A 453,230-nucleotide genomic window follows, 5' to 3' on the forward strand; every position below is an offset into this window, starting at 1 on the left:
CGCCGGCCGCGCCCACGAGGAGCACGACGGTCGTGGCGATCCAGATCACGCGAGGGCGGCGCTTGATGAGGCCGGCCAGCCGCGCCCACAGCCCCGTCGTCCGCATGCCGTGCTCCGCCTCGACGACCTCGGGTTCGAACTTCGGGCGACGCGGCCAGAAGACCGCGCGACCGCACAGCAGCAGCAGCGCCGGCAGCAGGGTGAGGGCCGCGAGCATCGCGAACACGATGCCGATGGCGGCCACGGGGCCGAGCGTGCTGTTCGACTTCAGGTCGCTGAGCAGCAGGCACAGCAGGCCGGCGATCACCGTGCCGCCCGACGCCACGATCGGCTCGAAGGAGCCCCTCCACGCGGCGGAGACGGCGGCGCCCTTGTCCTGGACGACGCGGAGCTCCTCGCGGAATCGTGCGACGAAGAGCAGGGCGTAGTCGGTCGCCGCGCCGATCACGAGGATGAACAGGATGCCCTGGGTCTGACCGCTGAGCAGCAGGATCTCGAACTTCGCCAGCCACCACACCACCAGCAGCGCGACGCAGAGCGCGAACAGGCTGGTCGACAGCACCACGAGGGGCAACAGGAACGAGCGGTACACGAGCACGAGGATCACCAGCACGGCGAGGAGCGCGACGCCCAGCAGGAGCCCGTCGATGCCGGAGAAGCCGGCCACGAGGTCGGCGCTGAAGCCGGCAGGACCGGTGATGTAGACCGTGATGCCCTCGGGCACGGCGCCGCGAAGCTCCTCGCCGAGGGCGGCGGTGGCGTCCGCGAGCTCGGCATCGCTCTGGATCGGGATGAACGCCTGCACGGCGCGCCCGTCTTCGGAGGGGAGCGCGGGGGAGACCTCGTCGCCGATCCCCTCCACGGAGGGCGCGTCGGCGACGGCATCCGAGATCGCGTCGAGCTCGCTCGCGGTGAGCTCCTCCTCGGACGTGAACACGGCGATGGCGGGGATGAAGTCGCTGTCGTTGAACTCGCCGAGCAGCTTCTGCACCTGGGTGGCGTCGGCGGACTCGGGGAGGTAGGTCGTCTGATCGTTGGACGACACCTCGTCGACCTTGCCGAACAGCGGCCCGCCGAGCGACGCGCCGACGAGCCAGACGAGGATCAGCGCCACCGGGATGAACACGCGCACCCAGGAGTGTCGTCGTGAGCGCTCTCGGGTCGGCGGAGCAGGGTCGTGATCAGGGCGGGACATCGGGGGCCTTTCGGAGGGCTGCGGTTCGGGAATCAGGAGACCCACGCGAGGATGAGGATCATCGTCGCGAGGAAGCCGGAGAAGTAGTTCAGGGCGATGAAGCGCCGCCACGCGCGGTTCGTGGTCGCGGAGGTGTCATCCGTGACGTTCCACCAGGGCGCGGCGTTCACGACGTAGGGCAGCGCGAGGAGCGCGGCCAGCGGTCCCGGCCAGGACGTCAGGAGCATGGCGGCGCCCGCGACGACCCAGAGGCCCAGCGACAGCCGCACCGTCGCCCGCGCGCCGATGACCGTGGCGATCGAGGAGATCCCAGCCTCGCGATCCGGGCCGATGTCCTGCACCGCGCCGAACGCGTGCGCGGCCATCCCCCAGAGGAAGAACGCGGTGAGCGTCAGCACGGCGGCCGCGGTGACGTCGGCACCGGCGAGGGCGAGGCCGACGACGGCGGGACTGACGAAATGCGTGCTCGAGGTCAGCGAGTCGAGGAAGGGCCGCTCCTTGAAACGCAGGACAGGGGCGGAGTACGCGATCACGGCGAAGACGCTCACCGCCAGCCAGATCCAGGATGCCGGGTTCCCGACGATCACGAGATAGGCGAGGAAGGGGATGTTTGTCAGGGCGGCGGCCCAGAGAGTCGCGCGATGGATGCGGGGCGCGAGCAGGGCGCCCTCGATGCCGCCCTTGCGCGGGTTGGCGAGGTCGGAGGCGTAGTCGAAGACATCGTTGATCCCGTACATCGCGAGGTTGTAGGGGATCAGGAAGTACAGCGTGCCGATCACCAGCGTGAGGTCGATCTCGCGGGTGCTGAGCAGATAGGCCGCGGCGAACGGGAACGCGGTGTTGATCCAGCTGATCGGCCGCGACGAGAGGACGATCTGCGCGATGTCGCGCCCGATGCTGCGGGCGGCCGATGCCTCGGCGCTCATGCCTGCTGCTCCCCGTGGTCCGCGCTGCGGGCGTCCCGCTCGCGTCGCCGGGCGCGCAGCGCGGTCCACAGCGGCGGGAGGAGCAGCGCGCCGGCGAGGGGGTAGGCGAAGTCCTCGATCGGCGCCAGGCCGATGTGCAGACCCAGCAGATGTGCGGGCGAGTAGTGGAACAGACCGGTCGCGATCATCACGGTGTCGAACACGGCCGTCAGCGCGAAGAGGGCGAGGATCGTCAGCGCGACGGCGGCCGGGCGGGGGCCGCGACGACGGGATGCCACGGTCAGGACGATGCCGCAGACGGCGGCGACGGCGAGGAAGCACGCGGCGAGCTGGAGATAGGTCACGGTCGCCGCTCCTGCGCCTCGCGTCGTGCACCGAGATGCGCGAGGATCCGGACGGCTCCGGTGTAGAGGATCATCGTGCACAGGACGAGGAAGAGGAGGAACACGGGTTCCTCGATCGGCAGCTCCGGAGCCAGCACGATGCCCGTCGCGATCGTCGCCTCTCCGCGGAAGAAGATCCCGCCGGCGATGCCGGCCACGTCCCAGACCAGGAAGAACACGAATCCGACGACGGTGACGATCGTGGCGGACAGCGCATCGCGCCAGAAGAAGAGGCGGAATCGCCGGTCGAGCAGCAGCATGCAGCCGGAGAACAGGATCAGCGCGCCCAGGTAGAGCACGCCCATCAGCCGGACTCCCCGCGCACGGGCTCCCGCACGGGCTCGCGGAGCGGGCCGGCGGAGTGATCGCCGCGCACGCGCTTCAGCACGATCTCGGCGCTGATGAGGCACATCGGGACGCCCACGCCCGGTGCGGTCGTGCCGCCCGCGTAGTAGAGGCCGCGCACGCGGCGCGAGGCGTTCTGCGCGCGGAACATCGCACTCTGACTGAGGATGTGCGCGGGCCCCAGCATCCCCCCGCGCCAGGAGTTGTAGTCGTCGCGGAAGTCGGCGGGTCCGATCGTCTCGCGGACGACGATGCGCTCGCGGAGATCGGGCACGTCCGCCCATGTCGAGATGAGGTCGATGGCGGCGTCCGCCGTGCGTTCGACCTGCGGCGATCCGGCGCCGTCGGAGCCGCCGTGGCCGAGGTCGACGTCCGCGGGCACGGGGACCAGCACGAAGAGGTTCTCGTGGCCGGGCGGGGCGACATCGGCGTCGGTCGCGCTCGGGCGGCAGACGTACGTCGACGCGGGGGAGGGGACCGAGGGGCTGTCGCCGAAGATCGCGTCGAAGTTCGCGTTCCAGTCGTCGGTGAAGAAGAGGGAGTGGTGCGGGAGCTCGGGGAGGGACCCGCGGATGCCGAGCATCACGAGCACGCCGCCGGGTCCGCTGGTCCGGCGCTCCCACCAGGATTCCGGGTAGGACCGCAGAGCCGGGGGGAGCAGAGCCGTCTCGGTGTGGTGCAGGTCTGCCGCCGAGACCACGATGTCGGCGCTCTCGAGGTGCTCGGCGCCGGTCGCGTCGGACCAGGTCACACCGGAAGCCACGGGTCCGTCCGGTCCGTCCTGCGTGCGGATGCCGGTGACCTGCGCTCCCGTGATGACGCGGACCCCGGCGTCGCGGGCCAGCTCGCCGATGCGCTCGACCACCCGCCAGAAGCCTCCCTGCGGGTAGCTCACGCCCTGGTCGAGATCGAGTGCGCTCATCAGGTGGTACATGGCCGGTGCGCTGCGCGGATCCGTGCCGAGGAAGACCGCGGGGTATCCGAGGATCTGACGGATGACCGGGTGGCGGAAGCGGTGGGCGGCGAACGACTGCAGCCGGGTGCCGAGCAGCGAGAACAGCCGGGGGAGTGCACGCAGCACCTCGGGCGCGGTCAGGGTCCGGAGCCGCGTGAACGGGTTGTACAGGAAGTACTTCTCGGCCATGGTGCTCGCCTCGTGCGCGGAGTCGAGGTAGGCGTCGAGAGCGGCCGCGGACCCGGGTTCGAGGGACTCGAAGAGCCGGGAGACGGCCGCGCGCCCCGCCGGGACGGTGACGGGGCCCGCCGAGACGTCGGGAGACCGGAAGACGCGGTAACCCGGATCCAGGAGGGTGAGATCGAGCTGCGCCTCGGTGGTCGTGCCCATCATCGCGAAGAAATGGTCGAACACCTCCGGCATGAGATACCAGGACGGGCCGGAGTCGAACCGGAAGCCGTCGCGTTCGACGGTCCCGGCGCGTCCGCCGATCCTCTCGTTCTTCTCGAGCACGACGACATCGTGCCCGTCGCGCGCCAGCAGCCCGGCAGCGGCGAGGCCGGCCACTCCCGCGCCGATCACCACCACGCGGCTCATCGGTCGCGCTCCAGTGCGGTGACGATGAGGGCACGTGCTGCGAGACCTGCCTTGATCGGGTCGGGAACGCGGACCCGCCGGCGGTACAGCACCTCGACGGGCGTGCGGGCGACGCGCTGCGTGAGGGCGGCGAACAGGGCCAGCGCGCTGCGCACGGCCGCGCGGGCGTCTTTGGGGAGGAGGGGGATCGCGGCGCGGGCATCGTCGAGCTGTCGACGCACCGTGCCGACCCACGCATCGCGATCGGCGTCGGTGAGCCGGTTCGTGCCGCCCAGGTAGCCGCGATGGAGCCGATCGGTGTCATCGGCCAGGTCCCGGAGGAAGTTCACGTTCTGGAAGGCGGCTCCCAGCTGGCGCGCGCCGCGGACGAGGATCTCGTGCTCCTGGGGCGTCCGATCCTCCCCGCGCAGGAAGACCTGCAGACACATGAGCCCGACGACCTCCGCCGAGCCGTACACGTAGTTCGCATGCGCATCGGCGTCGTAGGAGGCGAAGCCGGCGTCCGCGGCGATGTCCGCTGTCATCGAGTCGAAGAAGGGCTGCGTCAGATCCTCGCCGATCGAGCATTCCCGCGCGGTGCGGGCGAAGGCGTGGAGGATGAGATCGCTGCTGTAGCCGCTGCGCATCGAGCGATGGGTCTCGGCGATGTACGAGGCGAGCGCCGCGGACTGGGCCGAGACGTCGAGGCCGGCCTCCGCCGCGACGCCGTCGACGATCTCGTCGGCGATCCGCACCATGGCGTAGATGTTGCGCACGTGCTGGCGGTGGCGCTTCCCGAGGAGGCGGGTGGCGAGCCCGAACGAGGTCGAGTACGCGCGGATCACGTCGGTCGTCGCGATCTCGGCCGTGCGGTTGAAGCGTCGGAGAGCGCCGTCTGCGCGTTCGTCGGTCATACCGTGCGGCCTTCGATGCGAGACGTGAGGCCGAGGATCGTCCGCCCGGCCGCCGGGGAGATGGTGCCCGCCGACTCGGCCTCGCCGAGCACGGTCGACACCGCGCCGAGCTGCTCCTGCACGAGGCTCCGGACGAATCGCTCCGCACCGCACTCGCGGAGGCGATCGCGGATATCGGCGGCGTCCGCATCGCTCAGGTCCATCGAGCCGAAGCGCAGCTCGATGCTCGGCCAGTGGCCGGTCATGCGCGCGTAGGCGATGATCGCGGTCTCCTTGCCCTCACGCAGATCCGAGAAGGCGTCTTTGCCGTGCGCCTCCGGGTCGCCGAACACCGAGAGCAGGTCGTCCTGCAGCTGGTAGGCGAGCCCGAGGTGCCGGCCGATCGCGGTGAGCTGCTCCTCGGCGGCCGGCGACGAGCCGGCGAGAACGGCGGCGGCACGCAGAGGGAGGACGAAGGAGTACGTCGCCGTCTTGTACGCGCTGGTCGAGAGGATGGTGCGCAGGTCCGGAGCGATGATGCCGTCGCTCAGGCCGATGTCGGTGTGCTCGCCGGCGACCGTCTCGAAGATCGTCTGCTCCAGCAGGGCGAGCAGGCGCACCCGCGCGTCACTCGAGACGTCGGTGCGTGCGAATCCCAGGACGGCGGAGGCGAGGAGCAGATCGCCCATGAGGATCGCGCTCGAGCGCGCCCAGTGCAGTGCCGGCTCCGCGGGCTCGGTCGATCGGCGCTCGACGAGCGAGCCGATCAGATTCGGGCGCCGGCGGCGGATCAGGTCGCCGTCGATCACGTCGTCGTGGAGCAGGAAGGCGAAGTGCAGCAGCTCGACATGCACCGCGACGTCGATGGCGCGCTCGACCTCGGCGGGCGAGAGGCCCGACGGCGTCAGGCTGCGCAGCAGATCGATCAGCAGCCGGGGTCGGATCAGCTTTCCGCCGAGGGCGTGCTCGGCGGCCGCCTGCCACAGCGCGACGAACTCTGTGCCGTAGTGCTCGGCGGCGGCGCTGCGCTCGGAGAAGCGACGCCTCAGCGCCTCTTCGATCCGGGTGCCGAGATCCTCCTCCGTCGCCGTGGTGGTCATGGCTCAGATCTCTCCGATGGCGCGGAGGAGGGGAAGCTGCTCGCCCATCCACGGGCTGAACGCGAACGGCGCATTGTCCGCCGCCTCGATGAGCGCGTCGGCGTCGACCCATGTCCACTCCGCGACCTCGTCCGGGTCGGCGAGGGGATCGCCGTCGACGACGGCGACATGCACGGGGCAGACCTCGTTCTCCACGATGCCGCTCGCGTCGACCGCCCGGTAGCGGTAGTCGGGGAGGACGACGCGGAGATCGTCGACCTGCAGACCGAGTTCGCTGAGGCCGTGCCGACGGACCGCGGCGGTCATCTCCTCGCCGGGACGCGGGTGACCGCAGAAGCTGTTCGTCCAGACCCCCGGCCAGGTCCGCTTGCTCAGAGCGCGTCGCGTGACGAGCACGCGTCCGCGGGCGTCGAAGACGTAGCAGGAGAACGCGAGGTGCAACGGTGTGTCCACGGTGTGGACTTCGCTCTTCGGCCGGGTGCCGATCGCCGTCCCGTCCTCCGCGAGGAGTGTCACGTGATCCACGACACCTCTTTCCTCCGATTTAGCTAACTAAGCGAGTAATCAACTTAGCATGAAACTCTTCGTGTGTAACATGATCGCATGGACTCGGAGGCCGGCACCACCCCGCACGCCGCCTCGGCGACCTCCGCAGGCACGCCCGACGGCCTGAGCCACGCCGCGATCTACGACGTCGAGGCCAGCGACCCGCGGAGCAGCCTGATCGACCGGAGCGGCGTCCCTCCCGAGGACCTGCGGCAGATCGCCGCGGTGATGGAGGCCCTGGCCGGGCTGCGCGACGCCGAGCAGCGCCTGTCGCAGGCGTCTCGGCGATACATGCGACTCAACGAGACCGACATGCGCGCGCTGCACTACCTCATCGTCTGCGCCAACCGGAACCTCGTGTCGACGCCCAGCGGGATCGCGCATCACCTCGGGATCTCGACCGCGGCGACCACGAAGCTGCTCGACAGACTCGAGAACGGCGGGCACATCCATCGGGCGCCGCACCCGACGGATCGTCGGGCACTCGCGATCACGATCACGCCGGAGACGCGCCATGCGGCGATGGAGACGGTCGGGCGTCAGCAAGCCAAGCGGTTCTACGCCGCCGCCCGGCTGAGCAGGGAGGAGCGAGACCTCGTGATCCGCTTCCTCGCCGACATGACCGATGAGATCACGCTCCGCGACGAGCCCTGGTTGACCAGGACGGCGGACTAGACCCTTCCGCCAGAGCATGCTCCGGCAGAAGGGCGGGCGTCAGTGCGCCGCGTTGTAGGCGTCGACGATCGGGGCCGGGATGCGGCCGCGCTCGGAGAGAGTGTAGCCGTTCTTGTTCGCCCAGGCGCGGATCGCCGCGACCTCGGGGTTGCGCGCCGGGCGCTTGCGCGGGGCCGAAGCCCGAGCGGCGCCGGAGGTGCCGGCGCGGCGTCCTGCCGAGATGTACGGCTCGAATGCCTGGCGCAATTCCTCGACATGTGCGGAATTGAGGTCGATCTCGTACGAGGTGCCGTTGAGCGAGAAATGCACGGTCTCGCCTTCGCCGACCTCCAGCACGCTGCCGTCGATATCGTCTACCAGCTGGTGCACAATTCTTCTCGCCATGGAATTGACACTACCTCCGGGATAAAGCGGAGGACAAGAGGATCGCGGAATACGGCGATCGTCAGTGACTCGTGTCGATCAGCTTCAGGCCGACAATGCACCCGACCAGCCCCATCAGCAGCAGAATGCGCAGCCAGGAGATCTCGGTGTCGCCGGTGATCATCGCCCAGATGACGGTGAGGGAAGCTCCGATCCCGACCCATACGGCATAAGCGGTACCCGTCGCGATGTCCTTCATCGCGAAGGCGAGTCCGACCATCGACAGGGCGAGTCCGACGAAGAAGATGATGCTCGGCCAGAGCTTCGTGAGCCCCTCGGACTTTCCGAGTGCTGTGGCCCAGACGGCCTCGAGGACTCCGGAGACGATGAGTACGATCCACGACATGATCGGTCCTTTCGGACCAGTCTTTTCGCTCACCGGGTACTGGTCGGCCTCGTCCGGGGCCGGAGTTCTCCGACCACGACCGATGCTAGCGGAGGCGGCTGGGCAGGGCCTGGGCAGTGCGGGCAGGCGTCACGGGAGCAGACCGGCGCGTCGCGCTCGGGTGACGGCGGAGTGGCGCGTGGACGCATCGAGCTTCGACATCGCCGTTCCGAGGTAGGCCTTGACGGTGCCCTCGCGAAGTCCCAGCTGCGCGGCGATCTCCGCGTTGGTCGAGCCGAGCGCGGCGCAGGCGAGCACATCGGTCTCCCGGGGGGAGAGATGCACGGTCGGCACGGGGCCGGTGACGACCGGTACGGCGTCGCCCGCCAGAGTGACGAGGCGCCGCTCGACCTGGGCGATCCGGGCGCGGAGCTCCGGATCGTCGACGTCGGCGGCGATGCTGCGGAGCTCGGCGAAGCTCTCCCTCAGCTCCTCGCGCTGCGGGGCGGGAACCGCCTCTGCTCCCGGAGCGGATGCCCGGAGCCGGCGCTGCACCTCGTCGCGGATGCGCAGCTCATCGGCGACCGACTGCGCGACCTGCATCGCCGGGGCGGTCGTGACGCCGCCCACCTGCTCCTCATCCCACGCGCCGGCATAGAGCACTCCGCGCGGTCGACCGTGCACCACGATCGGGAGAGCGAGAAGCGTGCGCAGCCCCTCTCCCAGCACGAACACGTCGTAGTCGTGGGTGATCTGCTGCGAGGACCCGTAGTCGCTCGTCATCCGAGGGCGGAGCTCCATCATGGCTCGGCCGCCGAGGCCGCGCTCCGGGCGGACCCGCAGACCGTCGAGAGAGCGGGTGCGGTTTCCGACGATGCTCGTGACGCTGACCACGCCCTCCTCGATGAGCCCGCCGAAGGCCACGGGAAAGCGCGTACGCCGGGCGAGCTCGCGCACCGCGTTGGCGACGAGTTCGCCTTCGGATTCGATGGCGACGGGTGAGCTCACGACTACCTACTTTCGGGGGTGACGGCACCGTTCCCCGTTTCGTAGCGTCGATCCTATCACCCGCAGGACCCCGTCGTGCGGGCACCGGACATGTGGCAAGGAGGCCCCATGAGCGACCAGATCCCCGCGGATTCGAACAGCGCGATCGATTACATCGCGATCGAGGAATCACCGAGATTCCGAACGCTGAAACGCACGCAGCGATCCTTCATCTTCCCTCTCGCCGCGTTCTTCCTTCTCTGGTATTTCGCCTACGTGCTGCTCGCCGCATTCGCGACCGAATTCATGGCGCAACGCGTCTGGGGGGATATCACCGTCGGATTGCTCCTCGGACTGGGGCAGTTCGTCACGACCTTCGCGATCACCATGGCCTATGTGTCCTTCGCGAATCGGAAGATCGATCCGCTGGCGACGGAGATCCGTGAAGAGCTCGAGAAGGCGCAGGGCCACGCATGAACATCGTCCCCTCGGCGACCGAGACGGTCGTCATCGAGAGCAACCCCGTCCTCAACATCTCGATCTTCCTCGCCTTCGTCGCGGTGACGCTCTTCATCGTCATCCGGGCCAGCCGCAACAACAAGACCGCGGCCGACTACTACGCGGCAGGGCGCTCGTTCACCGGTCCGCAGAACGGCTTCGCGATCGCGGGCGACTACCTGTCGGCGGCATCCTTCCTCGGCATCTGCGGCGCGATCGCGATCAACGGATACGACGGCTTCCTCTACTCCATCGGCTTCCTGGTGGCATGGCTCGTCGCGCTGCTGCTCGTGGCGGAACTGATGCGCAACACGGGGAAGTTCACGATGGCGGACGTACTCTCCTTCCGCCTCAAGCAGCGCCCGGTGCGGATGGCGGCGGCGATCACCACGCTCGCGGTGTGCTTCTTCTACCTGCTCGCGCAGATGGCGGGCGCGGGCGGGCTGGTCTCCCTGCTGCTCGGCATCGACGGCCGGCTGGGTCAGTCGATCGTGATCGCCGTGGTCGGCGTCCTGATGATCGTCTACGTGCTGATCGGCGGCATGAAGGGAACGACGTGGGTCCAGATCGTCAAGGCCTTCCTCCTGATCGGCGGGGCGCTCGCGATGACGATCTGGGTGCTGGCCATCCACGGCTTCAGCCTCAACACGCTTCTCGAAGCGGCCGTGGCGAACTCCGACAAGGGCGACGCGATCCTGGCGCCGGGGCTGCAGTACGGCGCGACCCCCTGGGACTTCCTGTCCCTCGGCATGGCGCTCGTGCTCGGCACGGCCGGTCTGCCGCATGTGCTGATGCGGTTCTACACGGTGCCGACGGCGAAGGAGGCCCGGCGTTCGGTCGTCTGGGCGATCTGGCTGATCGGCGGGTTCTACCTGCTGACCCTCGTGCTCGGCTACGGTGCAGGCGCGCTGGTCGGTGCCGACGTGATCGCGGCGGCCCCCGGCGGAGTCAACTCCGCGGCGCCGCTGCTCGCCCTGCAGCTCGGAGGGCCCGTGCTCCTCGGCTTCATCTCGGCGGTGGCGTTCGCGACCATCCTCGCGGTGGTCGCCGGCCTCACGATCACGGCGGCGGCGTCGTTCGCTCATGACATCTACGCGAACGTGATCCAGAAGGGGAAGAAGGATGCCGCGGGCGAGGCCGTGGAGACCGACCCGAACGCCGAGGTGCGCGTCGCACGTCGGACGGTGATCGTCATCGGCATCCTGGCGATCATCGGCGGAATCGGGGCACAGGGGCAGAACATCGCGTTCCTCGTCGCGCTGGCCTTCGCCGTCGCGGCATCCGCCAATCTCCCGACGATCCTCTACTCGCTCTTCTGGCGGCGCTTCTCGACCCGTGGCGCGGTGTGGAGCATGTACGGCGGGCTCGGGTCGGCGATCCTCCTGATCGTCCTGTCGCCGGTGTTCTCCGGGACGCCGACGTCGATGATCCCCGGGATCGACATCGCGATCTGGCCGCTGAACAACCCCGGCATCGTGTCCATCCCGCTCGGCTTCCTGCTGGGCTGGCTCGGCACCGTCACGAGCAGTCGGAAGGAGTCGCCGCAGCTCGCCGCCGAGATGGAGGTGCGTTCGCTCACCGGCTTCGGGGCCGAGAAGGCGACGGAGCACTGACCTCGGGAGCCTCGAGCACGTGGACCCGGCGGCCTACTCGCCGGGTCCACGTCGTCTCGGGGGAGGCGTCGGTCAGCGGGACTCGAGGTCCAGCAGGAACGTCTTGCGCTCCGGGTGCGCGCCGTAGTGACCTGGCGTCCCGTCGGAGCGCACGACGCGGTGCACGGGGACGATGATCGAGAACGGCGTCAGGCGGCAGGCGGTGCCGACCGCCCGCGCCGCTCCGGGGTGACCGGCGAGCACGGCGACCTCGCCGTAGCTGAGCGTCTCGCCCCACGCGATGCCGCAGATCGTCTGCAGGGCGAGCAGGGGGAATCTCTCGACCAGCCGCCAGTCGAGACGGAGGTGATCCTCGAAGCGGACCGGTTCCCCGTCGAAGTACGCCGCGAGCAGGTGGGCCAGCTCGTCGGCCGCGCCGGGGTCGGGCTCCGGCATCGCGTGCAGCTGCCGCGCCACGCCCTCGAGGAGCCAGGGCACCGAGGGGTCTTCGGATTCGGAGAGGTCGAAGCGCACGATGCCCTCGTCGGAGAACACCGCGAGAGCATCCCCGAACGGGGTGGGTGCGAAGTCGTAGCGGAAGGTCATGCATCCATACTGAACCGACGCGGCGACCTCGCGGACGCGGCAGTCCGCTCCGCGTGGACAACCGGGTTCGCGGTCCGTGTGTTGCAGGAGGAGTCGCGAGCGCCCGTCAGAGGCCAGAATTCCGGTGAAACCCGCCCGGGTTACCCCGGCTCGCGCTCTCGCGCGCCTAGGGTGTCAGTGTGTGGCGACGTGAGGGCAGGTCTGCGGATGACGCGGTGGCGGAGGCCGCTGTGACCCTCGGCGATCTGCACGAGTCGAGCACCGGTGTCGAGATCGCGCACGCCGCCGAGGCCGAGCGCACCCGTCTGCGGGCCGAGGCCGCCGATCTCGGCGGGCCCTCGCCTCTGGTCAGCTTCCGCGACGGACCCGAGTCGGGCATCGACATCTCGAAGGCGCACCCGGGCAGCCTTCCCCAGTTCATCACCGGCAAGTCGACGCTCCTGTCGAACCTGTTCCGCGACGAGGTCGGGCTCCGCACCGCGCGGCTCGCCGCCGAGCGGATCACGGCCAAGAACACCGAGCTGCGCACCGTGCGGGGGATCGAGGCCGTGCACCTCGCGGTCGGCGTCGCCCGCTGGCGCATCGGCGGTGCGGGCTTCGCCGCTCCCGTCCTGCTGCGGCCTCTGGCGATCCGGCGGCACCACTCCGACTTCGAGCTCAAGCTCCAGGGTGCGTTCGAGGTGAATCCCGAGCTCGTGCGCATCGCGCGCGAGCACTTCGGGATCTCGATCGACCCCGCATCCCTCGCGGCGCTCGCCTACGACGGCGGCATCTTCAAGCCGCAGCCCGTGATCGACAGCCTCCGCGCGACGACGCGATCGATCGACACGTTCTCGGTGGAGCCGCGGCTGGTCGTCTCGACGTTCGCCGATGTCTCCGCGGCGATGTCCCGCGACGGCGGGAGCCTCGATCACCTGGTGCTGAACGCACTCAACGGCCACGTCGGCGACCGGGAGCAGGTCTCCGCACCGCGGGCGGCACCGCACCACACCTCTCCGGACGACCGCGCACCGGCATCCGACAACCTCCTCCTCGATGCGGATGCCGAGCAGGAGGCCGTGCTCGCACGCATCGCCGCCGGGCACTCGCTCACGGTGGCGACGCTTCCGGGCACCGGCGGCACGCAGACGGTCATCAACGCGCTGGGCGAGCTCGTGCGCGCGGGCAAGCGCGTGCTGGTGGTCTCGGCACGGCGTTCGACGCTCGACGGCGTGCGTCATCGTCTCGCCGGCATCGGGCTCGACAGCCTCGCGATCTCTCCGGCGAGCGTGCGCCGCGACCTCGTCCGTGCCATCGGGCGCAACGAGAAGGCCGCAGCGCCCAAGGTGAGCGAGGTGGACGACGCGCTCGTGCGTCTGCGCACCGTGCTGCGCGACTACCGGCAGGCGCTCACGTCGCCGATCCCCGGGACCGATGCGTCGGTCCTCGACGCGACCCGTCACCTCACGCGCCTCGCATCGCTTCCCGTTCCGCCGTCGACGACGGCTCGTCTCGGACCCGACGCCCTGCGCCGTCTGGCCGCCGACCGGACCGAGGCATCCGAGTCGCTGGCCCAGGCCGCACGCCTGGGCGAATTCCGCTTCGGCCCCGACGACTCGCCCTGGTACGGCGTGACTTTCGCCAGCACCGAGGCCGCACGCGCCGCGCACGAGCTCGCCGGACGCCTGCACGCGAGCAGCGTTCCCGCGCTCCTCGAGCGCGGCTACGAGCTGATCGCCCAGACGCACATGCGCCCGTTCTCGACCGTCGACGAGCTCGGCGAGTATCTGCGCCTGCTGCAGGGCATCCGCGACTCGCTCGACCGGTTCAGCCCCACGGTGTTCGAGCGTCCGCTGGGCGAGCTCATCCAGGCCCATGGCTCGCGCCGTGACGCGCCGGGTCTGTCCGCCGCCAATCGCCGACGGCTGCGGCGCCTCGCGAAGGAGTACGTGCGCCCCGGCGTCCACGTCACCGAGATGCACGAGGCTCTGCTGCGCATCCAGACGCAGCGCACGCAGTGGCAGCGGTTCGTCGAGGCCGGCGTGGCACCTGAGGTGCCGCTGGGTCTGGGTGACGTCGCCGCCTCCTGGCAGCGGGTGGAGGCGGAGCTCGCGGAGCTGGATGCCGCGCTCGGCCGCCGCGAGCCGCTGGCGACCCTCCCGGTCGCGCGGCTGGTCCGCACGCTGGCCGGTCTCGCCGAGAAGTCCGACGTGTTCGACAACCTCGTGGAGCGTGCGCAGCTGCGCGACCGTCTCGCGCTGCTCGGCCTGGAGCCGCTGCTCGCGGAGCTCTCCGTGCGCCATGTCGCCGAGTCCCGGGTGGGCGACGAGCTCGAGTTCGCCTGGTGGCAGTCGCTCCTGGAGCGGGCGCTGCAGGACAACCGGGCGCTCCTCGGTGCGAACACCGCGGTCGTGGACCGGCTCGAACGCGACTTCCGCCTCGTCGACGAGGCCCATGCCGCGATGGCCGGCCCTCTGCTCGCCTGGCAGCTCGCGAACCAGTGGCGGATCGCGATCGTCGACGAGCCGCAGCAGTCGCAGCATCTCCGTCGGGCGCTGACGCAGCCGGCCACGACGACGGCCGAGGTCGTCAGCTCCGCGCCCGCGCTCATCGACGTGCTGGCCCCGGTCTGGATCTCCTCTCCGTACCTCGTCCCCGAGATCCCCGACTCCGTCGAGTTCGACACCGTGCTGCTGGTCGACGCCGCCGCGATCAACCTCGCGGAGGCCGCGCCGGCGATCCGTCGCGCGCGGCAGATCGTCGCGTTCGGCGACCCGGTCACACAGCGTCCGACTCCCTTCCACATCGCGGTGGACCCGGTGGAGTCCTGGGAGGCGGAGGTCCCGTTCGACGACGTCTCCGTCTTCGAGCGGCTGTCCGAGCTCCTCCCGGTGATGACGCTCACGCGCAGCTACCGTGCCGGAGGCGAGGACCTCGCCGAGCTCATCAACGACGCCTTCTACGGCGGAGAGATCGTGTCGCTGCCGTGGGCCGGCTCCTACCTCGGACGCGGCAGCCTGACGGTCGACTACGTCGAGGGCGGGACCGGTGCACCGGACCCGGTGTCGGGCGCGGTCGAGAGCCCGGACGCGGAGGTGGCCAGGGTCGTGACCCTCGTCGTCGAGCATGCGATCCATCGGCCGTCCGAGTCGCTGATGGTCGTCACGGCCAGCACGCGTCACGCCGAGCGCGTCCGCGCGGCCGTCACCTCGGCGTTCGCCGGCCGATCCGATGTCGCGGACTTCGTCGGCCGAGACACCGCGGAGCCCTTCGCGGTGCTGACGCTGGAGGAATCCGTCGCCGAGAGCCGTGACCGGGTGATCTTCTCTCTCGGCTTCGGTCTCACGAAGCACGGTCGGGTGCTGAGCGACTTCGGCGATCTCTCGACCCCCGACGGCGAGCGGCTGCTCACGGTCGGCATGACACGTGCCCGCCGCTCGATGGTGATCGTCTCGTCCATCCGCCCCTCGGCCTTCGACGACGGACGGCTGGAGCACGGCGCCGCCACGCTGATGTCGATCCTCGGCGGACTCGCCGCACGGAGCAGGGACGCCCGGCTGGAGGATCTCGCCGATCCGCTCACGCTCGCCCTGGCACGCGAGCTGCGACGCCTCGGAGCATCCGTCGACGTCGACTACCGCGGGCTCCTTCCGCTGGTCGCGCAGCACGACGGCAAGGCCGTCGTGATCGAATCGGATCCGGAGTCCCGCGGGGACTCGCTGCGGGAGACGCTGCGGCTGCGGCCGCATGTGCTGCGGAGACTGGGGTGGCACTACGTGCGCGTGCACGCGTTCGATCTCTACAGCGATCCGGTCACCGCCGCGACGCGCATCGCGGGTGTGCTCGGCATCTCCGAGTCGGCGCCGCGCGTCGAGAACGACACGCAGCCGATCGACATCATCGACCCTGAGAATGGCTGAGCAGCCCGAGCCCGATCCGGACGGTCAGCGCGTCGTGCGCGTCGCCGGAGCGCGCAGGGCGCGACTCACGCCGGTGCCCGGCAGCGACCCCGCACCGGAGTCCGGTCCCGAGACCGACGATGACGACGTGGCCGCGGCACCTCGCGGTCCGAAGGGTCCCAATGACGACCGCCTGATGCAGGACGTGCCGCCGCACTACTGAGTGCGCGCTCCACGCGAAACCGCCGCCGCCCCGGAGGGGACGGCGGCGGTTCTCACGGAGTGGCGGATTAGGCGCGCTGGCTCTTGAGCAGGTCGCGGATCTCGACGAGCAGCTCCGCCTCGGTGGCGGCGGCGGGCTCGTCCTCCGGCTCCTCGGCTCTCGTGCCCTTGCGGGCTTCGACATGCGCCTTGAAGGTGTTCATCGGCAGGACGAACACGAAGTACACGACCACGGCGACGGCGAGGAAGCTGATGATGGCCGAGATCAGATCCCCGAGCGGGAAGGTGACCATGTCGCCGTAGATGCTCGGGATCTGGGGCCCGAACTGGCCGGCGGCATCCGCCTTGAAGAAGAGCGAGACGAGCGGAGTGATGATGCTGGCCACGACGGAGTTGACGATCGCGGTGAACGCGGAGCCGATGACCACGGCCACGGCGAGATCGATCACGTTTCCGCGGAGGATGAAGTCCTTGAAGCCTTTGAGCATGGGATCTCCCAACGGGTCGGGGCCTCAGGAAGAGGCCGGAGTCGACGCAGCAGCCGGCGCGGCGCTCGTCTTCGACTCCGACTTCGATGATGCCGAACCCTCGCCCGATCCGCCTGATTTGGCGCGCGAGTCCGTGCGGTAGAACCCCGAGCCGTTGAACGTGACGCCGATCGAACCGTACTGCTTGCGCAGCGTGCCCCCGCACTCGGGGCATTCGGTGAGTGCGTTGTCGGAGAAGCTCTGGACGGCGTCGAACTGGTGTCCGCACGACGTGCAGGCATAGGCGTAGGTGGGCATGGGGGTCCTTGCAGGTCAGCGCCGCGTGGGCGACAGGTTCAGGGTCTGCGTCGGGGTCACGACGCCGTTCACCGGCTGGTCGTGCACCTCCCGCGGCAGGGAGTCGAGTATCTCGGAATCATAGATGACGGCGTAGACGGGCGGGCACTTCTCCATGGAGCCGATCGTCTTGTCGAAGTAGCCGCGACCCCAGCCCATCCGCATCCCCGAGCGGTCGACGGCCGCGGCAGGGACGATCATGAGGTCGACGTCGTTCACGGCGATCGGTCCCAGCACCTCGCCGGTCGGCTCGGGCAGACCGAACAGTCCTTCGGCGACGCGGTCGTCGTCGGTGGCGACGGCCCAGTCGAGCAGGCCGTCGGCCCGGGTGATCGGCAGCAGCACGCGGATGCCGCGGCGTACAGCCCTGGTCACGAACTCGCGGGTGCCCGGCTCGGTCGTGGTCGAGAGGAAGCACGAGATCGATCGTGCGCCGAGCTCGTCGACCAGCGCATCGAGGCGCGCGCCGATATCGGACGCCGCGGCATCGCGCTGCGACTCGGAGAGGAGCTGGCGGCGCTCACGCAGTTCGGCGCGCAGAGCGCGTTTCGCGTGTTCGACGTCGTTCGACATGGCTCTGAGTCTACGGCGGTGCCGACCGCTAGGCTGTGAGGATGGGTGAGCACAAGATCAAGGCCGTCATTCCCGCGGCAGGACTGGGGACGCGCTTCCTGCCTGCGACGAAGGCGATGCCGAAGGAGATGCTCCCTGTCGTCGACAAGCCGGCCATCCAGTACGTGGTGGAAGAGGCGGCGGACGCAGGGATCGATGACATCCTCGTCATCATCGGTCGCAACAAGAACGCGATCTCGAACCACTTCGACTCGGTCCCCGAGCTCGAGGTCAAGCTGCTGGAGAAGGGTGATGACGGTCGCCTCGCGAGCGTCATGAAGTCGAGCGACCTCGCCGACATCCACTTCGTGCGCCAGGGCGAGCCCAAGGGTCTCGGGCATGCCGTGCTGCGTGCCCGCACCCATGTCGGCGACAGCTCGTTCGCCGTGCTTCTCGGTGACGACCTCATCGACGAGCGCGACCCGCTGCTGACCGACATGATCGCCGAGCACGAGCGCAGCGGCGCCGCGGTCATCGCGCTGATGGAGGTCGACCCCGCCAGCATCCACATGTACGGTGCCGCCGCCGTCGAGTCGATCGAGGACTCGGAGAACGTCCGCGTGACCGGCCTCGTCGAGAAGCCCGCGCAGGAGGACGCCCCCTCGAACCTCGCCGTCATCGGCCGCTATGTGCTGCCGGCATCCGTCTTCGAGATCCTCGAGCGCACCGAGCCGGGCAAGGGCGGCGAGATCCAGCTGACCGACGCTCTGCAGGAGATGGCAGCAGACACCGATGGGCCCGGCGTCGTCGGAGTCATCTTCCGCGGCCGTCGTTACGACACCGGCGACCGCGTGGACTACATCAAGGCGATCGTGCAGCTCGCCTCCGACCGCGACGACCTCGGCCCGGAGTTGCGGCCCTGGCTCAAGGAGTTCGCGGAACGCCTCTAGGCGACTCTGCGGGCGTCGGGACGACTCATGGATCTGGCGACGGGAATGCGGCACGGACCGATCGAGCTTCGGCTCGTGCGAACGAAGGACGCCCGTCCGCTGCAGCACGAGCTGCTCGCGAACCGGTCGTGGTTGCAGCCGTGGGAGGCGACCGTCCCCTACGGCTCGGTGTCGTTCGACATGCGCCTCAGCATCCGTCGGCTGCTGCAGCAGTACAAGGACGGCTCGGGCTATCCCTTCGTCATGGAGTACGAGGGCGAGGTCGCCGGACAGCTGAACGTCTGGGGAGTGGCCCGCGGCTCGCTGTGCTCCGCGACAATCGGCTATTGGGTGAGCGAGCGGTTCGCCGGCCGGGGGATCACCCCGACGGCGGTGGCTCTCGCCACCGATGCCTGCTTCACCGAGTACGGCCTGCACCGGATGGAGATCTGCATCCGCCCGGAGAACGCGGCGAGCCTGCGCGTCGTTCAGAAGCTCGGGTTCCGCTACGAGGGGCTGCGGCGCCGCTACATCCACATCGACGGGGACTGGCGCGACCACTATGCGTTCTCGCTCACGCGCGAGGATGTGCCCCAGGGCGTGCTGGCCCGGTGGCTGAGCGGCCAGGTGCCGCCGGATGCCGCGACGGTGCCGCCGTCGGACCGCATCGCCCTCTGAGACCTCGGTTCGCACCGGTTCCGGATCGGACTCGCCGCGACACGCGCCGCCTGCGCGGCGCAGCGGCCCTCAGCGCTTACCGTTGACCCTATGGACGGGCCGGTGCTGAGTGGGGGAGTGATCGTCCTCGTCTCCGTGCTCCTGTGGATGCTCTATCTGCTGCCGTCGTGGCGCGGCCGCTACCAGTACAACGCCTCGGAGCGGAACGCCGTTCGTCTGAATCAGGCGCTGCGTGTCCTCGCCGAGACGAGCGAGACCCCCGGCGAGGTCCGCTTCGAGCTCAACGCGCGGACCGCGCTCGCGCAGCAGAAGCTCGCGAAGCGCGTGCAGTCCGAGCGGGAGTCCGCCGAACTCGAGGCCCTGCGGCAGGAACTCGCGGCGACGCGCGCCGACCCCGTGATCCGCCGCGCGCGGGCCCGTCGTCGTGTGCGGGTGGTGTCCACGAGTGCGCTTCTGCTCGGCCTGGCCGTCGCCGGTCTCGGCGTCTGGCAGATCCTGGCATCCGGTGCGCAGACGCTCGCATGGATCGGCGGAGCGCTGGTCGTGATCGCCGGCGTGATGCTGCAGCGGATGGCATCCGTGGCGCAGCGCGCGGTCCTTCGTCCGCAGGTCGTCTCGGAACCCGTCCGGGAGCGCACCGCTCCCGAGCTGCACGATCAGGGGCGCGCGACCTGGACTCCGCGTCCGCTTCCCGAGCCGCTGGTCACCGTCGCCGGGTCGCGCGCGCAGGCCGCGCGTGCGGAGATCGAGGCGCAGGAGGAGCGTCGCAAGGCGGCCAGGGTCGCCGCGCTCCGCGAGCGGGCGGAGCAGATGTCCCCGGTCGCTCCTGTGCAGCTGCCGGCCGCGTCGTCGCCCTACGCGAAGATGGGCTTCGTCGACGATGCCGAGATCGAGGCGCACGTTCGTGAGCTTCTCTCGCGACGCGCTGCCGGCTGAGCATCGCGCGACGCGATCCGCCCCCGCGGCGTGATAGCGTAGAAGCCGTTCACGGGCCTATGGCGCAGTTGGTAGCGCGCCTCGTTCGCATCGAGGAGGTCAGGGGTTCGAATCCCCTTAGGTCCACCGAACAGAAAGCCCCCGGCACGCGCCGGGGGCTTTCTTCTTTCTCCCGGGCTCAGCCCCAGAAGAGGTCCTCTGCGTCCTGGTCCTCGCTGATCAGCCAGATCTCCGCGATCCGATCGCCCTCGACACGGAACACGTCGACGCCGTGCTGGTCGAGATCGGCAGCGCCTGCGCGCCGGGCGGTGAAGCGCACGGTCGTGGCGACGAGCAGACCGCTCTCCGTCGCAGACTCGGTCTCGAGCGCGAAGGTGCCGCCGCTCAACTCCATGAATGCACCCAGATGGGCCACGATCGCGTCGGGTCCCACATGATCGCCGGACAGCCGGTTCGCGCCTGGCTGGTGCCACACGGCATCCTCGGTCAGCACAGCCGCCAACCCCGCCATGTCTCCAGCCGCCACCGCGGCTCCGTAACGTCCCACCACATCGATCGCCGACATGTTCTTCCTCCGCTTCTGCTCGGTACCCTGAGGTTCCACCGTGTCGAGGCGGACATGGTTACTTCAACGTCACCAGGGAGCGGGATCACATGACAACCGAGTGGACGGTGTTCTCCGCCCGATGCCCGTCGCGTCGTTCGCTGGCCCGCATCGCGAACAAGTGGACGGCGATGATCGTCGTCCTGCTCCATGAACGTCCCCGACGCTTCGGGGAGCTTCATCGGGATGTGCAGGGGATCACCAAGAAGGTCCTGGCCGACACTCTCCGCGCGCTGGAGCGCGACGGGATGGTCGAGCGCATCGCGCATGCCGACGGCTACGCGCTCTATCGGCTCACGGTTCTCGGCCTCACTCTGCATGAGCCGCTCAGAGCCCTCCAGGTCTGGGCGGAGTCTCACGTCGAGGACGTGATCGATGCGCAGGAGCGGTACGACGAGGCTCTCGACGACCAGACTCTGGCGCCGTGACGCAGACGCGCCGGGGAGCACCCCGGCACCGTGAATCAGCGCGACACGCCCGGCGGTCGGGCTGGATTTGCCCGATCCCCGGGATCCGCGTAACTTATTACTTGTTCGCCCCAAACGGTTGAGCGGAGGTCCTCGGACCGGCTCCCGTCAAGCATCGAACACCTCCCGAATCCCGAAACTCTCACGAGTCCTCAGGATGAAGGAACTGCCTCGTGCCCACGAGCATCTCGCCGGAAGGCGATTTGACACCGGGAACGAGATCAGTAAGATAGAGAAGTTGCCCTTCGGGCCTGGCTGTGATGGCTGGGTCGTGGGAGCATCCGATCCTTGAGAACTCAACAGCGTGCACTTGTCAAATGCCAAATTATCCTCGTTCAGTCGTTTTTCGGCTGGGTGAGAATTCCTTTGGATCAAAGACCAGCCCCTCGGGGTTGGCATTCGGATGAAGTCAGCAATGAATTTGTCTCTTTGGTCAGCATCAAACTCGCTGCGTCATCGTTTTCCCGATGGGGTATGCATTTCTTTTTTACGGAGAGTTTGATCCTGGCTCAGGATGAACGCTGGCGGCGTGCTTAACACATGCAAGTCGAACGGTGAACACGGAGCTTGCTCTGTGGGATCAGTGGCGAACGGGTGAGTAACACGTGAGCAACCTGCCCCTGACTCTGGGATAAGCGCTGGAAACGGCGTCTAATACTGGATATGTGACGTGACCGCATGGTCTGCGTCTGGAAAGAATTTCGGTTGGGGATGGGCTCGCGGCCTATCAGCTTGTTGGTGAGGTAATGGCTCACCAAGGCGTCGACGGGTAGCCGGCCTGAGAGGGTGACCGGCCACACTGGGACTGAGACACGGCCCAGACTCCTACGGGAGGCAGCAGTGGGGAATATTGCACAATGGGCGCAAGCCTGATGCAGCAACGCCGCGTGAGGGATGACGGCCTTCGGGTTGTAAACCTCTTTTAGCAGGGAAGAAGCGAAAGTGACGGTACCTGCAGAAAAAGCGCCGGCTAACTACGTGCCAGCAGCCGCGGTAATACGTAGGGCGCAAGCGTTATCCGGAATTATTGGGCGTAAAGAGCTCGTAGGCGGTTTGTCGCGTCTGCTGTGAAATCCCGAGGCTCAACCTCGGGCCTGCAGTGGGTACGGGCAGACTAGAGTGCGGTAGGGGAGATTGGAATTCCTGGTGTAGCGGTGGAATGCGCAGATATCAGGAGGAACACCGATGGCGAAGGCAGATCTCTGGGCCGTAACTGACGCTGAGGAGCGAAAGGGTGGGGAGCAAACAGGCTTAGATACCCTGGTAGTCCACCCCGTAAACGTTGGGAACTAGTTGTGGGGTCCATTCCACGGATTCCGTGACGCAGCTAACGCATTAAGTTCCCCGCCTGGGGAGTACGGCCGCAAGGCTAAAACTCAAAGGAATTGACGGGGACCCGCACAAGCGGCGGAGCATGCGGATTAATTCGATGCAACGCGAAGAACCTTACCAAGGCTTGACATATACGAGAACGGGCCAGAAATGGTCAACTCTTTGGACACTCGTAAACAGGTGGTGCATGGTTGTCGTCAGCTCGTGTCGTGAGATGTTGGGTTAAGTCCCGCAACGAGCGCAACCCTCGTTCTATGTTGCCAGCACGTAATGGTGGGAACTCATGGGATACTGCCGGGGTCAACTCGGAGGAAGGTGGGGATGACGTCAAATCATCATGCCCCTTATGTCTTGGGCTTCACGCATGCTACAATGGCCGGTACAAAGGGCTGCAATACCGCGAGGTGGAGCGAATCCCAAAAAGCCGGTCCCAGTTCGGATTGAGGTCTGCAACTCGACCTCATGAAGTCGGAGTCGCTAGTAATCGCAGATCAGCAACGCTGCGGTGAATACGTTCCCGGGTCTTGTACACACCGCCCGTCAAGTCATGAAAGTCGGTAACACCTGAAGCCGGTGGCCTAACCCTTGTGGAGGGAGCCGTCGAAGGTGGGATCGGTAATTAGGACTAAGTCGTAACAAGGTAGCCGTACCGGAAGGTGCGGCTGGATCACCTCCTTTCTAAGGAGCATCTGACACCTTCGGGTGTCCAGAACCCAGATCGGGAACGTTCGTTTCTCGCTGGGAGCTCATGGGTGGAACATTTGACATGACGTCGAGATCTGATCTCGGAGCTAGTACGCCGCTTGCGGTTGGAAGGTTCTGGGTGAGGGGGTCGGTGTCTGCACGCTGTTGGGTCCTGAGGGACCGGATGCGCACTGGCCTTCGGGTCGAGTGCACAGTCGGTTACTCTGGGCCTTTTGTCGTTTCCCCGGTTGGGGTTGCGTCAAGGGGCACCGCCCGTACTTTGAGAACTACACAGTGGACGCGAGCATCTTGCAACGGCCTTCGGGTTGTTGCACAAGATGATCTTAAAGATCATTAGTCAATTTCAGATTCCATCTTCGGATGGGGTCGAGTTTTTGATTCAAACTCATGTGATTTCAAGTCTTTAAGAGCAAACGGTGGATGCCTTGGCATCTGGAGCCGAAGAAGGACGTAGCAATCTGCGATAAGCCTCGGGGAACTGATAAGCAAGTTTTGATCCGAGGGTGTCCGAATGGGGAAACCCCGCTGGGCGGCGTGCCGACCTAGTGACTCCCGTCTGAATATATAGGGCGGGTAGAGGGAACGTGGGGAAGTGAAACATCTCAGTACCCACAGGAAGAGAAAGCAACCGCGATTCCGTTAGTAGTGGCGAGCGAAACCGGAACAGGCTAAACCTAGCGTGTGTGATAGCCGGCAGGCGTTGCACGTTGGGGGTTGTGGGACTTTTCAGTCATCTCTGCCGAGGTGGCGGCGTTACAAGAAGGTATAGACGAACGGTCTTGAAAGGCCGGTCATAGAGGGTGCCAACCCCGTAGTCGAAATGCCTTGCTTGGCGCGAAGAGTATCCCAAGTAGCACGGGGCCCGTGAAATCCCGTGTGAATCTGTCAGGACCACCTGATAAGCCTAAATACTCCCAGATGACCGATAGCGGACAAGTACCGTGAGGGAAAGGTGAAAAGTACCCCGGGAGGGGAGTGAAATAGTACCTGAAACCGTTTGCTTACAAACCGTTGGAGCCTCCTTAGTAGGGGTGACAGCGTGCCTTTTGAAGAATGAGCCTGCGAGTTAGCGATATGTGGCGAGGTTAACCCGTGTGGGGTAGCCGTAGCGAAAGCGAGTCTGAATAGGGCGATTCAGTCGCATGTCCTAGACCCGAAGCGAAGTGATCTATCCATGGCCAGGTTGAAGCGACGGTAAGACGTCGTGGAGGACCGAACCCACTTAGGTTGAAAACTGAGGGGATGAGCTGTGGATAGGGGTGAAAGGCCAATCAAACTTCGTGATAGCTGGTTCTCTCCGAAATGCATTTAGGTGCAGCGTTGCGTGTTTCTTGCCGGAGGTAGAGCTACTGGATGGCCGATGGGCCCTACAAGGTTACTGACGTCAGCCAAACTCCGAATGCCGGTAAGTGAGAGCGCAGCAGTGAGACTGTGGGGGATAAGCTTCATAGTCGAGAGGGAAACAACCCAGACCACCAACTAAGGTCCCAAAGCGCGTGCTAAGTGGGAAAGGATGTGGAGTTGCCTTGACAACCAGGAGGTTGGCTTAGAAGCAGCCACCCTTGAAAGAGTGCGTAATAGCTCACTGGTCAAGTGATTCCGCGCCGACAATGTAACGGGGCTCAAGCACGCCACCGAAGTTGTGGCATTGACATTATTGGTAGGCCTTCGTGGTCCAGCCGTGTTGATGGGTAGGAGAGCGTCGTGTGGCCAGCGAAGCGGCGGTGTAAACCAGCCGTGGAGGCTACACGAGTGAGAATGCAGGCATGAGTAGCGAATGACGTGTGAGAAACACGTCCTCCGAAAGACCAAGGGTTCCAGGGTCAAGCTAATCTTCCCTGGGTAAGTCGGGACCTAAGGCGAGGCCGACAGGCGTAGTCGATGGACAACGGGTTGATATTCCCGTACCGGCGAAGAACCGCCCAAGCTAATCCAGTAGTGCTAAGTGTCTGAATCCCAGTGACTGATCCCTTCGGGGTGACGCTCTGGGCCTAGCGCACGACCCCATTCTGGTGCGGTTAGCGTATTAACAGGTGTGACGCAGGAAGGTAGTCCAAGCCAGGCGATGGTTGTCCTGGTGCAAGTGCGTAGGCCGAACGGTAGGCAAATCCGCCGTTCACATAGGCTGAGACACGATGCGGATAAAAAGTGGATGATCCTATGCTGCCAAGAAAAGCATCGACGCGAGGTTCTAGCCGCCCGTACCCCAAACCGACTCAGGTGGTCAGGTAGAGAATACCAAGGAGATCGAGAGAATCGTGGTTAAGGAACTCGGCAAAATGCCCCCGTAACTTCGGGAGAAGGGGGGCCATCCACTTATACGGACTTGCTCCGAAAAGGGTGTGGTGGCCGCAGAGACTAGTGGGTAGCGACTGTTTACTAAAAACACAGGTCCGTGCCAAGTCGCAAGACGATGTATACGGACTGACGCCTGCCCGGTGCTGGAAGGTTAAGAGGACCGGTTAGCCGCAAGGCGAAGCTGAGAATTTAAGCCCCAGTAAACGGCGGTGGTAACTATAACCATCCTAAGGTAGCGAAATTCCTTGTCGGGTAAGTTCCGACCTGCACGAATGGCGTAACGACTTCCCAACTGTCTCAACCGCGAACTCGGCGAAATTGCATTACGAGTAAAGATGCTCGTTACGCGCAGCAGGACGGAAAGACCCCGTGACCTTTACTACAGCTTGGTATTGGTGTTCGGTGTGGCTTGTGTAGGATAGGTGGGAGACTTTGAAGCATGGACGCCAGTTCGTGTGGAGTCATTGTTGAAATACCACTCTGGTCACTCTGGATATCTAACTTCGAACCGTAATCCGGTTCAGGGACAGTGCCTGGTGGGTAGTTTAACTGGGGCGGTTGCCTCCCAAAAAGTAACGGAGGCGCCCAAAGGTTCCCTCAACCTGGTTGGCAATCAGGTGTCGAGTGTAAGTGCACAAGGGAGCTTGACTGTGAGACTGACAGGTCGAGCAGGGACGAAAGTCGGGACTAGTGATCCGGCAGTGGCTTGTGGAAGCGCTGTCGCTCAACGGATAAAAGGTACCTCGGGGATAACAGGCTGATCTTGCCCAAGAGTCCATATCGACGGCATGGTTTGGCACCTCGATGTCGGCTCGTCGCATCCTGGGGCTGGAGTAGGTCCCAAGGGTTGGGCTGTTCGCCCATTAAAGCGGTACGCGAGCTGGGTTTAGAACGTCGTGAGACAGTTCGGTCCCTATCCGCTGCGCGCGTAGGAAATTTGAGAGGATCTGACCCTAGTACGAGAGGACCGGGTTGGACGAACCTCTGGTGTGTCAGTTGTTCCGCCAGGAGCACCGCTGATTAGCTACGTTCGGGATGGATAACCGCTGAAAGCATCTAAGCGGGAAGCCGGCCTCAAGATGAGATTTCCATACCTTCGGGTGAGAGGCTCCCAGCCAGACTACTGGGTTGATAGGCCAGATGTGGAAGTGCAGCAATGCATGCAGCTGACTGGTACTAATAAGCCGATGACTTGATAACACACCGTTTGTTGGTGCTACGCGTCCACTGAGTGGTTCTCGATGTACGGTCGAGAACCGCATGACAATGACTTTGTTATGTGTTTGATTGAAACATCAATAGTGTTTCGGCGGCCATAGCGTGAGGGAAACGCCCGGTTACATTCCGAACCCGGAAGCTAAGCCTCACAGCGCCGATGGTACTGCAGGGGGGACCCTGTGGGAGAGTAGGACACCGCCGGACTTCTTTTAGACAAGAAAGCCACCCAATGCTGGGTGGCTTTCTTGCGTTAACGCGATCATTCGAACTGCTCCCATTCCGGGCAGCCGTCCGTGTGGAACGTGACGTACTCCGGGACGTCGGTCAGGAATGCGTACGCGCCCTGGTTCTCGACGACGATCCCGCCGCTCTCGTCCTGGATGCTCCACGTGCAGCCGTCCGGGACCGGTGCAGGTTCCCCGTGCAACTGGAATCCGCCGTACGGGATGTCGCCTCCGATCGTGTACACGCCCGTCCCCGCGACGGTGACGCCGGCACTGTCCTCGGCTGCGGCGTCGTCTTCGGCGGCCGGTGCCTGCTCCGCGGACGATGGCTCGTCCGCATCGTCGGGCGCTGCCGGTTCCGGCGTCCCGACTCCGCACGCCGACAGCGCGAGCGCGGTCAAGACGACGATGCCACCGGCGATGGATCTCCTTCGTGTCGTGTGCATGACGACTCCCTCCTCAGCCCGACTCCCGGGCTCTCCCGTTCTCATGGTGCTCGTCATGCGCTGCTGCGGGCCATGGGGGAATCGAGCTATTCACCCGGCCGGGGGATACCATGACGCCATGTCTCGCGCTGCCCGTCTCGACGCGCTTCTTCGGCAGCTCGTCGTCGTCGATGCAGTGCCTCCTGAGCTGTACCGCGACACGGCGGGCTCGTCGGACGTCGCCTTCGACAGCGCGCTCGCGGCACTCGCTGCAGTGTGGGCGGGGCAGTTCGGCATCGCCGCTCCGTTGGCGACGGCGGCTCGTCGTGCTGCAGACGACCCCGACACCGTGGTCTTCGCTGAGAGCGTGTGCGGACTCGTCCGGGCAGGGACGCCCATGTCGGCTCCGCCCGAAGAGTTCGCGTCCGCCGCGCGGGCCTCCGCGGGCATCGCGAGCGAGCTCCGCCTGCCCCTCTGCGCTCTTCTCGCCGAAGCGGCTCTCGCGGAGGCGCGCCTCGACATCGCGGAAGGGCTTCTCTCGGTCGTCCCTCCCCGCACGGCGCTGTTCGGGCGACGGGATCACCCGTTCCTGACCGTCATCCGCTGCTTCGTGGCGAGGGTGCGGCTGTTCAGCGGCGATGTGAGCGGCGCCGCCGACGAGGCGGCGCAGGCGTGCGCGGGTGCCGGGACGGAGGCGGAGCGGATCTTCGCGACCGCGACCGCGGCGGTCATCGACGGGAGTGCCGGACGGCGGCAGGAGGCGCGGGCGGCGGTGAGCGGCATCCTCGCACGGGACATCGCGCCGGTGAACGCGTTGATGAGCGGGGCGTTCCTGCTCGCGAGCTACGCGGCGATCGTCGGCGACGACGTGCGGACCTCCGCGGTCGCCGTGCTGCGGGCATCCGTGGATCCCTCCTTCGGACAGGTGCGGATCGTCGATCGCGCGATCTGCCTCGAGATCCTGACCAGGGCCGCCGTCGACGCGGGCGACCTCGACGCTGCTCGTTCCTGGCAGCTGCGCGCTGCTCCGCTCGCTGAGCACCCGAGCGCGAGCTCGACGGTCGAGCGGATCGCGAGCCGGGTGTCGCTCCTCGCCGGCGATGCCGAGCGTGCGCTCGAGGAGGCGATGCGATCGGTCGCTCTCGCTGAGAGCGCGCGGCGCGCATTGGAGGCAGCAGAGGGTGAGATCCTCGCGGCCCGCGCCAGGATCTCCCTGCGCGAACGAGGAGCGGCCGCACGGCGACTGGCGGATGTCGTGACCGATGCGGATGCACACGGCTTCGGCGCCGTGCGCCGGTCGGCGTCCCGCGAGCTCCGGTCGGTGGGCAGGCGCCTCCCTCCGGACACGCGCCGCGGGTGGGAGGGGCTGTCCGCCCGTGAACAGGGCATCGCGCTGCTCATCTCCGAGGGGCGCAGCAACGCGCAGATCGCGTCGTCCGAGTTCCTGTCCGAGCACACGGTGCGCATCCATGTCTCGCGGGTGCTCCACGCCTTCGGGGTCCCGACGCGGGTGGGTGTGGCGTCGGCGTTGGGAGCAGCCTCCGCGGCTGCCGGACCCGAGCCGCTGACGGTGCGCCAGCAGCAGATCGTCGCCCTCATCACGAGCGGTGCGACGAACCGCTCGATCGCGGAGCGGCTCGAGGTGAGCGAGTCGACGGTCGAGAAGCATGTGAGTGCGGTGATGCGACGGTGGGAGGTGACATCGCGTTCGGGTATCGCCCGCCGGGCGGCCGGGCAGCACCCCGTCTGAGCGCGGCGGGCCTGATCCCACTCATCGCCTCAACCGGGATTCCAGGACGGATGCCGTGGCCGTCACGGCATCCGCCAGCGCGCGCTCGTCCCGCTCCTCGCCGGCCCAGGTGACCGCGACGGCAGCCACCGGCCATCCGGCCTGATCGCGCACCGCGACGCCCACCGAGCGCAGGCCCGCCGCCACTTCGCTGTCCTCCGTCGCGTAGCCGCGCGAGCGGACCTCCCTGAGCAGCTCGCGCAGCTCTGCGGGACGACGAGGCCCGAGTCCGGTGCGGTCGGGGAAAGCGGAGGCGCTCGGGTAGAGCGCGCGCACCTGCTCGCGCGGGAGCACGGCGAGCATCGCCCGACCGCTGGCCGTGAGATGTGCGGGGAGACGTACGCCGACGTCGGTGATCAGCGCCGGCCGCCGCGGTGCGCGCTCCTCGACGATGTACAGCACGTCGCCTCCGCTCATCACGGCGAGGTGCGCGCTCTCACCCAGCCGATCAGACAGCGCGGCGACCAGGGGGCGTCCGAGGCGGGCGAGCGGCTGCTGTCGTGTGTAGCCTCCGGCCAGCTCGAAGGCGGAGGTGCCGAGGCCCCAACGATGCTCCTCCTGGAAGTGCAGCACGAAACCGTGGGTCGAGAGCGTGGTGAGCAGGTGATACACGGTCGATCGGGGGAGCGACAGCTCACGGGCGATCGCGGAGGCGGCGACCGGCGCCGGTCGGCCCGCCAGATAGCTCAGGATCCGCAGCGTGTTCTCCGCCGCCGGCACCTGAGGCGCGCCGTTCCCCGAGGTTTCCGAACTGTCTGGGATCACAGACACAGCATGTCATGATCCGCTGTCGCCGTCGACGCTGCGGGTGTGGAATCGGAATATGAGTGATCTCGCCCCTGTTCTCGTCGGTGCCCGGCCGCTGACGCCCGCCGAAGTGGTCGCCGTCGCCCGGCACGGCGCGCCCGTCACGCTCGATCCCGCGGCCCTCGAGCGCGTCGCCGAGACGCGCCGGGTCATCGACGGACTCGCCGCCGACCCCGACCCCCACTACGGCGTCTCCACCGGATTCGGTGCCCTGGCGACCACGTTCATCGCGCCCGACCGGCGACTGCAGCTGCAGGCCAGCCTGATCCGCTCGCACGCGGCGGGCACCGGCACCGAGGTCGAACGCGAGGTCACGCGCGGTCTTCAGCTGCTGCGCCTGCAGACACTGGCGTCGGGTCGCACGGGGGTGCGTCCCGTCGTCGTCGAGACCTACGCGGGTCTGCTCAACGCCGGGATCGCCCCGGTCGTGCGCGAGTACGGCTCCCTCGGATGCTCCGGCGACCTCGCCCCACTCGCGCACATCGCGCTCGCGGCGATGGGAGAGGGACAGGTCCGCACGGCGGACGGTCAGCTCGTCGATGCCGCTGCGGCGCTGGCCGCGGCCGGCCTCGAGCCGCTGACCCTCGTGGAGAAGGAGGGGCTCGCCCTCATCAACGGCACCGACGGCATGCTCGGGATGCTCCTGCTCGCACTGCACGACCTCGAGACACTGCTCCTGACCGCCGACATGGCGGCGGCGATGTCGGTCGAGTCGCAGCTCGGCACCGATGCGGTGTTCGCGGCCGATCTCATGGCCCTGCGCCCGCAGACGGGGCAGGCCGTGTCGGCGGCCCACCTGCGGTCGTTCCTCGGCGACTCGCCCATCGTGCACAGCCACAAGGGCCCGGAGGACGGACGGGTCCAGGACGCCTACTCGCTGCGCTGCTCGCCGCAGGTGCACGGTGCCGCCCGCGACACGATGGGCTACGCGTCGACCATCGCCGAGCGCGAGCTCGCCAGCGTGATCGACAACCCCGTCATCACCGTCGACGGCCGCATCGAGTCCAACGGCAACTTCCACGGAGCGCCGGTCGCCGCGGTTCTGGACTTCCTCGCCATCTCGGTCGCCGACGTCGCCTCGGTCTCCGAGCGCCGCACCGATCGAGCGCTCGACCCCGCCCGCAGCCATGGGCTGCCGCCCTTCCTCGCCGACGAGGTCGGTGTCGACTCCGGCCTCATGATCGCGCAGTACGCGGCCGCGGGGATCGTGTCCGAGCTCAAGCGCCTGGCGGTGCCGGCATCCGTCGACTCGATCCCGTCGTCGGCGATGCAGGAGGACCACGTCTCGATGGGGTGGGCCGCTGCCCGCAAGCTCCGTCGTGCGATCGACGGACTCGGGCGCGTGCTCGCGATCGAGATCCTCACCGGCGCTCGTGCGCTCGACCTGCGAGCCCCTCTGCAGGCCGGACCCGCCACCGGCGCCGTCCGCGACCTCGTCCGCACCGTGGCCGCAGGCCCCGGCCCAGATCGCTTCCTCTCTCCCGAGATGGAGGCCGTCACCGAACTCGTCCAGTCGGGCGCCGTCGCCCGTATCGCAAAGGAGCACTCCCATGGCTGACACTTCGACCGGTTCGGCGACCCAGTCGCGCGTCGTCCGCGCCGCCCGCGGCAACCAGCGCACCGCCAAGAGCTGGGGCGCCGAGGCCGCCAAGCGCATGCTCATGAACAACCTCGACCCCGAGGTCGCCGAGCACCCCGAGGACCTGGTCGTGTACGGCGGCACGGGCAAGGCCGCCCGCAGCTGGGAGGCGTACGACGCGATCGTGAGCACGCTCGACGAGCTGGAGCCGGATGAGACGCTGCTCGTGCAGTCGGGCAAGCCGGTCGGGGTGTTCCGCACCCACGAATGGGCGCCGCGCGTGCTGATCGCCAACTCGAACCTCGTGGGCGACTGGGCGAACTGGCCCGAGTTCCGTCGGCTCGAAGAGCTCGGACTGATCATGTACGGGCAGATGACCGCGGGGTCGTGGATCTACATCGGAACCCAGGGCATCCTGCAGGGGACCTATGAGACCTTCGCCGCCGTCGCCCGCTCGCTGGGTCGCGATTCTCTGCGCGGCACCCTCACCCTCACCGGTGGCGCCGGGGGCATGGGCGGTGCGCAGCCTCTGGCCGTCACCCTGAACGACGGCGTCGTCCTGATCGTCGATGTCGACGAGACGCGTCTCGCCCGTCGGGTGGAGCACGGCTACCTCGACGAGTACACGACCGATCTCGACGCCGCCGTGGCGAGGGTCACTGCGGCCAAGGAATCCGGAGAGCCTCTCTCGGTCGGTGTCGTCGGCAATGCGGCGGAGGTCTTCCCCGAGCTGCTGCGCCGCGGGGTGCCGATCGACATCGTGACCGACCAGACCAGCGCGCACGACCCGCTCGCCTACCTTCCGGTGGGCATCTCGGTCGCGGAGTGGAAGGCCGAGGCGGAGCGCGACGCCGAGGACTTCACCCGGCGCTCACGCGATTCGATGGCGCAGCACGTGGCGGCGATGGTCGCGTTCCAGGATGCCGGGGCCGCGGTGTTCGACTACGGCAACTCGATCAGGGCCGAGGCACAGCTGGGCGGGTTCGACCGCGCCTTCGAGTTCCCCGGATTCGTGCCGGCGTACATCCGTCCCCAGTTCGAAGAGGGGCGCGGCCCCTTCCGCTGGGCAGCGCTCTCCGGCGACCCGGAGGACATCTACAAGACCGACCGGGCGATCGCGGAGCTCTTCCCCGACGACAAGCCTCTGCACCGCTGGCTCGAGAAGGCGGGGGAGAAGGTCCACTTCGAAGGGCTGCCTGCACGCATCTGCTGGCTCGGGTACAAGGAGCGGCACCTCGCGGGCCTCAAGTTCAACGAGATGGTGGCATCCGGCGAGCTGTCGGCACCCATCGTGATCGGCCGCGATCACCTCGACTCGGGTTCGGTCGCCTCGCCGTATCGGGAGACCGAGGCGATGAAGGACGGTTCGGACGCGATCGCCGACTGGCCGCTGCTGAACGCACTGCTCAACACGGCATCCGGTGCCTCATGGGTGTCGCTGCACCACGGCGGCGGCGTCGGCATCGGCCGCTCGATCCACGCCGGTCAGGTCTCGGTCGCCGACGGCTCGGCGCTCGCCGCGGAGAAGCTCGAGCGCGTGCTGACCAACGACCCCGGTACCGGAGTCATGCGACACGTGGATGCCGGGTACGAGCACGCGCGCGACGTGGCCCGCGAGCGCGGGCTGAAAGTGCCGATGCTGTGAGCACCGTCCTGATCACGAACATCGGCGAGCTGACGACCAACGTCGGCGTCGACGGCGACCCCTGCGGAACCCTTCACGACGCGGCGGTGCTCGTCGAGGACGGACGCATCGCCTGGGTGGGGGCGGCGGCGGATGCCGACCGCACGATCGCAGGGGAGGTCGTCGACGGGGGCGGTCGCGCCGTGATCCCGGGCTTCGTCGACAGTCACAGCCATCTCGTCTTCGGCGGCGACCGGGCCGCGGAGTTCGAGGCGCGGATGGCCGGGCAGAAGTATGCCGCGGGCGGCATCCGCTCCACCGTCGCCGCCACCCGCGCGGCGAGCGACGACGAGCTGCGCGCGCGGCTGCGCGGATTCCTCGATGAGATGCTCGCACAGGGCACCACGACCGTCGAGATCAAGAGCGGGTACGGCCTGAGCGTCGCGGACGAGGAGCGGCTCGTGCGCCTGGCCGCCGAGGTGACGCCGGAGGTGACGTTCCTCGGTGCGCACGTAGTGCCGGCCGAGTATGCCGACCGGGCCGACGACTACGTCGACCTCGTGGTCGGACCGATGCTCGACGCCTGTGCTCCGCACGCCAGGTGGATCGACGTGTTCTGCGAGACCGGTGCCTTCACTGTGCCGCAGTCGCGGCGTGTGCTCGAGGCGGGGATCGCCCGAGGGCTCGCACCCCGCGTGCACGCGAGCCAGCTGGGCCCGGGGGAGGGCGTGCGTCTCGCGGTCGAGCTGGGCGCGGCATCCGTCGATCACGGCACGTACCTGACCGACGACGACGTCGCCGCGCTCGCCGCGTCCGACACCGTGCTGACGCTGCTGCCCGGCGTCGAGTTCTCGACCCGCCAGCCCTACCCGGATGCGCGCCGTCTCATCGACGCCGGCGTGACGGTGGCGCTGGCCTGCGACACGAATCCCGGATCGAGCTTCACCTCATCGATGCCGTTCTGCATCGCGATCGCCGTGCGCGACATGGGGATGACGCCGGCCGAGGCCGTCTGGGCGGCGACAGCGGGGGGAGCGCGCGCGCTGCGTCGAGACGACGTCGGCGCGATCACCCCCGGAGGGCGCGCCGACCTGGTCCTGCTCGACGCACCCACCCGCATCCATCTCGCCTACCGCCCCGGCGTCCCGCTGGTCCGCAGCGTCTGGAAGGACGGCATCCCGCTGGTGTGAGCGCCGCCGCGCGTCACGTCAGCGCCTGCGCGCACACCACGGCCGCAGCGGCCGACCAAGCCTGCGGACGGCAGGCGGCGGGGTACGGCACCGGCCGACCGCCGGGAATGCGCGCATCGCCGGCGTGCAGCTCGGGGACCCGGTAGTCGAATCCCTCGGCCGCGTCGAGAAGCTGCCGCGCGAGCACCCTGGCCTCGTCGGAGAGGCCGGAGCGCAGCATCCCGTGCACGGCGATCGCGGTGTCGTGGGTCCAGACGCTCCCGCCGTGATAGCTGAGCGGCCAGTAGCCGTCGGCACCCGTCGACATCGTGCGGATGCCGTATCCGCTCGACATGCTGTCGCCGGCGAGGAGCTCGACGCACACGCGCTCCTCGTCGGGGTCGAGGATGCCGGTGCCGAGCAGATGGCCGATGTTGCTGGTGAGCGTGTCGACGGCGGCGCCGTGCGCATCGAGGGCGATCGCCGGGTAGCGGCCCTCCTCCGTCGTGACCCAGAAGGCCTCCCGGAAGCGCGCGCGCAGGTCGGCGGCCCAGGTGCGCAGCTCCTCCGCGCCGGATTCGCCGAGTCGATCGAGCAGCGCAGCGCCGCGGACGGCGGCCTCGTAGGCGTATGCCTGCACCTCGCTCAGGGCGATCGGCCCTTCCGCCAGACGCCCGTCACGCCACTGGACTGAGTCGCCGGAGTCCTTCCAGCCCTGGTTCGCGAGACCGTGCCCCGATTCGTCGGCGTAGTCGATGAAGCCGCTTCCCGACGCATCGCCGTGCTCGACCATCCAGTCGACGGCGCCGCGCAGCGTGGGGAGGAGACCGCGCAGCTCGTCGTCGGGCATCCCGGCATCATGCGCATCAGCGAGCAGACACACCCACAGCGGCGTCGCATCGACCGTGCCGTAGTACAGCGGCGGGAGGTGCACTCCTTCGCCCGGAATGGCCAACCCGCTGCTGCGGAGTTCATGGGGGATCTTGCCGGGTGCCTCCGCCGTGGACACGTCATGCGTCGTGCCCTGGAGTCGGCCGAGCACCCGCAGGGTAGACGCGGCGATGGCGGGATCGGCGGCCAGCGCGAGACGCGCCGCCCAGATCGAATCCCGACCGAACAGCGTGAAGAACCAGGGCGCTCCCGCCGCGTAGAACGCGTCGTCCGGGTGCTCCGGTGTCGCCAGACGCAGGGCGCTGAGGTCGGCCGATGCCCGTGCGAGCCAGTGGGCGACCCGTGGATCAGCGACCTCCGGCAACTGCGCGGTCGCAGGATGCGCCGGTGCGGTGACCACCAGAGAGGTGTCAGCCAGCTCGAGCGTCCATTCGACGGTCTCCGCATCGCGCGCTGCGAGATCGAGCTCCCATCGCAGCGTCAGCCGCTCGCCGTCCGAGGTGACGGTCGCTCCGGGGGCGACCAGCGCGAAAGAGGCATCGTTGGCTCGGCAGGTGCGTCCGTCCCACGTCCAGGCGGCGTCGGTCGGCATGCCCGCCTTCACGAGTTGCATCGGCGCGAAGTCGGGCGTCAGCTGCACCGTGATGCCGATCGGCGTGGCCGCACGCAGGTGGCGGGAGACGCGGATCCGCTCCGAGAAGGAGCCGGCCGACACTCGGCGGTCGCGATCCAGCCGGACCTTGGGATCCGGCGTCTCGTCGTCCAGGCCGCGCAGCACATCCGTGAAGAGCACGCGCTGCGGGCTCGGCGACGAACAGCCGATCGACTCCAGGTCCGTCCCGTCGACGGCGATCTCCACGGCGCGGATCTGACGGACGTCGCCGTGGTAGATGCCGTGGATCGGGGCGGATCCCATCCCGCCGGCGTCGTCCGACCAGACCTGGGTCGGCGCCTCGAGCACGATCACGGCGGTGTCCAGCAGCGGTTGGAGGGGGGCGGTGGGGGTCATTCCTTGACGGCTCCTTCTGTCGAGTTCATGATGCGGCGCTGGAAGATGAAGAACATCACCGCGACGGGGATCGTCATGATGAGTGCGGCGGCCAGCTTGAGCGGATACTGCGTGCCCTGGCTCAGCTGCCCGCTGGCCAGGGAGGCGACGCCCTTCGTGAGCGTCGTCAGTGCCGGGTCGTTGGTCGACACGATGAAGTGGCTCAGCTCGTTCCACGATCCCTGGAAGGACAGGATCACGATCGTCACCAGTGCGGGCGTCGCCATCGGCAGGACCACCGACCAGAAGATGCGGAAGGTGCCAGCGCCGTCGATCCGCGCCTGCTCCTCCACCGATTCGGGGATCGATTCGAAGAAGTTCTTCATGATGAAGACGCCGGCGGCGTCGACGAGCAGCGGGAGGATCATCCCGGCGTACGAGTTGAACATCCCGAGCTGGTTGATCACGAGGAACTTCGGGATCAGCAGCACGACCGTCGGCACGGACATGACCGCGACGAGCGCCGCGAACACGACGCCGCGACCGCGGAAGCGGAGCCGGGCGAGGGCGTAGCCGGCGAGCGAGTTGAAGAACACCCGGCCGATCGTGACGAACACGGTCACGATCGCGCTGTTGACGAACCAGGACGGGAAGTCCGAGCGAGCGAAGAGCCGTTCGTAGGCCGCGAAGCTCCAGACCTCGGGGATCAGCGAGATGCCCGAGCTCGCCGCCTCCTCATCGGTCTTGAAGCTCGTGGCCACCTGCACCAGGAAGGGGTAGATGTAGATCACGGCGAGGACGATGAGCAGCGTGTAGAGCACGATCTGCCCCGTGAGCTGCTTCGGCGAGAGCCTCATGACGCCTTCCCCTTTCCGGCGATCTCGTAGGCGCGGATACGGCGACGGGAGACGGGCTTGTCGCGCAGCACCCAGCGCTGCAGGAGCGTGAAGGTCACGATGATGACGAACAGGATGAAGGCGATGGCCGCCCCCTGGCCCCATTCCTGGTTCTGGAACGCGGTCTGGTACGACAGGTACGCCGGGGTGAGAGTGGTCTTGCTCGGCGCGCCCCGCGTGCCGGTGTAGATCTGGTCGAAGACCTGCCAGCATCCGATCAGCCCGAGGGTGAGCACGGTGAAAAGAGTCGGTCGCAGCTGCGGAAGGGTGATGCGCCAGAACCGCTGCCATCCGTTCGCGCCGTCCATCATCGCGGCCTCGTCGACGTCGCCGCCGATGTTCTGCAGGCCCGCGAGGAAGATGAGCATGAAGGTTCCGGAGGTCGTGAACACCGCCATGAAGATGAAGGCGCTCATCGCGACGGAGGGGCCGGCGAACCAGTCCCACCAGGTGATCCCCAGGGCACCTGACTGCGTCAGCGCGTCGGGCCCGCTGTCGACGCCGAACACGCCGAGGAGCAGGTGGAGGACGCCGCGGGGGTCGTTGAACCAGTTCGGGCCGTTGATCCCGAACCAGGAGAGCACGTCGTTGACGGCGCCGCTCGCGGAGAAGAGGAACAGCCACAGCACGGTGATGGCGACGGAGCTCGTGACCGAGGGGAAGTAGTACGCGGTGCGGAAGAAGCCGCGGCCCCGCAGCATCGCCCGGTTGACGAGCACCGCCAGGAAGAGGGCCAGCGCGGTCTGCAGCGGCACGACGAGCAGCACGTACCACGCGTTGTTGCGCAGCGCCGTGCCGAAGTCCTTGGTCGCCAGGCCGCCGTCGGCGAGCACGGCCGAGTAGTTGCCGGCGCCGACGAACGACACCGACCCCGACAGGGGGCTGCCGCGACCTGCCCAGTCCGACATGCTGACCCACAGCGCCATGAGCACCGGGACCAGGAGGAAGACGCCGAGGATGGCGATCACCGGGGCGGTGAACAGCCACCCGGCGGCGGCCTCGCCGCGGCGGAGCCCGGAGGCACCTCCGCGACGAGGTTTCGACCGCTGGGCCATGACTACTCGACGATCGCTTCGAGGTTGGTCTGCACCGATCCGAGGATCGAGGCCGGATCGCCGCTCTTCAGCGTCTCGATCTGGGCGTTGAAGTCGGCGATGACATCGGCAGACCCGGCCTGGTTCGGCGGGAACTGGGCGTACTCGGCGCCCGCGAGGAACGGCGCGAGGGGCTCGTTCGCCGCAGTCCACTCATCCGCGGCGGACTGGATGGACGGCATGGGTCCGAAGGCCTCCGAGAACGCGAGCTGGCTGTCGGCGCTGGTCAGGTATTCGACCAGCTCGAGCGCGGCCTGCTGATTCGGGCTGTCAGCGGCCATGCCCCAGCAGTTCGTGAACTGCAGAGTGCCCTTGTCCGCGGGGCCCTCGGGAAGCTCGGCGACCGTGTACTCGACGCCGCTGAAGTCGTTCGTGAGAGCGCCGGTGATCCAGTTGCCCTCGATCACCATGGCCGCGGCCCCCTTGCCGAACGCCTCGCCGCCCCAGCCCGCGCCGACGTCCTTCGCGAACGCGAACGTGCCGTCGGCGAGATGCGTCTTCACGTACTCGAGGGCCTCGAGGTTGGCGGGGTCGTCTGCGATCGCGGCGCCGTCGCGGACGAGACCGCCGCCCGCCTGCGCCATGAACGTGCCGACGCGCTGATACTCGGCGCCGAAGGCGAGCCCAACGTGATCGGCGCTCGTCAGCGTCTTCGCCACCGCGGCGAGCTCGTCCCAGGTGGTGGGGATGTCGGCGTCGGTGAGCCCGGCCTCCGCCCACATCGTCGTGTTGATGATCAGCGCGAGCGAAGAGAAGTCCTTCGGGGCGCAGACGAACTCGTCGTCGATGGTGAAGTTCTCGACGAGGGACGGGTAGAAGTCGTCCTTGTTCGAGAGCTGATCGCCGTAGGGCTTCAGAGAGTCGTTCGCCGCGAACCCGGCGGCCTGATCGGCCGAGAGGTAGAAGAGGTCCGCGGGTGCGCCGGCGGCGAAGCCCTGCGAGAGCTCCTGGTCGAGGTTGGTGGCGACCTGCACCGTGACGTCGGTGCCGGACTCTTCGGACCACGCGTCCACCGCGGCCTGCACGGCCTCGGTCTCGGCGTCGCCGGAGGAGCCGATGAGCACCGTGAGCGCGTCGTCCGAGGAGGTGAGGCCCTCGGCATCGGGGGCGCCCCCGTCATCGCCGGCGAAGCCGGAGCCGCAGCCTGCGAGGATGAGCGTGCTGGCTAACAGCACGGCTCCTGTGCCGAAAGATGTCCGAGTGGTGTGCCGTGTCATTGTCTCTCTCCCTTGATGAGTCATTGTCGGGTAAAATTTGATCGATCAAACTCTGCGTGGATTAGGCTAGGCGCGAGGTGCGGGAGTGTCAAGCCCGCCGCAGACGAACGGGTGCGAGGAGGTGCCGTGGCGAAGGCTCCCACCGTCGAGGACGTCGCCGAGCGCGCAGGCGTCTCTCGGCAGACCGTGTCGAACGTGCTCAACACCCCCGACATCGTGCGCCCGGCGACGAAGGAGCGCGTGCTCGCGGCGATCCACGAGCTCGGCTACCGACGTCACGCGGCCGCGCGGCAGTTGCGCCTGCGCCGCAGCTCGACGATCGGCATCCGGCTGGACCCCTACCTCGGCGGCGTCTCGGGCGTCGTGCTCGACCGCTTCGTGCACGCGATCACCGAGCGCGCGAGCGAACGCGGGATGCGGATGCTCGTCTACGCGGCACGCACGCCGGAGGAGGAGATCGCCCGGCTGTCCGAGCTGTGGGAAGGATCGGAGATCGACGCCGCGATCATCACCGGCACGATCCGCGACGACGCGCGTGTGCGCAGCCTCGACGACGCGGGCCTGCCCTTCATCTCCTTCGGCCGACCCTGGGGAGAGGATGACATCGCCGACCCCCGGCACCTCTGGGTCGACGTCGACTGCGCCGCCGGCACCCGCGCCGCGACCGAGCACGCGCTCACCCACGGGAAGAACGTCGCCTTCCTCGGGTGGCCAGAGGGATCGGGAACCGGTGACGATCGTGAGAGAGGCTGGCGCGAGGCGATGGGTGCGTCCGGTGGTAACGGGGTGCGACTCACCGCGGAGGACAGCGTGCCTCTCGCCCGGGCGAGCGTCGATGCCGTCCTGGCCGACGGCGACGCGCCCGATGCGGTGGTCTGCGCCAGCGACACGCTCGCCGTGGGTGCGCTCCTCGCAGCCAACGCCGCCGGACGCTCGGTGCCGGTGATCGGCTTCGACAACACCCCGACAGCCGTGGCGCTGGGATTCTCGAGCGTGGAACAGCGCCCGGAGGATGTCGCCACGGCGGTCCTCGAACTCCTCATGGGGCCGACGGGGGAGATCGTCGCGCCGCGCCGTCTGGAAGCCGGGACGGCGCACGCCCTGATCACGCCGGAGCTGGTCATCCGCTGACGGAGCGCGCGGCCCTCGCTGCCGAAGTCACCCCGGCCCGCGGGTCACGCCGTCGTCGCCGCGAGCAGGTAGTCCAATCGAGACGCCGGATCTCCGCCCAGAGTGAGGAAGCGGGGACCCCCGACGGCCTCGCGCTCATCGGCGAGGTCGAGCAGTGCCGCATCCATCGCCTCGCGCAGCGCCATGTCCTCGTCGACGGGCACCCGGATGGGGTGCCGGTCGTCCAACGGCAGGAGCACGACCAGGTCGACATTCGCCAGAGAATCGTCGGCGATGGCCGTCGCATGGGCGACGAGCGCGCCGTCGCTGCGTCCCAGCTGCTCCAGCGCAGCCAGGTAGGCGACGAAGTCGAGGGGCCCGCGTTCGGAGATGACAGTCGATTCCCCCGCCGTCTCGCGCACGCGCGACGCCGTGAGGCGCAACTGCGCGGCGAAGCTCGCGGCGCTCGCCGGGTCGTCGAGGTCGAGATCCTCGAACGGGTCGCCGAGGACGAGGTACTCGGGTCGCCGTGCGACGAAGTCCGCGATGAGGGTGCTCTTGCCGCTGCCGTGCGTGCCCGAGACGATGATCCTCATGACCGTGCGGCGAGCCCGGCCAGCAGCTCCAGCACGCAGAGCGCTGCGAGGCGGACGGTGCGGGCGTCATCGGTGTCGGCGGTCGCGTCGACCTCGGCCAGGTCGGCGCTGATCACGCGCGGGTCGGAGGCCACGGCGCGGGTGAGTGCGCGCACCTCCCACGCCTGCAGGCCGCCGGGAACGCTGGCCGGGCAGCCGGGGGCGACCGCGCGGTCGCACACGTCGACGTCGATGTCGAGGTGCACGCGCGGGTCGGTGCCCGCACCGGCGATCTCGACCGCCTCGGCCACCACGTCGTCGATGCCGCGGCGTCGCAGCTCGTCGAGCGTGATGACGCGGATGCCCCAGTCCGCGGCGCGCCGTGCGTAGGCGGCGGAGTTGGCGAAGTCGGCGATGCCGATCTGCACGATGCGCATCGGGTCGATGCACATCGTGTCGAGGGTCGACGTCACCGGCACGTCTTCGACCAGGCGCCGCACGGGAGTGCCGTTGGAGACGCCGTCGCGCAGATCGAAGTGCGCGTCGAACGTGATGAGCCCGGTCGCCCGGGCACCCAGGGCGACCGGGTAGGTGAGCGAATTGTCGCCGCCGAGGGCGATCACGAGCCCGGTCGTCGCCGAGAGCTCGCGCACCCGCGCGATCACCTGGGCCTCTCCGCCGTCGCCGTCGGGCTCTTCGATGTCACCGGCATCCGCGACCCGCAGCAGATCGTTCAGATCGCGGATCGGCGGGCCCATCAGCGTCGTCCCGTAGCGGGGGAGGGCATCGCGGATCGCCGCCGGCGTCGCGCGCGCTCCTGTCGGAGACAGGGAGGTGCGCCATGTCGGCACTCCGAGGAGCACCGCGTCGGCCGTGCCGTCAAAGGTCGGCCAGGCGCCGGCGCGCGGCCAGAGAGGATCGTGCGACAGAGGCATGTCAGACTCCGGGGATCAGGGCGTGGGCGATCGTGAAGATCGCGAGACCGGCGAGGGCGCCGACGAACGTGCCGTTCAAGCGGATGTACTGCAGGTCGCGGCCCACCATGAGCTCGATCTTCTCGGTGGTCTCGGCGGGATCCCAGCGCTCGACCGTGTCGGTGATGATCGAGGCGATGTCATGCCGGTAGCGGTCGACGAGGAAGACGGCGGCATCCGACACCCAGGTGTCGACGCGGTGCTGCAGCGCGGCATCCGTCGTCAGGCGCTCGCCCACCTCCTGGAGGGCGCGCACGGCGCGCCGACGCAGCCCGCTCTCCGGATCCGCGAGGGCGGTGAGCAGGCCGTTCTTCGCGGTGTTCCATGCCTCGGCCGCGAGGGCGCCCACCCGCGGGCTGTCGAACAGCGACGCCTTCGCGTTCTCGAGCTTCGCCCGGGTCTCGGGATCGTTCTGCAGGTTGTCGGCCAGTCGGGAGAGATACGCGTCGATCGCGATCCGCGCCGGATGCCGCGGGTCGGCCTGCACGGCATGCACGAACTTGATGGCCTCGTTGTAGACGGTGTCGTCGACGAATCGGTGCGCGAGCTTGGGCACCCAACCGGGCAGGCGGCGGGAGACGAGGCCGGAGAACGACTCGGCGTTCGCTTCGAGCCATCGTCCGATATTCTCCACCGCGAGGTCGACGGCGCCGTGGTGCGCATCGGCGGCGACGATCTTCTCCAGCCAGACGCCCGCGGGCGGTCCCCACTCCGGTTCGACGAGGTGCTCGCGGGCGAGGTCGGTGATGAGGTCGCGGACGTCGTCGTCGCTGAGCGCGTTGAGCACGGCCGTGGCGATCGTGGCGCCTTCAGCGCCGACGCGCTCGGCGTGCGGTCCTTCCTTCAGCCACTCGCCCGCACGCAGTGCGATCGCGGTGCTCGACAGCTTCGTGCGCACGACGCCGGCTTCGAGGAAGTTGGTCTCCACGAACTCGCCGAGCGTGCGCCCGATCTCGTCCTTGCGGCTCGGGATGATCGCGGTGTGCGGGATCGGGAGCCCGAGCGGCCGCCGGAACAGGGCGGTCACGGCGAACCAGTCCGCCAGGGCGCCGACCATTCCGCCCTCGGCGGCGGCGCGCACGTACGCGAGCCAGCCCCATCGCTCCTGGAAGGCGAAGGCGAAGACGAACGCGACCGCCATGAACACCAGCGCGCCGAGGGCCACGGCCTTCATGCGACGGAGGGCGCGCAACCGATCCTGGTCGGCGGGCGAGAGCTGCGCCATCGGTGTTCGCGGCATGACGCCATCCTTTCACGCGGAGAGTACCCTCGAGACGTGATCGAAGACATCAAGAAGCGCGCTCTGCACCGCACCAGCATCCTCGAGGGTCAGATGCGCGGCGTCGCGCGGATGATCGAGAACGAGGAGTACTGCATGGACATCATCACGCAGTCCCGTGCGATCCAGCGCTCACTCGAGTCGCTGAACCGTCTGCTGCTCGAGAATCACCTGCGCACGCACGTGACGCACATGTTCGACGAGGGGGGAGAGGAGCGCGACAAGGCGGTCGCCGAGCTTCTCAAGGCGTTCGACTTCGACCGCAAGTAGGGTCGGGCCCGACGCGCTCCTCTGCGGTCACCGCTTCCCGTCGAAGATCTCGCCCTCCATCGCGTCGTAGCCCTCGGCCTGCGGGTCTCCGTGCGAACCGCCCGAGAGCGCGTACTCCTCTTCCGGGGAGAGCACGAGGCGGTGCCGGAAGAACAGGCCGAATCCGAGCAGGATGATCGCGTAGACGATCGCGATCGCGATGATGGCCGGACCGAACGTCGGGTTCAGCAGGAAGCCCACGAAGATGAGCGCGGCGATCACGAGCGCGATCACGGCGCCCGGGATGCCCCAGGGGCTCACATACGGGCGGTCGACGTTCGGGAACTTCTTGCGCAGGATGATGAACGACACGAGCTGGAGCCCATAGGCCACGACCGCACCCCAGACGGCGATGTTCAGCACGATCGCGCCGGCGACCGTCCCTGCACCCTCCGAGTCGACCGCCGTGAGCACATCGAGCACGATCAGAGCGACGAAGCCGATCGCGGCCCCCACGGTGAGGGCCACCCACGGGGTCTGACGCTTCCCGGTGAGGGAGAGGAACCGCGGGTAGTAGCCGGCGCGGGACAGCGAGTACATGTTGCGACCGTAGGCGAACATGATGCCCTGCAGCGACGCGAGCAGACCGATCAGGGCGAACAGCGCCAGCACCGCGGCGAGCTGGTCGCCGACGATCGCGCGGAAGCCGTCGAGGAGCGGCTCGCCGGCGGTGCCGGTGGCCTCGGCACCGATCACTCCGGTGTTGAGGAACAGCACCAGGAGGCCGGTCACGATGAGGGTGCCCCGGGCCCAGAATCCGGCCTTCGGGATGTCGCGGGTCGGGTTGTGCGACTCCTCGGCGGCCAGCGGCAGCTCCTCGATCCCCAGGAAGAACCACATCGCGAAGGGCAGGGCGAACAGGATCGGCAGCACGCCGTGCGGGAGGAAGGTCGACTGTCCCTCGTCGGGGACGATGTCCCACAGCGCGTCCCAGCTGAAGGCGCCGGAGAAGATCGCCATCACGGAGAACACGAGGATGATGCCGATCGAGATCACCGAGACGACGATCGCGAAGCGGAAGGAGATCGCGGCGCCCGCGGAGTTCAGCGCGATGAAGACGACGTAGAGGATGAGGTACCAGACCCACCCCGGCAGCTCGAGACCGAGCAGCTCGCTCGTGATGCCGTTCGCATACGATGCCGAGAAGTAGACGATCACCGCCGTGGTGGCGACGTACTCGATCGTCTCGGCGGCGCCGGTGACCAGGCCTCCCCAGGGGCCCATGGCCGATCGGGCGAACGAGTAGGCCCCGCCCGTGTGGGGCATGGCCGCCGCCATCTCGCCGATCGCGAAGATCATGCCGTAGTACATGGCGACGAGGATCGCGAAGGCGATCAGCATGCCACCGAAGCCCGCGAAGTCGATGCCGAAGTTCCAACCGGAGAAGTCGCCGGAGATGACGGCGGCGACGGCGAGACCCCAGAGTCCCCAGACGCCGGCCGATCTCTTCAGGGTCCGTTTCTCGAAGTAGTCACTCCCGGCACGTGTATAGGTCGCCCCAGCGACCTTGCGGGATTCATTGCTCTGCTCAGACATCCGCTCTCCGTTCGCATGCACACAGGCGCCGGGTGCACCTTGCGGATGATTGTGGCAGTCAATGGTGGTTTCGTCTACCTTTAGACGTCGAGGTGATCTACTCTGAGGGCGAAGCCGGTCGGTCGATCGCCTTCACCACGACGACGGGAGCGAGAAGATGTCGGGAAACCTGAGCATCGAGCAGCTGGATGCCGGCATCGCCGCCGGCGAGATCGACACGGTGATCGTGGCCTTCGCCGACGCGCAGGGACGACTGGTCGGCAAGCGGGTCTCTGCGCGGCTGTTCCAGGAGGACATCCTGCATCACGGCGCCGAGGCCTGCGACTACCTGCTGTCGGTCGATGTCGACATGAACACGGTCGACGGCTACGCGATGTCGGGCTGGAACCGCGGATACGGCGACATGGTGCTGCGCCCCGATGTCGTCACGCTCCGTCGGATGCCGTGGCTCGAGGGCACGGTCCTGATCATGGCCGATCTGGTCTGGCAGAACGGCGAGCCGGTGGGGCCGTCGCCGCGCGCGATCCTCGATCGGCAGCGCGATCGCCTGGCCGAACGGGGATGGACCGCCTTCTCGGGAACCGAGCTCGAGTTCATCGTGTTCGAGAACACCTACCGCGACGCCTGGGCGCGCAAGTACGAGGGACTGACGCCGGCGACCGACTACAACGTCGACTACAACCTGCAGGCCTCGACCCGGATGGAGCCGCTGCTGCGCGACATCCGCAACGGCATGGACGGCGCGGGCATGTACTGCGAGGGCGTCAAGGGCGAGTGCAACCTCGGCCAGCAGGAGATCGCATTCCGCTACGCCGAAGTGCGCGAGACCGCCGACCAGCACGTGATCTACAAGAACGGTGCGAAGGAGATCGCCGCGCAGCACGGGCAGGCGCTCACCTTCATGGCGAAGTTCAACGAGCGCGAGGGCAACAGCTGCCACATCCACCTCTCGCTGCGTGCGGATGACGGCACTCCGGTGATGGCCGGCGACGGAGCGCACGGGTTCAGCCCGGTCATGGAGCACTGGATCGCCGGCATCCTGGCGACGCTCCGCGAGTTCACGCTGCTCTACGCGCCGAACATCAACTCCTACAAGCGCTTCGCCAAGGGCAGCTTCGCGCCGACCGGCGTCGCCTGGGGCATCGACAACCGCACCTGCGCGCTGCGCGTGATCGGCAGCGGTTCCGGGCTCCGGGTCGAGAACCGGGTGCCCGGCGGCGACGTGAACCCGTACATGGGCATCTCGGCGATCATCGCCGGCGGCCTGTACGGCATCGAGAACGAGCTGCCGCTGCCGGAGCGCTTCGAGGGCAACGCCTACGAGGCCGGCGTCGACCACCTCCCGACGACTCTCCGCGAGGCGGCGCAGCTGTTCAGCGAGTCGACCATCGCGAGGGCGGCGTTCGGCGACGACGTCGTGGACCACTACCTGAACCAGGCGCGCATCGAGCTCGAGGCCTACGACGCCGCCGTCACCGACTGGGAGCGCATCCGTGGTTTCGAGCGGCTCTGATCCGGCACCGCTGATTGGTGTCACGACCTATCTGGAGCGGGCGCAGCAGGGGGTGTGGGATGTGCGGGCCGCGTTCCTCCCCGAGCAGTACCTGACCGGGGTGACCGAATCGGGCGGCATCGCGCTGCTGCTGCCCCCGCAGGATCCGGAGACGGCGGATGCGGCCATCGCCGGAATGGACGGACTCATCCTCTCTGGCGGGGCCGACGTCGCCCCCGAGCTCTACGACGAGGAGCGGCATCCGCTCACCGATCCCGCCCGCACCGACCGCGACGCCTGGGAGATCGCCCTGTTCCGCGCGGCGGAGCGGCGGCGCATCCCGGTGCTCGCGATCTGCCGGGGTCTGCAGCTCGTGAACGTCGCCCGCGGCGGCACCCTCCAGCAGCATCTGCCCGAGACTCTGGGAACCGAGCGCTACCGTCTCGGCGGCGGCGTCTTCGCCGAGAACGACATCGAGGTGTCGGACGACACGGCGCTCGCCGGGGTCCTCGGCGCGGGCGGGCTGCGGGTGCACAGCTATCACCACCAGGGCATCGATCGGCTCGGAGACGGACTGACCGCAGCCGCGCGCTCCGACGACGGACTCGTGCAGGCGTTCATCGACACCTCGGCCGGCCATGTCGTCGGCATCCAATGGCATCCGGAGGAGAACGCCGAGGATCGGCGTCTCTTCGCCGATCTCGTCTCACAGGCTCGCGCGTTCGCCGCGCGACGGAAGGAAGAATCGCGATGAGTGCGTTCACCGTCATCAATCCATCGACCGGCGCGGCGATCCGCGACGTCGCCCGCGCCGACATCGGAGAGACGGATGCCGCGATCGCCCGCGCCGTCGTCGCGCAGCGCCGGTGGGCGGCGCTGGCACCGGTCGCCCGCGCGGACGCGCTCCGGGCGTTCGCCCGCGCGGTCGAGGGTGCCGTCGAAGAGCTCGCCCAGCTCGAGGTGCTCAACTCCGGGCATCCGATCGGCTCCGCCCGCTGGGAGGCGGGGCACGTCGCCCAGGTGCTCAACTACTACTCCGCCGACCCGGAGCGCCTGTCCGGTCGGCAGATCCCGGTGGCCGGCGGGCTCGACGTGACCTTCCACGACCCCTACGGCGTGGTCGGCGTCATCGTGCCGTGGAACTTCCCCATGACGATCGCGTCGTGGGCGTTCGCGCCGGCGCTCGCCGCCGGCAACGCGGTGGTGCTGAAGCCTGCCGAGCTGACCCCGCTCACCGCGATCCGCCTCGGCGAGCTCGCGCTCGAGGCAGGGCTCCCCGATGGACTGTTCGAGGTCGTGACCGGCTCGGGCTCGGTGGTGGGCCAGCGACTGGTCGAGCATCCCGACGTGCGCAAGGTGGTCTTCACCGGCTCGACCGAGGTCGGCATCGAGGTGGCGGCGGGCTGTGCGCGTGCGCTCAAGCCGGTGACGCTCGAGCTCGGCGGCAAGAGCGCGAACATCGTCTTCGCCGACGCCGATCTCGAGCGGGCGGCGGCCGCGGTGCCCGGCTCGGTGTTCGACAACGCCGGCCAGGACTGCTGCGCACGCAGCAGGCTGCTCGTGCAGCGCTCGGTCTACGACCGCTTCCTCGAACTGCTCGAGCCGGCCGTCGCGGCCTGGCGCGTGGGAGACCCCGGCAGCTCCGACACCGACATGGGCCCGCTCATCTCGGCCGGGCACCGCGACACCGTCTCCTCCTTCCTCGACGGCGCCGACATCGCGTTCCGCGGTACCGCGCCCGAGGGGGACGGGTTCTGGTTCGCCCCGGCCGTCGTGCTCGCCGACCCCTCCGACCGCATCGCCCAACAGGAGGTCTTCGGCCCCGTCGTCGCGGTGATGCCGTTCGAGGACGAGGCCGACGCGATCCGCCTGGCGAACGACACGGTGTACGGGCTCGCAGGCTCCGTATGGACCGAGAGCCTCGGACGCGGTGTGCGCGTGGCGCGAGGCGTGCGCAGCGGTGTGCTGTCGGTGAACTCGCACTCCTCGGTGCGCTACGCGACGCCGTTCGGCGGCATGAAGGCCTCCGGCCTCGGGCGTGAGCTCGGTCCGGACGCCGCCGAGCACTTCACCGAGACCAAGAACGTCTTCTTCGCGACCGATGAACGCTGATCGCGTCGCACCCCACACCCCACAGAGCGGAGAACCCACATGAGCATCGATCTGACCCAGCGCCTGAAGGACCGCGTCGCCATCATCACCGGTGGTGCGAGCGGCATCGGGTTCGCCACCGCCGAGCGCTTCGCGGCAGAGGGAGCCTTCGTCGTCATCGCCGACGTCGACCCGGCGACGGGCGAGGAGGCTGCGGCGAAGGTGGGCGGGGTGTTCCGCCCTGTCGACGTCGCCGACGAGGCCAAGGTGAACGCGCTGTTCGACGGAGTGGCTGCGGAGTTCGGCCGCATCGACATCGCCTTCAACAACGCCGGCATCTCACCGGCCGACGACGACTCGATCGAGACGACGGAGCTGCCGGCGTGGGACCGGGTGCAGGATGTGAATCTCAAGAGCGTGTACCTGTGCAGCCGTGCGGCGCTGCGGCACATGGTGCCGGCGGGACGCGGCTCGATCATCAACACGGCGTCGTTCGTCGCGCTGCTGGGCTCGGCGACCTCGCAGATCAGCTACACCGCGTCGAAGGGCGGCGTGCTCGCGATGTCGCGCGAGCTGGGCGTGCAGTTCGCCCGGCAGGGGGTGCGCGTGAACGCGCTGTGCCCCGGACCGGTGAACACGCCGCTGCTGCAGGAGCTGTTCGCCAAGGACCCGGAGCGCGCGCAGCGACGGCTCGTGCACGTGCCGATGGGGCGCTTCGCGGAACCGTCGGAACTGGCGGCGGCCGTGGCCTTCCTCGCCTCGGACGACTCGTCGTTCATCACCGCGAGCGCGTTCGTCGTGGACGGCGGGATCACGAACGCCTACGTCACCCCGCTGTGAACGACCACGACGGCGACCTCGTCGAGGTGCGGAGAGCGGTCTATCGGCCGCTGCGGCGCGGCAACGCCCTGGAGGACGCGGTCGCCCGTCTCGTCCAGACGATCCGTCTCGGCGTGGTCGCCCCGGGGGAGTCCCTGCCCCCGGAGCGGGAGCTCGCGGCATCCTTCGGCGTGAGTCGCGACACCGTGCGCGAGGCCATCCGCGAACTGGCCGACACCGGCTATCTCCTTCCCCGTCGAGGACGGTACGGAGGGACCTTCGTCGCGGATCCGCTGCCGCACCCGTCGGTCCCCGGCGCCGTGACACCGGAGAAGATCGACGATGTCCTCGGCCTGCGGCGCGTTCTCGAGACCGGTGCCGCCCGCGCGGCCGCGAGCCGGTCCCTCGACGCCGCGACCCGTGCGGATCTGTGGGCGCGGCATGAGGCGGCGCTGCCGGCGGGACCGGACGAGTATCGACGCCTCGACACCCTGCTGCATCTCGCGATCGCGGAGGCCGCGGGCATCCCCTCACTCGTCGCGCTCGTGGCCGAGAACCGCGCCGACGTCAACGCCTGGCTCGACACGTTCCCGCTGATGCCGCGGAACATCCAGCACTCGGGTGAGCAGCACGAGAGCATCGTCTCCGCGATCCTCGCCGGACGAGCGGATGCCGCGGAGGCGGCGATGCGCGATCATCTCGCCGGCTCCGAGGCGTTGCTGCGCGGCTTCCTGACGTGACGGTCACCCGGCCGCTCGGATCGCCGGATCAGCGGTCGTCGTATCCCCAGCGGATGCCGAGCGCGCCAGGACCGAAGTCCCGACGCGTCTGATGCACCGAGGTCTGCGGCCGGAGCGGGCGGTAGACCGTGCCGTCCGTCGACTCGGTCCGCTCGAGCTCGTCGAGCCAGTCCGGGACGGCGTCCTCATGGAATCGCGTCCACAGGACGAGGTCGCGGATGGGGCGCACGACGAAGGCGCCGGTCTCCGGCTGCGAGGTGTACTCCTCATGCCCTTCCATCGTGACCTCGATCATCGTCGTCGCGCCGAGCGTGAGCGGCTGGTCGAGCTTCAGGACGTAGGCGTACACGTGCTCGCTGACGTGCAGGTGATCGCGGACCATCCGCGCCCCTCGCACTGTCATCTCCGGGCGGTCGATGACGTCCTCCGCCGACAGCAGGGTGTACGTCACGTGGTCGACGGTCGCGGGGATGACGGACTGGATCAGGGTCTGGGCGGCACGGCGGCGCAGGTAGCCGTCGGCGGACACATCCGCGATCACATGCGTCGAGAGCTCACGGGTGATGTCGAGCGGCGGCGCATCGAGGAGCTCGAGCGTCTCGGACAGCGCCCGGGTGATCTGCTCCTCCGTGAACGGGTTGCGGGGTTCGTGCAGCGCTCCCAGGCGCACGCGCTCCGGCACCAGGCCGCCGAGAGCCCCCGATGGCAGGCCGAGAAGCCGCTCGATGTCCTCGACGGCGGCGAGCGAGGCTGCTCCCTCGGGTGCGCGCTCCCCGGAGCGCCAGTAGCTGAGTGTCGTGAGCGAGACGGGGTTGGCGCGGGCGACGAGTCGGCGCTGGAGCGACGAGAGCGAGATGCCGCTCGCGGTGAGCGCTGCTCCGAACGCCCTGCTGAACGAGTCGCGTCCGTCGGGAACCTCAGCTGCCATCCCGCCCTCCTCTCCCCGACGATAGTCCCGTCAGCGGTCGAACCCCCATCGGATGCCGAGGATGCCGGGCCCGAAATCCCGGCGTGACTGGTGGATGGAGTCGCGCGGAGACAGCGTCCGCGACACCAGGCCGTCGGTCGCGGGCGTGCGCTCGAACTCCGTCGTCCAGTCGGGGACGGCATCCGGATGGAAGCATGTCCAGACGACGAGGTCACGGATCGGACGCATCACGAAGGCGGCCGTCTCGTCCTCGGCCGGGAGCTCTCCCGCGGGCGGCGGCGGGACAGCCATCCCGATCTCGAGCATCGTCGTCGCGCCCATCACCAGCGGTCGATCCAGGCGGAGCACGCAGGCGTAGACATGCTCGCTCTCGTGCAGGTGCTCGCGCACCAGGGTCGCTCCCCGGAGCGTGCACTCGGGCCGGCGGACGACCCTCTCGACGGACATCAGGGCGTAGGTCATCTCGTGGACGAACGGTGCGACGGCCTGCACGAGGACCTGCGCCGTGCGATCGCGGAGCAGTCCGTTCTCGTCGACGGTCGACACCACGTGCGCGGACAGCGACCTCGTCGCCTCGATCGGCGGTGCAGCGAGCAGCTTCAGGGTCTCGGCCGCCGCATCGCGGACCTGGGACTCGGTGAACGGGTTCTGCGCGGGCGCGAGCGACCCGAGTCGTGCGCGCGTGCTCACGAGGTCGAGCAGAGCGCCCGGCTCCAGCCCGAGCAGGCGCTCGACGTCCTCCAGCGCGGTCAGCGACCGCAGGCCCTCGGGGTGCCGTTCTCCCGACCGCCAGTAGCTGAGGGTCGCGACCGAGATGGGGTTCGCCCGGTCCTTGAGCCGTCTGTGCAGCCAGGACAGCGAGACCCCTCGCGCCGTGATCGCTCCCGAGAAGGCCTGCGCGAAGGCCGTCCGATTCTCTTCCCCCGTGTCGAGCATGATGTCTCCCGGGCGCCACCGTAGCGCCGGAGAGAGGGGCGGTATCCGCGCGACCCGATATGCTGCATCACCGCGCTCCGGCGGTCAGAGCACCGCCTGCGCGCGCGTCAGGACGTCGCGGAGGATCTGCTCGATCTCCCGGAACTCCGCCGGGCCCGTGGTGAGCGGGGGAGCGAGCTGGATGACGGGATCGCCCCGGTCGTCGGCGCGGCAGTAGAGCCCGGCCGCGAACAGGGCGGGGGAGAGGAATCCTCGCAGCAGCCGCTCGGACTCCGCATCGTCGAAGGTCTCCTTGGTGCTCTTGTCCTTCACGAGCTCGATTCCGAAGAAGTACCCGTCGCCGCGCACGTCGCCCACGAGTGGCAGATCGCGCAGCTTCTCGAGCTCGGCGCGGAACAGCGGAGAGTTCTCCCGCACGCGGGCGTTGAGTCCCTCCTCGTCGAAGATCGCGAGGTTCTCCAGCGCCACCGCCGCCGACACGGGATGGCCGCCGAACGTGTAGCCGTGGGGGAACGACACGTCTCCGTGCGAGAAGGGCTCGTAGATGCGGTCGCTGACGATCGTGGCGCCGATCGGGGAGTAGCCGCTGGTCATCCCCTTCGCGCAGGTGATCATGTCGGGCACGTAGCCGAGGCCCGTGCAGGCGAACGTGTGGCCGAGCCGTCCGAAGGCGCAGATGACCTCGTCCGAGACGAGCAGCACATCGTGGCGGTCGCAGATCTCGCGCACGCGGGCGAAGTATCCGGGAGGAGGTGGGAAGCACCCGCCGGAGTTCTGCACCGGCTCGAGGAACACCGCGGCCACCGTGTCGGCACCCTCGAAGAGGATCATCTCCTCGATGCGGTCGGCCGCCCAGCGTCCGAACGCCTCGAGGTCGTCGGCGGGCGCGCCCATCTCGGCCGCGCGGTAGAAGTTGGTGTTCGGCACGCGGAAGCCCCCGGGCGCGACCGGCTCGAACATGGCCTTCATCGCCGGGATCCCGGTGATCGCGAGCGCGCCGTGCGGCGTCCCGTGGTAGGCGACCGATCGCGAGATCACCTTGTGCTTGGTGGGCCTGCCCTGCAGCTTCCAGTAGTGCTTGGCCAGCTTCAGCGCGGTCTCCACGGCCTCGCCGCCGCCGGTCGAGAAGAAGACCCTGTTCAGATCTCCCGGAGCCTCGTCCGCGAGCCGGTCGGCCAGTTCGATCGCGGCGGGGTGGGCGTAGGACCACAGCGGGAAGAACGACAGCTCGGCGGCCTGGGCGGCGGCCGCCTCGGCCAGGCGGCGCCTGCCGTGTCCGGCGTTCACCACGAACAGTCCGGAAAGGCCGTCGAAGTACTCCTTGCCCGAGGAATCCCAGATCCGGTGCCCGTCGCCCTTGACGATGATCGGCACGCCCGACTCGGCCATCGTGGACTGCCGGGTGAAGTGCATCCACAGATGATCCTTCGCCATCTTCTGCAGCGTGGATTCCGACGGGGTCGTGCGGGTCGTGCTCATCTGGTCCCCCAGTTGTAGAGCTGCTTCTGCAGCTTGGCGTAGATGAAGGTCTCGGTCGACACCACGCCCTCGATCGGACGGATGACGTCGTTGATGAGGGCCAGCAGCTGATCGTCGTCCTCGCAGACGACCTCGGCGAGCACGTCGAACGCTCCGACGGTGATCACCACGTAGTCGATCGCCTCGACCCGGGCGATCGCCTCCGCGACGATCCGCGTGTCGCCGGAGACGCGGATGCCGATCATGGCCTGACGGTGGAAGCCGAGCTGCATCGGATCGGTCACCGCGACGATCTGCATCACGCCCGATTCGGTCAGCCGCTGCACCCGCTGACGCACGGCGGCCTCGCTCAGGCCGACCACGCGGCCGATGTCGGAGTAGGAGCGGCGTCCGTCCTCTTGGAGCAGCTCGATGATCGTCTTGGACACCGCGTCGAGCGATGAGTGCTTCTTCACCGAACTCATGGTGCGATCTTCGCACTCGGCGGCGCGCTCGGCAACCGATTCCGCGGCCGCAGGTGAAGCTGGGGCGCGATATCGGCAGGATGTCGCCTCAGTCCTCCAGAGGACCGAGCCACGCGCTCGCCGCGGTGGCGTGGGCGGATTCCGGGTCGGAGGGGTGGAAGGCGCCGGCCAGGACATCGCGGTAGAGGCGGGACAGCTCGTTGGTGGAGAAGTACGAGCCGCCACCGCCGACGAGCATGGCCTGGTCGACGACCCGCTTGGCCATCGTGATGGCCCGGTGCTTCACACCGGAGAGGAGGGAGAACCAGCGGGCGCCGTTGTCGACGCGGTCGTCGACATCTCGGGCGAGGGCGGCGATCTGCGGCGGCAGGGCGTCGTAGTCGAGAGCCATGTCCGCGATCCGCCAGCGGATGTCGGGGTCCTGGCTGTACGCGGCGCCGGTCTTCTTGGAGCGGCGCTTCCCGGCGGCGAGCACGGCGAGCTCGAGCGCCCGTCGTGCGATGCCCGTGTACACCGAGGCGAGGAGGATCTCGAACACCGAGAAGATGCCGAAGACGATCGGGTCGGGGGTGGGGCCGGGGTCGATCCGGCGCACCACGTGCGCGGCATCCGCCGTCGCCCCGTTCAGGCGTGTGGTCCTGCTCTGCGTCGCGCGCATGCCGAGCGTGTCCCAGTCGTCGCTCGTCGCGACGGCATCCGTCCGCTCCACGAAGGCGAAGACGAGCTGGGGGGCATCGGGGCTGGTCGTGTCCAGGCCGTGCAGGCCCAGCCGCGTCCAGACCGGGGCGAGCGAGGTGAAGACCTTCGTTCCCGTGAAGGCGTAGCCGCCGCTGCCGTCGGGCACGGCGGCGGTGTCGCTGCCGAAGAGGACGAGGTCGTTGCCGCCCTCGCTGATGCCGAAGGCGAAGACCTCGCCGGCCACGGCGCCGTCCTGCACGAACTCGAGCCCCGGCACACCGCGGTCGGAGAACACCTTGGCGACACCGGTCCAGACGAGGTGCATGTTGATCGCGAGCGCCGTCGCGGGAGCTGCCCCGGCGAGCCGCTGCTGCAGGACCGCGGCCTGGGCGAGCGAGAGCCCGGCACCGCCGCGCTCGGCGGGGACCAGGATCGAGAGGTACCCGGCCGCGCGCAGCTCGTCGAGATCCTGCTGCGGGAAGGTGTTGTCGCGATCATGGATCGGCGCGCGTTCGCGGATCCGCTCGAGCAGGTCGTCGGGGAGGTACGCGGTCGGGTCGAAGTCGCTCATGACAGGGCCTCCAGGAGCTGGCGGATCGATTCCTCGGGCTTGTCGCGGTGCAGGGAGTGGCCGGCGCCCTCGACGACCGACATCGTGAACCGGGGATTGGCGGCGAGCACCTCGGCGGCCAGGTCGCCGGTGAAGATGCTGTAGACAGCAGGATCGGCGGCGATCACGTGCGTGGGGACGGTCACCCGCTCCGCCTGCTCCCGCACATCCCACGGCTGGTTCTGTGCGCTGGTCTGCTCCACGGCCCATGCGCTCGCGCGCAGCACGGCGTCGACCTTCAGCTCGTGATCCTGCGGATGCCAGTGCGGATGCTCCTGCTGCACGACCTCGATCCGGGTGTCGGCGAAGGCGCGCTCCTGGCTCCGGCGCACGATCGACGCGTCGCGTCCGTCGACATGGATCGCCGGGTCGATGAGGACGAGGCGCCGGGTCCACTCCGGATCGGATGCCGCGGCCACCGTGCTGGCGGCCCCACCCAGCGAGTGGCCGATGACCGCATCCCACGAGCCGCCGTCATCGGGCAGCGTCGCGGCGAGGTCGGCGCCGTACGCCGCGACCGAGTAGTCGAGTGACCGGGGCGCGTCGCCGTGACCGCGCAGGTCGACGGCCGTCGTGTGCCATCCGGCCGCGGCCAGCGCATCGCCGAGACGCCACATCAGGGCACCGGAGGAACCGAGACCGTGCACGAGAAGGGCACGGCGAGAGGCCGAAGGAGAGCCCCAGGCGATGCGGGGGAGACGGAGCGGTGCAGACATGGTCCCAGCCTAGAACCGCGGGGTGCGGGCGGCGCCGGGCGCGCAGCGAGGAGTTGTGCGCCAGGCAAGGGCGGATGTCGGCGATCCATCCTGGTCAGGCGCACATGACCTCGCCGGGCGCGCAGCGCCGATCAGTCGACGGGAGGCATGTCCGCGTGGGTCACCAGCACGCGCGCGGCCGCGGCGTGCCCCGCCGAGAGACGCTCGTGCAGCGGCCGCTCCTCGAGCGTGGCCGCGAGGAATCCGGAGGCGAACGCGTCGCCGGCGCCGACCGGTTCGACCACGTCGACGCGCGGTGCGGGCACGAAGACCGGCTCGTCGTCTCCCGCGAAGGCGGTCGCTCCGACATCCCCGTCCTTCACGACGAGCAGCGCGCAGTTCGGAAGGAAGGCGCGGATCTCATCGGGCGTGACCGTTCCCCAGATCCGCTCGGCCTCATCGCGTCCGACGAAGGTGATGTCGGCGGCATCCGCGAGGCGGGCGAGGGTCGCGGCGGCATGCTCGCGGGACCAGAGAGGGCGTCGGTCGTTCACGTCGAACGACACGGCCGCACCCGCGGTGCGGGCGTCGACGAAGAGCTGATCGACCATGCGCAGGCACGTGTCGGACAGTGCCGGGGTGATGCCGGTCGTGTGCACGATGCGGACGCCTGCGAGGTGGGCGGTCGAGAGGAAGCCCGGCTCCATCGCGGAGGCTGCGGAGCCTCGCCGGTAGTAGTAGACCGACGAGCCGTCGGCGCCGGGGTCCTTGAACATCACGCCGGTCGGCGCATCCGTGTCGCGCTCCACCCAGAGCTCGACGCCCCGCCTGCTCAGCTCCGACGCGATGCGGTCGCCGAGCGGATCGTCGCCGAGCCGGGACGCCCATGCCGCTCGATGACCGGAGAACGCGAGGCCGGCCGTCACGTTCGACTCCGCGCCCGCGAGTCCGATGGTCGCCGTCTCCGCGGTGGTCAGCGCGGCGCCGACCGGCGTGATCAGGGCCATCGTCTCGCCGACGCAGACGATCTCGGGGGCGGGGGACGACGGGGTGAGGGGGATGCTCATGAAGGGGTGACCGCCAGGGGTTCGGTGTCGGGATGAGGGCTCGCGTCGCGGTGACGCAGGTCGGGGAAGGAGCGCACGAAGACGACGGCGACGAGGAGGCCGACAGCGGCGAACAGGGTCGCGGCGAAGTACGCGCCGCGCCAGTCGCCGAGGTCGACGAGGAATCCGGCGACGGCGGAGCCCGCGGCGGCTCCGATGAGCTGGCCGGTGCCCGCCCAGCCGAACGCCTCGGCGGTCTCGGAGAACTTGACGCTGGCCGAGGTGATCGCGAACAGGACGGCGAGAGCCGGGGCGATGCCGATGCCGGCGAGCACGAGGGTGCCGCCGAGCCAGAACACGTTGAGCATGACCATCGTCAGCGCGAGACCGACCGTGACGATCAGCAGCCGCCGGGCCATGGCCCAGGGGCCGATCGGGATGTGTCCGAACGCGAGCCCTCCGACGAGGCTGCCGACGGAGAACACTGCGAGGACGAGTCCGGCCGTCAGGCTGCCGTGCTCGAACGTCGCGACGACGCCGACCTCGACAGCGGCGCAGGCGCCGATCAGGAGGAAGCCGATCACGGTGGCGAGCAGGACGGGCGGCTTGAGCACGACCTTGCCCAGCGCGTTGCGGCTGCGGGGGATCCGGACGCGTCCTACCTCGGGGGAGAGGATGAACCACGCGCCCCCGCCGACGAGGATGATCGCGACGAGCAGCAGTCCTTCCACGGTTCCGACCTGCGTGGAGACGAGCGTGATGACGACCGGTGCGAGGATCCAGATGATCTCCTGCAGAGAGGCGTCGAGGGAGAACAGCGGCGTCAGCTGCGAGGAGTTGACGAGCTTGGGATAGATCGTGCGCACGGCGGCCTGGATCGGCGGTGTCGACAGGCCTGCGATCATGCCCAGGATCATGTAGCCGGGCACGTTCAGGGGCAGCAGCGCCAGTCCGAGCACGGCGACGACGCAGACGCTGAGGGTCAGCGTGATCACGCGGCGCATCCCCCACACGCCCATCCATCGGCTCGTGATGGGGCCGGCGACGGCCTGTCCCACGCTGGTCGCGGCGAGGACGAGTCCGGCCGCGCCGTAGGAGCCGGTCTGCTGCTCGACGTGCAGCAGGATCGCGAGCGACGACATCCCGTTGGGGAAGCGCGCGGTCAGCTGTGCGGCGATCATGCGCGCCACTCCCGGCGTGCGAAGAAGATCCCGGTATCCCGCCACCAGACAACGGTACCGGGCGCCGACGATCGGCGTCGAAGCGACGGCCCGTGCGACACGCCGACGACACGCCGAAAGGCGAATTCCACAGGCGATCCGATGTCGGAGGCCCCGCGTAGCGTGCCACCTGTGGATGGATCTCTCACAGGTGGCTCCCAGCCGCGGATTCTCGGGCTTCGCGGCCCTCTCCGACGAGGGGCCGCCTGTGGAAGAAACGGTGGAGAACCTGTGTTGTAACAGGGGAGAGCGGTGGAAAACTACACGGATGTAACTACTACCCCTTGTGGTCGCCCCCAATGTCGGCACCCATATGTAGTATTGAACTCCCGGCGGGGGGTCTGCCGGAAAAAGTCGCCTGATGAGAAGCAGGCCAGAGATTTGAGGGGTCAGAAAGATGTCGATCACGGTCTACACCAAGCCTTCCTGCGTTCAGTGCAACGCGACGTACCGGGCGCTGGACGCCAAGGGCATCGAGTACGAGATCCACGACCTCTCCGAGGACCCGACGGCCCTCGAGCAGGTCAAGGCGCTCGGCTACATGCAGGCGCCCGTCGTCGTCACCGACGAGGACCACTGGTCGGGCTTCCGTCCCGACAAGATCGCCGAGCTCGCGACCCGTCTGGCCTGACCGACTGCCCCTGAGGAGGGAACTATGAGCGCCGCCGTCGCAACCGCTGCGCCGCTCCTGGTCTACTTCTCCAGCGTGTCCGGAAACACGGCACGCTTCATCGAGAAGCTCGGGCTCCCCGCTCGGCGCATCCCGCTCCACCGGCAGGAGGGCGACCTCGTCATCGACGAGCCCTTCGTGCTGGTCACCCCCACCTACGGCGGGGGCGAGGGGCGCGGCGTCGAACGCGGGGCCGTGCCCAAGCAGGTGATCCGGTTCCTCAACGACGAGGCCAACCGGCGTCACATCCGCGGAGTCATCTCCGCGGGCAATACCAACTTCGGCGACTCCTTCTGTCTCGCCGGCGACATCATCAGCCGCAAGTGTCACGTGCCCCACTTGTACCGGCTCGAAATATTCGGCACACAGGACGATGTTGATCGCGTGAGCGACGGATTGGAACGACGGTGGGAATTGCAGTCGAAGAGCACGCAGAGCGTGACGCAGTGACCGAGACGGTGGCATTCAAGGCCAACCCGTCCTACGAGGGGCTCGACTATCACGCGCTGAACGCGATGCTGAACCTCTACGACGCGAACGGCAAGATCCAGTTCGACGCCGACAAGCGCGCCGCGCGGGAGTACTTCCTGCAGCACGTGAACCAGAACACCGTGTTCTTCCACTCGCTCAAGGAGCGTCTGGACTACCTCGTGGAGAAGGAGTACTACGAGGGCGCGGTCATCGAGAAGTACTCGTTCGACTTCATCCAGAAGCTCAACGACCTGGCCTACTCGAAGAAGTTCCGCTTCGAGACGTTCCTGGGCGCGTTCAAGTACTACACCAGCTACACGCTCAAGACGTTCGACGGCAAGCGCTACCTCGAGCGCTTCGAGGACCGCGTCGTGATGACGGCCCTCGGCCTGGCCGACGGTGACGAGAAGCTCGCGGTGAACCTCGTCGAGGAGATCATCTCCGGGCGCTTCCAGCCGGCGACGCCGACCTTCCTCAACGCCGGCAAGGCGCAGCGCGGCGAGCTCGTCAGCTGCTTCCTGCTGCGCATCGAAGACAACATGGAGTCGATCGCCCGCGGCATCAACTCCGCCCTGCAGCTCTCGAAGCGCGGCGGCGGCGTGGCCCTGCTCCTGTCGAACATCCGCGAGTCGGGTGCGCCGATCAAGCAGATCGAGAACCAGTCGTCGGGCATCATCCCCGTGATGAAGCTCCTCGAGGACAGCTTCAGCTACGCGAACCAGCTGGGTGCGCGTCAGGGTGCCGGCGCGGTGTACCTCAACGCCCACCACCCCGACATCATGCGCTTCCTCGACACCAAGCGCGAGAACGCCGACGAGAAGATCCGCATCAAGACGCTGTCGCTCGGTGTCGTCGTTCCCGACATCACGTTCGAGCTGGCGAAGAACGACGAGGACATGTACCTGTTCTCGCCGTACGACGTCGAGAAGGTCTACGGGGTTCCGTTCGGCGACATCTCCGTCACCGAGAAGTACCGCGAGATGGTCGACGACCCGCGCATCAAGAAGACGAAGATCAATGCGCGCGAGTTCTTCCAGACCGTCGCCGAGATCCAGTTCGAGTCGGGCTACCCGTACGTCATGTTCGAAGACACGGTGAACAAGGCCAACCCGATCAAGGGCCGCATCAACATGTCGAACCTCTGCAGCGAGATCCTGCAGGTGAACACGCCGACGACGTACAACGACGACCTGTCGTACGACAACATCGGCAAGGACATCTCCTGCAACCTCGGCTCGATGAACATCGCCCTGTCGATGGATGCCGACGACCTCGGCCAGACGGTCGAGACGGCCATCCGCGCCCTCACCGCGGTCAGCGACCAGAGCCACATCGGCTCGGTGCGCTCGATCGAGGACGGCAACGACCGCTCGCACGCCATCGGGCTCGGTCAGATGAACCTGCACGGCTACCTCGCTCGCGAACACGTGTACTACGGCTCCGAAGAGGGCATCGACTTCACGAACATCTACTTCTACACGGTGCTGTTCCACGCGCTGCGCGCCTCCAACAACCTCGCGATCGAGCGCGGCACGACCTTCGACGGCTTCGAGGACTCGACCTACGCGTCGGGTGCGTTCTTCGACAAGTACATCGAGCGCGCCTGGGTGCCGAGCACCTCGAAGGTCAAGGAGCTCTTCGCGGGCAAGCACATCCCCACGCAGGAGGACTGGGCGGCGCTGAAGGCCTCCATCCAGGAGCACGGCATCTACAACCAGAACCTGCAGGCGGTGCCGCCGACCGGCTCGATCTCGTACATCAACAACTCGACGTCGTCGATCCACCCGATCGCGTCGAAGATCGAGATCCGCAAGGAAGGCAAGCTCGGTCGCGTGTACTACCCGGCGGCGTTCATGACGAACGACAACCTGGAGTACTACCAGGACGCGTACGAGATCGGCTACGAGAAGGTCATCGACACCTACGCCGCGGCGACGCAGCACGTCGACCAGGGCCTGTCGCTGACGCTGTTCTTCAAGGACACCGCGACCACGCGCGACATCAACAAGGCGCAGATCTACGCATGGCGCAAGGGCATCAAGACGATCTACTACATCCGTCTGCGTCAGATGGCACTCGAGGGCACCGACATGGCCGAGTGCGTCTCGTGCATGCTCTGAGGCGTTTCGTCTCGCTTCGCTCGCTCAACGACCGATCCTAGGAAAATCATGACTCCCTCCTCACCGCTCAAGCTGGTCGACCACGTGCAGGCGATCAACTGGAACCGCATCCAGGACGATAAGGACGTCGAGGTGTGGAACCGCCTCGTCAACAACTTCTGGCTGCCCGAGAAGATCCCGCTGTCCAACGACATCCAGTCGTGGAACACGCTGACCGCCGACGAGCAGCTGCTCACGATGCGCGTCTTCACGGGGCTCACCCTGCTCGACACCGTGCAGGCCACGGTCGGTGCGGTCTCGCTGATCCCCGATGCGATCACCCCGCACGAGGAGGCCGTCTACACGAACATCGCGTTCATGGAGTCGGTGCACGCGAAGAGCTACTCCTCGATCTTCTCGACGCTCGCGTCGACGAAGGAGATCGATGAGGCCTTCCGCTGGTCGGTGGAGAACCCGAACCTGCAGAAGAAGGCGCAGATCGTCACCGAGTACTACCGCGGTGACGATCCCCTCAAGCGCAAGATCGCCTCGACCCTGCTGGAGAGCTTCCTGTTCTACTCGGGCTTCTACCTGCCGATGCACTGGTCGAGCCGAGCGAAGCTCACCAACACCGCCGACCTCATCCGCCTCATCATCCGCGACGAGGCCGTGCACGGGTACTACATCGGCTACAAGTTCCAGAAGGGTCTCGAGACGGTCGACCAGGCCAAGCGGGACGAGCTGAAGGACTACACCTTCTCGCTGCTGTACGAGCTGTACGACAACGAGGTGCAGTACACGCAGGACCTCTACGACGGAGTCGGTCTCACCGAGGACGTCAAGAAGTTCCTGCACTACAACGCCAACAAGGCGCTGATGAACCTCGGCTATGAGGCGATGTTCCCGTCGAGCGTGACGAACGTGAACCCGGCGATCCTGTCGGCGCTCTCGCCCAACGCCGACGAGAACCACGACTTCTTCAGCGGCTCGGGCTCCTCGTACGTCATCGGCAAGGCCGAGGCCACGGAAGACGACGACTGGGACTTCTGAGAGTTTCTCTCTGAGGTTCTGGCTAGGCGACTGGTCGGTGGCCCGGATCCACGAACAGTCGCGGGTTCGGGCCTCTCGTCAAGGGTGGCCGCACCCGGTCTGGTCTTCGTCGAGCAACGGTACCGACCGCTGTCTGTCCGCTCAGAGGTCTAGGGCAGCAACTCACGGCCGACGAGTTGGAGTGCGGCCTGCAGCCGAATCGCCGCATCCGAGACGTCGTTGCCTCGGACGAGCACCGTGTCGACCCGGCCGAGCGAGGGAAGGTTCCACGATGATGGCGTCGGCTCAAGGTCGACCGGCATCATGCCGGATGCCATCACGCCGATTCCGAGCCCGGAACGGATTGCCGCGAGCTGGCCGTTGACACCTCGGACGACGTTCGTGATGTGCCAGGGGATGCCCCGCTCGTCGAGCGCTGCGGTCGAGTGGTTGCGGAGGAAGCTGGAGCGTGGGTATGCCACGAGCGGAAGGGGGCGCAGCTCCAGCCGTGCGGCGGGGTGAACGACCCAGGAGATCTCTTCAGAACGCAGCACGTCGAGACAGTCGTCCTGCGGCATCCGCTTGATGAGTGCCAGATCGAACTGGCCTCCGCGCAGCCGCCGGTAGAGGGGGCCGCTCTGCCCGACCGTGATCTCGACCTTGACCAGCGGGTTGCGCAGCCGAAACCCGCGCAGGGCATCGCCGAGGCGCGGACTCGCGGCGATGTCGTCGGTCACGGCCAGTCGCGCGCGCCCGGCAGCGACATTGGGTCGGAAGTGATCGTTCACCGCTGTATGCGCGGCGAGGACGTCGCGCGCGAGATTTGCGAGTTCTTCCCCCGCGGGGGTCAGGGTCACAACCGATTTCGGCCCCCGGCTCCGTGCAAAGAGTGACTCGCCGATCTCCTGCTCCAGTGAAGCGATCTGGTTGCTCACGGTCGACGGGCTGACGTCAGCCCGCTCCGCCGCTCGCGCAAAGCTTCGCGTCTCGGTCAGATGCAGAAAAGTTACAAGATTTGTGAGGGGGAGATTCATTGCTTCTCCGTTCCTTGCCAAAGGTGGATGAGGGTAACGCAATCTTTCGATCCTTCAAACTATTAGCGTCTTGGTGGCTTTCGCACAAGGGAAGGCGTACCTATTCGATCCGAATAGTGAACACAGCAGGGCGCGTCGCCCAACTCTCAGGTTCCGGTCTTCCGCGCCTTTTCACCCGAGGTTTGGCGGGATTCGGCGATTGACGAAGCCCCGCGTCGGGTGCCACAGTAGCGCCAACATCCAAAAACCGTGCGGCGCACGCTAATTGATGAATGCGCCGCGACTGAGAGGAGAGCGCTCGATGCCGAGCACTCAGGAAATGCTGCTGACGAACCAGGTGTGGCCGGTCATGCTGACGCCGATGAACGCAGACCGGACCATCGACTGGCGTGGCGTGGACGAGATCACCGACTGGTATATCGAGCACGGCATCACCGGGCTGTTCACGAACTCGCGATCCAGCGAGGTCGAGTTCCTGTCTGCGGAAGAGCGCGTGCGACTCGCGGAACGGGTCGTCTCCCGTGCAGACGGGAGGGCGGCCGTCGTCGCGACCGGTACCTACGGCGGCTCCGCGGAGGAGGAGATCGACTCCATCAAGCGGATCGCCGATGTCGGTGCGGACGCCGTCATCATCCTCACCAACCACCTCGGCAATCAGGCTGCGTCCGAGGCGACGTGGACGGGGAAGCTCGAGCGCATCGTCGACGGGACCGGCGACATCAAGCTCGGATTCTACGAGTGCCCCACGCCGTGGAAGCGCCTCATCCCGGCGAACGTCTTCCGCTGGGCTGCGGAAACCGGACGATTCGTGTTCCACAAGGACCTGACTTTCGACCCGCAGGACATGCAGGACAAGATCGATGCCGCACGGGGAACGGATCTGCGCATCTACAACGGCGAGATCACCTCTACCTACCAGTCGATCATCGCCGGCGCCCACGGTCACTCGGGCTACGCCTCGAGCCTGGACCCCGATCTCATGGTCTGGTTGTGCGCCAACGCCCACCGCGACGATGAGCAGGTCAGGACTGTCCAGCGCATCATGAGCATCTTCGAACGCATGATCAACCTCGCCTATCCGAGTTCGGCGAAGCAGCTGCTCGCGGCGACCGGTCAGCTTGACATCACGGCGACCAGCCGCATGCCGGGCGCGTACCCCCTCGGCGTGCACGACTTCGACTCCCTGACCGACATGGTCGAGCTGATCGAGTCGCTGAAACTCGACCTCACCTGACCCGTGCGGTCCGGCGGTCACCCGCTGCCGGACCGCGCACCGATTCACACGACAAAGGAGTCCTGATAATGAGAAACCCTCGCGCCCGTCGGGTGGTTCAATCCCTGGCTGCTCTCGCAGCCTCCTTGGCACTCGTCGTCGGCTGCGCCGGCGGCACGAACACCAGCGACGGCTCGTCGTCGACCTCCGGATCGACGGACAAGCTCACGCTCGCGGTCACGATCGACAGCGGTTCCTGGGAGCCGGCGCTGCTGCAGAACGGACACCAGGCGCAATACTGGAACGCCGTCTACGACACCCTTCTGCACATGGAGTCGGATGCGTCGATTACGCCTGGTATGGCGGAGACGTGGGAGTACAACGACGACAACACCGTGCTCACCCTCACCTTGCGCCCCGGTATCACGTTCACCGACGGGGCGAAGTTCGATGCCGAGGCCGTCAAGGCCAACATCCTCAACCTGAAGAACGGCACCGGTCAGAACGCGGTCATGGTGAAGTCCGTTGCCGATGTCGTCCCCATCGACGAACTGACCGTAGAACTGCGCCTGAGCGCCCCCGATCCTGCGCTGCTCACCTACCTGACCCTCGCAGGAGGAGCCATGGGGAGCCCAGACGCGCTGGGCTCAGAAGCAATCACCACGGCCCCGGTGGGATCGGGACCCTACGTCCTGGACACCGCCGCTTCCGAGCCCGGCGTGCGGTTCGAGTTCACCCGGAACGAGGATTACTGGGACCAGGACTCGTACCCCTACGACAACCTCGAGCTCGTGGTCATGAACGAGCTCACGGCGCGAGTCAACGCACTGCGCTCCGGCCAGGTGCAGGGCATCGCCGCCGACGGCTCCGTCGTCGAGGAGGCGAAGGGTGCGAACCTCGACGTGTACGAGTGGCCGCTCAATCGACGCGGGCTGTACCTCGCTGACCGCGACGGCACTGTCGTCCCCGCGCTGAAAGACGTCCGTGTTCGTCAGGCGATCAACTACGCCATCGACGCGGACGGGATCCTCGACGGGATCCAGCTCGGATACGGTGAGCGGTCGAATCAGGTCTTCAACCCCACCTCGGTCAACTACCTGCCCGAGCTCAACGACCTCTATCCCTACGACCCCGAGAAGGCGAAGGAGCTGTTGGCCGAAGCAGGCTACGCCGACGGGTTCGAAGTGGTCATGCCGGAGAGCGCCGGGGAGAAGTCGAACCCCATCGTCGAGCAGCAGCTCGCCGAAGTGGGCATCACCGTCAAGTGGGTGAAGGTCGATCCGACGAACTACGTCGCAGAGGTGCAGTCGGGAAAGTACGGCATGTTCTGGATGTCGAACTCCACTGCGGAAGCCTGGTGGGACATGAGCAAGCAGATCCCCGCCGACGCCCCGTGGAACCCGTTCTCGACCTCGACGCCCGAGCTCGACGCCCTCATCACCGAGGCGCGCGGCGCATCCGGCGAGGCCTACGCCGACGCGATGAAGGACATCAACCGCTATGTCGTCGAGAACGCCTGGTTCGATATCTGGTACCTCGAGAACGTGATCTACCTCGCGTCCCCAGAGGTCGCCGTCTCGGTTCACCCGATGAACGTCGTCCCCTTCATCAAGGACTTCCGTCCGGCCGACTGAGACGAACCGGCGGACCCCGCAGGGCGGGGTCCGCCGGTTCACGCCCTCGAAAGGACCTCATGGTCTCATTTCTCGTGCGTCGCCTCGTCGCCGCCATCATCCTGCTGATCGCGATCACCGCGCTGTCGTTCAGCCTCATCTGGTCCTCGAGCGGGAACGTCGCCCGGAACATCCTGGGAGAGCTCGCCACGCAAGACCAGATCGACGCCCTCAACCACAGGCTCGGACTTGATCGCCCACTCGTCGTCCAGTACGGCGACTGGTTCCGGCACGCGATCCAGGGTGATTTCGGCGTCTCCTACTTCACTGCAACGCCGGTCGTCGACTCGCTGGCGACTCGACTCCCGGTCACCCTGTCCCTGGTCACCGTTTCGATTCTGATCGCCACCGTGATCGCGGTCGCCCTCGGCATCACCGCAGCCGTCCGACGCGGCGGAACCGACCGTGGGATCCAGGTCTTCTCCGTCGTCGCGGAGTCGTTGCCGAACTTCTGGGTCGGTCTGATGCTCGTCTCGACACTCGCCATCGGGCTGGGGTTGTTTCCCGCCACCGGCTATGTGCCCATCGACGAGTCGCTGGGCGGGTGGCTGTCGACCATCACGCTTCCGGTGACGGCGCTTGTCATCGGCAGTATCGCCTCCGGCGCGCAGCAGATCCGGAGCGCGGTGATCGACGTGCTCCGCAAGGACTACGTCCGGACGCTCCGTGCACGTGGCCTGTCGGAGGGATCGATCCTGTTCCGCAACGTGCTGCGCAACGCCGCTCCGCCGGCGGTCACCGTCATCTCCCTGCAGTTCATCGGCATGCTCTCGGGCGCCGTGCTCATCGAGCGGGTCTTCGCCCTCCCCGGTATGGGGAGCCTCGCCGTGAACGCGGCGATCCTCGGGGACATCCCCGTGATCATGGGCGTCCTCGTCGTGACGGCCGTCATCGTCGTCGTCATCAACCTGGTCGTGGACCTCGCGATCACCTGGATCAACCCGAAGGCGAGAGTGCAATGAGCGATCTCCTGATCGGCAGCGAACAGGCTCCGGCGCGCGTTCGGCGCAGCGGCGTACTGCGGCGTTTCCTGCGCAACCCCCTGGCGATGTCGGCCGCCGTCGTGCTGACCCTGGTCATCCTGATCAGCGTGCTGGCCCCGCTCATCGCGCCCGGGAGTCCGACGTTCGCCCGACTCGACATGGTGAATGCGCCGCCCGGAGGCGAGTACCTGCTCGGTGGCGACGGAGCGGGGCGCGACGTGCTGAGCCGCCTCATCTGGGCGGGCCGGCTGACTCTGCTCGGCGCGACAATCACCGTGTTCGTCGCCGTCGCGATCGGTGTGGTGACCGGTCTCGTCGCCGGATACTTCGGCGGCTGGTTCGACAACCTCTCGGGGTGGGCGGCCAACCTCATCATCGTCCTCCCCGGCACAATCGTCCTCGTTGCGATGTTCTCCGTGCTCGGCCCGAACATCCTGTTGTCGATGGTCGTACTCGGCATCATGTTCGCGCCGAACTTCTTCCGTCTGGTGCGCAACCAGGTGATCTCCGTCAAGAACGAGCTGTATGTCGACGCGGCGCGGGTGTCGGGTCTCGGCGACGCCAGGATCATCACCAGACACATCCTGTTCGTTGTCCGCGCTCCGATCATCATCCTTGCCGCGACCATCGCGGGGGCAGCCATCGTCGTGCAGGCAGGACTCGAGTTCATTGGCCTCGGCGACCCTGGAACTCCGACATGGGGCGGAATGCTGCAGGACGCGTTCTCCAACCTCTACAACGGTCGCCACCTGCTCTTACCGCCCGGCCTCGCCATCGGCATCACCGTCGCGTCCTTCATCCTGATCGCGAACGGGGTGCGTGATGCGCTCGACGGCGACGAGGCGAAGGTGCGTCGGCGAAAGCCAGCGCGCACGGTGACGACCGCCGACGTGCCGCAGAGCGCGTCGGAGAACGGGCGACTGCTGCAGATCGACGGCCTCGTGGTGGGCTACACGAAAGCGCACGGCGAGCAGAACAACGTCGTCCATGGCATCGACCTGACCGTCGACCGCGGCGAGATCGTCGGCCTGGTCGGCGAGTCCGGGTCGGGGAAGACCCAGATCGCCCTCAGCACGCTCTCTCTGCTCCCCGCCGGTGGCGAGGTCCATGCCGGAGCGGTGCGGTTGCACGGCGTCGACCTTTCGACGTTGTCATCTGGGCAGATGCGACGCATTCTGGGCGCGACCATCGGCTACATCCCGCAGGAGCCGATGAGCAACCTCGATCCATCGTTCAAGATCGGCACCCAGTTGGTCCTGCCGATGATGCGCGTGTTGAAGATCTCCCGTTCGGACGCGAACAAGAAGGCATTGGCGTTGCTTGAGCGCGTCGGGATCGTCGATCCGCCCCGCGTCATGGCGTCGTATCCGCATCAGATCTCCGGCGGCATGGCTCAGCGTGTGCTGATCGCCGGAGCCGTCTCCTGCGACCCCGCACTGCTCATCGCCGACGAGCCGACCACGGCGCTGGACGTGACCGTCCAGGCCGAGATCCTCGACCTGATCCGCGACCTGCAGCGTGAACGCCATATGGGCGTCCTGCTCGTCACGCACAACTTCGGCGTCGTGGCCGACCTGTGCGACCGGGTCGCAGTGATGAAGTCGGGGCGCATCGTCGAGGACCGTCCGGTCGCCGACATCTTCCAAGATCCGAAGGATGACTACACCCGAATGTTGCTCGCATCGACGGTCGAGGGGGCGCCGCTTCGCAGCCCTCTGGCATCGTGACCGCCCCGGGCCTGACGCTCGACGTCAGGGACCTTGTCGTCGAATACCCAGGGCGCGGATGGCGAGCGAAGCCGTTCCGTGCTCTGCACGAGGTGTCGATCCAGATCCGCCCGGGCGAGACTCTCGGCCTGGTGGGCGAGTCGGGGTCGGGGAAGACGACGCTGGGCCGAGCGGTTCTGGGACTCGCCCCCATCACCGCGGGGTCCGTGACGCTAGAGGGCGAGCCGGTTACGGAGCTGGACCGGCGGTCACGGCGGGCACTCGCCGCGCGACGCCAGGTTGTGTTCCAGGATCCGTACACGTCGCTGAATCCGGTGATGGCGGTTGGTGACATCCTCTCCGAGCCTCTCAGGGCCCAGGGTGCATCCGAGCGTGAGGCACGAGGGCGCATCGGCGCTCTGCTCGAACAGGTCGGCCTCCCAGCGGATGCCGCTGACCGACTTCCGCGGGAGTTCTCTGGAGGTCAGCGTCAGCGCGTGGCAATCGCGCGGGCCCTCGCCATCTCCCCGCGTCTCATCGTGTGCGATGAACCAGTATCCGCGCTGGATCTGTCGACGCAGGCGCGCGTGCTCGACCTGTTCATCGAGATCCAGGAGCGCACCGGTATCGCCTACCTCTTCATCTCCCACGATCTCGCGGTCGTGCGCGCCATCAGCCATCGGGTGGCGGTCATGCATGCCGGTCGTATCGTGGAGCAGGGTGATGCGGACGGCGTGACTCGTGACCCGCGGGTTGCCTACACACGACGTCTGTTGTTGTCGGCGCCCGTCCCGGACCCCCGCGAGCAAGCGAAACGGCGGGCCGCGCGCCGGGCTCTCGCCGAAGTGAGCGAGCAGGAGGGACGGTTCTGACTGCCGGGACCGGGTCGGGCTCAAGTCGTGCGGATCAGTGTCCACAGATCGTCGAGCACCGCGCTCATCTCCACTTCCGGGTCGATCAGCCACTGCACCTGCAGGCCGTCGGCGGTCGCGATGAGCAGAGTCGCGATGCGCGCCGCGTCCAGGGCGGAGGTGATCTCGCCGGCCCGTTGACGCGCCAATATCGTGTCGCCGAGTCGTTGCCGGAGACGCTCGTTGCGGTCGAGGAAGAACTCATGCGCCGGATGGGATGCCTCAATCGCGCACGTCGACATCACAGCGAAAAGCTGTGCGAGGCCGGGAACGGCGACATTACGGCGGACGACGTCGAAGAAGAGATCGAGGTCGTCGCTGTCGGTGCCTTTCTGATGGTTCTCCTGCTCACGGCGGTCCAGGATCGCGACGAGCAGCTCCTCCTTCGACCCGAAGTAGTGGAGCAGGCCGGCCTGGCTCAGATTCGCCGCTTCGGCCAGCTCGCGAATCGAGGTCTTCTGGTAGCCGTTCTCGGCGAAGACGGCGAGCCCCGCACGGAGGACCTCCTCCCGTTTCGCGATGCCCTTCGCATACGATCTACGCGCCGTCACCCGGCCAATGATAGGCCAGGCCGCAGACTTTCGTGGCCCTTGCACGTCACCCCAGCTGTCGCGTGAGTGCGTTCCGACCGCCGACCTCTCAAGGAGAACTCATGAACACTTTCATCCTGCCCGGAACCGAACTCGTAGTCCCTGACGTCATCCTGGGGCTGATGCGCATCCAAGACCATATGGACGAGGAAGTCCGGACGCTGGTGCGCACCGCTCGTGACGCGGGCATCGCGTTCTTCGACCACGCCGCCATCTACGGCAGCGTCCCGCACGGTTGCGAGCGACGGTTCGCCGAGGCCCTGCAGCTCACCGCCAGGGACCGCGAACAGGTCATCATCCAGTCGAAGGCGGGCATTGTGAAGGACGGTCCTTACTTCGATTTCTCCGCCGAGCACATCATCGAATCGGTGCACCGCTCTCTCACCGCGCTCGGGACCGATTACCTTGACATTCTCCTTCTGCACCGGCCCGATGCTCTGGTCGAACCAGAAGAGGTGGCTCGCGCCTTCGACGAACTCGCCGCCGCCGGCGCGGTCCGTGCCTTCGGGGTCTCGAACCACACTCGCGGACAGATCGAGCTCCTGCGTCGCTACGTCGGCCGACCGCTCGTCATCAATCAGCTGCAACTGTCGATCACCCACGCGCCGATGATCGCCCAGGGGGTCGCGGCCAACATGCGGGGGACCGACCAGGCGGTGATGCGGGATGGGGGCGTCCTCGACTACTGCCGTCTGCATGACATCACCATCCAAGCGTGGTCGCCGTTCCAGGTAGGTTTCTTCGATGGCCCGTTCCTTGGATCCGACCGATACCCGGAGCTGAACGCCGTCATCGACCGCTTGGCCGCCAAGTACGATGTGCCCGGTGAGGCCATTGCCGTTGCCTGGATCACCCGGCATCCGGCGCAGATGCAGGTCGTGCTCGGCACGACCACACCGTCTCGCGTAACCGCAGCCGCCCAGGGCTCGGGAGTCCCTCTCACCCGGGCGGAGTGGTACGAGCTGTTCCGCGCCGCCGGCCACGTGTTGCCGTGAAGCGGCGGCCGGACCGTGAGCTTCAGGGGAAAGCTGTTGGCGTAGCCGACGATCGTCCGCAGCCGTCATCCAAGTTCTCGCGGGAAGCTCTTCTGTCCTGATCCGCATTCGGCCGACCTGATCGGGGCAGACGAGGCCCGCGCCGTCCGCGCCGTCGAGCTGGTGCGCGGAGACCTTCGCAGCGCGGTCCTGCCAGCCGGTCGGCGCAGCCGCAGAGGTCGGTCCGACGCGATCGATGTATGACCCGCGAGTCGGGTGGAGGCCGCTCATCGACCCAGCGGAATGAAGTTGAAACACAGTCACGTTGCACATCTCGGTCGAGTTTTGGCTATCCCTCGATTGTGATCAGCTTCCGCAACGATGGCGAAGGGCACGGCAACCGCTGAAACGTGATCGACCTTCTACTACCGCGCCACGTTCTGGAGCGGCGTCGATGAGGCGAGAACGCAAGTCGGCGAAGCCTGGGCCGATCCACCAGAACACGGAAGTATGCTTCGTCAACATCAACCTCGCGGGTTTCGACGCGCACAAGCACGATGGGATGCCGTCGTGGATTAGGCCTTCGGCACGCAGCCTCGGGCTCGAGTCGTCGAGGTCGAGCCCTGCGAGTCGGCGATCGAAGAGCTGAAGGCCGCTGTTGCTAGGGCCAAGGCACCCACATCGTGGGGGTCCACCCATCTCGACAGCGACCCGCTGACCTGCGCCACCAACGGAAAGGCCGCTAGGACGTGCCGATGCTGTCGGTTTTCCGAATCTCGAAACCCCCGATCCGGACGGGGCACCCTTCGTCAGATGGGGCTGGTCAACGCACTTCGTGCGCTGACCAGCTCCGTCTAGGTCACACGACCAGGATCTCGACGGGCGCGTTGCCGCGAAGCGCGTTCGAGTAGGGGCAAGAGTAGTGAGCAGCGTCGACGACTCGTTGCGCATCCTCTGATGCAAGTCCGGGAAGGTGCACCTCCAGTCTCACTGCCAGACCGAAGGCGCCATCCTGAGTCGGCCCGACCGATACCGAGGCATCAATCGAGGTGTCGGCCGGCACCCTGATTCCGAGACCAGTGCTCACATGATTCATCGCCGAGATGAAGCATGCCGAGTAGCCGGCGGCGAGAAGTTGTTCGGGATTGGTGCCCGACCCCCCTCTTCCCCCGAGCCCAGGGGGAGATGAGAGCGAAACATCCAGTGCGCCGTCGTCACTTCGGGCGGTCCCGCCGTCCCGTCCGCCTGTCGTGTGTACCTCGGCTGTGTAACGAATTGGGTGTGGCATCGTGGCCATGAAGGTGCTCCTCGTGGATAAGTGTACGATCCGTACCGTACTATTCTATGTCGCGACAGCGGTGCGAGGCCTGCGGCAATCGACGGTGTTCGAACGAATAGCGACCTTCCTGTGCCGCCCCGTGTCGCGTCGCGACGCCTGCTCTCCAGCGGCGCGTCACGCATCGGTTCGGCGGCTGCGCGTCGCAACCGACGACTTCTGGACCACAGTCAGCAACTCTCCTCTGGAAAGAAGTCGATGGGGTCGCGCACGGAGCGGCCGAGATCGTCGAGTCTCCAGGCGGCTCGGTGCCGTCTCGGCATAGTTGACCATCAGTTCGACCGGTGGTCTAATTTGATCGTCATGAAGATCTTGATTGTCGGTGCCGGAGTCGCTGGTCCAACCGTGGCGCATTGGTTACTGTCGGGGAATCACGAAGTGACGATCGTCGAGCGAGCGTCCGCACCGCGCGAAGGCGGCTACCTCATTGATTTCTGGGGCGCCGGCTTCGAGGTGGCGGAACGCATGGGGATCGTTCCGCGACTCTCGGAAGTGGGATATGCAGTGCGGGAGCTGCGTGAGGTGGACGACCGGGGTCAGACGATCGCTCGGATGGATCCCCGCCGCGCCGCGAAGAGTGCGAGCGGCCGGTTCCTCAGCGTCGCGAGGTCTGACCTGGCGGCGATCATCCTGTCGGGCCTCGAAGGCCGCGTCGAGACACTGTTCGGTGACACGGTCACCACGATCGAGGACCGGGGCGACCGCGTAGTGGTGCAATTCGCGATCAGCCCCGCGCGGGATTTCGATCTGGTCATCGGCGCTGATGGTCTCCACTCGAGCGTACGCCGACAGGTGTTCGGATCCGAGAGCGACTTCGAACGCTACCTCGGCATCATGGTGGCGGTCTTCGTTCTCGATGGATACGAGCCGCGCGACGAGTTGGTCGGTGTGACGCGGACGACGGTGGGCAGGCAAGTGCTCCGCTTCGCGCAGCGAGACGGGTCGACGGTGGTCGCGCTCACTTTCCGCCACGAAGCAGCTTCTCCTCTCGGCGACTTGACCGCTCAGCAGGACCTGCTCCGCGACTACTTCGCCGACATGCGTTGGGAGGTGCCTGAGATTCTCGATCGAATGCCTGACGCACGGTCGTTCTACTTCGACCGCGTGAGTCAGATCCGGATGCCCGACTGGAGCCGAGGCAGGGTCGTGCTGCTGGGGGACGCGGCGGCATGCGCGTCGCTGCTCGCGGGGCAAGGCTCCGCGCTGGCGATGATCGAAGGGTATGTCCTCGCGCAAGCCCTGAACGATCCCGACAACGACCATACGGCTGCGCTCATCGAGTACGAGCACGCACTGTCGTCCTTCGTGCGGTCGAAGCAGGATGCGGCTGCACGGATGGGCGCCGCGTTCGCCCCCCGCAATCGCTTCGAACTGGCCTTGCGGAACGGGGTGATCCGGAGCATGCGCGTGCCCTGGCTTGCGGACATCGCAATCGGCCGAAGCCTGCACGATAGGGTCGATCTACCTGAGGCGAGTGGGAGGCCGAGCTGATGCCGCATGCACGGTTCCGAGCGCTCGATGCCGAGCAGCAGGCCGTGTTCCTCGATGCTGCGTTCGCCGAGTTCTCTGCGCACGGGCTTGTTGGCTCCTCGCTCAACCGCATCATCCGTGATGCGGGCCTCTCGAAGGGCTCGCTGTACTACTACTTCGACGACAAGCAGGACCTCTATGGCGAGGTGCTCCGCGTCCACCTCGACCGTCTCTTGGACGGCCATCGCCTCGAGATCTCCGCTGAGCAGGACGCAGAGGTGTTCTGGAACGCCGTCGAGCGTCATGCCACCGTGATGATGACGAGACTCGAGTCCTCGCCTGAACTGCTCTCATTGTTCGGCGACGCCCTCGGTTCGGCTGCCGCAAGACGAGACGCCGAGCACGTCGCTTCCCCCTGGTGGGGCCGGGTGATCGAAACCGGCCAAGCGGCGGGTGCTGTCCGCGCGGACCTGCCGACCGATCTGCTCGTGTCCATGGCTATGGGAATGACTCTGGCCATGGATACGTGGCTGCTCACTCACACATCGGCCGACACCGACCTTGCCATCACGTTGCCAAGACTGATGCGGATGCTGAGAGGCGCGCTCGCACCGGATCCAGCGGAGGGCCAACCAGCACAGCGGCTCCAATGACGAACGGTACCGCGACATCTTGTCCAGTTCCTGCTGGTCAGGGTGCTCCTTGGGCGGCCACTGCCACGTGCTCCCAATCGGCCCACTCGGCCAAGCGCTTCGGATATGTGTCGCGGACCCAGGCGAGTGCGTCGGTGCCGAAGAGCACGCGAAGCGGTGGGTTGGGAGCATCGACGATGGAAAGCAGCGCCTGACCGGCCGCACCGGGATCGCCCACGTTCATCGCTGCAGACCTCGCGGCGCGCGCGACGCGGAGGGAGTCGTACGCGGGCATCTGAGGAGCGATGACCTTGGAGCTGGTGCCCCATTCGGTCGCGAATGCGCCTGGCTCTATCAAAGTGACGGAGACGCCGAACGGTGCGACCTCGTGGTGAAGTGCCTCGCTGAACGCCTCGAGCGCCCACTTGGAGGCGTTGTAGATGCCTGTGTAGGGGACCACGAGAACGCCCCCGACGCTCGAAACCTGAATGATGTGCCCGGACCCCTGTTCGCGGAGAATCGGCAACACGGCCTGTGTCACCCAGAGCGCGCCGAACACGTTCGTCTCGAACTGGTCGCGTACAAGTTCTTCGGTCACTTCCTCCACCGCGCCGAACAGCCCGTAGCCGGCATTGTTGACAACCACATCCAGCCGGCCGAAGTGTTCCCGCGCGCGCGCGACGACTGAGCCTACCGAGTCCCGATCGGAGACATCGAGGGAGAGTGGAAGGACAGCATCCCCGAATCGAGCGACGAGATCGGCGAGGGCTTCGGCGTCGCGCGCGGTCGCCGCGACGTGGTCGCCGCGCTCGAGTGCTGCCGTTGCGAACTCTCTGCCGAGCCCGCGGCTACTGCCAGTGATGAACCAGACCTGGGACATGAAGATTCCTTTCGAGCGGACCACGCATCCGCGTGTTGTACAGTACGTATCGTACACCTCAGCGTAGGTGTCTTCGAACGGAGCAAAGCATGAAAACGAGAATCCTGGGAACGGCTGCGAACGGCACGGATCTTCCCGTCTCGGCTGTGGGGATCGGACTCATGGGGATGTCGCAGTGGTACGGCGCTCCCTCCAGCGAGCAGGACGCAATCAGAGTGATCCTTGGAGGAATCGATCAGGGCTTGACGTTCCTCGACACGGCCGATGTCTATGGACCTTTCACGAACGAGATCATGCTCGGAAAGGCCATCGCCGGACGTCGTGATGACGTCGTGGTGGCGACGAAGTTCGCGAACACTCAGACCGAGACGGGGTTGGTCACCGATGGGTCTCCCGCGAACGTCCACGCCCGCGCCGACGCGTCGCTTCAGCGGCTGGGTATCGACGTGATCGACCTCTACTACCTGCACCGTGTCGACCCGAACGTGCCTATCGAGGACACGGTCGGCGCGATGTCGGAGCTGGTCCAGGAGGGCAAGGTCCGCTACATCGGGCTCTCGGAAGCCGCGCCCGCGACGATCCGCCGCGCACATAAGATCCACCCCCTCACCGCGGTGCAGACGGAGTACTCCCTGTTCAGCCGCGATGTGGAAGACGAGATCCTTCCGACTCTCGATGAACTCGGGGTGTCCCTTGTCCCATACTCTCCCCTCGGGCGGGGGATGCTGACGGCGACCATCTCGTCGGCAGAGGAACTGGACGCAGATGACTGGCGCCGGGCCAACCCTCGCTTCCTCCCCGGAGCGTTTGAGGCCAACATGCGTCTTGTGGACGTGCTCCGTGAGCTTGCTCGTGCCCATGACGTGACCGCAGGCCAGGTGGCGTTGGCATGGCTTCTCGCGCAGCGCGACGACCTCGTTCCTATCCCAGGCACTCGGCGGAGCAAGTATCTCGCTGAGAACCTCGGTGCGGCCGACGTTGAGCTGACGGCAGCCGACCTGTCGGCCATTGCCGGCGTTTTCGTCCCGAGCGCCGTCATCGGCGACCGTTACCCCGACATGACGGGGCTCAACGGCTAGGCACGACGCCGCGCCGCAGCGGGGAGCGCGGGGACACCGGTCGATCAGGTCAGAGCCAGCTCGGTCGGCATCCCCGCAGCGGGGCTGCAGTGAGAGACTAACTAGACACGCGCCCCACAGTGACTTCGCGTCAGGCTCTGTCGACGATGACGCCAAACAGAGGATGAACCGCTGAACGACAACACGACCGAACCAGAGACGACCGACGCAGGATCCCAATCGCGAATCCAACAGCGCTCGTCCGCGCCGCGTAGCCTGCGCTCACGCGAATCCGTGCTCGCCGCCACGATTGCGCTCCTCGATGAAGGAGGGCTCCCGGCAGCGACGGTCGACAACATCTCAGCTCGTTCCGGCGTGAGCAAAGTCACCATCTATCGACACTGGCCGAACAGGACCGCTGTATCAGCGGAAGCATTCGGCCTGAAGATGGCCCACGCGACACCGATCCCACGCACAGCAGACCCGCTCGAGGACATCCGCACTCATGTCAGGAGGGTCAGTGCGTTCTACTCCACAGACAACGGCAACGTCTTTCGGCAGCTACTGGCCGCATGCGCGACCGATCCATCGGCAGCGCCTTACTTTCAAGAGTTCTTTCTCGAGATTCGCCGACGACTCATCGCCGAACTCTGGGAGCGAGCGGTGTCCTTCGGAGTCGCAGATCCGTCCGTCGATGCCGACACCGCAGATGACGTGCTGTTCGGACCGCTGATCTATCGCCTCATGAGCGGACACAAGCCCCTCACCGAGGCCGAGGCGGACCTGATCTCGAGCGCAGCTCTCAACGGTCTTCGCCGGGCTGATCGAAACGGTGCCGAAGAGCTCGACGCGCCGTCCCGGTAGCGCTCACCGCCGAGCGAGCACCACCACCGGTTCCGTATCGCCGGCCGATGCATCGGGCGTCCGTCTCTGCCGACGATGGAGTTCCTCGTCCCCTACAGACGGCGCTTCGATGTGTCACGCAACCCGCGCCCGCTTTCCGCGCTCGCCCTCGTCGCCGTCGAACTGACCGGCTCGATGGTCGCGCTCGCCGGGTGCGCGACGTCCGCCGCAGAGAGTTCTGCGACCGACTCATCGGGATCGTTCGATGCCGAGACGGTGAAGAAGCTTGACCGAATTCTCGACGACGCCGTCTCGGATCCTGACATGCCGGGCGTGACGCCGGCTGTCTGGAGCCCGGATGGCGATCACGTCGCCTCTGCCGGATGCGCCGACGTCGAGGCGAAGACGAAGATGACTCACAGGCCCCTGGGGGCCGCTCCCCAGAGCGGCTCACCAGGGTCCCATCTCGTGCCACCCACCTCTCCGACGCGGAGTGCCGGGTGCCGGCGCATCCTGTCGCGAGGGTGCACCGGCACCGTGGGGGAACCGCGAACGGGGGAGCGTTGCGCGATTCACCTGTAAAGAGTGCGGAATCCCCGCAGAGTGACGCGCATCGGGCAGGAAAGGGTCGTTCCCGGCCCACGGCGACGGGCGTTCTAGGATGGCTCCGATGAGCGAGCCGACCACCGACGCCGCGGTGCGCGCGACCGTGGGGCGCAAGCTCATCCGCAACCCGATGCTCTGGGGAGCGCTGCTGCTGCTCGGTGCGATCGCCGCGACGATCGCCGGCGATGACCTGAGCATCTTCCCGATGCTGTTGATGCTCGTCGGCGGATGGTGCTTCGGCTTCGCATTCGTGAACGCGACCCTGCGCATGACGCCGTCCCGCAACGGTGCGTACCTGCACATCGGCGTCGCCGTCGTCCTCGGCGCGATCATGACGTTCGTGGTCGAGTTCGGGAGCGAGCTGCTCGCGTCCCTCCCGGAGTCGGTGCGCGCCGTCGCGGTCGTGCTGCAGATCGCCGCGATCCCGGCGACGGGCTGGATCTGGCTCGGACTGCTCAGCCGCGTCACCGACGCGTTGACGCGACGCGACCGGAGGAAACATCCTCTGCCCACGACCGTCGAGTGGGAGCGCGAGGAGAGCGGCGACGGGTCGAGCGTGCGCATCAACGGCATCCCGCTCCGGATGAAGGTCCTCACGGGCGCGATCGTCGGAATCGTGATCGTCTTCGGACTCTTCGGCACGCTGCTGCTGATCGCCTTCGACGACATCGTCATGCGCCTGGGGCCGCGGCTCCTGATCATCGTGGTGGGGGTCGTGATCGCCCTGCCGGTGTACCTGGCGTTGACCGCGGTGCTGCGGCGGCGAACGGTCGCCTGCGTCATCGCCTTCGGCAACGACGAGCTCCGCGTGCGAGTGGGGGATGAGGATCACGTCGTCGCGTTCCGTGACCTCGAGTTCCTGCTGTGGCGGACCCGAAGCGACTACGCGCGGATCGAGGTGCGCGGGGCCGGCGTCGATCTGTCGGTGGTCGCCGGACTCGCGAAGCCTCCGGCCGGTCGCACGGCCGAACTCCCCGTCCTACCGCGACGCGTCTTCCGTCGCCTGGAGCTCGCGGGGATGAGCGTGGAGCGCGCGCGCCGCGGCGAGGTGATCACGTTCACGCGTCCGTGAAGCCTTGTGCGACGACCTGGGCCTCAGGTGCTCGGATACTCCCGCTCTCGCAGCACCCGTGCGAGATGCGCCGCATTCCGAGCCGCTGTCGTCGTCGCGGCGGCCACCTTCTCAGGCACGTCGTCCAGATCCTTGTAGTCGACGGTCTGCATGGCCTCGCCGTTCCAGTAGACGGACGACTGCGACGGGATCGTGTACCCGACGTCGTTCAGCGACTGGAAGAGGATCGCGGCGATGTGGTGTGCGCCGTCTTCGTTGCCGACGATCCCGGCGATGGCGACCTTGTCGAGCAGCGTGAGCCGACCGCGGGCATCGGTCTCCGAGAGCTCCGCGTCGAGCCTCTCGAGCACGCGCTGAGCGACGCTCGAGTGCTGCCCCATCCAGGTCGGCGTGACGAAGACCAGGATGTCGGCGTCGAGGATCTGGCGGCGCAAGCCGGGCCACGCATCGCTCCCGCCCATGTCCTTCTCGACGCCGGGGCTGATCACGTGGTCGACAGCACGGATGACCTCGCCGGTGACACCGTGCCCCGCCAGGGCCGCGAGGATCTGCGACGCGAGCAGGTCCGAGCTCGAATCGCCGGGGGAGGGCTTCAGCGTGCAGGAGATGGCGACAGCCGTCAGCGGAGCGTTCATGGGGAGAGAGAACCACGGCCCTCCGCCCCGACCCAAGGGGGTTTCGTCCGCCCGTCCGGTACGCTAGAAGGCGGCCGCTACGACAGGAGATCCCGTGATCCTCAGCTTCATCTTCTTCATGATCCTCTTCCTCGGAGGCATCTGGCTGATGGGTCTCGCGCAGTCGCTTCCCGTGGAGTACGCGGCCTACGTCTTCGTCGCCGGTCTCCTGATCGTGAGCCTGTCGCTCGCGTTCATGATGCGCCAGCGCGGCTCCGCGACCCGCCGCAAGGACAACTGGTCGGGCAGCCCGACCGAGTGATCGTCGGCGCGCTCAGCGCCGTCGCGCGAGTCGCGCCTCGAGGTTGGCCTTCACCGCCGGCCATTCCGGCTCGATGATCGAGAACTCGACGCTGTCGCGCAGCGCGCCGTTGCGGTAGCGACTCATGGCTCGCATCACGCCGTCCTGCTTCGCGCCGAGCCGCTCGATGGCCGCGCGCGACTGGAAGTTCACCCACTGCGTCGTCAGGCCGACCCGGAAGACCCCGAGCGTCTCGAAGGCGTGCCGCAGCAGCAGGAGCTTGGACTCCGCGTTCGTGCCCGTGCCGTGCGCCGACGGACGGTTCCAGGTGTATCCGATGTGCAGACGCGGCACATCGGCGACGATGTCGTAGAACGAGGTCAGACCGAGGACGCGCCCGGAGGCGTCGAACGCGGTGAACGGCAGCATCTCGCCCGTGTCGATCAGGCCGATGCGGCGGTCGACCTCGGCGGCGACGCCGTCGGGAGCCGGCACCGACGTGTACCAGGCGGTCTTCCACAGGTCGCCCTCCTCGACGGCCTCCACGAGGCCAGCGACGTGAGAGCGATCGAGCGGACGGAGCTCGACGAGCTCACCGGTCAGGGTGACGGGGGCGGGGGCGACGAGGAAAGCCATGAGGATATTCAATCAGCGCACGCAGGCTGAGCAGCGCCTCCCGCCGCGGTGAACCCGAGCGTCGCATCCGTTCCCTTTCGCCGGAGAAGGCGCTGATACGCGACGACGATCTCTACCGTCACCCCGAGCTCGAACGCGAGGCTCGCCAGGTGCGGTCCGCGCAGGTGCTCGGCCTCCGCGTATGCGCGGAGCGTGATGAGGCGGGCGGCCGCCCATTCGTCGGCCTGCCGCTCCTGCCTCTCGCGAATCGTCGCGGACCTGGTCGGCTCGTGCCCGAGCAGCGCGTGGGCGAGCTCGTGCGCGAGCACGCTGACTGCCGTGCGAGCGGTCATGCCGGGGGCGAGCCGGATGGTACCGGATGCCGGCTCGAAACCGCCGCAGGTGGCTCCGGACCGCTCGACGATGCGCAGGCCATGCTCCTCTGCGAGGCGGAGGAGCTGATGCATGAGGTTCCCTATTCGTAGAGATCGTCGGTGTCGGCGCCGTGGCGGAGGCCGGAATCGAATGCGACTTCCCTCTGATCATGGCGCGGGCCTGGGACATCGGGTCGGCGGCGCAGAACGCTGATGCGCGCGGCGGGGGCGTCGTCAGCGCGCAGACGATCCTCGGCACGGTCGAGCAGCACGTGGGGCTCGAGGCCGACCACCGCGCACACCTGGTAGACGACGGGGATGGGGATCGATCGTTTGCCGGTGACGTAGTTGTCCAGGGCGCTCCGCGCGATGCCGATGTCACGCGCCATGGCGGCGATGCTGCTTCGCGCCGCCGCGATCTCGGCGCGGAGCTGGCTGCCCACCGCTGCGTTGAAGTCGTCTGCAGGTGTCTTCACCCGGCACACGATAGCACCGGCGTGTAGCCAGAATATCGTCATATTGGTACAGGCGACCGTTGAATGGAGGCGTATGACTTTGTAGTGTCGACATATGGGATCGGAAGCAGGTCATTTGGTGGCACAGGCCGTTCGGCAACACCTGCATCGACGCGAGTTGTCGTTGGAGTGGCTCGCTGCGGAGATGGGAATCGAGCCCGCACTTCTGCACGCGAAGCTCTCCCAACAGACGGATCCCACGGGAGCAGACCCCGCGGTCCTCGATCTCACGGTCGTCGACCTGGCGAACATCGCGACCGCCCTCAGGGTCCCCGTCTCGTCGCTGGCTCCGAGCTCGCCCGGTTCGACGCCCGATGCGGGCGATCGGCGGGCATCGGGGGTCTTCGACGGGTAGCGTGTCCGACATGAAGACAGTGCCGTTCGGATCCGCCACCGCCCCCGCCGTCGTCGCCGGAATGATGCGCATCGACGACAAGGACGACGCGCACATCCGCGATCTCTACGCCGCCGCACGCGATTCCGGAATCGACTTCTTCGATCACGCCGACATCTACGGCGGCAGCATGCATCACTGCGAGTCGCGGTTCGCCGACGCTCTGCGGCTCACCGCCTCCGAGCGCGACGAGATCGTGCTGCAGACCAAGTGCGGCATCGTGCCGAAGCAGGGGATGTTCGACTTCTCCTACGAGCACATCGTCGCTCAGGTCGAGTGGTCGCTCGCCGCCCTGCGCACCGACCGGATCGACGTGCTCCTGCTCCACCGCCCTGACGCGCTCGTGGAGCCCGACGAGGTCGCCCGGGCGTTCGATGAGCTCGAGGCCGACGGCAAGGTGCGGGCGTTCGGGGTGTCGAACCACACGCCGAGGCAGATCGACCTGCTGCGCACGGCCGTGCGTCAGCCGCTGATCGCGAACCAGCTGCAGTTGTCGATCACCCACGCGCCGATCATCGCGCAGCCCATCGCGATGAACATGGCGGGCGAGGAGCAGAGCGTCGTCCGCGACGGCGGGGGCATCGTCGAGTACTGCCGCATCAACGGCATCACGATCCAGGCCTGGTCGCCGTTCCAGGGCGGCTTCTTCACCGGGGTCTTCCTCGGCAACCCGGAGTACGTCGAGCTCAACACGGTGATCGATCGACTCGCCGCGTCCTACGGCGTCACCCCGATCGCCATCGCGACCGCGTGGATCACCCGGCACCCCGCGCACATGCAGGTCGTGCTCGGCACGACCACGCCGCAGCGCGTGCGCGATGCCGCGGCCGGCGCCGACGTCGAGCTCACGCGCGCCGAGTGGTACGAACTGTTCCGCGCCGCGGGCCACCTGCTCCCGTAGGCCGCGCGGCCGAATCCGGCGTCGTCTACCCTGAACTCATGCCGTTCCTGTTCTCGATCCTCGTCATCGCGCTGATGATCGGCGCGCTGATCGACATCATCACGCGCGACGACTCGCAGGTGAAGCATCTGCCGAAGATGGTGTGGATCATCATCGTGATCCTGCTGCCGTTGATCGGCAGCGCGCTCTGGTTCGGGATCGGGCGGGAGTACGGCGAGTCCGGCATCTCGCTCCCGCGGATGCGGCGGTCCGAGCGGCCGGCGGGACCCGTGGACGTCCGCCCGGCACCGCCGACGGACCTTCGCACGACCGAGCAGCAGATCGCCGACCTCGATCGGGAGATCGAGGAATGGCGCCTGCGCGAGGAGCTCGAGCGGCGCCGCCGAGACGGCGAGGAACCTGCCGCCGGGGCGGCGTCCTAGAAGCTACGCCGCGGGCGCGACCTTGCGATCGAGGGATTCCCTGACGGCGTCTTCGAGCATCGGATAACGGAACTCGAACCCTGCGGTGGTGAGCTTCTCCGGGAGCACCCAGCGGCTCTTGAGAACGAGCTCGGTCTCGGTGCGGATGCCGATGGCCCCGAGTTCCAGCATCCACCGCGGCATCGGCACTCCGATAGGGGCGCCGAGCACGCGGCGCACCGTCGCCATGAACTCGACGTTGTCGACCGGGTGGGGCGCAGCGGCGTTGATCGGACCCTCGAGTGTCGGAGTCTCCTCGAGGAAGTCGATGATGCGCGCCACGTCTTCGATGTGCACCCAGCTGAAGCGTTGACGCCCTCGGCGCGCACCGAGGAGGTGCGCGGTGCCCGCCGCGCGGCGAGCACGGCTCATCGGCCAGCGGCCGTCGTGCTGGGCCCCGCCGAGTCCCAGCCGGGCGAGGTTCCGGATCGGGCCGAGCACGCCGCCGTGGCCGAGGACGATCGCGCTGCGCAGCGCGATCCGGCGCGTGCGGGGGAGGTCGGCGGCGAACAGCGCGTGCTCCCAGGCCTTCGCGACCTCGACCGAGAATCCGCTGCCGATCTCGCCGTCCGACTCGGTCATCGGCCGATCCTCCGCATGCCGATAGATCGTGGCAGTGGAGGAGTTCACCCAGAGCGCGGGAGGGGCGGAGGCCTTCTCGATGGCGCGGCTCAGCGACGAGGTCGTCTCCAGGCGCGAGCGGAAGATCTCGGCGCGGTTCTCGGGGGTGTAGCGGCAGTTGACGCTCTTGCCCGCCAGGCCGATCACGAGAGAGGCGCCGTCGACCGCCTGATCGATGGCCTCCTGCTCTCCCCAGCGGATGTCGGCTCCGGAGCGGGAGATCGTGACGACCTCGCGATCGTCAGACCGCAGACGCGGGATCAGGTACCGTCCCATGAATCCGGTCGAGCCTCCGACGACGACCCTGCCTGCGCTCATCCGGCGTTCTCCCTCTCTGCGACAGTCTCGATGCGGTACTGGAAGTGTCCGCGGTACTCGTACACGCGGCCGATGACCGGGGCGTCGATGCTCACGCTCACGAACTGGCGGTCGACGGCGTCGTCGAACCGCTCGGTGAGTCGGACGACGGGGGAGAGGAATCGGGGGAGTCGTACGCGCAGGCGTCCGAGGCGGAACCCGACCGCGCGGCTCGTGAGCTCGAGGGCTCCGTCGTGGGCGCGCACGTCGAAGCAGGCGGCGATGAGGCCGGGCTCGCCGAGCTCGTCGACCACGCGGCCATGGCGGGTGAGGGCGACGGCGTCGTGCATGACCCACGGCCCGCGCGCCAGGTGGAACGTGCGCTCGCCGATGGCGCGCGATGCGATCGTGCGGTTCTCGATGCGGAAGGGGATGTCGCGTTCCCAGCAGGCGGCGACCACGCCGCGACGCTCGAGGAGGCGGAGGATCGGCCAGAGCCAGCGTCGTGGCGTCCCGACCCGTTCGAAGACGCCCTCGCCGATGCCGACGGCGCCGTCGGGGATCGCCCGGAAGTACGTGCGAAGCCGCGGATGCAGGTCGTCGAGGCGCTCGCCGAGTGCTCTCGCGTAGGGGGACTGCGGCACGGGCGTCACGCTTCGAGCCTAGCCCGCGTGCCTGCCGCCGCCGGACTTCAGCCCGCCGGTCGCAGCAGCCGGTCGAGGAGGGCCAGAGCCTCGTGCTGCGGCGCGGCATCGTCGAGCAGCCACTGGGTCTGCAGACCGTCGGATGCTGCCACGACGAGGGCGGCGACGGCATCCGGATCCGCGTCCTGGCGAAGGCGTCCACGTTCCTGCTGCTCTCTGACGGCGTCGGCGAGGCGCGTTCGGAGGTCGGCGAACCGTGCCGTCGCGAAGTCGCGCGCCACGGGATGACCGTCTTCCAGGGCCGAGGCGACCAGTGTCGAGTAGAGCTGGACGAGCCCGGGAACCTCGCGGTTGGTGCGCGCGGACGCGATCATCCGCTCGACCGGCGTCGCGTCGTCCGGCACGATCTCGTGCCGGTGGGCGGGGGCGTTGCTCTCTTGGTACACGGCGACGAGGAGCTCTTCCAACGAGCCGAAGTAGTGCGTCAGTGCGGCGTGCGTGACCCCGACCTCGCGGGCGATGGCGCGCAGGCTGGTGCGGTCGGCGCCGCGCTCGGCGAACACCTCGATGGCGCGGTCGAGGATCTCCTGGCGCCGCGCGATCCCCTTCGCATAGGCGCCGCGCTGGCGAGGGCGCTCATCGTCGTCGGGCATGATCGGAGTCTAGCGAATGAAAACTTCCGCGTGGAGGTATTTGGTGATAGCGTGCTGACGTCGGGTCGCGCACCCGCCGTCACCGATGACCGAAGGAGCAAGACCGATGACGATTCAGACCTCCCTCCAGCTGTTCACGATCAAGGAGCAGCTGGACGCCGACCTCGAGGGCTCGCTCGCCGCGGTCGCCGCGCGCGGCTTCGCCGCCGTCGAGCCGTACGACTTCGTGCGCCGCGCCGCGCCGCTGGCCGACGCGCTCACGGCAGCGGGGCTCACCGCGCCGTCCGGCCACGCCTTCCTCGCCTCGCAGTCGTTCGTCAATCCGGACGGCAGCGGGACCACCGTTCCGGTGCCGTCGCCCGCCGAGGTCTTCGCCGCGGCGAAGGTGCTCGGCATGACGACGGTCATCGACCCGTACACCGAGCCGGCCCGCTGGACCTCGATCGAGCAGATCGAGGAGACCGCGCACCTGCTCAACGAGGCTGCCGCCGTCGGAGCCGCGGTCGGCGTGCGCGTGGGCTACCACAACCACGCGCACGAGCTGGAGGCCGTGTTCGACGGCGTCACCGGCCTCGAGGTGCTGGCGGGACTGCTCGACGAGCGCGTCGTGCTCGAGGTCGACCTCTACTGGGTCGCCCGCGGCGGCGTCGATCCCGTCGCCCTCCTCGAGCGTCTGGGCAGCCGCGTGATCGCGGTGCACGCCAAGGACGGCACGCTCGACCCTGCCCTCGCGAATGCCTACCCGCCGGCCGACCAGGTGCCCGCGGGCGAAGGCGCCGTGCCGCTCGTCGAGGCGATCGCCGCGGCATCCGCCCTCGAACTCGCGATCGTCGAGTTCGATCACTACGACGGCGACCTCTTCGACGCGATCGAGCGCAGCCGCGTCTACCTCGACGAGAAGGTCGCGGGCTGATGGCGGGCGGCACCGGTCCCGTCGGCGTCGGCCTCATCGGCGCGGGGAACATCAGCGACCAGTATCTGACCCAGCTCACCACCTTCCCCGACGTGCGCGTCCTCGCGGTCGCGGACGTGATCGAGGAGCGTGCGAAAGCACAGGCGGAGAAGTACGGGGTGCCGCGCGCCGGCGGCGTCGACGTCGTGCTCGACGACCCGGAGATCGACATCGTCGTGAACCTCACGATCCCCGCGGTGCACGTGGAGGTGTCCGAGGCGATCATCGCCGCCGGCAAGCACGTCTGGACCGAGAAGCCCATCGGCGTGAGCCGCGAGGAATCCCGTCGACTGCTCGAGAAGGCGGAGGCCGCGGGCCTCCGGGTGGGCGTCGCGCCGGACACCGTGCTCGGGCCCGGAGTGCAGACGGCGAAGCGCGCGATCGCTCGCGGCGACATCGGGCGCCCGCTGTTCGGTCAGACGACCTTCCAGTGGCAGGGCCCGGAGATCTTCCACCCGAACCCGGCGTTCCTCTATGCGAAGGGGGCGGGACCGCTGCTCGACATGGGGCCGTACTACGTCTCCACGCTCGTGCACGTGTTCGGTCCCGTCGCCTCGGTGGCGGCGCTCGGGCTGCAGGGGACGGCGACCAGGCGCGTGCAGGTCGGCGAGCTGGCGGGCCAGGAGTTCCCCGTCGAGATCCCGTCGACGCTGAGCGTGCTCATGGAGTTCGAACAGGGCGGTCAGGGGCAGAGCATCTACAGCACGGACTCGCCCGCGATCCGTCAGGGGATCGTCGAGATCACCGGCACCGAGGGCACGCTCGTGATCCCCGACCCGAACACGTTCGGCGGAGCGATCTCGATCACCCGCCCGCTCCGGCTCGGGCAGCAGCCGGTCGAGCAGGAGGTCGTCGACGTCGTGCAGGAGGGCGCGCTCGCCGGTCGCGGCGTCGGGCTGCTCGACATGGCGCGCTCGATCGCCGCCGGTCGTCCGCATGTCGCGACGGGGGAGTTCGGCTACCACGTGCTCGATACGCTGCTGTCGATCGAGGAGGCCGCGGAGAGCCGCCGCTTCGTCGCCGTCGAGAGCTCGCTCGACCAGGTCGGCGCGCTCGACGCGGACTTCGACCCCTTCGCCGCCACGCTCTGAGCGCAGGCACGGGGTGGCGGAGGCGCGCTCAGCGCGTCTTCGCCACCACGTAGGCGTCGACGTTCGCGGGTGAGAGCACCTCGCGGGCGACCATGATCGCGGCGCCGAGCACGGCGGCGCGATCGCCGGCCTGGGACTGCACGATCGCCAGATGCTGCGTCGCCAGCGGGATCGAGCGCCGGTAGACGATCTCGCGCACGCCCGCGAGCAGATGCTCACCGGCCCGGGCGATGCTGCCGCCGAGCACGATGATCGACGGGTTGAGCAGATTGACGACCGTGGCGAGGACCTCGCCGACGTCGCGTCCGGCCTGACGGGTGGCCTCGATCGCGGCGGCGTTGCCCGTGCGCACGAGGTCGACGACGTCGGACGCGCTCTGCACGTCGTGCCCGTCGTCGCGGAGCGCGACGGCCAGGGCCGACCCGCTGGCGAGGGCCTCCAGATCGCGTTCGTCGCCCGGCTCACGCGTGGATCCGGCACCGGTCGGCACCTGGACATGCCCCATGTCTCCGGCAGAACCCTGCGCGCCGCGCTGCAGCTGCCCGCCCGCGATGATGCCCGCCCCGATCCCCGTCGACACCTTGACGAAGATGAGGTCGTCGACCTGCGGCCAGCTCGTGGCCTGCTCGCCGAGGGCGAGGATGTTGACGTCGTTGTCGACGAGCACCGGCACGTCGAAGGTCTGCTGCACGTATCCCGGAACGTCGAAGCGGTCCCACCCCGGCATGATCGGCGGATTGGTCGGCCGGCCCGTGGAGTGCTCCACCGGTCCGGGCACGCCGATGCCGACGCCGAGCAGGGGGAGACCTGCGGCCGACGGCAGCTCCAGCAGGGCGGTGCCGTCGGTGATGATCGTGTCGAGGAGCGTCTCGGGCCCGTCGCCGATATCGATCGTGCGCGTGCGTGCGTCGAGGATCACGCCCGCGAGGTCGGCCACCGCCACTGTCGCGTGCGTCGCGCCGAGGTCCACGGCGAGCACGAGCCCGGCTCGCGGGTTGAACGCGACACGGGCAGGCGGTCGCCCGCCGGTCGACGCCGCCTCGCCCGCCGGGCGCAGCAGATCGGCGGCGAGGAGGGCGTCCACGCGCAGCGCCACCGTCGAGCGGGCGAGGCCGGTGAGAGCGGCGAGCTCGGCCTTGGTGCGCGCGTGCCCGTCGCGGAGGATCTGGAAGATCTCGCCGGTGCCCGGATTCGTCGCGGGGACGGGGCGCAGAACGTCAACCATTGCGTCAGTAAACCACAGGCTTTCGCCACTCGGGCGATTGACTTCAAATTACGAAACGATGACTTTTGACGAAGGACTAGCAAAAGTAGCGAGGCGTGTGTCAGAATCGCCGACATGACAACGGATGTCACAGACACCGGTCTCGGAACGATCCGAGCCGGCATCCTCGGCGGAGGATTCATGGCCCGCGTGCACCGCACGGCGGCCCGAGACGCCGGAGGCGAGCTCCGCGCCATCGCCACCCGCTCCGCCGCCGGCAGCCGCCATGCCGCCGACGCCCTGGGCGCCGAGCGTGCAGAGGCCGACGCCATCGCGCTGCTGGACGCGGCCGACATCGACGTGGTCCACATCTGCACCCCGAACGCGACGCATGCCGAGCTGGCCCTGCGCGCTCTGCAGGCAGGCAAGCACGTGGTCTGCGAGAAGCCCCTCGCGACGACCGCGCACGACGCGAAGACGCTCGCAGACGCCGCGGAGGCCTCCGGGCGCGTGGCCGCCGTGCCCTTCATCTACCGATACCACCCGATGGTGCGCGAGGCGCGGGCCCGCGTCGCCCGCGGCGACATCGGCGAGCTCCTCACCCTGGACTGCTCCTACCTGCAGGACTGGATGCTGTTCCCCACCGACGACGACTGGCGGGTGCGCTCCTCCTCGGGCGGTGCGTCCCGTGCGTTCGCCGACATCGGCTCGCACCTGTGCGATCTCATCGAGTTCGTGATCGGCGACCGCATCCGCGCGCTGAGCGCCCGCACGCGCCGGGTGTTCCCCGAACGCGCCGGGCACGAGGTCGACACCGAGGACATCGTGGCGGTTCTCGTCGAGACCGTGTCGGGGGCACTCGGAACCCTTCTCATCTCGCAGATGGCCGCCGGGCGGAAGAACGCGCTCACCCTCGAGCTGCACGGGTCCCGGCAGAGCATCCGCTTCGAGCAGGAGCGTCCGGAGGAGCTCTGGATCGGCACGCGCGAGGAATCCCGGCTGCTGCTGCGCGATCCGGCGGGCTCCGCTCCCGACTCCGCTCGGCTGCAGCGGGTTCCCGCCGGGCACGCGATGGGCTACCAGGACGCGTTCAACGGGTTCGTCGCCGACGTATACGCCGCGATGGCCGGTGCGCAGCCGGACGGGATGCCGACCTTCGCCGACGGACACCGCTCGGCCGTTCTCACCGAGGCGGTCCTGCAGTCGGCGGCCGACGACGGGCGATGGGTGGAGGTGACGGCATGAACGCGACCACGACGCAGCCGGTGCTCGCAGTGAGCGGCATCCGCAAGTCGTTCTTCGGCGTCGAGGTTCTCAAGGGCATCGACTTCGATGTGCGACCGGGAGAGGTGCACGGACTCGTCGGCGAGAACGGCGCGGGCAAGTCGACTCTGATGAAGATCATCGCCGGCGTGCAGCCCGCCGATGAGGGCGTCGTGGCCTACCGCGGCGAGGAGGTGCGCCACGCGCACCCCCGGCAGGCGATGGATGCCGGCATCGTCACGGTGTTCCAGGAGTTCACGCTGCTGCCCGAGCGGACGGTCGCCCAGAACGTGTATCTCGGACGCGAGCCGCGTCGCGCCGGGTTCGTCGACCGGAAGGCGATGATCAGCAGCACGGCAGGGCTCCTCGCCGACCTCGGCGTCTCCTTCATCGATCCGCAGGCGCGCGTGGGCTCGCTGACCGTGGCGGAGCAGCAGATCGTCGAGATCGTGAAGGCGCTGTCGTTCGATGCGCAGGTGATCTCGATGGACGAGCCGACCGCCGCGCTCAGCGACCGCGAGGTCGAGCTCCTGTACGCGATCATCCGCCGTCTCACCTCCCGCGGCGTCGCCGTGATCTACGTCTCGCACCGGTTGAAGGAGATCTTCGACCTCTGCGACCGCATCACGATCCTCAAGGACGGCTCCCTCGTCTCCACCGACGAGACGGCCGCTCTCACGACGGACGAGCTCGTGCGGCGCATGGTCGGACGCTCGATCCAGTCCTACTTCCCGGATGCCGTCGAGGGCACGACCGTGGGCGAGCCGCGCCTCGAGCTCGAGGAGTGCGGCAACGCCTACGTCGACGGAGTGTCGCTGACGCTCCGTGCAGGCGAGATCGTCGGCATCGCCGGCCTGCAGGGCTCGGGGCGCACCGAACTGGTCGAGGGGATCTTCGGCATCCAGGCCTTCACCCGCGGCTCGATGAGGATCGACGGCTCGCCGGTGCGCATCAGCAGCGCCCGGTCCGCCGTCCGCGCCGGGCTCGCCCTCGTGTCGGAGGACCGCAAGGCGCAGGGTCTCGCGCTCGGCCAGTCTGTGCTGGACAACGCCCTGCTGGTCGTGCGGAGCGTGTTCCCCGGTCGCACGTCGGCGTCGCGTCGCGAGGTGCCCGGAGTGCTCAGCTCGCTCGAGATCAGCTCGCGGGGACTCGACCAGGAGGCGCGCTTCCTCTCCGGAGGCAATCAGCAGAAGGTCGTCCTGGCGAAGTGGCTGCTCACACGGCCCCAGATCGTGCTGTTCGACGAGCCGACCAGGGGCATCGACGTCGGCGCGAAGTACGCCGTGTACCAGCTCATGCGAGAGCTGGCGGCGCAGGGCACAGCGGTGCTCATGGTCTCGAGCGAGCTGCCGGAGGTGATCGGCATGAGCGACCGCATCCTCGTCATGCACGACGGCGAGCTCGTGGCGGAGCTGCCCGCAGGGTCGGCGGAGCACGAGATCCTCGGCGCCGCGACCGGTGCGGGGGATCCCCGGACCTCGACGGACGGAGGTGCGCGATGAAGCGCATCCGGATCGACTCCACAGTCATCGTCCTCGGCATCCTGATCCTCGCCCTCATCGTCGGGGCGATCCTCATCGGGACCGTCGGACGCAACTTCCTCAGCCCCGGCAACATCCGGGACATCCTCACCGGCATGAGCGTGCTCGGCCTCGTCGCGATCGGGCAGACGCTCGTGGTGCTCGGCGCCTCGCTCGACCTGTCGGTCACCTACGTGATCAGTCTCGCCAGCCTGCTGGGGGCGACGATCATGAACGGCAGCCCGGGCAACATCCCGGCGGCCGTGGCGATCACGCTGCTCGTCTGCGCCGGGATCGGCCTCGTCAACGGACTCATCGTCACGGTGCTCAAGGTGAACGGCTTCATCGCGACGCTCGGCGTGGGGCTCATCCTGCAGGGCATCCTCAACACGAACTTCGAGGGATCGGCGGGAGCCGTGCCGTGGGAGTTCCAGCTGATCGGCGCGACCGGCGTCGGACCGGTGCCCGTGTCGACCATCATCATGATCGCGCTGGCCGTGCTCGTCTGGTTCCTTCTGGACCGCACCCGCACCGGTGCGCACCTCTATGCCGTGGGCGGCGACCCCGAGATCGCTCGCCTGTCGGGTGTCCGCACGCGGCCGCCGCTCATCGCCGCGCACGTGCTGTGCTCGGTGTTCGCCGGCCTCGCCGGCCTCCTGCTCGCCAGCCGCCTCGGCGTCGGCAGCCCGACGGTCGGGCAGCAGGGCGGCTACGCGCTGCTCTCGATCGCCGCGGTGGTCCTCGGCGGCACGCTCCTCCTCGGCGGACGCGGATCGATCTGGGGCACGGTCGGCGGCGTCGCCATCCTGGCGGTCGTCGACAACGTGATGAGCGTGATGCAGGTCAACCCGTTCCTCAAGGACGTCGTGCGCGGCGTCGTCATCGTGGCGGCCGTCGCCGTCTACAGCCGCCGCGCCATCGTGCGCCGCCGGCCGCGATTCGGCACCGGCGGCACCCGCACCGGCGGCGACGACGCGGCCAAGGCGGCCGAAGACGAGATGGCGGCGGCCGCATCGCAGCTCGCCGATACGACTCCCGCAGCGGAAGGAGGACGCGCATGAACGTCCTGCGCTCGCTCATCAGCCCCCGAGGCGCCGTGTTCCTGCTCCTCGTGCTGCTGCTGGTCGCCGTCATGATCCTCAACCCGAGCTTCGCGGAGCCGGGCCAGCTGATGCGATTCATCCAGCGGGTGGCTCCCATCGCGATCGTCGCGATCGGGCAGTACTTCGTGATCATCGCCGGAGAGTTCGACCTCTCGCAGGGGTCGCTCATCACCGCGCAGGTGATCGTCGCCGGCAACCTGGTGGGCCAGGACGATTCGCGCACGGTCCCGGTGCTCCTGCTCATGGTGGTCTTCGGCATCGCCGTCGGGCTCGTGAACGGCCTGATCACGACGCTGCTCAAGGTGCCGTCGTTCATCGTGACGCTGGGCATGATGCTCGCGCTCCTCGGCGGGGTCATGTGGTGGACCGGGGGAGCGGCGACCGGGAACCCGGCCGACAGCTTCCGCGAGATCGGCCGCGGCGGGATCCGCGACGTGCCGTTCCTGGAGTTCATCCCGTGGGCTGTGCTGATCCTCATCGCCTGGCTCGCGCTGGGCATCTGGATCACGAAGATGCCCCTCGGCAAGTCCCTCATCGCGGTGGGCGACAACGCCGGCGCGGTCGACTACGCCGGCGGGCGCCGCGCCTGGGTCACCACACGGGCGTTCGTCATCTCCTCGCTGTCCGCGTCGCTCTCGGCCGTGCTGCTCGTCGGCTACGCCGGTGTGCATCCCTCGGTCGGCCGCGGCTACGAGTTCATCGCCATCACGGCCGTCGTGCTCGGCGGCGTCGTGCTGGGCGGCGGTCGCGGCTGGATCGTCGCCGCCGCGGCCGGGGCGTTCGCGCTCGAAGCGCTCTTCATGCTCCTCAACATCGCGGGGGTCCCTTCGACGCTCCGCGACGCCGTGCAGGGCGTCATCATCATCGCCGCCGTCGCCTACTCCGCCGTCGCCTTCCGCGCCCGGCGCCGGCGCGGCCCACAGGCTTCCCCCGACCTCACGACCGCAGAATCCGTATCAACCAGCACCATCCACACAGAGAAGATCAGAGGAGATTAGCAATGCGACGATCAATGAGGATCGCCACCGCAGGGGTGGCTCTCTTCGGACTCATCGCGCTCGCCGGGTGCACGACCGACCCGTCCGTCGCGCCGGCCGAGTCCGACAGTCCCGAGGAGTCGGCGGAGACGACCGAATGGTTCGATCAGGAGCTGTTCGACAAGCAGAACGAGGAGCGAGGTGTCGAGCCGCAGGGCCCGGCCGAGGAGCCGTACCTTCAGCACATCAACGCGGAGATGGTCGACACGGCCGAGTTCGCGAGCGAAGGCGCCAAGAAGGCCTGTTTCGCGAACGCCTCGATCTCCAACCCGTGGCGTCAGACGGGCTGGATCACCATGAACGAGCAGCTGAAGGCGCTGCAGGCCGACGGCGCGATCAGCGCGATGGAGACGCGCGACGCGCAGGACTCCGATGACACGCAGATCGCCGACATCGACTACTTCATCGCCGAGGGCAACTGCGATGTGTTCCTCATCTCGCCGAACAGCACGGCGGCGATGACCCCGGCCGTCGAGCGGGCGTGCGAGACGGGCAAGCCCGTGATCGTGTTCGACCGCGGTGTGAACACCGACTGCTACGTGTCGTTCATCCACCCGATCGGCGGCTTCGCCTGGGGCATCGACACGGCAGAGTTCCTGATCGACAACCTCGAGAAGGGTGACAAGGTCGTGGCGCTTCGCATCCTGCCGGGCGTCGACGTGCTGGAGCACCGCTGGGCGGCTGCCGAGAAGCTCTTCGACGAGGCGGGCATCGAGGCCGTGGACTACTTCACGGGTGCTGATCCCGCCGAGATCAAGAGCATCATCTCGGACGAACTGGCCAAGGGCGACGTGCAGGGCATCTGGATGGATGCCGGTGACGGCGCCGTCGCCGCCATCGAGGCGTTCGAGGACGCCGGAGCGGACTACCCGGTCATGACCGGCGAGGACGAGATGAGCTTCCTCCGCAAGTGGAAGGACACCGGTCTCACCGGTCTCGCGCCGGTGTACTCCAACTTCCAGTGGCGCACGCCGCTCCTCGCGGCGCAGAAGATCTTCGCCGGCGAAGAGGTGCCGAAGGAGTGGGTGCTCCCGCAGAAGCCGATCACGGAGGGCGAGCTCGACCAGTACCTCGAGGCGAATGAGGGCATGCCCGACGGTCACTACGCCAAGTTCGGCGGGGAGAACCTCCCGGGGTACCCCACCGTGTGGCAGGAACGGCAGATCCCGTAACCTGACGGGACGAGTGCGGGCGTTTCGTCTCGCTTCGCTCGCTCAACGACCGAAGCCCGGTCGTTGAGCGACGAGACGAAACGCCCGCCGGCATGATTCGAAGGAGAAGGATGCCCCGCACGATCGCCGTCAACACGTGGGTGTGGACGTCGCCGCTCACGGACGCGACCCTCGAGCCGCTCGCCCGGAAGGCCGCCGGACTCGGCTACGACGCCCTGGAGCTGCCCCTCGAGAACGTGGGGGACTGGGATCCGGTGCGCGTGCGCGAGACCCTCGACCGATTCGGTCTCGGCGCGATCGTGGTCGGGGCGATGGGACCGGGGCGGTCGCTGATCGCCCGCGTCGGTGATGTGGCCGCCACGCAGGACTATCTGCGGGCCTGCATCGCCGCCGCGCGCGAGCTCGGCGCGGATGCCGTCGCCGGCCCGTTCTACGCCCCGACCGGTGTCACCTGGCGCATGGACGTCGACGAGCGCACCGCGGTCGTCCGCGAGCTGCGGGAGAACCTGGCTCCTCTCGCAGCGGAGGCCGCGGCTCTCGGGATCACCCTGGCCGTCGAGCCGCTCAACCGCTACGAGACGAGCGTGATCAACACGGTCGAGCAGGGGCTCGACGCACTGGCCCCGCTGCTCGGCGCCGGAGTCGGACTCGCTCTGGACACGTACCATCTCAACATCGAGGAGAAGAAGCCCGCAGAGGCGATCCGTGCCGCGGGAGCGGCGATCGCGCACGTGCAGGTGTGCGGCAGCGATCGCGGCGCCGTCGGCGACGACCACACCGACTGGCCCGAGATCCTGCGGGCGCTGGACGACGCGGGCTACCGGGGTCCGCTGGGACTGGAGAGCTTCACCGGCGAGAACGCCACGATCGCCGTCGCCGCGTCGGTGTGGCGCCCGCTCGCGGCGAGCCAGGACGAACTGGCCGCCCGCAGCATCGCGGCACTCCGAGCATTGGAGCATTCATGAGCACCCACCCCGTCACCCTGTTCACCGGTCAGTGGGCGGATCTGCCGTTCGAGGAGGTCGCCCGTCTCGCGTCCGAGTGGGGCTACGACGGGCTCGAGGTCGCCGCATCGGGCGATCATCTCGACCTGCGGCGCGCGGACGAGGACGACGCGTACGCGGCTTCCCGTCTCGAGGTCCTCGATCGGCACGGGCTGAAGATCTTCGCGATCTCGAACCATCTCACCGGTCAGGCGGTGTGCGACGCCCCGATCGACTTCCGGCACAAGGCGATCCTCCGCGACCACGTCTGGGGGGACGGTGACGCGGAGGGGGTCCGGCAGCGTGCGGCGGAGGACATGAAGCGCGCGGCGCGTGTGGCCCGCAAGCTCGACATCGACACGGTCGTCGGGTTCACCGGTTCGTCGATCTGGCCGTACGTGGCGATGTTCCCGCCGGTCCCGGCATCCGTCATCGAGGGCGGCTTCGAGGACTTCGCGGCCCGCTGGAACCCGATCCTCGACGTCTTCGACGGCGAGGGCGTGCGTTTCGCGCACGAGGTGCATCCGGGGGAGATCGCGTACGACTACTGGAGCTCGGTGCGAGCGCTCGAGGCGATCGATCACCGGAAGGCGTTCGGCTTCAACTGGGATCCCTCGCACATGATGTGGCAGAACATCGACCCGGTCGGGTTCATCGTCGACTTCGCCGACCGCATCTACCACGTGGACTGCAAGGACACCCGGATGCGCCCGCACAACGGCCGTGCCGGCGTGCTCGGCTCGCATCTGCCGTGGGGCGATCCCCGCCGCGGGTGGGATTTCGTCTCCACCGGCCACGGCGACGTGCCCTGGGAGGACTCGTTCCGCGCCCTCGACGCGATCGGCTACACCGGACCGATCTCGATCGAGTGGGAGGACGCGGGGATGGACCGCCTCCACGGCGCCCCCGAGGCACTCGCCTACGTGCGGTCGCTGCTGTGGCCGAAGCCCGAGGCCTCGTTCGACGCCGCCTTCAGCAACCAGTGACCGCCTCTTCGTCCCGCAGGAGCCCCATGTCGATCCAGCACACCGTCGTCTTCCGCCTCGTGCACCCTGCGGGTTCCGCCGAGGAACGCGAGTTCCTCGCCACGGGTCACGCCGTCCTGACCTCGATCCCGGGGGTCTCGGACTTCACGATCCGCCGCCAGGTCAGCCCGAAGAGCGACCTCGCCCATCAGTTCTCGATGGTCTTCGCGGATCAGGGCGCCTATGACGCGTACAACGCCCACCCTGCGCACACCGCCTTCGTGGCGGAGCGCTGGGTGCCGGAGGTCGAGGCCTTCCAGGAGTACGACTTCGCCGAGTGAGCGGCGCCGGCTCTACTGCTCGCGCAGCTTGACCAGGCGCTCGTGGCCCGTCTCCTCGAGCTCCGCGATGTCGTCGCGGGACTTGAGGAAGTCGGAGAACGATCGGTAGCCGAGAGCCTTCTCGCTGAACGACGGATCCATGCGGCGCATGTGCGTCTTGACCGCCGAGCTGTGCAGCCATTCGTCGGCGTCGGTCTTGTCGTGCCCGAGGCGCAGCGCACGCTCCAGCAGCTGCGTCGCCTCGCCCTGCTCGTCGACCTTGGGCTCCTCGACCTTGGCCACCGCCGTCTTGGACTTGGCCCTGCGCGGCGCCTTCGCCTTGGGCGCGTCTGCCGGGGCTTCTGCGACGGGCTCGACGGTCTCGGCGACCGGCGCGGCGACGGCCGGCGCGGGCTTCGTCGGACGAACGACGCCGGGGAGCGAGTCGTAGGCCTCGAACTCGTCGCAGGCCGCGGCCAGCGACTTGGCGGTGGAGCCGGCGACGCCGACCCCGATCACGTAGCGTCCGAGCCGCTTGCAGCGCTGTGCGAGCGGCACGTAGTCGCTGTCGCCCGCCACGATCACGACGTGCGTGAGGTCGGGGAGGCGGAACATGTCCTCGACGGCATCGACCGCGAGACGGATGTCGGCGCCGTTCTTGGCGTATGCCGCCGCCGGGAAGAGCTGCACGAGGTCGACCGCGCGGGCGACGAGCTGGGAGCGGTACTCGGCGTTGACGGGCGACGACCAGTCGGCGTACGCCCTCGTGAGCACGAGGGTGCCGAAGGAGGCGGCGTAGTCGATGATCGCGCCGACCTCGATCATCGCCCGGCTGAGCCGCTCGGCGACATCGGGATCGTTCGGGTTCTCGGTGATCCGCTGGCGGTCCTTGCCATAGGCGTTGCGGCCGTGGACGCGGTCGTACCAGGAGATGACGATGTTGTCGAAGTCCAGGTAGACGGCGACGCGGGCATTCGTGGGCTCAGCCATGGTCGGCCTCCTCGCGCGGGTAGCGCACTCCGATCTGGGAGCGGATCTCGTCGAGGGTCCCCATGATCGCCACGGTCTCGGAGATCGGGAGCAGATCGCCCGCGATGTTCCCCTCGGCCACGAGCCGTTCGGCCGCGAGCGCCTCGAACTGCATGCCGCGCCCTTCGATGTCGGAGGCGTACTCCTCCTGGACGGTGCCGTCCGGCAGCACGACGCGGAAGGACGTGGGGGAGTACCAGACGTGGTCGATGTCGATGCGCGCGGCCGTGCCGACGATGCTCGCCGTGTTCGGGCCGGCGGCGCGGGAGGACGAGAGGGTGGTCGAGATCGCCCCGCCCTCGTGCGTCATGACCGTCGCGACCTCGGCATCCGCCCCGGTTTCGATCAGACGCCCGACGGCGCGGATGCTGGTGGGCGCCCCGAGGATGTCGTGGACGAACGAGATCGGGTAGATGCCCAGGTCGAGCAGGGCGCCGCCGCCGAGCTCGAGCGCGTTGAGCCGGTGCGCGGGATCGGAGGGCAGCAGCTGGGTGTGGTCGGCGGTCACGGCCCGGATCTCGCCGAGCGTGCCCTCGGCGATGATCTCGCGGATGCGGATCATGTGCGGCAGATACCGCGTCCACATGGCCTCCGTGACGAGCAGCCCCTTCTCGGCGGCCAGCCGCTGCAGGTCCTCGGCCTCGGCGCGATTCAGCGTGAACGCCTTCTCGGCGATGACGTGCTTGCCGTGCTCGAGCAGCAGGCGGGCGTTCTCATGGTGCATCGGATGCGGAGTCGAGACGTAGACGATGTCGACATCCGGGTCCGACGCGAGAGCCTCGTACGAGGGATGCGCGTGCGGGATGTCGAAGCGTGCGGCGAAGGCGTCGGCGGACTCCTGCGAGCGCGAGCCGACGGCCACCAGGTCGAGTCCTGCGGTGCGCAGATCGGATGCGAACGAGGCGGCGATGCCGCCGGTTGCGAGGATTCCCCAACGAAGACCAGTCATCGTCTCAGCGTAGACGGTGCTGTCGGTGTGACGGACTGTGACATCGCGTGACGCCCGGCATCGACGGCATGGCAGCGGCGCGCACGCCGAATCTACGGTGGCGATCATGACCGGACCTCTCATCATCGGCGCCATGGTGCGCACACTCGGCGCGTACCCGTCGGGGTGGCGGCAGCCGGGAGCGCACCGCGACCCGGCGGGCGACGCCGACATCCTCCGCCGCATCGCGAGGGAGGGAGAGGATGCCGGCCTCGACTACCTCTTCTTCGGGGACTGGCTGGCGACCGGACCCGACCTGGAGTTCCGCGATCCGTACCTGCTCGCCCGCATCGATCCGGTCAGCGCGGTGCTCTTCCTCGCCGGCATCACCTCGCGGATCGGGCTCATCGCCACGGTCAACACGACCTACGCCGACCCGTACACGACCGCCCGGTCGCTCGCATCGCTCGACGTGCTCTCCGGGGGCCGTGCCGGGGTCAATCTCGTGACCGGCGCCGAGCCGCGCGCCGCGGGCAACCACGGCCGCGACGCGCACGCCGACAACGAGACGCGCTACGACCGCGCCGAGGAGTTCGTCACGGCGCTGCGGCGGCTGTGGGACTCGTGGAGCGACGACGCCTGGATCGCGGATGCCGCGCGCGGCGTGCTCATCGACCCCGAGGGCCTTCGGGCCGCCGATCTGGAGGGCGAGCGGGTGCGGGTCACCGGTCCGTTGAACGTCGCCCGCCCGCCGCAGGGACAGATCCCCATCGTGCACGCCGGCACCTCGCCGCGATCGCGCGCTCTCGCGGCCACGGAGGCCGACCTCGCGCTCATCGCCGCGCCGAGCCTGGCCGACGCGATCGCCACCCGGGAGGGATTGCGAGCCATCGCCGCGGAGGCGGGACGCTCACCGGAGACGCTGAAGGTGATCGCACCCGTGCTCCCGGTCGTCGCCGACACGGATGCCGCGGCGCACCGCATCGTGGAGCGCCTGCTGGCGCTCGTGCCGCTGGCAGAGGGGCATCAGGCCGCTCGCACGGCTTTCCCGACGAACCGGACCGTCGATGCGCTCGCCGATGCGCTCGGCGTCGCCGCGGACGATCCGCTCCGCGCCGCCGACTTCGACCAGCCGGTGAGCGTCGACGACGCCGCTCGGCTGGGGGAGCGCGGCGCCGCTCTCGTCGAGAGGGTGTCGCGCATCGCCGGCGTCGGCGTCTCGACCGGAGACCCGCTCACGTGGCGGCACCTCGTCGCCGCGCACGCCGTGCCCGCCGCCTTCGTGGTGGGCGACGCGCACGCGATCGCCGATCACTTCGAGACCTGGCGCGACGAGGGCGCGGCCGACGGCTTCAACGTGCTGTCGGCATTCCAGCCGGCGCAGTTCGAGGCGTTCACGCGCCTCGCCGCCCCCGAACTGCGCCGTCGCGGACTGCTCTCCGACGACGACGACCGCGCCGGCGCGACGCTTCGCGATCGCCTGCGTGTGACCTCCCGTGTCGACGCGTGACCGGACGTTTCGTCTCGCGACGGTCGGTGTCCGGCGCTTCGCCGCGCGGCATCCGTCTTCCCTAGCGTGATCCTCACCTCGCACCCCTGAATCACCCGCCGCACTCGTGCACCCGAAGCCCAGGAGGCATCTCCCATGAACCGCCGTCTCATCCGCGCAGCCGCCGTGGCGCTCCCGCTCGTCCTCGCGACGAGCCTCGCCGCCTGCGCCTCCTCGCCGGCCCCGGCCAACGCGCCCGCCGCGGGGAGCGACCCCGTCACCGGCGGCACGCTCACCTACCTCGAGCACCAGACGTACACGAACCTGTACCCGCCGCAGGCCGGCTTCTACCCGAACGGCGGCGTCGTCAACAACATCGCCGCCCGGCTCACCTGGCAGAACCCGGAGTCGCTCGAGATCGAGCCGTGGATCGCCACCGACTGGACCGTGAACGACGACGCGACCGAGTACACGTTCAACCTGAAGTCCGACGTCACCTTCTCGGACGGCACCCCGCTCGACGCCGCGGCCGTCGCGAAGAACTTCGACACTTACGGGCTCGGCGTCGCCGACCGCGGGCTCACGATCTCTGAGGCGATCAACAACTACGCCAGCAGCGAGGTCGTCGACGAGGACACCGTCACGTTCCGCTTCTCGGCGCCCGCGCCCGGGTTCCTGCAGGCCACCTCGACGATCAACTCGGGGCTCCTCTCGCCTGCGACGCTCGACGGCACGATCGAGGACTTCGGCGCCGGCAACGCCGAGGACATCATCGGCTCCGGCCCCTTCACGGTGACCGACGAGAAGCTCGGCACCGAGTACACGCTCACGGCACGCGACGACTACGCCTGGGCGCCGGAGAGCGCGGAGAACCAGGGGCGCCCCTACGTGGACGCCGTGCACGTGCTCGTCACACCGGAGGACTCCGTGCGCATCGGCTCGCTGCTCGCCGGTCAGGCCGACTACGTCCGCTACGTGCAGGCCTTCGACGAGGACCGCGTCGAGAGCGCGGGCTTCACTCTCTACGCGCCGCAGACCCGCGGCGTGAACAACGCGATCAGCCTGCGTCCCAGCAACCCGCTGCTCACCGACATCCGCGTCCGCCAGGCGCTGGTGGCCGCGGTCGACGCGCAGGAGGTCGTCGACACCCTCTTCACCGAGAACTACCCGGTCGCGAAGTCGGTCCTGTCGTCCGAGGCCCTCGGCTTCAAGGACGAGTCCGAGCACTACGCCTTCGACCCCGACAAGGCCGAAGAGCTGCTCGACGAGGCGGGATGGAAGCCGGGAGCCGATGGGATCCGCGAGAAGGACGGCGAGCGCCTCGCCTTCACGGTGTACGAGGCCAAGCCGCAGCCGCTCTCGAAGCAGACGCTCGAGCTCGTCGCCCAGCAGCTGGCGAAGGTCGGCGTCGAGCTGACGGTCAAGCCCGGCGATGCCGGAAGCGCGGCCGAGGACAACCGCGACCCGCTCAAGACCGGCTTCTACCACTCGATGGTCGGCCGTGCCGACCTCGACGTGATCAAGAGCCAGTACTTCACGAAGAACCGCGACACGCTCATCTCGAACGACGCCGAGCTCGACGCTCTGCTGCTCGCCGTGGCATCCGAGCCCGATCCTGAGAAGCGCGTCGCCGCCTCTCAGGCCGTGCAGGACTACATCGCCGAGCAGGCGTACGTGATCCCGCTGTTCGAGGAGCCGCAGGTGTACGGCGCGGCGACCTACGTGCAGGGCGTGGCCTTCGAGTCGGTGGGTCGTCCGACCTTCTCCGGCGTGTGGCTCGCCGAGCACTGATGAGCACGGACTGATGAGCACGGTGCACCGATGAGTTTCGTCCTCCGACGAGCCGGGCAGGCCGCGATCGTTCTGATCGCGGCCTTCACGGCCACCTTCTTCCTGCTGCAGCTGCTTCCGGGCGATGCGATCCTGATCAAGTTCTCGGACCCGAGCCTCGGGCTCTCACCCGATCAGCTCGACAGCATCCGTGCGACCTACGGCGCGGACCTGCCGTGGTGGCAGCAGTATCTGCACGCGGGCCGGGGCTTCCTGGCCGGGGACTTCGGGTACTCGACGCAGTTCGGCACTCCCGTGCTCACGATGCTCGGCGAGGCGCTGCCGTCCACGCTGCTCCTCGCCTTCCTCGGCCTGGTCGTGGCGCTCGTGATCGCGGTGCTCGTCGCCGGGCTCTCATCGCTCGCGCGCTTCGCCTGGCTGCGTGACGGTCTGCGGCAGATCCCCGGGCTGTTCGTCGCGGTGCCGGTCTTCTGGCTCGGCATCCTGCTCATCCAGGTGTTCTCCTTCGGCCTCGGGTGGGTGCCGATCGTCGGCGCCGATCCGGCCTCGGGGCTCGTCCTCCCGGTCCTCACGCTCGCGGTGCCGATCTCGGCACCGCTCGCGCAGGTGCTCGTGCGCAGCATCGATCAGGTGCAGGCCCAGCCGTTCATCACGGTGGTGCGGGCCAAGGGCGCGCCCCCGATCTGGGTCCTCACCCGCTCGGTCGCCCGGAACGCGGCCGTGCCGACGCTCACGATCGCGGGCGTCCTGTTCGGCGAGCTCGTCGGCGGCGCGGTGGTGACGGAGACCGTGTTCGGTCGCACCGGGGTCGGCCGGCTCACCGAGCAGGCCGTGGCGAACCAGGACATCCCGGTGCTGCAGGGCGTGGTCCTGCTGTCGGCGCTGGGCTTCGTGCTCATCAGCTTCGCGGTCGACCTCGTGACGCCGCTCATCGACCCGCGCCAGCGGAGCGTCGCGAGGGCGACGGCACCGCGCGCCCTGCAGGAGATCCCGGCATGACCGTCCCCGTTCTCACGACTCTTCCCGTCCCGGTCGCCCCCGAACCCGAGGCGGATGCCGTCGCCCCGGCATCCGTCCGCCCCGCGAGGCCGCTGCGGGCGCTGCCGTGGGGTCTGTACCTGGCGATCTCGGTCGTCGTGCTGGCCGTGCTCTGGGCCGTGATCCCCGGGGTCTTCGCGGCGGGCGACCCGCTCACCGGAGCCCCCGCCGACAAGCTGCTGCCTCCGAGCGCCACCCACTGGTTCGGCACGGACACGCTCGGTCGCGATCTGTTCGGCCGCGTCGTCCACGGCGCGGTGCACTCGCTCTCCGGCGCGCTCATCGCCGTGACGGTCGGCCTCGGCCTCGGCACCCTGATCGGCGCGGTCGCCGGCGCCGTCGGCGGCATCCTCGACGACGTGCTGATGCGGGTCGTCGACGTGCTGCTCGCGATCCCCGGCCTGCTGCTGTCGCTCTCGGTGATCATCCTGCTCGGCTTCGGAACGGTGAACGCCGCGCTCGCGGTCGGTCTGGGCAGCGTCGCGGCCTTCGCGCGCCTCATGCGCGCCGAGGTCGCCAGGGTGCGGCGCACCGAGTACGTCGAGGCGGCGTACGGCAGCGGTGCCACCTTCTTCTCGGTGCTCCGCCGGCATGTGCTCCCGAACTCGCTCACGCCCATCGTGGCGCTCGCCGCCCTGCAGTTCGGCACGGCGATCCTCGCGATCTCGACGCTCGGGTTCCTCGGCTACGGCGCGCCGCCGCCCACTCCCGAATGGGGACTCCTGATCGCCGAGGGGCGCAACTACATCGGGACGGCGTGGTGGCTCACAGCCCTCCCGGGTCTCGTCGTGGTCGCCGTGGTGCTCAGCGCCAACCGCATCAGCCACCGACTCGGAAGGAGCACCCGATGAGCGTCCTCGCAGCGACCGATCTGCGGATCTCGTACGCCGGACGCGAGGTCGTGCACGGCGTCTCGTTCGAGATCCAGGAGGGCGAGACGCTCGCGCTCGTCGGCGAATCCGGATCCGGCAAGTCCACCACCGCGCACGCTCTCCTGGGGCTCCTGCCGCAAGGCGGGCGTGTGGACGGCGGCAGCGTGCGGCTCGGCGATCTCGACATCTCCGGCTGGTCGGACCGTGCTCTGCGCGGCATCCGGGGGCCGGAGATCGGTCTCGTGCCGCAGGATCCGACGACCTCGCTCAACCCGGTGCGTCCCATCGGCGCGCAGGTCGAGGAGATCCTGCGCCTGCACGGGCATCGGGACGGCAGGGCCCGCCGCGCCAGGGTCATCGAGCTGCTCGACCGCGTCGGCATCGACGATCCCGACCTCCGCGCCCGTCAGTATCCGCATGAGCTCTCCGGCGGAATGCGGCAGCGCGTGCTGATCGCCACCGCGATCGCGCTGGGACCCCGGCTGCTGATCGCCGACGAGCCGACGAGCGCCCTCGACGCCACGGTGCAGCGCAAGGTCCTCGACCTGCTCGACGAGCTGCGCCGCGAGGAGGGCACCAGCATCCTGCTCGTGACGCACGACCTCGGCGTCGCCGCCGACCGCGCAGGACGGCTGGTCGTGCTGAAGGACGGCCGGATCGTCGAACAGGGCGCGAGCGAGGACGTGCTCGCCGCTCCGTCCGACGCCTACACGAAGCAGCTCCTCGCCGATGCTCCCGCGTTCACGACGGGCTTCCGCCGTCCGGACGCACCGCCGTTCCTCCGCGATGCGGCCGCGGTCGCGGCGGAGAACCCCTACGCGATCGTGGCCGAGGGGCTCGTGAAGGAGTTCCGGGTCGGCGGACGCGAGCGGTTCCGTGCCGTGGACGACGTGTCGTTCCGTGTGCGCAGGGGAACGACGCATGCGCTCGTGGGGGAGTCCGGCTCGGGGAAGACCACGACCGCCCGGCTCGTCACGCGCTTCCAGCAGCCGGATGCCGGCACGATCGAGATCGCGGGCGACGATGTGACGCGGGCGTCGCGCGAGCAGCTGCGGGCGCTGCGCCGCCGCATCCAGCTCGTGTACCAGAACCCCTTCGCGTCGCTCGATCCGCGCCAGCAGATCGCGGACATCGTCGCCGAGCCGCTGCGGAACTTCCGCCAGGGTTCGCGAGCCGACCAGCGTGCGCGTGCGCTCGCGCTGATCGACCGGGTCTCGCTGCCCGCCGACGTCGCGCGGCGCACGCCGCAGGAGCTGTCCGGCGGGCAGCGCCAGCGCGTGGCGATCGCTCGCGCCCTCGCGATCGACCCGGAGATCGTCGTCCTCGACGAGGCGGTGTCGGCGCTCGACGTGACCGTGCAGGCGCGCATCCTCGAGCTGCTCACCTCGCTGCAGGCCGAGCTCGGCCTCACCTACCTGTTCATCTCGCACGACCTCGCCGTCGTGCGCCGGATCAGCCACACGGTCTCGGTCATGCGCCGCGGCCGGATCGTGGAGGAAGGCCCGACCGAAGAGCTGTTCCACGACCCGCAGCACGACTACACCCGGGAGCTGCTGGCTGCGGTGCCCGGTCGAACGGAGATCCCCGCATGACCGCCCCCACCGTCGCGTTCTTCACCCGTCTGCTCGACGACGCCTCGCCCGCGGAGCGCTACGCCCTCGCGGCCGCGCAGATCCAGCAGGCCGAGAGCGTCGGCATCGGTCGGGCATGGGTCGCGCAGCACCACTTCCGCGCGGCGGAGGGCGGTCTTCCCTCGCCCCTGGTGTTCCTCGCGAGCATCGCGGCCCGCACCTCGCGCATCCGGCTGGGGACGGGAGTGATCACCCTGCCGCTGGAGGATCCGGTGCGCGTGGCCGAAGACGCCGTGGTCGCCGACCTGCTGTCTGACGGACGGATCGACCTGGGGCTCGGCAGCGGCGGCACGCCATCGTCGTTCGTGCCCTTCGGGGAGGACGTGCGCGACAAGGCGCCGACCTACGATCGCAAGCTCGCGGTGCTGCTCGACGCGCTGAACGGCCGCGACATCGGCGCCGGCAACACGCTCTACCCGGATGCCGCTGACCTCTCCGACCGTGTCTGGCAGGCGACCTTCTCGGCTCCGGGCGGCCACCGCGCCGGCATCCACGGGCACGGACTGCTGCTCTCTCGCACGCAGCCCCGCCGCGACGACGCCCTGCATGCGCCGCTGTCGGCGCTGCAGGATCCGATCATCGACGCGTACCTCGAGGCTCTTTCCGAGGGGTCGACGCCGCGCATCACCGCCTCTCGCACCGTGTTCGTCGCCGATGACCGGGCCGAGGCGCTGCGCTTCGCCGAGGTGGGGCTGCGGCGGGCGGCCGAGGGGTTCCGCCGACAGGGTCAGACGATCCCCGGCGACAGCATCGACGAGCTGATCGTCGCGCTCGACACGCACCTCGGCACGCCGGAGGAGGTGGCGGAGTCGCTCGCCGCCGACACCACCCTCGCCCGCGCGACGGAGATCGCGTTCCAGGTCCACTCGGTCGACGCCCCGCACGACCACGTGCTGCGTTCGATCGAGCTCTTCGCCGAGCAGGTCGCGCCCGCGCTCGGCTACGCACTCACCGACACCATCAAGGAGAAGGCATGACGCACGACATCGTCGATCAGATCGCGGGGGTGACGCCGGCGCTCGATGCACTGCGTCGTCGTCGCCCCGTCACCAGGGAGCAGCTGCAGGCGAGCTTCGACGCGCTGTTCCACCCCGTCTCGGACGAGCACGTCTCGCAGGCGGAGCGCGAGCTCGTCGCCGCGTTCGCCACGCGGCTCGCCGGAAGCTCCGACGCGACCGGGACGTTCTACGCCGACCGCGCGCTCGCCGCCGACCCGCATCGCGCGGCCGTCGTGCTGGCCGAGGCGTCGGACGCCGCGGTCGAGGGACCGTTCGGCGCGTACACCGAACGCGGCCTGCAGAGCGAGAGCACAGAGGGCGAGCGCTACACGCCGTCGGATGCCGCGGCCGAGGCGCTCGGCAGCCGGGTCGCCGCGGCTCTGGCGCACACGCATCTGCTGGTGTTCCGTCCGCGGGAGGCGTCGTCGGCCGACATCGGTCGACTGCTCGCCGCCGGGTGGTCGGCCGACGGCATCGTCACGCTGTCGCAGCTGGTCTCCTTCCTGGCTTTCCAGCAGCGGGTCATCACGGGGCTCCGGGTGCTCGCCGCCGCCGGTCTCCGGTCGACAGCGCAGACCGATTCCGAGGAGGAGGCAGCATGACCGTCGACGAGAGCGTGCTCACGCACGACGCCCCGCACCCGCACGCCTTCACCCGTGGCGAGGTCGGCTGGCTGCCGCACCTCTCGCCGCTGGCCGAGGACGAGCTCACCGAGCGGCACTACGACGGGCTCGTCGATGCGGCCCGGGCCAAGAACGACTACTTCCGTCTGCTCGCCCGTGACCCCGAGATCCTGAAGGCGCGGACGCTCGTCGACAAGGACATCTTCTACAACGTCGCCGAGGGTCTTCCTCGGGCCGAGCGCGAGCTCGCGGCGACGGCGGCCTCGCGTCGCAACGGGTGCGTGTTCTGCGCCTCGGTGCACGCGCGCTTCGCGGCCCACCACGGCAAGCGCGTCGACGATGTCGACCGCCTGCTCGACGAGGGCGTGGAGGCGGACCTCGGCGAGCGGTGGAACGCCGTCGTCGCGGCATCCGTCGCCCTCACCGACACACCCGGCGCCTTCGGGGAGGCTGAGATCGCGCGGCTCCGTGCGGCCGGCCTCGACGACCTGGAGATCGCCGACGTCATCCACGGTGCGGCCTTCTTCAACTGGGCGAACCGGCTGATGCTGTCGATCGGACGGCCGGTAGCCCCGGCGTGACGCGCGAGCCTCGGCCTAGGGGACGAGGATGATCTTGCCCGGGGCGGCGCCGGATTCCATGAGCTCATGGGCCTGCGCCGCTTCGGCGAGCGGAAGCTCTGGGCCGAGCTCGATCGTGAAGTCGCCGGCCGCGAGCAGCTCGACGGTCTTCGGGAGCGCCTCGGCACGCCAGGCGAGCTCCTCGTCGGTCAGGGGCACGGGGGAGCCCCCGGAGAACGCGCGGATGCCGAACGACGCGGCATCCGGCCCCCGCACGATCGTCGCGATCCGGTCCCGGTCCGCGACGAGGGCGAGAGAGGTCTCGATCGCCTCGTCGGTGCCCGCGCAGTCCAGGACGACCGTGACCGGAGCAGGTGCGGCCTCTCGCACGCGCTCCAGGAGGCCCGCGTCGTAGGAGATCGGGATGGCTCCGAGCTCGCGCAGCTGATCGTGGCGCGCAGGGCTCGCGGTGGCGATCACCGTCGCGCCCCAGGCCACGGCGAACTGCACGGCGGCCTGCCCCACGGCGCCGGAGCCGGCGTGGACGAGCAGCACGTCGCCATCGGTCACGCCGAGTGATCGCAGCGCCTGGTAGGCGGTGCCCGCAGGGATGCCGATCGCCGCTCCCTCGGCCGCGGTCACGGCATCCGGAAGGGCGACGAGCTTCCCGGTCGGGATCGCCAGCGCCGAGGCGTAGGTGCCGAGCGCATCACGGATCGCGACTCGGTCGCCGACCGCGAAGTCGTCGACCCCTTCGCCGAGGACCTCGACGACGCCTGCGCCATCGAAGCCGACCGGCCGCGGCTCGGTGATGTCCGGCGACGGGCGCTTGCGGCTGCGCAGCTTCGCGTCGATCGGGTTCACTCCGGCGGCCTCGATCCGCACGACCACCTCGCCGCGCGCTGCGACGGGGTCGGGGACCTCGATCTGGTGAAGGACTGCGGGGGATCCGAACTCGGTGTAGACGATCGCGCGTGCCATGGATTCAGGGTACTCGCCGCGTTTCGTCTCGCTGGCGCTCGCTCAACGACCGTTGCCGGCGAGTGCCTTCATGATGCGCTGCGGCGAGACCGCCTGCGCGGTGCCGAGGCGCTGCGCGAACACGCTGATCCGGTACTCCTCCAGGAGCCAGCGCACCTCGATCAGAGCGGGCGCGGCATCCGCGGCGAGGGGGGTCGTGCCGCCCGCGTCCTCGAAGGCCTTCGCCATCCGCTCGAACTCCGTCATGCGAGCGCGGTCCTTGCCCGGCTCGTTCGTCAGGGTCTTCAGGCGGTCGAGCATGCCCTCGAGATAGCGCGGGAAGTGCGCGAGCCGCTCGACGCCGGCCGCCGAGACGAATCCCGGGTGCAGCAGGCCCGACAACTGCGTGCGGATGTCGTTCAGCGGCCCGAGGAGCGCGAGGGAGTTCTGCGCCTTGATCCCGCGCTCGACCTCCCTGGCCTTCGTCAGGACGCGGGCGACCAGCGAGACGCAGGCGAACAGGTCGTCGACGAGAGAGGCGGAGACGGCGTCGCGCACGCGGGTGAACTCCGACTCGCTGCGCACGATCCCGGTGCCGTCGGTCGCCGCATCGATCACCCGTCGCGCGACCGACGCCCGGCAGTCCTCGATCAGGGCGGCCGCGGTCTGGTACGGCGACGCCGCCAGCGCGAGCTTCTCCTGGCTGGTGAGGTGCTCCTGCACGTAGGACGAGGGAGAGGGGACGCCGAGCAGGACCAGTCGCAGCACCCCGGCGCGGGTCGCCGCCGCCGCGGCATCCGCCGTCGACTCGACGCGCACCGACACGGTCTTGCCCTGGTCGACGATCGCCGGATAGCCGCGCACCACGCCGCCCGCCACGCGCGTGTCGAGCACCTCGGGGAGATCTCCGACGGTCCAGGCCGTGAGGCCGGTCTGCTCGATCTTCGGGGCTGGATCGCTCGATACCCTCAGCGGTCCGGAAGTGCGCGGAGGGGCGGCGATCGATCGGGCGACACTGCTGCGGGCCCGATCGGAGAGCTGCGTCTGCAGGGCGCGCAGGTCGCGGTCCGATCCGGCGACCCGGCCCCGTTCGTCGACGGCACGGAAGTTCATCCGCAGGTGTGCGGGGACGCGTTGGTCCTCGAAGTCCTTCGCCGTGACGAGCTGGTTGGCCAGCGGCTGGATCAGTCGCGCGAGCGCCTCCTTGAGCGTGCGCGGCGGCAGGCCGCCGTGGTTCTCCGGGCCCTGGTCCGCGAGCTCGGCCCCGAACTTCTCTGCCCAGTCCGCGGCGGGGACGACGTGACGGCGGATCGCCTTGGGCAGGGCGCGCAGGAGGCCGGTGACCAGCTCGGCGCGGAGGCCCGGCACCTGCCAGTCGAAGCCGCGGTCCTCGATCTGCGCGAGCAGGGGAAGGGGCACGACCACGCTCACGCCGTCGTCGGCGGCTCCGGGCTCGAACCGGTACGCGAGACCGAGCACCTGATCGCCCTGGTTCCAGCGCGTCGGGAACTCGCTCTGATCGGCTCGGGCCTCGTCGTCGAGCAGATCGGCCTCGCGCATGACCAGAAGCTTCGGTGTAGCCTGCAGCGCCTCGCGCCACCAGGCCTCGAAGGAGCGCACGTCGAACACCTCAGGCGGGATCCGCTCGTCGTAGAAGCGGAAGACGGCCTCATCGCCGGCGAGGATGTCGCGGCGCCGCTCCCGCTCCTCGAGCTTCTCCAGACGCTTGCGGAGTTCGGCGTTGCTGCGCCAGAACGCACTGACCCGCTTGTCGATGCGCGTCGGATCCCATTCGCCCTCGACGAGCGCGTGTCGCACGAAGAGCTCGCGCGACGCCGCCCGGTCGATGCGCGCGAACTGCACGCGACGTCGGGGGATGATCTCGACGCCGAACAGCGTGACCTTCTCGAAGGCGACGGCGGCACCGGCATCCTTCGACCAGTGCGGCTCGGTGACCTGCCGCTTGGCGAGGTCGCCGGCGAGGGGCTCGGCCCACGCCGGATCGATCGCGGCCACCGTGCGCGCGAACGTGCGCGATGTCTCGACGATCTCCGCCGCCATCACCGCCTGCGGGCTCTTCTTGCGCAGCCCGGAGCCGGGGAAGATCGAGAAGCGGATGCCGCGGGCGCCGCGGTACTCGGCGATGCGCCGCCCCTTCGGCTCCTTGGCGGGGGAGTGGGACTTGCCCGCCGGTGCGGTGCGCTCGTCGAGGATGCCGATCTGCGAGAGCAGTCCCGACAGCAGTGCGCGGTGGATCGCGTCCGGATCGGAAGCGCCCTGCGAGGTCCCTGAGCCCTTCCTCGCGTCCTTGACCAGGGTGCTCAACTGGCGGTGCACGTCGAACCACTCGCGCACGCGCACGTAGTTGAGGTGCTCGGAGCGGCAGAGGCGGCGGAAAGCGCTCGATCCGAGCTCGCGCTGCTGCTCCCGCAGGTGGTTCCAGAGGTTGAGGAGCGTGAGGAAGTCGCTCGTCGGGTCGACGAAGCGCGCGTGCAGGCGGTCGGCCTCCTCGCGTCGCTCCTCCGGGCGCTCCCTGACGTCCTGGATCGTCAGACCCGACACGATCGGCAGGACGTCGTGCACGACCTGGGTCCCTGAGCCTGTCGAAGGGCGCCCCGCCTCGATCAGCATCCGTGCGAATCGCGGGTCGATCGGCATGCGGGAGATCTCGCGGCCGACGCGCGTGAGGTGAGGGGAATCGTCGCGCCGCGACGGCTCCACCGCGCCGAGCTCGGTGAGCAGGTCGAAGGCGGCCTTCACGCCCCGCGAGTCCGGCGGGGTGAGGAACGGGAAGGCGGTGATGTCGCCGAAGCCGAGCGACAGCATCTGCAGGATGACCGAGGCCAGCGAGGTGCGCAGGATCTCGGGTTCGGTGAACTCCGGACGCTTCTCGAAGTCCTCCTCCGCGTACAGGCGGATGGCGATGCCGTCGCTCGTCCGTCCGGCGCGACCCGAGCGCTGATTCGCCGAGGCCTGCGAGATCGCCTCGATCGGGAGCTGCTGCACCTTGGAGCGGTTGCTGTAGCGCGAGATGCGGGCCGTGCCGGTGTCGATCACGTACCGGATGCCGGGAACCGTGAGGCTCGTCTCGGCGACGTTCGTGGCGAGGATCACCCGGCGGCGCACGCCCGCCACGCGGCTGCGCTCGAAGACCCGGTGCTGTTCGGCCGCCGACAGGCGTCCGTAGAGGGGGAGGACCTCGGTCGGGGAGCGATCCTTCGCGTAGGCGCCGCGCACGGCGTCCGCGGCGTCCCGGATCTCGGCCTCGCCCGGCAGGAAGACGAGCACGTCGCCGGGCTCCTCGCGGTCGAGTTCGCGGAGGGCCGCGACGATCGCCGACACCTCGTCCTCTTCCTCGGTCTCGTCGGTCTGCGCGCGGTAGCGGATCTCGACGGGATACGTGCGGCCGGAGACCTCGATGATCGGCGCGGGCGTCGGCTGGGTCCCTGAGCTCGTCGAAGGGGCGAAGTGCTTCGCGAAGCTCTCCGGATCGATCGTCGCGGAGGTGATGATCACCTTGAGATCGGGACGCTCGGGCAGGATGCGCACCAGGTATCCGATCAGGAAGTCGACGTTGAGCGAGCGCTCGTGCGCCTCGTCGATGATGATCGTGTCGTAGCGGGTGAGCAGCCGATCGCGATGGATCTCGTTGAGGAGGATGCCGTCGGTCATCAGCGCGACGCGGGTCTCGTCGGACACCTTGTCGGTGAAGCGCACCTTGTAGCCGACGAGCGTGCCCAGCTCGACCTGGAGCTCCTCCGCCACGCGCTCGGCGATCGTGCGGGCGGCCAGACGTCGCGGCTGAGTGTGCGCGATACGGGTGCGGCCGAGCTCGAGCGCGATCTTCGGCAGCTGCGTCGTCTTGCCCGATCCGGTCGCGCCGGCGACGATGACGACCTGGTTGTCGCGGATGGCGTCGGCGATCTCCTCCCTGGCCGCGCTGACGGGCAGCTCCGGGGGATAGGAGATGAGGGGGAGGGACGCAGACATAGCCCTCCATCGTATGACGGATCATGGATGCCATTGCCTTGCAAAGCACTTTGAGATACAAAGTAAGTATGACGACACGGAGATGGGCGATCGGACTGCCGGTGCTGCGGGTCGCTCTCGTCGCGGCGGCATCCGTCTCGGTCTGGCTCGTCGCCCGGATCGATGAGGTCGACCTCACCTTCCCGCCGCCGCCGATGCTCGCGGTCGTCGCGATGCTCCCCGTCAACGTGGTCTGCCTCCTGCTCGTCGCGCGGCTGCTGCGACGCGAGGGGCGTACCGTCCGGGAGCTCCTCGGCTATGAGCCGCGGCGCCTCGGACGCGACCTCCTCTGGGGGCTGCTGTGGCTCGTGGTGATGTATCTGCCGTTCGTCGCCACGATCATGCTCGTTGTCTGGCTGCAGTACGGCAGCGAGATCTTCGTCCGGATGGAGACGATCTTCTTCGACCCGGCAAGCATCCCGGCTCTCGATCCCGTCACCTGGAGCGTCATCGCGGTCGTCGGGGTGCTCAGCTTCGCGCCGCTGAACGCCCCGGTCGAGGAACTCGTGTATCGCGGCTACGCCCAGGGCGAGCTCGACAGGCGCTGGCCGACGACCCTCGCGATCCTCGTGCCCGCGGCGCTCTTCGCCACGCAGCACATCTGGTACGCGCCCACACCCGCAGCAGTGCTCGCGTTCGTCTGCGCCTTCTTCGTGTGGGGCGCGGGATCCGGGCTCATCTATCGGCGTCAGCGCCGGCTGATGCCCCTGGTCCTCGCGCACGGGCTGGTCAACCTGTTCTTCACCCTTCCCGTGCTCGTCTTCGTCATGATGGGCCTGCCCGTGAACGGAGCCGTCTGATGGTCGAGTCGTCGAACCCTGAGGAAGAGGCGCTCGCGCCGGCGGAGATGCTCGCGCTGATGCAGGCCCAACAGCGCAGCATGGAGGGTCGGATCGCGGCCTTCGTGCCCGTGCTGCTCACCGCGTGGGGCGTCGCGTGGCTCGTCGGTCTCGGATCGCTGTGGTCGATCGACGGGATGCGTCCTGGTCTCACCGTGCCGCCGGTCGTGGCCCTCACGATCGCCGTGGCGCTGATCGTCGGCGCGATCGTCCTCTCGGCGGTGCTGGGCGCTCGTTCGGGACGCGGCATGCGCCGTGACGCGGCGACGGCGTTCCCGGCGATCGTCTACGGCTGCACCTGGAGCGTCGGCACCGTCGCGATCGTCGTCCTCGGGCTCGGCCTGCTCGCGAACGGCATGGACGCCGCGCTCGCGCGCATCTTCTTCCCCACGGCGCTCGTGCTTTTCGCCGGGCTCATGTTCGTCGTGGGGGCCGCCGTCTGGCGAGCGGTGCCGATGCTGATCCTCGGCGGGTGGATCGTCGTGGTCGCCGCGGCGGCGCCGTTCTTCGGGTACCCCGCCGTCCTCCTGGTGCTGGCCGTCGGCGGCGGATTCGGCTTCCTCGTTCTGGCGGTGCTGTCGTTCCGCCACCTCGCCCGACTGCGCCGTCCCCTGGCAGGAGCACGCCGTGGTTGAGCTCGACCCGGTGATCCATGCCGCCGCGCGGCTGCGGATCACCGCGGCGCTCGCGACGCTGGAACCCGCCGACAGCATCGCGTTCCCCCGCCTGCAGGAGCTGCTCGACATGACGGCGGGCAACCTCTCCACGCATCTGCGCAAGCTGGAGGATGCCGACTACGTCACGGTCGAGAAGACGCATCGGGGACGGACGCCGGTCACCTACCTCGCGCTCACTCCGCAGGGGAGGCGGGCATTCGAGGCCTACACCGAGGCGCTGCGCGCCGTGCTGGGCGGGTGACCTCCGCACCCCATCCACAGTGCAGGGCCCTACGATCGTCGGGTGACGACGACAGAGCTGCCGCCCGCCCCGGAGCGCGCGCGAACCCCGATCGCCCTGCGCCCGCTGCGCTGGCTCCGCGGATTCGGGCGCCCGCCCCGCATCCTCGGACTCGACGTCGCACGAGGGCTCGCGATCCTCGGCATGGCCGGGGCGCACATCGGCGAGACCGAGGCGTTCGACTGGACGGACCCGACCACCTGGACGGACCTCGTGCACGGGCGCTCCTCGATCCTCTTCGCCGTCCTCGCGGGAGTCTCGATCGCGCTGATGACGGGCCGCTCGACGGTGCCGGAACGAGAGCGCCTCCCCGACATCCGTCTGCGGCTGGTCGGACGCGGTGCGGTGATCTTCGCGATCGGCCTCGCCCTCGAGATGCTGAACACCCCCATCGCGGTGATCCTGACGCTCTACGGACTGATCTACGTCGCGGTCATCCCGTTCCTGCGCTGGCGGCCCTGGCAGCTGCTGCTCGGCGCCGGGGTGCTCGCGCTCGCGGGGCCGCCCCTGCTGGCGTTCCTGGCCGCCGTCACGCTGCATCCGTACGGCGCCGGCATCGGCTTCGTGCTCTACGGGTCGTATCCCCTCACGGTCTGGATGGCCCTGGTGCTGGGCGGCATGGCGCTCGGTCGCCTGCACCCCGAGCGCATCCGCACCGCCGTGATCGCGCTCGGCGTCGGCATGGGGCTCGCCGTCGCGGGCTACGGTCTGGGAGCCGTCGGTCAGGCACTCGGCGCCTCGGTCGCCCTCGAGCGCGGCTCGGGCGTCATGAAGAGCGGCTGGGAGGGCTACGCGCAGGCGCTCGCGCAGGACGATCCGCTCCGGGCCGTCATCGGCGCGCTGCTCGCGGTCGACCCGCACAGCGGCGGGACGGCCGAGGTGATCGGCTCCGGTGGCTTCGCGCTCGCCGTCATCGCTCTGTGTCTCCTGCTCAGCCGGCCGCTGCGCTGGCCCCTGCTGCCGCTCGGAGCGCTCGGCTCCATGCCGCTGTCGGCATACAGCCTGCACGTGGTCTCGATCATGATGGTCGCGGGTCCCGGCGGCTTCTCCACGAGCAACTCGTTCTGGGGTCTGACGGCGATCGGCCTTCTGCTCGTGACGACGCTCTGGTCGATGTTCCTGGGACGCGGCCCCCTCGAGCGACTCCTGGGGCGCGGAGCGGCGGCGATGGCCGCGATTCCGACCTCGCCTGTCATCACAGGTCATAGGCTGGAATCATGACCATTCCTGCACTCGAACTGAACGACGGCAACTCCATCCCGCAGCTCGGCTACGGCGTCTTCAAGGTGCCGCCGGCAGAGACAGAGCGCGCGGTGAGCGAGGCGCTGGAGATCGGCTACCGCCACATCGACACCGCGGCGATCTACGGCAACGAAGAAGGCGTCGGCGCGGCGATCGCGTCATCCGGCATCGCCCGTGACGAGCTGTTCGTCACGACGAAGCTGTGGAACGACCGCCACCACGACGAGGAGCCGCGCGCGGCGATCGCCGAGAGCCTGGACAAGCTCCGGCTCGAGAGCGTCGACCTGTACCTCGTGCACTGGCCGACCCCCGCGAAGGACGACTACGTGCACGCGTTCGCGAAGCTCGTCGAGCTGCGCGAGGCGGGCCTCACCCGCAGCATCGGCGTCTCGAACTTCCTGGTGCCGCACCTCGAGCGCGTGGTGAACGAGACCGGCGTCGTGCCGGCCGTCAACCAGATCGAGCTGCACCCGGCCTACCAGCAGCGCGACGTCGTCGCGTGGTCCGACGAGCACGGCATCCGCACCGAGGCGTGGGGTCCGCTCGGCCAGGGCAAGTACGACCTGTTCGGCACGCCCGCCGTGGCCGACGCCGCCGCGGCGCATGGCGTCACGCCCGCGCAGGCGGTGCTCCGCTGGCACCTGCAGAAGGGCATCATCGTGTTCCCGAAGTCGGTGCGCGCCGAGCGCCTGCGGGAGAACCTCGACGTCTTCGGCTTCACGCTGACCGACGCGGAGATCGCAGCCATCGACGCACTCGACCCCCTCGACGGCTCGGGTCGCGTCGGTTCGCATCCCGACGAGGTGAACTGACCCGCACGGCTCACATGACGCCCCGTGTCGCTCTCCGCGACACGGGGCGTCGTCGTGGGTACCGTCGAGGTCATGACAGCTCCGTTCCGCGTCGTCGCCGTGTCGGGTTCCCTGCACGAGCCGAGCAAGACGACCGCCCTCGTCCGCGCGATCACGGCCGCCATCGCAGAGCGCGCCCCCATCGAGTCGCAGCTCATCGAGCTGACGCAGATCGGGCCGGGCCTCGCCGGGGCTCTCCGCCGCGACCAGCTCCCTGCCGAGGTCGAGGAGCAGCTGCGCGCGATCGAGACCGCCGACCTGCTGATCGTCGGGAGCCCCGTCTACCGGGCGTCGTTCACCGGGCTCTTCAAGCACCTCTTCGACTTCGTGGGGCAGTACGACCTGGTCGGCAAGCCGGTGCTGCTGGCGGCCACCGGCGGCGGTGAGCGGCACGCCCTGATCATCGAGCACCAGCTGCGACCGCTGTTCGGCTTCTTCCAGGCCCTCACGCTCCCGCTCGGCGTCTACGCGAGCGACACCGACTTCGACGGCTACGAGATCACGTCCGAGATCCTGCAGTCGCGCATCTCGCTCGCGGCCGAGCGCGCGCTGCCCCTCGTGGGCTACGCGGCCTCCCGACCCGTGGAGCTTCTCGTCTCCTGATCTCGCGGCCGGGGCGGCGTAGCGTGAGTCCATGACCAACCGGCTCGCCGACACCCTCAGTCCGTACCTGCGCGCGCACGCCGACAATCCCGTCGACTGGTACCCCTGGGGCGCGGATGCCTTCGCCGAGGCCCGGCGCCGCGATGTGCCGTTGCTGATCTCGATCGGCTACTCGACCTGCCATTGGTGCCACGTGATGGCCAGGGAGTCCTTCTCCGATCCCGCGATCGCCGCCCGCATGAACGACGGCTTCGTGTCGGTGAAGATCGACCGCGAGGAGCACCCGGAGGTCGACAGCGCCTACATGGCCGCGGCATCCGCCTTCACCCAGAACCTGGGATGGCCGCTCACCGTGTTCGCCACCCCGGGTGGGCGGGCGTTCTACGCCGGCACCTACTGGCCGCCGGATGCCCGCCCGCCGATGCCGGCGTTCCGCGACGTGCTCGCGGCCGTTCGGGAGGCGTGGACCCTGCGGCGTGCGCAGGCTGAGGAGTCTGCGGATGCGGTGACCGAGGCGCTGGCGCGCGCCGCCGAATCCTCGCCCGCCGATCTGCCCGACGGCGCCGCGATCGCCCGCGCGGCCGAATCCGTCGCCGCCCGCGAGGATCGCCGGCACGGCGGGTTCGGCGGGGAGCCGAAGTTCCCGGTCGCCACGACGCTCCGGTTCCTGCAGGATCCGCTCGTGCGTCGGCAGGCGCCCGAGGCCGCCGCCGCCGTGGGAAGGGCCCTCGCCGCGATGGCCGGCTCCCCGCTGCGCGACGCCGACGGCGGCTTCTTCCGCTATGCCACCCGGCGCGACTGGTCGGTGCCGCATTACGAGCGGATGCTGACCGACAACGCGCAGCTGCTCGATGTCGCGCTCGCCGCGGGCGATGACGAGGCGGTCCGGGGCATCGCGGCCTTCCTGCTCGGAGTGCTCCGCCGCAAGGGCGGCGGCTTCGGCGCGGCGCAGGACTCGGAGTCCTGGATCGACGGCGTGCGCAGCGAGGGCGGGTACTACCTGCGTCCGGTTCCCGAGCGCGCGGAGCTGTCGCCTCCCGCCGTCGACGGCAAGGTCATCACGGGCTGGAACGGTCTCGCGATCGGAGCACTCGCCCGCGCCGGCGCGCGTCTCGGCGAGCCGTCGTGGATCGGCGCGTCCGAGGCCGCCGCCGCTCACGTCCTCCGGGTCAACCGCGGCGCCGGAGACGCTCTCGTGCGCGCCTCGCTCGACGGGGGAGCCTCGGGGGCGGTCGCGACGGCTGCCGATCTCGGGCTCCTCGCCGAGGGGCTGTTCGCCCTCGCCTCAGCGACCGGGGAGGCGTCCTGGGCGGTCACGGCGCGCGGCATCCTCGACGACGCGCTGGAGGGCGTGGGGCGAGATCCGCTGCTGACGGACAACGGCATCGCGACGGCGCCGGATCACACGGACGGCGATCTCCCCTCCGACGCTGCGGCGGTCGCGGCCGCGGCACTGACCGCCTGGCGACTGGGCGCGGGGGATCGGTACCGCGACGCGGCCGCTCGGACCGTGCGGGACCTCGCGGTCCGGGCGCTCGAGCAGCCGTTCGCGCACGGCAGCCTCCTGCGGGTGGCGGCGGGGCTCGCCGCGCCCCCTCGTCAGATCGTGGTCGTGACGAACGAGCCCGGCGGCGCGCTGGCCCGGTCCGCGCAGCGGGCCGATGCCGACGTGATCGCCGTGGTCGCCCGCGCCCAGGCGGCGGCGTTCGCGGATGCCGGGTTCGAGCTCTTCGAGGGCAAGGCGGCGACGGTGGAGCGCGCCTACGACTGCCGCGCGTTCGTGTGCCGGTTGCCGGTGTCGGATCCGGCCGCGATCTCGTCGGGTCGCTGAGCGTCAGCGGGCGTTGCGCGGGTGCTGTCTCGCGGTGCGCTCGTTGCCCCTGCGGTAGTTCCCGGTCAGGCGAGCCATCAGCAGCTGGGCGTCACCGTGCTCGACGTCCACGAGGAACTCCTCGGCGCGGGCGCCGCGCAGGACCGCAGCCGTCGTCCCGTTGTGGCGGATGACGACCTCGTCGCCGCGCACGGCGAACTCGAAACCGGAAGGGCTGCCCATGCCGCGAGCGTAGCGGGTGCTCTGCAGCGGTTGCGCAATCTGCATAGGCGCTCGCGGGAGTTCGGGGAATGATTGCGCGTCATGCCCAGCATCCGGTGCACCGATTGCTCAGCCGATCGGATCCGGTCTAGGGTTGCGCGACGGCGGGCAGGACCACTCGGTCCGCCGCCGGAACGCCGCATCCCCGATCAGCAAGGACGCTCTGACGATGCCCCTCCCCACCCGTGCCGCCCTCGATGTCGTGCCCGCGTACCGTCAGGGGCGCTCGGCTCCGGCCGGGGCGTCGAAGCTCTCGTCGAACGAGTCGCCGCACTCGCCGCTGCCATCGGTCGTCGATGCCGTGCGCGAGCGCCTCGATGCGATCAATCGCTACCCCGACATGAGCGCCGCCGTCCTGCGCGACGACCTGGCCGCCCGGTACGAGGTGGATCCGGCCCTGGTCACCGTCGGAGCCGGCTCCGTCGAGATCGCCGCGCAGCTCATCCACGCCGTCGCCGGCGAAGGAGACGAGGTCATGTTCGCATGGCGGTCGTTCGAGGCGTACCCCTCGCTGGTGCGGATCGCGGGCGCCACTCCGATCGCCGTGCCGCTGAACGCCGAGCACGCGCACGACCTCGACGCGATGCTCGCGGCGATCACCCCGCGCACCCGTCTCATCTTCGTCTGCAACCCCAACAACCCGACCGGCACCGTCGTCGGCGTCGACGCCCTGGAGCGCTTCGTCGCAGCCGTGCCGCACGACGTGCTCGTCGTCATCGACGAGGCGTACGTCCACTTCGACAGGACGGCGAGCTACGGCGCCGGCATCCGGCTGTTCCGCCGCCACCCGCACGTGGCGGTGCTGCACACGTTCTCGAAGGCGTACGGCCTCGCGGGGCTCCGCATCGGCTACGCCATCGCCCCGGCCGAGATCGCCGAGAGCCAGCGCAAGGTCGCCGTGCCGTTCGGGGTCACCGACCTCGCCCAGACCGCCGCACGCGCCTCGCTGGCGGCCGAGGACGAGCTCGCGGGACGCATCGACGAGGTCGTCGCGCAGCGCGATCGGATGCTCGCGATCCTCACCGAGGCCGGCTGGCCGGCCGTCGCCTCGCAGGCCAACTTCGTGTGGGTGCCCGCGGGGGAGCGCACCGCGCAGCTCGAGGCGCAGCTCCACGACGGCGGGGTGATCGCCCGGGCGTTCCCCGGGGAGGGCATCCGCATCTCGTCCGGCAGCGCCGAGGACATCGACCGCGTGGAGGCCGCGCTCTCCGCGGTCGACGCGGGATCAGACCTGACCGATCGCAAGGAGGCGACCGTATGACCGTTGACCGTGAGACCCGTGACCCCCTGACCGAGCCGCCGGTCACGACGACGACCACCAAGGGCCTGCATCCGGGGCTCACGCGACGCCAGATCTCGATGATGGGACTCGGCGGAGCGATCGGCGCCGGCCTGTTCGTCGGATCGGGTCAGGCGATCGGTCTCGCGGGGCCCGCGGTGCTGATCTCGTACCTCGTCGCCGGCGGCATCGTCGTGCTCGTGATGGCCATGCTCGCCGAGATGGTGGCCGCGCGTCCGAGTTCGGGAGCCTTCAGCTCCTACGCGCAGAAGGCGATGGGCCGCAGCGCCGCGAGCGCGGTGGGCTGGCTGTACTGGATCCAGCTGGTGGTCGTGATCGCGGCCGAGGCGACCGGTGCCGCGGGGATCGTCGCGAACTGGATCCCCGGCATCCCGGCCTGGGTCTGGGTCCTCGTGTTCGTCGTGGCGCTCACCGCCGTCAATCTGTTCGGCGTCCGCAACTACGGACGCTTCGAGTTCTGGTTCGCGGCGATCAAGGTCGTGGCCATCATCGCCTTCCTCGTCGTCGGGGCGTGCGCGATCGTCGGCCTCATCCCGGGTGTCCCCGCGACCGGCATCGCGAACCTCGTGGACAACGGCGGCTTCGCCCCGAACGGGCTGACCGGGATCGCCGCCGCGCTGCTCATCGTCGTCTTCGCCTTCGGCGGCACCGAGGTCGTCGCGATCGCCGCGGCCGAGTCGGACGATCCTTCGCGCAACATCCGGCGGATCGTGCGGGAGGTGCTCGTGCGCATCCTCGTCTTCTACGTCGGCTCGATCTTCGTGATCGTCGCGGTCCTGCCCTGGAACGACCCGGCGGTGACCGAGGGGCCCTTCTCGGCCGTTCTCGCGACGCTGAACGTGCCGGGCGTCGGCCTCGTGATGGACCTCATCGTCGTGATCGCGCTCCTCTCCGCCATGAACGCGAACATCTACGGGGCGTCCCGCATGGCGTATTCGCTGGGAGAGCGCGGGCTCGCACCGCTGGCCGCGACCCGCACCAGCCTCAAGGGCGTTCCCTTCGTGGCGGTCCTGGCATCCGTCGCGTTCGGCTTCGTGACGGTCGGGCTCAACTGGGCGTTCCCCGACGTCGTCCTCCCCGCTCTGCTCAACGTGGTCGGCTCGACCCTCCTCGTCATCTGGACGGCGACGGCCGTCGCGCAGATCATCCTGCGGCGGCGTGCCGACGCCGCGGGGGAGACGATGCCGATGCGCATGTGGGGCTTCCCGTGGCTCTCCGTGCTCTGCCTGCTGCTGCTGGCCGCTGTCATCGTGCTCGCGATGTTCGACCCGGGGGCTCGCGTGCAGCTGCTGCTCACCCTCGGGCTCACCGGCGTGCTCCTGCTGGTGGCTCGCGCGACCCGGAGCGTCGCGCGCCCCGGCGTCAGGAAGGACTAGCCGATGCGCATCGATCGCCTCGATGCCGCGCTCATCCGGATGCTCACCGAGTCGCCGCAGCTGCCGATCCTCGAGTGCGCACGGCGACTCGGGATCGCCCGGGGCACGGCGACCAGTCGCCTCGCGCGGCTGCACGAGGGCGGCGTGATCGAGGCGATCGTGCCCCGCATCGACCCGAGCGGCTTCGGCTACGGGGTGGTGGCCTTCTGCCTCGTCGAGATCGATCAGAAGGTCGGGCACGACGACGTCGCGGCGGCACTGGCCGACGCGGTGCCGGAGATCGTCGACATGCACACGGTCACCGGGGCGAGCGACATGCAGCTGCGTCTGGTCGCGCGGGATGCGACGCAGCTGCAGGAGGTGCTCGACCGGGTCGCCCTGGTGCCCGGCGTCGCGCGCACCGCGTCGTCGATCGCGATGCGCACGCACCTGTCCGGGCGCGTGCTGCCGTTGGTGGAGCACGTCGCGACGGATGACCCGGCATAGCCGAGCCGCCGGGGTCAGACCCAGCCGGGCAGCCAGTTGTGCAGCAGCCAGAAGTCGTACGGCACGCTCATGCCGGTCCAGACCGGGTAGAAGAACGCCGAGACCAGCACGATGAATGCGAGGCAGATCAGGACCGTCCGCTCGCCGGACTGGCGCCGGTGCAGCGGATCCTGCCGTCGTCCGGCGATGGTCCGCAGCGTGAGCGCCAGCGCGATCACGAGGAACGGCATCATCACGACCGTGTAGAACTGGAAGATCGTGCGCTCGGGGAACATCAGCCACGGCAGGTAGGTCGCCGCGAGGCCGACGAGAGGCAGCCCGACCTCGGCGCCGACCGGTCGGCGCGTGATCCAGCCGCGCACCAGTCGATAGACGAGGTAGACGGACGCCGCGACCCCGCCGTACCAGATGAGCGGGTTGGGGATCGACGAGATCACGGCGATGCAGTGGTCCACCCCGCACGGCCCCGGATCCGACCCGACCCACACCGCCGTCGGCCGCAGCAGGAAGGGCCACTCCCAGGCGGGGCTCGCGTACGGGTGCCCCTTGGTCAGCCCGACGTGGAAGCCGAGGATCGTCTGGTGGTAGTTCCAGAGCGCGAGCAGGGGATTCGCGTCGCTCTCCCTGTCGTAGCCGCCGGCCGTCACGAGCCATCCGGTCCAGCTGACGAGGTACACCGCGAAGGCGGGGAGCACCACCAGGACGAACGACACGGGGCCCTGGCGGAAGGCGGCGGACGTCGGCCAGAGCACCACGCCGGCACGTCGGCGCGCCAGCGCATCCGTCACGACGACGTACAGACCGAAGGCCGCCAGTGCGTAGAGTCCCGACCATTTCACCGCGGATGCCGCGCCCAGCGCGGCTCCGGCGGCGACGAGCCAGGGGCGGCGCCACAGCACCGGTCCCCAGAACGGGGCCGGCGCGTCGGAGTCCCGTCGTTCGAGCAGCGGGATCGTCCGCTGTCGATCGATGAGCACGAACAGCGCCCCGAGCAGGAGGAAGAACGTGAGGATGCCGTCGAGGAGCGCGATGCGGCTGAGGACGATGCTCAGCCCGTCGATCGCGAGCAGGGTCCCCGCGACCGTGGCGACCACCACGGAGCCCGAGAGCCGACGGGCGATGAGGTAGACGAGGAGGACCGAGGCGGTGCCGAGCAGTGCGGTCGCGAGTCGCCAGCCCGCGCTGTTGTCCGGTCCGCCCAGCGCCATCCCGAGGGCGATCAGCCACTTGCCCAGCGGCGGATGCACGACGAACGCGCCCTTGTCGGAGAGCGGCAGCTCCTGCAGCGTGATGAAGGCCTCGTTCGCGTTCTCGCCCCAGACGCCCTCGTAGCCGAGGGTCCACAGGGACCAGGCGTCCTTGACGTAGTAGGTCTCGTCGAATGCGAGCTGATGCGGGTGGCCGAGGTTCACCAGGCGCAGCACGGCCGCCACCGCAGTGACGAGCAGCGGGGCGAGCCAGCGGACGGCCCGTCCCCAGTCCGGGCTCTGCAGCACGCGATCGCGCAGCTGTCCGTAACGCGTCAGCCGGTCCTCGGGAGCAGGCAGCAGAGGCACGGGCGCGGTCACCGGTCCAGCCTAGACAACGCGCCTATGCTGAGCGGGTGATCATCCTCGCTGCCACGCCGATCGGAAACCTCGGCGACGTGTCCCGTCGGCTGGTGGAGGTGCTCGAGAACGCGGAGACGATCGTGGCCGAGGACACGCGCACCACGCAGAAGCTGCTGAAGGCGCTGCAGATCGACAACCGGCCGCGGCTGATCGCGCTGCACGACCACAACGAGAAGCAGAAGGCGGCGGAGATCGCCGCGCTCGCCGCGGAGTCCGATGTCGTCGTGATGAGCGACGCCGGCATGCCGACGGTCAGCGATCCCGGCTACGGGCTGGTGGCCGAGGCCGTCGCGCAGGGGGTCACGGTGACCGCGATCCCCGGGCCGAGCGCCGTGCTGATGGCCCTCGCGATCTCTGGTCTTCCCACCGACCGCTTCACCTTCGAGGGATTCCTCCCGCGCAAGCCGGGGGAGCGGCGCTCCGTGCTGCGCGCGCTCGCGGCAGAGGCGCGCACCATGGTGTTCTTCGAGTCGCCGGCCCGCCTCGCGAGTGCGCTCGCCGACATGGGCGGAGCATTCGGCGATGAGCGGCGCATCGCCGTGTGCCGCGAGCTCACGAAGTTCTACGAGGAGGTGCGCCGGGGCACGGCATCCGAGCTCGTCGCGTGGGCGCAGGAGGGTGTGAAGGGCGAGATCGTCGTGGTCGTCGAGGGCGCGTCGCGCCGAGACGCCTCGCCGGAGGACGCCCTCGCCCAGGTGCAGAAGCTCGTGGCCGACGGCATCCGTCTCAAGGACGCCGCCTCCGAGGTCGCCGCGCTCACCGGACTCTCGTCCCGCGATCTGTACCAGGCCGCTCTGGCGGCCCGCACGCGATGAGTTCGCCCGCGGATGCGGCGATCGCAGCCGCCTATGACGTGCGAGCCGAGGAGTATCTGAGGCTGGGTGGCGCCGTCGATCAGATGGATCCGCGCGATCGTGACGCGATCGCGCGGTGGCGGGACGCGACTCCGGGCCGTCTGCTCGACGCCGGTTGCGGGCCGGGGCACTGGACCGCCTTCCTGGGCGACGGCGGCAGCGACCGTCGCGAGGTCTCGGGCCTCGACATCTCCGCCGAGTTCATCGCGTCCGCTCGCTCGCGCTTTCCCGACCTCTGCTTCGATCGGGCGTCGTTCCGTGCGCTCCCGTTCTCCGACGGCTCCGTCGGCGGCATCCTCGCCTGGTACTCGCTGATCCACCTCCCGCCCGCCGACGTGCCGGACGTGCTCGGAGAGTTCGCCCGCGTGCTCGCGCCGGGCGGCAGTCTGCTCCTCGGTTTCTTCGCCGGAGAGCCGCGCCGGCCCTTCGCGCATGCCGTCGCCACGGCGTACTTCTGGTCGGCGGATGCTCTCGACGCCCTGCTGGCGGATGCCGGGTTCGAGGTGGCCTTCGCCGAGCAGCGTGAGCGCGAACCCGGAGAGATGAGCGTGCGCCCCCACGGAGCCCTGATCGCCCGCCGGGTACCCTGGGCAGGATGACGGCGACGGAGGGGCGATCGTGACCAAGGCGGCGACGGTGTACGACGTCGCGGACCGTGCGGGCGTCTCGATCGCCACGGTCTCGCGGGTGCTGCGCTCACCGGATGCGGTGCGACCGGTCACACGCGAGCGGGTGCTCGATGCCGTGTCCGCGCTGGGATACGTGCCCAGCGGCAGCGCGCGCGGCCTCGCCGAGCGGCGCACGGGGGTGCTCGGCCTCTACTTCCCGGGGTTCGACGCCGCCGAAGAAGCGCCCGCGCTCGACGTGCTCTCGAACATCGAGGGGGCGACGCCGCCGTTCACGATCGTCCAGGACGAGACGGATGCCGAGGGCGAGCATCCCTCGATGCTCTTCCTCGACGAGGTGCTCCGCGGCGCCGAGCTGGAGGCGTGGAAACAGGGGTTCGTGCTGATGATCGGCGTCGGACGCGACGACCCCGACCGGTCGACCGTGCGGGACATGGCCGGCCGCGTCGACGGCCTCGTGGTGCTGGCGCGCAGTGTCCCGGATGACGTGCTCGCGCGGCTGGCCCGTCGCATCCCGGTCGTGGTGCTCTCGGGACCGTCCCGCGGCGACAGCTACGATCACGTGACCGTGAGCAACGCCGAGGCGATGGCGGAACTGACCCGCCAGGTGCTCGCGCAGACCGGCGACACGCCGCCGGTGTTCCTGGCCGGACCCGAGGATTCCCCGGACGGCGCCGAGCGCTGGGAGGGGTTCTCCCGCGCCATCGCCGAGGCCGGGCTCCGCATCGACGATGTGGTCGTGCTGCGCGGCGACTTCACGCGCGCCTCGGGCCGTCGTGCGGCGGAGCGGCTGATCGCGCACGGCCTGCCGACCGCGTTGATGGCGGCCAACGATCAGATGGCGCTCGGCGCGCTGGACGCCTTCGGCTCGGCCGGCATCGAGGTGCCGGAAGACCTGATCGTGACGGGTTTCGACGGCATCGAGGCGGCAGCGCTGTCGCGTCCGCGCCTGACGACGGTCCGCCAGCCGATGATCGAGCTCGGGCGAGCGGCGGTGCAGGTGCTCGCCCGACGACTGGTGCGCCCCGATGCGGACCCGGTCGCGGTGCGCCTGCCCCTCGAGATCGTCGTGCGGGAGAGCTCGCTGCGCGCGTCCTGACCACGCATCGCAGGGTCGGACACACGGTCCGCGATCGATGTCAAGGGGTTGCCGTCGCAAAATGTATGCGCTTACAATCGACCCATGGTGACAAAGTTGTCGAAGACGGACAGAGTGTCGGGCACGCACATGTTCCGACGCTGGCGGAGAGCGGCTGTCGTCGCGCTCGCCGGCGCAGCGGTCGTGCTGAGCGGATGCAGCATCCAGATCACGTCGCAGCCCGATCCCTCGATCGGTGCGGACACGATGCTGATCAACGCCGACAAGGGCAATCCGTTCTTCACCCAGAACTTCAATCCCTACCTCACCAACACGCGCACCGCCTCGCGGTGGATCTACGAGCCGCTGATCCTGATGAACAACCTCGACGGCTCGCTGAACCCCTGGCTCGCGACCGAGTGGGAGCAACCAGATGCCCGCACCGTCGTGATGACGCTCCGCGATGACGTGACCTGGAGCGACGGCGAGAAGTTCACCGCCGACGACGTCGCCTTCACCTTCCAGATGCTCAAGGACAATCCCTCGCTCGACATCAAGGGGGCCTGGCAGCACCTCGAGACCGTCGAGACCGACGGCGACACCGTCACCCTCCACCTGCAGGGCGACGACGCCCCGGCGCTGACGATCCTCGGCCAGACCATGATCGTCCCGGAGCACCTCTGGGAGGACGTCAAGGATCCCGGCACGTACCGCAACGAGGACCCGGTGGGCACCGGGCCGTTCGTGCTCGGCAACTACAACGACCAGCAGTACTCGGTGGACAAGAACCCCGACTACTGGCAGGCCGACAAGATCGACATCGAGCACATCATCCTGCCCGCGACGAACTCGCAGCTCGACACCGTCAGCCGCGGCTACGACTGGTCGTACTCGTTCATCTCCGATGTCGAGGGCACGTGGGGCGCGGCGAGTCCGGACAACACCTGGTGGTTCCCGCCGGGCGGCGTGATCGCGCTCCTGCCGAACCTCGAGGTCGCCCCGTTCGACGACGTGAACGTGCGTCGCGGCATCGCCCTCTCCCTCGATCGTGAGGAGATCGCCGAGACGGCATCCGAGGGCTACATGGAACCCGCGGGGCAGACCGGACTCATCCTGCCGAACCAGGAGGAGTACCTCGATCCCGAGATCCCCGACCAGGGGATGCTCACGCAGGACGCGGATGCCGCGCTCGCAGCCTTCGCCGAGGCGGGGTACACGCTCGAGGGCGATCGCCTGGTCGGCGAGGACGGCGAGCAGCTCGAGTTCGCGATCACCACCGCGAACGGCTACTCCGACTGGACCAGGGCCGCGCAGACCGTGCAGCGCCAGCTCGCCGAGGTCGGCGTGAAGGTCAGCCTCAAGCTCCCGCAGCCGGCCGGCTACCAGAGCGCGATCAGCAACGGCGACTTCGAGATGGCGATCGGCGGCATGGGCGGCGGAGACGTCTACCAGGCCTACAACAACCTGCTCTCCAGCGAGTTCTATGTGCCGTCCGGCGAGGCCACCGCGAACAACTTCGAGCGATTCCGCTCGGAGGAGGCCGACGCGCTGCTCGCGGAGTACCGCGGCACCGTCGACACCGCCCGACAGGCGGAGATCGTGCACGAGCTGCAGGGCATCGTCTACGACCAGATGCCGGTCATCGGCCTCTACTACGGCGGCATCTGGGGGCTGTTCAGCGACGCCAAGTTCACCGGCTGGCCCACCGCGGAGGACCCGTACATGATCCCGCAGAACTACGACAACGCGCCGCTGATGATCTTCACGCGGCTCGAGCGAGTCAAGGAGGAGGGCCAGTGAAGTACGTCTTCCAGAAGCTCGGCCTGTTCGTGCTCACCCTGTGGGCCGCGATCACCCTGAACTTCTTCCTCCCGCGTCTCATGCCCGGGTCGCCCGCGGACGCGGCGATCGCGAAGCTGTCGCAGAACGGCCCGGTCTCCGACGCCACGCGCGCGGCGATCGAGGCGCAGCTCGGCGTGCCGACCGGCTCGATGTGGGATCAGTACGTGGCCTATCTCGGCCAGGTGGCGCGTCTCGACTTCGGCGTCTCGTACACCTTCTATCCGCAGTCCGTGTCGAGCATGGTGTCGACCGCCCTGCCGTACACGATCGGGCTGGTCGGGATCGTCACGATCCTGGCCTTCGTGATCGGCACACTGATCGGTGTCGCCGCGGCTTGGCGCCGGGGCACCTGGCTCGACAGCCTGCCGACGCTCACCGGATCGTTCCTCAGCACGTTCCCCTACTTCTGGACGGCGCTGCTGCTGCTGTTCTTCTTCGGCTACGTGCTGCACTGGTTCCCGACGACGGGCGCATACTCCGCGACGACGACTCCCGGCTTCACCCCCGAGTTCATCGGCGATCTGCTGCTGCACGCGATCCTGCCGGCTCTCACGATCCTGCTCACATCGCTCGGCGGCTGGATCATCGGCATGCGCAACGCCATGATCAACACGCTCGGCGAGGACTACATCACCTTCGCCGAGGCGAACGGTCTGCGCGGTCGCACGATCGCTCTGCGCTATGCGGCCCGCAACGCGATCCTCCCCAACCTCACCGGCTTCGGGCTCACGCTCGGCGGGGTGGTCGGCGGGTCGATCCTCGTGGAGCAGGTCTTCGGGTACCCCGGCATCGGATACCTGCTCTTCAACGCCGTGATCGGGCAGGACTACCCGCTCATGCAGGCGCTCTTCCTGATGATCACCGTGAGCGTGCTCATCGCCAACTTCCTCGTAGACATCCTCTACGGGGTACTCGACCCGAGGACCCGCCGATGACCTCCACGATGAACGTCAAGATCCCGGCCGACCGCATCGCCGCTCCGAGCCCCTGGCGGGCCTTCGGACGGATGGTCGGCACCCTCTGGTCCAACGGCAAGGCGCGCCTGGGGCTCTGCATCCTCGCCGTCTTCGTGCTGGTGGCGATCTTCGCCCCGGTGCTGGCGCCCTACGGGCCGAAGGACAATGACTTCGACCGCAACGCCGACGCCTCGGCGGCGCACTGGCTCGGCACGACCGCGGCGGGGGAGGACGTGCTCAGCCAGCTCATCTACGGCTCGCAGGTCAGCATCCTCGTCGGTTTCGCCGCCGGCGTCCTCTCGACGATCGTCGCCATCCTCATCGGACTGACCTGGGGGTACATGCGCGGCTTCGGCGGCGACGTGGTCGGCTTCATCGTCAACCTCTTCCTCGTCATCCCCGGCCTGCCGCTGATGATCGTGATCGCCGCGTATCTGCAGAACGGCGGCATCCTGATGATCATCGCCGTGATCGTGGTCACCGGATGGGCGTGGGGTGCGCGTGTGCTCCGCAGCCAGACGCAGTCCCTCCGCGGGAACGACTTCGTCACCTCGGCGCAGTTCTCCGGCGACAGCAGGGCGCGCATCATCTTCCGGGAGATCCTGCCGAACATGACGTCGATCATCGCCGGCACGCTCTTCGGAGCGGCGACGGCCGCGATCCTCGCCGAGGCGGGCCTCGAGTTCCTCGGACTCGGCGACTCCAGCATCGTCAGCTGGGGCACCATGCTCTACTGGGCGCAGAACTCCAACTCGCTGCTCACCGGTCAGTGGCTGCTGCTGTTCGCCCCCGGTCTCTGCATCGCCCTGCTGGCGCTGAGCCTCACACTCATCAACTTCGGCGTGGACGGCATATCCAACCCGCGCCTGCGAGAGGGGAAGGGACGATGACCGTCTCCGCACAGACGCCCGCCGAGCCGGACGAGATCCTGCTCGACGTGCAGAACCTGTCGGTCGAGTACGCCTCGCCCGGCACCACGCCGGTCGCGGCCGTGCACGACGTGTCCTTCTCGCTGCGGCGCGGCGAGTTCGTCGGCCTGGTCGGCGAGTCGGGGTCGGGCAAGTCGACGCTCGGCTTCGCGCTGACCCGCCTGCAGAAGCCGCCCGCCCGCATCAGCGGCGGACGCATCCTGTTCGGAGGCCGCGACATCCGCGAGCTCGACACCGAGGAGCTGCGGCAGCAGCGTCAGGGCGGCTTCGCCATGGTGCTGCAGTCCGGCATGAACGCGCTCAACCCGGTGCGCTCCGTCGGCGCGCACTTCCAGGACATCTTCGCCGCCCACGGACACGTGCCGCGCGAGGACCGCGATGCGCGTGCCAGGGAGCTGATCGGCAAGGTCGGTCTCGATGCCGAGGTGCTCAAGCGCTACCCGGGCGAGCTCTCCGGCGGCATGCGGCAGCGCGCGTCGATCGCGCTCGCGCTGTCGCTCGAACCCCAGCTCATGGTGTTCGACGAGCCGACGACCGCGCTCGACGTGCTCGTGCAGCACGCCGTGATGGACACGATCAAGGAGCTGCAGCACGCCGAGCACTTCACCGCGATCCTGATCAGCCACGATCTCGGCATCGTGCTCGAGGCCACCGATCGCGTGATGGTCATGCACGAGGGGAGGATCGTCGAGGATGCGCCGAGCCGGAAGATCCTCGAGGACCCGAGCGACGAGTACACCCGGATGCTGCTGAGCCACTACGCCGATCCGCGTGCGAAGACCGTCTCCATCCCGGGCTTCGTCGACCTCGGGACCCGGCGTCGTGAAGGCCGCTCCCGCACCGATGTCACCGAGACCGTGCCGACCGTGTCGGAGCGCGACTCCCGGCGCGCCGATGCGGCGATCGTCGTGGAGGGCGTGTCGAAGCGCTACCCGGCGCCGCGCCGCGGTCAGGAGGCCGTCACCGCCGTGGACGACGTCTCGTTCCGGCTCGAACCCGGCGAGGCGTTGGCCCTCGTCGGAGCATCCGGATCGGGCAAGTCGACCATCGCGAAGCTGATCACGGGCGTCGAGAAGCCGACCTCCGGCTCGGTGCGCTTCGGCGACACGGATGTCGCCTCGCTCACGCGGCGAGGGCTCCGCGACCTCCGCAAGGACGTGCAGATGGTGTTCCAGGACCCGTATGCGGCACTGAACCCGCTGCACACGGTCGAGTACGCCCTGACGCGGCCGGTCATGAACTACACGAAGCTCCGGGGACAGGAGGCCAGGGCGCGCGTCCTGGAGCTGCTGGAGACCGTGGGCCTCACGCCGGTGGAGCAGTTCGCGGCGAAGCTGCCGCACCAGCTCTCCGGAGGGCAGCGTCAGCGTGTCGTGATCGCCCGGGCGCTCGCGAGCGACCCCCAGGTGCTGATCGCCGACGAGCCCGTGTCGATGCTCGACGTCTCCCTCCGTGCCGGCGTGCTGGCGCTCCTCGAGGATCTGCGTGAGCGGTGGGGCATCAGCATGCTCTACATCACGCACGATCTGCTCAGCGCCCGCCTCGTGACCGAGAACATCCTGGTGCTGAACAGCGGTCGTGTCGTCGAACGCGGCGAGACGAGCGAGGTGCTGCAGCATCCGGAGGATCCGTACACGGTCCAGCTGCTGGACGCCGTGCCCAATCCTGCCCGCGCGGCGCGCTGATCCCCGCGCGATCGCGAACGTACGACCGAAAGGAGCACTCGTGCTCACATTCCCTGACGGCTTTCTCTGGGGAGCTGCGACCGCAGCCCATCAGGTGGAGGGGAACAACACGACCAGCAACTGGTGGGCCATGGAGCATGCGCCCGGGTCTCCCATGGTGGAGCCCTCGGGCGATGCGGCCGACCACTTCCACCGGTATCCGGAGGACATGCGTCTGCTGGCGGATGCCGGCCTGAACTCCTACCGCTTCTCGGTGGAGTGGGCGCGGATCGAGCCGGAACGCGGCTTCGTGTCGCGGGCGATGCTCGACCACTACCGCCGCATGATCGACACCGCTCGCGAGAACGGGCTCGACCCCACGGTCACCCTGATGCACTTCACGGTGCCGCAGTGGTTCCAGAAGGACGGGTTCTGGCGGGCGGATGACGCGGTCGACCTGTTCTCGCGCTACGTCGAGACCGTGCTGCCGATCCTCGACGGTGTGAGATACGTCTGCACGATCAACGAGCCGAACATCGCCGCTATGCTCGCCGGGGGAGAGGATGCCGCGAACCTCGTGGCGTTCGGGCTCCCGAACCCCGACCTCGCGGTCGCCGACACCCTGCTCGATGCGCACCACCGGGCATCCGAGATCCTGCATTCCGTCTCGGGCGTGCAGGCGGGATGGACCATCGCGACGCAGGCCTTCCACTCCACGGGTGAGCCGGGTGCCGACGAGATGGTCGCCACCTACGGAGACCCGCGCGACCACTGGTACCTCGACCAGTCGGCCGGCGACGACTTCGTCGGGGTGCAGGCCTACACCCGCACCTTCATCGGTCCGGAGGGTCCGCGACCGGTCGCCGACGACGTCGAGACCACGCTCACCGGCTGGGAGTTCTTCCCCGAGGCGCTCGAGCTGGGTGTGCGCAGCGCGTGGGAGCGCAGCGGCGGAGTTCCCGTGCTCGTCACGGAGAACGGCATCGCCACGGCCGACGACTCCCGGCGCATCGCCTACACCCAGGGGGCGTTGGAGGGCCTGCACCGCGCGATCTCCGACGGCATCGACGTGCGGGCGTACCAGCACTGGAGCGCCCTCGACAACTACGAGTGGGCGAGCGGGTTCGCGCCGACGTTCGGGCTGATCGGCTTCGATCACGAGACGTTCGCGCGCTCGCCGAAGCCGTCGCTGGCCTGGCTCGGAGAGGTCGCGCGCCGGAACGGCCTCTGACGCTCGCGCCCGGGGTTACGCTCGGGTCATGACGCATGCGATGCGCGAGACGCGTGCCGGCGACCGCCTCCGGTCGGCGGCGGCCGGGCTGAGCGCCGCGGTCATCGGCATCGGCGTCGCGGAACTGGTCGCGGCGATCGTCGAACCCGCCGCCAGCCCGTTCGCCGTGATCGGAGGCGGGTTGATCGACCTCGCCCCGGCCTGGGCGAAGGACACGGCCATCGCGCTGTTCGGCACCGGAGACAAGATCGCGCTCATCACGGGCATCGCCCTGGTGCTCGCCGTCGTCGCCGCCGGTGCCGGGATGCTGGAGCTGCGGCGATCGGGCCTCGGCGCGGTGGTCCTGGGTGGACTCGGCGCGCTCGCGCTCGTGGTCGCGATGACCCGTCCCGGCGCCGGACCGTTCGCCTGGGCTCCCGGACTGGTCGCCGGCGTCGTGGCGGTGATCGCGCTGCGCACCCTCATCCGCCGGCTGCGGCCGGTCGCGGGGCTCGGGCCGGACGGCGAGGACCGCCGGCGGTTCCTCGTCTGGACTGCGGGGGTCGCCGCCGTGGGCATCGTGACGCTCATCGCCGGCAACGTCGCGCGCGGCGCCACCCGATCGATCGAAGCGGTCCGCGAGGCGCTTCGGCTGCCCTCGGCGGCGCGGCCGCTGCGCTCCGTTCCCGCGGGTGCCGAGCTCGACATCCCCGGCCTCGCGCCTCTCGTGACTCCGAACGCGGAGTTCTACCGCATCGACACCGCCCTGATCGTGCCGCGGATCGACCCTGCCGACTGGTCGTTGCGGATCCACGGCATGGTCGACCGTGAGGTGGTGATCTCCTGGGGTGAGCTGCTGAGCCTGCCGATGCAGGAGGCGGACGTCACGCTCGCGTGCGTCTCGAACGAGGTCGGCGGATCGCTGATCGGCAATGCGCGCTGGCTCGGCCATCCGGTCCGTGAACTGCTCGCCCGCGCGGGAGTCTCGTCGGATGCCGACATGGTGCTCTCCACGTCGTCGGACGGGTTCACCGCGTCGACGCCGCTGGAGGCGCTCACGGATGACCGCGACGCCCTGCTCGCGATCGGGATGAACGGCGAGCCGCTGCCGATCGAGCACGGCTTCCCCGTCCGCATGGTCGTCCCCGGCCTCTACGGCTACGTGTCGGCGACGAAGTGGGTCACGCAGCTCGAGGTCACGCGCTTCGATCGGGCCACCGCGTACTGGACCACGCGCGGCTGGTCGGAGCGCGGGCCCATCAAGCTGCAGTCGCGCATCGACGTGCCCCGCGGAGGCAGCGTCGAGTCGGGCGAGACGGTCATCGCGGGCATGGCCTGGCAGCAGCACGTCGGCGTCGCGGGCGTCGAGGTCCGCATCGATGACGGCGAGTGGCAGCGTGCCGAACTCGCCGAAGCGATCTCGGCCGACACCTGGGTGCAGTGGCGTCTGCCGTGGACCGCTGAGAGCGGTCGGCACGCGATCGAGTGCCGTGCGATCAGCGACGACGGGGAGACCCAGACCGACCAGCCGGCGGCTCCGGCGCCCGACGGCGCACAGGGTTGGCACCGGGTCGACGTGACGGTGGCCTGAGCGCGTAACTCGACCCCTGATCCCACCTAGAATTGACCCCATGCCCGCAGGCGAATCGTTCTACATCACCACGCCCATCTACTACCCCTCCGACGTGCCGCACATCGGTCACGGGTACACGACGGTGGCCGTCGACACCCTCGCGCGGTGGCACCGCCAGGCGGGCGATGACACCTGGATGCTGACGGGCACCGACGAGCACGGCCAGAAGATGCTGCGGGCCGCTGCCGCCAACAACGTCACGCCGCAGGAGTGGGTCGACAAGCTCGTCAGCGAGAGCTGGTTCCCGCTGCTGACGACTCTCGACGTCGCCAACGACGACTTCATCCGCACCACGCAGGAGCGCCACGAGACGAACGTGCAGACGTTCTTCCAGCGCCTGTACGACCGCGGCTACATCTACGCCGGCGAGTACGAGGCGCTGTACTGCGTGGGCTGCGAGGAGTTCAAGCCCGAGTCCGAGATCGTCGACGGCACCGGACCCTTCGAAGGTCTCAAGGTCTGCGCGATCCACTCGAAGCCGCTCGAGCTGCTGCAGGAGAAGAACTACTTCTTCAAGCTGAGCGAGTTCCAGGACAGGCTCCTCGAGCTGTACCGCACCCAGCCCGACTTCGTGCGCCCCGATTCGGCGCGCAACGAGGTCGTCTCGTTCGTCAGCCAGGGACTGAAGGACCTGTCGATCTCGCGCTCGACCTTCGACTGGGGCATCCCGCTGCCGTGGGACGAGTCGCATGTCATCTACGTGTGGGTCGACGCGCTCCTGAACTACGCGACCGCGGTCGGCTACGGCTCGGACGAGGAGACGTTCGAGCGTCGCTGGCCCGCGTACCACGTGGTCGGCAAGGACATCCTGCGCTTCCACGCCGTGATCTGGCCGGCGCTGCTGATGGCCGCAGGCCTCGAGGTGCCGAAGGGTGTCTTCGCGCACGGCTGGCTGCTCGTCGGCGGCGAGAAGATGTCGAAGTCGAAGCTCACCGGCATCGCGCCGACCGAGATCACGGATGTCTTCGGCTCCGACGCGTACCGCTACTACTTCCTGTCGGCGATCGCCTTCGGGCAGGACGGGTCGTTCTCGTGGGAGGACCTGTCGGCGCGCTACCAGTCCGAGCTCGCGAACGGCTTCGGCAACCTCGCCTCGCGCACCACGGCGATGATCGAGAAGTACTTCGAGGGCATCGTGCCGCCGCCGGCCGAGTACACCGAGCAGGACCTCGCGATCCAGAAGATCGTCGCGGATGCCGCGTCGAAGGCGGATGCCGCCGTCACGCAGTTCCGCATCGACGAGGCGATCTCGTCGATCTGGACCATCGTCGACGCCCTGAACGGGTACATCACCGAGAACGAGCCGTGGGCTCTGGCGCGCGATGAGGACCAGCGCGCGCGTCTCGGCACGGTGCTCTACACCTGCGCCGAGGGGCTGCGTGCGCTCGCCGTGCTGCTGTCGCCGGTGATGCCGCAGTCCACCGAGAAGCTCTGGCATGCGCTCGGCGCCGGCGCGACGCTCGGACGCCTGCAGGATCAGCCGATCCGCGAGGCCGGCACCTGGGGCGCCCTGCGCCCCGGTACGAGCGTCAACGGGCTCGCACCGCTGTTCCCGCGGGTGGAGTCCACGGCCTGACGCATGGCTGACACGTACGTCCGCGAGCGCTCGGGAGACGGCCGCAAGGATCTGAAGTATCCGGCCGCTCCCGAGCCGCTCGCCGTGCCCGTGTACGACAACCACGCGCACCTCGAGATCCTCGACGGCGACCCTTCGACAGGCTCAGGGACCCACGGGCTGTCGCTCACCGAGCAGCTCGACCGCGCCCAGGCCGTCGGCATCGCGGGCGTCGTGCAGGCTTCGGGCGACATCGAGTCGTCGCGGTGGGCCGTCGAGGCGGCGGCATCCGACCCCCGCGTCCTGGCGGCCGTCGCCATCCACCCGAACGATGCGCCGACCTACGCGGAGCAGGGGAGGCTGGATGAGGCGATCGCGGTGATCGACGAGCTCGCCGCGCACCCGCGTACGCGCGCGATCGGCGAGACGGGTCTCGACTTCTTCCGCACGGAGCCGGAGCGCCGCGCGCCGCAGCACGCGTCGTTCGAGGCGCACATCGCGCTGGCGAAGAAGCACGGCATCGCGATGCAGATCCACGACCGCGATGCGCACGACGCGGTGCTCGAGACGCTGGGCCGCGTCGGCGCCCCCGAGCGGACGGTCTTCCACTGCTTCTCCGGCGATGACGCGATGGCGCGGATCTGCGCGGATGCCGGGTACCACCTGTCGTTCGCCGGCAACGTCACGTTCAAGAACGCCCAGAACCTGCGCGACGCGCTGAAGGTGACCCCGCTCGACCGGATCCTCGTCGAGACGGACGCACCGTTCCTCACGCCGGTGCCGCTGCGCGGTCGCCCGAACGCCCCGTACCTTGTGCCGATCACCGTGCGCTTCATGGCCGCAGAGCTCGGGATCGACGTCGACGAGCTCTCTCGACAGCTCGCCGAGAACACGCTCCGCGTCTACGGCTCGTTCGACTGAGTCGCCGAGACGATCTGCGAGATCGGCTTCCAGACGAACAGCAGGGTGAGCGCCGCGCCCGCGAACGCGAACCACCACGGTGCCGTGAGGCCCCAGATCTGAGCGATCGCGCCGCCGAGGGCCTGCCCGATCACCATGCCGCCGAAGACGCCGACCATGTTCACGGAAGCCACTCGGCCCTGGAGCTCCGCCGGGACGAGCCGCTGGCGCACGGTGGTCGAGATCGTGCCCCAGACGAAGGCGTAGGCGCCGAAGAAGAACATGATGACCAGGGCGACCCATCCGGTGGTCGTGAGCGCGAAGGAGAGATGCATGAGCACCTCGAGCGAGAGCACCACGCGCATCAGCGTCGCGAACGACACGTGCCGCTCCAGCCACCCGAAGCATGCGGTGGCGAGCAGTCCGCCGACCGCGGACGCCGTCGTGAGCGCGCCGAACCCGACGGCACCCATGTGCAGGTGCTCGGTCGCGTAGAGCACCAGTACGCCCCAGGGGGCCGCCCACGTGACGTTGAACACGAGGATGATCAGCACCAGCATGCGAACGGGAGGGTTGCGCCACAGCCAGCGCAGGCCCTCGGCGATGTCGGTGTGCACGGGAGGGTGCGTTCGATCCTGGGTCCCTGAGCCTGTCGACTGGGTCCCTGAGCCTGTCGAAGGGTCGCGCGGCGGCACCGGCGTCCTGGCCATGCGCGAGATCAGCACGACCGCGAAGCTCACGCACAGCACTTCGACGAGGAAGGGCCAGGCCGTCCCCGCGGCGAAGAGGAACGCGCCGAGCGGCGGCCCGGCGAACTGGTTCGCGACCAGGTACCCGGCCTGCAGCCGTGCGTTCCCCAGCCCGAGATCGCCCGGCTCCACGAGCATCGGCAGCAGGGTGCTGCCCGCCGTGTCGACGAAGACCTCGGCCGTGCCGTAGAGGAACGCGACCGCGAGGACGATCCAGATGTTCGCGGTGCCGGTGACGAGGAACACGCAGAGGCCGGCGAGCACGACGGCGCGGGCGCCGTTGGCGAACATCACCAGGCGACGGCGATCGAACCGGTCGGCGACGGCGCCCGCGTGCAGACCGAAGAGCAGCCAGGGCAGGAACTGCAGAATGGCACCGGCGGCCACCAGGATCGGCGACGAGGTCATCGACGCGATCAGCAGGGGCGCGGCCGCGAGCGCGACGCCGTCTCCGACGTTGCTCGTCCAGGAGGAGGCGAGCAGCCAGCGGAAATCACGGCCCATGCGGCGGGGCGCGATGAGTTCGCCGAGGGAGGGCATCCCGAAAGACTACTGAGGGTGGGGGACAATGGACGGATGACCATCACGCTGCTCGGCGCCACCGAGATCCGCCGCCTCGCCGCCGAGCTCGACGTGACCCCGACGAAGAAGCTCGGACAGAACTTCGTCGTCGATGCCAACACGGTGCGCAAGATCGTGCAGGCCGCTCGCGTCCAGCCGGGGGAGCGGGTGGTCGAGGTCGGGCCGGGACTCGGCTCCCTCACCCTCGCGATCCTCGAGACCGGGGCATCCGTGACCGCGGTCGAGATCGATCACCGCCTGGCGGCCCGACTGGCCCAGACGGCCGCCGAGCACGGCGTCGAGCCGGACCGGCTCACGGTGGTCGACGCCGACGCCCTCCGCATCACCGAGCTGCCCGGTGAACCCACCGTGCTCGTCGCCAACCTGCCGTACAACGTCTCTGTGCCGGTGCTCCTGCACTTCCTCGAGCACTTCGACTACCTGAAGCGCGGCGTCGTCATGGTGCAGGCCGAGGTCGCCGAGCGGCTGGCGGCCAAGCCCGGCTCGAAGATCTACGGCTCGCCGAGCGTCAAGGCCGCCTGGTACGGCGACTGGAAGCTCTCCGGGACCGTGTCGCGCCAGGTGTTCTGGCCCGTGCCGAACGTCGACAGCCTGCTCGTGGGATTCGACCGATCCGAGGGCGAGCGCGGCACCGAGGACGAGCGTCGTCGCACCTTCCAGATCGTGGATGCCGCCTTCAACCAGCGCCGCAAGATGCTCCGGCAGGCGCTCTCCGGCGTGCTCGGCAGCTCCGCCGCGGCATCCGAGGTCCTGATCGCCGCCGGCGTCGCGCCGACGGCACGCGGGGAGGACCTCACGGTCGACGACTATCAGCGCATCGCGCAGCACGCGGCGTCGATGAACGAGGCGGCCGTCAGGGACTAATCTGGCACGGTGACCGACTCCCCGCGCTTCCGCCCCGACGTTCCCGAGCTGCACCGTCCGTACACCGCCGACGAGAGCCGCTATCAGCAGTTCGACTACCGTCAGGTCGGCACATCGGGTCTCTACCTCCCGCCGATCTCGCTCGGCCTGTGGTGGAACTTCGGCGACAACATCCCGCTCGACAACCAGCGCGCGCTGCTGCGCCACGCCTTCGACCGCGGCATCACGCACTTCGATCTGGCGAACAACTACGGCCCGCCCTACGGTTCGGCCGAGAAGAACTTCGGCCGCATCTTCGCGGAGGACTTCCGTCCGTACCGCGACGAGCTGATCATCTCGTCGAAGGCCGGCTGGGACATGTGGCCGGGACCGTACGGCGACTTCGCCAGCCGCAAGTACATCCTCGCGAGCGCCGAGCAGTCCCTGACCCGGATGGGCCTGGACCATGTCGACATCTTCTACTCGCACCGGGCCGACCCGGTCACGCCGATCGCCGAGACGATCGGCGCGCTCGACACCCTCGTGCGCCAGGGCAAGGCGCTCTACGTCGGCATCTCGTCCTACAGCGCAGAGCGCACCGCCGAGGCCGTCGCGATCGCGCAGGAGCTCGGTACGCCCCTGGTCATCCACCAGCCCGCGTACTCGATCCTGAACCGCTGGGTCGAGGACGGTCTCACCGAGACCCTGGAGCAGTCCGGGCTCGGCGCCATCGCGTTCACGCCGCTGGCCCAGGGTCTGCTCACCGACAAGTACCTCGGCGACGGCACGGCGGATCGTGCGCAGAAGCGCGGATCCCTTCCGGACGGCCCCCTCGGCGACGAGGCTGTGCAGACGCTGAGGGCGCTGAACGAGATCGCGAAGGGCCGCGGCCAGTCGCTCGCGCAGCTGGCCCTGCAGTGGACCCTGCGCAACCCCGTCGTCGCCTCGGCGCTGATCGGCGCCTCCCGCCCCGAACAGCTCGACGAGAACATCGCCGCGGTCAACGGCCCGGCGCTCACCGCGGAGGAGCTCGCGCGCATCGACGAGCTCGCTGGTTCCATCGACGTGGATCTCTGGGCGACCTCGACGGAGCTGTGACCGGATCATGAGCGTCGCCGCGTCCGCCGGATCCGTGCACGTGCGCGCGCCGGGGAAGATCAACGTCTACCTCGGTGTCGGCGGGCGTCATGACGACGGCTACCACGCCCTCGCGACGGTGTTCCAGGCGGTGTCCCTCTATGAGGACGTGATCGCGCGGCACGCGGACGACTTCTCCCTCACGGTCACCGGCGTCGAGGACGTGGATTCGGTGCCGCTCGACGACAGGAATCTCGCGATGCGAGCGGCCAAGCTGCTCGCGACCGCCACGGAGTACACCGGCGGTGTGGCGCTGGAGATCCGCAAGAGCGTCCCGGTCGCCGGCGGCATGGGCGGCGGCTCGGCGGATGCCGCGGCTGCGCTGGTCGCGTGCGACGCGCTCTGGGGCACCGGACTCTCGCCGGCGCGGATGCACGACCTCGCCGCCCGTCTCGGCGCCGACGTGCCGTTCGCGCTCCACGGCGGCACCGCTGTCGGCACCGGACGCGGCGACCAGCTCAACCCCGCGCTCGCACGCGGCCGCTTCGACTGGGTCCTGGTCACGAGCGAGCAGGGGCTGTCGACGCCGGTCGTCTACGAGCGGCTCGACATCCTGCGCGGCGAGGAGGGAGCCCTGGCGGACGATCCTCCGCTGTCGCTCGACGTCCCGATCCCGGTGCTGCAGGCGCTGCGCTCGGGCGACGCGGTACAGCTCGCCGAAGGCCTGTTCAACGACCTCCAGGCCGCGGCCGTCTACGAGCGTCCCGACCTCGAGGACGTGATCCGCCAGGGAGTCGAGGCCGGTGCCCTGCAGGGGCTCGTCTCCGGATCGGGCCCCACCGTCGCGCTGCTCTGTCCCGACCCCGAGACCGCGCAGGACGTGCAGACGACGCTGCGTGGTGCGGGCCTCGATCCCCTGCACGTGCACGGGCCCGTGGCGGGTGCGCGGATTCTGTGATCGGTAGTCTCGGCGCCTGAATAGTCTCGGATCACGACCTCGGAGAAGGAGTGGATCATGGGACTGTTCAGAGTCACCCGCAAGTGGCAGCAGGAGCGCCAGGAGGAAGGTCTCCAGATGGCCGACGACATCGCCGCCGGCCGGGGCTTCCTCGGCAAGATGACCAAGGCCTTCCTGGGGAGCGAGTTCACCGAGGCGATGCAGCAGGCGACGTCGTCGATCCACCAGGCCGAGCACGTGGCGGCGCTGCGGGCGGCCGGCGTGCCCACGCAGCCGGCGACGGTGCTCGTGATGCAGGACACCGGCCAGACGATCAACGACAACCCGCGGGTCGTGCTCACGCTGCAGCTCGGCGCACAGGCCGTGGCCGTCCACGCGCTCATCTCGCGTCTGGAGATCCCCCGGGTGGGGGAGTCGGTTCTCGTGATGACAGATCCCCAGACCGGGGAGCTGCTCTACGCCGGGCTCGCTCCTCGGGCCTGACGCGGCTCAGCGGGCGCCGGGGGCGAGCAGTCGGAGCTGCACCATCGCCGAGAACCGCGCGTCGGGATCGGCGAGGTCGAGCCCGCTGATCTCCGCGAGCCGGCGCAGCCGATAGCGGAAGGTGTTCGGGTGGGTGTACACCCGGGCGGCGGCGACGGTGACATCGCCGAAGGCGTCCAGCCACGCGGCCAGCGTCTCGACGAGGTGCGTGCCCCGTTCCCGATCGTTCTCGATCAGCAGCGCCACCGGGCCGGTGGGCTGATCGCCCCGAGCGCGGACGAGATCGCCGAGCTCCACCAGCAGGGCTTCCATCTGCACGGCGGAGAACAGGGCGACGGCATCCCTCCCCGAGGACTTCTGCAGCACGCGCAGGGCGCGGTCGGCGTTGACGCGCGACAGCGGGATGCTCGATGTGTCCTCCGCGAGCGTGCCGATGCCGACGCGGATGTCGGAGGCGGCGCCGAGTCTGCCGAGGAAGTCGGTGGCGACCGAGGCGGCGCGCAGATCCGTGTCGGCCTGGTCGGGGCGCACGCCGACGACCGCGTAGACGACGTTGCCGATGACGGCGACGGCGGAGCGCAGGTAGACGGCACCCAGATGCACGGCGAACGCGTCGGCGATGCGGTGCCGCTCCGCCGTGGTCCTGGCATCCGGCGCCAGAACGTCGCTCTGCTCGTCTGCCGCGGAGAGCGCCATCACGACGCAGCGATGATCGTTCAGACGCAGCCGCGCCGCGGCGTCGACGGCGCCGGGGCCCCCTTCCAGGATCGTCGAGAGCAGATCGGCGCGGAGTCGTCGTTCCACGTCGGCACCGGCACGGAGGCGCAGCAGGTGCAGCGCCACGAGACCCGCGGAGTCCTTCAGGGCGCGGACGCGGTCGCTGGTGAGCGGAGCCTGCACGGCAGCCCAGATGGAGCCGAGGATCTCATCGCCGGCGCGCACGGCCAGGGCGACCCGGGGGAACGAGGGTGCCCCGTCCGTCGTGCCGACGGGGTCGACGTCGATCGGGTCCTCACTGCGGTACAGCTCCTGGAAGACGCCGCGCTCCTCGAGCTGACGCGTGAACCGCTCCGGAACCTGGCGCCCCAGCACCGTCTCGATGCGCGCAGGGTCGGCCTCGTCCTGCCGACCCGAGAAGGCGACGACCCGGGAGTTCCGGTCCTCGATCGTCACCGGCGCGTTCAGCAGCGTCGCGATCGCGTTGGCGAGCGCGAACAGGTCGCCCGCCGGCATCCCGCCGAGCATCTGCGCCCCCTGATCGCCGACGTCTCCCTCCGCGATCAGGGATCGCAGCATGGCCGTGAGCTGCGCCCAGGACGCCCCTCGGGTGAGCGCGAGGACGGGGATGCCGGTCTCCTCCGAGGCGCGGAGCACACCCTCGTCGGCGCGCACGGGAGCGCGGAGGACCAGTGCCGTCGCCTGCTGCGCCGCGAGCGAGTGCAGGAGCGCGGCGATATCCGCCGGGTCGCTGAGGCCGACACCGAGGACCAGCGCGCGCCGCATGGGCATCGCGTCGTCGAGCACGTCATGGATGACCACGGTCTCGATCTCGGTGTCCTGATCGGCGTTGCCGCTCACCACTTCGAGCAGCGTGGTTCCGAGATCTTCGATCACACGGCCGAGGCTGGCACGGGGCCGTGTCGTCAGTGACATGAGCACGAGGCCCAGGTTAGGCGTCGACGGGGGGAGACGAGGCTGTGGGGCACGACGAAATCGTATCCGGATTTCGTCGTGCCCCACAGATTCTGCGTCCGGATCGGCCTCAGAACGTGATCCACTCGGTCCGGGTCGTGACGGCCTCGAGCGCATCGGCGTGCGGCGTCACACCGATGCCGGGACCGGTCGGCACCGTCAGGGTGCCGTTCTCGACGACGAACGGGTCGGTGATGTCGCTCGTGTAGTAGCGGTTCGAGCCCGAGGTGTCGCCCGGCAGCGTGAATCCGGGGAGCGCGGCGAGGGCGACGTTGGCGGCCCGGCCGATCCCGGTCTCGAGCATCCCGCCGGCCCAGACGGGGATCTCGTTGGCGCGGCAGACGTCGTGGATGCGTCGAGCCTCGAGGTATCCGCCGACGCGTCCCGGCTTGATGTTCACGATCGAGCAGGCGCCGATCGCGATGGCGTCGGCGGCCGCGCGGGCCGAGACGATCGACTCGTCGAGGCAGATCGGCGTCTGCACGAGCGCGGCGAGCTGCGCGTGGCCGAGGAGATCCTCCTCGTCGAGCGGCTGTTCGATCAGGAGCAGGTCGAACGGGTCGAGCTTGGCCAGGTGCCGGGCGTCGCCGCGCCGGTACGCCGTGTTCGCGTCGACCTGGAGCAGGATGTCGTCGCCGAACCTCTCGCGCACCGCACGGACGGGCTCGATGTCCCAGCCGGGCTCGATCTTGAGCTTGATGCGCACGTACCCCTCGTCGAGGTACCCGCCTACCGCGTCGAGCAGTTCGGGGATCGAGTCCATGATGCCGACGGAGACGCCGCAGTCGACCGTGTCGCGGACGGCGCCGAGCTCACGCGAGAGTGGGACGCCGCTGGCGCGCAGCTCCGCGTCGAGGATGGCGAGCTCGAGGCCCGCCTTCGACATCCGGTGTCCCTTGAACTTCGCCAGGGCGGGGGCGATCTTCGAGGCGTCCAGGTCGGGGACCTGGGCCAGGGCCGGGAGCAGGAAGCGCTTGATGACGTCGAGGCTCGCCTCGACGTACTCGGAGGAGTACAGCGGGTCGCTCATCGCCACGCACTCGCCCCAGCCCTCCGCCTCGTCGGTGACGGCCCGCACCAGGATCGCCTCGCGGACGGTCTCGACCCCGAACGAGGTGCGGAACGGGGCCACCAGGGGCATCTCGATGACGCGGAGCTCGATTCCGGTGAGCTTCATGGGTTTTCTCCTCTGTCGATGGTGTACGTGCCCGTGCGGTCGAAGGACACGACCTCGGCGCCCTGCTCGAGCAGGGAACCGAGGGTGTCGCGCACGGCGAGCCGCCACCGCGTCGCCCGTTCGGGATCGGTCGTGCGGAGCGTCTCGATGTCGCGTGGCAGCGACACCCGCACGAGCCGCGCCGCGGTCTCGTGCCGCGCGGGCCCGAGATCGGCGTCGACCGTGAGCAGATCGGCGCCCGCGGGCGCCTCGACGGCGGATGCCGCGCCACGGCAGGCGTCGGCCACGCGCGGATCGTGCACGTACCAGGTCACGAGCATCCGGTCGGTGTCGTCCCCGCCGTTGAGCGCGTCCGTCATCTGCCCGTAGAAGTTGCTGTGGTAAGCCACCGGGGTCGCCGCGAGCTTGACCAGGTTGAAGTAGGCGTTGCGGCTGATGAGGGGGTCGAACGTCCAGGAGATCTCGTCGAGCTCCTGATCGATCGCCCAGGAGCGCTGATGGACCTTCAGGGCGAAGCCGACGCTGCGGCCCCGCATCCGCTCGGAGACGCCGGCGATGTGGCTGTGCAGGGCTCGTCGTCCCGGTGCCGCGAAGAAGCCGAAGCAGGCTCCGACGAGATCATCGCCTTCATAGGCCCCGCCGACGTAGCTGCCGGCTTTGGAGATCGCCCGGAGGGTCTCGACGTTCACGGGCGACTGGCTGCCGTCGGAGGCCCAGATGCTCTGGAACAGCCGGGCGACGTCGGCGAACTCGGCGACGGTGGACAGGAGACGGATCTCCACTCCCGCGTCGGACGCGGCCGCCCTCGCGGCGTCCGCCGCGTCCTGGGCGGCGCTCTGCGGCACGGTGTGCATGGTGCTCATTCCTGTTCTCCCGCCAGGACGTCGGCGATGAGCGCCGTCAGGAGGGTCGTGCGTTCCGGGATCATCGAGACGAGCACGTGCTCGTCGTCGGCGTGCGCCCCGCCGCCCACGGCCCCGAGTCCGTCGAGTGTGGGGATGCCGAGACCGGCGGTGAAGTTGCCGTCGGACGCGCCTCCGACCTCGACGCCGTCGAACGGCGTCAGGCCGGCATCCGCCGCGAGCCGGGTCGCCCGCGCGAACAGGGCGGCGGAGGTACCGGGCTCCATCGGGCGGCGGTTCGCACCGCCCTCGATCCGCACGACGGCGCCGTCGACGCTCGGTCCGATCGCACGGATCGCCTGATCGACCCTGTCCTGCTCCGCGGTCGTGCGCACCCGCACGTCGACGGCGAACGCCGCGTCGGACGGGACGGTGTTGGTCGTGTGCCCCGCATGCAGCAGCGTGGGGGTCACCGTCGTTCCGCGTTCCGCATCGCCGAGTCCGGCGACCGCCAGGATGAGGTGCGCCGCCTCGACCGCGGCGTTCACGCCGCGCTCCGGCTCGAGTCCGGCGTGTGCGGCACGGCCGGTCACCACGACGCGGTAGAGCGAGACGCCCTTGCGTGCGACCTTGAGCGCTCCGCCGTCGGCCGAGGCCTCCAGCACGAACACCGCGTCGCAGTCTCGCGCCTCCTCCTCGATCAGCGTCCGAGAGCTGGGCGAACCCAGCTCCTCGTCGCCGGTGATGAGGATGCTGATCCCGTCGCGGTCCGCGAGCGCCGCGGCGGCGTGCAGCGCCATCACGACCCCGGTCTTCATGTCGAAGCATCCGGGTCCGCGGAGGACCCCGTCCTGCACCTCGAACGGATGCGTCTGCAGCGATCCGAGCGGCCACACCGTGTCGTGATGACCGAGCAGCAGCACCCTCGGTGCGCCGAAGCGCCACCGCAGATGGGTACGCCCGTCGAGCACGATCCGCTCCGGGGCGACGCCGAGGATCCGCTCGCCCAGCTCTGCCGTCACGTCCGCGCTGCGGGCCACGGCGTCGAGATCGGTCGACGGCGACTCGCAGGTCACGAGCGTCTCGATGTCCGCGACGAGCGTGTCGACGAGGAGCGCCTCCTGCGTGATCATCACGACACCTTCGGCGCTGCACGCACGCCGTAGTGCACGTACTTCTCGCCCGTCGCGAGCGTGTAGAAGACCAGGGCCTGCCACGCCTGCGTGCCCTCGGGGCGGATCACGAACTCGTTCTCGCGCACCGGGATCAGGTCATGCTCTTCGATGGGGTCGGGCAGGAGCGACGCGAGCGGTCCCGTGACGACCGTGCGCAGTCGCAGACCGCTGTCTTCGTCGAAGATCTCCATGCGCACGCCGGCGCGGTCGTAGACGCCGACGATGTCGGAGAAGTCGGCCTCGAACGGCTCGGCCGGCGGCGTCAGGTCGTCGGGCAGGTGCACATCGGCGAGCTCGGAGAAGATCTCGTCGAAGAGCTCGTCGTACAGGTCGCGCGTGTTCCCGCCGTTCGAGAGCAGCGTGACGGCGAGCCCTTCCTCGGGGAGGATGCGCAGGAACGACGACTGCCCGATCGTGTTGCCGTCGTGGCCGATGAGCTTCTTGCCGTCCCAGTCGAACAGGATCCATCCGACGCCCCAGGCGTCGCCGATCGAATACGGGTTGGGAACGTCGACCTGGCGCTCCTGCATCCGGGCGACGCTGTCCTCCGAGAGCACCCGGGTGCCGTCGGCCGACAGGCCACCGGTGAGGTGCAGGCGGGCGAACTCCAGGACGTCGGCCGTCGTGGAGTTGATCAGCCCTGCGGGACCCATCGAGCGCGGCAGCATCCATGCCGGGGCGAGCTCAGGCCGCCCGTCGACGCCGATCGTGGTGTGCCCGCTGGCCGCGCGGAACATGATCGCCTCCTCCGGGAGGGTCGACGAATGCGTGAGCCCGAGCGGCGTAAACACGAGGTCGCGCATCGCCTGGTCCCAGGTCGTGCCCGTGAGCTTCTCGATGACCCGCCCCGCCAGCACGAAACCGGAGTTGCAGTAAGACATCGTCGCTCCGAGCGGATGGTTCTGCGCGACGCCGTCGAGGATCTCGACGTACTTCTCGAGGGTGTCGTCGCCGCGTCCGGTGTCGGTGAAGACGTCGCCGTCGATGCCGCTCGTGTGGCTGAGCAGGTGGCGCATCGTGACCGTGCGGGTGACCTCGGGGTCGGACGCCCGGAACTCGGGAAGGTACTGCACCACCGGAGCATCGAGGTCGAGCAGTCCGTCGTCGACGAGCTTCATGGCCGCCGTCGCCGTCCAGACCTTGCCCATCGACCCGATCTGGAAGACGGAGTCGTCGGTCGTCTCGATGCCCGTGCGGACGTTGAGGATGCCGTGGTGCGCGAACACCGGCTCCTCGCCGAGGCGCAGGATGCCGAGCGTGGCGCCGGGGACGTGGTGCGCCTCGGCCAGTACGCTGAGCCGCTGCTGCCAGCGGGTCGCGTCCAGCCGCGGACGGATGCGCGTTCCGGCAGGCGGGGCGTACTGCTCCACCCAGTCGACGATCCGCTGCGAGAAGTCGGCGCGGTGCGACGGCGGACCCGACAGCGGGAACAGGTGCGCACCACCGGGGTACAGCACGAGACGCGCCGGAACGTCGCGTTCGCGCAGCGCGGCGAACCACTGCTCGGCCTGACCGACGGGGCAGCGATCGTCGGCGGCGCCGTGCAGGATCAGCGTCGGCGTGGTGACGCGATCGACCTGGGTGAAGGGCGACTGGGCCGCCAGCTTCTCCTGGTCGCGCCACGGAAGGCCGCCGTTCTCCTTGGCCGAGAGGTAGTGACCGACGTCCGACGTGCCGCCGACGCTGGAGAGGTCGCTGACCACGCCACCGGCGACGGCGGCGGCGAAACGGTCGTCGCGCGACGTCAGGTAGCAGGTCATGAAGCCGCCGTAGCTGTAGCCCGTGACGCCCAGACGCGCCGGGTCGGCGATGCCCTCGGCCACGAGCTGGTCGATCGGCTCCAGGAAGTCGTTCGCGTCGTTGACGCCCCACCCTCCCGAGACGGCGCGGAAGAAGGCGTCGCCGTAGCCGTCGCTGCCTCGAGGGTTGATCGTGAGGATCGCCCATCCGCGGTTCGCGAGCAGCTGGTGGTACGGGTGGGTGAGGTCGGCGGCGCCGTTCCAGGCGTTGTGCGGTCCGCCGTGGATGTCGAGCAGCAGGGGCAGGGGTCCCTGGGCATCGGGGTCGCGGCGCAGCCAGCCGGTGACGACGGTGCCGTCGGCGATCGTGAAGCGACGCTCCTCAGCCGGGGCGAGCGGGACGTCGACGGACCCGTACTCGGTGAGTGTGCGCAGGGTTCCGTCCGCGAGGTCGACCAGGCCCACCTCGCCGAAGGAGTCCGGGGTGGCCACGACGACCGCGGCCCGCGAGCCCGACACCGAGAGGCCGGAGACGTTGGTGGTCCCGGCGACGAGAGCCCGCGCCTCCGTCCCGTCGGCGGCGACCGAGTACAGGTGCGAATAGCCGTTGTCGCGCAGGCAGAACACCAGGCGCCCCGCATCGTCCTGCTGGGGCATGCCGCCGGGGTAGCCGGGACCGCCCGGCATCACGTTGCGGTCGAGCGCGGCGGCGAGGTCGACCGGCGCACCGCCGTCGACCGGGAAGAGCAGCAGACCGGCGATGCCGATCGCGGTGTCGGTGCGTCCCGCCGCCACGACGTGCGCGCCGTCGGCGGTCCAGCCCGTGACCGAGGCCTGGGTGTCGGCGGATCCGAGTCGCACGGGTGCGACGTTGGCATCCGTCGACGACGTGACGAAGACCTGGATCCGCATCGTCAGGTCCGCGTCGTCGTCGGGCGCCGAGGAGAACGCGAGACGGGTGCCGTCGGGCGACCAGAAGGGATCGGTCGTGTGCGCGGTGCCGCGCGTGAGCACGGTGACGGCGCCGTCGTCCACGGCGACGACGTGGATCTGCTGGACGAGCGTGCCCAGGTTGCCGGCGCCGTCCGCCTTGTAGCCGAGACGGTCGGCGACCGCCGGCGCCGACCGACGCGCGAGGATCTTCGCCGTGTCGTCGCCGGGCAGCGCCGCGCTGTCGACGGGGGCGGCGAACGCGATGCGGGTGCCGTCGGGGCTCCACTGCGGGGATCCGGCGCCGAGCGGCAGCGACGTGAGTGCGCGCGGCTCACCGCCGTTCGCAGGGAGCAGCCAGAGCTGGGCGCCGCCGTCTCCGGCGCGGAGGAACGCGAGCCGGGTGCCGTCGGGGCTCCACACGGGAGACGAGTCCGCCGTGCCGTGCGTGAGCCGGACCGGCGCGCCACCCGCCGTCGGCACCTGCCAGAGGGAGCGCTGGTCCTTGTCGCCGTCGCGGTCGGTCGTCCGCAGCGCGTACACGATGCGGGAGCCGTCGGGGGAGAGGGCCGGCTGCTCCGGCGAGGTGATCGCGAGGAAGTCGTCGATGGTCACGCGGCGGTTCATGGATGCTCCAATCGGATGGTCAGTTCACTGTGTCTGCTGCGAGGGGCAGCAGTGTTGTGTCGTCGGCCGAAAGGATCGCCGCCCTTTGGGAGTTCGGCACAGTGGAGTTCGGCACAGTGGTGTTCGGCACAGTGGTGTTCGGTGGCGTCCCGACCGGGAGGTCCGCTCCCGTGCCGGCGAAGTGGCAGGCGGCGCCCGCGCTCCCCGACGGCTGCAGGGGCTCGGAGATGACGCAGAGCTGTCGATCCGGTCGCGCGGCGGGCCCGATCGGGCACCGCGGGTGGAAGCGGCATCCGCTGGGTGGCGCGTGCGGGTCGGGCGGCTCCACGGCGACGGGCGCGAGCGGATCGATGTCCAGCAGGCTGCCGTGGCGCGTGGGCGCAGAGGCGAGCAGCTCCTTCGTATAGGGATGCTGGGGATCGGCGAGCACCTGATCGGTCGGACCGACCTCGACGATCTTGCCGAGATACATCACCGCGATGTGGTCGCTGAGGTACCGCACCACCGCCAGGTTGTGCGAGATGAAGAGCATGGTCAGGTCGAGCTCGGCGCGCAGCGAGCGGACCAGGTTCAGGACGGAGCCCTGCACCGACACGTCGAGCGCCGAGGTGATCTCGTCGGCGATGATGACCTCGGGGCGCGCGGCGAGGGCGCGGGCCAGGGCGATGCGCTGACGCTGACCGCCGGACAGGGCCCCGGGCAGCGATGCCGCGCGCTCGGGATCGAGGCTCACGAGCTCGAGCAGCCGGGCGACCTCCGCACGTCGCGCCGCGGGCCTGCGGATGTCGCGGGGAAGTGCCTCGGCGATCGACTCGCCGATCGTCATCCTCGGGTCGAGCGAGGAGAACGGGTCCTGGAACACCATCTGGATGGGACGGTTCCGGCGGAAGCGGCGCACATCGACGCCGTCGAGGGTGATGGTGCCCTCGCTGATCGGAGAGAGGCCGATGGCGGCCCTGGCGAGCGTGGACTTGCCGGACCCGGACTCGCCGACCAGACCGACGACCGAGCCGGAGGGAACGACGAGGCTGACGCCGTCCACGGCCGTGAGTCCGGAACGGTGGGTTCCGAACCGCACGCTCACGGTGTCGAAGCGCAGTTCGCTCATCGGACGGCTCCTTCGTGCTGGGCGATCGGCAGGGCCGACGTGACCGCGGGGATCGCGGCGTCTGCGGCGGGGGCATCGCCGTCCACCGGATGCCAGCACGCGACGCGGTGGCCCCCGGCGTCGACGACGAGTTCGGGGTCGCGCTCGCGGCAGAGGTCGGTCGCGAGCGGGCAGCGATCGGCGAAGGCGCAGCCGACGGGGAACGCTCCCGGTGCGGGCGGGCGCCCGGGGATCATCTTGAGCGGCACCGAGCGGTCGGTGTCGAGCTCGGGCACCACGTCGAGCAGCGCGCGGGTGTACGGGTGCCTGGCCTCGGTGTGCAGCTGCGCGGCGGGCAGGTCCTCCACGATGCGTCCCGCGTACATCACGAGCACGCGGTCGCAGGTCTGCGCGATCACGGCGATGTCATGACTGATCAGCAGGATCGCCGCATCGGTGTCGCGTCGCACCCCCGCCAGCAGCTGCAGGACCTGGCGCTGGACCGTCACGTCGAGCGCCGTCGTCGGCTCGTCGGCGATGATCAGCTTCGGGTGGTTCATCAGTCCCATCGCGATCATGGCGCGTTGGCGCATGCCGCCGGAGAACTCGTGCGGGTACTGACGTGCGCGCCGAGCCGCCGCGGGAACGCGAACGGCCTGGAGGCGATCGACGGCGCGGGCCATCGCCTGGCTGCGGGTGACCTCCTGGTGCTCGGAGGCGGCTTCCGCGAGCTGCGACCCGATCCGCCTGGTCGGGTTGAACGAGGTCATCGGGTCCTGGAACACCATGGCCAGAGAGGTGCCGAGCAGGCTGCGCACCGAGCGCTCCGGCGCGTCGAGCAGCGGCGTGCCGCAGAACTCGAGCTGCGCCGCCGTGACCTGACCGGGGCGCTCGATGAGCTGGGCTGCGGCGAGAGCGGTCAGGCTCTTGCCCGAGCCGGACTCTCCGACCACGCCGATCGCCTCGCCGCGCGAGACGGTGAAGCTCACTCCGCGCACGGGGGTGAGCCAGCCGTCGGGTCCGGGGAAGGACACGCGCAGGTCGTCGACGAGGAGCACCACGTCGTCGTCGCCGACCTGCGCGTGAACGGGGTCGCCCGTGCGGGCGGGGCGGAGAAGCCGGCTGCGGCGGCGGGACGAGCGCCCGCCGATCACCGACGCGGCGGTCTCGCCGAGGAGATTGAACGCGAGGCCGGCGACGATGACCGCGACGGCGGGTCCGATCGCCGCTGCCGGGTTCAGGTAGATGCGGTTCAGTCCCTCGCCGAGGAGGCGGCCCCAGTCGTACGCGGGTACCTGCACGCCCAGGCCGAGGAACGACAGGCCGGCGAAGGCGAGCAGGGCGGATCCGGCGCTGACGGTCGCATTGACGACGAGGGGCTCGCCGATGTTGGGCAGGACGTGCCGGATGAGCACGCGGACGCGGGAGACCCCGGCGACGCGTGCAGCCGAGATGAAGTCGCGCCCGGCGATCGAGGCGGAGAGGGTCTGGGTCAGGCGGGCGAACTGGGGCGCCATGGCGAAGCCGATCGCCAGGATCGCGCCGGTCGTGCCGACGCCGAAGATCACGGCGAGGAACAGGGCGAGCAGCAGGCCGGGGAACGCCACGGCGATGTTCACGGTCCCGGCGATGAAGCGTCCTGCCCAGCGCGGGAGCACCGACGGCGCCGTCCCGAGGAGGGTCCCGGCGGTGACGCCGATGAGGACGGCCAGCACCGCCAGCACGATCGACAGCTGCGTGGCGACCATGACCCTGGCCAGCACGTCGCGACCGAGGGAGTCGGTGCCGAGCAGGTGCGCGGCGCTGGGGCCCTGCATGATGGCGGTCGGATCGACCTGCTCGGCCTGCGGACCCCAGATGAGCGGGGCGAAGACGGCGGTCAGGGCGACGAGGATCACCAGCCCGAGCGCGGTGGCCCCGAGCGGGGAGCGGACGACGTCGAGCCATTTCGACTGCGCGGACATCAGGCCTCCCGGATCGTGGAGCGAGGATCGAGGAGTGCGAGCACCACGTCGATGATGAGGTTCACCAGGAGCACGCCGATGCCGTAGACGAGGACGATGCCCTGCACGACCGAGTAGTCCTTGGTGAGGATGGATTGCACGATCATCGTGCCGAGTCCCGGCCAGGCGAAGACGTTCTCGACGAGCACGGTGCCGGCGACCATGCCGGTCAGCAGCAGCCCGGTGAGGGTCAGAGTCGCCGTCATGGCGTTGGGCAGCGCGTGACGCGAGTAGATGCGGCGTGGGGCGAGGCGCTTGGCGTGGGCGGTGCGGATGAAGTCCTGGCCGAGCACCGCGAGCACCTCCACGCGGATGATCCGGGAGAACACCGCGATCGGGCCGATGGCCAGGGCCAGCACGGGGAGGACGAGCGAGAGCGGTGCGGTGTTCCCCGCCACCGGGAACCAGCCGAGCGAGACGGCGAAGATGTACACGAGACCGACCGCGAGCAGGAACTCGGGGATCGCGGCCAGCACCACGCTCGTCGTCGCGAAGCCGAGCTCGAGTCCGCGCCGTCGTCCGCCGCGCGTGGCGACGGCCATCGTGACCCCGAGCGGCACCGCCACGAGGAGGACGAGCAGCACCGCCAGCAGAGCCAGCTGCAGGGTGGCAGGGAGCCGGGTCGCGATGATCTCGCTGACCGGCTGGCTCGTCAGCATCGACGTGCCCATGTCTCCGGTGAAGAGTCCGGTGATGTAGCGCACATACTGCACGGGGAGCGGCTGGTCGAGGCCGAGCGCCGCACGACGGGCCTCGACCAGCTCGGCGGGGGCGTTCATCCCGAGGGCGGCGCGGACCGGATCGCCCGGCACCAGGTGGATCATGAGGAAGGCAGCCGTGACCAGCACCCACACCGCGAGGACGAACTGCCCCCCGCGACGGACCAGGAAGGACAACCAGGGGTTGTCCGACCGTGCGGATCTGATCAATATCGCCTGCGTGGCGGTGGTGCTGGCCATCGGCTGCCTTCCGGTCTCACTCGTACATGCGGATCGACGCGGGGTCGATGCCGTCGTTCTCGATGAAGGTCGCCTTCTGCGCGTACGTCGAACGATCCTGGTTCGCGAACGGGATGACGCTCGTGGTGGCGTAGAGCGCCTGCTCCGCCTTGCCCCAGTCGTCGCATCCCTCGTCGCCGGCCTTGTTCGACGCGGCCGTGACCGCGGCCGTGTAGTCGGCGTTCTCGATCGACGCGAAGTTCGTGCCGTTCGGCGGCGTCGGGCCCGAGTAGAACGGCACGAGCATGCTGGGCAGGGACACCGTGATGGGTGCCGCGGAGACATCCCAGTCGCCGGTGACGAAGAGCGTCTCGCTGAGCGTGGGGGAGTCGGCCGACTTCACGGTGAGATCCACGCCCAGCTCCTTCCAGGTCGCCTGGATGAGCTCGGCACCGGCGTTGCCGGCGTCGCCCTGCAGCGAGGAGTAGATCATCCCCAGCTCGAGCCGCTTCCCGTCCTTCTCGCGGATGCCGTCCGAGCCGGCGATCCAACCGGCGTCATCGAGCGCCTTCGCCGCCGCCTTCGCGTCGACCTCGGGGAGGAACCCGTCGACGACGTCGGCACGGCACGGGTTCGGCGAGATGGTGACGAGCCCGGTGGGCACCGTCCCGACTCCGCCGGTGAGCACCTGCCGCAGCTGGGGGAGATCCAGCGCCTGCATCAGGGCCTCGCGCACCTCCTGATCGGCGGTGGGGCGTCCCTCCGCCTGGTTGAAGATCATCTGGCCCACGGCGACGGGGAGCGCGGTCTTGAACAGCCCGGCGTCCTCCAGCCGCTTCGCGTCCGGTCCGATCACCAGGGCGGCGTTGACCTCGCCGGAGAGCAGCAGGTTGGTGGCCGTCGTCTCGTTGGGGACGACGCGGAACACCACCTTCTCGGGGAGCCCTGCCTGTTCCGGGTCCCAGTCGCCGGGGCCCCAGGTGAAGTCCTCGCGGCGGGTGAGGGTGTACTGGCTGTTGGGGATGATCTCGGTCATCGTGAACATGCCGGTCGCGCCCTCGCCCTTGGCGAGCGCGTCCGGGTCGTCGAGCACGGTGCCGCAGACGATCGCGATGCTGCCGATGTTCTGGAGCAGGAACGAGTCGGGGCGGCCGCTCGTGACGGTGACGGTCCCGGCGTCGTCGTCGCCCACGGCCGACGTGCCCGGCTGCACCTGAAGGCCGACGAGCGGGGAGCCGTTCGCCGGGTCTCCGATGTGGCTGATGTTCGCCGCCACGTCGGTCGCGGTCAGTGGCGTCCCGTCCTCGCAGGTGACGCCGTCGCGCAGGGTGAACGTCGCCGTCGTGGTGTCCGCCTCCCACTCCGAGGCGAGGCCGGACACCACGCTCCCGTCGTCCTGCACCTCGACGAGGCGCGAGTACAGGAAGCGGTCGATCGACCTGGCCACGGACATGACCGTGATCAGCGGATCGAGGCTGCCCGGATCGGTGGAGATGACGGTGGTGAAGGTCTTCCCCTCCGCGAGGGCGCCCGTGTCACCGCCCCCGCCCGGCGAGGCGCCGGACGCGGCGCACGAGGTGAGAGCGAGCGCGGCAGCGCCCATGAGAGCGACCAGCGAGGTACGAGAACGCATCTGTTGCCTCCAGCAGGGGTGGGTGGTGCTTCGGGTGGGATCGGGTCTTTCAGAGGGTGAGCGAGCGGATGTGCTCGACGGCGACGCACGCGGCTCGGCCGATCGACGCGTCGACGGCAGGCAGGCGCTCGGCGAGCGAGTCGGCGCGGGTGAACACCGCGACCGCGTACTGCCGTCCGTCGGGATAGGTGACGACGCCGGCTTCGTTGCGCCACGCGGGGACCGTTCCGGTCTTCGCCGCGATCTTCACCTCGGAGGGGAAACCGGAGGAGAGCCGATGCGGCCAGATCTGCTGCGCCATGATCTCGCGGGCGGCGGCGGATGCCGCGGCGGGCGCTGCCGTGTCCGTCCACAGGGCGTTCAGCAGCGTCGTCACCTCGCGCGGCGTGGATGCCGACGTGCGTGCGGGCTCCAGGACGCCCAGGCTCCAGATCTGCTCGGGGGTCGCGCCGGCCAGCAGCTCGTCGAGATCGCTCCCCGGCGAGCCGCCGAGGTCGGCGATCACCGAGTCGAACAGCTCCTCGCAGCATCCGACGAGATGCGTGCCCTCGAGCCCGAGGTCGGTGATCACCTGCCGGACGGCCTCGGCGCCGACCCGGTGGTAGATGACGTCGGTCGCCGCGTTGTCGCTCATCGACATCATGTTGAGTGCCAGGTCGCGCCAGCTCGCCTCGACGTCGTCGGAGAACCCGGCGGTGCCGACGCCGCCGATCCGGTAGCGCGACGTCACGGTGGTGCGCCCGACGGGATCGAGCGCTCCCGACTCCACGGCCCGCACGTAGGCGGTGAGCACGAGGATCTTGAACACCGAGGCGAGCACGACCGGCTCATCGGCGCGCACGCTCACCTCCGGCCCGTCCACGACGCCGATCTCGGCGGCGTGGAGGAAGCCGACGGCGCCGGCCTGCGTGAAGATCTCGGCGATGTCCGTGGTCTCGACGGTCGGCGCGCTCATGCGTCGACCCGACGGTCGGCGCGACCCGTGTGCAGGTACAGCGCGCGGCCGGACCCGTCGTCTCCGACGAAGGCGTGCGGCATGTGCATTCCCCGTTCGGGGACGGCGGGAACGAGGCTGTCGCCGTTCCACCCCACCAGCTCGACGGGCTCAGGCGCCGGGCCGAGCTCGGCGAAGATGCCCTTCATCGTCCGCTCGAGCCAGATCCGGCCTTCCTCGTCCTGTCGCACGACGGAGTCGGAGACCGAGGACGAGTACGTGCCGAGGATGCGCTCCAGGTCGACATCGACTGGCGAATCCGGCGGCACGGGGAGGGCGGGCATCGTGACGCCGGCGATCTCACCGAGGATCTTGGTCATCAGGGTCGCGTAGAGCGAGACGGGCGATCCGCCGTTGGTGAGGATCACGACGGCGACGCCGGTGCCCGGGACGATGCGGAGGAACGCGCTCTGGCCGATCGTGCCGCCGTCGTGCCCGACGACCGGGCCGCCCTCCCAGTCGAAGATCTCCCAGCCCAAGCCCCAGGCGTTGCCCATCAGGCCGAGGTCGGGGAGCTCCACCTGGCGCTCCTGCATGGCCCGGACGCTCTCCGCCGACAGCACCTGCGTGCCGTCGGGGCCCGTGCCGCCGTCGATGTGCATGCGGGCGAAGCCGAGGAGGTCACGTGCCGTCATCGCGAGCATCGATCCCGCCGGGGCGTTGGAGCGCACCAGACTCCAGACCGGGGCCGGCTCCGGCACATCGCTGCCTTCGACCGGGATGTGGCCGAGAGCCGCACGGAACATGATCGCCTGCGAGGCGTCGGTCGCGACGTGGGTGAGCTTCAGCGGTCCGGCCAGGTGCTCGTGGAGCGCACGGTCGAACGGCTTGTCCCTGAGCACCTCGATGATCCGGCCGAGCACCACGAACGCGGCGTTGTTGTAGGAGAAGCGCTCGCCGGGGGCGAAGAGCTGCGGTGCATCGGCGATCGCCGCGAGGTACTTCTCGACGCAGTCGTCGCCGACGCCGGTGTCGATGAAGAGGTCGCCCTCGAAGCCGCTCACGTGGCTGAGCAGCTGACGCGTCGTGATCGCGCTCGCGGCGGCGTCGTCGGCGATCGTGAACGCCGGGACGGTGTCGCGCACTGGTGCGTCGAGGTCGAGGAGTCCTTCGTCGACGAGCTGCATGATCAGGGTCGTGGTCCAGGTCTTGGTGATCGAGCCGATCTGGAAGACCGAGTCGACGTCGGCCTCGACGCCGGTGTTCTTGTTCAGGATTCCCGCGGCGGCGGTGAAGACCTCCCCGCCGGCGAGGATGCCGACGGATGCGGCGGGGACGTTGTCTGCGGCGATGAGCTCCGCGAGGTTCTCCTGCACCCAGGTGCCGATCTCGGACAGCGTGGACATGTGCGCTCCTCTGCAAGGAAGGGATCAGCGGCCGGGAGACCGTCGACGATGGGCCCGAGACTATGCGTCCCTCGGATTCGGGCGTTTGTTCGGGGGGACGAGACTTCGTGGTGTGTTCGTACGCAGCGACCAAAGCCGCGGAGCGTCCCTATTCGTACATCCGGATCGACGCCGGATCGATGCCGTCGTTCTCGACGAAGGTCGCCTTGTAGCCGTAGGTCCCGGTGAGCTGATCGGCGTAGGGCACGACGGTGGTCGAGGAGAGCAGCGCCTTCTCGGCGGTGTTCCAGTCGTTGCAGCCTGCCGCACCCGTCTTGTCGGATGCCGCCGTCACCGCGGCCGTGTACCCGGCGTCCTCGATCGACGCGAAGTTCGTCCCGTTCGGCGGTGTCGGCCCGGAGTAGAACGGGATGAGCATGTTCGGCAGCGAGACCGAGATCGGCACGGCGGAGACGTCCCAGTCGCCGGTGGCGAAGAGGGTCTCGCTGATCGCGGGGACATCGCCGCCCTTCATGCTGAGGTCGACGCCGAGCTCCTTCCAGGTCGCCTGGATCAGCTCGGCCGCGGCGCTGCCCGCGTCGCCCTGCAACGAGGAGAACAGCAGGTGCAGCGCGAGCCGCTCGCCGTCCTTCTCCCGGATGCCGTCGGAGCCGACGACCCACCCGGCATCGTCGAGCGCATCGGCCGCAGCATCCGGGTCGGCCTTCGGCAGGAACCCGTCGACCAGATCGGCGCGGCACGGGTTCGGCGAGATGGTGACGAGACTCTTCGACGCGGTCCCCTCCCCGCCGGTGAGGATCTGGCGGAGCTGATCGAGATCGAGAGCCTGAACGAGGGCCTCGCGCACCGCCTGATCGGCCGTGGGGCGTCCCTCTGCCTGGTTGAAGATCACCTGCCCGGCGGCGACGGGAAGGTCGGTGCGGAACATCCCGGCATCGTCGAGGCGCCTCTTGTCCGGGCCCAGGACCACGGCGGCATTGGCTTCCCCGGAGAGGATCAGGTTGGTCGCGGTGGTCTCGTTCGGCACGATGCGGAACACGACCTTCTCCGGGAGTCCTGCCTGCTCCGGGTCCCAGTCGCCGGGTCCCCAGGTGAAGTCCTCGCGTCGGGTGAGCGTGTACTGGCTGTTCGGGATGATCTCGGTCATGGTGAACATCCCGGTCGCGCCCTCGCCCTTCGCGAGGGCGTCCGGATCGTCGAGCACGTCGCCGCACACGATGGCGATGCTGCCGACGTTCTCGAGCAGGAAGGCATCCGGACGCCCGCTTGAGACCGTGACGGTGCGTGCGTCGTCATCGCCGACGGCGACCGTCCCCGCCTGCACCTGCTGTCCGACCATGGGCGAGCCGTTCGCCTCATCGCCGATGTACGAGATGTTGGCGGCGACGTCGGTCGCGGTGAGCGGTGTCCCGTCCTCGCACGTGAGTCCCTCGCGCAGAGTGAAGGTCGCCGATGTGGTGTCGGACTCCCACTTCTCGGCGAGACCGGCGACGATGCTGCCGTCGGTCTGCATCTCGATCAGCCGCGAGTAGAGGAACCGATCGATGTTCCGCGCGTACGACATCACGGTGATCAGCGGATCGAGGCTCCCCGGATCGGTGGGGATGATGCTGACGAACGTCCTGCCCTCGGCGAGCGCGCCCGTGCCGCCCTGATTCGACGCCGGCGGTCCCGCGCAGGAGGTGAGGACGAGAGCGGTGACGCCGACGACGGCGACCATGACGGCGCGGGAACGCATCCGGGCGATCATGCGTCGGCCCTCCGTCCGACCCGGCCGGTATGCAGATAGAGCGCTCGCCCGGTGCCGTCGTCGCCGACGAAGGCGTGGGGCACGTGCATGCCGAGTTCGGGGACCCGGGCGATCAGGCTGTCGCCGCGCCAGCCGACGAGCTCGGTCGGCTCGGGCGCCGGGTCGAACTCCGCGAAGACGCCCTTCATGGTCCGTTCGAGCCAGATCCGACCGTCGTCGTCGAGGCGGACGGTCGAATCGGAGACCGAGGAGGAGTAGGTGCCGAGGATGCGGTCGAGGTCGACGTCGACCGGAGCCTCGGAAGGCACCGGGAGCGGCGGCACCTCGACGCCTGCGACCGCGCCGAGGATCTTCGTCATGAGGGTCTGGTAGAGCGCGGCGGAGGCGCCGCCGTTGGTGAGGATCGCGACCGCGACCCCGCTGCCCGGGACGATCCGCAGGAACGCCGTCTGGCCGATCGTGCCCCCGTCGTGCCCGATCACCGGCCCGCCCGCCCAGTCGAAGATCTCCCAGCCGAGGCCCCAGGCGTCACCCATCAGGCCCAGCTCGGGAACATCCACCTGGCGCTCCTGCATCGCGCGGACGCTCGCAGCGGAGAGGATGCGGCTGCCGTCGGGCGCGAGCCCTTCATCGAGGTGCAGACGCGCGAAGCCCAGCAGGTCGCGCGGTGTCATCGCGAGCATCGCGCCGGCGGGCGCATTGGAGCGCACCAGGCTCCAGACGGGGGAGGGCACGGGCTCGCCGCCGTCTTCGGCGTCGACGTGACCGAGCGCCGCGCGGAACCGGATCGCCTGCGAGGCGTCGGTGGCGACATGCGTGAGGCCGAGCGGGTCGGCCAGGCGCTCGCGGAGGACGTGGTCGAACGGCTTGCCGCGCAGCACCTCGATGATGCGGCCGAGCACCACGAACGCGTCGTTGTTGTACGAGAAGCGCTCGCCGGGGGCGAACAGCTGCGGGGCATCGACGATCACGGCGAGATACTTCTCGACGCAGTCGTCGCCGACACCGGTGTCGAGGAAGCTGTCGCCCTCGAAGCCGGCGACATGAGACAGCAGCTGCCGGGTGGTGATGGTGCTCGCCGCCGCCTCGTCGGCGATGGCGAACGCGGGGAGGGTCTGGCGGACGGGGGCGTCGAGGTCGAGCAGCCCCTCGTCGACGAGCTGCATGATGAGGGTCGTCGTCCAGGTCTTGGTGATCGAGCCGATCTGGAAGAGGGAGTCGACGTCGGCCTCGACGCCGGTGTTCCTGTTCAGGATGCCGGCCGCCGCGGTGACGATCTCACCGTCGGCGAGGATTCCCACGGAAGCGGCGGGGACCTGATCGGCGGTGATCAGGTCGGGGAGATTGTCGTGCAGCCAGGTGCCGATCTCGGACAGCGTGGACATGTGCGCTCCTGTTCAACGAGCGCCGTCGGTCGGGTGAGGACGGCGATGGGCCGAGACTATTCGCGACTCACGGCTCCACCCGTTGTGCGGAGGGACCACAGTTCCTCGTCCCGGCGTTGGCTCCGCACAATGCGGATCGGCATCAGCGCCGACGCACCGCGCGCAAGCCCAGGTGCAGCAGTTCGGGTCCGCCTTCCGAGGGATCCAGCGTGCGGCCGACGGCCTGACCGTCGTCGGTGATCAGCGCGCCGTCGGCGCGCACCCGAAGCCGCATCGGGGGACGGGGAGGGATACCGAGCGCAATGATCTGAGGCGAGAACACCATCGCGAAATCGAGCGCGTCGCCGACCCTGGTCACGTCGTAGTGCCACTGGCCGGCGTCGTAGGTGCCGGTCAGCTCGTCGAGCGCGTCGGGCGACCCCGGTCGTCAGCACATGCTCCTGATCGCCGTCGACGATTCCGATCACCGCGCCGGGGACGCCGAGTTCGCGAGCGCTCTCGTCGAGCAGGGCCTGCAGTCCGTCCCCCATCAGGCTTCTCCTCGCACGGCCCGCCCGGGATATGCCGCGGTCAGCATATGACCGTCTTCGATCACGGCGTTCCCGTGCACCAGGAGGTGCCTGACCCCCTGGGATGGGCGCGTCGGGTCGAGATAGGTGGCCCGATCCGTGACGGTGACGGGATCGATCACGACGACGTCGGCGTCGGCGCCGATCCCCAGATGTCCCTTGCGGCGCATCGCGGGTGCCGTCTCGTCGAGCACGCGGGCGGGGAGATAAGCGCAGCGGCGGAAGGCCTCGAGCCAGGTCCAGGCGCCGGACTCCCGCACCATGAGCCGGAGCGACTTGGTGAACGTGCCGGCGGTGCGCGGATGCGTCTGGCCGCCGGGAGGCAGGGGCCACTCCCGCTGCTCGCGCGCGGCGGGAACCCCATCCCGAGCGGCCCAGAACACCGGCATCGCGTCGCTGGCCACGATCGAATCGGGGAAGGCGAGCGAACGGTGCAGGTGCGCGCGATCGACGGGGTCCTCTTCATCGAGGAAGGTGACGATGCAGGCGGCTGCGGGGTCGGTCGCGCGGATCTCGCGGAGCCGCCGCTCGTCGGCGATGCGCTCGCCGGTCTCGACGAGCACCAGGGCCGACGGCGTGATCCCGAGGCCAGGAAGCTTCTCGGGCGCGAGGAAGAAGGCGCCGATCGCGGTGCTCCCCGCGCCGTACGGATACGCCTCGACGGTGACGCGCGAGCCCGCGGATCTGGTCGACTCGAACTGCGCCAGCACGCGATCGATGTGCCGCAGCGACGTGCTGTTCACATGGCAGTGGTGCATGGCCGCGCCCGTCTCGCCGGCGGCGCGCAGAAGCTCCTCGGTGCCGTCGATCGGGGTGTCGGGGTCCGCCTCGATCAGCTCGCGGACATGGGTGAAGGTCGGGGCGCCGGCGGACGCCGCGAGCCGGGCGACATCCAGATACTCGTCGGGGTCGGTCCGCGGGGCGTACCCCATGAGGACGCCGATGCCGAGCGCACCGCGCGTCAGCTCGTCCTCGAGCAGGCCCAGCCATCGGCGGCGCTCGGTCGGGCTCGATGTGCGCTGCCACTCCTGGTCGCCGAGGAGCTCCATCGAGGCGTGGATGTCCGGCTCGGGGAGCCGGTCGAGGTGCGCGTACGCACGGGCCTGCGCCCAGGATGCCGAGAAGCCGTAGTTGAGCGGTCGCCCCTCCGCCTCGGCGCGAGCGATCGCGTCGTCGACGGGCATGAGACCCGCCTCCAGGTCGAGCGCGGTGGTGACCCCGTCCATCGCCTGCAGGCGCTGGCCCGCGATCGAGTGCACGTGGCTGTGCAGGTCGACGAAGCCCGGGCCGACGATCAGGCCTCCGACGTCGATCACGACGGCATCCGTCGGAGCGACGAGGTCGAGACCGATCGCCACTACGCGCCCGTCCGAGATCAGCACGTCCGCGATGCGATCCGTGTCGGTGCCAGGGTCGATGACGCGCCCGCCGCGCAACAGAGTGTCCACACGATCACCGTTCCATGCCGGCGCCGATCCATCCGGTGCGTCCGCACGAAACCCGCCCGCGATTCCGGTGCGATCCGACAACGCACGGAATGCTCCGGCGTCTGCGGACGCCCCCACCGGACCCGCGAAGATGCACTCGACCGGTCGGGGAGACATAATGAAGGGACGATGTGACCGTGCACATGCAAGGAGGCCTGCGATGTCCACCGCCTCCGAGCGTGCCCGGATGCCGAGCATCCGCGACGTCGCGCGTCTGGCGGGTGTCTCGCATCAGACCGTGTCCCGGGTGCTGAACGATCACCCGAGCATCCGCCCGGAGACGAAGGCCAAGGTCCTCGACGCGATCTCCGTGCTCGACTACCGCCCGAACCTCGCGGCGCGCGCCCTCGTGACCAGCAAGTCGAACATGCTGGGGATCCTCTCCGCGACGATCGGCGAGTTCGGCCCGACATCGTCGATCGCGAGCATCGAGGATGCCGCGCGGGAGGAGGGATACTCCGTCTCGACGCTGAACCTCGCCGACACGACGCCCGAGGCGATCGGCACGGCGGTGCGGCAGCTGGCGCGGGAGCAGGTCGACGGCATCGTCGTGCTCGCCCCGCAGGTGCGCGTCTTCCACGTCCTGCGCGGGATGTCGCTGGACATCCCCTTCGTCAACCTGCAGACGGCATCCGGCTCCGACGGCGTGAGTCTCTCCGCGGATCAGGTCGCCGGTGCGCGCGCGGCGACGGAGCACCTGATCGCCCTCGGCCACAGCGACATCCTGCACCTGGCGGGCCCGCAGGACTGGATCGAGGCGGAGTCCCGCATGCGCGGATACCTCGACGGGCTGCGGGAGGCGGATCTGCCCACGTTCCCGCCGATCCGCGGTGACTGGACGGCGGACTTCGGGTACTTCGCGGGGCAGGAGCTGTCGCGCCGCCGCGACTTCACGGCGGTGTTCGCCGCCAACGACCTGATGGCGATCGGTCTGATGCACGGATTCCGCGACGCCGGGGTCCGCGTGCCGCACGACGTGAGCGTGATCGGCTTCGACGACATCCCCGTCGCAGCGCACGTCGCGCCCACGCTGAGCACGGTGCATCAGGACTTCCCGGAGCTCGGGCGGAGGGCCGTCCGCATCCTCCTGGCGCAGATACGCAACGAGCAGGTGCCGGAGTTCGGCCCGCTCAAGACGCTCCTGCGTGCCCGCGAGTCGGCCGCATCACGGTAGCGACACGAATTCTGCACGCGGACTTGACAGCGGTCCCTCGTGCGGGGACGATGTAATCCAATGTGAACGGTCACATCGAAGGTGACCGCACGTCTGCAAGGAAAGATCCGTGAGCACCACAGCAACGTTGCCGACAGTGTCAGGCCCCATCCTCGAGATGCGCAGCATCACGAAGGAGTTCCCGGGGGTCAAGGCACTCGCCGACGTATCCATCACCGTGCGCGCCGCCGAGATCCATGCGATCTGCGGCGAGAACGGCGCCGGGAAGTCCACTCTCATGAAAGTGCTGTCGGGGGTCTACCCCTACGGGACGTACGAGGGCGAGATCCTGCTCTACGGCGAGGAGCAGCGCTTCAAGGACATCGTCGCCAGCGAGCAGGCCGGCATCGCGATCATCCACCAGGAGCTCGCGCTCATCCCCGAGCTCTCCGTCACCGAGAACATCTTCCTCGGCAACGAGATCCGCCGCTTCGGCCGCATCGACTGGCAGGCGCAGAAGCAGCGGGCCGCCGAGCTGCTCGCCCGCGTCGGGCTGAACGAAGACCCCGACGTGCAGATCAAGACGCTCGGCGTCGGCAAGCAGCAGCTCATCGAGATCGCGAAGGCGCTCAACAAGGACGTCAAGCTCCTCATCCTCGACGAGCCGACCGCCGCGCTGAACGAGAACGACTCGCAGCACCTGCTCGACCTGATCCTCGGTCTGAAGGCCAAGGGCATCGCGTCGATCATGATCAGCCACAAGCTCAACGAGATCGAGCAGATCGCCGATGAGATCACGATCATCCGCGATGGGCGCACGGTCGAGACGCTCGACATCTCGCGCGGGGAGATCAACGAGGACCGCATCATCCGCGGCATGGTCGGCCGGTCGCTGGAGAGCCGCTACCCCGACCGCACGCCCGACATCGGAGAGGTGTTCTTCGAGGTGAAGGACTGGTGGGTGCAGCATCCGACCGTCTCCGAGCGCATGGTCGTCAAGGGCTCGAACCTCAACGTCCGCCGCGGCGAGGTCGTCGGCATCGCCGGTCTCATGGGCGCCGGGCGCACCGAGTTCGCGATGAGCATCTTCGGCCGCTCGTACGGCACGTTCCTCTCGGGGACCATGGTCAAGGACGGCCAGGAGGTGATCCTGCCCGACGTCGCCTCCGCGATCAAGCACGGTCTCGCCTACGTGAGCGAGGATCGCAAGTCGCTGGGGCTGAATCTCCTCGACACCATCAAGCGGTCCGTCGTCGCCGCCAAGCTCTCGAAGATCTCCCGCAACGGAGTCGTCGACGCGCGCCAGGAGTTCTCGGTCGCCGACGACTACCGCAAGGCGCTGCGGATCAAGACGCCTTCGGTCGAGGAGGGCGTCGGAAAGCTCTCGGGCGGCAATCAGCAGAAGGTCGTCCTGGCCAAGTGGATGTTCACGGATCCTGACCTGCTGATCCTCGACGAGCCCACCCGCGGCATCGACGTCGGAGCGAAGTACGAGATCTACGCGATCATCAACCAGCTCGCGGCGCAGGGCAAGGGCGTCATCGTCATCTCCAGCGAGCTGCCGGAGCTGCTGGGCATCTCCGACCGCATCTACACCGTCTTCGAAGGTCGGGTCACCGACTGCATCCCGGCCGATCAGGCGACACCCGAGGCCCTCATGCGCAGCATGACGTCCGCGACCCAGAAAGCATCCGCATGACCACCGAATCCACCCCCGCGAAGACCGGGTTCCACTTCAAGGACATCACCAAGATGTTCGGCGGCGGCGGAACGTCGACGCTGCGTCAGTTCGGCATCCTCGGCAGCCTGATCGTCATCATCGTGCTGTTCGAGATCCTGACCCTGCTGCGCAACGGTCCGAACGGTGCGACTCTCACCTCGGGCAACCTGATCAACGTCATCAACCAGTACTCGTTCATCCTGATCCTCGCGATCGGCATGGTGATGGTGATCATCATGGGGCATATCGACCTCTCGGTCGGCTCCGTGGCCGCGTTCACCGGCATCATCGTGGCGAAGTCGATGGCGGAGTGGAACCTCCCCTGGCCGCTCGCGATCCTCCTCGGCCTCGCCGTGGGAGCCGCAGTCGGCGCCTGGCAGGGATTCTGGGTCGCCTACGTCGGCGTACCGGCGTTCATCGTGACGCTGGCCGGCATGCTGTTCTTCCGCGGCGCGCAGCAGTGGATCGGCGATGCGCAGACCATCCCGGTCCCGAAGGGCTTCCAGATCATCGGAACGGGCTACCTGCCCGAGATCGGGCTTCCGCTGCCGTTCAACATCCCGACCATGCTGCTCGCGCTCGTCGCCGTCGCCTGGCTCGTGTTCTGGGAGATCCGCACCCGCCGCGTGCAGCGCAAGATGGGATCCGACCGCGCCCCCGTCTGGGTGAGCGTGACCAAGGTCGTGCTGCTCTCGGTCGTCGTCCTCGCCGCCGCCTGGATGTTCGCCACCGGCCGCCCGGGCACGAGCTTCCCGGTTCCGGGTCTCATCCTGCTCGCTCTCGTGATCGTGTACACCTTCATCACGAGCAACACCGTGTTCGGCCGCCACATCTACGCGGTCGGCGGCAACCGGCAGGCCGCCCGCCTGTCGGGTGTGAAGGACCGCTGGGTCGACTTCTTCGTGATGATGAACATGTCGATGCTGGCCGCCCTCGCCGGCATGATCTTCGTCGCCCGCTCGCAGGCGTCCGGTCCGAACGACGGAACCGGCTGGGAGCTCGACGCGATCGCCTCGGTCTTCATCGGCGGCGCGGCCGTCGCCGGCGGCATCGGCACCGTGATCGGCTCGATCATCGGTGGTCTCGTCATGGCGTTCCTCAACAACGGCCTCGCGCTGCTCGGCCAGGGTGCCGACGTCGTCTCGATGATCAAGGGCCTCGTGCTCCTCATCGCGGTCGGCATCGACGTCTGGAACAAGCAGCAGGGCCGCCCCTCGCTCATCGGCTTCATGACCCGGCGCTTCGGCCGCAAGGAAGACCCGGCGCTGCAGACCTTCGAGCCCAACAAGACCTACCAAGCCCTACCCGTCGACAAGACGAGCGGACAGTAGGGGTCGAATCGCGTTCGCACGCGTGAGACGACCTTCACACACCAGAGAAAGAGATCACATGAAGAAGATTCTTCTGTCGGCGACAGCGCTTGTCGTCGCGGGCGCCTTCGCCCTCACCGGCTGCTCCTCGGAGCGCGGCGGGGACACCGGTGGATCGGGGGAGGAGACCGCCAAGGGCTTCGACGCCGGTGCCACGATCGGTGTCGCCCTCCCGGACAAGACCTCGGAGAACTGGGTCCTCGCCGGTCAGCTGTTCACGGACGGTCTCGAGAAGGCCGGCTTCAAGGCAGACGTGCAGTACGCACCGGCCAGCAACACGGTCGCCGAGCAGCAGAACCAGATCCAGGCGATGGTCCAGAACGGCGCCAAGGTCATCATCATCGGCGCGAAGGACGGCAAGCAGCTGGCCACGCAGGTGCAGGCGGCGAAGGATGCCGGCGCCACGGTCATCGCCTACGACCGTCTGATCGAGAACACCGAGGCCGTCGACTACTACGTCGCCTTCGACAACTTCAAGGTCGGTCAGCTCCAGGGCCAGGCTCTGCTCGACGGTCTCGCCGAGCGTGCCGGTCACGAGGCTCCGTACAACATCGAGCTGTTCTCCGGCTCGCCGGACGACGCGAACTCCGCGGTCTTCTTCGACGGCGCCATGGAGGTCCTGCAGCCGAAGATCGATGACGGCACGCTGAAGGTCGTCTCCGGCCAGACCGAGATCGCCCAGACGGCGACCGAGGGATGGCTCGCCGAGAACGCCCAGAACCGCATGGACACGCTCCTGACCGGTTCGTACAGCGGTGACACCGTCCTCGACGGCGTCCTCTCGCCGAACGACACGCTGGCTCGCGCCATCATCACCTCGGTGCAGCAGGCCGGCAAGCCGGTCCCGGTGGTCACGGGTCAGGACTCCGAGGTCGAGTCGGTCAAGTCGATCATGGAGGGCATCCAGTACTCCACGATCAACAAGGACACCACGCTCCTCGTCGAGCAGTCGATCAAGATGGTCGGCCAGCTGCAGAAGGGCGAAGAGGTCGACGTCAACGACACCGAGTCGTACGACAACGGCGCCAAGGTCGTCCCGGCGTACCTGCTCGAGCCGCTGATCGTCACGAAGGAGAACGCGGCCGAGGCGTACGCCAACGTCCCGAGCCTCCTCGAGATCGTGAAGTCGTACCAGTAAGACACCCGCCCTCTTCGAGGGCATCGCACGAGCCGTCCGGATCTCCTCCCTCGGGAGCGGTCCGGGCGGCTCGTCGCCGTTCGGGCGGACGGAGATCAGATCGCCGCGCCGTCGATCTCTCGCAGCCGGAGCTGCAGTGCGAGGACCAGACGGAGATCGGCATCGTCGATGTCGATGACCTCGGCGATGCGCCGGAGTCGGTGGCGCAGGGTGTTCGGGTGCAGCATCAGGAGCTCTGCGGCGCGCGCGACGTCGTGGTTCGCGCCGATCCAGCGGCTGAGGCTCTTGACGTAGTCGGTGCCGTTGGCCGCATCGTGCGCCAGGAGCGTCCGGAGCGGCTCGCCCGAGACGAGTTCGCTCTGACCGAGGCTCGAGTGGATCTCCATCAGGAGCAGTCCGGGTCCGAGGCGTTCGTGCAGTCCGATCTCGCCGTGTCCCGGCATGTGCGCGACCACGCGCCAGGCCTGAGCAGCCTGTGCGGCGGCGGACGGGATGCCGGTGAGCCCGGGGAGCGTCGCGCTCACGCCGGCGCGCCATCCGCTGCCGATGCTCTCGTTCGCCCTCGCGATCACGGTGGCGATGATCGACTGCAGCACGGCCGTGTCGGCGGATGTGCCGGCGACGGCCATCGCGCGGCCGTCGAAGGCGCCGGCTGCCGCGGGGATGCGATACGCGGACAGTCCGGTGCGGAGCAGGTCGCCGACGTACGACGCTGCCGTGTGCATCGAGACACCGCGGCGAGTGGGACGGTGCTCCGCGATCCGGTCGACGACGATCACGGTCGTGGGTGACGACGGCTCGAGCCCGAAGTGCCCGGCGATGCTCGCGGTCGCCCCTGATCCGCGGATCAGCCAGCCGAGTCGCTCGCTGCGCTGACGCCGATCGGCATCCGCGACGAGGTTGAATCGCGCGAGCTGGGCGGCGGCGCGCTGCGCGGCCTCGGCGAGGACCTCCCCGGCGTCGGCCGAGAGCGGCGTCGATCCCTCGAGCACCCAGATGGTGCCGAGCGCCTCGCCGCGGTCGCGCACGGCGATCGCGAGGCGGGGGAGATCCTCCTCCGTCGGCAGGCTGCGCACCGCGGTCATCGAGCGCAGCACGGCGGCGTACTCCTCGGCGTTGGACGGATGGTCGGGGACCCGGCGTCCGAGGATCCCGTCGCGGCGCAGTCCGTCGACCTCCTGGCCGGGGATCGTCGAATAGGCGAGCACGCGCATGGCGAGATCTTCGATCGTGACGGCCCCACCCGTACGCAGCGCGATGTCGTTCGCGAGTCGGAAGAGGTCGGTCGAGTGACGGCTGTCGGAATCCGAGACCGGTCCGGACATCGTCTTGATCGCATCGACGAGCGTGTACAGCCGTCCCCAGGTGACATCGGGGGACGATTCGAGCACGGCCACCCCGGTGCGCCTCGCCGCCTCACCCCACGCCGAGGCGTCGATCGCGCCGGTGCGCACCACCAGCGCCGCCGCGCCCGTCTCGGCCGCCCAGTCCATCAGCTCCGCGGACGGTCGCCCGGGAGCGAGCACGATCGCATCGCCGGCGTGCGGGTCGGTCGAGTCCGGATCGAGGATCAGCGGATGCCCCGCGCTCCGGTCGCGTCCCTTCGGCAGCGCCAGGGCACGGAGCACGGTGGAGCCGAGGGTGTCGAGAAGGGTGCCCAGCGTCGTGGACGACTCGGCGGCGTGCTCAACGGTCATGATCTCAGGATGCCGTGTCGAGCCCGCGCGGGACGCCGACGAGCGCCGTTCCCTCCGGTTGCCGTACGAATCGCAACCCGTCCACGCCGAAGATCCCGAGCCGCAGATCGTCTCCGTCGCGGCGCACCGACGCCGGACCGACCAGGAACGTTCCATCCGGCCCCGCCTCGACTTCGCCGGCGATGTCGAGGCCGAGGCGGAACCTGCCGTCCGGCTCGATGAGCACGAGCGTGCCGAGCTCCGGGCTGAGATAGGTCCCCGCTGGTGGGGGCGTTGACGCGTCGGGGGCGGCGCAGCGTTCGAACGTCAGATCCCGCCCCGGCCGCATGTGGACCCGAAGCACGAGGCGGTCGCCGTCGATCAGCAGCTGCAGTCCCTCATCCCGGTCCTCGCCGTACCAGCATCCGTCTTCGGCGAGTGTGAAGCGCCCGCTCTGGAACCCCGAGAGGGTGAGCGTCCCGTCGAGACGAGCCTCGGTCCGCATCGATTCGTCCGCGCCCGGCATGATCCACCATCCCGCCGCCGCGCGGGCCGACTCGGTGTCGTGGGCCGGCGCCGGGACAGGTGCTTCCGGGACACTGACCGCGAGCCGCGCGACCGCGTTCGCGATGACGGTGGCCCGCACGGCGGAGTGGTTCGCCAGCACGACGACGCCGAGGTCGTGGTCGGGCAGGTAGCAGAGATGCGAGCGGTAGCCGGCCACGGCGCCGGCGTGGCCGATCGTGCTCTCGCCGCCGAGGTCCGCATGGTAGATGCCGTACGCGTAGGGCCCGGCGCTCCCATCCGGAAAGACGGGGGCGCTGTCGACCAGCGTGTCGCGGATGTCTTCGCCGAGGACGTCTCCGTCGCGCAGGAAGCGGAACCACGGGCCGAGCTCGCTCAGGCTGGTCACGAGACCGCCGTCCCCGACGGCGCATTCCTCGCTGTCGGCACGGAGCACACGGTCATCGATCGATTCGTAGCCGTAGGCGAACCCGGGGAGGACGGCACGGCTGTCCTCGCGAAAGAGCGTGCGGTGCATGCCGAGAGGCCGGAAGATCCGCTCGGCGGCGAACTCGCCGAGGGTGCGCCCGGTGACGCGGTGCACCAGTGATGCCGCGAGAACGTACCCCGTGTTGGAGTAGCGGAACGCCGCGCCAGGGGGGAAGTCGAGCGTCGAGAGGCCGGAGACGAACTCCAATGTCTGATCCTGGGTGATCCGGGTCAGGCTCCGACCGGCGACGGCGGCGAGGGCCAGCCATTCGCGCAGCCCACCGGTGTGCTGCAGGCATTGCGCGATCGTCACGGGGGTCTCGAGGCGCAGCTCGGGCAGGTGCGTGCGGATGTCGTCGTCGAGGCTGACGAGACCGTCTCGGGCCAGGAGCAGGACCGCGGTGGCCGCGAACTGCTTGCTCATCGAGGCGATGTCGAAGCGGGTGTGCTCGTCGATCGGCACGCCGAACTCGACCGAGGCCAGTCCTGCCGTGAACTGGCTCACCAGCACTCCGCCGCGGTAGACGCCCACCGCCAGTCCCGGGCCGGTGGGCGCTGCGTAGCGGGAGACGAGGCGGGCGACGGCGTCGGTGTCCATGACGGAAGTCTGCCGATCCGCCGCGGGGGACGGCTTGTCCTGGCGGGCAAAATGCGTGCCCGGGGTTTGGACTCCGCGACACCGGGTCGCGCGCTCAGAACGGCGCGGGTGCCTCGGGGCCGCTGTCGAACGCCGTGCTCTCGGTGAAGGTGACGGTGTTCTGCGCGGGGGGCTCATCCGTATAGACGCGGCCGGTCGGACTCGTCCACTCGAGAACTCCACCCGCCTTCTGGATCACGTGCCACGGCGAATGGTGCTTCAGCATGTGATGCCGTCGACAGAACGCCGCGAGGTTCTCGTGGGAGGTGGCTCCACCCGCGGCCGCTGCGACGTTGTGATCGACGTCGCATTTTCGCGCGGCCAGACCGCAGGTCGGAAAACGACAGCGCTGGTCTCGGGCTCGAAGATGCCGCCGGAGCTGCTCGCTGGGACGATACCGGTCGACCGAGAGCATCGCGCCGCTGGTCGGATGGGTGAAGACGCGATCCCACCCCGCTGCGGTCGCGGCGAAGAAGCGGGCGGTCCAGGAATCGAGCGGCATCGTGCCGTCCAACTCGGCCGGTGGGGAACACGGGCCCGCCGAGGCGGTCGTTTCGCGGTTCATCAGGGACGATGCGGGCACGGTTACCTCGACCCGCGCGTGGATCGCGCCGAGCAGCCCGTCTTCGGTGTCGTGTGCGGTCGGCGCGCCGGTGAGGACGAGGTCGGCGAGCAGATCGGCACGCAGCTGATCGATCGTGCGTTCGTCGCGGACGCCGTCTGCCTTCTTCGCCGCTCTCGCGTTCTCTTCTTTGAGGGCGTGCGCCATCTGTGAGAGGCGGTCGAACATGCCGTGAACGAGGGTCGCGGGGCCGTGCATGCCCAGCTCGGCCATGCCGTCTTCGCCGTCCTTCACCCAGACGCGCCGCTTCTCGCGGGCGGTGCGATGCCGCTCGGTCACCGTGCGCTTCTGATACTTCTCCGCGAGCCGCCGAGCGATGCGGCGCAAGCGGTTCGGCGACTCGACAGCCGCGACCGCGAGGGCCTCCGCGGCGTAGGCCGCGCGATCCGCCTCGTCGTCGAGATGCGCACCCGCGTCGACGATCACGCGCGAGTGCGCCGCGTTGATCCGCCCCTCACCCTGCGCCTGCCAGACCGACGGGAAGCGGTCCACCAACCAGGAGGCATCGGACATGCGGCGCTCGACCGTGCGGTCGCTCACGCGCTGCACGGCGCCGATCTCGGCGGCGACGGACCGGATCGTCATGTCACCGCCATCGGGGTGGTCCGCCTGCTGCGCGATGTCGACGGCGAGGCGGCCGGCCAGCGCCAGCAACCCGTCGCGTGCGGCCTGCATGCTGCTCAGCGTCGCCTCAGCGGCAGCCAACGACGCGACCAGATCGGCGAGTGTCGCCATCTGAGAGTCCGTCGCATCGACCATCGCTTCCATGACTTCAGTACATCATCGACCGCCGACATTCGAAGATATGTTCGCCGTCGGCCACCTAGTCCCAGATGGGGTCGTCGGGGTCGGGGGAGTCCGTGCCGTCGGCGTCGGTCATGATGCGCGCCTCAGCGATCCATGACGTCAGCCGATCGTCGTGGAGCATGTGCGGTCGCGGCGTGCCGAGAAGATCGGGGTTCGTCACGATGTCCAGTGGCTCATCGCTCGCGAAGACGACGACGTTGCTGAGCGGTCCTTCATCGTCGTCCGGTTCTGCGTCGAGAACGACGGCGACGTGCTCGAACACCGTGCTCAGGGTGGCCGCCTGTCGCCGTGAGTACTCGAAAGGATGCCCATCGAGCAGGTTGACCGCCACGACACCGTCGGTCGCGGAGCGTGCGGCGACCCGGCGGTAGAACTCCTGGCTGGCCACATGGTGTCGGATGACGGCGGCATCCCAGAGATCGACGACGGTGAAGCGCGCATCCACCCAATCGGTGTCGACGGCGGTGGCGCCCGTCGGTGCGGCGCCGAGCGCGGGGGACGGGGATCGCCCCTCGCCGGGGAGCTCCGCGTCTGCGATCGCTCGCGCATCGCCGAAGATGACTCGCAGGTCGGCACCGGCGGGAAGAGGCAGCGCGGCGATCACCGCTGCATAGAGAGCCGGCTCGAACTCGACCACGAGTTGAGGCGACCCGGCACGGGTGGCCTCGACGTAGCGTGCCAGCGTGAGCGCTCCGGCCCCCAGATGCACGGTGAACAACGGCTCGCCCGGCTCGGCCGCGGCATCGATCGCTCGGGCGATGTGCTGGATGTAGGCGTATTCGAGTGCGGTGGGCTCGGTCATCGAGACGACGGACTGCGGAATCCCATCGACGCTGAGCTCGTAGCGACCGGGGCGCCTCTTCGACTGCATCAGCTTCGCCTTGCGATTGTCGAGCGAGAGCGAGAACACCCGGTGTTTCCTTGGCACCCGTCGATCTTAGGCCGGGCGAGACCGGGGACGTTGCGCCCAGCGCACGCGAGTACCCTTGAGAGGACATGGCACATCTTCTCGGGGCCGAAGGCCTCCACCTCGAATATCCGACCAGGGTCGTCTTCGACTCCGTGACCCTCGGCATCGAGGAGGGCGACCGCATCGGCATCGTCGGGCGCAACGGCGACGGCAAGTCGAGCCTCCTCGGCATGCTGGCCGGCACGAAGCAGCCGAGCGCAGGACGCGTCACCGTGCGCGGCGGCATCCGCATCGGCGTCCTCGACCAGGCCGACACGCTCGCCGATGACGTCACGATCAGCCAGGCCGTCGTCGGCGACATGCCGGAGTACGAGTGGGCCGGCGACTCCCGTGTCCGCGACGTCATCGAGGGGCTCCTGAAGGACCTGCCGTGGGATGCCGAGATCGGCTCGCTCAGCGGCGGTCAGCGGCGCCGTGTGTCGCTCGCGAAGCTGCTCGCGGGGGACTGGGACGTCATCGCCCTCGACGAGCCCACCAACCACCTCGATGTCGAGGCGATCACCTGGCTCGCCGGACACCTGAAGAAGCGGTGGACCGCGAACTCCGGCGCACTCATGGTCGTCACCCACGATCGGTGGTTCCTCGACGAGATCTGCACCGAGACGTGGGAGGTGCACGACCGCATCGTCGAGCCGTTCGAGGGTGGATACGCCGCCTACATCCTGCAGCGCGTCGAGCGCGACCGGATGAACGCCACGATCGAGGCGAAGCGCCAGAACCTCGCGCGCAAGGAGCTCGCGTGGCTCCGCCGCGGTGCGCCCGCGCGCACCGCCAAGCCCAAGTTCCGCATCGACGCGGCCAACGAGCTCATCGCCGACGTGCCCGAGATCCGCGACAAGGTCTCCCTGCAGTCGCTCGCCGTCTCCCGGCTCGGCAAAGATGTCGTCGACCTGCTCGACGTCGGGGTGACCTACCCGAAGACGGACGGCGGCACGCGTGTGGTGCTGCGCGATGTCGAGTGGCGCATCGCGCCGGGAGAGCGCACCGGCATCCTCGGCGTCAACGGCGCCGGCAAGTCCACGCTCCTGGGCCTCATCGCGGGCACCGTCGAGCCGACCGTCGGACGCGTCAAGCGCGGCTCGACCGTGATCGTCAAGACGCTCACGCAGCGCCTCGACGAGCTGGAGGACGTGCGCCGCGAGCCGGTCCGCGTCGTGATCTCCCGCCTGCGCACCTCGTACACGCTCGGCTCGGGCTCGAAGGCGCAGGATCTCACGCCCGGTCAGCTGCTCGAGCGGCTCGGGTTCGACTCCGCCCAGCTGTCGACGCCGGTGAAGGATCTCTCCGGCGGGCAGCAGCGCCGGCTGCAGCTCCTCCTGGTGCTCCTCGATCAGCCCAACGTGCTGATCCTCGACGAGCCCACCAACGACCTCGACACCGACATGCTCGCCGCGATCGAGGACCTCCTCGACTCGTGGTCGGGCACTCTCCTCGTCGTGAGCCACGACCGGTACTTCCTGGAGCGCGTCACCGACCAGCAGTACGCGATCCTCGACGGCCACCTCCGTCACCTGCCGGGGGGAGTGGACGAGTACCTGCGGCTGCGACAGCTGCAGGATGCCGCACCGAGCAAGTCGCAGACGGCGACGAACACGGCGAAGAAGGCATCCGCCTTGGACGGCGCAGCCCTCCGCACGGCTCAGAAGGAGATCTCCGCGCTGGAGCGCCGCATCGAGAAGCTCACGCAGCAGATCAACAAGGCGAAGAACGCGCTGGCCGAGCACGACCAGTCCGACTACGCCGGCATCGCCGACAAGATGAAGGCGATCGGCGAGACGCAGGCCGAGATCGAGGAGCTGGAGCTGCGCTGGTTCGAGCTGTCGGAGGAGCTGGCCTGACCGGAGCTGCCGGGAAGCGGTTCATCGCCGCGCGATCACGGCGACGATCGGCCGGTGATCGCTCCCGGCTGCATCCGTGATCACGGATGCCGTGCGCACCTCCCACGCTTCACCGACCAGCACGTGATCGATGGGCGAGGCGAGCCACCCCGGCGCGGACGCCGGCCACGTGCCGACCGCGGAGGCGCCTGTCTCGAGCGCGGCATCCCGGCAGCCGTCGAGCACGCTGCCGAGGTGGTCGACCGTCGCGTTCAGGTCGCCGGCGATGATGACATCCGGGTCGGTGCAGCGATCGGAGACCCAGTCGAGCCCCGCGTCCCAGTCGTCGAACATGCCGGGCAGCGGCGGCAGCGGATGTGCGGCGACGATGCGGGGACCGGTGCCGTCGACGGGCTCCCACACGGCGCTCGGAAGGTTCGGGGTGGAACCCGCGCCCTCGTCGATCCGATAGTCGCCCAGATCGGCCGAGAGCAGGAGAGAGGTGGGGATGTCCGCATCGCCCTCGGGGCCGCGGGTCGTGTCAGCGGTCATGGGCTTGCCGTCGACGGCCACGAGCCGGGCGATCTCCGCCACCGCCGCCTCGTCGGTCTCGGGCAGGCTCACGATGTCGGCATCCGTCTCGATGACGAGCCGGGCGATCGACTGCGGCGTCGCCGCCCCGCCGAGTGTGTTCCACGCGACGACCGTCAGCTCGCCCGAGCCCGAGCCCGAGCTTGCGGTCGCAGCGCCGCCCCTCGCGAGCAGCGCACCGGCGTTGGCCGCCGACGATGCGAGGAGCAGCACCGCCAGCGCCGCGGCGATCGACCAGCGTCGTCGCGCGCGTGCGACGACGGCGAAGACGATCCCCGTGATGAGCAGAGCGATCGCGAGACCCGCGCGGAGGGCGATCAGCTGCGCGATTCCCGGGAGCCGCTCGGCCGCAAGGGCCTGAGGCCACGAGAGCAGCAAGGCGATCGGGGCGCCGAGCAGCGCCGTCAGCACGAAACCGGGTCGCACGCCTCGTCTGCCGGCCGTTCGGTCGGGGAGATCCTGGTCCTGCGCGCTCGCCGTCGTCATCCGTTGCTCCTCGTTCCCGCGGGTGTCCGGCTCAGTCTCGTCGACGAAGGTCGAGAGAACCTGACCGTCGGCGCGTGATGAGGAATATCCTTCTCCCACAGGTGTTGGGAGGTAGTGATGGAAGGCCTCGAAGTAACCGTCCTACTCGGACTCACGATTCTTGTCGGAACCCTGATCGCACCGCGTGTGCGCCTCGCACTGCCCCTCGTCCTCGTCATCTTCGGGCTGCTGCTCGGCTTCGTGCCGCAGCTGCGCGAGGTGCAGCTGCCGCCGGAGACGGTGCTGCTGCTGTTCCTGCCCGTGATCCTGTTCTGGGAGAGTCTGACGACCTCGCTGCGCTCGATCCGCCGCGACTTCCGGTACATCCTGCCGATGAGCACGGTTCTCGTCGTGGCATCCGCTTTTGCCGTCGCCGGCATCGCCGTGCTGTTCGGCATGCCGTGGGAGATCGCGCTGATCCTCGGTGCGGCCGTCGCGCCGCCGGACGCCACGGCCGTCGCCGCCCTCGGACGGCTGCTGCCGCGACGTTCGTTCATGAAGCTGAAGGCGGAGAGCCTCACCAACGACGGCACGGCTCTCGTGCTCTACGCCATCGCGGTGTCGGTCGCGCTCGGCGGGCAGATCACCCCGCTCTCGGTCACCTGGGACGTGCTGGTCTCGTACATCGGCGGCGTCGCGGCCGGAGCCGCCGTCGCAGCTCTCGGCTATCTGCTGCTGAGCCGTACGACGTCGACCATCGTGATCAACGTCACCCTGCTGCTGATCCCGTTCTCGGCGTTCCTCGTCGCGGAGATCGTGCATGCTTCCGGGGTGCTCGCGGTCGTCGTGGCGGGTCTCATCGTCGCCTACATCTCGCCACGCGTGACGACGGCGTCGTCGCGACGGCAGGCGGATGCCGCGTGGCCGTTCGGCGTCTTCCTCCTCAACGGCGCGCTCTTCGTGCTCATCGGTCTCGAGGTCCAGTACGTCGTCCACGAGATCTCGGCTGCGGCGATCGGACGGCTCGTGCTCATCACGCTCTCCGTGTGGGTCACGCTGCTGGTCGTGCGATACCTGTTCCAGCTGATGAACGTCCCGTTCCAACGTCGCCCGGCGACCCCGCTTCCCCGGGGGATGCGGTCGCGGGCGCGTGCGGTCTCCACGGTCGCGGGGATGCGGGGAGCGGTCTCGCTCGCCATCGCCCTCTCCGTGCCCGCCGGGATCAGCGAAGGCGGCGCGGTCGCGGGGCGCGACGAGATCGTCTTCGTCACCGCGGGCGTCATCCTGCTGAGCCTCCTCGTGCAGGCGCCGCTTCTGCCGATGATCGTGCGCTGGGCGAAGTTTCCCGTCGACCATGCCGAGGACGAGGAGTACGAGCTCGCGGAGCGCGCGATCTCCGGTGCGGCACTCGCCGCTCTCGACGACCTCGCGGCCGAGCATGGAGTGGGTCAGGAGGTCCGCGACCGGGTGCGAGCCGAGGGCTACCAGATGCTGGAGTTCGAGAACGCGCGCTCCCTGGCTCGCGAGCAGGCTCTCGTGGACGCCGAGGCGGAGGCGCTCGACGACCTCCTCGACGAGCCCGATCCGCTGGGCATCGGCGGGACGGATGCCGACGATGCGACGCCGCTCGGCGTCGCGGGGACGGATGCCACCGACGGCACGGTGCTGCAGATGATCGCCACCTCGGCCGACGTCGACCTCGCCCAGCGCTCGCCGCTCATCCGCCATGAGGAGCACACGCGGCTCAAGCTCGCCCTCCTCGACCGCAAGCGTGAGGTGCTGCTGGGGCTCCGCGGTGCCGGCACCGTCGACGACATCGTCGTGCGACGGATCTCGGCGCGGCTCGACCTGGAACAGGTGCGCCTGCAGGGCATCGAAGAGTTCGACTGAGCGGCATCCGCTCGCGCTGTGACGTCGTGTGACGGTCGATTCCTCGTGCGCGCACGAGCCTGCCTAACGTATTCGAGTCCCCCCACGAGAGGAACCCCTTCCCATGTCACGTCGCACCACCTCCGTCATCGCCGCGCTCGCCGCGGTCCCGCTCTTCGTCGCGCTCGCCGGCTGCGCCACCGCGTCGTCCGACGCCGGCTCCGACGGCGGTGGATCCACCGAGAACGAGGTCGTCAAGGTCGGCATCGTCGGCAAGGGCGATGCGCAGTGGGAGCCCTTCGTCGAGGCCGCCGCCGAGGAGGGCATCACCGTCGAGCTCGTCGACTTCGGCAGCTACGAGCAGCCGAACCCCGCTCTCACCGAGGGCGAGGTCGACCTCAACCAGTTCCAGCACATCGTGTACCTCGCCGAGTACAACGAGGCGTCGGGCTCGGATCTCACCCCGATCGGCTCGACCGCGATCTACCCCCTGGGTCTGTACTCCACGAAGTACGACGACGTGAAGGACATCCAGAAGGGCGAGACCGTCGCCGTTCCGGACGACGCCTCCAACCAGGCGCGCTCGCTCAATGTCCTCCAGCAGGCGGGTCTCGTCGAGCTCAAGAGCGGCGGCACGCCGTACTCCGACCTCGCCGACGTCGACACCGAGAAGTCCAAGGTGCAGGTCAAGGCCCTCGAAGCCGCACTCACCCCGACCTCGCTCCCGGACGTCGCCGCAGCGATCATCAACAACGACTTCGTGAAGGATGCCGGTCTGACGTTCGAGGACGCGCTGGCCACCGACGACATCGAGGACCCGAACGCGTTGCCGTACGTGAACATCTTCGCCGCGCGCGCCGAAGACGCTGACAACGAGACGTACCTCAAGCTCGTAGAGATCTTCCAGACCGACGAGGCCGTGCAGAAGGGCCTCGCGGAGTCGTCGGGCGGCACGGCCCTGTCGCTGCAGACGCCGGTCAAGGACCTCGTGGACTCGCTGAAGAAGGTCCAGAAGGAAGCTGCAGAGAACAAGTGAGCGCGCGCGGGAGCGATCCCGCCTGATGCGAGAATCGGGTGACGCCGTGTGCGTCACCCGATTCTCATTTCCCGAGAACCAGACCGGAGAAGCACATGCCGATCGTGAGCCTGACCAATGTCTCGAAGGCCTACCCTTCGCGGAACCCCGGAGACGGCGAGATCGTCGCGGTCGACGACGTCACCCTCGAGATCGAGAAGGGCGACGTCTTCGGCATCATCGGATACTCCGGAGCCGGCAAGTCGACGCTCGTGCGCCTGATCAACGCGCTGGAGCCGGCGACCGCCGGCAGCATCCTCGTCGACGGCGTCGACATCACCGCGCTCAAGGAGAGCGAGCTCCGGCGCATCCGCGGCGGCATCGGCATGATCTTCCAGCAGTTCAACCTCTTCTCCTCGCGCAGCGTCAAGGCGAACATCGCCTATCCGCTCTCGCTCGCCGGGTGGAAGAAGGCCGACATCGAGGCCCGAGTCACCGAGCTGCTCTCGTTCGTCGGCCTGTCCGACAAGGCCAAGGCCTATCCGGAGCAGCTCTCCGGTGGCCAGAAGCAGCGCGTCGGCATCGCCCGCGCTCTCGCGACGGGTCCTGCGATCCTCCTCGCCGATGAGGCGACCAGCGCGCTCGACCCGCAGACGACCCACGAGGTGCTCGACCTGCTCCAGCGCGTGAACAAGGAGCAGGGCGTGACGATCGTCGTCATCACGCACGAGATGGACGTCATCCAGACCATCGCCACGAAGGTCGCCGTGATGGAGCGCGGCCGGGTCATCGAGCAGGGTGACGTGTTCGACGTGTTCTCGGCCCCGCAGAACCCGGCATCGCAGCGCTTCGTCGGCACCGTCGTCAAGGGCGTGCCGTCGCCGTCGGAACTCGCGGTGCTTCGCGAGCGTCATCAGGGCCGCATCGTCACCTTCTCATTCCGCGACGGGGACTCGTCGCAGGCGCAGGTGTTCCTCGACCTCGCGAACGCGGGCCTGGACTTCGAGCTCGTGTTCGGCGGCATCAACGACATCCGCGGTCGCGCCTTCGGTCATCTCACGCTCGCGATCCGCGGAGAGAGCGCGGCGATCGACGGCGCGCTGGCGTCGATCGGCGACCGTGTCGAAGTCACCGAGATCGCCGGAGAGGAGGCACGCTGATGGATCGTCTGATCGAACTCGGGCCGGAGTTCTGGCAAGCGGCCCTCGAGACCCTGTACATGACGTCGTTCGCGCTCGTGCTGGGTGGCGTGCTCGGCCTCGTGATCGGCATCATCCTCTACGTGACCAGACCGGGCGGGCTCGTGCAGAACGCGTTCGTCTCGACGATCGCGAACCTCGCCGTCAACTTCTTCCGTCCGATCCCGTTCGTGATCTTCATGGCCGTGGCGCAGCCGTTCGCTCGCGCGGTCGTCGGCGTCGGCATCGGCACCACGGCCGGCGCCTTCATCATCGGTCTCGCCGCGGCCTTCGCGATCGGCCGCATCGTCGAGCAGCACCTGGTCTCGGTCTCGCCCGGTGTCATCGAAGCCGCACGATCGATGGGCGCCGGCCCCTGGCGCATCCTCTTCACGGTCGCGATCCCCGAGTCGCTCGGGCCGCTCATCCTCGGCTACACGTTCATCGTCGTGGCGCTCATCGACATGACCGCGATGGCCGGCCTCATCGGCGGCGGCGGTCTCGGCGCCTTCGCGCAGATCTACGGCTTCCGGCAGTTCGAGCCGGTCGTGATGTGGGCCGCGATCGTGCTGATCGTCGTGTTCGTGCACTTCGTGCAGCTGCTCGGCACGAAGCTCGCGCGCCGGATCATGCGCCGCTAGGCCTCCTTCTCGATCGGGTCACGAGTCGTACCGGCGGATGGCGAGGTCGGTCCCACGGGAGGATGCGCGATGCGTGCTCTCCGAGAAGGATCGAGTCCATGAGGATCAGCGCGGCAGCAGAGATGACCGAGGTATCGACCCGGGTGCTCGCCGGGAACGGCAGCGGCGTCTACGACGCCATGATGGACGGCACCGGACGACTCCTCGACCTGATCGAGCGCGATCACAGCGACCAGGCCCACGTGCTGTGGAGCGCCTACGTGCTGTGGTCCGAGATCTGCGATCGTTGGGAGACCTCGGACGGACCGGATGCCGTGGCCACCGTCGCAGCCGCGGCGCGGGAGACATCGATCGCGTGGCTCGCGATCGACTCGACCACGGAGCGTGAGGTGGATGCCTTCTTCCGCGAGCGATTCCCTGCGGGCGGTGCGTGACCGGCTTCGCTTTCAGGCGGACGTGGGGCTTTCCTGCAGCGTTCGCCGGGTGGTGAAGACGCGGTCCTCGCCGCTCAGCGGATCGACGAACCGCAGCTCGCGCGCAAGCAGCTGCAGCGGTCGCGCGTAGTCGTCGGGTCCGTCCTCCAGCAGCTCGGGATAGAACCGGTCGTTCAGAATGCCGAGGCCGACGGCCGCGAGATGCACGCGCAGCTGATGCATCTTGCCGCTGTGCGGGCGCAGCAGCGTGTGCACGACCCGGTCGTCGGCGTCGATCACCTCGATGAGAGTCTCGGCATTCGGTTCGCGCGCGTCGTCGACCTCGACGCGCACCTGGGCGCGGAGCTTCTCGATGTGGTTGCGATAGACCAACGGGAAGCGGGTCGCGTCCCACCCAGCCGGACGCGCCGACACCGCCTCGTAGACCTTCTGCACCTGCCGCTTCTCGAACAGCAGCTGGTAGGCGCCGCGCGTGGCCGGGCGCACCGCGAACATCAGCAGTCCTGCCGTCGCACGGTCCAGGCGGTGGATCGGCGCGAGGTCGGGATTCCCGAGGCGGTTGCGCAGCCGCACCAGGGCGGAGTTCTGGAGGAACTTCCCGCCCGGAGTCGTCGGCAGGAAGTGCGGCTTGTCGACCACGACGAGGTGATCGTCCTGGTGCAGGATCTCCTCGGTGAACGGGATCGTCTGCTCCGCCGGGGGCTCGCGGTAGTACCAGACGAACTCCTCGGAGCCGAGAGGGGCGTCGCGCGCCACCGCCGACCCGTCGCTCGCCACGATGTCGCCCTTGTCGAAGCGCTGCAGCAGCACGTCGGGATCGAGGTGGAAGAAGCGCTCCACCATATAGGCCGACACGGTCGGCCAGGGTCCGCGCAGCGGCACATGGAGCCGTGTCGCGCCCACGCCGTCGCGCATGGGGAGAGGAGAGGGCATGCCCATCAGTCGGAGGCCCTCCCGCGTCGGAGCGCCTTCATGAGTCGAAGCTGAGGCTCAGCTTGCGCAGCAGACCGGCCAGGCGTTCGCGGTCGCTCCGCGAGAGCGCCTGCAGGAGATCGGCCTCGACGTCGACGAGACGCGTGATCGCGGCATCCACTCTCGTGCGGCCGTCTTCGGTGAGAGTGACGAGCACGCTCCGGCCATCACCGGGATCGGCCTCCCGGCGCACCAGTCGACGGGCGACGAGTCGGTCGATGCGGTTCGTCATGGTGCCGCTCGACACCAGCGTCTGCTGCAGGAGCTGCTTGGGGGAGAGCTGGAACGGAGCGCCCGCGCGACGCAGCGCCGAGAGCACGTCCCACTCCCACGGCTCGAGGTCGCTGCGGCGGAACACGTCACGGCGGGCGCGGTCGAGGTGCCGAGAAAGGCGGTCCATCCGCGACAGCACCTCGAGAGGGGAGAAGTCGAGGTCGGGGCGCTGCGTGTTCCACGCACCGACGATCCGATCGACCTCATCCTCTTCGCTCATCCGCTCATTATCCCGTGCGAACCTCCGGTGCGGATGCCGCCGGCAGGGCGAGCGTCATGAACGTGCTGAGCGGATCGGGGCGGTAGCGGCCGAACGGCGGGCACTCGACGAAGCCGGCACGGGCGTAGAGCGCGCGGGCGGGGACGAAGAACTCCATGCTGCCGGTCTCCAGCGAGATCCGGCGGATGCCGCGTGCCGCCGCATCCGCGAGCAGGAAGACGAGCATCGCGCGGCCCAGGCCCTGACCGCGCCGGGTGGGGTCCGTGCGCATCGACTTGAGCTCCTCGTGCCCGTCCTCGAGCGCGGCGAGCGCTCCGGTGGCGATCGGCCGGCCGTCGTCGAAGGAGGCGAACAGGCGCACGCCGGGGACCAGGAGGCGGTCGAAGGGCAGCGCATGCCGGCTCTCGGCCGGAGCCGTGTCCTCCATGTCGGCGTGGTGCGATTCGAGGAAGGCGGCGAGAGCCGGGGTCGCGGTCTCGACCCGCGCGATGACGATGCTCATCCCGTCAGCATCCCAAAGGCGTGTTTCGCTTGGATGACGGGGTGCACGTCAGCGGAGGATGAGCCGGGACATGGCAGACTTGACAGGCGGCGTCCTCGCGGGCGGCGCGGTCCGCCGTGGTGTAATGGCAGCACGACAGCCTTTGGAGCTGTGAGGTCTAGGTTCGAGTCCTGGCGGCGGAGCATGACAGGTAACCTCGCGATCATCATCCTCGCCGCAGGCCAGGGCACGCGCATGAAGTCACGCCTCCCCAAGGTGCTGCATCCCATCGGCGGCCGCCCGCTGGTCGGACACGTGCTGACCACGGCGGCGCGGCTCGAGGCGCAGCACATCGAGGTCGTCGTGCGTCATGAGCGCGACCAGGTGGTCGCGGCCCTCACCGCCGACTACCCCGACGCCGTCTTCATCGACCAGGACGACGTCCCCGGCACCGGCCGCGCCGTGCAGGTCGCGATCGACGCCCTGCCCGGCGACTTCGACGGCGACGTGCTCGTGCTCTCCGGCGACGTGCCTCTGCTCGAGGTCGAGACCCTGCGCGGACTCATCGACGGGCACCGTGCCGCCGCCGCGGCAGCCACGCTGCTCAGCGCGCGTCTCGACGACCCCACCGGCTACGGTCGTGTGATCCGCGACGACGCGGGCACCGTGCAGCGCATCGTCGAGCAGAAGGACGCGACGGCCGACGAGGCAGCCGTGACCGAGATCAACGCCGGCGTCTACGTCTTCCGGGCACCCGAGCTGCGCACCTACCTCGCGCAGGTCGGCCAGGACAACGCCCAGGGCGAGATGTACCTCACCACCGTGATCGAGCTGCTCCGCGCCGCCGATCAGCGCGTCGCGGCCGAGATCGCCGCCGATACGGCCTCGACCTTCGGCATCAACGACCGCATCCAGCTCGCCGAAGCGGGCCGCGTGCTCAACGACCGGATCGTGCGCCGCTGGCAGCGCGAAGGCGTCACCGTGATCGACCCGGCGACCACCTGGATCGACGACGACGCGAACCTCTCGTCCGATGTCACGATCCTCCCGAACACCCACATCCTGCGCGCCACCGCCATCGCCCCCGGCGCGATCATCGGTCCGGACACCACGCTCGTCGACTGCGAGGTGGGGGAGAACGCGATCGTCCGCCGCACCGATGCCACGCTCGCCGTGATCGGAGCCGAAGCCACGGTCGGGCCGTTCTCGTTCCTGCGTCCCGGCACGGTGCTCGGCGCCAAGGGAAAGATCGGCGCGTACGTCGAGACCAAGAACGCCGAGATCGGCGAGGGCAGCAAGGTGCCGCACCTCTCCTATGTGGGCGACGCGACGATCGGGCGCGGGGTCAACCTCGGCGCGAGCACGATCACCGCCAACTACGACGACGTGAACAAGCACCGCACCGAGATCGGCGACGAGGTGCACACCGGGTCTCACACCGTGCTCGTCGCGCCCGTTAGGCTGGGAGCAGGTGCGAAGACCGCCGCAGGCGCCGTCGTCCGCAAGGATGTCCCCGCCGGCGCGCTGGCCATGAGCGTCGCCCCTCAGCGCAACATCGAGGGATGGGTCGAGAAGAACAGAGCAGGCACGGGTGCGGCGGATGCTGCATCCCGCGAGAATTCGGCGGAATAGGCGGACATGGCGCGCAAGAAGAAGATCGTCGATCTGGATCGCGACAACGGCGTGGCCCCCGGCCTCGTCGCGAAGACCAAGAAGCGCCTGGTCATCGCCGGCGGGCGTTCGCATCCGGCGCTGACCGCGGCCGTCGCGGAGGCGCTCGGCACCGAGATCGCGCCGACGGAGCACCGCACGTTCGCGTCCGGCGAGATCTACGCCCGCTTCGAGGTGTCGATCCGCGGCTGCGACCTCTTCCTCTTCCAGACGTTCGGCGAGCCGGTCAACGAGTGGCTCATGGAGACGCTCATCATGATCGACGCCGCCAAGCGCGCGTCGGCCAAGCGCATCACGGTCGTCGCGCCCTACTATCCGTATTCGCGCCAGGACAAGAAGGGCCGCGGTCGCGAGCCGATCAGCGCCCGACTCGTCGCCGACCTGCTCAAGACCGCCGGCGCCGACCGCGTGATGAGCGTCGACCTGCACGCCGCGCAGATCCAGGGCTTCTTCGACGGTCCCGTCGACCACCTGTTCGCGAAGCCGGTGCTGCTCGATCACTTCGAGCGCACGCTCAGCCCCGAGGACCGCGAGATCCTCACGGTGGTGTCGCCGGACATGGGCCGCGTGCGCGTGGCCGACACCTGGTCGGACAGCCTCGGCGCCCCGCTGGCCATCATCCACAAGCGCCGCGACCCGAAGGTGGCGAACCAGGTCTCCGTGCACGAGATCGTCGGAACCGTCGACGGACGCACCTGCCTGCTGGTCGACGACATGATCGACACCGGCGGCACGATCGTCAAGGCGGCGCAGGCCCTGAAGGCGGCCGGTGCGCACCGCGTCATCGTCGCGGCCACGCACGCGATCTTCAGCGACCCGGCGCACGAGCGTCTGCAGGATGCCTCGATCGACGAGGTCGTCGTCACCGACACGATCCCGCTCACCGAGTCGCGCCGCTGGGACCGGCTGACGATCCTGCCGATCGCCCCGCTGCTCGCCCGCGCGGTGCACGAGGTCTTCGAGGACGGCTCGGTCACGAGCATGTTCGGCGGCGACGCATAACACATCGGATCGGCACAGCCCGCGCATAGCCGGAGTGCCTACGGTCGATTCAGCGGCATACAGTCGCCAGACACCGAGCCGGGAGGACCAGCATGATCCGCACGACCGTACCGACCTCTGTCCACAAGGGAGCCGCCCTCATCGGCGTCGCAGGACTCCTCGTCCTCGCCGGCTGCTCCAGCACCCCTGAAGCCACCGAACCGTCGAACAGCGCTGACACCGGCACCGACAGCGGGTCGACCGCAGCGCCCAGCGGCGGCGACACCGCAGGCGCCTACACCGACGGCACCTACACCGCCGAGGGCTCGTACCAGACGCCCGAGACGGTCGAGAAGATCTCCGTGACGCTGACGCTCACCGACGGCGTCGTGTCCGACGTCGAGGTGACGGGTGATCCGCAGGCCCCGGAGACCGAGCAGTACCAGGGCCAGTTCATCGACGGCATCGCCGAGGTCGTCGAGGGCAAGTCCATCGACGAGCTGGACGTCAGCCGCGTCGCCGGTTCCTCGCTCACCAGCGGCGGCTTCAACGACGCCGTCGAGTCGATCAAGGAGCAGGCGGCCGCCTAGGCGCCGGCGGCCTCGTCATGGCGACCTGGCGCTTCGACGCGATCGGCACCCGCTGGGAGATCGAGACGGCGGCCGACCTCGACGAGAGCGATCGCGCGGCCGTCACCGACGAGATCGCGCGCTTCGATCGCGAGTGGTCGCGGTTCCGCACCGACTCCGACGTCGCCCGACTCGGTCGGGAGGGCGGCACGCTCGTGTCGGCCGACGCCGGGGTGATGCTCGACGCGTACCGCGACCTCTCCGCCGCGACCGATGGCGCGGTGAACCCCCTCGTGGCGGACAGCCTCGCCGCCCTCGGGTACGACGCGGAGTACTCGCTCGTCGCGGGGGAGCCGGTACGCGCCCCCGCGACCTGGGACGAGCGCGTGTCGTGGACGGATGCCGCCGCGACGGCATCCGCTCCGTCGCTGATCGACGTGGGCGCGCTCGGCAAGGGGCGACTGGTGGACCTGATCATGGCCGTCCTCGCGGACGCGCCGGGCGACCTCGTGGTCGACGCCGGAGGTGACATGCGCGTGCGGGGCGGCGCCGTCCGCGTCGGGCTCGAGCATCCCTACGACCCGACCAAGGCCATCGGCGTCGTCGAGGTGCGGGACCAGGCGCTGTGCGCATCCGCCGTCAACCGACGAGCCTGGGGCGACGGCCTGCATCACGTGCTCGACGCGCGCACCGGCATCCCCGTCCGCACCTGGGCCGCGACCTGGGCCCTCGCACCCGACGCGATGAGAGCGGATGCTGTCGCGACCGCGCTCTTCTTCGACGGCGGCCCCGCACTCGCCGAACGCTGGGGCGTCGAATGGGTGCGGATGACGACCGACGGCCGGGTCCAGCGGTCGCCGGGATGCCCGGCGGAGATCTTCGTCGCCGGGGGCGGGCACGGAGTGCGCCCCGCACATCAGAACTAGGGAAGAGTGGAACACGTGATCACGTCTCTCGCCGCCGCACGTCAACGAGTCCTCGCCGTCCTCGGCTCGCTGTCGATGTATCGCCTCGTGCTCTTCGCCCTCGTGGCCCTCGCCGCCGTCGCCTTCGTGCTGTCGCTGCTCGGCGTGATCGTGTCGCCGACGCCGTGGGAGCTCCTCGCCTCGTTCCTCGTGCTCGCGGTCGTGATCTCCGTCGTGGATGCCGCGGCGCAGCGCATCCTCCGCCTGCCGTGGCGCATCGAGTCGTCGCTGGTCACCGCGCTGATCCTCCTCTTCGTCCTGCGTCCGGGCCTGGAGCCGGCGTCGCTGATCGGGCTGGCGCTCGCCGGCGCGCTGGCCAGCCTGTCGAAGTACCTGATCGCGTGGCGCGGGCGACACATCCTCAACCCCGCCGCCTTCGGTGCGGCCGTCGTCTCGATCCTGGGCGCCTTCGGCGCGTTCGAGTGGCTCGGCACCTCGTCGTCGTGGTGGATCGGGACGCCGTCGATGGCCCTCCCGGTCGCGGTGCTCGGCCTCGCGGTTCTCTGGCGCACCGAGAAGGTGCGGGTCGTGCTGGTCTTCCTCCTGGTCGCGGTGAGCGTGTCGATCGTGCGGCAGGCCGTGCAGGCGCAGCAGTTCGACATCGCCTTCGACTTCGTGACGGCGCTGCAGTTCGCGGTGCTCCAGTCTCCGTTCCTGTTCCTCGGCGCGTTCATGGTCTCGGAGCCGCTGACACTCCCGCCGCGTCGCCGTCAGCAGTTCGCCGTAGCCGCGGTGGTCGGTGTCCTCGCCGGATGGCCGATCTCCGTCGCCGGGCTCTTCACGCTCGGCCAGGAGCGTGCGCTGCTGATCGGGAACCTGGTGGCCTTCGCCTTCGCGTTGCGCGGTTCCGTCCGACTGGTGCTGGAGCGGCGGGAGTTCGTCACGCCGACCGCGCAGGAGCTGACGTTCCGCGCCAAGGGCAAGGTGAAGTTCCTGCCCGGTCAGTATCTCGAGCTCGATGTGCCGCATCACCGGCCCGATGCCCGTGGAACGCGGCGGGAGTTCAGCATCGTCTCGGCTCCGGCTGATCTGCCGACGCTGCGCATCGCCTACAAGAACGGCGATCAGAAGCATCCGTCCAGCTACAAGCGCGCGCTCGCCGAGGCTGCACCGGGCGCGACGCTGGCCGTCACCGGCACCTGGGGGGACTTCATCCTGCCCCGCGGCGACGCGCCGGTGCTCATGGTGGCCGCCGGCATCGGCGTCACGCCCTTCGTGTCACAGCTGCGTCAGCTGCAGGCATCGGGGCAGCATCGCGACGTGGTGCTGGTGTACGTGGCATCCGAGGCGAGCGAACTCGCGTTCCGCGACGAGCTGGCTGCGACGGGGGTGCGCACCGTGGTCTTCACGCGCGACGAGCCCGCCGACCTGCCCGCGCACTGGACGTGGGCGCAGGGTGCCAGACTCGACGCCGACACTCTGGAGCGGGCGGTCCAGGACATCGGGGCCCGTCACGCGTTCATCTCGGGACCTCCTCGGCTCATCGCCGATCTCGCGCCCGCGCTGCAAAAGGCCCACAGCCTCACGACCGACGCCTTCGCCGGGTACTGAGCCCGGCACCCAGGATCCGTCCGTACCGCTGTGCGGCGGTACAGATGTCGGGAGATCTCCCGACGGGTGTGCTGTGCGGATGCCCGGTGATGAGTCAGTCGGACTCGGGGGTCGCCGCCGGCGTGATCGGCAGGCGCACGGTGAAGGTCGTGTCGCCGGGCGTGCTGGCCGCGGTGATCGAGCCGCCGTGGCCGTCGACGATCGCCTTCACGATCGCGAGGCCGAGCCCTGTGCCGCCGGTCTGCCGCGCCCGGGACGTGTCGCCGCGGGCGAAGCGGGCGAACAGCTCCTCGCGGAGCGCGGGGTCGATGCCGGGGCCGTCGTCGTGCACGCTCAGCACGGCATCTCCGCCCTCGCGCCCGACCCGGAGGGTGATCGTGGTGCCCGCTGGCGTGTGCGTCCGCGCGTTCGCGAGCAGGTTCGCCACGACCTGGTGCATCCGGCCGGCGTCGCCGACGATCGTGACGGGCTCGTCGGGCACGTCGATGACCCAATGATGGTCGGCCGCGGTCGGTCGCGCGTCCGAAAGCCCCTCGAGGGCCAGCTGGGTCAGGTCGACCGTGCCGTACACGAGCTCGCGCCCCTCGTCGAGCCGTGCGAGCAACAGCAGGTCCTCGACGAGCCGCGTCATCCGCAGCGACTGCGCCTGGATGCGCTCGAGCGACGAGGTCGTGCTCTCGATCGCATCCGGTCCGTCCGCTCCCGCCGGCGCCTGACGAAGGGCGCGCAGCGACAGCTCGGAGTAGCCGCGGATCGACGCGAGAGGGGTGCGCAGCTCATGGCTGGCGTCGGCGACGAACCGCCGCATCTGCTCCTCGTTCTTCTGGCGAGCCGCGAGCGAGGTGTTGACGTGATCGAGGAGCTTGTTGAGGGCGGCGCCGACGAGACCCGTCTCGGTGCGCGGATCGGCCTCGGATGCCGGCACGCGCTCGGTGATGATGACCTCGCCGCGGTCCAACTGTTGGTTCGCCACCCTGGTGGCCGTCGACGCCACCGCACGGAGCGGTCGCAGGCTGACGCGGATGGTGATCGCCGTCGTCAGAGCGAGCAGGATGAGGCCGCCGATGGTCGCGAGCGCGATCACGGTGAGCAGCTGCGTGAGCTGGTTCTGGATGTCGTCGCGGGGGAGCCCGGTGACGACGACGACCCCCGTGTTCGCGGTCGTGACGGCGACCCGGTAGGACCCCAGATCGGTGAGGGAGACGGTCGAGAAGGGCCCTCCGCCCAGGCCCGCGTTGATCTCTCCGAGCTGCGCCGTCGTGAGCTCCTTCAGCGTGCCGTTGATCTCGTTCCCCGAGGAGTTCACGGTCACGCCGCTCGCGCCGGTCACCGGGCTCCAGACGGCGAACAGCAGTCCGGGGACGGGAACGGTCTTCCCCGCCAGCACGTTGCCGGCGGTGGCCTGGCTGGGAGGCTCGATCTCGACCCAGCGCGTGATCTGATGCGCATAGCTGGTCAGCTCGTCGTCGAGCTGATCCTCCAGCGTCCTGCCCAGGGTCGCACTGGTGATGATGGCGACGATGACGAGGATCAGCGACACGAACCCGATCACGGCGGTCATCAGCCGTGTCTGGAGGCTCATCGGACGCGGCGTCATCGTCGCACCGCTCACTGCGGGGCCTTGATCATGTAGCCCACGCCGCGGACGGTGTGCAGCAGGGGCGTGCGCCCCGCGTCGATCTTCTTGCGCAGATACGAGATGTACAGCTCGACGACGGATGACTTGCCCCCGAAGTCGTAGCTCCACACGCGGTCGAGGATCTGCGCCTTCGACAGCACGCGTCGCTCGTTGCGCATCAGGTAGCGGAGCAGCTCGAACTCGGTCGCCGTGAGGTCGATCTCGACCCCGTCGCGCGCCACCTCGTGGCTGTCCTCGTTGAGGGTGAGGTCGGCGACGCGCAGGATCGACTGCCCGTCGTCCGCCGTCGCGTGACCGGTGCGGCGGATGATCGCGCGCAGGCGCGCGATGACCTCCTCCAGGCTGAACGGCTTGGTGACGTAGTCGTCGCCGCCGGCGGTGAGACCGGCGACCCTGTCGCCCACGGCGTCCTTGGCGGTGAGGAAGAGCACCGGTACCAGACTGCCGGCCTCGCGGAGTCGGCGGAGCACGGCCATGCCGTCGAGGTCGGGCATCATGATGTCGAGCACGAGGGCATCGGGCTCGAATTCCCGTGCGACCTGGAGGGCCTCCATGCCCGAGGAGGCGGTGCGCACCTCCCACCCCTCCATGCGCAGTGCCATCGCGAGCAGATCGGTGAGCATCTGCTCGTCGTCGACGGCGAGGATGCGGAGGGGTGAGCCGTCCGGACGGCGGAGGTCGGGCAGGTCGCTGGTCATGATCCCATTCTGCGGAATCTCCTATGTGATTTCTATGGAACTCGTTATGCGTTCCCTGGGAGCGGTGTCGGAGTGCCTGAGTATCGTGTCGGCATGGCTGACAGCACCGATGCTTCCGCACCCCGCGTCCTTCGTCCGTCGTCTGCCGAGGAGGTCGCCGAGATCGTCCTCCTGGCGACGCGAGAGGGCGTCCCGCTCACCGTCGTCGCCGGTGGCCACGGTCCGTGGTCGCATGGTCCGGCCGACGGCATCCGCCTCGAGCTCGGCGCGCTGTCGGGCATCGACGTCGACGGCACGACGGTCCGCATCGGCGGAGGAGCGGTGTGGGGCGACGTCGCGACGACGCTGGGAGCGCACGGTCTCGCCCTCAGCTCCGGCGACACGGCCAGCGTCGGCGTCGGGGGACTGACGCTCGGCGGGGGCATCGGATGGATGGTGCGGGCCTGGGGGCTGGCCGTCGACCAGCTCATCGGTGCACAGGTGGTCACCGCGGCCGGTGAGATCGTGGAGACCTCGACCGACGTCCATCCCGAGCTGTTCTGGGCGCTGCGCGGGGGCGGGGGCAACTTCGGGGTGGTCACCAGGTTCGATTTCGCCGCGCATCCGCTCCCGGGCATCGTCTTCGCCGAGAACGTCGTCGACGGCGACCCAGCCGTCGTGCTGCGTGCCGCGCGCGACCTGCTCCGCGATGCGCCGCGCGAGTTGACCGTCACCTACATGGACGTGCCGCCGATGGATCCGAGCGCCCCGGCCGGAGCGCGACTCAGCGCGGTGTGGGCGGCGCCGGAGCCGGATCGGCTGCGTGCCGTCCTGGAGCCGATCTCCGCGATCGACGGAGTGCGGACCGAGATCACGTCGCCCGCCTATCGAGAGATCCTGCTCGAGATGCCCCAACCCGAGGGGGAGGAGCAGGCGGAGCCACCCGGGTTCATCGGCGGGAACGGCCTCTACGCCGACCTCGATGACGAGCTCATCGAGCGCCTCGTGGCGTTCCGCCGCGCGTATCCGGCATCCGTCGTCTTCCTGCGCTCGCTCGGCGGCGCCTTCGGTGATGTGCGGCAGCAGGACACGGCGTTCCCCGCGCGCTCGGCGACCTGGTTCGTCATGGCGGGAGCGTTCGACATCCCCGGCATGGTCGACGACGCGGTCCGCGACGCGGTCGTCGCGGATTGGGCGGCGATCGAGACGGGGCGCCTCGCCGAATACGGCAACTTCGCCGACACCGAGCGTCCGCACGCGGTGCCCGGCATGCTCGACGCCGAGGCGCTCGCGCGGCTGCGCCAGGTCAAGGCCGCCTGGGACCCACGGAACATCTTCCGCCGCAACCACAACATCCTCGTCTGAGGACCGGTGTGCGGCCGAACCCGCTCACGCCAGGCGGTCGTCCGGGAGCGCGAGGAAGTCCATGCCGACCTGCAGCGCGAGAGCGTCCGCGCGCGCCCCGTTCGGGCCGTCGAGGTGGCCGTTCGCCCGCACGCTCAGGCGTCTCGGTCCGGTCAGTGCGTGGTACACCGCGAACTGACCGCGCGGATCGACAGCAGGGTCGAGCGCTGCTGCGCTGACAAGCGCCGGGAGCCGGAGCCGTCGCGCCGCGATGGCCGCGTCGTAGTAGTCGAGGACAGGCCGGGCCTCGGGGTGGTGCCGCAGGTGCTGACGGACGGACTCGCCGCTGCCCGTGCATCGCCGCGTGAGACGGACGGCGTGGTCGCCGAAGCTCGGCACGTCGAGCACCGCCCGGCGGAAGCGCCGATCCCAGGGGAGAGCCATCGCGCCGATTCCTCCGCCGAAGCTGCCGCCGCTGAAGTCGAGGGCTGCTCCCGCCGCGGGGGCGATGTCGAGCAGGACCGTCGCCGCACGCCAGATGTCGGCCGCCGCGAACCGATGCGAGTACGTGTCGCGATGCGCGATGCCGGCCAGCACGTGCGCGTCCGGGTCTGCCGGGAAGCGGCTCGGGGTCCGGGCGTGCGTCCCGGGAGCGCAGGGGAAGATCGCGGCGGTGTCCGCGGGGACGCGGTCGATGTCCGGCGCCGTGCGCCCCCCGTATCCGTGTCCGCCGACGAGGCCGCGCCGGATCGCCTTCTCGTCGTGCGGCACCATCACGTACGCGGTCGCCTGCTCGTCCGCCGAGGAGCGGAAGCGGATCTCCACGACCCGATGCGTCGCAGTGGGCTCGCCCTCCGTGCTGACATCCCAGGCGACCGCACCCGCTCCGAACTCCTCGAAGGTGGACTCCCAGAACCGGTCGAAGTCCGCCGGCTCGGCCGGGGAAGTGCGGGGCGTCAGGAGCGCGCTCAGGGCGTACTCCGTGAGCTCCTCATGAGGGTCCTGATTCACCGCGGCAGTCCTTTCCGGTGGATGTGCGCTGTCGAGGCTACCGGCGCGGCGCGCGGATGGCGGCCGCCGCGGCAGAGAGCGGCATCATTGACATGATCGCATAGTGATTGCAGTATGTGCATCATGAATTCAATTTCTGATGCAGGAGCCGACGACGATTCCCTGCTGTGGAGCCGACGGACCGTGCTGCGGATGCTCGTGATCGCCGGTGTGCTCCCTCCGGTGATCGGCGCGCATCCCGGGATCGCATCGGCGGCGGCCACGGAGATCACGACGGTCGGCGGCGCCTATCCGGACGCACTGCGTCGGCTGGACAAGCCGAACCTCGCCTTCGCCCAGGTCGCGCAGCTGGAGGGCGAGAATCACCGGATGACGTTCTTCCAGGCCACCTGGGACGGCGGAGCGACCATCGTCCGAGACCTCGAGGTGAGACACGACGGAGGCTGGCTGCCGCTCACCGATCCCGAGCACCGCTTCGACGAGCAGTGGGTCGTCTTCGAGGGGACGCTGCCATCCGGGAGCGCACCGGAGCTCTACGGTCCCCTGGCTCCGAGCTGGCTGGGGTTCACCTCCTTCCAGGTGCTCGGCCCGCAGGCGATCGAGCTGTCCACCAGCACCGACGACGTCGACCTGGTCGTGCGCTGGCGCCTCGAAGGGGCCAATCCGGAGGCTCATCACGTGCTGACGGCCAAGACCGCCGGCGACTACATCGTCGGCTATCAGAGCCAGGACGCCAAGTCCCTCGACGAGATGGCCGAGGTGCTGTGCGGCTCCTACCAGCACGCGCTCTCGGTGCTGGACGGATCGGCACCGCTCGGTGCATGGGAGCTCTTCGCACCGATGGCTCTGACGCAGTACGCCGTCGGCGACCTCGCGGTCACTTCGGGCGTGTACCTGCCCGCCGAGGTGGCCGAGTTCGCACACGAGCGTCAGCTGATGTCGGATCGGCAGCCGTACGGGATGAGCCTGCGCAGCGACAGCCTCGACATCGTGCCCTGCATGTACTCGCCGCAGCCCGGGCTCCGCACGGTCATGGCGGTCGGAGAGCAGCGCGGCTTCGCGTTCGGCGTCGCTGCCCGCGTCGACACGCTCTACGGCACCTACGCGCACCTGTGCCGGAGCGAGTACGGTCTCGCCGCCTATCGGCAGAACGTCTACGACCGTTCGCTCACGGATGCCGTGCATGCGATGGCGGCGCTGATCGCAGTGGAGCCGGACGGCGACGACTCGGTCGACTACATCCCGTCGTTCTCGGGCTGGTGGAACCGGGCCAAGGGCTTCGTCGACGTGGAGAACGAGGATGCCGTGCGCGCGGCCGCCAGCGGCGTCGTGCTCGCCGCCCACTATCTGACCGGAACGGGCGACAGCACGCTCTACGACAGACGTGCGCGTCCCCTCATCGAGTATCAGCTCTCCCGGAAGGGCATCGGGCACTCGCCCGTCATCGGCAGTCCGGTGTACAACGACACGACGCAGTACCGGATCGGCAGGATACCGACGGATGCCGTGAACCTCACGTCCCTGTATCAGCTCACGCACGGCCGCAACGCGGGGATCCAGCGTCTCGCGCTGCAGGCCACCAAGGCCGGCGTCGTCGGTCAGAGCCGTGCCCCCTTCTCGAACGCGCTGGCGACGTATCGGGCGACGGGCGATCCGGCCTATCTGGCCGAGGCGACGCTGATCGCCCGGCGCTACGTGCAGGAGCAGATCCTCACGCCGTATCGCGGCAACGGCCAGCCGCCCGGCGGGTTCGCCTACAGCTTCTCGAAGTACTGGGTCGACCTTCTCGAGATGTTCGAGGCGACGGGGGAGACGGAGTTCCTCGCAGGCGCCTATCGCGAGGTGCAGCGATTCATCACGCAGACGGCGGTCCGCCCTGTGCCCGATCAGACGGTCACCGTTCCCGAGGGGCACATCATCACCCAGCAGTACGACTGGGAGTCGCGCAGCTCGCTGCCGTCCTATCCCACCACCGACGTCCCGACCGAGACGGTGCCGGCCTGGTACGTCTCGCCCTCGGGTCTCACGTTCGAGGCGCTGTCCTCGTTCAAGCTCGGGGTCAGCACGCTGACGGACCCCGGCGGGGGCTACGTGTTCAACCCCTGCTGGGCGGGCGCGCTCCTGCGGCTGGCGCATCACACCGGCGACGCGCTGCTGGCCGACGTGGCGCACAACATGGTCATCGGCCGATTCACCACGTATCCCGGCTACTACGGTCGCCAGTTCCAGGTGGCCCACATGAAGCCGGACTTCGCCACGAGCGGTCCAGTGGGGATCACCGGGTACTACTTCCATCACGCGCCCGCCCAGCTCGGCCTCGCGATGGACTATCTGATCAGCGAGAGCTTCTACCGGAGCGGGGGCAGCATCGATTTCCCGCACGTGTTCGAGGCGGACTTCGCCTACTTCAAGTTCTTCGCCTACGGCCACGCTCCCGGCACGTTTTTCGGCGAGGACGGTGTCTGGCCGTACTTCCCTGCGGGGCTGATCGCGCTCGACAACCCGCTGGTCAACTGGATCGCCGGCGTCGGCAACGACTCGCTCTACATCAGTCTCACCAACTCGGCGGGTACCGACCAGCAGGTCGTCGTCGATCTCGCCACTGAACTGACCGGCGCGCACCGCGCGGCGGCGCTTCCCGTCGAGGTCATCGCCGCCGACGGAAGCCGTTCGAACCGGGCGGCGCGAAGAGGGCAGATCGCCGTGACCGTGCCTGCTCGCGGACTCGTCGCCCTCGTGGTGCGGACCCTCGCCGTGCAGCGGCCCGCTCTGCCATCCGATGACATCGTCGACCACGGAGCCGACAGCTTCCATGAGGTGGACGCGGATCCCGCCACCGAGTACGGCATCGCGCGAGGTCTGCTGCTGGTGCGTCCCGGCGGTCAGGGATACGACGCCTACGTGCAGATCGATACCGAGCAGCCGGCGACCCTGTCCTACCGGATCGGCGACGGGGCAGCACAGCAGGCTCCGGCGAAGGAGTTCCCCTACGAGTGGACCATCGGCGTCGACGACATCGAGCAGACGTTCCGCTACACGATCTCGTTCGGCGGCGCGACGACGGAGGAGGTCACGCTCCGCCTCCCGGCGAGGATCACCGGCGCCAACCCCGGAGTGGCGGGAGACGTGGTCGCCCAGGCGAGCGGAACCGCCGGCGACCGGGTGCCGCTCACGATCGAGGTGCGGAACGCGACCGACGATCCGGTCACCGGCGATGTGGCCGTGACGCTGCCGAGCGGCTGGCAGCTCGAGGGCGCCGTGCCCGCGATCACCGTGCCGGCAGAGGGCGTCGCGCGCGTGGAGGCGGCGGCCGTCATCGCCGCCTCCGCCGCCCTCGGCGAGGTGAAGGTCACGGCGAAGCTGTCGATCGCCGGCGAGGACCCCGTGACGCTCCGCCCCGCCACGATCGAGGTCATCGACCGACGCCGGCTGGTGTCGCTGACGACCGACACCGACATCATCAGCGGACCCGGCGCGGTGGTCCAGCTGACCGCGCTCGTCATCAACACCGGAGTGACGCCGATGCAGGGCACGCTCTCGCTGTACGGGACCTCCGGATGGAGCATCGGGCAACGGGACGCGGTCGTCACCGTGCCGCCGCGTTCCGATCTGACGCACACCTGGACCGTCACCGCCGGTTCGGGCATCGCGCCGGGGTCGTCGACCCGGTTCGAGGCGCGGCTCGATCAGAACCTGCGCCGCGGCGTGCTGGTCCGGGTCGCCGACGAAGGCGTGATCGCGCACACCCAGTCGCCCTGGCCCGGATACCTGGAGGCGGGCACGTGGTACCCGAGCGGCCTCTCCGGGTGGAACGGCACCAGGACGCGATACAGCGACTCCGACTCGGTGGGCAGCACGGTCACCTGGAACGTGTCCCTTCCGCAGGCCGGGCTCTATCGGGTGTCGGTCTGGTATCCCACGAATCCGACGACCACGACGTCGGCCGCCTACGTGGTCGAGCATCAGGGCGGGAGCTCGGAGGTCATCGTCGATCAGACGCAGGGCGCCGCGGCCTGGCGCTCGCTGGGCACGTTCCGATACGACGCGGGCGCGACGGGAGTGGTGCGGCTCGAAGTCCGCAACACCAGCATCCACCGGGTCAGTGCCGCGCAGTTCGTCCGCGTCGGGGACTGACGCGGAACGGGTGGGTGGGGCCGGAGTGAAGACTCCGGCCCCACCCACCCGTTCTGTCGTCGTGGGCGGTGCGGCGCGCTCAGTGCCGCACGTACTCCTGGATGGCCGCTTCGTCGACGGTCACGCCGAGGCCAGGGCCGGTCGGGACGAGGAATCCGCCGTCCGGGCGCACCTCGAGCGGGCTGGTGAGCAGACGGTTGGCGACCGGCAGGGTGAACGGCTGGTACTCGAACGCGAGCAGCGAGGCCGCGCTCGCCGCGACGTGCACGCCTGCGGCCATCGCGATGCCGAAGGCCGCGGAGTGGTGCGGCGCCACCGGCACGTGGAAGGCATCGGCGACGGCGGTGATCGCGAGTCCCTCCGTGATGCCCGTACGACCGATGTCGGGCTGGGCGACGCCGAGGGCGCGGCGGGCGAGCCAGTCCGTGAACTCGAAGCGGCTGCGCATGGCCTCGCCGACGGCGATCGGTGTGGCGAGAGCGACGGCGAGGTCTCGGTGCCCCTCGACGTCCTCGGGTGCGAGAGGCGCCTCGAAGAACCAGGCCCTCCGGTCATCCAGCTCCCGACCGAGCGCGCGCGCCTCGCCGAGACGGTAGGTCCAGTGCGCGTCGAGCGCGACGTCGAGATCGGGATGCACGGCGCGGATCGCGTCGAAGGTCGCGAGATCGGTGCGGATGTCGACGCCGAGGTGCAGCTTGATCCGTCGGACGCCGCCTTCGACCAGCTCGGCGGCCTTCTCGGCGCGCTCGACGTCATCGACGCCGCGGATGCCGGACACGTAGGCGGGCAGGACCTCGTGGAAGCGTCCTCCCGCGAGCTCGGACACCGAGAGCCCGGTCGCGTGACCCCAGAGGTCCCAGAGCGCGATGTCGACGGCGGCCATCGCGTCGGCCTGGTGGCCGGTGAGGTGTCCGCGCTCGCGCATCGACTCCGACATGCGGTGCCAGAGGGTGCGGACGGAGCGCGGGTCCTCTCCGAGGATGAGCGGCGTGAGCAGATTGTCGACGATGGCGGCGGCGACGACCGGGGCGACGGGGGCGAGGGCCTCGCCCCAGCCGACGAGACCGTCATCGGTCTCGATCTTGACCAGCAGCGTCTCGTATCCGGGGGAGTAGAGGCTCCGCCACGGCGGACGGATGACGTAGCCGCGATGCTCCACGCCCGTGTCGCCGGCGTAGGAGTTGTTCGCATCCTCCTTGGAGAGGTAGAGCGGGAAGGTCTGGACGCGCGTGATTCTCACAGGGGTCTCCAAAGACATCGATGGGCGAGAAGCCGGCGGCGTGTGCCGCGGCAGAAGGATCGGGGTGCCGCGGTCCGCCGCGGCGGGGGCTCAGAGCGTCGCGAACGCGGTGGCGGTGCGGGAGGGGCTGTAGCCGAGGGCGACGGAGATCTCGTCCGCGGCCTCGATGAGCTGCAGGGCCAGCTCCTGGTGCGGGGCGTGGAGATCCAGCACCGAGAGCGGGCCGCTGGCGGAGAGGCCGGCGACGATCTCCCCTGCGCGGTTGTGGATGGGGGCGGCGATGCACGCGCGGCCGAAGGCGAGCTCCTCGATCTCGGTCGCGTAGCCGCGGCTGCGGGTCTCGTCGAGCGCGACCTGCATGGCGTCGCGGTCGACGATCGTGTGCGGGGTGAATCGCTGGGGGGTCTGAGCGAAGTACTCGTCCACCTTGTCGGAAGTCATCCCGGACAGCAGGGCCTTGCCGAGGCCCGTGGCGTGCAGTGGACCGGTGCGGCCCGCCATGGCGAACGACTTGGGGGCGAGGGCGCCCTCGAAGTTGCAGAGGTAGGTGAACGTGAAGCCGCTGAGCTCGGCGACGTTCACGCCGATCTCGATCTTGCGGGCCAGGTTCTGCGCGATCTGCCGCGAGGCGCGGAAGATCGGCGAGCCGTTCAGGGCGATCGTGCCGAGCGAGACGGCTGCGGGGCCGAGTCGGTAGAGTCCCGTGCGACCGTCCTGGACCACGAACTTCATCCGGTCGAGCGCGGACATCATGCGCGAGACGGTGGACTGACCGAGCCCGGTGAGCGTGCACAGCTCCGAGACCCTCAGCTCCCCCGACTCCTCGGTGAAGCAGGCGAGCAAGGACATCGCCCGTTCGACGGTCTGGGTGCCGCCCACCGATTCCGATGCCATCGTGACTCCTCCTCCATACGGTCGCCGCTCCGCGACGCTGCGGCTCGTCACCGCTGCCAGTCATCCTAATGAGAGAAATGGCGGCGAGCAACACAAATGTGGGTGTCTTATGCATTTTGTGGATTTCGCATCCGCAATGTGGTTGACTTGCGGCACGTCGACGTCGACGACTGTGACGACGACGCGCAGGGCCCCATCCGGGGTCGTCCCTACTGGAAAGCGACTGCAATGCAACAAGCCATCCTCGAGCGGCCCGCGAAGAGCGAGCAGGCCGAGCCACGTTCCGGGCGGCGCTCCACGCTGGGCGCGAAGGACCGCACCTTCGGTTTCATGATCGCACTTCCCGCGGTCCTCCTGTTCCTCGTGATCGCGATCTTCCCGCTCGTGTCGAGCATCGGCACCAGCCTCTACGATCAGTCGCTGCTGCGCCCGGAGCGCACCTTCGTGGGGCTCGGCAACTACGCCGCGATCTGGGACGAGTTCTTCGCCCGCCTCGGCACGACGCTGATCTTCGCCTCGCTGTCCACCGTCTTCCCGCTCGTGCTCGGCGTCGCCCTCGCCCTGCTGCTGAACGCACGACTGCGCGGACGGAACATCCTGCGCGGCGCCCTGATGCTGCCGTGGCTGCTCCCCGGCGTCGTCGTCTCCTTCCTCTGGGCGTGGATCTTCAACGACAGCTACGGCGTCGTCAACCACGTGCTCGCGATCTTCGGGATGCCGGAGGTCAGCATGCTCGGCAACCCGGTCGGTGCGATGGCCGCGGTGGTCATCGCCAAGACCTGGCACTCGTTCCCCTGGATCATGGTCGTCGCACTCGCGGTGCTCCAGACGCTGCCGAGCGAGCAGATCGAGGCCGCCACCATCGACGGCGCGACACGAGCGCAGCGCTTCCGCTACATCTCCCTGCCGCACATCGCCGGCCCGGTCACGCTCGTCGCCGTGCTGGAGTTCATCTACAACTTCGGCAACTTCGACACGATCTTCGTCATGACCGGCGGCGGCCCGGGTAACTCGACCACGACCCTCGCGGTCAGCCTCTACCACCTGGCCTTCGGCAGCTACGAGCTCGGGAAGGCCTCAGCGATGGGCGCCCTCTGGCTCGTGCTCCTCGCCATCATCTCGAGCGGATACCTGCTCCTCAACCGACGACTGGAGAAGTGATGCGCCGTTCCCGCGACATCGGCGAGTCGATCATCCGCCCCCACCTTTCCATCCCCGGGCGCGTCCTGCTCCTGCTGCTCGCCCTGTTCGGGCTGCTGCCGATCTACTGGCTCACGGCGACCGCGTTCACGAAGAAGGAGGATGTCTTCGCGGTGGATCGGCCGTTCTTCCCGGTCGATCCCACGCTCGAGAACTTCATCGGCTTCTTCCAGAACGACGCGCTGCTGAAGAACCTCCTGAACAGCGTCATCGTCTCGACCGGAACCGCGGTGCTCGCGGTCCTGGTCGGCGGGCTCATGGCGTACTCGCTGTCGAAGTTCCGCTACCGCGGACGCAACGCGATCATGTTCATGTTCCTGATCGGGCAGCTGATCCCCGGCGCCCTCCTGCTCATCTCGCTGTACCTGATGCTGAGCTCGGCCGGACTGCTGTACACGTACACCGCCCTGATCATCTCGTTCACGACGTTCACGCTGCCGCTCGCGGTGTTCCTGCTGAAGGGCATCATCGACGGTCTCCCCGACGACATCCTCGAGGCGGCGAAGGTCGACGGACTCTCCCGCACGGGCACCATGTTCCGCATCGTGTTCCCGCTCGTCGTGCCGGGACTCATCACGGCGGCGATGTTCGCGTTCATGCGGGGCTGGAGCGATCTGCTGTTCGCGCTCACGCTCGCCGGACCCGACAAGCAGACGCTCCCCGCGGGCCTCACCCAGGCGTTCATCCGCGAGGGCACCGCCGACTGGCCGGCCCTCATGGCCGCGTCGCTCGTGACGTCCCTGCCGCTCGTCCTCATCTTCATCCTCCTGCAGCGCTACTTCGTCTCCGGTCTCGCGGCCGGTGCGGTCAAGGGGTAGCCATGCACCGCCGAACAGCTCGACCCCCACACCTCGAAGAAGGAGCAGTCACCATGAACATCTCGAACTCGCAGCTGAGCCGTCGCGCCTTCCTCGGCGGCGGCACGGCACTTGCCGCCTTCGGCGCGCTCGCCCTCGCGGGCTGCGCGACGCCCGCGGCCCCCGGCACCGGCGCCGGGAGCACCGCGAATGCGGCGACCAAGGCCAAGACCATCAACTTCTACGGCAACTCGCTCGGCGAGGAGGCGCTGAAGCCCGCGTGGCAGGGCATCCTCGACGGCTTCGCCAAGGACTCCGGCGCGACCGTCGCACCCGTGATCTACCCCTACGACCAGGCCGCCACCCAGCTCGCCCTGACCGGCCGCTCCGGCAAGCTCCTGGGCGTCGGGCAGTCCGGCGGGTGGCAGGTGCTCACGCCCATGGACGTGCTCGCCGACCTGACGGACCTCGCGAAGGGCCTCGGCATCCCGCAGGGCGTCCTCGACTCGTACACGATGGACGGGAAGCTCCTCGTGCTTCCGCTGACAGCCGCAGGCATCGGCATCATCACGAACGGCGAGATCGCGAAGAGCGTCGGGATCAAATCGGGCATGACGGTCGAGCAGTTCGCGACCGCGCTCGAGAAGATCAAGGCGCAGGACGCCTCGCTCATCCCGTACGCCGCGGTGACCAAGAACCCCGATCTGAAGGATGCCGTGCACTGGATGTGGGGCTTCGGCAGCGAGGTCGTCACCGACGACTTCACCTGCACGATCGGCGACGCCGAGAGCGTCAAGGCCATGACCTGGTACAAGTCGCTCCAGGACGAGGGCCTCACGCAGACGAACGTCGCCCGGAGCGACGCGCGCATCCTGTTCGCGAGCGGCCGGGCCGCGCTGTACGACGATGCTCCGCTCGCCTCGACCTTCGTCAAGACGAACGGCGCGCCGCAGAACATCATCGACAACATCGGTGCCATCGCCCGCCCGACCTCGGGCAAGAACAAGTCCTACAACCGCGCCTGGGGCTCCGGCCTCTTCGCGAGCGCGGGCGAGGGCGAGCTCACCAGCCGCGACTTCATCACGTACGCGGCGACCAACGTGAAGGCGGCGACGGCCCTGTACGAGCGCTCGGCGGTGGCTCCGGCGGCGAAGTCGGTCGCGGACCAGATCCCCGCGCTCGCGGCGGACAAGTTCCAGACCGCCTTCCGCACGGAGGTCTCCGAGCACGCGCGCGGTGCCGCCTGGGACCGGGTCGCCGTGACGGCGCAGATCGATGCCGCGATCGGCGGCGGAGTCGCGACCATCCTCGCCGGACAGGTCGACGTGCAGGCGGGCCTCAACGCCCTGAAGAAGGAAGTGCAGGGTCTGCTCGACGCCAACTCCTGAGCGTCGCCCCTCTGCACGCGATCGCCGTACCCGGTCCTCGGGTGCGGCGATCGCGTGCGTCCGGTCGCTGTGGCGGCGAGAGAGAGCCCAGAGGCACCGGGTGAGACGCCACTGGCCCCGAGGCGTCGTGGACGACGGCTCAGGGCCAGGTGTGGTCGCTGTCGGGTGTGTGTCAGAGCCAGCGTTCGCGCAACGCGGGCTTGAGCCAGGCGGCCGGCGACGAGATCGACAGGCCGCCGTCGACCGCGATCGACGTGCCGGTCACGAACGAGGCGGCATCGGAGGCGAGGAACGCCACGACGGCGGCGACCTCCTCCGGACGCCCGATCCGGCCGAGGGGGTAGCCCTCGCTCTCGCCGGTGTCGGTCGCGGAGATGCTCCCCGGCTGCACGGCGTTGACGCGGATGCCGAGCGGGCCGTAGTCGAGCGCCAGCTGCCGCACGAGCCCGTCGACCCCGGCCTTGGCGGCGGCGTACGCGGGGAGCGCGGGAGCGGCGAGCGAGGAGTTCACCGAGGTCACCGCGACGATCGATGAGCCCGGTGCGAGACGGGGGAGCGCGGCGCGGGCCACGAAGAACGCCGAGTCCAGCGTCGCGCCGATGGCGCCGCGCCAGTCCTCGTCGCTCGTCGCGTCCGCCCGGCCGATCGGCATGCGAGCGGCGGCGAGCACGACGACGTCGATGCGGCCCAGGGCCGCCTCGGCATCCGCGACGGCGAGATCCGCGGCATCCGGTCGGCTGCAGTCGGCGACGAGGTACTGCTCGAAGACGGGGTCCGTCGAGTGCTCGAGTCCGACGCCGACGACCGCATCCCCGCTCTCCGTGAAGGCGCGGGCGATCGCGAGCCCGATGTCGGAGCCGCCGCCGATCAGCAGCACGCCACGGTGGCTCACACGCGCACCGTGGTCGGCACCGGCGGGAGGTCCAGTTCCTCGATCACGAGCTTGACCGCCGCGCGGCTGCCGGCGTCGAGGCGCGAGGCGGGGTAGCGCACCGTGGCGTGCTCGATCACGCCGCGCGCGACGAGCACCTCCTTGTGCACCGCCCACGCGATGCCGCCCTGCAGACCGATGAGCACGAGAGGGAGCATACGACGGAAGTCCGCCCGCGCCTCCTCGACGCGCCCCTCGACGAACTGCGCGAGCACGGGAGCGAGGAGGTCGGGGAACTCACATGCGGGCATCGTGCCGACCGCGCCGCGGGCATACTCCTCGAGGCAGAACTGCGCGTTCTGCCCGCCCAGCACCGCGAAGCGGCTGTCGCCGATAGCATCGACGACAGCGCCGACCTTGGGGGCCGTCGGGGGCGCCTCGACCTTCACGGAGTCGACGCCGTCGAGACGGGCCAGCTCCGCGATCAGCGCGGGTGTCATGGCGACTCCGGTGACGCCGGGGGCGTCCTGCACCATGACCGACAGCGAGGTGGCGGCGGCGACGTCGCCGTAGAAGTCGACGAGGGTTCCGGCGGGAGGCTTGACCATGAACGGCGGCAGCACCATCAGCGCGTCGGCGCCGCCCTCTTCGGCCAGGAGCGCCTGCTCGATCGAGGTGGCCGTGGAGGTGCCGTTGACGCCGGCGATCACGGGGACGCGTCCGTCGACGAGCTGCACGACGTCGTCGAGGATGGCTCGGCGCTCCTCCGTCGTGAGGGCGAACCCTTCGCTCGCCATCCCGAAGACGGCGACGCCGTCGACTCCGGAGGCGAGCTGGAACTCGACCAGGCGGCGCAGGCCGGCGCGGTCGAGGGCGCCCGTCTCGTCGAACGGCGTCGCCAGGATGGGCATCAGGCCCTGGAGTGTCGGAGCCATCGGCTTCTTCCCCGCTTCTTCATCGTGTGCGCAATTCTCGCAAGTGTTATGCATATTGTGAGATAGTCTGCCACATAACGGTTATGACCTACCACTGAAAGATGACACGGATGTCACGTTCCCCGCTCTCCCGCACCGTCGAGATCCTCTCCGACGCGAGATACGTCCAGGCCGAGTCGCCGCGCTGGGACGGCCGCGACGGCGGCCTCGCCTGGATCGACATGGCAACCGGCGCGTTCCACCGCGGCCGCCTCGAGCAGGGGAGAGTCGTCCCGGAATCCGCCGTGCGCGTGGGGGACCAGATCGGTGCGCCCGTCCCGCTCGCCGCGCCGGGGACCGGCTGGGCGGTCGCGGTCGACCGGGGCGTCGTCCACGTGAGCGATGCCGGCGTCGTCTCGCCGCTCGTGACGGATGTCGCGGCTCCCGGCCACTACATGAACGACGGCGGTGCAGATCCCTCCGGCCGGTTCTGGGTCGGCAGCCAGTCCATGCCGCGTGCACCGCACTGCGCGCTCTGGAGCCTCGAGTCCGACGGGACCATGACAGAGCGCCTCGCCGGGGTGACGGTCTCGAACGGGCTCGCGTTCGATCGGACAGGATCGACCCTCTACTACATCGACACGCTCCCGCACCGGAGTATCGAGGCGTTCGACGTCGCACCCGACGGGCGTCTCTCGCGTCGCCGCACCGTCTGCGAGGTCGACGGCGGCAACCCCGACGGCATGACGATCGACGACGAGGGCATGCTGTGGGTGGCGGTGTGGGATGCCGGCGAGGTGCGACGCTTCTCGCCGACCGGGCTGCTGCTCGAGACGGTCGCTCTTCCCGCGCGTCGACCGACGGCTGTCGCGCTCGTCGATCGCCTGCTGGTGATCACGACGGCGAGCATCGGGCTGTCGCAGCCCACCGACGCGGATGGTGCGCTGCTCGGCGTCGAAGTCGAGGTCGGCGGTTCGCCGGCGTCGCCGTGGAGCGGGGAGCCGGTGCGATGAGTGTGGTCGACAACCAGCAGCTGCGGGAGCGGATCGATGCGGAGCGCATCGTCGCGATCCTCCGGGGGACCGATGTCGATGCCACGGTCGACGCGGCGCTGACGCTGATCGACGCCGGCATCCTCACCCTGGAGATCGCCCTCACCCTGGAGGGTGCGGAAGAGGCGATCGTCCAGGTCGTGCAGACTGCCCGGCCGGAGGCGCTCATCGGCGCGGGCACGGTCCTCACCGAGGCGGACGCGGATCGTGCGCTGTCAGCGGGGGCGCAGTTCCTCGTCACGCCCACGCTCGCCGCGTCGGTGGAGTATGCGGTCCGCCAGGGCGTCGGCGTCCTGCCCGGCGTCTACACGCCGACAGAGATCCAGCGCGGCCTGGACCTGGGCGCGGCGGCCGTGAAGCTCTTCCCGGCCTCGGCTCTCGGGCCGGGGTTCATCCGCGCGGTCCACGACCCGTTCCCGGAAGCCCGGATCATCCCCGTCGGCGGAGTGGGCGTCGACACCATCGGCGCGTACTTCGCCGCAGGAGCCTTCGCGGTCGGCGTCGGGGGACCGCTGGTCGGCGACGCGGCGACTCCCGGGGGAGATCGGATCGCGCTCGCCGCGAGAGCGCGGGAGTTCGTCGCGGCCGTCCGCAGATGAGAGAAGGGCCGGGCACCCGCAGGTGCCCGGCCCTTCCCGATCGGATGCCGATCAGTGCGTGTCTTCCGCCTCGATCTCGGTGCGGTCGCCCGACCACTGCGTGTGGAAGGTGCCCGGCTTGTCGATGCGCTTGTAGGTGTGCGCGCCGAAGAAGTCGCGCTGGCCCTGCACGAGGGCAGCGGGGAGGCGGTCGGCGCGGATGCCGTCGTAGTACGACAGCGACGACGAGAACGCCGGGGCCGGGATGCCGGCCTGCGCGGCCGCGACGACCACGCGACGCCACGGCGCCTGAGCACGCGTGATCGCTTCGGTGAAGTACGGAGCGGTCAGCAGCACGGGCAGGCCGGGTTCTGCGGCGTAGGCGTCGGCGATGCGGTTCAGGAACTGGGCGCGGATGATGCAGCCGCCGCGCCAGATCTTCGAGATCGCGCCGAGGTCGATGTTCCAGCCGTACTCGGCGGCGCCGGCACGGATCTCGTCGAAGCCCTGCGAGTACGCGACGATCTTCGACGCGTACAGCGCCAGGCGGACGTCCTCGATGAACGCGGCCTCGTCGGTCACCGTGAAGCTGGGTCCCTGAGCCTGTCGAAGGGCGTCGGGGCCGGGCAGGGCCGTGGCGACCTCGCGCTGCTCCGGGTGCGAGGAGAGCGAACGGGCGAAGGTGGCCTCCGCGATGCCCGAGACGGGCACACCGAGGGACAGGGCGGTCTGCACGGTCCACGCGCCGGTGCCCTTGGCGCCGGCCTGGTCGAGGATGACGTCGACGAGCGGCTTGCCGGTCTCGGCGTCGACCTGGCGGAGCACCTCGGCGGTGATCTCGATCAGGTACGACTCCAGCTCGCCCCGGTTCCACTCGGCGAAGATGTCGGCGATCTCGGCGGGGGTCTTGCCCGTGCCGCGGCGGATGAGGTCGTAGGCCTCGGCGATGAGCTGCATGTCGGCGTACTCGATGCCGTTGTGCACCATCTTGACGAAGTGTCCCGCGCCGTCGTGGCCGACGTGCGTGACGCACGGCTCGCCCTCGGCGACCGCGGCGATGGACTTCAGGATCGGGCCGAGCGTGACCCACGACTCGTCCGAGCCGCCGGGCATGATCGAGGGACCCGTGAGGGCGCCCTCCTCGCCACCGGAGATCCCGGCGCCGACGAAGTTGATGCCGGTCTCGCGGACCGCCTTCTCGCGGCGGATCGTATCGGGGAAGTAGGCGTTGCCACCGTCGACGATGATGTCGCCCGGTTCGAAGACCTCGACCAGCGAGTCGATCACGGCATCCGTCGGGCCGCCGGCCTTGACCATGATGATCGCGGTCCGCGGCTTCTGCAGCGAATCGGCGAACTCCTGATAGGTCTGCGCGGGGACGAACCCGGCTTCCGGGTGCTCGTCGAGGAGCGTGCGGGTCTTCTCATAGCTGCGGTTGAAGATCGCCACGGTGTTGCCCTCGCGGCTGGCGAGGTTGCGGGCGAGATTCGAACCCATGACGGCGAGTCCGACGACTCCGATGTTCGCTGATGCTTCGGGCACAGAAGGCTCCTCGATCGTGAAGAAGGGGTCCTTTTAGCGTATCGCTGTGTCACGGGTCGTTGCGCCCTGTGACATCCGCCCGCGCACGGCCCCTACGCTGGTCGGATCGAGACGTTCCGAGGAGGATCAGCGTGGGAGAGACCGAGACCAGACTGCGAGCGGTCGTGGCGGTGCCGCTGCCGGAGGAGCTGTGCGTGCTCATCGAGGAGCTCGAGCCGCGCCTGGAGGTCATCCGCGATCATTCGCTGACGCATCCCGCGCGGTGGGCCGCCGACTGGTCCGGCGACCCGGAGCACACGCGCACACCGGCCGAGCAGCAGGCCTTCGACGCGATGGTCGACTCGGCCGACGTCCTCTTCGGTGCTCCCGACGTCGACGCCGACGCGCTCGCGCGCACGATCGCGGCGAACCCGAGACTGCGCTGGGTCATGACGACGGCGGCGGGCGGCGGGAGCACCGTGAAGGCCGCGGGTCTCTCTCGCGCCGACCTCGACCGGGTCGTCTTCAGCACGAGTGCCGGCGTGCACGGCGGAACGCTCGCCGAGTTCTCCGTCTTCGCGGTGCTGGCCGGCGCGAAGGGGCTTCCCCGTCTGCTGGCCGACCAGCGCAGCCGGACCTGGCCCGACCGATGGCAGATGCGGCAGCTCGACGAGATGACGGTGCTGATCGTGGGGATCGGCGGCATCGGGGCGGAGTGCGCGCGACGCTTCCACGCCCTCGGTGCTCGGGTCTGGGGGACGACGCGCTCGGGCGAGCCCGTCGACGGCGTGGACAGGCTCGTCCCGCTCGACCGGCTCACGGACGCGGTCGGCGAGGTCGACGCGATCGTCGTGACGCTCCCCGGTACGGCGCAGACACATCACCTCATCGGGGAGGAGGTCCTCGCCGCCGTGAAGCCCGGCATGATCCTCACGAACGTGGGTCGGGGCACGGTCGTCGACGAGGTCGCCCTGCTCGAGGCGCTCGACGACGGCAGGGTGGCGTTCGCCGGTCTCGACGTGTTCGAGAACGAACCCCTCGACGCCGCATCCCCGCTGTGGGATCACCCTGGCGTGCTCGTGAGTCCGCACACGGCGGCGATCAACTCGAACGAGGAGGAGCGCATCGCGCGTCGGTTCGCCGAGAACGCCACGCGACTTCTCGACGGCCTGCCGCTGCGCGCCGTGGTCGACACGGTCGAGTTCTACTGAGAGGGCGCCGAGGCGCCCGAGGGCTCAGTCCTTGCGGTAGCCGGAACGGCCGAGAGAGAACAGGGCGGCGAAGCTGCCGACGACGGCGCACACGCTCATCGCACCGATCAGCCACAGGAGTACGTGCGAGAGGAAGGCGCCGTCGAGCATGGGGTTCTCCGTGATCTGCAGATAAGGACCGGTGTCATCAGCCTATCGGGTGATCCGGTACCATTGATCTCGTACCTCGGCGAGGGATGCTTCTGCGCGTGCGCTGGCATCCGTTATCGACGCGGCGAAGCAAGCCCGGTGGCTTTCCTCACGCGTCTGCGTTCGAGCTCACAATTCCAAGACCACCGCGCGGCGCCTTCGCTGCGTGTCCTGAAGGAGAACCGCATGTCTGAAGACACCAAGGTCCACGCCGAGCTCCGCGAGAGCTTCGGCAAGGGCTTCGCCCGTCGCCTCCGCGCCGCCGGCAAGATCCCCGCCGTCATCTACGGCCACGGCACCGAGCCGGTGCACGTCGCACTGCCGGGCCACCAGGTCTCGCTCATCATCCGCCGCGCCAACGCGCTGCTGGAGCTCGACATCGAGGGCAAGGAGCAGCTCGCCCTGGTCAAGGACGTCCAGAAGGACCCCGTGCACCAGATCATCGAGCACATCGACCTGCTCGTGGTGAAGAAGGGCGAGAAGGTCACGATCGACGTCCCCGTCATCGTCACCGGCGAGTCCGCTCCCGGCACGATCGTCAACCAGGACGCCAACACCCTGTCGATCGAGGCCGAGGCCACGCACATCCCGCAGAACCTCGAGGTCTCCGTCGAGGGGCTCGAGGAGGGCGCGCACATCACCGCCGCCGACGTGAAGCTCCCCAAGGGCTCGACCCTGCTCGCCGACCCCGAGGTCCTCGTCGTCGCGATCTCCGTGCCGGCTGAGCAGGACCTGGGCGAGGACGACGCCGCCGCCGAGAGCACCGAGGGTGCTGCCGAGGGCGAAGCAGCAGCCGAGGAGGCCGCTGCGGAGTGATCTCCGACAGTTTCAGGACAGAGGGGACGCGATCGGATCGCGTCCCCTCTGTCGTATCCTGACCGGGCCTCCGCACAGGACCCGGCGCGAAAGGACGAGGACATGTCATCCACCTGGCTGGTGGTGGGGCTCGGCAATCCGGGCCCGCGCTACGAGGCGACCCGGCACAACATCGGTCAGATGGTCGTCGACGAGCTCGCGGCACGTCGCAGCGAAGCCTTCCGCGAGCACAAGGGCGGCGCACGCGTCGTCGAGACGTGGCTCAAGCCGGGCGCCGACAAGCTGGTCCTCGCCAAGCCGAACACGTTCATGAACGTGTCGGGGACCCCCGTCGCGGCACTGGCGCGCTTCTATTCGGTGCCGGTCGAGCAGGTCGTCGTCGTGCACGACGAGCTGGACATCCCCTTCGACACGGTGAAGCTCAAGACCGGTGGGGGGCACGGCGGGCACAACGGAGTGCGCGATGTCGCGCGCGCTCTCGGGACCGCCGACTTCCCGCGCGTGCGGGTGGGCATCGGCCGGCCGGCGGGACGCCAGGATCCGGCCGACTGGGTGCTCGCGCCCTTCGGCAAGGAGGAACGGCCGAACCTGCCGATCCTCATCTCGGACGCGGCGGACGCGGTCGAACTGCTCGTGGCTGAAGGCCTTCTGGCCGCCCAGCAGAAGCATCACGCCCCGCGCTGAGCCGCTGCACGGGGGCGAGGCGAGCGTCAGCTCGCGAAGTCGATGAACCCGGCCGCGCTGCCCGCGGAGAACGCGAAGAGCAGCACGACGAAGAAGATCATCGGGGCGATCACTGCGACGACCAGCGCGCCGATGCCCGCGCCGCGTCCCTGCTTCTTGCGGATGGCGATGATGCCGATCACGATCGCCGCGATGCCGAGGATCGTGCCGGTCCAGAACGACAGCTCTGCCCACAGCACCTGGTCGCGGGCGGGGGAGAGCGCGCTCAGGACGTCGTCGGTCGTGGTGGAGATGCCTTCGGGCAGACGGCGCCCGATCTCGAATCCGGCGACGCCGACGACGATCGGCGTGACGACGGCGGCGACGACCGCGAAGATCAGCGCGAGGATGCCGAGGAAGCCGGATGCGCGCGGGGCCGCGTCGGGGACTGTGTAGGCCCCGGTCGGGACGGCGTAGCCGCCGACGGGCACCTGGTAGGCCCCCGGAGGCGCCGCCTGGGGAGCGGGTGCCACGGGGTAGGCCGGAGCGGTCTGGTAGGCGGGCGGTGCCGGAGGAGTGACCGGGGCCTGATACGCCGGCGGTGCCGGAGGAGCTGCCGCCGGTGCCGGCGGCGCCGCGGGGAACGCCGGGGGAGGCGGGGGGACCGCACCGAACGGCGCAGGCGGAACGGGAGGAACGGCGCCGGACGGAGGTGGCAGCTGCGGATCGGTCACGACCCCCATCCTAGAGGCGTGCTCAGACGCGGCGGAGCAGACCCACCCGGTCGTAGACGTCGGACAGGGTCGCGTCGGCGACGGCATCCGCTCGTCCGGCGTTGTCCGCCAGGATGCGGTCGAGCTCGGCGGGGTCGTCGAGGAGCTCGAGGGCGCGGGCGCGCACCGGCTCGAACTCGTTCACCACGACCTCGGCGAGGCCCTTCTTGAAGTCGCCGTACCCGCGGCCGGCGTAGTCGTCTTCGATCGCGGCGACCTGTCGGCCCGTGAGGGCCGCGTAGATCGTCAGCAGGTTCGAGACGCCCGGCTTGTTCTCGCGGTCGAAGCGCACGGATCCTTCGTTGTCGGTCACGGCGCGCATGATCTTCTTCGCGGACTTCGCCGGGTCGTCGAGCATCCACAGCACGCCCGCGTCGCTCTCCGCCGACTTCGACATCTTCGACGTCGGGTTCTGCAGATCGTAGATCCGCGCCGTCTCCTTCTGGATCACCGGCATCGGCACCGTGAACGTGGCCCCGAAGCGGGAGTTGAATCGCTCGGCGAGGTCGCGCGTCAGCTCGACGTGCTGCTTCTGGTCGTCGCCCACCGGCACCACATCGGTCTGATACAGCAGGATGTCGGCCGCCATGAGGACCGGGTACGTGAACAGGCCGACGCTGGTCGCGTCCTGTCCGTATCGGGCCGACTTGTCCTTGAACTGGGTCATCCGGCCGGCCTCGCCGAAACCGGTGATGGTGCTGAGGATCCACGCCAGCTCGGCGTGCGCGCGCACGTGCGACTGCACGTACAGCGTCGACAGCGACGGCTCGATGCCCGCCGCGATGTACTGGGCTGCGGTGCGTCGGGTCTTCTCGCGCAGCTCCTTCGGGTCCTGTGCGACGGTGAGCGCGTGCAGGTCGACGACCGAGAAGTAGGCGTCATAGGACGTCTGCAGGTCCCGCCATTGGAGGAGTGCGCCGATGTAGTTGCCGATCTGGAGGGAGTCGGCGGAGGGCTGCATTCCGGAGTACAGGCGAGGTTTCGTCACGACATCAATCCTATGGGGATGCCGGTGGCCGATCTGCGCGTCGGGGCGTTCTACGCTGTGGGCATGATGTTCGCCGCTCTTCGGACCTCCCGCACCCCGCGACGGCGAGACCGCGCCGTCTACGTCGAGATCCTCATCGACGCGCCGATCGAGACGATCTGGGACCTCACCCAGACGCCCGAGCAGCATGCGCGGTGGGACGGACGGTTCTCCGCCATCATCCCGACGCGGGAGCGGGCGAACGGTGCGCAGGAGTTTTGCTACGAGCTCGATCTCGGGATCCACACGATCCGCGGCACCGGCGTCTCGCTCGGCGACCGACGAGGGAAGGCGGGTGAGCGCACGTCGGCCCTCGCCTTCGACACGTCCGACCGGCTGTCCCCGCTCGGAGCCGGTCGCGGGTACTGGCGATACGTGCCGACGCCCGAGGGCGTCCGATTCCTCACCGGCTACGACTACGCGCCGGGATGGGGGCTCATCGGCCGCGTGCTCGATCCGCTCGTCACCCGCCGCTTCGTCTGGTGGCTCACGGCGTGGAGCTTCGATCGCCTTCGTCTGTGGGCCGAGGACGGCGTCCCACCGGAGGAGACCGGCTGGTGGCGCTCGCTCCGACCAGGACGGCGCCCGCGCGCCCGCGCCCGCCGGTGCCGGAAGCGCCCTGTCCGGACCGGCGGCAGGACCATCATGCAGAACGCGCCGGCGACATTGACGGAGATCGCCGTATGAGCGCGCAGGGCGTGTTCGAACGCGCTCTCGGCGACGACTTCGCGCGCCTGCATCCGCAGATGAGGAAGCGCTTCGGCGTCGGGGTCGGTGCCGGCTACGGCTGCATCGGCCGCGGGGTGATGACCGAGGTCCGGCGCGGGCCCTGGTGGACGCTTCCCTTTCTCATGATCGGGACGATGCGCAACATCATGTTCCCCGAGCGGGGTCGCGACATCCCCTTCCAGATCGACAATCACGCCTACATCGACAGTCTCGGCAGGGAGACCGTCACCTTCGTGCGGACGATGACGATCCGGCCGGGCAGGCGACGCCGGTTCGACGCGACGATGATCTACAGCGAGAAGCGGGGGAGGATCGTCGACTATCTCGGCACGCATCAGCACCTCGCCGTCGACCTCGACCTCGCCGTCACCGACGAGGGGGGCCTCCGGCTGTCGTCGGGTCCCCAGCGCTTCTATGAGGGCCCCCTCGCCTTCCGCTTCCCGATGCTCTTCAGCGGACGAGCGCACCTGGTCGAGCGCTTCGACGACGAGCGGGGGTGTTTCGTGATCGACCTCGAGGTGCGCAACGACCTGCTGGGGTTCCTCTTCGGCTATCGCGGCACCTTCGTCTGCGAGTTCCCGGAGGGCGCGGAGGTGCCCGAGACGGTGAAGCCCACCCGCGAGGAGGTGCGCGAGTGACCGCCAGGGGCGAGGTCTTCCTCGCGGCGCTGGGACCGGATGCCGAGCGCCTGCACCCGGAGATCCTCGCGCAGATGCGGGCCCCGGCGGGGGTCGACCGCGCAGAGGGCGTGTTCACGGTCGCGGGCAGCCGCTTCGGGCGGCTCGGCATCCTCGCTCTGCCGGTGGTGGGACCGCGGATGCTGGTCACCCGCTTCGGGCGGGATGTGCCCTTCTCGCTCCGGACGCGTGCCGGTCGCACGTCGTCCGGGCGCGCGACACTCGACACGACCAGGGAGTTCCGCTTCCCCGGCACGACGCAGTTCATCTCCGACAGGCTCACCGTGAGCGTGGTGCCCGGCCTCGTGCGCAATCTGCTGGGCGCGCGGGGGCGCGTCGAGCTCATCGAGGAGTGCAGTGTGACGGCGCAGGGCGCGCTGCGGATGCGGACGCGCCGGATCGCCCTGCGCCTGTGGGGCCGTCGCTTCGCTCTGCGCGGCATCCTCGGCATCTCGGTCGATCTCGAGGACGGCTGGGACGAGGCGCAGAAGCGGCGCACGATCGAGATGCGCGCTACGAACCCGCTGGTGGGGACCATCCTCGAGTACCGCGGCTGGTACCGGCACCGCGACGAAGATCAGCCGACCCCGCAATAGGAGAAGACGGTGGTGGTCGGGTGCGCCGACTGCGAGACTTCCTGCATGTCCTCCACGCAGAGCCCTGCCGTCGGAGGCGGTGTGCGGATCGTCGGCATCGTCCTGACCGTCCTCGTCGGCGTGCCCTTCCTCTTCTTCGCCTGGATCGCACTGAGCAGCCGATTCGCGTCGGGCAGCGCGGATCCGCACGGATACGCACTCATCTTCGGCACGTTCCTGGCACTCGTCGCGGGAATCGCGCTCGCGCTCGTCGTCCCGCTGATGTTCCGCTCCGGACAGCGCGGTTCCGCCTACCTCGGGAGCCTGATCGTCTACGTGCTCGTCGCGGCCGCGCTGATCATCTCTCTGATCACGGCCTGACGCGCGGCGGTCGGAGTCGACCGGATCGCGGTCAGAAGGTGTAGTCGACGACCACCGGCGCGTGGTCGCTCCAGCGCTGGTCGTAGGCGGCGGCCCGAGCGACGTGGTACGTCTGCACGCGCTCCGCCAGTGCCGGCGTCGCGAGGTGGTAGTCGATGCGCCACCCGGAGTCGTTGTCGAACGCCTGGCCCCGCATCGACCACCACGTGTACGGGCCGTCGACCTCGCCGTGGAAGCGACGTCCGACGTCGACCCAGCCGAGGCCGGTGCCCACCGAGCCGTCGACGCCCGTCACCTGTGCGCCGGCCTCACCCAGGAAGCGGTCGAAGTAGGCCCGCTCGCGGGGGAGGAAGCCCGCCTTCTTGCGGTTGCCGCGCCAGTTCTTGATGTCGAGCTCGCGGTGCCCCACGTTGAGGTCGCCGGTCACCAGCGCCAGCGCGTCGTCGGCACCCAGCTCGGCGAGACGGGTGGCGAAGGCGTCGAGGAACTTCCACTTCTCCTCCTGCTTCGGGGTGTCGGCCTCGCCCGAGTGCACGTACGCGCTCACGACGGTGATCGGACGATCACCGATGCGGAAGTCGGCTTCGATCCAGCGCCCCTTCGAGTCGAAGTCGTCGGGACCGAGCGTGGTGCGCGAGGCGAGGGCCGGCGTGCGGCTGGCGATCGCGACGCCCGCGCGACCCTTGGCGGTGGCCTCGTCGTGCACGAAGGACCAGCCCGGCAGTGCGGCCTCGAGATGCTCGTCCTGTCCGCGGACCTCCTGCAGCGTGAGGATGTCGATGTCGGCGGCGTCGAGCCACGAGCTCATGCCGTTTCGAGCGGCCGCTCGGATTCCGTTGACGTTGACCGAGGCGATACGCAGATGGGGCATGGACACAAGCCTAACGAGCGCCGCCGACATCCCGAGACGGCCGGTGCAGGTCCGTCAGGAGGCGCTGAGCGAGCGGCGTCGGCTCCGGCGAGGGAGGCGCAGACGCCTCGAGCGCCGCGAGCTCCGCCTCGGCATCCCGCACCGCTCGTCCCGCCTGCCAGGCGCGGTACCAGGGCGCGCCGTCACGAGCGACCTCCGCCTCGCGCAGGCGGATGCGCGCGGCCGACACCAGCGTCCGATGCTCCGCGGCGCGTCGTTCCGCCTCGGTCTGCGACAGCAGCGGGAGATCGCGGTCCAGCGCGGTGACCGCGATCCAGGAGGACGCCACCAGCATCACCACGCCGTTCACGCGGAACCACAGCAGGAGGCCGATGAAGATCGCGAAGGTGGCGAGCAGCGGATTCGACGGCGTGTAGCTCAGCAGGAACCCCGCACCGTACTGGAGGATCGTCATCGCGCCGCCGCCGAGGAGAGCGCCCGGCCAGATGACGCGCCAGTCCAGCGACGTCCCGGTGAGGAACCGCACCATGGCGGCCAGGGCCGAGGAGAGCAACGCGAACGAGACGAGCACGGTGCCGAGGCGGATGCTGATGTTGATGCCGTCGGAACCGGAGTCCCAGTCGAGCAGGCTGAGCGCCCAGCTCAGGGCCGCAGCGCTCGCGGAGCTGAGGATCGAGCCGACGATGAGGGCGACTCCGAACAGGAGCGCCGCCAGCAGGTCGCGCGCCTTGAGGAGCACGTAGCTGCGCAGGTCCGGCGGCAGGCCGAAGATGTCCCTGGTCGCGCGCCGCGAGAACGTCACCCATCCGATGGCCGTCCAGATCACGGTGCCGAGGGCGATCAGACCCGTGACGCTGAGCACTCCGGTCGTGCTCGCGGCGATCTCCTTCACCTGCTCGGGGGTGAACACTCCGCCCTGCTCCTCGATCAGGTGGGGTATGTAGCTGTTGATGATCTCGATCATGCCGTCGACGGCCTCGGTGCTTCCCCCGAGCCAGAGACCCGCGATGGCGAAGGCGAGATAGATCGCCGCGAAGATCGCGAACAGGGCCTGATAGCTCACGCCCGCCGCGAGGAGGAAGCCGTTGTGCTGGAGGAAGTGACGCCACACCCGCACGGGGAACAGGCCGAGCGTCCGCTGCGTCAGCGCTGTCGCGCGCTCGACGGCGGCATCGAGGCGACCGGGCTCGGCTGCGGCGCGATCGGGATCAGACACGCTCTCACCCTATCCACACAGCGAGAACGGGCGGGCTCCCGAAGGAGTCCGCCCGTTCTCGTCCGACGATGCGCCGCGTCAGGGGCGTCCGCGGAGGACGGCCTGCTTGACCTCGGCGATGGCCTTGGTCACCTCGATGCCGCGGGGGCATGCCTCGGAGCAGTTGAAGGTCGTGCGGCAGCGCCAGACGCCTTCCTTGTCGTTGAGGATGTCGAGACGCACCGCGGCGTTGTCGTCGCGCGAGTCGAAGATGAAGCGGTGCGCGTTCACGATCGCGGCCGGACCGAAGTACTGTCCGTCGGTCCAGAACACCGGGCACGACGAGGTGCACGCGGCGCACAGGATGCACTTGGTGGTGTCGTCGAAGATCTCGCGGTCGGCGATGGTCTGGACGCGCTCCTTGCCCTTCTCCGGCACGGAGCTCGCGACGAGGAACGGCTGCACCTCGCGGTACGACGCGAAGAACGGCTCCATGTCGACGACGAGGTCCTTCTCCAGCGGCAGTCCCTTGATCGCCTCGACGTAGATCGGCTTCGAGATGTCGAGGTCCTTGATCAGGGTCTTGCAGGCGAGGCGGTTGCGTCCGTTGATGCGCATGGCGTCGGAACCGCAGATGCCGTGGGCGCAGGAGCGGCGGAACGTGAGCGACCCGTCGACCTCCCACTTGATCTTGTGCAGGGCGTCGAGCACGCGGTCGGTGGAGTAGAGCTCCACGTCGTAGTCGACCCAGTGCGGCTCGGCGTCGACCTCGGGGTCGAACCGGCGGATGTTGAACGTGACGATGAAGGACTGGATGCCGGTCTCTTCGGTCGTGCTCGCGGGGGATTCTGCGATGGCGGTGGACATGCTCAGTACTTCCTCTCCATCGGCGGGTAGTTGAACTCGCCCTGCTCGTTCTTCGTGAACACGACGGGCTTCCAGTCCAGCTTGATGTGGTCGCTCGGCGTCGAGGAGTGCGGGTCTCCCGTCAGATACGCCATCGTGTGCTTCATGTACTTCTCGTCGTCGCGCTTCGGGAAGTCGTCGCGCATGTGGCCGCCGCGGCTCTCCTGGCGGTTCTGGGCGGCGTAGACGACGACCTCGGCGATGTCGAGGAGGAAGCCCAGCTCGACGGCCTCGAGCAGGTCGGTGTTGAACCGCTGGCCCTTGTCGTCGACGTGCACGTTCATGTAGCGGTCGCGCAGCTCCTTGATGACGCCCAGCACATGCTCGAGGGACTCGTGCGTGCGGAAGACCTGCGCACCCTTGTCCATCTCGTCCTGCAGGGCCTTGCGGAGCACGGCGATGCGCTCGGTGCCCTGGTTGTTGCGCAGGCCCTCGAGCATGCCGGAGACGAAGGCCGCCGGGTTCTCGGGGAGCGGCACGAACTCGGCCGTCTTGACGTACTCGACGGCCTTGCGGCCGGCGCGCTTGCCGAACACGTTGATGTCGAGCAGCGAGTTGGTGCCCAGTCGGTTGGCGCCGTGCACCGAGACGCAGGCGCACTCGCCGGCGGCGTACAGGCCCGGCACGACGGTGTCGTTGTCGGCCAGCACCTCGGCGTCGTTGTTGGTGGGGATGCCGCCCATCGCGTAGTGCGCGGTCGGCATCACCGGCACCGGCTCGACGACCGGGTCGACACCCAGGTACGTGCGGGCGAACTCCGTGATGTCCGGGAGCTTGGTCTCGAGCACCTCGGCACCCAGGTGGGTGCAGTCGAGGAGCACATAGTCCTTGTGGGGACCGGCGCCGCGGCCTTCCGCGACCTCCTGGACCATGCAGCGGGCGACGATGTCACGCGGGGCGAGGTCCTTGATCGTGGGGGCGTACCGCTCCATGAAGCGCTCACCCGAGGCGTTGCGCAGGATCGCGCCCTCGCCTCGCGCGCCCTCGGTGAGGAGGATGCCGAGTCCGGCGAGTCCGGTCGGATGGAACTGGAAGAACTCGAGGTCCTCGAGGGGGAGGCCCTTGCGCCAGACGATGCCGACGCCGTCACCGGTCAGGGTGTGCGCGTTCGAGGTCGTCTTGAAGATCTTGCCGAAGCCGCCGGTCGCGAAGATCACGGCCTTCGCCTGGAAGACGTGCAGCTCGCCGGTGGCGAGGTCGTAGGCGACGACGCCGGAGACCTGCGTCTTGCCGTCGGCATCCTTCACCGTCAGCAGGTCGAGCACGTAGTACTCGTTGAAGAAGTTGATGCCGAGCTTGACGCAGTTCTGGAAGAGCGTCTGCAGGATCATGTGGCCCGTGCGGTCGGCGGCGTAGCAGGCGCGGCGGACCGGGGTCTTGCCGTGCTCGGCGGTGTGGCCGCCGAATCGGCGCTGGTCGATCTTGCCCTCGGGGGTGCGGTTGAACGGCAGACCCATGTTCTCGAGGTCGATGACCGCGTCGATGGCCTCCTTCGCGAGGATCTCGGCCGCGTCCTGGTCGACGAGGTAGTCGCCGCCCTTGACGGTGTCGAAGGTGTGCCACTCCCAGGAGTCCTCCTCGACGTTCGCGAGCGCCGCCGCCATACCGCCCTGCGCCGCACCGGTGTGCGAACGGGTGGGGTAGAGCTTGGAGATCACCGCGGTCTTCGCGCCGGGTCCGGCCTCGATCGCCGCACGCATGCCGGCGCCGCCGGCGCCCACGATCACGATGTCGAACTGGTGGTAGTGCACCCCGTCGCGCACGACGGAATCCTGGGTCTCGGTAGTCACTTCTTCTTCAGCCTTCTTCTCAGTTCCCGACCAGCGCGGCGCATTCGGTCCAGAGGGTGCTGTCCTCTGTGACGCCCAGGCACGGGTCGAACGTGAACACGACGAGCGTGCCGAGGATGATCAGGAGGCCGGCGGCGAGGCCGAGCGCCCAGATCAGCGCCTTGCGGGCAGTGTTGTTCGTGACGTAGTCGTTGACGATCGTGCGCATGCCGTTCGCACCGTGGATCAGCGCCAGCCACAGCATCAGCACGTCCCACCACTGCCAGAACGGCGTGGCGAACTTGCCGGCGATGAAGGCGAAGTCGAGGGCGTGGATGCCCTCGCCGACCATGAGGTTGATGAAGAGGTGGCCGAAGATCAGCACGACGAGCACGATGCCCGAGAGCCGCATGAAGAGCCAGCCCCACTTCTCGAGGTTGAATCCGCGCTGACGGCGGACGGGGGCGGCGACGGTCTGCGTGGCCATCAGTGACCCCCTCCGAACCCGGCGAACGCGAGCATCAGGTGGCGCGGCACGAAGCCGGCCATGATGACGACCCACACCGCGAGCACACCCCAGAACAGCTGACGCTGGTACTTGGCGCCCTTCGACCAGAAGTCGACCGCGATGATGCGCAGGCCGTTCATGGCGTGGAACACGATGCCGGCGACCAGCACGACCTCGCCGAGCGCCATGATCGGGTTCTTGTATGTGCCGATGACGGCGTTGTACGCCTCCGGCGACACCCTGATCAGCGCCGTGTCGAGCACGTGCACCAACAGGAAGAAGAAGATGGCGACTCCGGTGATGCGATGAAGCACCCACGACCACATGCCTTCGCGACCCCGGTAGAGGGTGCCGCGGGGGGTCTTGGACGTGGTTTCCGAAATCGACGGTGTCAAGCGAGCGCTTGTGGACACGGTCGTCCTCCCTGGATCGATGTGACTCGGTCGCGTGCTGCGCAAGTGTCAGGCACGCCCGATCGGTGTCCATCCTATTCCCGTCTGCAGCGGGGGAGCGACGAAGGGGAGCCTAAGTATCTCGACGTCGAGAGAGCCGACCGTGGGAGATCAGCCGATCTGACTCATCCCGTTCCAGCCGCTGCCGATCGTCCTGGTCGCGAGGAATCCTCCGCGGCCGTTGCCGCCGTAGAGGAGGAGCGCGCCGGCCGACGTCCGGGCGACGATGTCCTGCGTGCCGCTGCCGTCGAAGTCGCCCGCGCCGAACACGGCGGTGAGAGACGCCCACCCCACGCCGATCTGCGACGGCGAGCCCCAGCTGCCGCGTCCTGTCGTCGGGTAGATCCAGAGGGTTCCGTCGAGCCTGCGGGCGATGATGTCGCCGCGCGCATCGCCGTTGAAGTCGCCGGCGTGGAACATCGTGTCCATCGTCTGCCAGCCGTTGCCGATCCTCGTGCCGCCGGCGAGCCAGCCGCTTCGTCCGTTGCCCGGATAGAGGAAGAGGTCGCCGCCGGGCGTTCTGCCGATGACGTCGGGGATCTGATCGCCGGAGAAGTCGATGCCGCCGATGAGCTGCGAGAACATCGTCCAGCCGTTGCCGATCTGCACGGGGGCGAGGAAGCCGCCCCTTCCGTTCCCGGCGTGGAGCATGAGTCTGCCGTCGGCCTCGGTGCGCGCGGTGTCCGGGATGCCGTCGCCGGAGAAGTCCCCGAGCGTCGTGAACGGGCGGTCTCCCCACCCCGCGGCGGCGGTGACCGGGCCCTGGAACCCGCCGGCCCCGTTGCCGGGGTAGATGAGGAGGTCTCCGGTCGCCGTGCGGGCGAGGATGTCGGCGGCCCGGTCGCCGGTGAGGTCGCCCGCCCCGCCGGAGAGACGCTTCACCGGGGTGCCGATGCCGAAGATCTGCACCCAGTAGGTCCGGTAGCAGGTGCCGGTCGCGTAGCCGACGCCGAGGCCCGTGTACCGCGAGTCGAGGATGTTGGCGCGGTGGCCGCTGGAGTTCATCCAGCCGCTGACCACGGCGGCGGCGTCCGGCTGACCTGCCGCGATGTTCTCGCCCGTCGAGACCCACCCGAAGGCGGCGACCCGCGAGCTCCGCCAGGTCGAGCTGCTGTGCTCGAAGGTGCACGTCGACGCCAGATGCTGTGCCCACTCCGCAGCGGCCGCGTCGAGCGCGGCATCCGACACGAGCGCGGGGAGTCCGGCCTGGGTGCGCTGGGCGTTCGTCAGCGTGAACACCTCGCCGGCGGGTCCGCCGGCCGCGGACGCGGCGGCGGGGGCGAGGACAGCGGCCCCGATCATCACGGCGATCGCCGCGGCGATCGCGCGGCCGGTGCGGACGAGCTTTCGACGGGGGGACGGGCGCATGGCGTCACCATAGTGGCTGCGCTGCACGCCGCGCAGAATATCGGAGCGGGGCAGGCTGCCGGGTTCCACACGACGGGCCCCGATACGCTGACACGATGACCTCGCCCATCCAGGACTTCTACGCGGTGATCCCCGCCGGCGGCATCGGCAGCAGGCTGTGGCCGCTCTCGCGCGCCGACGCCCCCAAGTTCCTCCACGACCTCACCGGGTCCGGGCACTCTCTGCTGCGCGACACCTGGGATCGGCTGGTCCCTCTCACAGGCCCTGACCGCATCGCGGTCGTCACCGGCCGCGCGCATCGTGCCGCGGTCGAGGCGGAGCTGCCCGGCATCGCAGATCTCAACGTCTTCCTGGAGTCGGAGCCGCGCGAATCCGCCGCCGCGATCGGGCTGGCCGCGGCGATCCTGCACCGCCGCGACCCCGATGTGATCATCGGCTCGTTCAGCGCCGACCACGTGATCCGCGGCACCCGCGTGTTCGAGTTCGCCGTCCGCGACGCCGTCGAGGTCGCCCGCGAGGGGTACATCTGCACGATCGGCATCGCGCCCACCGAGCCGGCGATCGGATTCGGCTATATCAAGAAGGGGCCGGAGCTCGTCGTCGAGCGCGCCCGCGAGGCGGCTCTCGTCGAGAGCTTCGTCGAGAAGCCGGACCTGGAGACCGCGAAGGCCTATCTCGCCGATCGCGGCTATCTCTGGAACGCCGGCATGTTCATCGCCAAGGCCAGCGTGCTGCTGGAGGAGCTCGCAGCCAACGAGCCCGAGCTGCACGCCGGACTGCTCGAGCTCGCCGAGGCCTGGGACGACCGCGACCGGCGCGGACCCGCCGTCGACCGGATCTGGCCGCGCCTGAAGAAGATCGCGATCGACTACGCGGTCGCGGAGCCTGCCGCCCGCCGCGGGCGCCTGGCGGTCGTGCCGGGACACTTCGACTGGGACGACGTCGGCGACTTCGCCTCCCTCACCAAGCTCATCACGAATGGCCGGAAGAACGATCTGGCCGTCCTCGGACCGAATGCCCGGGTGCTCTCGGACGCCGCGAGCGGCATCCTCGTCAGCCAGACGTCCCGGGTGATCAGCCTGGTCGGCGTCCAGGACATCGTCGTCGTCGACACCCCCGATGCCCTGCTGGTCACGACCGTCCAGCACGCGCAGCGTGTGAAGGGCGTCGTGGAGTCACTCAAGCTGAACGGGCAGGGCGACGTGCTCTGATGAGCGCCGCCGGATGCTCATCGGCTGGGTTGGTTTCAGCTTTGTAACCTTTCGCCAGCACGTGCGGCGCGAGTGTGCACAAAAGGTGAAACAGTAGGTAACTTTGATCGATCCGCGATGGCCGCGGTTTCGTTGAGGGAGGCATCAGTTGACCATCTCCACCACCAAGAAGCTGCTCGGCGCGACAGTCGCCGCGGGCGTCATCTTCGCACTCGCCGGTTGCGGCCAGGCCCCGACCGACGAGGCCGGCTCGGAGGGCCCTGCGGACTCCGACTTCCTCCCCTGCCTCGTCTCCGACGCGGGCGGGTGGAACGACAAGTCGTTCAACCAGTCGGCGAAGGAAGGCATGGACGCCGCTGCGGAGGAGCTCGACGTCAAGCCGCTCGAGTTCGAGTCCGCGAACGACAACGACTACGCGCCGAACCTCGAGACCGCGGTCTCGGAAGGCTGCTCGCTCATCGTCGCCGTCGGCTTCAAGCTGGCCGCCGCGACGGTCGAGTCGGCGCTCGCGAACCCCGAGATCGACTACGCGATCATCGATGACTACGCCGACACCGACTTCGACGGCACCACCGATGCTCCGAACATCAAGCCGCTCGTCTTCGACACGGCTCAGGCCGCCTACCTCGGCGGCTACGCCGCGGCCGGTTGGTCCGCACAGAGCGGCGTGAACAAGGTCGGCACCTTCGGCGGAATGCAGATCCCGTCCGTCGCCGTGTTCATGGACGGCTTCTCGCTCGGCGTCGACAAGTACAACGAGGACAAGTCGGCCGCCGTCCAGGTGTTCGGCTGGGACGTCGCCACGCAGGAAGGCTCCTTCACGGGCGGCTTCGACGCGAACGACACCGCCAAGCAGACCGCTCAGGGCGTGCTCGACCAGGGCGTCGACGTCATTCTTCCCGTCGGTGGCCCGGTCTACCAGAGCGCTGCGGCGGCGATCGCCGACAGCGGCAAGGACACGCTCATGATCGGTGTCGACAGCGACCTCGCGGTTGCCGACCCGAGCGTCGCGGGCGTCACGATGTTCTCGATCATGAAGGCGATCAACGTCGCCGTGAAGGACGCGACCACCGCAGCAGCCGCGGGCGATTTCGACCCGGCTCCGTACGTCGGAACGCTCGAGAACGAGGGCGTCAAGCTCTCCGGCTTCGGCGACTTCGAGGCCGAGCTCCCGGACGGGCTCCTCGACGAGATCGCGGCGCTCCAGGAGCAGATCATCGCCGGTGACATCACGGTGGAGTCGAAGAACTCCCCGTAAGTCGCGGCCGGTCCAAGTGCGGGGCGAGTGGTGTGCAGGATGCCACTCGCCCCGCACTGTGATCGGACGAAGATCCTTCTGGACGACTCTTCTGGATAAGGTGCAGATATGAAGCTCGAACTTCGCGGCATCACCAAGCGATTCGGTACTCTCGTCGCCAACGACCACATCGATCTGGTGGTCGAACCGGGGCAGATCCACGCGCTGCTCGGTGAGAACGGCGCAGGCAAGTCCACGCTGATGAACGTCCTCTACGGCCTCTATCAGGCCGACGAGGGCGAGATCCTCCTCGACGATGTCGTGCAGCGCTTCCGCGGCCCCGGTGACGCGATGGCGGCGGGGATCGGCATGGTGCATCAGCACTTCATGCTCGTCCCGGTCTTCACGGTCGCCGAGAACGTGATGCTCGGCCACGAGCAGACCAAGGCCCTCGGCACGCTCGACATCGCGAAGGCGCGAGAGCACGTGCGATCCGTGGCAGCGCGGTTCGGCTTCGACATCGACCCCGACGCGCTCGTCGGCGACCTCCCGGTGGGCGTCCAGCAGCGCGTCGAGATCATCAAGGCGCTCTCCCGCGATGCCAAGGTGCTCGTCTTCGACGAGCCGACGGCCGTGCTGACCCCGCAGGAGACGGACGAGCTCATGGGCATCATGCGCCAGCTCCGCGACGAGGGCACGGCGATCGTCTTCATCACCCACAAGCTGCGCGAGGTGCGCGAAGTCGCCGACAAGATCACGATCGTCCGTCTCGGACGCGTCGTCGGCGAGGCATCGCCTTCGGCGACGAACGCCGAGCTCGCTTCGCTCATGGTCGGACGCGCCGTCGAGCTCACGGTGCACAAGGACGCGCCCCGTGTCGGCGACGGCGGGCTGGAGATCTCGGGTCTGCGGGTGCTCACACCCGCCGGCGCGATCGTCGTCGACGGCATCGACTTCGCGGTGCGCCCCGGTGAGGTCCTCGCGATCGCGGGTGTGCAGGGGAACGGCCAGACGGAGCTGGTGGAGGCCATCGTCGGCCTCGCCGCGCGTGTGGAGGGGAGCATCACGCTCGACGGGACCGAACTCGTCGGCAAGAGCGTGCGCGCGATCCTCGATGCCGGCGTGGGCTTCGTCCCCGAGGACCGGACCGAGGACGGATTGGTCGCCGGTTTCTCCGTCGCGGAGAACCTCATCCTCGACCGCACCGACGACCGCACCTTCAGCCGCGGGGGAACCATCCTGCGGGGTGTGCTCGACGCCTTCGCCAAGGAGCGCATCCGCGAGTACGACATCCGCACGCAGGGGCCGGACACTCCGGCGGGCACGCTCTCCGGCGGCAACCAGCAGAAGGTCGTCATCGCACGCGAGATGAGCCGTGAGCTGCGGCTGCTGGTCGCAGCCCAGCCGACCCGCGGCGTCGACGTCGGCTCGATCGAGTTCATCCACAAACGGATCATCGAGACGCGCGACTCGGGCGTCCCGGTGATCGTCGTCTCCACCGAGCTCGACGAGGTCGCCGCCCTCGCCGACCGGATCGCGGTCATGTACCGCGGAGCGATCGTCGGCATCGTGCCGGGCGACACGCCCAGAGAGACACTCGGACTCATGATGGCCGGAGCGGCCGAAGGAGAGGTGGCGGCGTGAGCGGATCGACGCCCGGCGCGGGAGACGTGACCAAGGGCATCCCCCCGGAGCAGCTCGGCACGCCGACCGGCACGGTGCCCCGCGACTCCGCCGACGTGCCGCCGCCGCCCCGCGGCAACATCATCCTCAAGGAGATGCTGCGCGGCAGCGCCGTCACGACGATCCTCGCGATCGTCCTGGCGCTCATCGTCGGCGGCATCCTGATCGCCTCCACCAACGAAGACGTGCAGGAGGCGTCCGGCTACTTCTTCGCGAAGCCCGGCGACACGTTCGCCGCAGCCTGGAACGCGGTCTACAACGGGTACGAGGCGCTGTTCCGCGGTGCCATCTTCAACGCCCGCGGCGCCGATTTCGCGGCGCAGATCCGTCCGCTCACCAACACCCTCGGTTTCGCCGCGCCCCTGATCGCTGCCGGCCTCGGCGTCGCACTCGCGTTCCGGGTGGGACTGTTCAACATCGGTGCGCGCGGCCAGATGCTCATCGGTGTCGCGGTCGCCGCCCTGCTGACCTTCTCGCTCGACCTGCCGCTCTGGCTGCACATCCCCGTGACGCTGATCGCCGGTATCGCGGGCGGCGCGCTCTGGGGTGCCATCGCCGGCCTCATCAAGGCGCGCACCGGTGCCCACGAGGTGATCCTCACGATCATGCTCAACTACATCGCGTACTACCTGCTGCTCTGGATGATCCGTACACCGGGCCTGCTGCAGAAGCCGGGGACGAACCAGGCGCTGGGTTCGGCCACGCCGGAGAGCGCGCAGTTCCCGACGCTGCTCGGGCCGCAGTTCCCCCTGCTCGATCTCGGATTCGTGATCGTGGTCGTTGCCACGCTGTTCGTCTGGTGGCTCATCGAGCGGTCGTCGCTCGGCATGCGGATGCGCGCCGTCGGCGAGAACCCGCACGCGGCGCGCGCCGCGGGCATCAGCGTGCAGCGGGTCTACGTCTACGCGATGCTGTTCGCCGGAGGCCTCGCGGGTCTCGCGGGCATGAACCAGATCCAGGGAGCCGTCACGACCGGCGTCACCGAGACGATCGACGCCGGCATCGGATTCGATGCGATCACCGTCGCGCTCCTCGGACGCAGCCGCGCCTGGGGCACCTTCGCCGCCGGCATCCTGTTCGGCGCTCTCAAGGCAGGGTCGTTCTCGATGCAGGCCCAGGACATCCCGGTAGACATCGTCCTGGTCGTGCAGTCCCTGGTCGTGCTCTTCATCGCCGCACCGCCGCTGCTGCGCGCGGTGTTCTTCCTGCCCAAGACCGACATCGAGAAGGCGGCCAGGCTCCGAGCCAAGGCCGCGAAGAAGGCGGTGGCGGCATGATGTCCCTCGTGCAGACCGAGGCAGCCGACGGCACGGTGCAGCTCGCGACCGTGAAGCAGCGGCACCTCAAGGCGCCGATCGTGCTGGCTGTCGCCGCTGCGCTCCTCGCGCTCCTCTTCGTGTTCGTGCCGCGCGACGGCACCAGCACCTTCCGCCTCTCCGACCAGTCGTCGGCACTCGCGCTGCCCGACGTCGCCCTGCCGACGGCCTCGACCTTCTGGGTCGTGTTCGGCATCCTCGTCGTCCTGACGGTCGGAGCGTTCCTGCGTGCCTGGACGTATCGCAAGCCGTCGCTGTGGCTGGTCGTGGCCTTCAGCACGCTCGCCGTCTTCGCGTTCCTCGTCTGGGCATCCGCCGGGGGACTCGTCCCCGTCACGAGCCTGCTGTTCGGTGCCGTGTCCCTTTCGGTGCCGCTGGTGTTCGGCGCCCTGGGCGGTGTCATCGGCGAACGCGCCGGCGTCGTGAACGTCGCGATCGAAGGGCAGCTGCTGCTCGGCGCCTTCTCCGCCGCGCTGCTCTCCAGCATCACCGGCAACCCGTTCGTCGGACTGGTCGGAGCGATGATCGGCGGCGTCCTCGTGGCCAGCGTGCTCGCCGCGTTCGCGATCAAGTACCTCGTCGAGCAGGTCATCGTCGGTGTCGTGCTCAATGTGCTCGTCACCGGTCTCACCGGCTTCCTCTACGGCGCACTGCTCGCACCGAACGAGGCGACGCTGAACACCCCGGTGCGCTTCCCGCGCATCGAGATCCCCGTGCTGAGCGACATCCCGATCATCGGCCCGGTGCTCTTCAATCAGACGTTCATCGGCTACCTGATGTTCCTCACCGTCGCCGTGGTGGCCTGGGGCCTGTACCGGACCCGGTGGGGTCTGCGTCTCCGCGCCGTGGGCGAGCACCCGCAGGCCGCCGACACCGTGGGCATCAAGGTCAACCCGACCCGGTTCTGGAACGTGCTCCTGGCCGGCGCGATCGCCGGCATGGGTGGCGCGTACTTCACGCTCGTCTCGGTGCCGCAGTTCGGCAAGGACATGACGGCGGGCCTCGGCTTCATCGCCCTCGCCGCCGTGATCTTCGGCCGGTGGGACCCGATCCGTGCGACGCTCGCCGCGCTGCTCTTCGGCTTCGCGACGAACCTGCAGAACCTGCTCTCGATCCTGAAGACGCCGATCCCCGGCGAGTTCATGCTGATGCTGCCGTATCTGGTGACGCTGCTGGCGGTCGCCGGATTCGCCGGACAGATCAAGGCGCCCGCGGCAGACGGCAAGCCGTACATCAAGTCCTAGCCGAGTCCGGAAGAAGGAAGCTCCACAATGACTGACATCGACTGGGACGAGCTCCGTCAGGTCGCGACCGATGCCATGACGAAGGCCTACGCGCCGTACTCGCGGTATCGCGTCGGTGCCGCGGCGCTCGTCGGCGACGGACGGATCGTCGCCGGCTGCAACGTCGAGAACGCCTCCTACGGCGTGACGCTGTGCGCCGAGTGCGCGCTCGTCGGCGACCTGCACATGTCCGGCGGCGGTCAGCTGGTCGCATTCGTCTGCGTGAACAACGACGGGCAGACGATCATGCCCTGCGGTCGCTGCCGCCAGCTGCTCTTCGAGCACGCCATGCCCGGGATGCTGCTGGAGACCGTCTCCGGCATCCGCACGATCGACGAGGTGCTGCCGGATGCGTTCGGCCCCCGAGACCTGGAGGACGCCCGATGAGCATCGAGCCTTTCGACGCGGTGGATGTCATCCGCGCCAAGCGAGACGGCGGCGCCGTGCCGGAGAAGGCGCTGCGGTGGATGGTCGACGCCTACACCCGCGGCTACGTCTCGGATGCGCAGATGGCGTCGTTCGCGATGGCGATCTTCCAGCGCGGCATGGAGCGCGACGAGATCCGCGTCCTGACGGACGCGATGATCGCGTCGGGGGAGCGGATGAGCTTCGCCGCGCTCGGCAAGAAGACCGTCGACAAGCACTCCACGGGTGGCGTCGGAGACAAGATCACCCTTCCTCTGGCTCCGCTGGTCGCCTCGTTCGGCGTGGCCGTGCCGCAGCTCAGCGGACGCGGCCTCGGCCACACGGGCGGCACGCTCGACAAGCTCGAATCCATCCCCGGCTGGCGCGCGGCGCTCAGCAACGAGGAGATGTTCGCGCAGATGCAGGGCGACGTCGGGGCCGTCATCTGCGCGGCGGGCTCAGGACTCGCTCCCGCCGACAAGAAGTTCTACGCACTGCGCGACGTGACCGGCACGGTCGAGGCGATCCCGCTGATCGCATCGAGCATCATGTCGAAGAAGATCGCGGAGGGGACGGATGCGCTCGTCCTCGACGTCAAGTTCGGCTCCGGCGCCTTCATGCAGGACATCGACCGCGCCCGTGAGCTCGCCCGCACGATGGTCGCGCTCGGCACCGACTCCGGTGTCGCGACGACCGCGCTGCTCACCGACATGAACGTCCCGCTGGGCTTCGCGATCGGCAACGCCAACGAGGTCCGCGAATCCGTGGAGATCCTCGCCGGCGGCGGCCCTTCCGACGTGCGGGAGCTGACGATCGCGCTCGCGCAGGAGATGCTCGCCCTCGCGGGGAAGCCGGATGCCGACGTGGAGGCCGCCCTCGACGACGGCCGCGCGATGGACAGCTGGAAGGCGATGATCCGCGCCCAGGGCGGCGATCCGGATGCCGAGCTGCCGACCGCTCGCGAGACGCATGTCGTGACGGCTCCGACCGACGGCGTCGTCACCCGCATGGACGCGCTGCCGTTCGGCATCGCGGCCTGGCGACTGGGCGCGGGCCGCGCCAGGGCCGAGGATCCCGTGGTCTTCGAGGCCGGCATCGATCTGCACGCCAAGCCGGGCGATCGTGTCGACGCCGGACAGCCGCTGTTCACGCTGTCCGCAGCCGATGCGGCGCGGTTCCCGCGTGCGCTCGAGGCGCTCGAGGGCTCGTGGGCGCTCGGGGACAAGGCTCCGGCCGCCGGTCCCATCGTGCGCGAGCGCATCACGGCCTGACGGGACCGCTAACCTGAACTGAGCATTTCCGCCACCGAGAGGATCACCATGTCGATCGATGCGAACGGCGACGTCACCATCCAGGGGATCTCCCTCCGCAGCCTGCCCAAGGTCTCGCTGCACGACCACCTCGACGGCGCCCTGCGTCCGGCCACGATCATCGAGCTGACGGACGAGATCGGTCTCGACGTGCCGGAGTCCGATCCCGCCGCTCTCGGCCGCTGGTTCGCGAAGCAGAGCGACTCCGGCTCGCTCGTCGAGTACCTGAAGACCTTCGACCTGACGACCGCCGTGATGCAGACCCAGGAGGGACTCACGCGTGTCGCGCGAGAGTTCGTCCAGGACCTGGCAGCGGACGGCGTGATCTACGGCGAGGTGCGCTGGGCTCCGGAGCAGCATCTCACGCGCGGACTCACGCTCGAGCAGACCGTCGAGGCCGTTCAGCAGGGCATCGAGGAGGGCGAGGACGCGGCAGACCGCGACGGGCGCAGCATCCGCGTCGGCCAGCTGATCACGGCGATGCGCCATACGGATCGGGCGCTCGAGATCGCCGAGCTCGCGGTCGATTTCCGCGGTCGTGGTGCCGTGGGCTTCGACATCGCCGGGCCCGAGGACGGCTTCCCGCCCTCGAACCACCGCAAGGCGTTCGACTACCTCGCCGAGAACTTCTTCCCCGTGACCGTGCACGCCGGCGAAGCCGCAGGTCCCGCGTCGATCCGCTCGGCGCTGCTCGACGGCCGTGCGCTGCGTCTCGGCCACGGCGTGCGCATCGCGGAGGATCTCCAGGTCGTGACCCAGGAGGGTGACGAGGTGCAGGTGCAGTTCGGAGAACTGGCCCGCTGGGTGCGCGATCGCGAGATCCCGCTGGAACTCTCCCCGTCGTCGAACCTGCAGACCGGCGCGATCGCCGCGTGGGGCACGACGATGGCCGACCACCCGTTCGATTTGCTGTATCAGCTCGGCTTCGCGGTGACGGTCAACGTGGACAACCGCACGATGAGCGCCACCTCGCTCACGCGCGAGCTCGCCCTGCTCGTCGAGGCCTTCGAGTACGACCTCGACGACCTCGAGACGTTCCAGTTCAATGCGGCCGCGGCCGCCTTCCTCCCGGTCGAGGAGCGCGAAGAGCTCGTCGAGATGATCGCCGAAGGATTCAACGACTGACATGTCCCAGAAGAGTCGACGCCGGGTGAGCGTTCTCGCCGTGATCGTGAGCGCCGCCGTCGTCCTCCTGGGCGGGGGTGCGGTCGCCGCATTCGTCTGGACGAACGGCACGCCGGACGGCCAGAAGCCGGCGGCGACCGAGACGGAGAAGCCGCTCCCGACACCGGAATCCGAGCCGGAACCCCTCTCGCCGGCCGAGCAGCTGCTCGCCGACGCCGACAATCCGCTGGCCTGCGCGGTGTCGTTCGCCGGTGACGGCGTCGTGCAGGACCCGATGCTGCAGTGGCAGAACGGCCTCTATCAGTCGCTGCCCATCCCTGCGGCGGACGGGCGGGTGTTCGCCGGCTGGTATGCGACCGCGGACGATGCTGCGGCGTTCAGCCCGGAGGCCCGTATCAACGGCGCCGATCCGGTGACGTGCACCGACCAGCAGATCGAGCTCCACGGCGCCTGGAAGACGCCGGAGGAGAACGTCGCGGCGAACACCCAGGTCCCGATCCTGATGTACCACCAGTTCACGACGAACCCCGACGGCGAGTCCGGCTGGCTGCGCGGCAACTACGCCTACATCGGCGACTTCGACGCGCAGATGAACCACATCGCCACCACCGGCTTCTACCTGCCGACGTGGGACGAGCTGAGCGCGTTCATCGACGGGCGGCTGTACCTGCCCCCGCGTTCGGTGATCATCACGGATGACGATGCCGATCAGACCTGGTTCGACCTCGCGGCGCCGCTCGTGGAGAAGTACGAGCTGCTCACGACCTCGTTCATGGTCACGGCGTACCGCTCCGACCCGCCCCCGTCCATCTACGTCCTGCGCCGTTCGCACACGCACGACATGCACCAGGCCGGAGCCAACGGCCAGGGACGCATCGTCAACTGGACGCCGGACGAGGTCGCCGCCGACCTCAACATGTCGGGTGACATCCTCGGCGTGCGCGAGGTCATCGCGTACCCCTTCGGGCACTACAACGACACGGCCAAGCAGGGTGTGCTGCAGGCGGGCTACGAGATGGCGCGCACGATCGAGCCCGGCTACGTCGTGATCGGCACCGACAAGCTCGCCCTCCCCGTCGTGCGCATCGACTACGGGATGGGGTTGGACGCGCTGATCAAGCGCATCGGCTGAGACCCGACGAGCGGGCAGGATGGTCGCATGCCTGCTTCCGTCCTCATCGTCGGCCCCGCCTCGTGGAACACCATCGTCGTCCTCGACCGGCTCCCCGAGCCTGTCCCGCACATGCAGTTCGCCGAGGACACGTGGGAGACGGTCGGCGGGACGAGTGCAGGGAAGGCTCTCAGCCTCACGGCGCTCGGACGAGCGACGACGCTGCGCGCGCAGGCGGGGGACGATGAGCACGGTGCCAGGCTCCGCGACGCGCTGCGCGCGGCCGGCGTGCACGCGCGGTGGGCGGAGGGCCTGACGGAGCGGCACCTCAACCTGATGACCCGTAGCGGCGAGCGGGTCTCGCTGTACCTCGCCGCACCGCGACCGACAGGGGGCGAGCAGGATGAGTCCCTGCGGGCGGCGATGGCGGCGGCCGACGCGGTCGTGCTGGACCTCGGAGCCGAGTCCGAGCGGCTGCTGCCGCTCGCGCGTGAGGTCGGAACGCCGATCTGGGTCGACGTGCACGACTACGACGGGGAGTCCGATTTCCACCGGCCGTTCCTTGCGGTGGCGGATGCCGTCTTCTGCAACGCCGATCGCCTCGACGACCCGGTGGCCTTCCTCCGCGGATGCATCGGGGGCGGAGCACGCCTCGCCGTCTGCACCCTCGGGGCGGAGGGAGCGGTGGCGATCGACGAGGACGGTGCGGAGCATCGGGTGGCGGCGGTGCCGGTCGACGTCACCGACACGAACGGCGCGGGGGACGCGTTCCTCGCCGGTGTGCTCGACGCCCGGCTGTCGGGGGCAGCTGTCGGTGACGCGCTCGCCGCGGGTGCGACGTCGGCGTCCGCCGTGCTGCGCACGCGGCACCTGCATCCGCTGCTGGATGCCGTGCTGCCGCTGTCGCGGTGAGCAGCGCTCAGCTCAGGAGCACGGCGCGGCTCAGCGGGGGAGAGCCTGGAGGAAGGCGCCCGTGCGCTCCGTGACCTCGGCGTGCATGTCCTCCGTCGAGATCGTGGGGGTGCCGTCGCCCGCCTGCGGGCCGTAGTCGCCGAAGGAGGCGTGGGCTGCGCCCTCGATCTCGACCATCTCCGCATCGGCGGGGAGCTGATCTCGCGCGGCATCGATCTTCTCCGGAGTGGAGAGCCCGTCATCGCTGCCGGCGAGACTGAGCACCGGCAGGCCGCTCGCCGAGAGGTCTGTCGCGCAGTAGGACCCGAAGAGGACGAGGGCATCCGCATCGGCCGCGAGCTGACAGGCACGCACGCCGCCGAGCGAGTGACCGCCGACGCCCCAGACCTCGACATCGGGCGCCGCCGACGTGAAGGAGCCGAGTCCGCGCGGATCGAAGAAGGCGAGGTTCAGCCAGGGACGCGTGATCACGACCGTCACGCCCTCCTCGGCGAGCCCCTGCAGGATCGCGGCGTACGCCCAGGGGTCGACCTTGGCGCCGGGGACGAACACCAGCCCGAGCTCGGACTCGCCGTCGGCCGGAGCGAGGACGATCCCCTGCTCGGCATCCTCCACGGTGATGGCGGCGTTCTCGCGGACGCCGGCCAGGGGAGCCGGATCGGCGGGCATGACGCCGATCTGACTCCAGGCGACGATCCCGCCGACGCCGAGGAGCAGCAGGATAGCGAGACTCCCGAGCGCCCACTTCAGGACGCGACGACCCCGTTTCCTCTGCACACGTCAACGCTACTCCGTCGCCCGGCCCCTTCTCTGAGCGGCGCCGACCGACGGGTGGGTGGCGAGGTACTCCTCGAACGCCTCGCGCGTGGTGCGCGTCGGGACGAAGCCGAACTCGTCCTTGAGCCGCGTGTTCGCCAGGACCGGTCGATAGCGCAGGAAGGGCACCTTCTCCGGTCCGTGCTCCGTGAGGCGCAGCATCCGTCCGATCCGCAGCGCGGCGGCGAGCGCCCAGGCGGGGAGCACGAGCTGGCGTCTGCCCAGCCGCTCCGCGATCTCGGGCACCGTCATCCGGCCGTCTCCCGCGACGTTGAAGACTCCGGCCGGACCGTCGGTCGCCGCCCGCACCATGGCGGCGGCGACATCGTCCACCCACACGAAGACGAAGGGGGAATCGGAGCCGGCGATGCGGAGGATCCGGCGGCCGTCCCAGAGCGCGGTGATCTGATTCCGGACCGAAGGCCCCAGGATCGTGCCGATGCGGAACACCACCTGCTCCAGGTCCGGATGCGTCGCGCGGTGCTCGGCGAGCATCTCCTCGACGAGGCGCTTGTGCCGTGAGTACGGGAAGGCGTCGTTGCCGCGGAGCGGCTGGACCTCGTCGATCCATTCCGGATTGTCGGCGTGGTAGCCGTAGGCGGCGCCGGAGCTGGACACCACGATCCGGCGCACCCCCGTCGCGACGCACGCCGCGAGCACGTTCGCCGACCCGTCGACGTCGACCCGGTACTCCCGATCGACGTCGCGCCCCGGATTGACGATCGCAGCGAGGTGCACGACGGTGTCGATGCGGTGTTCGCGAAGGAGGGGAGCGATCGCTGCCGCGTCCTGCACGTCGAGCACGACGTCGAGGATCCCGGGCCGTGCGGTGCCGGTGCGCACATCCGCGGAGACCACGAGCTCGACGTCGTCTCGGGCTGCCAGCGCCTGCGCGACGTGCGAGCCGAGGAACCCGCCGCCCCCGGTGATGAGCACCCGCGTCACGGCGACGCCTCGGTCACCGTGCGCCCGCTGGCATCGCCGCTCGCCGAGCCCGTGCGTCTCTTCGTGTGCCGCGCCCAGAGCCCTGCCAGGATCAGGCCCGCGATGATGTCCCAGATGCCCCACCACCCGGCGACGATCGCCATGCCGCCGAGGCCGTCGAAGAACAGGAAGACCAGGCCGAGACCGAGGCCGGCGTTGCGGATGCCGACCTCGAAGGTCATCGCCTTGCGCTCGCGGGTGCCGAGGCCGCCGACGACCGCGGTTCCGTAGCCGAGAGCCAGCGCCACGGCGTCGTGCACCGTGACGACGATCAGGATCACGCCGAGGACCTGCACGAAGACCGCCCAGTTGCCGACGAGCGCGGCGATGATGAAGCCGAGCAGGGCGATGAGGCTGAACCACTTCACGAACGGCTGCACGCGGGCGGCGAATCCGGGTGTCTTCGCCCGCAGCAGGAGGCCGAGCGCGAAGGGGAGTCCGACGATGAGCAGGATCTCCAGAAGCATCCGCCACGGGTCGAGAGCGACCTCGCGGAGCAGCGTGCGGGCGGTGGGATGCAGCGAGCCCCAGAAAGTGATGCTCAGCGGCATGGCGACGATGTAGAGGAGATTGCCGACCGCGGTCAGCGACACCGAGAGCGCGACATTCCCGCCGGCCCGGTGTGTGAGCACCTGGGAGATGTTGCCGGGCGGACAGCAGGCGACCAGCAGCATGCCGAGCGCCATCGACGGCGGGACAGGGAGCACCAGCGTCAGCAGGAACGTCGCGATCGGCAGCAGGAGCAGCTGGGCGAGGAGGGCGATGACGAAGGGCTTCGGATGCTTCGCCACGACACGGAAGTCGCTCGGGGCCGTGTCGAGGGCGATCCCGAACATGATCAGGCCCAGCACCACGTTCAGGATCGTCAGCGTGCCGGGCGTGAACGACAGGACGACGTCGTCGACGTTCATGCCGACGCCTCCAGCGCGCTCTTCTCGCGGCGGACGGCGCCGCGGTAGGCGTCCTTGTTCACGTAGTACGCCATCCGGTCCAGCCCGAGGTAGTGGTATCCGCCGGTCAGGTCCGGCCAGGGCGCGGCCGTGACGCGGTCGCGGAAGCGCGCAGCGCGCGACGCATCGTGCTCGAGGGCGTCGAGATAGGCGGCGAGGAGGTCGGCCTGCTCGGCGCGGCCCTGCCAGCCGATGCCGGAGGCCTCGATCATGCCCATGACGTACAGCCCGTTGAACGACGCGGGGAAGAGGTTGAGGAACAGGCGCGGCGAGGCGCCCTGCCAGTGCAGGTGCTCCCGGTCGACGAAGGGATAGTCGAGGGTGTATCCGGTGGCCAGGAGCACGAGGTCGTAGTCGTCTGCGCTGCCGTCGCGGAAGCGCACGGTGCTGCCGTCGAAGCGTTCGACGTCGGCGCGGATGCGCAGATCTCCCTGGCCGAGGTGGTTGAGGATCATGGTGTTCACGATGGGATGGGACTCGTAGATGCGGTACCGGGGCTTCGGGAAGCCGAAGCGCACGGGATCGCCCGTGAAGGCCCGCAGCACCCGGCTGTCGACCGCCTGCTTGATCCTCGCGGGCAGCGGGCGCCCCTGGTTGAGCGTGTCGCTCGGCCTGCCGAACAGGTAGCGGGGCACGAAGTAGTACCCGCGCCGCACGCTCATGTCGACGGAAGCCGCGTGGTGCACGGCATCCACCGCGATGTCGCAGCCGGAGTTGCCCGCACCGATCAGGAGCACCCTCTTGCCCGAGAGCTGCTCGGCCGTCTTGTAGGCGCTGGTGTGCAGCACCTCGCCGGAGAAACTGCCGGGGAAGGTCGGGATGTTCGGCTCCGCGAGCGTCCCGTTCGCGAGCACGACACCGGCGTACCATCGCGTCTGCGTGCCCTCGGGGCCGTCGCTCGTGAGATCCCATCCGCCGTCTCGCGGTTCGAGACGCGTGACCCTCGTGTCGAACCGGAAGAGCCCGGCGAGACCGAAGTGGTCCGCGTAGTCCCGGAAGTACTCCCGCATCACCCGGTGGCCCGGATAGTCGACCGTGGAGCGCATCGGGAACTCCGTGAACTCCGTCGTCGTGCGCGACGAGATCAGGTGCGCCGACTCGTACATCGTGCTGCGCGGATTGGCGATGTCCCAGAGGCCGCCGACGCCGTGGGAGGCCTCGTACCCGTCCACCGCGATGCCGCGCTTCTGCAGCGCGCGGGCCGTGGCCAGCCCCGACGGGCCCGCGCCGATCACGGCGTATCTGTTCATGCTGCTCCCTGCACGTCACTGTGCGCGAAAAGGCGATGCTCGAAAAGGCGGTGCTCGAAAGGGGCGCTCGCGAAAGCGCCCCCGCTCCCGATCGTATCGGGTGGGCGAGGGCGCTCCGGTACGGCGCGGGATCAGGCCTCGCGGAGCGTCTGCTGCCGCTCCTCGACGGCCTCGCGGACGGCGGCGAACAGCGGATGCTCCGGATCGAGTCCGGTGACGAGGGCGGTCAGCGCCCTCGCGTCCTCCGAGCGCAGCAGCCGCTGGAGCTCGACCGACTGCTCGTCGTCGGCGTCGTCGAACTCGAGCGCCGCGGCGACGGCCGCGACCAGGGCATCGGCGGGCAGGCCGCGCTCGGCGGCCATGGCCGCGGGGCCGATGAACCGCTCGTGCCGCGAGATCTTGCGCAGCGGCTGACGTCCGACACGCTGCACCGTGTCGATCAGCGCCGGGTTGCGGAACCGCTCGAGGATCGTCGCGCGATACGACGCGAGGTCGGCGGGATCCAGCCCGTGTTCGGCGACCAGCACCGCGGACGTCTCCTCGAGTGCCGCCGACACGCGCGCGGCGATGTCGGGGTCGGCCAAGGCGTCCGAGATGCGCTCGACTCCGGCGCGGGCGCCGAAGTAGGCGGTGGCCGCGTGTCCCGTGTTCACCGTGAAGAGCTTGCGCTCGATGAACGGGGCGAGGTCCTCGACGAAGTGCGCTCCCGGGATGCTCGGGAGGTCGTCGCCGAACGGGCCGGCTTCGATCGCCCACTCGAAGTACGGCTCGACCGTGACGTCCACCCCTCCGTCGGCGGGCTGGGCCGGCACGATGCGGTCGACCGCGGTGTTCGCGAACACCGCGCGCGACAGCAGGTCTCCGGCATCCGCCCCGGCGGAGGCCTGGATCTCCGAACGGAGCAGGTCCGTCGCGCCGATCGCGTTCTCGCACGCCATCACCTGCAGAGGTGCGGCGTCGGGGGAGCGCTGCGCGAGACCTGCGACGATCGCCGGTGCGACGAAACGCAGCACGGTGGGACCGACCGCGGTCGTGACGACATCGGCCGTCGCGATCTCGCGGGTGAGGGCCTCCGGGTCGGTGCGACTGTTGACCGCGCGGAACCCGGTGACGACGTGGTCGACGCCCCCGGGTCCCGCCTCGTGCACGGTGTACTCGTCGACCGCGTTGATGGCGTCCACGAGGGCGTCGGCGACATCGGAGAACACGACCTCGTACCCGCCCTCGTGCAGCAGCAGGCCCACGAAGCCGCGCCCGATGTTGCCGGCGCCGAAGTGGACGGCCTTCATCCCTCGTCCACCACCCATCACTCGTTGATCGCGGAGAGCAGCGCGAACAGCTCGTCCGGTGTCTGCGCCGCGTTGAGCTTCTCGACGTCGTCCTCGTCGGAGAAGAGGATCGCGATCTGCGACAGGATCTCCAGGTGCTCGTCACCGCGACCGGCGATGCCGATCACGAACGTCGCCTGCTCGCCCGCCCAGTCGACGCCGCCGTCGTAGCGGACCACCGAGAGGGCGGAGCCGAGGATCGCGTCCTTGGTCTCGTTCGTGCCGTGCGGGATCGCGAGACCGTTGCCCATGTAGGTCGAGACCGTCTCCTCGCGCTGACGCATCGCGTCGACGTACGCGGGTGTGACGGCGCCGGCGGACACGAGGATGTCGGTGGCCTCCTGGAGGGCGGCCTCCTGCGTGCTGCTGCCCGAGTGGATGCGGACCTGGCCGATGGTCAGAACGCTCATGGTGTTTCCTCTCGCTGGTCGCGGACCATCTCGACGACCTCTTCGTACTTCGGGGAGTTCATGAAGTTGTCGACGGAGACGTGGATCGAGTTCGGCGACTGGGCCTTCGCGCGATCCGTCAGCTGCTGCTGGGTGATCACGAGGTCGGCCGTGCCGTCGAGGTTCGCGATGGCCTGGTTCGTGACCGTGACGCCCTCGACCCCCGCCTTCTTGAACTTGTTGCGCAGCACGCTCGCGCCCATGGCAGACGATCCCATCCCGGCGTCGCACGCGAACACGACGTTCTCGATGCGGCGATCCGTCGCGACGCCACCCGCCGCGCCGGCGGCCGCAGCACCCGAGGACGCGCGCAGGGCGTCCATGGCTGCGGACGACTTGCCCTTGTTGGCCTCGGTCTGCGCGATCGCGGCGCCGAAGCTGTCGCCCTCGGCGGCGAGGTCGCGCTTGCGCGAGGCCCGCAGGATGACGCCCGTGATCAGGAAGGTGACCACGGCGGCGATGACCACCGAGAGGTACACGACGAGGAGGTTTCCCACGCCGCCGCCGACAGCGGCCGCCGTCACGGCGATGATGCTGCCCGGAGCCGCCGGGAAGCCGAGGCCGCCGCCGAGCACCATGTTCGTCGTGACGCCCGCTGCACCACCGGCGATCAGAGCGAGGATCGTGGTGGGCTTGCTCAGCGCGTACGGGAAGTAGATCTCGTGGATGCCGCCGAAGAACTGGATGATCGCCGCACCCGGAGCCGAGGCCTTGGCCGCGCCGACGCCGAAGAAGGTGAACGCGAGCAGCAGCCCGAGGCCGGGGCCGGGGTTCGCCTCGATGAGGAAGAGGATCGACTTGCCGGTCTCGGCGGCCTGCTCGATGCCGAGCGGCGTGAACACGCCGTGGTTGATGGCGTTGTTCAGGAACAGCACCTTCGCCGGCTCGACGATGATCGACACCAGCGGCAGGAGGTTCAGCGACACCAGCCAGTCGACCGCTGCGCCGAGGACGGCGCTGATGCCCAGCATGACGGGGCCGAAGGCGAAGAAGCCGACGATCGCCAGGATCATGCCGAGGATGCCGGCCGAGAAGTTGTTGACGAGCATCTCGAAGCCGGGGCGGATCCTGCCGTCCCACAGCCGGTCCATCTGCTTCGTGATCCATGCGGCGAGCGGCCCCATGATCATGGCCCCGAGGAACATCGGGATGTTGGTGCCGACGATGACACCCATCGTGGCGATCGTCGCGACGACACCGCCGCGCTCGCCGTAGACCATGCGGCCGGCGGTGTTGGCGATGAGCAGCGGGAGCAGGTAGGTCACCATCGGCCCGACGAGACCGACGTACGCGAAGAAGTTCCCGCCGTCGCCCTCGGCCAGCGCCGTCATCGCGCCCTGCCAGCCGATGGTGGCGGAGTCGCCTCCGCCGCCGATGATCTCGGCGACCGGGGCCCAGTGCCAGCCGAAGGGGCTGTCCGCGCCGAAGAATCCGGCCGGGATGAACAGCATGGTGATGAAGCCCCACGCGATGAAGGCCGCGATGTTGGGCATGATCATTCCGGACAGGAACGTGCCGAAGCGCTGCACGCCTGTTCGGAGGCCGCCCGTTCTCTGGGCGGCGGGTGACGTCGTCGTCATGATGTCGTCTCTTTCTGGTGAGGGGAGAGGGCGGCTGTGGCGTCGGCCACGGCCTTGCGGGCACCGGCGGCGTCGTCCGCCGCCAGCGCGACCTGTGCGAGGCTGCGGGCCTCGTCGAGGGTGCGTTCGGAAAGGGTGTGCCTGACGTCGGCCAGGGCGGAGGGAGCCATCGACAGGCTCGTCGCGCCGAGGCCGACGAGGACGACGGCGAGGAGCGGATCAGCAGCGGCCTCGCCGCAGATCCCGACCGGCTTGCCGAGTCGCGATCCGGCATCCCCGACCTCGCGCACCAGGCGGAGCACGGCGGGGTGCCAGGGATCCTGCAGCCCGGCCACCGAGCCGAGCATCCGGTCAGCGGCCATCGTGTACTGCGTGAGGTCGTTGGTGCCGATCGAGGCGAAATCGGCGTGCGCCAGCACACGATCCGCCAGCAGGGCGCTCGCCGGGACTTCGACCATGACACCGGCGGTCTTCAGCCCGTAGTCGCGGGCGAGCGCCGTGAAGTACACGGTCTCCTCGACGGTCGCCACCATCGGCGCCATGACCCACAGGTCGGCATCGGTCTCGGCATCCGCCTCGGCGAGAGCGGTCAGCTGCTCGCGGAGGATGTCCTCGCTGGCGCGCAGGGCCCGGATGCCGCGGAGTCCCAGTGCGGGATTCTCCTCGTGCGCGTCGTTGAGGAACGCGAGCGGCTTGTCGGCTCCGGCGTCGAGCATCCGCACGACGACCTTCTTGCCGGGGAAGGCCTCGAGCAGCTCGCGATACGACTCGCGCTGCTGTGCGATCGTCGGCGCCTGCGATGACGACAGGAACAGGAACTCGGTGCGGAAGAGCCCGACGCCCTCGGCCCCCCGTTCGACCGCATCGGCCGCGTCCGCGGGTTTCCCCAGGTTCGCCAGCAGCGCGATCGGCGTGCCGTCGGCGAGGGCGCCGGGTGTCAGAGGAGCGCTGTCGGCCGACCGGCGGGCAGCGGCGCGCTGTGCGGCGCGATCCTTCTCGTCCGCCGTCGGGTCGACCGTCACGACGCCGGCGGCCGCGTCGACGATCACCGTGTCGCCGTTGGCCAGCGAGAATCCGTCGGCGACGCCGACGATCGCGACGATGCCCTTCTCGCGGGCGAGGATCGCCGTGTGCGAGGTCGGCCCGCCGTCGACGGTGATCAGCGCGAGCACCTTGCCCAGGTCGAGCAGCGCGGTGTCTGCCGGAGCGAGGTCGCGCGCGACGAGGATGAACGGATGCCCGGGGTCGGGGACGCCGGGGGCGTCGACGCCGCGCAGCCGGGCGAGCACCCGCTGGGCGATGTCGTCGAGGTCGGCGGCGCGCTCGCCGAGGTAGCCCCCGACGGCCTCGAGCGTCGCGCGGAAACCGGCGAAGGCGTCGTGCACGGCCCGCTCGGCGGTCGATCCCGCGTCGATCCGTCCGTCGACCTCGTCCTGCAGTGTCGGGTCCTCCGCGATCATGGCCTGCGCCTCGAGCACCTCCTGCGCCGAGCCGCCCGCGGTCTCGCCGCGCGCGGTCAGCTCCTCGGCGACGATCGAGATGGCGTCGCGGACCCTGGCGCGCTCCGCCTCGGCGCCGATGCTGCTCGGGGTGTCGTCGGGCGCGGGCAGGGCCTCGGTCATCCGGACGACGGGGCCCTGGGCGACTCCGAGGCCGATCCCCACGCCGCGCAGCTCGCTCATCCGGCGGCGTCCTGGTCGTGGTCGGTCGTGAGCAGCTCGGTGAGGGTGTCGAGCACGCCCTCTGCGCCGTCTCCGTCTGCGGTCAGGGTCACGTAGTCGCCGTACTCGACGGCGAGGGAGATGACGCCCAGGATGCTGGCGGCGTTCACCGGCTTGCCGGAGTCCTTGGCGATGGTGACGGCCAGGCCGGACTCCTTCGCCGCCTGGGCGAAGAGCTTCGCAGGACGGGCGTGCAGGCCGTGGGAGGAGCCGATCCGAACGGTGCGTGTGGCGGTCATGATGTTCCTTTCGGGGAGTTCCTGAGCTCGGTGAGGAAGTCGCGGACGAGCGCGAGGGTGGATGACCCGTCGCGGTCGGCGAACACGTCGTCGGGAAGGACGACCACGGGCGAATGCGCGTGATCGCGGATGGCGTCGAGGCGATCGGCCAGATGCGGCCCCACCAGGATGAGGTCGTGGTCGCTGGCGGCGACGGAGTGCTCCATCCCGGCTGACGCGTCCCAGTCGAGTCCGGCGTTGGTCGCCGCCCGACGGAGTCGCTGAGCGACGAACGTGCTCGACGCGCCGGCGCCGCACACCACGAGGATCTTCATCGATGCCACCTTCCTGAGAACAGTCTGTGAACGCGGGCCCCGGTCGCGCCAACACGTTCCTTTCCGCCCCCGCGGAACAGCGGCTTCCGCGCGCGGGTCTCCGGTAGCTGACATCATGGAGGTCACGCCAGGACAGTGCAGTCAGCACGTGGGGAAGTCGGAGGGATCATGTCGCGCCAGCGTCAGGACCAGCTCCTCTCCACCCTGCTCCGGCAGGAGGGGTGGGCGACCGCGGCGAGTCTCGCCGACGTTCTCGGCGTCACACCGCGCAGCATCCGCTCCTATGTCGCCGCGCTGAACGCCCGCACGCCGGGAGCCGGCGTCATCGAATCGGGGCCGGCGGGATATCGCGCGGGCCCCGGCGCCCGCGGCGCCATCCGGATGCGGCAGACGGGGGAGTCGGCACCGCGCGACCGGCTGCATGCGCTCGTGCGGACTCTGCTGGATCTGCCCTCCGGCATCGACGTGTTCGACACGGCCGACGAGCTGCACGTCAGCGAGGCCACCCTGGAAGCGGATCTCGTGCGCGTGCGTGGGCTGCTCGACGGCACGGAGCTCGCACTGGAGCGCGACCGTGAGACAGTGCGGCTGCGGGGGAACGAGGCCGCGCAGCGACGGCTGCTCAGCAGGCTGGCGCACGACGAGATGGACGACGCGTCGTTCCACCCGGAGACCTTCCGCCGCGCGCTCTCCGGCAGCGCCGTCGCCGCGCACGCCGTCGGGCCGTTCAAGACCGCGCTGGTGCGCGAGCTGGGCGAGCTCGGCTACTACGTGAACGAGCTGGCGATCGCCGACGTGCTGCTGCACATCGCGATCGCCGCCGAACGCGTGGCGGCGGGTCACGCGCTCGACTCCTCGCCTGCGGGCGCCAGGGAGGAGATCCCCCGGGTGGGAGCCGTCATCGCCCGTCTGGCGTCCGAGCACTTCGCTGTCGCACTCGGCGAGGGCGACAGCGGTCACCTCGCCTCGCTGGTGCTCACGCGCATCGTCGCCCCCGGCGAGGATGCCGCCCGCGATGTCGCGCGCAGCGGCGTGGATCCCGCGGTGGAGGCCGCCGTGCGGGCCGAGATCACCCGGGCCGCCGAGGACTACCAGGTCGACCTCGTCGACGAGACCTTCGTCCTGCGCCTCGCCCTGCACGTGCAGAACCTGCTGCGCCGCGCCGAGGAGAGCGCGCTGACGCGCAACCCGCTCACGCGCTCGCTCAAGACGTCGTACCCGATGATCTTCGAGGTCGCCGTCTCGATCGCGAGCGGGCTGCACGATCGGGTCGGCACTCCGATCCACGACGACGAGATCGCGTACATCGCCATGCACGTGGGCGGCCGCCTCGAGCGCAGCAGGAAGGCGGAGTCGATCCTGACCGCGACGATCGTCTGCCCCGGCTACTACGAGTTGCACGAGCTGCTGCGCTCCAGCGTCGACCGGTCGCTCGGGTCGGCCATCGAGGTCACCAGCGTCGTCACCAACGTCGATCCCGACTGGGCGTCGTTCGACACCGATCTGGTGCTCAGCACGATCGAGCCGGGATCGGCGGGTGACCGCTTCGTGCGCATCCAGCCGTTCCTCACCGACGCCGACGTCGACCGCATCCAGCAGGCGGCCGCCCGTCTCCGCCGCGGCCGCCGCCTCACGCGGCTCCGCGGCGAGCTCGCCCGTTACTTCGACGCGGACGCCTACGTCTTCCCCCTCCCCGACGAGGGCGAGGAGGCGATCATCCGGCGGCTCGGCGGCCTGCTCGTCACGGCGGGCCTGATCGGCGAGGACTACGTCGAGAACACGATCGCCCGTGAGCGGATGTCTTCGACCGCCTTCACGGATGCCCTGGCGGTGCCGCACGCCCTGCAGATGACGGCGACTCGCACGGCCATCGCGATCGGGGTCACCGACGGCTCGGCCGCGTGGGGCGGTGGTCGCGTGCAGGTGGTCGCTCTCGCAGCGTTCAGCGAGAGCGACCGCGCGGCGTTCCAGACCGTCTTCGAGCAGCTCGTCGAGGTGTTCAGCGAACGTGAGAGCGTGCAGCGCATCGTGCGGCGCGGGACGACGTTCGAGGCGTTCCTCGACGAGCTCGTCGCCGTCATCGACGGCTGAGCGCGGCGATCAGGAGCGCGGGGCCAGCACCTCCGCGAGCTGATCCAGCACCGCGTCGGCGGATGCCGAATCCGCCGTCTCCAGCACCACCGCGTCGCCGGGGCCGATCGCGAGGTCCATCACCGCGAGCACGCTGCTCAGGTCCACGATCGAGCCGTCGGCGGTGCGCAGCGTGATCGTCGAGCCGTGCGACTGCGCGAGGCGCACGAGCTCGGCGACCGGACGCGCGTGCACGCCGTTGTGGGTGCTGACGATGATCCGCCGGGTCGGCATGGTCAGGAGCGCTCGTCGAGCAGCGCGCGCACGCCCGCCTCGATCTCGGTCACGGCCTCGGCAGCGCCCTCGGCGGAGTCGGCGCGCGCATCGATGTAGATCTTGAGCTTGGGCTCGGTGCCGCTCGGACGCACGATGACCCGCGACCCGTCGGTGAGACGGTACCGGAGCACATCGCCCGACGGCTGGCCGTCGCGGCCCTGCAGCAGATCCTCGGCCGAGACGATCGAGCGCCCGGCGATCTGCGTCGGCGGCAGGGTGCGCAGGGCGAGCATCACGTTGCCGATGACGGCGAGATCCTCGACGCGCACCGAGACCTGCCCGCTGGCGAAGTGGCCGTAGGTGTCGCCCAGCTCGCGGAGCAGTTCGGCGAGGGTGGCACCGCGTCCGTGGGCCTCGGCGGCGAGTCCGAGGATGGCGATCGCTGCGGAGATGCCGTCCTTGTCGCGGACGGTCTCCGGGTTCACGAGGTACCCGAGAGCCTCCTCGAATCCGAACACGATGCCGGGTGCCCGCGAGATCCACTTGAAGCCGGTCAGCGTCTCGTGGAAGTCCAGGCCGTGGTGCGCGGCGACCGCGGCGAGGCCGGGTGAGGAGACCAGGGAGCAGGCCAGCGATGCGCCGGGTGTGCCGGCGGCTGCCCGGGCGGCCCTGGCGCCGAGCAGGAGGCCGACCTCGTTGCCCGTCAGGCGACGCCAGCCGTCGGCTGCCGCCTCGTCGGGGATCGCGAGGGCCAGGCGGTCGGCATCCGGGTCGTTCGCCAGGATGAAGTCGGCCTTGGCCCGCCGCGCCGTCGCGAACGAGAGATCCATCGCCCCCGGCTCCTCCGGGTTCGGGAACGAGACCGTGCGGAACGTGGCATCGGGCGCCAGCTGCTCATCCACGACCGAGGGCTGCGGGTAGCCGGCCGCTCGGAGGATACGCGACAGCGTCTCCCACCCGACCCCGTGCATCGCCGTGTACACCCAGCGGAGGTCCGAAGCGCCCTCGGGGGCCGGGGCCACGGCGGCGGTCGCCGCGATGTAGGCCTCGACGATGTCCTCGCCGGCCGTCTCGTAGGCGGTGGAGCGGGGGAGGGCTGCCGCATCGGCGGCATCCGCGATCCGCTGGATGTGCGCGGCGATCTCGGCATCCGCCGGCGCCACGATCTGCGATCCCTGGTCCGCCCCGCCGAGGTACACCTTGTAGCCGTTGTCGTTCGGCGGGTTGTGGCTCGCGGTCACCATCACGCCGGCGTCTGCGCCGAGCCGGCGCACGGCGAAGGCGAGCACGGGCGTCGGCAGCAGCCGCGGGAGCAGGATCGCCCGGAGCCCTGCCCCGGCGAACAGCTCGGCGGAGTCGGTGGCGAAGACCCGCGAGTTGCGACGACCGTCGTAGCCGATCACGACGGTCGGCGTGCCGCCTCCCGCCTTCTCGCGGAGATAGGCGGCGAAACCGGCGGCCGCCTGTGCGACGAGCACGCGGTTCATCCGGTTGCTGCCGGCGCCGAGCTCACCGCGCAGACCGGCGGTGCCGAACGCGAGTCGCGTGCGGAACCGGTCGTCGAGGTCGGCGATCGCGGCGGGGTCGCCGCCGCCGGCCCGGGTGATCAGGCCCGCGAGCTCATCCCGGGTCTCGTGGTCGGGGTCCTGCCGCAGCCAGGCGCGCGCCTCTGCGAGCCGCTCGTCGCTCACAGGGCCTCGACCACCCTGGCGAGGAGGGCGGAGATCACCGGCTCCGCCTCGCGTCCCGCCTCGATGACCTCGGCGTGGCTGAGGGGGGTCTGCTGGATGCCGGCGGCGAGGTTCGTGATGAGCGAGAAGCCGAGGATCTCCATGCCGGCCTCGCGCGCCGCGATGGCCTCGAGGGCAGTCGACATGCCGACGATGTGGCCGCCGATCACCTTCGCCATCTGCACCTCGGCAGGGGTCTCGTAGTGCGGACCGCGGAACTGCGTGTACACGCCCTCGTCGAGGCTCGGATCGATCGTGCGCGCGATGTCGCGCAGGCGCTTCGCATAGAGGTCGGTGAGATCGATGAACGTCGCCCCTTCGAGCGGCGAATCGGCCGTGAGGTTGATGTGGTCGCTGATCAGCACCGGCTGGCCCGGCTTCCAGGTCTCGCGGATGCCGCCGGCGCCGTTGGTGAGCACCATGATCTTCGCCCCCGTGGCGGCGGCGGTGCGGACGCTGTGCACGACGCGGCGCACGCCGTGGTCCTCGTAGTAGTGGGTGCGTGCGCCGATCACGAGCACGTTCTTCCCACCGGGGGTGCGGATGCTGCGGAGCGTGCCGACGTGGCCCTCCAGCGCGGGCTTCGAGAACCCGGTCACCTCGGTGGCGGGGATGGTCGCGACGGTCTCGCCGATGATGTCGGCGGCCTTGCCCCAGCCGCTGCCGAGCGTGAGGGCGATGTCGTGGTTCTCGACGCCGGTCAGGCGCGCGATGTCGGCGGCGGCCTGCGCGGCCACCTCGAACGGGTTCGCGGTCGGTTCGTCGAGGGGGTTGCTGTGGTTTTCGGGCATGGATCCACTCTAGGAAGGTGCAGGCTCGGGGGCCAGGATTGCGGAAGAATGGATTCCATGACTTCCACCCCTTTCGAGCGCACTCAGCGCGTCGCCGTCCTCGGCGGCGGTCCCGGCGGATACGAGGCGGCCCTGGCGGCCGCTCAGCTCGGAGCCGAGGTGACGCTGATCGAGCGCGTGGGCGTCGGCGGTGCCGCCGTCCTGACGGATGTCGTGCCGTCGAAGAGCCTCATCGCCACGGCAGACGCCGCCGTCGCGATCTCCGAGGCGAGCGACCTCGGCGTGAACTTCTACGCGAAGGGCGACCACGGGAAGCCGCTCAAGCCCGAGATCGCGATCAACCTCGCCGCGGTGAACAAGCGTCTCCTCGCTCTCGCCGGCCAGCAGTCGGAGGACATGCGCACCACCCTGCTCGAGGCGGGCGTGCGGATGCTCTCGGGACACGGCCGGCTCGAAGGAGCCAACGCCATCATCGTGTCCACCGGCCAGGGCGGCACCGACTTCGACCGCGTCGAGGCCGACACGATCATCGTGGCCGTCGGCGCCGCGCCGCGCGAGCTGGATTCCGCGAAGCCGGACGGCAAGCGCATCCTGACCTGGACCCAGCTGTACGACATGAAGGCGCTCCCCGAGCACCTGATCGTGGTCGGGTCGGGCGTCACGGGCGCCGAGTTCGCCTCCGCCTACATGAACCTCGGCGCCAAGGTCACGCTCGTCTCGAGCCGTGACCAGGTGCTCCCCGGCGAGGACAAGGATGCGGCGAGCGTGCTCGAGAAGGTCTTCAAGCGCGGCGGGATGACCGTGCTGTCGAAGTCCCGTGCCGACCGGGTCGAGGCCACGAAGGACGGCGTCACCGTCACCCTGTCCGACGGACGCACCGTCGAGGGAAGCCACTGCCTGATGGCGGTCGGCTCGATCCCGAACACCGCGGGCATCGGTCTCGAGGAGGCGGGCGTGGAGCTCAACGAATCGGGCCACGTCCGCGTGAACAAGGTCGCGCGCACGTCGGTGCCGAACGTGTACGCCGTCGGCGACTGCACGAACTTCTTCCCGCTCGCCTCCGTCGCGTCCATGCAGGGGCGCACGGCCGTCTTCCACGCGCTGGGCGACATCGTGATCCCGCTCGAGCTGATCAAGATCACCTCGAACATCTTCACCGCCCCCGAGATCGCCACGGTCGGCTACTCGGAGAAGGACGTCGAGGACGGCGTCGCCGACGGACTCGTCTACAAGCTGCCGCTCGCCGCCAACCCCCGCGCGAAGATGATGGGGATCAAGGACGGCTTCGTGAAGATCATCGCCCGCAAGGGCTCGGGCACCGTGATCGGCGGCGTCATCGTGGCGCCGAAGGCCTCGGAGCTCATCTACCCGATCGCGGTCGCCGTCGAACGTCGGCTCACGGTCGATCAGGTCTCCCGGGTCTTCGCGGCGTACCCGTCGCTGTCGAGCAGCATCACCGACGCGAGCCGCGCGATGCACCTCGGCTACATCTCCTGACGGCCCTTCGACAGGCTCAGGGACCCAGGTGCGTGGGTCGCTGAGCCTGTAGAAACGCGCGGTCAGCTGATGGTGAGCAGCTGATGCCCCGCCGAGACCGTGGTCCCGGCATCCGCGTTGATGTTGCCCACGACGCCGTCCTTGTGCGCCTGCAGAGGCTGCTCCATCTTCATCGCCTCGAGCACGACGACCAGGTCGCCCTTGACGACCTGCTGGCCTTCCTCGACCGCGATCTTGACGATCGTCGCCTGCATGGGCGACTTCACGGCGTCGCCCGACGCGCCGGCGTTGACCGTCGTGGCGTGGCTGCGACGCGACGGCGGCACCGCCGCCGGACGACCGGCCGTGCCTGCGGCGACGGCCACGCGGTCGGGGAGACTGACCTCGAGGCGCTTGCCCGCGACCTCGACGACCACGGTGTGGCGGGAGCCGGCCGACGTCGGCGATTCGAGCTCGCCGTCCCACGCGGGGATGTCGTTCACGAACTCGGTCTCGATCCACCGGGTGAAGATCCCGAACTCGCCGTTCTCGGCGGTGAAGGCGGGGTCGCGCACGACCTTGCGGTGGAAGGGGAGGACGGTCGGCATGCCGGCGACCTCGAACTCGTCGAGCGCGCGACGTGAGCGCTCGAGGGCCTCTGCGCGGTCCTTGCCGGTCACGATGATCTTCGCGAGCAGCGAGTCGAATGCGCCGGAGACCGAGTCGCCGGCGGTCACGCCGGAGTCGAGACGGATGCCGGGGCCGCCGAAGGTCTTGAAGACGTGGATCGGGCCGGGCTGGGGGAGGAACCCGCGGCCCGGGTCCTCGCCGTTGATGCGGAACTCGATCGAGTGCCCCTGCGGCGTCGGGTCCTCGTAGTCGATGATGCCGCCGGCGGCGATGCGGAACTGCTCGCGCACCAGGTCGATGCCCGTGACCTCTTCGGAGACGGGGTGCTCCACCTGCAGGCGCGTGTTCACCTCGAGGAACGAGACGGTGCCGTCGGCGCCGATCAGGAACTCGCAGGTGCCGGCGCCGACGTAGCCGACCTCCTTCAGGATCGCCTTGGACGCCGAGTAGAGCAGATCGTTCTGCTCAGCCGTGAGGAAGGGCGCCGGGGCCTCCTCGACGAGCTTCTGGTGGCGACGCTGCAGCGAGCAGTCGCGCGTCGAGATCACGACGACGTTGCCCTCGGCATCCGCCAGGCACTGGGTCTCGACGTGTCGCGGCTTGTCCAGGTACTTCTCGACGAAGCACTCGCCGCGACCGAAGGCTGCGACGGCCTCGCGCGTGGCGGATTCGAAGAGCTCGGCGACCTCGTCGAGCTCGCGGGCGACCTTGAGTCCGCGACCGCCGCCGCCGTAGGCCGCCTTGATGGCGATCGGCAGGCCGAACTCCTCGGCGAATGCGACGACCTCGTCGGCGGTCTCGACCGGACCGGGGGTGCCGGGGGCCAGCGGCGCACCGACCTTCTCGGCCACGTGACGGGCCGTCACCTTGTCGCCGAGAGCCTCGATGGCGGCGGGCGACGGGCCGATCCAGATCATGCCGGCGTCGATCACGGCGCGGGCGAACTCGGCGTTCTCCGCGAGGAAGCCGTACCCCGGGTGCACGGCGTCGGCACCGCTGCGTCGGGCCACCGAGAGGATCTTCTCGATCTGGAGATAGGTCTCGGCGCTGGTCGCGCCGCCGAGCGCGTACGCCTCGTCGGCGAGCCGCGTGTGCAGAGCGTCACGATCCTGATCGGCGTAGACGGCGACCGAGGCGATTCCCGAGTCTCGAGCGGCACGGATGATGCGGACGGCGATCTCGCCGCGGTTGGCGATGAGCACCTTGGCGATAGCAGGCATGGTTGCCAGCCTAGCGAGAAGCCCCTCGATCCATTTGACGACCCTCCACAAGAAAGCGGCGAAAACGTCGACGAGAGTCTACGACCAGAGATCGGTCCAACGGATGCCGAGGTCGCCGGCCAGGCGACGGATCGTCGACAGGGACATGCCCACCACGGTGGAGGGGTCCCCGTCCACTCGGGTGATGAACGCGCCGCCGAGGCTGTCGACCGTGAAGGCGCCGGCCACATGCAGCGGCTCTCCCGAGGCGACGTAGGCGGCGATCTCCTCGTCGCCGATGTCCTCCGCGAAGGTCACGGCTGCGGCCGCGACCGCCGTGGCCTCGACGGGAGCGGCGCCGGGGGAGACCAGGAAGACGGAGTGCCCGGAGTGCAGGATGCCGGTGGCACCGCGCATCTCCTGCCAGCGCCGGGTCGCCTCCTCGGGGGTGTACGGCTTGCCGTAGACGCGGCCGCCGAGCGCGAACATCGAGTCGCCGCCGATGACCAGACCGTGGAATTCCCCTTCCTCGGACAGTCGTCGTGCGACGTCCGCGGCCTTGGCGCGCGCGAGCAGCAGCACGAGCTCCTCGGGAGGGAGGTCGGCTCCCCGTTCCGCTGCCGCCGCGGCGGCGACGGCATCCTCGTCGACGTCGGGTGACAGGGTGAGAGGCTCGATGCCGGCCTGTCGCAGCAGCATCAGGCGGGCGGGAGAGGTCGAGGCGAGGCAGACGCGCATGTTCACCACCGTATCCTCGAAGGATGACTTCCTCCCCAGCCGACGTGCTCGAGCTCGACATCACCGGGATCGCGCACGGTGGCACGTTCATCGCCCGCCATGAAGGTCGGGTGGTGTTCGTGTCGGACGCGGTCCCGGGGGAGCGCGTGCGTGCGCGGCTCCTCGAGCCGCAGGAGGGCGGGGATGCGTCGACCCGCAGCTTCTGGCGTGCCGAGACCGTCGAGGTCCTCGAGGCCTCACCGCATCGCCGCCCGCACATCTGGCCGGAGGCGGACATCGCGCGCGACCCGGCTGACCGGCCCGGCGGCGCCGACCTCGGTCACATCGACCTGAGCCACCAGCGCACCCTGAAGCGTCAGGTGCTCACCGAGGCGCTCGATCGCTTCGCGGGCGCCGGACTCGAGGCGCCGGAGATCGAGGCCGTCGAGTCCGGCGACGGCACGGGCTGGCGCACCCGCGTCACCCTGCACGTCGATGACTCCGGCGAGGTGGGGCCGTTCGCGGCCCGCAGCCACCGCGTCATCCCCGTCACCTCCTACCCGCTCTCGCGTCCGGCCATCGCCGAGGCCGCGCTCGCGCTGCACGGCGAGGCCCCCGGCCGCATCGAGCTCGTCGAGCCCGCCGACGGGCAGGTGCGCATCATCCGGCGTGAGGAGACGGAGCGCCCCGCCCGCGTCGCACGCGGCTTCCGGCGCCGCCCCGCTCCCGAGGTGATCCAGGAGGTCGTCGGCGATCGACGCTTCCAAGTCGACTCGACGGGGTTCTGGCAGATCCACCCGCGGGCGGCATCCGTGCTCGACGCCGCGGTGTACGGCATCCTCGACGGCCACGTCGACGAGGACAGGACGCATTACGACCTCTACGGCGGAGTCGGACTGTTCGCCGCGACCCTGGCCGACCTCGGCGGTACCGACATCGTCACGGTCGAGTCGAGCGCACGCGCCACCGCGCACGCGGCCGCGAACCTCGCCTCCTTCGGCGCGACCGCGGTGACCGCGCGCGTCGACGGCTTCCTCTCCTCTCGCAAGAGCGCCGGCCGCACCGGAGCCGTCATCCTCGATCCGCCGCGTGCAGGTGCCGGACGCCAGGTGGTCGACGCGGTGCACGCCCTCGCGCCGGAAGCGATCGCCTACGTGGCCTGCGATCCGGTCGCGCTGGCCCGCGACCTCGGAACCTTCCGGACTCTGGGCTGGAACGTCGACCGCCTCCGCGGATTCGATCTCTTCCCCCATTCGCACCACTTCGAGGTCGTCGCGCTGCTCACCCGGTGACCCGCTCGCGGGCCCTCGCCCGTGGACTCACTAGGCTGGGCGGATGAGCACGGTCGCACTCATCGACGATCACGAGTCCGTTCGCCTCGGCCTCGAAGCCGCCTGCGCGCGCGATGGGCAGACGGTGGTGTTCTCCGGGAGCACCGTCGGCTCGTACCTCGAGTGGCGGCGCGCGACCGGTGCGCCCCCGGCGGATGTCGTCGTGCTGGACCTCACCCTCGGCGACGGGACCACCGTCACCGAGAACGTGCGTGCGCTCGTCGGCGATGGCGCGAGCGTCGTGATCCACAGCGTCGCCGACCGTCCCGCCGCCGTGCGCGAGGCGCTGTCCGCGGGTGCCGCGGGAGTGGTCAGCAAGTCGTCCGCGCTCGATGACGTGCTCGACGCGATCCGCACGGTCGCACAGGGCGAGGCTCTGAACAACGTCGAGTGGGCGAGCGCCGTCGACGGCGACCGCGCCTTCGCCGACGCGCAGCTCTCGACGCGGGAGCGCGAGGTGCTCCGGCTGTACGCCACCGGCCTGCCCCTGAAGGCGGTCGCGGAGCGTCTCGGCGTCGCGTACTCCACGGCGAAGGAGAACATCACGCGGATCCGGGTGAAGTACGTCGAGGTGGGCCGCCCCGCTCCGACGAAGGTCGACCTCCTCCGCCGGGCGATGGAGGACGGCATCGTCGCCGCCGACGGGGCCACGAGTGCCCGTTGACCCGCTCAGCATCCGCGACGCCTGGAGCAAGATCCCCTCTCCTGGCGCGGCGGAGACCGAGTTCGAGCGCTTCACGGGCAAGCGCATGGAGCGGATCCTCGCGATCGTCGTCGCGATCGGATCCGCGGCGCTCGGCGCGCAGGCGCTGATCGCGGCCATCGGCACGCTGTCCGCCGCCGACGTGGCGCACGTCGCCGCCGTCGTGGCGGTGTTCGCGCCGCTGGCCCTGATGCTCCTCGCGTGCGTGATCGGGCGCGGCGTCCGCATCGCGTCCGGCGTCTTCGCCATCGTCTACGTGCTCGCGCTCGCCGCCTGGCCACTGGTCGTCGACCCCTTCGACAAGGTCGCGGACGACCAGCCGTGGATCTTCTTCCTCGTCAATGTCGGCGTCGTCGCCGCCATGCTCGCGTTCCCGGTGCGCATCCAGTTCGCCTGGGCCTTCGGGATGCCGTTCGTCTACGGATACGTGCGCCTCGTGCAGGGAGAATTCTCCCGCGAGTTCTGGGTGACCACGGCGTTCGACGTGTCGTTCACCCTCATCCTCGGAGTCGTCATCATCTCGCTCGGGTGGATGTTCCGCTCGGTCGCCGCCGGTGTCGACGAGGCGCGGGGACAGGCCGTCGCCTCCTATGCGGCCGCAGCTGCGGCCGCGGCCGCCGAGGAGGAGCGGGTCGCGATGTCGGCCCTCATGCACGACAGCGTGCTGGCGGCCCTGATCGCCGGGGAGCGCGCGGAGGGCGAGCGCGCGCGCGAACTCGCGGTGGCGATGGCGCGCGAGGCGCTCACCCGTCTCGCCAACACCGAGGGCGCCGTGGCGCAGGAGGGGAGCGACGAGCCGGTCGGCACCGCGCAGATCGTCGTCGAGCTGCGGCGCTCGCTCTCCGAGCTCGGCGCCGACGCGATCGTGGAGGAACGCGGCGGCATCGGCCTGATCCCGGGCCGTGCCGCTCGCGCACTCGTGCTGGCCGCCCGGCAGGCGATCGGCAATGCGGTGTCGCACGCCGGCGGACGCGGGCTGCACATCGTCGCCGAGGGGCATGGCGACGAGGGCATCCGCGTGACGATCTCGGACGCCGGACCGGGATTCGACATCGACGAGATCGGCGCCGACCGCCTCGGCATCCGCGCCTCGATCTTCGCGCGGATGGCCGGCGTCGCCGGCACAGCGGGCATCGACTCCGGCGAGCACGGGACGACCGTGACCCTCGGATGGGAGCGCTCGTGAACCGCACCGTCCGCAGCGTCGCCACCTCTCTCGCCGTCGGCTTCGCCATGTACTTCGTGGCCCGCGGCGTGTGGTGGATCGAGCAGCCCACCGCGCCGCTGCTGATGGTGCTGGCGATCGGGCTGTATCTCGCCGTCGTGAACATCGCGATCCTGGCGGATTCGGTGTCGGTGCGGATGCCGCTGTGGGCGGCGGTGCTCGCGGCGGTCTCCAGCATCCTGATCCCGGTGCTGGTCACCTTCTCGCTCGATCCCGCTGATCGCACCGAGCCGTTCGCCACCTGGTACATCGGCGGCCTGGGGCTGCTCGGCGTGGTGTGCGTCGTCCGCCGCCGGTTCCTGATCGGGTGGCTCACGCTGGCGATGCTGATCGCGACCTCGTCGGCGTACCTGGGGCTCGTCGTCTCGCTGAACCTCGGGCTGGTCGGCTCGATCATGTGGGTCGTCATCGCTCAGCTGCTCGTGATGTTCTGGGACCGCGCCGTCCGAGACACCGAGCGGCTCGCCGAGATCCAGCAGGCCGTGTCCGCATGGCATGCGACGCAGCTGGTCCGTCAGCGCGAACGACGACTGCGCACGCAGTTCGCGCTGGCCGTCGCCGGCCCCGTGCTGAGCCGCGTCGTCGCCTCTCGAGGCGCCCTCGACGAGCACGAGCGGCTGGAGGCGCGGCTCGCCGAGGGACGGCTGCGCGACGAGCTGCGCGGCGCGGATCTGCTCAACGACGCGGTCCGCGACGCGATCGAGTCCGCGCGTCGGCGCGGCGTCGTCGTCACCGTGTTCGACGAGGGCGGTCTCGACGGAGTGGAGGAGCAGCGTCGGATCGAGATCCGCGACGAGCTCGCCGCGACGCTGGCCCATGCCGAGGCGGGCCGTCTCATCATCCGCTCCGCGAGGGATCCGCGGGTCGCCGTCACCGTCGTCGGCCGGGCGGGCGCCCGATCCTCCGGTGATGACGACTCCGTCGAGCTCTGGCACGAGATCCTGCGATGACGGCAGGAGAGGAGTGGGCGAGGGGCGGCGGCGGTGCCGCCTGCCCCTCGCCGTGCGGACAGTTACCCGAAAACCATCCGCCGGTGGCTGATCAGCGTCTGTCTACCCTGGGACAGAGAGACCAGCCGAACGCGAAGCGTCTCCCTCAGTCTGGTCGGTCGTCAAGAACTTGTCTGTAGGTATTTTGGGGGACACGAATTCGGCGGCGATGAGGGATCATAAGACGATGGGAATGCGTCGCGGAACCAATCTCCCGCGGATGGGCGATTTCAATCAGTCCGTGATCCTGGAGGCCATCCGGCGCTCCGGAGAGGGATTGAGTCGGATCGAGCTCGTCGAGGCGACGGGCCTCTCCGCTCAGACCGTCACGAACATCACGCGCCGACTCCTCGACGACGGATTCATCCGCGAAGCCGGGCGCACGATCAACGGCCCGGGAAAGCCGCGGGTGACGCTGCGCCTCGTGGCGGAGAGCCGGTTCTCGGTCGGCGTGCACCTCGATCCCGCCGTCATGACCTTCGTGCTCCTCGATCTGTCCGGAGCCGTCGTGCGCCGGATGGCGGTGCGCACCCCGAAGAAGGATCCGCGTCGGATCGTGGAGGCAATGGCGTCCACGATCGACTCCCTGATCACCGCAGCCGGGGTGGACCGCTCGCGCATCGAGGGGGTGGGGGTCGCCGCCCCCGGTCCGCTGGATCCGGCCAAGGGGACCGTGATCGATCCGCCGAAGCTGCTCGGCTGGCACCGCGTGCCGCTGCGCTCCGTCCTGGCCGAGGCGACGGGGTTCCCGGTGACCCTCGAGAAGGACACGACGGCGGCCGCCGTGGGAGAGCTCTGGACCCGTCACGGCTCGTCCGACGACTCGTTCGTCTTCGTCTACCTCGGGACAGGGATCGGTGCCGCGCTCGCCAGGAGCGGCGACGTGGTGCGCGGAAGCACGCAGAACCTCGGCGAGATCGGGCACATCGTCGTCGATCCCGACGGTCCCGCCTGCCTGTGCGGATCGCGCGGCTGTGTCGAGGTCGTCTGCACGCCGCAGGCGATCGTCGAGCAGGCCGAGCATGCCGGTGTGTTCCCTGACGACCGCGAGGCGAGCGACGTCGAGGCCGTCGAGGCGCGCTTCACGCAGCTGTGCGAGCGCGCGGCGGCCGGTGAGGCCCCTGCCGCGCGCGTGCTCCGTCAGGCAGCCGGTCATATGGCGGTGCTGACCGCGGTGCTGACCAACCTGCTCGACGTGGACCGGGTCGTGTACGGCGGCCCGTTCTGGCCGCGCCTGTCCGAGGTGTACCTGGGCGAGATCCCCGGACGGCTCGAGCGGCTGAGCGCCACGCGCGCGGTGCGGGCGCTTCCGGTCGCCGGCACGGTCGTCGGCGTCGACGTCGGCGCCGTGGGGGCCGGCTGCGTGGTCCTCGACTCGGTGCTGACGCCGCGCACGACGCATCTGCTGCTGGAGGACTGAGCGCCGGACATGAGTCGTCCGGGATCTCCGCGCGGGCTCTTGTCGGATTAACTCCAATCGATGTACTATCTGTGATCACCCCCAGCGATCGGATCACCGATGCATGACAACTCGGCCCTCGTCGAAGCGCGCATCCAGCGCTTCGTGAAGGAGCGTCTCCACCCCGCCGTGTACGCGCGGGCGCAGGAGCTGACGCTCCGATCGTGGACCGCTCCGGGGGAGCCCGTGTCGTTCGACCACGCCGTGGCGCAGGCTTTCGAGCCCTTCTCCGTCGGCGGTCCGTGGGGCCGCGCCTGGAGCACGATGTGGCTGCACGTGACCGGTGTCGTCCCGCAGGTCGCCGACGGGCAGCGGGCCGAGCTGGTGTTCGACCTCGGGTTCAACGACGCGGAGCCGGGTTTCCAGGCCGAGGGCACCGTGTACCGGCCGGACGGATCCATCGTGAAGGCCGTCGAGCCGAGGAACGCCCACGTGCCGTTGGAGGGGGCCGCGGGCGACCCGATCGATCTCTACCTCGAGGCGGCTGCGAATCCCGACGTCGCCGCGGCGTGGACCTTCGCGCCGACGCCCCTCGGGCAGTGGGAATCCGCGGGGGAGGAACCGCTCTACGTGCTCCGCCGGGCGGAGATCGGGATCCTCGATCTCACGGTCTGGGAGCTGCTGCAGGATGTGGCGGTGCTGCGAGGGCTGATGGGCGCCCTGCCGACGGAGTCGCCGCGCCGCGCCGAGATCCTCCGCGCGCTGGAGCGGATGATCGACGTGACCGACCCGGAGGACGTCGCAGGCACCGCCGCAGAGGCGCGGGCGGAACTCGTCGGGGTCCTCGCGCGTCCGGCATCCGCCTCCGCTCATTCCCTGCACGCCGTGGGGCATGCGCACATCGACTCCGCCTGGCTGTGGCCCGTCCGCGAGACGCAGCGCAAGGTGGCCAGGACGTTCTCGAACGTCCTGGCGCTGCAGCAGGATGACCCCGACTTCGCCTTCGCCGCGTCTTCCGCGCAACAGTACGCCTGGATGAAGCGGTTCCAGCCCGAGCTGTTCGCGCGCATGCGCGACGCGGTCGCCGCAGGGCGCTTCGTGCCGGCCGGCGGCATGTGGGTCGAATCCGACACGAACATGCCGGGTGGTGAGGCGCTGGCGAGGCAGTTCGTGCGCGGCAAGCGCTTCTTCCTGGAGGAGTTCGGCGTCGAACCGCTCGACGTCTGGCTCCCGGATTCCTTCGGCTATTCCGCGGCGCTCCCGCAGATCGCGAAGGCCGCCGGATCGCGGTGGATGCTGACGCAGAAGATGTCGTGGAACGAGACCAACGTCATGCCGCACCACACGTTCCTGTGGGAGGGCATCGACGGCACGCGGATCTTCACCCATTTCCCGCCGGTCGACACCTACAACGCGCAGCTCACCGGCGAGGAGCTGGCCCGCGCGGAGCGCCAGTACGCCGAGAAGGGCGCCGCGAACACCTCGCTCGTCCCGTTCGGCTACGGCGACGGAGGGGGCGGTCCGAATCGGGAGATGGTTGCGGCGGCGGCGCGGCTGCGGTCTCTCGAGGGCTCGCCGACCGTCACCCTGTCGACGCCGCGTCGCTTCTTCGAGGCGGCAGAGGCGGAGTACACGTCCCCGCCGGTGTGGTCAGGGGAGATGTACCTCGAGTTCCACCGGGGGACCTACACCTCGCAGTCCCGCACGAAGCGCGGGAACCGCCGCAGCGAGCATGCGCTGCGCGAGGCCGAGTTCTGGGCCACCTCCGCCGCGCTGCGCGGCGCGGACTACCCGTACGACGAGCTGGATGCCGCGTGGGAGACCGTGCTGCTGCAGCAGTTCCATGACATCCTCCCCGGCAGCTCGATCGGCTGGGTGCACCGGGAGGCCGAACGACGCTACGCCGAGGTGCTCGCCTCGACGGAGCGCATCATCGCAGGGTCGCTGGCCGTCGTGGCCGGCTCGGGAGACACCGAGCTGGTCGCCGACGCCGGGCCCTACGCAAGGGAGGGAACGGCGGCGATGGGGATCACCGCCGTGCAGGGTGCTGGGGTCCCTGCGGCGGTCGCGCGGACGACGGGCGGCTTCGTGCTGGAGAACGAGCACCTCACGGTCTCGATCGACGACACGGGCCTGGTGACGTCACTCGTCACCCGCGCGACCGGGAGGGATGCGATTGCGGCGGGGGAGCGGGGGAACCTCCTCCAGCTGCATCGCGACACGCCCAGCCGATGGGATGCCTGGGATATCGACGAGCACTACCGCCGTCACGTCATCGACGTGACGGACGTGGTCTCGATCGACATCGTCCCGCATCCGTCGGCGGCGATCGTCTGCGTGGTCCGTGCGCTGGGGGGCTCACGGATCACGCAGGCTCTGACTCTCGCCTCCGGCGGGCGCGCTCTCGACATCGAGACGACGGTCGACTGGCACGAGCGCCAGAAGCTCCTGAAGCTCGCCTTCCCGTTCGACGTGCACACCGATCGCGCGACGTCGGAGATCCAGTTCGGGCACGTGCACCGCCCGACGCACACGAACACGTCCTGGGATGCGGCGCGGTTCGAGACCGTGGCGCATCGCTGGGTGCATGTGGGCGAGCCCGGCTTCGGCGTCGCCGTGGCCAATGACGCCACCTACGGCCATGACATCACGCGGACATCGCGCAGCGGCGGCGGCACCGCGACGACCGTGCGTCTGTCGCTGCTCCGCGCACCGCTCTTCCCCGATCCCGATGCGGATCAGGGGGAGCACACCTTCCGGGTGAGCGTGCGCCCGGATGCGTCCATCGCCGATGCGGTCCGCGAGGGCTACCGACTGAACCTGCCCGTGCGGGCGCTCTCCGGTGCGGGACCCGTGGCGCCGCTGCTGAGCGTGTCGTCCGACGCCGTCGTCGTCGAAGCGGTCAAGCTCGCCGAGGATCGCAGCGGAGACGTGATCGTGCGCCTGTACGAGGCGCACGGCGGGCGGGCCGCGGCGACCCTCTCGACGGCCTTCGCGTTCGGCACGGTCGTGGAGACCGACCTTCTCGAGCGCGAGGTGGATGCCGCGGCGGTCCGAGCGATCGACGGAAGCGCTGTCGACCTGGAGCTTCGCGCGTTCCAGCTCGTGACGCTACGCTTCCGCGGGGCCGCGCTCGCGACGGCTCAGCCGGAGTAGCGTCCCCAGGGGATGTCGCGGCGCAGCGGCGTGCGGAGCGGGCGCTGCGTGCGGGTCCAGGCCGAGACGCTCGGCTCGGCGGCCACGGCATCCGCGGCCTCCGACGCGTACGCATCGCTGATCACGGCGATGAGAGCGGCCAGCTCCTCCTCGGTCGCGGCGCCCTGCGTGATCTCGAGAGTCGGCGGCAGCTCGTCCGGCGTCTCCGCGTGAGTGGTCGGCTCGGTCACAGCGGGATGTTCCCGTGCTTCTTCGGCGGCAGCTCGGCGCGCTTGCCGCGCAGGGCGCGCAGCGCCTTCGCGATCGAGACGCGGGTCGTCGCCGGCTCGATGATGCCGTCGAGCTCGCCGCGCTCCGCAGCGAGGAACGGAGAGGCGACGTTGTACGTGTACTCGTTGGCGAGGCGCGTGCGGACCGCGGCCACGTCTTCGCCGGCCTCCTCCGCCTTCTTGATCTCGCCGCGGTAGAGGATGTTGACCGCGCCCTGTCCGCCCATGACCGCGATCTCGGCCGTCGGCCAGGCGAGGTTGACGTCGGCGCCGAGCTGCTTGGAGCCCATGACGATGTACGCGCCGCCGTAGGCCTTGCGCAGGATCACGGTGACGAGGGGCACGGTCGCCTCGGCGTAGGCGTAGAGGAGCTTCGCACCGCGGCGGATGACGCCGGTCCACTCCTGGTCGGTGCCGGGGAGGTAGCCGGGAACGTCGACGAGCGTCACGATCGGGATGGAGAAGGCGTCGCAGAACCGCACGAAGCGACTGGCCTTCTCGCCCGCCTCGATGTTCAGCGTGCCGGCCATCTGCGACGGCTGGTTCGCGATGATGCCGACCGAGCGGCCCTCGATACGGCCGAAGCCGATGACGATGTTGGGCGCGAAGAGCGGCTGGACCTCGAGGAAGTCGCCCTGGTCGACGACGTGCTCGATGACGGTCTTGATGTCGTACGGCTGGTTCGCCGAGTCCGGGACGATCGTGTTCAGCGTGCGATCGGCATCCGTCGTCTCGAACTCGAAAGCGCTCTCGTACGACGGCAGCTCGGCCATGTTGTTGTCCGGGAGGAAGCCGAGGAGCGTGCGCGCGTAGTCGATCGCGTCGTCCTCGTCCTCGGCGAGGTAGTGCGCCACGCCCGAGCGCGTGTTGTGGGTGTATGCCCCGCCGAGCTCCTCCATGCCGACGTCCTCGCCGGTCACGGTCTTGATCACGTCCGGGCCGGTGACGAACATCTGGCTGGTCTTGTCGACCATGATGACGAAGTCCGTGAGGGCGGGGGAGTACACCGCTCCACCCGCGGCCGGGCCCATGATGATCGAGATCTGCGGGATCACGCCGGATGCGCGGGTGTTCAGTCGGAAGATCTCGCCGTACTTGCCGAGAGCGACGACGCCCTCCTGGATTCGCGCGCCACCCGAGTCGAGGATGCCGATGCACGGCATGCCGCCGGCCAGCGCGAACTCCATGATCTTGATGATCTTCTCGCCGGCGACCTCGCCGAGCGAGCCGCCGAAGGTCGAGAAGTCCTGCGAGTACACGGCGACGGTGCGGCCGTGGATGGTGCCGACGCCCGTGACGACCGAGTCGCCGTAGGGACGGGACCGGTCCATCCCGAACGCGGTCGTGCGGTGGCGCACGTACTCGTCGAACTCGACGAAGCTGCCCGGGTCGACGAGGAGCTCGATGCGCTCGCGGGCCGTCATCTTGCCCTTGGCGTGCTGCTTCTCCTTCGCCTTCTCCTCGGCGTCGACGACGGCCTCGGTGTAGCGAGCGCGAAGATCCGCGATCTTGCCGGCAGTGGTAAAGAGGTCGGGCTTGTCCGTCACGGATTCCACCCTAGCGCCGGGTCGGCCCCGTCCGTTGGATGCTCGGCACAACGGGCCGCCCGATCCTTTGGCGCTCTTCTGAGTGTCGAGCCGGATGAACCTTTCCCTGCTCGATCGCGTCACTCCTCATGACCGGACTCGCCGAGGCCGGCGACCAGAATCAGGAGGACCACCATGAAGCGCACGATCGCTCTCGCCCTTTCCACCGTCTCCCTCGCCGCCGGCGCCGTGGCGCTCGGTGCCCTTCCGGCACAGGCCGACACCGGCTGCGACGCCGGCGCCGTGTGCTACGTGCTGGACGGCGTCATCCAGGCCGAGGTCCGCCCCGGTGTCAAGCCGTCGGCATCGTTCGACCAGGTCATCAACAACTCGTCGTCGAGCGTGCGCATCAGCTGGGCCGGCTTCGGCGAGAGCTCGTTCATCGAGGGGTACACCGTCTCCACCATGTCCAACGACCTCGTGCGACCCGGCTCGACCCTCGACCTCGGTGCCGCCACCGCGACGACGGTCTACAGCATCCGGATCATCCGCTGATCGCGTGTCTCGGCCGGGCGCCGCGTGACAGCTCGACCCGGTCGAGACCGCGGGCGGGATCCTCAGCCGGTGGGGGTACCTGAGGAGGAGTCGAGCCCGGAGAGATCGTGACCGCCACGCGCTCCCTCGTCTCCGCCGCGGTCGAGTTCCGGTGCGTCGTGTCGGTGACCGCGTCGCGTCGTCACCTCACCGACCTTGCGGCCGGCCCAGCCGACCCCGCGCACAGCGGTCCCGGCGGCACCCGCGACGGCGCTCCCGGCGAACCGCGCACCGCGCAGCACGCGAAGCTCGAGCTTCTCGGCGCCCTCGACCGGTTCGAGCTCGACAGGCAGGTCGACGGGAGCAGCGCCGAACGCCTTGTGCGATGTCGTGAGCACGCGACGGCCGAGGATGTGGTTGCCGGTGCCGCCGATCGCGGCACCGATCCCGAACGGGAGCGCCTTGCCGATGACCGAAGCTCCTCCCTTCGCCGCGAACTGCTTGACGAACATGCTCTTGAGCCGGTCGACCAGCGGGCCGACGGCAGCGCGCGGGAGCGACTTGGTCACCAGTTCGCCCCAGTAGGACGATCGGCTTCCGCCGCGGCCGGCGACCTGACCGGCGAGCTGACCGACCAGTTCTACGCCCTCCTTGCCCAGCATCAGGGTCATCACCAGGGCGCGGGCGCGATCGGGATTCGCGATCGCGATGCCGTGCACCTCGGCGACGGACTGGGCGAACAGCGCCGTCGATTCGACGAAGCCGACCGTCTCGACGCCCGAGAGTGCGAGCGTGACCCCGGTGCCGATGCCCGGGACGACCGCCGTCGCGCCGACCGCCGCGCCACCCGTCGTGACGGCGGCGAGGTACCGCCGCTCGAGGATGCGGATGATCTCGGCCGGTGTCGCGTGCGGGTTGCGGAGGCGGATGCTGCGGATGTGGGCGAGCACGAGGGGGCGCTGGATGGAGAGCACACGATCGAGCCCGCGCACCATCATCGGATGCTCGGGGGATCCGGCCGGTGGCACGCCCTTGTCCCAGGGAGAGTCATCCGGCAAGGAGTGGATCTTGTGCACCTTGGGGGCCATGACCTGATCCTACGAAGTCAGACCGCGAAAACGCCGAACGCCCGGATCCTGGTGGGGATACGGGCGTTCGGGAGAGGCGATCAGACGAAGAGGTTCGCCCGCTCGAGGTCTTCCGCGAAGTCGATCTCGACCGCGTAGAGGTCGGAGACGTCCATCGGCTCGAGGAGCAGGCCGTCTTCGGCGATCGCGAGTTCGAGACCGCGCTCGAAGTAGTCCTGGTCCTCGACGCGCTGAAGCTGGCGCATGAACGCCTTCTTGTTCGCCGCGGAGATGTAGTTGATGCCGACGGCTTCACCGAGTCCGCCCTTGACGGTCTTGGACAGCTCGTTGATGAAGCCTTCCGCCGTGACGGTGTACTTCACCTCTTCGTCGCTGACCTTCGAGGTGTTGACCGTGACGAACGACTGGTCGCGCTCGATGTACGCGGCCGCACGGCCGAGGATCATCGGGTCGAAGACCACGTCGCCGTTCATCCACAGCACGCCGTTCTTGCCGGTGGCGGCAAGCGCACGGAGCAGGCTCTTCGAGGTGTTGGTCTCGTCGTAGCGCTCGTTGTGGACGTAGTTGACGGTCGGGAAAGCCTCGATGATCGTCTCGGCACGGTATCCGACGACCGTGGTGATGCGTGCGTCGGAGCCGAAGGCGGCCCGGATGTTGTCGTGCTGCTGGCGCATGATCGTGCGGCCGTCGCTCAGCTCGGTCAGCGGCTTCGGCAGCGCGCGACCCAGGCGTGAGCCCATGCCTGCTGCGAGAATGACGGTTTGAAGAGTCACGAGTGCTCCTAAGGGGAAGTTGTGTTCACGGCCGGTTCACCGGCCAGACACCTCATCGTGCCGCGTTCATGGTATCGATTCCGGCTGGGAAGCCCCGGGGATCGATGGCCCCGTTGTCATTTCGTGATCGACTACACACGCAACACTCAGGGTAGACGAACACGCCCGATGTGCGCGGAATCTGCGAGATCCGAGCGCGGATTGTGTCGCTGCGCCATCGGCGGAGGGCAACCCATTGATACCGTAGGACGGTGACTCCTTCCCCTGACGACCGCACCGACCAGGTGGACGATTCCGAGACCCCGCCGAAGAAGGCATCATCGGCGCGTGCGTCGACGGCGAAGCCGGGCGCCGCGGGTCGCCCCGCGACCAAGAAGGCGCCGGCCAAGAAGGCGCCGGCCGCGCGGACTCCTGCCAGGAAGACGACGCCGCGGACGCCGGCGAAGGCCTCGGCGGAGACCGCTGCCCCGACCGGCGAGGTCGTGATCGAACCCGCCGTCAAGCTGGTGGTCGATGCACCGACGCAGACCGCCGCGGCGGCGCGCACCACCGCCGCTGCCCGCGCGGCGGCAGCGAAGAACACCGCGGCCAGGTCAGCCGCGGCGAAGTCCACCAAGCCCGCGGCGCGCGCGGCCACGGCGAGGGCCGCGGCCACGAAGCCGGCGGTCTCAGGTGCCAAGGCGCCGGCAGCCAAGGCACCGACCGCCAAGCAGACGAGTGCGAAGACCTCCGCGGCCAAGACCGTCGCCGCGAAGTCCGCCGCGGCGAAGTCGGCGGCGGCCAAGACGACCGCTCGCACGGCATCGGCACGCTCGGCCTCGGCGAAGACAGCCGCGGCGAAGGCGGCGGCAGCCAAGGCGACCGCGGCCAAGGCTGCGGCGGCCGAGAAGGCGGCAGAGGAGAAGGCTGCAGCAGACGAGCTCGATTCGAGCCTGTCTCCGGTCGTCGAGGGCGCTCCGTCCGTCGACGATGCGACGTCCGCTCCCGAACCCGCTCGTGCTGAGGAGGCGCCGACGCCGCAGGATCTGGTCGTCGAGGCGTCGGCCCCGGCCGAGCCTGTGGTCGAGGAGCCTGTCGCAGCCGCATCGGACGTCGAGGATCCCGCCGCCGAGCCCGCGGTCGAGGAGCTCGTGGTCGAAGAGCCGTCCGTAGAGGAGGCCGAGCTGGAAGAGGCGCTCGCCGATGCCTCCGTCGCGGAGGAGGCCGTCGTCGAGACACCAGCCGACGCCGTCTCCGGAGCGGACGCGGAGTCCGACGACGCGGCATCCGACGCCGTGGGCCCGTTCGGCGAGGCGGCCGCCACCGTCGCGATCAGCATCCGCGGGCTCGTCAAGCAGTTCGGCGACAACCACGCCGTCGACGGGATCGACCTCACGGTTCCCGCCGGCTCGTTCTACGGGATCGTCGGTCCGAACGGTGCGGGCAAGACCACGACCCTGTCCATCGTCGCCGGCCTCCTGCGTCCGGACGCGGGCAGCGTGGTGATCTGCGGCATCGACCAGGCCAGGCAGCCGCTCGCGGCGAAGCGGGTGATGGGTGTCCTGCCGGATCGGCTCCGCACGTTCGACCGGCTCACGGGCCGTCAGCTCCTCTACTACTACGGCCTTCTGCGCGGCCTGGCCGCGGACGTCATCGAGAAGCGTGCCGCCGACCTCGCACGCGCCTTCGACCTCGGCGATGCCCTGAGCCGTGTCGTCTCCGACTACTCGGCGGGCATGACGAAGAAGATCATGCTCGCAGGGGCCATGATCCACTCGCCGCGCGTCCTGGTGCTCGACGAGCCGTTCGAGTCGGTCGACCCCGTCTCCTCGGCGGTCATCCTCGACATCCTCCGCGCCTACGTGTCGCACGGCGGCACCGTGATCCTCTCCAGCCACGGGATGGATCTCGTCGAGCGCGTGTGCTCCCGGGTCGCGATCATCGTCGGCGGTGAGGTGCTCGCCGAGGGCACGATCGACGAGGTGCGGGCCGGGCAGACGCTCGAGTCGCGCTTCGTCGAGCTCGCCGGCTCCAGCGGAGAGGTGGAGGGGCTCGAGTGGCTGCACACGTTCTCCGACTGAGGTTCGCACTTCTGATCGGATCGCTGCGCGGAGAACGTCGGGTTCGCACCCTCGTCACCTTCGCCGCGGTCGTCGCGGTCACGGTGGCCGTGTGCCTCGCCGTCTTCAGCCTCGCCGACGCTCCGGTGCCGGTCGCCCGCGCCGTCACCGTGCTCGGGGGAGCAGCGCTCCTGCTCGGCTTCCTCGTCGGACCGATCCTCGTCGGCGCGGTGGACCAGCTCGATCCGCGCCGGTTCGCCGTCTTCGGCGTCGACGAGCGACGGATGCCCTGGGTCCTCACCCTCGCCGCCTTCGTGAGCGTGCCGAGCCTGGCGCTCCTCGCCGTGTACACCAGCGTCTGCATCGTCGCCATCGAACTGGGCGCCCCGTGGCCGCTGGCCGTGCTCATGACGATCGTCGGCGTGGTAACCACGGTGCTCACGGCGCGCGTCGGCATGGCGATCAACGCGCTGCTGCTCCCGGAGCGCCGTTCCCGCGAGCTCACCGCACTGTTCGCGCTCGCTCTCATCGTGATCGCCTTCCCCGTGGCGGTCTTCTTCGCCTCGCTGCGCTGGGACGGACACGTTCCGGCATCGCTAGCAGCGCTGACCACGAGTGTCGGATTCACTCCGCTCGCCGCGTCGCCCGGTTTCCTCTTCGCGGTCGCCGCCGACGCCTCGGCGATGGCCTGGATCAGTGGGCTCGTCGCCGTGGCGACCGCGATTCTGCTGTGGGTCGTGTGGGCCTGGCTCGTCCGCCGTCTCCTGACGACCACCGAACGTCCCGTGGCCTCCCGCGAGCGGACCGGTCTCGGCTGGTTCGGGCTGCTCCCTTCGAACGCCTTCGGCGCGATCGCCGCACGCAGCCTCGTCTACTGGCTGCGTGACCGCCGGTACATCATGAACACCATCGTGGTCCCCGTGGCGGGCGTGCTGACGATCCTCCCGCTGATCGTCGCCGGCGTTCCTCTCGAGATCGCCGCGCTCGTCCCGGTCCCCGTGATGGCGCTGTTCTTCGGATGGCTGCCGCACAACGACGTCGCCTACGACTCCACCGCGCTGTGGACGCATGTCGCCAGCGGCATCCGCGGCCTCCCGGATCGGCTCGGCCGACTCGTGCCGGTGCTGCTGGTGGCCATCCCCGTGCTCGCGATCGCCATCCCGCTCACGCTGCTGCTGATCGGGGACTGGCGTCTGCTGCTGCCGCTCACCGGTCTCGCCGGCAGCCTGCTGTTCTCCGCGCTCGGCATCTCGAGCATCGTCTCCGTCGTCGCTCCCTACGCCGTGTCGCGACCGGGCGACAGCCCGTTCCAGCAGCCGCAGCGGCCGACCTCGCGCGGCATCTACGGCCCGGCGGCCGCCTTCCTCGGCGCGATCGTGCTGAGCCTGCCGACCGCCTGGCTGTTCGCTCTGACGATCGTCGAGGGCTCGTCGTACGCGCCGGCCGCTTTCTGGGTCGGGCTGCTGTCGGGCCTGGTCGTGCTCTGGCTCGGCGCCGTCATCGGCGGACGCATCTTCGAGCGCAGCGGGGAGCGGTTGATGGAGTTCGTCGAGACCGCGTGACGACCGCCCGCAGGCGACTCGACGCGGCTAGACTCACGGGATGAGTACTCCGCTGGACAGCCCCGATCAGGGCGGCGTGGCAACGCTTGATCGCGAACTGGAAGAGCTTCTCCGCGAGGAGAACCTCGAACCGGGCGACCATGAGCGCTTCTCGCATTATGTGAAGAAGGACAAGATCCTCGAGTCGGCGATCACCGGCAGGCCGGTGCGCGCCCTGTGCGGCAAGAAGTGGACGCCGGGTCGTGACCCGGAGAAGTTCCCGATCTGCCCCACGTGCAAGGAGATCTACGAGTCGATGGTCGGCTGAGCCGACTCGATTCAGCGCGCCTCGACGTAGACCGTCGGGATCGCCGGGTCCGACTTGCTGAGGGCGAGAGCCCGCACCGGGAGCTCCTCGCGCACGCGCAGATGATGCGCGCGCGCCGCAGCGGTACCGGCCACGCCCTCGTGAGCGGTGTCGATGTCGCCCGCCTCGACGAACGTCACCTGCAGCGGACGACCGTCCGGATGCTCGGCAGGCGTGTCCAGCTCTTCGAATCCATCGGAGACGACCACGGTCTCCGCAGAGGCGACGCCGTCGGCGAGGGTGCGGAACGCCGCCTTCCGTCCGCCATACGAGGCCTTGTCGGCCGAGGCCTTCGCCACCCCGATCCAGGCGCCGGTGGAGTCCTGCCTGGCCACGAGCTTGTAGACCATGCTCGCGGTCGGGTAGCCCGAGCCCGTCACGACGGAGGTACCCACGCCGTAGGCGTCGACAGGCGAGGCCGCGAGGGCCGCGATCGCGTACTCGTCGAGATCGCTGGTCACGGTGATGCGCGTGTTCGTGGCGCCGAGCTCGTCGAGCTGCGCGCGGACCTCTCCGGCCACGATCGGAAGGTCGCCGGAGTCGATGCGCACACCGCCCAGGTCGGTGCCCGCGATGCGGATCGCGGTCTCGACGCCCGTGCGGATGTCGTAGGTGTCGACGAGGAGAGTCGTGCCTACGCCCATGCTCTCGACCTGCGCGCGGAAGGCGTCCTCCTCGGAGTCGTGCAGCAGAGTCCAGGAGTGCGCGGCGGTGCCCATCGTGGGGATGCCCCAGCTGCGGCCGGCCTCGAGGTTGCTGGTCGCACCGAAGCCGGCGATGTAGGCGGCACGCGCCGCGGCGACGGCGGACCGCTCGGCGGCGCGACGGGAACCCATCTCGGCCAGCGGGCGCTCTCCGGCGGCGATGCTCATGCGCGCGGCGGCGGTCGCCACGGCGGAGTCGTGGTTGAGCACGCTCAAGGCGAGGGTCTCGAGGATCACGGCGTCGGCGAAGGTGCCCTCGACGGTGAGGATCGGCGACCCGGGGAAGTAGAGCTCGCCCTCGCGGTAGCCGCTGATCGATCCCGTGAAGCGGTAGTCCTCGAGGTGCTTCAGCGACGCGGCATCCACGACCTCCTCGTCGCGCAGGAACCGCAGCTCGTCGTCGCCGAAGCGGAACTCACGGAGCAGTCCGAGCAGGCGCCCGGTTCCGGCCACCACACCGAAGCGGCGGCCGCCGGAGAGGCGGCGGGAGAACAGCTCGAAGACGCTCGGACGGAAGGCCGTCCCGTCCCGGAGCGAGGCCGCGAGCATCGTGAGCTCATAGCGATCGGTGAGCAGCGCCGTCGACGTGGTCATGCGCTCAGCATAGTGAGGCCCGGTAGGCTGGGGAGTCATGAACGACGCGCCGATCGGAATCTTCGACTCCGGTGTCGGCGGGCTCACGGTGGCCAGAGCCATCCGCGCCCAGCTGCCCCGTGAATCGTTCGTGTACATCGGCGACACGGCGCACTCGCCGTACGGCCCGAAGCCCATCGCCGACGTGCGCCGCTACGCTCTCGAGGTGCTCGACACGCTCGTCGATCAGGGCGTGAAGATGCTCGTGATCGCCTGCAACACGGCATCCGCCGCCATGCTGCGCGATGCTCGCGAGCGCTACGACATCCCCGTCGTCGAGGTGATCGGCCCGGCGGTGCGCCGCGCGGTGTCGACGACGCGCAACGGGCGCGTCGGAGTGATCGGCACCGTCGGCACGATCGGTTCGCGCGCGTACCAGGACATGCTCGAGGTGAACGAGCGCCTGGAGGTGTTCACGGCGGCCTGCCCGCGGTTCGTCGAGTTCGTCGAGGCCGGGATCACGGGAACCCCTGAGGTGCTCGCCGTCGCCGAGGAGTATCTCGCGCCGCTGCGGGACGCCGGTGTCGACACGCTCGTGCTTGGCTGCACCCACTACCCGTTCCTGCGCGGGGCGATCAGCTACGTCATGGGCGAGGGCGTCACGCTCGTCTCGAGCGACGACGAGACGGCGGGGGATGTCTACCGGCAGCTGGTCCGCGGCGACCTGCTGGCCTCGCCGGATGCGGCCTCGACCTACGTCTACGAGGCGACCGGAGCGTCCGCCGACGACTTCACCGCCCTGGCGAACCGACTGATGGGCCGCGAGGTCCGCGACGTGCAGCTCGTGCAGACCGGCGTGATCACTCTTCCCGAGTCCGTCTCCGAATCCCTCTGATCCGGCTCGACCACCCCTACCCGAAAGAAGCACATGACCGACATCGTCCGGGCCGACGGCCGCTCCACCGACCAGCTCCGCGAGATCACGATCGAGCGCGGCTGGAGCGCGCACGCCGAAGGCTCCGCACTGATCAGCTTCGGCGGCACGAAGGTGCTGTGCACGGCATCCTTCACCAACGGCGTGCCGCGCTGGCTCACCGGCAAGGGCAAGGGCTGGGTCACGGCCGAGTACTCGATGCTGCCGCGCGCCACGAACAGCCGCAACGACCGCGAGAGCGTGAAGGGCCGCATCGGCGGTCGCACGCACGAGATCTCTCGGCTCATCGGCCGGGCCCTGCGCGCGGTCGTCGACACCAAGGCGCTCGGCGAGAACACGATCGTCATCGACTGCGATGTGCTGCAGGCCGACGGCGGAACCCGGACCGCGGCGATCACCGGCGCCTACGTCGCCCTCGCGGACGCGATCGAGTGGGGTCGCGAGAAGAAGTTCATCGGCAAGAACTCGACCCCTCTGCTCGACTCCGTCGCTGCGGTGTCCGTCGGCATCATCGACGGCGAGCCGATGCTCGATCTGGCCTATGTCGAGGACGTGCGCGCCGAGACCGACATGAACGTGGTCGTCACCGGCCGCGGTCTCTTCGTCGAGGTGCAGGGCACGGCCGAGGGCGCTCCCTTCGACAAGCGCGAGCTGGATGCGCTGCTCGAGCTCGGCCTCGCCGGCTGCGCCGACCTGAAGGATCACCAGCTGACGGCGCTGGCCGCCGCGGCAGGCGAATGACGATGAAGGTCGTCCTCGCGACCCACAACCCGCACAAGGTCGCGGAGTTCCAGCAGATCGTCGCGCAGACGCGTCCGGATCTCGAGATCGTCGGCTACGACGGTCCCGAGCCGGTCGAAGACGGCGTGACGTTCGCCGCGAACGCGCTGATCAAGGCGCGCGCCGCGGCAGCCCACACCGGCCTCGCCGCGCTGGCCGACGACTCCGGGATCTGCGTCGATGTGCTCGGCGGATCTCCCGGCGTGTTCTCCGCGTACTGGGCGGGGCAGAAGAAGGATGCCGCGGCGAACCTGGAGCTGCTCCTGGATCAGCTGCGCGACGTCGCCGATCCGCACCGCACTGCGCACTTCACGTCGACCATCGCCCTCGTCACGCCCGACGGTCGCGAGGAGGTCGTCGAAGGCCTCTGGCCGGGGCGGCTCGCGCACTCCGCGTCCGGCGGCGGAGGGTTCGGCTACGACCCGATCTTCGTCCCCGACGGCCAGCCTGAGGGGAAGGAGCGCACGGTGGGCGATTTCACGGCGGAGGAGAAGCAGGCGCAGTCGCACCGCGCACGGGCATTCGCCGAGCTGATGCCCTTGCTCGCGCAGCTCTGAGCGGGACGGCTGGCTTCGACGACCGGATCAGGCGACGGCAGCGAGCGGCAACGCCAGGGTCACGAGGTTCACGACGAACCTGCCGGGCTCTTCATGCATGCACAGGTGCGCCGAGTTCTCGAACCATACGACCTTCTTCGAGGGCGCCGTCACTCGCTCGATCCAGCGCTCGACAGGAGCCGTCGGGGTCGTGAAGTCATGGCGTCCGAGGAACAGCAGGACGGGCACATCGAACGCGGTCCTGTCTCGTGCGTCGAACTCCAGCAGCTGGGAGAGGACGCGGGGCATGGTCGCGCGCTGACCCGCACCGATCAGCTCCCGCTGCTCCTCCGAGTAGTAGGGCGACAGTGCCACCGACTCGGTGAAGTACGCGGAGCCGGATCGATGCGCGGAGAGCCCGCCGTAGTGCTGCGCCCACTTCCTGCAGACCACGATCCGCTGCAGGGTCAGGGGCTGCGCGCCGGGATAGTCGCCGAGTGCCGCGAGCTCTGCAACGGCATCCTTGTTCTGATCCGCGGTCGCGCTTCGCACGGCATGCGCGAAGCTCTCCACTTCGTTCTCGGGACCGGAGATCACCTGGCCGACGCCGACGTAGCCCCAGAGCAGGTCGGGTCGCCGCTCAGCCAGGGTGACGCCGATGATCGACCCCCAGCTGTGTCCGAGAACGCCCACTCTCGTCACGCCGAGTTCGCCCTGGACCCAGGCGATCAGTTCCACCAGGTCGGCGACGTACCGGTCGATGCTCAGATCGATCTCGTCGTCCACATCCGCGGCGGACTTCCCGCTGGCGCGCTGGTCGTAGTTGACGACGGTGAAGTAGTCCTCGACGCCCCTCTGCCAGATCCACGACGAGGGCAACGAGGGGAGCGCGGGTCCGCCGTGGCAGACGATGAGCACGGGGTTCGTCGTACTGCGGCCTCGAATCGACACGAACTGCTCGACACCGCCGAGCTCGACGAAGGCCGTGCGGTCGATGGCCTGCGGGTTCGGGATGCGGCACAGATCCGCGATGACTGCTCGGGCGGCTTCGTCGCTCATGGTCGCCAGTCTAGGAGGACGCTGGTGTCGCGCTTCGTACTGCTGAGACTGGTTCTCGTTACCCTTCCCGACTAGGCGAAACCGCCCTCCCAGCGCTCTGACCCGGTCTAGCCTGGGGGCATGCACGATCACGCACCCGCCGCCGGCGGTATCCGCTCGGCGAGCAGCAGACGCCTCCTGGCGATCTCGCTGTCGCTGACCGCGACCGTCATGATCGTGCAGGTCGTCGGAGCGATCCTCACCGGCTCCCTCGCGCTGCTCGCCGACGCGGCGCACATGTTCACGGATGCCTCGGCGCTCGTGATCGCGCTCATCGCGGCATCCGTCGCCGCGCGTCCGGCCGATGACCGGCGCACGTTCGGCTATCAGCGGGCCGAGGTCTTCGGCGCTCTGATCAACGCCGTGATCCTGATCGCCCTGGCGGCCTGGGTCGCCGTCGAGGGCATCGGGCGCCTCATCGATCCGAGCGAGGTCGAGGTCGCCGGCGGGCTCATGCTCGTCGTCGCCGTCGTGGGTCTGATCGCCAACGCGATCTCGATGTGGCTGCTGAGCCGCGCCCAGCGCACCAGCATCAACGTGCGCGGCGCGTACCTGGAGGTCATGGGCGACCTGATCGGCTCTGCCGCGGTCATCGTGGCCGCGGTGATCATCCTGACCACGGGATGGATGGCGGCGGACGCCATCGCCTCGCTGTTCATCGCCGCGATGATCATCCCTCGGGCGATCGCGCTGCTACGCGAGGTGTTCTCCGTGCTCGCCGAATCCGCGCCGAAGGGCACGGCGGTGAGCGAGATCCGCACGCACCTGCTCGCGTACGAGGGCGTCACCGGCGTGCACGACGTGCACGTCTGGCAGCTCACCCGTGGCGCTCCGGTGTTCACGGCGCACGTCAGCGTGGATCCGGCGCTCCTGGCCGATGGGCGCTCGGCAAAGCTGCTCTCCGAGATGCAGGCCTGCCTCGCGGATCATTTCGACGTGGAGCATTCGACGTTCCAGATCGAACCGGCCGAGCAGTCCGACTGCGAGCCGCACCACGCCTGACCGTCGTCAGGGTTCGACGACGATCTCGTCGGCTGTCTTGTCGGGCCGCAGACCTCGCCACCGCGCGTGCCGGAGAACGCCGTCGGGCGTCCAGTTCGCGAACTCGACTTCCCCGACGAGCTCCGGCCGCACCCACAGTGCATCGGAGGCATCGGGCGCCGGCACCCCGTCGAGCGGGGCAGAGGGCACGCGCAGCGGTTCGAGGCGGGTGAGGAGATCGCGCAGGATGCGCTCGGTGAACCCCGTGCCCACGCGTCCGACGTAGCGCAGCTCGCGACCGTTCGCTGGGTCCGGCACCGCGAGCAGCAGCGAGCCGAGCGTGCTCTCCCTGTCGCCCTTGCCGGGACGGATGCCGACGATCACGGCCTCCTGCATGCGCGTGTGCTTGAGCTTCAGCCAGGAGGGCGATCGCAGTCCCGGCCGGTACCGCGATGCCGGGTCCTTCGCGACGACACCCTCGAGACCGAACTGCTCACTGGCCGCGAGGGCGGCGTCGACGTCGTCGAAGACCGGCGGGACCTGGATCGGCGCGTCCAGGTCGGCGACGAGGTCCTCCAGCAGGGTGCGGCGCTGGTGCAGCGGCATCGACGTCAGGTCGTGCCCGTCGAGGCGCAGCAGGTCGAACAGCATGTAGACGATCGGCGTGCGCACCACCTCCCGCTCGATCTCGCGCAGTCGCGTGAGATGCATCCGGTTCTGCAGCAGGGAGAAGCTCGGCCGGCCCTGAGCGTCGAAGGCGACGATCTCACCGTCGACCAGGGCGTCCGTGGCAGGGAGGAACGGAGCGCCATCGGCGGTGAGTTCGGGGTAGCGCGCCGTGATGTCGGTTCCGCGGCGCGCGTGCAGCAGCATCCGTCCGTCCGCCCACGTTCCCATCGCGCGGATGCCGTCCCATTTGACCTCGACCCACGACGGGTCGCTGAGTGCGCGGGCGAGCGCGGGGGTGCCGTTCTCGGCGAGCATGGGCGCGAGAGTGGCGGTGGTCGTCCCGGACGCCGGTGCGGCGGCGATCCGCGGATGTCGCGAGGACCGTCGGGGAACGGCGGGCGCCGCCGCCGGAGCGGATGCCGGGGGAGAGACCGGGGCCCCGGGCTCCGGCCGTAACGCCGCCAGCGGGTCGATGCCGTCCGCGGCGCGGGCGAGCACCTCGTCGATGTCGAGCTGTGCCAGGTCGGGATCGTCGAGCTCGCCCCAGGTGCGTGGGGCGGCGACCCACGGCTGCGCGCGGCCGCGCAGCGAATAGGGCGAGATCGTCGTCTTCTTGCCGTTGTTCTGGCTCCAGTCGAGGAACACCTTTCCACCGCGGACCGCCTTCGACATGACGCTCGTCGCGAGGTCGGGGTGGTCGTTCTCGATGAGCCGCGCGAGCTCCTTCACCACGGCCGAGATCTCGTGGCTGGTCTGCTCGCCGGGAAGGGCGGCATACAGGTGGATGCCCTTGCTGCCGCTCGTGACGGGAAGAGGGTCGAGCCCCATGTCGGAGAGGATGCCGCGGGCGATGCGAGCGACCTCGGCACACTGCGCGAGACCCACGCCCGGCCCCGGGTCGAGGTCGAGCACGAGCCGGTCGGGGCGCCCGGGGAGGCCGTCGGGGGTGAAGCGCCACTGGGGAACGTGCAGCTCGATCGCGGCGACCTGTGCGAGCCACACCAGAGTCGGCACGTCTTCGACGAGCGGATACTCCTTGGGTCCGTCGGAGTGCTGGATCGCCTGCCGCGGGATCCACTCCGGGGCTCCCGGCTCGAGCTGCTTCGTGAAGAACGCGTCGGCCGGAGCATCCGCCGTTCCGACCCCCTCCACCCACCGCTTGCGCGTGACCGGGCGGCCGTCGAGGAGGGGGAGCAGAAGCGGAGCGATCGCGGAGTAGTACGCGATGACCTCGCCCTTGGTGGTGCCGGTCTCGGGGTAGACGACCTTGTCGAGATTGGTCACGCGCAGACGGCGGCCGTCGACCTGCACCACCTGCGCTTCTCCGACCATGGAGCAAGCGTAGCCAGCCGCCGTCGTCAAGGGCTGGCCGTGACGGGTGTGGCTGGTGTTCACTGGGGGAATGAGGACGATCTGGAAGGGCGCGTTGACGTTCGGGCTCGTGAACGTGCCGGTGAAGGTGTATTCGGCGACCGAGGACCACGACGTGCCGCTGCATCAGGTGCACGAGAAGGACGGCGGGCGCATCCGCTACCAGCGCACGTGCGAGGTGTGCGGAGAGACCGTCGCCTACGCCGACATCGACAAGGCGTATGTCGAGGAGGGGCAGACGGTCGTGCTCACCAAGGACGACCTCGCCGCGCTGCCGGCGGAGAAGAGCCGCGAGATCGACGTCGTCGAGTTCGTGCCCTCCGATCAGGTCGATCTGCTGACGCTCGACAAGCCGTACTACCTCGAGCCCGACTCGAAGTCGGCGAAGGCCTACGTGCTGCTGCGCAAGACGCTCGAGCAGACCGACCGGACCGCGATCGTGCGCTTCACGCTGCGGCAGAAGACCCGGCTCGCGGCCCTGCGCGTGCGCGGAAAGGTGCTCGTGCTGCAGACCCTGCTCTGGGCTGACGAGGTGCGCGAGGCCGAGTTCCCCGCGCTCGACGAGGACGTGCGGATCTCGAAGAAGGAGCTCGAGATGTCCGCCGCCCTGGTCGACAGCTACTCGGCCGACTTCGATCCCGAAGCCTTCGTCGACGAGTACCAGAAGGAGCTGCGCACCCTCATCGACGCGAAGATCGAGGCAGGCGAGAGCTTCGAGATCGCCGACACCTTCGGCGAAGCGGATGCCGACAGCAAGGGCGGCGAGGTCATCGACCTCATGGAGGCGCTGCGCGAGAGCGTCGCGCGATCCAAGGAGAAGCGCGCGAGCGAGAAGCCGGCGAAGGCGAAGAAGCCGGCGAAGAAGACCGGCTGACCGCGCCGGCGGGCCTCAGTGCTTGCCGTCGCCGTCCAGGTCGGGAGCCCGCTCGAACACCTCGGGGTTCAGGGCGAGTTCCTCGGCCTCCCCGGCATCCGTCGTGACGTCTTCGCCCGCCGCCGCAGCCTTCTTGGCCTTGTGGCGCTCGGAGAAGTAGTGCCAGAGCGTGACCAGTGCCGTACCGCCGACTGCCGCGAGCAGGATCAGGTCGATGTAGCTCTCGACGAACGTCGCCACCGGCGGGATGAAGCCGATGAGGTATCCGAACATCGTCAGACCGAAGCCCCAGAGGATCGCGCCGATGAGGTTGTAGAGCGTGTACTTGCGCCACGGCATGTGACCGACACCCGCCGCGACCGGCGCGAACGTGCGCACGATCGGCACGAAGCGGGCGAGGATGACGGTGATGCCGCCGAAGCGCTCGAAGAACGCGTTGGTGCGCTCGACGTTCTTCTTGCTGAAGAGACCGGATTCCTTGCGCTCGAAGACCGCGGGTCCGCCCTTGTGGCCGATGACGTAGCCGACCTCTCCACCCACGAAGGCCGCGAGGCCGATCAGCAGGGCGACGATCCAGACGTTGACGCCGAAGACACCGTGCTCCGAGCCGGCGATCGGGTGTGACAGCAGCCCCGAGATGACGAGCAGCGTGTCGCCCGGCAGCAGGAAGCCCACGAGGAGGCCGGTCTCGGCGAAGACGATGAAGCACACCACGAGGAGCGCCCAGGGACCTGCGGTACCGATGATCGTCGCGGGGTCGAGCCAGGGGATGAGGGCGTTGGGTGCGTGCAGCATGGTTTCGAGCACAGGGATTCCCGTCGGTCGTTATTGGTCGGCGGTGTAACGGTGAGGATGCAGAAGCAGCCGTCGTGCGGAAGGTGGGACTTGAACCCACACGCCCTAGGGCACAGGAACCTAAATCCTGCGTGTCTGCCAATTTCACCACTCCCGCGCGGTGGAATCAGTCTACTGATCGGACAAACACGGATTCTGGAGATCAGCCCGCAGTTCCGGAGCGCTTCCGTTCTCCCTCTGTCGGGGGCTCTTCCACGTCGACGAGCCAGCCGACGCGTGATCGCCGCGGTCGGTCGGTCGGCGCACCCTCGAGTTCCGCGCGCCGCGCTACGACCCGGTCGACCGGCAGCCGCACACCGGCGACCGCCTGGAGTCGCGTCGTGTCGGGAACGGGCTCGAACGTCACCGACTCGTGCGGGCGTCCCGGCCTCGACGAGACCTGGATCGTCCGCTCCACGACCTCGTGCGTCACCTCCTGCACCGCGGCGACCATGCCGCGCACGCGGTCCGCGTACTCGTGCTCATGGTGCGATTCCAGAGCGTCCACGGACGACGCCAGTTCGGTGCCGAGCGCGTCGACCAGAAGCACGGACTCGCGCGACCGGATGCCGAAGTCGACCTCGTCTCCGACCGCGAACGGGTCGCCGCAGCAGGCCCACTCCCACGGCGTCAACCACACACGCGTCATGCAGCGAGACTAACGCCGGTCTATCGGATCGCGTGCGACCGCGTCGCGTCAGGCCTGCGGGCCGGAGCCGGGGATGAGCGGCTCCTCCGGGTTCGGTGCCAGAGGCTCCTCCGGATGCGGGGCGAGCGGCTCCTGCGGCGTCGGGGTCAGCGGTTCGTTCGGGTGGGTCGGCGACGGCTCGTCGGGGAACGCGGGCGACGGCTGCGAGGGCGAGGGGACGGCGGGTCCGGGCGGGGTCTGTCCCGGGTCGGCGGGGCCGGGGCCGGTCGGCTGCTCGCCGGGCACAGAGGGGACGGGCGGGCCGGGAACAGGGGAGGAGTCGGTCATGACGGTTCCTTTCGCTGAGGTGATGCTCACGTTCCGGTCAGTCCACCACCGCGGGTCCGAGAGGTCTGGCCCCTTGCGCTTCGCGGTGCGATGTGCGGGTCGTCGATCGCTCTGTGGATAACTTCCGAGGTGCACGCACGATTCTTGGCATGATGCCCGGGTGAGTCATCCGTCTGCCCTCGTCGCCGAACGCGTGCGATCGCGGTTGCGGGTCGAGGGCGTGGATCCGTCGATCGATCCGGATACAGCTCGACGCATCGCCCAGGCGGAGGTGCGTCGTCATGACGACCATGCACTGGCCCGCGGCGAGGCCTTGATCGACGACGAGGTCGCCTGCGTGCGCGATGTGCTCGCGGCGGTGAGCGGGATCGGACCCCTGCAGCCGTTCCTGGACGACGCAGAGATCGAGGAGATCTGGGTAAACGGCGACGGTCACGTGCACGTCGCGCGCGGCGGAGTTACGGAGCGCACCGGACTGCGGCTCGCCGACACGACGGTGCGCGATCTGGTGGAGCGGATGCTGCAGCCCACCGGGCGCCGGGTGGACATCAGCCAGCCCTTCGTCGACGCCTCCCTGCCTGACGGCTCGCGACTGCACGTCGCGATCGCCGATGTCGTTCGAGGCTCCTGGGTGGTGAACATCCGCAAGTTCCTGCCTCGATACCGCACCCTGGACGCGCTGACGGCACAGGGCGCGATGCCGGTCGCCATCGCCGACCTGCGACCGTGACGCGATGCGGCACGGTCGCAGCGTGATCGTGTCCGGCGCGACACACGCAGGCAAGGCAAAACCTACGATTACGCCTCATTTCCACCTGGGCTTTTGTTCTGAACTGCGGGATTGCTGGCCTGCGATCCGCAGCGATCCCGCCCGCACGTCACCGATTGAGCGCTGACCGCCCCGCGGTCGATGTGATGCAACCGAGGCACAGCGCCGGATGTCGACGCCTTTGCGGGGTGCTGAGCACGCCGACGCCGACCGAGATGCGGACGGCCAAGTGTCGAACGAGCCCTACCGGGCCCGGCGCCGACTCACCGAGTCGAGCGGGGGAGGCCAAGATCGATGAGCGCGCACCTACGAGAAGTCCACGTCAGCGCGCGGGTCGTCCTGAACAAGTCGGTCCGCCTGCGCAGGGTCTCGCATCCAGAGGTTCACTCGCTCATGAATCAGCGAAGCTGCTTCCATGAACTGATTGGGATTCGGCGGGTCGCCCAGATCCACCTGCCGCGCGTAGACCGAACACCACCGCACGATTTTCTGGGTCGATACGTCGCCGGCCGCGAACGCTCTCTCACCGATCATCGGCATCCGTTCGGTGATGACTGCGAGCTGCTGCCGCGCATCCATACCGACCATACGGGCCGATAGCAGAGCCGTTGCCAGATCGTTCAACGCCCAGGCCAGCGGGCTGCGAAGAGTGGTCGTGCTGATCTCATTGGCGCGCATCAAAGCCGAGCTGGCCTCTTGCCATGATGTCAGCGCGGCCTTCTGAGCATCGCGGGCGTCGTTGCGAGATCTGCTCGCCTCAATGGCTTGCCACCAAGCCACAGCCGCGGCACCCGCCGTCGCGATGAACACGCCGACGTTCACGATCAGCGCGGTCGCGTCATCCATCCCCGCACTCTATCGGCGCAGACGGGACGGTCAGTCAACCGGAGGCATCGGTTCAAGCCCGAGCTTCCTCTCGATACGTATGATGCGAGCCTCGAGACGGAATAAGGACTTCATGATGAGACGGTTCACCTCGCGCTGCGGGGGCTTCGTGTTGTTGTCCTCATCCACGTGCACCAGGTACGTGGCAAGAATGTCCTTCGTGACTTCGGCCTCATCTGCGACAGCCTCAGCCATCTTGTCGATGTTGCTGACCACTCGAGCAGCGATGGCTTCCAGGCGCGCCGCCTCGGTGGCGTCGTCGTCCGGCTCAGTGCTTGCGTTCAGTTCAGTCATCCCCGCACCCCATCGGGAATCTGCGACGGCGGCCATGGTCCGCCGCCCAGGCGCCCCACCCCCCTGACAATGCTCAGCTGACGGCCGTGGAGGTTGGCCTGGACTCGCTCCCCTTAGCCGGCGCGTGCGAGCTACAGAACGTCAGCCATTTGCGGCGACGTGCTGAGCGGGCGAACGTCGATCATCCGCTGGTGAGCCCGTGCGCGACTCCGAGGGGCCGCCCCAGTGCGGTACTTCGCGGCGTCTGCGGGGCGCTGAGCGTACGCGAAGCGTCCTTCCGCCGCGCGACGCGCGGAGTGAGTGCCGTGATCCGGTTGAGTGTCGGGGTCACTGGCTATCGTCGGAGATGACGGCGAGGGGCGCCGCATAGAGGAGACGACGATGGAGTGGTTCCTTGATGGGCTCGGAACGATGTTGATCGGGCTCGTACTTGGCGGCGCCGGGGGCAGTGTTGTGACGTGGCGGGTGATGTCCAAGCGGCACAGTCAGCGCCAAAAAGCGCGCGACGGCGCTGTTCAAGTTCAGGCGGGTCGGGACGTGGGGGACGTGCGATGACGGCCGGCAAACAGACACAGAGGGCGGGGCAAGGGGCGCAACAGATTCAGGTCGCCGGAGACCTAATCGTTGGTATCGATGAGGCTCGAGCGAAAGAGATCGCGGTCGTCACCGCGCGAAACGTCATTGCGGAATACACGGATGAAGCAATAGCGCTCGTGCAGGTGAGAATCGATGCCCTTGATTCTCGTGTGATCGAAACCTTGGAAGGAAAAGATCAGCTCGAAGCCTTCGGCGACCCGGCCTTCCAACGGACCTACAGGAAGGCTCAAAGCAGCGCCGCGTCGAGCGAGCGAGAGACTGATTACGACATGCTGGCTGCGCTGCTCTCCGATCGGGCAGCGAACCCAAGAGACCGTCGAGCGATCACCGGGATCGAGCGAGCGATCGAGATCGTGGACATGCTGGATGACGAGGCCTTGCGCGCTATCACGATCATCGAGGCCATGCGAAAGTGGTCTCCGAATTCAGCATCGATCAATGAGGGCCTCGACGTACTAGAGGCCTTGTTCTCTCAACTGCTGGATGGCCCCCTCCCAACTGGGTTTGACTGGGCTGAGCATCTAGACATACTGGACGCTGCGAGGGTGAACCACTCGACCGAATTCAAGAAGTATGACGACTACAGTGCTGAGAAGCTCGGCGGCTACTCGGCCACGGGAGTCCGGACTGAGGATGTGCCAGAGTTCCTGAGCCCCGAGTTTCCCTTCGTCCGGTGGGAGACGTTGACGATGGAACACGAGCTGCGTCCGGGCTTCACGCGTGTTTCTACGCCCAACATCGATACGTTGGAGCGGGCTTTGAGGAATCAGGGTGCTGAGGAGCCAATGCTCGACGAGATTCTCGTTGCTGCGAGGAGCATGTTCGGTGTCGGACAGGGGACGGACGAGTCGATCCAAGTGTTCAAGGAAGCGCTCCGGAGCCGGCCCTCGTTGAACGAGATTGGCCTGTGGTGGGACCAGATTCCGAAGCACGTCGTTGCAACGGCAGTTGGGAAGAAGCTGGCTATGGGCAACATGATCCGGCTGGATAGCAGCAACCAGATCCCACGCGAAGAGTAGTCCAGTCGCCACGGCCGCTCGCTTAGGTCACGAAGAGTTCCCGCCGACTCGGTATGAGACGAGTGCTCAGACTCTCGCCGCAGCGCTCGCCGTCAGTGCGGGTTCGATCTGCACTCGCTCCCTCAGTAGATCGTCGTTGAGCCGCTTCCCGCGTGCCTCCGGACGGCTCTGCGTCACCCGAACTCTGACGACCGTAGCGAGCACCGCGCGCTGAATGTCGATCGGTGCCGCGAGGAGTGCTGCGCCGGGGTTGGCCGCTGCAAGGATCGGACTCGAGGTGCCTCGCTGCGTTACCAGCGCCATGCGCTTCTCGATGGCCGATATCTCGGCGCTGAGCTTCGCCGTCTTGACGCTGTGGCGCTGTGCGTTGATCAGGTCGTTGTCGTTGTCGTTGTCGTTGTCGTAGTCGAGGTCGGTCTGCCGGAGCCTCTGCCGGAGCACGGCGACTTCGTGCCGGTCAGGTTCGAGGTCAACACCCTTCGGCGTGAGCGCTGCGATGATGCGCGGGTCACGGACGAGCTCAGCTACCTGGCCGAGGACGTAGGCGTCGATCTTCGGCTGAGCGATCGTCAGATGGGCGCGATCAGCGCACCGGTCGAACCACCGCGGGGGTTACGGGCTCGCGGCCGTGCCGCTGCGACGCGCGACCCGCAGCGGGGCGCCACACGCCTTGCCGGTCGCGGGGTCCGGGACGCCGCACCGGTACACACCGGAACCAAGCCAGGTGAGCGACGACTTTTCCGCCGTTAGTCATCCGGTCCGGATGGGTGAGCTTGTCTGAGAGTGCCCGCCAGGCATCCTCAGGAACGATTGCCTCCCACACCGCCTTGCCGTGGATCTCGAAGTTGCCGTGGCTACGCTGACCTGTCGAGATCAGGCCGGTGTTGCGCGGCCGAAGCACCACCCCAACGCCGGGGTTCCCAAACCTGCAAAACACACAGTCGAAGACTAGCTCGAGTCTGACTCTTTCCTTCAGGCGTGACTCGTCCCTATGCCCGCGCTGTCTTCCCTGACAAAAAGCTGGCCAGTTGTGGCGGCCTCAGCGGGATGGTTGCGTATGCCATCACTAGGATGAACGCAAACTCGGCGATTGGATCAAGGTTGACGTATCTCTACGAGCGCCTCGGGCACGAACGATTCCAGCAGTTCTGCCAGGCTCTGCTCATCCCGGAGTATCCGGATCTTCAGTGCTTCCCGGTCGGTCAACCCGACGGCGGACGCGATGGCTTGAGTCGAAGCGGTGGCGATCGCGAAGAGATCACGGTTGCGCAGGTCAAGTTCAAGAAGGCTGACGAGGGTGCCACGGCAGAATGGATGATCAAGGCACTGGAGGGCGAGCTTCCCAAGATTGAGCGTCTCATCGAACGCGGCGCCGAGCGGTACATCATGATGACCAACGCGTCGTCAACTGCGCACCAGGATATAGGCAGCCATGACCTCGTTCAGGCCTGGCTGGACGAGAACGTGTCGATTACTGCGGAGGTGTACTGGCGCGACGAGCTTGACCGGCGCCTTGACGCCGCGGAATCGAGCCTCAAGCTGTCCTACCCCTCTCTGCTCACTGGGGACGACGCGCTCACGATCATCGTTGCGGCTCAACTCGGACCGGAGAAGGACAGGATCGCTCGCACAATTCGCGCTTTCGTCAGCGAGCAATTCCGAAAGGACGAGGAGGTCAAGTTTCGACAGGTGGACCTAACGAACGCGCTTCTCGATCTCTTCGTGGACGTTCCGATCAATGTTTCGGACGTCTTGTGGAGCCCAGAAGGGCCTCGTCTTTCCGAAGAGGTCAACTCCGCCATGCAGTCGCTAGCTCAGCCCAGCAATCCGTTCGGGGAAGATGAGTGGATCTCTGAGACATCTGCTCGTATGTGGTACGGCCCATCGGTCGCAAACGCGGCTGATTTGCTACTCGATGATGCGGTACAACGAGGACTGCAGTCGATCGTGCTCCAAGGGGCACCCGGGCAAGGTAAATCCACCGTCGCGCAGTACATCTGCCAGGTGCATCGCGGCAAATACCTCGGGCGCGAAGACTTCGTCGGGAGGCTGAGCGAGGGGCATCAAAATGCGGCATTCCGTTTGCCTTTCAAGGTTGACCTCCGCGACTTCGCCTCCTACCTCGACGGCAAGTCGTACCTCAATGCGCCGAATCCTCCGAGTCATGAAGCTAAAAGCCTCGAGGGTTTTCTCGCCTCACTGGTCTCTCTTCAGTCTGGCGGCATGAAGTTCTCGAACGATGACTTCGGGCAGATGACCGCCTACACGCCAGTCCTAATTTTCCTTGATGGCCTCGACGAAGTCGCAGACATGACATTGCGCAAGAAAGTCATCGAGAACATCAAACAGGCAACAAACCGGCTGAGAGACCTCGAAGTCGATGCACAGATCGTCGTGACGAGTCGACCGTCTCTTTTCGGTCGACAGTTCTCTCTGGGGAAGCAGTACACGCGCCTGGACCTCGCTCCCATCGGTACAACCACTATTTTTGCCTACGCCGACAAATGGATGACTGCGCGCCGCCTCGATCCTGAACGGTCCCAAGAGGTGCGCGGTATCCTCTCCGAGAAGCTTGACCAAACGCACATCCGAGAGCTAACACGCAATCCGATGCAGCTCGCTATCCTCCTAAACTTGATACTTTCTATTGGGCACTCCCTACCCGATGCGCGAACTTCTCTCTATTCAGAATATGTGAAGCTCTTCCTCACGCGGGAAGCTGAAAAGAGTGAGGTGGTCAGGCGTCACCGTCCGTTGATCGCCGCCATCGTCGAGCATCTAGCCTGGCTCTTGCAGTCAGGCGCCGAGACGGACGGGGATGCTGGAAGCATCAATGAACGCGACCTCCGGGAAGTCGTCTCTGATTACTTGAGGCGTCAAGATCAGGACGAGGAGATAGCTGAAGAGGTTTTCACCAATGGCATCGAGCGTGTTTGGGTCCTTGTTCAAAGAGTCGAGGGCCTGTTTGAATTTGAAGTACAACCGCTACGCGAGTACTTCGCCGCGAAGCATCTGTTTGCGACCGCGCCAACAAGCAACTTTCGACACGATCAGTCAGGTGGCGATCGATCTCAACGATTTGAAGCCATTGCGGCAAATCCGTACTGGGGAAACGTTGCGCGCTTTTACGCGGGATTCTATGAGGCAGGAGAGATCGGCGCCCTTAGCGCTAGTCTTCGCGAGCTGGCCGTGTCGGCGGACTTCGCTACGCGGATCGTGGCCAGAAACATCGCGGTTGAGCTTGTGGCAGATTGGATCTTCAACCTGAAGAAGTTTGTGCAAAATGAGGTCATCGACATGGCGTTTGATGACACCGGGATGGCGTTGGCTCGTATCGGAACAGGAACGTTCCATCAGGCCAGTCTTCCCTCTGAGTGCGGACGAGATCGGATCGGCGGCAGACTGACCGACGCGATCACTGGGGAGAACGCGAGGCGAAGCAGTACGCCGCTGGCAAACCTCCTGGCGCTCAATGGCGGGTCCGCTCACAGCGAGCGGTTCATGACCTGGATCAACGCGAGTCAGGGCGCCGAGAGGACGCAGAGGTTTAGGCTCGCGCTCGCCGCCGACGCTATTCCGAGCGGTAAAATTGCTCTGAGCTGCATCGATGGTGATACGCCGTCGCCTACCGTACGTCGCAAGAGAGTTCGGTCGATCCTGTTCAATCGACCCTCGCTGTTGAAAAGCTCAAGCGCGTTGCGCGATATAGCAATCACTGATGTGCTCGACGGAGGTGGGTACATCAGTTCGGCTTCGGACCGTACCTCGATCTTTGCTGTTCTGTTGTCGGCGGAGCAGTATCTGCCTCAGCGCGCCTTTCAGGTGGAAGCGTCGCCGAAATCGGAGAACAAGCCGATGACAGCACTGGAACAGTCAGTCAGCGATTTTATTGAATGGTTCGAATCCGACCTGTCGGTCGGGGCGTCGACCTCGAGGAGACTAGGCGTCGGCGATGTCTCGACGATTATCGAGAAGGCTCGCGAACAGTTCGGTGATCGCTGGGCTATGTACCGCCTGGCGTCCGTCAACGCGGGCATGTTCAACTTGCCGTCAGGGAGCGTGAATGTCTCCCAGATTCACGAAGTCGACACACCGCTGTTCGAGAGAGCCTACCTCGCCCGTGCTTACCGCGGAAAAACAACATGGTGGCGAACGCTCATTCAAACGGGCGACGTTCATCTGAAGATGTTCTGGATTTCAATCTTGCTCGTTTGGCTGCCGACTAAGTATATTCAGGAAAATATTCCGTTGCTCGCTGAGCAGATCGACAACCTGGATGACGATAACTTTGAGCTATTGCGAAACGCGGTTCAGGTTGGTTATAGAAATAAAGAATATCGAGGTGCGAAGCCGCGAACGCCTCTAGATCTCCGTGCCACCGGAAGCTGGCGGACCGGCGCGCTCGCGACCATCGCATTCGGAGGAATCGATACCGACGCGCTGTCGCCCGAGGTCGCGGCTAGCGACTGGATTGTTGCCGCTCTCAGAGCTAGCGAGGTGCGTCGGAAGTGGGCAGAGTTCCCGGGTTGGGCGAAGGTGAAACCAAAAGAAGTCGATGAGTGGTTGCGGGTTCTAGCGAATGTACGAGTGAATCATGGGCGACGACGGAACGAGGGAGCCATGCCGGAGTCCGCTGCGCTAAAAGTGTTCGATGAGCCCGATAAGTATTCAGCGGCAGTCCTTCGAGCTGCTCAGGTGTCCACGCTGAATAGGTACCGGCCGCAGCCCGTGGGAGAAATCGCGGCTGAGGCCGGATGGACGCTCGGGTAGGCGCGGAGAAGGACCGGAGTATAACGACGAAAAGTCCCCATCTCGCTTGAGATGGGGACTCGCAAAACAAAGCAGCCATACGTGTCTGGTGTAAAGCGCTATGCCGCACCGGGGAGGCAATGATCGGGGGAGGGTAGTGGCCCCCTCCGGGATCGGCGATGCGACTACCGACGTTTACACGTGTCGCAGTAGTCGAGAGGCGCCCGTCGCGCCGAGTTCCAAGTCGGCCACGGGCTTACACCGCGCGGATCCCAGTCAGCCACGTGCACTCGCCATGCCCCAGAAAGGGAAGGGGTGCGAGCGCACGACAGACACCATGGCGGTGAGTGTCGTGCAGGTAGGGTGAGTCCGGCGCACCGGTGCGATCGTTCTACACGCTGGTGATCCGCTCCCGCAGTGCCGCGACGCGCGCAGCCCGGGCGGTGGATGGCTCGTCGAAGGTGGGAGGTCTGCCAGTCTTGCGCATGTCCCTGTGGGCGATGCGGGCCGCTCGCTCGGCGCTGGAGGTGTGAGGCATGGCCTTCCGTGCCCGCTCGTTCATCCGCTCGCTGACCTGTCTGCTGACGGCGGTCGTCCTGACGTCGTGCGCGGTGCCGGAGCCGGCTCCGACGCCCGAAATGGCGCCCCTTGCGGATCAGCTGGTCGGCGAATGGGTCGCGGAGACGACCGACGAGGCTCGATTGCGCATCGACGCCGACGGGACGTTCAGCATCGCCGGACTCTGCGTCGCCTCCGGAAACTGGTCGATCGGCGGCGACGAGGTCACGGCGACGACCACGAGCCTGCCGGACATCGGCGGGTGCCCCGACGCGTTCGCGATCGAACGGACGGGCATCACCTCGGTCGAACTGGTCGACGCCGATGAGCTGCGCATGCTCGACGACGAAGGCGCTCATGCCACCTTCCACCGCGCAGACTAGCGCTGCGATCGCAGCCGTTCGAGAAGTCCCGCCAGCCGCGGCTCGAGCTGCGGCGGCACCTCGGCCGGCAGTGCGTCGACAGGCCACCAGCGAACATCCTCGGACTCGTCGCTCACGCTCAGCGCGAGCTGCGGGTCGACGATCACCGTGATCCCGATGTCGAGGTGCGAGGCGCAGCGGCCGAACCGGGACGAGAGCCCGTGGTGGTCCAGGTCGTAGGCCAGGGGAGAGGTCGGCACGGCCGTCTCGATGCCGGTCTCCTCGCGCAGCTCGCGCAGCGCGGCCTCCATGATCGACGCGTCTCCGTCTTCCGCGTGCCCTCCCGGTTGCACCCAGAACTGACCCTTGCCGTGGAAGACGAGCAGCGTCTGCGTGAGCGTCTCGTCGAACACGACGCACGAGGCGGTGGCGTGGTCGGGGCCGGAGTCCTGCCGCACGGGCCCGGTATCGTCGGCGAAGAACGAGGCGAAGTCCTCCTGCGCCGCGCGCTCCCGCTCCGACCTCGGCAGGTACTCGGTGACGAGGCGATGCACGTCGGCGGAAAGCATCCGGCTCATTCGTTCTCCTTCTCCGGCCGCGCGCGCGGCACGAACTTCGGGATCCAGCGCAGGAATCCCGCAGCGCCGAGAAGGCTCACGACGCCCATCGCGGCAGCCGCGAACGGCAGCGCCGACACCGCGGTGATCGCGGCGACCAGGAGCGGAGCGATCGCTCCACCGGCATCCGTCAGAGTCCGCCAGGAGCCGAGGAACGCCGCCGGCTCGCGCTTCGGCGCGACATCGGCTCCGAGGGTCAGCAGGATCCCGCTCGACAGTCCGTTCCCGACGCCCAGCACTCCCGCGAACAGGCCGAACCAGAGCACCGACGCCTCGAGGTCGTGCGTGAACGACATCGCGAGGAACCCCGCGCCCATCAGCACCATCGCCGGCATCGCCGCCCACAGGCGGCCGAAGCGGTCCATCACCTGGCCGCTCGCGTAGAAGAGGGCGAAGTCGATCGCGCCGGAGACGCCGACCACGATCGCGATCGTCGAGGCGTCCAGCCCGAGCGACAGCCCCCACAGGGGGAGCACGACCTGCCGTGCCGACCGCACCGCCGACAGCGAGGCCGCAGCCAGCCCGAGACGCCCGAGCACGGCACGCTGCCGCCACATGGTCTGGAAGATTCCGGCGCGCTCGATCGTGGGGATCGATCCGCTCACCGCCTCACCGGAATCCTCCGCGTAGCGCACGGGTGTCGTAGTGACCGGCGGGATCGTCTTCTCCGGGTCGGGACCGAGCAGCACGAGCAGCACCATCGCGACCAGGCAGCCCAGGAAGAACCAGATCGCCGCCTGCTCGCTGCCGAAGAGCTGCAGGAGGCCGGCGGCCACGAACGGGCCGATGAAGATGCCCAGACGGAAGCTCCCGCCCAGCAGCGAAAGCGAACGCGCCCGGAACGCCACGGGCACGCGCGTGGTCATGAACGCGTGCCGCGCGAGACCGAACGCCGCAGCGCACATGCCCAGCACGAAGACGGATGCTGCGAGCACGCCGAGCGACGGGGCGAGCACCATGCCGACAGCGGCGAGGATCGAGATGACCCCGGCGATCACCATCGTGAACCTCTCGCCGATGCGGCCGACCGCCCAGCCGGCGGGGAGATTGCCACACAGCTGCCCGATCACGAGGGCGGACGCGACGAGCGCCGCGAAGGCGACATCCGCTCCCATCGAGGCGGCGATCACCGGGATGAGCGGGATGACCGCGCCTTCGCCGAGCGCGAAGAGGATCGTCGGCAGGTACACCATCGGCCCGAACTGTCGAAGGACGGTCGATGCACTGCTCACGCACTCACGCTACCCCCGTCCGCGGACGCTCGAGATGCGGCGTCCCCGCGCGAGCAGGCGGCACGTTAGGCTGAGGTGTCATGCTCGAACTAGATCTCTCCGCCGAAATCCAGGCGCTCAGGCACACCTTCGGCGACATCAGCGAGGTCGTCGATGTCTCCCACCTCCGCGACGAGATCGCGAGGCTCAGCGAGGAAGCCGGCGCACCCGACCTCTGGGACGACACCGAGCGCGCGCAGAAGGTGACCAGCGCCCTCAGCCACCGCCAGTCGGAACTCGCCCGGATCACCGGCATCGCGTCGCGGCTCGACGACCTCGAGGTGCTCGTCGGCCTCGCGAATGAGATGGGTGACGAGGAGTCGGCGCAGGAGGCTCGCACCGAGCTCGCCGCGCTCACCGACGTCATCAACCAGCTCGAGGTGCAGACACTGCTCGACGGCGAGTACGACGAGCGCTCCGCGATCATCACCATCCGCTCGGGTGCCGGCGGCGACGACGCCACCGACTTCGCCGAGATGCTGATGCGCATGTACCTGCGCTGGGCCGAGCGCCACAAGTACCCCGTCAAGGTGATGGACACCTCCTACGCCGAGGGTGCGGGCATCAAGTCGGCGACCTTCGAGATCGATGCGCCCTACGCGTTCGGAACCGTGTCGGTCGAGGCCGGCACGCACCGTCTCGCCCGCATCAGCCCCTTCGGCTCCGCCGACAAGCGCCAGACGTCGTTCGCCGCCGTCGAGGTCATCCCTCTCATGGAGGAGGCGACCGAGGTCGACATCCCCGAAAACGACATCCGGGTCGACGTCTTCCGCTCCTCGGGCCCCGGTGGCCAGTCCGTCAACACGACCGACTCCGCCGTGCGCCTGACCCACCTCCCGACCGGCATCGTCGTGTCGATGCAGAACGAGAAGTCGCAGATCCAGAACCGCGCGGCCGCCATGCGCGTGCTGCAGACGCGCCTCCTGCTGCTGCAGAAGGAGCAGGAAGCGGCGAAGAAGAAGGAGCTCGCGGGCAACATCACCGCGAGCTGGGGCGACCAGATGCGCTCGTACTTCCTCTACGGCCAGCAGCTCGTCAAGGACCTGCGCACCGGGCACGAGTCGGGCAACCCCGCCGCCGTCTTCGACGGCGACCTCGACGGTTTCATCTCGGCCGGCATCCGCTGGCGCAAGCGTCCGGACCAGGACTGAGTCTCGGCGACTGAGCCGATGAAGAAAGGCCCCGGAGGATTCCGGGGCCTTTCTTCATGAGACCGATGCTCTCAGCGCGCCGTGCCCCGGAGCGAAGTGGTCACGTCTTCGTAGCTGTAGATGATGCAGTGGACGGTGCGGTCGTCCATCCGGCTCCACGACGCCTTGGTCGGCGTGTAGTTGTAGATGTCGAACTCGGACTCCTCATAGGGAAGCCCGACGAACCCCTCGAACTGCGCGGCGCAGCCGTCCCAGGCGAGCTCGTAGATCGCGTCATCGCCGGGATAGTCGCCGTCGTCGAGCTGGTAGATGAAGTAGACCTCGTCGGTGTGCGGCTGATCGCAGGGCACGACCGGCACCTCGAAGATCTCCTCCTCCGGGTCGTACTCCACGAGGGGTATGCAGTCGCCGACGGCGAGGTCCGCGAAGGGGACCATCTCGGCGCCCTCGATCTCGGAGGGGTCGGTCGTCCCCTCCGTCGAATCATCGACCGGAGGCCGCTCGCTCGGGGTGGCGATCGGGACCGGATCGGCCTCCACGGTCGAGTCGATCCCGAGAGTGAGGAGAGCCACCCCGAGCGCCAGCACCGTGCCGAAGACGGTCACGCCCATGCCGGTGATACCCGGCCACTTCGCGCCGCGGAGGAACAGCGAGACGAGCGAGGTGACGAAGCCGAGACCGAGCACGACCCAGCCGATGGCCGCGACCGGCGGAACACAGGCGAGGACGACGCCCAGCACCGCGACGGCGAGGCCGATGATCCCGAGGACGGAGACCTTGCGAGCGGGTGCCGGTGACGGCAGGTGCGTGGCCGCGCCGGGATACCCGGGCACGGATGCCGCCGGGTACGTCGGAGCGGATGCCGCACCGGGATACCCGACCTGCGCGGGTATGGCGTAGGGCGGCACGAACGGCTGCGGTTCGGCAGCGACACGGCTCGGCGTCACCGCCTCGACGGGCGCGACCGGTTCCGCGGCCACCGGTGCGATGGACTCCGGTGCGATCTGCGCGGTCGTCTCCTGCGGAGTCGGTTCCTTCGCGGGCGGCTCTGGCGCGGCCGGTTCCGCAGGCGCACTCGGCTGCGGCTCTGTGCGCACGTGCGCGGTCCACTGCTGCCCGTCCCACCACCGCAGCGTCCCGGAACCGTCGTCGTACCAGCCGGCAGGTGTCGTCATCGATCTTTCCTGTTGTCTTCTCTGTGGTCGGCGGTCAGCCGGCCGAGGGCTCCACCGTCACCCGTGCGACCTCCTGAAGGAGCTCATCCGTGATGATGATGACGTACGAACCGCTCTGCGCGACGTCGAACGAGACCGTTCCCTGTGTCGTCTGCCCGGCGGGAAGCTCGCTGGACTCGAGGGTCGCGTCGCCGAAGATGTCGTAGTCGCCCGCCGCGCCCTCGGCGGTCTCGATCGAGAAGTAGAGCGGGTTCACGTAGGTCGTGCCGTCGAGCGTCTTCCACGTCAGGTCGACGAGCAGGTAGCCGCCGTTGGTGGGGTCGAAGCCGGAGTCATTCGTCGGGCTCCAGGTCGCGGAGTTCACCGTCACCTCTCCGGTGCCGGACATCTGCTGCACGGTGACGGGTTCACCCATGCTGCCCTCGGCGACATCGGCGGGCGGTGCGCTCTCGTCGGTGCCGTCATCGGTTCCTGAGTCGGAGGTGGGGATCGGATCCGGGATCGCGTCCTCGATCTCGTTCGCGAGAGCGAAGAGGAAGACGAAGCCCATGATGAAGGCGACGATGGCGCCGACGATGGAGACGCCGAGACCCGTGAAGCCCGGCCACTTCTTTCCCTTGAGGAACAGGGAGATGAGCGACACGATGAAGCCCGCGGCGAGCAGGACCCACGCGAACGGCAGCGTGAACGGGATGAAGGCGAGGATCAGGCCGAGCGCGGCGAGGCCGAGTCCGACGAGTCCGAGGATCGACATCTTCTGCGGTCCCGTCGGAGCGGGGGCCGCATACGGGGCCGATGCCGGGTACCCGCCCGCGGCGTATGCGCCGGCCGCGGGATAGCCGCCACCGGTGGCCGGGTAGACGCCGGGAGCAGCCGGGTATGCCGGAGCCGTGGCGCCGGGGTACACCGGTGCGCCGCCCTGGGGGACAGGGGGGACGGGCGGGACGACCGGGGTCGATCCCGGGTACGCCGCGGCTCCGTACGGAGCTGCGGGAGCCGCCGGGGCCGCGGGAGCGGCCCAGTCCTGCGGGGCCTCGGGAGCGACGACCGTTTCCTCGACCGCATGCGGAGCGGACTCCACGGCCGCATCGTCGGGGGTGATCGGGGTCTCCGCGGGACCGACGACATCCGCTGCCGGGGTCTCGTCGACAGCAGGAAGCTGCTCGACGACCGGGGTCTCGGCGACGGGCGTCTCGGCGACGGGCGCCTCGGTAGCAGCCGGCGCCTCGGTTGCAGCGGGCACCTCGGTTGCAGCAGGCGCCTCGGCAGCAGCGGGAACCTCCGGAACAGCGGCGACTTCAGGAGCGGCCGGGGCCTCGGGGGCGAAGTGCTCCGTCCACTGCTGGCCGTCCCACCAGCGCTGGCGTCCGGATCCGTCGTCGTACCAACCGGCAGGTGTCGTCATGGTGTCCCCCTCGAAGTTCTCGGCGCGCGGAATCGCGTGTGTCGCCACTCCATGTATAGCAGTGGAGTGCGACGTCGATCAGGTCCATATCGTGGGGACGATCGCCCATGGCGGCGTGCGCCGCGCGGGGTGTCGCTCGCGGCATGACGAGAGGCGGCGCTTAGGCTCGTAGCGCCATGATTCGGTTCGAGAACGTCACGAAACGCTACCGCGGAACGTCGAAGCCCGCGCTGTCCGGTGTCGACTTCGAAGTGCAGCGCGGGGAGTTCGTCTTCCTCGTCGGCGCTTCGGGTTCCGGCAAGTCCTCCTGTCTGCGGTTGATCCTGCGCGAGGACGTGCCCACATCGGGCCGCGTCGCCGTGCTCGGGCGCGACCTGCGCTCCCTCGCCAACGGGAAGGTGCCGTACTTCCGTCGCCACATCGGCTCGGTGTTCCAGGACTTCCGGCTCCTGCCGTCGAAGACGGTGTACCAGAACGTGGCCTTCACGCTCCAGGTGACCGGATCGTCCCGCGGGTTCATCCAGCAGGCGGTCCCCGAGGCACTCGCCCTCGTGGGGCTCGACGGCAAACAGAAGCGGATGCCGCACGAGCTGTCCGGCGGTGAGCAGCAGCGTGTCGCCATCGCCCGCGCCCTGGTCAACCGTCCGCAGGTGCTGCTCGCCGACGAACCGACCGGAAACCTCGACCCCGGGACCTCGGTCGACATCATGCAGCTGCTCGCCCGCATCAACGCCGGAGGCACCACTGTGCTGATGGCGACGCACGAGGCCGGCTTCGTCGACGCCATGCAGCGTCGCGTGATCGAGCTCAGCGACGGCGAGATGGTGCGCGACGAGGTGCACGGCGGTTATGGCGACACATCGAACATCCCGCGGCTCGTGCCGGAGGAGGTGCGCGGCGCCGCGGCGGCCGCGGCGCTGACGGCCGTGCAGGAGGTTCAGCGCCAGACCGCCGACCTCTCCGTGGTGCGAGCCGCTCTCGCCGAGGAGCTCGACGCGCAGCGCAAGGCCGCGGCATCCGCTCCCGCCCCCGTCGCGCAGACGGCGCCCGCCTTCACCCGGCCGACGGAGCCCGGAGCGCAGAAGGCGGATGCCGCTGCCCCCAGTGCACCGAGCGAGGCTCGGCGCGAACCCGTCGAGGAGCAGGCGCCGGCCGCTGTCGGTCCGCGCACGCACCCGATCGTCCTCCCGCAGGTCGATGTCGCGGAGCTCGGCGTCGCCGATCGCCTCGGCCTGTCCGACGACGATGCCGAGGAAGTGGGCCCGACCTCATGAGAATCGGACTGATCCTCACCGAGGCCCTGGGTGGCCTTCGACGCAACATCTCGATGGTGATCTCCGTCGTGCTCGTCACGTTCGTGTCGCTGACCTTCGTCGGCGCGGCGATCCTGATGCAGTCGCAGATCGGCGTCATGCGCGGCTACTGGGCCGAGCGCGCCCAGGTCGCGGTGTACATGTGCTCGGCGGTCTCCGAGGCGGAGACATGCATCGACGGGACGGCGAGCGAGGAGCAGGTCGAGGCCGTCCGCGCGCAGCTGGAAGGCGAGGCTCTCGCTCCGCTGATCAGCTCGATGACCTTCGACACGAGGGAAGAGACGTACCAGAAGCTCGTCGACCAGCTCGGCGCGGATCAGGCGAGCGTGCTGACGCCCGACCAGGCGTTCGAGGTGTTCTTCGTGACGATGAAGGATCCGGGTCAGTCGCAGGTGCTCGCCGAGGCCTTCAGCGGACAGGCCGGTGTCGAGCAGGTGCAGGACCAGCTCCAGTACCTCGAACCGCTCTTCTCCGCGTTGACCGTCGCGACCTACATCGCGGTCGGCATCGCCGTGCTGATGCTCATCGCGGCGACGCTGCTGATCGGCACGACCATCCGATTGTCGGCGTACGCACGGCGGAAGGAGATCGGCATCATGCGCCTCGTCGGCGCCTCGAACCGATTCATCCAGACGCCGTTCGTGCTGGAGGGCGTGTTCGCCGCGTTCCTCGGCTCCGCCCTGGCCAGCGCGGCCGTGGTCGCAGGTGTGCACTTCGGCGTGAACGGCTATCTGCGCGGGCGCGTGCCCTTCATCACGACGTGGATCACGATGGGGGACGCCGCTCTGGTGGTGCCCGTCCTCATCGGCATCGGCGTGATCCTGGCCGCCCTCTCGGCCGGCTTCGCGATCCGTCGCTGGCTGCGCACCTGATCCGGCCTCGCACCTGATGTAGGCTGGTGGGCTGGCCACAACAGAGAGCAGGAGCACCATGCCCAGGGAACGCGGGGAGAAGGTCGTCGCGACCAATCGTCGCGCACGTCACGACTACAACATCGAGAAGTCGTACGAGGCGGGAATGGTGCTCACCGGCACCGAGGTCAAGTCGCTGCGCCAGGGGCGCGCCAACCTTAGCGACGGCTATGCGTTCGTCAAGGGCAACGAAGTGTTCCTCGACTCCGTGCACATCCCGGAGTACTCGCAGGGGCACTGGACCAACCACTCCGCGAAGCGCATCCGCAAGCTTCTGCTGCACCGAGCGGAGATCGAGAAGATCGCGCACGCCGTCTCGGCCGGCGGCTACACGCTGATCCCGCTGAAGCTGTACTTCTCCGACGGCAGGGCCAAGGTCGAGATCGCCCTCGCGAAGGGCAAGCGCGAGTACGACAAGCGACAGACCCTCCGCGAGCGCCAGGACACCCGCGAGGCCGACCGCGCCATGCGTCTGCGCAACCGCGTCGGCGAGTAGTCGCCGTCTCAGAGCGGCAGATCGAGGACGCGGCTTGCGGTGTCCGTCCATGCTGCGACGAAAGCGGAGCGCGTGAGGTCCCCCGGAGTCTTCTTGAGAAGAGCCTGGAGGATCGGCCATTGAGTCAAAGCGCTCATCAGAACCGCCGCGACGGCGTCGGGATCTGACACGCTGATCGTTCCTTCCGTCACCTGCCTCCTGATCCAGTGGGCCAACTCCGTGTAGACGTCGGCCATGACGCCCTTCCAGAGTCGTTCGGCGAGTTCCGGGTGCTGATCGAGGTCCCGGAGCAGGACTCGAAGCATCGTTTCGTCCGCCGTCATCGAGTCGATCACGCTGGATGCGATGACGTGCAACGCCTCTCGGGGATCGGCCGGCAGATCGTCGACTGTCGAGCGGCTGTTCTGGTTCAGGGTCTCGAGGTAGGTGTCCACCCCGGCTTCGAGGACAGCCGCCTTGCTGGCGAAGTGCTTGTAGAGGGCGCCGGATCCACCCGTCAGTCCTGCGGATACCTGGATGTCCGCGACCGAGGTTCCGTCATAGCCTCGCTCGGCGAAGAGCTTCATAGCGGCGGCGACTAGCGCATCTCGTCTGGCTCCCATAATGTGAGAGAGTAATCACTCTCTTCGTATCGTGCAAGAAAGGGCCGTCATGCAGAGGAGCGCGCTCATCCTCACACTGGCTGTGCTCGGTGCGGTGGCGGTCGCCTCGGGCCTGTACGCGATCATCTTCGGCCCGACTTCCGTGCCGGGCGGGTCGCCGACGTCCTCGAGCGTCGACAGCGAGTACCGGTTCGTCAACGTGTTCTGGCTCGCAGCCGGCGTCGCTGTGTGGTGGTCGCTCTTCCGCCTGCGTGAACGAGCGACGGTGCTGCGCACCATGCTCGTGCTGGCTTTCATCGGTGGCCTTGCCAGGGTCCTCTCCGCCGTGGTCACCGGATGGCCTCACCCGGTGTTCATCGCGAGCACCGTCCTGGAGCTGGTCGTCGTTCCCCTGGTGCTCTGGTGGCACGTCCGCTTCGTCGGTCTCAGAGGCTCGGAGTGAAGCCGAACACCCGCCCCAGGAAGGCCAGTTCGCGTTCCAGGGCGTTCACGATCGTCGTCCCGCTGCGGAAGCCGTGACCCTCGCCGGGGTAGACGACGTACTCGTGCTCGACGCCGTTCGCCGCCAGAGCATCGCGGATGGCCTCCGACTGCGACGGCGGCACGACCCGGTCCTCGGCTCCCTGCATCAACAGCACGGGCACATCTATCCGTTCCGCATGCGTCAGCGGTGAACGCTCGATGTAGAAGGCCTCGGCCTCCGGGAGCGGTCCGACGAGCCCGGTGATGTAGTGCTCCTCGAAGCCGTGCGAGTGCTCCGCCAGCATCCGGAGGTCGGCGACGCCGTAGCGGCTGATCCCCGCGGCGAAGGTGCCGCCGCGCACCAGCGCCGAGAGCACGGTCCAGCCCCCTGCCGAGCTTCCGCGGATCGCGATGCGCGAGGCATCGGCGAGACCCGCGTCAGCGAGGCCGCGCGCGGCGGCGATCACGTCGTCGACGTCGACGATTCCCCATTGCCCGTGCAGGCGGTCGCGGTAGGCGCGACCGTACCCGGTGGAGCCGCCGTAGTTGACATCGAGCACGCCGATGCCCCGGCTCGTGTAGAACGCGATGGCGGCGGATGCCGCGCCGGTGACGTGTGCGGTGGGGCCGCCGTGGACGAAGACCACGTACGGAGGCAGCTCGCCTTCCGGCGCTGCGGCCTCGGGGTTGGCCGGAGCATAGGCGAACGCATGCACCGAGCCGTGGCCTCCCTCCACGAGGATCGCGGTGGCGGGCGGCATCCAGGCGGTGTCGACCGGTTCGCCGCCTGCGACCGTGATCGTCTCGCCGGAATCGAGGTCGACGCACCAGACACCGGGTGCGCTCGTCGAGCTGCCGCCGGAGAGCAGCACGCGAGAGCCGGACACGTCGTCGACGCTCACGTGGCCGTCGCAGGGGACGTCGAGGGTGCGGGTCGAGCCGTTGGCGGCGATCTCGACGACGTCGTCGCGGCCGTTGGTGCGCACCGCGACGATGCGGCCGTCTGCGAGGGGCTGGTACCAGCGGTTGCCCAGCACCCAGAGTCCATACCCCGTGTCGGCGTCGCTCGAGGTGATCGCCTCCGGAGCGCCGTCACGTGTGCCGGGGACCAGCGACAGGCGCTGGAGCTGCCAGCGGCCGGTCGGGTCGTCGGCGTAGAGCAGCTCGGTGTCGCTCACCCATTCGGGCTGGAGGGCGGCGCGCGTGGCGACCCAGGGGCCCGCCTCGCCTTCTGCGCCTTCGTCGTCTGCTTCGTCGATCTCGGAGATGACCAGCGTCGCGCTCTCCCACGGCATCCGCGCGCCGTCCCACGCGACCCAGGCGATGCGCGAGCCGTCGGGCGAGAGCGCGGGATGTGCGACGAAGGCATCGCCCTGCGTGAAAGCACGGATCACGGCGTCATCCGCTGCCGCTGAACCGTCGGTCGGGATCTCCACGATCCCTCGGATCTGCGCTTCTCCGCGGAGGTCCTCCCGCACGGCGAGGAGCCGCCCCTGTTGTAGACGGAGTCCGCCGTGCGAAGGACCTGCGGGGGTGAGCGGGACAGGACCTGCATCGGGCGAGAGCCGGTACACGCGCTGGTCTCCCGCGTCGACGAAGTACAGCGTGCCGTCGGCATCCGCGGTCCAGGCGCCGCCGCCGTACTCGTGCACGCGCGACCGCGCGCTCCACGGCGCGGGGAGGATCACCGCGCCGCTCGAGCTGCGGACCGTCACGCGCCCTCCCTCGGACGAAACCGACTCGCCCCACCAGATCTCCGAGCCGACGAATCGCGCCCCATCGATCCGAGGGGCGGAGGCCGCGACCGAGGCGGCGGAGAAGGGCGATGGCCAGGAACCGTACGGGGACGACATGGTTCGAGCCTAGGCGGCCGTCGAAGCACGGCCTCCCGAAACCGGGAGGACGGCTCTCATGCCGGCGGACGGCGGATGCCGAAGGGGCGCGGTCAGACCGCGCGGAGCACCGCCACGACCTTGCCGAGCACCGTGGCCTCGTCGCCGAGGATGGGCTCGAAGGCGGAGTTGCGCGGGAGCAGCCAGGTGTGGCCGTCGCGGCGGCGGAATGTCTTCACGGTGGCCTCGTCGTCGAGCATCGCTGCGACGATCTCGCCGTTCTCCGCGCTGTTCTGCGAACGGATGACGACCCAGTCGCCATCGCAGATCGCCGCATCGATCATCGACTCCCCGGACACCTTGAGCATGAACAGATCGCCCTTGCCGACCAACTGGCGGGGGAGCGGGAAGATCTCCTCGACCTGCTGCTCCGCCGTGATGGGCACGCCGGCCGCGATCCGGCCGACGAGGGGGACGAGTGCGGCATCGCCGACCGGTGTGGCCACGTCTGCCGGGTTCTCGCCGCTCGTACCGGGAAGGTCGATCAGCACCTCCATCGCGCGGGTCTTGCCCGGATCGCGGCGCAGGTAGCCGCTCAGCTCGAGCTGGCCGAGCTGGTGGGTCACGCTCGAGAGCGACTTGAGTCCGACCGCATCGCCGATCTCGCGCATGCTCGGCGGGTAGCCGTGGTGGGCGATGGAGGTCTGGATGACCTCGAGGATCGCCATCTGCTTCGGGCTGAGGCTCTTCCGACGGCGCGTCCGAGGGGCCTCCTGCTCCGGGGCTGAGTTCTCGCTCATGGTGCTCCTTCAGTACGCGATCCGACGTTCCTCTTCGAATGTCGGAGGCCCGTGGTGGGGTGTTCTTATCGAAACCGTATCCGAGAATCGGCCTGATCTGGAAGATCTGTTCGAGCGTGTCGGAAGATTCGGGGGTCCGATTTCGAAGAACAGTTGACAGATGTTCGAACTCGAAGATATCTTCGGAACGTAGCTTCGCATTCACGGCTCCCGGCCGAGACGCGAATGCGAACGCTACGCCAACTTCACCGCCGGCCTCGCCGACGGGGACAGGGTAAGGAGCCCGACATGAGCAGCATCAGCATCAGCACCGCAGCGGTCATCCCGGCACGCCCGGCGACCCGGTCGCGACTGCGACTGACGGCTCGTGGTCGTGGTGTGCTGCTCGCCCTCTCCGCGGTTCCGCTCGCGGTCGGCATCGCCTTCGCGGCGATCAGCGGAGGCAGCGCCATCGCCGCGGGCGACGACACTGCCAGCAGCTTCAGCAGCGCGGACTTCCAGACCGTGACGGTTCTCCCCGGTGACACGCTCTGGTCGATCGCCAACACGGTCGCCCCCACCGCCGACCCGCGCGACGTGATCGGCGAGATCAGCCGTCTCAACATGCTGCGCGGCGGGGCCCTGCAGATCGGCCAGGAGCTCGCGATCCCTGCGCAGTACTCGAACTGATCCTTCGACGGGCTCAGTCCTTCGGCGGGCTCAGGAACCCATCCTTCGGCAGGCTCAGGAACCCATCCTTCGGCAGGCTCAGGAACCCAAGGGGAGGGGTGCGTCACGCGGAGGGCGCGCGGCCTAGCATGGAAGGGTGACTTCCTCACTCGATGCCCTCCCGCTCCGTGACGATCTTCGCGGGCTCACCCCGTACGGTGCGCCGCAGGCGCCGCTGCCCATCGCGCTGAATGTCAACGAGAACACGCATCCCGTGCCCGATGCGGTCGCGAGCGACATCCTCGACGACATCGCCGTCGCGCTGCGCGATGTGAACCGGTACCCGGATCGTGAGTTCACGACACTGCGCGAGGGATTCGCCGAGTATCTCGGTCACGGCCTCACATCGGATCAGATCTGGGCGGGCAACGGCTCGAACGAGGTCCTCCAGCACATCCTGCAGGCCTTCGGCGGCCCTGGGCGCACGGCGTTCGGCTTCGCGCCGACATACTCCATGTACCCGCTCATCTCGCAGGGAACGGGGGCGCGCTGGGTCGCGGGCACCCGTCAGCCCGACTACACGATCACGCCCGACGAAGCGGCGGAGCAGGTCCGTGCGGTCGATCCCGACGTGATCCTGCTCTGCTCGCCGAACAACCCGACGGGCACCCCGCTCGGACTCGACGTCGTCGAAGCGGTGTACGAAGAGGCGCGCGGCATCGTGGTCGTGGACGAGGCGTATCAGGAGTTCGCGCCGCGCGACGCGGCATCCGCTCTGACACTCCTCGAAGGACGCCCGCGTCTGGCCGTCTCCCGCACCATGAGCAAGGCGTTCGCCTTCGCCGGCGCGCGTGTGGGCTACCTCGCAGCGGACCCCGCCTTCATCGACGCGCTGCGCCTGGTGCGGCTGCCGTACCACCTCAGCGCCCTCACCCAGGCGGCGGCGGTCGCCGCGCTGCGCAACTCCGACGTCATGCTCGGCATGGTCGAGGAGATCGTCGAGCAGCGCGACCGCATCTCGGCGACGCTCGAGGCGCTGGGATACACGCCCCACGAATCCTGGTCGAACTTCGTCCTCTTCGGCGGCGTCGCCGACCCGCGCGCGACGTGGCAGCAGCTGTACGAACGCGGCGTGCTCATCCGCGACGTCGGCATCCCGGGTCACCTCCGCGTGACGGCGGGCACCGAGGCCGAGACCACCGCATTCCTCGATGCCCTGGCCTCGATAGGATCAGCATCATGAGCACTCTCGCCCAGAACCCGCGCACCGCGAGCCGTGTGCGCAGCACGTCGGAGTCCACCGTCGAGCTCGAGCTGAACCTCGACGGCACCGGAGCCTCGCGCATCGACACCTCCGTGCCGTTCTTCGACCACATGCTCACCGCCTTCGCGAAGCACTCGCTGACCGATCTCACCGTCCGCGCATCGGGCGACACGAACATCGACGCGCACCACACCGTCGAAGACGTCTCGATCGTGCTCGGTCAGGCGATCCTGCAGGCGCTCGGCGACAAGTCGGGCATCTCGCGCTACGGCGACGCACTCGTGCCGCTCGACGAAGCTCTCGCGCAGGCCGTCGTCGACATCTCCGGACGCCCGTACCTCGTGCACGAGGGGGAGCCGGCAGGGTTCGAGCACCACCTCATCGGAGGACACTTCACGGGTTCGCTCGTGCGGCACGTGTTCGAGGCCATCGCCTTCAACGCGGCGCTGACGGTGCACGTGCGCGTGCTCGGTGGTCGCGATCCGCACCACATCGCCGAGGCGGAGTTCAAGGCCTTCGCCCGTGCGTTCCGCCAGGCCAAGGCCCTCGACCCGCTGGTCGACGGCGTGCCGTCCACCAAGGGCGCGCTGTGAGCCGAGCGCCCAGGGTCGCCGTCTTCGACTACGAGTCGGGCAACGTCCACTCGGCGGTCAAAGCGCTCGTCGCGGCCGGTGCAGACGCCATCCTCACGCGCGACCGCACGGAGGCACTCGAGGCCGACGGTCTGCTCGTGCCCGGCGTCGGCGCGTTCCAGGCCGTGCGCGACGCGCTGCATGCGCACGGCGGAGACGAGATCATCGACCGTCGCCTCGCCGGCGGTCGCCCGGTGCTCGGCATCTGCGTCGGCATGCAGGTGCTGTTCGCGCACGGAGTCGAGCGGGGTCACGACACCGAGGGCCTCGGGGAGTGGCCGGGCGCCGTCACCGAGCTCAACGCGCCCGTGCTGCCGCACATGGGCTGGAACACGGTCGAGCCCGGCGCCGACAGCGTCCTGTTCCGCGGGATCGAGCAGGAGCGCTTCTACTTCGTGCACTCGTACGCCGCCCAGTCCTGGGAACTCGACGTCATCCCGCCGTTCCCGCAGCCCGTGCTCACGTGGTCGACGTACGGCGATCCCTTCCTCGCCGCCGTGGAGAACGGGCCCCTGTCGGCCACGCAGTTCCACCCCGAGAAGTCGGGCGAGCCCGGAATCCAGCTGCTGCGGAACTGGGTCGAGAGCCTCTGACGCCTACGGCTCAGAACCCTCGGGCGACCGACGCTCCGGCGGCCAGCCAGGCGCGCTGCGTGCGCTTCGCGAGCGCGCCGTAACGCAGGTGCCCGTCGACCATCTCGTGATCGAACGGGATGCTGACGACATCGCGGGCCAGCGACTGGTAGCCGCTCACGACGTGCTCGACCTCGGTCGGGGTCGCCTTGGGGTCGGCTTGGGAGACCACGACGACCGAGTTCCTCGCGAGCCGTGCGGAGCGCTCGTCGCGATCCTCGAGAGCCTCGAGGAGCAGTGCGCCGGCCTCGGCGTGATCGGCGCGCGTCGTCGTCGCGACCACCAGCTGGTCGGCATGATCGATCATGCGCAGCCACATGGGGTCGGATTCGTCGTTGCCCGAGTCGATGATGATGAGCCGGTAGAACTTCGCGGCGACCGCGTGGATAGCGTCCACGTCGGCGGGGCTCAGACGGTTCTCATGCGCGAGCCGGATCGGCTTCGAGCGCAGCACGTCGTACTTCTCCCGCGGCTGGTGGTGCATGAAGTGCGCGAGGTCGGCGGACTGGGCGCCGGTTCCGAGCAGCCGCCCGACGTCGGGGAGCAGCTCGAGCAGTGTGCGGTCGTGTGGTCCCGTGTCGGTCCGCCAGCCGAGAGTGCCCCGGGTCTGATTGTTGTCCCAGGCCAGCACGCCCGCGCCGCCGTACCGTGCGAACACGGCGGAGAGCAGGATCGTCGTCGGGGTCTTGCCGGCGCCGCCCTTGCCGTTCACGACGGCGATCGTGCGGGGGCCCGGCCAGTGCTGGCTCACGGCGAGCTCGTCGTCGCGTGCCGACTGCTCCTGGGCGGAGGGGCGCACGCGGAAGCCGATCCGGTTCAGGACACCGCGCGCTCCATCGCGTGCCGGCTCCTCCGGACGCTCCGTCTGCAGGAAGGAGTTCCGCTCGCGCAGCTCGCGACGGGATGCCGGCTCGACGGCGGCAGGCGCACCAGGCGTCGGAGCGAAGACAGGGTGCGGGGTGGCCGGGGGCACGGCGAAGGCGGGCGGCGGACCGGCGGGTGCGGGTGAGACAGGCGTGGAGGAGACGGGCGACGATGAGACGACCGGAGGCGCGGCAAGTGCCGACGGGGCGACCGCAGGTGATGACGGCGGAGGCGGCGCGGATGCCGGGACCGCCGGCTGCTCGGGCGCGGATGCCGCTCGCGACGGACTCGCAGGAGTGGGCGCGGCCGCGGCCGGCCTCGGCACGGTGTCCTCGGGGAACTGGTCGTCGCGGTCCTCCGCCATCCGCACTTCGCGGGCCTCGGCTCGCGTGCGCCGATAAGGCGGCTGCGGCGCGGACGCGGTCGTCGGCAGCGGCGGCACCGGGGGGACATCCGCGGGGAAGAGCGGGACCGACTCGACGAGCGGCGGCTGGTCCCCGTGCGCGGGCGGGGCCGCGGAGGGTGTGGCGTCTTCGTGCGGTCCGGACATGATCCCTCAGCCTAGCTCCTGCATTTCGCGTGCATTTCTCGCGCATTTGGAGGCCGCCCACGGGAGCGGTACCCTCAGTTCTCGTGCGTCCGAGACGGGTGTGCCGGACCACGGATCTGATATTCCGAGCTTAGGAACCCATGAACGACTTCGCGCAGTCCCCCTCGCTCACGCTCCTCCCCGCGGTCGATGTCGCCGGCGGCAAGGCCGTTCGTCTGACTCAGGGCGAGGCCGGCACGGAGACGAGCTACGGCGACCCTCTGGACGCGGCAGGGGAGTGGGTGTCGCAGGGCGCGCAGTGGATCCACCTCGTCGATCTCGACGCGGCCTTCGGCCGTGGCAGCAACGCGCCGATCCTCCGCAAGGTCATCAAGCAGTTCAAGCAGGTCAACGTCGAGCTGTCCGGCGGCATCCGCGACGACGCGAGCCTGGAGGCGGCCCTGGAGAGCGGTGCGACCCGCATCAACCTCGGCACCGCCGCGCTGGAGAACCCGGAGTGGGCCGCCGACGTGATCGGCCGCTACGGCGAGGCGATCGCGGTCGGCCTGGACGTGCGTGGCACGACGCTCGCCGCCCGCGGCTGGACGAAGGAGGGCGGTGACCTCTGGGAGGTGCTCGACCGCCTCGAGGATGCCGGATGCAGCCGCTACGTCGTCACCGATGTGACCAAGGACGGCACGCTGCGCGGCCCGAACCTGGAGCTGCTGCGCGAGGTCGCCTCGCGCACTCCCAAGCCCGTCGTCGCCTCGGGCGGCATCTCGAACCTCGATGACATCGCCGCGCTCCGCGAGCTCGTGCCGCTCGGCATCGAAGGCGCGATCGTCGGCAAGGCGCTGTATGCCGGGGCGTTCACGCTGGCTGAGGCGCTGGATGTCGCAGGGGACTGACGACGCCTGCGGGCACGGCGACGGCGCCGCCCACGCGGGAAACCGTGCGGACTCCGCCGGCGTGCCCTGGGAGGGGCGCAGCTTCGAGTCGAATCCGCACACAGACGACGACGGCTCCGCGGATCCGGCGCTGCTCGATGCGCTGCTGCGCTTCCGCTCCGGCGACGGATCTCAGGCCGAGGTCGTCGACGCCTTCCGTTCCGCGCGTGTCCTGATCCCCTTGGTCGCCGAGAAGGGCGACGAGGGCGTCGGCCCCACCGGCCTCACGGTCGACAAGACCCAAGAGCTCTCGATCGTCACGGTCGCAGCTCCCGACGGTCGCCGGGTGCAGCCGGTCTTCTCCTCGGTCGAGTCGATGCAGCGCTGGGATGCCGCGGCGCGTCCGATCCCCGTGGAGGCCACGAGAGCCGCTCTCGCGGCATCCGCGGATGACACCGACCTCATCGTGCTCGATCCGACATCCGACACCGAGTTCGTCATCCGCCGACCCGCGGTGTGGGCGATCGCGCAAGGGCACGCGTGGGAGCCGAGCTTCCTCTCGCCCGAGGTGTTCGGCGCCCTCCAGGCGAGTGTGGCGCACGAACTCGCCGTGATCGACGTCGCGGTCGCCGCCGGTGATCCCGACGCGCGCCTGCGCGGACCGGAACTGATCGTCATCCTCGAGCTCGTCGACGGCATGGAGCGCGACGTGCTCGACGCGGTCCTCGCACGTCTCGCGCAGCGCTGGGCATCCGACGACCGCATCGCCGTGCTCGCCGACTCGCTCACGGTGAAGCTCCGCCGCAGCGTCTGATCAGGTTCGTTAGGGTGGCCGCATGCGCAGAGCGGCGACCACGATCCTGACGGCAGCGCTTCTGCTTCCGGCTCTGACCGGCTGTGTGATGAACGCCTGCCCGGCGATCGGCTACGTCAGCGTCCTGACGGTGGATGCCGGCGCCTACGGTGACGACGTCTGGGTGCAGCTGTGCGTGCCCGGCGGATGTTCCGTCGGCCCCGACGGCCAGGAGACTCCGTCCACCGATCCGACCGTCCCGTTCGTGGGGGAGGAGCCCGGCGAGTTCCTCTTCCTGGCCGTTCCCGACGCCGTCACCGCGCACGTCTTCGCCGCCGACGGCACCCTCCTCGCCGAGAACGAGCATGACATCACCTGGACTCACTCCACCGCCCAGTGCGGCGGCCCCTCGACGACCCCGCCCCTCGTCCTGGAACCTTGACCCCGCGAAGGCGCACGTACTTCCCCGTCGCCCTCAACGAATCCGCGTCAATGCTCCGAGACCTGCGGGCGCAGCGATCCCGCCGGGAGCGAGCATCGGGAGGGGCCCGCGCAGCGGGAGGGAACCCGCTCTGCGAGCGAAGGCGGGATCGCTGCGCCCGCCCCGCAGATTCTGCCTACCCCACCACGAGAACTAGTTGACCGGCCCTGTCCACTTCTCCCCGGGCCCCTTGCCGATCGGGTCGGGGATGGAGGAGGCCTCGCGGAAGGCGAGCTGGAGGGAGCGGAGCCCGTCGCGCAGCGAGCGCGCGTGCATGTCGCTGATCTCGGGGGCGCCGGCGGTGATGAGCCCGGCGAGGGCGTTGATGAGCTTGCGGGCCTCGTCGAGGTCGAGCTGTGCGGCCGCGTCGGGGTCATCGGCGAGGCCGAGCTTCACGGCTGCCGCGCTCATGAGGTGCACGGCCGCGGTGGTGATCACCTCGACGGCCGGGACGTCCGCGATGTCCCGGGTGGCGGATGACGCTGCCTCCTCCTGTCGTGCCCAGCGCTCTTCGCGCTCGCGTGCAGCCTCGTCCGGTGCCTGGTTCGTCACTTCGCCTTGCCTTCTGTTAGACTTTGGCGGGCTCCGGAGCGTCATGCTCCGGTACGAAAGAGGATTCACTTCCCACCCGCGCTTGCCGTTCAAGGCTACCGGGTCCAGCACTCCGCCGGCTCCGATCGTGAGATCGAGCCGGTAGCAGGGTGCGAGCCGGCGTCTGAATGCCGGTGGGTGGGGGACGGTTCCGAATTCGCCTGTGATGCATCCAGCGTCGCGGTGGCCGAATCACATCGTCTAAGGAGCACCTATCAGCGATCCCCGCACCAATGAGCGCATCCGCGTCCCCGAGGTCCGCCTCGTCGGCCCCGCGGGTGAGCAGATCGGCGTCGTCCGCATCGAGGCGGCGCTGCGCCTTGCGCAGGAAGCCGACCTCGACCTCGTCGAGGTCGCGCCCAACTCGAAGCCGCCCGTGGTCAAGATCATGGACTACGGCAAGTTCAAGTACGAGGCCGCGCAGAAGGCGAAGGAAGCTCGTCGCAACCAGGCGAACACGATCCTCAAGGAAGTCCGCTTCCGTCTGAAGATCGAAGCTCACGACTACACGACCAAGCTCAAGCGCGCCGAGGGCTTCCTCAAGGCCGGTGACAAGGTCAAGGCCATGATCCTGTTCCGCGGTCGCGAGCAGTCGCGCCCCGAGCAGGGTGTCCGTCTCCTCCGCAAGTTCGCCGAGGACGTCGCCGAACTCGGCACGGTCGAGTCGAACCCGACGATCGACGGTCGCAACATGGTCATGGTGGTCGCACCGCTGAAGAACAAGTCCGAGGCCAAGGCGGAGCAGAACGCCGTCCGCGACGCGCAGCGCGCCGCGAACAAGCAGGCCTCGCGCGAAGCCAAGAGCGAGTCGGAAGCTCCGGCTGCCGCTCCGGCGGAGTGACATCCGCCCCCAGAACTCCCGCACCGCGGGTTGACACCGTCGCCTGAGAAGGCGCCATACGAAGGAAGAGAAGATGCCGAAGCAGAAGACCCACTCGGGTGCTAAGAAGCGCTTCAAGATCACCGGCAGCGGCAAGCTGAAGAAGCAGCAGGCCGGGATGCGCCACAACCTCGAGCACAAGTCGAGCCGTCGCACCCGTCGTCTGAACCAGGACCAGGTGCTCTCGAAGGCTGACACCAAGGTCGCGAAGAAGCTTCTCGGCCGCTGACGCGCCGAACGCACGAATAGGAACCCAGGAAAATGGCAAGAGTCAAGCGGGCAGTAAACGCCCACAAGAAGCGCCGCGTCATCCTCGAGCGCGCGTCCGGATACCGTGGACAGCGTTCGCGCCTGTACCGGAAGGCCAAGGAGCAGGTCATCCACTCCCTGGTCTACTCGTACCGGGACCGTCGCAAGCGCAAGGGCGACTTCCGTCGTCTCTGGATCCAGCGCATCAACGCTGCGGCACGCCAGAACGGCATCACGTACAACCGCTTCATCCAGGGCCTCGGCCTCGCGGGTGTCACGGTCGACCGTCGCATGCTCGCCGACCTCGCGGTCAACGACGCAGCGACGTTCACGACGCTGGTCGAGACGGCGAAGAAGGCTCTGCCCTCCGACGTCAACGCACCGAAGTCGGCTGCGTAAGCACCTCTTCAGACAGGGCGCTCTCCTTCGGGAGGGCGCCCTTCGCCGTTCTCGGATGCGGTGCCGACGCGGATTCGCGTGATGGCGATGTCGATGACGGATGCCGCGGCGACGGCCGCCGCGTAGACGACGATGTCCCGTGCGTCGAAGCCGGATCCGAGGACGAGTTCGATCGGCGGGAACATCGACGCCGCTTCGCGCGGGAGCGCGGTGAGCTGCAGTAGTTCGACGGCGGTGCACACCGCGAACGCGAACGCCGCGACCAGCGGACGAGGCGCCCGTGGTGCGGCGAGGGCTGTGAGCAGGTAGATGAGCACGGCGTAGAGGGCGTCGCCGGAGATGTCGCCGACCGTTCCGCCGACGCTGCGATGGATGAACAGTCCGAGACCGATCGTCGTCGCGGCGAGGACGGCGAGTGCGATCCGCCGGCGGGCACGGGTCGCCGGGGGATCGTTCGCCATGGACGCACCTTATCCCGATGGTGCGGGAAGCGGCCGTGCGCCTCCTAGACTGTGATCGTGCTGGAGAACCCCCGCTCCCCCCGAGTCCGCGCCGTGGCGAAGCTGACCAAACGCAGTGCTCGCACCGAGACGGGCCTGTTCCTTCTCGAAGGTCCGCAGGCCGTCCGTGAAGCGCTCATCTACCGTCCCGAGGCGATCGTCGAGCTCTTCGCGACCCCGAACGGCTGGGAGAAGCATCCGGACATCCGCGCGAAGGCCGGAGAGGCCGACATCGACGTCGAGTACGTGACGGAATACGTGCTCAACGCCATGGCAGACACGGTCACCCCGCAGGGCCTCGTCGCGGTCGTCCAGCAGACGCCGACGTCGGTGCGCGACATCTTCGCCGCGTCCCCTCGTCTGGTCGCGATCTGCGAGGAGGTGCGGGATCCCGGGAACCTCGGCACGATCATCCGCGCCGCGGATGCCGCGGGTGCGGATGCCGTCGTGCTGACCGGACGCACTGTCGATCCGTACAACCCGAAGGTCGTCCGCGCCACGACCGGATCGCTCTTCCACCTGCCGGTCTCGGTGGCGGGAGACCTCGCCGATGTGGTGAAGCGCGCGCATGACGCGGGTCTGCGCATCCTGGCCGCCGACGTGAAGGGCGACGACCTGCTCGAGGCGCGAGCGCAGGGCCTCCTGGCCGAGCCCACGGGCTGGCTGTTCGGCAACGAGGCCCGTGGTCTGGAAGACGACGCTCTCGCCCTCGCGGACCGGGTCCTCAAGCTGCCCATCTTCGGCCGCGCCGAATCGCTGAACCTCGCGACCGCTGCCAGCGTGTGCCTCTACGAGAGCGCCTTCGCCCAGCGGGCTTCGTCGCCGGGCTGACGCGGTGGGCTGATGCGGGATCGCGGGGAGCAGAGTCGATGCGGATTCTGATCGTGGAGGACGACGAGCGGGTCGCTGCTGCGCTCGAGGCGTTCCTGGCGCGCTCCGGCTACGCCACCGTCCGCGCGTCCGACGGCGCCGCGGCGCTCGACCTGCTCGGCGTCGACACCGAGGTCGTTCTGCTCGACCTCGGTCTGCCGGACGTCGACGGGATCGACCTGTGCCGTCGCATCCGGGGCAGGTCGGATGTGCCGATCGTGATCGTCACGGCCCGCAATCAGGTCACCGAACGCATCAAGGGGCTCCGCGCCGGCGCCGACGACTTCGTCGTGAAGCCGTATGACGTGCACGAGCTCCTGGCGCGGATCGAGGCGGTGACGCGGCGCTCACGACCGATGCGCGCCGAGTCGGAGGCACGGGTGCTGCTCGACGGGGGCGACGTGCAGATCGACCTGGTTGCCCGTCAGGTGCTCGTCGAGGGCGGTCCGATCGATCTCACCCGCAAGGAGTTCGACATCGTGGCCGTGCTCGCGCGGTATCCCGGCGTCGCCGTGCCGAAGGAGCGTCTGATCCGCGAGGTGTGGAACACCGACTGGCGGGGCTTCGGGCATTCGCTGGAGGTCCACGTCGGCGCGATCCGCCGGAAGACCGGGGACCGGCGCCTCATCGAGACGGTGCGCGGAGTCGGCTACCGGCTCGCGGGGTCCTGAGCCATGCGCCGACGCCTGGTCATCGTGTTCCTCGTGCCCCTGGTCGCGATCTTGCTCACGCTCGGCGGTGCCGCCGGGTGGGGTGCCGCGCGCAGCATCCAGCAGGCGTTCTATGCCGAGCAGCTCGGCGACCTCGGCTACTTCGTCACGAGCGCCCGCCAGTCGCTCCGCTCCGGTAGCTCTGCGGTGGTCGACGCCGAGGTCCTGAGGTTCCAGGAGGTCTACGGCATCGACGTGATGGTGTTCGACCTCGCCGGCAGCGTGTGGGCGGGGGAGCACGACGGAGCGGTGCTCTCCGACGCTGACGCGGAGCGCGTGCGGCTGGCGCTGTCGGGTCGACGGGCCGAGCCGCCGGGGACGGTCTTCCCGTGGGTCGTCGCCGACGCGGCGCTCGTCGAGCCCGTGTTCGACGACGGCGATGTCATCGGAGCGGTGCTGGTGTCGGCCGACGTCGCCGCGCCGCGCGCCGCGATCCTGCAGCAGGCCATCGTGCTGTCGGTGATCGCTGTGGCGCTGATCGGACTGGGTGTGCTCCTGGTCTTCCGACTCGCCCGCTGGGTGCTCTCGCCGGTGCGCCGCCTCGACGAGGCGATGGTGGCGATCGAGCGCGGGGAGATGGACACCCGCGTCGCCGAGGACACCGGCCCGCCGGAGCTGCGGCGCATGACGAGGGTGTTCAACGGCATGGCCGATGAGATCGAGCGGGTGATGACGCGGCAGCAGGAGTTCGCGCTGAACGCCTCGCACGAGCTGCGCAATCCGCTGAACGCCCTGCTCCTGCGCGTCGAGCATCTCGCCACCGGTCTCGGCGCCGAGTGGCGGGACGACGTCGAGGAGACCAGGGAGGAGGGGCGCAGGATGGTCCGCATCCTCGAGACCCTGCTCGGTCTCGCTCGAGGAGGGCGCAGCGATTCGACGATCTCCGCGGTCGACCTCGCGACGCTGGCCGCCCGACGGACCGAGGCGTGGCGCGATGTCGCCGGTCAGCGCGGCATCGCGCTGCAGAGGGCCGGACAGAGCTCGGTGATGAGCGTCACCGACCGGACGATCGTGGAGAGCGCGCTGGATGCGGTCATCGACAACGCGGTGAAGTTCTCGCCGTCCGGCTCCACGGTCGAGATCGGCGCGGGACGCGAGGGCGAGATGTGCCGGATCACGGTGCGCGACCAGGGGCCGGGGCTGACCGAGGAGGAGGCGGCATCGGCGGCCGACAGGTTCTGGCGCAGCGACGACAGTCGGAGCGTGCCCGGCTCGGGCCTCGGGCTCGCGATCGCGACCGACTTGCTGGCCTCGGTCGGCGGCGAGCTGGCCGTCACGTCGACCGAGGGGGACGGACTGACCGTCTCCCTTCTGATCCGCGACGGAGCGGCGTCATGATCCCGCGCCGCTACCGTACCGTCGCCGTTCTCGCCGTGCTCGCGCTGCTCGGAGGGTTGACCGGCTGCACGTCGCGGGCAAGCGAATGGACGGGCGAGGAGTACGCGATCGCGGGCGGCGGGTCGACAGGTGTCTACTTCGCCTACGGCGGACACCTCGCCGCGGAGCTTTCGCAGTCCCTGGGCATCCGGATGTCGGTCGACGAGACTGCCGGATCCGTCGACAACCTCCTGCGCGTGAGCGCGGGAGAGGCGCTGATCGGCTTCGCGCAGGGAGATGCGGCAGCCGACGCCGTGGCCGGAGCAGGGGCGTTCCCCGAACCTCTGGACATCGAGGCCGTCGCCCGGCTGTACGACGAGTACCTGCACGTTGTCGTGCGCGGGGACTCCGAGATCGAGGGGATCGCCGATCTGGCCGGGAGGGACGTCTCCCTGGGGGCGGAGAACTCCGGGGTCAACGTCATCGCGGGGAGGGTCCTGGATGCCGCGGGCGTCGCGGCGGCATCCGTCCGCAACCCGCAGCTCGACCTGAGCGGATCGATCGAGGCGATGGAGAACGGAGAGATCGACGGCTTCTTCTGGGTAGGTGGGCTGCCGACCCCCGGAATCGCGGAGCTGTCCGAGCGGATGCCGGTGCGCCTGCTCCCGATCGAGCAGGACTGGGTCATCGAGGTGAACGAGCAGTACTCGCACGCGTACCGCCCGGCGGACGTCCCGGAGGGCATGTACGGCCTCGAGGAGGGGGCGCCCACCATGGCGGTGCCCAACTATCTCGTCACCTCGGCCGCCACTCCGGACGGCATCGTCCGCGACGTGCTGTCCGGTCTCTTCGACGCGCGTCCGCGGATCGCGGAGCAGGTTCCGGCGGCGGCGCTGCTCGATCGGCGTCAGGCGATCTTCACCGGTCCCGTCGCGCTGCATCCCGGGGCCGTCGAGTACTATCGCGACCTGCGCGACTGAGCCGTCGAGCGAGTCTCAAGAAATCCTCAAGAACTCTGACAGCGGATCGGCGCTCTGCCAATCTGAGGTCGATCGTGCACGATCGACGGTCCCGCTGCTCGCAGTCGTCGGGCGGGAGCGCAGCGGCAGGACCCGATCCACGGCCCGCGGGGGCGGGCCGTGGATCACCCGCGCAGAGACGCCGGGTGGGCACGGTCCCGTGTCACGAACGTGTAAATACTGTCCCGGTGCCTGGAGCCCCGCGAACGACCTGGCTAGCTTGGAGAAATGATGACCTCTGATACACCCCTCGTCGTGGTCGACAACGTCCAGAAGCACTACGGCGACTTCCAGGCGCTGACCGACATCGATCTGACCGTCAACTCGGGTGAGGTCGTCGTGGTGATCGGCCCGTCCGGCTCCGGCAAGTCGACGCTGTGCCGCACGATCAACCGTCTCGAGACGATCACCAGCGGCAGCATCAGCATCGACGGCAAGGCGCTCCCCGCCGAGGGTAAGGGGCTCGCGCACCTCCGCGCCGACGTCGGCATGGTGTTCCAGTCGTTCAACCTCTTCGCCCACCTCACGATCCTCGAGAACATCACACTCGGTCCGATCAAGGTCCGCGGGCTGAAGAAGGCGGATGCCGAGAAGGAGGCCATGGCCCTCCTCGAGCGCGTGGGCGTGGCCCAGCAGGCGTCCAAGCTCCCTGCGCAGCTCTCCGGCGGTCAGCAGCAGCGCGTGGCCATCGCCCGAGCGCTGGCGATGCACCCGAAGGTCATGCTCTTCGACGAGCCCACCAGCGCGCTCGACCCCGAGATGATCAACGAGGTCCTCGACGTGATGGTCGAGCTCGCCCAGGAGGGCATGACGATGATCGTCGTGACCCACGAGATGGGCTTCGCGCGCAAGGCCGCCGACCGCGTGGTCTTCATGGCCGACGGCCGGATCGTGGAGGAGGCGACTCCGGAGGAGTTCTTCACGAACCCGAAGAGCGATCGCGCCAAGGACTTCCTCTCGAAGCTCCTCACCCACTGAGCTTCTGCACCAGAAACCACCACAGACCCTGCACACACAGCAACTGAAGGAGACGCACATGCGACGCACACGGACACTGGCAGGCATCGGAATCGCGGCGGTGGCCCTGCTGGCGCTCACGGCCTGCAACAGCGGCAGCCCGTCCGACCCCGGCGCCGGCACCGGCGAAGAGGGCGGCGAGGAGTCGACCTGGTTCGAGGTCGCCACCGATGTCGAGCTCGAGGGCAGCCCGACGTTCGACGCCATCAAGGAGCGCGACAAGGTCGTCATCGGCGTCAAGGAGGACCAGCCCGGTCTCGGCTACCTCGATGTGACGACGAACGAGCGCACCGGCTTCGACGTCGACATCGCGCGCTGGATCGCCGCCTCCCTCGGCTATGACGAGGACAAGATCGAGTTCAAGCCGATCGCCTCCGCCAACCGCGAGCAGGCGCTCGTGAACGGCGACGTCGACTACTACGTCGGCACGTACTCGATCACCGACAAGCGCAAGGAGCAGATCGCCTTCGCCGGTCCGTACTTCATCACCGGTCAGGGCCTGCTGGTCGCGGCCGACAACGAGGACATCAAGAGCGAAGCCGACCTGTCGGCCGACACCACGGTGTGCTCGGCGACCGGCTCGACGCCGATCCAGAACATCCGGACCAACTTCCCGGAGGTCCCCACCAAGGAGTTCGACCTGTACTCGGCCTGCGTCGAGGCGCTGCTCTCCGGTGAGGTCCAGGCGGTCACGACCGACCAGGCCATCCTCATCGGCTACGCGGCTCAGGACCCCGACAACCTGAAGGTCGTCGGCGAGCCCTTCACCGAGGAGCGCTACGGCGTCGGCCTGGCCAAGGACGACGCGGCTCTCCAGGAGCACATCAACACGCTGTTCACCGACGGCGGTGACATCTGGCAGGCGATCTTCGACAAGAACCTCGGTTCGTCGGGCATCGAAGTCTCCCAGCCCACCGTCGACTGATCGGCTCGAGGGGGCGGCCGTCCGCGGCCGCCCCCTCCTCGGAACCGGAAGGGGAGGGCGGCGTGGACGTCATCTTCGGAAACCTCGATCTCTGGGGAACAGCGGTGCGCAACACGCTGCTGATCTTCTTCGGCGGCGGTGTGCTCGCACTCGTCCTCGGGATCATCGTCGGAGCGGCGCGCGTCGCGCCCGTGCCGATCGCCCGCGCTGTCGGCACGGTGTACGTGAACCTCATCCGCAACACCCCGCTGACCCTCGTCTTCTTCTTCTTCATCTTCGGCTACCCCCAGCTCGGGCTGCCGAAGCTGAGCACCACGGTGCTCGGCATCCTCGCCATCGGCATCTACACGGCGACGTACGTCGCCGAGGTGATCCGCGCGGGCATCAACACAGTTCCGGTCGGCCAGGCCGAAGCGGCTCGCGCCATCGGCCTGCCGTTCGGCCAGGTGATGTCGCTCGTCATCCTGCCGCAGGCCTTCCGCTCGGTCGTCCCGCCCATGATGAGCGTCTTCATCGCTCTCCTGAAGAACACCACGGTCGCCGCCGGATTCTCGGTGGTCGAACTCGGAGCCATCCGCTCCTACCTCAGCGAGCGCGGGGAGAACGCGCTCGTCGTGCTGCTCTGGGTCGCCCTCATCTTCGTCGCCCTGGTCATGCTGCTCAGCTGGCTTCAGCGCTATCTCGAGAACAAGTGGAGGATCGCGCGATGACTTCCGTCCTGTACGACGTCCCCGGTCCCCGGGCGATCCTGCGGAACCGCCTGATCGGTGTCGGCACCGTCGTGGTGGTGCTCGCGCTGCTCGCCTTCATCGGCTACCGCTTCTACGAGAGCGGCCAGTTCGACGCCTCACGCTGGTACGTGTTCACGTTCAGCGCCGTCTGGACGCAGATCTTCGGAGCCCTGGGCCGCACCCTCGCCGCCTTCGCGCTGGCCGGCATCCTCGCGATCATCCTCGGTTTCGTCCTGGCGATCGGTCGGCTCTCCGACCACGCCTGGATCCGCGTCCCGGTGACCGTCGTCACCGAGTTCTTCCGCGCGGTTCCGGTGCTCGTCTTCATGATGCTGCTCTACTACGGCCTGCCCGTGCTCGGCATCAAGATGGAGCCGTACTGGGCCGTGGTCCTCGCGCTCATGGTCTACAACGGCTCCGTGCTGGCCGAGGTCCTCCGCGCCGGTGTGGAATCGCTGCCGCGCGGTCAGAGCGAGGCCGGCTACGCGATCGGCCTGCGCAAGAGCGGCGTCATGCGGCTGATCCTCATGCCGCAGGCGATCAGGGCGATGCTCCCGGTCATCGTCGCCCAGCTGGTCGTGACCCTCAAGGACACGGCGCTCGGGTTCATCATCACCTACCCCGAGCTGCTCTACTTCGCGAAGCAGCTCACGTCTCAGCAGGGCCGACCGGTCCTGCAGTCGGCCTTCGTCATCGGCGGCATCTACATCATCATGTGCCTGATCCTCTCCGGCGTCGCGAAGTGGCTGGAGATCCGCACTCGTCGTTCTCCGCGGCTGCAGGGCGGCACGCCGGTGGGCGGCGGGGACGATCCGCGTCTCCACGGCGGAGGCACGGACACCGAGCTCATCGCCATGCAGGGCGGCGCGGGTAAATTCCACCTCGGCAACAGCTCAGGCGGCGTCTGAGCCCGAAGGCGTGCACGAGACGTCCCGTCTGGCAGGCTTGACCTCGTGCACGTCGAACCGGTCCCGACCCATCCTCCTGCGAGCAGCCGGACCCTCTCGGAGTGGTTGGATCCGGAACTCGCTGAGCGATACGGCGTCGAGTCGCGCACCCGGTTGCGTGAGATCGCCGCGGCGCGGGCGATGCGCCGCGGCATGTGGGGGGCCTTCGTGTCGCTCGGCGCATCGTCGACGATCGTCGGGATCGGCATCCTCACCCTCGGCGTGGCGCCGTCCGCATCGGTGCCGTGGGTGATCGCCGGCGTCCTCGTCGTCGTCGCCGCCGCGCTGTTCCTGCGGCGCGAACGCGACTGGATCCCGAGACCGGGCAAGTCCTACACGACTCGTGGTGCGGGGGACCTGCGCGGCGGTGTCATCGCCGCGCTGAGCATCTTCCTCTTCTTCAACGTCTTCCTCGTCCCTGCGATGATGTCGGGCGCCGATCCGATGCCGCTCCTCGTGCTCGACGGTGCCTTCGCCCTGCTGCTCGTCTCCGGGTTCGTCGTCCCGGCCGCGATCCTCGGCCGGGGGAGGGAGACGCTGCGTCGGCAGGCGCTCCGCGACCCGCGACTCGCGGCCGCGCTGGAGGCCGAGCGCCTCACCTGGATCGCCGGCACAGCGATGCCGATGTTCGGCCCGCTCTGACAGCGCCACCGGTGAGAGACCGCCGCGCGACCCCCGGTAGACTCGTCTCTCGTGTCTGAGTCTCCTGAAATCACCCCGGAAGCGGTCGAAGCAGCCGTCGCGGCGGCGCTTGCCGCGATCGCCGCAGCCGCCGACACCGCCGAGCTGAAGGCCGCCCGCGCGGCCCATGTGGCGGAGGGCTCGCCGCTCGCCGTCCTCAACGCCTCGATGCGCCAGGTCGCCCCCGAGAACAAGGCCGCGTTCGGCAAGCTCGTCGGCCAGGGCCGCGGTCAGGTGACGCAGGCCCTCGCGGCCAAGGAGTCCGAGCTCGCGGCCGCCGAGGTCGCCGCGCGCCTCGAGGCGGAGCGGGTCGACATCACCGCCGTCCCCTCGCGCACGCGCGTCGGCGCACGGCATCCGCTCACGCTGCTCCAGGACCAGGTCTCCGACATCTTCGTCGGCATGGGGTGGGAGATCGCGGAGGGCCCGGAGCTCGAGCACGAGTGGTTCAACTTCGATGCCCTGAACTTCGACGTGGACCACCCCGCCCGTCAGGAGCAGGACACCTTCTACGTCGACCCGACCTCGCGTCACCTCGTCATGCGCACGCACACGAGCCCGGTGCAGGTGCGATCGATGCTCGACCGCGAGGTGCCGATCTACGTGCTGTGCCCCGGCCGGGTCTACCGCACCGACGAGTTCGACGCCACGCACCTGCCGGTGTTCACGCAGTTCGAGGGTCTCGTGATCGACAAGGGCATCACGATGGCGCACCTCAAGGGCACGCTCGACCACTTCGCGAAGCAGCTCTTCGGGCCCGAGGCCAAGATGCGCTTCCGCACCAACTACTTCCCCTTCACCGAGCCGTCCGCCGAGCTCGACCTGTGGCACCCGACCTTCAAGGGCGGCGCGCGCTGGATCGAGTGGGGCGGCTGCGGCATGGTCAACCCGAACGTGCTGCGTGCGGCCGGGATCGACCCCGAGGTGTACAGCGGCTTCGCGTTCGGCATGGGCATCGAGCGGGGACTGATGTTCCGCAGCGATGTGCAGGACATGCGCGACATGGCCGAGGGTGATGTCCGTTTCAGCGAGCAGTACGGGATGGTGGTGTGATGCGCGTCCCGCTTTCGTGGTTGCGTGAGTACGTCGATCTGGCAGCGGATGCCACGCCCGAGGATGTCCTCGCGGCGCTGGTGACCGTCGGCTTCGAAGAGGAGGACGTGCACCGGTTCGAGATCTCGGGTCCCGTCGTGGTCGGACAGGTCGTCTCGCTCGAGGCCGAGCCGCAGTCGAACGGCAAGACGATCAACTGGTGCCAGGTCGACGTGGGCGAGGCGCATGGCGGCGTCCGTGGGATCGTCTGCGGCGCGCACAACTTCGTCGCGGGCGACAAGGTCGTGGTCACGCTTCCCGGTGCCGTGCTGCCCGGTCCGTTCCCGATCGCGGCGCGCAAGACCTACGGCCATGTCTCGGACGGGATGATCGCCTCGGCGCGCGAACTCGGACTGGGCGACGAGCACAACGGCATCGTGGTGCTCTCCGACCTCGGCATCGACGCACCCGTCGGCACCGACGCGATCGCGCTGCTCGGCCTCGACGACGTCGCGGTGGAGATCAACGTCACACCCGACCGCGGCTACGCGTTCTCCCTGCGCGGTGTCGCCCGCGAGTACTCGCACGCGACCGGTGCGGACTTCCGCGACCCGGCCGAGCGCGACTTCGCCGAGCTCCAGCCCGGCGCCGGACACACGGCCGTCGTCGATGACCAGGCGCCGGTGCGCGGCCGCGTCGGTGCGAGCGAGTTCGTCACACGCGTCGTGCGCGGCGTCGATCCTTCGCGTCCGACACCGCCGTGGATGATCGCGCGGCTCAGCCTCGCCGGCATGCGCTCGCTCGGCGTACTGATCGACATCACCAACTACGTGATGCTCGAACTCGGCCAGCCGCTGCACGGCTATGACCTCGACAAGCTCGCCGGAGGCATCACCGTCCGCCGCGCGACGCCGGGGGAGAAGATGAAGACCCTCGACGGCGTCGAGCGCGCCCTGCACGTCGAAGACCTCCTCATCACCGACGACTCCGGTCCGATCGGCCTCGCCGGCGTCATGGGCGGCGGCACGACCGAGATGAGCGAGACCACGCGCAACGTGCTCATCGAGGCCGCGATCTTCGACCCGACGACCATCGCGCGCTCGGCCCGCCGTCACAAGCTGCCCAGCGAGGCGTCCAAGCGCTTCGAGCGCGGCGTCGACCCGCTCGTCCCGTTCGTCGCGGCCCGCCGCGTCGCCGACCTCATGGTCGATCTCGCCGGTGGCACGCTCACGGAAGAGGGCGGCGCGCTGTTCACCGAGGTCTTCGTCTCGGAGATCGAGCTTCCCGCCGGTTTCGTCCAGGGCCTGATCGGCGTCGACTACACGGATGCCGAGATCACCGGCGCGTTGACCACGATCGGCGCGGAAGTGTCCCCTTCGACGGGCTCAGGGACCGAGGGGGCCGGCTGGACGGTCATCCCGCCCACCTGGCGGCCCGACCTCACCGACAAGTGGACGCTCGCCGAGGAAGTGGCCCGCATCCACGGACTCGACCGCATCCCGTCGGTGCTGCCCACGCCGCCGTCGGGTCGCGGACTCACGGCTCACCAGCAGGGCCGGCGTCGCGTGGCCGACGCGCTGGCCGCCGCCGGTCTCGTCGAGACGCCGGCATTCCCGTTCACGACCGAAGCGCAGAACGACCTCCACGGGTCGGCATCGGGGGAGCACCTCCCGAGCATCCGCCTGGCGAACGCGCTCGACGGCCAGGCGCCGTACCTGCGCCGTTCCCTCATCCCCGGCCTGCTGCAGACCGCGCACCGCAACATCGCGCGCGGGCTCACCGACCTGGCGATCTTCGAGACCGGTGTCGTGTTCCTCCCCGAGCCCGGTGTGGAGTACGGCACCGACGACGTGCCGCCGCTGGGTGCCCGTCCGTCCGATGAGAAGCTCGCAGAGCTGAACGCCTCGATCCCTCCGCAGCATCGGCACGTCGCGGCCCTGCTGACCGGCAACGTCTCACCGCGTCAGCCCGGACGGGCCGCCGAGCTCGCCGGACTCGCCGAGGCGCTGGACGCGGTGCGCGTGATCGCCGCCGCTGCGGGCGTTGACATCGACGTCGTCCAGTCCGAGCGCGCCGCGCTGCATCCGGGTCGCACGGGCGCTCTCCGCGTCGGCGGAGAGGACGTCGGCTACGTGGGCGAGCTGCATCCCGCCGTGGCGGAGGACGCTGACCTGCCCGGTCGTGCGACCGTGCTCGAGCTCGACCTCGATCGCGTCCTCGCGCTCGCGGGCGGACGTATCGTCGCGGAGTCGCTCTCGACCTTCACCGCTGCCACGCAGGACGTCTCGCTCACCGTCGCCGCGGATGTTCCCGCCGGCGACGTTCGCGCGGCGCTGGTCGAGGGAGCGGGCGCCCTGCTCGAATCGGTGCGACTCGTCGACGACTACCGCGGTGAGGGCGTGCCCGAGGGATCGAAGAGCCTGACCTTCGCGCTGCGCTTCCGCGCCGACGACCGCACGCTCACCGCGGCCGAGGCCACCGAGGCCAAGCTCGCGGGAGTCGCGGTCGCCGCCGAGCGCTTCGGCGCCGCGCTGCGGGACTGAGCGCAGGTTCCGCCGGACGGTGGCGGGGCCGGAGTACCGTGGCGGGATGAGCATCCTCCCCCAGGGCACTCCGGCCGCCGTCCCCGACGGCGCGCGACCGCTCGGCGAAGGGCCCTTCCTTCCCCCGGGCGCGCAGATCGACTGGCATTACCGCAAGCCCGGGTGGCAGCCGGGGGAGCCGTCGACGATCTCGCCGATGCGCGTGGTGCGCGATGACGAGCACGGTCTGGTCGCGTGGCTCGCGCCGGGAACGCTGCAGGAGTCGCAGGGAGCGCCCGACGGGCAGCGTGTACGCACCGTGCCGCTCGAGCGCCGCTGGCTGGAGGAGCGCACGCGCATCGTGGAGGAGTGGTGGGGCAACGGCGTGCTGCGCATCGCCCCGGCCGGGCTCCCGTGGTCGGTGTGGCTGTTCTGGAGCGAGACGACCGGGCCGGAGTGGACGTTCGCCGGGTGGTATGTGAACCTCGAGAACGCGCATCTGCGCACCGATCACGACACCTACTCGTCGGATCACATCCTCGACGTCGAGATCGACCCCGACGGCATGATCCACCTCAAGGACGAGGACGAACTGGCGGCGGCGATCGAACAGGGGCGGCTCAGCCCCGAGCAGGCCGCGCAGATCGAACGCCACGCGGATGCGGCGATCGCCTCGTTCGAGGCAGGTGACTGGCCCTTCGACGCCGAGTGGCGCCGTTGGCGGCCGGATCCGGCGTGGACGACCCCGGAGCTGGCCGGGCTCGGGGAGCTGCGCCGCAAGGCCTGAATCCCGTGCATCCCAAAGTGGGATGCATTCGCAGTAGAGTAGCCGTATGAGCACGCAGATCGCCCTCAGGCTGTCCGACGAGATGGTCGCAGAACTCGACGCCTTGGTCTCCGCCGGAGCGGCTCCCAGCCGCACGGCGCTGGTCTCCGTGGCGATCGCCCGCGAACTCCGACGGCGGGCAGCCGAGCATGACGTAGAGATCCTGAAGACACGAGGTGCGGGCGACGATCTCGACTCGCTCGTGGACTGGACCATCGGTCACATCGCGATCGAGCGTTGACGGTGCGCGAGATCTGTCTGGCGCGGCTCGACAAGACCCGTCCGGTGGTGATCCTCACGAGAGACGCGGCTCGCCCGGCGATGACGAAGGTCACGGTGGCGCCGATCACCTCCACGGTGAAGGGTCTGAGCAGCGAAGTGCCGTTGGGGCCTGCCAACGGTCTCGATCACGAATGCGCGGTATCGATCGACAACGTCCTCACGATTCCCGTCTCGGCGCTGGGACGCACGATCGGCTACCTCTCCGAGAAGCAGGAGACGCAGCTGGCCACGGCCGTGATGCTCGCCTTCGATCTCGACTTCTCCCTGCCTCGCTGACCTGCCTGCTCTGAGCGGAGACACCTTCCTACCGGAGCCGGATGCTGGTGACATGGACCCATGACGAACGTGCTGATCCTGGGTGGGACGGGCTGGCTCTCGGGGCGCATCGCCCGACGATGGCTGGATGCCGGTGCGGCGGTGACCTGCCTCGCGCGTGGTGAGAGGGCTGCGCCGGATGGTGCGGCGCTCGTACGGGGTGATCGCGATGATCCCGTGGTCTACGCAGCCCTCGCCGCACGGGACTGGGATCAGGTGGTCGACATCTCCTCGCAGGCCGCGCATGTCGCCGGTGCGGTGAACGCGCTCGGCGATCGCGCCGCACGCTGGACGTACGTCTCGTCGATGTCGGTGTACTCCGACGACGAGACCGCCGGGGCCGACGAATCCGCGCCGCGGCATCCGCCCGCTCAGCGCGGCGACGAGTACGAGTACGGCGCACAGAAGGCCGCGGCGGAGGACGCCGTCGCGACGCTCGGGCCGCGCGCGCTCATCGCGCGGCCCGGCCTCATCGTCGGCGAGGGAGACCCGAGCGACCGGTTCGGATACTGGGCGGCGGCCTTCATCCGTGCCGGTGCGGAGCCCGTGCTGCTCCCGCCGACGGACGGCCGCGCGACGCAGGTGATCGATGTCGACGACCTCGCCGACTATGTGGTCACGACGTCGGCGACCGGCCCGGTCAACACGATCGGGGACGTGCATCCGCTGGCCGAGGTGCTGGACGCTGTTCGTACCGCCGCGGGGCATACGGGAGACACGGTCGTCGCGACCGAGGACTGGCTCGTCGGGCAGGGCGTCGAGTACTGGATGGGGGAGCGCTCGCTGCCGCTCTGGCTCCCCGCGGAGATGACCGGATTCATGACGCGGTCGAACGCGCGATTCCATGCGACCGGCGGATCGCTCCGGCCGCTCGTCGAGACGATCGCCGATGTCGTCGCCGACGAGCGGGCTCGCGGGATCGACCGCGTCCGCCGTGCCGGACTCACCAGGGCGGAGGAGCGCGCGCTGCGGGCCGAGCTCGGTCGCTAGACTTCGAGCAGTGACACGGGGTGCCGCATCCGCGGCTGAGAACAGACCCGTCGAACCTGATCTAGTTCGTACTAGCGAAGGGATGTCGCCCATGAGCGATCGTCTGCGTCCTGATTCCACCATCGACCTCGCGGCTTCGGCCGGGACACTGCTGGGGGTGCTGCGCGAGGCTCCGCCGCTGACGCACTGCATCACGAACGCCGTCGTCACCGGCTTCACGGCGAACGTGCTGCTCGCCGTGGGGGCGGCTCCCGCCATGGTCGACATCGTCGACGAGGCCGGCATGTTCGCCGGCGTGGCCTCCGGTCTGCTGGTGAACCTCGGCACTCCGACGCCCGAACAGCGCGCGGCGAGCGTCGAGGCGGTCACGGGCGCCGTCGTCGCAGGAACACCCTGGGTGCTCGACCCGGTCGCGATCGGCGCGTTGCCGGTGCGCACCGCGCTCGCACACCAACTGGTCGCGCAGCGCCCCACCGCGATCCGCGGCAACGCCTCGGAGATCCTCGCGCTCGCGGGTCTCAGCGCGGGTGGACGCGGCGTGGACGCGACGGACACCACGGATGCCGCGGCCGACGCGGCCGTGTCGCTCGCCACGCGCTTCGGGAGCGTGGTGGCCGTCTCCGGCCCCATCGACCTGATCACCGACGGACGGCGTGTGCTGCGCATCGCGAACGGCGATGAACTGCTCACGAGAGTCACCGGCGGCGGCTGCGCGCTCGGTGCGGTGATGGCCGCGTTCCTCGGAGCGGCCAGGCCCGCAGGCGTCGATGCGCTCACCGCCGTCGCCTCGGCGAGCCTCGTCTACACGATCGCGGCGGAGCAGGCCGCGCTCCGGTCGACGGGGCCGGGCAGCTTCGCCGTCGCGCTGCTCGACGCGCTCGCCGCGGTGGATCCCGCGGACCTCATCGCCGGCGCCCGTGTCGAGAGCGGTGTCCTGTGAACGCCGATCTCTCGCTCTACCTCGTCACCGATCCCGAGCTCTGCGGTCCGCGGGGAGTCGTCGAGACGGTGCGTCAGGCGGTCGACGGAGGCGTGCGCATCGTGCAGCTGCGCGACAAGTCGGCGACCGATGCCGAGATCGTCGAGCAGCTGGTCGAACTCTCGCACGTGATCGCCGGGCGCGCGCGCCTCGTCGTGAACGACCGCCTCGACGCCGCCCTCGTGGCGCGCGAACGCGGAGCCCGGGTGGATGGGGTGCACCTGGGGCAGGGTGACGCCTCCGTCCTCCGGGCCCGCGAGGCGCTCGGACCCGATGCGCTCATCGGCCTGACGGCGAACAGCGCCGCGCACCTGGATGCCGTGCGCGCGCTGCCGCCCGGCACCGTCGATCACCTCGGCGTCGGCGTCATCCGCCCCACCCTCACGAAACCCGACCACCCGCCGGCTCTCGGCATCGACGGCTTCCGTGTCTTTGCGGCGGCGAGCCCCCTCCCGTGCGTGGCGATCGGGGGCGTCGGGATCGACGACACCGAGGCGCTGCGAGAGGCGGGCGCGGCCGGCCTCGCCGTCGTGTCGGCGCTGTGCGCGGCTGACGACCCCGGCCGGGTCGCCGCGGAGTTCCGACGGCGCTGGCACTCCGGCACGGCCCCGCGCATCCTCAGCATCGCCGGCAGCGACCCGTCGGGAGGGGCGGGGATCCAGGCCGATCTGAAGTCGATCGCCGCGAACGGCGGCTACGGAATGGCCGCGATCACGGCCCTGACGGCCCAGAACACCGAGGGCGTCCGCGGCGTGCACGTGCCTCCGACGGACTTCCTGCGGGCTCAGCTGGAGGCGCTGTCGGACGATGTCACGATCGATGCGGTGAAGATCGGGATGCTGGCCGACGCCGAGGTCATCCGCGCCGTGGGAACCTGGCTCGACGCCGTGCGGCCGCCCATCGTCGTCCTCGACCCCGTGATGGTCGCGACCTCGGGAGACCGTCTGCTCGATCCCGAGGCGGAGGGCGAGCTGCATCGGCTTCTCCGTCACGCCCACCTCATCACGCCGAACCTCGCGGAGCTCGCCGTGCTGGTCGGCCGCGTGCCCGCCGACTGGCCGGACGCCCTCGCCGCAGCCGAGGAGCTGTCGTCCGAGGTCGGCGCGATGGTGCTCGTGAAGGGCGGGCACCTGCCAGGGGAAGAGGCGCCGGATGCGCTGATCGACGCGCGGCGAGGGCTCCGGGAGGAGTTCACCGGCCCGCGGATCGCCACCCGGAACACGCACGGCACCGGGTGCTCCTTGTCATCGGCGCTCGCCACCCGCCTCGCGCAGGGAGAGGATGCGACCACGGCCGTGGCCGGCGCGCGCGCCTGGCTCCGCGAGTCGCTGCGCGAAGGGGAGTCGCTGCGCGTCGGGCGAGGGCAGGGGCCGATCAGCCACTTCGCCGGCCTCTGGACGCGCGGCGGTCTGGAGACCCGACCGGCGGCCGCGGAGATCGAGGCGGACTGGTGGCGGCAGATCGCCGACACCCGTGCGGCGATCGACGAGCTGCCGTTCATCCGCGCACTCGCGGACGGGACACTCGCGCGCGAGCCGTTCGTGTTCTACCTGGCGCAGGACGCCCTCTACCTGCGGGACTACGCGCGCGTGCTCGCCGAGGCGGCACGGCTCGCGCCCACCTCCGCGGAGCAGGCGTTCTGGGCGAACTCCGCGCACGGCTCGATCGTCGGCGAGCTGGAGCTGCACGCCGCATGGCTGACGCCGTCGCAGGGCGTGGGGGCGGCGACCTTCACCGCCGAACCCGCACCCGCGACGATCGCCTACCTCGACCATCTGCGCTCGGTCGCCTTCGGCGGCGACTACCGCGAGCTCATCGCCGCGCTCCTCCCGTGCTTCTGGCTCTACACCGACCTCGGGCAGCGGCTGCACGCGGGGGAATTCGGTGCGCACGCGCGCGACCCGCGGCATCCCTACGCATCCTGGCTCGCGACGTATGCCGACCCCGCCTTCGAAGAGGCGACGCGTCGAGCGATCGAGGTCGTGGCCGCCGCGGCCGCGGCGGCGGAGCCTGCGACGAGGGCACGGATGCTCCGAGCGTTCGAGACGTCGAGTGCGCACGAACTCGCGTTCTTCGCCGCGCCGACGGAGGTGCATCCGGTCGTGTGACGGCGCGGATTTGCGGATGCCGCGCCGCCCGCGCTACTGTCGCGACATGTCTTCGGCCGTCCTCGCTCCCGCTACGCGGTTCCTGAGCGAGCGCAGCGAGACGAATGATGTCACGGGCGTCATCGTCGTGCGCCGACGCCGCGGCGGCCGCCGACTCTAGGCGACCCCGGATTCCTGCCTGCGCACGCGCGGCGGTCGAGTGCCGGTGTCGCCGCTCCGGCCCCGACCATGGCCCCCGATTCCTCGAGGGCCCGACCGTTAAGGTAGAAGCATGACGTATACCGTCGCCGTCTCCGGCGCATCCGGCTACGCAGGCGGCGAGATTCTGCGCCTCCTGGCCGATCATCCCGACATCGAGATCCGCACAGTGACGGCTCACTCGAACGCCGGCCAGCCGCTCATCGACCATCAGCCGCACCTGCGCTCGCTGGCCCACCTCACCCTTCAGGACACGACGCCGCAGATCCTCGCCGGTCACGACATCGTGTTCCTCGCGCTCCCGCACGGGCAGTCCGGCCAGTACACGGATGCGCTCGGCGACGTGCCGCTCGTGATCGACGCCGGTGCCGACCACCGGCTCACGTCGCCGTCCGCGTGGGACGCCTTCTACGGCGGCACGTTCCACGACGCCTGGACCTACGGCGTGCCGGAACTCCTCGTCGACGGCGTGAAGCAGCGCGAGCACCTGCGCGGAGCGAGCCGTATCGCGGCGCCGGGGTGCAACGCGTCCACGGTGAGCCTCAGCCTCGCGCCGGGTATCGCCGCCGGGGTCATCGACCCGTCCGACATCGTCTCGGTCCTCGCGGTCGGCCCCTCGGGTGCGGGCAAGAGCCTCAAGAGCAATCTGCTCGCCAGTGAGATCCTCGGCACCGCCAACCCCTACGCGGTCGGGGGCACGCACCGGCACATCCCCGAGATCCGGCAGGCGCTCGCCGCGGCGATCCCTTCGACGGGCTCAGGGACCCAGGGCGGCGACGTCCGCATCTCGTTCACCCCGGTGCTGGTGCCGATGTCCCGCGGAATCCTCGCCACCTCCACCGCGCCGATCGTCGAAGGAGTCTCCGACGCGCAGATCCGCGACGCGTGGGAGAGCGCCTACGCCGGCGAGACCTTCGTGCAGCTCCTCCCGGAGGGACGCTTCCCGCGCACCGCCGACGTGCTCGGGGCCAACACCGCCCTGATCGGCCTCGCGATCGACCGTGCCGCGAACCGCGTCACCGTCGTCACCGCGGTCGACAACCTCGTCAAGGGCACGGCGGGCGCCGCCATCCAGTCCATGAACCTCGCGCTCGGCCTCCCCGAAGGTCGCGCCCTCTCAGTGAACGGAGTCGCGCCGTGAGCGTCACCGCCCCCGCAGGATTCGAGGCGGCCGGTGTCGCCGCCGGGCTCAAGTCCACCGGCAAGCCCGACGTCGCCGTCGTCGTCAACCGCGGACCGCGCAAGGTCGGAGCTGCGGTGTTCACGAGCAACCGCGCCAAGGCCAACCCGATCATCTGGTCGCAGCAGGCGGTCGCCGACCGCGTCGTCGAGGCGGTCGTGCTCAACTCCGGCGGTGCGAACTGCTTCACCGGCGCCTTCGGATTCCAGACCACGCATCAGACCGCCGAGAAGGCCGCCGAGCTCCTCGGCGTCAGCGCCGGCGACGTCCTGATCTGCTCCACCGGCCTGATCGGCGTCGGCGACGAGGTGTTCCGCGGCAAGGTGCTCGACGGCACCGCGCAGGCGATCGCCGAGCTCAGCGCCGACGGGGGACAGGCAGCTGCCGAGGCGATCATGACCACCGACTCCGTGTCGAAGACGGCGGTCGTCTCCCGGGACGGCTGGACGATCGGCGGAATGGCGAAGGGCGCAGGCATGCTGGCGCCCGGACTCGCCACGATGCTCGTGGTGATCACCACCGATGCGGTCGTCGAGCCGCTCGACGCCGACGCGGCCCTCCGCCGTGCGACCGGGCAGACCTTCGACCGGCTCGACTCGGACGGCTGCATGTCGACCAACGACCAGGTGACGCTGCTCGCCAACGGCGCCTCCGGGATCGTCCCCGACCTCGACGACTTCGCCGCCGCGCTGACCGAGCTCTCCCAGCAGCTCGCGGTGAAGCTGCAGGGCGACGCCGAGGGCGCGAGCCACGACATCACGATCGAGGTGCAGCACGCGGCATCCGTGCAGGAGGCCGTCGAGGTCGGCCGCTCCGTCGCCCGCAACAACCTCTTCAAGGCGGCGATCTTCGGCAACGACCCCAACTGGGGTCGGGTGCTCGCGGCGATCGGCACCACCAGTGCGCAGTTCGATCCGTACGACGTCGACGTGTGGATGAACGGCGTCCGGGTGTGCAGCCAGGGTGGTCCGGATCGCCCCCGCGAGGAGGTCGACCTGACCCCGCGCGCCACGCACCTGATCATCGACCTGAAGTCGGGCGACGCGACGGCGACGATCCTCACCAACGACCTCACCCACGACTACGTGCACGAGAACAGCGCCTACGCCTCATGACCGACATCCAGGACACCCCCGCCGAGGTCGCCGCGCAGAAGGCGACGACCCTCATCGAGTCGCTGCCGTGGCTGAAGAAGTTCCGCGACCAGATCGTCGTCATCAAGTACGGCGGCAACGCCATGGTGTCGGACGAGCTGCAGGATGCCTTCGCGCAGGACATCGCCTATCTCCGCAACGTCGGCGTGCAGCCGGTGGTCGTGCACGGCGGCGGTCCCCAGATCTCCGACATGCTGCAGCGGCTCGAGATCCCCAGCGAGTTCAAGGGCGGTTACCGCGTCACCAACACCGAGGCGATCAGCGTCGTGCGGATGGTGCTCACCGGTCAGGTGAACCCGCAGCTGGTCTCGAAGATCAACTCGCACGGACCCATCGCGACCGGACTCAGCGGTGAGGATGCCGGACTCTTCGGCGGACGCCGCCGCGGCGTGGTCATCGACGGGCTCGAGGTCGATCTCGGTCGCGTCGGCGACGTCGTCGAGGTCGACCCGACTCCCGTGCTCGACCACCTCGCGGCGGGTCGCGTGCCGGTGGTCTCGAGCATCGCCCCGGATCTCGATCACCCCGGCCAGTCGCTCAACGTCAACGCGGATGCCGCGGCGGCGGCACTCGCCGTCGCCCTCAAGGCCCGCAAGCTCGTCGTGCTGACCGACGTTCCGGGGCTCTACGCGGACTGGCCCAATCGGGACTCGCTCGTGTCGCATCTGACATCGGAGGATCTCATCCGGATGCTTCCGACGCTCGAGTCCGGGATGATCCCCAAGATGCGCGCCTGTCTCGACGCCGTCGAGGGCGGCGTCGACGCAGCGGCCATCATCGACGGACGGGTGCCGCACTCGGTGCTCGTCGAGCTCTTCACCAGCAAGGGAATCGGAACCGAAGTGGTTCTGGGAAAGACGGAGGTGACGGCATGACCGTCTGGCAGGACGATGTGGCGCGCGATCTCGTGCAGAACGCCGGAGCCCGGCTTGCTCTGCTCACCAGGGGTGAGGGCTCGTACCTCTGGGATGCCGATGACCGACGCTATCTGGACTTCCTGGCCGGCATCGCCGTGACCTCGCTCGGCCACGCGCACCGCGTGTTCGTCGAGGCGATTTCGAAGCAGGCCGCGACGCTCGCACACGTGTCGAACTACTTCGCGACCCCGCCGCAGCTGGCACTCGCCGCCCGCCTCAAGCGTCTCGCCGGCGCGGGCATCGACGGACGGGTGTACTTCTCGAACTCCGGGGCCGAGGCGAACGAGGCGGCGTTCAAGCTCGCCCGCCTGCACGGCGGCACCGAGCGTCCGCGGATCATCGCCCTCGAGAACGGCTTCCACGGCCGCACGATGGGGTCGCTCGCCATGACGGCGAAGGCGTCGATGCGTGCCCCGTTCGAGCCGATGCCGGGCGGGGTCGAGCACATCCCCGCGACGATCGAAGCGCTCGAGGCGGCCATGGATGACCGCGTCGCCGCGGTCATCGTCGAGCCCATCCAGGGCGAGGCCGGTGTGGTCGAGCTGCCGGAGGGCTACCTGGCCGCCGCCCGCTCGCTGACGCTGGCGCACGGCGCCCTGCTGATCGTGGACGAGATCCAGACCGGGGCCGGACGCACCGGCGCCTGGTTCGGTTTCAGCCACGAGGGGATCACCCCCGACGCGATCACCCTCGCGAAGGGCATCGGCGGCGGCTTCCCGATCGGCGCCCTGGTCACCTACGGTGCGGCCAGCGATCTGTTCACGCCCGGGTCCCACGGTTCCACCTTCGGCGGCAACCCGCTCGCGACCGCGGTGGCCGATGCGGTGCTGACCGAGATCGAGCGCGCCGGACTCGTCGAGAACGCCGCACGCCGCGGGGAGGAGCTGCGCGAGCTGATCCTCGGCCTCGACTCGCCGCTGATCTCCGCCGTGCGCGGCCGCGGCCTCCTGATCGGTGTCGCGCTGAGCGCACCGGTCGCCGGCGACGTCGTCGCCGCGGCGCAGGAGCGCGGCCTCATCGTGAACGCCGCGAACCCCGAGACCGTGCGCATCGCACCCGCCCTCACGATCGGCGACGACGAGCTCGCCGAGTTCCGCGAGCTGTTCGCCGCTGCTCTCGCCGATGTCTCGGCATCCGTCTCTGGAAAGGTTCCCGCATGACCCGCCACCTGCTGCGTGACGACGACCTCACGCCCGCCGAGCAGGCGGAGATCCTCGATCTCGCCATCGAGCTGAAGAAGGACCGCTGGGCCGACAAGAGCCTGGCCGGTCCGCAGACCGTCGCCGTGATCTTCGACAAGTCCTCGACCCGCACCCGGGTGTCGTTCGCGGTGGGCATCGCGGACCTCGGCGGCTCGCCGCTCATCATCTCGACGGCGAACAGCCAGCTGGGCGGCAAGGAGACGCCGTCCGACACGGCGCGCGTGCTCGAGCGGCAGGTCGCGGCGATCGTGTGGCGCACCTATGCGCAGGCCGGGCTCGAGGAGATGGCGGAGGGCACGCGTGTCCCCGTGATCAACGCGCTCTCGGACGACTTCCACCCCTGCCAGCTGCTGGCGGACCTGCTCACGATCCGCGAGCACAAGGGAGAGCTCAAGGGTCTCACCCTCACGTTCTTCGGCGACGGCCAGAGCAACATGGCGCACTCCTACGCGCTGGCCTGCGTCACCGCCGGCATGCACGTGCGCATCGCCTCCCCGGCCGACTACGCGCCGCGTGCCGACGTGATCGAGGCGGCGGACCGCCGTGCCGCGGAGACCGGGGGATCGATCGCGCTCTACACCGACCCGGTCGAGGCCGCCGCGGGCGCCGACGTCGTGGTCACCGACACGTGGGTGTCCATGGGCAAGGAAGAGGAGAAGATCGCGCGCATCCGCGATCTCGGCGGCTACAAGGTGACGCCGGAGACGATGGAGCTCGCCGACTCCGAGGCGATCTTCATCCACTGCCTCCCGGCCGACCGCGGCTACGAGGTCGACTCGACCGTGATCGACGGACCGCAGAGCGTCGTGTGGGACGAAGCCGAGAACCGCCTGCACGCGCAGAAGGCCCTGCTGGTCTGGCTGCTCGGCAAGAAGGACGCGTGATGACCGACTCGACGCACGAAGGCACCAACGAGGGAGCACTCTGGGGCGCCCGGTTCGCGACGGGCCCGTCGCCCGAGCTGGTGGAGCTCAGCCGCTCGACGCACTTCGACTGGATCCTCGCGCCCTACGACATCGCCGGCTCGCACGCGCACGCGACGGCGCTCGCCGCCGCCGGGTATCTCGAGCCGGACGAGGCCGAGCGGATGCACGCCGGGCTGGATGCCGTGGCCCGCAGGGTCGCGGACGGCACGCTGCTCCCGGTGCCGACGGACGAGGACGTGCACGGTGCGCTCGAGCAGGCGCTGATCGCGGAGCTCGGGCCGGAGCTGGGCGGACGGCTCCGCGCCGGCCGCAGCCGCAACGACCAGATCGCGACCCTGGTGCGCATGTACCTGATCGACCACGCCCGGGTGATCGCCCGCGACATCCTGCGGGTCATCGACGCCCTCGTCGCACAGGCCGAGGCGCACCCCGACGCGATCCTCCCCGGACGCACGCACCTGCAGCATGCGCAGCCCGTGCTGCTCGCCCATCACCTCCAGGCGCACGGCTGGCCGCTGGTGCGCGAGCTCGAACGGCTCGTGGACTGGCGTCGTCGCGCCGGGGTCTCGCCCTACGGCGGGGGAGCGCTGGCCGGCTCGACGCTCGGTCTCGACCCGGCGCTCGTGGCGACCGAGCTCGGGCTCGACCGCCCGGCCGAGAACTCGCTCGATGGCACCGCGGCACGCGACGTCGTGGCGGAGTTCGCCTTCATCACCGCCATGACCGGAGTCGACATCTCCCGCCTGGCGGAGGAGATCATCCTCTGGAACACCCGCGAGTTCGGCTTCGTCACGCTCGACGACGGCTACTCGACCGGCTCCAGCATCATGCCGCAGAAGAAGAACCCCGACATCGCCGAGCTCGCACGCGGCAAGTCCGGTCGGCTCATCGGCAACCTGTCCGGCCTGCTGGCGACCTTGAAGGGATTGCCGCTCGCGTACAACCGCGACCTGCAGGAGGACAAGGAGCCGGTGTTCGACTCGGTGCAGACCCTCGAGGTGCTGCTCCCTGCCTTCGCGGGCATGATCGCCACGCTGCGCTTCGACACCGAGCGGATGGCTGAGCTCGCACCGCAGGGCTTCTCGCTCGCGACCGATGTGGCCGAGTGGCTCGTGAAGCAGCGGGTCCCGTTCCGTGACGCCCATGAGATCTCCGGCGCGCTCGTGCGCGCGTGCGAAGAGCAGGGGATCGGTCTCGAGGACGCGTCAGACGAGCTGCTGCTGTCGGTCTCGCCGCATCTGGTCCCGGCAGTGCGCGAGGTCCTCACGATCGAGGGCTCCGTGGCGTCGCGGACCGGTGCCGGCGGCACCGCTCCGGTACGGGTGACCGAGCAGCGCGCGGAACTCGTCGCCCGGGCGCAGGCCGCGGCGCACGCTCTCGGTCTGTAGGCGACGCCGCGTCAGCGCACGCCGGTTCAGTGCAGGTCGGTGTCGGCCTCGGAACGTGTCCAGCGGGTGAACCGCACGGTGAAACCGGCACGGGTCGGGGAGGCGAGGAGGGGACCGGCGGATGCCGTGGCCGTGCCGTCGAACGGAGCGACCCGCACGAGTCGCCACGGGCCGTCGTCGGCGCGAGCGCGGACGATCAGGGCATCCGCCCACCGGCTCACCCGCACCGTGATCTCGCTCTCGAGCCAGTCGTCGACATGGCCGACCGACCAGTCCGAGGCGCCCGCCGTGACGACCGCGCCGAGTCCCAGGTGGTCGTCGGCGTACTCGACACCGGCTTTCATCCAGTGCTCGGCGTCGATCCGGACGAAGACGCCGGCCTGATCGAACTGCCCGTCCCAGGGCGCGCGGAAGGCGACCTCCATCGCCTCTCCCACGGCCAAGGGGGCGAGGAGGGCATGCTCGGTGTCGTGGACGAAGCCGTAGGCGGTGTGCCGCCAGGCGTCGCTGCCCTCGACGGCGGTGACCTCGAGCTCGTCGGTCTCGATCGCTGTTGTCTGCGGGGCGGTGGTCCAGGTTCCGGCGTTCCACGGGATGATGTGCGATTCAGGCATGTTCTCAATATATAGCCATTGAAGGCATAAAGTGAAGTTATGCGTGTTATGGTTATGCCATGGTCATCGCCGTACTCGCCGACATTGTGGGCTCTCGCAAGCTCGACGATCGCACCGCCGCCCAGCAGGTGCTGGACGAGACGATCGCGCGGGTCGAAGCCGACCTCCCGCTCGCCGCTCAGCCGCTCACGCCCACGGTGGGCGACGAGCAGCAGGGCGTCTATCGCGACCTCGGCGAGTCTCTGATCTCGCTCCTGATGATCCAGCTGCGGCTGCCCGACGGTATCGGCTTCCGCTTCGGCATCGGGGTGGGGGAGGTGTCCGCCGTCGAATCCGTGCACGGCGAGCTGGCCGACGGCCCGGGGTGGTACGCCGCGCGAGCGGCGATCGACACCGTGCACGCCCGCGAAGGACGCGCCATCCCGCGCGCGCGCACCTGGATTGTCGGAGCCCCGGGGCAGGATGAGGTCATGGAGAGCACGATCGCGGCGTCGAACGCCTACCTGCTCGTACGCGACGAGCTGGTCGGCGCGATGAGCGAACGCGAACGCCGCCTGACCTACGGCCGCCTGATCGGCAGGTCGCAGCATGGGCTCGCCGAAGAAGAGGGCATCTCGCAGCCGAGCGTCTCGAAGTCGCTGCGCAGCGCAGGGGCCGCGGCGCTCCTCGAGGGAGTCTCCGTCCTGCGAGGAGGGTCCGCATGATCATCGCCGGATTCGTCCTCCTCGCCGTCGGCGCCGTCGACCTCGTCCGCCAGTTCGCTCCGCGACGCTGGATCGGGTACCTGACCGTGGCCGTGCTGCTCCTGCTCCTCGGCAGCGTCAGCGATGCGCTGCTGCCGATGATCGCCGCCCTCGTGGTGGGTGCGCTCTGGGTCTGGTCCATGCCCGACGAACGGCGGGCTCCGCTGGGCTTCTGGCCTGCCGTCCTTCTCGGCGTCCTGAGCGTCGGCGCTGTCGTGTCGCTCGGCGCGCGGGCGGATGCCGGACTCATCGGCGCTGTCTGGAGCCTGCGCTCGCCCTTCGGCGATGTCTCGTTCGATCTCGCGATGCTCGTCCTCGGCGCGGGCGTCTTCCTGCTGGAGTCCGCGAACCTCGTGGTGCGGGCGGCGCTCGACGGCGAGCACACCTGGCGACCCGCCGAGGCGGAGCAGTCCGCGTCCGAGCCTGTCGCATCCGAACTCGCCGCGCCCGAAGCCGCCGTCCTCGAGCCCGACGCCGCCCCCGCGACGCCGGCAGTCGCGGCCACGACCACGCCAGCCGACGGTCGCGGCGGCTTCAAGGGCGGTCGCCTGATCGGCCCGCTGGAGCGCACGATCGTGATGATCCTCACCCTTGCGGCGGCCTACCCGGTCCTTGCTGCGATGCTCGCGGCGAAGGGCATCGTCCGCTTCCCGGAGATCTCCCGCGACGGCGAGACCGGCGCCCGCGCCGAGTACTTCCTCGTCGGCAGCCTCGTCAGCTGGGTGATCGCGTTGAGCGCGGCCTTCCTGGTCTGGTGGGCGGCCCACAGCTGACCGCGCCGGCCGACGATCAGCCGAGCTGCGTGCGGTACCAGGCGAGCTTCTCGGCAAGGCGCTGCTGCTGCGCCAGCACCTCCGCGAGCTGACGCTCCACGGTCTCGGCGTGCTCTTCGAGCAGTGCGATCCGCTCCGGGACGGTGTCGTCCCTCTGACACAGCTGGCCGTAGCGACGCAGCCGCTCCACCGGCATCCCGGTCTCGCGCAGGCATTTGAGGAACTCGAGCAGCCCGAGCTCGACATCCGTGTACGCCCGGTGTCCGCCGGAGGTGCGTCGGACTCCGGGAAGGATTCCCTCGCGCTCGTAGTACCGCAGAGTGTCGATGCTGAACCCGGAACGGGCCGCGGTCTCCGCGGGTGTGTACGTCGTCATGCGCTCGATCCTAGAGCTTGACCTGGAGTGCGCTCCAGGTTGCACAGTGGGCTCATGACACATCTCGACACCCCTGTCTCCCCGATCGTCCTCGGTGCGATGTCGTTCGGCACCCTCGTCGACGAGGACACCTCCTTCGCGCTGCTCGACCGCTTCGTCGAGCGCGGCGGCGTGTGGATCGACACCGCCGACTGCTACAGCTTCTGGGCCAGTGAGAGCGGGCACGGCGGTGCATCCGAGGCGGTGCTCGGCCGATGGTTCGCCGCGCGGCCCGGCGTGCGCGACCGGATCCGCCTCTCGACGAAGGTCGGTGCGGAACCGCTGTGGCCGGGATCCTGGCCCGAGCACCGCGCCGGCCTCTCGCCGCGCGCGATCCACGACGCCGTGGGTGGCAGCCTCGATCGCCTCGGCATCGACACGATCGATCTGCTCTGGCTGCACCAGGAGGACCGTGCCGTTCCGATCGAGGAGACGGTCGACGGCCTGGCCGTCCTCACCGGCGACGGCATCGTGCGCCGCGTCGGCGCCTCCAACCACCCCGCCTGGCGCATCGAGCGCGCCAGGGCGCACGCCCGCACGATCGGCAGCATCCCGATCGACGCCTTCCAGCTCAACAGCACCTACCTGCGGGTTCGTCCCGGCACGCGCCCGCCCGGCGTCATCCATCGTTTCGGTGTGATGAGCGACGAGCAGCACGACTACGCGGTCGAGAACGGACTGGAGACCTGGGCCTACACGCCGCTGCTCTCCGGCGCCTACGACAACGACGCGAAGCCCGTCCCCGAGGAGTACGATCACCCCGGGAGCGATCGGCGCCTGCGGGTGCTCACCGAGATCGCGGCGGATCGCGGTCTCGAGCGCGGGCAGGTCGTGCTGGCGTGGCAGCTGGCCCGCGGCATCCGTCCTATCCTCGGCGGGAGCAGGCTCTCGCAGCTGGACACGGCGATGGATGCGGCATCCGTGATCCTGACGGAGGACGAGCGCTCCCGTCTCGACGCGGCCGTGTGACGCGCGGAGCGGGAGTGCGCGCGCTGATAGCCTGGAGCGCGTGTCAACTCCCGCTCTGACGACCGCGACTCCGGCGATCGACCCCACGTTCGAGAACGTGTGGGACGAACTGCTGTGGCGCGGGCTCGTCCACGTGTCCACCGACCAGGAGGCGCTCCGCGCCCTTCTCGCGGGAGACCCGATCACGTATTACTGCGGGTTCGATCCGACGGCGCCGAGCCTGCACCTCGGGAACCTCGTGCAGCTGCTGACGATGCGGCGTCTCCAGCTGGCGGGTCACAAGCCGCTGGGGCTCGTCGGCGGGTCCACCGGTCTCATCGGTGACCCGCGGCCCACGGCGGAGCGCACGTTGAACACGCGCGAGACCGTCGCCGAGTGGGTCGACAGGCTGCGCACGCAGGTGGAGCGGTACCTCAGCTTCGACGGCGACAATGCCGCGCGCATGGTGAACAACCTCGACTGGACGGCGCCGATGTCGGCGATCGACTTCCTGCGCGAGATCGGCAAGCACTACCGCGTCGGCACGATGCTGAAGAAGGATGCCGTCGCTGCGCGCCTCGCGTCCGACGAGGGCATCAGCTACACCGAGTTCAGCTACCAGATCCTGCAGGGCATGGACTACCTCGAGCTGTACCGCCAGTACGACTGCGTGCTGCAGACCGGCGGCTCGGACCAGTGGGGCAACCTCACGAGCGGCACCGACCTCATCCGTCGTGCGGAAGGCGTGTCCGCCCACGCGATCGGCACGCCGCTGATCACGAACAGCGACGGCACGAAGTTCGGCAAGAGCGAGGGCAACGCGATCTGGCTCGACGCCGAGATGTGCAGCCCGTACCGGATGTACCAGTTCTGGTTGAGCACGGCCGACGCCGACGTGATCGAGCGACTGAAGGTGTTCACCTTCCTCAGCCGCGCCGAGATCGATGAGTACGCCGCGCTGGTCGAGACGGAGCCGTTCCGCCGTGCCGCGCAGAAGCGTCTCGCCCTCGAGGTCGTCGCCACGGTGCACGGGATCGATGCGACCGCCGCCGTGATCGCGGCATCCGAGGCGCTGTTCGGGCAGGGCGACCTGACCGCACTGGATGCATCGACGCTGCGCACCGCGCTCGAAGAACTCCCGAACGCGACGGTGGCCGCCGGCACGCCGGTGGTCGAAGCCCTGGTCGCGACCGAGCTCGTGACGAGCCTGGGCGAGGCCCGGCGCGCGATCGCCCAGGGCGGTGTCTCGCTCGACGGTGAACGCGTCGAAGACGAGGCGGCCACGGTCCAGGGTTCTCTCCCCGGGGGAGTCTCCGTGCTCCGCCGCGGCAAGAAGACCCTCGCGGGCGTCTTCATCGGCTGAGCAGCGGATGCCGTTCACGCCGAGCCACGCGGTCGTCGCGCTGCCGTTCATCCGCACGCCGCTGGTGCCGGCGGCGATCGCGATCGGTGCGATGACCCCTGATCTCCCGCTGTTCGTGCGCGGCATCGGGCTGGACTACTCGTTCACCCACACCTTCGCGAACGTGGTGTGGACGGCGGTCGTGGCCTTCGTGCTGTTCCTCGTGTGGCGCGCGGTGCTGCGTCCCGCCGTCCCGGAGCTCGCTCCGCGGTGGCTCGCGCGACGGCTGCCCGAGGAGTGGAACGTCGGTGCCGTCGAGGCGGCCGGACGAGCGGTGGGCGTGGGGGAGAAGCGCGTCTATCCGCTGCTGCTCGGCGTCTCGCTCATCCTCGGAGTGCTCTCGCACATCGTCTGGGACCTGTTCACGCACGAGGGGCGATGGGGCGTGCAGGTTCTCCCGGCCCTCGACGAGATGTGGGGCCCGCTCACCGGATTCAAGTGGCTGCAGCACGGGTCGAGCGTGCTCGGACTCGTGATCATCGGCGTGTGGGGACTGCTCTGGCTGCGTCGCCAGGATCCGCGTCCGGAGTTCTCGCAGCGGCTGCCGCAGGGTGTCCGCGTGACGTGGTGGCTGTCGCTGCCGGTGGTCCTGGTCGCGGCATGGCTCGTGGGCCTGGCCGTTCTCGGGCCGCTCGACGCGGAGTTCACCGTGCAGCACCTCGCGTATCGGGTGCTTCCGCCGGCGTGCGCGCTGTGGGGTGCCGTCACCCTGGTGCTGTGCATCGTCCTGTCGGTGGGTCGACGATCTCACCAGCGGGGCTGATCCGCTCCCCAGGGGTGAGGCGCCGCGAACTCGAAGCCCGGGAGCGCCGGCCGCGCCGTCACCAGCTCGGTGTCGCCGACGGGGAACCGCGCGACGTGCGGCGCCGGGTCGAGCGCGACCTCGTCGTCCGGCTCGGCACGGCGAGGCATGCCGAGAAGCTCGGCGGCGACGCGTCTCAACGAGGTCTGCACCCACCACGAGCCGCCTTCGTGGGCGCGGCGGCGCAGCAGCATCGTGACCGCGGCGGCCAGCAGATACCCCGCACTGTGGTCGAGCGCCTGAGCGGGGAGTGCTCCGGGTCGATCTCCGTCGGGAGATTCGATGAGCGCGATCCCCGACTCGGCCTGCACGAGGCTGTCGAAGCCCGCCCGCTGCGGGTGATCCATGCCCCAGGCGCTGAGCTGGGCGACGATCAGTCCGGGATGCCGCCGCGCGAGTGACGGCGGATCGAGTCCGAGGCGGGCGAGTGCGGCGGGCCGGTATCCGAGAACCACCACGTCCGCGCCGGCGAGCAGATCCTCGAATCGCGCGGAGCGCGCGTCCAGCAGGGTCGAGCGCTTCCCGTGGCCGGTGTCCAGGTGCTGCCACTCCGGCTCGGGCAGCCCCGGCGGGTCGACGCGCAGCACGTCGGCGCCGAGCAGCGCGAGCGTGCGGGTGCAGACCGGGCCGGCGATCACCCGCGTGAGATCGAGGACGCGGATGCCGGTGAGCGGATACGACGACGATCCGGAGAGGACGTCGCGCCGAGGGTCTGCGGTGCCGATCGGACGGATGTCGAGGAGCGCCGTCTGCCGGAGCCGCGCATCGGCGGCCGGATCCTCGTCCGACACCGCGACGGCGAGGCCGCCTGCGGCGCTGATCGACTCGATGGCCTCCGCGGATGTCCGTCCGGCGAGGGCATCGCGCACGTCGTCGGCGTCGGCTGTGCTGCCGAGCCGGAGCCCCGCGCGCAGGCCGGTGGCGTGATGGGGGTAGTTCCCGTGGGTGCGGATCCATCCGTCTGCTGTCCGCCAGAACCCGGAGAGCGCGGCCCAGACCGGGGGAGCGGTGCCGTCGATCGTCAGGACACGCTCGCTCCGGTACGCCATGGCAATGCGGGCCGGATCCATCGCCGACGGATGCCGGCCTGCCGCGAGCGTCGCCAGACCGACGCTCGCCCAGGCGAGGTCGCCGGTGGCGACTCGAGAAGGGAGCGGGACTTCGCCGGCACCCGAGGCGAGCTCGCCGAGGATGCGGGGGTCGCCGCCGAGCTCGGTCCAGACACGGGAGAGGAGGGCGAGGCCGGCACTCATCCGGCGTCCTCGTCGGAGCATCGGCGGGCACTGCGGACGGACGGGATGAGCATGGCGCGATCGTACTCCTGGCGTCTCCGCAGACGGAAAACCGCCCTGATCCGGGCAAACCGCCGGAGGACGACGGACGACACGCCCGGGCGTACCGCCTCGATTTGCCAGAACCCCGGAATCCACGTAACTTATTACTTGTTCGCCCCACAGGGAAGCGGAGAAGCCCAGAGCTTCACCCCCCTCAAGCGGAGAACCACTCCCGATCCTCTCTCTTGAGAGATCAGACGCTTGCGTCTAGGATGGGAGGTCCACCCCTTCTGCAGCTGGAATCGGCTGCGCAGCGGATCTTCGATCCGCGCCGCGCGCTGATTTGACAAGCGAGTCGGGATGGCTAAGATAGAGAAGTTGCCCTTCGGGCCTGGCTGTGATGGCTGGGTCGTGGGAGCATCCGATCCTTGAGAACTCAACAGCGTGCACTTGTCAAATGCCAAATTATCCTCGTTCAGTCGTTTTTCGGCTGGGTGAGAATTCCTTTGGATCAAAGACCAGCCCCCTTGGGGGTTGGCATTCGGATGAAGTCAGCAATGAATTTGTCTCTTTGGTCAGCATCAAACTCGCTGCGTCATCGTTTTCCCGATGGGGTATGCATTTCTTTTTTACGGAGAGTTTGATCCTGGCTCAGGATGAACGCTGGCGGCGTGCTTAACACATGCAAGTCGAACGGTGAACACGGAGCTTGCTCTGTGGGATCAGTGGCGAACGGGTGAGTAACACGTGAGCAACCTGCCCCTGACTCTGGGATAAGCGCTGGAAACGGCGTCTAATACTGGATATGTGACGTGACCGCATGGTCTGCGTCTGGAAAGAATTTCGGTTGGGGATGGGCTCGCGGCCTATCAGCTTGTTGGTGAGGTAATGGCTCACCAAGGCGTCGACGGGTAGCCGGCCTGAGAGGGTGACCGGCCACACTGGGACTGAGACACGGCCCAGACTCCTACGGGAGGCAGCAGTGGGGAATATTGCACAATGGGCGCAAGCCTGATGCAGCAACGCCGCGTGAGGGATGACGGCCTTCGGGTTGTAAACCTCTTTTAGCAGGGAAGAAGCGAAAGTGACGGTACCTGCAGAAAAAGCGCCGGCTAACTACGTGCCAGCAGCCGCGGTAATACGTAGGGCGCAAGCGTTATCCGGAATTATTGGGCGTAAAGAGCTCGTAGGCGGTTTGTCGCGTCTGCTGTGAAATCCCGAGGCTCAACCTCGGGCCTGCAGTGGGTACGGGCAGACTAGAGTGCGGTAGGGGAGATTGGAATTCCTGGTGTAGCGGTGGAATGCGCAGATATCAGGAGGAACACCGATGGCGAAGGCAGATCTCTGGGCCGTAACTGACGCTGAGGAGCGAAAGGGTGGGGAGCAAACAGGCTTAGATACCCTGGTAGTCCACCCCGTAAACGTTGGGAACTAGTTGTGGGGTCCATTCCACGGATTCCGTGACGCAGCTAACGCATTAAGTTCCCCGCCTGGGGAGTACGGCCGCAAGGCTAAAACTCAAAGGAATTGACGGGGACCCGCACAAGCGGCGGAGCATGCGGATTAATTCGATGCAACGCGAAGAACCTTACCAAGGCTTGACATATACGAGAACGGGCCAGAAATGGTCAACTCTTTGGACACTCGTAAACAGGTGGTGCATGGTTGTCGTCAGCTCGTGTCGTGAGATGTTGGGTTAAGTCCCGCAACGAGCGCAACCCTCGTTCTATGTTGCCAGCACGTAATGGTGGGAACTCATGGGATACTGCCGGGGTCAACTCGGAGGAAGGTGGGGATGACGTCAAATCATCATGCCCCTTATGTCTTGGGCTTCACGCATGCTACAATGGCCGGTACAAAGGGCTGCAATACCGCGAGGTGGAGCGAATCCCAAAAAGCCGGTCCCAGTTCGGATTGAGGTCTGCAACTCGACCTCATGAAGTCGGAGTCGCTAGTAATCGCAGATCAGCAACGCTGCGGTGAATACGTTCCCGGGTCTTGTACACACCGCCCGTCAAGTCATGAAAGTCGGTAACACCTGAAGCCGGTGGCCTAACCCTTGTGGAGGGAGCCGTCGAAGGTGGGATCGGTAATTAGGACTAAGTCGTAACAAGGTAGCCGTACCGGAAGGTGCGGCTGGATCACCTCCTTTCTAAGGAGCATCTGACACCTTCGGGTGTCCAGAACCCAGATCGGGAACGTTCGTTTCTCGCTGGGAGCTCATGGGTGGAACATTTGACATGACGTCGAGATCTGATCTCGGAGCTAGTACGCCGCTTGCGGTTGGAAGGTTCTGGGTGAGGGGGTCGGTGTCTGCACGCTGTTGGGTCCTGAGGGACCGGATGCGCACTGGCCTTCGGGTCGAGTGCACAGTCGGTTACTCTGGGCCTTTTGTCGTTTCCCCGGTTGGGGTTGCGTCAAGGGGCACCGCCCGTACTTTGAGAACTACACAGTGGACGCGAGCATCTTGCAACGGCCTTCGGGTTGTTGCACAAGATGATCTTAAAGATCATTAGTCAATTTCAGATTCCATCTTCGGATGGGGTCGAGTTTTTGATTCAAACTCATGTGATTTCAAGTCTTTAAGAGCAAACGGTGGATGCCTTGGCATCTGGAGCCGAAGAAGGACGTAGCAATCTGCGATAAGCCTCGGGGAACTGATAAGCAAGTTTTGATCCGAGGGTGTCCGAATGGGGAAACCCCGCTGGGCGGCGTGCCGACCTAGTGACTCCCGTCTGAATATATAGGGCGGGTAGAGGGAACGTGGGGAAGTGAAACATCTCAGTACCCACAGGAAGAGAAAGCAACCGCGATTCCGTTAGTAGTGGCGAGCGAAACCGGAACAGGCTAAACCTAGCGTGTGTGATAGCCGGCAGGCGTTGCACGTTGGGGGTTGTGGGACTTTTCAGTCATCTCTGCCGAGGTGGCGGCGTTACAAGAAGGTATAGACGAACGGTCTTGAAAGGCCGGTCATAGAGGGTGCCAACCCCGTAGTCGAAATGCCTTGCTTGGCGCGAAGAGTATCCCAAGTAGCACGGGGCCCGTGAAATCCCGTGTGAATCTGTCAGGACCACCTGATAAGCCTAAATACTCCCAGATGACCGATAGCGGACAAGTACCGTGAGGGAAAGGTGAAAAGTACCCCGGGAGGGGAGTGAAATAGTACCTGAAACCGTTTGCTTACAAACCGTTGGAGCCTCCTTAGTAGGGGTGACAGCGTGCCTTTTGAAGAATGAGCCTGCGAGTTAGCGATATGTGGCGAGGTTAACCCGTGTGGGGTAGCCGTAGCGAAAGCGAGTCTGAATAGGGCGATTCAGTCGCATGTCCTAGACCCGAAGCGAAGTGATCTATCCATGGCCAGGTTGAAGCGACGGTAAGACGTCGTGGAGGACCGAACCCACTTAGGTTGAAAACTGAGGGGATGAGCTGTGGATAGGGGTGAAAGGCCAATCAAACTTCGTGATAGCTGGTTCTCTCCGAAATGCATTTAGGTGCAGCGTTGCGTGTTTCTTGCCGGAGGTAGAGCTACTGGATGGCCGATGGGCCCTACAAGGTTACTGACGTCAGCCAAACTCCGAATGCCGGTAAGTGAGAGCGCAGCAGTGAGACTGTGGGGGATAAGCTTCATAGTCGAGAGGGAAACAACCCAGACCACCAACTAAGGTCCCAAAGCGCGTGCTAAGTGGGAAAGGATGTGGAGTTGCCTTGACAACCAGGAGGTTGGCTTAGAAGCAGCCACCCTTGAAAGAGTGCGTAATAGCTCACTGGTCAAGTGATTCCGCGCCGACAATGTAACGGGGCTCAAGCACGCCACCGAAGTTGTGGCATTGACATTATTGGTAGGCCTTCGTGGTCCAGCCGTGTTGATGGGTAGGAGAGCGTCGTGTGGCCAGCGAAGCGGCGGTGTAAACCAGCCGTGGAGGCTACACGAGTGAGAATGCAGGCATGAGTAGCGAATGACGTGTGAGAAACACGTCCTCCGAAAGACCAAGGGTTCCAGGGTCAAGCTAATCTTCCCTGGGTAAGTCGGGACCTAAGGCGAGGCCGACAGGCGTAGTCGATGGACAACGGGTTGATATTCCCGTACCGGCGAAGAACCGCCCAAGCTAATCCAGTAGTGCTAAGTGTCTGAATCCCAGTGACTGATCCCTTCGGGGTGACGCTCTGGGCCTAGCGCACGACCCCATTCTGGTGCGGTTAGCGTATTAACAGGTGTGACGCAGGAAGGTACTCCAAGCCAGGCGATGGTTGTCCTGGTGCAAGTGCGTAGGCCGAACGGTAGGCAAATCCGCCGTTCACATAGGCTGAGACACGATGCGGATAAAAAGTGGATGATCCTATGCTGCCAAGAAAAGCATCGACGCGAGGTTCTAGCCGCCCGTACCCCAAACCGACTCAGGTGGTCAGGTAGAGAATACCAAGGAGATCGAGAGAATCGTGGTTAAGGAACTCGGCAAAATGCCCCCGTAACTTCGGGAGAAGGGGGGCCATCCACTTATACGGACTTGCTCCGAAAAGGGTGTGGTGGCCGCAGAGACTAGTGGGTAGCGACTGTTTACTAAAAACACAGGTCCGTGCCAAGTCGCAAGACGATGTATACGGACTGACGCCTGCCCGGTGCTGGAAGGTTAAGAGGACCGGTTAGCCGCAAGGCGAAGCTGAGAATTTAAGCCCCAGTAAACGGCGGTGGTAACTATAACCATCCTAAGGTAGCGAAATTCCTTGTCGGGTAAGTTCCGACCTGCACGAATGGCGTAACGACTTCCCAACTGTCTCAACCGCGAACTCGGCGAAATTGCATTACGAGTAAAGATGCTCGTTACGCGCAGCAGGACGGAAAGACCCCGTGACCTTTACTACAGCTTGGTATTGGTGTTCGGTGTGGCTTGTGTAGGATAGGTGGGAGACTTTGAAGCATGGACGCCAGTTCGTGTGGAGTCATTGTTGAAATACCACTCTGGTCACTCTGGATATCTAACTTCGAACCGTAATCCGGTTCAGGGACAGTGCCTGGTGGGTAGTTTAACTGGGGCGGTTGCCTCCCAAAAAGTAACGGAGGCGCCCAAAGGTTCCCTCAACCTGGTTGGCAATCAGGTGTCGAGTGTAAGTGCACAAGGGAGCTTGACTGTGAGACTGACAGGTCGAGCAGGGACGAAAGTCGGGACTAGTGATCCGGCAGTGGCTTGTGGAAGCGCTGTCGCTCAACGGATAAAAGGTACCTCGGGGATAACAGGCTGATCTTGCCCAAGAGTCCATATCGACGGCATGGTTTGGCACCTCGATGTCGGCTCGTCGCATCCTGGGGCTGGAGTAGGTCCCAAGGGTTGGGCTGTTCGCCCATTAAAGCGGTACGCGAGCTGGGTTTAGAACGTCGTGAGACAGTTCGGTCCCTATCCGCTGCGCGCGTAGGAAATTTGAGAGGATCTGACCCTAGTACGAGAGGACCGGGTTGGACGAACCTCTGGTGTGTCAGTTGTTCCGCCAGGAGCACCGCTGATTAGCTACGTTCGGGATGGATAACCGCTGAAAGCATCTAAGCGGGAAGCCGGCCTCAAGATGAGATTTCCATACCTTCGGGTGAGAGGCTCCCAGCCAGACTACTGGGTTGATAGGCCAGATGTGGAAGTGCAGCAATGCATGCAGCTGACTGGTACTAATAAGCCGATGACTTGATAACACACCGTTTGTTGGTGCTACGCGTCCACTGAGTGGTTCTCGATGTACGGTCGAGAACCGCATGACAATGACTTTGTTATGTGTTTGATTGAAACATCAATAGTGTTTCGGCGGCCATAGCGTGAGGGAAACGCCCGGTTACATTCCGAACCCGGAAGCTAAGCCTCACAGCGCCGATGGTACTGCAGGGGGGACCCTGTGGGAGAGTAGGACACCGCCGGACTTCTTTTAAGCAAATGGCCACCCATCGATGGGTGGCCATTTTGCGTTTACAACGAAAACAGGGAGCATCATGCCGGAAGACGAAGAGCGCCGTCCGCGTCGCGACAACGACAGTGGATCGCGCAACCAGCGTCCTTCCGGAGGCCGTCCCGCACAGAATCGCGATGGCGCCCCTCGTCGCGATGGCGACAACCGCTCCGGCGACCGCGCACCGCGTCGGGAGGGTGGCGGCTACAACCGTGATTCTGCTCCTCGTCGTGAGGGCGGCGGTTACAACCGTGATTCTGCTCCTCGTCGTGAGGGTGGCGGTTACAACCGCGATTCCGCTCCGCGTCGCGAGGGTGGCGGTTACAACCGCGATTCCGCTCCGCGTCGCGAGGGCGGTTACAACCGTGACTCCGCTCCGCGTCGCGAGGGCGGTTACAACCGCGACTCCGCGCCTCGCCGCGATGGCGACAACCGCACCGGCGACCGCGCTCCTCGTCGTGAGGGTGGTTACAACCGCGATTCTGCTCCTCGTCGTGAGGGTGGTTACAACCGCGATTCTGCTCCTCGTCGTGAGGGTGGTTACAACCGCGATTCTGCTCCTCGTCGTGAGGGTGGTTACAACCGCGATTCTGCTCCTCGTCGTGAGGGTGGTTACAACCGCGATTCTGCTCCTCGTCGTGAGGGTGGTTACAACCGCGATTCTGCTCCTCGTCGCGAGGGTGGTTACAACCGCGACTCCGCGCCTCGTCGCGATGGCGACAACCGCTCCGGCGACCGAGGTCCCCGCCGTGAGGGTGGCGGTTACAACCGTGACTCTGCTCCGCGTCGTGAGGGTGGTTACAACCGCGATTCTGCTCCTCGTCGTGAGGGTGGCGGGTACAACCGTGACTCCGCTCCTCGTCGTGAGGGTGGCGGGTACAACCGTGACTCCGCTCCGCGTCGTGAGGGTGGCGGGTACAACCGTGACTCCGCTCCGCGTCGCGAGGGCGGTTACAACCGGGACTCTGCACCGCGTCGCGAGGGTGGCGGCTACAGCCGTGACTCCGCGCCTCGCCGCGATGGCGACCGCACCGGTGACCGCGCCCCGCGTCGCGAGGGCGGTTACAACCGCGACTCCGCACCGCGTCGCGACTCCGGCTCCGACCGTGACCGCGGTCGTTCGTTCCCGCAGCGCGGGGGCTCGGGGCGCGAGCGTCCGATCCAGGCTGCCGACGAGCGTCCGCGCTTCAACGACCCGCACATCCCGGACGAGATCACGGCTCGCGACCTCCACACCTCGGCGCGCAATGAGCTCAAGACGCTGAGCAAGGAGAACGCGGACCTCGTGGCCCGTCATCTCGCGATGGCCTCGCAGCTCATCGATGAGGACCCGGCGCTGGCTCACGAGCACGCGCTGGCGGCGTCGCGTCGTGCGGGTCGTATCGCGATCGTCCGCGAGACCCTCGGTATCACGGCGTACGCCACGGAGGACTTCGCTCTCGCGCTGCGCGAGCTGCGGACGTACCGCCGCATCTCCGGCAAGGACGATCAGATCGCCCTCATGGTCGACAGCGAACGCGGCATCGGGCGACCGGACCGCGCGCTCGAGACCGGTCGCGCCGTCGACCGCAGCGCGCTCACGACCCCGGTGCGGGTCGCACTCGCGATCGCGATGTCCGGGGCCCGCCTCGATCAGGGCGACCTCGAGCTCGCGCTGGGTGAGCTCGAGATCCCTGAACTCGACCCCGATCGCGCCTTCGAGTGGAGCCCGGCGCTGTTCGCCGCTCGTGCCGCGGTGCTGGAGGATCTCGGACGCGAGGAGGAAGCGGCCTTCTGGGCGCATCGCGCTGATGTCGCGGCCGAAGCCCTCGGCGTCGATGAAGCCGGCGATGAGGAGCTCATCGTCGAAGACGGTCTCATCGAAGGCGACTTCGACGATGACGAGATCGCCACGACCGCTGATGTCGATGCTGCCGCTGAGTCCGCAGCTGACGAGTCCGCCGCAGAAGACTCTGCAGAAGACTCCGCCGTCGACGAGCCTGCGGCCGATGAGCCCGCAACCGACGAGCCGACCGTCGAGGACGAGGTCCGCGAACTCCTGGGAGAGGACGACGCTGCTGACGGCTCTGACGACGTCGCCGACGAAGCTGCCGACGGCTCTGACGCCGCCGCCCCCGCCGACGACAAGGCTCAGGGCTCGGAGCAGGAGGCGTAGTGGCGTTGTTCTCCCGGAAGCGACCGGTCGCGTCCACTCCGCTCGACGGCGTCGACACCGTGCTGGCCGATCTGGACGGCGTGGTCTACGCCGGCCCGGGCGCGCTGCCGTTCGCGGTCGACAGCCTGAACCGGGCGGGGGAGTCTGCACGACTCGGCTACATCACCAACAACGCCGCCCGCACCGATGCGTCCGTCGCGGCTCACCTGAGCAGCCTCGGCCTCGAGGTGGCGGCATCCGACGTCGTGACGAGTCCGCAGGCTGCGATGCGCCTGCTCGCGGGTATCCTCCCGGCACCCGCCACGATCCTCGTGGTCGGCGGCGACGGTCTGGTCGACGAGGTCACGAAGGCCGGCTACACGGTCACCCGCAGCGCCGAGGACTCGCCTGCCGCTGTCGTTCAGGGCTTCGCTCCCGAGGTCGCCTGGACGGACCTTGCAGAGGCCGCGTTCGCCCTCAAGCTTCCGGAAGAAGAGGGCGGCATCCCCTGGATCGCCACGAACACCGACTGGACGATTCCGCGAGAGCGCGGTGTCGCCCCCGGTAACGGCACCCTGGTGTCCGCCGTGCACACCGCGATCGGACGCCTGGCGACCGTCGCGGGCAAGCCGGAGGCTCCGATCTTCGAAGAGGCCCTCGCGCGGTTCGGCGCGCAGAAGGCGCTGTTCATCGGCGACCGCCTCGACACCGACATCATGGGAGCGAGGCGTGTCGGCATCGACTCGGTGCTGGTGCTCACCGGCATCGATCGTCCGAAGCACGTGCTGGCAGCGCCCGAAGGCTCGCGTCCCACCTACATCCTCGGCGACCTGCGGGAGCTGCATGAGCCGTACCCCGAGGCGATCGAGAAGGACGGCGTCTTCCATGTGAACGGAGCCGCTGTGCGGGTCTCGGGAGCCGACGTCGAGATCGTCGCCGACTCGGGCGTGCAGATCGACCTGCTCCGCGCAGGTGCCGCAGCGATCTGGGCATCCGGTACACCGGTGTTCGTCCTCCGCGTGCCGGAGCGCCTCTACGACGATCCGTTCCACCGACCCTGATCGACGGACGCCGTGGCTCCGTCGTCCGTCCGCCGTGCCGCGTACAGTAGGACCGTGAGCGATGAGACGACGAGCGCGCCGACCGACGGTCTGTGGAGTCGCCTGCGCCTGATCGAGGGGCAGCCGCTGCCCGCGCGTGCGGATGCCTATTCGGCCCTGCACGACGAGCTGTCACGCCGTCTCGAGACCGGCGCGAAGCTCGACCAACGGGAGACCCCGGGATCCCGATGACGCGACTCGACGCCGCCCTCGCCGCCCGAGGACTCGCCCGTTCGCGCAGCCACGCCGCCACCCTCATCTCCGAGGGGCTCGTGAGCGTCGATGGCCGACCGGTCGTGAAGTCCTCGACGCCGGTGCCGGACACCGCCGAGATCACGATCGCCGGCTCGGATCACTACGTCGGCCGCGCCGCGCACAAGCTCATCGCCGGCCTCGACGGCTTCGCGGTCCCCGTCGAAGGGAGGCTGGCGCTCGACATGGGCGCCTCGACCGGCGGATTCACCCAGGTGCTGCGTGAGCGCGGCGCCCGCCGAGTGCTCGCGGTCGACGTCGGGCACGGCCAGCTGGCGCCGTCGATCGCGGCCGACGACGGCGTGGTGGCCGTCGAGGGATACAACGTTCGCCACATGACGCCAGAGAACCTCGCCGAGGCGACGGGCGAGCCCGACCTCCCGGAGCTCCTCGTCGGCGACCTCTCCTTCATCTCCCTCGAGCTCGTGCTGCCGGCGGTCGCCGGCGTGGCCGCACCGGGGTCCGACATCCTGCTCCTCGTGAAGCCGCAGTTCGAGGTCGGCCGCACCGCCGTGCGCGGCGGTCTGGTGACCGACCCCGCCACCCGCGCGGATGCCGTCGCACGCACCGTATGGAGTGCCTGGGACGTCGGTCTCGGCATGCTCGGCATCCTTCCCTCCCCGATCCTCGGCACGCACGGCAATGCGGAATATCTCGTGCACCTCGCGCCGGGACGCGGCAGCAATCCGACAGAATGGTTGGACAGCATCAATCGACTGGCAGGGGGACGATGAACGAGCGCAGGATCCTGGTCGTCGCCCATGCCGGCCGCGTCGAGACCGTGGAGGCCGCCCGTCGCGTGATCGACGCGCTGCGCGGAGCAGGAGCCCGACCGTTCCTCGCGGCTGACGATCACGCCGCGCTGACCGCGGTCGACGGGTTCTTCGCCGACGTCGACGTGCTCGACGGGTCGTCGGAGTCCGCCGACCTCGAGCTCGCGATCGTGTTGGGCGGCGACGGAACGATCCTGCGGGCAGCTGAGCTCGTCCGCGACAGCGGTGCGCCGGTGCTCGGCATCAACATGGGCCACGTCGGCTTCCTCGCCGAGATCGATCGCGATGACATGGATGACGCGGTGCGCCGCGTGATCGACCGCGACTACGAGGTCGAGGAGCGCCTCGCCCTGTCGGTGCGGGTGAAGGACGCGGCGGGCGCCGTCGTCTACGACACCTGGGCGCTGAACGAGGCGACGGTCGAGAAGGCCAGCCGAGAGCGGATGATCGAGGTCGTGCTCGAGATCGACGGTCGCCCGCTGTCGAGCTTCGCGTGCGACGGCATGGTGGTCTCGACGCCGACCGGATCCACCGCCTACAACTTCTCCGCCGGCGGGCCGGTGATCTGGCCGAGCGTCGAGGCGATCGCCGTGGTGCCCCTGTCGGCGCACGCGCTGTTCGCCAAGCCGCTGGTCGTCAGCCCCGACGCCGCTGTCGCGATCGAGATGCTGGAGCGCACCGACGGCTCCGGCATCCTGTGGTGCGACGGCCGGCGTTCGCACGATCTGCCTCCGGGTGCTCGCGTCGTCGTCCGTCGGTCTTCGCGTCCGGTTCGCCTGGCACGCCTGCACCACGCAGCCTTCACCGATCGGCTCGTGCGCAAGTTCCGTCTGCCCGTCGAAGGATGGCGCGGGCAGGAGCCGGGGAAGACGCCATGATCGAGGAGATGCGGATGCAGGGCCTCGGCGTGATCGCCGATGCCGTGCTGCCCCTCGGCCCCGGCTTCACAGCCATCACGGGAGAAACGGGCGCGGGCAAGACGATGGTGGTCACCGGCCTCGGGCTGCTGCTCGGTCAGCGTGCCGATTCCGGTGCCGTGCGCGCCGGCGCCGCGCAGGCCTCGGTCGCCGGAGTCTGGATCGTTCCCGAGAAGGGCGACGTCGCCGACATCGTGACGGATGCCGGAGGCGAGCTCGAACCGGCCGGCGCCGACCTCGCGGAGCTCTATGTCTCCCGCACCCTGAGCGCCGAGGGTCGCAGCCGCGCCAGCGTCGGCGGTCGTGCGGCCCCCGCGGGAGTGCTGTCGGCTCTCGCCGAAGAGCTCGTGGTCGTTCACGGACAGTCCGAGCAGCTCCGCCTGCGCTCGGCCGCCGCGCAGCGCGACGCCCTCGACCGCTTCGGCGGCGCCCCCGTCGCGACGGCTCTCGCGGCGTACTCGGCATCCTTCTCCCGCTGGCGGACTCTCGACGCCGAGATCACCGAGATCTCCGAGAACCGCGATCGCCGCGCCGAGGAGGCCGCGCGCCTCCGTGAGGCCCTCGCCCTCATCGAGGCCACGGCCCCGGAGCCGGGGGAGGACCAGGAGCTGAGCGAACGCGCCGAACGCCTCGCCAACTCCGAGGAGCTGCGCCTGGCGGCATCCCTCGCGCACGCCGCGCTGTCGAGCGAGGAGGGTGAGCCGGATGCCTCGGGCCTCGTCGCCGAGGCCCGCCGGCTGCTCGAGCGCGTCTCCGACTCGAAGCTCACCGAGATCGCCGAGGGCATCGCCGACATCGGCTATCGGATCGCGGATGCGGCCGGCCAACTCTCCGCGTACCTCGCGGATCTCGACGAGTCGGGTCCGCACGAACTCGCCGCAGTCGAGGAACGTCGTGCCGCCCTGGGAACGCTGGTCCGCGCGCACGGCTCGCTCGACGAGGCCCTCGAGGTCTGGCGGACCGGGTCCGCCCGTCTCGCCGAGCTCGACGACGACGGCGAGCGGATCGAGCGGCTCACCGAGGAACGGGACGCGGTGCGTGCCGAGCTCGATGCGCATGCCGCCGCGCTGACCACGGAGCGTGCGTCTGCCGCGACGCGTCTGGGCGCCGCGGTCACGGAGGAGCTGCATGCCCTCGCGATGCCGGATGCTCGTCTCGAGGTGGCCGTCACGGAAGGTGCAGAGAGCACGCACGGCCGCGACGACGTCGCGATCCTGCTCGCGCCGCATCCGGGTGCCGAACCCCGCTCGGTGGGAAAGGGCGCCTCCGGGGGAGAACTCTCCCGCGTGATGCTGGCGATCGAGGTCGTCATCGCCGGGACCGACCCGGTGCCGACCTTCGTGTTCGACGAGGTCGACGCGGGCATCGGCGGGGCAGCCGCGATCGAGGTGGGTCGACGACTCGCCCGGCTTGCAGAGAAGTCGCAGGTCATCGCGGTCACGCATCTCGCGCAGGTCGCGGCCTTCGCGAACAATCACCTGTCCGTCGTGAAGTCCAACGACGGAGCCGTCACCGCCTCCAGCGTGCGGCTTCTGGAGGGCGAGGAGCGGGAGGCCGAGATGGCCCGCCTGCTGTCGGGACTCGCCGATTCGGACGCCGCTCTGACCCACGCCCGAGAACTTCTCAGCCTCGGCGCCCCTGCTGCCTGATAGGATCGAAGCCCGTGATGAACTCTTCTTCTGCGGGGCCCAAGAACGACACGACCAAGCACATCTTTGTGACAGGTGGTGTCGTTTCGTCTTTGGGCAAGGGGCTCACGGCTGCCAGCCTGGGCAACCTCCTCACCGCTCGCGGACTGCGCGTCGTGATGCAGAAGCTCGACCCGTACCTGAACGTCGATCCGGGCACGATGAACCCCTTCCAGCACGGCGAGGTCTTCGTGACCGACGACGGCGCCGAGACCGACCTCGACATCGGCCACTACGAGCGGTTCCTCGACATCAACCTGTCGCAGGCAGCCAACGTGACGACGGGCCAGATCTACTCGCAGGTCATCGCGCGCGAGCGCCGGGGCGAGTACCTCGGCGACACCGTGCAGGTCATCCCGCACATCACCGACGAGATCAAGCGCCGCATGCGCCTGCAGGCTCACGAGGAGCCGCGTCCTGACGTGATCATCACCGAGGTCGGCGGCACGGTCGGCGACATCGAGTCGCAGCCGTTCCTCGAGGCCGCCCGCCAGCTCCGTCACGAGCTCGGCCGCGACAGCGTGTTCTTCGTGCACGTCTCGCTGGTGCCCTTCATGGGGGCGTCGGGGGAGCAGAAGACCAAGCCCACCCAGCACTCGGTCGCGGCCCTCCGCCAGGTCGGCATCCAGCCGGACGCCCTGGTGCTCCGCAGCGACCGTCCGGTCAGCGCGAGCAACCGCAACAAGATCGCGCTCATGTGCGACGTCGACGTCGAGGGCGTCATCAACACCGTCGACCTGCCGAGCATCTACGACATCCCGTCGACGCTCAACGACCAGGGGCTGGACTCGTACATCGTGCGTCGTCTCGGTCTCGACCAGAAGGCCGCGGAAGAGGTCGACTGGACGCGCTGGAGCAAGGTGCTGCACGCTGTGCACAACCCCAAGCACGAGGTCACGATCGGCCTCGTCGGCAAGTACATCGACCTGCCTGACGCCTACCTCTCGGTCACCGAAGCCCTCAAGGCGGGTGGATTCGCGCAGGAGACCAAGGTCAACATCCGCTGGATCCCCTCGGACCTCTGCGAGACGCCCGAGGGCGCCCAGGAGCAGCTGGCACAGGTCGACGGCATCTGCGTGCCCGGCGGCTTCGGCATCCGTGGCATCGAAGGCAAGCTGGGGGCGCTGAAGTTCGCCCGCGAACAGGGCATCCCGACGCTCGGCCTCTGCCTCGGCCTGCAGTGCATGGTGATCGAGTACGCACGCGACGTGGCCGGCATCGCCGGAGCATCGTCGAGCGAGTTCGACCCGGAGACCACGGAGCCCGTGATCGCGACGATGGCCGAGCAGATCGAGATCCTCGACGGCGGCGACCTGGGCGGCACGATGCGCCTCGGCCTGTACCAGGCGGCCCTCGCCGATGGTTCACTCGCCCGTGAGCTCTACGGTGCCCCTGAGGCCTCGGAGCGGCACCGTCACCGCTACGAGGTGAACAACGCGTACCGCGACCGTCTCTCCGACGCGGGTCTGGTGTTCTCCGGCCTCAACCCGGAACTCGACCTCGTCGAGTACGTCGAGCTGCCGCGCGACGTGCACCCGTACTACATCGCGACCCAGGCGCATCCCGAGCTGCGCTCGCGTCCGACCGACCCGCACCCGCTGTTCCGCGGACTGGTGGGCGCCGCGATCGAGCGTCACCGCGCCAGCGAGCTGTTCGACGTCAGCGCCGATGACTGATTCGGCGCCGATGACTGACGCGACCGGAGAGCTCCGCGACGAGCCCTTCTCTCCGGAGGTGCTCACGAGCGACCTCGTCTACGAGGGCAGGGTCTGGGACGTGCGCTCCGACCGCGTGCGGTACGGCGACGGCGAGATGGTGCGGCAGTACGTCGCGCACACGGGTGCCGTGGCGATCCTCGCGCTGGACGACGAGGGCCGCGTCCTGCTGATCCAGCAGTACCGGCATCCGATCCGTCACCGTGACTGGGAGCTGCCGGCCGGCCTTCTCGACGTCGCCGGCGAGGAGCCGCTCGAGGCCGCGAAGCGCGAGCTCGCCGAGGAGGCCGACCTGGTCGCGGCGCACTGGGAACCGCTCGTGTCGTCGTGGACCACGCCGGGCGGCAACGACGAGATGATCCACATCTTCCTCGCGACGGGCATCTCGGCCGCCGAGTCCGCGCACGACCGCGAGGACGAAGAGGCCGACATCCGCGTCGAGTGGGTACCCCTCTCGGACGCGGTCGACGCCGTCCTCGCCGGGCGCATGCGCAACGGCATCCTCTCGATCGGAGTGCTCGCGGCGGCGCAGAGGCTGCGCGATCGGCTCTGAGGATGCTGCTTCCTCGCGCTCTCGACCTCTACCTGCGACACGTCACGATCGAGCGCGGTCTGAGTGCGCACACCATCGCGGCCTACCGACGAGACCTGGACGGGTACCGGGAATGGCTGGAGGCCGACGGCATCGGCGACACCGCCGACATCACCCCGGCCGTGATCGGCCGCTTCATCACGGAGCGATCGTCGGCTGAGCCGCCCCCGGCGTCGACCAGCCTCGCCCGGCTGCAGTCGTCGGTGCGGGGCTGGCATCGCTTCCTCGCGAGGGAGGGCATCGAGGCCGATGACCCGAGCGGGAGGCTCCGTCCTCCGAAGGCTCCGCGTCGGCTTCCGAAGGCGCTGACGATCGACCAGGTCGAGCGCCTGCTCGCCGCGCCGTCGCCGGAGGATCCCGTCGGCATCCGGGACCGCGCCCTTCTCGAGCTCCTGTACGCGACCGGCGCACGCGTGTCGGAGGCGATCGGGCTCGACGTCGACGACCTCGCCCACGGCGATGTGCTGCGGCTGCGCGGCAAGGGGTCGAAGGAGCGGATCGTGCCGATCGGGTCGTTCGCGCGCGACGCCGTGGACGCCTACCTGACCAGGGTGCGCCCGGGGCTCGCCGCCAAGGGACGGGCGTCGTCGCGCCTGTTCCTCGGTGCGCGAGGGGCGCCCCTGTCCCGACAGAGCGCGTGGCTGATCATCCGTGCCGCCGCCGAGGCCGCCCAGATCACGAGCGAGGTCTCGCCGCACACGCTGCGGCACTCCTTCGCGACGCACCTGCTGCAGGGCGGCGCCGACGTGCGCGTGGTGCAGGAGCTGCTCGGGCACGCGTCGGTCGCGACGACGCAGATCTACACCCACGTGTCGGTCGACACGCTGCGCGACATCTACGCGACCTCCCATCCGCGCGCCCGCTGAGCCGCTGTGCCGCGTGCCGGGAGGCCGGAGAACAGGGCGGCCGCTAGAATCGACCAAGCACGAAGGAGCAGGAGAACCGGTGGTTGACAAAGCGGCGAAGTCCAGGGCGAAGGCACAGATGGCCGACGAGACCCCCATGGGACCCACCGGTCGTCCGTATCACGGGTTCGCCACGCCCGAGCCGCTGAAGTCTCACGGTCCGGCGCGCATCATCGCACTGTGCAATCAGAAGGGCGGCGTCGGCAAGACGACGACCACCATCAACCTCGCCGCGGCTCTCGCCGAGTACGGTCGCAAGGTGCTCGCGGTCGACTTCGATCCGCAGGGCGCGCTCTCGGCCGGTCTCGGCATCCAGACGCACGACGTCCCCACGATCTACGACCTGCTGCTCGACACGAAGCGCGATGCGCACGACGCGATCGTCCACTCGGGCGTCGAGGGTCTCGACGTCATGCCGGCGAACATCGACCTCTCCGCTGCCGAGGTGCATCTCGTCAACGAGGTGGCTCGCGAGACGATCCTCGCCCGAGTGCTCCGCCAGGTCGCGGGGGAGTACGACGTCATCCTCATCGACTGCCAGCCGTCTCTCGGACTGCTCACCGTGAACGCGCTCACGGCGGCGCATGGTGTGATCATCCCGCTCGAGTGCGAGTTCTTCGCCCTGCGCGGGGTCGCGCTGCTGATCGAGACCATCGACAAGGTCCGTGACCGCCTGAACCCGTCGATCACGATGGACGGGCTCCTGGCGACGATGTACGACGCCCGCACGCTGCACTCCCGCGAGGTGCTCGAGCGCGTCGTGGAGACGTTCGGCGACGACGTGCTGGAGACCGTGATCGGCCGCACCGTGAAGTTCCCGGATGCCTCGGTCTCAGGTGTGCCCATCACCGAGTTCGCTCCGGAGCACGCCGCCGCCCAGGCGTACCTGCGGCTGGCCCGGGAGCTGGTCGCCCGTGGCGCCGTCGCCTGACGAGAGCGCTGACCGGGCGGACGAGATCGCGGATCCCGCCGAGGGATTCCGTGTCTCGCTGTCGAACTTCGACGGCCCCTTCGATCTGCTGCTGAACCTCATCTCCAAGCACGAGATGGACATCACCGAGGTGTCGCTGAGCGCGGTCACCAACGAGTTCATCGCCTACCTGAGCCAGCTCGACGACGACGAGGAGCTCGATCAGGCATCCGAGTTCCTGGTGGTCGCCGCCACGCTGCTCGACATGAAGGTCGCCGGCCTCCTGCCGCAGGGCGAACTGGTCGATGCCGAGGCGGTGGCGCTGCTCGAGGCACGCGACCTGCTGTTCGCCCGCCTGCTGCAGTACCGGGCCTTCAAGGAGGTCTCGACGTGGTTCTCCCGCTGCCTGCAGCGCGAGGACCGCCGGCATGTGCGCGCGGTGCGCCTCGACGAGAAGCACCGCCGTCAGACACCCGAGCTCGTGTGGTCGCTCACGGTCGACGACTTCGCCGCCCTCGCGCTCCTGGCCTTCGCGCCGAAGGAGATCCCGCACGTCGGACTCGATCATCTGCACGCGCCGCTGATCAGCATCCGCGAGCAGGCGGCGATCGTCGTGACGCTGCTGCGCGGCACGGAGTCGGTCAGCTTCCGCGAGCTCGTCGCCGGAGTCACCGAGCCGGGCATCGTCGTCGCGCGCTTCATCTCCGTGCTGGAGCTGTACCGCCATGCGGCTCTGTCCTTCGAACAACTGGAACCGCTCGGCGAGCTCACGCTCCGCTGGGCAGCCGACGCCTGGTCGGATGAGACGCTCGCGACCCTGGGAGCCGACTATGACCGATGACACCTCCACGACGGACTCCGCGGTCGAGGAGACCGTCCGCGACACCCCGCTCTCCGAGCGCATCGAGGCGATCCTGCTGATCGTGGACGAGCCGATCGGCCTGATGGCGCTGGCCGCCGCCGTCGGATCACCGGTGCCCGCCGTCCGGCAGACGCTCGAGACGCTCGTCGACGACTACGACGGGCGAGGGCACGGCCCGCGCCGCGGATTCGAGCTGCGCGAGGTCGGCGGAGGCTGGCGGCTCTACGTGCGCGAGGACCATGACGGCCTCGTCGCCGAGTTCATCGGCGGGCAGGCGCCGGCCCGTCTGTCGCAGGCGGCGCTCGAGACCCTCGCCGTGATCGCCTACAAGCAGCCCGTGACGCGCAGCCAGGTCGCCTCGATCCGCGCGGTGAACGTGGACTCCGTGGTGCGCACCCTGCTCGCCCGCGGTCTCATCACCGAGCTGTTCGCCGACTCCGAGACCGGAGCGATCAACTACGGCACCTCCGACGCGCTCCTGCAGCACCTGGGCATCAACTCGCTCGACGAGCTGCCCCCGATCTCTCCGCTGCTCGACGACGGCGCTGACGGCTTCGACGAAGGGACCATCCGATGACGGACATCACCAACGAGGGCGCGCCGGAGGGGGTGCGCCTGCAGAAGGTCCTCGCCGCGGCCGGAGTGGCCTCGCGCCGCGTCGTCGAGAACTACATCGTCGAGGGGCGCATCCGCGTCAACGGCGTGGTCGTCGAAGAGCTCGGTCGACGGATCGACCCGGAGCACGATCTGGTCGACGTCGACGGCACCGCGATCCAGCTCGACGTCTCCAAGCGGTACGTCATGCTCAACAAGCCGACCGGCGTCGTGAGCAGCATGAAGGACGAGAACGGCCGTCCCGACCTCCGTCGTTTCACCGCCGACTACGAGGAGCGCCTGTACAACGTCGGCCGGCTCGACGCCGAGACGAGCGGTCTGCTCATTCTCACCAACGACGGCGGGCTGGCGCATGTGCTGGCCCACCCGTCGTTCGGCGTGACGAAGGTGTACATCGCCAAGGTCGAGGGGACGGTCCTGCCGCAGACGATCTCGAAGCTCACGAAGGGGATCGAGCTCGACGACGGTCCGATCGCGGCCGACAAGGCGCGCCTGCTCGACACGTCGCGCGGTTCGAGCCTGGTCGAGCTGACCCTCCACTCCGGACGCAACCGCATCGTGCGTCGGATGCTGGCCGCGGTCGGTCACCCGGTCACCGAGCTCGTCCGCCGCCAGTTCGGGCCGCTCCACCTGGGAACCCTCCCGGCGGGGAAGACGCGGGAACTGAGTAAAATCGAACTCGGCGCGCTTCTGACCTTGTCGCGCCAGGATTCCGGTGTCGCCGAGGCGCCAGGCGAGCAGCAGGAGAACGAGTGACCGATACGACGAGTGCGCCCACGGCGCGGAAGGCCGGCGTCGTCGCGCCTCGGCTCTCCGGCACCGTCCGCATCGTCGGTGCCGGTCTGCTCGGCGCGAGCGTCGGGCACGCCCTCCGGGCGAAGGGAATCGACGTCGTCCTCACCGACGCCTCACCGGCGCAGCTGCGTCTCGCGGTCGACTATGGCGCCGGTCGTCTCGCCGCCGATGACGACGCGCCTTCCCTCATCGTCGTGGCCGTGCCGCCGGACGTCACCGCCGACGTGATCGAGGCCGAGCTCGCTCGATACCCCGATGCCGTCGTGACAGACGTCGCGAGCGTGAAGCTCGAGCCGTTCCGCACGCTCCAGGCTCGCGGTGTCGATCTCACCCGCTACATCGGCTCGCATCCGCTCGCCGGTCGCGAGCGCGGCGGAGCGATCTCCGCCCGTGCCGACCTCTTCATCGGACGTCCCTGGGTCGTCTGCCGCGATGAGGACACGAAGGCCGCCGATCTCGCGCTCGTCGAGGCGCTCGCGCTGGACGTCGGCGCGATGCCGCTGGAGATGACACCGGAGGAGCATGACCGCTCGGTCGCGCTGACCTCGCACGTGCCCCAGGTCGTCGCCAGTCTTCTCGCCGCCCGACTCGCCGGTGCCGAAGAGGGAGCTCTGCGCCTTGCCGGCCAGGGCGTCCGCGACACGACCCGCATCGCGGCATCCGCTCCCGAGCTCTGGGTGCAGATCCTCGGCGCGAACGCCGGACCGGTGGTCGAGATCCTCGATGCGCTGGCCGCCGACCTCGGTGAGATCTCCGATGCCCTGCGTGAGCCCGGTGCGCCGGGTGCTCGCCGCGTCGTCGCGGAGACGATCCGCCAGGGCAACGACGGCGTCGACCGGCTCCCCGGCAAGCACGGCCAGAACCGGCGTTTCGAGTCGCTCATCGTGATGATCGACGACACCCCCGGTCAGCTCGGACGCCTCTTCGGTGAGCTCGGGGAGCTCGGTGTCAACGTCGAGGACCTGCGTCTCGAGCACTCGCCGGGCGCACAGTTCGGCCTGGCGGAGATCAGCGTCGAGCCGGCGACCCTGCACGGGGCGATCACGGGACTCGAGGAACGCGGATGGCGGATTGCAGGGAATACGAATGACTGACACCTCGCTCTCCTCCACGGACGCCACCAAGTTCATCGCGATCGACGGCCCCGCGGGGTCCGGCAAGTCCAGCGTGTCGAAGGCTGTCGCGCGCAGGCTCGGCTTCGGCTACCTCGACACGGGGTCCGCCTACCGTGCACTCGCCTGGCACGTGCTCGACCGCGGAGCGGACACCTCGGATGCCGACGCGGTGCGAGCCGCGGCATCCGATTTCCCGGTCGTGCTCGGGCTCGACCCCGACGACCGGACCGTGCGGGTCGGCGACGTCGAGGTGACCGAGGCGATCCGCGATCCGCGGGTCTCCGGCGCCGTCAGCGGTGTGGCCAGGGTCGCGGAGGTGCGCGCCCAGGTGAACGAGCTGTTCCGTGCCCTCGTCGCAGACGCCGCGTATCCCGCAGTCGTCGTCGAGGGGCGCGACATCACGACCGTCGTCGCCCCCGACGCCCCCGTGCGGATCCTCCTGACCGCGGCCCCCGAAGTGCGGGCCGCCCGACGTGCCGGCGAACTCGCCGGCGAGAACGCGGATGCCGTCGCCGCAGCGTTGCACAAGCGCGACGCATCCGACAGCGCCGTCGTCGACTTCCTGAACGCCGCGGACGGCGTCGAGGTCGTCGACTCGACGGACCTAGATTTTTCCCAGACCATCGACGCCGTTCTCTCGGTGATCGAGCAACACCGAGGAGCACACCGTGGCTGACGACGAATACGAAGGCGGCCCCGACCAGCTCGCCGAGAAGATGGAGCTGATCGACGAGGAGCTCGCCGAGCAGCGCGCCGAGACGCTCCGCGCAGGTCTGGCGGACTACGAGCTCGACGACGAGGATGCCGCGCTCCTCGCCGGCATCACCATGGGCGAGGACGGGATCATGTTCAGCCCGGCTCTGCCGGTGGTGGCGATCGTCGGTCGACCGAACGTGGGCAAGTCCGCGCTCGTCAACCGCATCCTCGGCCGTCGCGAGGCTGTCGTGGAGGACACCCCCGGTGTCACCCGCGACCGCGTGACCTACAAGGCCGAATGGGCCGACCGCCGGTTCTCGCTCGTCGACACGGGCGGATGGGAGCCGGATGCCCGCGGAATCGACCGCTCGGTGGCCATGCAGGCCGAGGTCGCGATCGACCTCGCCGACATGGTGCTGTTCGTGGTCGACGCGATGGTCGGTGCGACGTCGACCGACGAGCACGTGGTGAAGCTGCTCCGCAAGAGCGGCAAGCCCGTGTTCCTGGTGGCGAACAAGATCGACGACACCCGCCAGGAGCCGGAAGCGGCCGCACTCTGGGCGCTGGGTCTCGGCGAGCCCTACCCGGTGTCGGCCATCCACGGCCGTGGCGTCGCGGACCTTCTCGACGCCGTGCTGAAGAAGCTCCCCGAGATCTCGGCCGTCGCGAAGCAGGAGATCGGAGGACCGCGCCGCGTCGCGATCCTCGGTCGACCGAACGTCGGGAAGTCGTCGCTGCTGAACAAGGCGGCCGGTGAAGAGCGCGTCGTCGTGAACGAGCTGGCCGGAACGACGCGCGACCCCGTCGACGAGGTCGTCGAGCTCGGCGGCAAGATGTGGCGCCTGGTCGACACCGCCGGCATCCGTCGTCGCGTGCACATGGCGCAGGGCGCGGACTTCTACGCGTCGCTGCGCACCTCTGCCGCGCTGGAGAAGGCGGAGGTCGCGGTCGTCGTGCTCGACGTGTCGGAGACGATCAGCGAGCAGGACGTGCGCATCATCGACCTCGTGCTGGAGTCGGGCCGTGCGCTGGTGCTCGCCTTCAACAAGTGGGATCGCCTGAACGACGACGACCTCGAGAACGCCGACCGCCGTCGCTATCTCGAGCGCGAGATCGAGCAGGACCTGGCGCATGTCGCTTGGGCACCGCGCGTGAACATCTCGGCGAAGACGGGCCGTCACCTCGACAAGCTCGTCCCCGCGCTGGAGACGGCGCTCGAGAACTGGGATCGTCGCATCCCGACCGGCAAGTTCAACGCCTTCCTGGCCGAGCTCGTCGCCGAGCACCCGCACCCGCTGCGTGGTGGCAAGCAGCCGCGCATCCTGTTCGGCACGCAGGCATCGACGCGTCCGCCGACGTTCGTGCTGTTCACCACGGGCTTCCTCGACCCGGGCTACCGCCGGTTCATCCAGCGTCGCCTGCGCGAGCTGTACTCGTTCGAGGGAACGCCGATCGTCGTCAACATGCGCGTGCGCGAGAAGCGTCAGCGCTGAGCTGTTCCCGCCTGTTGCGCCAGGTGGTGCCGATGCCCGGATGCTGTGAAAGGCTGAGGGGGTGACTGTCGTACCTCCTGCCACCGGTGAGCCGCGTCGCCCCGACGGGCCGCGGAACCCGGGCGATGCCTGGGTGATCGCGGAGTCGGGGGAGAAGTACTGGGGGCGGTTCGGAGCTGCCGGGCTGCTCGCCTTCGATCCCGCCCGCGGCATCCTGCTGCAGCATCGTGTCTCGTGGAGCCACTTCGGCGGCACGTGGGGTCTCCCCGGCGGGGCGCTGCACGAGGGTGAGACGGCGATCGTCGGCGCGATCCGCGAGGCGCAGGAGGAAGCGGGCGTGCCTGATGGCGCGGTCAGGGCCCGATTCATCAGCGTGCTCGATCTGGAGATCTGGTCGTACACCACGGTCATCGCGGATGTGCAGGTGCCCTTCGATCCGGTGATCAGCGACCCGGAGAGTGTGGCTCTCGAGTGGGTGCCGGTCGATGAGGTTGCGACGCGACCGCTGCATCCCGGATTCGGTGCCGCGTGGCCGGCACTGCGGGCGCTGCTCGAGGTTCGTCCTGCCGTCGTCGTGGACGGCGCGAACGTGGTCGGTTCTGTGCCGAACGGATGGTGGAAGGATCGCGCCGGCGCGGCTTCCCGGCTGCGGTCGCGGCTGGAGGGGCTGGCTGTCCCCGCGTCGGATCTCGGCGTGGAGGGCGACCTGTGGTTCCCCGAGGTGTCATTGGTCGTGGAAGGCCAGGCACGCGGAATCGCCTCGGGTCTGGATGCCGGCTCGGTCTCGGTCGTGAACGCAGACGCCTCGGGTGACGACGCGATCGTCGCCGAGGTCGAGCGGCGAGTCGCGGCAGGCGAGACGGTGCTGGCGGTGACCAGCGACCGGGCGCTCCGCGAACGCGTCGAGCACGCGGGTGCCGTCAGGGTGCTTTCGGCAGGTTGGCTTGTGGATCTGCTGGCACAGGCGGACCGCGCGAGGAAGTAGTTCGCGGGTCGCAGCGGTGGCATGATCATCCGCTCGAGTCTTAGACGAACATGACGCGGTGGGTGGGTCGGTCGGTGTAGGTGCGGCCGAGGGGGCTGTGCCAGGTGATGGTGCCGTCGCGTTCTTGTCGGGCTGTCCACCGGTGCGTGTCCGAGATATCGGGATGTTTGAGGGTGTGGTGGGCGCGGCAGAGGTGGGCGAGGTTGTCGAGCCTGGTCTTGCCTCCTCGGGCGTGATCGTGGGTGTGGTCGATGTCGCACCGGTGCACGGGCGTGCGGCAGCCGGGGAATCGGCAGTGCTGGTCCCGGGCGCGCAGGAACCTCCGCATCCCCTCGGTCGGGGTATAGGTGTCGGTCTGCCGGACCATGCCGTCCGGGTCGAGGAACAGGCGCGACCAGCCCGTGTTCCTCCCGGCGAGGTCGCGGGCGATGTCGGGGTGTATCGGTCCGTATCCGTCGTGGTCCGCCGGCCGCTCATCCTCGCCGGCGAGGGTGGTCCCGGCGATCGTCACCTGGATGCGGCCCTGGATGTTGTCCAGCCCGTCACCATGGACGGCGCTCGGGTCGGCGGTGAGCAGGAGATCGGCGAGCAGGTCCGCCTGCACCTGATCCCAGGTGCGCGTGTCCGCGGCGACATCCTCCGCGTTCACGACTGTGTCTGTGTCTGTGTCTGTGTCTGTGTCTGTGTCTGTGTCTGTGTCTGTGTCGGGATCCATTGCGAACGTGTCGTCGCTGAAGATCTTGCCCTCATCATCAAGGTTGACGTCGCGGCTCCCGCCAGGTTCGACGTCGGAGTCGGCGACGAGGTCAGTATCGCTATCGGTGTCGGTGCGGGGCTCTTCGTCGGGCGTGGGAGCGGAGGCACGGCCAGCGCGGTTGCGGATCACCTGTCGGGTCATCTGCGCCAACCGGTCCGCGATCGCGACAGCGAGCCACTCCGGCAACACGGCCGTCAGCAACGCGAGTCCGTCACCGACGGAGCGCACCTTCACGCACCGCTCCGAGGCCGCCCGCTTGTGCCGGTCCGTGACCGCCTCCCCGACCAACGCCGCCGCGACCTGCGCCGCATGCGCCTTCGTCCGCGCGGCCGTCTCGCGTTCGGCGAACACCAGCACCGCCGCCTCATACAACGCCATCACGCCGGCATCCACCCGCTTGTTGCGGATCGCTTCGGAAACGAGGGCACTCGCGCGACAGATCTCTCGCACATGAGAAGCGCTGATCCGACCCGTCGCGAATGCCTCCCGCACCGCGGGCAACTCGCCACTCACAGTGCGGGCGTCGGTGAACGCGAACTCGATCGACCCCTGAGGGACCCGGCCCGCGGCGGAGAACTCCGCGATCATCGACCGGTAGACCGCATCCCGATGGAACCCGTTCCCCGCGACATCCGCATCGTGGAACCCGATCTGCTCGACCATCAGTTCCAGCGCCTCGCACTCGAGTACCGCGATCTGCCGCTTCTTCTCCACCCACGCATCCAGCACACGACGACGCCCCTCGAGATCGAGGTGGAAGTCCGTCCGCTGCTGTGCCATACCCCCAGAGTAGAACATATGTTCGAATATGGCAGCATACTAGTCGAGGAAGAACTCGTCCCGTCCGCGGAGCTTGTCGATGTCTCGACGCTCGCGCTTAGTCGGCCTTCCGGCGCCCCGATCGCGGAGTCCGAGAGCGGCCTGCGGCTCGCGCTCCGGCGTGCGATCCTCGTATGCCAGAGCGGCGACGGGGGCGCCGACGCGCTTCACGAGGATCTGCCGCACGGCGAGGATCCGGTCGAATCCGGAGATCCGGATGCGGATCTCGTCGCCGATGCGCACGGCCTGAGCAGCCTTCACCTTCTCGCCGTTGACGCGTACATGCCCCGCGCGGCATGCGGTCGTCGCGGCCGAGCGCGTCTTGTAGACGCGGACGGCCCAGAGCCAGCTGTCGACCCGCGCAGCATCCGCCATCATGAGCTCCTCGTTCGCAGGGCGACCAGGGCGCCGGCCACGATGAGGCCCTGGCCGATCGTGTAGGTGAGCATGATGGCCGGGCTGCTCCAGGCCGGGAGCGCGTCGGGGAGGAACAGTCGAAACGCGAGGATCGTGTCGCTCGCGAGGAAGAAGGCGCCCCCGACAGCGACGAGCGGGTGGCATCGTGCGGAGAAAGCCGCCGTGCCGCCCAGCACGAGTCCATACACGGCCACAGCGATGAGCAGGCTGCCGGTATGCGGACCGAGGAAGGCGAGCATCGCGACCCACCACACCGCATAGATGAGTGCCCACCGCGGCATCCGTCTGCTTCCCAGATGGCGGACGAACAGGGCGATGTATGCCAGATGCGCGATGCCGAAGAAGAGCAGCATCAACGGCAGCTCGGGCGCGGTCGGGAAGAGTGCGCCGACGCTGTCTCCGAGCCACGAGAACAGCAGAGCGGTCAGGAGCAGGATCAGTGCGGAACGCGGTGCGACGTCTCGGGCGGAGAGCAGCGCCGGCACGGCCAGGAGTGGCATCAGCAGCAGCTTCGTCGGTCCGGCGGCCGGGCTCTCGACGGACAGGAGCACGACGTGAAGGACCGAGACCGCGACGAAGGGGACGAATGCCCACATGATCGTCGGGCTCAGAGTGCGGCGCTGCATCCCCCCATCGTATTCTCGACGCTTCACCGATCCCGCCGGATCAGGACTCGACGGTGACCTGTTCGACATCGCCGCCCGTGCCGAGATGAACGGCAGGCCAGTACCCCTCGGGGAAGTGCTCGCCGCAGCTGTCGATCAGGTGCAGGATGATCGTGCCGTCGGACGCGGCCTCGATCGTCTCGAGCATGAGGTCGGATGCCGCATCTTCGAGTTCGTGGGGTTCGGGTTCGCCGTTGCTGAAGTTCGTGACCACGGCATCCGACGCGATCCGCCTGAGTGACGTGAGGTCGGCGATCATCTCGCGCACGCGGGGGAGCAGGGGAGTGACGTCCTGCGGATTCGTGCCCTCGAGCATGAGTTCGAGCTCCGCGCCGTCGATGACGACGGTGCCGCTGTACCAGTCGTGGGTGAGCACGCTGCCGTCTGTCAGCTCGGTGGTCGCGCGAGTGAGGGGGCCGAGTTCGGGATCGTCGATGGTCGGATGCTCGTCGCTCATGACTTCACGCTAGCGCCCGGTCAAGGTGCCAGCTGCCGACCTTCCGCGGCCAGGTGCTCGCGGAGGATGCGGATCGCCTTCGGGCCGACGCCGTGGATCGCGAGCAGTTCCTTTGCGGACGCGCCGTCGAACTGATCGAGGCGCGTCCACCCGTGGATGGCGAGTTCCCGGCGCGCCACCTTACCCATCGCGGCGGGGAGATGCGATTCGTCGCTCATGAGCGGAGATCCAGCGTCACGAGCGTGCGCCCCGGCTTGAGCTCGGTGGTCTCGGAGAATCCGGCGGCGAGGAAAGTGGCGACGGTGCCGTGGAACAGGTCGTTCGCGCGCTGCTTCTCGCCGTGGGTGTCGACGGGATACCCCTCGATCAGGCGAGCATCGGATTCCCGGGCGTAGTCGACCGCGGCACGCAGCAACTCGAGGTTGAGACCTGCGCCGCGATGCTCTCGCCGCACGACGAAGCACGTCACGGCCCAGACCGACTCGTCGTCGAAAGGCTCGGTGGATGCCGCCGCGATGATGCGTGTGCGCGGGACGCGCGCCTGTTTCGTGCGGGGTCCGATGCGGATCCATCCTGCCGCCTCGCCGTCGACGTAGGCGATGATCCCCGGCGGAGGCCCGTCATCGATCTCGGCGCGGAACATCTCGGTGCGCTGCGGGGTGGTCGTCTCGTTCCAGTCCTTGTTGCTGAGGACCGGCCAGATGCACTGACAGCTCGCGCCGTCTCCACCTCCGGTGAGTGCGTGCTGAACGTCATCCCAGCGGGCGGTGGTCGCCACCTCGGTCGTGATCGTCGCCATGGACCGCACGCTACGCCGAGCATGCGACACCCGCAACGCACCGGTTCGCGGAGCGCCGTCCGGTCAGGCTAAGATAGGGGAGTTGCCCGCGCGGAAGTGCGGAACAACGGGCTGTGGCGCAGCTTGGTAGCGCACTTGACTGGGGGTCAAGGGGTCGCAGGTTCAAATCCTGTCAGCCCGACCATTAAGCCCCGGAGAACCGCGGAAACACGCGGATCTCCGGGGCTTTTCCGTTCCAGGCTCAGACCAGGACACGGCGGAGATTGGTTTTCGAGGGCTCACTGTCCTCGAGTCATCGGCTGCTTGACGGGTCCGCCAGAGACTGTTGCACGTTTCTCGTCATGGCGTAGCGGATGCGGGCACGGCGTAGGTGGTTTCCTCGACGTTGCGCCCGTCCGTTGTCAGCGCAGTCGCGACCAGAGTCATGCCCAAGCGCTCGCACAGCGCACGTGAGGACGCGTTGAGGGCGTCGGTCTTCGCAATCACTCGCGCGAAACCCCAGTCGTCGCGAGCCGCCGTCAGGACAGCACCCACCGCTTCGGTCGCGAGGCCCTTCCCGCCGAAGCGTGGATTGAAGACATATCCGATCTCGGCGTCTTCGTCGCGGAGCCAGACCAGCCCCACTTCTCCCACTACGTCGCCGGTCTCGAGAATCTCGACGACCAGTACCAGTTCGTCACCAGGGCCAGCGAATCGGGCTGTTGTGTATGAAGCCAGTTCACTCTCAGTGTGTTCGCGCGTCCACGGGCCGGCGCGCAGGTACCGGGCCACATCAGGGCTCGACCGATAGGCGAAGACCGCATCGACGTCGGCCTCGCGCGGCCGCCGCAGATGGAGTCGGGATGTATCGATCACACCAGGATCGTAACCGGAAGACCGCTCCGCCGAGCGCTCCCGGTGTCCGACCGGGGCACGGGGGAGTTGCGTGTGAGCGTGCACCACGTAGGCCCCCGAAGCGCCGTCGATAAACTGCTCCGGTGGGAACCGTCGAATACCGTGATGCGCTGAGAGCCGTGCTCGACCAGGCATCCAAGTCCACCGCTGCTCGACTCTCCGTTCTCCATCGCGCAGCGACCGCTGGCGTGGACGGGGTGCTGATCGACGTGTTCGTCGACCAGGATGCCGAGGGGCCGTTCGGCGTGTGGGCGCGTTTCGAGGGTGCCGACTCGTTCGGCCTCGACCGGCAACTCGGCGATGAACGGGAGCTGCTCGGCGTGATCTGGGGTGAGGAAGGCTGGGAGCCCGCGGTTCCGAGCCGACCCCGGGAATGGTCTCGAGCACAACTCGAAGACGCCATCGTCGAAGTCGTGGCCGAATGGATCGACCCGCTCATCCCGCTCGGAACGCCGGATCTGCGTTGGGAGGTCGTGACGCCAGACGGCGCCACAGACCCGATCCAGGTGGGGCGTCAGGATGACTGATCCCATCGCGTTCCTCATCGACGAAGAGGCTACCCCCGCGAGCTAGTGGTCTGGCGTCGCACCAGGGAAGCTGGTGGCATCGAACAGCAATCTGTCGACGACGTGATCGAGTCGGGCTGGCCGCGCGATGATGTGCCCCAGCAGATCCTCGAAGTGCGAGAAAACGACATCCGCCTCTTCGAACTCCGGCTCCGTCCCGTGGACGACTGCTCCATCGTCTCGCACTGCGAGGTACTCGTAGCCGTTGCGAACGGAAAGCAGGATCGGCAAGTGGCGCTTCCAGAAATGGGAGACCGCTTCCGCCTCAGCATCCGTTATCGCAGCCTGGATGCTCAACTGTTCCCACTCGTTCCAGGCGAACGCACCCTCCGCACCGGTCGAGTAGTCGTCGCGGGATAAGAACCACACCGTCTCGTCTGAGTTCGACAGGAGTGAGAACGAGGACACCCACCGGATCACCGGTTCGGATGCCGTGTGCAGCGCGAAAGGAACGTCCTCTTCCGCGGGCGTGGGCGGCTCGCGCGTCCACCCGGCTTCCTGCAGGGATTCGGCCGCACGCTGGAAGAGTTCCGTCGAGCGCTGGAGCGGTTGCCCGTGACCGGCCGCGTCAGCGTTCGCGCGCGTCATCGGTCGTGAAGCCCTCGCGTGCCGCGCGCTCCTCGAGCGTCTCCAGTTCCTGGAAGAACGTCACCTGCCAGCCGGCCGGCCCCTGCACGCGGGCGTTGAGGCTCTGGAACGGCGTCTTGACCGGCGGGGAGATCAGCTCGGCGCCGCCGGCTCGCGCCGCGGCGACGGCCTGCTCGGTGTCATCGACCTCCAACGCGATCCGCAGGGCGCCCGGCGTGCGCGGTGCACCTTCGACGTCGTCGATGTTCCGGGCGTGCGTCGGCGTGGCCAGCTCGATCGTCGCGACGCCGACGTGCAGGATCGCCACGCGATCATCGTCTTCGGTCGCGTAGGCCAGCTGCTCCGGCATCCCGAGCACGTCCCGATAGAACCGCAGGGCGGTGTCGAAGTCGTCGGTCTCGATGATCAGACGCAGCTGCGTGGGGGAAGGTGTGGTCGATGTCATGCCCTACATCTTGCACGCACATCGGCGGCAGCGCCTCAGGTCGGCAACGCCGCAATCGCCACCCGCAGCGCCCCGGCCTTCAGGCCCAGCGCCCATTCCGCGACATCCGCGACCACCCGCGTGTGCGCCGGGTGCTCGATCGGCGCCGACGAGTTCACGTACGACCCACCGCCGTCGAGGGCGATGAGGATGCGGATGCAGGCGGCCTCGGTATCCGCGCCGGGGAAGTCGCCCGATGCCACGCCGTCGTCGAGCATCGCCGTCAGGCGCTCGCGGTCGAGCGCGTCCTGGATCTGCAGCTCGGCGTCGAGCGTCGGGCTGAATCGCGAGAGGTGCCGGGCGTTGAGCCAGAGTCTGGCGAGGGGAAGCGAGCGGCCGCGCTCGACGTGATCCACGAAGCGCGCCAGGCGCTGCAGGGGAGTGGCGCCGGTGGTGAAGAACTGCTCGCGCTCGATCACCGCGGCGCGCGCGAAGGCGGCGACCACGAGGTCTTCCGCGACGGGGAAATAGTGCGTGATCAGGCCCGGGCGCACGCCCAGCCGCGCGGCGACCGCACGCAGCGTGATGCGTTCGAGTCCCTCCTCGATCGCGATCGCGGCGGCGCACGCGAGGATGTCCTCCCGCCGCTCCTCGGGGAGCTTGCGGGTGCGCGGAGCGGCGGTGGGAGAAGAAGTGCTTGACGTCACCCCACCCATGCTATTGAATGAGTGACCAATAGTCCATTGGGCATGTGACCAATAGCAATGGCGCTCTCCTCCCGAAAGGAACTCCATGACCCGGATACCCACCGTCGAGGCCGACGGCTTCGACGCGGCCTCCCGCCCCGAGACCCGCGGCATCGAGCTCATCGACGACGCCGAACGGCACGGCAGGGCGCGCGATCTCTTCCTGATCTGGGCGGCCCCCAGCGTCAGCATCCTGAACCTCACGATCGGCGCCTCGCTCATCCTGCTCGGCCTCGAGATCTGGCAGGCGATCGCCGTCATCGTCGCCGCGTCGCTGCTCTGGATCCTGCCGGGCGTCATCGCCGGCAGCGGCCCGGCATCCGGCACGTCGGGTTCGGTCGTCACGAGGGCGATGTACGGCGTCCTCGGCAACCGGCTCTTCGTCGCGGTGGTCGGATGGTTCATCGGCGCGGTCTTCCTCTCGCTGACCTGGCTCGCCTCGTCGTTCCTCGGCGCCGACCTGCTGCGCCGCATCGGGGTCGACGACCCGATCTGGGTGCCGATCGGCGTGACCCTCGTGGTCTCCGCCGTCACGATCCTGGTCGCGATCTTCGGTCACGGACTGATCCTGCGCGCCTACCCGTACATGGCCGGAGCGCTCTTCGTGATCTTCCTGGCCGTCGCCGGCTTCATCCTGCCGACCGTCGACTGGCAGTACTCGGCGCCCGAGACGCTCAGCGGTCCCGCCCTGTGGTCCGCGATCTCGATCGGCTTCACGATCCTCGCGTCGACACCGCTGTCGTTCATGAACAGCCCCGACATCGCCCGCTACCTCCCGCGCGAGACGAAGCCGTCGCATATCGCGGCCGCCACCGCCCTCGGCGGTGCCATCCCGTTCATCGTCTTCACGACCGTCGGCGTGCTGCTCGCGACAGGTCTGAGCGAGGCCGCCTTCGCGACCGGCATCGATGTCGCGCTGATCGACCTCCTTCCCTCCTGGCTCGGACCGGTACTCGTGCTCGGCGTCGTCATCAACACGATCGCGCTGAACGCCATGACGGCCTACACGTCGAGCATGGCGCTGCAGGCAATCGGCTTCCGCCTTCGCCGCATCCCCGCGGCGATCATCGTCGGTGTCGTCGGCACGGCGCTGACGATCTACCTCGTCCTGTCGTCGAGCCTGCTGGAAGCCGCGAACCTCATGCTCCAGTTCCTCGTCATCGTCTCGGGACCGGCCATGGCGATCTTCGTCGTCGACGTCGTGCTGCGCCGCTACGCCTACGACGGCATCGATCTCTTCCATGACCGGCCCGGCGGCCGGTTCTGGTACTCGGCCGGGTGGAGCATCCCCGGAATCACCGCGCTGTTCCTGGGCGGCATCGCCACCGCGCTGTGTCTGTCGACGAGCGTCTGGAGCGGTCCCGTCGCCGACCTCACCGGCTACATCGACCTCTCCGTGCCGGTCGGGATGCTCGTCGCCGCGGTGATCTACGCCGGACTGCTGCGCACGCCCCTCGGAAAGGACGGTCGACCATGACCACTCGCTATCTCAACGGACGCATCTTCACGGCCGATCCCGACCCCAAGAAGGCCTGGGCCGAGGCCTTCACGGTCGATGGCGACGCGATCACATATGTCGGATCCACCGACGGTGCCCCCGACGCGGACGAGACCGTCGACCTGGAGGGCCGGCTCGTCCTGCCCGGCTTCACCGATGCGCACACCCATCTGCTGATGGCCGGTGCGGCGCTCGGCCAGGTGCCGCTCACCGCTGCCCGTTCACTCGACGACATCCAGGCGCTGCTGCGCGATGCGAGGGCGTCGGATCCGGGTGCCACCGTGCTGCGCGGGCGGGGCTGGCTCTTCGACTCGATCCCGGGCGGCGCGCCGACGGCCGCGATGATCGACGACGTCGTCGCCGACATCCCCGTGTACCTCGATGCCAACGACTACCACTCCTGCTGGGTCAACACCGCGGCCCTCGCCGAGCTCGGGATCACCGGTGAGACCCCGGATCCGATCGGCGGCCACTTCGCACGGGACGCCTCGGGGGAGCCGACCGGGCTGCTGTACGAGACCGCGGCGACGCAGTACGCCTGGGCGCAGCGGGACGCGACCACCACCGACGCCGACCGGGATGCCGACGCGGACCGGGTGATCGACGCCTACCTCGCGGCCGGGGTCACGGGGGCGGTCGACATGGCGTTCGACGAGTTCGGGCTCGCCGCCCTGCGTCGCGCGCAGGAGCGTCACGGGGGAGAGCTGCCGATCCGCGTCGCGGCCCACTGGCTCATCACCAACACCGGCGACGACAGCGAGAACCTCGCTCAGGTCGCGCGTGCGGCCGAGCTCGCCCGCGACGCATCCTCGCCCTGGTTCCGTGTCGTCGGCATCAAGCTGATCCTCGATGGAGTCATCGACGCGTGCACCGCGGCCATGCGGCATCCCTACGCCGACGGAACGAACGCGGCTCCCATCTGGCCGGTCGCGCAGCTGAACCCCGTCGTCGCGGCGGCGGATGCCGCGGGCCTGCAGGTCGCACAGCACGCGATCGGCGACTACGCCAGCGAGATCGCCCTCGACGCCATCGAGAACGCGGTCGCCGTCAACGGCGACCGGCCGCGTCGCCACCGCATCGAGCACCTCGAGTATGCGGCCCCCGGCACGGCGGAGCGGATGGCGCGGCTCGGGGTCACCGCCTCGATGCAACCGGTGCACAGCGACCCGGCCATCTTCGCCAACTGGGCCGAGATGCTGGGCGACGAACGCGTCGACCGTGCGTTCCCGTGGCCGGAGTACGAGGACGCCGGCGCTCTGCTCGCGTTCTCGACCGACGCGCCGACCGCCCCGCACGAAGCGCTGGCCAACATGTACGTCGCATCGACTCGCGCCTCCGCGCTCGACCCTTCCGTCGCCGCCGTCCACCCGCAGTACGCGCTGCCCCTCGCAGCGGCGATCGGTCATGCGACGCGCGACGCCGCGGCATCCGTCGGCGACGGCGACTGGCGAGGCCGCATCGCGCCGGGGTTCGCCGCCGACGTCATCGTCCTCGACACCGATCCGTTCGTCGACGGACCGGCATCGCTGCTCGATGCGCGGGTGATCGAGACCATCGTGGCCGGGCGGTCGCGTTACCGGTCCCAGGGCTGACGCGAGATCACGCCCCGGTTCAGATGCCGAGAGCGCGTTCGATCTCGCGGGCGCCACGGGCTGCGGCCGCAGACACGTCTTCCGCGGGAACCCTGCTGTAGCTGGTGGCGATGTACGGCACGGTCAGGGCGGCGACCGCCTCGTCGAGGCCGCTGCGCAGGATCGGGTGCACGATGTCGGTGATGCCCGGCTGGGCGGAGTCGGGGCGGAGGAGCAGGCGGTCGCGGCGGATGTCCGCGAGCACGCTCTCGGGGACATCCGTGTGCGCGACCGAGCTGAACGCGGCGAGCACGTTCCCGCTGGCGGTGCCGTCGAGGGGGAACAGCGCCCCGACCCGCACATGGAAGCCGAAGTCGTCGGGGCTCTCGACCTGCGCGATGATCCGCACGCGGCCCTCGTCGATCACGCCGAGATTGCAGGACTGCCGTGTCGCATCGGCGACCCGCCGCATGGCCGGCATCGCGGCGGCGATGAGCGACCGGGTCGGCTCGTGGCGATGCGCGAGATCGAACAGGCGCATCGACAGCTGGTACAGACCGCTCTGCGGGTCGCGATGGAGGTACCCGCGCTTCTCGAGCCGCAGCAGCACCCGGAAGATCTGGCCGGGCGAGCGGTCGACCGCCTTCGCGATGTCGAGCTGGCTGAGTCCGTCCGCCGCGGCGGCGAGCGTCTCGAGGATGTCGAGAGCCTTGTCCACGGCGGGCGCCGCATAGTCGGGCTGCTGTTCGACCAAGGGCGTCTCTCCGTCGTCAGGATGAGGAATCGAGGACTGCCAGGATACGTCGGGCGATCGTGCGATCGATGTCGTCGGGTACGGGCTGGGGGCCTGCGGAGAGAGCCGAACGGTCGGTGACGACGCGCACGAGCGACAGCGTCTGCAGGAGGAATCCGAGGTCCATCGACTCGATCGAGTTCCCCTTGGGCGCGGTGCCTGCGAGGTTGAACATGCGCCCGTTCGCCAGCAGGATGACATGCCCGCCGTGCGGGAGGTCGATGCGGTCGAGAGCGGAGCCGAGCGAGGTGGTCGACGTCGCTCTGGCACGCAGCGTCTCGACGTCGATCTCCCAGGGGAAGTGGCCGACGTTGCCGATGATGGCGCCGTCGTGCATCTGCTCGATGATCTCGTAGGGGAGCACGCCGGGGCGGCCCGTCGCCGTGATGAACACGTCTCCCCAGGCGGCGAAGTCGGCTGCGCCTCCGACGCGGAAGCCGTCGAGGGCTGCCTCGAAGGCCTTCAGCTCGTCGGTGTCGACCACGGCGACACGACCGCCGAGGGCCCGGAGGTACTGCGCGACGCCGCGGCCGCACCAGCCGTAGCCGAAGACCACGAAGCGGCGCCCTGGGACCATCGCGTTCGTGATGCGCATGAAGCTCTCGACCGCCGACTGTCCGACCGCGTGCTTGTTCTCGCCGATGGCCTTCAGGAGGCTGTCGTTGATCACGATGACTGGGAACGGCACCGCGCCGGCGAGCTCGCCGCGAAGGCGGTCGCCGCCGCTGGTGGTCTCCTCGGTCCCGCCGATCACCGTGTCGGTCGTGCCGCGTGCGACGAGTCCGGCGACGAGATCGGCACCGTTGTCGAGGATGATGTCGGGGGCGCCGTCGAGCACGGCGGCGATGTTGGCCTCGTGCTGCGCCAGAGTGTCATCGCGACGGCCGTGGATCGTGATGCCGGGCAGGGAGTTCAGATACTCGACGACGTCGTCCTGCGTCGATCCGAAGTTGCCGGTGCCGATGAGCTCGGCGCCGCCGGCCGCGAGCGTCTCGACCAGGACCGCGGTCTTCGGCTCCACGTGCAGGGACATGCCGATGCGGTGGCCGGCGAAGGGTCGCGTGCGCGCGAGCTCCTGTCGCACGTCGGCCAGCAGTGCCATGCGGGAGCGGATCCACTCGACCCGGGAGTTGTCCTGTGTCGCGATCTCGGAAGCGGTCATGCGCTCCAGTTTACAGATGTGAAATAAGAATGCATATACAAATCCTTGGTCTCCTGACCTAGGCTGATCCCGCACCAGCAAGGGCGAGCGCGATCCGGCATCCGTCGCGAGATCCGGGCCCCTACGGAAAGGCCACAGTCATGCACCCTGTCGGTTTCGTCGGGACGGGCTTCCATGCGCGGACGAACCTCCTGCCCGCGGCGTCGCTCGCGGGGGTCGCGATCATCGGTCTGGCGAGCCGGGACGCCGAGCGTTCCGCGGTGACCCTCGCGCATGCCGGCTTCGAGGCCGCGCGCCCGTACGGCAGCGTCCGCGACCTGGTGGCCGACCTTCCTCACCTCGATCGGGTGATCGTCTGTGCCCAGCCGTCCGATCAGCCCGGGATCGTCGATCAGCTGATCGAGGCGGGCATGCACGTGCTCGCCGAGAAGCCGCTCGGCCTCGATGCCGGCGAGGCGAAGGCGCTCGCCGATCACGCGGCGAGCCGAGGGGTCGCGCTCCGAGTGGCGTTCATGAAGCGCTACGCCCCTGCAGTGCGCGCCCTCGACGAGCTGCTGACCGCCGCGGAGCTGGGAGAGCTGCTCTCCTTCGAGGTGCGCTTCGGTGCGGATGCCGGCGCGTTCGCACCGACCCCTGCGGACTTCATCCGACTCGCGGCGATCCATCACGTCGACCTCGTGCGCCACCTCTTCGGCGACGTCGAGCGCGTCGACGTCGCGTTCTCCGGAACCGCCGTGGCCTGCACGGTCCTCGTGACCCTGCGCATGCGGTCCGGTGCCGTCGGCACCCTCCACCTGTCCGACGGCCCGGGGCACACGAGCGAGCTCGACGTCACGACGATCACCTGTGAGCGCGGCACGGTGACGATGACCGACACGCGAGAGCTGGTCGTGCATCGTGGAGCAGCCGGCGGCACCGACTGGCGTCGTCCGTTCGAACAGCGCACGGTGATGGAGCCGGCCGTGAGCACGATGTCGGGCGGCGCGCAGGATCTGGTGCTGCGCGGTTTCGTCGATGAGATCGAGTCCTTCGCCGCCGATGACCTGAACGGCGAGGACCCGAGTGCGCAGGAGAACGTGCGCACGATGGAGCTGGTCGACGCGATCATCAGGCAGCTGCCCTCGGACCGCACGGCCGGCGCGACAGCGGGCGCTGCCTGACCGTCAGACGCTCCAGAAGTCGGCGAGCCGTGCCGCCAGCCCGCGTCCCTGCGCGTGGCCGCCGCGCGCGGCGGGAAGGCGTGTCGAAGGATCCAGGGCGTTGGCATCGAAGACGTCGCCCGAGCCGGCATCCGGGAAGACGGTCTCGACGATGCTTCCGCCGGATCGCAGCTCGTCGACCTGTGCGGCGAGGTCCATTCCCCAGGTGAGCGGCTGACGCGACCTCCCGCCGAACGGCTCGAGGATCAGGACCCGGTCGTACCCTGTGGCGAGGTCGGCGTTCGAGCTGCGCCGGTATCCGCCGTTCAGGTACCGGCTCTGTCCGACCCGGTAGGGCGTCATCGCCGAGGTGCTGGCGGCGACGGCATCCACCAGGCCGACGTCGCTGTCCCGGTCGAACACCACGGGCTCGCCGGTCAGCGCGTCGACGGCGGGGATGAGCACGCGCTGCTCCGGCCATTCGTGGCGGGGGAGCCGCTGCGCCACGATCTCCCGCCAACGCGCGGCATCCGCGCCGTCGGAGGTGTCACGCGCGAGAGCGGCGGCACCGATCCGGCGGCGCATGTCGGCGGCATCCGCAGAAGACGCGATGATCTCGTCCGACCAGTGCATGTAGGCCGGGCCCGAGATCATCGGACGTCGTGCCGCACCTGCCGCGGGGCGTGGAGGCTCGGCGAGGATGGCGGCGTGGAGGTCAGCCGGTCGGATGCCGCTGGTGATCTGCGCGGCGACGGTCGATCCGGCCGAGGTTCCGACGATCAGAGCGGCATCGACGAGCTCGATGCCGGCTTCGGAGAGACCGGCGATGAGCCCGAGCTGCCAGGCGTTGCCGGCTGCTCCGGCACCGGCCAGGACGAGAGCCCGAGAGACAGGGCGCGGAGAAGAGGAAGAGGAGTGCATGGGAGTGCCCTTCGCGTGTGCGAGCGGGCGCTCCCTCGGGCGACGGTGTCAGTCGCGCGATCGTGGACTGTCGGAGGGAGCGCCCACGGTGGTTCTTGCGTACATGGGTCACACCTCCTCTCATCGGAACACGATCGCCGAACGGTAGCACGAGGCGAGGACGGCGGGCAAGAATGCGGCGGCCGAGCGAAGCGCGGGGGAGGTTTGCCCTCCCGACTGACCCGTCCCCAGACGATCTCGTCGAGAGGGCCACCGCCCTTCCCGGACGGTTGGGGAGGCGGCGAAGATATCGCTGCACTCATCGGCTGATTCCCCAGTCCTCAGCCTCGTAGCCCCCGCTACATATAGCAGAGTACATCGATTCTGTCTTGTCCACCATTTGGGGGACAAAGAAAGTTACGAAAGTTCTCTGGACGATGACCCGGTTGTCTTCCTGCACGGGTTTCGTAGGGTGTAATCATGGACAGATTGCTCGTCATCGCCGCGCAGGTCGCCATCGCCCACGGCCACCGGGTCGAGGTGATCGAGCAGATCGATCCCCTCACCGAGGAGCCCGTCGTCCAGGCTGTCGTCGACCTCGACACCGGCATCCGCTACCGACGCGCGGACGACGTGCGCGGCGAGTTCTCCCGCTGGATCGGGCGGGTGCTCGAGTGCACGGTGACGATCGGCGGTGCGGGGCGCACGGTGCTGCGCGTCGACCCGATCGGACCGGGGGCGACCGGGGCGAAGCGGGCGCTGCACGGTGCCGATGCAGCCGCGGATGCTGCGAAGGCCGAGGCCGACCGCTGGGGTGGCACGGACCGTCCGCCCACGGAAGAGCCGGAACGCTTCTGGTGAGCTTCTCGCCGCTTCGCATCAGCGGAAGTCCCTGGACCGGTGCGTGAGCCCGGTGCGGAGATCTTCGAAGGCATCGGCGAGCACGTTCACGACCCCCTCTTCCGAGCGCTCCAGGATGCCGCGGATGATGAGCGCCGGAGAGTCGCGGGCCACACGCCGGTAGCGGTTCCACACGCCGGTCGAGCAGACGACGTTCACCAGTCCGCTCTCGTCCTCGAGGTTCATGAACGTGATGCCTGAGGCCGTGGCCGGTCGCTGGCGGTGCGTGACGAGCCCGGCGACCTCGATGCGACGGCCGGACTCGTGTGCGCGCAGATCGGCGGCGGTCAGGACGCCTCTGTCGTGCAGCGCGCCGCGGAAGTGGGCCATCGGGTGGTCGTCGGTCGACACCCCGGTCGCCCAGAGGTCGGCGGAGAGCCGCTCATAGCTGGTCTGGTCGGCGAACAGGGGCGGCTGCACGGCGACGGAGGTGCCGGGAAGGAACCGCGACCGGTCGTCGGCCGCCGCACCCGCGAGCCAGATCGCCTCGCGCCGCTCCAGGCCGAGGCAGGCGAACGCGCCGGCGGTGGCGAGAGCCTCCAGCTGTGCGGCCGTGGCGTCTGTGCGCCGCACCAGGTCGTGCAGGTCGCGGTAGAGCCCGTTCGCCTCGCGCTCGGCGATGATCTTCTCGGCCAGAGGCACGCCGATCCCACGGATGCCGCTGAGCCCCAGTCGCACGGCGTGACCGCCGTCTCGGCGATGGGAGGCCGACTCGTCGGGGGCGTCTCTGTCGAAGCGGAGCGTCGGGGGCTGCGGGACGGCGAGGCAGTCGTCCCTGCCGGTCGGGCGCCGGGTGGGCTCGGCGAGCGGCTCCAGTGTCTCGGTGGCACCCGAGAGGTGCAGATCGGGGCGACGGACCTCCACGCCGTGCCGTCGCGCATCGGCGGTCAGGGTCGCCCCGGAGTAGAAGCCCATGGGCTGCGAACGCAGCAGCCCGGCGAGGAAGGCGGCGGGATAGTGCAGCTTCAGCCAGGAACTGGCATACACGAGCAGCGCGAACGACAGCGAATGGGACTCCGCGAAGCCGAAGTTCGAGAACGCCTGGATCTGCGCGTAGATGCGATCGGAGGCGTCGATGTCGAGCCCTCTCCTCGCCATTCCCGCGTAGAGCTTCTCGCGCACTCGCTCGATCTTCTCCAGGCCGCGCTTGGACCCCATGGCCCGACGCAGCAGATCGGCCTCATCGGCCGTGCAGTCGCCGACCGCGGTGGCCATCTGGATGAGCTGCTCCTGGAAGATCGGGATCCCCAGGGTGCGTTTCAGGATCGGTTCGAGATCGCTGTGCGGGTAGGGGATCTCGAGGTCCACCGGCTCCTCGCCGCGGGCGGTCCGCTCCCGGTTCTCCTCGTCGAGGCGGTCCTTCGCCATCTTGCGCCGGACGAACGGATGCACGGCGCCGCCCTGGATGGGGCCGGGACGGATGAGGGCGATCTGGATGGTGAGGTCGTAGAAGCTCCGCGGCTGCAGGCGGGGGAGCAGCCCGATCTGGGCACGCGACTCGACCTGGAACACCCCGATCGAATCCGCTCGGCACAGCATGTCGTAGACCGCCGGCTCCTCCTTGGGGAGCGTCTCCAGCGTCCACCGCTCGCCGGTGGCCTCGAGGATCATGTCGAAGCAGTGCTGGAGCGCGGCGAGCATCCCGAGACCCAGCAGGTCGAACTTCACCAGCCCCATGAAGGCGGCGTCGTCCTTGTCCCACTGGATCACGGTACGGTCCTCCATGCGGGCATGCTCGACCGGCACGACCTCGCCGACGGGTCGTGCCGTGAGCACCATGCCGCCGGAGTGGATGCCGAGGTGACGCGGAGCCTTCAGCAGCTCGCCCGCGTAGGCGAGCACGTTCTCGGGGATGTCGTGCCCCTCGGAGGGCTCCAACCCCGTGCTCCAGCCGTCGACCTGGCGGGACCAGGCATCCTGCTGCCCCGGCGAGTGGCCGAGTGCCCTCGCCATGTCGCGCACCGCGTTCTTCGGTCGGTACTGGATGACGTTCGCCACCTGGGCCGCGCGCTCCCTGCCGTACTCCCCGTACACCCACTGGATGATCTCCTCGCGGCGGCGGGAGTCGAAGTCCACGTCGATGTCGGGCTCTTCGGTGCGGGTGGTGGCGAGGAACCTCTCGAAGGGGAGTCCGTAGAGGATCGGGTCGACGGCGGTGATGCCCAACAGGTAGCAGACCGCGCTCGCCGCAGCCGATCCTCGCCCCTGACAGAGGATGCCGCGCCGCCGAGCCTCGGCGACGATGCCGTGCACGATGAGGAAGTACCCGGGGAAGTCCTTCTCCTCGATGACGTCGAGCTCCCGCTCGATCCGGCGATGCTCCTCGTCCTTCAGCCGGGGGTACTTCGACGGCACGGCATCCCACACGAGCTGTCGCAGCCAGCTCATCGGCGTGTGCCCCTCCGGCACCTTCTGCTTCGGCAGCGCCGGCCGGGCGAGCCGCAGCGGGAAGGCGGATGCCGAGGCCAGCTCCAAGCCGTACGAGATCGCCCCCGGGTAGCGCTGGAAGCGGGCCGACATCTCCGCACCGCTGCGCAGGTGCGCGCCGCCGTGCGCGGGCAGCCATCCGTCGAGCTCGTCCATGCTGCGCACGGCGCGGACGGCGGCCACGGCTTCGGCGAGCGGCGCCTGTGCGGGGCTGGCGTAGTGCACGTTGTTCGTCGCCACCACGGGCAGGCGCATCCGCCGGGCGAGATCGGCGAGAGCGTCGTTGCGGCGGGTGTCCTGCGGGTCTCCATGGTCGAAGAGCTCGACGGCGACGTGCTCGGCGCCGAACAGGTCGACGAGGCTCCGGAGCGGGGTCGCGGCATCGCCTGCCTCGAGTCCTCGGCGCACCGCGCCCTTGCGGCATCCGGTCAGGATCGTCCAGTGCCCGCCCGCGCTCGCCGCGAGCTCGTCGAGGTCGTACACCGGGCGCCCCTTCTCGCCCCCGCGCAGCTGGGCGGCGGTGATCGCGCCCGAGAGACGGTGATAGCCCTCCATCCCCCGGGCGAGGACCAGCAGGTGCTCGCCCGCCGGATCGGGGCTGCCCCGCTGCGGGGCGGGAAGGTCGAGTGACAGCTCCGCGCCGTACACCGTCTGCAGCGGCGTCTTCATGAGCTCGGCCTGATCGGCGAAGCGCGCGGCGCCGTAGAAGCCGTCGTGATCGGTGAGGGCGAGGGCGGTGAGACCGAGGCGCTCGGCCTCGGCGAGGAGGTCTTCCGGGGCGGAGGCGCCGTCGAGGAACGAGTACGAGGAGTGCGCATGCAGCTCGGCGTAGGGCACCGCATCGGCCGGCCGCGATATGCCGGTGACCGGCGTGCGCTGCCGCCGTCTGCTCACCGGCCCGGGGTCGGGTCGCGAGGCGGGCGGCTCGACACTCTGCCGCGGGGGCGGCTCCTCGCCGCTGAGGGTGCGCTCGAGCTCGCTCCAGGTCTGCGGGGGATTGTGCCAGCCCATCAGCGATACCTCCCCTCGACCCACCAGCGTTCACCGGTGCGGAAGACGAGCCAGGCGTGGTCGTGGTCGTCGACGATCTGGAGCCGGTGTCCTCGCCTACCTCCGTCGGATGCCCAGCGGCGCTCGTGCACGGGCCAGGGGCCGGCCCAGGCCTGCACGGCGACGCCGTCGATGCGCGCGGGGTCCTGGGAGAGGGCTCCCCGGTCGTCTATGCTGATCGCGGCGCCGTCGGCGGCGAGCACGCCGATGGGACGCGGCGGCAGGAAGACCTCGGCGGGGAGAGGGTCGGGCAGGCTTCCCGGCCAGGGGGAGCCGGGATCGCGCGGCGGGACCGGCCGCTCGCCCCAGGGTGTGAGGACCTGACGATCGGCGAGCCAGCGGCCTCCCGCGAGGGCGGCCGTGACCACGCCCTGATGGCCCAGCATGGTCTGCACACGGGAGACCGCGTGGTGCAGCCGCTCATCGGTGCCGGAGCCGAAGAGCCCGGGCTGGTGGTGGGCGGCGTCGTCCACGGCGACCGGGACGATCCGCACCGCCACGATGCCGCCGAACGCCCGTGCCTCGTCGACGGGCTCCTTCGCCGACTGCGCGGCCAGCGCCTCCAGCTGCCACCTCACGCGGTCGACGAGGTCGGAGGCGTCGAAGCAGGTCGGATGCAGCCAGGTGCGGGAGAAGACCGTGCCGTTGTCGTCCGTCATGTCGATCCGCACCTCCGTGCAGACGACCGAGGCGTCTCCGAGCGCGAGCAGCACGGCATCCGCCGTCTGCCGCACGGCGAAGGCCACCTGATCGGTTCCCCCCAGCGGGGATTCGAACTCGATGCCCCGCATCAGCTCGGGGTCGGGAGGGCGAGGGGTCAGCGGTCGGGAATCGGCGCCGGCGGCGAGGGCATGCAGGCGGGCGCCGTGCTCTCCGAAGCGGTCGCGCACGTCGAGCGGGGCGAGCGCGGTGAACTCGCCGAGAGTGCGCACACCGAGACGGACGAGGAGGCCGGCGATCTGCTCGTCCCGCAGCACCTGCACGGGGTAGGGCGCGAGGAACTCCTGCGAGCGCCCCGGCGGGACGACGGTGCAGACGTCGCGGCCCCGGGCGGCGATCTCGGCGGTGAAGGGGCCGTCGGCCACGCCGATGCGCACCTCGGGCAGCCCCGCTTCCGCGAGCACGGACGTGAGAGCCCCGGCCGCCTCGGCCTCGCCGCCGTGATAGCGGGAGATGCCCCTGGCGCGCAGGATCGCGAGCCCCGGACGCAGCAGGGTCACACCGGGGGCGTGCTTCTCGATGAGGTGCAGCACGGGGAGGAAGGCGCGCTCGTCTCGTGCCGGGTCGTGCGGAAGCACCCGCAGCGAGGAGAGATGCCCCTGCGCGACGCGGCGGCGCTGACCGGTGCGCACGCCGTGCTCCCTGGCCGAGGCCGTGCAGGCGACGATCGTGTTCGCCTGCACCAGCGCGGTGGGCGGATGGGGAGGCGGACCGCCCAGAGCGGCGCGCAGCGGCCAGTCCGGGAACCACAGCACGAGGACGCGGAGCGGGGCGTTCATCCGGCCTCCGCCCAGTGCAGGAGCTCTGTCGGAGCCGCGTCGTCGACCGAGCTCCTGCCGGACGCCGTCTCGGCGGCGAGCGACGGCAGCGCGGTGAGCTCTGCCGCGGCCGCCTCGACGGCGCCGTGTCCGCCGGGCAGCTGCACGCGCACGCTCGAGGGCCGAGGGCTGTGCCGGGTCAGGGCCGTCACCGTCACGGTGCAGTCGGAGAGCAGCCCCCAGCCCGCGCCGAGACCGTGCCAGTGCGGGTCGTGCAGGCGGATCGTCCCCTCGCTCTGCGGCCATCGCTCCACGGCGGGGGACTCCGTGACCAGGAGCGTGCATCCGCGATCACGGAGCCGCGCGCTGAGACGGGACACGTCGGCGTCTCGTGCCCGCGACTGCGGATTCACCACGATGAGGGGGACGACCTCGGCCAGCGCCGACGTCGCCGCGAGCCAGCGCTCGCCGGGTTCGGGGACGAGGATCAACCGCGTGAGGTCGATGCCGAACGCGGCAGCAGCCTCGACGCCGAGCGTCGGCATGCCGACCACCGCGCACCAATGCCCCTTCCGCGACGCCGCGCTGAGCAGGGCGAGCACGAGGCTCGGCGACGGGGAGACGCTGTAGGCGGTGCCGGTCTGCAGCCCCTCCTCCGGCAGCAGAGCGGCGAGCGAGGGGTCGAGCGGGAGCAGCGCGTGCTCGCTGCGCCGCCGCTGCATCCTGCTGATCTCGCGGCGCAGACGCAGCACCTCTCCGGCGCGAGAATCGCTGGTCGGAGAGAGCGCGGTCACCGCTTCGAGCCCGATCCCCATGCATCCATCCTCGAAGATATGTACGAATAAAGCAAGTGGCACTGACGACGCTAGTTCGTACATCGGACATCCGGAATCGACGCCGAGAATCGGTTATCCACACCGACGGAGCGCGACATCCGCCGATCTCCTAACCTGCCGGGATGGACCCCCGGCTCGCCCTCGTCGCCCTCGTGCACGGCGCCCTGCTGGGCATCGGCGGGTGGCTGATCATGATCGACGTGCGCACGCATCGGCTGCCGGATCGGATCGTGCTGCCGACCCTCGCGTCGCTGATCCTCCTCGTCGTGATCGATGCCGCGGTCGCGGGGCAGAGCGCTCCGACGATCCGCGCTCTCCTCGGCATGCTCGTCCTCGGCGGGTTCTACGCCCTGCTGCGACTGATCAGCCGGTCGGGGATGGGCGGAGGCGATGTCAAGCTCGCCGCGGTCATCGGACTCGTCCTGGGATGGCACGGCTGGCAGCAGCTCGCGATCGGCGCGGCATCCGCCTTCGTGCTGGGCGCGCTCTTCGCCCTCGCGCTGATCCTCCTGCGTCGGGCGGACGGCACCACCCGCATCGCGTTCGGCCCGTGGATGATCGCGGGCGCGCTCCTCGGCGTCCTCGTCGGATGAAGGGTCTACTCTGAGGTCATGGCACTCGCACGACTTCACGGCGGCCCGCTCGACGGGCAGATCATCCCCCTCGGCGACGCGGACGACAAGCTGATCGTCCCCTACAGCGAGACGCAGGTGGTCTACAACCGCCGTGGCGAGCCGCAGAACACCGGACCCGAAGACGGTCCCACCGAGATCGACTACTGGTTCGACGAAGCCCTCGAGGATCTCACTCTCAACGATGACGACTGAGCCGTCCCGCACGGTCGAGGTCGAGCGCAAGTACGACGTCGACATCGACACACCGCTGCCCCGCTGGAGTGACATCCCCGGCGTCGACGCCGTCACAGCGGGGGAGGCGCGGGCGCTGGACGCCCGCTACTTCGACACCGCAGACGGAACCCTCGCGCGCTCCGGAGTCGCGCTCCGGCGGCGCACCGGCGGTCCGGACGAGGGCTGGCACGTGAAGGGGCCGAGGCAGGGCGACGGACGGCTCGAGCTCGGCTGGCCGCTCGGCGAGGGCGACGCGCTGCCCGACGACGTCGCCGCGACCGTCTCCACCTGGACCACCGCGCCGCTCGCGCCGCTCGCCCGGATCGAGAACGACCGCACCGCGTACCTGCTCACCGGTCCCGACGGGGTCGTGGCGGAGTTCGTCGACGATCGGGTCCGCGCCACCGACCTCCGCGGAGGCGTGCAGCGGGAATGGCGGGAGTGGGAGATGGAGCTCGGCCCCGCGGCCCCCGCCGACGCGGCAGGACGCGAGGCGTTCTTCGCCGCAGTCGAGCGAGCCGTCAGGGCCGCCGGCGGCCGCGATTCCGCATCCGGATCCAAGCTCGCCCGCGCGCTGGGGTTCTAGCCCGATGACGGCGCCGCACGCAACCCCTTCCCGGGAGCGCTCGGCGCGTGCTTGAGTGACTGCATGAGCCGACCGCCTGTGCTTCGATCGCTGCAGACGATCGTCCCCGACACCGTCCTCCACCAGGATGAGGTGCGCGATGTCTTCGCCGCGCAGCCCGATCTCGGGCGGCTGGCGCAGCGGATCGTGTCGACGTCGTTCACCGTGTCCGGAATCGACACCCGTCACACCGTGATCGACGAGCTGTCCCTCGACTCCGACGTGGAGGATCCGATCTTCTTCGACCGCCGGTCGGGGGCGCTGCTCGCACCGGGGACGAAGGCGCGCAACGAGGTCTACACGCGTGAAGCGGCCAGACTCTTCGTCGATGTGGCGCGGCGGGCGCTCGATGCCGACCCCGACATCGAGCCGGCCGATGTGACGCACGTCATCACAGTCTCGTGCACGGGCTTCCATGCGCCCGGACCGGAGTACGAGATCGTGCGGGCACTCGGCCTGTCCGACAGCGTGCAGCGCTATCACCTCGGGTTCATGGGCTGCTATGCGTCGATGCCGGCGCTCCGCGCGGCGAGTCAGTTCTGCGCCGCGGACGAGAACGCCGTGGTCCTGGTGGTCAGCGTCGAGCTGTGCACCCTGCACCTGCGGTCCTCCGAGGATCCCGACACGATCGTGGCGTCCTCGCTGTTCGCCGACGGTGCGGCGGCCGGGATCGTGACGGCACGGGCTCTCCCGTCGGGGGTCACCGGCCTCCGTCTCGACCGCTTCCACACCGCGATCGCGCCCGAGGGCGAGAAGGCGATGGCCTGGACGATCGGCGACACCGGGTTCGAGATGATCCTGGCCACGACCGTGCCGCAGATCATCGGCGAGACGATCATCGGCGCCCTGCGGCCGCTGTACGCGCCGGAGGACGACCTGGCAGCCGCCTTCGACGGGGATGCCGTCGGCGGAGAGGTCGCGCACTGGGCGATCCATCCCGGCGGGCGCAGCATCCTGGATCGCATCCAGGAGAAGCTGCACCTCAGCGACGCGCAGCTGCACCCGGCCAGGGAGGTCCTGCGCGAGAACGGCAACATGTCGAGCGCGACCGTGCTGTTCGTGCTCAAGCGCATCCTCGAGCAGGAGGGCGCACGGGTCGGCGATCGCGTCTCGGCGATGGCGTTCGGGCCGGGCCTCACGGCCGAGAGCGCCCTGATGACCGTGACCGCCGCCGCGGACGCATGAGCGCGGGTCTCTCGACCAGGGACGTCGGCATCCGGGAGCTGATGGACGATCCGCAGGCGGACGAGCGGATGCTGGCGCGCACGTACGGGCGATTCGGCTTCGTGAACGCGGTCGTCTCCCGGCCCGGTCTGCTCTATCGGCGCGACATCCGCCCGAGAGCCGGCGGTGCGCCGCTGCGGATCCTCGACATCGGGGCCGGCGGCGGCGATCTGTGCCGGTTCCTCGCCGGACGGCTGCGCCACGACGGGCTCGCCGCGGAGATCACCGCCCTCGACACCGATGAGCGCGCGATCCGATGGGCTTCCGCGCACGATCGCGGAGCCGGGGTGCGCTACCGCCGTGCGCTGTCGACCGAGCTGGTCGACGAGGGGGAGGCATTCGACGTCGTGCTCTCCAACCACGTGCTGCATCACCTCGACGATGCAGAGCTGCAGACCGTGCTCGAGGACTCCCGGCGGCTCCTCGCGCCCGGCGGGCTGGCCGCGCACCACGACATCGCCCGCGGCCGCGCCGCCTATGCGCTCTTCGCGACGGCCACCTGGCCGCTCTCCGGGAACCTCCTCGCCGATTCGTTCATCCGCGAGGACGGACTCCTCAGCATCCGCCGCTCCCACACGGTGGCGGAGCTCCGGGCGATGGTCCCGCACGGCTGGCGAGTCCGCGGAGGCGTGCCGTCCCGGCTGGAGGTGCGGTGGGAGGACGATCGTGCCCGACCATGACGTGCTCGTCGTCGGGGCGGGCCCGGTGGGGCTGCTGCTGGCGTGCCTGCTGACGCAGGACGGACTGCGGGTGGCTGTCTGCGAACGTCGGACGGATGCCGACACGCGCACCCGCGCGATCGGCATCCACCGGCCGGGGCTCGAGGCGCTGGAGGCTGCCGGTCTCGGAGACGAGGTCCTGGCCGAGGCGCTGCGCCTCGACGGGGGAGAGGTGCGCAGCCGCCGGAGGACTCTGGCGTCGCTCGCGTTCCCGCCCGAGCGCCCCGTCCTGATCCTTCCGCAGCCGCGCACCGACGCGCTGCTCAGAGCGCGACTGCGGTCGCTCGCTCCCGATGCCCTGCGCGCCGGATGGGCCGTGCGCTCGGTCGATCCGGCGGACGACGTCGTGCGCGTCTCGGTCGATACTCCGGACATCGCCCGCGAGCTGACCGCCCGTTGCGTCGTGGTGGCCGACGGGGTGCGGAGCAGACTGCGCGCGGATCTCGGACTCGGGTGGAGCCGCCGGAGCGGGCGCGCGAGCTACGCGATGGTCGATGTCGCCGAGGCGGAGGCAGACGCCCGCGCCGTGCTGCACTGCGAGCCGTCCGGCCTCGTCGAGTCGTTCCCGCTGCCCGGCGGACGGCGCCGGTGGGTGGCGCGCCAGGGGGCAGGCGAGCAGCTGGGCGCCGCGGACGCCTTCCGGGGCGCGGTCGAGGCGCGGACCGGCATCCGGCTGGATCTCGCGGATGATGTGCAGCCGACCGTGTTCGAGGCCGCGCAGCACATCGCCCGGCGCATCGTGCGCGGCCGCGTGGTCCTGCTCGGCGACGCGGCGCACGAGATCAGCCCGATCGGCGGCCAGGGGATGAATCTGGGCTGGACGGATGCCGTGCGACTGGCGCGGGAGCTCGTGCGCGCGCTCCCCGAGCGGATGCCGGACCTCGCCGGCTACGAGCGCGACCTGCGACGCAAGACGCGCATCGTCCAGAGCCGGTCGGCGTTCTACATGGCGATGGGTGCTCCGGCGCCGATCGGCGTGGCGGTTCCGCGGGAACTCGTCATCCGCACGCTGGGGACGCGGCCGCTGCGCCGCTGGTCCGCCGGGCTCATCACGATGCAGGGGCTCTGACGCACGAAGGCCCCGGTTCCCCCGAGAGGGGACCGGGGCCTTCGCGCTTCGCGTGCGGGGTTTCGACTCGCTTCGCTCACTCAACCTTGACGCGTCGCGTCAAAAGTTGATCATGTGCCCTGCGAGGCCGTGGAAGCCCTCCTGCAGCGCCTCCGACAGCGTCGGGTGGGTGTGCACGTTGCGGGCCAGCTCGAGCGCGGTGAGGTCCCACTTCTGCGCGAGGGTCAGCTCGGGCAGGAGCTCGGCGACGTCCGGTCCGATCATGTGCGCGCCGATGAGCTCGAGGTGCTCGGCGTCGGCGATGAGCTTGACGAAGCCGACGGGCTCGCCGAGGCCGTGCGCCTTGCCGTTGGCCATGAACGGGAAGCTGACGACCTTGATGTCGCGCCCCTCGTCCTTCGCCTGCTGCTCGGTGAGGCCGAACGAGGCGACCTGGGGAGAGCAGAACGTCGCACGCGGCATCATGCGGTAGTCGCCGAGCGTCATGGTCTCGGCCTTGCCGATGGTCTCGGCCGCGACGACGCCCTGCGCCTCGGCCACGTGGGCCAGCTGCAGCTTGGCGGTCACGTCGCCGATCGCGTAGATGCCCTCGACGTTCGTGCGCATGTGGTCGTCGATGTCGATCGCACCGCGCTCGGTGAGCTTCACACCGGTCGCCTCGAGGCCGAAGCCCTCGGTGTTCGGGGCGAAGCCGACCGACATGAGCACCTTGTCGGCCTCGATCGACGACTGCTGGCCGTCCTTGGCCGTGTAGGTCACGGTGACGGAGGAGCCGTTGTCGACGACCGTCTCGACCTTGGTCGAGGTGAGGATGTCGACGCCGTAGTTCTTGTACTGCTTCGTGATCTCCTTCGACACGTCGGCGTCCTCGTTGGGGAGGGCGCGGTCGAGGAACTCGATGATGGTGACCTTCACGCCGTAGTTCGTCATGACGTAGGCGAACTCCATGCCGATGGCGCCGGCGCCCACGATGACGATCGACTTCGGCAGCTCGCGGCTGAGGATCTGCTCCTCGTAGGTCACGACGTTGTCGCTCAGCTGGACGCCGGGGAGCAGGCGCACCTTCGAGCCGGTGGCGATGATCGCGTTGTCGAAGGTCACCTCTTCGGTGGAGCCGTCGGCCTTGGCGACCGAGATCGCCTTCGGGCCGGTGAAGGTGCCGCGACCGTCGTACTCGGTCACCTTGTTCTTCTTCATCAGGAAGTGGATGCCCTTGACGCGGCCGTCGGCGACCACGCGGCTGCGGTCGAACGCCTTGCCGTAGTCGATCGTGAACTCACCCGAGATGCCGAAGAAGTCGGCCTTGTGGTTCAGGGTGTGCGCCAGCTCCGCGTTCTTGAGCAGTGCCTTGGAGGGGATGCAGCCGACGTTGAGGCAGACACCGCCCCAGTACTTCTCTTCGATGATGGCCGTGGAGAGGCCGAGCTGTGCGCTGCGGACGGCGGCGACGTATCCACCAGGACCGGCACCGAGGATGACGACATCGTAATGGGGCATGCGTTAAGCCTATCGCTCCGAAGAGGGCTCGGAACCGGGCTCGGCGCCTCCTCGGCGGCCGCGCACGGACAGCCAGACGGCGACTCCGACGGCGACCAGGATGCCGACGATCGAGATCACCCAGATCCACACGGTCGAACCCGAACCGTCGTCTGCGTCGGGTGCCGGAGTGAGCGTCGCCTCCGGCGTCGCGGATGCCGCTTCGCTCGGGGCCGCGGTCGTCGGCGCGGCGCTGGGCTGCTCGGTCGGCGTCGGGGAGGAACCGGTCGTCACGGTGAAGAAGAATTCGTCGGACGTCGGGTGCCCGTCGCTCGAGACGACCTTCCAGATCACGTGGTATTCGCCTGCCGGGGCGGAGGACACCAGCGGCTGCGTCACCACGGCGCCGTCGACCGTCGCGGGTCCATCCGTGACCGCGTTGCCCGCGGAGTCCGTGACGACGACCTCGGTGGCGCCCTCGCCGTCGATCAGCTTGGCGCTGAAGGTGAGCGTCAGCTCGGCGGGGAGCGTCTCGACTTCGCTGTCGGCTGCCGGGTTCGACGACGTGAGCGCGTCGTGCGCGGATGCCGAGAGCGGGGAGGCGAGCACGAGGAAGGCGGCGAGGAGCGTCGCGGCGAGAGCGACGGGGGCGGCGGAGAGGCGCAGGGCTTTGGTCTTCACAGGTCCACCCTATGAAGAGCCGGTATGTGACGGCTGAGTATGCATGCGGCCTCCCGCGAGCCCCTCGGCATCCGTTAGTCTGGACAGCCTAGGAGGGCACAGTGACTGACAGCGACAGCCGACCGGCCGGAGAAGCCGCGATCCACCGCTCTGGTGAACAGAAGCATGACGTGACGCAGACGTTCGGACACGATTCGGACCTGTCCTTCGTGCCGTTCGGCGTGGAGCTCACCGACGTCGAGCAGACCGCCATCGCGGCGCTGCCGTCGGGATCGGCCCTGCTGCTGGTGCGCTCGGGCGCCCTCGCCGGTGCCCGCTACCTCCTCGACACCGATGTGACGACGGTCGGACGCCACCCCGAGGCCGACATCTTCTTCGATGACGTGACCGTCTCTCGCCGTCACGCGGAGATCACGCGTACCGGCACGACGTTCGAGATCATCGACCAGCGCTCGCTCAACGGGACGTACGTCAACGGCGAGCGGGTCGACCGCAGTGCGCTGGTCGACGGCTCCGAGCTGCGCGTCGGCAAGTTCCGACTGAACTTCTTCGCCTCTCCGCACGACCGCCAGGCGGCGAACGCCTGATGGCGGCCACTCCCGCCCGCGAACGCTCTGCGTCCGCGGGCCTGCTGAGTATCGGTCAGGTGCTCGCGCGTCTCACTCCGGAGTTCCCCGATCTGACCTCCAGCAAGCTGCGTTTCCTCGAGGTGCAGGGCATCGTCAGCCCCTCGCGCACCGAGTCCGGCTACCGCAAGTTCTCGACGGCCGACATCGAGCGGCTCCGTCTCGGACTCACCCTCCAGCGGGATCACTACCTGCCGCTGAGCGTGATCCGTGAGCAGCTGGACAGCTCTGCGGGGGAGGCCTCGCTCGCGCCGCCTCCGTCGATCACGCCGGCGCCGCGTCGCTATCGTCGGGCCGAGCTCCTCGCGGCGGCAGGAGCAGGACCCCAGCTGCTGAACGACGCGATCAGCACCGGTGTCATCACCGCCCAGGAGAACTACCCCGAGGCGACGGTGACGCTTCTGCGCGGACTCGTCGCGCTGGATCGCCACGGGATCGAGCCCCGGCACCTGCGCTCCCTCCGTCAGGGGGCCGAGCGCGAGGTCGCTCTCATCGAGTCGGCGATGTCGTCGCTGCTGCGACGGACGGATGCCGCCTCCCGCGCGAAGGCCAGCGAACTCGCTCCCGAGCTGGCGACGAAGATCGACGAAGTGCGCTCGCTCTTCGTCAAGGACGCGCTGTCGCGTGTGCTTTCGTAACGAACTGATTGCGACACACCTTCGGCGTCCCACGGATGTCATTGCCGGTGCCCGAGCACTGCTCTACCGTGGAGATAACCGTTCCAGGGAGGATTTCCGATGAATGCGGATGAGCTCACAGGCGACCCGCGGTTCGTACCCGAACTCCTCTTCACGGACGGTCTCCCCGCCATGGACGACGAGGTCGGCTACCGCGGTGCCGTCGCCGCTCGTGCCGCCGGCATCACCTACCGTCAGCTGGATTACTGGGCCCGCACCGAGCTGGTCGAGCCCACCGTCCGCGGCGCGAGCGGCTCCGGCTCGCAGCGTCTCTACGGCTTCCGCGACATCCTGGTCCTGAAGCTCGTCAAGAGCCTCCTCGACACCGGCATCTCGCTGCAGCAGATCCGTACCGCTGTCGAAGAGCTGCGACGTGCCGGCATCCGCGATCTCGCCGGCACCACGCTGATGAGCGATGGCGCCTCCGTCTACCTGTGCACGTCGAACGACGAGGTCATCGACCTCGTCAGCCGCGGCCAGGGCGTGTTCGGCATCGCCGTCGGCAAGGTGCTCCGCGAGGTCGAGTCGACGCTCGTCGCCTTCGACCCGACCGCGCCGGACCCCGTCGACGAGCTCTCCGCGCGCCGCTCGAAGCGCTCCGCCTGATCCACCCTTCGACAGGCTCAGGGACCCACCCTTCGACAGGCTCAGGGACCCACCCTTCGACAGGCTCAGGGACCCGAGGGGGAGCTCTGCGCTCCTTGTCGGGTCGCAGAGCTTGCCGAAGCGTCAGGCGTTCTCGGGAAGCGCGATGCGCCCGGTGCGGATGATCCGGTCGAGCAGCTGATCGAAGTCGGCGGCGAGCTCCTGTGCGGAGTCTCCCGGCCAGATGTGCAGCGGCTTCGCCGCGCCCTGCGCCTGCTGCAGCGAGGTGCGCTCGGGCAGCTGGGGAGCGAGCACGAGAGGCCCGAACATGTCGCGGAGCTCCTTGATACGGAACTGGTGCTCGATGGACTGCGGGCGCACGCGGTTCACGACGATGCCGAGCGGCTGAAGACGAGGCGAGAGGCCGCGGCGGATCTCCTCGATCGCGCGGAGGGCGCGGTCCGCGGCGGCGACCGAGAACAGGCCGGGCTCGGTGACCACCATGACGCGGTCGCTGGCGGCCCAGGCCGTGCGGGTGAGCGCGTTCAGCGACGGCGCGCAGTCGATGAGCACGAGGTCGTAGTCGGCTTCGACGGCCGCGAGTGCCTCTTCGAGCTTCCAGACGTCGCGGACGCTCGGGTGCGGCCCGTCGAAGTTGATGGCGGAGGGGCTCCCGATGAGCACGTCGATCGTGCCGGGGTGCACTTTCGCCCATCCGCTGGAGGTGATCGCCTGACGGACGACCTTCTCCTTCGGGTTCGCCAGGACATCGGCGATGTTGAGTCGTCCGGCCACCTGGATGTCCATCCCGGTGGAGACGTCGGACTGCGGGTCGAGGTCGACGACGAGAGTCCGGACTCCTCGGGCGAAAGCCGCTGAGGCCAGCCCGAGTGTCACGGTCGTCTTGCCGACGCCCCCCTTGAGAGAGCTGACGCTGAGTACGTGCACGAACACCACGTTACCTTCCCCTAGGCTGAGGGAACACTCAGCCCCGCCCCTGCACGCCGAAAACGCCGTGCATCGAGCTCTCAGAGGTGTGCATGTTCCAGAAGATCCTTGTGGCCAACCGCGGCGAGATCGCGATCCGGGCCTTCCGAGCGGCGTACGAGGTGGGGGCGCGCACCGTCGCGGTCTTCCCCCATGAGGACCGCGGGTCCGTCCATCGACTCAAGGCCGATGAGGCCTACGAGATCGGCGAACGCGGTCACCCCGTCCGCGCGTACCTGAACGTCGACGAGATCATCCGCGTCGCGCTCGAGGCGGGAGCGGATGCGATCTACCCCGGATACGGCTTCCTGTCGGAGAACCCGGAGCTCGCGGAGAAGGCGGCGGCCAACGGCATCGTCTTCATCGGCCCGCCGGCGAAGGTGCTCGAGATGGCGGGCAACAAGGTCGAGGCGAAGCGGCACGCGATCGAGGCCGGAGTGCCGGTGCTGCGTTCGACCGAGGCATCCGACGACGTCGAGGCGCTCGTCGCCCAGGCGGAGGACATCGGCTTCCCGCTCTTCGCCAAGGCGGTGGCGGGCGGCGGCGGCCGCGGCATGCGTCGCGTCGAGACCGCGGGTGATCTCGCACCCGCTCTGGCCGAGGCGATGCGGGAGGCTGCGAGCGCCTTCGGCGACGCCCGGATGTTCCTGGAGCAGGCCGTGGTGCGCCCCCGGCACATCGAGGTGCAGATCCTCGCCGACAAGACCGGCGAGACCGTGCACCTGTTCGAGCGCGACTGCTCGGTGCAGCGGCGCCACCAGAAGGTCGTCGAGATCGCTCCGGCGCCGAATCTGGACGACAGCATCCGCACCGCACTCCACGGCTACGCGGTCGCCTTCGCCCGCTCGATCGGCTACGAGAACGCCGGTACCGTCGAGTTCCTGCTGGAGACGGCGGGCGAGCGCACGGGCGAGGTCGTCTTCATCGAGATGAACCCGCGCATCCAGGTCGAGCACACCGTGACCGAGGAGGTCACCGACGTCGACCTCGTGCAGAGTCAGATGCGGATCGCCGCGGGCCAGACTCTCGCGGAGCTGGGACTGCAGCAGCAGAACCTGCACCTGCGGGGGGCTGCGCTGCAGTGCCGCATCACCACCGAGGACCCGACGCAGGGCTTCCGCCCCGACACCGGCAAGATCACGACCTACCGCTCACCCGGCGGCGCCGGCATCCGCCTCGACGGAGGCACGGTGCATCAGGGGGCGCAGATCAGCCCGCACTTCGACTCGATGCTGGCGAAGCTGACCTGCCGCGGTCGCGACTTCCCCGCGGCCGTCGCGCGTGCCCGGCGCGCGCTGGCGGAGTTCCGCATCCGCGGCGTCTCGACGAACATCCCCTTCCTCCAGGCCCTGCTCGACGACGACGCCTTCATCGCGGGCGACGTGAGCACCTCCTTCATCGACGAGCGGCCGGAGCTCCTGCGCGGTCGGGTCTCGAAGGACCGCGGCACGAAGCTCCTGAACTGGCTGGTCGACGTCACCGTCAACAAGCCCCACGGCGCGCACCCCGGTGTCATCGACCCGGTCGCGAAGCTCCCCGTCGTCGATCTCTCGACCGAGCCGATCGCCGGGTCGCGTCAGCGGCTGCTCGAGCTCGGTCCGGAGGGCTTCGCCCGGAGCCTCCGCGAGCAGACGGCACTCGCGATCACCGACACCACCTTCCGCGACGCGCACCAGTCGCTGCTGGCCACGCGCGTGCGCACCAAGGACCTCGTCGCGGCTGCTCCGTACCTGGCGCGGCTCACGCCGGGCCTGCTGTCCGTCGAGGCCTGGGGCGGTGCGACGTACGACGTCGCGCTGCGCTTCCTCGGCGAGGACCCCTGGGAGCGACTCGACAAGCTGCGCGCCGCGCTGCCGAACGTCGCGATCCAGATGCTGCTGCGCGGACGCAACACGGTCGGCTACACGCCGTACCCGACGGCGGTCACCGAGGCGTTCGTCGCCGAGGCAGCCGCGAGCGGGGTCGACATCTTCCGGATCTTCGACGCCCTCAACGACGTGGAGCAGATGCGCCCCGCCATCGAGGCCGTGCGCAACACCGGCACCGCGGTCGCCGAGGTGGCACTCTGCTACACCGGCGACCTCCTCGACCCGGCCGAGAACCTCTACACGCTCGACTACTACCTCGGTCTCGCCGACCAGATCGTCGCGGCCGGGGCGCACATCATCGCGATCAAGGACATGGCGGGGCTCCTGAGGCCCGCGGCTGCATCGAAGCTCGTCGCAGCGCTGCGCGAGCGCTTCGACCTCCCTGTCCACCTGCACACGCACGACACGCCGGGCGGCCAGCTGGCTACGCTCCTCGCAGCCAGCGCGGTCGGAGTGGATGCCGTGGATGCCGCGTCGGCACCGCTCTCCGGAACCACCAGCCAGCCGTCGCTGTCCTCGCTCGTCGCGGCGCTCGCGCACACCGATCGGGACAGCGGCATCTCCCTCGACGCGGTGTCCGATCTCGAGCCGTACTGGGAGGCGGTGCGCCGGCAGTACGCGCCGTTCGAGTCGGGGCTTCCCGGACCCACGGGCCGCGTGTACCACCACGAGATCCCCGGCGGGCAGCTGTCGAACCTCCGCCAGCAGGCGAAGGCCCTCGGTCTCGCGGATGACTTCGAGCTCATCGAGGACATGTACGCCGCGGCCGACCGCATCCTCGGGCGCGTTCCGAAGGTGACGCCGTCATCGAAGGTCGTCGGCGACCTCGCGCTGCATCTCGCCGCCGTGAAGGCGGATCCTGCGGACTTCGAGGCGAACCCGGAGAAGTACGACGTGCCGGACTCGGTCGTCGGATTCATGGCGGGCGAGCTGGGCGACCTCCCCGGAGGATGGCCGGAGCCGTTCCGCACCAAGGTCCTCGCCGGACGCTCGGTGCGCACCGGGCTCACGCAGATCAGCGCGGAGGACGAGGCCGCTCTCGCCGGTTCCAGCGCCGAGCGGCGTGCGCGGCTCAACTCCCTGCTGTTCCCTGCGCCCACCGCGGAGTACACCGAGCGGCGCGAGCTCTTCGGCGACCTCTCCGTCCTCGACACGAGCGACTACCTCTTCGGACTCGTGCAGGGACAGGAGCATCGCATCGAGATCGACCGCGGCGTGCAGCTGTTCATCGGTCTGGAGGCCATCGGCGACGCCGACGACAAGGGCATGCGGACCGTGATGACGACTCTGAACGGGCAGCTCCGACCTGTCTTCGTGCGAGACAGGTCCGTCGCGGTGGACGCGCACGAGGCCGAGCGGGCGGACACCAACGTCCCCGGCCAGGTCGCCGCTCCGTTCTCCGGTGTCGTCACGCTCAAGGCCGAGGTCGGTGCTGCCGTCCGGGCCGGCGAGCCGATCGCCTCGATCGAGGCGATGAAGATGGAAGCGGCCATCACCGCGCCCGTCGACGGCGTGATCGAGCGTCACGCGATCGCCGAGACGCAGCAGGTGGATGCCGGAGATCTTTTGGTCGTCATCCGTCCCGCGCACTAATCTTGTGCGGGCGAGGGCCGCGCACCGTGTGCGCACCCGAGGCCCGCGCAGGCTTGGAGTGACATCGTGACCCCGAAGAACACCGCAGAACCCGAGGAGAACCCGCTGGGGGTGCTCGATGACGCCGCGTCCGTGGACACGGCCGTCATCGGCATCCTCGGCGGAACGGCGCAGGTGAGCGTGTCGCTGCCGAAGGACGATGACGACGACCTCGATGACGAGGGCGTCGTCGAGGGAGAAGTCGTCGGCGACCTCATCGTCGACGAACTGCCCATCGTCACGGCTTCGCAGGTGGCATCCGCGGCGAAGGCCGTGCCCGCCGCCGTGACTCCGGCGGTGCTGAAGTCCCGGTCTCCGGGAGACGACAAGGTTGCCGAGGCCGCCAAGGCCGACCCGTCGCCGAAGGAAGTCCCGGGCATCATCATCGGGCCCATCGTGATCGACGAACCGGTGGCCGCCACCCCGTCGGCGGAAGAGGCCGCGCACGAGGAGACCATCCACGAAGCGGAACTGGAGCCGGACGTCGAGGAGCCGATCGACCAGGAGCCGGATGCCGAGGAGCCGGAATCGGCGACGATCGTCGAGGAGCCGGAGCCGGAGCCGGAGCCGGAGCCGGAGCCGGAGCCTGAGCCGGAGCCGGAGCCGGAGCCTGAGCCTGAGCCTGAGCCTGAGCCGGAGCCGGAGCCGGAGCCGGAGCCGGAGCCTGAGCCTGAGCCTGAGCCTGAGCCGGAGCCGGAGCCGGAGCCTGAGCCTGAGCCTGAGCCTGAGCCTGAGCCGGAACCGGAACCGGAGCCCGTACCCGAGCCGGAACCCGACCCCGAGCCGGTCCCCGTCGCGAACGAGCCGGCCGCCGCGGCGACGCACGCCGAAGAGGCGGCCGTCGCAGCCCGATTCCTGGCGAGGGCGACCGTCGATACGGCTGCGGCTCCCGTCGCAGCCACTGCCGCGGGAGTGCCCGCCGTGAAGGAGACCGCCGCCGTGTCCACTCCCGACGAGAAGTCCGTCGTTCCGCAGCCAACGCGCGCGGCCGCCCGCGCCGACGTGACGCTCACCTCGAAGCGCCTGGACGATCTGGGTGATTCCTCGCGGGAGTCGGCCGATCTGCTCACCGCCGATCGCCTGCTCGACCCGCATCGCCTCACGAAGCCCGAGCCCGAAGGCGCGTGGAGTCATTTCCTCTACACCGTGTCGGGACGCCGCATCAACATCGGCGACGGTCGGCGGGCCCGGGAGCGGAAGGCGCTCAGCGCTCGCATCGCCGCACCTCTCCCCGGAGGGGCGCGGTTCGTGCCCGTGCTCTCTCGCAAGGGCGGCGTCGGCAAGACGACGATCACCGCCCTGCTCGGCATGGCGCTGGCCGACGCGCGTGACGACCGCGTGATCGCCGTCGATGCCAATCCGGATCGAGGAACCCTCGCGGAACGTATCGTCCGTCCGGCTCACAACAAGTCGGTGCGCGATCTGGTCCGCATCCACGACGACGTCCGGGGTTATCACGACATCTCCGCCATCGTGGCGCGCGATGCCACCCGTCTCGACGTTCTCGCCTCCGATTCGGATCCCCGCATCGCCGAGGCCTTCAGCGACAGCGACTACCGGGACGTCGCCGGTGTGGCCGCGCACTACTACTCGCTCGTGCTGACGGACACGGGGACGGGCATCGTGCACTCCGTGATGTCGGCGACCCTCGACCTGGCCGACCAGATCATCATCGTGTCGGGGCTGAGCGTCGACGAGGCGCGACTGGCCTCGGAGACTCTCACCTGGCTCGAGACGAACGGGTACGCCGAGCAGGCTCGAGAGGCGATCGTCGTGCTGAACCAGTCGACACCGGGCGCGCCCCTCGTGCGCCTGAACGAGCTGCAGAGTCACTTCGCCACGCGCGCGAAGAGCGTGATCCGGATGCCGTACGATCCGCAGATCGCCGGGGGAGGGACCATCGTATTCGCGAACCTGCTGCCCGAGACACGTGTCGCCGCGCGTCGACTCGCCGCGCTCCTGGTCGAGGGCCTGCGGGCGAAGGGCGCCTGATGGCCGTCCGCGAGATCCGCATCTTCGGCGACCCCGTCCTGCGTACCGTGTGCGCCCCGATCGATGACATCGACGACGGCGTCCGCGCACTGGTGGCCGACCTCGTCGAGACGGTCGAGCTGCCTGGCCGAGCCGGGGTGGCCGCCCCGCAGATCGGCGTGGCGTTGCGCGCCTTCAGCTACAACATCGACGGTGACATCGGCTACGTGCTCAACCCGGTGCTCGTGGAGGTGCGGGGCGAACCCGAGCCGACCGGAGAGGGCTGCCTGTCCGTTCCCGGGCTCTGGCACGACGCGCAGCGGCACCCGTGGGCGCGCGTCGAGGGGATCGACCTCGACGGGAATCCTGTGGTGCTCGAGGGCGACGGTCTCCTCGCCCAGGCGCTTCAGCACGAGACGGATCACCTCGACGGGAAGCTGTTCCTGTCGCGTCTCGATCCGGAGACCCGCAAGCAGGCGATGCGCGAGGTGCGCGAGAGCGCCTGGTTCTAGCCGCCGAGCGTTCCCTTTCTCACCGAACGGCCCCCTTGCGCGTGTGCGCGAGGGGGCCGTTCGTCGGGAAAGGGGTGGGTCGACCTGCCGGGTCAGCCGCCGATCGCGACGTTGGTCGTCGAGACCGGCTCGTCGTAGATCGCGGAGATCTCGTCGGCGAAGTCGTTCATGATGACGTTGCGCTTGATGGAGAGCTTCGGCGTCAGGTGGCCCGATGCCTCGGTCCACTCCGAATCGAGGATCGTGAACTTGCGGATCGACTCGGCGCGCGACACGCGGGCGTTCGCGCCGTCGACGGCGCGCTGGACCTCGGCCCGGACGGCGTCGTTGCGGGAAGCCTCCACCAGCGTCATCTTGGCGTCGAGGCCGTTGTTCGCGAGCCACGTCGGCAGCATCTCGGGGTCGAGCGTCACCAGGGCCGAGATGAACGGGCGCTGATCGCCGACCACGACGACCTGGCCGATGATCGGGTTCGCCCGGATCGGGTCCTCGAGCGCGGCGGGGGCGACGTTCTTGCCTCCGGCCGTGACGATGATCTCCTTCTTGCGACCGGTGATCGTGAGGAAGCCCTCGGAGTCGAAGCTGCCGATGTCGCCGGTGCGGAACCAGCCGCCGTCGCTGAACGCCTCGGCCGTGGCCTCGGGGTTGTTCCAGTACTCCTTGAAGACGTTGATGCCGCGCACCTCGATCTCGCCATCCTCACCGAGGCGCACGCCGACGCCGGGGAGCGCGGGACCGACCGTGCCGATCTTCGACTTGTCGGCCAGGTTCACCGTGGCGGGAGCCGTCGTCTCGGTCAATCCGTAGCCCTCGAGGATCACGACGCCGAGGCTGTGGAAGAAGTGACCGAGTCGCGGGCCCAGGGGAGCGGAGCCGGACACGGCGTAGACCACGTTCCCGCCCATCGCCGTGCGGAGCTTGCTGTAGACGAGCTTGTTGAAGAGGGCGAACTTCAGCTTCATCCCGAAGGGGATCTTCTTGCCTTCTTCGAGCAGCTTCGAGTGCTCGATGGCGACATCCGCCGCGGCGCGGAAGATCTTGCCCTTCCCGCCGGCCTCCGCCTTCTGCTCGGCGGAGTTGTACACCTTCTCGAACACGCGAGGGACGGCGAGGAGGAAGGTCGGCTTGAACGAGCCGAGGGCGGGCAGGAGCTGTCGCGTGTCGGGCTGGTGACCGGTGCGGACGCCCGCGTGGATGTCGAGGATCGAGATGAAGCGCGCGAAGACGTGAGCCGTCGTGATGAACAGGAGGGTCGAGGCGCCCGGCGTCTGCACGACCGCGTCGAGGGCCTTCGCGGAGTTGCGGGTGAGCTCGACGAAGTTGCTGTGCGTGAGCACGCAGCCCTTCGGGCGACCGGTGGAGCCCGAGGTGTAGATGAGGGTGGCGATGTCGGAGCCGACGGCGAGGTTGCGGCGACGCTCGATCTCCTCGTCGGTGACCGCTGCGCCCTGCGCCGTGAGCGTGTCGATGGCGCCGAGGTGCAGCTGCCAGACCTCGCGGATCAGGGGAAGGTCGCCGCGCACCTCGTCGACGCGGGCGAAGTGCTCCGGAGATTCGACCACGAGGGCGATCGCCCCGGAGTCCTCGAGGATCCACTGGATCTGAGAGGGGGAGCTGGTCTCGTAGATCGGGACCATCACGGCGCCGGCGTAGAAGAGCGCGAAATCGACCAGCGTCCACTCGTACGTCGTGCGCGCGAGGAAGCCGACCTTCTCGCCCGGCTGGATGCCTGCGGCGGCGAATCCCTTCGCCAGTGCGATCACGGCCGTCTGGAAGTCGGCGGCGGAGATGTCGCGCCAGCCTTCGCCCTCGGGCACCGAGAACAGCGCGCGGTCGGGGGTGGCCTTGACGCGCTGGAACAAGAGGTCCGAGACGTTTGCGTCGGGGTCGGCGGGGACGATCGCGGGGACTTCAAACTGGACCACGGCAGCTCCTTCGGTACCGGTCGGGCACGTGTGTGGTCTTGAGTCTAGGGCATGACACCCCGTCGCACCTCGTGTGGAACTGAGTCGCGATCGTGCATCCCGATCGAAGATCGCCGAAGCGGATGCCGGACGCGGCGCTAGACTTCACCTCGATGTTCTACTGGCTGATGAAGTACGTCGTGATCGGCCCCGTGGTCAAGGCGATCTTCCGTCCCTGGATCGTGGGCCGCAAGAACGTGCCCGCGAACGGGGCGGCGATCCTCGCCAGCAACCATCTCTCATTCGCGGACTCCATCTTCCTGCCGCTGGTGATCGATCGCCCGATGTCCTTCCTCGCCAAGAGCGACTACTTCACGGGCCGCGGCCTGAAGGGCTTCGCGACCAAGTTCTTCATGAAGGCCACGGGGCAGATCCCGATCGACCGATCCGGAGGCAAGGCCTCGGAGGCTTCTCTGAACACCGGTCTGCAGGTGCTCGGCGGCGGCGACCTGCTCGGCATCTACCCGGAGGGCACGCGAAGCCCCGACGGCAAGCTGTACCGCGGACGCACCGGCATCGCACGGATGGCGCTCGAGGCCAAGGTCCCCGTCGTCCCCGTGATCATGGTCGACACCGACACGGCCATGCCGATCGGCCAGCGGCTTCCCCGCATCATGCGCGTCGGGATCGTCATCGGAGAGCCGCTCGACTTCTCCCGCTACGCCGGGATGGAGAACGACAGGTACATCCTGCGCTCCGTCACCGACGAGATCATGGTGGCCCTGCATCGTCTCGGTCAGCAGGAGTACGAGGACGTCTACGCCTCGACCGTGAAGGACCGTCTTCCCTCCCGTGTCACACGGCGCTAGCGGAGCGTCCAGGGTGCACGCCGACCACTAGGCTTGAGGCATGCTCCCGCACCACATCGACGCCCTTGATGCATGGCGCTCGCTTCCCATCAAGCAGCAGCCGCAGTGGCCCGACGCGGACCGCGTCGCCGACGTCTCCCGCCAGATCGCCGCTCTCCCGCCGCTGGTCTTCGCGGGTGAGGTCGACAACCTCCGTGATCGCCTCGCGCGCGCAGCATCCGGAAAGGCCTTCCTGCTCCAGGGCGGCGACTGCGCCGAGACCTTCGCCGGCGCGACCGCCGAGCAGATCCGCAACCGCATCAAGACGGTGCTGCAGATGGCCGTCGTGCTCACCTACGGCGCCTCGATGCCCATCGTCAAGATGGGGCGCATGGCCGGACAGTTCGCCAAGCCCCGCTCGAGCGACAGCGAAACCCGCGGTGACGTCACGCTTCCGGCGTACCGCGGCGACATCGTCAACGGCTACGACTTCACCGAGGGCTCCCGTCAGGCCGATCCCGGTCGCCTGCTGCAGGGGTACCACACGGCCGTCTCCACCCTGAACCTCATCCGCGCCTTCACCCAGGGCGGCTTCGCCGACCTCCGCGAGGTGCACTCGTGGAACAAGGGCTTCGCGCAGAACCCCGCCAACCAGCGCTACGAGCGCATGGCCGCCGAGATCGACCGCGCCATCAAGTTCATGGAGGCGGCGGGCGCCGACTTCGACGAGCTGAAGCGCGTCGAGTTCTTCACCGGCCACGAGGGTCTGCTGATGGACTACGAGCGCCCGATGACGCGGATCGACTCGCGCACGGACACGCCGTACAACACCTCGGCGCACTTTCTGTGGATCGGTGAGCGCACCCGCGAGCTCGACGGCGCGCACGTCGACTACTTCTCGAAGATCCGCAACCCCATCGGTGTGAAGCTCGGCCCGACGACCACGCCGGAGACCGCGCTCGCGCTGATCGACAAGCTCGACCCCGAGCGCGAGCCCGGCCGACTGACCTTCATCACGCGCATGGGTGCGGGGAAGATCCGCGACGCCCTGCCCCCGCTGCTGGAGGCCGTGCGCGACTCCGGCGCGCAGCCGCTGTGGGTGACGGATCCGATGCACGGCAACGGCATCACGACCCCGACCGGCTACAAGACCCGTCGCTTCGACGACGTCGTCGACGAGGTGCGCGGCTTCTTCGAGGCGCATCGCGCGGTGGGCACGTTCCCCGGCGGCATCCACGTCGAGCTCACGGGAGACGATGTCACCGAGTGCCTCGGCGGATCCGAGCAGATCGACGAGGCAGCACTCGCCACGCGCTACGAGAGCCTGTGCGACCCGCGCCTGAACCACATGCAGTCGCTCGAGCTGGCGTTCCTCGTCGCGGAGGAGCTCGAGAAGCGCTGAGTCGACGGCTTTCGTCGAACGCAGAGAACCCGCCCCCCGGATGATCGGGAGGGCGGGTTCTCTGCGTCTGTCGTCTTTCGGGCGAGGGGCGTCGGCGACATCACCCCGCGGCGAAGACGCGCACCTCCGTCCCGCGTACGCGGGACTCTCCGGCCTTCGGGTCGGTGCGCGTCGCGGTGAAGATGTCCCAGACGAGTTCCGGCGCCGCAGTGACCGGCTTGAATCCGGCGTCCTGCAGCTGCTTGACGGCATCGCGGATCGAGATGCCGGACACGTCGGGGATCTCGATGGGCTCGGGCCCCAGGGAGACGATCAGCCGCATGTCGTCACCGGGACGCCAGTTGCCCGACTCGGAGCGGTCGGCGTAGCCGATGACCCGGCCCTCGGCGATCGTGTCGCTGTACTGCTCGACGCGTTCGTCGAGCACGTTCAGGCCCTTGTCGGTGAGCGCCTGGGTCGCCTGCTGCACGGAGGTGTCGGAGACGTCGGGCAGCGATCCCAGCGAGACGAAGAGGTCGACGGTGTCGGCTTCGAAGAGGTCGCATCCCTCGCCGCACTCGTAGGCGTCGCCGCCGGCACGCGGCGTCACGTACGCGTTGATGACGATCCCCTCGTCGGCATCCGAGAACAGTTCCAGGGTCTCGTCGGGGACCGTGACGTTCAGCGCGTCCAGATAGGCGCGCGCCTCGTCCTCGGTCTTGCCGTTGAGGGTCTCGATCGAGTGCGGCTCAGGCCCGAGCGAGATCAGCACGGTCACCTCGCCGTTCTTCTCCAGCCGGTCGCCGGCCTGCGGATCGGTGCGGATCGCCAGATCCTTCTCGACGTCGACCGAGTACTCCTCGCCCCGCAAGGGGGTGAGTCCTTCCGCGGTGAGCGCCTCGGCGGCCTGCTCGTAGGTCGAGCCGGCGACATCCGGCACGGCGATCAGCGACCCGGGCCCCGAGCCGAACCACCAGCCGACTCCACCGGCGAGAACGGCGAGGAGCAGGACGAGCGTGAGCAGGAACGCGCCACGTGCGCGTCGACGCGACGCGCGACGGCGAAGGACCGTCGCGTTGTCGATCGGCGCGGGCGCCGGTGCTGTCGGGTCGGCGATCACCATCGTGCCGGGCAGCACCTTGGTGAGGTCGCCCGAGTCGCCCTGGCTGCGCTGCGACATCGTCGCGGCGGCGACCGCCGGAGCGATGCCCAGCTCGCGCTCGATCTCCCGCAGACGGTCGAGCATCTGCTGGGCGTCATCCGGTCGTTCGTCCGGGGACTTCTCGGTCGCCCAGAGGACGAGCTCGTCGAGGGGCTCGGGTACGGCCGGATTGCGCACGCTCGGACGGGGGACCGACTCGGTGGCGTGCTGGAACGCGATCTGCATCGGCTGCTCGCCCTTGTAGGGCTGCTCGCCGACCAGCATCTCGTAGAGCATGATGCCGAGCGCGTAGATGTCGCTCCGCGCGTCGGCGGTGCCGCGGGTCACGAGCTCGGGGGCCAGGTAGGCGATCGTGCCGAGCAGCTGCTGCCCTGTCGCCGTGTTCGCCGTCGTGGCCCTGGCGAGGCCGAAGTCACCGATCTTGATACGGCCGTCCTCCGCGAGGAGCACGTTCTCCGGCTTCACGTCGCGATGCACGATCCCGGCACGGTGCGCGGCGGAGAGACCGGCGAGGATCGCGTCCATGATCGTGATCGTCTGGGGGATCGTGAGGCGCTTCTGCTCGCGCAGCAGCTCGCGGAGGGTGATACCGGGAAGGTACTCCATCACGAGGTAGGCGAGCTCGCCGTCCTGGCCCTGGTCGAACACGTTGACCACGTGCGGATCGGCGAGCCGGGCGGCGGCTCGCGCCTCCTGGATGAACCTGCTCTGGAAGGCGGAGTCATCGCTGAGGTGCGCGTGCATGACCTTGAGGGCGATGCGGCGCTCGAGGCGGAGGTCCGTCGCGACGTAGACCGTGGCCATCCCACCGCGGGCGATGCGCGCCCGTACACGGTAGCGGCCGTCGACAAGCCGCCCGATGAGGGGGTCGGCCTGATGATTGGTCGTCACGTCAGAATTCTATGGAGAACTGCCTGAAAGACAGGGGAGCGGCTCACCCCTGAGGGCTGTGGGTTTTCCGAACGGCGCTCAGCCATGCAGGGCGAGCCAGGTGTATGCCTGCGCTTCCCACTGGCCGTACTTGTCCGGATAGGCCGAGATCTGCACGGCCTGGGCTGCATCCGTGAAGGCCATGCCCTCCCATCCGGGGATGTCGAGCAGTCCGCGGGTCGTGAGGCCGTTCGGGTCGCTCGGGCCTCCGTAGAACACCCGGGTGCTGCGATCCGCGTCCATGATCTGCTCGGGCGAACCCCACCCCGTGCTCGGGCGCTGCTGGAAGATGCCGAGAGAGTCGCGGTCGCCCCAGTCGAGATTGCGCAGCCCCGACTCGACCATCCCGGTCGCGAGGGCGATCGCGACCGCCCGGTCCGAGACGCCGAGCTCTCGTCCGATACGGATGATGAGCGCCGCGTTCGCGGCCTGCTCGGCCGTGAGGGCCGTCGCTTCCGGAGTGACGGCCGCCGCCGCCGCGGGGGCCGGTGCACCCTGCACGGCGAGCGTCTGCCCCGGGTAGATGATCGAGGATGAATCGAGCCCGTTCAGCGCGAACAGCGTCTGGGTGGTCGTGCCGTAGGCCTGTGCGATGCCGAAGACGGTGTCGCCGGCGACGACGACGTGCGTCGCGGCCGGTGCGACCGAGGTCGCGGGTGCTGCTGCGGGCGCCGCAGCAGGTGCAGCGGCACCGGACACGACGAGAGCCTGACCCGGATAGATGACGGAGTCGCGGGTCAGGCCGTTCGCACCCAGCACGGCGTCGACGGTGGTGCCGTACTGCGCCGCGATCGCGTACACGGTGTCGCCGGAGACGACGGTGTGGACGGTCGATGCGGGTCCGACGGCCTCCACGACCGCCGGGGCGGCGACCACCACGGCCGGAGCCTGCAGTGTCAGCGTCTGCCCGGGGTAGATCACCGAACGCCAGGAGAGGCCGTTCCAGGTCAGGACGTCGACCGTCGCGAGCCCGAATCGGCCCGCGACCGCGGAGACGGTGTCACCGGGCTGCACGACGTAGGCGGCCGGAGGGGCCTCGGCGGGGACCAACCCGAGCGGTGCGGAGCGCTGTCGCTCGACACTGGGTGACGGGGCGGCCTCCGCCGGCGCCGCGACGAGGGTTCCGGCCAGGGCGCCGATGACGGCGGCCGGCATGCCGAGCTGAAGATATCGCGTGCGACGCGTGGCGGTGTTCTGTCTCAAGGATCCCCCTTTTCGAGCACTTCACGCTGACACGGATGTAAACAGAAGTCAACAGAAGTGACGCAAGTGAAAGATGTGACTGGAGTGCCGACATGCGGCATCCGATGGGAGGTGAGATAGTGGGCAACGTGTCTGAGAACGTTGTGGAGAACCCTGCTGTCGAGTGGCTGACCATGCCCGACCTCGTCGAGGTGCTGGATGAGCCGCTCGGCCGCGTCCGTCGCCTGATCGACGAGCACTACCTCGTCGGCTCGCGACGCGGCGGCGTGTTCGCGGTGCCCTCGATCTTCATCGTCGACGGGCATCCGCTGAGCTCCCTGCGCGGGACCATCATCGTGCTGCAGGACGCGGGCTTCACCGACGACGAGCTGATCGACTGGCTGCTCGAGGACGAGGAGAGCCTCGGCCGGTCGCCGATCGCCGCCCTCCTCGCGGGTCACAAGAGCGCGGTCCGTCGACTCGCTCGCACGCTCGCCTGACGGACGATCGGCTTCAGGCCGACCGCACGGTCGCCGCGCGGGCGAGATCGCGCAGCTCGCCGACCGCCGCGTTGTCCAGGCGCGCACCCGAGAGGGCGCGGTCGGCTTCACGGGCGTAGTCGGAGATCATCGTCTCGACGCGTTCGAGCGCTCCGGATTCCGCGATCGTCGCCTGCAGGAACGACACCTGCTGCGCGGTGAGCTCCGGGTCGCCGAGCATCTCGTCGAGGAGGTTCCTCGCCGAGGCGTCCAGCGCCTGCCTCGTGAGCGCGACGAGGACCGTCCGCTTGCCCTCGCGCAGATCGTCGCCGGCGGGCTTGCCGGTCACGGAGGAATCGCCGAAGACGCCGAGGATGTCGTCGCGCAGCTGGAAGGCCATGCCGATCGGGTGTCCGAAGCTCCGCAGCGCCGCCATCTGATCGTCCTCCGCGCCGGCGAGGGCTCCGCCGAGCACGAGGGGCTGCTCGATGCTGTAGCGGGCGGACTTGAGCGAGACCACGCGCAGCGCTCGCTCGGCGTGCAGCCCGCCGTCGTTGACGCTCCAGGCCGATTCCTCTGCGATGTCGAGGAACTGCCCGGTCGTCACATCGCGGCGCATGCGCGCGTACTCGCCCCGCACGGCGCGAGCGTGGGCGTGACCGTCCAGAGCGGACTCCAGCAGGTCGTCGCTCCACGCCACGAGGAGGTCCCCGAGCAGCACGGCGGAGGCACGGCCGAAGGCCTCCGCGTCGCCCGACCATCCCGCGTCACGGTGCGACGCCTCCAGGGCCCTGTGCGCGGCCGGCCGGCCACGGCGCGTGTCGGAGTTGTCGATCAGGTCGTCGTGGACGAGTGCGGCCGACTGGAAGATCTCCAGGGCGGCGCACGTGTCCCAGAGCACGTCGGACTCCGTGGCGTCGCGGTCCCGGAATCGGGCGACGGCTCGCCAGCCGGCATGGCAGAAACGGGCGCGGAGCCGCTTGCCTCCGACGAGGGTCGCGGCGGCTGCGTCGAGGAACCCCGCCGCCTCCGAGCCGTAGTCGAGGGATTCGGTGCGCATCAGCGCGAGGAAGCGGTCCAGGCGAGCGGCGACGGCGTCGGGTACGGAGGAGGGGGACGGCACGACTCCCAGCATACGTAAAGCAAGGAGGGGGCGATCGGCTAGCCTCGGACGCCTCCTCGCGCGTAGAATGGAAGGCACGATACCCGAGGGGGACGAAATGCCACTCTCCGAACAGGAGCAGCGTCTGCTCGATGAGATGGAACGCCATCTCCTTCACAACGACGCCGACGTCGTGAGCGCGCCATCAGGCGATCGCACACTGAGCTATCGCAACCTCGTGTACGGCGCCCTTCTGCTGCTGGCAGGCGTCGGCGGCCTCGTCGCCGGAGTCATCATCGGTGACGTCTGGGGCATCGTCGTCGGTGTCATCGGCTTCGCAGCGATGCTGGCCGGAGTCATGATCGCCGTGACGCCCGTGCGCCGGACGACCCCGGCCGCCCCTCGCGAGCGATCGGCCTCGAAGCAGCCGAGTTCGGCCTCCTTCATGGATCGCATGAACGATCGTTGGGATCGCCGCCAAGACGGACGCTGACCTCTCCTCCCTCTCTCGAAAGCCCGGATGCTGAGCATCCGGGCTTTTCTGCGTCCGGGGCCGCCCGCGGGGTGTCAGAGGCAGGCCTGCCTTCCACTGGCCCTCCACCTGCCCTCCACCTCCCTTCACCGCGTAATTCCGCGGTTCTAGGGCGACCCCGGTCGTATCGAACCGGCGAATCGGCGTATTCGCCGTAGGTTTGTGGAGGAAAGTGGAGTAAAGTGGGGCGCACCTCGAGTTGGCCGGACGCAGAGGGGGTGATGGCCGATGTTGCTGGGAACGCATTCTCCGAAGCTGGACGACAAGGGACGGGTCATCCTTCCTGCGAAGTTCCGCGAAGATCTCGGCGGCGGCATCGTCGTCACGCGTGGCCAGGAACGCTGCCTCTACGTCTTCAGCACGGCCGAGTTCGAGGCGATGCACGAGCGGATCCGTCAGGCGCCGCTCGCCAACAAGCAGGCGCGTGACTTCATGCGTCTGTTCCTCTCCGGTGCGAGTGCGGAGATGCCCGACAGTCAGAACCGCATCACCATCCCCGTCCACCTGCGCCAGTACGCAGGCCTGCAGAAGGAACTCATCGTCACCGGAGTCGGCGCCCACGCCGAGATCTGGGATGCCGAGAGCTGGAACGCCTACCTCGCCGCCGGTGAGGAGACCTACTCCGATCTCGAGCAGGAGGTGATTCCGGGACTCTTCTGACCACGGCTGTGATGCCCCGCCGCTCCCGCCCCGACACACTTCCCCGGTGCCGGGTCGCGAAGCGGAGGGGGATCAGAGCCGAAGGTCACCCCGAGAAAGATCATGAACCTCCGCGACATACACACCCCCGTGCTCCTCGACCGCTGCGTCGAGCTGCTGGCTCCCGCCCTCCAGGCCGACGGAGCCGTCCTCGTCGACGCCACGCTCGGGATGGGCGGGCATTCCGAGGCCCTGCTCGAGCGCTTCCCCCGCATCCGGCTCGTCGGACTCGATCGCGACACGGATGCGCTCCGCATCGCGGGGGAGCGGCTGGCCCGCTTCCGCGATCGCGTGACCCTCGTGCACACGGTGTACGACGAGATCGGGCTCCACGCTCAGGGCGCCGCCGGCATCCTCTTCGACCTCGGCGTCTCCTCGCTCCAGCTCGACGAGGCCGAGCGCGGCTTCGCCTACTCCAAGGATGCGCCGCTCGACATGCGGATGGACCAGACCAGCGGCATCACCGCCGCCGATGTCATCGCGACGTACAGCGAGGGCAACCTCCGCCGCATCTTCGAGCGCTACGGCGAGGAGAAGCTCGCCGGTCGTTACGCGCGCTTCATCATCGAGGCGCGGCAGAAGCAGCCGATCACGCGTTCGGCGGAGCTCGTCGAGATCCTCATCGCCGCGACCCCGGCGGCCGCTCAGCGCGCCGGACACCCGGCGAAGCGCGTCTTCCAGGCGCTGCGGATCGAGGTCAACACCGAGCTGAACGTGCTCGCCGACGCGATCCCGTCCGCCATGGACGCGCTGAGCGTCGGCGGCCGCATCGTGGTGATGTCCTACCAGTCCCTGGAGGACCGCCTCGTGAAGCAGGCGTTCGCGGCAGCATCCGCCTCGACCGCACCCGCCGGGCTCCCGGTGGAGCTCCCCGAGCACGCCCCGCGGTTCCGCATCCTCACCAAGGGCGCAGAACTCGCCGACGACGACGAGCGCGCGCGCAATCCGCGCGCGATCCCGGTGCGGCTCCGCGCCGCCGAGAAGCTGCGGGAGAGCGCATGAGCCTGAATGCCACGGTCCGCCAGCCGGCGCTGCCGATCGAGCCGACACGCGCACCGCAGCGGCGCCTGCAGCCCGTCACCCGTCCGGCCACCCGCCGCAAGCCCAAGCTCGCCTACGCGCTGATCGCCCTCGGCGGCGCTCTGGCCATCGGCGCCGCGCAGATCGCTCTGTCCCTGGCGATCACGCAGGACTCCTTCTCGCTGGCCGCACTCTCCTCGCAGCAGAACGAGCTGAATCTGCGGACCCATGCTCTGCAGGAGGAGCTGACCGGTCTGAGCTCCCCGCAGGTGCTCGCGAGCGGTGCCGCCGGTCTGGGGATGGTGGTCGCCGGATCGCCGTCGTATCTCCGTCTGAGCGACGGCGCCGTCTTCGGCACGGGAACCGGCGCCGATTGGAACTCGACCGTCGACCCGCAGGGTGCCGGCGCCGTCGGCAACGTGCTGGTCACCTCGCCTCCCGTCGACACCCCGGTCACGGAGGACACGACAGCCGATCAGACGACGCAGGAGCTCCCTCCCGCGATCACCGACGGGCTCCCGAGCCCCACCACGCATTGACTTCCCCCGACCGCCCCTGATCCGACGGAGAGATCGCATGACGACCAGAGCCACGCGCGGACCGCGGCGACGCACGGTCGTCGCCCTCGCCGTCATCCTGACGGTGCTGGCGACCTTCGTCGTGCGCCTCGTCGACATCCAGGTCGTGAGCGCCGACGAGCACGTCGCCGACTCGCTCACGCACATCGGCGCCGGCTCGACGATCCCGGGCCAGCGCGGCTCGATCGTCGACGCGGGGGGAACGGTGCTGGCCTCCAGCGTTCTGGTCTACGACGCTCAGCTCAGCCCCCAGGTGATCATGCTCCTCGAGGACGACGATCCGGAGCTGCCGTGGGCCGAGGCATCCGAGAAGATCGCCGCGGTGACGGGGCAGACCGGCGACGAGGTCCGGACGATCGTCTCCGACGCCCTCGCCGTCGACGCCGAGAGCCAGTACGCACCGCTCAAGAAGTCCCTGACGACCGAGCAGTACATCGAGCTCCGCGACCTGAAGCTCAAGTACCTGCACTTCGAGGCCAGGGAGACCAGGGTCTACCCGAACGGGGCCGTGGCGGGGAACATCCTCGGCTTCCTCGACAACACCGGCACCGCACAGGCCGGGATCGAGGAGATGGAGGAGAGCTGCCTCGCGCCCGTCGACGGCGAGGAGTCGTACCGCACCGGCAAGGACGGCATCGTCATCCCGGGCAGCGAGCGCACCGTGGATGCGGTGAACGGCGGGACCGTGCAGCTGACCATCAACAGCGACCTCAACTGGTACCTGCAGCAGATGATCGCCGAGGAGGCGCAGGACCAGGGCGCCAAGGGCGGCACGGTGACCGTCGTCGAGGTGAAGACCGGCAAGATCCGCGCCGCGGCCGAATGGCCGGCGATGGACCCCAACGATCTGGACTCCTCGACCCCGGAGACCCGGTACAGCCAGATCTTCCACAAGGACTTCGAGCCCGGCTCCACGTTCAAGGCCATCACCGCGGCGGCCGCGATCGAGGGAGCGGGTCTCACCCCGTTCAGCACGGCGCCCGCCTCGTCACGCGAGACGTTCCCCAACGGCGCCGTGATCAACGACTCGTTCACTCACCCGGAGTTCAACTACACGCTCGCAGGTGCCCTCATCGACTCCTCGAACGTGGCGCTGTCGAAGTTCGGCACCACGGTCAGCCCCGAGGTGCGCTACGACTACCTGCAGCGCTTCGGCGTCGGCGAGAAGACGCTCGGATTCCCCTCCGAGGTCGCCGGTCTGCTGCACCCGGTCAGCGAGTGGGACAACCAGTCGCTGTACACGACCACCTTCGGCCAGTACTTCTCCGTCACCGCACCGCAGCTCGCCGGGGCCTACCAGGCGATCGCAAACGGCGGCGAGAAGATCGACCTCTCGCTGATCGAGTCGTGCACCGCGGTGGACGGCAGCGTCGTCACGCCCGACGCACCGGGGCATGAGCAGGTCGTGACCGAGCAGACGGCGGCGCAGCTGACGCAGATGCTCGAGAACGTCGCCGTGCAGGGCGGCAACGCCGATCGGATCCAGGTTCCCGGCTACCGGGTGACCAGCAAGACCGGTACGGCGCAGGTCTCCGACGGCAGCGGCGGCTACAAGGAGGGCGTGTACTACACCAGCATGGTGGGGTTCGCGCCCGTCGATGACCCGCAGTACGTCGTCGTGGTGACCCTCGACGAGCCGACTAAGGTTGTATCGTCCGCGGCCACCGCATCCGCCTTCCAGAAGGCGATGACCCAGGTGATGAAGACCTATCGCGTGATGCCGTCCACTGTTCCCATGGACGAGCTGCTTCCCAAATTCGGATAGACGGCGAGAGCCGCGCCTGGAGATGACATGATCGCCCTGACGCTCGCTGAGATCGCTGCCGCTGTCGGCGGTGATCTGCGCGTCGCCGGAGACGACACGGCGGAGACGGTCGTCGACGGCATCGTCGACACCGACTCGCGCACGATGGAACCCGGCTCGATCTTCGTGGCCAAGCCCGGCGCCGAGACCGACGGCCATCGGTTCGTAGGGGCCGCCGTGGCGGCCGGAGCCGCGCTGGCGATCGTCGAGCACGTGGTCGACGCTCCGGTGTCCCAGATCGTGGTCCCCGACGCCGTCGCCGCACTCGGCGACCTCGCGAGGGAGGTGGTCGCCCGCGTGCGCGCCGGCGGCGATCTCCGCATCGTGGGCATCACCGGCTCCAACGGCAAGACGACGACCAAGAACTTCCTCGCGCGCATCCTCGAGGACGAGGGCGAGACCGTCGCGCCCGTCAAGTCGTTCAACAACGAGGTCGGCGCCCCCGTGACGATGCTGCGCGTGACGCACGGCACCCGTTTTCTGGTGAGCGAGTTCGGAGCCGCCGCCCCGGGCAGCATCGCCCACCTCGCAGGGCTGGTCGAGCCCGACATCGCCGTCGTCCTGATGGTGGGCATGGCGCACGCCGGCGGATTCGGCGGCATCGAGGCGACCGCGAAGGCGAAGTCCGAACTGGTGGCTGCGGCCAGGGCCTCCGGCACCGCCGTGCTGAACGTCGACGATTCCCGCGTCGCGGCCATGCAGGAGCTCGCGCGATCGCGCGGCATGCGCGTGGTCGGCTTCGGACAGGGCGCGGCGGCCGACGTGCGTGCGCACGACATCCAGGTGACGGCATCCGGCACCTCGTGCGAGATCGAGTCGGCCGGCGAGCGGATGCCGCTGCGCCTGCAGGTCCTCGGAGCGCACCACATCACGAACGCGCTGGCCGCGATCGCCGCGGCGGGCGTGCTCGGCGTCCCCCTCGCCGACGCCGTCGCGCGCCTCGAGACGGTGGAGATCGCGGAGCGCTGGCGGATGCAGCCCCTGGGCGGGGACAGCGTGCGCATCATCAACGACGCCTACAACGCCAGCCCCGACTCGATGTCCGCCGCGCTGCGCACTCTCGCGCAGATCACCGGACCCGACGAACGCACCGTCGCGGTGCTCGGCGCCATGAGCGAACTCGGCGAGAGCGCGGGGGAGGAGCACGATCGGATCGGGCTCCTCGCCGTCCGGCTGAACATCCAGCGGATCGTCGTCGTCGGACCCGAGGCCAGGAGGCTCTATCTCGCCGCCGTCGGCGAGGGCTCCTGGAACAGCGAGGCCGTGCATCTGCCCGACCAGGACGCGGCGTTCGAATATCTGCGCACCGAACTCCGTGACGGAGACCGCGTGCTCGTGAAGTCATCCAATTCCGTGGGCCTCCGGCATCTCGGCGATCGTCTGGGAGAATTGTTCTCGTGAGGTCTCTCATCATGGCGGCGGCGATCTCGCTCGCCTTCACCCTGTTCCTGACTCCCGTGTTCCTCCGGCTCTTCCGGAAGTGGGGGTGGGGGCAGGTCATCCGCACCCCCGAAGAGGCCGAGAACCCGAGCCACGAGGCGAAGCGCGGTACCCCGACGATGGGCGGCGTCATCTTCATCGCCGGCTCGATCGTCGGATACTTCACCGGTGTCTTCGTCAGCGGAGAGGTCCCGGCGCTCTCCGCGCTCCTGGTGATCTGGCTCATGGTCGGCTTCGGCGTCGTCGGCTTCATCGACGACTACATGAAGGTGCGCAGTCAGCGCAGCCTCGGCCTGTCCGGATGGCGCAAGATCATCGGCCAGCTGCTGGTCATCATCCCGTTCGGCATCGTGGCCCTGAACTTCCCGAACCGGTTCGGGCAGACGCCGGCCAGCGGAGCGATCTCGCTGTTCCGCGACTTCACGTGGCTGGATCTCTTCGCCTTCGGGGTCATCCTCGGCTGGATCCTGTACCTCGCCTGGATCTCGATCATCGGCGTCGCGACGTCGAACAGCGTCAACCTGACGGACGGCCTCGACGGTCTGGCCGCGGGTGCGGGCGTGATCGTGGTCGGCGCCTACAGCCTGATCGCATTCTGGCAGTTCAAGCAGCCCTGCATCGGCGGGGACCCCGACGCCCTGGGCGGGTGCTACGAGGTGCGCGATCCGTTCAACCTCGCGATCATCTCCGCGTCGTTCGCTGCCGGACTGATCGGCTTCCTGTGGTGGAACGCCCCGAAGGCCAAGGTCTTCATGGGCGACGTCGGGTCGATGGCGATCGGCGGCGTGATCACGGCGATGGCGATCCTGACCCGCACGGAGCTCCTGCTCCTCGTGATCGCCGGCGTGTTCGTCCTCGCCTCCGGCTCCGTCATCCTGCAGCGGACCTACTTCAAGATCACGCGCGGCAAGCGGCTGTTCCTGATGAGCCCCTTCCATCACCACCTCGAGATGCGCGGCTGGTCGGAGATCACGATCGTCGTGCGCATGTGGATCATCGCGGGTCTGCTCGCCGTGTCTGCTGTCGGCCTGTTCTACGTCGAATGGCTGACGCGTGTCGGCTGATCGGCTCAGCGCCCTCACGAGCTGGAACGCCGAGTGGACCGGGCTCCGTGCGGCGGTCCTCGGCCTGTCCATGACCGGGTTCTCGGTGGCGGACACGCTCGCCGAGCTCGGTGCCGAGGTCCTCGTGCTCAGCGAGTCCGCCGAGGAGGAGTACGAGCGGCTGCTCCCTGTGATCGGCGCGGAACTCGAACTGGGTTCCCTCGCCCAGGTGCCGGCCGCGCTCGTCGACTTCCGCCCTGACGTCGTGATCGCCTCGCCGGGGTTCGCGCCGTCGCACCCGGTGATCCGGTGGGCCCAGGATGCCGGCATCGCGATCTGGGGCGACGTGGAGCTCGCATGGCGGGTGCGCGACAAGGTCCTCCGCGACGACGGCACTCCGGCCGACTGGGTGCTGATCACCGGGACGAACGGCAAGACGACGACGACGCAGCTCACCGCGTCGCTGCTCGTCGAGGGAGGACTCCGTGCCGCGCCGTGCGGCAACATCGGCGTCCCCGTGCTCGACGCCGTGCGCGACCCCGGTGGCTTCGACGTGCTGGTCGTCGAGCTGTCCAGCCACCAGCTCTGGTACCTCGGCCAGTCGCAGCCCGAGGGCGAGCTGTATCCCTACGCCGCGGTCTGCCTCAACCTCGCCGACGACCATCTCGTCTGGCACGGGAGCGCGGCGGCGTACCGGGATGCGAAGGCCGTCGTCTACCGCAACACCCGCGTGGCCTGCGTCTACAACAAGGCGGATGCCGCCACCCGCCGCATGGTCGAGGAGGCGGAGGTGGTCGAGGGCGCCCGTGCGATCGGCTTCGACCTCGGCATCCCCGGTCCGAGCGACCTGGGCGTGGTGGAGGGACTGATCGTCGATCGTGCGTTCCTCGACGACCGTGCCCGCAGCGCGCTCGAGCTGACGACGATCGCCGCCCTCGACAGCGCGGGCCTCGCCGCCCCGCACATCGTGCAGAACATCCTCGCCGCGAGTGCCCTCGCGCGGTCCCTGGGAACGGAGCCCGAGGCGATCCACGCGGCCCTGCAGCGCTTCCAGCTCGACGCGCATCGGATCCAGGTCATCGCCCGGCACAGGGGCGTGGTGTGGGTCGACGACTCGAAGGCCACGAACCCGCATGCGGCGGCATCCTCCCTGCGGGCGTACCCCGGTGCGGTCTGGATCGTCGGCGGAGATCTGAAGGGCGTCGACATCGCCGAACTCGTCGCGGACGTGGGTTCCACGGCTCGCGCGGCGGTCGTGATCGGGGTCGAGCGCACCGACGTCGTCGCGGCATTCCGACGACACGCGCCCGTGGTCCCGGTGTTCGAGGTCGATGCTCGCGAGACTGGTCAGGTCATGAACCGTGTCGTGGAGATCGCGGCGGGGATCGTCGGCGACGAGGGCACGGTTCTGCTGGCCCCGGCGGCGGCGTCCTTCGACCAGTTCTCCAGCTACGCGGACCGTGGCCACCGCTTCGCCGAGGCGGTGCGGGACTGGATCGACCGGGGGAGCGCCGATGACGCAGGTATCCCGCCCTCCGCGTTCTGAGTCCGGCGGACTCGCGGCCCGGGTCTCCCTCGGGCGCCGGTTCACACCGGTGTCGACCGAGTTCCTGCTCATCGCCTCGACCGCGCTGCTGCTGACCCTCTTCGGACTGGTGATGGTGCTGTCCGCGACCAGTGCGACCGCGGTCGCGGACGGTGCGAACCCGATGGACGGCGCGCTGCGCCAGGGCGTGTTCGCCCTGCTCGGCATCCCGTTGATGTTCCTGATCAGCCGCCTGCCGATCGCGTTCCTGAAGAAGATGGCCTGGCCCGCGCTCTTCGGCGCCGTCGCCCTCCAGATGCTCGTGTTCACGCCCCTCGGCATCGCCGACGGCGGAAACCGGAACTGGATCATGATCGCCGGCTTCACGCTCCAGCCCTCGGAGTTCCTCAAGCTCGCTCTCGCGCTGTGGATCGCCGCCGTGCTGCTGCGCAAGCGCACGATGCTCGGCACCTGGCACCACGTGTTCATCCCGGTCATCCCGGTCGGCGCTCTCGCGATCGGCACCGTCCTCGCCGGCAAGGACCTCGGGACCGCGATGGTGCTCGTGCTCATCCTGCTCGGCTGCCTGTTCTTCTCCGGGGTGAAGCTCCGGCTGTTCATCATCCCGGTGGTCCTCGGCGTGGTCGCCGTGCTGGCGTACGCCCTCTCCAGCGAGGACCGGATGCGTCGCATCACGGCCACGTGCGACGACATGTCGCTGTACTACACCGACTGCTACCAGTCCATCCACGGAATCTGGGGAATGGCGTCCGGCGGCATCTTCGGGCTCGGGCTCGGCAACTCGCAGGAGAAGTACGGCTGGCTTCCCGCGGCCGGCAACGACTTCATCTTCGCGATCGTCGGGGAGGAGCTGGGCCTCATCGGATGCATCGTGGTGCTGGCCCTCTTCACGTTCTTCACGGTCGGAGCGTTCCACATCATCCGCAAGACCGACGATCCGTTCATCCGCGTCGCCGCGGGCGGCATCACGGTGTGGATCGTCGGACAGGCCGTGCTGAACATCGGCGTCGTCATCGGCGTCTTCCCGGTCATGGGAGTGCCGCTCCCGTTCATGTCGCAGGGCGGCACGGCCCTGCTCGCGGTGCTGATCGCGTGCGGCGTGCTGCTCGCGTTCGCGCGCACCCTCCCCGCGGAGGAGAAGCCCTCAGCCGCAGCGGGTAGGGTCACGAGGTGACTTCGTACCTCCTCGCCGGCGGTGGCACCGCCGGCCATGTGAACCCCCTGCTCGCCGTCGCCGATGCGCTGCGGGAGCGGGACGCCGACGCATCGGTCCTCGTCCTCGGAACATCCGAGGGTCTGGAGTCACGGCTCGTCCCTGAGCGCGGCTACGAGCTGCTCATCGTCGACAAGGTCCCCTTCCCGCGTCGACCGAACCGTCAGGCGGCGGCGTTCCCCTCCCGGTTCCGCCGCGCGATCGCCCAGGTGCGCTCCCACATCCGCACGCACGGGATCGATGTCGTCGTCGGCTTCGGCGGGTACGCGTCGGCCCCCGCCTACGTCGCCGCGCGGAGGGAGGGCGTGCCCTTCGTCGTGCACGAGGCCAACGCGAAGCCGGGACTCGCGAACGTCCTCGGGGCCCGTCGAGCGGCCGGCGTCGGCGTGGCCTTCGCCGGGACTCCGCTCCGCGGCAGCGAGGTCGTCGGGATGCCGCTGCGTCGCGAGGTCATCGCCCTCGACCGCACGGCGACGCGCGACGAGGCTGCGGCGCACTTCGGACTCGATGCCGAACGTCCCGTCCTCCTCGTCTTCGGAGGCTCCCTCGGCGCCCAGCGACTGAACGAGGCGATGGCCGACTCCTGGGGCGACGTGCTCGCGGCCGGATGGCAGCTGCTCCACGTCACCGGTGAGCGCAGCGAGATGGTCGATCCTGAGGTGCCCGGCTACGCCCTGCGGCGCTACGTCGATCGCATGGACCTCGCCTTCGCCCTCGCCGACCTGATCGTGTCGCGGTCCGGATCGGCGACCGTGAGCGAGGTGAGTGCCCTCGGCATCCCCGCGCTGTACGTGCCCTACTCGGTCGGCAACGGCGAGCAGCGCCTCAATGCCGCATCGGCCGTGGCCGCCGGCGCCGCGCAGTTGCTCGATGACGCGACCTTCGACGGCGACGCGGTACGCCGCATCGTCGTCCCGCTGCTCGGCGACCGCGAGCGCATCGGCCGGATGGCCGCGGCCGCGGAGAAGGTCGGCACCCGCAACGGGACCGAGAACGTGATCGCCCTGGTCGATCGTGCGCTCGGCGCCGCCTGAGACGGTCGAGACGACCGAGGAAAAGTAGACTGAACACGACATGATCAGACCCGACCTCTCCCTCCCGATCCCCGAGACGATCACCTCCGCGCACTTCATCGGCATCGGCGGCTCCGGCATGAGCGGCCTCGCGAGGATGTTCCTCGACGCCGGCATCCGCGTCTCCGGCACCGACCGCGCCGACAGCGACAACCTGCGCGCCCTCGCGGCTGCCGGCGCCACCGTGCACGTCGGCCACGACGCGGCGTACCTCGGCGACGCCGACACCGTCGTGCACACCGGTGCGATCTGGCCCGAGAACCCCGAGTTCGTCACGGCCAAGGAGCGCGGGCTGCACGTCATCCACCGCTCCCAGGCGCTGCACTGGCTGATCGGATCCCGCCGCCTCGTCTCGGTCGCAGGAGCCCACGGCAAGACCACGTCGACCGGCATGATCGTCACGGCTCTGCGCGAGCTCGGCGCCGACCCGCACTTCGTGAACGGCGGCGTGATCGAGCAGCTCGGCGCATCGAGCGCGACCGGCACGGGCGACCTGTTCGTGATCGAGGCCGACGAGTCGGACGGCACCTTCCTGCTGTACGACACGGCGGTCGCGCTGATCACCAACGTCGATCCCGACCACCTGGACCACTACGGCTCGGACGAAGCATTCCACGACGCGTTCGTGCGATTCGCGGATGCCGCCTCCGAGGCGGTCGTGATCTCGAGCGACGACCCCGGGGCGCTGCGCGTCAGCGCGGGGCTCTCGCACGACAACGTCATCACCTTCGGCCAGGCCGAGGGAGCCGATCTCCGCGTCACCGACATCGTCGCCGCAGGTCCCGTCGCCGCGACGCTGACGCACGAGGGGGAGAGCGCGCGCATGCAGCTCGCCGTCCCCGGCGTGCACAACGCGATCAACGCGGCAGGAGCCGTCGCGGTGCTGCGTGCGCTGGGCCACCCGCTGGCCGACGCGGTGCGCGCCGTCGAGGGCTTCGCCGGCACCGTGCGCCGACTCGAGCAGCACGGCGTCGAGCGCGGGGTCACCGTGTACGACGACTACTCGCACCATCCCACCGAGGTCCGCGCGGCGCTCGAGGCCATGCGGAGCATCTCGGGCTCCGGCCGGATCATCGCGATCCAGCAGCCGCACACCTATTCGCGCACGCAGCACATGTACCAGGAGTTCGCCGACGTCCTCGAGGAGTTCGCGGACCACACGGTGATGCTCGACGTCTACGGAGCCCGTGAGGATCCTGTTCCCGGGGTCACCGGTGCGCTGGTCAGCGACGCGTTCCGCGACCAGGGGCACGTGCACTACGTCGCCGACTGGCAGCAGGCCGCGGACTACACGGCCACCGTCGCTCGGGACGGGGATTTCGTCATCACGCTCGGGTGCGGGAACGTCTACCAGATCATCCCGCAGGTGCTGGAGTCGCTCCGCCGGACCGACGAGGCGTAGCCATGCGCCGGCCCGCACCGCTTCCGACCGCCCCGGAGGGCAAGGGGCAGAAGGATGCCGCGTCGGAAGCGGAGACCCGCCCGCGCCGCCGTGAGCGTGCCGAGGCGGCAGCCGTCGTCGACATCGAGTCGGGACAGCCGGCGGCGCCCGCCGACGAGGCGCCGCAGCCGACCTCTACCGGGGACGTGTGGCGTGCCGCGCGGGCGCGGCGCAAGGCGCTCCGCGCGGAGATCCGCCGGTTCACCCAGCGCTCTCGCCGGCGGAGGATCATCTGGCTCAGCAGCATCGGCGCCGTCCTCCTGCTGATCGGGGGGAGCGTCGCCGCGGCGTACAGTCCGCTCTTCGCCGTCGAGAAGATCACGGTGGCCGGGGCCACGACGCTCGACCCCGCGGTGATCGAGGCGGCCCTCGCCGACCAGATCGGCACCCCGCTGGCGCTGGTCGACACGAGCGAGGTGAAGGCGGCGCTGCTCGCGTTCCCGCTCATCGAGACCTACGCACTCGAGGCGAAGCCGCCGCATGATCTGACCGTGCGCATCGTGGAGCGCACACCGGTGGGCGTCATCCGCTCGGATGCGGGATACACGCTCGTGGATGCCGCCGGCGTCGCACTCGCCACCACGTCCGATCAGCCCGCGGGGCAGCCGATCATCGAGGTCGAGGGCGGTGTCGACTCGACGGCGTTCGAGAGCGCCGGGCTGGTCGTCCGATCGCTTCCGGCAGGCATCAGGGGCGCGCTCACCGGCGTGAGCGCCTCGACGGCCGACGACGTGACGCTGACCCTCAGCACCGGCCTGACGGTCGTGTGGGGGAGCGCGGAGGAGTCCGGGCTGAAGGCGCTCACGCTCTCCGCCGCGCTGAACGCGAACCCCGGCGCGACGTCGATCGACGTCACTTCGCCGAAGGTCGCGGTCGTCGGCTGACGGCTTTCGACGGGAATGGCGCGACACGCCCGTGTCGCTGCGCTTCCGCGGGCACGCGGCGCTTACCTTCGATCTCAGGGAACGCAATACCGGGAAATACTTTACACCTCTAGTTGAGGTTTAAGGTTCAGCCCCGCACTCTCTCGACAACGAACGCAAGGCTCGACTAATCGGAGGCCGGCCATGAGCCAGAACCAGAACTACCTCGCCGTGATCAAGGTCGTCGGCGTCGGCGGTGGCGGCGTCAACGCCGTGAACCGCATGATCGACCTCGGCCTTCGCGGAGTCGAGTTCATCGCCGTGAACACCGACGCCCAGGCGCTGCTGATGAGCGACGCCGACGTCAAGCTCGACGTGGGCCGCGAGCTCACCCGCGGACTCGGTGCCGGAGCAGACCCCGAGGTGGGTCGTCGTGCCGCCGAGGACCACGCCGAGGAGATCGAGCAGGCGCTGACCGGGGCCGACATGGTCTTCGTCACCGCCGGCGAGGGCGGTGGCACCGGAACCGGTGGCGCTCCCGTCGTCGCGCGCATCGCGAAGTCGATCGGCGCCCTCACGATCGGTGTCGTCACCAAGCCGTTCTCCTTCGAGGGCCGCCGCCGGCAGAGCCAGGCCGAGGCCGGCGTCGCGAAGCTCAAGGAAGAGGTCGACACCCTCATCGTGGTGCCGAACGACCGTCTTCTCGAGATCAGCGACCGCGGCATCTCGATGATCGAGGCCTTCGCGACCGCCGACCAGGTGCTCCTCGCCGGTGTGCAGGGGATCACCGACCTGATCACGACCCCCGGACTCATCAACCTCGACTTCGCCGACGTGAAGTCGGTCATGCAGGGTGCGGGATCCGCCCTCATGGGCATCGGATCCGCGCGCGGCGCCGACCGGGCGATCAAGGCCGCCGAGCTGGCGGTCGAGTCGCCGCTGCTCGAGGCGAGCATCGAGGGTGCGCACGGCGTGCTCCTCTCGATCCAGGGTGGATCGAACCTGGGTATCTTCGAGATCCATGACGCCGCGGACCTCGTCAAGGAGGCCGCGCACCCCGAGGCCAACATCATCTTCGGTACGGTCATCGACGACACGCTCGGCGACGAGGTGCGCGTGACGGTGATCGCCGCCGGGTTCGACGGAGGAGAGCCGTCGCTGCGGCTCGACCCGATGGTCGTGTCCCGTCCCGCCACCACGACGCTGCCCGAGGTCGCGCTCACCGAGACCGAGGAGCCGGCGAAGGCCGAGACCGCTGAGCCTGCTCCCGTGCAGCAGCGTGTGCCGGCCACGAGCATCGAGCCGGCGTTCGCGGATGACGACATCGACATCCCCGAATTCCTGAAGTGACAGGAGTGACGGCCGAGGACAGTCAGCAGTCGGACCTGGCCGCGCGGCTGTCGGCGATCGACGAGCGCATCGCCGACGCCGCGCGCCGGGCCGACCGCGATCCCGCGGAGATCACTCGGATCGTCGTCACGAAGTTCCACCCCGCATCGCTGGTGACGGATCTGCAGGCGCTGGGCGTGCGCGAGGTCGGTGAGAACCGGCAGCAGGAGCTCTCAGCCAAGCAGGCCGAGCTCTCGGCACTGGATGTTCGCTGGCACTTCATCGGCCAGGGGCAGACGAACAAGGCGGCGGCGATCCGACGGAGCGCGGATGTCGTGCACTCGGTCGACCGCGGTCGACTCGCCGATGCGCTGCACCGCGCCGCGGAAGACGACGATGTGCTCGACGTCCTCGTGCAGGTCAATCTGACGGACGACGCGGGGCGAGGCGGTGTCGCCCCGGCCGAGGCCCGCGCGCTGGCTGAGCACGTGCTGACTCTGCCGTCCCTGCGTCTGCGCGGGGTGATGGCGGTGGCGCCCCTCGACGAGGAGCCTGCCTCGGCGTTCGCCCGTCTTCGCGGCATCGCCGACGCGATCCGCGAGGTCGAGCCCTCGGCCATCTGGATCTCCGCCGGAATGACGGGTGACTTCGTCGAAGCGATCGACGCGGGCGCGACACACCTGCGGATCGGCTCCGCAATCACCGGACCCCGCCCCGACCGGGGTTAACCTGTGAACAGACCACCCCAAACGTTCGAACCGGAGGACACGATGGGTAACCCGCTGAAGAAGACCATGGTGTATCTCGGCCTCGCCGACGAGGAAGAGGTCTACGAGGAGGAGACGCAGGCTCCGGCCCGCGCCCACCGCGAACGTGACCGCGACCGCGATCGTGACCGCGAGGAGTCGGCTCCGGCTCCCGTCACGCCGCTGCGCCGCCCGGTCGCCGTCCGTCAGCCTGCTGCCGGCACGGTGAACGAGATCCTCACGGTGCACCCGAAGCAGTACCGCGACGCTCAGCTGATCGCGGAGAGCTTCCGTGAGGGCGTCCCGGTCATCATCAACCTCTCGCAGATGAGCGACGCCGACGCGCGTCGTCTGATCGATTTCGCCAGCGGCCTCTCGCTCGGGCTCTACGGCCGCATCGAGCGCGTGACCTCGAAGGTCTTCCTGCTCTCGCCGGAGAACATCGCGGTCTCGGGCCAAGGGGGAATCGCGCACGCGGACGCCGAGTCCGCGGGCTTCGACCAGTCGTAGCCCGTGGAGCTGGTCTCCGTCGTCGCCAGGATCGTCCATCTGGTGCTGCTGCTCTACATCTTCGTGCTCTTCGCGAGGCTGATCCTGGACTACATCCCGATGTTCAATCGGGAGTGGCGTCCGAAGGGATTCGGGCTCGTCGTCGCAGAGGCTGCCTACACGGTGACCGATCCGCCCATCCGGTTCTTCCGGCGGATCATCCCCCCGTTGCGGATCGGCTCGCTGTCGCTGGACTTCGGGTTCGCACTGACGATGCTCATCGTCCTGGTGCTCATGAACATCGTGGGATTGTTCATCTGACCGACCGGCGAGTTCTCGCGCCCTGGGTGTCGTGACATCGCGACGCCGAGGCTCGGGGACTATGCTGGCACCCAGGTGCGCGCCCCGGGTTCGCGCCACATAAAGACCGCGCCATAATCGTTACTGGCAACCGAACTCATCGAAAGAGGAGCCATCATGGCACTTACCCCGGATGACGTCGTCACCAAGCAGTTCCAGCACGTCCGCTTCAAGGACGGCTTCGACCCGGACGAGGTGGACGACTTCCTCGACGAGATCGTCATCGAGTGGCGCAAGGCTCTCGAGGAGAACGTCGAGCTGAAGGCCAAGCTGGCCGCCTACGAGTCGGGCGCAGCCCCCGCGGCCGCTGAGCCCGCCGCTGCCGCCCCCGTGGTCGCCGAGGCGCCTGCCGCTCCCGTCGCCGAGGTCCCGGCCGAGCCTGCTCCGTCGGGTTCCGCCACCGCGACGGCCGGCATCATCGAGCTGGCCCAGCGCCTGCACGACGAGCACGTCGCCGAGGGTGAGGCGAAGCGCAACCAGCTGATCGCCGACGCCGAGGCCGAGGTCGGCCGCATCCGCAGCGAGGCCGAGGCCAAGCAGCGCGAAGAGGCCGCACGTCTGGAGCGCGAGCGCAACACGCTCGAGGCCCGGATCACCGAGCTCCGCAACTTCGAGCGCGACTACCGGTCGCAGCTGCGAGGCTACATCGAGGGTCAGCTCCGCGACCTCGACGAGAAGTCGGCCTCCACGGACTCCACGCCGGTCTCCGCGATCGGCCTGTAAGGCGCCCTCTTGTCAGGACGTCGTCCCCTTCGTCGGTCGGCGGCCGGTGCGATCGTTGCGATTCTCGCAGCGGTCGTACTGGCCGCCGATCAGTTTGTGAAGTACCTCACCATCGAGCACCTCCCTCTCCATGAGGTCGTGCCCGTGCTCGGGGAGTTCCTTCAGCTGTACTACATCCGCAATTCGGGCGCGGCCTTCTCGCTCGGCAGCGGAGTGACCTGGATCTTCACCATCGCTCTGAGCGTGGTCGCCGTGGTCATCATCTGGAAGGCGTTCGACGTCCGCTCCCGTTGGTGGGCAGTCGTCCTCGGCGCGCTGCTCGGCGGCGTGCTCGGCAACCTCACCGACCGTCTCTTCCGCGAGCCGGGATTCGGCAACGGTCACGTGGTCGACATGATCTCGATGCCGTGGATGATGCCCGCGATCTTCAACGTCGCGGACATCTTCATCGTGACCGGGATGATCTCGGTCGCGCTGCTCGTCGTGCTCGGTCTGCGTTTCGACGGCACCCGGGAACGGGACCACGCGCCGGTCGAGACAGAAGAGGAGGCCGAGGCCGCCGCTGTCGCCGCCGAGGACCAGGAGATGCTCGACGACGCGGATGCCGTCGCCGACGCGGATTCCGCATCGGTCGCCGGCGAGGTCGCGTCCGCCGAGGATTCGTCGCCGTCGGACGGTCGCTGACCGTGGAGTCGCGGTCCCTTCCCGTCCCCGACGGCATGGACGGCGAGCGCGTCGACGCGGCGCTCGCGCGCATGCTCGGCTTCTCCCGCACCTTCGCCGCCGATGTGGCGTCCGCGGGGGGAGTGCAGCTCGACGGCGTCGTCCTGGACAAGTCGGATCGTCTGCGAGGCGGCGCCTGGCTCGAGGTCGAGTGGCAGCCCAAGGAGGCGCCGCGGATCATCCCGATCGCCGTCCCCGAGTTGGGCATCGTCTACGACGATGACGACATCGTCGTGGTCGACAAGCCCTCGGGCGTCGCAGCTCACCCGTCGGTCGGGTGGGAGGGGCCCACGGTCATCGGCGCCCTCGCCGCGGCGGGATCCCGCATCGCGACCAGCGGTGCGGCCGAGCGTCAGGGGGTCGTGCACCGTCTCGACGTGGGAACCAGCGGCCTGATGGTGGTCGCCAAGACCGAGGCCGCGTACACGGCTCTCAAGCACGCGTTCAAGGAGCGCACGGTCGAGAAGATCTACCACGCCGTCGTGCAGGGGCATCCGGATCCGCTCGCCGGCACGATCGACGCTCCGATCGGTCGCCATCCGAACCACTCGTGGAAGTTCGCCGTCGTCCCGGACGGGAAGCCCTCCGTGACGCACTACGAGACCCTGGAGGCGTTCCCGGGGGCCTCGCTCCTCGAGATCCATCTGGAGACCGGGCGCACCCATCAGATCCGCGTGCACATGGCGGCGCACCGGCATCCGTGCGTCGGCGACCCGCTCTACGGCGCCGACCCGACGCTGTCCGCCAGGCTCGGCCTGACGCGGCAGTGGCTGCACGCGCACCAGCTGGCCTTCACCCACCCGGCGACGGGGGAGTGGGTGCAGTTCGCGTCGCCGTATCCCGCGGACTTCCAGCACGCGCTCGATGTGCTCCGCGGAGAGTAGTCCGCGCCGATCTGGGCCGCTGAGCCCGTCGAAGCGTGCGATGTCGCCGGGGTGCGCCACACTGGGCGCATGAGCATCGAGGTGCGTCCGGCGACCGTGTTCGACGACGTCGCGACGCTGGTGGGGCCGAAGAAGCCGACGTCGAACGTCTGCTTCTGTCTGAGCTATCGCATCGGCAGCAAGGAGAACGTCGCGCTGAAAGGAAATGCGCGCGCCGACCGGGTGCGGGAGCTGTGCCATCAGGATCCGCCGCCGGGCGTGATCGCCTACCGCGACGACGAGCCGGTCGGCTGGGCGGCCCTGCATCCGCGGAGTGAGACGAGCTTCGCGCGCAATCGGCTCATCCCGCACGTCGACGACCTCGACGTGTGGTCGCTGTGGTGCTTCCGGGTTCGGCCTGGGCACCGCAGACAGGGCATCTCGCACGCGCTGATCGAGGGCGCCGTCGCCTACGCGAAGAAGCGCGGGGCCCCTGCGATCGAGGGATATCCCGTCGACAACCGCGGCGAGAAGGTGAACCTCACGATGGCGTACGTCGGCACGAGGAGCCTGTTCGAAGACGCCGGATTCACGAAGGCGGCCGACACGGACTCGGTCCTCGACGGCTTCCCGCGCGTGCTCATGCGCCTCGATCTGACGGCATCGAAGAAGTCGTCGAAGAAAACGTGAACCCATCCGGGGCGCACGGACAATACACAGCGTGAGCACAGACAGCGAGATCATCCAACGGTCTCTGGACCAACCATCAGCCTTCGCCCAGCTGTTCGATCGACATGCGCGCGTGGTCAACGCCTTCGCGACGTACCGGATCGGCCGGCATGCGGCGGAGGACGTCCTGAGCGAGACGTTCCTCGTGGCGTTCCGACGTCGCGCGGACTTCGATCGTGACGTCGAGTCGGCCGTGCCCTGGCTGCTCGGCATCGCCTCCCGCCTCATCCGCCGACACCGCGCAGTGGAGGCCAAGCACTGGCGTTCGTTCGCGGCGGCCGTCTCGGGTGAGGAGCATTCCTCCGAGGGAGGTGTCGACGACGCGATGACGCGGATCGACGCGGAGCGCGAGGTCGCAGGGCTCAGAGCACGTATCGCCGCGCTCGCGTCGAGGGATCGGGAGACGCTCCTGCTCTACGCATGGCAGGGGTTGTCCTACGACGAGGTGGCGACAGCGCTCGGCGTCCCGGTCGGGACCGTCCGTTCGCGGTTGAACCGCGTGCGGAAGCGCCTGGACCCCGTTCGCAGGGCGCATGCGAGGCGACAGACAGAGACACAGACAGAGACGCAGACAGACCGAGCAACAGGGAGCATCCGATGAACGTTTTCGAGAAGGTGCAGGAGACCCGACCGGAGATCGACGGGGCCGAGGAGAACATCTCCGCGGCGCGGGTGCGACTCCTGAGCGAGATCCACGCCGAACAGCGGCCTGCGCGGTCGCGCGCGGCACGACGCCCGTGGATCATCACGGCCGGCCTGGTGGGCGCCGCCGCGGCGGTGACCGCCGGTGTTCTCGTGGTCGGCAACCTCACGACGCCGACGACCGGAGGGGTCGAGGCCATTCCGACCATCGTGCCGAAGCCGTCGGTGGAGCCCACACCGGAGCCGACGGTGGAGCCGTTGACGGCCGCCGGCGCGTTCAGCGCGGCAGGAGCATCCGCGAGCACGTTCACCGGATTGACGGTCGCACCGGGGCAGTATCTGAGGGTGCACACCGACTCCGAGCAGATGGTCTACCAGCACCCGGACACCGGGGTGGGAGAATTCCGGACTGATCGATCGACCGCGGCGAACGCCTGGATGGATGCCGTCTCCTGGGACAACTACGTCCCCGCGGACACATCGTCCGACTGGTACTCCGTGGGGGGCCAGATCGAGATCCTGCAGGAGTTCGGTCCCGATGCCGCCGCGCTCGCGGAACAACATGTGCAGGAGATCGGCGGGCCGAGTGGGCTGAACACGTTCGCCGGCGGGATTCCGCCCTGGGAGACCTCGAGCGGTTTCTCGATGCACTCCTTCTGGCAGGACATGCCTCGCGATCCGGCCCAGCTGATCGCGTGGATCAGGCAGAATCAGGGTCCCGTGACGGGGGACCAGGACTACAAGGTCGGTTGGGTGCTGGTGGACCTGCTCGCGAAGAACGTCGGGTCACCCGACGTCCGATCGGCGATGTACGGTGCGCTGAGCATGCTCAGCGGCTCGGAGATCGTCGAGACCCAGGGGAACATCGTCACGCTGAGCTTCTCCGCTGCTGAGCAGGCGCTGTCCGGTGCTGACGGCATCCGACGTCGGACAGTGACCATCGACATCTCGTCGGGGCTCGTCCTCGAGAAGACGGTGACGCTCGATGTCGCGTCGCCCTTGGTCCCCGCGGACCTCCCGGACGAGCGGTACACCTACACCGTGAGCGTCGTCGACGCGCTGCCGTGATGAATTTCGAACCGTCTGCGCTCTCCGGGGCAATACATAGTGTGAGCACAGACAGCGAGATCATTCAGCGGTCGCTCGGGCAGCCCCGAGCCTTCGCCGAACTGTTCGATCGGCACGCCAGGACGGTGGGCGGCTACGCCGCCCGCCGTCTCGGGGCCGATGCGGGCGAGGACATCCTCAGTGAGACGTTCCTGGTCGCGTTCGCACGACGGAAGTCGTTCGACACATCCTGGGACTCGGCGCTTCCCTGGTTGTACGGGATAGCTTCGCGACTGATCAGGAAGCATCGGGCTCGAGAGGCCAAGCACTTCCGATCGAGCGTGGAATCGGCGCAGCGGGAAGAGCACATCTCCCACGGAGACCTCGAGACCACGATCGCGCGTCTCGATGCCGAGATCTCCACCCGCGAGCTCGCGCCGCGCATCGCGGCCCTGTCGAAGAAGGATCGGGAGACCCTCCTGCTCTACGCCTGGGGAGACCTGACCTATGAAGAGGTCGCCGTCGCCCTGGGCGTCCCCGTCGGGACCGTCCGGTCCCGGATGAACCGCGTTCGGACGCGGTTGGATCCGGCCAGGGCGATCACCCGAGAACGAGCAATGAATGACAAGGAAGGAGCGGTCGATGGACGTTTTCGAGCGCGTGCGTGACGTGAATGCAGGAACCGGCCTGACGGAGGATCGGATCATCGGTGCCCGCATACGGCTTCTCCAGGGGATCGACGACAGCCGCAGTGCGGAGCGCAAGCGCCTCCTGAAGAGGCCGATGTTCCTGATCGCCGGCGCGGTGGCCGGAGCGGCCGCGGTGACGGCGGGCGTCGTCGTGGTCAGCCAACTCACGGCACCCTCTCCACACGTGGAGGCTATTCCCGCGCCCACGGCGGGACCTCGTGAGCCCGGCCAGACCGTTCCGAAACCGGAGCCGACCTCCGGCACGACGATCACGGAACCGTACCCCGGCACGACCCCGCAGGCCGGGCAGTATCTTCACGTGGGGATCACATCGGAGCGCCTGCTCTACCGGGACGGGCGCGTGTTCGTCTGGCCGGCGCACGGCGATTTCCCGCCGATCTCCGGCCTGTTGGTCCGTGAGTACAGTCAGACCTACGTCCCTGCCGATCGATCGGGCGACTGGTATTTCGAGTGGGGGCCGAGCTCCGAACGGGTGCAGTTCTTCCCGGAGGATCAAGGTCCGGCGGGCGAGCTCGCCTGGGACAACCAGGTTCCGGTGAACCCCGAGGTCATCGGGAGCTGGAACACCGGCGGCCAGCCGGGCGACGGCGACGTGCAGACCGGTTCGACCGCCTGGTACGCGCCCTATCCGCGCGACCCCCAAGCGCTGCTCGACTACCTCCGCGCTCAGGCTGCGACCTACGCCGAGTCGCCGGAAGCCGTCGACGACGCCCTGATCGAGAATCTCATCTTCACGATCCAGTCCAACATCGCCCCCGCGGACGTGCGAGCGGCCTTCATCGGGGCCCTCGAACTCAGTGGGCTCGCACAGAAAGAGACGACGGCGGACGGGAAGACGAGATACCAGGTGCACCGAGCCCTCTTCGATGCCCGCACCGAAACGCTCACGATCGACCCCGCGACGGGATGGGCGACCGAGTACACGCTGCGGTACGACCGCACCGACGGGGCAGCGGGGGACATGGTACCGGCGAACATCCCGGACATCCGGGCCACCTACACGGTCTCCATCGTCAACTCCGTCCCGTAGTCCGGAGGGGGCCGAGGAACCCCGGCACCTATCTCGGTGCCGGGGCTCTTCGGCGTCCGACGTCGGATGCCGAAAGTAGACTCGAAGGCATGGCATCCGACTCCTTCGCCCACCTCCATGTGCACAGCGAATACTCGATGCTCGACGGTGCGGCGAAGATCGCGGCGATGACCCAGGCGGCCGCCGATTACGGCATGCCGGCCATCGCGGTGACCGATCACGGCAACACCTTCGCCGCGTTCGAGTTCTACAAGGCGGCGAACGCCGCAGGCGTCAAGCCGATCATCGGGCTCGAGGCCTATGTGACCCCGGGAACGCATCGCAGCGACAAGTCGCGCGTGCAGTGGGGCTCGCCCGATCAGAAGAGCGACGACGTCTCCGGTTCCGGTGCGTACACCCACATGACGATGTGGAGCGAGACGACCGAGGGCATGCACAACCTCTTCCGGCTCAGCTCCCGCTCGAGCATGGAGGGCTACTACTTCAAGCCGCGCATGGACCGTGAGCTTCTCCAGACCTATTCCAAGGGCCTGATCGCGACGACCGGCTGCCCCTCCGGCGAGATCCAGACGCGCCTGCGTCTCGGTCAGTACGACGCCGCGCGCGCGGCGGCAGCGGAATTCCAGGACCTCTTCGGCAAGGAGAACTACTTCGCCGAGATCATGGACCACGGCCTCTCCATCGAGCGGCGCGTGATGACCGATCTCCTGCGTCTGGCGAAGGACCTGAACATCCCGCTGGTCGGCACCAACGACTCGCACTACACCCACCAGCACGAGGCCGACGCGCACGAGGCGCTGCTCTGCGTCCAGTCCGGCTCGACGCTCGACGACCCGAACCGCTTCAAGTTCGACGGCGACGGCTACTACATCAAGACCGCCGCCGAGATGCGCCAGCTGTTCCGCGACCACCCCGAGGCGTGCGACAACACGCTGCTGATCGCCGAGCGCTGCGAGGTCGAGTTCAACACCGCGGCGAACTACATGCCGCGTTTCCCCGTCCCCGACGGCGAGACCGAAGACAGCTGGCTCATCAAAGAGGTCGAGGTCGGCCTCCACTACCGGTATCCCAACGGCATCCCCGACAAGGTGCGCAAGCAGGCCGAGTACGAGACCGGCATCATCCTGCAGATGGGGTTCCCCGGCTACTTCCTCGTCGTCGCCGACTTCATCAACTGGGCCAAGGACAACGGCATCCGCGTCGGTCCCGGTCGTGGTTCCGGTGCCGGCTCGATGGTCGCCTACGCCATGCGGATCACCGACCTCGACCCGCTCGAGCACGGCCTCATCTTCGAGCGCTTCCTCAACCCCGACCGCGTCTCGATGCCCGACTTCGACGTCGACTTCGATGACCGGCGCCGTGGCGAGGTCATCGAGTACGTGACCCAGAAGTACGGTTCCGAGCGCGTCGCGCAGATCGTCACGTACGGCACCATCAAGTCCAAGCAGGCGCTGAAGGATGCCGGGCGCGTGCTCGGCTTCCCGTTCAGCATGGGAGAGCGTCTGACGAAGGCGATGCCGCCGCCCGTCATGGGAAAGGACATGCCTCTCGACGGCATGTTCGACTCGGCGCACCCGCGCTACAAGGAAGCCAGCGAGTTCCGGGTCCTCATCGAGACCGACCCCGAGGCGAAGACGGTGTTCGACCGCGCGCTCGGGCTGGAGGGACTGAAGCGCCAGTGGGGCGTGCACGCGGCCGGCGTCATCATGTCGTCCGAGCCGCTGCTCGACATCATCCCGATCATGCGCCGCGAGCAGGACGGCCAGATCGTCACGCAGTTCGACTACCCGTCCTGCGAGTCCCTCGGCCTGATCAAGATGGACTTCCTGGGGCTGCGCAACCTCACGATCATCTCCGACGCGCTCGACAACATCCGCATGAACCGCGGCGAGGAACTCGATCTCGAGCATCTTCCCCTCGACGACCGCGGCGCCTACGACCTTCTGGGCCGCGGTGAGTCGCTCGGCGTCTTCCAGCTCGACGGCGGGCCGATGCGCTCGCTGATGCGCCTGATGAAGCCCGACAACTTCGGCGACATCTCGGCCCTCATCGCGCTCTACCGTCCGGGCCCCATGGGCGCGAACTCCCACACGAACTACGCGCTCCGCAAGAACGGCGCCCAGCCGATCACGCCGATCCACCCCGAGTTCACCGAGTCGCTCGCCGACATCCTCGAGGAGTCCTACGGTCTGATCATCTATCAGGAGCAGGTCATGGCCATCGCGCAGCGCGTGGCCGGGTTCTCGCTCGGTCAGGCCGACATCCTCCGTCGCGCGATGGGCAAGAAGAAGAAATCCGAGCTGGACAAGCAGTTCGAGGGCTTCCAGGCCGGAATGCACGCGAACGGCTACTCCGACGGGGCCGTCAACGCGCTCTGGGAGATCCTGCTGCCGTTCTCCGACTACGCGTTCAACAAAGCGCACTCGGCGGCCTACGGCGTCGTCTCGTACTGGACCGCGTACCTCAAGGCGCACTACCCCGCCGAGTACATGGCCGCGCTCCTCACCAGCGTCGGTGACTCCAAGGACAAGATGGCGCTCTACCTGAACGAGTGCCGCCGCATGGGGATCAAGGTGCTCCCGCCCGACGTCTCGGAGTCCATCAACTTCTTCGCGGCCATCGGAGACGACATCCGCTTCGGTCTCGGCGCCGTCCGCAACGTCGGCAGCAACGTCGTCGACGGCATCGTGCAGTCCCGCAAGGACGAGCGCTTCGACTCGTTCCACCACTTCCTCGACAAGGTCCCGCTGCACGTCTCGAACAAGCGCACCGTCGAGTCCCTGATCAAGGCCGGGGCCTTCGACTCGATGGGCGACTCGCGACGCGCCCTCATGGAGGTGCACGAAGACGCGGTCGAGGCCGCCGTCGATCGCAAGCGGAACGAGGCGCAGGGCGCGATCGGATTCGACTTCGACAGCCTCTACGACGGCACCGAAGAGGTGGCGCCGGCCAAGGTCCCCGCGCGGCCGGAGTGGATCAAGAAGGACAAGCTCGCGTTCGAGCGCGAGATGCTCGGTCTCTATGTGTCCGATCATCCGCTCGCCGGTCTCGAGGTGCCCCTCGCCAAGCACGCGTCGATCTCGATCCATGACCTGAACAATTCCGAGGACATGCAGGACGGAGACCAGGTCACCGTCGCGGGGCTGGTGACCGGCGTGCAGCATCGTGTCGCCAAGGCCAGCGGCAACCCCTACGGCATGATCACCGTCGAGGACTTCAACGGCGAGGTCACCGTGATGTTCATGGGCAAGACGTACATCGAGTTCCAGCACATCCTGCAGCAGGACTCGATCCTGGCCGTGCGCGGGCGCGTGTCGCGTCGCGACGACGGGCTGAACCTCCATGCCCAGTCCGCGTTCGCGCCTGACGTCGGCTCGTTCGATGCGGCCGGTCCGCTGTCGCTCGTGCTCGCCGAGCAGCGCGCGACCGAACGCGTCATGAACGAGCTCGCCGAGATCCTGCGTCGGCACAACGGCGACACAGAGGTCCTGCTGCGGGTGCACCGCGGCGGAAGCGCGAAGGTCTTCGAGGTGCCGATGCCGGTCAAGGTCTCCGCCGACCTCTTCGGTGACCTCAAGTCGCTGCTCGGCCCCGCCTGTCTGGGGTGAGCGGGTAGGATCGTGAGCCGTCGGGGGCGATCAACGCGCCCCGGACGAGCACCGTGACGAAAGGACGACCATGAGCACGGATCTGCCCGAGCAGTCGGAGATCGAGGACGAGACCTTCACCGACGACGACGGCGTCCTCTACGACGAGGACGTCACGCCGGAGTTCGGCATCCTCGGCTTCACGCTGCGCGAGCTCCTGATCGTGGGCGTGTGGCTGGTGTCCTTCGTCGTCTCCTTCTTCCCTCTGGGCGGCGGGCTGTCGCTCTGGGGCGTCGGCGTCCAGTGGATCCTGCCGATCGGCGTGCCCACCGCCGCCGTGTTCCTCCTCGTGCTCCGGCGCTTCTCGCCGGACGGCATCCGTCGCGTCGGCTCGCTGGGCATCGATCAGTTCGCCTCCGTCGCGTTCTCGGTGTCGGCGACCGTGTGGGTCGGGACGCTGTGGCTCGCGGTCTCCACCCTGATCGAGGGAGGCTTCTGGAGCCTCCCGTGGAACGGGATCCTGCTGCTGGTGACCTCGCTCGCCCTCGTCGTCCTCACGGTCTTCGCCCCGATCATCCCCGGGCTGAAGGAGGACTTCCACGGTCGCCTCGTGACCCTGGCGCACCGCAACGCCAACCCGGTCCGCCCGGTCATCGCGCGTCCGCGCCCCGAGGTCGTCGCCGCTCCCGAGACGGTGGCCGCTCCCGAGACGGTTGACGCTCCGGAGGCCGTGGCTGGTCCGGAAGCGGATGCCCCGGCGCCCGAGAACAACGCAGACTTCACCGAGACCACCGCGTTCCCGGCCGACTTCGACCGGGAGCTCTCCGGGCAGCAGGCGACCGACGAGGTCGCGCGCCTCGACCTCGCGGCGCAGGTGCCGCTCGTGGCCCACGCCTCGGGCGGTGACACCGGTACCGAGCAGGTCACCTCGGATGACGAGTACGTCCCCACGTACTCCCGACGGTCCCGCGGCCAGGAGCAGGAGATCGTCTCGGACACCGGCAGCATCGAATCGCTGCTCGAGACCGCGGCGCGCGTGGAGGGCGAGGAACCCTACGTCGAGAGCGACGACATCGTCGACGCCGACCTCGACGCGACCAACCCGCGTGAGTCCGCTCCCGTCGCGCAGCCGTTCTGGATCCTCGCGCCCTCGGAGCGCGATGTGCACGACGAGCGCGGCGAACCGCTGTTCCGCATCGGGCCGACCGCCTGGGCGCTGGTGATCGAAGATCGTGGAGGCGCGTACGTCATCCGCCATGACGACGGCCGGATCGGCTACCTCCACGAGATCTCCGACATCACGAAGGGCTGACATGCGAACGATCGATCTGCGAGGGCGCGAGCTCTCGCCGGCTGACATGCTCGCCGCCGTCCCGCGCGCCACGCAGGCGCGCGCGGAAGCGCTCGACGCGGCCACGCGCATCGTCGTCAACGTGCGCGACCGCGGCGAGGCCGCCCTGCGGGAGCAGGCGGAGCAGTTCGACCGGGTGACGGGTCACGCCATCCGGGTTCCCGCCGACCAGATCACCGCGGCGCTCGCATCGGTCGATCCGACCGTGCGTGCGGCGCTCGAGGAGGCGATCATCCGGGTGCGCCAGGGCTCCGCAGCGCAGGTGCCCGCCCCGCAGGTCACCGAGATCGGCCCCGGCGCCCGGATCCTGCAGCGCTGGCAGCCGGTCGCGCGCGCCGGCGTCTACATCCCGGGCGGCAAGGCGGTGTACCCGTCGAGCGTGATCATGAACGTCGTTCCCGCGCAGATCGCCGGCGTGCAGCAGATCGCCCTCGCCTCACCGCCGCAGGCCGACCACGACGGTCGCATCCACCCGACGATCCTCGCCGCGGCCGCACTGCTCGGTGTCAGCGAGGTCTACGCGATGGGCGGCGCCGGAGCGATCGGCGCGCTCGCATGGGGCGTCCCGTCGATCGGGCTCGACCCGGTCGACGTGGTCTCCGGCCCGGGCAACAACTTCGTGGCCTCCGCCAAGCGGGCGGTCGCGGGCGTGGTCGGCACGGATTCCGAGGCCGGTGCCACCGAGATCCTCATCGTCGCCGACGAGAGCGCCGACCCGCGGCTCGTCGCCGCCGACCTGATCAGCCAGGCCGAGCACGACGAGCAGGCATCCGCCGTGCTGGTCACCGACGCGGTCGAGCTCGCCGAGCAGGTCGCGGTCGAGATCGACCGGCAGGCCGCCGCGACGCGCCACAGCGAACGGGTGCGTGTCGCGCTCGACGGTCCCCAGTCCGCGATCGTGCTCGTCGACGACCGGGCCATGGCGACCGCGTTCAGCAACGCGTACGCCCCCGAGCACCTCGAGCTCCACCTCGCCGACGCCGAGGACGCGGCATCCGCCTTCACCAGCGCGGGCGCGGTCTTCGTCGGAGATCAGACGCCGGTCAGCCTGGGCGACTACATGGCCGGCAGCAACCACGTGCTGCCCACCGGGGGACAGGCGCGCTACGCTCCCGGCCTCGGCGCGTACACGTTCCTGCGTCCGCAGCAGGTCATCTCCTATGACCGGGCGGCACTCGCCTCCGTGCGGGAGGGCGTCGTCGCCCTGGCGAACGCCGAGGTCCTGCCCGCGCACGGCGAGGCGATCGAGGCGCGCTTCACGGCGTAGGATCGGTCAGATGCACTGCCCCTTCTGCCGTCACTCCGATTCGCGCGTCATCGATTCGCGTACCAGCGACGACGGGCTCTCCATCCGACGGCGCCGTCAGTGCCCGGAGTGCGGAGGCCGTTTCACGACCACCGAGACCGCGAGTCTCAACGTGATCAAGCGCTCCGGCGTCATGGAGCCGTTCAGCCGCGAGAAGGTCATCTCGGGCGTGCGCAAGGCCTGCCAGGGCCGCCCCGTCACCGAGGCGGACCTCGCGGTCCTCGCGCAGCGCGTGGAGGAGGCGGTCCGGCAGACCGGTGTGTCGCAGCTGGACACGAACGAGATCGGCCTCGCGATCCTCGGACCGCTGCGCGAGCTCGACGAGGTCGCCTTCCTGCGCTTCGCCAGCGTCTACCAGGCGTTCGACTCCCTCGAGGACTTCGAATCCGCGATCACCGATCTGCGCGCCGACCACGCGGAGCAGGAGCGCGCGGACCGGTAATCTGGCAGGGATGTATCCGCTGCTCTTCCGCGCTGTCCTCTCGCGCTTCGATCCCGAGTTCGCCCATCACGCCGGCATGGCGGTGATCCGCGTCCTCGGGACGCCGCCGTTCTCCGCGGCGACCCGCGCGATGACCCGCCCCGATCCGTCGCTCCGCGTCGAAGCTCTCGGGCTGACCTTCCCGTCGCCCTTCGGCATCGCGGCGGGCTTCGACAAGAACGCCGTCGGCGTGCGCGGTCTCGCAGCGCTCGGCTTCGGGCACGTCGAGGTGGGCACCGTGACGGCGATCCCGCAGGACGGGAACCCCAAGCCGCGACTCTTCCGCCTCATCGCGGATCGCGCCGTGATCAACCGGATGGGCTTCAACAACCAGGGGGCGGATGCCGTTGCACGCCGTCTCGCGAAGCTCCGCCGCGGCGCGCCCGATACGGTGATCGGCGTCAACATCGGCAAGAGCCGGGTCGTCGAGGTCGAGGACGCGACCGCCGACTACGTCGCCTCCGCCACGAGGCTGGCCCCGCTCGCCGACTACCTGGCCGTCAACGTGTCGTCCCCGAACACCCCGGGTCTGCGCGGTCTGCAGGCCGTCGAGACCCTCGCGCCCCTGCTCCGTGCGGTGCGCGAGGCATCCGGCTCCACGCCGCTGCTCGTGAAGATCGCGCCCGACCTCCCTGATGAGGAGATCGCCGCGATCTCGCGGATGGCCGTCGAGGAGGGGCTCGCCGGCATCATCGCGCACAACACGACGATCAGCCGCGACGGACTGCTCACGGATGACGCGACCGTCGAGGCCGCGGGCGCGGGTGGTCTCTCGGGGGCACCTCTCAAGCAGCGCTCGCTCGAGGTGCTCCGCGTCGTGCGCGGCTCCGTCCCCGCCGACTTCTGCGTCATCGCCGTCGGCGGCGTCGAGACGCCCTCCGATGTCCAGGAGCGACTGGATGCCGGAGCGACCCTGGTGCAGGGCTACACGGCGTTCCTCTACCGCGGCCCGTTCTGGGGCCGCGAGCTCAACAGGGGATTGGTCAGTCGGGGTACTGTCCGCGCTTGACCTGCGGCTTCGGCAGACGCATGAAGCGCATCTGCAGGGCGCGCATCGCGGCGTACCATCCGAGACCGCGCTCCATCCGCTCGGCGCCGAACTTCGCCGCGACCTTGCGCTTCACCCGGAAGCCGAGCAGGATCATGCCGCCGATCGCGATCACCAGGTAGCCCATCATCACGATGTAGGCGTAGAAGGAGATCGCGAGGTTGGCGGGGATGAGAGACGCGAGGATGACGAGCACCATGACCGCCATGACGAACTCGGCGGGGTGCCAGCCGGCATCCACGTAGTCCCGCACCCAGCGGCGCTGCGGACCCTTGTCGCGCGCCGGGAGGAACTTCTCCTCACCCGCGGCCATGCCCGCCTGGGCGCGTGCGCGACGCTCGTTGAGCTCGGCGCGGGCGGCGGCCTTGGCCTCCTTGGTGTTGGCGACCAGGGGACGGCGACGGGCCGCCTCCTGCTCCGCGCGGGTCGGCGTCGCACGACCCTTGCCGACGGCTGGCGTCTCGGAGGCGTCGTCGTTCGTCGAAGGGGAGACAGGGGTAGTGGCCACGAGATTCCTCGGTTCGCTGAAAAGAGATCACCTTAAGATTACTCGCATGACCTCTTCTGCTCATCCCGCTCCGTCGACACCGCCCAGCGAATCCGAGGCGGCCGTCCTCGAAGCGGTCGCGATGGGCATCCCGTCGGCCCTGTCGGATCTGGGACACCTGGTCCGCATCCCCGGGATGGCATGGCCGGCCTTCGACCAGACGCAGCTGGAGCGCAGTGCGGATGCCGTGGCAGCCCTGGCGAAGGACACGGGCGTCTTCGACGAGGTGCGCGTGCTGCGGGCGGCGATCCCCGGCACCGACGAGCACGGGCAGCCCGCCGTGCTGGCCACGCGCGCGGCGCGCAACGGCAAGCCCACGATCCTGCTCTACGCGCACCACGATGTGCAGCCTCCGGGAGACGATGCGCTGTGGGAGACCCCGCCGTTCGAGCCGACGGTGCGCGACGGTCGTCTCTACGGACGCGGCGCCGCGGACGACAAGGCGGGGATCATGGCGCACATCGCGTCGATCCGGGCGGTCAGCGAGGTGCTGGGTGACGATCTCGACCTGGGCATCGCGATGTTCATCGAGGGGGAGGAGGAGTACGGCTCCCGCTCCTTCGCGCAGTTCCTCTCCGACAACAAGGACGCGCTGCGCGCCGACGCCATCGTCGTCGCCGACTCGGGGAACTGGGACTCCGTCACCCCGGGACTCACTGTCTCGCTGCGCGGCAACGCCCGCTTCACGGTGCGCGTGCGCACGCTCGACCACGCATCGCACTCCGGGATGTTCGGCGGCGCAGCGCCCGATGCGATGATGACGACCGTCCGGATGCTGTCGACGCTGTGGAAAGACGACGGCTCCGTCGCCGTCGAGGGGATGACCGAGCGCGATGCGCCGACGCCCGACTACAGCGAGGAGACGCTCCGCGACGAGGCGGGGCTGCTCCCCGGCACGACGCCGATCGGGAACGGCACGATCCTCAGCCGCATCTGGAACAAGCCGTCGGTCACGATCATCGGCATCGATGCCACGAGCGTCGCGGCGGCGTCCAACACGCTGCTCCCCGAGGTCACTGTCGTGATCAGCGCACGCGTCGCCCCCGGGCAGACGGGGGAGGAGGCCTACGCGGCGCTCGAGCGTCACCTGCGCGCCCACGCGCCGTTCGGAGCGGAGCTCGAGTTCTCTGACGTCGATCTCGGCAACGGGTTCCTGGTGGACACCAGCGGATGGGCCGTCGCCCTCACGCGCGACGCGATGCGGGACGGCTACGGCGTCCCTCCGGTCGACCTCGGCGTCGGCGGATCGATCCCGTTCATCGCCGACCTGGTGCGGGAGTTCCCGACCGCGCAGATCCTGGTCACGGGGGTCGAGGACCCCCACTCGCGGGCACACAGCCCGAACGAGTCCCTGCACCTCGACACGTTCCGGCATGCCGTCGCGACCGAGGCGCTGCTGCTCGCGCGGATGAACGCGCGCGACCTCTGAGCCTTCCGGTCCGACCGGCGGTAGAATTACCGGGAACGCCGTGCCCCTGCGGCCCCGTGACAAGGAGCGACATGAGCGACACCACACTGACTTCCGCTGAGACCACCACCCGCGCGCACGGCATCAGCCTCACCGACGCCGCCGCGGTCAAGGTCAAGAACCTCCTCGAGCAGGAGGGTCGCGACGACCTGCGTCTGCGCGTCGCCGTGCAGCCCGGCGGATGCTCGGGTCTGATCTACCAGCTCTACTTCGACGAGCGCTACCTCGAGGGCGACGAGACCGTCGACTTCGACGGCGTCGAGGTCATCGTGGACAACATGAGCGTCCCGTATCTCGACGGTGCATCGATCGATTTCAAGGACACGATCTCCGAGCAGGGATTCACGATCGACAACCCCAACGCGGCGGGCAGCTGCGCGTGCGGCGACAGCTTCCACTGATCCGAACGACCCCCGCCAACCTGCGTGGTTGGCATGAATCAGGTGTGAGGTTGCCCTAGACTTGGGGTGTGCCCTGTCCGCAATCTGAAAGGTGCATCGTGCCCTCGAAACACCGCCTTCGTTGGGTCGCTCTCCCCTTGGGAGTGGCGGCAGCCGTGGTCCTGGCGGGATGTACCACCACCGAGTTGAACGGCTACCTCCCCGGCTTCATCGAGGGTGAGCCTGCGGCCACCAACCAGACCGAGCGGGTCTCCTCCCTCTGGGTGAACTCCTGGATCGTCCTGCTCGCCGTCGGCATCATCACCTGGGGCCTGATGGCCTGGGCCGCGATCGCGTACCGCCGCCGCAAGGGCCAGACCGGCCTGCCGGTGCAGATGCGCTACAACATGCCGATCGAGATCTTCTACACGATCGTGCCGCTCATCCTGGTGCTGGGAATGTTCTTCTTCACGGCCCGCGATCAGACGGAGATCGAGGCGAAGTGGGACGACCCCGACGTCGAGATCACCGCGATCGCCAAGCAGTGGGCGTGGGACTTCCAGTACGACGCCGAGTCCGACGACGACACCGTCTGGACGATGGGCATCCAGGCCCAGCCCGACGCCGAGGGCAACATCGACCAGGCGCAGCTGCCCACGCTGGTGCTGCCGGTCGACAAGAAGGTCACGATCGACCTGCGGTCGCGCGACGTCATCCACTCGTTCTGGATCATCGACTTTCTCTACAAGAAGGACATGTTCATCGGGGCGGACAACTCCTGGTCCTTCATCCCGACGCGTGTCGGCGAGTACGCCGGCAAGTGCGCCGAGCTCTGCGGCGAGTACCACTCGATGATGCTCTTCAACGTGAAGGTCGTCGAGCAGGACGAGTACGACGCCTACCTCGAGTCGCTCAAGGAGAAGGGCAACACGGGAGACATCACGGACGAGTACGACCGTCTCTCGAACCTCCCCGGAACCACGCCGAAGAACGACTCCGAGGAAGGAGAGGAGTAAGCCATGTCGACCACTGAAGCCCCCCGTACCGATGAGGCCCCTCGCTCTCGACCCACCGCTCTGCCCGCCCGCCAGGCCGCTCTGATGAGCTCCTCGCGCGTGGAGCAGAAGGGCAACATCGTCGTCAAGTGGATCACCTCCACCGACCACAAGACCATCGGGTACATGTACCTGATCGCGTCGGTGCTGTTCTTCCTCCTCGGCGGTGTGATGGCCCTCGTCATCCGCGCCGAGCTGTTCGCTCCGGGAATGCAGATCATCCCGACGAAGGAGCAGTACAACCAGCTCTTCACGATGCACGGCACGATCATGCTGCTCATGTTCGCGACCCCGCTGTTCGCGGGCTTCGCGAACGCGATCCTGCCGCTGCAGCTCGGTGCCCCCGACGTCGCGTTCCCGCGTCTGAACGCCTTCGCGTTCTGGCTGTTCCTGTTCGGCTCCACGATCGCGGTCGCCGGCTTCCTCACCCCGCAGGGCGCGGCATCCTTCGGCTGGTTCGCCTATCAGCCGCTCGCCGGAGCGTCGTTCACGCCCGGCGCCGGTGGAAACCTCTGGATGGTCGGACTCGGGATCTCCGGTTTCGGAACCATCCTCGGTGCCGTGAACTTCATCACCACGATCATCACGATGCGTGCCCCCGGCATGACGATGTGGCGCATGCCGATCTTCTCGTGGAACACGCTCATCACGAGCCTCCTCGTCCTGATGGCCTTCCCGGTGCTCGCTGCGGCGATCTTCGCGGCAGCCGCGGACCGCATCCTGGGCGCGCACATCTACGACCCGGCCAACGGCGGCGTCTTGCTCTGGCAGCACCTGTTCTGGTTCTTCGGGCACCCTGAGGTGTACATCATCGCGCTGCCGTTCTTCGGCATCGTGTCGGAGATCTTCCCGGTGTTCAGCCGCAAGCCGATCTTCGGGTACAAGACGCTCGTCTACGCGACGATCGCCATCGCAGCCCTCTCCGTCGCCGTGTGGGCGCACCACATGTACGTCACGGGATCCGTGCTGCTGCCGTTCTTCGCCCTGATGACGATGCTCATCGCAGTACCGACGGGTGTGAAGATCTTCAACTGGATCGGCACGCTGTGGCGGGGCTCCGTGACCTTCGAGACGCCGATGGTCTTCGCGCTCGGCTTCCTCGTCTCGTTCGTCTTCGGCGGACTGACCGGTGTCATCCTCGCGGCGCCGCCGCTGGACTTCGCGCTCTCGGACTCGTACTTCGTCGTCGCGCACTTCCACTACGTCGTGTTCGGCACCGTGGTGTTCGCCATGTTCGCCGGCTTCTACTTCTGGTGGCCCAAGTGGACCGGGCGGATGCTGAACGAGCGTCTCGGCTACGTGCACTTCTGGATGCTGTTCATCGGCTTCCACATGACCTTCCTCATCCAGCACTGGCTGGGTGTCGACGGCATGGTGCGTCGCTACGCGGACTACTCGGCGGCCGACGGATGGACCTGGCAGAACCAGGTCTCGACGATCGGTGCGATCATCCTCGGCGCTTCGATGTTGCCGTTCTTCCTGAACGTCTGGATCACGGCGCGCAAGGCGCCGAAGGTCACGGTCAACGACCCGTGGGGATATGGCGCTTCGCTCGAGTGGGCGACGTCCTGCCCGCCGCCGCGTCACAACTTCACGTCGATCCCGCGCATCCGCAGCGAGCGTCCGGCCTTCGACCTGAACCACCCCGAGGCAGCCGAGTTCGCGACCACCGCGCCCGGCGAGCGAGAGGCCCACTAAGTCATGCGCGACAACGTCATTCTCTGGTGGATCCTGACCGCGTTCTTCGCCCTCGTCGGTGTCGTCTACACGGGCTGGCATATCCTGGCCACACCGGCTGACAACTTCGCGCTCCGGATCGAGTGGGTCGGCACGGTCGCGCTGTTCTTCGCCGCCTTCATGGGCGCGATGATCGCGTTCTACCTCGACCGTACGCACAGCGCCCAGGGCGGTGAGCTTCCGGAGGACATCCTGACGGCAGACATCGACGACGGCGATCCTGAGCTCGGCGAGTTCAGCCCGTGGTCGTGGTGGCCGATCGTGCTCGCGGCTTCCGCCGGCGTCTTCGTCGTCGGGCTCGCCGTCGGACATTTCCTGCTCCCGATCGGACTCGCGATCTTCGTGGTCGCGATCGTCGGCTGGGTGTACGAGTACTACCGCGGGCACTTCGCACGCTGACACACATCCAAGAAGGCCCCCGGATCGCTCCGGGGGCCTTCTTCGTGCGTCGAGCGGTGGACGGTCAGGCGCGGGTGCGGATGCGAGCGACACCGGTGAGTGGATCGACGGGGCGGTGGTGCACGCCGTCGGCATCCTCTACGGGATAGCCCTCGCGCACCCAGTACTCGAAGCCGCCGATCATCTCGCGGACGCGATAGCCGAGCTTCGCGAACTCGAGGGCGCCTTTCGCGCCGGCGTTGCAGCCCGGGCTCCAGCAGTACACGACGACCTCGGCATCCTCGGGGATCTCCTTCGGAGCTCTCGTGGCGATCTCGCCGTAGTGCATGTGCACTGCGCCCGCGACGCGCCCCTGCGCCCAGGCCTCGTCGGAGCGCACGTCGATCACGACGAGTTCGTCTCCGGCCTTGAGGGCGGCATGCACATCACTGGCGTCGGTCTCGTAGGAGAGCTTGGCTGCGAAGAAGTCGGCGCGATCGATCATGCACTCAGCCTAGGCGGGCGGTGGCGCCACGCAGCAGCGCATTACCGCCGGCTGACGCCGGAATCGCGCCACGCTCCGGGGCGATCAGAACGCGATGGTCATCTGCACGCGTCGGCCATGCGCGGAGAGCTGCAGGGCTTCCTCCGTGGCGATCAGCCGCCGGTGGAACGCGGAGTCGGGCTCGCTCTCCACGAAGCCGCAGGACGCGTAGAACGGAGCGTTCCACGGGACGTCGGCATAGGTGCGCAGAGTCACGCGCTCGTGGCCGCGCTCCCGAGCTTCGTCCAGCGCTGCGCGCACGAGTCGCCGGCCGATTCCGCGTCGTCCGTGTGCCGGGTGTACGGAGAGCTGCTCCAGGTGCGCGTGCCCGTCGATCTCGAGGACGTGCACGAAGCCGACGGCGACGGGAGGCGCGGCATCCTCCACGACCTCCGCGACGAGGAGGAAGCCGGAAAGAGCCGACCGCTCTGCGTCCGTGGCCGGAGGAGGCCAGTCGGCCGCGTCGAAGCGTTGGATGAGGAGGGTATCGGCGGCGGCTTCGATCTCCGAGATCGTTGCGGCGTCCGCCGGCCGACTGTGGCGCACCGACGTCGTCACGGCTGCTCGCCTCGGACAGCGGCGACGGCCTCGATCTCCACCAGCTGGTCGCGGTAGCCGAGCACCGTCACTCCGAGCAGCGTGCTCGGAACATCGTGCTCACCGAATGCGGCATGCACGACATCCCAGGCGTCGACGAGATCGGCCTGATCAGACGACGCCACGAGCACGCGTGTGCTGATGACATCCGTGAGGCCAGCACCGGCGGCTTTCAGCGCCTCGGTCAGGGTCTGCACGCACTTCGCAGCCTGCGCGGCGTAGTCGCCGGGCGCGGCGGTCGTACCGTCTTCGTTCAGAGGGCAGGAGCCGGCGAGGAAGATGAAGCGAGAGCCGGCCGGCGCGGTGGCCGCGTAGGCATAGGGGGCGTCGGCGAGAGAGGCGGCACGGATCAGCTGTACGACGGAGGACACTCGTCGATCCTTTCACAGCGGCGAGAACGATGAAGGCCCCGTCCGGATCGGACGAGGCCTTCATCGATGGGGGAGTGGCGACTACTCGCCCTCCTCCGACTTCTTCTTGCGCGGCTTCTTCACCGGCTCCGTGGCGATCACGGTGCTGGGTGTGTTCGCCGTCTCCTCGACGTGCGTCTCGCTGGCGACGAGCGGTGCATCCGGTGCTCCCGCACGCTCATGAGCGCCCTGGATCTCGGCTGCCTCGGTCTCCTCGTTGTGAGCCGTGACGTGGTGCTGGTGCGAGTCCGCCTCGTCGACCTCTGCCTGCGTGAGCGGGGCGAGACGGTCTTCGAAGAACCACCGCGAGATCGACGAACGGAGGTTCTCGGTCCAGGGGATGCGGCCCTTGGCGTTCGGACGGACGACCAGCGGCTCGTAGCCGTCGACGTCGATGAGCTTCCAGCGGTCGTACTCGTCGACCGGCTGGTGCACCTCGATGAACTCGCCGCCGGGGAGGCGGACGATGCGTCCGGACTCGTAGCCGTGCAGCACGATCTCGCGGTCCTTCTTCTGCAGCGCGATGCAGATGCGCTTGGTGACGAAGTAGCCGAGGACAGGGCCGACGAAGAGCAGCGCCTGGAGGGTGTGGATGACCCCTTCCATCGTGAGCATGAAGTGCGTCGCGATGAGGTCGGACGAGGCCGCAGCCCACAGCACGGCGTAGAAGATGACGCCGGCGACGCCGATGGCGGTGCGGGTCGCCGCGTTGCGGGGACGCTGAGCGATGTGGTGCTCGCGCTTGTCGCCCGTCAGCCACGCCTCGAGGAACGGGTAGATCGCCACGACGACGATGAACAGACCCAGGACCGCGACCGGGAGCAGGATGCCGAACGACCAGGTCCGATCGAAGAGCACGAGGTCGAGGTTCGACGGTGCGAGTCGGAGGGCGCCGTCGGCGAACCCGATGTACCAGTCCGGCTGCGTTCCAGCCGAGACGGGGGACGGGTCGTAGGGACCGTACGCCCAGATCGGGTTGATCTGGAAGAACGTCGCGATCAGCACGATCGTACCGAACACGATGAACAGGTATCCGCCCATCTTCGACATGTAGACCGGCATCATCGGGTAGCCGACGACGTTCTCGTTCGTGCGACCGGGGCCGGCGAACTGCGTGTGCTTGTTCACGATCATGAGCATCAGGTGCACCACGATCAGCCCGATCACGAGCAGCGGCAGCAGCAGGATGTGCAGCGTGTACAGGCGGCCGACGATGTCGGTGCCGGGGAACTCGCCGCCGAACACGATGAACGACGTCCAGGTGCCGATCAGCGGGATGCCCTTGACCATGCCGTCGATGATGCGGAGGCCGTTGCCCGACAGCAGGTCGTCGGGGAGCGAGTAGCCCGTGAAGCCCTCGGCCAGCGCCAGGATGAACAGCACGAAGCCGATGACCCAGTTGAGCTCGCGCGGCTTGCGGAACGCACCCGTGAAGAAGATGCGGAGCATGTGCACACCGATGCCGGCGATGAACACGAGCGCAGCCCAGTGGTGGATCTGGCGGACCAGGAGGCCACCGCGCAGGTCGAACGAGATGTGCAGCGACGACTCGAGGGCCGCAGACATCTCGATGCCACGCATCGGGGCGTATGCGCCGGTGTAGTGGGTCTCGACCATCGAAGCCTGGAAGAAGAACGTCAGGAAGGTTCCGGAGAGGAACACGACCACGAAGCTCCACAGCGCGATCTCACCGAGCATGAACGACCAGTGGTCGGGGAAGATCTTGCGACCGAGCTCCTTGACGAAGCCCGAGAGGCTGGTGCGCTCATCGATGTAGTTCGACGCGGCTCCCACGAAGCGGCCGCCGAGGGGCGCCTTCGTGTCCTTGTCGTCCTTGGACAGCGTTGCGGTGCTCAATGGCGCTCCCAGAAGCTCGGGCCGACGGGTTCCGTGAAGTCGCTGCGTGCGACCAGGTAGCCCTCGTCATCGACGGTGATGGGCAGCTGCGGCAGCGGGCGGGCCGCCGGGCCGAAGATGACCTTTGCGTGGTCCGTGACGTCGAACTGCGACTGGTGGCACGGGCACAGCAGGTGGTGCGTCTGCTGCTCGTACAGTGCCACAGGGCATCCGACGTGCGTGCAGACCTTGGAATAGGCGACGATGCCGTCGTAGGACCAGTCCTTGCGGTCCTCGGCCTCGATGAGCTGCTCGGGGCGGAGGCGCATCATCAGGACGATCGCCTTGGCCTTCTCCTCGAGGTAGCCGTCGTGGTGGCTGAGCTCTGCGAGCTCCTCGGGGATCACGTGGAATGCGGAGCCGAGGGTCACGTCGGCGGCCCGGATCGGCGTGCCGTCGGGGTCACGGACGAGGCGCGAGCCCTCTTCCCACATCGTGTGCTTGAGCAGCGCCACCGGGTCGCCCGCGGTGGGGTCGTCCGGCGTGGAGTGCGGAGCCAGTCCGCGGAAGAGCGTGACGCCGGGGATGATGGAGGCGACGACCGCGGCGAACAGCGAGTTGCGGATCATGGAGCGGCGCCCGAAACCGGACTCCTCGTTCGCGTCGGAGAACGCCTTGATGGCCGCTTCGCGAGTCGAGTCCTTGCCCCGCGTGGGGTGGCGGTACTCGATGTGCTCCTTGTCGGACATGAGCGCCTTGGACCAGTGGATCGCACCGATGCCGAGGGCCAGCAGCGCGAGAGCGATGCCGAGTCCGATGAAGAGGTTGTTCTGCCGGATGTCGATGAGCGCGCCGCTCTCGATCGGGAACAGCATGTAGGCGGCGACCGCCCAGATGCTGCCTGCGAGCGAGAGGTAGAACAGGGTGTAGACCGTGCGGGCCGCGTTCTTCTCGGCGCGCGGGTCCTTGTCGGTCATCCGCTCGCGGTGCGGCGGCAGTCCCGGGTTCTGCACGGGATCGCTGACTGCGACACCCAGCCCCGGAGAGGGCTGGTAGGCCCTGTCAAGAGCCTGCGAGTCGTCGTCGTGTGCCATGGTGCTCCTCGTACGTTCCTCTTCGATGAATAAGCGTCAGTTGGACTTCGCCGTGATCCACACGGTGACGGCGACGAGCGCGCCGATACCGAAGATCCACACGAAGAGACCCTCGGAGACCGGTCCGAGGTTGCCGAGCGAGAAGCCGCCGACCGGCACGGCCTGCTGCTGGAAGAGCAGCGCCGAGATGATGTCGCGCTTGTCCTCGTCGGACAGGTTCATGTCGCCGAAGACCGGCATGTTCTGCGGTCCGGTGACCATCGCGGCGTACATGTGCAGCGCGCTGGTCTCGGTCAGCGCCGGAGCGTACTTGCCCTCGGTGAGGGCACCGCCGGCAGCCGAGACGT

422 protein-coding genes, 4 tRNA genes, 6 rRNA genes and 2 riboswitches (2 of these 434 cut by a window edge) are annotated in these 453,230 nt (G+C 68.9%); of the genes, 266 read left to right on the forward strand and 166 right to left on the reverse strand.

Features of this window, described 5'->3' with window-relative positions; translation table 11 throughout:
* The 8 genes in view from LBN7_RS15575 to idi are tightly spaced (at most 32 nt apart) and all read right to left on the reverse strand, a layout consistent with a single transcriptional unit that may run on beyond the window.
* Positions 1 to 1,195, reverse strand: the 5' portion of a protein-coding gene (locus LBN7_RS15575; protein ID WP_407360160.1) for an MMPL family transporter. The gene continues 992 nt to the left of window position 1, outside the view; 1,195 of the gene's 2,187 nt are visible here — the first part of the coding sequence; its start codon is at positions 1,193 to 1,195; its stop codon lies off the left edge, out of view.
* Between the two features lie 32 nt (positions 1,196 to 1,227).
* Positions 1,228 to 2,121: a prenyltransferase gene (locus tag LBN7_RS15580; RefSeq protein ID WP_407360161.1), complete on the reverse strand. Its 894-nt coding sequence runs from the start codon at positions 2,119 to 2,121 to the stop codon at positions 1,228 to 1,230.
* Positions 2,118 to 2,465: a lycopene cyclase domain-containing protein gene (locus tag LBN7_RS15585; RefSeq protein ID WP_341944891.1), complete on the reverse strand. Its 348-nt coding sequence runs from the start codon at positions 2,463 to 2,465 to the stop codon at positions 2,118 to 2,120. Before LBN7_RS15585 ends, LBN7_RS15580 begins: the two co-directional genes overlap by 4 nt.
* Positions 2,462 to 2,809, reverse strand: a complete 348-nt coding sequence (locus LBN7_RS15590) for a lycopene cyclase domain-containing protein (protein WP_407360162.1) — start codon at positions 2,807 to 2,809, stop codon at positions 2,462 to 2,464. The genes LBN7_RS15585 and LBN7_RS15590 overlap by 4 nt, the downstream gene beginning before the upstream one ends.
* Positions 2,809 to 4,401 (reverse strand): phytoene desaturase family protein, encoded by a 1,593-nt coding sequence (gene crtI / locus LBN7_RS15595; protein WP_407360163.1) that lies wholly within the window; start codon positions 4,399 to 4,401, stop codon positions 2,809 to 2,811. Before crtI ends, LBN7_RS15590 begins: the two co-directional genes overlap by 1 nt.
* Positions 4,398 to 5,294 (reverse strand): squalene/phytoene synthase family protein, encoded by an 897-nt coding sequence (locus LBN7_RS15600; RefSeq protein WP_116635902.1) that lies wholly within the window; start codon positions 5,292 to 5,294, stop codon positions 4,398 to 4,400. The genes crtI and LBN7_RS15600 overlap by 4 nt, the downstream gene beginning before the upstream one ends.
* Positions 5,291 to 6,373 carry a polyprenyl synthetase family protein gene (locus tag LBN7_RS15605; RefSeq protein ID WP_116635903.1) on the reverse strand — a complete coding sequence of 361 codons (1,083 nt, stop codon included), beginning with the start codon at positions 6,371 to 6,373 and terminating at the stop codon, positions 5,291 to 5,293. Before LBN7_RS15605 ends, LBN7_RS15600 begins: the two co-directional genes overlap by 4 nt.
* Before the next feature lie 3 nt (positions 6,374 to 6,376).
* The gene (gene idi / locus LBN7_RS15610) at positions 6,377 to 6,898 is read right to left on the reverse strand and encodes an isopentenyl-diphosphate Delta-isomerase (protein WP_407360164.1); all 522 of its coding nucleotides are present in this window, start codon (positions 6,896 to 6,898) and stop codon (positions 6,377 to 6,379) included.
* Positions 6,899 to 6,976: 78 nt separating this feature from the next.
* Here idi and LBN7_RS15615 point away from each other — a divergent pair, with 78 nt between their 5' ends.
* Entirely contained in the window at positions 6,977 to 7,594 is a 618-nt protein-coding gene (locus tag LBN7_RS15615) for a MarR family transcriptional regulator (RefSeq protein ID WP_341944895.1), read from the forward strand.
* A gap of 39 nt (positions 7,595 to 7,633) precedes the next feature.
* Here the strand turns inward: LBN7_RS15615 and LBN7_RS15620 are convergent, their stop codons facing one another.
* The 3 genes from LBN7_RS15620 to LBN7_RS15630 form a co-directional block, all read right to left on the reverse strand.
* Complete coding sequence (locus LBN7_RS15620; protein WP_116635906.1) at positions 7,634 to 7,978, reverse strand: Lsr2 family protein; 345 nt, start codon at positions 7,976 to 7,978, stop codon at positions 7,634 to 7,636.
* 61 nt (positions 7,979 to 8,039) lie between these two features.
* Positions 8,040 to 8,363, reverse strand: a complete 324-nt coding sequence (locus tag LBN7_RS15625) for a multidrug efflux SMR transporter (protein ID WP_341944896.1) — start codon at positions 8,361 to 8,363, stop codon at positions 8,040 to 8,042.
* An 11-nt stretch (positions 8,364 to 8,374) separates the two neighbouring features.
* Positions 8,375 to 8,440: riboswitch (guanidine-III (ykkC-III) riboswitch) on the reverse strand.
* A 52-nt stretch (positions 8,441 to 8,492) separates the two neighbouring features.
* The gene (locus LBN7_RS15630) at positions 8,493 to 9,350 is read right to left on the reverse strand and encodes a LuxR C-terminal-related transcriptional regulator (RefSeq protein WP_116635908.1); all 858 of its coding nucleotides are present in this window, start codon (positions 9,348 to 9,350) and stop codon (positions 8,493 to 8,495) included.
* Positions 9,351 to 9,458: 108 nt separating this feature from the next.
* Here LBN7_RS15630 and LBN7_RS15635 point away from each other — a divergent pair, with 108 nt between their 5' ends.
* Both LBN7_RS15635 and LBN7_RS15640 read left to right on the forward strand, forming a co-directional pair.
* Positions 9,459 to 9,806, forward strand: a complete 348-nt coding sequence (locus tag LBN7_RS15635; RefSeq protein WP_341947823.1) for a DUF485 domain-containing protein — start codon at positions 9,459 to 9,461, stop codon at positions 9,804 to 9,806.
* Entirely contained in the window at positions 9,803 to 11,440 is a 1,638-nt protein-coding gene (locus LBN7_RS15640) for a cation acetate symporter (protein ID WP_407360165.1), read from the forward strand. Before LBN7_RS15635 ends, LBN7_RS15640 begins: the two co-directional genes overlap by 4 nt.
* A 72-nt stretch (positions 11,441 to 11,512) precedes the next feature.
* Here LBN7_RS15640 and LBN7_RS15645 read toward each other — a convergent pair whose 3' ends face one another.
* Positions 11,513 to 12,025 carry a methylated-DNA--[protein]-cysteine S-methyltransferase gene (locus tag LBN7_RS15645; RefSeq protein WP_407360166.1) on the reverse strand — a complete coding sequence of 171 codons (513 nt, stop codon included), beginning with the start codon at positions 12,023 to 12,025 and terminating at the stop codon, positions 11,513 to 11,515.
* A 179-nt stretch (positions 12,026 to 12,204) separates the two neighbouring features.
* Between LBN7_RS15645 and LBN7_RS15650 the strand changes: the two genes are divergently transcribed.
* Both LBN7_RS15650 and LBN7_RS15655 read left to right on the forward strand, forming a co-directional pair.
* On the forward strand, positions 12,205 to 15,924 hold the full coding sequence (locus LBN7_RS15650; protein ID WP_407360167.1) for an AAA family ATPase: 3,720 nt from the start codon (positions 12,205 to 12,207) through the stop codon (positions 15,922 to 15,924).
* A complete protein-coding gene (locus LBN7_RS15655) occupies positions 15,917 to 16,126 on the forward strand; it encodes a hypothetical protein (protein WP_341944899.1) in 210 nt (69 codons plus the stop codon). Before LBN7_RS15650 ends, LBN7_RS15655 begins: the two co-directional genes overlap by 8 nt.
* Before the next feature lie 67 nt (positions 16,127 to 16,193).
* Here the strand turns inward: LBN7_RS15655 and mscL are convergent, their stop codons facing one another.
* From mscL to LBN7_RS15670, 3 genes are read right to left on the reverse strand one after another with little or no spacing between them, the layout of a single operon-like run.
* Entirely contained in the window at positions 16,194 to 16,613 is a 420-nt protein-coding gene (mscL, locus tag LBN7_RS15660; RefSeq protein WP_116635913.1) for a large conductance mechanosensitive channel protein MscL, read from the reverse strand.
* A 24-nt stretch (positions 16,614 to 16,637) separates the two neighbouring features.
* The gene (locus tag LBN7_RS15665) at positions 16,638 to 16,910 is read right to left on the reverse strand and encodes an FmdB family zinc ribbon protein (protein ID WP_116635914.1); all 273 of its coding nucleotides are present in this window, start codon (positions 16,908 to 16,910) and stop codon (positions 16,638 to 16,640) included.
* Between the two features lie 15 nt (positions 16,911 to 16,925).
* Positions 16,926 to 17,522: a 5-formyltetrahydrofolate cyclo-ligase gene (locus LBN7_RS15670; protein WP_116635915.1), complete on the reverse strand. Its 597-nt coding sequence runs from the start codon at positions 17,520 to 17,522 to the stop codon at positions 16,926 to 16,928.
* Positions 17,523 to 17,563: 41 nt separating this feature from the next.
* On the opposite strand from LBN7_RS15670, the gene galU reads away from it, so the two are divergent.
* From galU to LBN7_RS15690, 4 genes are all read left to right on the forward strand, one after another.
* Positions 17,564 to 18,451 (forward strand): UTP--glucose-1-phosphate uridylyltransferase GalU, encoded by an 888-nt coding sequence (gene galU, locus LBN7_RS15675; RefSeq protein WP_116635916.1) that lies wholly within the window; start codon positions 17,564 to 17,566, stop codon positions 18,449 to 18,451.
* Between the two features lie 45 nt (positions 18,452 to 18,496).
* The gene (locus LBN7_RS15680) at positions 18,497 to 19,108 is read left to right on the forward strand and encodes a GNAT family protein (RefSeq protein WP_341947824.1); all 612 of its coding nucleotides are present in this window, start codon (positions 18,497 to 18,499) and stop codon (positions 19,106 to 19,108) included.
* A 90-nt stretch (positions 19,109 to 19,198) separates the two neighbouring features.
* Positions 19,199 to 20,044 carry a hypothetical protein gene (locus tag LBN7_RS15685; RefSeq protein WP_407360168.1) on the forward strand — a complete coding sequence of 282 codons (846 nt, stop codon included), beginning with the start codon at positions 19,199 to 19,201 and terminating at the stop codon, positions 20,042 to 20,044.
* Between the two features lie 53 nt (positions 20,045 to 20,097).
* Positions 20,098 to 20,170 (forward strand) — tRNA-Ala (locus LBN7_RS15690).
* A gap of 52 nt (positions 20,171 to 20,222) precedes the next feature.
* On the opposite strand, the gene LBN7_RS15695 is transcribed toward LBN7_RS15690, so the two are convergent.
* Positions 20,223 to 20,609 (reverse strand): nuclear transport factor 2 family protein, encoded by a 387-nt coding sequence (locus tag LBN7_RS15695; RefSeq protein ID WP_116635919.1) that lies wholly within the window; start codon positions 20,607 to 20,609, stop codon positions 20,223 to 20,225.
* A gap of 89 nt (positions 20,610 to 20,698) precedes the next feature.
* On the opposite strand from LBN7_RS15695, the gene LBN7_RS15700 reads away from it, so the two are divergent.
* From LBN7_RS15700 to rrf (LBN7_RS15715), 4 genes are all read left to right on the forward strand, one after another.
* The gene (locus LBN7_RS15700) at positions 20,699 to 21,076 is read left to right on the forward strand and encodes a helix-turn-helix domain-containing protein (protein ID WP_116635920.1); all 378 of its coding nucleotides are present in this window, start codon (positions 20,699 to 20,701) and stop codon (positions 21,074 to 21,076) included.
* A 525-nt stretch (positions 21,077 to 21,601) separates the two neighbouring features.
* Positions 21,602 to 23,125 (forward strand): 16S ribosomal RNA (locus tag LBN7_RS15705).
* A gap of 420 nt (positions 23,126 to 23,545) precedes the next feature.
* A 23S ribosomal RNA gene (locus LBN7_RS15710) occupies positions 23,546 to 26,650 on the forward strand.
* A 105-nt stretch (positions 26,651 to 26,755) separates the two neighbouring features.
* Positions 26,756 to 26,872, forward strand: a 5S ribosomal RNA gene (gene rrf, locus LBN7_RS15715).
* Together the 16S, 23S and 5S rRNA genes form the textbook arrangement of a ribosomal RNA operon.
* A 55-nt stretch (positions 26,873 to 26,927) precedes the next feature.
* Here rrf (LBN7_RS15715) and LBN7_RS15720 read toward each other — a convergent pair.
* Entirely contained in the window at positions 26,928 to 27,338 is a 411-nt protein-coding gene (locus LBN7_RS15720) for a hypothetical protein (RefSeq protein ID WP_407360169.1), read from the reverse strand.
* Positions 27,339 to 27,456: 118 nt separating this feature from the next.
* Here LBN7_RS15720 and LBN7_RS15725 point away from each other — a divergent pair, with 118 nt between their 5' ends.
* Positions 27,457 to 29,067: a LuxR C-terminal-related transcriptional regulator gene (locus LBN7_RS15725; protein ID WP_407360170.1), complete on the forward strand. Its 1,611-nt coding sequence runs from the start codon at positions 27,457 to 27,459 to the stop codon at positions 29,065 to 29,067.
* 21 nt (positions 29,068 to 29,088) lie between these two features.
* On the opposite strand, the gene LBN7_RS15730 is transcribed toward LBN7_RS15725, so the two are convergent.
* Complete coding sequence (locus LBN7_RS15730) at positions 29,089 to 29,871, reverse strand: IclR family transcriptional regulator (RefSeq protein WP_407360171.1); 783 nt, start codon at positions 29,869 to 29,871, stop codon at positions 29,089 to 29,091.
* Positions 29,872 to 29,929: 58 nt separating this feature from the next.
* Here LBN7_RS15730 and hutH point away from each other — a divergent pair, with 58 nt between their 5' ends.
* The 3 genes from hutH to hutI are packed head-to-tail and all read left to right on the forward strand — an operon-like array spanning position 29,930 to position 34,306.
* Complete coding sequence (gene hutH, locus LBN7_RS15735) at positions 29,930 to 31,471, forward strand: histidine ammonia-lyase (RefSeq protein WP_407360172.1); 1,542 nt, start codon at positions 29,930 to 29,932, stop codon at positions 31,469 to 31,471.
* On the forward strand, positions 31,464 to 33,137 hold the full coding sequence (hutU, locus tag LBN7_RS15740) for a urocanate hydratase (RefSeq protein WP_407360173.1): 1,674 nt from the start codon (positions 31,464 to 31,466) through the stop codon (positions 33,135 to 33,137). Before hutH ends, hutU begins: the two co-directional genes overlap by 8 nt.
* Positions 33,134 to 34,306 (forward strand): imidazolonepropionase, encoded by a 1,173-nt coding sequence (gene hutI, locus LBN7_RS15745; protein WP_407360174.1) that lies wholly within the window; start codon positions 33,134 to 33,136, stop codon positions 34,304 to 34,306. Before hutU ends, hutI begins: the two co-directional genes overlap by 4 nt.
* A 13-nt stretch (positions 34,307 to 34,319) precedes the next feature.
* Here hutI and LBN7_RS15750 read toward each other — a convergent pair whose 3' ends face one another.
* The 4 genes from LBN7_RS15750 to LBN7_RS15765 are packed head-to-tail and all read right to left on the reverse strand — an operon-like array spanning position 34,320 to position 39,371.
* Positions 34,320 to 36,185 carry a glycogen debranching N-terminal domain-containing protein gene (locus LBN7_RS15750; RefSeq protein WP_407360175.1) on the reverse strand — a complete coding sequence of 622 codons (1,866 nt, stop codon included), beginning with the start codon at positions 36,183 to 36,185 and terminating at the stop codon, positions 34,320 to 34,322.
* Positions 36,182 to 37,021 (reverse strand): carbohydrate ABC transporter permease, encoded by an 840-nt coding sequence (locus tag LBN7_RS15755; RefSeq protein ID WP_341944908.1) that lies wholly within the window; start codon positions 37,019 to 37,021, stop codon positions 36,182 to 36,184. Before LBN7_RS15755 ends, LBN7_RS15750 begins: the two co-directional genes overlap by 4 nt.
* Entirely contained in the window at positions 37,018 to 38,115 is a 1,098-nt protein-coding gene (locus tag LBN7_RS15760; RefSeq protein ID WP_407360176.1) for a carbohydrate ABC transporter permease, read from the reverse strand. The genes LBN7_RS15755 and LBN7_RS15760 overlap by 4 nt, the downstream gene beginning before the upstream one ends.
* Before the next feature lie 2 nt (positions 38,116 to 38,117).
* Positions 38,118 to 39,371, reverse strand: coding sequence for an extracellular solute-binding protein (locus tag LBN7_RS15765; protein ID WP_407360177.1), 1,254 nt, complete (start codon positions 39,369 to 39,371; stop codon positions 38,118 to 38,120).
* Between the two features lie 126 nt (positions 39,372 to 39,497).
* On the opposite strand from LBN7_RS15765, the gene LBN7_RS15770 reads away from it, so the two are divergent.
* Complete coding sequence (locus LBN7_RS15770) at positions 39,498 to 40,502, forward strand: LacI family DNA-binding transcriptional regulator (RefSeq protein ID WP_407360178.1); 1,005 nt, start codon at positions 39,498 to 39,500, stop codon at positions 40,500 to 40,502.
* A 44-nt stretch (positions 40,503 to 40,546) separates the two neighbouring features.
* Here the strand turns inward: LBN7_RS15770 and LBN7_RS15775 are convergent, their stop codons facing one another.
* From LBN7_RS15775 to LBN7_RS15785, 3 genes are read right to left on the reverse strand one after another with little or no spacing between them, the layout of a single operon-like run.
* Positions 40,547 to 41,077: an AAA family ATPase gene (locus tag LBN7_RS15775; RefSeq protein WP_407360179.1), complete on the reverse strand. Its 531-nt coding sequence runs from the start codon at positions 41,075 to 41,077 to the stop codon at positions 40,547 to 40,549.
* Positions 41,074 to 41,991 (reverse strand): agmatinase family protein, encoded by a 918-nt coding sequence (locus LBN7_RS15780; protein ID WP_407360180.1) that lies wholly within the window; start codon positions 41,989 to 41,991, stop codon positions 41,074 to 41,076. The genes LBN7_RS15775 and LBN7_RS15780 overlap by 4 nt, the downstream gene beginning before the upstream one ends.
* 1 nt (position 41,992) lies before the next feature.
* Positions 41,993 to 43,270 carry a DUF445 domain-containing protein gene (locus tag LBN7_RS15785; protein ID WP_407360181.1) on the reverse strand — a complete coding sequence of 426 codons (1,278 nt, stop codon included), beginning with the start codon at positions 43,268 to 43,270 and terminating at the stop codon, positions 41,993 to 41,995.
* Between the two features lie 36 nt (positions 43,271 to 43,306).
* Between LBN7_RS15785 and LBN7_RS15790 the strand changes: the two genes are divergently transcribed.
* Positions 43,307 to 43,579, forward strand: a complete 273-nt coding sequence (locus LBN7_RS15790; RefSeq protein WP_056517673.1) for a metal-sensitive transcriptional regulator — start codon at positions 43,307 to 43,309, stop codon at positions 43,577 to 43,579.
* Between the two features lie 27 nt (positions 43,580 to 43,606).
* Here LBN7_RS15790 and LBN7_RS15795 read toward each other — a convergent pair whose 3' ends face one another.
* Positions 43,607 to 45,154, reverse strand: coding sequence for an amino acid permease (locus tag LBN7_RS15795; protein WP_116636985.1), 1,548 nt, complete (start codon positions 45,152 to 45,154; stop codon positions 43,607 to 43,609).
* 157 nt (positions 45,155 to 45,311) lie between these two features.
* Here LBN7_RS15795 and LBN7_RS15800 point away from each other — a divergent pair, with 157 nt between their 5' ends.
* The 5 genes from LBN7_RS15800 to LBN7_RS15820 are packed head-to-tail and all read left to right on the forward strand — an operon-like array spanning position 45,312 to position 50,296.
* Positions 45,312 to 46,667 (forward strand): glutamine synthetase family protein, encoded by a 1,356-nt coding sequence (locus LBN7_RS15800; RefSeq protein ID WP_116636984.1) that lies wholly within the window; start codon positions 45,312 to 45,314, stop codon positions 46,665 to 46,667.
* Entirely contained in the window at positions 46,648 to 47,400 is a 753-nt protein-coding gene (locus LBN7_RS15805; protein ID WP_407360182.1) for a gamma-glutamyl-gamma-aminobutyrate hydrolase family protein, read from the forward strand. Before LBN7_RS15800 ends, LBN7_RS15805 begins: the two co-directional genes overlap by 20 nt.
* Complete coding sequence (locus LBN7_RS15810; protein WP_407360183.1) at positions 47,397 to 48,758, forward strand: aldehyde dehydrogenase family protein; 1,362 nt, start codon at positions 47,397 to 47,399, stop codon at positions 48,756 to 48,758. The genes LBN7_RS15805 and LBN7_RS15810 overlap by 4 nt, the downstream gene beginning before the upstream one ends.
* A gap of 39 nt (positions 48,759 to 48,797) precedes the next feature.
* A complete protein-coding gene (locus tag LBN7_RS15815; RefSeq protein ID WP_116636982.1) occupies positions 48,798 to 49,577 on the forward strand; it encodes a 3-oxoacyl-ACP reductase in 780 nt (259 codons plus the stop codon).
* Positions 49,574 to 50,296, forward strand: coding sequence for a GntR family transcriptional regulator (locus tag LBN7_RS15820; RefSeq protein ID WP_341944919.1), 723 nt, complete (start codon positions 49,574 to 49,576; stop codon positions 50,294 to 50,296). The genes LBN7_RS15815 and LBN7_RS15820 overlap by 4 nt, the downstream gene beginning before the upstream one ends.
* Before the next feature lie 28 nt (positions 50,297 to 50,324).
* Here LBN7_RS15820 and LBN7_RS15825 read toward each other — a convergent pair whose 3' ends face one another.
* From LBN7_RS15825 to LBN7_RS15860, 8 genes are all read right to left on the reverse strand, one after another.
* Complete coding sequence (locus tag LBN7_RS15825; protein WP_116636980.1) at positions 50,325 to 51,224, reverse strand: hypothetical protein; 900 nt, start codon at positions 51,222 to 51,224, stop codon at positions 50,325 to 50,327.
* A 30-nt stretch (positions 51,225 to 51,254) separates the two neighbouring features.
* Positions 51,255 to 52,160, reverse strand: a complete 906-nt coding sequence (locus LBN7_RS15830) for a hypothetical protein (protein ID WP_407360184.1) — start codon at positions 52,158 to 52,160, stop codon at positions 51,255 to 51,257.
* A gap of 84 nt (positions 52,161 to 52,244) precedes the next feature.
* Positions 52,245 to 53,639, reverse strand: coding sequence for an aspartate aminotransferase family protein (locus tag LBN7_RS15835; RefSeq protein WP_407360185.1), 1,395 nt, complete (start codon positions 53,637 to 53,639; stop codon positions 52,245 to 52,247).
* Positions 53,636 to 54,103: an Lrp/AsnC family transcriptional regulator gene (locus tag LBN7_RS15840; protein WP_341944922.1), complete on the reverse strand. Its 468-nt coding sequence runs from the start codon at positions 54,101 to 54,103 to the stop codon at positions 53,636 to 53,638. Before LBN7_RS15840 ends, LBN7_RS15835 begins: the two co-directional genes overlap by 4 nt.
* Before the next feature lie 88 nt (positions 54,104 to 54,191).
* Positions 54,192 to 55,352, reverse strand: a complete 1,161-nt coding sequence (locus tag LBN7_RS15845; RefSeq protein ID WP_407360186.1) for an acyl-CoA dehydrogenase family protein — start codon at positions 55,350 to 55,352, stop codon at positions 54,192 to 54,194.
* Complete coding sequence (locus LBN7_RS15850) at positions 55,349 to 56,107, reverse strand: alpha/beta fold hydrolase (protein WP_116636975.1); 759 nt, start codon at positions 56,105 to 56,107, stop codon at positions 55,349 to 55,351. The genes LBN7_RS15845 and LBN7_RS15850 overlap by 4 nt, the downstream gene beginning before the upstream one ends.
* 131 nt (positions 56,108 to 56,238) lie before the next feature.
* Positions 56,239 to 57,153 carry a sugar kinase gene (locus LBN7_RS15855; RefSeq protein ID WP_407360187.1) on the reverse strand — a complete coding sequence of 305 codons (915 nt, stop codon included), beginning with the start codon at positions 57,151 to 57,153 and terminating at the stop codon, positions 56,239 to 56,241.
* The gene (locus LBN7_RS15860; protein WP_407360188.1) at positions 57,150 to 58,358 is read right to left on the reverse strand and encodes an MFS transporter; all 1,209 of its coding nucleotides are present in this window, start codon (positions 58,356 to 58,358) and stop codon (positions 57,150 to 57,152) included. Before LBN7_RS15860 ends, LBN7_RS15855 begins: the two co-directional genes overlap by 4 nt.
* A gap of 391 nt (positions 58,359 to 58,749) precedes the next feature.
* Between LBN7_RS15860 and nrdH the strand changes: the two genes are divergently transcribed.
* The 4 genes from nrdH to nrdF are packed head-to-tail and all read left to right on the forward strand — an operon-like array spanning position 58,750 to position 62,642.
* Entirely contained in the window at positions 58,750 to 58,983 is a 234-nt protein-coding gene (gene nrdH / locus LBN7_RS15865) for a glutaredoxin-like protein NrdH (protein WP_046012882.1), read from the forward strand.
* A gap of 24 nt (positions 58,984 to 59,007) precedes the next feature.
* Positions 59,008 to 59,472: a class Ib ribonucleoside-diphosphate reductase assembly flavoprotein NrdI gene (nrdI, locus tag LBN7_RS15870; protein WP_116636971.1), complete on the forward strand. Its 465-nt coding sequence runs from the start codon at positions 59,008 to 59,010 to the stop codon at positions 59,470 to 59,472.
* Positions 59,469 to 61,613 carry a class 1b ribonucleoside-diphosphate reductase subunit alpha gene (gene nrdE / locus LBN7_RS15875; RefSeq protein WP_341944927.1) on the forward strand — a complete coding sequence of 715 codons (2,145 nt, stop codon included), beginning with the start codon at positions 59,469 to 59,471 and terminating at the stop codon, positions 61,611 to 61,613. The genes nrdI and nrdE overlap by 4 nt, the downstream gene beginning before the upstream one ends.
* A 48-nt stretch (positions 61,614 to 61,661) precedes the next feature.
* Positions 61,662 to 62,642, forward strand: a complete 981-nt coding sequence (gene nrdF / locus LBN7_RS15880) for a class 1b ribonucleoside-diphosphate reductase subunit beta (protein WP_407360189.1) — start codon at positions 61,662 to 61,664, stop codon at positions 62,640 to 62,642.
* A 149-nt stretch (positions 62,643 to 62,791) separates the two neighbouring features.
* Here the strand turns inward: nrdF and LBN7_RS15885 are convergent, their stop codons facing one another.
* On the reverse strand, positions 62,792 to 63,655 hold the full coding sequence (locus tag LBN7_RS15885) for a LysR family transcriptional regulator (RefSeq protein ID WP_341944929.1): 864 nt from the start codon (positions 63,653 to 63,655) through the stop codon (positions 62,792 to 62,794).
* Between the two features lie 301 nt (positions 63,656 to 63,956).
* Between LBN7_RS15885 and LBN7_RS15890 the strand changes: the two genes are divergently transcribed.
* The 5 genes from LBN7_RS15890 to LBN7_RS15910 all read left to right on the forward strand — a co-directional run bounded on the left by LBN7_RS15890 (position 63,957) and on the right by LBN7_RS15910 (position 70,102).
* Entirely contained in the window at positions 63,957 to 64,889 is a 933-nt protein-coding gene (locus LBN7_RS15890; protein WP_341944930.1) for a dihydrodipicolinate synthase family protein, read from the forward strand.
* A 125-nt stretch (positions 64,890 to 65,014) separates the two neighbouring features.
* Complete coding sequence (locus tag LBN7_RS15895; protein ID WP_407360190.1) at positions 65,015 to 66,502, forward strand: ABC transporter substrate-binding protein; 1,488 nt, start codon at positions 65,015 to 65,017, stop codon at positions 66,500 to 66,502.
* A 59-nt stretch (positions 66,503 to 66,561) separates the two neighbouring features.
* Entirely contained in the window at positions 66,562 to 67,503 is a 942-nt protein-coding gene (locus LBN7_RS15900) for an ABC transporter permease (protein ID WP_341944933.1), read from the forward strand.
* A complete protein-coding gene (locus LBN7_RS15905; protein WP_407360191.1) occupies positions 67,500 to 69,251 on the forward strand; it encodes a dipeptide/oligopeptide/nickel ABC transporter permease/ATP-binding protein in 1,752 nt (583 codons plus the stop codon). Before LBN7_RS15900 ends, LBN7_RS15905 begins: the two co-directional genes overlap by 4 nt.
* Entirely contained in the window at positions 69,248 to 70,102 is an 855-nt protein-coding gene (locus tag LBN7_RS15910) for an ATP-binding cassette domain-containing protein (protein ID WP_341944935.1), read from the forward strand. The genes LBN7_RS15905 and LBN7_RS15910 overlap by 4 nt, the downstream gene beginning before the upstream one ends.
* Before the next feature lie 20 nt (positions 70,103 to 70,122).
* On the opposite strand, the gene LBN7_RS15915 is transcribed toward LBN7_RS15910, so the two are convergent.
* A complete protein-coding gene (locus LBN7_RS15915) occupies positions 70,123 to 70,692 on the reverse strand; it encodes a TetR/AcrR family transcriptional regulator (protein WP_407360192.1) in 570 nt (189 codons plus the stop codon).
* Positions 70,693 to 70,793: 101 nt separating this feature from the next.
* On the opposite strand from LBN7_RS15915, the gene LBN7_RS15920 reads away from it, so the two are divergent.
* Positions 70,794 to 71,726 carry an aldo/keto reductase family oxidoreductase gene (locus tag LBN7_RS15920; RefSeq protein ID WP_407360193.1) on the forward strand — a complete coding sequence of 311 codons (933 nt, stop codon included), beginning with the start codon at positions 70,794 to 70,796 and terminating at the stop codon, positions 71,724 to 71,726.
* An 838-nt stretch (positions 71,727 to 72,564) separates the two neighbouring features.
* On the opposite strand, the gene LBN7_RS15925 is transcribed toward LBN7_RS15920, so the two are convergent.
* The gene (locus LBN7_RS15925; protein WP_341944938.1) at positions 72,565 to 73,002 is read right to left on the reverse strand and encodes an organic hydroperoxide resistance protein; all 438 of its coding nucleotides are present in this window, start codon (positions 73,000 to 73,002) and stop codon (positions 72,565 to 72,567) included.
* A 342-nt stretch (positions 73,003 to 73,344) separates the two neighbouring features.
* On the opposite strand from LBN7_RS15925, the gene LBN7_RS15930 reads away from it, so the two are divergent.
* Entirely contained in the window at positions 73,345 to 74,532 is a 1,188-nt protein-coding gene (locus tag LBN7_RS15930; RefSeq protein WP_407360194.1) for an FAD-binding domain, read from the forward strand.
* Positions 74,532 to 75,164, forward strand: a complete 633-nt coding sequence (locus LBN7_RS15935) for a TetR/AcrR family transcriptional regulator (protein WP_407360195.1) — start codon at positions 74,532 to 74,534, stop codon at positions 75,162 to 75,164. Before LBN7_RS15930 ends, LBN7_RS15935 begins: the two co-directional genes overlap by 1 nt.
* Before the next feature lie 37 nt (positions 75,165 to 75,201).
* On the opposite strand, the gene LBN7_RS15940 is transcribed toward LBN7_RS15935, so the two are convergent.
* Entirely contained in the window at positions 75,202 to 76,023 is an 822-nt protein-coding gene (locus LBN7_RS15940; RefSeq protein ID WP_341944941.1) for an SDR family NAD(P)-dependent oxidoreductase, read from the reverse strand.
* Positions 76,024 to 76,112: 89 nt separating this feature from the next.
* Here LBN7_RS15940 and LBN7_RS15945 point away from each other — a divergent pair, with 89 nt between their 5' ends.
* The 3 genes from LBN7_RS15945 (at position 76,113) to LBN7_RS15955 (ending at position 79,602) form a co-directional block, all read left to right on the forward strand.
* Positions 76,113 to 77,102, forward strand: a complete 990-nt coding sequence (locus tag LBN7_RS15945) for an aldo/keto reductase (RefSeq protein ID WP_341944942.1) — start codon at positions 76,113 to 76,115, stop codon at positions 77,100 to 77,102.
* 273 nt (positions 77,103 to 77,375) lie between these two features.
* Entirely contained in the window at positions 77,376 to 77,945 is a 570-nt protein-coding gene (locus tag LBN7_RS15950; RefSeq protein ID WP_341944943.1) for a TetR/AcrR family transcriptional regulator, read from the forward strand.
* A 649-nt stretch (positions 77,946 to 78,594) separates the two neighbouring features.
* Positions 78,595 to 79,602, forward strand: coding sequence for a hypothetical protein (locus tag LBN7_RS15955; protein ID WP_407360196.1), 1,008 nt, complete (start codon positions 78,595 to 78,597; stop codon positions 79,600 to 79,602).
* Positions 79,603 to 79,625: 23 nt separating this feature from the next.
* On the opposite strand, the gene LBN7_RS15960 is transcribed toward LBN7_RS15955, so the two are convergent.
* Positions 79,626 to 80,237 carry a flavodoxin family protein gene (locus tag LBN7_RS15960; RefSeq protein WP_407360197.1) on the reverse strand — a complete coding sequence of 204 codons (612 nt, stop codon included), beginning with the start codon at positions 80,235 to 80,237 and terminating at the stop codon, positions 79,626 to 79,628.
* A 94-nt stretch (positions 80,238 to 80,331) separates the two neighbouring features.
* Here LBN7_RS15960 and LBN7_RS15965 point away from each other — a divergent pair, with 94 nt between their 5' ends.
* Entirely contained in the window at positions 80,332 to 80,538 is a 207-nt protein-coding gene (locus LBN7_RS15965; RefSeq protein ID WP_116636965.1) for a hypothetical protein, read from the forward strand.
* Positions 80,539 to 80,550: 12 nt separating this feature from the next.
* On the opposite strand, the gene LBN7_RS15970 is transcribed toward LBN7_RS15965, so the two are convergent.
* Genes LBN7_RS15970 through LBN7_RS15980 form a run of 3 tightly spaced genes read right to left on the reverse strand, consistent with a single transcriptional unit; the run spans position 80,551 to position 81,982 of the window.
* Positions 80,551 to 81,153: a GNAT family N-acetyltransferase gene (locus LBN7_RS15970; RefSeq protein WP_407360198.1), complete on the reverse strand. Its 603-nt coding sequence runs from the start codon at positions 81,151 to 81,153 to the stop codon at positions 80,551 to 80,553.
* A gap of 8 nt (positions 81,154 to 81,161) precedes the next feature.
* Positions 81,162 to 81,599: an ImmA/IrrE family metallo-endopeptidase gene (locus LBN7_RS15975; RefSeq protein ID WP_407360199.1), complete on the reverse strand. Its 438-nt coding sequence runs from the start codon at positions 81,597 to 81,599 to the stop codon at positions 81,162 to 81,164.
* Between the two features lie 8 nt (positions 81,600 to 81,607).
* Positions 81,608 to 81,982 carry an XRE family transcriptional regulator gene (locus LBN7_RS15980; protein ID WP_243409025.1) on the reverse strand — a complete coding sequence of 125 codons (375 nt, stop codon included), beginning with the start codon at positions 81,980 to 81,982 and terminating at the stop codon, positions 81,608 to 81,610.
* A gap of 184 nt (positions 81,983 to 82,166) precedes the next feature.
* On the opposite strand from LBN7_RS15980, the gene LBN7_RS15985 reads away from it, so the two are divergent.
* Genes LBN7_RS15985 through LBN7_RS15995 form a run of 3 tightly spaced genes read left to right on the forward strand, consistent with a single transcriptional unit; the run spans position 82,167 to position 83,738 of the window.
* Complete coding sequence (locus tag LBN7_RS15985; RefSeq protein ID WP_407360200.1) at positions 82,167 to 82,376, forward strand: XRE family transcriptional regulator; 210 nt, start codon at positions 82,167 to 82,169, stop codon at positions 82,374 to 82,376.
* 10 nt (positions 82,377 to 82,386) lie between these two features.
* Entirely contained in the window at positions 82,387 to 83,316 is a 930-nt protein-coding gene (locus tag LBN7_RS15990; RefSeq protein ID WP_407360201.1) for an aldo/keto reductase family oxidoreductase, read from the forward strand.
* 38 nt (positions 83,317 to 83,354) lie between these two features.
* A complete protein-coding gene (locus LBN7_RS15995; protein WP_116636962.1) occupies positions 83,355 to 83,738 on the forward strand; it encodes a PLDc N-terminal domain-containing protein in 384 nt (127 codons plus the stop codon).
* Positions 83,739 to 83,741: 3 nt separating this feature from the next.
* On the opposite strand, the gene LBN7_RS16000 is transcribed toward LBN7_RS15995, so the two are convergent.
* From LBN7_RS16000 to LBN7_RS16010, 3 genes are read right to left on the reverse strand one after another with little or no spacing between them, the layout of a single operon-like run.
* Positions 83,742 to 84,716, reverse strand: a complete 975-nt coding sequence (locus LBN7_RS16000) for an epimerase (RefSeq protein WP_407360202.1) — start codon at positions 84,714 to 84,716, stop codon at positions 83,742 to 83,744.
* The gene (locus LBN7_RS16005) at positions 84,713 to 85,348 is read right to left on the reverse strand and encodes a DUF4166 domain-containing protein (RefSeq protein ID WP_407360203.1); all 636 of its coding nucleotides are present in this window, start codon (positions 85,346 to 85,348) and stop codon (positions 84,713 to 84,715) included. The genes LBN7_RS16000 and LBN7_RS16005 overlap by 4 nt, the downstream gene beginning before the upstream one ends.
* A gap of 38 nt (positions 85,349 to 85,386) precedes the next feature.
* Positions 85,387 to 85,992, reverse strand: coding sequence for a TetR/AcrR family transcriptional regulator (locus LBN7_RS16010; RefSeq protein WP_407360204.1), 606 nt, complete (start codon positions 85,990 to 85,992; stop codon positions 85,387 to 85,389).
* A gap of 106 nt (positions 85,993 to 86,098) precedes the next feature.
* On the opposite strand from LBN7_RS16010, the gene LBN7_RS16015 reads away from it, so the two are divergent.
* Complete coding sequence (locus LBN7_RS16015) at positions 86,099 to 86,905, forward strand: sugar phosphate isomerase/epimerase family protein (RefSeq protein WP_407360205.1); 807 nt, start codon at positions 86,099 to 86,101, stop codon at positions 86,903 to 86,905.
* Positions 86,905 to 88,035, forward strand: coding sequence for a Gfo/Idh/MocA family protein (locus tag LBN7_RS16020; RefSeq protein WP_407360206.1), 1,131 nt, complete (start codon positions 86,905 to 86,907; stop codon positions 88,033 to 88,035). Before LBN7_RS16015 ends, LBN7_RS16020 begins: the two co-directional genes overlap by 1 nt.
* Positions 88,036 to 88,063: 28 nt before the next feature.
* Here the strand turns inward: LBN7_RS16020 and LBN7_RS16025 are convergent, their stop codons facing one another.
* Positions 88,064 to 89,260, reverse strand: a complete 1,197-nt coding sequence (locus LBN7_RS16025; RefSeq protein WP_116636956.1) for an ROK family transcriptional regulator — start codon at positions 89,258 to 89,260, stop codon at positions 88,064 to 88,066.
* Positions 89,261 to 89,374: 114 nt separating this feature from the next.
* On the opposite strand from LBN7_RS16025, the gene LBN7_RS16030 reads away from it, so the two are divergent.
* From LBN7_RS16030 to LBN7_RS16065, 8 genes are all read left to right on the forward strand, one after another.
* On the forward strand, positions 89,375 to 90,484 hold the full coding sequence (locus tag LBN7_RS16030; protein ID WP_407360207.1) for a Gfo/Idh/MocA family protein: 1,110 nt from the start codon (positions 89,375 to 89,377) through the stop codon (positions 90,482 to 90,484).
* Positions 90,481 to 92,004, forward strand: a complete 1,524-nt coding sequence (locus tag LBN7_RS16035) for a sugar ABC transporter ATP-binding protein (protein WP_407360208.1) — start codon at positions 90,481 to 90,483, stop codon at positions 92,002 to 92,004. Before LBN7_RS16030 ends, LBN7_RS16035 begins: the two co-directional genes overlap by 4 nt.
* The gene (locus LBN7_RS16040; protein ID WP_116636953.1) at positions 92,001 to 93,083 is read left to right on the forward strand and encodes an ABC transporter permease; all 1,083 of its coding nucleotides are present in this window, start codon (positions 92,001 to 92,003) and stop codon (positions 93,081 to 93,083) included. Before LBN7_RS16035 ends, LBN7_RS16040 begins: the two co-directional genes overlap by 4 nt.
* Complete coding sequence (locus LBN7_RS16045; protein ID WP_341944955.1) at positions 93,080 to 94,123, forward strand: ABC transporter permease; 1,044 nt, start codon at positions 93,080 to 93,082, stop codon at positions 94,121 to 94,123. Before LBN7_RS16040 ends, LBN7_RS16045 begins: the two co-directional genes overlap by 4 nt.
* A 14-nt stretch (positions 94,124 to 94,137) precedes the next feature.
* Complete coding sequence (locus LBN7_RS16050) at positions 94,138 to 95,334, forward strand: substrate-binding domain-containing protein (RefSeq protein ID WP_407360209.1); 1,197 nt, start codon at positions 94,138 to 94,140, stop codon at positions 95,332 to 95,334.
* A 110-nt stretch (positions 95,335 to 95,444) separates the two neighbouring features.
* Positions 95,445 to 96,299 carry a sugar phosphate isomerase/epimerase family protein gene (locus LBN7_RS16055; RefSeq protein ID WP_407360210.1) on the forward strand — a complete coding sequence of 285 codons (855 nt, stop codon included), beginning with the start codon at positions 95,445 to 95,447 and terminating at the stop codon, positions 96,297 to 96,299.
* On the forward strand, positions 96,296 to 97,303 hold the full coding sequence (locus LBN7_RS16060) for a sugar phosphate isomerase/epimerase family protein (RefSeq protein WP_407360211.1): 1,008 nt from the start codon (positions 96,296 to 96,298) through the stop codon (positions 97,301 to 97,303). The genes LBN7_RS16055 and LBN7_RS16060 overlap by 4 nt, the downstream gene beginning before the upstream one ends.
* A gap of 26 nt (positions 97,304 to 97,329) precedes the next feature.
* Positions 97,330 to 97,623, forward strand: coding sequence for a Dabb family protein (locus LBN7_RS16065; protein ID WP_407360212.1), 294 nt, complete (start codon positions 97,330 to 97,332; stop codon positions 97,621 to 97,623).
* Between the two features lie 12 nt (positions 97,624 to 97,635).
* Here LBN7_RS16065 and LBN7_RS16070 read toward each other — a convergent pair whose 3' ends face one another.
* A complete protein-coding gene (locus LBN7_RS16070) occupies positions 97,636 to 98,592 on the reverse strand; it encodes an NYN domain-containing protein (RefSeq protein ID WP_407360213.1) in 957 nt (318 codons plus the stop codon).
* Positions 98,585 to 99,580 carry a Gfo/Idh/MocA family protein gene (locus tag LBN7_RS16075; RefSeq protein WP_407360214.1) on the reverse strand — a complete coding sequence of 332 codons (996 nt, stop codon included), beginning with the start codon at positions 99,578 to 99,580 and terminating at the stop codon, positions 98,585 to 98,587. The genes LBN7_RS16070 and LBN7_RS16075 overlap by 8 nt, the downstream gene beginning before the upstream one ends.
* Positions 99,581 to 99,686: 106 nt before the next feature.
* On the opposite strand from LBN7_RS16075, the gene LBN7_RS16080 reads away from it, so the two are divergent.
* The 8 genes from LBN7_RS16080 to LBN7_RS16115 all read left to right on the forward strand — a co-directional run bounded on the left by LBN7_RS16080 (position 99,687) and on the right by LBN7_RS16115 (position 108,582).
* Positions 99,687 to 101,069, forward strand: coding sequence for an NtaA/DmoA family FMN-dependent monooxygenase (locus LBN7_RS16080; RefSeq protein WP_407360215.1), 1,383 nt, complete (start codon positions 99,687 to 99,689; stop codon positions 101,067 to 101,069).
* Between the two features lie 135 nt (positions 101,070 to 101,204).
* Positions 101,205 to 102,839: a TIGR04028 family ABC transporter substrate-binding protein gene (locus tag LBN7_RS16085; RefSeq protein ID WP_407360216.1), complete on the forward strand. Its 1,635-nt coding sequence runs from the start codon at positions 101,205 to 101,207 to the stop codon at positions 102,837 to 102,839.
* Positions 102,840 to 102,869: 30 nt separating this feature from the next.
* Positions 102,870 to 103,838: an ABC transporter permease gene (locus tag LBN7_RS16090; protein WP_407360217.1), complete on the forward strand. Its 969-nt coding sequence runs from the start codon at positions 102,870 to 102,872 to the stop codon at positions 103,836 to 103,838.
* A complete protein-coding gene (locus LBN7_RS16095; RefSeq protein ID WP_407360218.1) occupies positions 103,835 to 104,728 on the forward strand; it encodes an ABC transporter permease in 894 nt (297 codons plus the stop codon). Before LBN7_RS16090 ends, LBN7_RS16095 begins: the two co-directional genes overlap by 4 nt.
* Positions 104,725 to 106,341, forward strand: coding sequence for a dipeptide ABC transporter ATP-binding protein (locus LBN7_RS16100; RefSeq protein ID WP_407360219.1), 1,617 nt, complete (start codon positions 104,725 to 104,727; stop codon positions 106,339 to 106,341). The genes LBN7_RS16095 and LBN7_RS16100 overlap by 4 nt, the downstream gene beginning before the upstream one ends.
* The gene (locus tag LBN7_RS16105; protein WP_407360220.1) at positions 106,338 to 107,357 is read left to right on the forward strand and encodes a putative FMN-dependent luciferase-like monooxygenase; all 1,020 of its coding nucleotides are present in this window, start codon (positions 106,338 to 106,340) and stop codon (positions 107,355 to 107,357) included. The genes LBN7_RS16100 and LBN7_RS16105 overlap by 4 nt, the downstream gene beginning before the upstream one ends.
* Positions 107,354 to 107,980 (forward strand): CMD domain protein, encoded by a 627-nt coding sequence (locus LBN7_RS16110; RefSeq protein WP_407360221.1) that lies wholly within the window; start codon positions 107,354 to 107,356, stop codon positions 107,978 to 107,980. The genes LBN7_RS16105 and LBN7_RS16110 overlap by 4 nt, the downstream gene beginning before the upstream one ends.
* Positions 107,977 to 108,582, forward strand: coding sequence for an alkylhydroperoxidase domain protein (locus LBN7_RS16115; RefSeq protein WP_116637005.1), 606 nt, complete (start codon positions 107,977 to 107,979; stop codon positions 108,580 to 108,582). The genes LBN7_RS16110 and LBN7_RS16115 overlap by 4 nt, the downstream gene beginning before the upstream one ends.
* A gap of 15 nt (positions 108,583 to 108,597) precedes the next feature.
* Here the strand turns inward: LBN7_RS16115 and LBN7_RS16120 are convergent, their stop codons facing one another.
* Positions 108,598 to 109,542: an NADP-dependent oxidoreductase gene (locus LBN7_RS16120; RefSeq protein WP_341944968.1), complete on the reverse strand. Its 945-nt coding sequence runs from the start codon at positions 109,540 to 109,542 to the stop codon at positions 108,598 to 108,600.
* Positions 109,543 to 109,584: 42 nt separating this feature from the next.
* On the reverse strand, positions 109,585 to 113,511 hold the full coding sequence (hrpA, locus tag LBN7_RS16125; RefSeq protein WP_407360222.1) for an ATP-dependent RNA helicase HrpA: 3,927 nt from the start codon (positions 113,509 to 113,511) through the stop codon (positions 109,585 to 109,587).
* 68 nt (positions 113,512 to 113,579) lie between these two features.
* Between hrpA and LBN7_RS16130 the strand changes: the two genes are divergently transcribed.
* The 7 genes from LBN7_RS16130 to LBN7_RS16160 all read left to right on the forward strand — a co-directional run bounded on the left by LBN7_RS16130 (position 113,580) and on the right by LBN7_RS16160 (position 119,873).
* A complete protein-coding gene (locus LBN7_RS16130) occupies positions 113,580 to 114,350 on the forward strand; it encodes a CPBP family intramembrane glutamic endopeptidase (protein ID WP_407360223.1) in 771 nt (256 codons plus the stop codon).
* Positions 114,350 to 115,024: a hypothetical protein gene (locus LBN7_RS16135; RefSeq protein ID WP_341944971.1), complete on the forward strand. Its 675-nt coding sequence runs from the start codon at positions 114,350 to 114,352 to the stop codon at positions 115,022 to 115,024. The genes LBN7_RS16130 and LBN7_RS16135 overlap by 1 nt, the downstream gene beginning before the upstream one ends.
* Positions 115,017 to 115,307 carry a transcriptional regulator gene (locus LBN7_RS16140; protein WP_407360224.1) on the forward strand — a complete coding sequence of 97 codons (291 nt, stop codon included), beginning with the start codon at positions 115,017 to 115,019 and terminating at the stop codon, positions 115,305 to 115,307. Before LBN7_RS16135 ends, LBN7_RS16140 begins: the two co-directional genes overlap by 8 nt.
* Positions 115,308 to 115,349: 42 nt before the next feature.
* A complete protein-coding gene (locus LBN7_RS16145) occupies positions 115,350 to 116,567 on the forward strand; it encodes a heparan-alpha-glucosaminide N-acetyltransferase domain-containing protein (RefSeq protein ID WP_407360225.1) in 1,218 nt (405 codons plus the stop codon).
* Positions 116,564 to 117,400 carry an aldo/keto reductase gene (locus LBN7_RS16150; RefSeq protein WP_116637018.1) on the forward strand — a complete coding sequence of 279 codons (837 nt, stop codon included), beginning with the start codon at positions 116,564 to 116,566 and terminating at the stop codon, positions 117,398 to 117,400. Before LBN7_RS16145 ends, LBN7_RS16150 begins: the two co-directional genes overlap by 4 nt.
* Positions 117,401 to 117,472: 72 nt before the next feature.
* A complete protein-coding gene (gene msuE / locus LBN7_RS16155; protein WP_116637036.1) occupies positions 117,473 to 118,042 on the forward strand; it encodes an FMN reductase in 570 nt (189 codons plus the stop codon).
* 31 nt (positions 118,043 to 118,073) lie between these two features.
* A complete protein-coding gene (locus tag LBN7_RS16160; RefSeq protein ID WP_407360226.1) occupies positions 118,074 to 119,873 on the forward strand; it encodes a thioredoxin domain-containing protein in 1,800 nt (599 codons plus the stop codon).
* Positions 119,874 to 119,876: 3 nt separating this feature from the next.
* On the opposite strand, the gene LBN7_RS16165 is transcribed toward LBN7_RS16160, so the two are convergent.
* Positions 119,877 to 120,095, reverse strand: a complete 219-nt coding sequence (locus LBN7_RS16165; protein ID WP_116637020.1) for a hypothetical protein — start codon at positions 120,093 to 120,095, stop codon at positions 119,877 to 119,879.
* Between the two features lie 208 nt (positions 120,096 to 120,303).
* Here LBN7_RS16165 and LBN7_RS16170 point away from each other — a divergent pair, with 208 nt between their 5' ends.
* Genes LBN7_RS16170 through LBN7_RS16180 form a run of 3 tightly spaced genes read left to right on the forward strand, consistent with a single transcriptional unit; the run spans position 120,304 to position 123,296 of the window.
* Positions 120,304 to 121,395, forward strand: a complete 1,092-nt coding sequence (locus LBN7_RS16170; protein ID WP_407360227.1) for a histidinol-phosphate transaminase — start codon at positions 120,304 to 120,306, stop codon at positions 121,393 to 121,395.
* Positions 121,392 to 122,810: an amino acid permease gene (locus LBN7_RS16175; RefSeq protein ID WP_407360228.1), complete on the forward strand. Its 1,419-nt coding sequence runs from the start codon at positions 121,392 to 121,394 to the stop codon at positions 122,808 to 122,810. The genes LBN7_RS16170 and LBN7_RS16175 overlap by 4 nt, the downstream gene beginning before the upstream one ends.
* 3 nt (positions 122,811 to 122,813) lie before the next feature.
* Positions 122,814 to 123,296, forward strand: coding sequence for an Lrp/AsnC family transcriptional regulator (locus tag LBN7_RS16180; protein WP_116637022.1), 483 nt, complete (start codon positions 122,814 to 122,816; stop codon positions 123,294 to 123,296).
* 14 nt (positions 123,297 to 123,310) lie between these two features.
* On the opposite strand, the gene LBN7_RS16185 is transcribed toward LBN7_RS16180, so the two are convergent.
* Positions 123,311 to 124,864, reverse strand: a complete 1,554-nt coding sequence (locus LBN7_RS16185) for a dolichyl-phosphate-mannose--protein mannosyltransferase (protein ID WP_407360229.1) — start codon at positions 124,862 to 124,864, stop codon at positions 123,311 to 123,313.
* Positions 124,865 to 124,899: 35 nt separating this feature from the next.
* Here LBN7_RS16185 and rsmI point away from each other — a divergent pair, with 35 nt between their 5' ends.
* From rsmI to LBN7_RS16240, 11 genes are all read left to right on the forward strand, one after another.
* Positions 124,900 to 125,721, forward strand: coding sequence for a 16S rRNA (cytidine(1402)-2'-O)-methyltransferase (gene rsmI, locus LBN7_RS16190; protein WP_407360230.1), 822 nt, complete (start codon positions 124,900 to 124,902; stop codon positions 125,719 to 125,721).
* Entirely contained in the window at positions 125,718 to 126,359 is a 642-nt protein-coding gene (locus LBN7_RS16195; RefSeq protein WP_341944981.1) for a class I SAM-dependent methyltransferase, read from the forward strand. Before rsmI ends, LBN7_RS16195 begins: the two co-directional genes overlap by 4 nt.
* 19 nt (positions 126,360 to 126,378) lie before the next feature.
* Positions 126,379 to 127,485 carry a LacI family DNA-binding transcriptional regulator gene (locus LBN7_RS16200; protein WP_407360231.1) on the forward strand — a complete coding sequence of 369 codons (1,107 nt, stop codon included), beginning with the start codon at positions 126,379 to 126,381 and terminating at the stop codon, positions 127,483 to 127,485.
* An 84-nt stretch (positions 127,486 to 127,569) separates the two neighbouring features.
* The gene (locus tag LBN7_RS16205) at positions 127,570 to 129,264 is read left to right on the forward strand and encodes an ABC transporter substrate-binding protein (protein ID WP_407360232.1); all 1,695 of its coding nucleotides are present in this window, start codon (positions 127,570 to 127,572) and stop codon (positions 129,262 to 129,264) included.
* A complete protein-coding gene (locus tag LBN7_RS16210) occupies positions 129,261 to 130,241 on the forward strand; it encodes an ABC transporter permease (protein WP_116637028.1) in 981 nt (326 codons plus the stop codon). Before LBN7_RS16205 ends, LBN7_RS16210 begins: the two co-directional genes overlap by 4 nt.
* Positions 130,238 to 131,152: an ABC transporter permease gene (locus LBN7_RS16215; protein WP_116637029.1), complete on the forward strand. Its 915-nt coding sequence runs from the start codon at positions 130,238 to 130,240 to the stop codon at positions 131,150 to 131,152. Before LBN7_RS16210 ends, LBN7_RS16215 begins: the two co-directional genes overlap by 4 nt.
* Positions 131,149 to 132,876 (forward strand): ABC transporter ATP-binding protein, encoded by a 1,728-nt coding sequence (locus LBN7_RS16220; RefSeq protein WP_407360233.1) that lies wholly within the window; start codon positions 131,149 to 131,151, stop codon positions 132,874 to 132,876. Before LBN7_RS16215 ends, LBN7_RS16220 begins: the two co-directional genes overlap by 4 nt.
* A gap of 40 nt (positions 132,877 to 132,916) precedes the next feature.
* Positions 132,917 to 134,086: a glycoside hydrolase family 1 protein gene (locus tag LBN7_RS16225; RefSeq protein ID WP_407360234.1), complete on the forward strand. Its 1,170-nt coding sequence runs from the start codon at positions 132,917 to 132,919 to the stop codon at positions 134,084 to 134,086.
* A gap of 28 nt (positions 134,087 to 134,114) precedes the next feature.
* Positions 134,115 to 135,656: a molybdopterin-dependent oxidoreductase gene (locus LBN7_RS16230; RefSeq protein WP_407360235.1), complete on the forward strand. Its 1,542-nt coding sequence runs from the start codon at positions 134,115 to 134,117 to the stop codon at positions 135,654 to 135,656.
* A 40-nt stretch (positions 135,657 to 135,696) separates the two neighbouring features.
* Positions 135,697 to 137,274 (forward strand): methionine--tRNA ligase, encoded by a 1,578-nt coding sequence (gene metG / locus LBN7_RS16235; protein ID WP_407360236.1) that lies wholly within the window; start codon positions 135,697 to 135,699, stop codon positions 137,272 to 137,274.
* 3 nt (positions 137,275 to 137,277) lie between these two features.
* Entirely contained in the window at positions 137,278 to 138,174 is an 897-nt protein-coding gene (locus tag LBN7_RS16240) for a TatD family hydrolase (RefSeq protein WP_407360237.1), read from the forward strand.
* Here the strand turns inward: LBN7_RS16240 and LBN7_RS16245 are convergent.
* Positions 138,156 to 139,442 (reverse strand): MFS transporter, encoded by a 1,287-nt coding sequence (locus LBN7_RS16245; RefSeq protein ID WP_407360238.1) that lies wholly within the window; start codon positions 139,440 to 139,442, stop codon positions 138,156 to 138,158. The genes LBN7_RS16240 and LBN7_RS16245 overlap by 19 nt on opposite strands.
* Before the next feature lie 36 nt (positions 139,443 to 139,478).
* On the opposite strand from LBN7_RS16245, the gene rsmA reads away from it, so the two are divergent.
* Genes rsmA through LBN7_RS16265 form a run of 4 tightly spaced genes read left to right on the forward strand, consistent with a single transcriptional unit; the run spans position 139,479 to position 142,845 of the window.
* Complete coding sequence (gene rsmA / locus LBN7_RS16250; RefSeq protein ID WP_341944991.1) at positions 139,479 to 140,348, forward strand: 16S rRNA (adenine(1518)-N(6)/adenine(1519)-N(6))-dimethyltransferase RsmA; 870 nt, start codon at positions 139,479 to 139,481, stop codon at positions 140,346 to 140,348.
* Positions 140,349 to 140,357: 9 nt separating this feature from the next.
* A complete protein-coding gene (locus tag LBN7_RS16255) occupies positions 140,358 to 141,425 on the forward strand; it encodes an aldo/keto reductase (RefSeq protein ID WP_116636472.1) in 1,068 nt (355 codons plus the stop codon).
* Between the two features lie 7 nt (positions 141,426 to 141,432).
* Positions 141,433 to 142,362 carry a 4-(cytidine 5'-diphospho)-2-C-methyl-D-erythritol kinase gene (locus tag LBN7_RS16260; protein ID WP_116636471.1) on the forward strand — a complete coding sequence of 310 codons (930 nt, stop codon included), beginning with the start codon at positions 141,433 to 141,435 and terminating at the stop codon, positions 142,360 to 142,362.
* A 57-nt stretch (positions 142,363 to 142,419) separates the two neighbouring features.
* On the forward strand, positions 142,420 to 142,845 hold the full coding sequence (locus LBN7_RS16265; RefSeq protein WP_407360239.1) for a hypothetical protein: 426 nt from the start codon (positions 142,420 to 142,422) through the stop codon (positions 142,843 to 142,845).
* 6 nt (positions 142,846 to 142,851) lie between these two features.
* Here the strand turns inward: LBN7_RS16265 and LBN7_RS16270 are convergent, their stop codons facing one another.
* The 15 genes from LBN7_RS16270 to LBN7_RS16340 form a co-directional block, all read right to left on the reverse strand.
* Positions 142,852 to 144,459, reverse strand: a complete 1,608-nt coding sequence (locus LBN7_RS16270; RefSeq protein ID WP_407360240.1) for a helix-turn-helix domain-containing protein — start codon at positions 144,457 to 144,459, stop codon at positions 142,852 to 142,854.
* Positions 144,460 to 144,607: 148 nt separating this feature from the next.
* Positions 144,608 to 145,714: an o-succinylbenzoate synthase gene (menC, locus tag LBN7_RS16275; protein WP_341944995.1), complete on the reverse strand. Its 1,107-nt coding sequence runs from the start codon at positions 145,712 to 145,714 to the stop codon at positions 144,608 to 144,610.
* Complete coding sequence (locus tag LBN7_RS16280) at positions 145,711 to 146,577, reverse strand: GNAT family N-acetyltransferase (RefSeq protein WP_407360241.1); 867 nt, start codon at positions 146,575 to 146,577, stop codon at positions 145,711 to 145,713. The genes menC and LBN7_RS16280 overlap by 4 nt, the downstream gene beginning before the upstream one ends.
* The gene (locus LBN7_RS16285) at positions 146,574 to 147,689 is read right to left on the reverse strand and encodes a M20 family metallopeptidase (RefSeq protein WP_407360242.1); all 1,116 of its coding nucleotides are present in this window, start codon (positions 147,687 to 147,689) and stop codon (positions 146,574 to 146,576) included. The genes LBN7_RS16280 and LBN7_RS16285 overlap by 4 nt, the downstream gene beginning before the upstream one ends.
* A complete protein-coding gene (locus tag LBN7_RS16290) occupies positions 147,689 to 151,027 on the reverse strand; it encodes a serine hydrolase (protein WP_407360243.1) in 3,339 nt (1,112 codons plus the stop codon). Before LBN7_RS16290 ends, LBN7_RS16285 begins: the two co-directional genes overlap by 1 nt.
* A gap of 19 nt (positions 151,028 to 151,046) precedes the next feature.
* On the reverse strand, positions 151,047 to 152,135 hold the full coding sequence (locus tag LBN7_RS16295) for an ABC transporter ATP-binding protein (protein ID WP_407360244.1): 1,089 nt from the start codon (positions 152,133 to 152,135) through the stop codon (positions 151,047 to 151,049).
* Positions 152,132 to 154,078: a dipeptide/oligopeptide/nickel ABC transporter permease/ATP-binding protein gene (locus tag LBN7_RS16300; protein ID WP_407360245.1), complete on the reverse strand. Its 1,947-nt coding sequence runs from the start codon at positions 154,076 to 154,078 to the stop codon at positions 152,132 to 152,134. The genes LBN7_RS16295 and LBN7_RS16300 overlap by 4 nt, the downstream gene beginning before the upstream one ends.
* The gene (locus tag LBN7_RS16305; protein ID WP_407360246.1) at positions 154,078 to 155,076 is read right to left on the reverse strand and encodes an ABC transporter permease; all 999 of its coding nucleotides are present in this window, start codon (positions 155,074 to 155,076) and stop codon (positions 154,078 to 154,080) included. The genes LBN7_RS16300 and LBN7_RS16305 overlap by 1 nt, the downstream gene beginning before the upstream one ends.
* A gap of 16 nt (positions 155,077 to 155,092) precedes the next feature.
* Positions 155,093 to 156,688, reverse strand: a complete 1,596-nt coding sequence (locus LBN7_RS16310) for an ABC transporter substrate-binding protein (protein ID WP_341945001.1) — start codon at positions 156,686 to 156,688, stop codon at positions 155,093 to 155,095.
* A 49-nt stretch (positions 156,689 to 156,737) separates the two neighbouring features.
* Complete coding sequence (locus tag LBN7_RS16315) at positions 156,738 to 157,643, reverse strand: serine hydrolase (protein ID WP_407360247.1); 906 nt, start codon at positions 157,641 to 157,643, stop codon at positions 156,738 to 156,740.
* Complete coding sequence (locus LBN7_RS16320; RefSeq protein WP_407360248.1) at positions 157,640 to 159,028, reverse strand: serine hydrolase domain-containing protein; 1,389 nt, start codon at positions 159,026 to 159,028, stop codon at positions 157,640 to 157,642. The genes LBN7_RS16315 and LBN7_RS16320 overlap by 4 nt, the downstream gene beginning before the upstream one ends.
* 148 nt (positions 159,029 to 159,176) lie before the next feature.
* Positions 159,177 to 160,766 (reverse strand): ABC transporter substrate-binding protein, encoded by a 1,590-nt coding sequence (locus LBN7_RS16325; RefSeq protein ID WP_407360249.1) that lies wholly within the window; start codon positions 160,764 to 160,766, stop codon positions 159,177 to 159,179.
* Positions 160,767 to 160,774: 8 nt separating this feature from the next.
* A complete protein-coding gene (locus tag LBN7_RS16330) occupies positions 160,775 to 162,163 on the reverse strand; it encodes a serine hydrolase domain-containing protein (protein ID WP_407360250.1) in 1,389 nt (462 codons plus the stop codon).
* Between the two features lie 142 nt (positions 162,164 to 162,305).
* Positions 162,306 to 162,521: a hypothetical protein gene (locus LBN7_RS16335; protein ID WP_407360251.1), complete on the reverse strand. Its 216-nt coding sequence runs from the start codon at positions 162,519 to 162,521 to the stop codon at positions 162,306 to 162,308.
* Positions 162,522 to 162,692: 171 nt separating this feature from the next.
* Positions 162,693 to 164,180: an amidohydrolase family protein gene (locus tag LBN7_RS16340; protein ID WP_407360252.1), complete on the reverse strand. Its 1,488-nt coding sequence runs from the start codon at positions 164,178 to 164,180 to the stop codon at positions 162,693 to 162,695.
* A 199-nt stretch (positions 164,181 to 164,379) separates the two neighbouring features.
* Here LBN7_RS16340 and LBN7_RS16345 point away from each other — a divergent pair, with 199 nt between their 5' ends.
* From LBN7_RS16345 to LBN7_RS16360, 4 genes are all read left to right on the forward strand, one after another.
* A complete protein-coding gene (locus LBN7_RS16345) occupies positions 164,380 to 165,393 on the forward strand; it encodes a LacI family DNA-binding transcriptional regulator (RefSeq protein ID WP_116636457.1) in 1,014 nt (337 codons plus the stop codon).
* 157 nt (positions 165,394 to 165,550) lie between these two features.
* On the forward strand, positions 165,551 to 167,071 hold the full coding sequence (gene mmsA / locus LBN7_RS16350) for a multiple monosaccharide ABC transporter ATP-binding protein (protein ID WP_407361727.1): 1,521 nt from the start codon (positions 165,551 to 165,553) through the stop codon (positions 167,069 to 167,071).
* Positions 167,068 to 168,423, forward strand: coding sequence for a multiple monosaccharide ABC transporter permease (mmsB, locus tag LBN7_RS16355; protein ID WP_407360253.1), 1,356 nt, complete (start codon positions 167,068 to 167,070; stop codon positions 168,421 to 168,423). The genes mmsA and mmsB overlap by 4 nt, the downstream gene beginning before the upstream one ends.
* 58 nt (positions 168,424 to 168,481) lie before the next feature.
* Positions 168,482 to 169,600 carry a substrate-binding domain-containing protein gene (locus LBN7_RS16360; RefSeq protein ID WP_407360254.1) on the forward strand — a complete coding sequence of 373 codons (1,119 nt, stop codon included), beginning with the start codon at positions 168,482 to 168,484 and terminating at the stop codon, positions 169,598 to 169,600.
* Between the two features lie 95 nt (positions 169,601 to 169,695).
* Here the strand turns inward: LBN7_RS16360 and LBN7_RS16365 are convergent, their stop codons facing one another.
* From LBN7_RS16365 to LBN7_RS16380, 4 genes are all read right to left on the reverse strand, one after another.
* Complete coding sequence (locus LBN7_RS16365) at positions 169,696 to 171,297, reverse strand: PucR family transcriptional regulator (RefSeq protein ID WP_407360255.1); 1,602 nt, start codon at positions 171,295 to 171,297, stop codon at positions 169,696 to 169,698.
* A gap of 4 nt (positions 171,298 to 171,301) precedes the next feature.
* Positions 171,302 to 172,867, reverse strand: coding sequence for a serine hydrolase domain-containing protein (locus tag LBN7_RS16370; RefSeq protein ID WP_407360256.1), 1,566 nt, complete (start codon positions 172,865 to 172,867; stop codon positions 171,302 to 171,304).
* Between the two features lie 94 nt (positions 172,868 to 172,961).
* Positions 172,962 to 174,263: a DUF222 domain-containing protein gene (locus tag LBN7_RS16375; protein ID WP_407360257.1), complete on the reverse strand. Its 1,302-nt coding sequence runs from the start codon at positions 174,261 to 174,263 to the stop codon at positions 172,962 to 172,964.
* 88 nt (positions 174,264 to 174,351) lie between these two features.
* Entirely contained in the window at positions 174,352 to 175,263 is a 912-nt protein-coding gene (locus tag LBN7_RS16380) for a spermidine synthase (protein ID WP_407360258.1), read from the reverse strand.
* 68 nt (positions 175,264 to 175,331) lie between these two features.
* On the opposite strand from LBN7_RS16380, the gene LBN7_RS16385 reads away from it, so the two are divergent.
* Complete coding sequence (locus LBN7_RS16385) at positions 175,332 to 177,143, forward strand: ABC-F family ATP-binding cassette domain-containing protein (protein ID WP_407360259.1); 1,812 nt, start codon at positions 175,332 to 175,334, stop codon at positions 177,141 to 177,143.
* A 21-nt stretch (positions 177,144 to 177,164) separates the two neighbouring features.
* Here the strand turns inward: LBN7_RS16385 and LBN7_RS16390 are convergent, their stop codons facing one another.
* Positions 177,165 to 178,199 (reverse strand): endonuclease/exonuclease/phosphatase family protein, encoded by a 1,035-nt coding sequence (locus LBN7_RS16390; protein WP_407360260.1) that lies wholly within the window; start codon positions 178,197 to 178,199, stop codon positions 177,165 to 177,167.
* 117 nt (positions 178,200 to 178,316) lie between these two features.
* Here LBN7_RS16390 and LBN7_RS16395 point away from each other — a divergent pair, with 117 nt between their 5' ends.
* The 5 genes from LBN7_RS16395 (at position 178,317) to LBN7_RS16415 (ending at position 183,315) form a co-directional block, all read left to right on the forward strand.
* Complete coding sequence (locus tag LBN7_RS16395; RefSeq protein ID WP_341945014.1) at positions 178,317 to 180,068, forward strand: Na+/H+ antiporter; 1,752 nt, start codon at positions 178,317 to 178,319, stop codon at positions 180,066 to 180,068.
* A 103-nt stretch (positions 180,069 to 180,171) separates the two neighbouring features.
* Complete coding sequence (locus tag LBN7_RS16400; RefSeq protein ID WP_116636446.1) at positions 180,172 to 181,083, forward strand: MetQ/NlpA family ABC transporter substrate-binding protein; 912 nt, start codon at positions 180,172 to 180,174, stop codon at positions 181,081 to 181,083.
* A gap of 95 nt (positions 181,084 to 181,178) precedes the next feature.
* Complete coding sequence (locus LBN7_RS16405) at positions 181,179 to 182,222, forward strand: methionine ABC transporter ATP-binding protein (RefSeq protein WP_407360261.1); 1,044 nt, start codon at positions 181,179 to 181,181, stop codon at positions 182,220 to 182,222.
* The gene (locus tag LBN7_RS16410) at positions 182,222 to 182,881 is read left to right on the forward strand and encodes an ABC transporter permease subunit (protein ID WP_341945015.1); all 660 of its coding nucleotides are present in this window, start codon (positions 182,222 to 182,224) and stop codon (positions 182,879 to 182,881) included. The genes LBN7_RS16405 and LBN7_RS16410 overlap by 1 nt, the downstream gene beginning before the upstream one ends.
* Positions 182,882 to 182,979: 98 nt before the next feature.
* A complete protein-coding gene (locus LBN7_RS16415; protein WP_407360262.1) occupies positions 182,980 to 183,315 on the forward strand; it encodes a hypothetical protein in 336 nt (111 codons plus the stop codon).
* A gap of 12 nt (positions 183,316 to 183,327) precedes the next feature.
* On the opposite strand, the gene LBN7_RS16420 is transcribed toward LBN7_RS16415, so the two are convergent.
* The 3 genes from LBN7_RS16420 to LBN7_RS16430 are packed head-to-tail and all read right to left on the reverse strand — an operon-like array spanning position 183,328 to position 185,282.
* The gene (locus LBN7_RS16420) at positions 183,328 to 184,248 is read right to left on the reverse strand and encodes a pseudouridine synthase (RefSeq protein ID WP_407360263.1); all 921 of its coding nucleotides are present in this window, start codon (positions 184,246 to 184,248) and stop codon (positions 183,328 to 183,330) included.
* 37 nt (positions 184,249 to 184,285) lie between these two features.
* A complete protein-coding gene (locus LBN7_RS16425) occupies positions 184,286 to 184,780 on the reverse strand; it encodes a MarR family winged helix-turn-helix transcriptional regulator (protein ID WP_116636441.1) in 495 nt (164 codons plus the stop codon).
* 7 nt (positions 184,781 to 184,787) lie between these two features.
* Positions 184,788 to 185,282, reverse strand: coding sequence for a GNAT family N-acetyltransferase (locus LBN7_RS16430; RefSeq protein WP_407360264.1), 495 nt, complete (start codon positions 185,280 to 185,282; stop codon positions 184,788 to 184,790).
* Positions 185,283 to 185,392: 110 nt separating this feature from the next.
* Here LBN7_RS16430 and LBN7_RS16435 point away from each other — a divergent pair.
* From LBN7_RS16435 to LBN7_RS16460, 6 genes are all read left to right on the forward strand, one after another.
* A tRNA-Gln gene (locus LBN7_RS16435) sits at positions 185,393 to 185,464 on the forward strand.
* 1 nt (position 185,465) lies between these two features.
* The gene (gene glmU, locus LBN7_RS16440; RefSeq protein WP_407360265.1) at positions 185,466 to 186,893 is read left to right on the forward strand and encodes a bifunctional UDP-N-acetylglucosamine diphosphorylase/glucosamine-1-phosphate N-acetyltransferase GlmU; all 1,428 of its coding nucleotides are present in this window, start codon (positions 185,466 to 185,468) and stop codon (positions 186,891 to 186,893) included.
* A gap of 6 nt (positions 186,894 to 186,899) precedes the next feature.
* Entirely contained in the window at positions 186,900 to 187,934 is a 1,035-nt protein-coding gene (locus tag LBN7_RS16445) for a ribose-phosphate diphosphokinase (RefSeq protein WP_116636438.1), read from the forward strand.
* Positions 187,935 to 188,026: 92 nt separating this feature from the next.
* A complete protein-coding gene (locus LBN7_RS16450) occupies positions 188,027 to 188,503 on the forward strand; it encodes an FMN-binding protein (RefSeq protein WP_116636437.1) in 477 nt (158 codons plus the stop codon).
* 17 nt (positions 188,504 to 188,520) lie between these two features.
* Complete coding sequence (locus tag LBN7_RS16455; RefSeq protein ID WP_407360266.1) at positions 188,521 to 189,408, forward strand: FAD:protein FMN transferase; 888 nt, start codon at positions 188,521 to 188,523, stop codon at positions 189,406 to 189,408.
* Positions 189,409 to 189,423: 15 nt separating this feature from the next.
* Entirely contained in the window at positions 189,424 to 190,998 is a 1,575-nt protein-coding gene (locus LBN7_RS16460) for an FAD-dependent oxidoreductase (protein ID WP_407360267.1), read from the forward strand.
* A 94-nt stretch (positions 190,999 to 191,092) separates the two neighbouring features.
* On the opposite strand, the gene LBN7_RS16465 is transcribed toward LBN7_RS16460, so the two are convergent.
* Positions 191,093 to 192,559, reverse strand: a complete 1,467-nt coding sequence (locus LBN7_RS16465) for a sensor histidine kinase (protein WP_407360268.1) — start codon at positions 192,557 to 192,559, stop codon at positions 191,093 to 191,095.
* Positions 192,560 to 192,606: 47 nt separating this feature from the next.
* Positions 192,607 to 193,335: a response regulator transcription factor gene (locus tag LBN7_RS16470; protein ID WP_116636434.1), complete on the reverse strand. Its 729-nt coding sequence runs from the start codon at positions 193,333 to 193,335 to the stop codon at positions 192,607 to 192,609.
* A 93-nt stretch (positions 193,336 to 193,428) separates the two neighbouring features.
* Between LBN7_RS16470 and LBN7_RS16475 the strand changes: the two genes are divergently transcribed.
* Complete coding sequence (locus LBN7_RS16475) at positions 193,429 to 194,679, forward strand: FAD-binding oxidoreductase (RefSeq protein ID WP_407360269.1); 1,251 nt, start codon at positions 193,429 to 193,431, stop codon at positions 194,677 to 194,679.
* Between the two features lie 24 nt (positions 194,680 to 194,703).
* Here the strand turns inward: LBN7_RS16475 and LBN7_RS16480 are convergent, their stop codons facing one another.
* Positions 194,704 to 195,669 (reverse strand): acetylxylan esterase, encoded by a 966-nt coding sequence (locus LBN7_RS16480; protein ID WP_407360270.1) that lies wholly within the window; start codon positions 195,667 to 195,669, stop codon positions 194,704 to 194,706.
* Between the two features lie 123 nt (positions 195,670 to 195,792).
* On the opposite strand from LBN7_RS16480, the gene LBN7_RS16485 reads away from it, so the two are divergent.
* The gene (locus tag LBN7_RS16485) at positions 195,793 to 199,803 is read left to right on the forward strand and encodes a hypothetical protein (protein ID WP_407360271.1); all 4,011 of its coding nucleotides are present in this window, start codon (positions 195,793 to 195,795) and stop codon (positions 199,801 to 199,803) included.
* 79 nt (positions 199,804 to 199,882) lie between these two features.
* Here the strand turns inward: LBN7_RS16485 and LBN7_RS16490 are convergent, their stop codons facing one another.
* Together LBN7_RS16490 and LBN7_RS16495 are read right to left on the reverse strand one after the other, a co-directional pair.
* On the reverse strand, positions 199,883 to 201,043 hold the full coding sequence (locus tag LBN7_RS16490) for a mandelate racemase/muconate lactonizing enzyme family protein (protein ID WP_116636431.1): 1,161 nt from the start codon (positions 201,041 to 201,043) through the stop codon (positions 199,883 to 199,885).
* 90 nt (positions 201,044 to 201,133) lie between these two features.
* Entirely contained in the window at positions 201,134 to 201,937 is an 804-nt protein-coding gene (locus LBN7_RS16495; RefSeq protein WP_116636430.1) for an IclR family transcriptional regulator, read from the reverse strand.
* A 228-nt stretch (positions 201,938 to 202,165) separates the two neighbouring features.
* Here LBN7_RS16495 and LBN7_RS16500 point away from each other — a divergent pair, with 228 nt between their 5' ends.
* From LBN7_RS16500 to LBN7_RS16510, 3 genes are read left to right on the forward strand one after another with little or no spacing between them, the layout of a single operon-like run.
* Entirely contained in the window at positions 202,166 to 203,098 is a 933-nt protein-coding gene (locus LBN7_RS16500) for a carbohydrate ABC transporter permease (protein WP_116636429.1), read from the forward strand.
* Positions 203,098 to 203,955: a carbohydrate ABC transporter permease gene (locus LBN7_RS16505; RefSeq protein ID WP_116636428.1), complete on the forward strand. Its 858-nt coding sequence runs from the start codon at positions 203,098 to 203,100 to the stop codon at positions 203,953 to 203,955. The genes LBN7_RS16500 and LBN7_RS16505 overlap by 1 nt, the downstream gene beginning before the upstream one ends.
* A gap of 53 nt (positions 203,956 to 204,008) precedes the next feature.
* Positions 204,009 to 205,322, forward strand: coding sequence for a hypothetical protein (locus tag LBN7_RS16510; RefSeq protein WP_341945024.1), 1,314 nt, complete (start codon positions 204,009 to 204,011; stop codon positions 205,320 to 205,322).
* A 172-nt stretch (positions 205,323 to 205,494) separates the two neighbouring features.
* Here the strand turns inward: LBN7_RS16510 and LBN7_RS16515 are convergent, their stop codons facing one another.
* Together LBN7_RS16515 and LBN7_RS16520 are read right to left on the reverse strand one after the other, a co-directional pair.
* The gene (locus LBN7_RS16515) at positions 205,495 to 206,214 is read right to left on the reverse strand and encodes an SDR family NAD(P)-dependent oxidoreductase (protein ID WP_407360272.1); all 720 of its coding nucleotides are present in this window, start codon (positions 206,212 to 206,214) and stop codon (positions 205,495 to 205,497) included.
* Entirely contained in the window at positions 206,211 to 207,128 is a 918-nt protein-coding gene (locus LBN7_RS16520) for a dihydrodipicolinate synthase family protein (protein WP_116636425.1), read from the reverse strand. Before LBN7_RS16520 ends, LBN7_RS16515 begins: the two co-directional genes overlap by 4 nt.
* A gap of 110 nt (positions 207,129 to 207,238) precedes the next feature.
* Here LBN7_RS16520 and LBN7_RS16525 point away from each other — a divergent pair, with 110 nt between their 5' ends.
* Positions 207,239 to 208,120 carry an SMP-30/gluconolactonase/LRE family protein gene (locus LBN7_RS16525; protein ID WP_407360273.1) on the forward strand — a complete coding sequence of 294 codons (882 nt, stop codon included), beginning with the start codon at positions 207,239 to 207,241 and terminating at the stop codon, positions 208,118 to 208,120.
* Entirely contained in the window at positions 208,117 to 208,758 is a 642-nt protein-coding gene (locus LBN7_RS16530; protein ID WP_407360274.1) for a bifunctional 4-hydroxy-2-oxoglutarate aldolase/2-dehydro-3-deoxy-phosphogluconate aldolase, read from the forward strand. The genes LBN7_RS16525 and LBN7_RS16530 overlap by 4 nt, the downstream gene beginning before the upstream one ends.
* Before the next feature lie 51 nt (positions 208,759 to 208,809).
* Here LBN7_RS16530 and gndA read toward each other — a convergent pair whose 3' ends face one another.
* A complete protein-coding gene (gndA, locus tag LBN7_RS16535) occupies positions 208,810 to 210,279 on the reverse strand; it encodes an NADP-dependent phosphogluconate dehydrogenase (protein ID WP_407360275.1) in 1,470 nt (489 codons plus the stop codon).
* A 131-nt stretch (positions 210,280 to 210,410) separates the two neighbouring features.
* Between gndA and LBN7_RS16540 the strand changes: the two genes are divergently transcribed.
* The gene (locus LBN7_RS16540; protein WP_407360276.1) at positions 210,411 to 211,469 is read left to right on the forward strand and encodes a D-2-hydroxyacid dehydrogenase; all 1,059 of its coding nucleotides are present in this window, start codon (positions 210,411 to 210,413) and stop codon (positions 211,467 to 211,469) included.
* A 24-nt stretch (positions 211,470 to 211,493) separates the two neighbouring features.
* Here the strand turns inward: LBN7_RS16540 and LBN7_RS16545 are convergent, their stop codons facing one another.
* Positions 211,494 to 211,619, reverse strand: coding sequence for a hypothetical protein (locus LBN7_RS16545; protein ID WP_279303217.1), 126 nt, complete (start codon positions 211,617 to 211,619; stop codon positions 211,494 to 211,496).
* 225 nt (positions 211,620 to 211,844) lie between these two features.
* Here LBN7_RS16545 and LBN7_RS16550 point away from each other — a divergent pair, with 225 nt between their 5' ends.
* Entirely contained in the window at positions 211,845 to 212,474 is a 630-nt protein-coding gene (locus LBN7_RS16550; RefSeq protein WP_341945029.1) for a 50S ribosomal protein L25/general stress protein Ctc, read from the forward strand.
* Between the two features lie 102 nt (positions 212,475 to 212,576).
* Entirely contained in the window at positions 212,577 to 213,158 is a 582-nt protein-coding gene (gene pth / locus LBN7_RS16555) for an aminoacyl-tRNA hydrolase (RefSeq protein WP_407360277.1), read from the forward strand.
* Between the two features lie 26 nt (positions 213,159 to 213,184).
* Here pth and LBN7_RS16560 read toward each other — a convergent pair whose 3' ends face one another.
* Both LBN7_RS16560 and trpS read right to left on the reverse strand, forming a co-directional pair.
* A complete protein-coding gene (locus LBN7_RS16560; RefSeq protein WP_407360278.1) occupies positions 213,185 to 213,871 on the reverse strand; it encodes a hypothetical protein in 687 nt (228 codons plus the stop codon).
* Between the two features lie 22 nt (positions 213,872 to 213,893).
* Positions 213,894 to 214,898, reverse strand: coding sequence for a tryptophan--tRNA ligase (gene trpS, locus LBN7_RS16565; RefSeq protein ID WP_341945032.1), 1,005 nt, complete (start codon positions 214,896 to 214,898; stop codon positions 213,894 to 213,896).
* A gap of 18 nt (positions 214,899 to 214,916) precedes the next feature.
* Here trpS and LBN7_RS16570 point away from each other — a divergent pair, with 18 nt between their 5' ends.
* The 4 genes from LBN7_RS16570 to LBN7_RS16585 are packed head-to-tail and all read left to right on the forward strand — an operon-like array spanning position 214,917 to position 217,299.
* Positions 214,917 to 215,624 carry an SRPBCC family protein gene (locus LBN7_RS16570; RefSeq protein ID WP_407360279.1) on the forward strand — a complete coding sequence of 236 codons (708 nt, stop codon included), beginning with the start codon at positions 214,917 to 214,919 and terminating at the stop codon, positions 215,622 to 215,624.
* Positions 215,621 to 216,304: a DUF4166 domain-containing protein gene (locus tag LBN7_RS16575; RefSeq protein WP_116636417.1), complete on the forward strand. Its 684-nt coding sequence runs from the start codon at positions 215,621 to 215,623 to the stop codon at positions 216,302 to 216,304. Before LBN7_RS16570 ends, LBN7_RS16575 begins: the two co-directional genes overlap by 4 nt.
* On the forward strand, positions 216,301 to 216,939 hold the full coding sequence (locus LBN7_RS16580; RefSeq protein WP_407360280.1) for a DUF4166 domain-containing protein: 639 nt from the start codon (positions 216,301 to 216,303) through the stop codon (positions 216,937 to 216,939). The genes LBN7_RS16575 and LBN7_RS16580 overlap by 4 nt, the downstream gene beginning before the upstream one ends.
* Before the next feature lie 45 nt (positions 216,940 to 216,984).
* Positions 216,985 to 217,299, forward strand: coding sequence for a hypothetical protein (locus LBN7_RS16585; RefSeq protein ID WP_165808107.1), 315 nt, complete (start codon positions 216,985 to 216,987; stop codon positions 217,297 to 217,299).
* A 31-nt stretch (positions 217,300 to 217,330) separates the two neighbouring features.
* On the opposite strand, the gene LBN7_RS16590 is transcribed toward LBN7_RS16585, so the two are convergent.
* The 7 genes from LBN7_RS16590 to LBN7_RS16620 all read right to left on the reverse strand — a co-directional run bounded on the left by LBN7_RS16590 (position 217,331) and on the right by LBN7_RS16620 (position 224,368).
* Positions 217,331 to 218,170, reverse strand: coding sequence for an exodeoxyribonuclease III (locus LBN7_RS16590; RefSeq protein ID WP_407360281.1), 840 nt, complete (start codon positions 218,168 to 218,170; stop codon positions 217,331 to 217,333).
* A gap of 10 nt (positions 218,171 to 218,180) precedes the next feature.
* A complete protein-coding gene (locus tag LBN7_RS16595) occupies positions 218,181 to 219,386 on the reverse strand; it encodes a YihY/virulence factor BrkB family protein (protein WP_116636413.1) in 1,206 nt (401 codons plus the stop codon).
* A gap of 78 nt (positions 219,387 to 219,464) precedes the next feature.
* Positions 219,465 to 220,232, reverse strand: coding sequence for a succinate dehydrogenase iron-sulfur subunit (locus tag LBN7_RS16600; protein ID WP_116636412.1), 768 nt, complete (start codon positions 220,230 to 220,232; stop codon positions 219,465 to 219,467).
* A 2-nt stretch (positions 220,233 to 220,234) separates the two neighbouring features.
* Complete coding sequence (sdhA, locus tag LBN7_RS16605) at positions 220,235 to 222,061, reverse strand: succinate dehydrogenase flavoprotein subunit (protein ID WP_116636411.1); 1,827 nt, start codon at positions 222,059 to 222,061, stop codon at positions 220,235 to 220,237.
* A gap of 19 nt (positions 222,062 to 222,080) precedes the next feature.
* Positions 222,081 to 222,527 (reverse strand): succinate dehydrogenase hydrophobic membrane anchor subunit, encoded by a 447-nt coding sequence (locus LBN7_RS16610; protein WP_116636410.1) that lies wholly within the window; start codon positions 222,525 to 222,527, stop codon positions 222,081 to 222,083.
* Positions 222,527 to 222,961 carry a succinate dehydrogenase, cytochrome b556 subunit gene (sdhC, locus tag LBN7_RS16615; RefSeq protein WP_116636409.1) on the reverse strand — a complete coding sequence of 145 codons (435 nt, stop codon included), beginning with the start codon at positions 222,959 to 222,961 and terminating at the stop codon, positions 222,527 to 222,529. Before sdhC ends, LBN7_RS16610 begins: the two co-directional genes overlap by 1 nt.
* Before the next feature lie 150 nt (positions 222,962 to 223,111).
* Positions 223,112 to 224,368 carry a CAP domain-containing protein gene (locus LBN7_RS16620; protein WP_341945037.1) on the reverse strand — a complete coding sequence of 419 codons (1,257 nt, stop codon included), beginning with the start codon at positions 224,366 to 224,368 and terminating at the stop codon, positions 223,112 to 223,114.
* 95 nt (positions 224,369 to 224,463) lie between these two features.
* Here LBN7_RS16620 and LBN7_RS16625 point away from each other — a divergent pair, with 95 nt between their 5' ends.
* From LBN7_RS16625 to LBN7_RS16670, 10 genes are all read left to right on the forward strand, one after another.
* Entirely contained in the window at positions 224,464 to 225,579 is a 1,116-nt protein-coding gene (locus LBN7_RS16625; RefSeq protein ID WP_116636407.1) for a mannose-1-phosphate guanylyltransferase, read from the forward strand.
* A 148-nt stretch (positions 225,580 to 225,727) separates the two neighbouring features.
* The gene (locus tag LBN7_RS16630; protein ID WP_116636406.1) at positions 225,728 to 226,837 is read left to right on the forward strand and encodes a BMP family protein; all 1,110 of its coding nucleotides are present in this window, start codon (positions 225,728 to 225,730) and stop codon (positions 226,835 to 226,837) included.
* A gap of 108 nt (positions 226,838 to 226,945) precedes the next feature.
* Complete coding sequence (locus LBN7_RS16635; protein WP_116636405.1) at positions 226,946 to 228,460, forward strand: ABC transporter ATP-binding protein; 1,515 nt, start codon at positions 226,946 to 226,948, stop codon at positions 228,458 to 228,460.
* The gene (locus LBN7_RS16640) at positions 228,457 to 229,776 is read left to right on the forward strand and encodes an ABC transporter permease (RefSeq protein ID WP_116636404.1); all 1,320 of its coding nucleotides are present in this window, start codon (positions 228,457 to 228,459) and stop codon (positions 229,774 to 229,776) included. Before LBN7_RS16635 ends, LBN7_RS16640 begins: the two co-directional genes overlap by 4 nt.
* On the forward strand, positions 229,776 to 231,059 hold the full coding sequence (locus LBN7_RS16645) for an ABC transporter permease (RefSeq protein WP_407361728.1): 1,284 nt from the start codon (positions 229,776 to 229,778) through the stop codon (positions 231,057 to 231,059). The genes LBN7_RS16640 and LBN7_RS16645 overlap by 1 nt, the downstream gene beginning before the upstream one ends.
* A gap of 27 nt (positions 231,060 to 231,086) precedes the next feature.
* Positions 231,087 to 231,485 carry a cytidine deaminase gene (locus LBN7_RS16650; RefSeq protein WP_046012982.1) on the forward strand — a complete coding sequence of 133 codons (399 nt, stop codon included), beginning with the start codon at positions 231,087 to 231,089 and terminating at the stop codon, positions 231,483 to 231,485.
* The gene (locus tag LBN7_RS16655; RefSeq protein WP_407360282.1) at positions 231,482 to 232,774 is read left to right on the forward strand and encodes a thymidine phosphorylase; all 1,293 of its coding nucleotides are present in this window, start codon (positions 231,482 to 231,484) and stop codon (positions 232,772 to 232,774) included. The genes LBN7_RS16650 and LBN7_RS16655 overlap by 4 nt, the downstream gene beginning before the upstream one ends.
* A 48-nt stretch (positions 232,775 to 232,822) precedes the next feature.
* On the forward strand, positions 232,823 to 233,938 hold the full coding sequence (locus tag LBN7_RS16660; protein WP_407360283.1) for an adenosine deaminase: 1,116 nt from the start codon (positions 232,823 to 232,825) through the stop codon (positions 233,936 to 233,938).
* Position 233,939: 1 nt separating this feature from the next.
* The gene (locus LBN7_RS16665) at positions 233,940 to 235,070 is read left to right on the forward strand and encodes a polysaccharide deacetylase family protein (protein ID WP_407360284.1); all 1,131 of its coding nucleotides are present in this window, start codon (positions 233,940 to 233,942) and stop codon (positions 235,068 to 235,070) included.
* Between the two features lie 27 nt (positions 235,071 to 235,097).
* Positions 235,098 to 235,961 (forward strand): carbohydrate kinase family protein, encoded by an 864-nt coding sequence (locus LBN7_RS16670; RefSeq protein ID WP_407360285.1) that lies wholly within the window; start codon positions 235,098 to 235,100, stop codon positions 235,959 to 235,961.
* A 30-nt stretch (positions 235,962 to 235,991) separates the two neighbouring features.
* Here the strand turns inward: LBN7_RS16670 and LBN7_RS16675 are convergent, their stop codons facing one another.
* The 10 genes from LBN7_RS16675 to LBN7_RS16720 form a co-directional block, all read right to left on the reverse strand.
* Positions 235,992 to 236,738 carry an alpha/beta hydrolase gene (locus LBN7_RS16675; RefSeq protein WP_407360286.1) on the reverse strand — a complete coding sequence of 249 codons (747 nt, stop codon included), beginning with the start codon at positions 236,736 to 236,738 and terminating at the stop codon, positions 235,992 to 235,994.
* A 9-nt stretch (positions 236,739 to 236,747) separates the two neighbouring features.
* Complete coding sequence (locus tag LBN7_RS16680; protein ID WP_407360287.1) at positions 236,748 to 237,722, reverse strand: SDR family oxidoreductase; 975 nt, start codon at positions 237,720 to 237,722, stop codon at positions 236,748 to 236,750.
* Positions 237,719 to 238,672, reverse strand: a complete 954-nt coding sequence (locus LBN7_RS16685; protein ID WP_116636397.1) for a bile acid:sodium symporter family protein — start codon at positions 238,670 to 238,672, stop codon at positions 237,719 to 237,721. The genes LBN7_RS16680 and LBN7_RS16685 overlap by 4 nt, the downstream gene beginning before the upstream one ends.
* Positions 238,669 to 239,961 carry a flavin-containing monooxygenase gene (locus LBN7_RS16690; RefSeq protein WP_407360288.1) on the reverse strand — a complete coding sequence of 431 codons (1,293 nt, stop codon included), beginning with the start codon at positions 239,959 to 239,961 and terminating at the stop codon, positions 238,669 to 238,671. Before LBN7_RS16690 ends, LBN7_RS16685 begins: the two co-directional genes overlap by 4 nt.
* A gap of 131 nt (positions 239,962 to 240,092) precedes the next feature.
* On the reverse strand, positions 240,093 to 241,250 hold the full coding sequence (locus LBN7_RS16695; RefSeq protein WP_407360289.1) for a mannitol-1-phosphate 5-dehydrogenase: 1,158 nt from the start codon (positions 241,248 to 241,250) through the stop codon (positions 240,093 to 240,095).
* A 17-nt stretch (positions 241,251 to 241,267) separates the two neighbouring features.
* Positions 241,268 to 241,699 carry a PTS sugar transporter subunit IIA gene (locus LBN7_RS16700; protein WP_407360290.1) on the reverse strand — a complete coding sequence of 144 codons (432 nt, stop codon included), beginning with the start codon at positions 241,697 to 241,699 and terminating at the stop codon, positions 241,268 to 241,270.
* Complete coding sequence (locus tag LBN7_RS16705) at positions 241,696 to 243,318, reverse strand: PTS mannitol transporter subunit IICB (protein WP_407360291.1); 1,623 nt, start codon at positions 243,316 to 243,318, stop codon at positions 241,696 to 241,698. The genes LBN7_RS16700 and LBN7_RS16705 overlap by 4 nt, the downstream gene beginning before the upstream one ends.
* On the reverse strand, positions 243,315 to 245,000 hold the full coding sequence (ptsP, locus tag LBN7_RS16710) for a phosphoenolpyruvate--protein phosphotransferase (protein WP_407360292.1): 1,686 nt from the start codon (positions 244,998 to 245,000) through the stop codon (positions 243,315 to 243,317). Before ptsP ends, LBN7_RS16705 begins: the two co-directional genes overlap by 4 nt.
* Entirely contained in the window at positions 244,997 to 245,278 is a 282-nt protein-coding gene (locus LBN7_RS16715) for an HPr family phosphocarrier protein (RefSeq protein ID WP_116636391.1), read from the reverse strand. Before LBN7_RS16715 ends, ptsP begins: the two co-directional genes overlap by 4 nt.
* Complete coding sequence (locus tag LBN7_RS16720; protein WP_116636390.1) at positions 245,275 to 245,592, reverse strand: PTS sugar transporter subunit IIB; 318 nt, start codon at positions 245,590 to 245,592, stop codon at positions 245,275 to 245,277. The genes LBN7_RS16715 and LBN7_RS16720 overlap by 4 nt, the downstream gene beginning before the upstream one ends.
* 168 nt (positions 245,593 to 245,760) lie before the next feature.
* Between LBN7_RS16720 and LBN7_RS16725 the strand changes: the two genes are divergently transcribed.
* Positions 245,761 to 247,683, forward strand: a complete 1,923-nt coding sequence (locus LBN7_RS16725) for a BglG family transcription antiterminator (protein WP_407360293.1) — start codon at positions 245,761 to 245,763, stop codon at positions 247,681 to 247,683.
* Positions 247,684 to 247,692: 9 nt separating this feature from the next.
* On the opposite strand, the gene LBN7_RS16730 is transcribed toward LBN7_RS16725, so the two are convergent.
* The 3 genes from LBN7_RS16730 to LBN7_RS16740 are packed head-to-tail and all read right to left on the reverse strand — an operon-like array spanning position 247,693 to position 250,459.
* A complete protein-coding gene (locus tag LBN7_RS16730) occupies positions 247,693 to 247,956 on the reverse strand; it encodes an HPr family phosphocarrier protein (RefSeq protein WP_116636388.1) in 264 nt (87 codons plus the stop codon).
* A gap of 2 nt (positions 247,957 to 247,958) precedes the next feature.
* Positions 247,959 to 249,629, reverse strand: a complete 1,671-nt coding sequence (locus tag LBN7_RS16735; protein ID WP_407360294.1) for a phospho-sugar mutase — start codon at positions 249,627 to 249,629, stop codon at positions 247,959 to 247,961.
* Complete coding sequence (locus LBN7_RS16740; RefSeq protein WP_407360295.1) at positions 249,626 to 250,459, reverse strand: purine-nucleoside phosphorylase; 834 nt, start codon at positions 250,457 to 250,459, stop codon at positions 249,626 to 249,628. Before LBN7_RS16740 ends, LBN7_RS16735 begins: the two co-directional genes overlap by 4 nt.
* Positions 250,460 to 250,507: 48 nt before the next feature.
* Between LBN7_RS16740 and LBN7_RS16745 the strand changes: the two genes are divergently transcribed.
* Positions 250,508 to 251,956, forward strand: a complete 1,449-nt coding sequence (locus LBN7_RS16745; protein WP_341945054.1) for an NAD(P)H-quinone dehydrogenase — start codon at positions 250,508 to 250,510, stop codon at positions 251,954 to 251,956.
* 62 nt (positions 251,957 to 252,018) lie between these two features.
* Here LBN7_RS16745 and LBN7_RS16750 read toward each other — a convergent pair whose 3' ends face one another.
* Together LBN7_RS16750 and LBN7_RS16755 are read right to left on the reverse strand one after the other, a co-directional pair.
* Positions 252,019 to 253,785 carry a biotin carboxylase N-terminal domain-containing protein gene (locus LBN7_RS16750; RefSeq protein WP_116636385.1) on the reverse strand — a complete coding sequence of 589 codons (1,767 nt, stop codon included), beginning with the start codon at positions 253,783 to 253,785 and terminating at the stop codon, positions 252,019 to 252,021.
* Positions 253,786 to 253,863: 78 nt separating this feature from the next.
* Positions 253,864 to 254,502 carry a Maf family protein gene (locus tag LBN7_RS16755; RefSeq protein ID WP_407361729.1) on the reverse strand — a complete coding sequence of 213 codons (639 nt, stop codon included), beginning with the start codon at positions 254,500 to 254,502 and terminating at the stop codon, positions 253,864 to 253,866.
* Between the two features lie 23 nt (positions 254,503 to 254,525).
* Between LBN7_RS16755 and LBN7_RS16760 the strand changes: the two genes are divergently transcribed.
* The 6 genes from LBN7_RS16760 (at position 254,526) to LBN7_RS16785 (ending at position 263,284) form a co-directional block, all read left to right on the forward strand.
* On the forward strand, positions 254,526 to 255,773 hold the full coding sequence (locus LBN7_RS16760) for a class I SAM-dependent RNA methyltransferase (protein ID WP_116636384.1): 1,248 nt from the start codon (positions 254,526 to 254,528) through the stop codon (positions 255,771 to 255,773).
* A gap of 43 nt (positions 255,774 to 255,816) precedes the next feature.
* Positions 255,817 to 256,476, forward strand: coding sequence for a response regulator (locus LBN7_RS16765; RefSeq protein ID WP_407360296.1), 660 nt, complete (start codon positions 255,817 to 255,819; stop codon positions 256,474 to 256,476).
* Positions 256,466 to 257,701, forward strand: coding sequence for an ATP-binding protein (locus LBN7_RS16770; protein ID WP_116636382.1), 1,236 nt, complete (start codon positions 256,466 to 256,468; stop codon positions 257,699 to 257,701). The genes LBN7_RS16765 and LBN7_RS16770 overlap by 11 nt, the downstream gene beginning before the upstream one ends.
* Positions 257,698 to 258,690 (forward strand): hypothetical protein, encoded by a 993-nt coding sequence (locus tag LBN7_RS16775; protein ID WP_243408978.1) that lies wholly within the window; start codon positions 257,698 to 257,700, stop codon positions 258,688 to 258,690. Before LBN7_RS16770 ends, LBN7_RS16775 begins: the two co-directional genes overlap by 4 nt.
* A 259-nt stretch (positions 258,691 to 258,949) precedes the next feature.
* The gene (locus LBN7_RS16780; RefSeq protein WP_341945058.1) at positions 258,950 to 260,149 is read left to right on the forward strand and encodes an ROK family transcriptional regulator; all 1,200 of its coding nucleotides are present in this window, start codon (positions 258,950 to 258,952) and stop codon (positions 260,147 to 260,149) included.
* 99 nt (positions 260,150 to 260,248) lie between these two features.
* Entirely contained in the window at positions 260,249 to 263,284 is a 3,036-nt protein-coding gene (locus LBN7_RS16785; RefSeq protein WP_407360297.1) for an alpha-mannosidase, read from the forward strand.
* Here LBN7_RS16785 and LBN7_RS16790 read toward each other — a convergent pair.
* Together LBN7_RS16790 and LBN7_RS16795 are read right to left on the reverse strand one after the other, a co-directional pair.
* Complete coding sequence (locus LBN7_RS16790; RefSeq protein WP_116636378.1) at positions 263,272 to 263,514, reverse strand: acyl-CoA carboxylase subunit epsilon; 243 nt, start codon at positions 263,512 to 263,514, stop codon at positions 263,272 to 263,274. The two genes, LBN7_RS16785 and LBN7_RS16790, sit on opposite strands and share 13 nt — an antisense overlap.
* A complete protein-coding gene (locus LBN7_RS16795; RefSeq protein WP_407360298.1) occupies positions 263,511 to 265,100 on the reverse strand; it encodes an acyl-CoA carboxylase subunit beta in 1,590 nt (529 codons plus the stop codon). Before LBN7_RS16795 ends, LBN7_RS16790 begins: the two co-directional genes overlap by 4 nt.
* A gap of 174 nt (positions 265,101 to 265,274) precedes the next feature.
* Here LBN7_RS16795 and LBN7_RS16800 point away from each other — a divergent pair, with 174 nt between their 5' ends.
* A complete protein-coding gene (locus tag LBN7_RS16800; RefSeq protein WP_407360299.1) occupies positions 265,275 to 265,634 on the forward strand; it encodes a hypothetical protein in 360 nt (119 codons plus the stop codon).
* Between the two features lie 62 nt (positions 265,635 to 265,696).
* Here the strand turns inward: LBN7_RS16800 and LBN7_RS16805 are convergent, their stop codons facing one another.
* On the reverse strand, positions 265,697 to 266,701 hold the full coding sequence (locus LBN7_RS16805; RefSeq protein ID WP_407360300.1) for a hypothetical protein: 1,005 nt from the start codon (positions 266,699 to 266,701) through the stop codon (positions 265,697 to 265,699).
* An 80-nt stretch (positions 266,702 to 266,781) separates the two neighbouring features.
* On the reverse strand, positions 266,782 to 267,474 hold the full coding sequence (locus LBN7_RS16810; RefSeq protein ID WP_116636375.1) for an NTP transferase domain-containing protein: 693 nt from the start codon (positions 267,472 to 267,474) through the stop codon (positions 266,782 to 266,784).
* A 251-nt stretch (positions 267,475 to 267,725) separates the two neighbouring features.
* On the opposite strand from LBN7_RS16810, the gene LBN7_RS16815 reads away from it, so the two are divergent.
* From LBN7_RS16815 to LBN7_RS16825, 3 genes are read left to right on the forward strand one after another with little or no spacing between them, the layout of a single operon-like run.
* Positions 267,726 to 269,534, forward strand: a complete 1,809-nt coding sequence (locus LBN7_RS16815; RefSeq protein WP_407360301.1) for an ATP-binding cassette domain-containing protein — start codon at positions 267,726 to 267,728, stop codon at positions 269,532 to 269,534.
* Positions 269,510 to 271,075, forward strand: a complete 1,566-nt coding sequence (locus LBN7_RS16820; RefSeq protein ID WP_407360302.1) for a hypothetical protein — start codon at positions 269,510 to 269,512, stop codon at positions 271,073 to 271,075. The genes LBN7_RS16815 and LBN7_RS16820 overlap by 25 nt, the downstream gene beginning before the upstream one ends.
* Before the next feature lie 40 nt (positions 271,076 to 271,115).
* Positions 271,116 to 271,382 (forward strand): DUF3039 domain-containing protein, encoded by a 267-nt coding sequence (locus LBN7_RS16825; RefSeq protein ID WP_407360303.1) that lies wholly within the window; start codon positions 271,116 to 271,118, stop codon positions 271,380 to 271,382.
* 11 nt (positions 271,383 to 271,393) lie between these two features.
* Here the strand turns inward: LBN7_RS16825 and LBN7_RS16830 are convergent, their stop codons facing one another.
* On the reverse strand, positions 271,394 to 272,719 hold the full coding sequence (locus LBN7_RS16830; RefSeq protein WP_341945065.1) for a nicotinate phosphoribosyltransferase: 1,326 nt from the start codon (positions 272,717 to 272,719) through the stop codon (positions 271,394 to 271,396).
* Between the two features lie 37 nt (positions 272,720 to 272,756).
* Between LBN7_RS16830 and murI the strand changes: the two genes are divergently transcribed.
* The 3 genes from murI to rdgB are packed head-to-tail and all read left to right on the forward strand — an operon-like array spanning position 272,757 to position 274,969.
* Positions 272,757 to 273,593 carry a glutamate racemase gene (murI, locus tag LBN7_RS16835; RefSeq protein WP_116636372.1) on the forward strand — a complete coding sequence of 279 codons (837 nt, stop codon included), beginning with the start codon at positions 272,757 to 272,759 and terminating at the stop codon, positions 273,591 to 273,593.
* 33 nt (positions 273,594 to 273,626) lie between these two features.
* On the forward strand, positions 273,627 to 274,373 hold the full coding sequence (gene rph / locus LBN7_RS16840; protein ID WP_116636371.1) for a ribonuclease PH: 747 nt from the start codon (positions 273,627 to 273,629) through the stop codon (positions 274,371 to 274,373).
* Positions 274,370 to 274,969 (forward strand): RdgB/HAM1 family non-canonical purine NTP pyrophosphatase, encoded by a 600-nt coding sequence (rdgB, locus tag LBN7_RS16845; protein WP_407360304.1) that lies wholly within the window; start codon positions 274,370 to 274,372, stop codon positions 274,967 to 274,969. Before rph ends, rdgB begins: the two co-directional genes overlap by 4 nt.
* Before the next feature lie 27 nt (positions 274,970 to 274,996).
* Here rdgB and LBN7_RS16850 read toward each other — a convergent pair whose 3' ends face one another.
* Positions 274,997 to 276,007, reverse strand: coding sequence for an alpha/beta fold hydrolase (locus tag LBN7_RS16850; protein ID WP_407360305.1), 1,011 nt, complete (start codon positions 276,005 to 276,007; stop codon positions 274,997 to 274,999).
* Positions 276,008 to 276,127: 120 nt separating this feature from the next.
* On the opposite strand from LBN7_RS16850, the gene LBN7_RS16855 reads away from it, so the two are divergent.
* Positions 276,128 to 277,048 (forward strand): cation diffusion facilitator family transporter, encoded by a 921-nt coding sequence (locus tag LBN7_RS16855; RefSeq protein ID WP_341945067.1) that lies wholly within the window; start codon positions 276,128 to 276,130, stop codon positions 277,046 to 277,048.
* Positions 277,049 to 277,054: 6 nt separating this feature from the next.
* Here the strand turns inward: LBN7_RS16855 and ligD are convergent, their stop codons facing one another.
* Complete coding sequence (gene ligD / locus LBN7_RS16860) at positions 277,055 to 279,028, reverse strand: non-homologous end-joining DNA ligase (protein WP_407360306.1); 1,974 nt, start codon at positions 279,026 to 279,028, stop codon at positions 277,055 to 277,057.
* 70 nt (positions 279,029 to 279,098) lie between these two features.
* Here ligD and LBN7_RS16865 point away from each other — a divergent pair, with 70 nt between their 5' ends.
* Positions 279,099 to 279,941 (forward strand): Ku protein, encoded by an 843-nt coding sequence (locus tag LBN7_RS16865; protein ID WP_407360307.1) that lies wholly within the window; start codon positions 279,099 to 279,101, stop codon positions 279,939 to 279,941.
* 15 nt (positions 279,942 to 279,956) lie between these two features.
* Here the strand turns inward: LBN7_RS16865 and LBN7_RS16870 are convergent, their stop codons facing one another.
* The 4 genes from LBN7_RS16870 to LBN7_RS16885 form a co-directional block, all read right to left on the reverse strand.
* On the reverse strand, positions 279,957 to 280,736 hold the full coding sequence (locus LBN7_RS16870) for a VTT domain-containing protein (RefSeq protein ID WP_341945071.1): 780 nt from the start codon (positions 280,734 to 280,736) through the stop codon (positions 279,957 to 279,959).
* 75 nt (positions 280,737 to 280,811) lie between these two features.
* Positions 280,812 to 280,893 (reverse strand) — tRNA-Leu (locus LBN7_RS16875).
* Positions 280,894 to 280,938: 45 nt separating this feature from the next.
* Positions 280,939 to 281,424 carry a DUF6578 domain-containing protein gene (locus tag LBN7_RS16880; protein WP_407360308.1) on the reverse strand — a complete coding sequence of 162 codons (486 nt, stop codon included), beginning with the start codon at positions 281,422 to 281,424 and terminating at the stop codon, positions 280,939 to 280,941.
* A 48-nt stretch (positions 281,425 to 281,472) separates the two neighbouring features.
* Positions 281,473 to 281,751 (reverse strand): hypothetical protein, encoded by a 279-nt coding sequence (locus LBN7_RS16885; protein WP_407360309.1) that lies wholly within the window; start codon positions 281,749 to 281,751, stop codon positions 281,473 to 281,475.
* A 160-nt stretch (positions 281,752 to 281,911) separates the two neighbouring features.
* Between LBN7_RS16885 and LBN7_RS16890 the strand changes: the two genes are divergently transcribed.
* A complete protein-coding gene (locus LBN7_RS16890; RefSeq protein ID WP_407360310.1) occupies positions 281,912 to 282,481 on the forward strand; it encodes an ATPase, T2SS/T4P/T4SS family in 570 nt (189 codons plus the stop codon).
* 345 nt (positions 282,482 to 282,826) lie between these two features.
* Here LBN7_RS16890 and LBN7_RS16895 read toward each other — a convergent pair whose 3' ends face one another.
* Together LBN7_RS16895 and LBN7_RS16900 are read right to left on the reverse strand one after the other, a co-directional pair.
* Positions 282,827 to 283,366, reverse strand: a complete 540-nt coding sequence (locus tag LBN7_RS16895; protein ID WP_407360311.1) for a hypothetical protein — start codon at positions 283,364 to 283,366, stop codon at positions 282,827 to 282,829.
* A gap of 30 nt (positions 283,367 to 283,396) precedes the next feature.
* Complete coding sequence (locus LBN7_RS16900) at positions 283,397 to 283,699, reverse strand: hypothetical protein (RefSeq protein ID WP_407360312.1); 303 nt, start codon at positions 283,697 to 283,699, stop codon at positions 283,397 to 283,399.
* A gap of 551 nt (positions 283,700 to 284,250) precedes the next feature.
* Between LBN7_RS16900 and LBN7_RS16905 the strand changes: the two genes are divergently transcribed.
* Positions 284,251 to 285,315 carry an LPO_1073/Vpar_1526 family protein gene (locus LBN7_RS16905; protein WP_407360313.1) on the forward strand — a complete coding sequence of 355 codons (1,065 nt, stop codon included), beginning with the start codon at positions 284,251 to 284,253 and terminating at the stop codon, positions 285,313 to 285,315.
* 66 nt (positions 285,316 to 285,381) lie between these two features.
* Here the strand turns inward: LBN7_RS16905 and LBN7_RS16910 are convergent, their stop codons facing one another.
* Complete coding sequence (locus LBN7_RS16910; protein WP_407360314.1) at positions 285,382 to 285,756, reverse strand: hypothetical protein; 375 nt, start codon at positions 285,754 to 285,756, stop codon at positions 285,382 to 285,384.
* Between the two features lie 537 nt (positions 285,757 to 286,293).
* On the opposite strand from LBN7_RS16910, the gene LBN7_RS16915 reads away from it, so the two are divergent.
* Together LBN7_RS16915 and LBN7_RS16920 are read left to right on the forward strand one after the other, a co-directional pair.
* Positions 286,294 to 290,085, forward strand: coding sequence for an NACHT domain-containing protein (locus LBN7_RS16915; RefSeq protein WP_407360315.1), 3,792 nt, complete (start codon positions 286,294 to 286,296; stop codon positions 290,083 to 290,085).
* A gap of 515 nt (positions 290,086 to 290,600) precedes the next feature.
* Positions 290,601 to 291,005, forward strand: a complete 405-nt coding sequence (locus tag LBN7_RS16920; RefSeq protein ID WP_116636357.1) for a hypothetical protein — start codon at positions 290,601 to 290,603, stop codon at positions 291,003 to 291,005.
* Here LBN7_RS16920 and LBN7_RS16925 read toward each other — a convergent pair.
* Together LBN7_RS16925 and LBN7_RS16930 are read right to left on the reverse strand one after the other, a co-directional pair.
* Positions 291,002 to 291,562, reverse strand: coding sequence for an NUDIX hydrolase (locus tag LBN7_RS16925; RefSeq protein ID WP_407360316.1), 561 nt, complete (start codon positions 291,560 to 291,562; stop codon positions 291,002 to 291,004). The genes LBN7_RS16920 and LBN7_RS16925 overlap by 4 nt on opposite strands.
* Positions 291,559 to 292,794, reverse strand: coding sequence for an MFS transporter (locus tag LBN7_RS16930; protein ID WP_407361730.1), 1,236 nt, complete (start codon positions 292,792 to 292,794; stop codon positions 291,559 to 291,561). The genes LBN7_RS16925 and LBN7_RS16930 overlap by 4 nt, the downstream gene beginning before the upstream one ends.
* A gap of 119 nt (positions 292,795 to 292,913) precedes the next feature.
* Between LBN7_RS16930 and prfB the strand changes: the two genes are divergently transcribed.
* Positions 292,914 to 294,023 carry a peptide chain release factor 2 gene (gene prfB, locus LBN7_RS16935; RefSeq protein ID WP_116636354.1) on the forward strand — a complete coding sequence of 370 codons (1,110 nt, stop codon included), beginning with the start codon at positions 292,914 to 292,916 and terminating at the stop codon, positions 294,021 to 294,023.
* Positions 294,024 to 294,094: 71 nt separating this feature from the next.
* On the opposite strand, the gene LBN7_RS16940 is transcribed toward prfB, so the two are convergent.
* On the reverse strand, positions 294,095 to 295,198 hold the full coding sequence (locus LBN7_RS16940) for a DUF2510 domain-containing protein (protein ID WP_407360317.1): 1,104 nt from the start codon (positions 295,196 to 295,198) through the stop codon (positions 294,095 to 294,097).
* A gap of 34 nt (positions 295,199 to 295,232) precedes the next feature.
* On the reverse strand, positions 295,233 to 296,603 hold the full coding sequence (locus LBN7_RS16945; protein WP_407360318.1) for a DUF2510 domain-containing protein: 1,371 nt from the start codon (positions 296,601 to 296,603) through the stop codon (positions 295,233 to 295,235).
* Between the two features lie 176 nt (positions 296,604 to 296,779).
* Between LBN7_RS16945 and ftsE the strand changes: the two genes are divergently transcribed.
* The 3 genes from ftsE to smpB are packed head-to-tail and all read left to right on the forward strand — an operon-like array spanning position 296,780 to position 299,323.
* Positions 296,780 to 297,877, forward strand: coding sequence for a cell division ATP-binding protein FtsE (gene ftsE, locus LBN7_RS16950; RefSeq protein WP_341945082.1), 1,098 nt, complete (start codon positions 296,780 to 296,782; stop codon positions 297,875 to 297,877).
* Complete coding sequence (gene ftsX, locus LBN7_RS16955; RefSeq protein ID WP_116636350.1) at positions 297,874 to 298,788, forward strand: permease-like cell division protein FtsX; 915 nt, start codon at positions 297,874 to 297,876, stop codon at positions 298,786 to 298,788. The genes ftsE and ftsX overlap by 4 nt, the downstream gene beginning before the upstream one ends.
* Positions 298,789 to 298,846: 58 nt before the next feature.
* Positions 298,847 to 299,323, forward strand: coding sequence for an SsrA-binding protein SmpB (gene smpB / locus LBN7_RS16960; protein ID WP_116636349.1), 477 nt, complete (start codon positions 298,847 to 298,849; stop codon positions 299,321 to 299,323).
* Positions 299,324 to 299,331: 8 nt separating this feature from the next.
* Here smpB and LBN7_RS16965 read toward each other — a convergent pair whose 3' ends face one another.
* Positions 299,332 to 299,925, reverse strand: a complete 594-nt coding sequence (locus LBN7_RS16965) for a TetR/AcrR family transcriptional regulator (RefSeq protein WP_341945083.1) — start codon at positions 299,923 to 299,925, stop codon at positions 299,332 to 299,334.
* 49 nt (positions 299,926 to 299,974) lie between these two features.
* On the opposite strand from LBN7_RS16965, the gene LBN7_RS16970 reads away from it, so the two are divergent.
* Positions 299,975 to 300,367: a DUF4345 domain-containing protein gene (locus tag LBN7_RS16970; protein ID WP_341945084.1), complete on the forward strand. Its 393-nt coding sequence runs from the start codon at positions 299,975 to 299,977 to the stop codon at positions 300,365 to 300,367.
* Here LBN7_RS16970 and LBN7_RS16975 read toward each other — a convergent pair.
* Together LBN7_RS16975 and lexA are read right to left on the reverse strand one after the other, a co-directional pair.
* Positions 300,351 to 302,240, reverse strand: a complete 1,890-nt coding sequence (locus LBN7_RS16975; protein WP_407360319.1) for a prolyl oligopeptidase family serine peptidase — start codon at positions 302,238 to 302,240, stop codon at positions 300,351 to 300,353. The genes LBN7_RS16970 and LBN7_RS16975 overlap by 17 nt on opposite strands.
* 92 nt (positions 302,241 to 302,332) lie before the next feature.
* Positions 302,333 to 303,019 (reverse strand): transcriptional repressor LexA, encoded by a 687-nt coding sequence (lexA, locus tag LBN7_RS16980; protein WP_116636347.1) that lies wholly within the window; start codon positions 303,017 to 303,019, stop codon positions 302,333 to 302,335.
* A gap of 288 nt (positions 303,020 to 303,307) precedes the next feature.
* On the opposite strand from lexA, the gene LBN7_RS16985 reads away from it, so the two are divergent.
* The 4 genes from LBN7_RS16985 (at position 303,308) to hisH (ending at position 306,156) form a co-directional block, all read left to right on the forward strand.
* Positions 303,308 to 303,688 (forward strand): LysM peptidoglycan-binding domain-containing protein, encoded by a 381-nt coding sequence (locus LBN7_RS16985; protein ID WP_341945086.1) that lies wholly within the window; start codon positions 303,308 to 303,310, stop codon positions 303,686 to 303,688.
* A gap of 136 nt (positions 303,689 to 303,824) precedes the next feature.
* The gene (locus LBN7_RS16990; RefSeq protein ID WP_341945087.1) at positions 303,825 to 304,910 is read left to right on the forward strand and encodes a histidinol-phosphate transaminase; all 1,086 of its coding nucleotides are present in this window, start codon (positions 303,825 to 303,827) and stop codon (positions 304,908 to 304,910) included.
* Positions 304,907 to 305,524 carry an imidazoleglycerol-phosphate dehydratase HisB gene (hisB, locus tag LBN7_RS16995; protein ID WP_116636477.1) on the forward strand — a complete coding sequence of 206 codons (618 nt, stop codon included), beginning with the start codon at positions 304,907 to 304,909 and terminating at the stop codon, positions 305,522 to 305,524. Before LBN7_RS16990 ends, hisB begins: the two co-directional genes overlap by 4 nt.
* The gene (hisH, locus tag LBN7_RS17000) at positions 305,521 to 306,156 is read left to right on the forward strand and encodes an imidazole glycerol phosphate synthase subunit HisH (protein WP_407360320.1); all 636 of its coding nucleotides are present in this window, start codon (positions 305,521 to 305,523) and stop codon (positions 306,154 to 306,156) included. Before hisB ends, hisH begins: the two co-directional genes overlap by 4 nt.
* A gap of 10 nt (positions 306,157 to 306,166) precedes the next feature.
* Here the strand turns inward: hisH and LBN7_RS17005 are convergent, their stop codons facing one another.
* The gene (locus LBN7_RS17005) at positions 306,167 to 307,609 is read right to left on the reverse strand and encodes a MinD/ParA family protein (RefSeq protein WP_407360321.1); all 1,443 of its coding nucleotides are present in this window, start codon (positions 307,607 to 307,609) and stop codon (positions 306,167 to 306,169) included.
* Positions 307,610 to 307,749: 140 nt separating this feature from the next.
* Here LBN7_RS17005 and priA point away from each other — a divergent pair, with 140 nt between their 5' ends.
* Genes priA through LBN7_RS17020 form a run of 3 tightly spaced genes read left to right on the forward strand, consistent with a single transcriptional unit; the run spans position 307,750 to position 309,710 of the window.
* On the forward strand, positions 307,750 to 308,496 hold the full coding sequence (gene priA, locus LBN7_RS17010) for a bifunctional 1-(5-phosphoribosyl)-5-((5-phosphoribosylamino)methylideneamino)imidazole-4-carboxamide isomerase/phosphoribosylanthranilate isomerase PriA (protein WP_407360322.1): 747 nt from the start codon (positions 307,750 to 307,752) through the stop codon (positions 308,494 to 308,496).
* Complete coding sequence (locus LBN7_RS17015) at positions 308,480 to 309,289, forward strand: SseB family protein (RefSeq protein WP_407360323.1); 810 nt, start codon at positions 308,480 to 308,482, stop codon at positions 309,287 to 309,289. The genes priA and LBN7_RS17015 overlap by 17 nt, the downstream gene beginning before the upstream one ends.
* 22 nt (positions 309,290 to 309,311) lie before the next feature.
* Positions 309,312 to 309,710, forward strand: a complete 399-nt coding sequence (locus LBN7_RS17020; protein ID WP_407360324.1) for a hypothetical protein — start codon at positions 309,312 to 309,314, stop codon at positions 309,708 to 309,710.
* Between the two features lie 192 nt (positions 309,711 to 309,902).
* On the opposite strand, the gene LBN7_RS17025 is transcribed toward LBN7_RS17020, so the two are convergent.
* On the reverse strand, positions 309,903 to 310,301 hold the full coding sequence (locus tag LBN7_RS17025) for a DUF1844 domain-containing protein (protein WP_116636340.1): 399 nt from the start codon (positions 310,299 to 310,301) through the stop codon (positions 309,903 to 309,905).
* Between the two features lie 253 nt (positions 310,302 to 310,554).
* On the opposite strand from LBN7_RS17025, the gene infC reads away from it, so the two are divergent.
* The 3 genes from infC (at position 310,555) to rplT (ending at position 311,868) form a co-directional block, all read left to right on the forward strand.
* On the forward strand, positions 310,555 to 311,181 hold the full coding sequence (infC, locus tag LBN7_RS17030; protein ID WP_116636339.1) for a translation initiation factor IF-3: 627 nt from the start codon (positions 310,555 to 310,557) through the stop codon (positions 311,179 to 311,181).
* 73 nt (positions 311,182 to 311,254) lie between these two features.
* Positions 311,255 to 311,449, forward strand: a complete 195-nt coding sequence (rpmI, locus tag LBN7_RS17035; RefSeq protein WP_017828564.1) for a 50S ribosomal protein L35 — start codon at positions 311,255 to 311,257, stop codon at positions 311,447 to 311,449.
* 32 nt (positions 311,450 to 311,481) lie between these two features.
* Positions 311,482 to 311,868, forward strand: coding sequence for a 50S ribosomal protein L20 (rplT, locus tag LBN7_RS17040; RefSeq protein ID WP_045252681.1), 387 nt, complete (start codon positions 311,482 to 311,484; stop codon positions 311,866 to 311,868).
* A gap of 8 nt (positions 311,869 to 311,876) precedes the next feature.
* Here the strand turns inward: rplT and LBN7_RS17045 are convergent, their stop codons facing one another.
* A complete protein-coding gene (locus LBN7_RS17045; protein WP_407360325.1) occupies positions 311,877 to 312,329 on the reverse strand; it encodes a DUF2809 domain-containing protein in 453 nt (150 codons plus the stop codon).
* 57 nt (positions 312,330 to 312,386) lie between these two features.
* Between LBN7_RS17045 and LBN7_RS17050 the strand changes: the two genes are divergently transcribed.
* The 23 genes from LBN7_RS17050 (at position 312,387) to argH (ending at position 336,604) form a co-directional block, all read left to right on the forward strand.
* The gene (locus tag LBN7_RS17050; protein ID WP_407360326.1) at positions 312,387 to 313,199 is read left to right on the forward strand and encodes a TrmH family RNA methyltransferase; all 813 of its coding nucleotides are present in this window, start codon (positions 312,387 to 312,389) and stop codon (positions 313,197 to 313,199) included.
* A 38-nt stretch (positions 313,200 to 313,237) separates the two neighbouring features.
* Complete coding sequence (locus LBN7_RS17055) at positions 313,238 to 313,909, forward strand: response regulator transcription factor (RefSeq protein ID WP_116636336.1); 672 nt, start codon at positions 313,238 to 313,240, stop codon at positions 313,907 to 313,909.
* A gap of 3 nt (positions 313,910 to 313,912) precedes the next feature.
* Positions 313,913 to 315,286 (forward strand): ATP-binding protein, encoded by a 1,374-nt coding sequence (locus LBN7_RS17060; RefSeq protein WP_407360327.1) that lies wholly within the window; start codon positions 313,913 to 313,915, stop codon positions 315,284 to 315,286.
* On the forward strand, positions 315,283 to 316,245 hold the full coding sequence (locus LBN7_RS17065) for a TAXI family TRAP transporter solute-binding subunit (protein ID WP_407360328.1): 963 nt from the start codon (positions 315,283 to 315,285) through the stop codon (positions 316,243 to 316,245). Before LBN7_RS17060 ends, LBN7_RS17065 begins: the two co-directional genes overlap by 4 nt.
* Before the next feature lie 267 nt (positions 316,246 to 316,512).
* Positions 316,513 to 317,262 (forward strand): amino acid ABC transporter ATP-binding protein, encoded by a 750-nt coding sequence (locus LBN7_RS17070; protein WP_407360329.1) that lies wholly within the window; start codon positions 316,513 to 316,515, stop codon positions 317,260 to 317,262.
* A 58-nt stretch (positions 317,263 to 317,320) separates the two neighbouring features.
* Positions 317,321 to 318,226, forward strand: a complete 906-nt coding sequence (locus LBN7_RS17075; protein WP_116636333.1) for a glutamate ABC transporter substrate-binding protein — start codon at positions 317,321 to 317,323, stop codon at positions 318,224 to 318,226.
* A 62-nt stretch (positions 318,227 to 318,288) separates the two neighbouring features.
* On the forward strand, positions 318,289 to 318,936 hold the full coding sequence (locus LBN7_RS17080; protein WP_116636332.1) for an amino acid ABC transporter permease: 648 nt from the start codon (positions 318,289 to 318,291) through the stop codon (positions 318,934 to 318,936).
* On the forward strand, positions 318,933 to 319,865 hold the full coding sequence (locus LBN7_RS17085; protein ID WP_341945098.1) for an amino acid ABC transporter permease: 933 nt from the start codon (positions 318,933 to 318,935) through the stop codon (positions 319,863 to 319,865). Before LBN7_RS17080 ends, LBN7_RS17085 begins: the two co-directional genes overlap by 4 nt.
* Positions 319,866 to 319,910: 45 nt before the next feature.
* A complete protein-coding gene (locus LBN7_RS17090; RefSeq protein WP_407360330.1) occupies positions 319,911 to 320,546 on the forward strand; it encodes a hypothetical protein in 636 nt (211 codons plus the stop codon).
* A 51-nt stretch (positions 320,547 to 320,597) separates the two neighbouring features.
* Positions 320,598 to 321,638, forward strand: a complete 1,041-nt coding sequence (pheS, locus tag LBN7_RS17095; RefSeq protein ID WP_116636329.1) for a phenylalanine--tRNA ligase subunit alpha — start codon at positions 320,598 to 320,600, stop codon at positions 321,636 to 321,638.
* Positions 321,638 to 324,160 (forward strand): phenylalanine--tRNA ligase subunit beta, encoded by a 2,523-nt coding sequence (gene pheT / locus LBN7_RS17100; RefSeq protein WP_407360331.1) that lies wholly within the window; start codon positions 321,638 to 321,640, stop codon positions 324,158 to 324,160. The genes pheS and pheT overlap by 1 nt, the downstream gene beginning before the upstream one ends.
* Before the next feature lie 46 nt (positions 324,161 to 324,206).
* The gene (locus tag LBN7_RS17105; protein ID WP_407360332.1) at positions 324,207 to 324,926 is read left to right on the forward strand and encodes a DUF402 domain-containing protein; all 720 of its coding nucleotides are present in this window, start codon (positions 324,207 to 324,209) and stop codon (positions 324,924 to 324,926) included.
* Between the two features lie 46 nt (positions 324,927 to 324,972).
* Positions 324,973 to 325,206 carry a hypothetical protein gene (locus tag LBN7_RS17110; RefSeq protein WP_407360333.1) on the forward strand — a complete coding sequence of 78 codons (234 nt, stop codon included), beginning with the start codon at positions 324,973 to 324,975 and terminating at the stop codon, positions 325,204 to 325,206.
* A 2-nt stretch (positions 325,207 to 325,208) separates the two neighbouring features.
* Complete coding sequence (locus LBN7_RS17115; RefSeq protein WP_116636325.1) at positions 325,209 to 325,523, forward strand: type II toxin-antitoxin system PemK/MazF family toxin; 315 nt, start codon at positions 325,209 to 325,211, stop codon at positions 325,521 to 325,523.
* A gap of 60 nt (positions 325,524 to 325,583) precedes the next feature.
* Positions 325,584 to 326,552 (forward strand): NAD-dependent epimerase/dehydratase family protein, encoded by a 969-nt coding sequence (locus tag LBN7_RS17120; RefSeq protein ID WP_407360334.1) that lies wholly within the window; start codon positions 325,584 to 325,586, stop codon positions 326,550 to 326,552.
* A gap of 6 nt (positions 326,553 to 326,558) precedes the next feature.
* Positions 326,559 to 326,652: riboswitch (TPP riboswitch) on the forward strand.
* Positions 326,644 to 327,492, forward strand: a complete 849-nt coding sequence (thiM, locus tag LBN7_RS17125) for a hydroxyethylthiazole kinase (protein ID WP_407360335.1) — start codon at positions 326,644 to 326,646, stop codon at positions 327,490 to 327,492. It overlaps the preceding riboswitch by 9 nt.
* Entirely contained in the window at positions 327,489 to 329,639 is a 2,151-nt protein-coding gene (locus tag LBN7_RS17130; RefSeq protein WP_407360336.1) for a bifunctional hydroxymethylpyrimidine kinase/phosphomethylpyrimidine kinase, read from the forward strand. The genes thiM and LBN7_RS17130 overlap by 4 nt, the downstream gene beginning before the upstream one ends.
* Positions 329,640 to 329,910: 271 nt before the next feature.
* On the forward strand, positions 329,911 to 330,978 hold the full coding sequence (argC, locus tag LBN7_RS17135) for an N-acetyl-gamma-glutamyl-phosphate reductase (protein ID WP_407360337.1): 1,068 nt from the start codon (positions 329,911 to 329,913) through the stop codon (positions 330,976 to 330,978).
* The gene (gene argJ / locus LBN7_RS17140) at positions 330,975 to 332,132 is read left to right on the forward strand and encodes a bifunctional glutamate N-acetyltransferase/amino-acid acetyltransferase ArgJ (protein WP_407360338.1); all 1,158 of its coding nucleotides are present in this window, start codon (positions 330,975 to 330,977) and stop codon (positions 332,130 to 332,132) included. Before argC ends, argJ begins: the two co-directional genes overlap by 4 nt.
* Positions 332,129 to 333,046, forward strand: a complete 918-nt coding sequence (argB, locus tag LBN7_RS17145; protein ID WP_116636319.1) for an acetylglutamate kinase — start codon at positions 332,129 to 332,131, stop codon at positions 333,044 to 333,046. The genes argJ and argB overlap by 4 nt, the downstream gene beginning before the upstream one ends.
* Positions 333,043 to 334,248, forward strand: coding sequence for an acetylornithine transaminase (locus LBN7_RS17150; protein ID WP_407360339.1), 1,206 nt, complete (start codon positions 333,043 to 333,045; stop codon positions 334,246 to 334,248). Before argB ends, LBN7_RS17150 begins: the two co-directional genes overlap by 4 nt.
* Entirely contained in the window at positions 334,245 to 335,174 is a 930-nt protein-coding gene (gene argF, locus LBN7_RS17155; RefSeq protein WP_116636317.1) for an ornithine carbamoyltransferase, read from the forward strand. Before LBN7_RS17150 ends, argF begins: the two co-directional genes overlap by 4 nt.
* Entirely contained in the window at positions 335,174 to 336,604 is a 1,431-nt protein-coding gene (argH, locus tag LBN7_RS17160; protein WP_407360340.1) for an argininosuccinate lyase, read from the forward strand. Before argF ends, argH begins: the two co-directional genes overlap by 1 nt.
* A gap of 26 nt (positions 336,605 to 336,630) precedes the next feature.
* Here argH and LBN7_RS17165 read toward each other — a convergent pair whose 3' ends face one another.
* The gene (locus LBN7_RS17165; RefSeq protein WP_407360341.1) at positions 336,631 to 337,218 is read right to left on the reverse strand and encodes a DUF1349 domain-containing protein; all 588 of its coding nucleotides are present in this window, start codon (positions 337,216 to 337,218) and stop codon (positions 336,631 to 336,633) included.
* 59 nt (positions 337,219 to 337,277) lie between these two features.
* Between LBN7_RS17165 and LBN7_RS17170 the strand changes: the two genes are divergently transcribed.
* Together LBN7_RS17170 and LBN7_RS17175 are read left to right on the forward strand one after the other, a co-directional pair.
* Entirely contained in the window at positions 337,278 to 337,922 is a 645-nt protein-coding gene (locus tag LBN7_RS17170) for a SatD family protein (RefSeq protein ID WP_407360342.1), read from the forward strand.
* On the forward strand, positions 337,919 to 338,734 hold the full coding sequence (locus LBN7_RS17175; protein ID WP_407360343.1) for a hypothetical protein: 816 nt from the start codon (positions 337,919 to 337,921) through the stop codon (positions 338,732 to 338,734). Before LBN7_RS17170 ends, LBN7_RS17175 begins: the two co-directional genes overlap by 4 nt.
* 16 nt (positions 338,735 to 338,750) lie before the next feature.
* On the opposite strand, the gene LBN7_RS17180 is transcribed toward LBN7_RS17175, so the two are convergent.
* Positions 338,751 to 339,110 (reverse strand): MerR family transcriptional regulator, encoded by a 360-nt coding sequence (locus LBN7_RS17180; protein WP_116636312.1) that lies wholly within the window; start codon positions 339,108 to 339,110, stop codon positions 338,751 to 338,753.
* Positions 339,111 to 339,164: 54 nt separating this feature from the next.
* Here LBN7_RS17180 and LBN7_RS17185 point away from each other — a divergent pair, with 54 nt between their 5' ends.
* Genes LBN7_RS17185 through LBN7_RS17195 form a run of 3 tightly spaced genes read left to right on the forward strand, consistent with a single transcriptional unit; the run spans position 339,165 to position 342,262 of the window.
* On the forward strand, positions 339,165 to 340,118 hold the full coding sequence (locus tag LBN7_RS17185) for an aldo/keto reductase (protein WP_407360344.1): 954 nt from the start codon (positions 339,165 to 339,167) through the stop codon (positions 340,116 to 340,118).
* Between the two features lie 40 nt (positions 340,119 to 340,158).
* Positions 340,159 to 341,460 carry a tyrosine--tRNA ligase gene (gene tyrS, locus LBN7_RS17190; RefSeq protein ID WP_116636310.1) on the forward strand — a complete coding sequence of 434 codons (1,302 nt, stop codon included), beginning with the start codon at positions 340,159 to 340,161 and terminating at the stop codon, positions 341,458 to 341,460.
* Between the two features lie 7 nt (positions 341,461 to 341,467).
* Positions 341,468 to 342,262, forward strand: a complete 795-nt coding sequence (locus LBN7_RS17195; RefSeq protein ID WP_407360345.1) for a DUF4184 family protein — start codon at positions 341,468 to 341,470, stop codon at positions 342,260 to 342,262.
* On the opposite strand, the gene LBN7_RS17200 is transcribed toward LBN7_RS17195, so the two are convergent.
* Positions 342,247 to 343,554, reverse strand: coding sequence for a CoA transferase (locus tag LBN7_RS17200; protein ID WP_407360346.1), 1,308 nt, complete (start codon positions 343,552 to 343,554; stop codon positions 342,247 to 342,249). The genes LBN7_RS17195 and LBN7_RS17200 overlap by 16 nt on opposite strands.
* Positions 343,555 to 344,203: 649 nt before the next feature.
* On the opposite strand from LBN7_RS17200, the gene LBN7_RS17205 reads away from it, so the two are divergent.
* The 21 genes from LBN7_RS17205 (at position 344,204) to LBN7_RS17305 (ending at position 367,047) form a co-directional block, all read left to right on the forward strand.
* Positions 344,204 to 345,727 (forward strand): 16S ribosomal RNA (locus LBN7_RS17205).
* Between the two features lie 420 nt (positions 345,728 to 346,147).
* Positions 346,148 to 349,252: ribosomal RNA gene (locus tag LBN7_RS17210) — 23S ribosomal RNA — on the forward strand.
* Positions 349,253 to 349,357: 105 nt separating this feature from the next.
* Positions 349,358 to 349,474: ribosomal RNA gene (gene rrf, locus LBN7_RS17215) — 5S ribosomal RNA — on the forward strand.
* Positions 349,475 to 349,637: 163 nt separating this feature from the next.
* The gene (locus tag LBN7_RS17220) at positions 349,638 to 350,765 is read left to right on the forward strand and encodes a hypothetical protein (RefSeq protein ID WP_407360347.1); all 1,128 of its coding nucleotides are present in this window, start codon (positions 349,638 to 349,640) and stop codon (positions 350,763 to 350,765) included.
* Positions 350,766 to 350,785: 20 nt separating this feature from the next.
* Positions 350,786 to 351,655, forward strand: coding sequence for a hypothetical protein (locus LBN7_RS17225; RefSeq protein WP_407360348.1), 870 nt, complete (start codon positions 350,786 to 350,788; stop codon positions 351,653 to 351,655).
* A complete protein-coding gene (locus LBN7_RS17230) occupies positions 351,655 to 352,695 on the forward strand; it encodes an HAD-IIA family hydrolase (RefSeq protein WP_407360349.1) in 1,041 nt (346 codons plus the stop codon). Before LBN7_RS17225 ends, LBN7_RS17230 begins: the two co-directional genes overlap by 1 nt.
* A gap of 54 nt (positions 352,696 to 352,749) precedes the next feature.
* Complete coding sequence (locus LBN7_RS17235) at positions 352,750 to 352,926, forward strand: hypothetical protein (protein ID WP_165808129.1); 177 nt, start codon at positions 352,750 to 352,752, stop codon at positions 352,924 to 352,926.
* Entirely contained in the window at positions 352,923 to 353,720 is a 798-nt protein-coding gene (locus LBN7_RS17240) for a TlyA family RNA methyltransferase (protein ID WP_407360350.1), read from the forward strand. The genes LBN7_RS17235 and LBN7_RS17240 overlap by 4 nt, the downstream gene beginning before the upstream one ends.
* Positions 353,717 to 354,637, forward strand: a complete 921-nt coding sequence (locus LBN7_RS17245; protein ID WP_341945123.1) for an NAD kinase — start codon at positions 353,717 to 353,719, stop codon at positions 354,635 to 354,637. The genes LBN7_RS17240 and LBN7_RS17245 overlap by 4 nt, the downstream gene beginning before the upstream one ends.
* A complete protein-coding gene (gene recN / locus LBN7_RS17250; protein WP_407360351.1) occupies positions 354,634 to 356,325 on the forward strand; it encodes a DNA repair protein RecN in 1,692 nt (563 codons plus the stop codon). The genes LBN7_RS17245 and recN overlap by 4 nt, the downstream gene beginning before the upstream one ends.
* Before the next feature lie 17 nt (positions 356,326 to 356,342).
* Positions 356,343 to 358,040 carry a CTP synthase gene (locus LBN7_RS17255; RefSeq protein WP_116636761.1) on the forward strand — a complete coding sequence of 566 codons (1,698 nt, stop codon included), beginning with the start codon at positions 356,343 to 356,345 and terminating at the stop codon, positions 358,038 to 358,040.
* 10 nt (positions 358,041 to 358,050) lie between these two features.
* On the forward strand, positions 358,051 to 358,632 hold the full coding sequence (locus LBN7_RS17260; RefSeq protein WP_116636762.1) for an NUDIX hydrolase: 582 nt from the start codon (positions 358,051 to 358,053) through the stop codon (positions 358,630 to 358,632).
* A 2-nt stretch (positions 358,633 to 358,634) separates the two neighbouring features.
* Complete coding sequence (gene xerD, locus LBN7_RS17265) at positions 358,635 to 359,537, forward strand: site-specific tyrosine recombinase XerD (protein ID WP_407360352.1); 903 nt, start codon at positions 358,635 to 358,637, stop codon at positions 359,535 to 359,537.
* A 118-nt stretch (positions 359,538 to 359,655) separates the two neighbouring features.
* Positions 359,656 to 360,507, forward strand: a complete 852-nt coding sequence (locus LBN7_RS17270) for a ParA family protein (RefSeq protein WP_407361731.1) — start codon at positions 359,656 to 359,658, stop codon at positions 360,505 to 360,507.
* Positions 360,491 to 361,327: a ScpA family protein gene (locus LBN7_RS17275; protein ID WP_116636765.1), complete on the forward strand. Its 837-nt coding sequence runs from the start codon at positions 360,491 to 360,493 to the stop codon at positions 361,325 to 361,327. Before LBN7_RS17270 ends, LBN7_RS17275 begins: the two co-directional genes overlap by 17 nt.
* Entirely contained in the window at positions 361,317 to 361,925 is a 609-nt protein-coding gene (gene scpB, locus LBN7_RS17280; protein ID WP_116636766.1) for an SMC-Scp complex subunit ScpB, read from the forward strand. Before LBN7_RS17275 ends, scpB begins: the two co-directional genes overlap by 11 nt.
* Entirely contained in the window at positions 361,922 to 362,719 is a 798-nt protein-coding gene (locus LBN7_RS17285; RefSeq protein ID WP_116636767.1) for a pseudouridine synthase, read from the forward strand. Before scpB ends, LBN7_RS17285 begins: the two co-directional genes overlap by 4 nt.
* Positions 362,716 to 363,852, forward strand: a complete 1,137-nt coding sequence (locus LBN7_RS17290) for a prephenate dehydrogenase (protein ID WP_116636768.1) — start codon at positions 362,716 to 362,718, stop codon at positions 363,850 to 363,852. Before LBN7_RS17285 ends, LBN7_RS17290 begins: the two co-directional genes overlap by 4 nt.
* Positions 363,845 to 364,549, forward strand: coding sequence for a (d)CMP kinase (gene cmk, locus LBN7_RS17295; RefSeq protein ID WP_407360353.1), 705 nt, complete (start codon positions 363,845 to 363,847; stop codon positions 364,547 to 364,549). Before LBN7_RS17290 ends, cmk begins: the two co-directional genes overlap by 8 nt.
* Before the next feature lie 40 nt (positions 364,550 to 364,589).
* Positions 364,590 to 366,062: a ribosome biogenesis GTPase Der gene (der, locus tag LBN7_RS17300; RefSeq protein WP_243409014.1), complete on the forward strand. Its 1,473-nt coding sequence runs from the start codon at positions 364,590 to 364,592 to the stop codon at positions 366,060 to 366,062.
* A gap of 61 nt (positions 366,063 to 366,123) precedes the next feature.
* Positions 366,124 to 367,047, forward strand: a complete 924-nt coding sequence (locus tag LBN7_RS17305; RefSeq protein WP_116636771.1) for an NUDIX domain-containing protein — start codon at positions 366,124 to 366,126, stop codon at positions 367,045 to 367,047.
* A gap of 40 nt (positions 367,048 to 367,087) precedes the next feature.
* Here the strand turns inward: LBN7_RS17305 and LBN7_RS17310 are convergent, their stop codons facing one another.
* From LBN7_RS17310 to LBN7_RS17335, 6 genes are read right to left on the reverse strand one after another with little or no spacing between them, the layout of a single operon-like run.
* Positions 367,088 to 368,584, reverse strand: coding sequence for a DUF222 domain-containing protein (locus tag LBN7_RS17310; protein ID WP_407360354.1), 1,497 nt, complete (start codon positions 368,582 to 368,584; stop codon positions 367,088 to 367,090).
* Positions 368,585 to 368,623: 39 nt separating this feature from the next.
* On the reverse strand, positions 368,624 to 368,998 hold the full coding sequence (locus tag LBN7_RS17315) for an RNA-binding S4 domain-containing protein (RefSeq protein WP_341945130.1): 375 nt from the start codon (positions 368,996 to 368,998) through the stop codon (positions 368,624 to 368,626).
* Positions 368,998 to 369,666 (reverse strand): lysoplasmalogenase family protein, encoded by a 669-nt coding sequence (locus LBN7_RS17320; RefSeq protein WP_407360355.1) that lies wholly within the window; start codon positions 369,664 to 369,666, stop codon positions 368,998 to 369,000. The genes LBN7_RS17315 and LBN7_RS17320 overlap by 1 nt, the downstream gene beginning before the upstream one ends.
* 40 nt (positions 369,667 to 369,706) lie before the next feature.
* A complete protein-coding gene (locus LBN7_RS17325) occupies positions 369,707 to 370,162 on the reverse strand; it encodes a hypothetical protein (protein ID WP_407360356.1) in 456 nt (151 codons plus the stop codon).
* Between the two features lie 20 nt (positions 370,163 to 370,182).
* On the reverse strand, positions 370,183 to 370,380 hold the full coding sequence (locus LBN7_RS17330) for a hypothetical protein (RefSeq protein WP_407360357.1): 198 nt from the start codon (positions 370,378 to 370,380) through the stop codon (positions 370,183 to 370,185).
* Entirely contained in the window at positions 370,377 to 370,961 is a 585-nt protein-coding gene (locus tag LBN7_RS17335; RefSeq protein ID WP_407360358.1) for a GNAT family N-acetyltransferase, read from the reverse strand. Before LBN7_RS17335 ends, LBN7_RS17330 begins: the two co-directional genes overlap by 4 nt.
* A 107-nt stretch (positions 370,962 to 371,068) precedes the next feature.
* Between LBN7_RS17335 and LBN7_RS17340 the strand changes: the two genes are divergently transcribed.
* A tRNA-Pro gene (locus LBN7_RS17340) sits at positions 371,069 to 371,145 on the forward strand.
* A gap of 155 nt (positions 371,146 to 371,300) precedes the next feature.
* On the opposite strand, the gene LBN7_RS17345 is transcribed toward LBN7_RS17340, so the two are convergent.
* Entirely contained in the window at positions 371,301 to 371,816 is a 516-nt protein-coding gene (locus LBN7_RS17345; protein ID WP_407360359.1) for a GNAT family N-acetyltransferase, read from the reverse strand.
* A 122-nt stretch (positions 371,817 to 371,938) separates the two neighbouring features.
* On the opposite strand from LBN7_RS17345, the gene LBN7_RS17350 reads away from it, so the two are divergent.
* Positions 371,939 to 372,382, forward strand: coding sequence for a DUF6389 family protein (locus tag LBN7_RS17350; RefSeq protein ID WP_407360360.1), 444 nt, complete (start codon positions 371,939 to 371,941; stop codon positions 372,380 to 372,382).
* 42 nt (positions 372,383 to 372,424) lie between these two features.
* Here the strand turns inward: LBN7_RS17350 and LBN7_RS17355 are convergent, their stop codons facing one another.
* The 3 genes from LBN7_RS17355 to LBN7_RS17365 are packed head-to-tail and all read right to left on the reverse strand — an operon-like array spanning position 372,425 to position 374,149.
* Positions 372,425 to 373,009 carry a hypothetical protein gene (locus LBN7_RS17355; protein ID WP_407360361.1) on the reverse strand — a complete coding sequence of 195 codons (585 nt, stop codon included), beginning with the start codon at positions 373,007 to 373,009 and terminating at the stop codon, positions 372,425 to 372,427.
* Entirely contained in the window at positions 372,990 to 373,454 is a 465-nt protein-coding gene (locus tag LBN7_RS17360; RefSeq protein ID WP_341945138.1) for a VOC family protein, read from the reverse strand. The genes LBN7_RS17355 and LBN7_RS17360 overlap by 20 nt, the downstream gene beginning before the upstream one ends.
* 35 nt (positions 373,455 to 373,489) lie before the next feature.
* On the reverse strand, positions 373,490 to 374,149 hold the full coding sequence (locus tag LBN7_RS17365) for a TetR/AcrR family transcriptional regulator (RefSeq protein WP_407360362.1): 660 nt from the start codon (positions 374,147 to 374,149) through the stop codon (positions 373,490 to 373,492).
* A gap of 76 nt (positions 374,150 to 374,225) precedes the next feature.
* Here LBN7_RS17365 and LBN7_RS17370 point away from each other — a divergent pair, with 76 nt between their 5' ends.
* Entirely contained in the window at positions 374,226 to 375,656 is a 1,431-nt protein-coding gene (locus LBN7_RS17370; protein ID WP_407360363.1) for a purine-cytosine permease family protein, read from the forward strand.
* Entirely contained in the window at positions 375,653 to 377,269 is a 1,617-nt protein-coding gene (locus tag LBN7_RS17375) for an amidohydrolase (protein ID WP_407360364.1), read from the forward strand. The genes LBN7_RS17370 and LBN7_RS17375 overlap by 4 nt, the downstream gene beginning before the upstream one ends.
* A 19-nt stretch (positions 377,270 to 377,288) precedes the next feature.
* Here LBN7_RS17375 and LBN7_RS17380 read toward each other — a convergent pair whose 3' ends face one another.
* Together LBN7_RS17380 and LBN7_RS17385 are read right to left on the reverse strand one after the other, a co-directional pair.
* Positions 377,289 to 378,002 carry an IclR family transcriptional regulator gene (locus LBN7_RS17380; protein WP_407360365.1) on the reverse strand — a complete coding sequence of 238 codons (714 nt, stop codon included), beginning with the start codon at positions 378,000 to 378,002 and terminating at the stop codon, positions 377,289 to 377,291.
* A 16-nt stretch (positions 378,003 to 378,018) separates the two neighbouring features.
* Positions 378,019 to 379,203, reverse strand: coding sequence for an adenosylhomocysteinase (locus LBN7_RS17385; protein ID WP_407360366.1), 1,185 nt, complete (start codon positions 379,201 to 379,203; stop codon positions 378,019 to 378,021).
* Positions 379,204 to 379,343: 140 nt separating this feature from the next.
* Here LBN7_RS17385 and LBN7_RS17390 point away from each other — a divergent pair, with 140 nt between their 5' ends.
* Positions 379,344 to 380,363, forward strand: a complete 1,020-nt coding sequence (locus tag LBN7_RS17390; protein ID WP_407360367.1) for a Gfo/Idh/MocA family protein — start codon at positions 379,344 to 379,346, stop codon at positions 380,361 to 380,363.
* A 3-nt stretch (positions 380,364 to 380,366) separates the two neighbouring features.
* Here the strand turns inward: LBN7_RS17390 and LBN7_RS17395 are convergent, their stop codons facing one another.
* Positions 380,367 to 381,263: a patatin-like phospholipase family protein gene (locus LBN7_RS17395; RefSeq protein WP_407360368.1), complete on the reverse strand. Its 897-nt coding sequence runs from the start codon at positions 381,261 to 381,263 to the stop codon at positions 380,367 to 380,369.
* A 459-nt stretch (positions 381,264 to 381,722) separates the two neighbouring features.
* On the opposite strand from LBN7_RS17395, the gene LBN7_RS17400 reads away from it, so the two are divergent.
* The gene (locus LBN7_RS17400) at positions 381,723 to 382,103 is read left to right on the forward strand and encodes a hypothetical protein (protein ID WP_407360369.1); all 381 of its coding nucleotides are present in this window, start codon (positions 381,723 to 381,725) and stop codon (positions 382,101 to 382,103) included.
* 18 nt (positions 382,104 to 382,121) lie between these two features.
* Here the strand turns inward: LBN7_RS17400 and LBN7_RS17405 are convergent, their stop codons facing one another.
* The 3 genes from LBN7_RS17405 to LBN7_RS17415 are packed head-to-tail and all read right to left on the reverse strand — an operon-like array spanning position 382,122 to position 387,912.
* A complete protein-coding gene (locus LBN7_RS17405; RefSeq protein WP_407360370.1) occupies positions 382,122 to 385,580 on the reverse strand; it encodes an error-prone DNA polymerase in 3,459 nt (1,152 codons plus the stop codon).
* Positions 385,580 to 387,118, reverse strand: coding sequence for a DNA polymerase Y family protein (locus tag LBN7_RS17410; RefSeq protein WP_407360371.1), 1,539 nt, complete (start codon positions 387,116 to 387,118; stop codon positions 385,580 to 385,582). Before LBN7_RS17410 ends, LBN7_RS17405 begins: the two co-directional genes overlap by 1 nt.
* Entirely contained in the window at positions 387,115 to 387,912 is a 798-nt protein-coding gene (locus LBN7_RS17415; protein ID WP_407360372.1) for a hypothetical protein, read from the reverse strand. Before LBN7_RS17415 ends, LBN7_RS17410 begins: the two co-directional genes overlap by 4 nt.
* Positions 387,913 to 388,055: 143 nt before the next feature.
* On the opposite strand from LBN7_RS17415, the gene LBN7_RS17420 reads away from it, so the two are divergent.
* The 6 genes from LBN7_RS17420 (at position 388,056) to LBN7_RS17445 (ending at position 392,418) form a co-directional block, all read left to right on the forward strand.
* Entirely contained in the window at positions 388,056 to 388,526 is a 471-nt protein-coding gene (locus LBN7_RS17420; protein ID WP_116636790.1) for an A24 family peptidase, read from the forward strand.
* 18 nt (positions 388,527 to 388,544) lie between these two features.
* Positions 388,545 to 388,760, forward strand: coding sequence for a response regulator (locus LBN7_RS17425; RefSeq protein ID WP_116636791.1), 216 nt, complete (start codon positions 388,545 to 388,547; stop codon positions 388,758 to 388,760).
* Complete coding sequence (locus tag LBN7_RS17430; RefSeq protein ID WP_407360373.1) at positions 388,750 to 389,367, forward strand: CYTH domain-containing protein; 618 nt, start codon at positions 388,750 to 388,752, stop codon at positions 389,365 to 389,367. The genes LBN7_RS17425 and LBN7_RS17430 overlap by 11 nt, the downstream gene beginning before the upstream one ends.
* A gap of 63 nt (positions 389,368 to 389,430) precedes the next feature.
* On the forward strand, positions 389,431 to 390,591 hold the full coding sequence (locus LBN7_RS17435; RefSeq protein ID WP_407360374.1) for a type III polyketide synthase: 1,161 nt from the start codon (positions 389,431 to 389,433) through the stop codon (positions 390,589 to 390,591).
* Complete coding sequence (locus LBN7_RS17440; RefSeq protein ID WP_116636794.1) at positions 390,588 to 391,310, forward strand: methyltransferase domain-containing protein; 723 nt, start codon at positions 390,588 to 390,590, stop codon at positions 391,308 to 391,310. The genes LBN7_RS17435 and LBN7_RS17440 overlap by 4 nt, the downstream gene beginning before the upstream one ends.
* Complete coding sequence (locus tag LBN7_RS17445) at positions 391,297 to 392,418, forward strand: FAD-dependent oxidoreductase (protein WP_407360375.1); 1,122 nt, start codon at positions 391,297 to 391,299, stop codon at positions 392,416 to 392,418. The genes LBN7_RS17440 and LBN7_RS17445 overlap by 14 nt, the downstream gene beginning before the upstream one ends.
* A 99-nt stretch (positions 392,419 to 392,517) precedes the next feature.
* Here LBN7_RS17445 and lpdA read toward each other — a convergent pair whose 3' ends face one another.
* Together lpdA and LBN7_RS17455 are read right to left on the reverse strand one after the other, a co-directional pair.
* Positions 392,518 to 393,915: a dihydrolipoyl dehydrogenase gene (gene lpdA, locus LBN7_RS17450; protein WP_116636796.1), complete on the reverse strand. Its 1,398-nt coding sequence runs from the start codon at positions 393,913 to 393,915 to the stop codon at positions 392,518 to 392,520.
* Between the two features lie 9 nt (positions 393,916 to 393,924).
* Complete coding sequence (locus LBN7_RS17455) at positions 393,925 to 394,575, reverse strand: copper resistance CopC family protein (RefSeq protein ID WP_116636797.1); 651 nt, start codon at positions 394,573 to 394,575, stop codon at positions 393,925 to 393,927.
* 101 nt (positions 394,576 to 394,676) lie between these two features.
* Here LBN7_RS17455 and LBN7_RS17460 point away from each other — a divergent pair, with 101 nt between their 5' ends.
* The 3 genes from LBN7_RS17460 (at position 394,677) to LBN7_RS17470 (ending at position 396,484) form a co-directional block, all read left to right on the forward strand.
* Positions 394,677 to 395,162 carry an FHA domain-containing protein gene (locus LBN7_RS17460; protein WP_116636798.1) on the forward strand — a complete coding sequence of 162 codons (486 nt, stop codon included), beginning with the start codon at positions 394,677 to 394,679 and terminating at the stop codon, positions 395,160 to 395,162.
* Positions 395,162 to 395,839 carry a MerR family transcriptional regulator gene (locus LBN7_RS17465; RefSeq protein WP_116636799.1) on the forward strand — a complete coding sequence of 226 codons (678 nt, stop codon included), beginning with the start codon at positions 395,162 to 395,164 and terminating at the stop codon, positions 395,837 to 395,839. Before LBN7_RS17460 ends, LBN7_RS17465 begins: the two co-directional genes overlap by 1 nt.
* Before the next feature lie 99 nt (positions 395,840 to 395,938).
* Positions 395,939 to 396,484, forward strand: coding sequence for a MerR family transcriptional regulator (locus tag LBN7_RS17470; RefSeq protein WP_116636800.1), 546 nt, complete (start codon positions 395,939 to 395,941; stop codon positions 396,482 to 396,484).
* 123 nt (positions 396,485 to 396,607) lie between these two features.
* Here LBN7_RS17470 and LBN7_RS17475 read toward each other — a convergent pair whose 3' ends face one another.
* On the reverse strand, positions 396,608 to 397,411 hold the full coding sequence (locus LBN7_RS17475; protein ID WP_116636869.1) for a ParA family protein: 804 nt from the start codon (positions 397,409 to 397,411) through the stop codon (positions 396,608 to 396,610).
* A gap of 92 nt (positions 397,412 to 397,503) precedes the next feature.
* On the opposite strand from LBN7_RS17475, the gene LBN7_RS17480 reads away from it, so the two are divergent.
* The 3 genes from LBN7_RS17480 to def all read left to right on the forward strand — a co-directional run bounded on the left by LBN7_RS17480 (position 397,504) and on the right by def (position 403,433).
* Positions 397,504 to 400,911, forward strand: a complete 3,408-nt coding sequence (locus LBN7_RS17480) for a pyruvate carboxylase (RefSeq protein WP_407360376.1) — start codon at positions 397,504 to 397,506, stop codon at positions 400,909 to 400,911.
* Between the two features lie 66 nt (positions 400,912 to 400,977).
* Positions 400,978 to 402,942, forward strand: coding sequence for a MinD/ParA family protein (locus LBN7_RS17485; protein WP_407360377.1), 1,965 nt, complete (start codon positions 400,978 to 400,980; stop codon positions 402,940 to 402,942).
* Entirely contained in the window at positions 402,942 to 403,433 is a 492-nt protein-coding gene (gene def / locus LBN7_RS17490; RefSeq protein ID WP_116636802.1) for a peptide deformylase, read from the forward strand. The genes LBN7_RS17485 and def overlap by 1 nt, the downstream gene beginning before the upstream one ends.
* Before the next feature lie 92 nt (positions 403,434 to 403,525).
* On the opposite strand, the gene LBN7_RS17495 is transcribed toward def, so the two are convergent.
* Positions 403,526 to 405,358 (reverse strand): AMP-dependent synthetase/ligase, encoded by a 1,833-nt coding sequence (locus tag LBN7_RS17495; protein WP_407360378.1) that lies wholly within the window; start codon positions 405,356 to 405,358, stop codon positions 403,526 to 403,528.
* 152 nt (positions 405,359 to 405,510) lie between these two features.
* Here LBN7_RS17495 and LBN7_RS17500 point away from each other — a divergent pair, with 152 nt between their 5' ends.
* Positions 405,511 to 406,206 (forward strand): 1-acyl-sn-glycerol-3-phosphate acyltransferase, encoded by a 696-nt coding sequence (locus LBN7_RS17500; RefSeq protein ID WP_116636871.1) that lies wholly within the window; start codon positions 405,511 to 405,513, stop codon positions 406,204 to 406,206.
* 40 nt (positions 406,207 to 406,246) lie between these two features.
* Positions 406,247 to 407,587, forward strand: coding sequence for a class II 3-deoxy-7-phosphoheptulonate synthase (locus tag LBN7_RS17505; protein WP_116636804.1), 1,341 nt, complete (start codon positions 406,247 to 406,249; stop codon positions 407,585 to 407,587).
* 100 nt (positions 407,588 to 407,687) lie between these two features.
* Here the strand turns inward: LBN7_RS17505 and pknB are convergent, their stop codons facing one another.
* Entirely contained in the window at positions 407,688 to 409,619 is a 1,932-nt protein-coding gene (pknB, locus tag LBN7_RS17510) for a Stk1 family PASTA domain-containing Ser/Thr kinase (RefSeq protein WP_116636805.1), read from the reverse strand.
* Positions 409,620 to 409,697: 78 nt separating this feature from the next.
* Positions 409,698 to 410,861, reverse strand: a complete 1,164-nt coding sequence (locus LBN7_RS17515; protein WP_407360379.1) for a LysM peptidoglycan-binding domain-containing protein — start codon at positions 410,859 to 410,861, stop codon at positions 409,698 to 409,700.
* Positions 410,862 to 410,965: 104 nt separating this feature from the next.
* On the opposite strand from LBN7_RS17515, the gene LBN7_RS17520 reads away from it, so the two are divergent.
* Positions 410,966 to 411,340, forward strand: a complete 375-nt coding sequence (locus LBN7_RS17520) for an Rv2175c family DNA-binding protein (protein WP_116636872.1) — start codon at positions 410,966 to 410,968, stop codon at positions 411,338 to 411,340.
* 13 nt (positions 411,341 to 411,353) lie between these two features.
* Here the strand turns inward: LBN7_RS17520 and LBN7_RS17525 are convergent, their stop codons facing one another.
* Positions 411,354 to 412,454, reverse strand: a complete 1,101-nt coding sequence (locus LBN7_RS17525) for a polyprenyl synthetase family protein (protein ID WP_407360380.1) — start codon at positions 412,452 to 412,454, stop codon at positions 411,354 to 411,356.
* An 85-nt stretch (positions 412,455 to 412,539) separates the two neighbouring features.
* On the opposite strand from LBN7_RS17525, the gene LBN7_RS17530 reads away from it, so the two are divergent.
* From LBN7_RS17530 to LBN7_RS17670, 29 genes are all read left to right on the forward strand, one after another.
* Positions 412,540 to 412,914 (forward strand): DUF3040 domain-containing protein, encoded by a 375-nt coding sequence (locus LBN7_RS17530; protein ID WP_116636808.1) that lies wholly within the window; start codon positions 412,540 to 412,542, stop codon positions 412,912 to 412,914.
* A 267-nt stretch (positions 412,915 to 413,181) separates the two neighbouring features.
* Positions 413,182 to 413,613, forward strand: a complete 432-nt coding sequence (gene mraZ, locus LBN7_RS17535) for a division/cell wall cluster transcriptional repressor MraZ (RefSeq protein ID WP_028501511.1) — start codon at positions 413,182 to 413,184, stop codon at positions 413,611 to 413,613.
* A 102-nt stretch (positions 413,614 to 413,715) separates the two neighbouring features.
* The gene (gene rsmH / locus LBN7_RS17540) at positions 413,716 to 414,654 is read left to right on the forward strand and encodes a 16S rRNA (cytosine(1402)-N(4))-methyltransferase RsmH (RefSeq protein WP_116636809.1); all 939 of its coding nucleotides are present in this window, start codon (positions 413,716 to 413,718) and stop codon (positions 414,652 to 414,654) included.
* Positions 414,651 to 415,211 carry a hypothetical protein gene (locus tag LBN7_RS17545; protein WP_116636810.1) on the forward strand — a complete coding sequence of 187 codons (561 nt, stop codon included), beginning with the start codon at positions 414,651 to 414,653 and terminating at the stop codon, positions 415,209 to 415,211. The genes rsmH and LBN7_RS17545 overlap by 4 nt, the downstream gene beginning before the upstream one ends.
* Before the next feature lie 37 nt (positions 415,212 to 415,248).
* Entirely contained in the window at positions 415,249 to 417,015 is a 1,767-nt protein-coding gene (locus tag LBN7_RS17550; protein ID WP_116636811.1) for a penicillin-binding protein 2, read from the forward strand.
* Positions 417,016 to 417,042: 27 nt separating this feature from the next.
* Positions 417,043 to 418,455: a UDP-N-acetylmuramoyl-tripeptide--D-alanyl-D-alanine ligase gene (gene murF / locus LBN7_RS17555; protein ID WP_407360381.1), complete on the forward strand. Its 1,413-nt coding sequence runs from the start codon at positions 417,043 to 417,045 to the stop codon at positions 418,453 to 418,455.
* Positions 418,452 to 419,558: a phospho-N-acetylmuramoyl-pentapeptide-transferase gene (gene mraY / locus LBN7_RS17560; RefSeq protein WP_116636813.1), complete on the forward strand. Its 1,107-nt coding sequence runs from the start codon at positions 418,452 to 418,454 to the stop codon at positions 419,556 to 419,558. Before murF ends, mraY begins: the two co-directional genes overlap by 4 nt.
* Positions 419,548 to 421,083 (forward strand): UDP-N-acetylmuramoyl-L-alanine--D-glutamate ligase, encoded by a 1,536-nt coding sequence (gene murD / locus LBN7_RS17565; RefSeq protein WP_341945163.1) that lies wholly within the window; start codon positions 419,548 to 419,550, stop codon positions 421,081 to 421,083. Before mraY ends, murD begins: the two co-directional genes overlap by 11 nt.
* The gene (gene ftsW, locus LBN7_RS17570; RefSeq protein ID WP_116636815.1) at positions 421,052 to 422,257 is read left to right on the forward strand and encodes a putative lipid II flippase FtsW; all 1,206 of its coding nucleotides are present in this window, start codon (positions 421,052 to 421,054) and stop codon (positions 422,255 to 422,257) included. Before murD ends, ftsW begins: the two co-directional genes overlap by 32 nt.
* Entirely contained in the window at positions 422,254 to 423,330 is a 1,077-nt protein-coding gene (locus LBN7_RS17575) for a UDP-N-acetylglucosamine--N-acetylmuramyl-(pentapeptide) pyrophosphoryl-undecaprenol N-acetylglucosamine transferase (RefSeq protein ID WP_407360382.1), read from the forward strand. The genes ftsW and LBN7_RS17575 overlap by 4 nt, the downstream gene beginning before the upstream one ends.
* A gap of 40 nt (positions 423,331 to 423,370) precedes the next feature.
* Positions 423,371 to 424,771 carry a UDP-N-acetylmuramate--L-alanine ligase gene (murC, locus tag LBN7_RS17580; RefSeq protein ID WP_116636817.1) on the forward strand — a complete coding sequence of 467 codons (1,401 nt, stop codon included), beginning with the start codon at positions 423,371 to 423,373 and terminating at the stop codon, positions 424,769 to 424,771.
* Between the two features lie 2 nt (positions 424,772 to 424,773).
* Positions 424,774 to 425,694, forward strand: coding sequence for an FtsQ-type POTRA domain-containing protein (locus LBN7_RS17585; RefSeq protein ID WP_341945166.1), 921 nt, complete (start codon positions 424,774 to 424,776; stop codon positions 425,692 to 425,694).
* A 183-nt stretch (positions 425,695 to 425,877) separates the two neighbouring features.
* On the forward strand, positions 425,878 to 427,023 hold the full coding sequence (ftsZ, locus tag LBN7_RS17590) for a cell division protein FtsZ (RefSeq protein WP_116636819.1): 1,146 nt from the start codon (positions 425,878 to 425,880) through the stop codon (positions 427,021 to 427,023).
* Positions 427,020 to 427,730, forward strand: a complete 711-nt coding sequence (locus LBN7_RS17595; RefSeq protein WP_407360383.1) for a YggS family pyridoxal phosphate-dependent enzyme — start codon at positions 427,020 to 427,022, stop codon at positions 427,728 to 427,730. The genes ftsZ and LBN7_RS17595 overlap by 4 nt, the downstream gene beginning before the upstream one ends.
* Before the next feature lie 42 nt (positions 427,731 to 427,772).
* A complete protein-coding gene (locus LBN7_RS17600; RefSeq protein WP_282216781.1) occupies positions 427,773 to 428,258 on the forward strand; it encodes a cell division protein SepF in 486 nt (161 codons plus the stop codon).
* 3 nt (positions 428,259 to 428,261) lie between these two features.
* A complete protein-coding gene (locus tag LBN7_RS17605; RefSeq protein ID WP_116636822.1) occupies positions 428,262 to 428,558 on the forward strand; it encodes a YggT family protein in 297 nt (98 codons plus the stop codon).
* A 156-nt stretch (positions 428,559 to 428,714) separates the two neighbouring features.
* Positions 428,715 to 429,320: a DivIVA domain-containing protein gene (locus LBN7_RS17610; protein ID WP_116636823.1), complete on the forward strand. Its 606-nt coding sequence runs from the start codon at positions 428,715 to 428,717 to the stop codon at positions 429,318 to 429,320.
* Between the two features lie 51 nt (positions 429,321 to 429,371).
* On the forward strand, positions 429,372 to 430,004 hold the full coding sequence (gene lspA / locus LBN7_RS17615; RefSeq protein ID WP_407361732.1) for a signal peptidase II: 633 nt from the start codon (positions 429,372 to 429,374) through the stop codon (positions 430,002 to 430,004).
* Positions 430,005 to 430,006: 2 nt separating this feature from the next.
* Positions 430,007 to 430,927 (forward strand): RluA family pseudouridine synthase, encoded by a 921-nt coding sequence (locus LBN7_RS17620; RefSeq protein WP_407360384.1) that lies wholly within the window; start codon positions 430,007 to 430,009, stop codon positions 430,925 to 430,927.
* A 69-nt stretch (positions 430,928 to 430,996) separates the two neighbouring features.
* Entirely contained in the window at positions 430,997 to 431,596 is a 600-nt protein-coding gene (locus LBN7_RS17625; RefSeq protein WP_407360385.1) for a GNAT family N-acetyltransferase, read from the forward strand.
* A 31-nt stretch (positions 431,597 to 431,627) separates the two neighbouring features.
* Complete coding sequence (locus tag LBN7_RS17630) at positions 431,628 to 432,236, forward strand: RNA polymerase sigma factor (protein ID WP_407360386.1); 609 nt, start codon at positions 431,628 to 431,630, stop codon at positions 432,234 to 432,236.
* Positions 432,233 to 433,345, forward strand: a complete 1,113-nt coding sequence (locus LBN7_RS17635; RefSeq protein WP_407360387.1) for a hypothetical protein — start codon at positions 432,233 to 432,235, stop codon at positions 433,343 to 433,345. The genes LBN7_RS17630 and LBN7_RS17635 overlap by 4 nt, the downstream gene beginning before the upstream one ends.
* A gap of 41 nt (positions 433,346 to 433,386) precedes the next feature.
* Positions 433,387 to 433,992, forward strand: coding sequence for an RNA polymerase sigma factor (locus LBN7_RS17640; RefSeq protein ID WP_407360388.1), 606 nt, complete (start codon positions 433,387 to 433,389; stop codon positions 433,990 to 433,992).
* On the forward strand, positions 433,967 to 435,064 hold the full coding sequence (locus LBN7_RS17645) for a hypothetical protein (protein ID WP_407360389.1): 1,098 nt from the start codon (positions 433,967 to 433,969) through the stop codon (positions 435,062 to 435,064). The genes LBN7_RS17640 and LBN7_RS17645 overlap by 26 nt, the downstream gene beginning before the upstream one ends.
* An 89-nt stretch (positions 435,065 to 435,153) precedes the next feature.
* A complete protein-coding gene (gene dnaE, locus LBN7_RS17650) occupies positions 435,154 to 438,672 on the forward strand; it encodes a DNA polymerase III subunit alpha (protein ID WP_407360390.1) in 3,519 nt (1,172 codons plus the stop codon).
* Between the two features lie 70 nt (positions 438,673 to 438,742).
* A complete protein-coding gene (locus tag LBN7_RS17655) occupies positions 438,743 to 439,963 on the forward strand; it encodes a hypothetical protein (protein ID WP_407360391.1) in 1,221 nt (406 codons plus the stop codon).
* 1 nt (position 439,964) lies between these two features.
* Complete coding sequence (hisD, locus tag LBN7_RS17660; protein ID WP_407360392.1) at positions 439,965 to 441,269, forward strand: histidinol dehydrogenase; 1,305 nt, start codon at positions 439,965 to 439,967, stop codon at positions 441,267 to 441,269.
* Between the two features lie 10 nt (positions 441,270 to 441,279).
* Entirely contained in the window at positions 441,280 to 441,750 is a 471-nt protein-coding gene (gene nrdR / locus LBN7_RS17665) for a transcriptional regulator NrdR (protein ID WP_116636834.1), read from the forward strand.
* A 10-nt stretch (positions 441,751 to 441,760) separates the two neighbouring features.
* Positions 441,761 to 442,798, forward strand: coding sequence for a quinone-dependent dihydroorotate dehydrogenase (locus tag LBN7_RS17670; protein ID WP_407360393.1), 1,038 nt, complete (start codon positions 441,761 to 441,763; stop codon positions 442,796 to 442,798).
* Here LBN7_RS17670 and LBN7_RS17675 read toward each other — a convergent pair.
* A complete protein-coding gene (locus tag LBN7_RS17675; protein ID WP_116636836.1) occupies positions 442,773 to 443,345 on the reverse strand; it encodes a DUF3043 domain-containing protein in 573 nt (190 codons plus the stop codon). The genes LBN7_RS17670 and LBN7_RS17675 overlap by 26 nt on opposite strands.
* Before the next feature lie 46 nt (positions 443,346 to 443,391).
* On the opposite strand from LBN7_RS17675, the gene LBN7_RS17680 reads away from it, so the two are divergent.
* From LBN7_RS17680 to LBN7_RS17700, 5 genes are all read left to right on the forward strand, one after another.
* Entirely contained in the window at positions 443,392 to 444,813 is a 1,422-nt protein-coding gene (locus LBN7_RS17680) for a dipeptidase (protein WP_407360394.1), read from the forward strand.
* A 71-nt stretch (positions 444,814 to 444,884) separates the two neighbouring features.
* A complete protein-coding gene (gene erpA / locus LBN7_RS17685; RefSeq protein WP_116636838.1) occupies positions 444,885 to 445,253 on the forward strand; it encodes an iron-sulfur cluster insertion protein ErpA in 369 nt (122 codons plus the stop codon).
* Between the two features lie 98 nt (positions 445,254 to 445,351).
* Positions 445,352 to 446,248, forward strand: a complete 897-nt coding sequence (gene coxB / locus LBN7_RS17690) for a cytochrome c oxidase subunit II (protein ID WP_407360395.1) — start codon at positions 445,352 to 445,354, stop codon at positions 446,246 to 446,248.
* Between the two features lie 3 nt (positions 446,249 to 446,251).
* Positions 446,252 to 447,985 carry a cytochrome c oxidase subunit I gene (ctaD, locus tag LBN7_RS17695; protein ID WP_207770003.1) on the forward strand — a complete coding sequence of 578 codons (1,734 nt, stop codon included), beginning with the start codon at positions 446,252 to 446,254 and terminating at the stop codon, positions 447,983 to 447,985.
* Positions 447,986 to 447,988: 3 nt separating this feature from the next.
* Positions 447,989 to 448,423: a cytochrome c oxidase subunit 4 gene (locus tag LBN7_RS17700; protein WP_407360396.1), complete on the forward strand. Its 435-nt coding sequence runs from the start codon at positions 447,989 to 447,991 to the stop codon at positions 448,421 to 448,423.
* Positions 448,424 to 448,487: 64 nt separating this feature from the next.
* Here LBN7_RS17700 and LBN7_RS17705 read toward each other — a convergent pair whose 3' ends face one another.
* From LBN7_RS17705 to LBN7_RS17730, 6 genes are all read right to left on the reverse strand, one after another.
* On the reverse strand, positions 448,488 to 448,907 hold the full coding sequence (locus tag LBN7_RS17705; RefSeq protein WP_407360397.1) for a rhodanese-like domain-containing protein: 420 nt from the start codon (positions 448,905 to 448,907) through the stop codon (positions 448,488 to 448,490).
* Positions 448,908 to 448,991: 84 nt separating this feature from the next.
* Positions 448,992 to 449,504: a GNAT family N-acetyltransferase gene (locus tag LBN7_RS17710; RefSeq protein WP_407360398.1), complete on the reverse strand. Its 513-nt coding sequence runs from the start codon at positions 449,502 to 449,504 to the stop codon at positions 448,992 to 448,994.
* Positions 449,501 to 449,914, reverse strand: coding sequence for a Rid family hydrolase (locus tag LBN7_RS17715; protein ID WP_341945183.1), 414 nt, complete (start codon positions 449,912 to 449,914; stop codon positions 449,501 to 449,503). The genes LBN7_RS17710 and LBN7_RS17715 overlap by 4 nt, the downstream gene beginning before the upstream one ends.
* Before the next feature lie 81 nt (positions 449,915 to 449,995).
* The gene (locus tag LBN7_RS17720) at positions 449,996 to 451,810 is read right to left on the reverse strand and encodes a cytochrome bc complex cytochrome b subunit (protein WP_116636845.1); all 1,815 of its coding nucleotides are present in this window, start codon (positions 451,808 to 451,810) and stop codon (positions 449,996 to 449,998) included.
* Positions 451,807 to 452,883 carry a ubiquinol-cytochrome c reductase iron-sulfur subunit gene (locus LBN7_RS17725; protein WP_116636846.1) on the reverse strand — a complete coding sequence of 359 codons (1,077 nt, stop codon included), beginning with the start codon at positions 452,881 to 452,883 and terminating at the stop codon, positions 451,807 to 451,809. The genes LBN7_RS17720 and LBN7_RS17725 overlap by 4 nt, the downstream gene beginning before the upstream one ends.
* Positions 452,884 to 452,919: 36 nt before the next feature.
* Positions 452,920 to 453,230, reverse strand: partial view of a c-type cytochrome gene (locus LBN7_RS17730; protein ID WP_116636847.1) — the final stretch only. Its footprint extends 490 nt past the window's final position; only the last 311 of its 801 coding nucleotides appear in the window; its start codon lies beyond the right edge, outside the window; it ends in the stop codon at positions 452,920 to 452,922.

It is taken from the genome of Microbacterium sp. LBN7 (genome assembly GCF_045690345.1).
Taxonomy (GTDB): Bacteria; Actinomycetota; Actinomycetes; order Actinomycetales; family Microbacteriaceae; genus Microbacterium.

Bases quoted from the DNA above. Each gene is read 5' to 3' on its own strand.
- LBN7_RS16105 (WP_407360220.1), top strand. From the start codon at position 106,338: ATGACCGCCCCCACCGTCGCGTTCTTCACCCGTCTGCTCGACGACGCC.
- LBN7_RS17410 (WP_407360371.1), bottom strand. From the start codon at position 387,118: ATGAACGCCCCGCTCCGCGTCCTCGTGCTGTGGTTCCCGGACTGGCCG.
- LBN7_RS16725 (WP_407360293.1), top strand. From the start codon at position 245,761: ATGTCGCGCCAGCGTCAGGACCAGCTCCTCTCCACCCTGCTCCGGCAG.
- LBN7_RS16090 (WP_407360217.1), top strand. From the start codon at position 102,870: ATGAGTTTCGTCCTCCGACGAGCCGGGCAGGCCGCGATCGTTCTGATC.
- LBN7_RS17185 (WP_407360344.1), top strand. From the start codon at position 339,165: ATGACACATCTCGACACCCCTGTCTCCCCGATCGTCCTCGGTGCGATG.
- LBN7_RS17655 (WP_407360391.1), top strand. From the start codon at position 438,743: ATGAGCACGGATCTGCCCGAGCAGTCGGAGATCGAGGACGAGACCTTC.
- cmk (WP_407360353.1), top strand. From the start codon at position 363,845: ATGACTGACACCTCGCTCTCCTCCACGGACGCCACCAAGTTCATCGCG.
- LBN7_RS16895 (WP_407360311.1), bottom strand. From the start codon at position 283,366: ATGGATGACGCGACCGCGCTGATCGTGAACGTCGGCGTGTTCATCGCG.
- LBN7_RS17220 (WP_407360347.1), top strand. From the start codon at position 349,638: ATGGCGCCCCTCGTCGCGATGGCGACAACCGCTCCGGCGACCGCGCAC.
- LBN7_RS15580 (WP_407360161.1), bottom strand. From the start codon at position 2,121: ATGAGCGCCGAGGCATCGGCCGCCCGCAGCATCGGGCGCGACATCGCG.
- LBN7_RS16470 (WP_116636434.1), bottom strand. From the start codon at position 193,335: ATGACCAGCGACCTGCCCGACCTCCGCCGTCCGGACGGCTCACCCCTC.
- LBN7_RS16945 (WP_407360318.1), bottom strand. From the start codon at position 296,603: ATGACGACACCTGCCGGTTGGTACGACGACGGATCCGGACGCCAGCGC.
- LBN7_RS17680 (WP_407360394.1), top strand. From the start codon at position 443,392: ATGACCTCTTCTGCTCATCCCGCTCCGTCGACACCGCCCAGCGAATCC.
- murC (WP_116636817.1), top strand. From the start codon at position 423,371: ATGATCAGACCCGACCTCTCCCTCCCGATCCCCGAGACGATCACCTCC.
- LBN7_RS17390 (WP_407360367.1), top strand. From the start codon at position 379,344: ATGCACCCTGTCGGTTTCGTCGGGACGGGCTTCCATGCGCGGACGAAC.
- LBN7_RS17480 (WP_407360376.1), top strand. From the start codon at position 397,504: ATGTTCCAGAAGATCCTTGTGGCCAACCGCGGCGAGATCGCGATCCGG.
- LBN7_RS15605 (WP_116635903.1), bottom strand. From the start codon at position 6,373: ATGACCACCACGGCGACGGAGGAGGATCTCGGCACCCGGATCGAAGAG.
- LBN7_RS16525 (WP_407360273.1), top strand. From the start codon at position 207,239: ATGTCACGTTCCCCGCTCTCCCGCACCGTCGAGATCCTCTCCGACGCG.
- LBN7_RS16395 (WP_341945014.1), top strand. From the start codon at position 178,317: ATGGAAGGCCTCGAAGTAACCGTCCTACTCGGACTCACGATTCTTGTC.
- LBN7_RS16405 (WP_407360261.1), top strand. From the start codon at position 181,179: ATGCCGATCGTGAGCCTGACCAATGTCTCGAAGGCCTACCCTTCGCGG.
- LBN7_RS16740 (WP_407360295.1), bottom strand. From the start codon at position 250,459: ATGCCCGAAAACCACAGCAACCCCCTCGACGAACCGACCGCGAACCCG.
- prfB (WP_116636354.1), top strand. From the start codon at position 292,914: ATGCTCGAACTAGATCTCTCCGCCGAAATCCAGGCGCTCAGGCACACC.
- LBN7_RS17440 (WP_116636794.1), top strand. From the start codon at position 390,588: ATGAGCGCGGGTCTCTCGACCAGGGACGTCGGCATCCGGGAGCTGATG.
- LBN7_RS16205 (WP_407360232.1), top strand. From the start codon at position 127,570: ATGGTGACAAAGTTGTCGAAGACGGACAGAGTGTCGGGCACGCACATG.
- mscL (WP_116635913.1), bottom strand. From the start codon at position 16,613: ATGCTCAAAGGCTTCAAGGACTTCATCCTCCGCGGAAACGTGATCGAT.
- LBN7_RS17375 (WP_407360364.1), top strand. From the start codon at position 375,653: ATGACCACTCGCTATCTCAACGGACGCATCTTCACGGCCGATCCCGAC.
- LBN7_RS16970 (WP_341945084.1), top strand. From the start codon at position 299,975: ATGCAGAGGAGCGCGCTCATCCTCACACTGGCTGTGCTCGGTGCGGTG.
- LBN7_RS17645 (WP_407360389.1), top strand. From the start codon at position 433,967: ATGGACGTTTTCGAGCGCGTGCGTGACGTGAATGCAGGAACCGGCCTG.
- LBN7_RS16300 (WP_407360245.1), bottom strand. From the start codon at position 154,078: ATGTCCGCGCAGTCGAAATGGCTCGACGTCGTCCGCTCCCCGCTCGGG.
- menC (WP_341944995.1), bottom strand. From the start codon at position 145,714: ATGAAGCTCACCGGAATCGAGCTCCGCGTCATCGAGATGCCCCTGGTG.
- LBN7_RS16025 (WP_116636956.1), bottom strand. From the start codon at position 89,260: ATGGTTGACGTTCTGCGCCCCGTCCCCGCGACGAATCCGGGCACCGGC.
- LBN7_RS15700 (WP_116635920.1), top strand. From the start codon at position 20,699: ATGACAACCGAGTGGACGGTGTTCTCCGCCCGATGCCCGTCGCGTCGT.
- LBN7_RS16885 (WP_407360309.1), bottom strand. From the start codon at position 281,751: ATGACCGACTCCTCCCCTGTTCCCGGCCCGCCCGTCCCCTCTGTGCCC.
- LBN7_RS16805 (WP_407360300.1), bottom strand. From the start codon at position 266,701: ATGGCCCCCAAGGTGCACAAGATCCACTCCTTGCCGGATGACTCTCCC.
- LBN7_RS16765 (WP_407360296.1), top strand. From the start codon at position 255,817: ATGAGCACGGTCGCACTCATCGACGATCACGAGTCCGTTCGCCTCGGC.
- LBN7_RS16095 (WP_407360218.1), top strand. From the start codon at position 103,835: ATGACCGTCCCCGTTCTCACGACTCTTCCCGTCCCGGTCGCCCCCGAA.
- LBN7_RS16375 (WP_407360257.1), bottom strand. From the start codon at position 174,263: ATGGCGACACTCGCCGATCTGGTCGCGTCGTTGGCTGCCGCTGAGGCG.
- LBN7_RS16590 (WP_407360281.1), bottom strand. From the start codon at position 218,170: ATGCCCCATCTGCGTATCGCCTCGGTCAACGTCAACGGAATCCGAGCG.
- LBN7_RS17045 (WP_407360325.1), bottom strand. From the start codon at position 312,329: ATGGCGAACGATCCCCCGGCGACCCGTGCCCGCCGGCGGATCGCACTC.
- LBN7_RS17395 (WP_407360368.1), bottom strand. From the start codon at position 381,263: ATGCACTCCTCTTCCTCTTCTCCGCGCCCTGTCTCTCGGGCTCTCGTC.
- LBN7_RS16825 (WP_407360303.1), top strand. From the start codon at position 271,116: ATGAGTACTCCGCTGGACAGCCCCGATCAGGGCGGCGTGGCAACGCTT.
- ftsX (WP_116636350.1), top strand. From the start codon at position 297,874: ATGAGAATCGGACTGATCCTCACCGAGGCCCTGGGTGGCCTTCGACGC.
- LBN7_RS17550 (WP_116636811.1), top strand. From the start codon at position 415,249: ATGACGACCAGAGCCACGCGCGGACCGCGGCGACGCACGGTCGTCGCC.
- LBN7_RS16755 (WP_407361729.1), bottom strand. From the start codon at position 254,502: ATGCGCGTCTGCCTCGCCTCGACCTCTCCCGCCCGCCTGATGCTGCTG.
- LBN7_RS15970 (WP_407360198.1), bottom strand. From the start codon at position 81,153: ATGGCTTTCCTCGTCGCCCCCGCCCCCGTCACCCTGACCGGTGAGCTC.
- LBN7_RS17270 (WP_407361731.1), top strand. From the start codon at position 359,656: ATGGCCGACGAGACCCCCATGGGACCCACCGGTCGTCCGTATCACGGG.
- LBN7_RS16055 (WP_407360210.1), top strand. From the start codon at position 95,445: ATGCCCCGCACGATCGCCGTCAACACGTGGGTGTGGACGTCGCCGCTC.
- argB (WP_116636319.1), top strand. From the start codon at position 332,129: ATGACCGACATCCAGGACACCCCCGCCGAGGTCGCCGCGCAGAAGGCG.
- LBN7_RS16750 (WP_116636385.1), bottom strand. From the start codon at position 253,785: ATGCCTGCTATCGCCAAGGTGCTCATCGCCAACCGCGGCGAGATCGCC.
- LBN7_RS16310 (WP_341945001.1), bottom strand. From the start codon at position 156,688: ATGCGTTCTCGTACCTCGCTGGTCGCTCTCATGGGCGCTGCCGCGCTC.
- LBN7_RS16650 (WP_046012982.1), top strand. From the start codon at position 231,087: ATGACTGACATCGACTGGGACGAGCTCCGTCAGGTCGCGACCGATGCC.
- LBN7_RS15600 (WP_116635902.1), bottom strand. From the start codon at position 5,294: ATGACCGACGAACGCGCAGACGGCGCTCTCCGACGCTTCAACCGCACG.
- LBN7_RS16085 (WP_407360216.1), top strand. From the start codon at position 101,205: ATGAACCGCCGTCTCATCCGCGCAGCCGCCGTGGCGCTCCCGCTCGTC.
- ftsE (WP_341945082.1), top strand. From the start codon at position 296,780: ATGATTCGGTTCGAGAACGTCACGAAACGCTACCGCGGAACGTCGAAG.
- LBN7_RS16510 (WP_341945024.1), top strand. From the start codon at position 204,009: ATGAACATCTCGAACTCGCAGCTGAGCCGTCGCGCCTTCCTCGGCGGC.
- mraZ (WP_028501511.1), top strand. From the start codon at position 413,182: ATGTTGCTGGGAACGCATTCTCCGAAGCTGGACGACAAGGGACGGGTC.
- LBN7_RS15755 (WP_341944908.1), bottom strand. From the start codon at position 37,021: ATGAGGCTCTCGCCGAAGCAGCTCACGGGGCAGATCGTGCTCTACACG.
- LBN7_RS17060 (WP_407360327.1), top strand. From the start codon at position 313,913: ATGCGCCGACGCCTGGTCATCGTGTTCCTCGTGCCCCTGGTCGCGATC.
- LBN7_RS16925 (WP_407360316.1), bottom strand. From the start codon at position 291,562: ATGAGCCGGATGCTTTCCGCCGACGTGCATCGCCTCGTCACCGAGTAC.
- LBN7_RS17670 (WP_407360393.1), top strand. From the start codon at position 441,761: ATGTATCCGCTGCTCTTCCGCGCTGTCCTCTCGCGCTTCGATCCCGAG.
- LBN7_RS16115 (WP_116637005.1), top strand. From the start codon at position 107,977: ATGACCGTCGACGAGAGCGTGCTCACGCACGACGCCCCGCACCCGCAC.
- argH (WP_407360340.1), top strand. From the start codon at position 335,174: ATGACCGACTCGACGCACGAAGGCACCAACGAGGGAGCACTCTGGGGC.
- LBN7_RS16100 (WP_407360219.1), top strand. From the start codon at position 104,725: ATGAGCGTCCTCGCAGCGACCGATCTGCGGATCTCGTACGCCGGACGC.
- LBN7_RS16900 (WP_407360312.1), bottom strand. From the start codon at position 283,699: ATGACTGAACTGAACGCAAGCACTGAGCCGGACGACGACGCCACCGAG.
- LBN7_RS17070 (WP_407360329.1), top strand. From the start codon at position 316,513: ATGATGACCTCTGATACACCCCTCGTCGTGGTCGACAACGTCCAGAAG.
- LBN7_RS16295 (WP_407360244.1), bottom strand. From the start codon at position 152,135: ATGAGCGAACTGCGCTTCGACACCGTGAGCGTGCGGTTCGGAACCCAC.
- LBN7_RS16620 (WP_341945037.1), bottom strand. From the start codon at position 224,368: ATGCGCCCGTCCCCCCGTCGAAAGCTCGTCCGCACCGGCCGCGCGATC.
- LBN7_RS15810 (WP_407360183.1), top strand. From the start codon at position 47,397: ATGAGTGCGTTCACCGTCATCAATCCATCGACCGGCGCGGCGATCCGC.
- LBN7_RS16160 (WP_407360226.1), top strand. From the start codon at position 118,074: ATGACCAACCGGCTCGCCGACACCCTCAGTCCGTACCTGCGCGCGCAC.
- LBN7_RS16730 (WP_116636388.1), bottom strand. From the start codon at position 247,956: ATGCCGACCCGGCGGATCATCGTCAGCACCCACAACGGCGTGCACGCG.
- LBN7_RS17700 (WP_407360396.1), top strand. From the start codon at position 447,989: ATGCGCGACAACGTCATTCTCTGGTGGATCCTGACCGCGTTCTTCGCC.
- LBN7_RS16715 (WP_116636391.1), bottom strand. From the start codon at position 245,278: ATGACCGCCACACGCACCGTTCGGATCGGCTCCTCCCACGGCCTGCAC.
- LBN7_RS16110 (WP_407360221.1), top strand. From the start codon at position 107,354: ATGACGCACGACATCGTCGATCAGATCGCGGGGGTGACGCCGGCGCTC.
- LBN7_RS15615 (WP_341944895.1), top strand. From the start codon at position 6,977: ATGGACTCGGAGGCCGGCACCACCCCGCACGCCGCCTCGGCGACCTCC.
- priA (WP_407360322.1), top strand. From the start codon at position 307,750: ATGAACGACTTCGCGCAGTCCCCCTCGCTCACGCTCCTCCCCGCGGTC.
- LBN7_RS16280 (WP_407360241.1), bottom strand. From the start codon at position 146,577: ATGAGCACCATGCACACCGTGCCGCAGAGCGCCGCCCAGGACGCGGCG.
- LBN7_RS15955 (WP_407360196.1), top strand. From the start codon at position 78,595: ATGAGCGAGCCGACCACCGACGCCGCGGTGCGCGCGACCGTGGGGCGC.
- LBN7_RS17310 (WP_407360354.1), bottom strand. From the start codon at position 368,584: ATGGCACAGCAGCGGACGGACTTCCACCTCGATCTCGAGGGGCGTCGT.
- LBN7_RS15760 (WP_407360176.1), bottom strand. From the start codon at position 38,115: ATGGCCCAGCGGTCGAAACCTCGTCGCGGAGGTGCCTCCGGGCTCCGC.
- LBN7_RS15835 (WP_407360185.1), bottom strand. From the start codon at position 53,639: ATGAGCACGACCCGCACGACCCCGTCGGAATCCACGCTGCAGAAGATG.
- LBN7_RS16165 (WP_116637020.1), bottom strand. From the start codon at position 120,095: ATGGGCAGCCCTTCCGGTTTCGAGTTCGCCGTGCGCGGCGACGAGGTC.
- LBN7_RS16265 (WP_407360239.1), top strand. From the start codon at position 142,420: ATGGGACTGTTCAGAGTCACCCGCAAGTGGCAGCAGGAGCGCCAGGAG.
- LBN7_RS17405 (WP_407360370.1), bottom strand. From the start codon at position 385,580: ATGGGCTGGCACAATCCCCCGCAGACCTGGAGCGAGCTCGAGCGCACC.
- LBN7_RS16600 (WP_116636412.1), bottom strand. From the start codon at position 220,232: ATGTCCACCGCCATCGCAGAATCCCCCGCGAGCACGACCGAAGAGACC.
- LBN7_RS16060 (WP_407360211.1), top strand. From the start codon at position 96,296: ATGAGCACCCACCCCGTCACCCTGTTCACCGGTCAGTGGGCGGATCTG.
- ctaD (WP_207770003.1), top strand. From the start codon at position 446,252: ATGTCGACCACTGAAGCCCCCCGTACCGATGAGGCCCCTCGCTCTCGA.
- LBN7_RS15685 (WP_407360168.1), top strand. From the start codon at position 19,199: ATGGACGGGCCGGTGCTGAGTGGGGGAGTGATCGTCCTCGTCTCCGTG.
- LBN7_RS17240 (WP_407360350.1), top strand. From the start codon at position 352,923: ATGACGCGACTCGACGCCGCCCTCGCCGCCCGAGGACTCGCCCGTTCG.
- LBN7_RS17355 (WP_407360361.1), bottom strand. From the start codon at position 373,009: ATGACGCGCGCGAACGCTGACGCGGCCGGTCACGGGCAACCGCTCCAG.
- LBN7_RS16290 (WP_407360243.1), bottom strand. From the start codon at position 151,027: ATGAACCGCCGCGTGACCATCGACGACTTCCTCGCGATCACCTCGCCG.
- LBN7_RS17385 (WP_407360366.1), bottom strand. From the start codon at position 379,203: ATGACCGCTTCCGAGATCGCGACACAGGACAACTCCCGGGTCGAGTGG.
- LBN7_RS16430 (WP_407360264.1), bottom strand. From the start codon at position 185,282: ATGAGCATCGTCATCGCGCGGGTCGAGACCGCGACCCCGGCTCTCGCC.
- recN (WP_407360351.1), top strand. From the start codon at position 354,634: ATGATCGAGGAGATGCGGATGCAGGGCCTCGGCGTGATCGCCGATGCC.
- lpdA (WP_116636796.1), bottom strand. From the start codon at position 393,915: ATGCCCCATTACGATGTCGTCATCCTCGGTGCCGGTCCTGGTGGATAC.
- LBN7_RS16445 (WP_116636438.1), top strand. From the start codon at position 186,900: ATGGCGCGCAAGAAGAAGATCGTCGATCTGGATCGCGACAACGGCGTG.
- LBN7_RS16780 (WP_341945058.1), top strand. From the start codon at position 258,950: ATGGGCGATTTCAATCAGTCCGTGATCCTGGAGGCCATCCGGCGCTCC.
- LBN7_RS16745 (WP_341945054.1), top strand. From the start codon at position 250,508: ATGGATTCCATGACTTCCACCCCTTTCGAGCGCACTCAGCGCGTCGCC.
- LBN7_RS16575 (WP_116636417.1), top strand. From the start codon at position 215,621: ATGAGCGCGCAGGGCGTGTTCGAACGCGCTCTCGGCGACGACTTCGCG.
- LBN7_RS16585 (WP_165808107.1), top strand. From the start codon at position 216,985: ATGTCCTCCACGCAGAGCCCTGCCGTCGGAGGCGGTGTGCGGATCGTC.
- LBN7_RS16785 (WP_407360297.1), top strand. From the start codon at position 260,249: ATGCATGACAACTCGGCCCTCGTCGAAGCGCGCATCCAGCGCTTCGTG.
- LBN7_RS15885 (WP_341944929.1), bottom strand. From the start codon at position 63,655: ATGAATCTCCCCCTCACAAATCTTGTAACTTTTCTGCATCTGACCGAG.
- LBN7_RS15620 (WP_116635906.1), bottom strand. From the start codon at position 7,978: ATGGCGAGAAGAATTGTGCACCAGCTGGTAGACGATATCGACGGCAGC.
- LBN7_RS15945 (WP_341944942.1), top strand. From the start codon at position 76,113: ATGAAAACGAGAATCCTGGGAACGGCTGCGAACGGCACGGATCTTCCC.
- LBN7_RS16070 (WP_407360213.1), bottom strand. From the start codon at position 98,592: ATGGCTGAGCCCACGAATGCCCGCGTCGCCGTCTACCTGGACTTCGAC.
- LBN7_RS17255 (WP_116636761.1), top strand. From the start codon at position 356,343: ATGAACTCTTCTTCTGCGGGGCCCAAGAACGACACGACCAAGCACATC.
- LBN7_RS17085 (WP_341945098.1), top strand. From the start codon at position 318,933: ATGACTTCCGTCCTGTACGACGTCCCCGGTCCCCGGGCGATCCTGCGG.
- LBN7_RS15670 (WP_116635915.1), bottom strand. From the start codon at position 17,522: ATGTCGAACGACGTCGAACACGCGAAACGCGCTCTGCGCGCCGAACTG.
- LBN7_RS15995 (WP_116636962.1), top strand. From the start codon at position 83,355: ATGCCGTTCCTGTTCTCGATCCTCGTCATCGCGCTGATGATCGGCGCG.
- LBN7_RS16660 (WP_407360283.1), top strand. From the start codon at position 232,823: ATGTCGATCGATGCGAACGGCGACGTCACCATCCAGGGGATCTCCCTC.
- LBN7_RS16330 (WP_407360250.1), bottom strand. From the start codon at position 162,163: ATGTCCACGCTGTCCGAGATCGGCACCTGGCTGCACGACAATCTCCCC.
- rsmA (WP_341944991.1), top strand. From the start codon at position 139,479: ATGACCATCACGCTGCTCGGCGCCACCGAGATCCGCCGCCTCGCCGCC.
- LBN7_RS17110 (WP_407360333.1), top strand. From the start codon at position 324,973: ATGAGCACGCAGATCGCCCTCAGGCTGTCCGACGAGATGGTCGCAGAA.
- nrdH (WP_046012882.1), top strand. From the start codon at position 58,750: ATGTCGATCACGGTCTACACCAAGCCTTCCTGCGTTCAGTGCAACGCG.
- rph (WP_116636371.1), top strand. From the start codon at position 273,627: ATGACCGACATCGTCCGGGCCGACGGCCGCTCCACCGACCAGCTCCGC.
- LBN7_RS16065 (WP_407360212.1), top strand. From the start codon at position 97,330: ATGTCGATCCAGCACACCGTCGTCTTCCGCCTCGTGCACCCTGCGGGT.
- LBN7_RS16015 (WP_407360205.1), top strand. From the start codon at position 86,099: ATGACGATTCAGACCTCCCTCCAGCTGTTCACGATCAAGGAGCAGCTG.
- LBN7_RS15890 (WP_341944930.1), top strand. From the start codon at position 63,957: ATGCCGAGCACTCAGGAAATGCTGCTGACGAACCAGGTGTGGCCGGTC.
- LBN7_RS16315 (WP_407360247.1), bottom strand. From the start codon at position 157,643: ATGAGCGCGCCGACCGTCGAGACCACGGACATCGCCGAGATCTTCACG.
- LBN7_RS15975 (WP_407360199.1), bottom strand. From the start codon at position 81,599: ATGCATCAGCTCCTCCGCCTCGCAGAGGAGCATGGCCTGCGCATCGTC.
- rsmH (WP_116636809.1), top strand. From the start codon at position 413,716: ATGAACCTCCGCGACATACACACCCCCGTGCTCCTCGACCGCTGCGTC.
- nrdR (WP_116636834.1), top strand. From the start codon at position 441,280: ATGCACTGCCCCTTCTGCCGTCACTCCGATTCGCGCGTCATCGATTCG.
- LBN7_RS16410 (WP_341945015.1), top strand. From the start codon at position 182,222: ATGGATCGTCTGATCGAACTCGGGCCGGAGTTCTGGCAAGCGGCCCTC.
- LBN7_RS15725 (WP_407360170.1), top strand. From the start codon at position 27,457: ATGTCTCGCGCTGCCCGTCTCGACGCGCTTCTTCGGCAGCTCGTCGTC.
- galU (WP_116635916.1), top strand. From the start codon at position 17,564: ATGGGTGAGCACAAGATCAAGGCCGTCATTCCCGCGGCAGGACTGGGG.
- LBN7_RS16320 (WP_407360248.1), bottom strand. From the start codon at position 159,028: ATGTCCACGCTGTCCGAGATCGGCACCTGGGTGCAGGAGAACCTCGCG.
- LBN7_RS17505 (WP_116636804.1), top strand. From the start codon at position 406,247: ATGCTCCCGCACCACATCGACGCCCTTGATGCATGGCGCTCGCTTCCC.
- metG (WP_407360236.1), top strand. From the start codon at position 135,697: ATGCCCGCAGGCGAATCGTTCTACATCACCACGCCCATCTACTACCCC.
- def (WP_116636802.1), top strand. From the start codon at position 402,942: ATGGCCGTCCGCGAGATCCGCATCTTCGGCGACCCCGTCCTGCGTACC.
- LBN7_RS16230 (WP_407360235.1), top strand. From the start codon at position 134,115: ATGACGCATGCGATGCGCGAGACGCGTGCCGGCGACCGCCTCCGGTCG.
- LBN7_RS15985 (WP_407360200.1), top strand. From the start codon at position 82,167: ATGGGAATCGAGCCCGCACTTCTGCACGCGAAGCTCTCCCAACAGACG.
- argC (WP_407360337.1), top strand. From the start codon at position 329,911: ATGACGTATACCGTCGCCGTCTCCGGCGCATCCGGCTACGCAGGCGGC.
- LBN7_RS15645 (WP_407360166.1), bottom strand. From the start codon at position 12,025: ATGACCTTCCGCTACGACTTCGCACCCACCCCGTTCGGGGATGCTCTC.
- LBN7_RS16400 (WP_116636446.1), top strand. From the start codon at position 180,172: ATGTCACGTCGCACCACCTCCGTCATCGCCGCGCTCGCCGCGGTCCCG.
- dnaE (WP_407360390.1), top strand. From the start codon at position 435,154: ATGGCATCCGACTCCTTCGCCCACCTCCATGTGCACAGCGAATACTCG.
- LBN7_RS16465 (WP_407360268.1), bottom strand. From the start codon at position 192,559: ATGACCGCCGTGATCGGGTTCGTGTCGCTGATCCTCGTCATCGTCGCC.
- LBN7_RS15775 (WP_407360179.1), bottom strand. From the start codon at position 41,077: ATGAGGATCATCGTCTCGGGCACGCACGGCAGCGGCAAGAGCACCCTC.
- mmsA (WP_407361727.1), top strand. From the start codon at position 165,551: ATGCGCAGCATCACGAAGGAGTTCCCGGGGGTCAAGGCACTCGCCGAC.
- LBN7_RS15940 (WP_341944941.1), bottom strand. From the start codon at position 76,023: ATGTCCCAGGTCTGGTTCATCACTGGCAGTAGCCGCGGGCTCGGCAGA.
- LBN7_RS17365 (WP_407360362.1), bottom strand. From the start codon at position 374,149: ATGGGTGGGGTGACGTCAAGCACTTCTTCTCCCACCGCCGCTCCGCGC.
- glmU (WP_407360265.1), top strand. From the start codon at position 185,466: ATGACAGGTAACCTCGCGATCATCATCCTCGCCGCAGGCCAGGGCACG.
- scpB (WP_116636766.1), top strand. From the start codon at position 361,317: ATGACCGATGACACCTCCACGACGGACTCCGCGGTCGAGGAGACCGTC.
- LBN7_RS16610 (WP_116636410.1), bottom strand. From the start codon at position 222,527: ATGGCCACGCAGACCGTCGCCGCCCCCGTCCGCCGTCAGCGCGGATTC.
- LBN7_RS17245 (WP_341945123.1), top strand. From the start codon at position 353,717: ATGAACGAGCGCAGGATCCTGGTCGTCGCCCATGCCGGCCGCGTCGAG.
- LBN7_RS16345 (WP_116636457.1), top strand. From the start codon at position 164,380: ATGTCCACCGCCTCCGAGCGTGCCCGGATGCCGAGCATCCGCGACGTC.
- LBN7_RS15850 (WP_116636975.1), bottom strand. From the start codon at position 56,107: ATGTCTGCACCGCTCCGTCTCCCCCGCATCGCCTGGGGCTCTCCTTCG.
- LBN7_RS15920 (WP_407360193.1), top strand. From the start codon at position 70,794: ATGAACACTTTCATCCTGCCCGGAACCGAACTCGTAGTCCCTGACGTC.
- LBN7_RS16325 (WP_407360249.1), bottom strand. From the start codon at position 160,766: ATGCGTTCCCGCGCCGTCATGGTCGCCGTCGTCGGCGTCACCGCTCTC.
- LBN7_RS16570 (WP_407360279.1), top strand. From the start codon at position 214,917: ATGCCGGTGGCCGATCTGCGCGTCGGGGCGTTCTACGCTGTGGGCATG.
- LBN7_RS15780 (WP_407360180.1), bottom strand. From the start codon at position 41,991: ATGCCTCTGTCGCACGATCCTCTCTGGCCGCGCGCCGGCGCCTGGCCG.
- LBN7_RS16360 (WP_407360254.1), top strand. From the start codon at position 168,482: ATGAAGAAGATTCTTCTGTCGGCGACAGCGCTTGTCGTCGCGGGCGCC.
- LBN7_RS15935 (WP_407360195.1), top strand. From the start codon at position 74,532: ATGCCGCATGCACGGTTCCGAGCGCTCGATGCCGAGCAGCAGGCCGTG.
- LBN7_RS17635 (WP_407360387.1), top strand. From the start codon at position 432,233: ATGAACGTTTTCGAGAAGGTGCAGGAGACCCGACCGGAGATCGACGGG.
- LBN7_RS15750 (WP_407360175.1), bottom strand. From the start codon at position 36,185: ATGACCCCCACCGCCCCCCTCCAACCGCTGCTGGACACCGCCGTGATC.
- LBN7_RS15765 (WP_407360177.1), bottom strand. From the start codon at position 39,371: ATGACACGGCACACCACTCGGACATCTTTCGGCACAGGAGCCGTGCTG.
- LBN7_RS16130 (WP_407360223.1), top strand. From the start codon at position 113,580: ATGACGACACGGAGATGGGCGATCGGACTGCCGGTGCTGCGGGTCGCT.
- murI (WP_116636372.1), top strand. From the start codon at position 272,757: ATGAACGACGCGCCGATCGGAATCTTCGACTCCGGTGTCGGCGGGCTC.
- LBN7_RS16150 (WP_116637018.1), top strand. From the start codon at position 116,564: ATGACCATTCCTGCACTCGAACTGAACGACGGCAACTCCATCCCGCAG.
- LBN7_RS15815 (WP_116636982.1), top strand. From the start codon at position 48,798: ATGAGCATCGATCTGACCCAGCGCCTGAAGGACCGCGTCGCCATCATC.
- LBN7_RS16045 (WP_341944955.1), top strand. From the start codon at position 93,080: ATGAACGTCCTGCGCTCGCTCATCAGCCCCCGAGGCGCCGTGTTCCTG.
- hutU (WP_407360173.1), top strand. From the start codon at position 31,464: ATGGCTGACACTTCGACCGGTTCGGCGACCCAGTCGCGCGTCGTCCGC.
- LBN7_RS17015 (WP_407360323.1), top strand. From the start codon at position 308,480: ATGTCGCAGGGGACTGACGACGCCTGCGGGCACGGCGACGGCGCCGCC.
- LBN7_RS16520 (WP_116636425.1), bottom strand. From the start codon at position 207,128: ATGGCTCCGACACTCCAGGGCCTGATGCCCATCCTGGCGACGCCGTTC.
- LBN7_RS17120 (WP_407360334.1), top strand. From the start codon at position 325,584: ATGACGAACGTGCTGATCCTGGGTGGGACGGGCTGGCTCTCGGGGCGC.
- LBN7_RS16120 (WP_341944968.1), bottom strand. From the start codon at position 109,542: ATGGCACGCGCGATCGTCTACACCGAGTTCGGATCCCCCGCAGTCCTT.
- LBN7_RS16530 (WP_407360274.1), top strand. From the start codon at position 208,117: ATGAGTGTGGTCGACAACCAGCAGCTGCGGGAGCGGATCGATGCGGAG.
- LBN7_RS15905 (WP_407360191.1), top strand. From the start codon at position 67,500: ATGAGCGATCTCCTGATCGGCAGCGAACAGGCTCCGGCGCGCGTTCGG.
- LBN7_RS16695 (WP_407360289.1), bottom strand. From the start codon at position 241,250: ATGAAGGCCGTCCACTTCGGCGCCGGCAACATCGGGCGCGGCTTCGTG.
- LBN7_RS16475 (WP_407360269.1), top strand. From the start codon at position 193,429: ATGGCTGACAGCACCGATGCTTCCGCACCCCGCGTCCTTCGTCCGTCG.
- ftsZ (WP_116636819.1), top strand. From the start codon at position 425,878: ATGAGCCAGAACCAGAACTACCTCGCCGTGATCAAGGTCGTCGGCGTC.
- crtI (WP_407360163.1), bottom strand. From the start codon at position 4,401: ATGAGCCGCGTGGTGGTGATCGGCGCGGGAGTGGCCGGCCTCGCCGCT.
- hisB (WP_116636477.1), top strand. From the start codon at position 304,907: ATGAGCACTCTCGCCCAGAACCCGCGCACCGCGAGCCGTGTGCGCAGC.
- hrpA (WP_407360222.1), bottom strand. From the start codon at position 113,511: ATGTCTGCGTCCCTCCCCCTCATCTCCTATCCCCCGGAGCTGCCCGTC.
- LBN7_RS16485 (WP_407360271.1), top strand. From the start codon at position 195,793: ATGAATTCAATTTCTGATGCAGGAGCCGACGACGATTCCCTGCTGTGG.
- xerD (WP_407360352.1), top strand. From the start codon at position 358,635: ATGCTGCTTCCTCGCGCTCTCGACCTCTACCTGCGACACGTCACGATC.
- LBN7_RS17170 (WP_407360342.1), top strand. From the start codon at position 337,278: ATGGTCATCGCCGTACTCGCCGACATTGTGGGCTCTCGCAAGCTCGAC.
- LBN7_RS15795 (WP_116636985.1), bottom strand. From the start codon at position 45,154: ATGTCTGAGCAGAGCAATGAATCCCGCAAGGTCGCTGGGGCGACCTAT.
- LBN7_RS17625 (WP_407360385.1), top strand. From the start codon at position 430,997: ATGAGCATCGAGGTGCGTCCGGCGACCGTGTTCGACGACGTCGCGACG.
- LBN7_RS16240 (WP_407360237.1), top strand. From the start codon at position 137,278: ATGGCTGACACGTACGTCCGCGAGCGCTCGGGAGACGGCCGCAAGGAT.
- LBN7_RS17425 (WP_116636791.1), top strand. From the start codon at position 388,545: ATGGCACTCGCACGACTTCACGGCGGCCCGCTCGACGGGCAGATCATC.
- LBN7_RS17525 (WP_407360380.1), bottom strand. From the start codon at position 412,454: ATGCTGGGAGTCGTGCCGTCCCCCTCCTCCGTACCCGACGCCGTCGCC.
- LBN7_RS17065 (WP_407360328.1), top strand. From the start codon at position 315,283: ATGATCCCGCGCCGCTACCGTACCGTCGCCGTTCTCGCCGTGCTCGCG.
- LBN7_RS16700 (WP_407360290.1), bottom strand. From the start codon at position 241,699: ATGAGCGTTCTGACCATCGGCCAGGTCCGCATCCACTCGGGCAGCAGC.
- LBN7_RS16365 (WP_407360255.1), bottom strand. From the start codon at position 171,297: ATGACCGTTGAGCACGCCGCCGAGTCGTCCACGACGCTGGGCACCCTT.
- LBN7_RS17400 (WP_407360369.1), top strand. From the start codon at position 381,723: ATGGACAGATTGCTCGTCATCGCCGCGCAGGTCGCCATCGCCCACGGC.
- LBN7_RS17500 (WP_116636871.1), top strand. From the start codon at position 405,511: ATGTTCTACTGGCTGATGAAGTACGTCGTGATCGGCCCCGTGGTCAAG.
- LBN7_RS15840 (WP_341944922.1), bottom strand. From the start codon at position 54,103: ATGAGTTCGGTGAAGAAGCACTCATCGCTCGACGCGGTGTCCAAGACG.
- LBN7_RS16000 (WP_407360202.1), bottom strand. From the start codon at position 84,716: ATGAGCGCAGGCAGGGTCGTCGTCGGAGGCTCGACCGGATTCATGGGA.
- LBN7_RS17005 (WP_407360321.1), bottom strand. From the start codon at position 307,609: ATGTCCGGACCGCACGAAGACGCCACACCCTCCGCGGCCCCGCCCGCG.
- LBN7_RS17545 (WP_116636810.1), top strand. From the start codon at position 414,651: ATGAGCCTGAATGCCACGGTCCGCCAGCCGGCGCTGCCGATCGAGCCG.
- LBN7_RS16385 (WP_407360259.1), top strand. From the start codon at position 175,332: ATGGCACATCTTCTCGGGGCCGAAGGCCTCCACCTCGAATATCCGACC.
- LBN7_RS16965 (WP_341945083.1), bottom strand. From the start codon at position 299,925: ATGGGAGCCAGACGAGATGCGCTAGTCGCCGCCGCTATGAAGCTCTTC.
- LBN7_RS15635 (WP_341947823.1), top strand. From the start codon at position 9,459: ATGAGCGACCAGATCCCCGCGGATTCGAACAGCGCGATCGATTACATC.
- LBN7_RS16020 (WP_407360206.1), top strand. From the start codon at position 86,905: ATGGCGGGCGGCACCGGTCCCGTCGGCGTCGGCCTCATCGGCGCGGGG.
- LBN7_RS15845 (WP_407360186.1), bottom strand. From the start codon at position 55,352: ATGAGCGACTTCGACCCGACCGCGTACCTCCCCGACGACCTGCTCGAG.
- LBN7_RS16685 (WP_116636397.1), bottom strand. From the start codon at position 238,672: ATGAACGTCGACGACGTCGTCCTGTCGTTCACGCCCGGCACGCTGACG.
- LBN7_RS17430 (WP_407360373.1), top strand. From the start codon at position 388,750: ATGACGACTGAGCCGTCCCGCACGGTCGAGGTCGAGCGCAAGTACGAC.
- LBN7_RS15640 (WP_407360165.1), top strand. From the start codon at position 9,803: ATGAACATCGTCCCCTCGGCGACCGAGACGGTCGTCATCGAGAGCAAC.
- LBN7_RS16550 (WP_341945029.1), top strand. From the start codon at position 211,845: ATGTCTGAAGACACCAAGGTCCACGCCGAGCTCCGCGAGAGCTTCGGC.
- LBN7_RS17075 (WP_116636333.1), top strand. From the start codon at position 317,321: ATGCGACGCACACGGACACTGGCAGGCATCGGAATCGCGGCGGTGGCC.
- LBN7_RS15665 (WP_116635914.1), bottom strand. From the start codon at position 16,910: ATGCCCACCTACGCCTATGCCTGCACGTCGTGCGGACACCAGTTCGAC.
- LBN7_RS17180 (WP_116636312.1), bottom strand. From the start codon at position 339,110: ATGACGACGTACACACCCGCGGAGACCGCGGCCCGTTCCGGGTTCAGC.
- LBN7_RS17600 (WP_282216781.1), top strand. From the start codon at position 427,773: ATGGGTAACCCGCTGAAGAAGACCATGGTGTATCTCGGCCTCGCCGAC.
- LBN7_RS16920 (WP_116636357.1), top strand. From the start codon at position 290,601: ATGGCCTTCCGTGCCCGCTCGTTCATCCGCTCGCTGACCTGTCTGCTG.
- LBN7_RS16655 (WP_407360282.1), top strand. From the start codon at position 231,482: ATGAGCATCGAGCCTTTCGACGCGGTGGATGTCATCCGCGCCAAGCGA.
- nrdF (WP_407360189.1), top strand. From the start codon at position 61,662: ATGACTCCCTCCTCACCGCTCAAGCTGGTCGACCACGTGCAGGCGATC.
- LBN7_RS16030 (WP_407360207.1), top strand. From the start codon at position 89,375: ATGACAACGGATGTCACAGACACCGGTCTCGGAACGATCCGAGCCGGC.
- rdgB (WP_407360304.1), top strand. From the start codon at position 274,370: ATGACGATGAAGGTCGTCCTCGCGACCCACAACCCGCACAAGGTCGCG.
- LBN7_RS16500 (WP_116636429.1), top strand. From the start codon at position 202,166: ATGCAACAAGCCATCCTCGAGCGGCCCGCGAAGAGCGAGCAGGCCGAG.
- ligD (WP_407360306.1), bottom strand. From the start codon at position 279,028: ATGGTCGGAGAAGCGCAGGTGGTGCAGGTCGACGGCCGCCGTCTGCGC.
- LBN7_RS15800 (WP_116636984.1), top strand. From the start codon at position 45,312: ATGTCGGGAAACCTGAGCATCGAGCAGCTGGATGCCGGCATCGCCGCC.
- murF (WP_407360381.1), top strand. From the start codon at position 417,043: ATGATCGCCCTGACGCTCGCTGAGATCGCTGCCGCTGTCGGCGGTGAT.
- LBN7_RS17330 (WP_407360357.1), bottom strand. From the start codon at position 370,380: ATGAGCGACGAATCGCATCTCCCCGCCGCGATGGGTAAGGTGGCGCGC.
- LBN7_RS17415 (WP_407360372.1), bottom strand. From the start codon at position 387,912: ATGGGGATCGGGCTCGAAGCGGTGACCGCGCTCTCTCCGACCAGCGAT.
- LBN7_RS15785 (WP_407360181.1), bottom strand. From the start codon at position 43,270: ATGCCGCGAACACCGATGGCGCAGCTCTCGCCCGCCGACCAGGATCGG.
- LBN7_RS15990 (WP_407360201.1), top strand. From the start codon at position 82,387: ATGAAGACAGTGCCGTTCGGATCCGCCACCGCCCCCGCCGTCGTCGCC.
- LBN7_RS17370 (WP_407360363.1), top strand. From the start codon at position 374,226: ATGACCCGGATACCCACCGTCGAGGCCGACGGCTTCGACGCGGCCTCC.
- LBN7_RS15930 (WP_407360194.1), top strand. From the start codon at position 73,345: ATGAAGATCTTGATTGTCGGTGCCGGAGTCGCTGGTCCAACCGTGGCG.
- LBN7_RS15680 (WP_341947824.1), top strand. From the start codon at position 18,497: ATGCGGCACGGACCGATCGAGCTTCGGCTCGTGCGAACGAAGGACGCC.
- der (WP_243409014.1), top strand. From the start codon at position 364,590: ATGGAGCTGATCGACGAGGAGCTCGCCGAGCAGCGCGCCGAGACGCTC.
- LBN7_RS15900 (WP_341944933.1), top strand. From the start codon at position 66,562: ATGGTCTCATTTCTCGTGCGTCGCCTCGTCGCCGCCATCATCCTGCTG.
- LBN7_RS17200 (WP_407360346.1), bottom strand. From the start codon at position 343,554: ATGAGTGCCGGCCTCGCCCTCCTCTCCCGTGTCTGGACCGAGCTCGGC.
- LBN7_RS17175 (WP_407360343.1), top strand. From the start codon at position 337,919: ATGATCATCGCCGGATTCGTCCTCCTCGCCGTCGGCGCCGTCGACCTC.
- LBN7_RS16495 (WP_116636430.1), bottom strand. From the start codon at position 201,937: ATGGCATCGGAATCGGTGGGCGGCACCCAGACCGTCGAACGGGCGATG.
- pheT (WP_407360331.1), top strand. From the start codon at position 321,638: ATGCGCGTCCCGCTTTCGTGGTTGCGTGAGTACGTCGATCTGGCAGCG.
- LBN7_RS17150 (WP_407360339.1), top strand. From the start codon at position 333,043: ATGACCGTCTGGCAGGACGATGTGGCGCGCGATCTCGTGCAGAACGCC.
- LBN7_RS17585 (WP_341945166.1), top strand. From the start codon at position 424,774: ATGCGCCGGCCCGCACCGCTTCCGACCGCCCCGGAGGGCAAGGGGCAG.
- LBN7_RS15825 (WP_116636980.1), bottom strand. From the start codon at position 51,224: ATGGCAGCTGAGGTTCCCGACGGACGCGACTCGTTCAGCAGGGCGTTC.
- LBN7_RS16450 (WP_116636437.1), top strand. From the start codon at position 188,027: ATGATCCGCACGACCGTACCGACCTCTGTCCACAAGGGAGCCGCCCTC.
- LBN7_RS15720 (WP_407360169.1), bottom strand. From the start codon at position 27,338: ATGCACACGACACGAAGGAGATCCATCGCCGGTGGCATCGTCGTCTTG.
- nrdI (WP_116636971.1), top strand. From the start codon at position 59,008: ATGAGCGCCGCCGTCGCAACCGCTGCGCCGCTCCTGGTCTACTTCTCC.
- LBN7_RS16760 (WP_116636384.1), top strand. From the start codon at position 254,526: ATGACTTCCTCCCCAGCCGACGTGCTCGAGCTCGACATCACCGGGATC.
- LBN7_RS16080 (WP_407360215.1), top strand. From the start codon at position 99,687: ATGACCGGACCTCTCATCATCGGCGCCATGGTGCGCACACTCGGCGCG.
- rplT (WP_045252681.1), top strand. From the start codon at position 311,482: ATGGCAAGAGTCAAGCGGGCAGTAAACGCCCACAAGAAGCGCCGCGTC.
- LBN7_RS17325 (WP_407360356.1), bottom strand. From the start codon at position 370,162: ATGAGCGACGAGCATCCGACCATCGACGATCCCGAACTCGGCCCCCTC.
- LBN7_RS17530 (WP_116636808.1), top strand. From the start codon at position 412,540: ATGCCACTCTCCGAACAGGAGCAGCGTCTGCTCGATGAGATGGAACGC.
- LBN7_RS16195 (WP_341944981.1), top strand. From the start codon at position 125,718: ATGAGTTCGCCCGCGGATGCGGCGATCGCAGCCGCCTATGACGTGCGA.
- ptsP (WP_407360292.1), bottom strand. From the start codon at position 245,000: ATGAGCGAGCTGCGCGGCGTGGGGATCGGCCTCGGAGTCGCCCAGGGC.
- LBN7_RS17610 (WP_116636823.1), top strand. From the start codon at position 428,715: ATGGCACTTACCCCGGATGACGTCGTCACCAAGCAGTTCCAGCACGTC.
- LBN7_RS16830 (WP_341945065.1), bottom strand. From the start codon at position 272,719: ATGACCACGTCGACGGCGCTGCTCACCGATCGCTATGAGCTCACGATG.
- msuE (WP_116637036.1), top strand. From the start codon at position 117,473: ATGACAGCTCCGTTCCGCGTCGTCGCCGTGTCGGGTTCCCTGCACGAG.
- LBN7_RS16075 (WP_407360214.1), bottom strand. From the start codon at position 99,580: ATGACTGGTCTTCGTTGGGGAATCCTCGCAACCGGCGGCATCGCCGCC.
- LBN7_RS16415 (WP_407360262.1), top strand. From the start codon at position 182,980: ATGAGGATCAGCGCGGCAGCAGAGATGACCGAGGTATCGACCCGGGTG.
- LBN7_RS15830 (WP_407360184.1), bottom strand. From the start codon at position 52,160: ATGCTCGACACGGGGGAAGAGAATCGGACGGCCTTCGCGCAGGCCTTC.
- LBN7_RS16010 (WP_407360204.1), bottom strand. From the start codon at position 85,992: ATGCCCGACGACGATGAGCGCCCTCGCCAGCGCGGCGCCTATGCGAAG.
- LBN7_RS17055 (WP_116636336.1), top strand. From the start codon at position 313,238: ATGCGGATTCTGATCGTGGAGGACGACGAGCGGGTCGCTGCTGCGCTC.
- LBN7_RS17320 (WP_407360355.1), bottom strand. From the start codon at position 369,666: ATGCAGCGCCGCACTCTGAGCCCGACGATCATGTGGGCATTCGTCCCC.
- LBN7_RS16670 (WP_407360285.1), top strand. From the start codon at position 235,098: ATGCCTGCTTCCGTCCTCATCGTCGGCCCCGCCTCGTGGAACACCATC.
- LBN7_RS15855 (WP_407360187.1), bottom strand. From the start codon at position 57,153: ATGAGCATCCCCCTCACCCCGTCGTCCCCCGCCCCCGAGATCGTCTGC.
- LBN7_RS15960 (WP_407360197.1), bottom strand. From the start codon at position 80,237: ATGAACGCTCCGCTGACGGCTGTCGCCATCTCCTGCACGCTGAAGCCC.
- LBN7_RS16705 (WP_407360291.1), bottom strand. From the start codon at position 243,318: ATGACGACGACGTCACCCGCCGCCCAGAGAACGGGCGGCCTCCGAACA.
- LBN7_RS16285 (WP_407360242.1), bottom strand. From the start codon at position 147,689: ATGATCACGCAGGAGGCGCTCCTCGTCGACACGCTCGTCGCGGACATC.
- LBN7_RS16035 (WP_407360208.1), top strand. From the start codon at position 90,481: ATGAACGCGACCACGACGCAGCCGGTGCTCGCAGTGAGCGGCATCCGC.
- LBN7_RS16170 (WP_407360227.1), top strand. From the start codon at position 120,304: ATGCCCCTCCCCACCCGTGCCGCCCTCGATGTCGTGCCCGCGTACCGT.
- pth (WP_407360277.1), top strand. From the start codon at position 212,577: ATGTCATCCACCTGGCTGGTGGTGGGGCTCGGCAATCCGGGCCCGCGC.
- LBN7_RS16940 (WP_407360317.1), bottom strand. From the start codon at position 295,198: ATGACGACACCTGCCGGCTGGTACGACGACGGTTCCGGGACGCTGCGG.
- LBN7_RS16635 (WP_116636405.1), top strand. From the start codon at position 226,946: ATGAAGCTCGAACTTCGCGGCATCACCAAGCGATTCGGTACTCTCGTC.
- hisD (WP_407360392.1), top strand. From the start codon at position 439,965: ATGCGAACGATCGATCTGCGAGGGCGCGAGCTCTCGCCGGCTGACATG.
- LBN7_RS17105 (WP_407360332.1), top strand. From the start codon at position 324,207: ATGAGCATCCTCCCCCAGGGCACTCCGGCCGCCGTCCCCGACGGCGCG.
- LBN7_RS16690 (WP_407360288.1), bottom strand. From the start codon at position 239,961: ATGAACAGATACGCCGTGATCGGCGCGGGCCCGTCGGGGCTGGCCACG.
- LBN7_RS17470 (WP_116636800.1), top strand. From the start codon at position 395,939: ATGAATGCGGATGAGCTCACAGGCGACCCGCGGTTCGTACCCGAACTC.
- LBN7_RS15655 (WP_341944899.1), top strand. From the start codon at position 15,917: ATGGCTGAGCAGCCCGAGCCCGATCCGGACGGTCAGCGCGTCGTGCGC.
- LBN7_RS17725 (WP_116636846.1), bottom strand. From the start codon at position 452,883: ATGGCACACGACGACGACTCGCAGGCTCTTGACAGGGCCTACCAGCCC.
- LBN7_RS17360 (WP_341945138.1), bottom strand. From the start codon at position 373,454: ATGACATCGACCACACCTTCCCCCACGCAGCTGCGTCTGATCATCGAG.
- LBN7_RS15625 (WP_341944896.1), bottom strand. From the start codon at position 8,363: ATGTCGTGGATCGTACTCATCGTCTCCGGAGTCCTCGAGGCCGTCTGG.
- rpmI (WP_017828564.1), top strand. From the start codon at position 311,255: ATGCCGAAGCAGAAGACCCACTCGGGTGCTAAGAAGCGCTTCAAGATC.
- LBN7_RS16850 (WP_407360305.1), bottom strand. From the start codon at position 276,007: ATGAGCGACGAAGCCGCCCGAGCAGTCATCGCGGATCTGTGCCGCATC.
- thiM (WP_407360335.1), top strand. From the start codon at position 326,644: ATGAGCGATCGTCTGCGTCCTGATTCCACCATCGACCTCGCGGCTTCG.
- LBN7_RS16455 (WP_407360266.1), top strand. From the start codon at position 188,521: ATGGCGACCTGGCGCTTCGACGCGATCGGCACCCGCTGGGAGATCGAG.
- LBN7_RS16040 (WP_116636953.1), top strand. From the start codon at position 92,001: ATGAAGCGCATCCGGATCGACTCCACAGTCATCGTCCTCGGCATCCTG.
- LBN7_RS17435 (WP_407360374.1), top strand. From the start codon at position 389,431: ATGAGCCGACCGCCTGTGCTTCGATCGCTGCAGACGATCGTCCCCGAC.
- LBN7_RS16050 (WP_407360209.1), top strand. From the start codon at position 94,138: ATGAGGATCGCCACCGCAGGGGTGGCTCTCTTCGGACTCATCGCGCTC.
- LBN7_RS16665 (WP_407360284.1), top strand. From the start codon at position 233,940: ATGTCCCAGAAGAGTCGACGCCGGGTGAGCGTTCTCGCCGTGATCGTG.
- LBN7_RS17165 (WP_407360341.1), bottom strand. From the start codon at position 337,218: ATGCCTGAATCGCACATCATCCCGTGGAACGCCGGAACCTGGACCACC.
- LBN7_RS16505 (WP_116636428.1), top strand. From the start codon at position 203,098: ATGCGCCGTTCCCGCGACATCGGCGAGTCGATCATCCGCCCCCACCTT.
- LBN7_RS17465 (WP_116636799.1), top strand. From the start codon at position 395,162: ATGGCGGCCACTCCCGCCCGCGAACGCTCTGCGTCCGCGGGCCTGCTG.
- LBN7_RS16215 (WP_116637029.1), top strand. From the start codon at position 130,238: ATGACCTCCACGATGAACGTCAAGATCCCGGCCGACCGCATCGCCGCT.
- LBN7_RS16800 (WP_407360299.1), top strand. From the start codon at position 265,275: ATGAAGCGCACGATCGCTCTCGCCCTTTCCACCGTCTCCCTCGCCGCC.
- LBN7_RS16390 (WP_407360260.1), bottom strand. From the start codon at position 178,199: ATGACGACGGCGAGCGCGCAGGACCAGGATCTCCCCGACCGAACGGCC.
- LBN7_RS16220 (WP_407360233.1), top strand. From the start codon at position 131,149: ATGACCGTCTCCGCACAGACGCCCGCCGAGCCGGACGAGATCCTGCTC.
- LBN7_RS16180 (WP_116637022.1), top strand. From the start codon at position 122,814: ATGCGCATCGATCGCCTCGATGCCGCGCTCATCCGGATGCTCACCGAG.
- erpA (WP_116636838.1), top strand. From the start codon at position 444,885: ATGAGCGACACCACACTGACTTCCGCTGAGACCACCACCCGCGCGCAC.
- LBN7_RS16905 (WP_407360313.1), top strand. From the start codon at position 284,251: ATGACGGCCGGCAAACAGACACAGAGGGCGGGGCAAGGGGCGCAACAG.
- LBN7_RS17420 (WP_116636790.1), top strand. From the start codon at position 388,056: ATGGACCCCCGGCTCGCCCTCGTCGCCCTCGTGCACGGCGCCCTGCTG.
- argF (WP_116636317.1), top strand. From the start codon at position 334,245: ATGACCCGCCACCTGCTGCGTGACGACGACCTCACGCCCGCCGAGCAG.
- LBN7_RS16175 (WP_407360228.1), top strand. From the start codon at position 121,392: ATGACCGTTGACCGTGAGACCCGTGACCCCCTGACCGAGCCGCCGGTC.
- hutH (WP_407360172.1), top strand. From the start codon at position 29,930: ATGAGTGATCTCGCCCCTGTTCTCGTCGGTGCCCGGCCGCTGACGCCC.
- LBN7_RS16645 (WP_407361728.1), top strand. From the start codon at position 229,776: ATGTCCCTCGTGCAGACCGAGGCAGCCGACGGCACGGTGCAGCTCGCG.
- LBN7_RS16720 (WP_116636390.1), bottom strand. From the start codon at position 245,592: ATGAAGATCCTCGTGGTGTGCGGCGCCGGCGCGTCGAGCACGTTCGTC.
- LBN7_RS16880 (WP_407360308.1), bottom strand. From the start codon at position 281,424: ATGACGCGTGTGTGGTTGACGCCGTGGGAGTGGGCCTGCTGCGGCGAC.
- LBN7_RS16975 (WP_407360319.1), bottom strand. From the start codon at position 302,240: ATGTCGTCCCCGTACGGTTCCTGGCCATCGCCCTTCTCCGCCGCCTCG.
- LBN7_RS17285 (WP_116636767.1), top strand. From the start codon at position 361,922: ATGACGGACATCACCAACGAGGGCGCGCCGGAGGGGGTGCGCCTGCAG.
- LBN7_RS16135 (WP_341944971.1), top strand. From the start codon at position 114,350: ATGGTCGAGTCGTCGAACCCTGAGGAAGAGGCGCTCGCGCCGGCGGAG.
- LBN7_RS17520 (WP_116636872.1), top strand. From the start codon at position 410,966: ATGGGAGGTGAGATAGTGGGCAACGTGTCTGAGAACGTTGTGGAGAAC.
- ftsW (WP_116636815.1), top strand. From the start codon at position 421,052: ATGACGCAGGTATCCCGCCCTCCGCGTTCTGAGTCCGGCGGACTCGCG.
- LBN7_RS16855 (WP_341945067.1), top strand. From the start codon at position 276,128: ATGCACGATCACGCACCCGCCGCCGGCGGTATCCGCTCGGCGAGCAGC.
- LBN7_RS16545 (WP_279303217.1), bottom strand. From the start codon at position 211,619: ATGCTCGACGGCGCCTTCCTCTCGCACGTACTCCTGTGGCTGATCGGT.
- LBN7_RS17195 (WP_407360345.1), top strand. From the start codon at position 341,468: ATGCCGTTCACGCCGAGCCACGCGGTCGTCGCGCTGCCGTTCATCCGC.
- LBN7_RS16425 (WP_116636441.1), bottom strand. From the start codon at position 184,780: ATGAGCGAAGAGGATGAGGTCGATCGGATCGTCGGTGCGTGGAACACG.
- LBN7_RS16305 (WP_407360246.1), bottom strand. From the start codon at position 155,076: ATGGCCAGCACCACCGCCACGCAGGCGATATTGATCAGATCCGCACGG.
- LBN7_RS16865 (WP_407360307.1), top strand. From the start codon at position 279,099: ATGAGGACGATCTGGAAGGGCGCGTTGACGTTCGGGCTCGTGAACGTG.
- LBN7_RS17335 (WP_407360358.1), bottom strand. From the start codon at position 370,961: ATGGCGACGATCACGACCGAGGTGGCGACCACCGCCCGCTGGGATGAC.
- LBN7_RS16370 (WP_407360256.1), bottom strand. From the start codon at position 172,867: ATGGACACCGACGCCGTCGCCCGCCTCGTCTCCCGCTACGCAGCGCCC.
- LBN7_RS15695 (WP_116635919.1), bottom strand. From the start codon at position 20,609: ATGTCGGCGATCGATGTGGTGGGACGTTACGGAGCCGCGGTGGCGGCT.
- LBN7_RS15590 (WP_407360162.1), bottom strand. From the start codon at position 2,809: ATGGGCGTGCTCTACCTGGGCGCGCTGATCCTGTTCTCCGGCTGCATG.
- LBN7_RS17315 (WP_341945130.1), bottom strand. From the start codon at position 368,998: ATGGCGGATGCTGCGCGGGTCGACAGCTGGCTCTGGGCCGTCCGCGTC.
- smpB (WP_116636349.1), top strand. From the start codon at position 298,847: ATGCCCAGGGAACGCGGGGAGAAGGTCGTCGCGACCAATCGTCGCGCA.
- LBN7_RS16870 (WP_341945071.1), bottom strand. From the start codon at position 280,736: ATGCTGCACGCACCCAACGCCCTCATCCCCTGGCTCGACCCCGCGACG.
- LBN7_RS16420 (WP_407360263.1), bottom strand. From the start codon at position 184,248: ATGCCCTCTCCTCTCCCCATGCGCGACGGCGTGGGCGCGACACGGCTC.
- LBN7_RS17705 (WP_407360397.1), bottom strand. From the start codon at position 448,907: ATGATCGATCGCGCCGACTTCTTCGCAGCCAAGCTCTCCTACGAGACC.
- LBN7_RS17020 (WP_407360324.1), top strand. From the start codon at position 309,312: ATGCGCAGAGCGGCGACCACGATCCTGACGGCAGCGCTTCTGCTTCCG.
- LBN7_RS16625 (WP_116636407.1), top strand. From the start codon at position 224,464: ATGACCTCGCCCATCCAGGACTTCTACGCGGTGATCCCCGCCGGCGGC.
- LBN7_RS16985 (WP_341945086.1), top strand. From the start codon at position 303,308: ATGAGCAGCATCAGCATCAGCACCGCAGCGGTCATCCCGGCACGCCCG.
- lexA (WP_116636347.1), bottom strand. From the start codon at position 303,019: ATGAGCGAGAACTCAGCCCCGGAGCAGGAGGCCCCTCGGACGCGCCGT.
- LBN7_RS16260 (WP_116636471.1), top strand. From the start codon at position 141,433: ATGAGCGTCGCCGCGTCCGCCGGATCCGTGCACGTGCGCGCGCCGGGG.
- LBN7_RS16245 (WP_407360238.1), bottom strand. From the start codon at position 139,442: ATGCCCTCCCTCGGCGAACTCATCGCGCCCCGCCGCATGGGCCGTGAT.
- LBN7_RS17260 (WP_116636762.1), top strand. From the start codon at position 358,051: ATGACTGACGCGACCGGAGAGCTCCGCGACGAGCCCTTCTCTCCGGAG.
- mmsB (WP_407360253.1), top strand. From the start codon at position 167,068: ATGACCACCGAATCCACCCCCGCGAAGACCGGGTTCCACTTCAAGGAC.
- LBN7_RS16930 (WP_407361730.1), bottom strand. From the start codon at position 292,794: ATGGTGTACCTGCCGACGATCCTCTTCGCGCTCGGCGAAGGCGCGGTC.
- LBN7_RS15925 (WP_341944938.1), bottom strand. From the start codon at position 73,002: ATGGCCACGATGCCACACCCAATTCGTTACACAGCCGAGGTACACACG.